Consider the following 452,584-nt stretch of genomic DNA (forward strand, 5'->3'; position numbering starts at 1 on the left):
ATTTCCGATGCCAACTCTGCCATCAAGTCTTACCACCAAACGATGAGCAACATCGAGAAGTGGGGTGAGCTTGACTGGACAAAGTGGGACGGCGCGCCGACACCTGCAGATGCAAAGAAGCGCCTTGAACGTGCGCTAGCAGCTGGTGAAGCGCTTGTTCCTTGGTCAAAGTATCTTGCTGCATGCAATGAGGCTGACCCTCTCGGTGTTGGCGAATTGATTCAGCAAGTAGCCAACGGCTCACTCAAGTCGAGCTCTCTTGTTCAGGCTTTCGACTACGTCTTCTTCAAGACGCTTTCGCGTGGAGTGCTCTCCAACCACCGAGAGCTAGCCAAATTTACTGGCTCTGGCCATGAGCGACTCAGAACTGAGTTCGCTAAGCTGGACAAAGAGCTGATTGCTCTCAATGGCGAGATGTACGCCTACAAAGTGGACTCTTCCAAACGGTTGCTCCAGGGAGTGAGCTCAGGTCGTGTTGGGGACCTGACTGAGATGGCGCTTTTGACCAAGGAAACGAAGAAGCAAAAGCGGCACATTCCCATCCGGCAACTTCTGCGACGTGCAGGCCGCTCGCTCCTGGAGCTCAAGCCATGTTTCATGATGGGACCGCTCTCAGTAGCACAGTACCTTGAGCAGGGGTATCTGCAATTCGACTTGGTGGTCATGGATGAAGCATCGCAGCTCCGGCCAGAGGACGCACTGGGCGCACTTGCCAGGGGCAAGCAGTTGGTCGTCGTGGGAGACCCCAAGCAGTTGCCTCCGACAAACTTTTTCGGTCGTCTTATGGAGGACGACAACGAAGACCCGGACGCAGAACCGGCAATTGTGGACGGAGTGGAGAGCATTCTCGGTATCTGCGAGCACCTCTATCGACCAGTACGCACGCTTCGCTGGCACTATCGGTCACAACACGAGTCCTTGATAGCGTTCTCTAACTCTCAGTTCTACGATGGCCGCCTAGTGGTTTTTCCGTCCCCGTACAAACGCAACAGACGTCTTGGCGTGAACTATCGCTACGTTCGTGAAGGCATATACCAAGACCGTCGCAACATCCCTGAGGCTCAACGTGTCGTAGATGCCGTTTTCGAGCACATGCTGTCGTGCCCTGAAGAGTCTCTCGGCGTTGTGACACTCAATCAAACGCAACGCGAGCTCATAGAGGACCTTCTGGACAAGAAGCTGCGTAACTTTCCCGGAGCTGCGGAGTATCTTGACCGTCATGAGAAAGCCGGGTGGGGGTTCTTCGTCAAGAACTTGGAAAACGTGCAGGGCGATGAGCGGGACGTCATCTTCGTTTCCACGACGTTCGGAAAGCCGCCAGATGGTTCTGCCGTTAGGCAGAACTTCGGCCCCATCAATCGCCCAGATGGTTGGCGTCGTCTGAACGTGCTCTTTACCAGAGCAAGACGACGCATCGACCTTTTCACCTCGATGCTGCCGACGGATGTTGTGGTTGATGAGAAGGTGTCGCTCGGTAGAAAGGCCTTACGCGAGTACCTCGAATTCGCTCAAACAGGCTTGCTTCCCAGCGTTCGTGGTGTCGCAACTGGGCGTGAAGCGGACAGTGACTTTGAAATTGCCGTGGCCGATGCCTTGCGGAATCGTGGGTATGAAACAGAGTCACAGGTTGGGGTCGCCGGCTACTTTGTTGACCTAGGTGTACGGCATCCCGAGCGTCGCGGCGAGTTCCTTGCTGGAGTGGAGTGTGATGGTGTGACTTATCACAGTAGCCTGTCTGCACGCGACCGCGACCGCATTAGACAGGAAGTACTGGAGTCTCTTGGTTGGCGAGGTCGCATCATTCGGGTGTGGTCAACAGACTGGTTTACAGACCCCGTGGGGCAGACCGACCGACTCGTAGGATTCCTTGAACATCGGCTTGATGAAGATGCTGCACTGCCTGCGCCATTCAGTGACGAGGACCTCGAAGAGCTCACATCTGCTGACGAGCAACTTGCAGAGAACTTGGAAGTACCCCGCCTTTTCAATGACACAAGCTTGGCGGGCTCAGGCGCATCGAGCCCCACTGACCTGTTCGTAGAGCTTGGGGACCGCGTGACGTACGAGGTGGTCGCAGACCCCTTCGAACGTCACACAGTTCAGATTGTTGATAGTTCAAGCAATCTTCGACTTGGCCTTCTCAATGAGGCAACTCCGCTTGCACAAGCCCTGCTTGGGCTTTGCGTGGGTGATGAATCCGTACTCCGTGTTGACAAACTCCCCGCTCGCACACTACGAATACTGAGCATTGAAAAACAATCGGTCGATGAAGGAGTGTGAGTCTTGGCTGCCTGAAAGGACTCAGTCGAAATAGTACGAGTCAGACATGGTCATTGCGCTCTTTGCGCAAACGCCTGGTACACCATCTTGGCCAGCATCCCCTGCATCGCCGCAAACACGCGGTCGTCCTTGAGCAGCTGGTTGGCGATGTTGTTGTGAGCCTCCTGACCTTCAATGATGATGTCCGTAAAGACGTCCTTGAAGTCGCCCATGGCGAACTGCTGTTCGGTGTTGCTAGCCGCCTGGGCCGCGAGCGCCTCGTTCTCCATCAGCTTGCCCTTGATGGTGGTGACGTAGCCCACCAGGTCGCCCTCGGTCAGGGTCCCCGAGAACAGGTCGTTCATGCGGCTGACCACCTCACCCAGACGGACCTTCTCCTCGTCGACCGCCTTGCCGGTACCGGCTTCCGAAGCCGGTTTGAGCTTGACCACCTCTCCGGTGGCCAGGTCGAGCTGCTGCTCCCCGAGCTTCTGCAGCCGGTAGTGAGTCAGTCGCACGTCTGCATCCAGCTCGATGAGGCTTGCCCCTCCTTCCTTGCTCTCAATGCGGGGCATGAAGTTCTTGCCGAAGGTGTACAGCTTCTCCAGGTCAGGGTCGTTGTACGGGATGATTTGGCTGAGGAAGTCGTACATCCGCAGAAAGGTGCCCAGGTCCTTGCGGAACTGGTCTGCCTTCTCTTCGTCGTCTTCCTCCAGCGCATCGAAGCGGTCTTTGGCAGGCTTGAGAAACCCATGGAGGGTGGCCTGCTTGCGCTTGGGGTCAAAGAACGCGTCTGCCAGCCCTTCGACCTCGGCTCGGGTGTAGACACCGACCTGGTCCAGCTTGGTCTGCAGCTCGTGGACGATGTTGGGGTCAGTGACTTCTTCGAGCTGCGCACCGCGGTAGTAGGGCTGGAACGACGCAAGGATTTCGGCCGGGTCGTTGACAAAGTCCAGGACGAACGTGTCTTCCTTGCCCGGGTAGGTGCGGTTAAGGCGGGAGAGCGTCTGCACCGCCAGCACCCCCGACAGGCGCTTGTCCACGTACATGGAGTGCAGCAGCGGCTGGTCGAAGCCGGTCTGGTACTTGTTGGCCACCAGCAGCAACCGGTACAGGTCGTCCTTGAATGCATCGGAGGGCTCCAGGCCCTTGATGTCGGGGTTCATGCTGGACTCGGTGTGCTCCTCACCCTTGAAGTCGGGGTCCTCGACCTTTCCGGAAAACGCCACCAGTGCTCGCATCTCTTTGTCGTAGCCCTGGGCCTTGAGGTACTTGTCCATCGCCAGCTTGTAGCGCACGGCCGCCAGGCGGCTGTCGGTGACCACCATGGCCTTGGCCTTCCCACCCAGCTTCTTGGCCACGTGCTCGTGGAAGTGCTCCACGATGACCGCCACGCGCTGAGAGAGGTTGTGTTCATGGAGGATGGCGAAGCGCGCCAGCGCTTTCCGAGCCTGGTTCTTGGGCACCAGCTTTTCGTCGGACTCGGTGCGCAGCTTGTAGTAGGTCTTGTAGCTGGTGTAGTTGCGCAGGACGTCCAAGATGAACCCCTCGGCGATGGCCTGGCGCATCGAGTACACGTGGAAGGGTTCGGGCAGACCAGATGGCCCCGGGCGACCGAACAGCTCCATGGTCTTGGCCTTGGGCGTGGCTGTGAAGGCGAAGTACGAGACGTTCTTGGGCCGCACCCGCGAGTTCATTACCTCGTTGATGATGTCCTCGGAGGTCACGTCCTCCGGGTCGATTTCGACGTCCACCGAAACCTCGACGTTTTCGCCATCGAGTTCAACCGACACCGTCTTCGGGGACGCCTCGGTGGTCAGGGCGCGGCGCAGCTTCTGGGCAGCGGTGCCGGACTGCCCGGAGTGGGCCTCATCCACGATGAGGGCAAATCGCCGGTCTTTCATCCCCTGCACCTTGGACAGCACAAAGGGGAACTTCTGGATGGTCGTGATGACGATGGGGGTGCCGCTGTTGAGTGCCTTGGCCAGCTGGTCCGAGTTCTCGTCAATCTTCTGGACGACCCCGGCCTTGTGGTCGAACTGGCTGATGGTCTCCTGCAGCTGACGGTCCAACACGCGACGGTCGGTCACCACGATGACCGAATCGAAGACCTTCTGGTCCTTCTCGTCGTGCAGGTTGGCCAGGCGGTGGGCCGTCCATGCGATGGAGTTGGACTTGCCCGAGCCGGCAGAGTGTTGGATGAGGTAGCTGTGCCCGGCCCCTTCCTCCGCAGCCGCCTTCACCAGGCGCAGCACTGCGTCGAGCTGGTGATAGCGCGGGAAGATGAGGGTTTCCTTGACGACCTTCCGGCCTGTTCTCGGGTCTTCCTCTTCTTTGACCTCCAGGTGCAGGAAGTTGGTCAGGATGTCAATCCAGTAGTGGCGACTCCAGACGTTCTCCCACAGGTAGTAGGTGGAGTACCCCTGCGCCGGCGGGTTGCCCGCGTCGGCGCCACCCATGCCGTCAGGATTGCCCAGGTTGAACGGCAGGAAGAAGGTCTTGTCCCCCTCCAGCTTGGTGGCCATGAAGACTTCGTCGGATGACACCGCGAAGTGCACCAGCGCCCGGGTCTTGAACTGCAGCAGCGCCTCCGGCTCATTCGCCTTTGGGTCGCGCGGCAGGCGGTCCTTCTTGTACTGGGTGATGGCGTGCTGAATGCTCTGCGTCAGGTCTGTCTTGAGCTCGGCCGTGGCCACCGGAAGGCCGTTCACAAACAGCACCAAGTCGATGCTCTTTTCGTTGTGCAGGCTGTAGTGCAGTTGCCTGATGCACGTCAGCCGGTTCTTCTCGTAGCTGTCCCACAGTGCCTGGTTCTTGTGGTGGGCGGGGCGTGCCTGGCACAGAAAGAACTTGGCGTCACGGTCCTTGAATCCATGGCGCAGCAGGTGTAGGGTGCCGTGGCGGTCGAGCTGCTCAGCCACCCGCTTGGCAAACATGGACTCCGACTGACCGTTGTGCCAACGCTTGAACTTCGCCCACTCCTGCGGCTGGGTGTCTTGCACGAAGCCCAACAGGTCCTCAACGAACAGCGCCTGCTCACGGTTGTAGGAGGTGGCGTTCTTGAGATGAGTGCGGACCGACCAGCCGTTGCTCTCAAGGTGGGCGCAGATGTCGTTCTCGAACTGGTGCTCGGTGTGTACGTTGTAGATGGTTGGCATGGTCGATTTTGTCAGTCGAGAAAGCGCGCGAGAAGTCTTGAAAAGAAGCTGGCGTCCCGTTCGCCGGTCCTCGACAGGGAGTCTTGAGTCACTGCCTTCCAGATGGCAAGGCCAACGCCAAGCAGGAGAACGGCAATTCCAGCCAGTTCAGACGGACGGATGAAGCGCTTGGAGAAGATGGCCTCCAGCAGGTTTCGGTAGACCTGGCCCGTAACCCCGGTGGACATCTTTGCCTGGTTGTGCTCCAACCAAGCAGTGACCAGCGCGGGGACGAGAAAGTAAAAGAAGATGAAGCCCACGACACCGACAACAAGTGCCCCGCGAGGCCCAAAGCTGTTGGCGATAGCCGCGGTATCTCCGACCATCGAGCCGAACTCATTGCCTGAGCGGCGGCGGTATCTTCGTCCTCTGTAGCCCATCTAGCATCCTTTCAGACTTGTAGGCTTGGGTTTTATTCTGCGACTACTCAGAAGGGGGCGTAGGCATCCGCAGCTCAGTGAGCTTCCAGTCCGCGAAGCCACTCCGCTCGAACACCACCCCGAACTTCGCCGCCCCAGAGTCCTTCGCGTCCTGGGCATAGGCGATGACCTTGTTCATGCTGACTCGCTCAACATCCCACTTCGGCTCCTGCTTGGGTTCGCCAGGCTGTCTGGTCTCCGCCCTCCCGGGTTTCAGGCTGAGCTCGCCGTTGCTCATGGCCTTCATAACCAGCTCTGGCCGAACCATGGCGTCGATGAGGGGGTTGATGAGCGCAAGGGCCATCGCCGACCCCATCGCCTCGAACTGATTGCCTGTGCTGGCCCCGGTGCCAATCTTGTCAGCAACCATGGCGGCCATCTGCCCCTTGAGGCTCTCCCTCAGCTTGGGGTAGTCGACCTTCTCGTTGAAAGCATCCGCATTGCGGGCTTCGGCAGCTGCCCGCAGCGACTTCATGACCAAGTACGGCGAGTAGTGCCAATAGGCACCGATGCCGGCGGCAGCGACGGCGATTGCGGCTAGGGCCGCTTTATTTGATGCGAGGCTCATCTCACTCCCTGAATTGATTTTCGTGTTGAGTCTATCGAATCGTCTTTCGCAAGACGTCCAACCTTCGTTTGCAGCCCACCTTCGGGTTGAGGGAGAGTGCCAACTCGTAGGCGCCAATCGCGTCCCCGGTTCGATTCAGCCGCTCGAGCGCTTCACCTGCCAGCCGGTAGGCTCGTGCGGTCCAATCAGGATGCTTCCCTTCCACTTCGGCGAGCACGCCGTCAAGCACCTCAAGCGCCTTTGTTGCGGCATCGACGCCTGGGGTGGCTTCCAGGAGACGTTCGACCGCCATCGTCCTGGTGCCGTAGTCCCCCTTCGAAAGCTCGGCCGTCCTGAATTCGCCCGTATCGAGGAACGCGCCGGAAGCTGAGTAGGCAAACCAGCCCATGCCATCCGGATTGACCAGCAACCGGCTCAACTGCCCCGCGACGACTTCGAATCGGTATTGCTTTGTCCAGGGTGTGGCGGGCGAAATCGAGAACAGCAGCGACCCGTTCGACAGGTCAATGCACTCAAGCAGGTTGCTGTGCGGAGACTTTGGAGCGTTGCAGGTTTGGGCCACCGCGTAGCGCCCACACTGAGACACGTCGACGGTGTACAGGTTGGCTTGGTACTTCTTGCGGAAGCGTTCAACGCCCTCCCGCGAAAAGGCCACCAACTGACCCTCCAGATTCATTCCAAATCCCGTGTCGAGAATCAGAAAAGACCCGTCGTCGGCCACTGCGGCATGGGTGGGGCGGGCAATCTTGTCGAGCGTGAGCGCTACTCGTTTGGCTTGGAGGTCGATGAGCACGACCTGGCCGTTGCCCGAGTCTCTTCCACCACCCCTGCTCTTGCCATCCGAATCCCGGCACCCAACCATCCACCGCCCCCCGAGAGCCGAGTAGGGCACCCCGAAGAAGCCAAGCCGCGGAACACGGACCATTCCGTGCTCCAGGTCGATACGCTCTGGTGCGCCTCCGTGCTCGGCCGCCACTGCTGTGCCGCGGACTGCACCGAAGAGCTGCGAGAGGATGCTCATGCTTTCGCAGCCTCGAAACTGCCAACGTCCAACTGTCCGGCCACAGCGGCTGAAATCAAAGAGGTGCGGTACTCCCGAAGCTTCATCAGCTCCGCGGTAGCAAAGCCCTTCAACTCCTCTAGCCGCTTCTTTCGTTCTCGGGCGAAGGCCACAATTTCCCGTTGCTCCTCAAGGGGTGGCAGGGGCAGGGCCATCTTCGCGATATCGGGCATGTAGATGGTGGAGTGGGTAGAGCCAAACTTCAGTCGCTCAAACTCAGAGCGCATGCTCCTGAACACATACAAGAGGTAGTCTGGCAAGACTTTCGGTCCACAAATCCAGTTCACGAAGTCCTGTGTCGTTGCCATTGGAACGCCCATGATTGCTGAAAAACCGACAGATGCAGTTCGGGAAAGAATCACAGTCCCGCTCGGAAGTAGCCTCGCAGAAGAATTGGCTAGTCCCAGGTCGCTTATCAACTCCGAAGTTTCAGCAACCACCTCCTTGACACCGTCTCGAATCTGCCAAACATCAGACAATCCAAACCAGGGTATGTGACAGTTCTCCCAGTACTCGGGTACTTGTCGGCTAGGGGTGTGCCCAGACTCCACTTGGGCCACGAACTTGATGTAGGGGGCGGACCAGTGCTCTGGAATAGCCCCCATCCACTCCCTACGAGAATTTGTCAGACGGGTCGGCTTCAGTCCTTTGGTCACGGCTTGATGCAAAAGGTCAAAGCCTCCCGCGTCTAAGTGCTCCACCAGCCGCTCCTTCTCCGCAATCAACGCATCAATCCGTGCCGTTTTGTCGTCAAGGAAGTTGGCGATGCGTTCTTGCTCAGTAAGCGACGGCACTGGCAAATGCAGTGAGCCAAGAACGGAAGGGTTGATTGCTGGATAGCTGACCCCCTCAGAGTGAGCAACCACGTTTTCGATAAACGGTTCAGACAGTGCAGCCCAATATGCAAATCGCGGACGAAGTCTTCCGTTTGGTCGAAGTACCGCAAAACCCGTTGACGCGATAAGGCCAGGCTGCGCCTCAGGAAAATTCGCTACAGCCTTTAGGTATGTGCGAACGGTTGACAAGACGGTGTCTCCACTGCGAAGAACTCTTCGAGCTCGACTTGGGGCCGTCTCAAATGTCAGCAGCTTCGGCGTTAATGCTGCTGATGCGTCACCTCCTTCCAACGCTGCGATGTCGACGTAGGACAACTCAGTGTCTCCGGGAGTTGTCTCGGGGAGGGCCTCTGGGTTCAGGAGAGTCACGTGTTTAAGGGGCGCAGTGGGCCAACGGTCAGGCGCTCCGGTGAAGAAACTGCGGCTCAAACTACAACCCCCTTCATCAACTCCACAAAACGCTCCTCCATCCTCCGTATCTCCTCGGCGATGACCTCGGGCTTGCGCGGGGCCTTGTAGACGTAGAAGTACCGGTTGAAGTTGATTTCGTATCCGACCTTCCCGGGCAGGCCATCCTTGTCATCGACGATGGCGGTATTGACCCATGCATCGCGAATGTGAGGCAACACCTCGCGAGCCATGTACTCCTCGATGCTCTCCGACAGCGGGATGCTCTCCGTGTCGCGCAGGTCCTTGTCGTAGGGCTTCTCGCCCTTCTTGAACTTGCCCTCCTTGCCCGCAGCCAGGGGCCGGTCTACCGTCACCTTGCGGTAGCCGAAGTAGGTCGTGTCGAAGACCTTGGTGACAACGCGCGGGGGCTCAGGCTCCGTCAGCTTGGTCGGGTCGGCTGCCTTGACCGGTTCCTTGTATTCAAGAGCGAAGGTCGACTCCTTGGCGAACGACGAGTAGGCCTTGACCACTTCGCCAATCTGCTCGTCCGTCATGAGCACCCGCTTGCTGCCAAGGCTCTTCTTCATCTTGGCGTACATGCGCGTCGCGTCGATGAGCTGCACCTTGCCCTTGCGCCCCTTGGGCTTGTCGTTGTCCAGAATCCAGACGTAAGTGGCGATGCCGGTGTTGTAGAACAGGTCGTTGGGCAGCGCGATGATGGCGTCCAGGAGGTCGTTCTCCAGAATCCAGCGGCGGATTTCGGACTCACCTGAGCCGGCATCCCCGGTGAACAGAGGGGAACCGTTGAGCACGATGCCGATGCGACCACCGCCTTCTGCGGCTGGACGCATCTTCGAAATGAGATGCATCAGGAACAGCAGCGAGCCATCGGACACGCGCGGCAGGCCAGGGCCGAAGCGGCCAGCGTAGCCCCGGCGCTCGTGCTCGGCTTTGACCATTTCGAGCACCTTCTTCCAGTCCACCCCGAACGGGGGGTTCGCAGCCCCGTAGTCGAACGTCTCGTTGGGGAAGCCGTCGGCCGACAGGGTGTTGCCGCGGACGATGTTCTTCGGGTCCTGCCCCTTGATGAGCATGTCCGCCTTGCAGATGGCGTAGGACTCGTCGTTGAGTTCCTGCCCGAAGAGCACCAACTTGGCGGAGGGGTTGATGGCGCGTGCCACCGCCTCGCCGACAGACAGGATGCCGCCGGTGCCCGCAGTGGGGTCGTACATCGAGCGAATGACGCCAGGCTTGGACAGCGCCTCGTCGTCACCCGCGAACAGGCAATGCACGATGAGCTGGATGACCTCGCGGGGGGTGAAGTGTTCACCAGCCGTCTCGTTGGATGCTTCCGCGAACTTCCGGATGAGCTCTTCGAACACCTGGCCCATCACTTCGTTGGGCACAGTGTCGGGGTGCAGGTCCACCTGGGCGAACAGCTGCACCAGCTTGAACAGTAGGTCCTTGTCATCGAGCTCGCCGACGCGCTCAAGGAATTTAAAACGCTCGAACACATCGCGGGCGTCCGAAGAGAACTCCGAGACGTACTTCACCATGTTCAAGCGCACGAACTTGGGGTCGGCCAGCAGGCCGGGCAGGTCGAAGACGCTGGTGTTGTAGAAGGCCTCTTTGCTCTTGCGCTTGAGGAACACGTCCATGCTGACGCCCGAGTCCTTGCGCTTTTCGTACTCCGCGAGAACGGCCTGCTTGGTCGGCTCCAGAACGCATTCCAGGCGACGCAGGAGCGTGAAGGGGAGGATGACTTTGCCGTAGTCGGCTTGCTTGTAGTCGCCGCGAAGCAGGTCGGCGACGGACCAAATGAGGTTGGCGAGTTCGGAAAAGTTTTGGGCCATGGGTCCTGGGCTTACTTGGGTTCAGTGGAGTCGGGGGTCGGGGCTGCGGGAGGGAGCTTGGCCCGGCGGGCGTACTCACGGACCATCACCTCGAACATATTGGTCAGCGACCGGTGCTCTTGCGCGGCACAGCGCTCCCAGAGGTCGCGAACCTCCAGGGTCATCTTCAGCGTGGTCGCTTCAGTCTTGCGTTTTGGGCGCGCCATGTGGTCGTTTAGGGAGCCGGTTTATTTCAAACAGGAACACGTTATCACCTGAACAGCGAGCCAATCTTGTGACCTATTCACATTCAGGCTGGAGAAGAAGTTCTCTGGTCTTAGGTGTTGTACAACACTGACGATGAGAGCCAAAAAACGATTTCTTCAAGGGGTAGTCGGCGCATTACTGGCAGTGTCCATGAGCGAAGTACTTGCCTCCGAGCCCGCCGGTGTGCAAACCTGCGTCGAGGTGCGCAACGTTCATGATGGGGATACGTTCACATGTGTGACCGAGGCGGGGACACTTCGAATCCGAGTTGCAGGGATAGACGCACCTGAAGTGGGGCAAAGCTATTGGCGTGTATCCCGCGACTTACTGCGCTCCAACACCCCGGCTGGCTCCACTGTGGACTGCTACAAGGTTGACAGGTACGAACGCCAGGTATGTCGTGTACATACACCTGAGGGCAAAGACGTCGCTATGGGACTGGTCGAAGCAGGCTTGGCCTGGCACACAGTCAAGTATCGAGAAGAGCAGGCCCCTCATGAGCAAGCTGCGTATGCCGCCGCAGAAGAGAGGGCCAGAAATACCCGAAAAGGACTCTTGACCCTCTCAGAGCCACAGGAGCCGAGTGTCTGCCGCGAGCAAAGAAAGCAGAAGCTCAAATGCACATAGTGCACCAATGTCTTCAAGTGATGTCGGCCTGAAGGCAACACCTGAATCGCCTCGGTATTCCCAGCGGCTGTTTGGTTTAGGTCATGCCGCCATTCTCTGTAGTTTGACTGGCGAGTTGCCGGTAGTAGTTTGCCTCAGCCTCTCCCTGGGGTATGTAGCCAATGTCTTCGGCTACGTCGAAGCGTTGTTCAACTGAACCTGCCGCCACAGTCATCTGGGCTGCATCAGCCCTGAGGCGTTCGAGCGACCACCGGCTTGAGGCTAGGTTCTACTAGACCGGGAGCAGTCCCGTTCTCTTTGAAGGAATATGAGTGGGTCTAGGGTCGAGTGAGCTCGATGGTCTTGAACTCGTCGCCAAGGAAACCAAACTTATGAGCGAACAGGCCTGCGATTTTTTCGTCGGCCGTGGCAAAGAAGACTTGTCGGTCCGATTTCAAGATAAGGTTTCGCAGGTAGTCGAGGAAGGACAGGGCGTTCAAATCATCGATATGCGAGATTGGGTCATCAAGAAGAATCACTTTCGGGCCTGTCTTGACTTGTGCATTCATTGCCAAGAACAGAGACAGGGCATAAGCAGCTCGTTGTCCTGTACTAACTTGATTAAGTTGGACGGCTGATTGGTTGTCCCGCCGCCGTAGAGGCGTCCGTTCTTCAGCGGTGACCATGTATTCGCTGGGCGCATGTATCCGCTTGAAGATGCTGTCTGCAACGGTGTGCGTCGCTGCGACGATGGCAGCGCTAGCCATATTTAGCGATTGGCTCTCGATAAGGTCATCAAGAACCCTCAGTGAGCTCGCAAGTCTTTCTATTGAATCCCGAACGCGACCCAGGCGCGCCGCTAGCTGTGCCACTTGCGTCCGCAGCGAGGCCAAGCGAGTCGCCGAATTGCCTTCGGTCTGGAGTGCAGCGAGGACCTTTTTTGCACCAAGTACTGCGGCTTCCAGCGAAGAAAACAGAAGACTCAGGTCGGCCGTGGGCGGCAGGTCCAACTGACTGGAGACCATCCCACAGCCTTCGGCCGTGTTCTGTATGAGCCGTTGGCGTGCCACCAACTGCGCGACAGCATCTGAGAGGAATGCATTGACAGGGATGCCTGCCTCGTCAAGGCGCTTGCGAAGCTCGTTGTTTCTCTCCGTAATCCTCTTCGCCACCTCTTCGTCGCTGGCCTGAAGACCCCGCAAGTACTCTTCTAGTCGCTGTTGTGCTTCCAATGGGACCAGCGACTCTGGTCTCGACGCGTCTTCTCCGTTTATTGGCGAGCAAAGCGCCTCGATGGCGCTCACTGTCCAACCGAGGCGGGCGTATGCATCGAGGCCATTGCGAGCTTCGTCTCTGGTCTCTGTCAACGAGCGTTGCCGGTCTCTCAACATCAAGACGGACTGCTGCGCTGCGGAGACGGTCCATGGAGCGCCCACTTCGGAGTCTGTTCGTGTGTACTTGTCTAGCTGGGCCAGCCACGCGGCCTCGTTCGAGGTTTGGGCCAGGATTGCGGTCAGCTGGTCAATCTGCAGCCGAAGGTTCGCTTCCGATGCGTCGGCCGGTGCCAGCGTGAGTGACTGAATGCGGCCAAGCAGCTCACCAGGCGCAAACGCTGTGCCGCAAACGGGACAGCTCGCGTCGGAGTGTCGATGCGCCACGACTCTCTGCGCCCAAGCTTGCAATTCTGTCATCGCACTCTGCAAGTCCGACTGCGTCCGCGTAGTTGCCGCTAGGCTCTGCTTTGCGTCTTCTAGCCGCTTCGCGGTTTCAGCGAGTTTTGCCTTCGAGGCAGAGATTGCTGCCGACAAGAGGCTGCTTCCCCATGCCGACTCCCAGCCTTCAGGTGGCGCGATTGTCGGCAAGGAAGCCTGTGCCTGCGAGCGCCGGGCGAGCTCCTCATCAGCGGTTCGAAGCTTTGATGAAAGCTCCTTGAGCTCGGCGTAGGCAGATGCCGGGACCGCTTGCAGGGCAGCCAATCGCTCCTTGGCGCTATCCCTTCTTTTTCCAAGGACGCTGCGTCGTTGTTCGTCGTCACTGGCATCGGCGAGCTTCGCCTTCACCCCTTCAGTTGCACGCAGCAGTTTCGACGCTTCCTCAGCAATTGCGTCCGGACTCAACGACTTCGGCAGCCAGTCAATCCTCTGAACATTGCCCAGCTCGGATGCCATATCCGACAGAGTGTCAACGAACTCTTCAGTGACAACTTGCTTGCTCACTGGCGCCTCCCGCCAACCGATGCGTTCGAGGTCCTTTTTTAAGATGGAGAACGCTGCGTCGGACTGCTCGGGTACTGCCTCGAGCCCCCGTCGTTCCTGGTCCTTGGCCTTATGGTCGGATTCCGCCAGCGCGCGCTCGGAGCGCTTGGAGCGAAGTTCTTCCGATACCGCTTTACGTACATCTTGGATGCGTCGCCACATCAGCGTCGCCTCGTGGCCGCTGAGTAGCGCAGCCAGACTCTCGGCATGGCTAACCGTCGAGTCCTCCTTGAGCAGGGTCAGCTCCGCCGCTGCATCGGTGTTGAGGAAGTTGAAACGCGCAAACTGATTCGGCAGCTTGTTCTGATGACTGTTGTCGTCTGCGCCATACCAGAGCCGTTGGCGTGTCTTGAAATCCGAGAGCACCTGATTCGCGGATGTCTTGACCGGACTACCGGATGCCAGGAACCCTTGCACCGTCGTGGTTGTGGATGCCTTGGAACGTCGATTCGCGCCGCAATATAGGAACTCCAGACCTTCAAGGAGCGAGGTCTTTCCTGCGCCGTTTGTCCCAAAGACCAGGTTGGCTCTTCCAAGCCCTTCAAAGAGGCGTTGCCTAGGATATGGACGAAAAGCCTTCAGGTCGATGCTCGATATGTGTGTCTCAACAAGCTTCTGACTTGCCTCTGCACCGGTCGTCTTCTTAGTCCGAACGGACTGCTTGGCTGTGCCCGACGAGATACTTCGCACAACGTCCGCTATAGGACGGTCGCCGTCTAGTATGTCCGCGAGCCCGACCGCACCTAGCCCATCTGACCAGGCCTTCACGATATCGGTAGAACTCGCAGACTCGTCTGTCACAGCAATAGAGTCGAGTTCACTCAGCACACGGTCGAGCTCTTCCTCTGCGACAACGAACTTGCGCGCGTAGCTCCTGTCGGACTCAAGGTTTCGTTTGGCAACCTGGAACTCGGGGTTGTTTGCATGCCCCCCATCGACGACGAAGTACAGGTAGCTGTTCCAGCGGAGGTCCGGTGAGGCGTCCCGGTTGAAGTACGCCGGCCCCATCACTTCGTCGAGGTATTCGCTCAAGCCGCCGACTGTTTCCGGAAGGCGGTTGTTCAAGTCAAAAACGTACGCAGCTACGTCGCGTTTCCCATTGCGACGAACCCCTCGAAGTACACCCGCTGCGACCTCCGAGACATCAGCAAACTTTTGTCCCAGCTTCTCTCGTGCGGACTGAAGATTCATCCCTGAGCTCCTTGCGGATTCGCTGCAAGGCGGTTGAACGACGGAGTGCCAATGTCGACATCTGGCTGCCCGGCAGGCCTCGTGAACGACGTGCTGCGAGCGCTCAAGAAGTGCTTAGTGCCAGCTGCTGCGGCATAGAGAATGCAGTAGCGTTCCGCGTTGGTTGCGTAGTGCTCATGGGCGAAACGCTCATGCTGTTCGTTCGTTAAGACGCGGTCGGGCTCACGAGGAGGCCCTGCCAGGGTCTTACGCACCTGCTGGTCTAGCAAGTCCAACTCGCGAAGGTCGCCCACAAGACCTGCATGAACCACTGTGGCAAGTGTTCCGTCTAACGCAACCACGTTCCGATTAGGGTACTGCAAGTTCCAGTCGAGATTGAAGCCTTGACGGAGGAACTCCACGGGAGTTGGCCAGGCGTAGCTGGAGCTACGGAGTTCTGCGATAGCTCGAACTGTTGCAAGCCTGGCGCTTCGAAAATGTCGCGCTTCCGGTGCGGGGTCCTGCGTGACCGTGACCCTGCGAACCAACTCATGTTCGCACAGCTGCATGGAATCGATGCGGGAAGGAATGTACCAGTCGGGACGTACGCCGAATCTTCCCGCCGTGATAGCCAGCGCCCGCTCAACGGCAACTGGCCCCTTTTGGTACAGGTGACGGATGTCGTCGAGATTTATTTCCTCGGTGCAGGCCCCCATCAACTGCTCCCCGAATCCGTCGTCTGGAAACTCCTCCGGTTTATTCGGTTCTACCCAACTGCCTAGGTCTTTCTCCCACAAAAATGTCTTCACGGCGTGCGGACCAGAACGCGTTGACCGTGGCTTTGGGATGGCGTGGTGAAAGACCTTGGTTGCCTGAAACAGAAACACTCTCGGCCGATAGTGAAACTGCAGGGCATGGGCACGAATTGGCTCGTGACGTGTGTAGTACACGCCGTTTTTGTGATTCTCACGAATCCATTCGTCAGAAAGGTTTGTCTCGGTCGAGAGAAGATACCAAGCTGACCCACAGATGTTGTTCCATGGATGCTCGCCGGTGTCGCCAAACGAGACCACCTTGTCAGCCCAGTTCAAGCAAAGAAGCTCTGTGTTCCCTGCCGCTGAAAACAGCTCTTGTCGGTACTTCTTGTACAGCAGGTGACGAGGACTGTTGTTGAGCTGAATGTGCAAGAGAAGGAGTCCCTCGTAGTACTGGTCTATCAGCGCCTTCTCAAAACCGAAAACGTCCGAGCACACGAGAGTGATGAGCCGCACTTCGGCGGGAAGGCTCCCGAATGCATAGACGTTTACGCCTTGAAGCATGCCGGATGCTTCGGTGTTGTTTGGGTCACCTGACGGCGCAGTCTTGTACTGGACTAGGAGCACAAGGCGCTCCGAGTAGCCTCCCGAAACTTTGGCTATAAATACGTAGACGAGTGGATTCCTGTATTTCTGGGTGGTTCGGGCAAACGGGAAGACATCGTCATCAAGGACAACTGCCCTGTCGCCGAGCCTTTCGCGAACAAGGTCGAGACCACCTAGAAGTAGGCTTTCACAGCCCAAAACCCAAAGCTTGCCCGATTCGGGAATATGGCCTTGTTCGACCGCCTCAAGCAAAGAGTCCCACGGAAGGCTGTACTCCGGACAAACGAGTAGGTCCGGTTGGTCCCCGGGTTTGCTCGCTAGGCTCAGGAGAGCGTCGGCTTGTCGCTTCGCCTCCGCCTGGTCAGCGTTTCCTATCGAGTCCGCTGTAATTCGAATTCTGCCAAGTGGCTGGTGAGCGATTAGCGTGTATAGCGTGTCATCAGCTTGCAAAGCGTTCAGCTGTGGCGCGTCAAGCCCCGCAGCCTTAAGCCTCTCCCCGACAGAAACGATTTTCACTCTTTCCCCTCCGGTCCGATTCACGTTCAGTGTAGCCCGCAAGTGGACTTGATTCGCCCCGGCTTTCATGGAGGCAGGTTGGTTTAAGCCAAGCCCAGCCCGAATGCCTGATTTGCGAGGTGGCCTGAGTGCCTGCGGCTCTGGAGCGTGTTCCATTCCGGACTCGCGCCACGTGCCACGACGTCAGTTTGTCAAGGCAGCACGAAGAACATGGGGCCCACCTGCCCCAATGCAAACCATTGCAATCCGAGTGCTCGAGAGCTACCTCAATGTCCTTGTCTGAATACTTCCACCTGGTTGAAGTAGCGACGACTTTTTTACCTCGAGCTCCTATGAGTTTGTTGCTTCGCGAAAGCCACCTCGGCGTCAACGCAACCGACCGGCAAATAGCTATGCATTCCTGAGCTTGAGAACGAGGTTCCATGACTTGGGCGCTACTCAAAGCACCGACACAGGCCACAAATTCGTCACCCAAACAGATAAGCGCTCATCTGATGCGTCGTAGTAGCCAGGTCTACTTTGTTTCGGCGGCCAACTGAAGCAACCTCTGAACCGGCACTTCAAGTGCGCAAGCCAACTTGTCCAGTCCGTCTGCTGAAACGTTCGCAACGCTTCGTTCGACCTGGCTGATGTATGTGCGGTGGAACCCGGCCACTGCAGCTAGTCCTTCCTGCGAATAACCAGCCTGTTCACGGAGAACCTTGGTGTTGAGCGCAATCAGTTGGCGAGCAGTGGGGAGTTTCGGCTTCTGTCTTTCTTTCATGACACAGAAGCGTGCCGACATTCACTCTAAAACTCTACAGACCAAACCTCTACCGCTTAATTATCTACTGTTTTTAGTCTACACTACAAAACCGTTCTTGCTGGTTCGCTAGAGAAGAGGAGCACTCATGTTTGTCACAAAAGCCGAGTTTGAGCATCCAATGCCGCTAGGGCTCATAAGCCCTGGAGAGAAGGCCTGGGAGGCTATGACGATGTCTCTTCGTTCTCCATGGTTTCTGTTCGACTATGTGGTGACGTATTCGGATGCTGAAGTCGTGCAAACAACGGCTATCGCTTGGGAGTTGACGCTCCTTGATGTTCTTCGTGCTGTTCCTGCCAATGCTCACAGGGGAGTTAGCAGGGTGTCACCGTCGAAGGGTAGCCGACAAGACTGGTCAGTGCAGGTAATCCGCGAGGCTTGGGTTTCATTGCCGGATGAATCGACTGACGTTGGCCCGCTTGTGTTTCGTCTTCGTGAGGAAGATTGCTTGAGGGATAGCTTTATGAAGCCAGTTTCATGGAGGAACGGCCGCGAGCAGCTCCTCTCTCTTAGCTAAGCATGATGCCTTTTGAGGTGTTCTTAATGCCGCAGACAGCCCTACCTAGTAAGGGAGGCAATTGGTGCATCACTGGCAGTGACAGCCCCTTACAGTGAATGAATGCACTGGCAGACAGAGAGCTGCGATGCAGAAATTCTTGAGGGGCAAGAAGACGCCTCTAGAGCTGACCTGTATCTCATCGACAACCACCGCTATTGGAATTGCCTATCAAGGTTATCCACAAGCGATATCCCTCCCCCTGACCCCCTCCCAGCACTTGGCGCTCCACCGACGACTTTCCCACCGCGGCGGTCCGTTCGTCGCAGGCGACGACCGCCGCCGTGGAAAAGTCTCGCCTGCTTCAACATTGATGGGTGAAGTGAGCTGTCCCACAGGGGCGCAGACAAGCAGGTAAGAAGCAACTCTGGAAATGGAGCCCGGTCGCCGAACTCCTTCACTGCTCCTGGTAAAGCAATTTCTCACGCTCCATAACGTGCTCGCAGCCCCGGTAGGGGTTAAGGCCAAGGGTGAAGCCGATGTCGGGCGAATCGTTGCGGGTGATGGCGCTCTTAGCGTCTTCAAACGTCACCTGCGTGGCCGGCGCGGGCGCTTCTTCGCCCGCGGCCGCGGCATCGTCCAGCGTGCCCCAGCCGTCGTCGAACGCGGCGCGGGTGTCGCGCTCGAAGCGGTGCGGCTGCTGCTGGGCCACGCCACGGCCCTTGATGGCCTGCACGGGGATGCGGACGGTGGTCATGCTTCAATACTGTACAAAATGCCAGTATAGGTTCTGTCCTCCGCCGGGCACAAGGCCGCTGGTCAGGCCGGACCTGTCCCCTGCCCTGCGCGAAACCGGGCGTGATCGTCGATCCGCAGCCCTTTCAGGGCGCCTCCGCGCCGGTGTCAAACACCGCGTGCACCGTGGTGCCCTGCCCGGCCCCGGAGCGCAGCTCGCACGAACCGCCCGCCAGGCGCGCGCGCTCCTGAATGCCGGCCAGGCCGATGTGCCCGTTGCGCAGCGCGGCCACCACCGCCCGCTCCGGCTCGAAGCCGACGCCGTCGTCGGTGATGCTGAGCTGCAGGCGGTCAGGCGTCAGGGTCACCCGGATGTCCACCGCCGTGCAGGCGCTGTGTCGCATGGCGTTGCTCAGCGCTTCCTGCACGATGCGGAAGGCCACCGTCTCCACCCCGGGCGGGTAGCGCAGCGCCCCGCCCTCGGCCTGCAGCCGCACCACCAGCGTCGGCAGCTGTCCCAGCGACGCCACCAGGCTGCGCAGCGCGGCCAGGATGCCGAAGTCGTCCAGTTCCAGCGGGCGCAGGCCCCGACCGATCTGGCGCACGCGCACCCCGAGCTGGTCCGACATCTGCAGCACGCGGCCCGCCATCCCGGCCATCGCGTCGCCGCCGGCCACCTCGACCATGTGCGCCAGGTGCAGCCGCATCGCCGCGACCACCTGGCCGATGTCGTCGTGCAACTCCTGCGCGATGTGCTGGCGCTCGGCCTCCTGCACCTGCAGCAGCCGCTGCGACAGCACCCGCAACGAGGCCTCGGCGCCACTCAGGCGGTGCTCGGTGCGGTGCAGCGTGGTGATGTCCTTGATGAGCACCAGGCAACCCGGGCACGCGCCGTCACCGCCCTTCAAGGGGATGTAGGAGGTCAGCAGCACCTTGCGCACGCCCTCGGTGGTCTCGATCTCCACCCGCTCGTCCATCACCGCTTCGCCCGCCTTCAGGGCCCGCGTGCTGCCCCATTCGTCGTCGCCGATCGGGCGGCCGGTGTCGGCCCACCAGCCCAGGCAGCCGGGAAAGCGGCTCACGTCGGCGTCGCGCACACCGTCCCAGATGGCGATCGCCGCCGGGTTGCGGTGCAGGGTGTGGCTCTGCACATCGCAGACCCAAATGCCTTCGGGCAGGTGGGCCAGCACCTGGGTGAACAGCGTGTCTGCCGGGGCATGGCCCGCTCGCGCGGGCGACGGGGACGTGGTCAGGCGTGTCATCGCACGATGGTGGGGAGGGCGGCCGGTCACCGTCTGTGCGGCAGCGGACACTGGCGGGCGTCGAGGGCATCCCTGCTGGACCGGGGGAAAGAGGCCCTGGCGCGGGCCGGCCAACGCCCGCGCCCCCGGGTGCGCGCTCAACCCCGGCGCTGCAAGGCCGTTCGCGGACCGGTATAAAGGACCCTTCCCACCCCGCTGCCACCGCCCCCAAGAGGCCCGGAATCGCGCGGCAACCCACCCCCAAACACAGCCAGCCCACCATGACCCCATCCCCAGTCGCGGTCGATTCCGCCGACGCCATCGTCCGCGTGCACGGCGTCAGCAAGACCTATGCCGGCGGCTTCCAGGCGCTGAAGAACGTGAACCTCGACATCCGGCGCGGCGAGATCTTTGCGCTGCTCGGGCCCAACGGCGCGGGCAAGACCACGCTCATCAGCGTCATCTGCGGCATGGTCAACGCCAGCGAGGGAACGATCACCGCCGACGGCTTCGACACCGTGCGCGACTACCGGAAAGCCCGCGCCACCATCGGCCTGGTGCCGCAGGAACTGCACACCGACGCGTTTGAAACCGTGTGGGCCACGGTCAGCTTCAGTCGGGGCCTGTTTGGCCAGGCGCCCAACCCGGCCTACATCGAGAAGATCCTGAAAGACCTCTCGCTCTGGGACAAGAAAGACAACAAGATCATGACGCTCTCGGGCGGCATGAAGCGCCGCGTGCTGATCGCCAAGGCGCTCTCGCACGAGCCCAAGATCCTGTTCCTCGACGAGCCCAGCGCGGGCGTGGACGTGGAGCTGCGGCACGACATGTGGCGCCTGGTGCGCGAGCTGCGCGACGCGGGCACCACCATCATCCTCACCACGCACTACATCGAAGAGGCCGAAGACATGGCCGACCGCATCGGCGTGATCCGCAAGGGCGAGCTGATCGTGGTGGAAGACAAGGCGGTGCTCATGCGCCAGCTCGGCCAGAAGCAGCTGGCGCTCTCGCTGCAGCACCCCTTGGCGGCGGTGCCGCCCTCGCTGGCCCCGTGGCCGCTCGCGCTCTCGGCCGACGGCCTCACGCTGACCTACAGCTTCGACGCGCAGAAAGACGACACCGGCATCGCCGAGCTGCTGGCCGCGCTGGGCGCGCAGGGCATCGGCTTCAAAGACCTGCGCTCCAGCGAAAGCTCGCTCGAAGACATCTTCGTGAGCCTGGTGCACGAACCAAAAGACCAACAGAAAGCGAGCGTTTGAAGATGATGGGTTTGAACCTGCACGCCGTGCGCGCCATCTACATGTTCGAGATGAACCGCGCCTTCCGCACCTGGGCGCAGAGCATCATCGCGCCCGTGCTCAGCACCTCGCTCTACTTCATCGTCTTCGGCTCGGCCATCGGCTCGCGCATGGGTGACATCGGCGGTGTGAGCTACGGCGCCTACATCATCCCCGGCCTGCTCATGCTCTCGCTGCTGAGCGAAAGCATCTCCAACGCGGCCTTCGGCATCTACATGCCCAAATGGTCGGGCACCATCTACGAGCTGCTGAGTGCGCCGGTGAACTGGGTCGAGGTGCTGCTGGGCTACGTGGGCGCGGCGGCCAGCAAGAGCCTGCTGCTCGGCGTGCTGATCCTGCTGACCGCGCGCGCGTTCGTGCCCTATGAGATCGCGCACCCGGTGTGGATGGTCGGCTTCCTGCTGCTCACGGCCATCACCTTCTGCCTGTTCGGTTTCATCATCGGCCTGTGGGCCGACAGCTTCCAGAAACTGCAGGTGATCCCGCTGCTGGTCATCACCCCGCTCACCTTCCTGGGCGGCGCGTTCTACAGCATCAGCATGCTGCCCGAGCCGTGGCAGACGGTGTCGCTGTTCAACCCGGTGGTCTACCTCATCAGCGGCCTGCGCTGGGCCTTCTACGGCGCGGCCGACGTGCACATCGGCATCAGCACCGGCATGACGCTGATGTTCATGTTCGCCTGTCTGGGTGTGGTGTGGTGGGTGTTCAAGACCGGGCACCGCATCAGGCGGTGAGCGCGCCGCTGGCGCCCTGCGCGTCTGGCGCATCCACCACCGTGGTGAGGATCATCAAGCCGCCCGGGTCTTCGTTCAGTTCGCTGCTGACCAGCACCTCGATCACCTGGCCATCGGACCGCCGCCAGTCGGCGTTCTGCCACCCGGTGCGCCCCGTTTCGAACAGGCGCTGGCAATGCGCCTGCCACGACGGCTCGTCGGCCCAGAATGTCCCGGCCGACCGGCCCACGAGCTGATCGACCGGGTAGCCAAAGTCACGCTCGAACGCCGGATTGACCTCGAGCACGGTCCGTGTGCCCGCAAACTGGATCATGAGCGCGGTGGGGTTGAGCCGGAAGATGCGCTGGAACCGGCGCTGGGACCGGTCCCGCTCGTGCTCCAGCCGCAGGCGTTCTTCCATCTGGTTGAGCTGCCGCAGGTAGGCCTCGTCGGTCGCCTTGCGCGTGTGGTGCAGCAGCGCCCCGATCACCGCGATGATGACGCTGCCCATCAGCCAGAACCGCAGGTCGGGCGCGAAGCCGGCTTTCACGAGATGCCCACCGGCCTCCGCCCAGGTCAACCCGCCCAGGATGAGCACGCCCGCAGCGGTGGTCGCCCACAGCGCGCGCAGGCTCAGGTAGGTGCCCGCCATCACCACCGCCCCCAGCAGGGCCTGGGTCGAGGCCGAGCGCACCGAGCCGTAGCTGTGCACCGCCCAGACGGTGAACACCAGCACGCCCATGACCATCAGCGGGCTCTCCCACCGGCGTGGCCGCGACTGCAGCATCAGGTACAGCAACGCCACCCCGCCCAACGAGAGGGAGATGAACGAGCGCGACTCCCCGGGTGGGGCGAGCAGGTGGTCGACCAGCGCCATGCCCAGCATCAACAGCGCGATGGCCACCATCACCCAGCGCGCGCTGCGGCGGCTGCGCCGCCGCTGGTCCTTGCGGATGTCGGCGGGGTCTTCCAGGGGGCGCGAATCAAGCATGGGGCCAGGGCTCCAGCGGGGCATGCAAGGTCGGCAACCCACCGGTCATGCTGCCGGGCACGCGCAACGCCGTGATCAGCAACCCGTCGTCCGGGTCGTCGTCCCGCTCGCTGCTGATCTGCAGGGCGAGCGGCCGGCCGTCGCGGCACAGCGCCGTGATCGGGTGCCACCCGATGCGCCGTGAGGCCCGGCGGGCGCGGACAAAGCGCTGGTGCTCCTCGTCCGGCAACCACAGGAACCCGTCGCGCCGGTTCAACACGTCCTTGCGCGCGTGGCCCAGCGTGCGCTCGAAGGCCTTGTTCACGTCCAGGATCAAGCCCGTGCGCGACGACTGCACAAAGATCGGCGTGGGGCTGGACTGGAACAGGCGCGAGAACCGGTCCTGCCCGAGGTCCCGGTCGAGCTGGGCTCTCAGGCGCTGCGTCGCTTCGCGAAGGTGCATGGCCTGCGCCATGTGCATCTGCGTCCGGTTCAGGTACATCATCGCGGCCACGCCCACCAGGCTCATGCTCTGTGTCATCCAGGTGCGCCAGCCCACCACAAAACGCGGCTGGCCGGCCAGCAGGCCCGCGGCCTCGGCCCAGGTCAGCCCCCCCAGCAAGGCGATCGCGGCGGCCGTGGTGCAGACCAGGCCACGGCGGCTCAGGAAAATCCCCGACGCCACCTGCCCCATCAGGATCAGCGCGATGTTGACCGTTCGCACCGACCCGAAAAACCAGGTCGATGCCGCCGCCATGCCGAACAGGAACACCACCAGCAGCCACGCCACGCTGTTGTAGCGGCGGACCTTCAGCAGCCCCCAGGACAGCGCGCCCATGACCGCCAGCACCAGCGTCATCATGCTGTCCGCCGTGGCGGGCACGCCCGTGAAGCGATCCACCGCGAACAAGCCCAGCCCCAGTGCCGCCGTCATCCAGGACAGCCGCATGGCCATCTTCGCGCGCGCGGCCACGATGGACGGTGGCTCGGGCCACAGCGGTGCATGGGAAAGGCTCGACAGATCGATCAAGGCAGCGGTCGGTGAATGTCCATGGCGTTCGGAAAATCCTCCCGGGGTCATTCCCGAGGCGTGCAGCATAACCGCGCGCAGGCCGCATCTGCGCCTTGTGTCCGGCGGCACGATTTCCTGTCAGCCACCCCACCACCCGAGAGGAGCCACCACCATGCTCAAGGCATTCGCCTCCCAGACCATGGCCTCAACGATCTCTTCACCAGGGACATCCACACCTGAAGCGAAACACCCCCGCAGCGCTTCGCGCCACCCCCAACGGACGGCACTGGCCGTCCGGCAAAGCCGGCCCGGCAGCGCCTGTGCCGCACCGTGGCAGGCGGCTGGACGACGCGCCCCAAGCGCCCAAGAAAAAAGGCCTCGAAACCGAAGTTCCGAAGCCTTTTGGCTGGTCTCAGCGCGGGGCTGAGACCGTCAGGTGCGCAGGGCTCAGTAGCCGCCGCGACCACCACCGCCACCGCCGTAGCCGCCGCGATCGCCGCCACCGCCGTAGCCGCCACCACCGGAGCGATCGCCGCCACCGCCGTAACCACCGCCGCCGCCCGAACGGTCACCGCCGTAGCCGCCGGTGCGGGGAGGACGTGCTTCCATCGGACGGGCTTCGTTCACCGTGACACTGCGGCCACCCAGCGACTGACCGTTCATGCCCTTGATGGCGGCTTGTGCCTCGGCATCGCTGCCCATTTCGACAAAACCAAAGCCCTTGGAGCGACCGGTGTCGCGTTCCATCATGACCTTGGCGCTGGTGACCGAGCCGAACTCGCTGAAGGACTGTTGCAGGTCTTCGTCACGGACGGTGTACGGCAGGTTGCCGACGTAAAGTTTATTGCCCATAGGGGACTCCAAAAAAACAGAAACACAAAAGCGATGGGGTCCCGAAAGCTCAACAAACCCGAGAGTGCCGCCGTAGCGCGCGAAACTGACCGATCACCTTGAAAATGCGCGGACTCGATGGCCAGCGCGGAGTGCATTATGGCCCCCCGGGCGGCGAATGGTCTGTTTTTTTGTGTTGGGAGGTGAATAGGTCACCCCGGGCGGGACCTGTGGCTACAGCGACTCGCCCTCAGCCCCACCCAGCGCCGCCTGCTTGCGGCTCACGTGGTAGGCCGTCATCACCTGCGCGGCGATCAAATCCAGACTCGGGCGGGCGATGCCCTGTTTGTCGGTCCACACCTTGGGTGTCAGCGCGCCCGAGAGCGTGAGCGCCTCGCCATCGGCCAGCGCCAGCAGCGCCGCGCAGGGCGCTTCGTCGAACGCGATCACGTTGACGATGAACTCCTCGTCCATCTTGTTGCGCGCCAGCACGCGCGCCACGATGTAGGTGCGGCCCGCCTTGTCCACGCGGCGGGAGGCGTCGCCCATCAGGCGGCCGGCAATGAGTCCGTCGATCATGAGCGCGGCTTTTCGAAACCCGAGACCACCCAGGCCTCGGCGCTGTTTGCGTTGAGCTTGAAGGTCGGCGGCGCGGACACCAGCGTCAGCTCTTCGTCGAATTCATTCAGCGCCCGCAGGGTGGCGGTGGCGCCCTCTTCGTCGGGCACGATGGCCAGCTCCACGCGGATGCGCTGGCCACCCACCGTGATGCTCACGCTCTTGTTCAGCTCGGCGTGGCGCTGCTGTTCCGAGCGGCGGATCACCTCCTTGGCCGTCTTCACCAGCGTGTTGAACGCACTGGTGTCCAGCGGCTTGGGGTCCTTTTTGTTGCGCCCCATGGTCCAGGGGCCCACCAGCGCGGGCTCGACCTGGCCGTCCAGAAACATGGCCACCGCCCAGCCATCGTCGTCTTCGTTCTTGATCACGCGAGCGGTCCAGTGCTCGTCGCTCCACACGCGGTCTTCGTGGATCGGGTCTTGGGTGTCTTGGGTCATGGGGAGATGGTACGCGGTGAGCGCGCCCGCCCCCTTCAGGCGTGTGCCCCTTGCACCGGCATGGGCACGCCATCCGGCGGCAGGCAACCCAGACCCACCAGCGTGGCCTCCACCGCTTCGTCCAGCGGGGTGTGCGGTTCGTGGCCCAGCTGCTGCACCAGCCGGCGGTTGTCCAGACGCACCGGCTGTTGCCACAGGTAGCGCATGCCCAGCAGTTCGCGGAAGGTGGTCACGAAGGGCGAGGCCAGTTGCACCAGCCACCAGGGAAACGGCCGCATGGCCGGCACTGCGCCACCCCGGCGCACCACGGCGCGCTGCACGGCCTCGGCCAGGGCGGTGCCCGTGGCGTCCCAGTGGCCCGCCATGTGGAAGCTGGCGAAGGCCGGTAGGGTGTCGCGGCGGTCCAGCAGCTCGGCCATGGTGCGGGCCACGTCGGGCAGGTAGGCGAACTGGTGGCCCACGCCGGCAGCGGCCGGGGTGTTCACGCTGCGCACCGCGCGCCCGGGCTTGACCATGCCCTGGCTGAACCAGTTGTTGCCCGCGCGGGGGCCGAAGAAATCGCCGGCGCGCACCACGATGACCTTCATGCGACCCGCCTGTGCGGCGCTGGCCAGGCGCTGCTCCAGTTCCACGCGAATGCGGCCCTTGGGGGTGTGGGCGTTCTGCGGCGCGTCTTCGGCAATCAGCGGGAACGCGTCGGGCCCGTGGTTGTAGACCGTGCCCGGCAGCACCACCGTGGCGCCCTGGGCCTGCGCGGCCGCAATGGTGTTGTCGATCATGGGCAGCACCCACTCGGCCCAGCGGCGGTAGCCGGGCGGGTTCACCGCGTGCACGATGACCGAGCAGCCCTGCGCTGCGGCCATCACGTCGGCCGCCTGCAGCGCGTCGCCCTCTACCCATTCGATGCCACCCTGCTCGAGACGCGCCACCCCCAGCCCGCGCTTCATGGCGCGAACCCGCCAGCCCCGCGCCAGCAGCAGGCGGGCCATTTCCCCGCCGATGCCGCCGCTGGCACCGAGCACCAAGACCGTTGATGAATCCGACATGAAAAACTCCTGAAAAAGTGGTGATGGGGCAGTGATGGGGTTATGGTCGGCGTTTCGCGGGCAAAAAGAAATTGCCCAAGCCTGAACAGCCGCTATACGTTTTTTGATGGACAAGACCATTGGATGGGAGCTGTACCGCTCGTTGCTGGCGGTGCTGGAAGAAGGCTCGCTCTCCGGCGCGGCGCGGGCGCTGGGCCTCACGCAGCCCACGGTGGGCCGCCATGTGGCGCTGCTCGAAGCCGCGCTGGGCACCACCCTGTTCACGCGCTCGCAGGCCGGCCTGCTGCCCACCGAAGCCGCGCTCACGCTGCGCGACGGCGCTGAAGCCATGCACAACATGGCGGCCTCGCTGGAGCGCAGCGCGCGCAGCCTGGGCGAAGGCGTGCGTGGCACGGTGCGCATCTCCGCCAGCGAAGTGATGGGCGTGGAGGTGTTGCCGCCCCTGCTGGCTGCGCTGCAGGCGCAACACCCGGAACTGCGCGTCGAGCTGGTGACCAGCAACGCCCTGCAAGACCTGGTGCGCCGCGAGGTGGACATCGCCGTGCGCATGACCCCGCCCCAGCAAGACGTGCTGCTCGCCACCCGCGTGGGCGACGTGGAGCTGGGCCTGCACGCCCACCGCAGCTACCTCGAACGCCATGGCCAGCCCGCGTCGGTGGCCGATCTGGCCCACCATGTGCTGATCGGCTTCGACCGCGAGACCCCGTTCCTGCGCAGCGCCGCCACCAAGCTGCCGATCTGGCAACGCGACAACTTCCACTGGCGCTGCGACAGCGATCTGGCCCAGCTGGCCCTGCTGCGCGCCGGCGCCGGCATCGGCGTGTGCCAGACCGCCCTCGCCCGCCGCGACCCGAACCTGGTGCGCGTGCTGCCCACGCGGCTGTCCATGAAGCTGACCACCTGGGTGGCCATGCACGAAGGCCTGCGCAACAGCCCGCGTTGCAAGGCGGCGTTTGATGCGCTGGTGAAGGGCTTGCGGCGGTATGTGAAGTGAAGCGCCGGCCTTGCCCAACCCTCGCCTGTCTGGCACAACGAAGCACACCGCAGCCCCCCATGACCCCCACCCCGCTGCTCTACACCTACCGGCGCTGCCCCTACGCCATGCGCGCACGGATGGCCTTGTTGCAGGCGGGCGTGGCGTTTGATGCGTTCGAGATCGTGTTGCGCGACAAACCCGCGGAGATGCTGGCCCTCTCACCCAAGGGCACGGTGCCCGTGCTGCGGCTGCCAGACGGGCAGGTGCTGGAACAGAGCCTGGACATCATGCGCTGGGCCTTTGTGGAAACCGGCGACGTCGAGGGCTGGTGGGCGCGTGCGCAAAGCGCCGCGAACCTCGAGCTGCTGGCGGTCTGCGATGGCGCGTTCAAACACCATCTGGACCGCTACAAATACCCCGAGCGCTTCGATGGCGTGGATTCCAGAGCGCATCACCGCGAGCAGGCGGTGGACGTGCTGTTGAAGCCGCTGAACGCGCAGCTGCAAAGCACCGGCCAGCTGGCCGGCCAAACTCCATGCGCCACCGACATCGCCATCTTTCCGTTCGTGCGACAGTTCGCTGCGGTGGAGCCAGGGTGGTTGGAGGCGCACCCCTTGTCAGCCCTCAAGGGCTGGTTGAGCGGGTGGCGGTCACACGCCCTGTTCAACACCGCCATGACCAAACTGCCCGCCCAGCAGACGACCACTTTCCCTACGGCGTGAAGCGGTCGCTCAGACCACCGGACCGAACAGGCCGGTGCGCCACAACACCTCGCGCTCGGCACCACTCAGACCCTGCAGCTCCTCCCCCGGCCGGGCCAGCACCCGGCGGTGGCCCACCGGGAGGCTGAGCGCCCGGGCGCCGTTGAAACGCAGGCGCTCGGGCATCACCGCCGTGACCGCCGGCGGTGGAGCCGAACCCGCAGCGGCCCAGCGGTCGGGCATGGTCACCGGGGGTCTTTGACAGCAGCTCATGATCGTTCTCCCACAGCCAGTTCCATCGCGCTCGCACCGCCGGCCAAGGCCAGCCACAGCAGCAAGCCCCCCACCCAGCCGGGCGCCAGCAGGGCCGCGGGCGGCATCGCCAGCCAGACACCGAGACAGTGCACACAGGCCAGGCCATCGGCCAGCGGCGTGCCGGCCGCGGCGACGTGCAAGCGAGAGACGAGGTCGAACGGACCCCGCTCGAGCGCCACCAGCCGGGCCAGGCGCCACACGGCCAGCACCGAGAGCACCGCTTCAAACCACGGTGGCTCCGGGCCGAAGCCGAGTTCCATGCGCAGACTCAGTCGGCGTTGAACACCGCGAACACGCGGCTCGTGTCCTGGTACACGCGCATCGCCTCGTACTCGAAGGCCGGTGTCGGCGGCGCCATGACCTCGTTGGTGTCGAAGGCACGCGACACGCTGCGGGCAAAGAAGCCGTAGGTGCCCTGGGCTGCATTGGCCGGCAGCGTGTACACCGCCTGCATCAGCCCGCCCTGGTCGCCCACCGAGGTGTGCCAGTGTTCGAAGCCCAGCGGCCCGTCGCCGCCGCCCACGCCGCTGGTGCGCACCATGCCCACGTTGCCGCAGACCGTCGGGTGGAAGTAGGCGTTGCGGAAGTGCTCGCTGTGCACGTCCATCGTGACCCGGAACTCCACCGCCACCGCCGAGGCACCACGGCGCACCACCGGGCAGTTGCCGCCGATGGGCAGCCAGTCGCTGTCGCCGGCCTTGCGCCACGCGATGTCGAACACGAACCCCGGCGCGTGGTTGTCCACCGCCATCAACACCGGCGCCGCGCTCGACAGCACATTGCCGGGCGGCGTGCCCACCTGCAGCACCAGCTCGTAGGTGCCATCGGGATAGGCGCCACCCGTGGGCCAGTCGAGCAGCAGCTGTTCGCTGGGCAGCCAGCTGTTGGGCCCGGCGGGCAGGTTGATCGGGTACCAGCCGTTGGCGTCGCTGGTGGGCGCGTGCCACTCACCCACGCCGGCGCCATTGAGCCGATAGAGCCACCAGCTCACGCCCACAAACGGCGTCTGCGGGCCAAAGGCTGCGCTGCCCGGCGCGCGGTGGCGGTACAGCACGCGGTAGTGCGTGGCCCCCGGGTGCGTGCGGTGGCAGCCCAGCAGCGACAGCTTGCCGTGGGCCGGGGAGCGAGCCGCCGGGTTGGGCAGCGCATCGGCGCTGGTGCCCGAGGGGTGCGGGCGGTTGGTGCGCAGGTTGTAGCCCGTGGCGCCATCGAAGGTGCTCGGGTCGCCGGTGAGCGGCAAGCGCCCGGCCATGACAATGGCGGGCGCGTTGCCGCAAGGGATTTGCGCGTCGGGCAAACAGTCGGGCGCCACACGGGCGCTCGGGTCCGCCTCCAGCGTCACGAAGGGCAGGTTGCCGGCGTTCCAGCGCACGTCGAAGTGGCTCTCGCCGTAGATCACCTCTTCCACGCCGTCGCCGTTCACGTCCTGCAGCACGCGGAAGGTGATGTCGGGCACGTCGATGATGGGCACCCACTCCGGCATGCGCACGTTCACACACCGCCGCATCGGGCCGATCCAGCGCCTAGGGTCAAAGCCTTCGAATCCTTTTGGGTCCAGCTTCAGCTGCGCGGCCACGCTGTCCAGCGCCACGCGCGACAGCCCGTCCTTCTTGTCCGTGTCGGCCAGGAAGTCGGCAGGCAGCGGCGGCGCCATGCGCAGCGCGGCCGGTGCGTCCAGCGCCTGGTCGAGCGCCGAGGTGTCTTCGCCAAAGGCGCTGCCCGGCATGGTTTCGAAGCGAGCCAGGGCCTCGGCCGCACGCGAGTCGCTCATCAGCGCGCTGCGACGCAGCGCCGCAAAGTCGGGCGCCGGGTCCGGCCCGGGGACGGGACCTCGCGGGTCGCGCTCGGTGAGCACCGGCATGCGCTCACGCAGATCGTCCAGCAGTTCGCGCCAGTTCGGGCGCTCGAACAGCACCGGAAAACACAGCCGCAGCGTGCGCCAGCGCAGCACCCAGTCGATGTCGAAGCGCGGAATCCAGACACAGAAGTTGCCGCACGCGTCCGTCTTCACGGTGGCGATCACCTCGCGCCGGCATTTGAAAGGGAACAGCCAGCTCCACTGTGAACCCATGGGGTGGTAGGCGAACAGCGAGCAGTCGGTGTCTTCCACCTGCACGGTGGCCAGCGGCACAGGCATCACGCGGCCCGTGGTCGCGTCGGTGCGCACCACCTTGCCGCACACCCGCTGCATGAAGAGCCAGCGCGGGTCCAGCACATGGCCCAGCCTGGCCTTCAGCTCGGCCATCGGCTGACCGGCCAGGCGTTTGACCGGTGTGCCGCTCAATGCCGCCAGTCGCGCGGCGCCGAGCTTGCCGATGACCGCTGATTCCACGGCATCAAAATCGGCGGACAGACGCGCCGCTGCGGCGGCGGCGCGATCGGTCGAAGGGGTGGTGGGGGCATTGCTGTCCGCACCCGGGTTGGGTGTTTTGGCCATGGCGACTCCTCGGTGATGGGGGTGGGAGATCGGTCCGCAGACGCCGGGTGCGTCGTGGGAAACGAGCGCCTTCAGTGTGCGAGTCATCGGCGTTGGCGGCATCCCCCACATGGGAGAGCGTCATCCCCTGCATGGGAGAGCCATTGGGGTTCTTGGCGGGGTTTTACAGACGGATACAGAGCGGACTGTGCGCTCGCGGATGCAGCGATGGAATTTGAGCCGTGCGTCGATGCCGGGTGCGCCCGCCTTTGACCGTGACATGGACCCGCGCACCGACCACGGCGGGTCCTTGAAGCCACTCGCCCACGAGGGCATCTTTGGCAATGCCGTCCATTCCGGCGGACTCAAGACACCCTGGGAACGCCGGAATACACCCGGACAAGGCACCGCGGTCGGTGCGGCTGGTGGCACCACCCTTGCTGGAGGGTGTTCGCGGCCGCTGTTTCGAGAAGTGCAACGAGGCGCTGGCGGTGGAACGACGCCCGGGGGACATGACGCCGGGCCGGGCCAGGCCGGGCAATGCTGCGAACACACAGACCAACTTGTGGACCACCCATGTCACAAAACGCCGGCCACAAACGTCTGATGCAGCAAACAGCTTTGCGACCCCACTTCCCACCCGACCATCATGTAAGGTTGACGCCACCATGGACGACGCCACCCACACCTTCCAGCGCCAACGCCGGCGCCTGCAGGGCATTGCCTACCGGATGCTCGGCTCCATCGCCGAGGCCGAAGAGGTCGTCCAGGACGCCTGGCTGCGCTGGCACGATGCCGACCGGTCCACCATAGAGAACGCCGAGGCCTGGCTGGTCACCACCACCACCCGCATGGCCATCGACCGCCTGCGCTCGGCCAAAGTGCAGCGGGAGCACTACGTGGGCTTCTGGTTGCCGGAACCGCAACTGGCGGAATCACCCCCATCGCCCGATCAGGTGCTGGAGCGCGCGGAAGACCTCTCCGTCGCCTTTCTGACCCTGCTGGAGCGCCTGACACCCGAAGCGCGGGCGGCGTTCCTGATGCGCGAGGTGTTTGACGCGGACTACGACGAGGTGGCGCGCACCATCGGCAAGAGCGAAGCGGCCTGCCGCCAGCTGGTGAGCCGCGCGAAGGCCCAGTTGCGCGAAGCCCGGCCCCGCTTCACCGTGGCACCCGAGGCGCACCTTCGTGTGCTCAGCCAGTTCGCAGAAGCCCTGACCCATGGCAGTTTCGACGCCATGAAGTCCCTGTTGAGCGAGGACGCCGAGTTGATCGGTGACGGTGGAGGCAAGGTCCCGAGTTTCGGCAAACCCCTTCTGGGTGGCGCGCGCATTGCTCAACTGTTCTATGCGACCCGTCTGCGCTTCAAGGAAGCGGTGCAGGTCGAGCTCGCGGTCATCAACGGGCAGTGGGGCCTGCTGCGTTTCATCGATGGCGTTCTCGAATCGGTGCAATCCTTCGAGACCGACGGCGAGCGCATCGTGCGCATCCACGCACAGCGCAACCCGGACAAGCTGCGCCACATGGCGATGGCGTTGAAACCGGTCTGACGAGGTTTGTCACAACCGGCAGGGTTCGCGCGTCTTCAGGGTGTGTCTCACAACCCTGAATGAAAGCGAAGCTCACCATGACCCAACGCATCAACTACGCCGAACAGTCCGCCGAATTCTTCAAGAAGTTCGTCGCCTTCAGCACCGCACTGAACCACAGCGCCATCGAGGAGGGCATCCGCCACCTGGTCGAGATCCGGGCCTCACAGCTCAACGGTTGCGGCCTGTGTGTCGACATGCACATCAAGCAGGCCACGATCCACGGCGAACGGCCCCTGCGCCTGCACCATCTGGCGATCTGGCGCGAGTCGACGCTGTTCGTTCCGCGTGAGCGCGCAGCACTCGCCTGGACCGAGGTGCTGACCCGAATACCGGAGCACGGTGTGCCCGACGAACTCTATGAGCGGGTGCGCACGCAGTTCTCCGAAAAAGAGCTCTCGGACCTGACCTTCATCGTGATGTCGATCAATGCGTGGAACCGCGCCAACGTGGCCTTCAAGACCGTGCCCGGGGCGTACGACGCCGCGTTCGGCCTCGACAAGGCCAACCTCAACTGAACCCAGGACACCTCATCATGAAAATCATTGTGATCGGAGGAACCGGCCTGATCGGTTCCAAGCTCGTCGCCCTGCTCCAAGCGCGTGGACACGAGGCCTTGGCGGCCTCACCGCAGTCGGGGGTGAACACCCTCACGGGCGAGGGCCTGGCCGACGCGCTGGCGGGCGCTCAGGTGGTGATTGATGTGGCGAACTCGCCATCGTTCGAAGACGCAGCCGTGCTCGCCTTCTTCGAGACCTCGGGCCGCAACCTGCTGGCCGCGGAACGGGCCGCGGGCATCGGGCACCACGTGGCGCTCTCGGTGGTGGGCACCGACAGGCTCCAGCAAAGCGGCTACTTCCGGGCCAAGGCCGCGCAAGAACGGCTGATCCGGCAGGGCGGCGTGCCGTACACCATCGTGCAATCGACCCAGTTCTTCGAGTTCGTCGCCGGCATCGCGCAATCGGGCACGGCAGCCGACGGCAAGACGGTCAAGCTGTCCCCGGCCAGCATCCAGCCGATTGCATCCGGCGACATCGCCGCCGCCGTGGCCGAAGCGGCCCTCGCGGCACCGGTCAACGGCGTGATCGAGGTGGCCGGCCCCGAACGGTTCCGGTTGTCCGATCTGGTGCAAACCTACCTGACGGCCATTCGCGCCCCCCGCACCGTCGTCGCCGATCCAGAGGCACGCTACTTCGGCGCCGAGATCCAGGACAGCACGCTCGTGCCCGGGGCCAACCCTCGCCTGGGTACCGTTTGTTTCAAGGACTGGCTCGCCGCACAGGCCGGCGCCGGGCTTGCCGCTCGCCCCTGAGCGCCTGTTTCTTCACGGGCGTGCCGCCTGGCTCGGGGGCGGCTGCCCGGTCACCGCGGCGCAATCCGCGGGCCGACGAGGCCGAAGGCAGCGCCTTGCGGGTCGCGCGCATGAAGGCTGTATTCGCCGCCGGGAATCTGGTGCGGGCCATTGAGCACCTGGCCGCCGCCCGCCTTGATCTGCTCCATCGCCGCATCGATGTCATCGACCCCGAAGTAGTAGAGCCAGCGCGGTTCCTGGCCGGCCGGGCTGCGCATCAAGGCGCCCGTGCGGACCCCGTTGGCGGCGAGCAGGTGGTAGTCGCCCAGTTCGCCCATCGGCATGGTGTCGACCGCTGCCCAGCCGAAGCGCGCCTGGTAGAAACCGAGCGCCGCCGCATCGTCCTTGGCGGCGATCTCGTTCCAGCGCACATGGCGCGCATCGGCGACGCGAAACGCGGTGCTGCTCGCATCGCTGGCGCCACGCATCACGTACAGCGGCACGCCGTCCGGATCGGCGAGCATCGCGATCCGCCCGACGTTCGGGATGTCCATCGCGGGCATCTGCACGCTGCCGCCTGCGGCCGTCCAGTCGGCGACCGCGGCGTCGACGTCGGGCACCCCGACATAACCGAGCCAGACCGGCTTCGCACCGGGCATCTGTTGATTGATCTGCATCAGGCCACCCGCCAGGCCGTCACCCGCGTCGAGGATGCGGTAGTCCACGCCCGGCTGGCCGCTGTCGCTCGCCTTCCAGCCGATCACATCGCCATAGAAGCGCTGCGCAGCGTCGGCGTCGGTGGTCAGCAACTCGTACCAGATGAAATCGCCCTTGGGGTTGCTCATGTCATTGCTCCATCGTCACGACGCGGGTGAACCCGCCGAAAATCATGCGCTTGCCGTCGAACGGCCAGTCCATGCCCTCGGGCGGCTTCATGCGCTCGTCCGTCATCATCTTGTCGTGCGCGGCGTCGCAGACTTCGCGCGACGGCCATTCCATGAAAGCGAACACGATGTTCTCGCCCGGCTCGGCCTTCACGGCGCGGCGAAAGTCGGTGAGCTTGCCATCGGGCACGTCGTCGCCCCAGGCTTCGACCACGCGCAACGCACCGCAATCCTTGAACATCACCCACGCGTCTTCGGCCAGCTTGCGGTAGTCCTCGCGCCGGCCCGCCGGGACCGGGATGACGAAGCCCTGGACGTAGCTGTCGGCGGCCGCTCCGCCTTGTTCGACGATCGGCTCGAAGCCGCCATAGATCATCCGCTTGCCGTCGAACGGCATCGGGTTCTTCGCCGGGTCGCAGCGCTCGTCGGTCTTGGCCAGTTCGGCCATCCGGCCCATCACGTCGTCGCGCGTGGCCTTGTCGGGCCACTCGATCCACGAGAACGCCACCGTCTCGTCGTCCTGCGCCGCCACCGCGCCCTGGAAGTCGGTGGTCTTGCCTTTGGGCACATCGGCCCCCCAGCACTCGACCACCCGCGTCGCGCCGTGATCGATGAAGGCGCTGTCCACCGTGTTGGCGTGGGCAATGAACTGCTGCTGTTTCCCGGTCGGGACCGCGATCACGAAACCGTCGATGTAAGACATGGGGTTCTCCTGTGTGTTGCACAGCGGGGCCATCGGTCGCCGACCGGTCGGGGCCAGGGAACTCAGCGATGAGCGCGCGGGGGGTTGCCACGATACGCCCCCACTTGTTCTTGCACCAGCCCCATGGGCTTTCCGAGCCGCCATGGCCGGCGTCTTCACTTCTTCTGTCGAGCCGCCTTCACCGCCTTGCCCTTGCCAGCCGGCGCCTTGAGCAGGGCCTGCGCCTGCTCCAGCCAGAGCAGGGTTTCCGTGTGGGAGAGGAAGCGCCGCAGGTAGTGCGGCGAGAGCTCGCGCATGAGGCCGAGCGTGCGCAGCACGAGCATGTGGGAGTTCAGCGGGCCGGCGTTTTCGGGGGCGCGGTGCGTGGCCTTCACCACGGCTGCTTCGGCGCCCAGGCGCTCCCAGGTCTCGCGGAAACGTTGGGCGCTTCGCAGTTCGGGCCACTTCCCGCCGCTGGGTGGGTGTCCGCCCGCTGCGGCCTGGCTGGCCTGGGCGATGTGGGCGTTGAGGGCGGCGAGGGGGGAAGGTGCAGCCCGCTGCGCTGGGCTGGCTCCTTCCTCCTTTGGGGGAGGGAGACGATCAGGATCGCCGCGGGTGTTCATGGCTTGGCGGTAACCACCGCAGGCGCGGCCGTGCTCGGCGTGGGCGCGGCGCGGGGCACGGGGGCCATTTCCACGCGGCGGTTGAGCGCTCGGCCCTTTTCATCGGCGTTGCTGGCCACGGGCTGTTCGGCGCCGAAGGCGGCGCTGAACACGCGCTGGCGCGGCATGCCTTCTTTGACGAGCGTGCGCGTCACGGTGAGCGCGCGCTGTGCCGAGAGCTCCAGGTTGTCTTCGAAGCGCTGGTGGGGGCCTTTGACGACGGTTTTGTCGTCGGTGAAACCGCTCACCATGAGCATCTCGTCGCGCTCGCCGAGGTACACCTCCAGCGGCGGCACCAGGCTCTTGAGCAGCTGCTGGCCTTCGGGGCGCAATTCATCCGAGTTGAAGTCGAACAGCACACTGCCGCTGATGCCGATGCGGCCGTTGTTGAGCGTGACGCGGCCGCTCTGCAGCGGAATGGCGAGCGCTCTTTCCAGCGCCATGCGGCGGGCTTCCTCCTGCTGGCGTTTGGCGATCTCGGACTGCAGGCTGCTCACCAGGTCCATCTGCACCAGCAGCACGCCGATGAGGATGAGCACGAACGCGCCGACCACGCCGGACATGAGGTCGCCGAACACGGCCCAGACGGGCGCGGTCTCGCCGAGGCCGTCGTCGATGGCGGTGTCGTCCACGCTGGAGTTCATCACGCGGCCCCTTGTACCGCAGGCGCGGCGGCCTTGGCGGCCACGGGCTTGCTGGTGCGCAGCAGGCGCATGTCTTCCACGATGCCTTGCTGCGCGCTGATGCTCAAGTCGATCACCTCGCGCGCCTGAGCCACGTAGTAGGCGAGCTGTTCGTCGCTGCGCGCCATGTGCTGCCCAATGGCGCCTTCGACGCGTTGCAGGCCGTCGACGAGCTTTTCGTTGGTGCTGCTGAACAGCGCCACGCCTTGCTGGAAGGCTTCTCCCAGCGCAGCGAGTTCGGCGGTGCTGGTGGCGATTTGCGCGGTCTGCTCGTCGGCCCTGCCGGCCTGCGCGCCCAGGGTCTGCGCGAACTGCGCACCGGTCTGGTTGAGCACGGTGGTGGCGGACGCGACCAGCGATTCGATGGCGGCGCGCTGCTCGCCCGTGGTCTGCTGCACGTTCTGCAGCAGGCTGCTGATGTGGGCCACCAGCTCGGTGCGCTCCTGCAGGGCGACGTTGTCGCGCTCGGTGAGTCGGCTCATTTCGCCGCGCAGCTGGCCAATGACTTCGGCCGCGGCCTTGGGCGCTTCGGAAGCCGTTTCGAGCAGGCGCGACATGGGTGCTTCGAGCGAGGTGCCGAGCGTGGCCAGGTGCTGTGTGACCGCGGCCTGCAGCTCGCCGAGGCGCTGCACGGCAGCGTGGCCGCGCGCGGCCTCTTCGCTGCGCAGGGTTTGCAGGTGGGTGGCTTCTTCGGCCCGCAATGTTTGCAACTGGGTGCTGATGGTGCTGTGCAGCGCGGCGGCCTGTTCGGCGGCGGCTTGCTGGCGGGTGGCTTCTTCTGCGCGCAGGGTTTGCAATTGCGTGGCCAGCTCGGCTTGCAGGCTGGCGAGGCGCTCCACGGCGGCCTGGCCGCGCGCGGCTTCTTCGCTGCGCAGGGCTTGCAGGTGCGTGCTTTCTTCGGTGCGCAGCGCTTGCAGCTGGGTGCTGATGTCGCTGTGCAGCGCAGCGGCTTGCTCGGCGGTGGCTTGCTGGCGCGCGGCTTCTTCGGTGCGCAGGGTTTGCAGTTGCGAGGCCAGCTCGGCCTGGAGACTGCCCAGGCGATCCACGGCGGACTGGCCGCGCGCGGCTTCTTCGCTGCGCAGGGCGCTGAGTTCGCTGCGCCAAAGGGCTGCAAGCTGATCCATGCGCTGGCCGTGTTGTTGCGTCCACTGCGCTTCCGACTCGGTGCGGGCCAACACGAGCGCTTCGCTCTGCGCCAGCAGGCGGGCCACGCTCTCCATGCTGCGGATGGCCTGTTCGCTGGCGCTGTGCTGGATGGCGCTGGCGGTGTGCTCCAGCGTCTGGCACACGGCCTGCTGCTGCGCGAGGTGGTGCGCGCCCACCTGCTGCCACTCGGCCTGCAGGCTGCTGGCCATGCCTTGCAGCGCGGTGGTCCACGCGGCCAGCTTCTGCGCTTCAGCCTGGGCGTGCTCGCTGTGCTGCTGCGCCGTGGTCTGCTGCACGTTGGCCAGCAGCTGGCCGGCGCGGGCCTCGAAGCTGGTGTTGAACTGCTCCAAGGCGTTGCCCAGGCCGCTCACCAGTTGCTCGCTGGTGCGAGCGTGGTTCTGCAGCGCAGCGTTCCAGCCTTCGGCCACGGTGCCGGTGGTGGCGGCGAACTGGGTGGACAGGCCGGTCAGCTGCGTCTGCACCGCGGCGCTCACGCGCTCGTGCAGGCGGGTGGATTCCTGCGCGATGGCGGCCATGGCGTTTTCCACCACGGGCTTGATGCTGTCGCTGGCCACGCGGGCGCTGGACGACAGGCTCTCGTTGAGCGTCTGCGCCACCGACTGGCCGAGGCCGGTGTACGCGGCGGCGGCTTCGCGGTGGAACTGGTCTTGCCGGGCGGTGAGCTGTTCATCCAGCTGCTGGTGGCGGCGCTCCACCTGCTCCATGAGCGCCTGCAGCTGCGTGACGACCTGGGGCAGCGCGTCGGCCTGGCGCTGCAGCGCGGCGAAGGTGTGGTCGCGGTTCTCTGCGGCGATGAAGGCGGCGGTGAAGGGGCGCAGCGCACCGGCGGTGTGTTGCTCCAGCGCGCGGGCCGCATCCAAACGCTCGCGGCGGGCGATGGCCGACATGAGGCCCAGCATGGCCGAGCTGGCCACACCGGCGACCGAGGTGCCAAAGGAAATGCCCAGGCCCTTGATGGGTGCGGCCAATGCGCCGCGGATGGCGCCCAGATCGGCCGAGCCTTCGAGCGCGAACACGGCGCCTTTGAAGGTGACCACCATGCCAAGGAAAGTGCCGAGCATGCCGAGCATGACCAGCAGACCGATGAGGTAGGGCGTGAGCGCCAGGCCGGGCAGCGCACCCCGCCCGCTCTCGACGCGCTGGCGCACGGCGTTCTGCAGCGGCGCGGGCACGCGGGCCAGCCAGTCGGCGAGGCTGCCCAGCGGCTGCGGGATGGTGGCGAGCGCCTGGGCGAGGCCGGTGCTGGCGCTGCGGAAGCGGCGGATTTCTTGCGCGCCCAGCAGGTAGGCGGCGGCGATGGCCACCGTCATGCCCAGGGCGAGCCAGCTGGCGGTGCCGATGAAGCCGAAGCCCACCCAGCCGATGGCGAACAGGCCCAGGAGGAAGGCGCCGATGAGCAAGGCGCGACTGGAAAAGGAGGAGGAAGGCATGGCTTGTGTTTTCAAAGGCTCAGATTCGGTGTGGGGCGTTGGCCTGGCGCTTTGGGCGGGGGCGGCCCCTCACCCCAGCCCTCTCCCCAGAGGGGCGAGGGAGTGAAGGCACGGTGCGCTGCTGGGTGGGCAGCTGGCGCCGCCATACCGAGCAGAGAGGGAGTCAACGCCCTCTCCCGCTGGCGGGAGAGGGTTGGGGTGAGGGTGGCCACGGAGTTCATGGTTCGAGGGCCTCGATCATCCCCACCACCGGCTGCAGGCGGTGCTCCAGCTCGGCGAGCAGGGTCTGCTCCAGCTCGGCCTCGAAGCCCTGCAGCCAGCGCAGGTCGTCGGGGGTGTCGGACGCGGCGGCGACCTGGCGCAGGGCCTTGAAGCGCGCCTTGAGGTGGGCGGGCAGGCCGGCGAGCAGGCGCTGTTCGCGCCCGCCGAGCATCTGGTCCATCACGGCGTCAAGCGCGGCGAGCTGGGCCAGGCGAGGCTCGCCTTTGGCCAGGGTCTGGCGCACGTGCTCGCGCAGCGCGTCCACGCTCATCTCCATGCGGCGCTGCTGGTCCTGGTGGCGCTGGTGGAACAGGGCGAACTCGGTGTCGAGGTCGTTCGGGTCGGGGCGGTGTTTCGGATCGCGCGTGGTGATGGAGCGGGTCAGCGTGGCGCGCACACGCTCCAGCTCGGCTGGCAACGCCTCGGCGGTGGCGGTGGGCGCGCGCGTGGGCTGTTGCGCCGCGCGCGCGCCCACCGCCGCGATGGACGGGTGCGCCGAGCTCAGCGTGATGGCGTCGGCCACGTTCAGCCACTGGCCCAGGCGCTCGGCCAGGTCCTGCCGGGACGCGTCGGCCAGGGCGTGCGCGCCCTCGGGCAGGAAGCCCGCGAGCTGTCGCACCAGGGCCGGGCGGTTGAAGTTGCTGCGCAAGAAAACGGTCCTTCGCGCCACAGGGGCGCTGCCTTCGAATGGCTACAGATGGGGCGGCCGCACAGCGGGGCTGGCAGCGGACGGCGGGTGCCCGGAGGGCGGGGTTGACGCACCTGGGGCGCGTCGGGCGCCCCCTCACACCGGCCCCGGTGCGTTCACCGGGGTGGGGGAGACGGATGGGCCGGGTGTTCCACCGGCCAGTCCGCCCGGGGGCGAGGCCGGATTTTACTTGGCGGCCGCCTGTAACAAATGGCAAGTCCATGGCGCAACCGCCCCGGATGAGGCGCGACGGGCGTGCTCACCTCGATCGCCATCACCAGGAACCCACGGTCCTGCACGCCGGCCCCCGCCGCCTTCGACGGCAGCGAGACGCCGAAACGGCGTCAGCGCGGGCGGGCGGCCTTGAGGATCTGCGTGCCCTGCTTCGCCAGGGCCTTGAGGGTCTGAAAATCGGCGTCGTGTTCGACCACGAGGTGATCGAGCTCGCGCACGGGCGTGACACGGTGCGGCAGCTGCAGGCCCAGCTTGTCGTTGGTGGCCATGGCCACGCAACGGCGGCTGGCCGCGCGCAGGGCGCGCTTGAAGGCGGCGTCGGCGGCATCGACGGTGCAGACCCCGGCCTCGACCGTGACCCCGCAGGCGCCGAGAAAGCAGCGCTGGATGTTCATCTGGCCCACGGCCAGCACGGCGGTGGCGTCGATGCAGCCGCCCACCAGCGGGTCCACCGAGCCGCCGACCATGATGAGCTGCACGTCCTGCCGGCGCAGCAGCGTGGCGGCGATGTCCACCGAGTTGGTGGCCACCGTGAGCGCGTGGTCTTCGGGCAGGCAGGCGGCGAGCGCCAGGTTGGTGCTGCTGCTGTCGAGGAACAGGAATTCGCCGGGTTCGATGGTCTCGACCGCCGCCCGCGCCAGCGCGGCCTTGCGCTCGCGGCCTTCGTCCATGCGCACCGCCATCGGTGTGGCGCCGGGCAGGGGCGGCAGCGCCCCGCCGTAGACGCGGCGGCAGCGCCCTTCGGCCGCCAGCGCGCGCAGGTCGCGCCGGACGGCGTCTTCCGACACCTGGAATTCGGCGGCCAGCGCCGCGGCCACCACGGGCTGGCCCTGGGCCAGGCGCCCCGCGATCAGGTCGCGGCGCTGGAGCGGTACGTCCGTGTGCATGGGCGCATCATACCGTGCACAAACAAGAAATCATTCATGCACAAACGTGCATGTCAGACCACGAGCACGGCGCGGAAGTCGTTCACATTGGTGTGCGTGGGGCCGGTGATGACCAGATCGCCGAGCGGCTCGAAATAGCCGTAGGCGTCGTTGCGGGCCAGGTGGTCCGTGATCTTCAGGCCCAGCGCGGCGGCGCGGGCCAGGGTGTCGGGCGTGACCATGGCGCCAGCGTTGTCTTCCACGCCGTCGATGCCGTCGGTGTCGGCCGCGAGCGCCCACACACCGGCCTGCCCGCCCAGCGCCTGCGCGAGGCCCAGGCAGAACTCGCCGGCCCGGCCGCCACGGCCTTTCTTCTGGCCTTCGGCGCGCGGGCGCACGGTCACCGTGGTTTCACCGCCGCTGAGGATCACACAGGGTGTGGCGAAGCTGCTGCGGCCCAGCGCCGTGGAGCGCGCGAGCGCGGCGTGCACCTTGCCGACCTCGCGCGACTCGCCTTCGATCTCGTCGCTGAGCACCACCACGTTCAGGCCGAGCGCGCGGGCCGCGTCGGCGGCGGCGTCCAGGCTTTGTTGGGGCGTGGCGATCAGGTGGGTCTGGATGCCGGCGAGCGAGGCATCACCGGGCTTGGGCGTTTCCAGCGCACCGCTTTGCAGTTGTGCCTTCACCGCTTCAGGCACCTCGATGCCGTAGCGGCGCAGGATCTCCAGCGCCTCGGCGCAGGTGGAGGCGTCGGCCACCGTGGGGCCGCTGGCGATCACGCTCACGTCGTCGCCCGGCACGTCGCTGATGGTGAGCGTGACCACGCGCGCCGGCGCGCAGGCCGCGGCCAGGCGCCCGCCCTTGATGGCGGACAGGTGCTTGCGCACGGTGTTCATCTCGCCGATGTGCGCGCCGCTCTCCAGCAGCTGGCGGTTGATGCGTTGTTTGTCTTCGAGCGTGAGGCCGTCGCAGGGCAGCGTGAGCAGGGCCGAGCCGCCGCCCGAGATCAGGCACAACACGAGGTCGTCGGCGGTCAGGCCTTCGGTGAGTTTCAGGATGCGCTGCGCGGCCTGCAGGCCGGCGGCGTCGGGCACGGGGTGCGAGGCCTCCACCACCTCGATGCGCTGCGGCAGTCCTTCGGGGCGCGGAGGGATGTGGTGGTAACGCGTGACCACCAGGCCCGAGAGCGGCGCGTCGGCCGGCCACAGCGCTTCGACCGCCTGCGCCATGGCACCGCCGGCCTTGCCGGCGCCGAGCACCAGGGTGCGGCCCTTCGGGGGAGATGGCAGGCGGGCGGCGGTGTTGTGCAGCGGCAGCGCGCGCTGCACGGCCACGTCGTACAGGTGGCGCAGAACGGCGCGCGGTTCGTGAAGGGAAGGGCTGGTCATGCGCGTCTCCTGTCTTGCATTTGATTCGACCGAGCGGGGGGGCTTGGCACAAAATGCTCGCATGCGGCGAATTGTCGCGCAGCCCCATCACACCGCAGACCATGCCCAACCTGCTGATCCAACACGCCGACTGCATCGCCACCTTCGACCATGCCGAACCCTCCAATGGAAGGGAACTGGAGGACGCGAGCCTCTTCATTCGCGGCAACGTGATCGAGTGGATCGGCCCCGCCGCCGAGCTGCCGCCGGTGCTGCGCGAAGCGGCTGATGACACCATCGACGCACGCGGCCACCTCGTCACGCCCGGCCTGGTGAACACGCACCACCACATGTACCAGAGCCTCACGCGCGCCATTCCCGGCGTGCAGGATGCCGAGCTGTTCAGCTGGCTGCGCGGGCTGTACCCGATCTGGGCCGGGCTCACGCCACAGATGGTGCAGGTCTCGACCCAGGTCGCCATGGCCGAGCTGCTGCTCTCGGGCTGCACCACCAGCAGCGACCACCTCTACATCTACCCCAACGGCGTGCGGCTGGAAGACAGCATCGAAGCCGCGCAGCGCATCGGCATGCGCTTCGTCGCCACGCGCGGCAGCATGAGCGTGGGCCAGAGTGCGGGCGGTCTGCCACCGGACCGCGTGGTGGAAAACGAAGACGCGATCCTGAAAGACAGCCAGCGCCTGATCGAAACCTGGCACAGCGCCGCGCACGGCGCCATGGTGCAGATCGCGCTCGCGCCGTGTTCGCCGTTTTCGGTGAGCCCGGCGCTGATGAAGCAGAGCGCCGAACTCGCGCGCAGCTTCAAGGGGCAAGGGGTGCGCCTGCACACCCACCTGGCCGAAAATCACCACGACATCGCCTACAGCCTCGACACGTTCAACATGACGCCCGCGCAATACGCGCAGGAACTGGGCTGGCTGGGCGACGACGTCTGGCACGCGCACTGCGTGAAGCTGGACGACGAGGGCATTTCGCTCTTCGCGGCCACGCGCACCGGCGTCGCGCACTGCCCCTGCAGCAACATGCGCCTCGCCTCCGGCATCGCGCCCATCCGCCGCATGCTCAACGCGGGCGTGCCCGTGGGCCTGGGCGTGGACGGCAGCGCGAGCAACGACGCCGCGCACATGGTCAACGAAGCGCGGCAGGCGCTGCTGCTGGCCCGCGTGGGCCGCGCACTGCAGCCGCCCGAAACCCGCGACGGCACCATCTTCTTCGGCTGCGACCTCGGCCCGGCCGAGATGACCGCGCGCGACGCGCTGCACATCGCCACGCGCGGCGGCGCGCAGGTGCTGGGGCGGCAGGACATCGGCCACCTCGCGGTGGGCATGTGCGCGGACTTCGCCCTGTTCGACCTGCGCACACTGGGCTTCGCCGGCGGCGCGGTGCACGACCCGGTGGCCAGCCTGCTGCTCTGCGCCAGCCCGCCCGCGGCCTACACCGTGGTCAACGGCCGGGTGGTGGTGCGCGAAGGCCGGCTCACCACGGTGGACCTGGGGCCGCTGGTGGAGCGGCACAACCGGCTGGCCAGGGCTTTGGCCGACTCGGCGCGCACAGCCTGAGGCCCTGCGGGACAATGGCCCGATGACCCCCTCCCCCTCCATCTGGAGTCCCCTTCGACAGCCCGCTTTCCGCGGGCTGTGGCTTTGCGGCGCCGTCTTCTTCATTGGCGCGGGCATGCAGACCATGGCGGCGGCCTGGCTCATGGTCGAGCTGACCGGCTCGTCCTTCCTCGCCGCGCTGGTGCAGACGGCGGTCTTCCTGCCCATGTTCCTGCTGGCGCTGCCCGCGGGCGTGCTGGCCGACACCACCGACCGCCGCCGCCTGATCTCGGGCGCGCTGATCGCGCAGGTGGTCGCCTGCGTGCTGCTGGCCGGGCTGGTGCTCGGCGGCTGGGGCGGGCCGGCCACGGTGCTGTTTCTCGTGTTCGTGTGCGGCTGCTGCACGGCCGTGCTGACCCCGGCCTGGAACTCGTCGGTGATCGACCCGGTGCCGCGCGACGAGTGGCCCCAGGCGATCACGGCCATCGGCATCGCCTACAACGCGGCGCGCGCCATCGGCCCCACGCTGGCCGGCCTGCTGTTCGCCTGGATGGGCGCAGGCTGGGTGTTTGTGGTCACGGTGTTCACCACGGCGGTGATGTGGGAGTCGATCCGCCGCTGGCCGCCGAAGGCGCACCCGCCTTCGCGCCTGCCGGCCGAACGCCTCTGGGGCGGCACGCTGAGCGGCCTGCGGTTCGCCTGGCACTCGCGCATCATCCTGGCGCAGCTGGTGCGCGTGATGGCCTACAGCGCGGCCGGCTCGGCGCTGTGGGCGCTGCTGCCGGTGATCGCGCAGCGCCAGCTCGGCACCGGCGCACAGGGCTTCGGCCTGCTGATGGGCTGCATGGGCACCGGCGCGGTGGCCTCGGGCCTGGTGATCGGCCGCCTGCGCAGCCGCTTCGGACTCGACGCCATCATCGCCGCGGCCTGCGTGGCCTTCTCCGCCGTCATGCTGCTGGCCGCCTGGGTGCGCGTGCCGGCGCTGGTGTACGTCGCCATGGCGGTGGGCGGCGCGGCCTGGATGGCGGCCATGTCCACCTTCAACACCGCCACCCAGGCCAGCGCCCCACCCTGGGTGCGCTCGCGCGCGGTGGCGCTGCACATCGTGGCCTCGCTGGGCGCATTCGCCATCGGCTCGGCGTTCTGGGGCGCGGTGTCCGACATCGCCGGCCTCACCACCGCGCTGGTGGCCGCCGGTGCCCTGATGGCCGCCGGCCTGCTGCTGGCGCGCCCGTTCCCGCTGCGCGTGGGCGGTGCCCACGAAGTGACCCAGGGCACCCCGTGGGACGAGCTGTTTGTGGAGGCCGAACCCAGCCCCGAGGCCGGTCCGGTGGCGGTGGAGGTGGGCTACCGCATCCGCTCGGGCGAAGACAAGGCCTTCCTCGACACCATCAGCCAGATGAAAGCCCCGCGCCGCCGCGACGGCGCCACCTTCTGGCGCATCTACAAGGACCTGGGCGAACCCTCGCGCTATGTGGAGCGCTTCATCGTCACCTCATGGGCCGACTACCTGCACCAGCGCGCCCGCGCCACCGTGGCCGACCATGCGCTGGAGGTGGAGGTGCGGACCTTCCTCGCCCCCGGCGAGAGCGCCCACATGTCGCACTACATCGCAGAACGTTGACCCCCCCGCAGCGCTTCGCGCTACCCCCCCCAGGGGGCGGCACTGGCCGTCAGTCCTGAGCTTGTCGAAGGGCGGCCCGGCGGTGCCCTGGGCTGGGGCACTTCATGCCTCGGGGCGCGCGCTCCGGAACCCTGAAGACGGTCTCAGACCACACTCAAGACGCCCGTGAGCCAGGCGCCGATGTCCGCGAGCTCGGCGTCGCTCACCTCGTGACCCATGTCATAGAGGTGCCAGTCCACCAGGTGGCCCATGACCTGCAAGACGGTGCGTGCGGCCCGGGCGCGGTCGAGGCTCACCACCTCGTCGTGCTCACCGTGCCCCAGGAAGATGGGCAGGCGCTGGTTGGCGATGTTCGACTCCATCTGCAGGGTGCGGGCGTTCAGCGGCAGGTAGCCCGAGAGCGCCACCACCGCGGCCAGGCGCTGCGGCGAGCGCAGGCCGGTCTGCAGCGCGAGCACGGCACCCTGCGAAAACCCCATCAGCACGATGCGCTCGGAGGGCATGCCCAGCCCCTCTTCCCGCTCGATCAGCGCCTGAACCAGGCTCTGGGAGGCGCGCAGGCCGGCCTCGTCCGCCGGCTGGGACGCGTGGCGCGAAGCGACGGGTGGCGCGGCGTCGTACCAGGCATGCATGTCGCTGCCGTTGATGCTCATGGTTCGCATCGGCGCGTCGGGCAACACGCAGCGCACCGGCCCCACAGCCGACAGGTCCATGTGGCGCAGCAGGGGCACAAAGTCACCGCCTTCGGTACCCAACCCGTGCAACACGATGAGGGTGGCCACGGGCGCGGCGGACGGATCACGTCCGGTCACGAATTCCTGCAACTGGATGGTCTGGCGTAAAAGATCTGGCGCGTTCATTGGTCCAGCATAAGCGCGCGCCGGGCGCAGATGAAACGAAACCGGCGGATGGAGGCCCTGCGGTTGCACACAGATGCAGATTTCACAAACAAACGCCACGTCGCCGCCCACATGGCGGCCGCCCGCTCAGCGGGGCGCGAGCACCCGCAGCAGCCAGGCGTTGAGGTCGGCCACCTCTTCGGGGCACACCGAGTGGCCCATCGGGTAGCTGTGCCAGTCCACGGCGTACCCGAGCGAGGTCAGCGCGTCGCGCGCGGCGGTGCCTCGCTCCGGGACCACCACGTCGTCGTCTGCGCCGTGCGCCAGGAAGATGGGCGTGGTGCGGTTCGCGGGGTGGACTTCCGATGCGGTGTGCTCGGCCAGGGCGAGGTAGCCCGAGAGCCCCACCAGCCCGGCCAGCCGCTGCGGCGCACGCAGCCCGGCCATGAGCGCGACCACGCAGCCCTGCGAAAAACCCATGAGCACGGTGCGCTCGGCCAGCACGCCGCGCCCGGTCTCGCGGTCGATCAGGGCCTGCACGATGGCCTGGGCACCCCGCAGGCCCGCTTCGTCTTCCTGGCGCGGGACGGCGGGGTCGGCGCTCGGCGGGTGGATGTCGTACCAGGCGCGCATCTCGTACCCGCCATTGATCGTGACCGGCCGCACCGGCGCGTTGGGAAACACGAAACGCACCGGGCCGATGGCGCTCAGGTCAAGCTCCTGCGCGATCGGCACGAAGTCGTTGCCGTCGGCGCCGAGGCCGTGCAGCACGATGATGCTGGCCGCGGGCTGGGCAGCGGGGTCACCACCGGTGACGAATTCGCGAAGCTGGATGGACGGGTTCGGGCTCATGGCGCCAGCATAACGCGACACGGGCCCGGTACCCGCTCAGCGCCGGCGCCCGCCCTCGTTCCAGATGTCTTCGTCGATCTGGCCCTTGAGCTCGGGGTACATGGCCGGGTCCAGGGTCGCTTCCTCGGTAACGCGTGCCTCAACCCCACTGAACGCAGCGCATCGACAGCGTGCCTTCGTGGAAACCTTCGAAGACATGGCGCGGCATTTCGCCCGACTGCGCGGCGCCGGCCGCGTAGAGCATGGGGAAGTAGTGGTCCGGGAAGGGTACGGCCGTGCGGGCGCCTTCGGTGAGGAACTCCCACTCGGCCAGGGCCTTCGTGTCCCCGGCGTCCATGGCCTCCTTGACCGCGTCGTCGAAGGTCTGGGCCCAACCGGTGCTGGCCCGGGTGGTTTCGCCCGAGCTCTCGTCGAGGATGCGCAGGTTGTGCACCACGTTGCCGCTGCCCACGATCATCACGCCCTCGCCGCGCAGCGCGGCCAGCGCCCGGCCCAAGGCGAGGTGGTGGGCACCGTCGCGCGTGATGTCGATCGAGAGCTGAAACACCGGCACATCGGCCGCCGGGTACAGGTGTTTGAGCACACTCCAGGTGCCGTGGTCCAGGCCGCGCGCGGCGTCCTGCCCCACCTGGCGCGGCGCCAGCCGGGCGGCGGCTTTCAGCGCCTCGGTCGGCGCACCCGGCGCGGGGTATTGCACCTCGTACAGCGGCGCAGGGAAGCCCCCGAAGTCGTAGATCATGGGCGGCTTCGCGGTCGTGGACACGCGCGTGTCGCGCTCGCTCAGCCAGTGCGCCGAGACCATGAGGATGGCCTTGGGCCGCCCGAGCGCCTCGCCCCACTGGGTCAGGGTCTGCGTGAAGCGGTTGCTCTGGATCGCGTTCATCGGGCTGCCGTGACCGATGAACAGGGCCGGCGCGGGGCCGGTCATGGGGCGCAAGGTGCTGGGCATGGTCCGGGCCTGTGCGTTCGGGGTCTGGCGCAACCAGGCGCCCAGGGTCAGCAGGGCTGCGCCGGCGCCGGTGGCGGCCACCAGCGCGCGGCGGGGAAGTTTGTGGTCTGAGGTCATGTTCGAGGCGGAATGATGCCCATTGGGAACGCCTACAGCCCCAACAGTTCCCGCGCCTTCGCAAACGACGCGGCCGGTTGCAACACATCGAAATGCACCACCCGCATGCCGGCTTTCACACCACCGTCGGCGTTGCGTTTCTGGTCATCGACGAACACGCATTCGCTGGCGGGCAGCCCCAGCGCCTCGGTCACGGCCGTGTAGGCGCGCGGGTCGGGCTTGAGGATGCCGGTGTAGGTGGCGTCCACGATCAGCTCGAAGTGCTGCAGCAGCGGCAGGCGGCTTCGGAAGTCGGCGCCGTAGAACAGGTCCAGCTCGTTGGAGAGGATGGCCAGGCGCTTGCCGGCCGCCTGGGCCGCTTCGATGGTGGTCACCGCCTCGGGGCGGATCACTGCCTGCACGTCGGCGCCGCGTGCGCGCTGCACGAAGGTTTCCATCGCATCCCACTCTTCGCCCACCAGGCGGCCGACCTCGCGGGTGCGGGCCATCCAGTAGTCGCGCTCGCTGAGCTGGTCGGCCTGCATGGCCTGCCAGAGCGGGTCGGTGGCGGGATCGAAGGGACCGCGCCAGGTCAGTGTGCCGGGCGCCAAGCCCAGCGCCTGTTCGGTCAGGGGATGCGTTTCGAACAGCATGCGGCTGATGACGCCGCCGAAGTCCAGCACCAAGGCTTTGGCCGTCATGCTGCCTTCCTCTCTTCGCCCGCATTCACCACACCTGGCGGCACCAGTCCGGCCGCCACCCAGGCGTCGAACACCTGCAGCGCGGCCTGCACGAAGGCATCGTCGTTGATGTGCGCCGCCACGGGCTGGAACACCGTTTCGGGGGAGATCACGTGCACCATCTCGTCCACAAACGCCTTGAGGCCCTCGGGGTCGTGCAGGGCTTCGCCCGGGCGGTCCCACTGCTCCACGCCGCCCGTGGGCAGCAGCAGGCAGGTGGGGCCGGTGGCTTCGGCCAGGCGGTCGCTGATGGCGCGCGCCACGCTGCGGCGCATGTCTTGGTCCACACAGACCGAGGCGATCAGGCGGTTGTGGTCGTGCACAGGTCGCCCGGCGAAACGTTCGGGGCAACGCGTCCAGGCGGCGAAGTCGACCATGTCGGTGGCACCGGGCGCCACGATCTGTGGCACGCCCGCCCGGCCCGCGCCCAGCAGGCGCTCGCTGCCCGCGCTGACGCAGCTGCCGGCCAGGTCGTTGACCAGCTCCTGCAGGCTGAAGTCCATCACGCAGGCGAAGTAGCCTCGTCGCGCCAGGTCTTCGAACGCGCGGCCGCCCATGCCGGTGGTGTGGAACACCGCGAGCTCATAGCCGCGCGCTTCCAGCGCGGGCCTGAGCTTCTTCATGTAGGAAAGCGCACTGCTGCCCAGCGAGGTCATGCCCACCACGGGGCGCGGGTCGGACTCGACCCGGCGCGCCAGGCAGGCGCCCACGACCGCGCCCGCGGCCTGGCCCAGCGCCGCCTTGCAGAGGCGGTTCAGCCCGTACAGGCCACCGGCCCACAGCCGCATGATCAGGTCGGGCGGGATGCGGTCGGGCGGGATCAGCGGCGAGTAGGCGATGGTCGACAACACCACCTTCGGGCAACCCAGCGGCAGCGCATTCGCAACGTCCAGCGCCAGGTCGGTGCCCATGGTGCCGCCCAGCGCCAGCAGGCCATCGAAGCGGCCCTCGACATACCACTGGGTCGCGATCAGCGACGCGCCGGTGGCCATGAGCTTCATGGATGTGTTCTCGTCACCTGTCTCCATGACCTGCTGCAGCGTCACGCCGGCGGCGGCTGCCACCTCGGTGTTCAGGATGTCGGGCGTGAAGCCGCCACGGCCGAGCACGCCCACGTCCATCACCAGAGCGGTGCCACCGCAGGCCTCGACCGACTCGCGCAGGTAGGCCATCTCGTCGCTCTTGGTGTCGACGGTGCCGATCAGCAGGATGACCGGTGCGCGACCCGCACGTGTGGGGCTCACAGGCTGGCCTCCACAGCCGCGAAGGACGCTTCGAGCACATCGCACAGATGGTTCACCTCTTCCAGCGAAATCACCAGCGGCGGCGAGAGGATGAGGTTGGGGCCGGAGATGCGCACCATCAGGCCGCGCCGGTAGGCCTCCTTGGCCACGCGGGCCGGGATGTCGCTGCTGCGCGGCATGGGCGTGCGCAGCGCCTTGTCGTCCACCATTTCGATGCCCAGCATCAGGCCGACGCCGCGCACGTTGCCGACGAAGCTGCAGCTTTGCTCCAGCTTGCGCAGGCGCTCCTGCATCACGGCGCCGACCCGGCCTGCGTTGCCCGGCACGTCCAGCCGCTCGACCTCGTCCAGCGTGGCCAGCGCGGCGGCGGCGGCCACCGGGTGCGCGCTGTAGGTGTAGCCGTGGCTCACCGAAGCCTGGCCGGTCTTGTCTTCGTCGAACACCTTCGCCACTTTGGCGGAGATGGCGGTGGCGCCCAGCGGCACATAGCCCGAGCTGATGCCCTTGGCCAGGCACCACAGGTCGGCGTTCACACCCCACATCCGCGTGCCGAACAGGTGGCCGGTGCGGCCGAAGCCGGTGACCACCTCGTCGGCGATCAGCAGCACGCCGTGTTTGTCGCAAATCTTGCGCACCAGCGGCCAGTAGTTGGCCGGCGGCACGATCACGCCGCCCGCGCCCTGCACCGGCTCGGCGATGAAGGCGGCCACGGTGTCCGGCCCCTGGAACACGATCTCGCGCTCCAGCAGCTCGGCGCAGATTTCGCCCAGCTCCAGCGGGTCGTCGGTGTAGGGGTTGCGGTAGAGCCAGGGCGTGTCGATGTGGAAGCAGCCGGGCAGCAGCGGCTCGTAGGCGCGGCGGAAGTTGGTGTTGCCGTTGACGCTCATGCCACCGAAGTGCACGCCGTGGTAGCCCTGGCGCAGGCTGATGAACTTGAAACGATCCTTCTCGCCGCGCAGCTTGTGGTACTGCCGCGCGATCTTCAGGGCGCCTTCCACCGCGTCGGAACCGCCGTTGGAAAACAGCACGGCCGACACACCGTCGGGCTCCATCAGCTTGACGAGGCGAGACGAGAGCTCGATGGCGCGCGGGTGCGTGGTGCCGCGGAACACGTTGTAGAACGGCAGCTCGTCGAGCTGAGCCACGATGGCGTCGCGCACGGGTTTCGTGCTGTGGCCCAGGTTGCTGGCCCAGAGGCCGCCCACACCGTCGAGCATCTTGTGGCCGTCCACGTCCCAGATCCAGCAGCCTTCACCGCGCGCCACGATGTCGGGCTTGGCCTTCTTCATCGCGGCCGGGTGGGCCATGGGGTGCCAGAGGAACTGGCCGTTGTCTTGCTTGAGTTGCTCGGTGGTGTTCATGAATGTGCTTTCAAATAAAACCCATGTCTTGCCCAGCAAACACCGCGGAACCGGCTTTGCCGGGCCGCTGGTGTTGCCCCTTGAGGGGCTGAGCGGCTACGCGCAGCGAGCAAGCGATGGGGGTGGTCAAAAAGGTCTGCCGACGGTGATGGTTTTCACTTCGGTGTAGTGCGTGATGCCCTCGGCGCCCTGCTCTTGTCCGAGGCCACTCTCCTTGTGGCCGCCAAACGGCAGCTCGGGCTGCGAGACGCCGAAGTGGTTGATGCCGACCATGCCGGCCTCGATGGCTTCGCCCAGGCGGTGCGCGGTGTGCAGGTCGCGCGTGAAGGCGTAGGCGCCGAGCGCGTAGGGCAGCGCGTTGGCCTGTTCGATGGCGGCATCCAGCGTGTCGTAGGGCTGGATCACGGCGATGGGACCGAAGGGTTCTTGCTGCATCACGCGGCTGCTGATCGGCGCGTCGGCGAACACGGTGGGCTCGAAGAAGAAGCCGGGCCGCGCCACACGGTGGCCGCCGGTGAGCAGGCGCGCGCCCAGGCCCACGGCGTCGTCCACGAAGCGCTCCATGTCCTCGACGCGGCGCTCGTGCGACAGCGGCCCCATCTGCGTGGCCGCGTCCAGCCCCGAACCGAGCTGCAGCTTCTGCGCGGCGGCGGCGAAGCGTTCGCTGAAGGTGGCGAGCTGCGCGCGCGGCACGTAGAAGCGGATCGGCGAGGCACAGACCTGGCCCGCGTTGCGGTACTTGGCGGTGACCGACTGTTTGAGCACGAAGTCCAGCCCCGCGCCTTCGGCCATGTCTTCGCACACGATCACCGGTGCGTGGCCACCGAGTTCGCCGGTGAAGCGCTTGACGTGCCGCGCGGCATGCTCACCCAGCAGCTTGCCCACGGCCACCGAGCCGGTGACCGAGACCTTGGCGATCTCGGGCCGCTCGATCAGGAACGAAGAAACCAGCGCCGGATCGCCACAGACGAGGTTGATCGCATCGGCAGGAACGCCCGCATCGAGGAAGCAGCGTATCAGCAGCATGCAGCTGGCGGGTGTTTCCTCGGCCGGTTTGATGACCACGCTGCAGCCCGCCGCGAGCGCGCTGCCGAGCTTGCGGCTGGGCAGGTTGACCGGGAAGTTCCAGGGCGTGAACGCCGCCACCGGGCCGACCGGCACGCGGTTCACGGTGTGCGAGAGGATGCCGTCCACGCGCGGCGCCACGGTGCGGCCATAGAGGCGTTTGCCCTCTTCGGCCTGGACATCGATGATGTCGGCCGACAGCAGCACCTCTCGCTTCGCTTCGCTCAAGGGTTTGCCTTGCTCCAGCGTGAGCACGGTGGCGATCGGGTCCACGCGCTGGCGCAGCAGATCGGCCGCGCGGCGCAGGATCACATAGCGGTCGTGCGGGCGCACACGGCGCCATTGTTCAAAGCCGCGACGGGCCGATTCGGCGGCCGCGGCCAGCTCGACGGTGCCGGCCAGCGGCAGCATGGCGAGCACGCTGCCATCGGCGGGGTTGATCACCGGGCGTTCGCCGCCCGAGGCTTGTGTGAGCCATTGGCCGGCCACGTGCAGGGCTGGGGAAAGGTAGGAAGAAGTCATGCTGCGCACTGTGCCGGTCACCGCCCGCTGGGCGTGATCGGAAATGCGCAAACCTGGCTTACGGGTTTACCCCAAGCTCTTCGCCTCTTCGTGTGTTTTGCTCGCGGCACCTCGCGGCCAAGGCGTGTGCGCTCAGGCCGCAGCGCTGGGGTGAGGCGGTCGGCGCGGTGCGCCGACTTCCCTGCGATGCTCGCGGCCGTGGCCCGTCGCCAAACTCGCTGCGTTCGCTGGCGCTCTCTCCGCTCAGACATGGCGACGGGTCAGTTGACGAAGCGCGCTGCGCGCGCGGCCACGGCCACTGCGCTTCTCGGCGCCTCACAAGGCGCGCTGCGGCCTGAGCGCACACGCCTTGGCAACAAGGGTTTGGGTGCTCCACCGGTAGAACGAGACAACGCTTCTTGCTGCGGCGGGCGCTGTCCGGTGGGGGCGATTTTCCGGGGTGGCTGTGTCCGCCCGTCTGGGGCCGGGCGCGCCAGTGCGCGCTTCGTTGTCTGACTCGCGGCCCTTGTCTGAGCGGAGAGAGCGTCAGCGAACGCAGCGAGTTGGGCCGCGCCGGCCTCAGACGGGCGGACACAGCAGAGTCGGCGCGCAGCGCCGACCACCCCGGATGAGCCCCCACCGGGCAGCGCCTGCCGCAGCCCGCGAGGTGTCACACCTGCAAGCACAGGCGCCAGCACACACCAGCAAGAGAACCAACCGAGCAATCAGCCCCTGCTCTTCCGGGCCCGCGCCAGCGTCTCCGAAGGCAGCTCGAAAAAGTGCTTCTTGTAGTCCAGCGAGAACTGCCCCAGGTGCCAGAAGCCCCAGCGCGCGGCAACGTCCTGCACCGTCGCCCCCGGCCCCGCCTCACGCAAACCGCGCCGCACGCCGTTGAGCCGCAAGGCCCGCAGGTACTGCGTGGGCGAGGTGCCCAGCACGTCCTGGAAACAGTAGTTGAGCTTTCGCCGGCTCGCGCCCACACGGCTGCAGACGGCGAGGATCGAAGGTGGCTCGTCCGGGTTGGCCATCATCAGCTCGCAGGCCTTGTCCACCATGCGCTTGCGCCGCGCCAGCGAATCCAGATCCGAGATGTCCACGCTGGGCGGCAGCGCCTCGATCCATTCGATCAGGATGTCGTCACGCAACTGGTTCAGGGGCGAGGCATCAGTGAAGTGCTGGGCCAGCGCCAGCGCCTCTTTCAGTGCTTGCAGGTGCTTTCCCCGCAGCGCCGCAGCGCTTTCCGGCGTGGGCAGCAACTCGACCTGGCGCTCCAGCCAGGTGGCCAGTGGCTTCTGGTACATGCGCTCCCAGAGCCCGTTGAGCAGGCCCCGCTCGACCGTCAAGGCGATCAGGTGGTGCTGCGGCGGCGTGACGAAATCGATCTCTCTCCCGCTGCCGCAGAGGATGGCTTCCGGGTGCACCTTGCGCCCGTCGAAGTACACATCCCCGGTGGGCGCCACCGACATCGCAAACCCGTAGACCTGCTCGCCCAGCCGCCCGCGCTGGCGCAGCGCGAGGCTGGTCTTCTCGCCCGTCAGGCGCACCCCTTCGAGTTGCACCAGAGCCAGTTCGCCACGAAAGCGGCCGCTGGACAGCTGTTCGTAATGCAACGCCCAGTCGCCCTGGGCCCTAGCGTGGGCGTCCATGTCGAAGGTCAGCAGGGAGTGTGCCCAGCGAGGCGCTTCAGCGTCTTCCTGGGCCTCTTCAATGGGGTCGCTCATGGCGCGCAGCGTAGCAGCAGCCAGGCCGATTGGGAGAAACCCGGACCACATCGTGCGCAGTTTTGATAACCCGATTGGCGGTGCGTCCCTAGCATCCGTCCACCCCTGGCTGCAAAGGCCAGCGGAACGAAGCAGCCCCATACAACAACGAGGAACGACCCATGAAACGCGCCTTCACCCTTCTGGCATGCAGTGCGGCCTGCCTGACCGCCCCCACCATCGCGCTGGCCGAGACCAGCTACAACCTGGGCGTCGTGTCCCTGTACAAGTCCAACGGTCTGGACCAGGACAACCCCAAGGGGAAACAGGTTCGCCCCGCCCTACAGGGCGGCGTCGACACCAGCTTCGACAACGGCTTCTACCTGGGCAACTGGAACTCCACCGGCCGCTTCGGCGACGCGAAGCTGGAAATCGATCTCTACGGCGGCCACCGCGGCGCCATCACCGAGCAGCTGTCCTACGACGTCGGGCTGATCAGCTTCATCTACCCCGGCAGCGGCGGGGGCTGGAACGGCAACGAGGCTTATGCCAGCCTGAGCTGGGGGCCGGTGACCGTCAAGTACGCACGTGGCGTGAGTGGCGTGATCGAGAAATTCGGTCGCCTGAGCCTGGCCTACACCCAGCCGATCGGCGAGGCCTGGAAGCTGCAGGGCACGCTGGGCATGCGCAACAAGATCGCCGGCGACTTCGGCGACTACAGCCTGGGCGTGACTCGCGACCTGGGCGAGGGCCTGTCCTTGGGCGCCACGCTGTCGGGCGCCACCCGCAAGGCGCAGCTGGGCGGTGCCGGTGACAACCGCCTGGTGCTGAGCCTGGTCAAGGGCTTCTGAGCCCGTCCTCCCCCATCCTTCAGGACAAGTCCATGAAAACCGCTTCCACTTCACTTGCATCGTCCGGGCCCGCCCCGGGCGCAGAACAGTCCCTGCGCTCCGGTCGCCTGGGCGTGATCGGCATCGTCTTCTTCGTGGTCGCCGCCGCCTCGCCGCTGGTGGGCATGACCGGTGCACTGCCTGCCGCCATCCTGCTGGGCAATGGCGCCGCAGCGCCGGGCGCCTACCTGCTGGCGGGTCTGATCCTGCTGCTGTTCAGCGTGGGCTACGCCGCCATGAGCCACCAGGTGACCAACTCGGGCGCGTTCTTCGCGTACATCGGTCGCGGCATGGGCTTGCACCTGGGCGTGGGCTCGGCTTTCGTTTCCCTGCTGGCCTACCTGGCCATCCACCTGTCGATCTTCGGCTTCTTCGGCGGCCTGATGGCCGAGCAGGTCGGGGGGCTGCCCTGGTGGGGATGGTCCCTGGTGGCCTGGGCGGCGGTGACCTGGCTGTCGCTGCGCAGCGTGGACGTGGGTGCGCACGTGCTGGGTCTGCTGATGGGGCTGGAGCTCCTGAGCCTGGTGGTCACGGCGGTGGCGATCTTCCTGCAGGGTGGGCCGGAGGGCTGGAATTTTGCGGCGTCCTTCAGCCCGGCCAACATCCTGGCGGGTGGTCTGTCGGGTTCCGCCGGCATCGCGCTGGCCTTCGCGTTCGCCTCTTTCGTGGGCTTCGAAGCCACCGCCATCTACGGCGAAGAATCGATCGACCCCAAGCGCACCGTGCCGCTGGCGACGTATGTCGCGGTGGTGCTGATCACCGTCCTGTTCGCCTTCACCTCGTTCGCCGTGGTCAGTGGCCTCGGTGCTGGCAAGGTGATGGACCGTGTGGTCGAGCTGTCGTCGGTCGACGGCGCGCCCCTGGTCAACCCCGCCAACGTGCTGTTCACGCTGGCGGGCCAGTATGTGGGTGACTGGCTGTCCGCGCTGATGAAGAGCCTGGTGCTCTCGAGTCTGTTTGCTGCCATGCTGGCGTTCCAGAACTCCGCCGCGCGCTACCTGTTTGCCCTGGGCCGCGGCGGCACCTTGCCCGCCGCGGTGGCCCGGGTCAACCGGCGCGGTGCACCATCGGCCGGTTCGATCATCGTGTCCGTGATCACCGCCGCCGTGATCGCCCTCTTTGCGGTGGCGGGCCTGGACCCCATCCTCAACATGTTCTTCTGGTTCTCCGGTCTGGCGGTGGTCTCGATCCTGCTGATCGAGATCCTGGTCTGCCTGGCGGTGATCGCCTGGTTCCGCCGCGTGCCCGGTGACGCGAACATTTTTCAGTCGCTGATTGCGCCGGTGCTGGCCACCGTTGGCCTGTCGGTCGGGCTCTACCTTCTGCTGGCGCGGTTCGGCCTGTTGACGGGGGCGGTCGCTGAAGGCCTGGACCCGACGACCACCTCCTGGGCCATGAATGGTCTGGGCTGGTTCATGGCGCTGTTGCCGTTCGGTGTACTGGTGGTGGGCTATGCCTTCGCGATCGTTCGCCACAAGGAAAACAAGGGCCTGATCCAGGACGTGATCTCCTGAGGTCCGGCGTTGGCTGAAGAAGTTCTGGCGCCGGCGGCGCCAGAACTCGTTTTTTCTGGTTGGCTGTTTTGATGGAATCTGCAATGAATGAAACCGAATTGATGGAGAGAAGGCGCTCTCTTCTCGGGCCGAATGTCTCCACCTTCTACAAACGACCGGTCCACATCGTGAAGGGCGAGGACGTGTGGCTGTGGGACGCGGAAGGTCGTCGCTACCTCGACTGCTACAACAACGTGCCGCACGTTGGGCACTGCAACCCCAGGGTGGTCGAAGCGATCTGTTCGCAGAGCGCGCAGCTCAATGTGCACAGCCGCTACCTGCACGAGAACCTGGTGAACTACGTTGAGAAGCTGACGTCCACCTATGGCGGCGAGCTGTCCAACGCCTTGCTGACCTGCACCGGTTCCGAGGCCAACGACATCGCGCTGCGTATGGCAGAGGCCATGACCGGCAAGCGGGGTGTGATCGCCACCGATGCCACCTACCACGGCAACACCAGCCTGGTCAGCCAACTGTCGACCGGCAATGCGCCGAAATACGGCTACGGGCTTGACCAGTACGTGCGCCATGTCGAGGCGCCCGACAGCTTGCGCATCGACGACCCCCAGGGGCTGCGCTTTGCGGCCAAGGTGCAGGAACAGATTGCTGAGCATGAGCGCTCGGGCATCGGCTTCGCGGCACTGATCGTGTGTCCGCTGTTCCTCAATGAAGGCTTCCCCGACCAGGCCCCCGGCTGGCTGCGCGCGACCGAGCAGGTGGTCCGCGAGGCTGGCGGTTTCCTGATCTGCGACGAGGTGCAGTCGGGCTTCGCGCGCAGCGGCAGCCACTTCTGGGCCCACCAGAAACAGGGCGTGACGCCCGATGTGGTGACCATGGGCAAACCCATGGGCAACGGCTACCCGGTGGCGGGTCTGGTCACGCGGCCGGAGGTGATGGAGCGCTTCCGGAACTCCTACCGCTACTTCAACACCTTTGGTGGCAACCCCGTGGCCTGCGCCGCCGCCATGGCCGTGCTGGAAGAGATTCAGCAGCGCAAGCTGCAGGCCAATGCAGCAAAGATCGGCGCCCTGGCCGCGAAGGCGCTGGCCGAACTGGCCAGCAAGCACGGCGTCATCGGCGACGTCCGCCAGAGCGGCATGGTGTTTGGCGTCGAGTTCCTGAAGGACAAGGCCACGCAGGAGCCCGCCTCGGGCTTCGCCGATCAGGTGGTGGAGGCGATGCGCGAGCGGGGCGTGCTGCTGTCCAAGCTGGGGCGGCACAAGAACACCCTCAAGATCCGCCCGCCGATGACCTTCTCGGAAGAACACCTGGGCCTGCTGGTGCAGACGCTGGACGAGGTGCTGGCCGAGCTGGCGCCTCAGTCATGACGGACCTCGCCAAGGCGGCGGCCGCCGAATGGGGCCTGGGTGGTGCGCGCCTGCAGTTCATCGCCGGTCGGGAAAACCAGGTCTACCGGGTCACCGACGCCTCTGGCGACCATGCCCTGCGCATCAAGCGCCCCGGCTACCGGACCCGCATCGAACTCGAATCCGAATTGCAGTGGATGGCGGCGCTGGATCGAGCGGGGATTCTGGTGCCGAGACCGGTTCCTTCGCTCAAGGGGCAGTTGCTCGAACAGGCGGACGGCCATCTGGTCGATCTGCTGACCTGGCTGCCCGGCCAGACCCTGGGCACGCTGCTGAGCGGCTGCTCCGACGCCGACGCGCAAGTGCTGTTCCAGCACCTGGGTCGGGACATGGCGCTGTTCCATGCGGCTTCCGATGCCTGGGTCAAACCGGCTGAATTTTCGCGCGTCGCCTGGGACGCCGAAGGGCTGGTGGGTGAGGCACCACTCTGGGGGCGCTTCTGGGCGCATCCCGGGCTGTCTGCCGAAGACACGGCCTTGTTTGAGGCTTTCAGAACCCGGGCAGCGCAAGACCTGCGCCAGATGGACGCTGGCCTCGACCGCGGCCTGATCCATGCCGACCTCGTTCGCGAAAACGTGCTGATCAGCGATGGGCGGATGGGGATCCTGGACTTCGACGATGGGGGATGGGGCTATCGGGTGTTCGATCTCGCCACCACGCTGCTCAAGTTTCTGGACCTGCCCCATTTCTCCCAGCTCAAAGAGGCTCTGCTGCAGGGCTACCTGAGCGTGAGGTCCATCGACACCCGCTCGCTCGACCTGTTCCTGGCGTTGCGGGCCGTGACCTACGTCGGGTGGATCGTGCCCCGTCTGGGCGAAGAAGGCGCACGGGAACGCAGCCATCGCTACGTGGCGACGGCCCGCCATGTCTGCCAGCGGTACCTGTCGAACCCGCCAGAGCATTGAGTTTCTGGCCTGTACACGGCCCATGCCATCGTTGATCCAGATCAGGGCTGCGCACCAAACTGGAGTGCACGCTCTAGAGAGCACGCGGGAAAGCCCGCTGCCCGAACACCGGTCAGGCCCGGTAGATTCCGGCATTCACCTGGAGACCCGCATGACCAAGATTTCACCCGACTACCTTGCCCTGCAACGCCTGTACCACTGGGAGAAGACCGCCCTGTCGCGGGTGGCCCTGACCCAGCCCATGGGCGGCGGCGCCGTGCAGGACTTCACCTGGGCCCAGGTGGCCGACCAGAGTCGGCGCATGGCGGCCCACCTTCAGGCGCAAGGCTGGGCGCCCGGTTCGAAGGTGGCGATCCTCTCGAAGAACTGCGCCTGGTGGATGATGAGCGACCTGGCCATCTGGATGGCGGGTTATGTGTCGGTGCCGCTGTACCCCACGCTCGCGCCCGAGACCATCACTCAGATCCTCACACACAGCGAAAGCAAGGCCTGCTTCATCGGCAAGCTCGACGGCTGGGCGCACATGAAGCCCGGCGTGCCCGCGGGTCTGCCCTGCCTGAGCTACCCGCTGTCGCCGGACGACGCAGTGGCCGCTTACGAGGGATGGGACACGGTCATCGCGCGCACCCAGCCGCTGCAGGGGTCGCCCGTGCGGGCCGAAGACGAGCTGGCCACGCTGATCTACACCTCGGGCACCACCGGCATGCCCAAGGGCGTGATGCACTCCTTCGGCAACTTCGCCTGGGCGCTGGACCGGGGCATCCAGCGCATCCCGCTCAGCGGCGACGACCGCATGCTGTCCTACCTGCCGCTGGCCCACGTGGTCGAGCGCATGCTGGTGGAGCATGGCTGGCTGCGCACGGCCATGCACGTCTATTTCGCCGAGTCACTGGACACCTTCGCGGCCGACCTGCAGCGTGCGAGGCCCACGGTGTTCTTCTCGGTGCCGCGCCTCTGGGTCAAGTTCCAGCAGGGCATCCACCACAAGATGCCGCCGGCCAAGCTCAACCGGCTGCTGGGCATCCCGATCATCGGTGGCCTCGTGCGGCGCAAGGTGAAAAAGGCCCTCGGCCTGGACCAGTGCACGTTTGCTGCTGGCGGCGCGGCGCCCATGCCGCACGCACTGCTGACCTGGTACAGCCATCTGGGCCAGGACATCAACGAGGGCTACGGCATGACCGAGAACCTCGCGCTCTCGCACATCACCGTGCAGGGCCAGAACCAGCAAGGCACCGTGGGGCCGACCTACCCCGGCGTGGAGCATCGCCTCGACCCCGCGACCGGCGAGATCCAGATGCGCAGCCAGGCGCTGATGATGGGCTACTACAAGGAGCCCGAGAAGACCGCCGAGGTCTTCACACCCGACGGCTGGCTCAAGACCGGCGACAAGGGCGCCATCGACGCGCAGGGCCTGCTGCGCATCACCGGCCGGGTGAAAGACCTGTTCAAGACCGGCAAGGGCAAGTACGTGGCGCCCGCGCCCATCGAAGACAAGCTGGTCATGCACGAAGCGGTGGAGGCCTGCGTGGTCACCGGCGCCAACCTGGGCCAGCCGCTGGGCATCGTGATGCTCAACGCCGACTTCGCCGCCAAGGCCAAAGACACGGCCGGTCGTGCCGATCTGGAGGCCTCGCTGGCCCAACACGTCAAGGCGATCAACGCGACGCTGGACCCGCACGAGCGGCTGCAGTGCCTGGTGGTGACCACCACCGCCTGGACGGTGGACAACGACGTGATCACGCCCACCTTCAAGGTCAAGCGCAACCGCATCGAAGACCTGTACGCGAAACACTACGAGGCCTGGGAGGCCTCGGGCAGTCTGGTGATCTGGGAGAAGGGCTGAAGCGCGCTGCAGCGCTCGGCTCATCTTCCCGGTTCACCCCAGCGCCGTCGCGTGGTGGCGCAGGTGGTCTTCGATGAAGCTGCTGATGAAATAGTAGCCGTGGTCGTAGCCGGCGTGGCGGCGCAGCGTCAGCGGCTGGCCGGCCTGCGCGCAGGCCGCCTCAAACGCTTCGGGGTACAGCTGCTCGGCGAGGAATTTGTCGGCCAGGCCCTGGTCGATCAGGATGCCGCCGGCGTACGGTGCGGACGCTTGCTGCGCCATCAGCAGGCTCGCGTCGTGTGCCGCCCAGGTGCTCTCGTCCTGCCCCAGGTAACCGGTGAACGCCTTGTGACCCCAGGGGCACTTCGTGGGCGCGCAGATGGGCGCGAACGCCGACAGGCTCTGGAACACGCCCGGGTGGCGCAGCGCGAGGGTGAGCGCACCGTGGCCGCCCATGGAGTGGCCGAACAGGCCCTGCCGTTTGTTGTCCAGGTTGAACGCTGCCGTCACGGCCGGCAGCAGTTCCTTGAGCAGGTAGCTCTCCATGCACCAGTGGCCCGACCAGGGTGCCTGCGTGGCGTCCAGGTAGAACCCTGCGCCCACGCCGAAGTCCCAGTGGTGGTCTTCACTGTCCACGCCGGTGTTGCGCGGGCTGGTGTCGGGCATCAGCAAGGCCTGCCCGAGCTGGGCCGCCACACGCTGCGCCCCGGCCTTCATGGTGAAGGTTTCTTCGGTGCAGGTCAGCCCCGCGAGGAAGGTGAGCAGCGGCACCGCTTGCCCGGCCAGCGCCTGCGGCGGCAGGAACAGCGCGAAACGCATCGGCAGGCCGATCTCGCCCGATGCGTGTTTGTAGAAGCGCTGCACGCCACCGAAGCTGCCGTGTTCGCTGACCAGTTCAAGGCGGTCGAATAAAGAAGACATGGAAGCACCAGAGTTGTTCGAAGTCAGAAGGGAAATTCCCCAGAACGCCGTGGAACCGGCTCCGCCGGGCCGCCAGCGTTGCCCCTTGAGGGGCGGACCCCGCTACACGCAGTGAGCGGGCGATGGGGGTGGGCTCAATACTCGACGACCGACCGGATCGACTCACCGCTCTTCATCAGGTCGAACCCCTTGTTGATGTCTTCGAGCTTGAGCTTGTGGGTGATGAGGTCGTCGATGTTGATCTTGCCTTCCATGTACCAGTCGACGATCTTGGGCACGTCGGTGCGGCCGCGTGCGCCGCCGAAGGCCGAGCCTTCCCACTTGCGGCCGGTGACCAGCTGGAACGGACGCGTGCTGATCTCGGCGCCGGCCTCGGCCACGCCGATGATGATGCTGCGGCCCCAGCCCTTGTGTGTGCACTCCAGCGCGTCGCGCATCACCTTCGTGTTGCCGATGCACTCGAAGCTGTAGTCGGCGCCGCCGTCGGTGAGTTGCACGATGGCGTCAACGACGTTGGCGTGGTCCTTGGGGTTGATGAAGTGCGTCATGCCGAACTTGCGGGCCATGGCTTCGCGCGCGGGGTTCAGGTCCACGCCAATGATCTTGTCGGCGCCCACCATCTTCGCGCCCTGGATCACGTTCAGGCCGATGCCGCCGAGGCCGAACACGACCACGTTGGCGCCCGCCTCCACCTTGGCGGTGAAGATCACAGCGCCGATGCCGGTGGTGACGCCGCAGCCGATGTAGCAGACCTTGTCGAACGGGGCGTCTTCGCGGATCTTGGCCAGCGAGATTTCAGCGGCCACGGTGTAGTTGCTGAAAGTGCTGGTGCCCATGTAGTGGAAGAGGGGCTTGCCGTCCATGCTGAAGCGGCTGGTGGCGTCGGGCATCAGGCCCTTGCCCTGCGTGCCGCGGATCAGCTGGCAGAGGTTGGTCTTGCGGCTCAGGCAGAACTTGCACTGGCGGCATTCCGGCGTGTAGAGCGGGATCACGTGGTCGCCCTTCTTGAGCGAGGTCACGCCGGGGCCCACGTCGACCACGATGCCCGCGCCTTCGTGGCCGAGGATGGCGGGGAAGATGCCTTCGGGGTCGGCGCCCGAGAGCGTGTAGTAGTCGGTATGACAGATGCCGGTGGCCTTGATCTCGACCAGCACTTCGCCGAATTTCGGGCCTTCGAGGTCCACGGTTTCGATGGTCAGGGGCTGGCCTGCTTTCCAGGCGACGGCGGCTTTGGTTTTCATGGTGCTGGAGGGGTGGTTGTGACGGCGGCACCGAGGTTACCGCAGATCATCGTCGCCGCTCGGCACCGCGGTCACTCCACCCGTGCACCACCCTCAAACCACTTGGAAAACAGCGCGCGCTCGGCGTCGGTCAGGCCGGTGGCGTTGTTCATGGGCATGAGCTTCATGACCACGACCTGCTGGTAGACCATCTGGGCGTGCTGTTTCACCGCACCGGCAGAGTCCAGCCTCACCCCCTTGGACTGCAGCGCTTCGCCGTGGCACATGACGCAGCGCTGCTCGATCACCGGCTTGAGTTCGGCGTAGCTCACCGAGTCGGGCACGGCCACCGCAGCCACCGGCGCGGGCCTGAGCCAGACAATCAGCGCCAGCAGCACCACCACGCCCACGGCGGCGTAGGGCCAGGGGTGGGCGTTGCGACCGAGCTTGAAACCATGGCGCATGACGAAGAACTGGCGGATGGCGGCGCCGGCAAACATCATGCCGATCAGCACCACCCCGTTGTGTTCGTTCGCGTAGGTGAAGCTGTAGTGGTTGCTCAACATGGCAAACAGCACCGGCAGCGTGAAGTAGGTGTTGTGCACGCTGCGCTGCTTGCCACGCTGGCCGTGGATCGGGTCGATCGGACGCCCGGCTTTCATGTCGGCCACCACGGTGCGCTGGCCGGGGATGATCCAGAAGAACACGTTGGCGCTCATGGTCGTGGCGAGCATGGCCCCCACGATCAGGAAGGCGGCGCGCCCCGCGAACATCTGTGTGGCGGCGTAGGCGGCGATGCAGACCAGCACCAGCACCAGCGCGCCGACCTTGGCGTCGCCGTTCTTGCTCTGGCCCAGTGTGCGGCAGATGGCGTCGTACAGCAGCCAGAACACCACCAGGAACGCCAGCGCGGCGGCAATCGCGCCCGCGGGGCTCCATTCCATGATGCGCGGGTCGATGAGATAGACGCTGGGGCTCCAGAGGTAGGAGACGAGGAACAGCGCGAAGCCCGACAGCCAGGTGGAATAACTTTCCCAGTAGAACCAGTGCAGGTGCTCGGACAGCTTCGGCGGGGCGCCCGCGAATTTCACCGGGTGGTAGAAGCCGCCGCCGTGCACGGCCCAGAGCTCGCCGCTGACGCCGTCTTTTTTCAGCTGTTCGTCCTCGGGCGGCGTGAGGCTGCTGTCGAGAAAGACGAAATAGAAGGAAGAGCCGATCCAGGCGATGGCGACGATCACGTGCAGCCAGCGCACCAGCAGGTTGGCCCAATCGAGCAGGTAGGTTTCCATGGCACCTCAACATGACGGACCCGGCCGTCAGGGTTTGCAACTCACCACCGCGGGCGTTCTGAGTTCACTGAGGGCCGCGATGGCGTGCTTTCACCAGAAAGACACCCAGCTCCGCTGCGACCAGACCTCAAAGTGTATACACTTTTTGAAAACAGACGAGCCCGTGAAAACCCCCAGACGACCGCGGCTCAGGCCGGGGCGGCGGCGTCACGAACAAGCAACAACTGCGCCACGACCGCCGCCGCGATGACGGCCGGGGCTTTGTCCACGATGCCCGGCAGCCCGATGGGGCAGGTGATGCGGTCCAGCTCGCGGTCTGCGAAACCACGTTCCGACAAGCGCCGCCGGAACGTCGCCCATTTGGTGCGGCTGCCGATCAGCCCCACGAAGGGCAGGTCGGCCTGCGCGCGCTGGCGCTGCAGGCAGGCGGCCACGATGTCGAGGTCTTCGGCATGGGAGAAGCTCATGATCAGCACCATCGCGCCACGGGGCAGCTCGCGCACCGCCGACTGCACGGGGTCGGCGTGCTCGATCTGACCCCCTGCCGGCGGCGGTTCGGGAAACACACCGTCGCGGCTGTCGATCCAGCGCACGGCAAACGGCAGGGGCTGCAGCGCCTGCACAATCGCCCGCCCCACGTGCCCCCCCCCAAACAGCGCCAGCGGCATCAGGGCGGGCGCCAGCCGCTCCCGCAGCGCCGCCACCTGCGCAGGCCCCACGGGCTCGAAACGCAGCCGCAGCGCGCCGCCGCAGCACTGCCCGAGGCTGGGGCCGAGCGTGATGCTGTGCTCCCAGGCACTGCCTTCACCCGAGACCAGGCGCTCCCGCGCCCGGCGCAAGGCGTCCCATTCCAGGTGGCCACCGCCGATGGTGCCGAGCTGCCCCAGGGGCCAGACTGCCATCCAGGCGCCGACCTCGCGCGGCACCGAGCCGCGCGCCTGCACCACGGTCACCAGGACGGCGGCCTCAACGGACAGGCGCTGTAGAAAAAACTCCAGTTCCATGGGCAGGTGTGGCGTGATTGCCGAACAATCGGTAAGGAAACGTCAACTTGAACGCGAGCGCGCAGTATCCACCGGCACCCCGCTAGGGGGGATGGGCAAAGCCCCATACACTTCATCTCTCTGCCCGTATGGCTCCGGGTCGGGACGGCCGGCGGCCTTCCCGCAGGGCCGTGCCGCCAGGAAAACCCCATCGAAGGACCGCCATGAGCACATCACCGACCGCACCCTCGTTCTCAGCCGTCTGGCCATCGGCGCTCCGGCGCACGGCGGGCCTGCTGGCGGTCTGTACCGCCATGCTGCTGGTGGCTTGCGCGGCGCCCAAACCCCCGGCGCCCGACGCATCGTTGCCCGACCTGCCCCCGGTGATCGAAGCCCCCATCGCGGAACCTTCCCTCCCACCGCCGACCCTGGTGTCTGAGGCGATCACCCCGCGCGACTACCGTCAGGACGGCGCCCGCCACCTCTACGGCAAGAACGCCCACCGCATTTTCAAAGGCAAGATGCCGCCGCTGATGCACGCGGTCGGCGTGCTCCAGGTCGAGCTCGACAACCGGGGCTTGGTGCGGCGCCTCAACTGGATGCGGGCGCCCAGCCACGCGCCCGATGTGGTGCAGGAAATCGAACGCACGGTGCACGACGCCGCCCCCTTCCCCGCCCCGGTGCGCCTCGGCGGCGTGACCTACACCGAGGTGTGGCTCTGGGACAAGAGCGGCAACTTCCAGCTCGACACGTTGACCGAAGGACAAAGAAGCAAGTAACACCCCCACCGCGCTGCGCGCGACCCCCTCAAGGGGGCAACGCGGTGCGGCCCGGCAAAGCCGGTTCCGCCGCGTTCTGGGCGAAGGCACCTCACGCCGGAGAGGGAGTTTGACCCAGGGCACCGCCGGGCCGGCTTTGCCGGACGGCCAGTGCCGCCCCCTGGGGGGTGACGCCGCAGGCGGCGCGGGGGGAGCCATATCTTGCGGGGGGTGCAGCGTCAGCTGCCTCTATAAGTCGAATAGCTCCACGGGCTCACCAGCAGCGGCACGTGGTAGTGCTGGTCGGTGTGCGCCACGCCGAAGTCCAGCGCCACACGGTTGAGGAAGTTCGGCTCGGGCAAGACCACGCCCTGGGCCGCGAAGTAGCCCTTCACGTCAAACACCAGCCGGTAGGTGCCTTTTCTCAGACTCGCGTTGTCGTAGAGCGGCCCGTCCGGGTTGCGGCCGTCGGCGTTGAGCGCGAAGCGCTTCACCAGCGTGGCCACGTCGCCGTCGGTGGTGTAAAGCTCGACCGCCATGCCCGCCGCAGGGCAGCCATTCATCGTGTCCAGAACATGTGTGCTGAGGCCCATAATCTTTCCCAGGTTGAATTCAGTCGACTGAAAGTGTATACACTTTTTGTTTTTCTGACTATGATGCCCGCATGGAAACCTCCAGCACCCGCTTGATCGTCGAGTCCCTGACCAAGGCCATCGTGGAGCACCGGTTGCACCCGGGCACCAAGCTGGCCGAGCAGAAGCTCGCTGACCACTTCGGCGTGTCGCGCACCCTCGTGCGCCAGGCCCTGTTCCAGCTCTCGCAGAACCGCCTGATCCGGCTGGAGCCCGCGCGCGGCGCCTTTGTCGCGGCGCCGTCGGTGGACGAAGCCAAGCAGGTGTTCGCCGTGCGCCGCATGCTCGAAGCCGGGATGACCCGTGCTTTTGTGCGCCAGGTCACCCCTAGCAAGATCAAGGCCCTGCGCGAGCACGTGGCGCAGGAAAAGCAGGCCGTGGACAACCAGGACGTGCCCGGCCGCACCGAGCTGCTGGGCGACTTTCACGTGCGCATGGCCGAGCTCATGGGCAACCAGGTGCTGGCAGAACTCTTGCGTGAGCTGATCTCGCGTTGCGCCCTCATCACGCTGATGTACCAGAGCACGAACGCGGCCGAACACTCCAACGAAGAGCACGCCGCCATCGTGAAGGCGCTGGCCGCGAAAGACGAAGAAGGCGCCGTGCGCCTAATGAATCAACACCTGATGCACGTGGAAGAAGGGCTGACCTTCGACCGCAAATTACCGTCCAACGACATCTCGATGGCGCTGTCCTCATGATCTACGACTCCACCGCTCCCTATCCCCGCGACCTGGTTGGCTATGGCCGAGATGTGCCGCACGCGCGCTGGCCGAATGGCGCACGCATCGCGGTGCAGTTCGTGCTGAACTACGAAGAGGGCGGCGAGAACTCGGTGCTGCACGGCGACGCGGGCTCGGAGCAGTTCCTCTCGGAAATGTTCAACCCGGCGTCGTTCCCCGAGCGCCACATCAGCATGGAAGGCATCTACGAGTACGGCTCGCGGGCCGGGGTCTGGCGCATCCTGCGGGAGTTCGAACAGCGCGGCCTGCCGCTCACCGTGTTTGGCGTGGCCACCGCGCTGCAGAAACACCCCGAGCTGACCGCGGCCTTCCAGGCACTGGGCTGCGACATCGCCTGCCACGGTCTGAAGTGGATCCACTACCAGAACGTTGACGAAGCCACCGAGCGCGCCCACATGGCCGAGGCCATGGCGATCATTCAGCGCCTCACGGGCGAGCGGCCGCTGGGCTGGTACACCGGCCGCGACAGCCCCAACACGCGCCGCCTGGTGGCCGACTTCGGCGGCTTCGAGTACGACAGCGACTACTACGGCGAAGACCTGCCGTTCTGGATGAAGGTGCGCAAGAGCGACGGGACGGACACGCACCAGCTCATCGTGCCCTACACGCTGGACTGCAACGACATGCGCTTCGCGCTGCCCCAGGGCTACTCACACGCCGACCCGTTCTTCCAGTACATGAAGGACACCTTCGACGCGCTCTACGCCGAGGGCAACCCCGACGGGCTGGACCGCCCCAAGATGATGAGCATCGGCATGCACTGCCGCCTGCTCGGCCGCCCCGGTCGCATCACCGCGCTGCAGCGCTTCCTGGACCACATCCAGTCGCACGACAAGGTCTGGGTGGCGCGCCGCCTGGACATCGCGCGGCACTGGAAAGCCACGCACCCCCTCAACGCCGCCTGAACCGCCATGCCCTTCACCCTGGACCAACTCAACGCGGCGCCGCTGGCCGAGGCCGCGTCGATGCTCGACGGCCTGTACGAGCATTCCCCCTGGATCGCCGAGGCTGCCCTGAAGCAGCGCCCGTTTGCGTCACTGGCCGCGCTGAAGCACGCCATGGTGCGTGTGCTGGCCGAAGCCGGTGTGGAACCGCAACTCGCGCTGATCCGCGCCCACCCCGAGCTCGCGGGCAAGGCCATGGTGAGTCAGTCACTGACCGCCGAGTCCACCAATGAGCAGACCAAGGCCGGCCTGACGAACTGCACACCCGAGGAGTTCGCGCACATCCAGCAGCTCAATGCCGACTACAACGCGAAGCATGGTTTCCCCTTCATCCTCGCGGTGCGCGGCCCTCGCGGAACGGGCCTGAGCAAGGCGGAGATCATCGCCACCTTCGAGCGCCGCCTGCACCACCCGGTGGACTTCGAGCGCGCCGAGTGCCTGCGCCACATCCACCGCATCGCCGAGATCCGCCTGAACGACAAGTTCGGCTTCGAGCCGGCGCTGGGCAACGCGGTCTGGGACTGGCACGAAGACCTGGCGCGCCACACCGACCCCGGCTATGCCGAGCTCGGCCAGCTCACGGTGACCTACCTGACGGATGCGCACCGGGCCTGTGCGGCGCAGCTGCAGCGGCAGATGCTGGCGCTGGGGTTTGATGAAGCGCGCATCGACGCGGTGGGCAACGTGGTGGGCCGTTACCACGGCCACACGCCCGATGCCCCCGGCCTGCTGACCGGCAGCCACTTTGATACCGTGCGCAACGGCGGCAAGTACGACGGGCGCCTGGGCATCTTCGTGCCCATGGCCTGCGTGCAGCAGCTGAAACAAGCTGGCCGGCGCCTGCCGTTCGCCATCGAGGTCGTGGGCTTCGCCGAAGAAGAAGGCCAGCGCTACAAGGCCACCTTCCTGGGTTCGGGCGCGCTCACGGGTCACTTCAACCCCGCCTGGCTGGACCAGCAGGACGCCGGCGGCATCACCATGCGCGCGGCCATGCAGCACGCCGGCCTGCCCGCCACGCTGGACGCCATCGGGGCGCTGCAGCGCGACCCGTCGAAATACCTCGGCTTTGTCGAGGTGCACATCGAACAGGGCCCGGTGCTCAACGAACTGAATCTTCCGCTGGGCATCGTCACCTCCATCAACGCCAGCGTGCGTTACCTGGGCGAAGTGATCGGCATGGCCAGCCACGCCGGCACCACGCCCATGGACCGCCGCCGCGACGCCGCCTGCGCCGTGGCCGAGCTCGCGCTCTTCGCCGAGCAGCGCGCCGCGGCCGACGGCGACTCGGTCGCCACCATCGGCATGCTGCAGGTGCCCAACGGCTCCATCAACGTGGTGCCCGGCGCCTGCAGGTTCTCGCTCGATATCCGGGCCCCGAACGATGCGCAGCGCGATGCGCTGGCGCGCGACATCCTCACGCAGCTGCAGGCCATCTGCACACGCCGCGGCGTGCGCTCTCGGGCCGAAGAGACCATGCGCGCGGCCGCCGCGCCCAGCGCCCCCGAATGGCAGGCGCGCTGGGAAGCCGCCGTGGCCTCGCTCGGCGTGCCGCTGCACCGCCTGCCCAGTGGCGCCGGCCACGACGCCATGAAGCTGCATGAGGTCATGTCGCAGGCCATGCTGTTCGTGCGCGGTCTCAACAGCGGCATCAGCCACAACCCGCTCGAGTCCACCACCAGCGACGACATGGACCTGTGCGTGCGCGCCTTCTCGCTCCTGCTCGACCAGCTCGCCGCGGGCCACTGACACCCCCTTCACCGTTCGGGCCGAGCCTGTCGACGCCCTCACCCCTCACCCCTCATCGCCCCATGACCACACCCCAACAGCAACTCGACGCCTGGATTGACGCCCATTTCGACGAAGAGGTGAAATTCCTGCAGGAACTCATCCGCGTGCCCACCGACACACCGCCCGGCAACAACACGCCGCACGCCGAGCGCACGGCCGAGCTGCTGGCGGCCATGGGTTTGAACGCTGAAAAACACGCCGTGCCCGAAGCCGAGGTGAAAGCCGCCGGCCTGGAGACCATCACCAACCTGATCGTGCGTCGCCGCTTCGGTGGTGGCGGCAAGACCATCGCACTCAACGCGCACGGCGACGTGGTGCCGCCCGGCGAGGGTTGGACCCACGACCCGTACGGTGGCGAGGTCGTGGACGGCAAGATCTACGGCCGCGCTGCGGCGGTGAGCAAGTGCGACATCGCCAACTTCACATTCGCCATCCGCGCGCTGGAGTCGCTGGGTGCCCCTCTGAAAGGCGGCGTCGAGCTGCACGTGACCTACGACGAGGAGTACGGCGGTGAAGTCGGCCCCGCGTGGCTGCTGGACAAAGGCCTGACCAAGCCCGACCTGATGATCGCGGCCGGTTTCAGCTACCAGGTGGTGGTGGCGCACAACGGCTGCCTGCAGCTGGAGGTGACGGTGCACGGCGACATGGCCCACGCCGCCATTCCCGACAGCGGCACCGACGCGTTGCAGGGCGCCGTGCACATCCTCAACGCGCTGTACGCGCTCAACGCCGACTACCTGAAGGTCACCTCGAAGGTCGAGGGCATCACCCACCCCTACCTCAACGTGGGCCAGATCAGCGGCGGCACCAACACCAACGTGATCCCCGGCAAAGTGGTGCTCAAGGTAGACCGCCGCATGATCCCCGAGGAAGACCCGATCGAGGTGGAAGCCGCCCTGCGCCGCACCATCGCAGAAGCGGCGGCCAGCTTCCAGCCTCCGCGCGGCGGTCGCGCCATCAGCGTGGATGTCAAACGCATCCTGCTGGCGCGTGCGCTCAAGCCGCTGCCCGGCAACAAGCCCCTGGTCGCGGCGCTCCAGAAGCACGCCAGCGAGCTGTTCGGAGAGGCCATCCCGGCCGTGGGCACACCTCTGTACACCGACGTGCGCATCTACGGCGAACACGGCATTCCCGGGGTGATCTACGGCGCCGGCCCACGCACGGTGCGCGAATCCAACGCCAAACGTGCCGACGAGAACCTGGTGCTGGAGGACCTGCGCCGCGCCACCAAGGTGGTGGCGCGCACGCTCCTCGACCTGCTGCAGGCAGCCTGACCCCTCTGTGGAATGTCCCAGCAGATCGCTGGTCGACCGCGTGCCACAATGACCGCCCGCCCGAGCCGGGCGGCCCGATTCTGGAGACACCATGACCCCCGCCGAACAAGCCCTGCGCGACGCCGCGTTTGAGTACCACCGCTCGCCCAACCGCGGCAAGATTTCCGTCAACCCGACCAAGCCGCTGTCCAACCAGCGCGACCTGTCGCTGGCGTATTCGCCCGGCGTGGCCTACCCCTGCCTGGCGATCGAGGCCGACCCGTCGCTGGCCGCCGAATACACCTCGCGCGGCAACCTGGTGGGTGTGATCACCAACGGCACCGCCGTGCTGGGCCTGGGCGACATCGGCCCGCTGGCGAGCAAGCCGGTGATGGAGGGCAAGGGCTGCCTGTTCAAGAAGTTCGCCGGCATCGACGTGTTCGACATCGAACTCGCCGAGCGCGACCCGGACAAGCTGGTCGACATCATCGCGGCGCTGGAGCCCACGCTGGGCGGCGTCAACCTCGAAGACATCAAGGCGCCCGAGTGCTTCTACATCGAAAAGAAGCTGCGCGAGCGCATGAAGATTCCGGTCTTCCACGACGACCAGCACGGCACGGCCATCATCTCCAGCTCGGCGCTGATCAACGGTCTGGAACTCGTGGGCAAGGACATCGGCCAGATCAAGATGGCGGTGTCGGGCGCGGGCGCTGCGGCCATCGCCTGCCTGGACCTGATGGTCAACCTGGGTGTCAACATTGAAAACATCCTGGTCTGCGACTCCAAAGGCGTGATCCACACCGAGCGCGCCGACGCTGTCGCCGGCAAGCTCGATGAATCCAAGCAGCGCTACTGCCGCAGCACCACCGCGCGCACCTTGGCCGACGCCATGAACGGGGCCGACGTGTTCCTCGGCTGTTCCGCCGCGGGCGTGGTGGACGCCGACATGGTGATCAGCATGGGCCGGCAGCCCATCATCCTGGCGCTGGCCAACCCCGAGCCCGAGATCCGGCCCGAGATCGCCAAGGCCGCGCGGCCCGACTGCATCATCGCCACGGGCCGTTCGGACTACCCGAACCAGGTCAACAACGTGCTGTGTTTCCCGTACATCTTCCGCGGCGCGCTCGATTGCGGCGCCACCAAGATCACGGAAGAAATGAAGATGGCCTGCGTGCACCAGATCGCGGACCTGACCAAGAGCGAGATCAGCGACGAGGTGGCCGCCGCCTACGCCGGCCAGGAGCTGGTGTTCGGCCCCGACTACATCATCCCCAAGGCCTTTGACACCCGCCTGATCCTGAAGATCGCGCCGGCCGTGGCGCAGGCCGCCGCCGACTCGGGCGTGGCCACGCGCCCGATCGCCGACATGCAGGCCTACAAGGAAAGCCTGGGGCGTTTCGTCTACCAGACCGGCATCCTCATGCGGCCGATCTTCAACGCCGCCAAGGCCCTGCCCGACAACCGCAAGCGCGTGGCCTACGCCGACGGCGAAGACGAGCGCGCGCTGCGCGCCGCGCAGATGGCGATCGACGACAACCTGGCCAAGCCCATCTTGATCGGCCGCCCCGCCGTGATCGCCGCGCGCATCGAGAAAGCCGGCCTGCGCATCCGCCTGGGGGTGGACGTGGAGAACGTCAACCCCGAAGACGACCCGCGTTTCCGCCAGTACTGGGAGCAGTACCACAAGCTCATGGCCCGCAACGGCGCCTCGCCCGAGGTGGCCAAGGCCGCGGTGCGCCGCTCCAACACCATCATCGGTTCGCTGATGGTCTCGCTGGGCGATGCGGACGCGCTGATCTGCGGCCTGGTGGGCAGCTACAACACCCACCTGGAGCGCATCGATGCGATCCTGGGCAAGCAGCCCGGCGTGAGCAACTACGCTGCCGTCAACGCGCTCATGACCGACCGCGGCCCGCTGTTCATCGCCGACACCTACGTCAACGAAGACCCGAGCGCCGAACAGCTGGCCGAGATCGCCTGGATGGCCGCACAGCAGGTGCAGCGCTTCGGCATCCCGCCCAAGGTGGCCTTCCTCTCGCATTCCAGCTTCGGCTCCAGCAAGCGCCCGTCCGCCAGGAAGATGCGGGCCGCGCGCGACCTCTTCGTGGCACAGCACCCGGGCATCGAATGCGACGGTGAGCTGCACGGCGACGCGGCGCTGAACCCGGAGATCCGCAAGGCCTACATGGCCGACTCCACGCTCAGCGGTTCGGCCAACCTGCTGATCTGCCCGAACCTGGACGCCGCCAACATCCTCTACAACGTGCTCAAGACCACCACCAGCGGTGGCGTGACCGTGGGCCCGGTGCTGATGGGCGTGGCGCGCACGGCCTACATCCTCACGCCCGCGGCCACGGTGCGCCGCGTGCTCAACATGACGGCGCTCGCCGCGGCCGCCAGCCCGCGCGGCTGAAGCAGCCCCCGAACGCCCGCCCCAGGGCCCTGTGGCGCCATGCCGCACGGGCCCTTTTCCGTGTGCGATGCCGCCTTCTTTTGGTGCGACCACGCGGTCGATTGCACCATTTCAGGGTTAGTCAGGATGACGCCGGGCGCCGCACCGCCAAGAATCTGTATATACATTTTCTGTTCAGCCCGCTCCCACCGCCCGCCGCTGGCACCGTTTTTGCTGTGTGGCTGGGGTGCGCGGGCTGTCTGCCTGTGCCCTCAACGCATCCGACCGGAGAACCCATGAACAAGCGCCACTTCATCCAGACCACCGCCGCCCTGGCCGCCGCAGCCGCTTTCGGCACGGCCCACGCACAAACCGCCATCAAGTTCCAGCTCGACTGGCGCTTTGAAGGGCCGGCCGCGCTGTTCCTGCAATCGGCCGCCAAGGGCCACTACAAGGCCGCCGGCCTGGACGTGACCATCGACTCCGGCAACGGCTCGGGTGGCACCGTGACGCGGGTGGCCTCGGGCACCTACGACATGGGCTTTGCCGACATGGCCGCGCTGATGGAATTCCACGCCAACAACCCGGATGCGCCCAACAAGCCGGTGGCCGTGATGATGGTCTACAACAACACGCCCGCGGCGGTGCTGGCGCTCAAGAAGAGCGGCATCACCAAGCCGTCCGACCTGAACGGCAAGAAGCTCGGCGCCCCGGTGTTCGACGCCGGCCGCAAGGCCTTCCCGATCTTCCAGAAGGCCAACGCCGTCACCAACGTGGCCTGGACTTCGATGGACCCGCCGCTGCGCGAAACCATGCTGGTGCGCGGTGACATCGACGCCATCACCGGCTTCTCGTTCACCTCGCTGCTCAACCTGGAAGCGCGCGGCGTGAAGGCCGAAGACGTGGTGATCCTGCCCTACGCGGACTACGGCGTGAAGCTCTATGGCAACGTGGTGATCGCCAGCCCCAAGCTGATCAAGGAGAACCCGGCCGCCGTCAAGGCCTTCCTCGCCGCCTTCGCCAAGGGCGCCAAGGAGGTCATGGCCAACCCGGCCGCCGGCATCGAAACCGTCAAGGCGCGCGACGGCATCATCAACGTGGCCCTGGAGACGCGCCGCCTGCAGCTCGCCGTGGACTCGGTGGTCGCCAGCCCCGATGCGCGCAAGGAAGGCTTCGGCCAGATCAACCCCGGCCGCATGGCGCTGATGGCCTCGCAGGTGTCCGACGCCTACGGCACCAAGAACCGCGTGGACCCCAAGGCGGTGTGGAACGGCTCCATGCTGCCCAGCGCGGCCGAACTCAACGTGCTGCCCCCCGCGAAGAAATAAGCGCGGACCGCGCCTGCCTCCTTGGCCTGGGCCAGCGTCCTTGCGTGACGGCTGGCCTTTTTTCCGGACCGACCCATGACCGACGCCCCCTCCACCGAAAAACCCTTTGTCGATTTCGACCAGGTCTGGCTCGCCTACAACGACGACCTGCTGGCCAAGAACCTCTTCGCCGTCGAAGACATCAACCTCCAGGTGAAGAAGGGCGAGTTCATTGCCATCGTCGGCCCTTCGGGCTGCGGCAAGTCCACTTTCATGAAGCTCACCACCGGCCTGAAGATGCCGAGCATGGGCAAGATCACCATCGACGGCCAGCCGGTCACCGGTCCGCTGAAGATCTCGGGCATGGCCTTCCAGGCGCCGTCGCTGCTGCCCTGGCGCACCACGCTCGACAACGTGCTGCTGCCGCTGGAGATCGTCGAACCCTTTCGCAGCCAGTTCAAGGACCGCCGCAAGGAATTCGAAGCGCGCGCCAGCCGCCTGCTCACCAGCGTGGGCCTGGGCGGCATGGAGAAGAAGTTTCCCTGGGAGCTGTCGGGCGGCATGCAGCAGCGCGCCAGCATCTGCCGCGCGCTGATCCACGAACCCAAGATGCTGCTGCTCGACGAGCCCTTCGGCGCACTCGACGCCTTCACGCGCGAGGAGCTGTGGTGCACGCTGCGTGACCTCTGGGAAGCGCAGCGCTTCAACGTCATCCTGGTCACGCACGACCTGCGCGAGAGCGTTTTCCTGGCCGACACGGTGTACTGCATGAGCAAGAGCCCGGGCCGCTTCGTGGTGAAGCGCGAGATCGAGATCCCGCGCACGCGCGATCTCGAAGTGACCTACACGCCGCAGTTCACCGACATCGTCCATGAGTTGCGCGGCCACATCGGCGCCTTGCGGCGCCCCCCCGCGCCGGCCTGACGGCCGTCACCCCCCGGAGGGGGGCAACACCAGCGGCCTGGCAAAGCCAGTTCCGCGGTGTTCTGGGCTGGGTCTGCGGCACGCGTATCGCATCAGCATCTTGAAATGACGTAGGAATCCACACCATGAACAAAAAACAAGTCGAACGCTGGTCGCCCTTCCTGCTGCTGCTCGCGATCGTCGTGGTCTGGGAGGTGATCTGCAGCGGCTTCGGCGTCTCGGAATTCATCTTCCCCAGCCCCTCGCGCATCTGGGAACAGACGCTGGAGCACAAGACCACCATCCTCGGCCACGCCTGGCGCACCTTCTGGGTGACGATGGCGGGCTTCGGCATCGCCATCGTGGTCGGTGTGCTGCTGGGCTTTCTGATCGGCAGCTCGCGCCTGGCGTACGCCGCGGTGTACCCACTCATGACGGCGTTCAACGCGCTGCCCAAGGCGGCCTTCGTGCCGATCCTGGTGGTGTGGTTCGGCATCGGCGCCGGCCCGGCGATCCTGACCGCCTTCCTCATCAGCTTCTTCCCCATCATGGTCAACATCGCCACCGGCCTGGCCACGCTGGAGCCCGAGCTGGAAGACGTGCTGCGCGTGCTCGGCGCCCGGCGCTGGGATGTGCTGACCAAGGTCGGGCTGCCGCGCTCCATGCCCTATTTCTTCGGCTCGCTCAAGGTCGCGATCACGCTGGCCTTCGTGGGCACCACCGTGTCGGAGATGACGGCGTCGAACGAAGGCATCGGCTACCTGCTGATCTCCGCCGGCAGCTCCATGCAGATGGGCCTGGCCTTCAGCGGCCTGCTGGTGGTGGGCGCGATGGCGATGGCCATGTACGAGCTGTTCAGCTTCGTGGAGAAACACACCACGGGCTGGGCACATCGCGGTAGTCAGGGATGACCCCCCTGCGCGCCTGACGGCGCTTCCCCCCAGGGGGACGGCACTGGCGGCCCGGCGAAGCCGGTTCCGCGGTGCCCCTGGGTGGAAGGCACTTCGCTCCGACAGGACTGTTTGATATCACCACATGAACACTGATCAAGTTGCCCGCCACCTGCGCCGCGCCAACGAAGTCGCCCTCCGCGCCGCGAGCATGGGCCGCCACCCGTTCGGTGCCTTGCTGGTCGCGCCCGATGGCGAGACGGTGCTGGCCGAGCAGGGCAACATCGACACGGTGAACCACGCCGAGTCCACGCTGGCGCGAACGGCGGCGGACAACTGGCCCGGCGAATACCTCGCGCGCTGCACGCTGGTGACCACCTTCGAGCCCTGCGCGATGTGCACCGGCACCCTCTACTGGGCCAACATCGGGCGCGTCGTCTATGGCGCGAGCGAAGAGGCCCTGCTCGCGCTCACCGGCAACCACGAAGAAAACCCCACGCTGTCCCTGCCTTGCCGCGAGGTGATCGCGCGCGGGCAGAAGGCCATCGAAGTCATCGGACCGCTGCCCGAAATGGAGGCCGAGCTGCTCGCGCCGCACCGCAATTTCTGGACACCGCAGCGCCACAAAGCACAGGACACTCCGAGCCCTTGACGGGGCAGCCCAACACACCCCCAAGCCGCAGGGAAGCTCCCCAGGGCACCGTCGGGCCGGCTTGGCAGGACGGCCAGTGCCGCCCCTGGGGGTGACGCGAAGCGGCGCGGGGGGAACCTACACTCACTCATGCCCTGGCACGCCCACCTGAATCTCGACTACCGCCGCGACGCCTCGCGCACGGTGCTGCGCCACGATCACACCGGCCCGCTGCGCATCTTCAAGAGCCTCTACCCCGAGGGCGACGCGATCTGTCACAACGTCATCATCCACCCGCCCGGCGGGCTGGTCGGCGGCGATGTGCTGGACGTGAAAGTGCACGTGGGCAGCGGGGCACACGGCCTCATCAGCACCCCGGGTGCCACGCGGTTCTATGCCAGCGATGGCCCGCCCACCACCCAGCAGGTGGCGCTGACGCTGGACGCGGGCGCGCGCCTGGAGTGGTTGCCGCTCGAAGCCATCGCCTACCCCGGCTGCCAGGCCCACAACACGCTCACCGCGACGCTGGCCGACGGCGCCGAGCTGCTGGCCTGGGACGTCACCGCGCTGGGCCTGCCCACCGCCGGCCAGCCCTTCGTTGAAGGCCGCTTCTGCCAGCGGCTGGAGCTGCCCGGCCTCTGGCTGGAGCAGGCGCGCATCGACGCCGCCGACACCCGTCTGCTCGAATCGCCGCTCGGTCTGGGCGGGCAGCGCTGCATGGGCACGCTGCTGCTGGCCTGCGGCCACCCGCTCGGGCGCGCGCGGCAGGAGGCACTGCTGGAGGCCGTGCGCGCGACCATCGCCGGGTGGCCGGCGGGGGTGCAGGCCGCCGCCACCTGCCCGAACCCGCAGATGCTGGTGCTGCGCGCCATGGCGCCGCTGGTGGAGCCGCTGATGCTCGGCCTGCAGCAGGCCTGGGCGGCGCTGCGCACGGCCGCCTGGGGCGTGGCGGCCACCCCGCCCCGCATCTGGCGGGTCTGAGCGGGCAGCGCTCCCTGGCGCCGAACAGGGCGGCTTTTGGGGTCCTGTTCGGCCGATGGTGCCCCGGCGGGCGTCACACAATGGTGGCGGGACACCGGGCGCTCCGCGCTCCCTTTCACCTCCCCCGCCGAACCGCCCCACACGATCTGCCCATGGACCCCGTCGCGACCGAACTCCACGACGCCCGAGCACTCGTCATCGACGGGAATCCGCAATCGCGGTCCATCATCGTGAACCAGTTGCGTGAAGCGGGCGTGGGGGTCATCGTGCAGTGCGCACGGCTGGTCGATGCCCGTCACAAGCTGGAGATGGGCACCTACGACGTGGTGATCTCGGAACAGTATTTCGAGCGCGAAGACACCACCGGCCAGGACCTGCTGGACGACCTGCGCCGCAACCAGCTGCTGCCGTTCTTCACGGTGTTCGTGATGGTGACCTCCGAGGCCTCGTACAGCAAGGTCGCCGAGGCGGCCGAATCGGCGCTCGACGCCTACCTGCTCAAGCCCCACACGGCGGCCGGCCTGGTCGAACGCATCCGCCAGGCTCGGGAGCGCAAGCAGGTGCTCCGGGAGATCTTCACCGCCATCGAGGCCGAGCGGTTCGACGAAGCCGGCGAGCTGTGCATACAGCACTTTGTCGCCCGCAAGCCCTACTGGCTCTACGCCGCGCGCATCGGCGCCGAGCTGATGCTGCGCACCGGCCACATGGCCGATGCCGAGAAGCTCTACGAAGCGGTGGTCGAGGCCAAGACGCTGCCCTGGGCCAGGCTCGGCGTGGCCCGCGCCCAGCTCGAAGCCGGCTACCCGCAGCGCGCCACCACCACGCTGGCGGGCCTGATCGAAACCGAGCCCGGCTACACCGACGCCTACGACATCATGGGCCGGGCGCAGTTCGAGCTGGGCCATTTCAAGAACGCGCTGGCCACCTTCAAGATGGCCACCCAGCTCACCCCCTCGTCGGTCAACCGCCTGCTCAAGCACGGCATGATGGCCTGGTACGCGGGCGAGCGCGACGAGGGCGTGGAGCTGCTCGACCGCGCCACGCGCATCGGCCTGGACTCCAAGCTCTACGACGCCCAGGCGCTCGTCCTGCTGTCTTTCGCCAGGCTGGACAACAACGACCAACGGGGTTTGCAGCGCTGCCGGGACCACCTCGAACACCTGCGGGAAAGGCACCCCGGCAGCAGCGCGCGCAACCAGCGCCTGCTCGACGTGATCGAGGCCCTGCTGGCGATCCAGGACCACCAGACGGCACGCGCACTCGCCGAAGTGCGCCGCATGGCCAAGACCATCGCTCAACCCTCGTTCGATTTTGAAACGGGCAGCAACCTGCTCGCGCTGATGACGCGGCTCGCGGCGCGCTCGATCCAGCTCTACGAGGTGGACGCGGCGGTGGACACCATGGCGATGCGTTTCTGCACCAGCCGCGCGCTCACCGAGCTGCTGGCCTGTGCGGCGGTGGGTCGCAACGACTTCATCAACCGCGTGCACGCCGCCCATGCGCAGATCCTCAAGCTCACCGAAGAGGCCATGACCCTGAGCCTCAAGGGCGACCCGCAGGCGGCGGTGCTCCGGCTGCTCGAACACGGCGAACTGACGCTCAACGCCAAGCTGATCGAATCGGCCCACCTGGTGCTGCACCGCCACGAGGCACGCATTCCCGATCACGCGGCCCTCAGGCTCCAGGCGCAGACGCTGCGCGAACGCTACCGCACCACCGACATCCACGCCGGGCTGGGCGAACAGAGCCACACCGGGCGCGCGGCGGGCGGCATGTCGCTGCCGGCGGGCTACAAGCCGCCCGCCAAAAGCGAAGGCCTGCTGGCCAGCGTGAACTCGATGGGGTAGACCCATCCCCGCGCCGGCGCACTGGCGCCGTCACCCCCTCACACCGACCTGCCTTCAAAGCGCTGTCGTTTTCCGTGGTGCCGGAGCGCCACCCCGAGGCATGAAAGGGTGCACAGGCCAGGGCACCGCCGGGCCGGCTTCGCCGGACGGCCAGTGCCGCCCCTTGGGGGGTCGCGCAAAGCGCGGCGGGGGGCAGATCAGATCGCCACGAGCTGGCGGATGCCCTTGCTCTGCATCTCGCTGCCCGGGCCGCTGGCGATGACTTCGCCGCGCTCCATCACCACGTACCGGTCGGCCAGCTCTTCGGCGAAGTCGTAGTACTGCTCCACCAGCACGATGCCCATGTTGCCGCGGTCGGCGAGCATGCGGATCACCTTGCCGATGTCCTTGATGATGTTGGGCTGGATGCCTTCGGTGGGTTCGTCGAGGATCAGCAATTTCGGTCCGGCGGCCAGCGCGCGCGCGATCGCCAGCTGCTGCTGCTGCCCGCCCGAGAGGTCGCCGCCGCGGCGGCCGAGCATCTGCTTCAACACCGGGAACAGCTCGAACAGCTCCGCCGGAATCGGCGTGCTGCCCTTCTTGTAGGCCAGGCCCATCAGCAGGTTTTCCTGCACCGTGAGGCGGCCGAAGATCTCGCGGCCTTGCGGCACGAAGCCCACGCCCATGCGGGCGCGTTCGTAGGGGGTGGCTTTGTCGATGGCCACGCCATCGAGCGTGATGCCGCCGCTCTTGATGGGCACCAGGCCCATGAGCGATTTGAGCAGCGTGGTCTTGCCCACGCCGTTGCGGCCCAGCACCACCGTGACCTGGCCGAGTTCGGCGGTGAGATTGACGTTGCGCAGGATGTGGCTGCCGCCGTAGTACTGGTTGACGTCTTTGACTTTGAGCAGGCTCATGATCATCTCCGGGGTTGCTTCAGCGACCGAGGTACACCTCGATCACGCGTTCATCGGCCTGCACTTCGTCCAACGTCCCTTCGGCCAGCACCGAGCCGTCGCACAGCACCGTGACCTTCTCCGAAATGGTGCGGATGAAGCTCATGTCGTGCTCCACCACCATCAGCGAGTGTTTGCCCTTCAGGGTCAGGAACAGCTGCGCCGTGCGCTCCGTTTCTTCGTCCGTCATGCCCGCGACCGGCTCGTCCAGCAGCAAGAGCTTGGGGTCCTGCATCAGCAGCATGCCGATCTCCAGCCACTGCTTCTGCCCGTGGCTTAAGGTTCCCGCCAAACGCGCCGCGCTGTCGGCCAGGTGAATGGTGGTCAGCACCTCGCCCAGGCGGTCTTTCTCTTCGTCGGTGGGGCGGAACACCATGCTGTGGCGCACGCGCTTGTCGGTCGCCAGGGCCAGCTCCAGGTTCTCGAACACGCTCAGCTGCTCGAACACCGTGGGCTTCTGGAACTTGCGGCCAATGCCCAAAGCGGCGATCTCGGGCTCGCGGTAGCGCAGCAGGTCGATGGTGCTGCCGAAGAACACCGTGCCCTTGTCGGGCCGGGTCTTGCCGGTGATGATGTCCATCATCGTGGTCTTGCCGGCGCCGTTGGGGCCGATGATGCAGCGCAGCTCGCCGGGCGCGATGTCCAGGCTCAGACCGTTGATGGCCTTGAAGCCGTCGAAGCTCACATGAACGTCTTCGAGGTACAGGATGCGGCCGTGCGTGGTGTCCACCTCACCGGCCCTGGCGATGCGGCCGTAGGCTGCTGAGCGGCCACCCGACTCGGTCTGACGCGAGGTGTCGAGCGCGTGAATTTTCTGAAAGCGCTGCGCGCCCTCTTCCATCAGATCGGGCGTCATGCTTTCGCTCCACGGATTTTCTTCACCAGCCCCACCACACCCTGCGGCATCCACAAGGTGACGGCGATGAACAGCGCGCCCAGGAAGTACAGCCAGTACTCGGGGAAGCTCACGGTGAGCCAGCTCTTGGCGCCGTTGACGATGAAGGCGCCGATGATGGGGCCGACCAGCGTGGCACGGCCGCCCACCGCGGCCCAGACCGCGATCTCGATGCTGGCGGCGGTGCTCATCTCGCCCGGGTTGATGATGCCGACCTGCGGCACATAGAGCGCGCCGGCGATGCCGCACATCACGGCCGAAATCGTCCAGATGGTGAGCTTGTAGGGCAGCGGGTTGTAGCCGCAGAACATGACGCGGCTCTCGGCGTCGCGCACCGCCTGCAGCACCCGGCCGAACTTGCTGTTGACCAGCCAGCGCGCCCAGAGGAAGAAGCCCAGCAGCACCAGGCCGGTGATGACGAACAGCGTCATGCGCATCTCTTGCGTGGCCAGCGGCATGCCGAGGATGCGCTTGAAGTCGGTGAAGCCGTTGTTGCCACCCATGCCGGTCTCGTTGCGGAAGAACAGCAGCAGCGCAGCAAACGTGAGGGCCTGCGTGATGATGGAAAAATACACGCCCTTGATGCGCGAGCGGAAGGCGAAGTAGCCGAACACGAAGGCCACGAAACCCGGCACCAGCACGATCAGCAGCAGGGTCGCGATGAAGCTGTCGGAGAGCGCCCAGTGCCAGGGCAGCTCCTTCCAGTCCAGGAAGACCATGAAGTCGGGCAGCTCACTTTTGTAGTTGCCGTCGGTGCCGATCTGGCGCATGAGGTACATGCCCATCACGTAACCGCCGAGCGCAAAAAACAGGCCATGGCCCAGGCTCAGGATGCCGGTGTAGCCCCAGATCAGGTCCATGGCCAGCGCGCAGATGGCGTAGCACATGATCTTGCCGAGCAGGCCGACCATGTAGTCGGAGAGGTGGAACGCGCTGCCCTCGGGCACCAGCAGGTTGAGCGCGGGCGCCACGGCGCAGACCACCAGCAGCGCGACCAGCGCACCGCTCCAGCCGGTGCGTGTGAGCAGCGGGCCACGGGCGGGAAGGGATATTGAAGCGGTTGTCATGAGCGCAGATCCATGCGAGCGAGGCTCAAAGCCGGGAACGCCGCGGAACCGGCTTTGCCGGGCCGCAGGGCGTTGCCCCTTGAGGGGCGGAGCGAAGCGACGGGGGTGGTCATACTTCTCGGCCCTTCATGGCGAAAATTCCTTGAGGGCGTTTCTGGATGAAGACGATGATGAAGACCAGCACCGCGATCTTGGCCAGCACCGCGCCGGCCCAGCCTTCGAGCAACTTGTTGAGGATGCCCAGGCCCAGTGCGGCGTACACCGTGCCGGCGAGCTGGCCCACGCCGCCGAGCACCACCACCATGAACGAGTCCACGATGTAGTTCTGGCCGAGGTCGGGGCCCACGTTGCCGATCTGGCTCAGCGCGCAGCCCGCCAGGCCGGCGATGCCGGAGCCGAGCGCAAACGCGTAGGTGTCGATGCGCGCGGTGTTCACGCCCATGCAGCTGGCGATCGGGCGGTTTTGCGTCACGCCGCGCACGAAGAGGCCGAGGCGCGTGCGGGTGATCAGCAGCGTGACGCCGATCAGCACGGCGGCCGCGAAGGCGATGATGATGATGCGGTTCCAGGGCAGCGTGAGGTTGCCCAGCAGCGTCACGCTGCCGCTCATCCAGCTCGGGTTTTCCACGCCCACGTTCTGTGCGCCGAACAGCGTGCGCACGCCCTGCATCAGCACCAGCGAAATGCCCCAGGTGGCGAGCAGCGTCTCCAGCGGGCGGCCGTAGAGGAAGCGGATCACCGTGCGCTCCATGGCCGCGCCCACCAGGGCCGACGCGGTGAAGGCCACGGGCAGGGCCGCGAGCAGGTACCAGTCGAACAGGCCGGGCAGCGCTTCCTTGAAGAAGGCCTGCACCAGCCAGGTGGCGTAGGCGCCGATCATGATCAGCTCGCCGTGCGCCATGTTGATCACGCCCATCAGGCCGTAGGTGATGGCGAGGCCGAGCGCGGCGAGCAGCAGGATGGAGCCGAGGCTGATGCCGGTGAAGGCCTGCGAGAGCGCGCTGCTCACGGCCAGGCTGCGGTCGAGCGAGGACAGGGCGGCGCTGAGCGCGGCCTTCACGGCGGCGCTGGATTCCACGTCGAGCTGTTTGGCGAGCAGGGGGCGCAGCGCGGGCTGGCCCATCTTGGCGAAAGTCTGCGCGGCGGCCAGGCGCTGCGCTTCGTCTTCGCTGGCGAGCTGCATGGCGGCGCGCGTCAGCTCCAGGCTGTCGCGGGCGGCGGGGTCGAGCTCGCCCGCCAGGGCTTTTTCCACCAGCGGCAACTGGCTGGCGTCGGGTTCATCAAAAGCGCTGCGTTGCAGCAGGGCGGCAGCTTCGCGCTGCGGCCCGGGGTCGGGGCGGAACAGGTCGCGCACGGCGAGGGCCGTTTCCAGCGCGCTGCGGATGCGGTTGTTCACGATGGCGTCTTCGGCATCGTCAGCCGGGGTGACGGCCGCGCCGGACACGGCGTCGGTGCCACTGCCGTCGTCGGCCAGGATGAGCACCTGCTCACCCTGCACCTTCACGGCACCGTTGGCCAGCGCCTGCATCAGCGCCACGGCCTTCTCATCGGGGGCCGCCGCGAGGCGGTTGAGGGTGGCGATGCGGGCATCGCTCTCACCCGCCGCCAGCGCGAGCGCGTCGGCGGGGGTGAGGGCTTGCACACTGGCTGCGCCCAACAGGCACAGCAACACCAGGCAGGAACGCAGCCAGCGCATCGTCAGACCCTCACTTCTTCACAGGAACGTTGGCCTTGCCTTTGTTCTCGGCGATGTAGTCGCTCCACGGATCGGCCACCACCGGACCCGGCGTCTTCCACACCACGTTGAACTGGCCGTCGGCCTTCACTTCGCCGATGAACACCGGCTTGTGCAGGTGGTGGTTTTCCTTGTCCATCGTGGACGTGAAACCACCCGGGCCTTGAAGGTCTGGCCGGCCATGGCGGCGATGACCTTGTCGGTGTCGGTGGACTTGGCTTTGGCCACGGCCTGCGCCCACATGTTGATGCCGATGTAGGTGGCTTCCATCGGGTCGTTGGTCAGCGGCTTGTCCTTGTGGCCGGCGATGCCCTTGGCCTTGGCGTAGGCGGCCCACTTCTTGGTGAACTCGGCGTTGGTCGGGTTCTTCACGCTCATGAAGTAGTTCCAGGCGGCCAGGTGGCCCACCAGCGGCTTGGTGTCCACACCGCGCAGCTCTTCTTCACCCACCGAGAAAGCGACCACAGGCACGTCCTTGGCGGACAGGCCGGCGTTGCCCAGTTCCTTGTAGAACGGCACGTTGGAGTCGCCGTTGATGGTGGAGACCACGGCCGTCTTCTTGCCGGCGGACGCGAACTTCTTGATGTTGGCGATGATGGTCTGGTAGTCGGAGTGACCGAAGGGGGTGTACTCCTCCATGATGTCCTCGTCCTTCACGCCCTTGGCTTTCAGGAAGGCGCGCAGGATCTTGTTGGTGGTGCGGGGGTAGACGTAGTCGGTGCCCAGCAGCACCCAGCGCTTGGCCGAGCCGCCGTCTTTGCTCATCAGGTATTCCACGGCGGGAATGGCCTGCTGGTTGGGGGCTGCGCCGGTGTAGAACACGTTCTTGGACAGCTCTTCGCCTTCGTACTGCACCGGGTAGAACAGCAGGTTGTTCTTTTCTTCGAACACCGGGAGCACCGACTTGCGCGAGACCGAGGTCCAGCAGCCGAACACGGCGGCGACCTTGTCCTGGTCGATCAGCTGCTTGGCCTTTTCGGCGAACAGCGGCCAGTTGGACGCCGGGTCCACCACCACGGGTTCGAGTTTCTTGCCGAGCACGCCACCCTTGGCGTTGATCTCGTCGATGGCCATCAGGGCCACGTCTTTCAGCACGGTTTCCGAAATGGCCATCGTGCCCGACAGGCTGTGCAGCACACCGACCTTGATCGTGTCGGCCGCGTGGGCCGAGAGGCAGAAGGCGCCCAGGGCGGTGGCGACCGTCAGGGCTTTGAGGGTGAATCGACGTTGCATCATGGCGCTTCTCCAGGGGTTCTAAAAAACATCCGTTGGTGGGGTGACTCTGGCCGCCGGACCGCCCTCGAAAGAGGGATTCGCAGCGGACAAAGGGGATGCTAGGGAGAACCCTTGGAGGCGTATGTACGCCGGGTGGCGTATGCGGGGTGCGGAGGGCAGCGGGAAGGGGGCCGTCGGCCCTCTTTATCCTTGCAATCGTGGAGTTGGATTCCAGATTTGCAAGGATGTTGCGACCACACCGTCACAAGCAAACGTGGTCAGTTGATACGACTTTCAGGGGGCGCTTTCAACCGGCAATGGTGCCGGGGTCATCGCTATGATGATCTGCCACCACCGGCCATGCTGGCATCCGGACCATGAGCAAGAAACCCCCTTCAAACACCGTCAAGAAAAAAGAGGTCTCCCTCGTTCGATCCTCGGCGGCGGAGTACCTGACCTTCGTTGCGGCCACGGGTGGCGGCAGCACCAGTGTGGAGATGCGCTACGAGGATGAAAACCTCTGGCTGACCCAGAAGATGATGGCAACGCTCTACGACGTGTCGGTACCGGCCATCAGCCAACATCTGAAACGCATCTACGCAGACAACGAGCTGGAGCGCGAGGCAACTGTTAAGCCGTACTTAACGGTTCAAACCGAGGGCGAGCGAGAGGTCCAGCGCAAGGTGGACCACTACAGCCTGCAGGCCATCATTGCAGTGGGTTTCAAGATCGAAAACGAACGGGCAGTGCAGTTCCGCAAGTGGGCCAACCGGATCGTCAAGGACTACACCATCCAGGGCTGGGTGATGGACTCGGAGCGCCTGAAGAGCGGTGGCAGCGTGCTGACCGAGGATTTCTTCGAGCGGCAGCTGGAGAAGGTCCGTGAAATCCAGGTGTCCGAGCGCAAGTTCTACCAAAAGATCACCGACATCTACGCCACCGCGCTCGACTACGACGCCTCGGCCACAGCGACCCAGCGCTTCTTTGCCGCCGTGCAAAACAAGCTGCATTTCGCCATCCACGGGCAGACGGCGGCGGAGCTGATCGTTGGCCGGACAGACCACGAGAAGGACCACATGGGTCTGACCCACTGGGAAGGTGCACCCCAGAGCAAGATCCACAAATACGACGTGTCGGTCGCGAAGAACTACCTATCGGAATTCGAGCTGGCGCAGATGCATCGCATCGTTTCCGCGTATCTGGACATGGCCGAGCTTCAGGCGATGCGCCGCATGCCCATGACCATGCAGGATTGGGAAACACGTCTGAACGGTTTTCTGAAACTCTGGGACCGGGAGATCCTGCGGGATGCGGGCAAGGTGTCCGCTGAGCTGGCCAAGGCGCACGCGGAAACCGAGTTCGAGAAGTACCGGATCGTGCAAGACCGGCTCTTTGAAAGCGACTTTGACCGGGTGATCAAACGCATCGGATCGGACACGCCATAAAAAAGAGGCCATGCGCTACCGCATGGCCCCCAAGGGAGATCCATCACCCAGAAAAATCAGGCCCCGTGCGCCGGCATGCCTTCCAGCAGGTCGGCCAGTTCGTCCGCGTGTTCTTCTTCGACCGCCAGGATCTGTTTGAGCAGCACGCTGGTGGTCGGGTCCTTGTCGCCGAGGTAACGCACCATGTCGCGGTAGCTGTCGATGGCGATGCGCTCGGCGACCAGGTTCTCTCGAATCATCTCGGCCAGACTCTCGGCGGGCACGTACTCGGCGTGGCTGCGCTCGCTCAAGGTGTCGGGCGAAAAGTCGGGCTCTCCGCCGAGCTGCACGATGCGCGCGGCCAGCAGGTCGGCGTGGGCCTGTTCTTCGTTGGAGTGCACCAGGAACTCGGCGCCCACGCTCTGGCCGTGGATGCCGCTGGCCATGAAGTGGTGGCGCCGGTAGCGCAGCACGCAGACGATCTCGGTGGCCAGCGCTTCGTTGAGCAGCTGCAGGACCTTCGGGCGGTCGGCGTCGTAGCCGGCGGTCACGGCGCCCTGTTCGATGTGTTGGCGCGCCTGGCTGCGCAGCTCCGCGATGGAGGTGAGCTTGTGGGAGTTGGTCATGGTGTTCACTGCTTGATCATGAGTTCGTTTTTCACACCGGTGGCGCCTTCGGCGGCGCTGGCGAGCTTGCCGGCCTGTTCGATCTGGTCCTGGCTGTTGACGAAGCCGGTGAGCTGCACCTCGCCTTTGAACGTCACCACGCTGATGTCGAAACTTTTGATGGCCGGGTCGGCCAGCAGCGCGGTCTTGACACGGCCGGTCACGGAGGCGTCGTCGATCTTGGTGCCGACCGTGGTCGAGCCGCCTTTCAGGGTCACGCCGTTCTCGACGTCGGTCACGCCGGCCACGGCGCGGGTGAGGGACACGGCCTGGTCGATCTGGGCCTGGCTGTCCACGAAGCCGCTGAGCTGCACGACGCCTTTGCGGGTCTCGACCTGCAGGTCAAAGGACTTCACGAGGTCGTCGGCCAGCAGCAGCGACTTGACGCTGGAGGTGATCACGGTGTCGTCCACCTGGGTGCCCAGGGTGATGGGGGGCGCGGGCGTGGCCACGACCTCGGGCTCGGCGGGCTTGCTGCAGGCGCCGAGCAGGGCCAGGGCGCCCAGGCTGGTGACGAGGACGGCGGTTCGGATGGGGTGGCGAAGGTTCATGAGGTGCTCCAGAAAAAAACAGGTTCAGCGGGCGAGGTAGCCGCCATCGACCGGGTGGTAAGAGCCGGTCACGAAGGAGGCCCGCGTGGAGGCGAGCCACACCACCAGCTCGGCCACCTCTTCGGGCAGTCCGAGGCGACCGAGGGGGTGTGCGGCGATCAGCGCGGCCTTGGTGTCGGGGTCGTCTTCGAGCGCGTGGACCATGGGGGTGTGTATGAAGCCGGGGCCGACCGCGTTGACGCGCACGCCCTGGCCGCCGTAGGCGATGGCGGCCGCCTGCGTGAGGCCGAGCACACCGTGTTTGGCGGCGGTGTAGGCGGGCGCCGTGGCCATGCCCACCATGCCGAGGATGGACGCGGTGTTGACGATGGCGCCGCCGCCGTTGAGCAGCATGGCCGGGATCTGGTGCTTCATGCCGTAGAACACACCCGAGAGGTTGACCCGGATCACCTGGTCCCAGGCGTCGAGCGGGTAGTCGGCCAGCAGCGCGCTGGCGCCGCCGATGCCGGCGTTGTTGCAGGCCGCATCGAGGCGGCCGAAATGGGCCATGGTCTGGTCCACCAGCGCCTGCGCGTCGTCGGGTTTGCCGGCATCGGAGGCCGCAAACAGGCCCTCGGCGCCCAGCTCGCGCACCTGATTCAAGGTCTCGTTGCCCGCGTGGGCGTCCACATCGGCCAGCACCAGGTGCGCACCCTCGCGGGCGGCCACGAGGGCGATCGCCCGGCCGATGCCGGAGGCGGCACCGGTGACGATCACCACTTTGTTTTTCAGCATGGGGGTCCGTCCATCAATGAGATGGACGGACCTTAGGCGCCTGTGCGCAGCGCGTCTGTGCGCTGGCAGACCGAACGCGGTGTCAGCCGGCCGGTGCGGGCGCCGCGGCGGCTTCGGTGGTCACGAGCCAGATGCCCCCGCACACCATCACCAGCGCGATCAGGTTGCGCCACTCGAACACCGCCTCGCCCAGGAACAGGGCCGAGAGCAGCGCGCCGAACACGGGGATCAGGAAGTTGAACACCGTGACCTGCCCCACCCGGTGGTGCTTGAGCAGCGCGGCCCAGAGCGCGAACGCCGCGGCCGACAGCACGGCCATGTAGCCCAGCAAGGCCAGCGAGCCGGCGCTCCAGCCGGCGATGGCACCGCCACCGATCAGCCCGCCCAGCAGCAGCACCAGCCCGCCGATGGCGAGTTGCCAGGCGGTCATGACCATCGGGTCCAGCCGCTGGGAGACGCGCTTGCCGTAGATGCTCGCGGCCGACAGCACGAAGGCCGCGATGACGATGAAGCCTTCGCCCAGCAGGGTGAAGCTGGCGTCCAGCCCCTGCGCGCCGCGCAGGTTCACCACCATCACGCCCACGAAGCCGACCGCACAGCCCAGCGCCTTGCGCCGGCTCAGCCGGTCGTTGGCGTAGATGAAGTGCGCCAGCAGCACGCTGAAGAAGGTGCCGGTGGCGTTGAGGATGGAGCCCTTCACGCCCGTGGTGTGGGCCAGGCCGACGTAGAAGAACACGTACTGCAGCGAGGTCTGCGCCAGCCCGAGCAGGCTCACCTGGCGCCATTGCGCGGGCGCCAGCGCCGTCACCGGTTTGCCCATCAGGCGCGCGATCACCAGCAGCAGGCCACCCGCGAGCAGGAAGCGCCAGCCCGCGAACACCAGCTGCGCCGCCGTGTCGCCGCGGGCGATGTCCAGCAGCGCGTAGCCGCCCTTGATCGCCGGGTAGGCGCTGCCCCAGAGCAGGCAGCAGAGCGTGGCGATCCAGACCACGTTGCGTGGCCGGCTGACAAAGCGGGTGCTGCGGGCGTCGGGAGGGTGGTCGCTCAGCACGGCACGCCGCCGCGCGCGAGCAGCCACACCGGCGCGTCCTGCAGGCACACCGGCCGCAGGAAGCGCTCCAGCGCCGCGTCGCCCACCGAGGTGGTCATGGGCGAGGTGCTGGCGGGCCAGGGGCCGCCGTGTTGCTGCGCCGCCGTGACGGCCACACCGGTGGGCACACCGGCGAACAGCACGCGACCGGCGATCTGGGTGGCGCTGCGCACGATGGCGCGGTGCGCGGCCGTGTCTTCGTCGGCGCCCCAGACGGTGACGGTGAGGCTGCCGCCCACGGCGGCCAGCACCTGCGGCACCTCGGCGAGGCTGGCGCAACGCACGATCAGGCTGCTCGGGCCGAACACCTCTTCGCGCAGTTCTGCGTGCTCGATGAAGCGCTGGGCGCTGACCTGCAGCAACTGCGGGCCGGGCGCGGGGGCCACGCCCTCGCCCTGCAGCAGGGACGACGCGCCGGCGTCCACCAGCGCCTGGACGCCGGCGTCGAAGGCCTTGCGCATGCCGGCGGTGAGCATCGGGTGCGGCTTCTGCTGGGCGAGCGCTGGGGTCAGCTGCTGAATGAAGGCATCGGTTTCGGGGCCGTCCACCAGCACCAGCAGGCCGGGGTTGGTGCAGAACTGGCCGCAGCCCAGCGAGATGGACCCGGCCAGCGTGGTCGCCAGTTCGGCGCCCTTGGCGGCGAGCGCGGCTGGCAGCGCGACCAGGGGGTTGATGGATCCCAGCTCGCCATAAAACGGGATCGGGCGCGGGCGCGCATTGGCCTCGGCCTGCAGCGCGGCGCCGCCGCGGGTGGAGCCGGTGAAGGCGCCCGCGGCGATCAGCGGGTGGCGGATCAGGCCGACACCGACCTCGATGCCGGCGCCCTGCACGAAACCGATCAGGCCTGCGGGCAGGCCCTGCGCCTGGAGCACGCGCTGGATCATGGCGAACACCACCTGCGACAGGCCGGGGTGGCCGGGGTGGGCCTTGACCACGACCGGGCAGCCGGCGGCCAGCGCCGACGCGGTGTCGCCGCCGAGCACGGAAAAGGCGAACGGGAAGTTGCTGGCCGCGAACATCGCCACCGGGCCCAGCGGCACGCGCTGGCGCACCATGGCCGGGTGGCCGGCGGGCGGTCCGCCGGCGACGGCCGGATCGTCCAGCACGGCAAAGGGCTCGCCGCGCAAGGCGATGTCCGCGAAGCGGCGCAGCTGGAAGGTGGTGCGGTCGAGTTCACCGTTGAGGCGCACCGGGCCCAGCGCCGTTTCGAGGTCGGCCAGGGGAACCAGCGTCTCGCGCTCGGCTTCCAGCCCGTCGGCGAGGGCGCGCAGCAGGGCCGCACGCTGTTCACCGCTGCTGCGGCCCCAGGCGTCGAAGGCGGCGTGCGCGGCGGTGGCGGCGCGGTCAATGTCCTGCGCGGTGGACGGGGTCAGGGGGGTGCCGTGGGCTTCGCCGGTGCGGGCGTTGATGGATTGCAGGGTGTTCATGTTTGTAGATACAGAGAAGAAAGAAAAGCAGGGACAAAGAGTGGCGACCCGCCGGGCCGCCCCAAGGCGGGTCAGCCCCCTCAGGGGGCAGCGACCCGCGCAGCGGCGGAGCCCCGGGCTCCCGCCGGCGGCGGGAGCCCGCTTGGGGGTTCACCGTCTTCGGGTTGCGCTCGGCGCAGGCGCTCGCGGCTGTTGGAGAGGTGGGTGCGCATCGCGGCGCGCGCGGCCTCGGGGTCGTGGCGCCGGATGGCGTCGAGGATGCTCTCGTGTTCGTGGTGCACGCGCTCCAGGTAGGGCAGCCGCCCCTCGGGCGCGCTGGCGGCGGTCTTGAGCCGCGTGCGCGGAATGATCATGGTGCCCAGGTAGGTCATCAGGTCGGCGAAGTGGCGGTTGCCGGTGGCGCGCGCGACCTCCACGTGGAACTGGAAGTCCGAGGGCACGGCGTCGGAGTCGGCGTGGATCGCGACGTTGAACGCGGCCAGCGCCGCCGCCATCGCCGACAGGCTCTCGGGCGAGCGCCGTTGCGCCGCCAGCGCGGCCGCCTCGCTCTCCAGGCTGATCCGCAGCTCCAGCAGCTCGATCACGTCGGCGGCGGTCGCCACGTCCTCGGGCGCGATGCGGAAGTTCGCCTGCACGGCGCGCGGGGCCATGACGAAGGTGCCGATGCCGTGGCGCGTCTCGACCAGGCCCGAGGCCTGCAGGCGCGAGATCGCCTCGCGCACCACCGTGCGGCTCACGTCGAAGCGCCCCACCAGCTCGGACTCGGTGGGCAGCTTGTGCCCGGGCATCAGCCGGCCTTCCTGGATGTCGGCCCCCAGCGAGGCCACGATTTCGGACACCAGGCCGCGTGCCCGGCGGGGGCGGTCGGGCGCAGCGACCGTGACAGCGGTCTCCTCACCTAGGGTTTTCACGGGGTCCATGGTTTTTTCCTTGACAGCCAGCGCGGGGGTTTTCACAATCCGCCCAGTTGTCTGACAACACACAACAGACATCGGCGGGATGAACGAACTGTAGCAAAGCCCCAGACGTCTGTGCAACCCCTCTCAAAAAAGCCTTCATTGTCATGGTAAACCCTATCAAAACGCACCACAGACTGTTGTTGACCGGCGCCGCCGGCGGCCTCGGTGCCGCCTTGCGCCCGCGACTGGCCGCCAACTGCGATGTGCTCAGGTTGTCTGACAAGTCGCCCGTCGGCGAGGCCCAGGGCGGCGAGGAGGTGGTGCTGGCCGATCTGGCCAATCCGTCCGAGGTCGACGCCATGGTGGCCGGCTGCGACGCCATCGTGCACCTGGGTGGCATCTCGGTGGAGGCGCCGTTCGAGGCCATCCTGCAGGCCAACATCCTGGGCGTGTACCACCTGTACGAAGCGGCGCGCAAGCACGGCGTCAAGCGCGTGGTGTTCGCCAGCTCCAACCACGTCACCGGTTTCTACCAGCAGAGCGAGACCCTCACCGCCGACCACCCGGCGCGGCCCGACAGCTACTACGGCGTGAGCAAGGCCTTCGGCGAAGACTTCTCGCGCTTCTACTTCGACCGCTACGGCATAGAGACCGCCTGCGTGCGCATCGGCTCCTCGTTCCCCGAGCCGCGCGACCGCCGCATGCTCGCCACCTGGTTGAGCTTCGACGACCTGCACCGCCTGATCAGCGCCTGCCTCTCCACCCCGGTGCTGGGCCACAGCATCGTGTTCGGCATGTCGGACAACGCCGTCACCTGGTGGGACAACAGCCGTGCGCGCCACATCGGCTACGTGCCGCAGGACAGCTCGGACGTGTTCCGCGACGCGGTGTTCGCCCGCACCAGCGCGCCCGACCTGAACGATCCCGCAGCGGTGTATCAAGGCGGCGGCTTCGTCAAAGCCGACCCGTTCAAGAAAGCCTGAACCGGCCATGAGCGAACAAGCCGAACTGGTGCTGGACGCGCGCAACGGCGTGGGCGAAAGCCCCGTCTGGGACAGCGCGCGCCAGAGCCTGTGGTGGGTCGACATCCCGGGCCGGGCGCTTTGGTGCTGGCACAGCGCCAGCGGCCAGACCCTGCAGTGGCCCACGCCCGAACAGACCGGCTGCATCGCGCTCGCCGCCGGCAGCGACGCCCTGCCCCACGGGCAGTGGATCGCGGCCATGGAAACCGGCGTGGCGCGGCTGACACCGCAGGCCGACGGCACGGTGGGCTGCGACTGGATCACGCGCATCGAACAGCCCGAGCCGGGCATGCGCTTCAACGACGGCCGCTGTGACCGCCAGGGCCGGCTGCGCGCCGGCACCATGGTGATGGACATGTCGCTGGCGCGCGCCTCGGGCAGCCTGTACGCACTGGATGGCGCGGAGTTGCGCGCACTGCAGGGCGGTTTCATCACGCCCAACGGCATGGCCTTCAGCCCCGACGGCCAGACCATGTACCTCTCGGACTCGCACCCGAACGTGCAGACCGTCTGGGCCTTCGACTACGACACCCCCACCGGCACGCCGCACAACCCGCGCGTGCTCATCGACTTCAAGCCCCTGCCCGGGCGGCCCGACGGCGCGGCGGTGGACGCTGACGGGTGCTACTGGATCTGCGGCAACGACGCGGGCCTGGTGCACCGCTTCACGCCCGAGGGCCGGCTCGACCGCTCGCTGGCCGTGCCCGTCAAGAAGCCGGCCATGTGCGCCTTCGGCGGCGCCGGGCTCGACACCCTGTTCGTCACGTCCATCCGGCCCGGCGGTGATCTCACCGATCAGCCGCTGGCCGGGGGCGTTTTTGCACTGCGTCCAGGCGTGAGGGGCCTGGACGAGCCGCGCTGCATCGCCTGATGCGCCGGCACGGTTTTTTTCACCTCAACCACCACCCAACGGAGACATCAATGAAACTGCAACGCCGACTCATTGCCAGCATGGTCCTGGCCACCCTGCTGCCCCTGACCGCCCACGCACAGACCGTGCTGAAGTCGCACGACACGCACCCCGCCGGCTACCCGACCGTGGCCGCCGTGGAAAGCATGGGCAAGAAGCTCGATGCCGCCACACAGGGCCGCATCAAGATCCAGACCTTCCCGGGCGCCGTGCTGGGCCAGGAGAAGGAAGCCGTCGAGCAGGTGCAGCTGGGCGCGATCCAGATGGCCCGCATCTCGCTGGGCGTGATCGGCCCGGTGGTGCCCGAGGTGGACGTGTTCAACATGCCCTTCGTGTTCCGCGACATCAAGCACATGCGCGCCGTGATCGACGGCCCCGTGGGCGACGAACTGCTGGCCAAGGTCACGGCCAGCCCGGCGCGCCTGGTGGCCCTGGGCTGGATGGACGGTGGCGCGCGCAGCCTCTACACCAAGAAGCCGGTGCGCACGCCCGCCGACCTCAAGGGCCAGAAGGTCCGCATGATGGGCAACCCGCTGTTCGTGGACACCATGAACGCCATGGGCGGCAACGGCATCGCCATGGCCTACGGCGAGGTGTTCACCTCGTTGCAGACCGGCGTGATCGACGGCGCGGAAAACAACCCGCCGAGCTACTTCACCGCCAACCACTACACCACCCCGGCCAAGTACTACAGCCAGACCAACCACCTGATCATTCCCGAGATCCTGGTGATGTCCAAGGTGACCTGGGACAAGCTGACCCCGGCCGACCAGACGCTGGTGAAGAAGCTGGCCCGCGAAGCCCAGATGGAGCAGCGCGTGCTGTGGGACAAGAGCGTGGAGGAGTACTCCGGCAAGCTCAAGGCCGCCGGTGTCGAGTTCATCGCCATCGACAACAAGCCCTTCTTTGACGCCACCGCCCCGGTGCGCGCCAAGTACGGCGCCAAGCACGTGGACCTGATGAACCGCATCGCGGCGGTCAAGTAAATCCCCCCTGCGCCGCTTCGCGGCTTCCCCCCAGGGGGACCACACCTGAGGCCCGGCGAAGCCGGTTCCTCGGTGTGTGCTGGACGCGCTCGCCCTGTCACTTTTTTTCTTGAAGCTCTTATGAGTCACCACCCACCGAGCGGACACCCTGTCTCGCGTTTTCTGGACCTGGTCTACCTGGCCTGCATCTGGGTCGCGGGGGCGTGCATCGTTTCGATGTCGCTCTTCATCCCCTGGGGCATTTTTTCGCGCTACGTGCTGGGCACCGGCTCGCAGTGGCCCGAGCCCATCTCCATCCTGCTCATGGTGGTGTTCACCTTTCTGGGCGCTGCGGTGAGCTACCGCGCGGGCGGCCACATCGCCGTCGCCATGGTCACCGACCGCCTGCCCGAAAGTCTGCGCCATCCGCTGCGCGGCGTGGTGCACGCGCTGATGCTGACCATCAGCCTCTTCACCCTCTGGTACGGCGTGAAGCTGTGCATGGGCACTTGGGGCCAGTCGATCCCCGAGCTGCCCTGGATGCCCGTGGGCTTCAGCTACCTGCCGGTGCCGATCGGCGGCGCCGTGACCGCCCTCTTCGTGCTGGAACACATGTTCCTGGGTGACCAGAGCCAGCGCGCCGTGGTCACGTTCGATCACGAATCCGCAGAAACAGGAGCCGCGTGATGGAACCCTACGTCCTGCTCGGCAGTTTCTTCGTGCTGATCCTGATCGGCACCCCCGTGGCCTACGCCATGGGCATGGCCGCCCTGATCGGCGCCTGGTACATCGACATCCCGCTCGACGCGGTGATGATCGCGATCGCCAACGGCGTCAACAAGTTTTCGCTGCTCGCGATTCCCTTCTTCGTGCTGGCCGGCGCCATCATGGCCGAAGGCGGCATGGCGCGGCGCCTGGTGGCCTTCGCCAACGTGCTGGTCGGCTTCATCCGCGGCGGCCTCTCGCTGGTGAACATCCTGGCCTCCACTTTCTTCGGTGCGATCTCCGGCTCGTCCATGGCCGACACGGCCTCGGTCGGCACGGTGCTGATCCCCGAGATGGAGCGGAAGGGCTACCCGCGCGACTTCGCCACCGCCGTCACCGTCAGCGGTTCGGTGCAAGCCATCCTGATTCCGCCCAGCCACAACGCGGTGATCTACTCGCTGGCCGCGGGCGGCACGGTGTCGATCGCGTCGCTGTTCATCGCCGGTGTGCTGCCGGGCCTGCTGCTGGGGCTGACGCTGGCCGTCATGTGCCTCTACATGGCGCGCAAGCGCAACTACCCCAAGGGCGATGTGATCCCGATGCGCGAGGCGCTCAAGATCTGCGCCGACGCGCTGTGGGGCCTGATGACCATGGTGATCATCCTGGGCGGCATTCTCAGCGGCGTGTTCACGGCCACCGAGTCGGCCTCCATCGCCGTGGTCTGGGCCTTCTTCGTCACGATGTTCATCTACCGCGACTACCAGTGGCGCGAGCTGCCCAAGCTGGTGCACCGCACGGTGAAGACGCTGTCCATCGTGATGATCCTGATCGCCTTCGCCGCGAGCTTCGGCTACATCATGACGCTGATGCAGATCCCGCTGCAGATCACCACCGCGCTGACCGCGCTGTCGGACAACCGCTACGTGATCCTCGCGCTGATCAACGTGCTGCTGCTGGTGCTGGGCACGCTGATGGACATGGCGCCGCTGATCCTGATCCTCACGCCCATCCTGCTGCCGGTGATCACCAGCATCGGCGTGGACCCGGTGCACTTCGGCATGATCATGATGGTCAACCTCGGCATCGGCCTGCTGACCCCGCCCGTGGGTGGTGTGCTGTTCGTGGGCGCGGCCGTGGCCAAGCTGCCGATGGAGCAGGTCGTGAAGGCGCTCATGCCTTTCTTCGGCGCGCTGCTGCTGGTGCTGGTCGCGGTCACCTACATCCCGGGGCTGTCGCTCTGGCTGCCTGGGCTGCTGCTGAAATGACCTCCCACGCCATCCGCCATGTGCGCGTGACGCCCATCGCGTTCCGCGACCCGCCGCTGCTCAACGCGGCCGGCATCCACGAGCCCTGGGCCCTGCGCTCGATCATCGAGATCGAGACCGATTCCGGCCTGGTCGGCATCAACGAGAGCTACGGCGACCTGCCCATGCTGGACGCGCTGGCCAAGGCCGCGCCCGCGCTCACCGGACTGTCGCCCTGGGCGCTCAACGAGATGGACACCCGCGTGGCGGCGCTGGTGGCGCCCAGGCAGATGTCCGCCTCGGAGTTCCTGGGCCAGCAGGTCTCGCTGGCGCCGGGCACGCATGTGTCCAAGACCGTGGCCAAGGTGATCAGCGCCTTCGAGGTCGCCATGATGGACCTGCAGGGCCAGCTGGCGAACGCGCCGGTGGTGGACCTGCTGGGCGGCGCGGCACGCCCGGCCGTGCCGTTCTCCGCCTACCTGTTCTTCAAGTACGCCGAGCACATCGACAAGCCCTATCCGCCCGACCCGTTCGGCGAGGGCATCACGCCCGAACAGATGGTGGCGCAGGCGCGCCGCATGATCGACCAGTACGGCTTCAAGAGCATCAAGCTCAAGGCCGGCGCGCTGCCACCGGAGCAGGAAGTGGCCGCTTTGCTGGCACTGGCCCAGGCCTTCCCCGGCGCGCCGCTGCGCATCGACCCCAACGCCAACTGGACCGTGGCCACCAGCCTGAAGGTGGTGGAGCAGTTGCGCGGCGTGCTGGAGTACTACGAAGACCCGGCCCCGGGCCTGGACGGCATGGCCGCCGTGGCCGCCGCGTGCGAGGTGCCGCTGGCCACCAACATGGTGGTCACCGACCTCAAGGAATTCCGCCGCAACGCCGAGATGGGCTGTCCGGTGAAGATCGTGCTGAGCGACCACCACTACTGGGGCGGCCTGCGCGCCACGCAGCGCCTGGCGCTGATGTGCGAGACCTTCGGCCTGGGCCTGTCGATGCACTCGAACTCGCACCTGGGCATCAGCCTGATGGCGATGACGCACCTGGCCGCTTCGGTGCCCCAGCTCTCCTACGCCTGCGACACCCACTACCCCTGGCAGGACGACGAGGTGGTGCAGGGCGGACGACTGCGGTTTGAAAACGGCAGCCTGCGCGTGACCACCACGCCTGGCCTGGGCGTGTCCATCGACCGCGAGGCCCTGGCCAGGTTGTCTGACAACTACCTGAACACCACCATCCGCAACCGGGACGACCTGGGGCAGATGCGCAAGTACGACCCTGGCTTCACCGGTCACCAACCGCGGTTCTGACGGGGGATAAGGGGTTTCCACATACGTGCATGGAAGCCCTTGACGCCCTCCTCTTCAATTCCCCACAATCGCACCAGTTGTCTGACATCCTATAACTAAACCACCCATACCCACCTTCTCCACCCACCCAGGCAGAACCACCATGCAATACACCCCCCAAGACCTCAAGCAAATCATGTCCTCCGGCCTACTGTCCTTCCCCGTGACGGACTTCGACGCCCAGGGCGATTTCAACGCCAAGGGCTACGCCGCCCGCCTGGAATGGCTGGCGCCCTACGGCGCCAGCGCGCTGTTCGCGGCCGGGGGCACGGGCGAGTACTTCTCGCTGTACGGTGAGGAGTACGGCCAGATCATCAAGACCGCGGTGGACACCTGCCGCGGCAAGGTGCCGATCATTGCCGGCGCCGGCGGCCCCACCCGCACCGCCATCGCCCACGCACAGGAAGCCGAGCGCCTGGGCGCCCACGGCATCCTGCTGCTGCCGCACTACCTGACCGAAGCCGGCCAGGAGGGCCTGATCGCCCACGTGGAGCAGGTCTGCAAGAGCGTGAAGTTCGGCGTCATCGTCTACAACCGCGACCGCACCAAGCTCACGCCCGAGTCGCTGGCCATCCTGGCCGAGCGCTGCCCCAACCTGATCGGCTTCAAGGATGGCCTGGGCAACATCGAAGTGATGTCCTCCATCTACATGGCGATGGGCGACCGCTTCGCCTACCTGGGCGGCCTGCCCACGGCCGAGGTGTACGCCGCCGCCTACAAGGCGCTGGGCACCCCGGTGTATTCGTCCGCCGTCTTCAACTTCATCCCGAAGACCGCGATGCAGTTCTACGAAGCCGTGCGCACCGACGACATGGCCACGCAGCACCGCCTGCTCAGGCAGTTCTTCATGCCCTATCTGAAGATCCGCAACCGCGTCGAAGGCTATGGCGTGAGCATCATCAAGGCGGGCGCCCGGCTGGTCGGCCACGGCGCCGGCCCGGTGCGCGCACCGCTGTCGGACCTCAAGCCGGGCGAGATGGACGAACTCAAGGCGCTGATCGACGCTTTGGGAGAGCAATAACCCCCCCCGCGCCGCCTGCGGCGTCACCCCCCAGGGGGCGGCGCTGGCGGCCCGGCGAAGCCGGTTCCGCGGCGCCCTGGCCTCGACTCCCCCTCACTCCCGCCCCACACCAACCGCAACGTAAAGAGACACCATGAACAAACGCCATTTCCTGCTGGCCGCTGCGGCCACCACCCTCGCCCTGGGCAGCACCGCCGCCCTGGCCCAGGCCTACCCGAACAAACCCATCCGCATCGTGGTGCCCTTCCCGGCCAGCGGCACCTCCGACGTGCTGGCCCGCCTGGTCGGCCAGAAGATGAGCGAGAAGCTGGGCCAGCCGGTGGTGGTCGAGAACAAGGCCGGCAACGCCGGCAACATCGGCGCCGACCTGGTCGCCAAGTCGCCGGCCGACGGCTACACCTTCGTGCTGATGGACGTGGGCAACCTCACCATCAGCCCGGCGCTGTACAAGCTGCCGTTCGACGTGCAGAAGGACTTCGTGCCGGTGGCCATGGTCGGCTACTCCCCCCACCTGCTGGTGGTCAGCTCCAAAGTGCCGGCCAACAACATCGCCGAGTTCGTCAAGTACGCCAAGGCCAACCCCGGCAAGCTGAACTTCGCGGCCGCCGCCGGCATCGGCAGCGCCACCCACCTGGCCGGCGTGCAGTTCGCGCGCCGCAACGGCATCCAGTGGAACTACGTGCCCTACAAGGGCGGCGCCCAGGCCATGACCGACCTGGTCGGCGGCCACATGGACGTGACCTTCAACGGCATGGTCGCCACCTACCCGCACGTCAAGGCCGGCAAGCTCAAGCTGCTGGCGGTGTCGTCGGCCAAGCGCTGGAGCGAGCTGCCCGACACACCGGCCGTGGCCGAGACCTCTCCCAACTTCCTGACCGGCAGCTGGCAAGGCCTGCTGGCGCCCGCCGGCACGCCCAAGGCCGTGGTGGACCTGGTGCACGCCGAGGTGCAGCGCATCACGGCCCTGCCCGACGTGAAGGAAAAGCTGCAGTCCCTGGGCCTGGAGCCGTCGAACATGAGCAGCGCCGAATTCGCCGCCTGGATCAAGGCCGAGCTGCCCGAAATGGCGCAGGTCGTGCGCGAAGAAAAAATCACCCTCGAACAGTAATTCAACCAGGTACCCGACATGAAAAAGTCCCTCATCACCCTGCTGGTGGCCGCCGCCACCAGCCTGCCCGCCTTCGCCTGGCCGGACAAACCCATCACCCTGGTCGTGCCCTTCCCGCCCGGCGGCTCCACCGACCTGATCGCGCGCCAGATCTCGGCCAAGCTGGGCGAGAAGCTCGGCGGCGCCACCGTCGTGGTCGAGAACAAGGCCGGCGCCACCGGCACCATCGGCGCCACCTTCGTGGCCCGCGCCCCGGCCGACGGCCACACGCTGTTCGTGTCCTCGCTGGGCCCCTTCGTGATCGCGCCGCACCTGATCAAGGTGAGCTACGACGCACTCAAGGACCTGGACCCGATCACCGTGGTGGTGCAGGCGCCCAACGTGCTGGTGGTGCCCGCCGCCTCGGCCCACAAGTCGCTGGCCGACGTGATCGCGTACCAGAAGGCCAACCCCGGCAAGATGACCTTCGCCTCGTCGGGCAACGGCTCCAGCGACCACCTGACCGCCGAGCTGTTCTGGCAGCAGACGAACACCTCGGGCGTGCACGTGCCCTACAAGGGCGGCGGCCCGGTGATGAGCGACCTGCTGGGCAACCAGGTGGAGTCGTCGTTCATGAACATCAACACCGCCATGCCGCAGATCAAGGCCGGCAAGCTGCGCGCTCTGACCATCACCAGCGCCAAGCGCTCACCGCTGCTGCCCGATGTGCCGACGCTGGAAGAAGGCGGCGTGAAGGACGCGGGCGTGCAGTCCTGGCAGGCCGTGGCCGCGCCCAAGGGGCTGCCGGCCGACATCAAGAAGCGCGTGCACGAGGCCATCGTGTCCATCATCAAGGAGCCGGCCACCGCCACCAAGCTGACCGACCTGGGCTTCGAGATCGTGCTGAACACGCCCGAGCAGTTCGCCGCCTTCCAGGCCAGCGAATACGCCCGCTGGCAGAAGCTCATCACCTCCCGCAACATCAAGGCGGATTGAGCACGTCATGACCGCACCGATCGTCCAGTCGATGCGTGTCATCCCGGTCGCTGGCCGGGACGGCATGCTGCTCAACCTCTCGGGCGCGCACGCGCCCTTCTTCACGCGCAACATCGTCATCGTCACCGACAACGCGGGCCACACCGGCCTGGGCGAGGTGCCGGGCGGCGAGAAGATCCGGCAGACGCTGGAGGACGCGCGGCCACTGGTCGAAGGCCAGACCGTCGGCAACCTGCAGGCGATCCTGAACGCCATGCGCACGAAGTTCGCCGACCGCGACAGCGGCGGGCGTGGCCTGCAGACCTTCGACCTGCGCACCACCATCCACGCCGTGACGGCCGTGGAGTCGGCTCTGCTCGACCTGATGGGGCAACACCTGGGCGTGCCGGTCGCGGCCCTGCTCGGCGAAGGCCAGCAACGCGACGCGGTGCAGATGCTGGGCTATCTGTTTTTTGTCGGCGACCGGTTGAAAACGGACCTGCCCTACGCCAGTGAGCCGGACAACGCCGATCACTGGTGCCGCTTGCGCCACGAGAAGGCCATGACCCCCGAGGCCGTGGTGCGCCTGGCCGAGGCGGCGCAAGCGCGTTACGGCTTCCAGGACTTCAAGCTCAAGGGCGGCGTGCTCAGCGGCGACGAAGAGGTCGAGGCCGTGACCGCGCTGCACCAGCGCTTCCCCGACGCGCGGGTGACACTGGACCCGAACGGCGGCTGGCTGCTGAAGGACGCGATCCGCCTGGGCGAGAAGATGCGCGGCATCGTGGCCTACGCCGAAGACCCGTGTGGCGCCGAAGACGGCTTCAGCGGCCGCGAGGTGATGGCCGAGTTCCGCCGCGCCACCGGCCTGCCCACCGCGACCAACATGGTCGCCACCGACTGGCGCCAGCTGGCCCATTCGCTGGCGCTGCAAAGCGTGGACATCCCGCTGGCCGACCCGCACTTCTGGACCATGGCCGGCTCGGTCCGCGTGGCGCAGACCTGCCGCGACTGGGGCCTGACCTGGGGCAGCCACTCCAACAACCACTTCGACATCTCGCTGGCCATGTTCACGCACGTGGGCGCGGCCGCGCCCGGCAAGGTGACCGCCATCGACACGCACTGGATCTGGCAGGACGGCCAGCGCCTGACCAAGGAGCCGATGAAGATCGAAGGCGGCTACGTGCAGGTGCCGAAGAAGCCCGGCCTGGGCATTGAGATCGACATGGCCGAGGTCGAGAAGGCCCACCAGCTCTACCTGCAGCACGGCCTGGGCGCGCGCGACGACGCCATGGCCATGCAGTACCTGATCCCGGGCTGGACCTTCGACAACAAGCGCCCTTGCATGGTCCGTTGAAGACGCGCCAGAACCACACGAAGAACACAAGGAGACAAACATGATCAACAAAGCCCAAGACGCCCGCCGCCAGTTCCTGAAAGCCGCCAGCGCCGCCGGCCTGGCCGCCACCGGCGCGCCCGCCTTCGCGCAGGCCTTCGCCTTCACGCCCAACCAACGCTACCCCGACCCGTCGGTGCAGATCCTCGACCCGTCGTTCGCCAAATACCGCATCTACAGCAGCACCATCGAGCAGGTGGCCACCGGCATGCGCTGGGCCGAGGGCCCGGCCTACTTCCCCGGGGCAGACGGGGCACCGGGCCACCTGCTGGTGAGCGACATCCCGAACAACCGCATCATGAAGTTCGACGAGAAGACCGGCGCCTTCAGCGTCTTCCGCGACAAGGCCAACTGGGCCAACGGCAACACCCGCGACCGCCAGGGCCGCCTGATCACCTGCGAGCACTCGGTCACGCGCCGCGTCACCCGCACCGAGACCAACGGCAAGCTCACCGTGCTGGCCGACAGCTTCGAAGGCAAGCGCCTGAACGCGCCCAACGACGTGGTGGTCAAGAGCGACAACAGCATCTGGTTCACCGACCCGCTGTTCGGCATCAACGGCGAGTGGGAGGGCAGCCGGGCCAAGCCCGAGCAGGCCACCACCAACGTGTACCGCATTGCCCCCGACGGCAAGCTCGGCGCCGTCATCACCGACCTCGTCAACCCCAACGGCCTGGCCTTCAGCCCCGACGAAAAGAAGCTCTACGTGGTGGAGTGGAAGGGCACGCCCAACCGCAGCATCTGGGCCTACGACGTCAACGCCGACGGCAGCGTGGCCAACAAGACCAAGCTGATCGACGCGGCCGACTTCGGCGCGCTCGACGGCTTCAAGGTGGACCGCGACGGCAACCTCTGGTGCGGCTGGGGCAGCAACGGCGCGCTGAACGCCGAGCCCAGCTACTTGAACCTCCGCAACGTCTACGAGCTCAGGGGCAAGCCCGAAGACCTGGACGGCGTGAGGGTGTTCAGCCCCGCCGGCAAGCCACTGGCCCACATCCGCCTGCCCGAGCGCTGCGCCAACCTGTGCTTCGGTGGCCCGAAGAACAACCGCCTCTACATGGCCAGCTGCCATTCGCTGTACGCGCTCTACGTCGAATCGCACGGCGCCGTCTGACCCTTCTCCGTCTGATCTCTCTTTCTGCTTTCGCCACCGCATGACCGCCCCCGCTGCTCCCCGCGCCGTGATCCTGCAGATCGGCCCCCTGATGCCCGCGCTGGACGCCACGCTGCGCGACCACCACGAGGTGCTGCCCGCGCAGGCCCTGACCGCCGACGCGCCCCTGGCGAACGCCGCCGACGCCGCGCGCGTGACCGCGGTGGTGACCTCGGCGCCCGTGGGCGTGCCGGCCGCGTGGCTGCCGCAGTTGCCCGCGCTGAACGTGGTGTCGTCCTTCGGCGTGGGTCTGGACCAGCTGCCGCTGGCCGACTGCCGCGCGCGCGGCCTGCCGGTGGGCTACACGCCCGACGTGCTCAACGACTGTGTGGCCGACCTCGCCATGGGCCTGCTGATCGACGGTGCGCGCCGCATCGCCGCGGCCGACCGCTTCGTGCGGCGCGGCGACTGGCTGCAGGGCCGCTTCCCGCTCGCCACCAAGGTGAGCGGCAAGCGCCTGGGCATCGTGGGCCTGGGCCGCATCGGCCAGGCCGTGGCGCGGCGCGCGGCCGGCTTCGACATGGACATCGCCTACACCAAGCGCCGCCCGGCCGAGGGCGTGGGCTGGCGCCACGAGCCTTCGCTGCTCGCGCTCGCACAGTGGGCCGACTTCCTGGTGCTCACCGTGGCCGGCGGCGCCGACACCCGCCACCTGGTCAACGCCGAGGTGCTGCGCGCCCTGGGCCCCCACGGCCTGCTGGTGAACGTGGCGCGCGGCAGCGTGGTGGACCAGGCCGCGCTGATCGCCTGCCTGCACAGCGGTGAGCTGGGCGGTGCCGCGCTCGACGTGTTCGACGACGAACCGCGCGTGCCCCAGGCCCTGATCGACATGGAACAGGTGGTGCTGGCCCCGCACATGGCCAGCGGCACGCTCGACACGCGCCAGGCCATGGCCGACCTCACGCTCGCCAACCTGCGCGCCGGCCTGGCCGGTGAACCGCTGCCCTCGCCGGCCCCCTGACCTTTCCACCCGACGCACCCGCCATGGACACCCCCGCCCCCCGCACCATCCGCATCCACCCCGCCGACAACGTGGCGGTGGTCGTCAACCAGGGCGGCCTGCCCGCAGGCACCGCCCTGCCCGGCGGGCCCACGCTGGTGCAGACGGTGCCCCAGGGCCACAAGGTCGCGCTGACCGACCTGCCGGCCGGCAGCGCCGTGCGCCGCTACAACGTGGTGATCGGCCACACGGCGGTGGACATTCCCGCCGGCGGCTGGGTCAACGAACAGCGGCTGGTGATGCCCGAAGCGGTGTCGCTGCAGGGCCTGCCCGCGCCCACACCGCCGGCCGATCTGCCGCCGCTGGACGGATACACCTTTGAGGGCTACCGCAACGCCGACGGCAGCGTGGGCACGCGCAACCTGCTGGCCATCACCACCACCGTGCAGTGCGTGGCCGGGGTGCTGGACGTGGCGGTGGAGCGCATCAAGACCGAGCTTCTGCCGCTCTACCCCAACGTGGACGGCGTGGTGGGCCTGGAGCACACCTACGGCTGCGGCGTCGCCATCGATGCGCCCGACGCCATCATCCCCATCCGCACCCTGCGCAACATCGCGAGCAACCCCAACTTCGGCGGCGAGGTCATGGTGCTGAGCCTGGGCTGCGAGAAGCTGCAGCCCGAGCGCCTGCTGCCGCCGGGGGCCATCCCGATCAGCGACCAGCGCGGCAGCGAGCTCGACGTGGTCACGCTGCAGGACGAGGCGCACGTGGGCTTCATGTCCATGATCGACAGCATCCTTCGGCAAGCGCGCGTGCACCTGGAGCGCCTGAACCGGCGCCAGCGCGAAACCTGCCCGGCCTCCGACCTGGTGGTGGGCGTGCAGTGCGGCGGCAGCGACGCGTTTTCCGGCGTCACGGCCAACCCCGCGGTGGGCCACGCCACCGACCTGCTGGTGCGCGCCGGCGCGACCGTGATGTTCAGCGAGAACACCGAGGTGCGCGACGCGGTGGACCAGCTCACGCGCCGCGCAGCGACGCAGGACGTGGCCGACGCGATCGTGCGCGAGCTCGGCTGGTACGACGCCTACCTGGCGCGCGGCCAGGCCGACCGCAGCGCCAACACCACGCCCGGCAACAAGAAGGGCGGCCTCTCGAACATCGTCGAGAAGGCCATGGGCTCCATCGTCAAGAGCGGCAACGGCCCGATCCACGGCGTGATCGCCCCGGGCGAAAAGGTGACACAGAAGGGCCTGGTCTTCGCCGCCACGCCCGCCAGCGACTTCATCTGCGGCACGCTGCAGCTCGCCGCCGGCATGAACCTGCACATCTTCACCACCGGCCGCGGCACGCCCTACGGCCTGGCCGAGTGCCCGGTGATCAAGGTCGCCACGCGCGACGACCTCGCGCGGCGCTGGCACGACCTGATGGACCTGAACGCCGGGCAGATCGCGAGCGGCGATGCCACGATCGAGAGCGTGGGCCAGGCACTCTTCGAGCTGATGCTCGCGGTGGCCAGCGGCCAGAAGACCTGGGCCGAGCGCTGGAAGCTGCACAACGCGCTGGTGCTGTTCAACCCGGCGCCGATCACATGACCCCCCCCCGCGCCGCTTCGCGTCACCCCCCAAGGGGGGCGGCACTGGCCGTCCGGCGGAGCCGGCCCGGCGGTGCCCTGGGTGCCGCTGTCTCGTGCGGAGGGGTCGCGCTACGGCCCTATCAAGGACCAAGAATCGACACTGTTTTCCCTTGAAGCCGGCGACACGACCGGCGACTCTTTCCATCCACCACGGAGACACACCATGAACCACCGCCGACAACTGATCGCCGCATCCGCACTGGCCGCTTTGGGCACCGCCCTGCCCCAACTCGCCCTGGCCCAGAGCGACTACCCGAACAAACCCATCAAGATCATCGTGGCCTTCCCGCCCGGGGGCACCAGCGACGTGATGGGCCGCATGGTGGCCGAGCCGCTGGCCAAGGCGCTGGGCCAGCCGGTCGTGATCGAGAACGTGGGCGGCGCGGGCGGTGTGATCGGCACCGAGCGCGGTTCCAAGGCGCCCGCCGACGGCTACACCCTCATCCAGACCGGCGTCGGCCAGAACGCCGTGGCCCACGGCCTGGACCCCAACCTCAAGTACGACTCGGTCAAGGACTTCATCCACATCAGCCACGTGCACAGCGGCCCCAACGTGCTGGTGGTCAACGCCAGCCAGCCCTACAAGACCCTGGCCGACCTGGTGAAGGCCGCCAAGGCCAACCCCGGCAAGCTCGACTACGGCTACACCCACGCGGCCTCGGGCCACATGGCGATGGAGCTGTTCAAGCAGACGGCCGGCATCTTCATGACCGGCATCCCCTACCGCGGCGGCGGCCCGATGATGAGCGCGCTGCTGGGCAACGAGATCCCGATGATGTTCATCAACCAGGACGTGGCCCTGCCCCACATCAAGGCCGGCAAGCTGCGCCCGCTGGCCGTCTCCAGCCTGCAGCGCAACTCGCTGTATCCGGACGTGCCCACCGTCGCCGAATCCGGCTACCCCGGCTTCGAGGCGCTGAGCTGGTCCGGCATGTCGGTGCCCAAGGGCACGCCCGCGCCGGTGGTGGCCAAGCTCGAAGCCGCGTTCAAGGAAGTCATGTCCTCGCCCGCCATCAGGCAGAAGATGGAGAGCACCGGCTTCGTGGTGCCGGTGCAGGGCTCCAAGCCCTACACGGACTTCGTCGCCAGCGAGCTGCCGCGCTGGACCCAGGTGATCAAGACCGCCGGCATCAAGCCGCAATAAGCCCAGGAGCTGCCCGCCCATGAGCCCGCCCGCCGACCGCATCGCCTGGATGCGCATCTCCTCGTGTTTCCTGCCCCTGGCCCACCCGATCAGCGACGCCAAGGTGCTGACCGGGCGCCAGAAGCCCATGACCGAGATCGCGATGCTGTTCGTCGAACTGCAGACCGAGCAAGGCCATGAGGGCCTGGGCCTGAGCTACAGCAAGCGGGCCGGCGGGCCGGGGCAGTTCGCGCACGCGCAGGAGATCGCGCCCGCCCTGATCGGCGAAGACCCGAACGACATCGCGCGCCTGTGGGACAAGCTGTGCTGGGCTGGGGCGTCTGCCGGGCGCAGCGGCCTGGCCACCCAGGCCATCGGCGCGTTCGACGTGGCGCTGTGGGATGTGAAGGCGCGGCGCGCGAACCTGTCGCTGGCCAAGCTGCTGGGCGCGCACCGCGAGTCCGTGCGCTGCTACAACACCTCGGGCGGTTTCCTGCACACGCCCATCGACCAGCTCAAGGTCAACGCCGCGGCCTCGGTGGCGCGAGGCATCGGCGGCATCAAGCTCAAGGTGGGCCAGCCCGACGGCCGCATCGACATGCAGCGCGTGCAGGCCGTGCGCGAGCACCTGGGTGACGGCGTGCCGCTGATGGTGGACGCCAACCAGCAGTGGGACCGCCCCACGGCGCAGCGCATGTGCCGCGCGCTCGAAGGTTTCCACCTGGTGTGGATCGAGGAGCCGCTGGACGCCTACGACCACGAGGGCCACGCCGCGCTGGCCTTGCAGTTCGACACCCCGATCGCCACCGGCGAGATGCTGACCAGCGCCGGCGAACACTGGGACCTGATCCGCCATCGCGCGGCCGATTACCTGATGCCCGACGGCCCGCGCGTCGGCGGCATCACGCCCTTCCTGAAGGTGGCCGGCCTCGCCCACCACGCGGGCCTGATGCTGGCGCCGCACTTCGCGATGGAGCTGCACGTGCACCTGGCCGCGGCCTACCCGACCGAGCCCTGGGTCGAACACTTCGAGTGGCTGGAGCCGCTGTTCAACGAGCGCATTCAGATCGCCAACGGCCGCATGCTCGTGCCCACGCGGCCCGGCCTGGGCCTGTCGCTGAGCGAGCAGGCGCGCGGCTGGACACGCGAGCGGGTGGAAGTGGGCCAGCGGGTGTGACGCCGGGGTTGAACACGGACATGGACCTCCGACTGGACCCGCAGCGTTTCTTCGGTGAAGTCGGTGGTGAGCCGGTCGCGCTGTTCCGCCTGCGCCACGCCAGTGGCATGGAAGTGGCGGTCTGCAACCTGGGCGCCAAGGTGCTGCAGATCCTGGTGCCCGACCGCCACGGTGTGCTGGGCGACGTGGCGCTGGGTTACGACAGCCTCACCGCGCTGCAGGCCGGCGCGCCGTCCATGGGCGCGTTCATCGGCCGCTACGCCGGCCGCATCGGCCAGGCGCGCTACACGCTGGACGGCACCGCCTACCCGCTGCAAGCCAACGCCGGTCCACACGCCATCCACGGTGGGCCGAACGGTTCGCGCCACCGCGTGTTTTCGGCCCACCAGGACGCGCCCGACCAGCTCACGCTGCGGCTGCGCTTCGAACCGTCGAACGATGGCCACCCGGGCATCCTGGACCTGACGCTGAGCTACCGCCTCACCGACGACCACGCGCTGGTGGTGGAGCACGAAGCGGTTGCGGTCTGCAACGCCAGCCCGGCCTCGCCGGCCAGCTTCACGCCGCACATCTTCTTCAACCTCGACGGCTTCGGCCGCCCCATCGACGGCCACGGGCTGATGGTCCGCGCCAGCGCGTGCCTGGTCGCCGACGCCGACAACGTGGCCACGGGTGCCCTCGCGCCGCTCGATGGTCACCCGCTGGACCTTCGCTCACCGCGCCGGCTGGGTGGCGCGGCGCCCGGCGAGCCCCCGCTGGTGATCGACCACGCCTACCGGCTGACCGCCGGCGGCACCGACGACGAGCGCCTGTGCGCCACGCTGAGCAGCGAAGCCAGCGGCCGCACGCTGCAGGTCTGGACCACCGAGCCGGTGCTGCAGGTCTACACCGCCGACCCGCTGGGCACGGGCGCGGTGCCCGACGTGGGCAAGCACGGCGTGGTGCACCGGCCCCGCGCCGGCATTTGTCTGGAGCCGCAGCAGTACCCCAACGCCATGAACTGCCCGGCGTTTCCGCTCAAGCGGGTGTCGGTCGGGCGACCGTACTGGGCGCGCACGGTCTACCGGTTTGGCGTGACGCCCTGACGCGCGCGGGGGGGATTCCCTACCCCAGCAGCGGCACGCGGTTGATCGCCATCGCCGCCGCCGCCGTGCGTGTCTCGACCCCCAGCTTGGCGTGGATGCGCTCCAGGTGTTTCTTCACCGTGGCGGGGCTCGATCCGAGGATGTCGCCGATGTCGCGGTTGATCTTGCCCTTGACCACCCAGTACAAGACCTCGGCCTCGCGCGCCGTCAGGCCGAAGGACTGCACCAGGGCTTCGAGCACGGCGGCGTCCGAGGTCTCCTGCATCACGATCAGCCAGTCGCCGCCTTCGCCTGGCGCTTCCACCGTCTCGGCGCCGTCCTGGTCGCCCACGCGCTGGTGCAGGCGGAAGGTGAGGCGGCGCGGGCCCTGTTCCAGCGTGAGCCTCGGTGGCTCGCGCTGGGCCTGGGCCTCGCCCAGGTGACGGCGCAACCATTGCAAGACCTCGGGCGGCGTGTCGGGCGCCACCGTGCCGCAGTAGCGCTGCAGCAGGTCGCGCGCCAGCGGGGTCTGCCACATGAGGCGGCCGTCGCGCTCGCGCACGGTGATGGTCGCGTAGCCGAAGGCATCGAGCGCGTAGCGCGCCTGGCTGCGCTCCACCGCGCCCTGGCGCGCGTGGCGCGCCGAGCGCAGGTGCACGCCCATGCGCGCCATCACCTCGCGCGGCTTGATGGGTTTTGTGACGTAGTCCGCGCCGCCCGCGTCGAGCGCGGCCACGAGGTGTTCGGTCTCGGTGAGCCCGGTCATGAAGATGATGGGAATCTGCGCGGTGGCCGGGTCGGCCTTGAGGCGGCGCGCGACCTCGAAGCCGTCGATGCCTGGCATCACCGCGTCGAGCAGGATCACATCGGGCAGGGCCTGCGTGGCGCGGCGGATGGCGGACTCGCCGTCGAGCGCGACCAGCACGGTGTAGCCGGCTTCGTCGAGTGCGTCGTGCAGCGGCGCCACGTTGTCGGGCACGTCGTCCACGATCAGCACCACCAGGGCATCGGGCGACGGCAACTGCGCCGACAGGCGCTCGGGGGAAGGGGTGTCGGTATTCATCACGGAAGCGTGGCGCTTTGTTGCAGACGCTGTTCGATCGCCTCGAAACGGAACTCGCGCGCCAGGGTGCGCAGGCCCTGGGCGAAGTCGGCCTGCTCGGGGCGCTGGCGCACCCAGTCGTCCAGCCAGTTGACGATGCCCTTGTAGTAACCCAGGCGCACGAGTTCGAGCAGCGGCGCCAGCTCGGCCGCGCTGCTGGCGGCCGGCGCCTGAGGCGCATGCGCCCGCTGCCCGCTCTGCGTCGCACCCTCAGCCGTGATCCATTGCAGGCCCAGGCGCTGACCCAGCCAGGCCAGCAGGTCGTCGCGCCGCACCGGCTTCACGAAGAAGTCTTGCGGGCTGTGGCCGAGGTCGCCTTCGCCTTCGATCTGGAGGCCCTTGTCGAAGGCGTTGGCCGAGACGATGGCCAGCGGCACACCGCCCCAGCCGCGCGCACCCAGCCGGCGCACGGTCTCCCAGCCGTCGATGCCGGGCATGGCGAGGTCCATGAAGATGGCGTGGGGCGCGCCCTCGCCCGCCGGATTCAGCGCATCGACGATGGCCAGCGCGTCGTGGCCGCTGGTGGCGAGCGTCACCTCGAAGCCCAGCGGCTGCAGCCAGCGCGCGATGAGCTCGCGATCGCTCTCTTCGTTGTCCACCACCAGCACGCGCCGGCGCTCGCCCTCGTAAGCGGTGATCGACGGCGCAACGATCTCGCGCCGCACCACGGCACCGTGCAGCTCGGGAAGGAACAGGCGCACGCTGAACACCGTGCCTTCGCCCAGGGTGCTGCGCACCGTCATCTCGCCGCCCATGAGGTCGGTCAGCATCTTGGCGATGGTCAGGCCCAGACCGGTGCCGGTGCTGCCCGCACCGGTCGCGGCAGCGGCCTCGGCCTGGCCGCGCGCGAAGGGTTCGAACACCCGGTCAAGCTCCTGCTCGGCCATGCCGGGGCCGGTGTCGTGCACCTCGAACACGGCCATCTCGCGCGCGTGCGCCACACGCAGCCGCACCTCGCCCTGGCGCGTGAACTTCACCGCGTTGCCCAGCAGGTTGATGAGGATCTGGCGCAGGCGCTTCTCGTCGGCGCGCACGGCGTCGGGCAGGCGGCTGCCGCTCTCGAACGTGAAGCGCAGGCCCTTGGCCGCGGCCTGCAGCTCGAACATGCTCGCCACCTCCTGCATGGCGTCGGCAAAGGCCATGGGTTTCACATCGAGCTTGAGCTTGCCGGACTCGATGCGCGCGATGTCCAGCGTGCCCTCGATCAGCGACAGCAGGTGTTCGCCGCCGCGGTGGATGACCTTGATGGCCTGCGCGCGGTGCGGCGCGATGTCGTCGTCCTCCTGCAGCAGCTGGGCGTAGCCGAGGATGCTGTTGAGCGGCGTGCGCAGCTCGTGGCTGATGGTGCTGATGTAGCGGCTCTTGGCCTGGTTGGCCAGGTCGGCGGCCTGGCGCGCGCGCTGCAGCTGTTCATCGGTCTGGCGGTGCGACTCGATCTCGTGCATGAGCAGGCGCGTCTGCCGGTTCGACTCTTCCTGCGCCACCTCGCGGCTCTTGTGCGCCAGCACCAGCCACCAGGCCACCGTGGCCGCGATCAGCAGCAGCACGGCGTAGACCCGCAGGAAGCCGGTGCGCAGCGCGGCATCGAGCAGGCTCGCGTCGGCCACTGCTTCGAGCCCCTGCCCGAGGCCCTGCACCTGCTGCCGGTACAGGAGGCCGAGCACGGCCGCGAGCACCGGCGCCACCACCAGCATCAGCAGCAGGTAATGCGCCAGACCCGCTTCGAGGTAAGGCCACATGCGCTGCGGCAGCACCGTGCGCAAGGCGCCCTGCCACTGCTCGGAGAGGCGCGCGTGGGGTTTGCAGAGGTCGCCACAGCGCGCATCGAGCGTGCAGCACAGCGAACAGATGTGGCCCTGGTAAGCAGGGCAGTGCGCCATGTCGGGCGCTTCGTACTCGCGCTCACAGATGACACAGCGCTGGAGCGAAGTGACACCTGAGACCGCGGCGGCACATCCCCGCGTTGCCCCCTCTCCCCCTGGGAGAGGGCTGGGGTGAGGGCAGGCGCCACAACCACCCGAGTCCTCTGCAGCGCGCGCGATGTAGTACCGCCCCCGCGTCGCCCAGGCGATCAGCGGCGAAGCGATCAACGCCGTCACCATCGCGATCACCGCCGAAAACGCCTGCGCCGTGTCGCCCATCAGGCCCATGTGGGCCGCGATCGACAGCGCCGAAGCCAGGCCCATGGCGCCCACGCCCACGGGGTTGATGTCGTACAGGTGGGCGCGTTTGAACTCGATGCCCGGCGGGCTCCAGCCCAGGGGTTTGTTGATCACCAGGTCGGCCACCACGGCCATGATCCAGGCGATGGCGAGGTTGCTGTAGAGCCCCAGCACCTCGCCCAGCGCGCGGAACACGTTCATCTCCATCAGCATGAAGGCGATCAGGGTGTTGAACACCACCCACACCACGCGGCCGGGGTGGCTGTGCGTCAGGCGCGAGAAGAAGTTGCTCCAGGCCAGCGAGCCGGCGTAGGCGTTGGTGACGTTGATCTTGAGCTGCGACACCACCACGAACAGCGCCGTGGCCGCCACCGCCCAGCCGTAGTTCGGGAACACGTACTCGTAGGCCGCGAGGTACATCTGGTTCGGGTCCACCGCGCGGTCGGGCGGCACCATGTGGCTGATGGCCAGGTAGGCGAGCAGCGCGCCGCCCAGCATCTTGAGCACACCCAGGATCACCCAGCCCGGCCCGCCGGCCAGCACGCCGGCCCACCAGCGCCATGCCCGGCCTTTTTCGGGCGCCGGCATGAAACGCAGGTAGTCGGCCTGCTCCCCCATCTGCGTGATGAGCGCGATGCCGACCGTGAGCGCGGCACCAAACAGGTGCCAATCGAAATCCACGCCCGCACCAGATTCGCCCCCGTAATGCACCACATTGGAGAACGCACCGGGATCAAGCGTCCACACCGCCACGAAGGGCACGAGCATCATCACCAGCCACAGCGGCTGGGTCCAGACCTGGAAGCGGCTGATGACCGACACGCCGTAGGTCACGAGCGGGATCACCACCAGTGCGCAGATCAGGTAACCCCAGGCCGGCGGGATGTCCAGCGCCAGCTCCAGCGCATAGGCCATGACCGCCGCTTCGAGCGCGAAGAAGATGAAGGTGAACGAGGCGTAGATCAGCGAGGTGATGGTCGAGCCGATGTAGCCGAAGCCCGCGCCGCGCGTGAGCAGGTCCATGTCCACGCCGTAGCGCGCGGCGTAGACGCTGATGGGCAGGCCGGCCAGGAAGATGATCAGCCCCGTGACCAGGATGGCGAGCGCGGCGTTGACGAAGCCGTACTGCACCAGCAGCGTGGCGCCGACGGCTTCGAGGATCAGGAACGAGGCGGCACCGAACGCCGTGTTGGCCACGCGCCATTCGCTCCACTTGCGAAAGCGCTGCGGCGTGTAGCGCAGCGCGTAGTCTTCCATGGTCTCGCGGCCGACCCAGCTGTTGTAGTCGCGGCGCACCTTGATGATGCGCTGAGGTGCCTCGCCCAAAGGGGGTGCGCTGACTGGGACGGTGGGTTCAAGGTTCACTCACGGCTTTGTGCAGCATTCGTGCCACGGCTGCGTTTTTCATGGGGGTCTGCGAAACTGCAAGGCCACACACCGGACACCCTCAGCATGCGGCAACTCTCCCCCCAGGGCCAACAGACCCTCAACGACATCGCCCAGCGCCATGGCTTCAGTTTCGACGCCACGCTCTCCATGCTCGAATCCGTGATCCACGGCAACGGCAGCATGGCCCAGTTCAGCCACCCCGAATTCAGCGGCTCGGGCCAGTGGATGCGCGGCGGCATGACCATGGTCTCGGACATGTTCAACAACCACCTCAAGGGCCGGGTCGACAACCTCTGCAGCGAGCTGTCCGACCTGATTGCCAACCAGCCCGAGCTGCTGCACAGCGGCAGCTTTCAAAGCCAGAGCCAGGGCGGCAGCGGCCACCACCAGATTCAGGCGAACCATTCGGTTGGTTCTCCATATCAGGGCGACAACGGCTTCGGCGCCAACAGCCTGTTCGTGCCACCCGAGCCCGGCACCAGCGGCGACTGGTGGCCGGCCGACCTGCGCTGGCCCAACAGCACCGGCGCGCAGAACCACGTGCGTTACGCCTGCTTCGCGCAGGCGCGGCGCCTGGCGATCGAGGTCCACGGCTCGGTCACGGTGTACGACACGCTGGACCACCAGATCGGCGGTTTTTCGCAGCAGCAATCCGCCGGCGGCACGCTGTCGTTCTCCAGCCAGTACGGCCTGATCGACGTGGCCAGCCTGCCCGTGGTCTCGCGCGACGGCATGGCCGTGCCAGCCCCCGCACCGGTGTCTGGCGGCTTTCAGCCCAACAACCCACCCGACGCGGGTTCACCAGACATCTTTGCCGCCATCGAACGCCTGGCCGGCCTGCACGCCAAGGGCATGTTGACCGACAGCGAATTCAGCACCAAGAAGGCGGAGCTGCTGGCCCGGCTCTGAGGGCAGGGGCACGGAATTTGCTCACAGGTTCCATCAAACGACCAAAGAACGCGCCATGGAACTGACCCCTCGAGAGAAAGACAAGCTGCTGATCTTCACCGCCGCCCTGCTGGCCGAGCGGCGCAAGGCGCGTGGCCTGAAGCTCAACTACCCCGAAGCCGTGGCCCTGATCTCGGCCGCCGTGATGGAGGGTGCGCGCGACGGCAAGACCGTGGCCCAGCTCATGAGCGAGGGCCGCAACGTGCTCACGCGCGCCGACGTGATGGAGGGCATCGCCGAGATGATCCCGGACATCCAGGTCGAGGCCACGTTCCCGGACGGCACCAAGCTCGTCACCGTACACGATCCGATCGCCTGATTCCCGGAGTCCGCCATGAAACACCTGCTCACCCTCGTCACTGCCCTCACCACCCTGCCCGCCCTGGCCCACGACGGTCACGGCCTGTTCGGCAGCCACTGGCACCCCACCGACGCGCTGGGTTTTGTGGCGGTGGCCGGCCTGATCGCGCTGGCGGTCTGGCTGTCGAAGAAGTGAGGGAGCGCCCATGATCCCCGGCGAATACCTGATCGACGACGGCGAACACGCCCTCAACCCTGGCCGCCGCACGCTCACGCTGGTGGTGCAGAACACGGCCAACCGGCCGGTGCAGGTGGGCTCGCACTACCACTTTGCCGAAACCAACGCTGCGCTCGGCTTCGACCGCGATGCAGCGAAGGGCATGCGCCTGAACATCGCGGCGGGCACCGCCGTGCGCTTCGAACCCGGACAACAACGCACGGTGGAGTTGGTGGACTTTGCCGGCGACCGCATCGTGTTCGGCTTTCGCGGCCTCACCCAAGGAAAGCTGAACTAGCGCCACATGCCAGAGGCACCGAGGAACCGGCTTTGCCGGGCCTCTGGTGCCGCCCCCCGGCAGGGGGTGACGCCGCAAGCGGCGCGGGGGTCAGTTCGAGATGCTTGTGCGCGTGACCACAGGCTGGCCGGGCGCGGCCAGCACGAAGAAGCCCGGCAGACCAGCGGTGCCGAAATTCGTGGCCGGGTTGCGCACAAACACCGAGTCGCTGAGGTTCATGAGGCCGCTGCGGTCGTTGCTGACATAGAACACCGCGCTGCCGCCCTCGACACCGTAGTTGTCGCTGACCATGCTGCCGTAGACCGACAGGGTGAAGAAGTTGCCGTCGTTGTAAATCGCCCCGCCACTGCCGCCGCCGGGTGTGCCCGCACGCGCCGGATTGGCGCCATGGCCCACCGCGGCGTTGTGCGTCAGCAGGCTGTTGTAGACGCTGTAGGACACGCCGATGCCGCTGAGTGCGCCGCCGTTGGAGCAGCGGTTGCCCAGGCCCAGGCCACCGCCAAACGTGCTGCTCACCACGTACACCGGGTTGTTCTGGTACATGCTCAGCACCCGCACCGCGCCGCCCCCCATGTCGGGGCCGGTGGTCTCGCACCGGTTGTTGGTGAAGACGCTGTTGACGATCTTGAACTGCCCGCCCCGCACGAAGATGGCACCGCCGCCGCCCCCGTCGGTGAGCTGGCCGATCGAGTTGCCTTGGGTGAACCCGATGTTCTGCACCGTCAGCCGCGGCGTCTCTTGGTTGTTGCAATGGGATGTGGTCCACACCTGGGCCGAATCGCAGGTGTTCTGGTAGAGGATGCGCACGCTGTCGCCACCGCTGAGCGTCACCAGCCCGCCGCCGTCCAGCGTGACATCGGGCCGGTTGTTGAACACCTTGGCCGTGCGGGGCAGGGTGATGGTCACCGGGTTCGGACCGCAGTTGAACCGGATCTTGCCGCCCAGGGCCACGGCCTGCACAACCGCTTCCCCGGTGCAACTCGCCGGCGTGCCGCTGCCGATCAGGTGATTCGGCTGGTTGGTGTCCACCACCCGACCCTCCGGCGGCACAGGCACGGGGTTGCCGTGGTAGCCCACACCCGGAGGGGGCTGAGGCTCGGCCTCTCCCAGCACGTAATAGGCAATGCCCTCGTAGCGGTACTGAGGCAGGCTGGCAATCACCTGCCCGGCCTCGGCGGAGCTGGTCGTGAAAAAGTGGAAACCGCGGCTGGCGACGTAGAACCGGTAGAGCGGCCGGAACCCGGTCCCGGCCACCGTGCTGGCGTGGTAGGCCACGCCCTCGTAGGTGAACTGCGGCAGGTTGGCCACGATGTGGTCGCGCTCGGACTGGCTGATGGTGTAGAAGTGCACGCCCGTCTGGCCATTGAAGAAGCGGTACACCGGGCTCAGCGCACTGTCGGCGGTGCCGCTGGCCTGAAACGCCAGGCCTTCGTACGCCAGGGAAGGGAGGGTGGCGATCACCCTGTCGCGCTCGGTGGCACTGGCCGTGTAGAAGTGCGCCGCGCTGTGGCGATTGAAGAAGCGGTACACGTTCACCGGCGTCAATGCCTTGGCAGCGAAATCCGTCGAGGGGGTCCCGTCTTCTCCGGCGCTCAAGCCCGATTGCTGCACCTCAGCCGCGTTCAACTCGGACGCCTTGAGCCAGGGGTCCCGCTCGGCGGTCTCTGCGACGCTCGTGTCAGCCGCAGCCACCGCCTTGCTGTCCGCGACCTCGGCGGCTTCGTTGCCTCCGCAGCCGGTCAGGCCCGCCACCCCCAGCAGCCACACCGAGACACATCCCCATGCCACCAGGCTTCCGGTCCATGTCCGTTCACCGTTTCTCATTGCCATCTCGAACCCACTTTGCCAACCGCCACAAACACCGTCTGCCCACTCAAACACCCGCCTCACTGGCACAGTTCATGCTCAAGTCCAGCACACCCAAAATTTCCCAGAAGATTTGAACATCAACCCGCGGCACGGCTCGCACGAAAAAGATACTGTTGTGAACTTCGGTTACCGGCGCACCCCCTGCCAGGTTGCGCCTGTTGCGCGCGGTCACCGGTAACCTTGTTCAATCTCGTGCGCCTGCCAGAACCCAGGTGAACCTCATGGCCAGCATCCCCAAACGCGCCTATGCCGACATGTTCGGCCCCACCGTCGGCGACCGCGTGCGCCTGGCCGACACCGGCCTGATCGTGGAAGTGGAAAAAGACTTCACCCTCGCGGCTGGCGGCTACGGCGAAGAAGCCAAGTTCGGCGGCGGCAAGACCATCCGCGACGGCATGGCGCAGAGCCAGCACACGCGTGCCGAAGGCGCCGTAGACACCGTGCTGACCAACGCGCTCATCATCGACCACTGGGGCATCGTCAAGGCCGACATCGGCCTCAAGGGCGGGCACATCGTGGCCATCGGCAAGTCGGGCAACCCAGACACCATGCCGGGCGTGGACATCGTCATCGGCCCGGGCACCGAGGTCATCAGCTGCGAGGGCAGCATCGTCACCGCCGGCGGCATCGACAGCCACATCCACTTCATCTGCCCGCAGCAGATCGACGAGGCCCTGGCCTCGGGCGTGACCACCATGCTCGGCGGCGGCACCGGCCCGGCCACCGGCACCTTCGCCACCACCTGCACGCCCGGCCCCTGGCACATCGAGCGCATGCTGCAGGCGGCCGACGGCTTCGCCATGAACCTGGGCTTCCTGGGCAAGGGCAACGCCAGCCAGCCCGCGCCGCTGTGCGAGCAGATCGACGCGGGCGTGATCGGCCTGAAACTGCACGAAGACTGGGGCACCACGCCCAGCGCCATCAGCAACTGCCTCGATGTGGCCGAAGAAACCGACACGCAGGTCGCGATCCACTCCGACACGCTCAACGAATCGGGCTTCGTGGAAGACACCATCGCGGCCACCAAAGGCCGCACGCTCTGCGCCTTCCACACCGAAGGCGCGGGCGGCGGCCACGCACCCGACATCATCCGCGTGGTCGGCGAGGCCAACTTCCTGCCCTCCTCGACCAACCCGACCATGCCCTACACCGTCAACACGCTCGACGAGCATGTGGACATGCTGATGGTCTGCCACCACCTGGACGCCGGCATCCCCGAAGACCTGGCCTTCGCCGAGAGCCGCATCCGCCGCGAGACCATCGCGGCCGAGGACATCCTGCACGACATGGGCGCGATCAGCATCATGAGCAGCGACAGCCAGGCCATGGGCCGTGTGGGCGAGGTGGTGATCCGCACCTGGCAGACGGCGGACAAGATGAAGGGCCAGCGCGGCACGCTGCCGGAAGACAGTTCACGCAACGACAACTTCCGCGTCAAGCGCTACATCGCCAAATACACCATCAACCCGGCCATCGCGCACGGCATGTCGCACATCGTCGGTTCGCTCGAAGTCGGCAAGTGGGCCGACCTGGTGGTCTGGAAGCCGGCGTTCTTTGGCGTCAAGCCGGCGCTAGTCCTGAAGGGCGGCAGCATCGCGCTGGCCGCCATGGGCGACCCCAACGCCTCCATCCCCACACCGCAGCCGGTGCACTACCGGCCGCAGTTCGGCGCCTTCGGCGGCGCGCTGGCCAAGGGCAGCCTCACCTTCGTTTCGCAAGCCGGCCTGCGCGCGGGGGTCGGCGAGCGTTATGGCCTGCAGAAGACCACGGTGGCGGTGCAGGGCTGCCGCAGCGTCACCAAGGCGAACATGGTGCACAACAGCTACCTGCCGAAGATGGAGATCGACCCGCAGCGTTACACCGTGCGCGCCGACGGGCAGCTTCTGACCTGTGAACCCGCCAGCCAACTGCCCATGGCTCAACGATACTTCCTGTTCTAGAACTTTATTGCTCGTCTTTTCATGCTTCAAGTTTCCAAGCTCATCCCCCAAGGCCAGGGTCTCGCGCCGGCGCTGGTGCGCCGCGCCGCGCACCTGGAGCTGGACTGGGATGTGCGCCAGAAAAGCCGCTTCGACGCCACCGCCTCCAATGGCCGCAGCGTGGGGGTGTTTCTGCCGCGGGGCACCGTCGTCCGGGGTGGCGACGTGCTGATCACGCAAGACGGTTCCCTGCTGCGCGTCGTGGCAGCCCCGCAAGCCGTGCTGAAAATCACTGCCTGCACCGACCACGGTCACGGCCATGACCACGACGGCGCGTTTGACCTGATGCGTGCCGCCTACCACCTGGGCAACCGCCACGTGCCCATCGAGCTGAAGCCCGATCACCTCAAGATCGAGCCCGACCACGTGCTGGCCGACATGCTGCGCGCCATGCACCTGAACGTGGCCGAGGTGCGAGAGGCCTTCGAGCCTGAAGGGGGCGCCTACACAGCGCACGGCAGCGCACCGGCGGGTGGACACGCCCACCATGGTCATGCGCATGCCCATGGTGGTCATGACCACGGGCACGGCCACGCGGGCCACGGTCACCATGACCATGACCACGGCTGAACCGCCCGCGCGCGCGGCCGGCGGCCTGCTGCACCTCCTGTGGCTGGCCTCGCCGGCGCTGCCGGTGGGCGGTTTCTCGTATTCCGAAGGGCTGGAGGCGGCCATTGACGCCGGGCTGGTGAGCGACGAAGCCAGCGCCGCCGGCTGGCTGATCGACCAGTTGCACCTGGGCCTGGCGCGCTGCGACCTGGCCGTGGTGGCGCAGGCCATTCCCGCCTGGCAGGCGGGCGACGTGCCCCGCATCCAGCAGCTCAACACCTGGGTACTGAGCACGCGCGAGACGCACGAGTTTCGCCTGCAGACCGAGCAGATGGGCCGCTCGATGCTGGAGTGGGCGCGTTCGCTGGGCGAACTCGGCGCGGGCGTGTTCGAACAGTTGCTGGCCGCCGGCCTGAACCCGCCCAGCTACCCGGTGGCCATGGCCTGCGCCGTGGCCCGCAGCGGCGCCAGCACACGCGACAGCCTGCTCGGCTTTGCCTTCGGCTGGGCCGAGAACATGGTGCAGGCGGCCATCAAATCCGTGCCCCTGGGCCAAAGCGCGGGGCAACGCATGCTCGCGCGCCTGGCGCGCGAAATCCCCGCTGCGGCGGACCACGCCCTGGCACTGGAAGACGCGGAGCGCCAGGCCTTCACACCCGGGCTGGCCATCCTGTCGGCGCGACACGAAACCCAATACTCCCGCCTGTTCCGTTCCTGAAGCCCCGGAGACAAGACCATGAGCGCCCTGCACCACATCCCGAACCGCACCAAACACCTGCCTCCGCTGCGCGTGGGCATCGGTGGACCCGTCGGCTCCGGCAAAACCACGCTGCTGGAAATGTTGTGCAAGGCCATGCGCGAGAAGTACGACCTGATCGCCATCACCAACGACATCTACACCAAGGAAGACCAGCGCCTGCTCACGGTCAGCGGCGCACTGCCCGCCGACCGCATCATGGGCGTGGAAACCGGCGGCTGCCCGCACACCGCGATCCGCGAAGACTGCTCCATCAACCTCGAAGCCATCGACCGCATGCTGGGCGAACACCCCAATGCGGACATCGTGTTTGTCGAAAGCGGCGGCGACAACCTGGCCGCCACCTTCAGCCCGGAACTCTCCGACCTCACCATCTACGTGATCGACGTCGCGGCGGGCGAAAAAATTCCGCGCAAGGGCGGCCCCGGCATCACCAAGAGCGACCTCTTCGTCATCAACAAGACCGATCTCGCGCCCCATGTAGGCGCCGACCTGGAGGTGATGAAAGCCGACACCGCCCGCATGCGGCCCGACAGCGCACGCCGCCCCTGGGTGATGACCAACCTGAAAACGCTCTCGGGCCTGGACGAGGTGGTGCGCTTCATCGAACAGCGCGGCATGCTGCTGCAGCCCGTCGACGCCGTGGTCTGAATGCCGGGCGGCACACCGCTCTCACTTACAATCGACGCCTTGGAGAGCTGGCAGAGTGGTCGATTGCACCGGTCTTGAAAACCGGCAACCCGCAAGGGTTCCAGGGTTCGAATCCCTGGCTCTCCGCCAAGAACAGCAAACCCGGCCTCGCGCCGGGTTTTTGCTTTCAGGGCACAGGCGCCGCGATGGACGCCGGTCAGTTCGACAGGAACAGGCCCTGCAGGTCGCTGAGAAAATCGAAACCCCGTTCGGTCGGGGTCACCACACCGCCTGCCGATTCGATCAGGCCCTTCTGCACGGCCTGGTCCAGCGCGGGCTGGATGCTGGAGAGCGGCAAGCCGGTCCGGTCCGTGAACTGCTGCAACTCGAAGCCGTGGCGCAGGCGCAGCGCGTTGAGCATGTACTCGAACGGCAACTCCTTGCGCGTCACCTCTTCCACGCTCACCACCGCATCGCCCGCGCGCGCCTTGTCCATGTACAGGCGCGGTTCGCGCGCGCGCACCTGGCGCACCACGCGGTGGGCGAAACTCAGTTTGCTGTGTGCGCCGGCGCCAATGCCCAGGTAGTCGCCAAACTGCCAGTAGTTCAGGTTGTGCCAGCACCGGTGACCCGCTCGCGCATAGGCCGACACCTCATAGCGCCCCAGGCCCTGCTCGGCCGTCAGCTCGGTGATGCGGTCGAGCATGGCGTAGGCGTCATCGTCTTCCGGCACCTGGGGCGGGAACTTGGCGAACACCGTGTTGGGTTCGATGGTCAGGTGGTAGATCGAGATGTGCGGCGGCTGGAACGAGAGCGCGGTGCGGATGTCGTCTTCGCACTGCGCCAGCGTCTGCCCCGGCAGCGCATACATGATGTCGAGGTTGAAGGTGTCAAACGCCTGCGCCGCCTCTTCCACCGCAGCCATGGCCTGCGCCCGGTCGTGCACGCGACCCAGCGCCTTCAGGTGCGCGTCGTTGAAGCTCTGCACGCCGATGGACAGGCGCGTGACGCCCGCCGCGCGAAAGGCCTTGAAGCGGTCCTTCTCGAACGTGCCCGGGTTGGCTTCGAGCGTGATCTCGGCATCGGCATCCAGCTTCAGCAGCGCACGCACATCGCCCAGCAGGCGGTCAATGGCCTCTGGCGAAAACAGGCTCGGCGTGCCGCCGCCGATGAAGACGCTGTGCACCTGCCGACCCCAGATCAGCGGCAGTGCCGCCTCCAGGTCGGCACGCAGTGCATCCAGGTAGGCCTGCTCCGGCATGGACTGACCGGGCGCGGACGTGGCGCTCCATTCGTGCGAATTGAAATCGCAGTACGGGCACTTCTTCAGGCACCAGGGCAGGTGGATGTAGAGCGAGAGCGGCGGCAGGCCCTGCAGTTGCAGCGTGCCGGGGCGCATCCAGTGGCGGATGTCGCTCCAGTGGGGTGTGTCGCTCATGCTTCGGGTGGTTGAAACCAGCGCGTGCGCATGAGCTCCAGCATCTGCTGGGCGGCTTTGCCACGGTGGCTGTTGGCGTTCTTCTTTTCGTCGCTCAACTGGGCAAAGGTGCAACCGAACTGCGGCAGGAACATCACGGGGTCGAAACCGAAACCCTTGTCGCCGATGGGCTCGCGCGTGATCAGTCCCGGCGCCCGGCCCGAGGCCACCAGTGGCTCCGGGTCGTCGGCGCTGCGCACCGCCACCAGCGTGCTCACCAGCGCCGCGCGCCGGTCGCTCACACCGTTCATCTGCTCCAGCAAGGCGCGCACATTGTGGTCATCGCCCTTGGGATAGCCAAACTGCGTCGCATAGTAGGCGGTGTCCACGCCCGGCAAACCACCGAAGGCCTCCACACACAACCCGGCGTCGTCGGCCAGGGCAGGCAGGCCGCTCACCTGCGCCGCGTGGCGCGCCTTGGCGAGCGCGTTTTCGATGAAGGTGCGGTGAGGCTCGGGCGCTTCGGGAATGCCCAGCTCGGACTGGCGCACCAGTTCGACACCGAGCGGCGCGAACAGCGCCTGCAATTCAAACAGCTTGCCCTTGTTGTTGGAGGCGAGCACCAGCTTCATGAGCGGTCGCGGCGAACCGCCGCCCCAAACAAGACCGCGCCTCCGAAGGGGGTCGCCATCGCACGAAGTGACGAGCGTGGGTGCCTCATGATCCGAGGGATTGCTTCTGCAGCACCACCAGTTCGCCGATGCCCTTTTCGGCCAGCGCCAGCAACGCGTCCATCTCCGCACGCGTGAAGGCCACGCCCTCGGCGGTGCCCTGCACTTCCACATAATGTCCGGCGCCGGTCATCACCACGTTCATGTCGGTGTCGCAGACCGAGTCTTCCACGTACTCCAGGTCGAGCAGCGGCTGGCCGTCCAGAAGGCCCACCGAAATGGCAGCCACAGGTCCCTTGATCGGCGAGACGGTGATCTTGCCTTCGGCCAGCAGCTTGTTCACCGCGTCTTGCGCCGCCACGAAGGCGCCGGTGATGCTGGCGGTGCGCGTGCCGCCGTCGGCCTGCAGCACGTCGCAGTCGAGCGAAATGGTGCGCTCACCCAGCGCCTTCAGGTCGAACACGGCGCGCAGCGAACGACCGATCAGGCGCTGGATCTCCTGGGTGCGCCCACTCTGTTTGCCTTTGGCCGCCTCGCGGCTGCTGCGGGTGTGGGTGGCGCGCGGCAGCATGCCGTATTCCGCCGTCACCCAGCCTTCCCCGCTGCCCTTCTTGTGCGGAGGCACTTTTTCTTCCACCGAAGCGGTGCACAGCACTTTGGTGTTGCCGAATTCGATCAGCACCGATCCTTCAGCGTGGATGGTGTAGCTGCGGGTGATCTTGACCGGGCGAAGGGCGTCGGCAGCCCGTTGGCCGGGTCGGGAAGAAACAGTCATGGAAACCTCAGGTTGGGTGATTCAAAAGAATGGGGGTACGGGGTGCGACAGGCGCTCAACTGAGAAGGCGGCGGAAACCCGTTTCGCACGGCCCCCGGTGGCGTGACGCCGAAGGCGGCGCGGGGAAGCCCGTCCTCAGGAATTCTTTTCAGCGGTGCGCCGGATCGCTTCGTTGATTTCGGCGATGGAGCGCTCGATCGCCTCATCGTCCATGTCTTCGATGGTCGAATCTGGCACGCCCGACTGGATCGTGGAAGCAAACACGCCGTCTTCAATGTCTTCGGTGGATATGCGCGTGGTCTGGTACTCGCCCGGCGTTTCCCACTCCATCGCCAGCACCGTGACGTTGTCGCAGCGTGGCCCCCCGCGTTTGAGTGCCATTTCCACCAGATCAGGAACGGCATGCTCCAGCGACTGGTTGGTCAGCTCGGAGGCGATTTCAAAGTCTTTTACTGTGCCCCACAAACCATCGGAACACAGCAACACGCGGTCGCCTTGCTGCAGTTGCACCGGACCGGACAGGTCAAACACCGGTTTCGCCGGTGAGCCCAGGCAAGTGAACAAAATGTTGCGATTGATGTGCGACGTGGCCCGACCCAGGTGGGCCTGCTGCTCCATGTAGGAGTGATCCCGGGTGCGGGTGAGCAGCTCACCGTTGCGGACCAGGTAGAGGCGCGAGTCACCACAATGGACCCAGTGCATGTTGCCCCGCTCCATCACGGCCGCCACGAGCGTCGTCCGAGGCGTGTCGAGCATGCCTTTTTCGGCAGCGTAGCGAATGATCTGGTGGTGGGCCGCCATCAACGCGCTGGAGAGGAACTCGGGCACCTCGCGCACCGTCGGGTTGGCGGCCTTCTGGAAATAGGCAGAAAGCGTCTGCAACGCCAGCTGGGCCGCCATCGCCCCCTCGGGATGTCCCCCCATGCCGTCGGCCAGCACGAACAACCCGGACTCGCGCGTGTAGGCATAGCCCATCCGGTCTTCGTTGCGCTCACGACCTCCCTGACGGCTGATCTGGTAGACCGAAAACTTCATTTGAATTTCGTGCCGGCCACGGTCGACTTGCGCGGTGATTTCTTGTTGTCGGAGACGATGTTGTCAAACTGCAGTCGCATCTTCTCGGCCACGGTCAGTTTGGTGTAGCTGCGCTCGGTCTCCCGGCTGAGTTCTTTCTGCAAGGCAAACACCGACTGCGGGCGGGAGAGCGGATCGAGCGACATGCACCATTCCACCACCTCGATCAGGTTGTCGGAATAGACACCGCGCAAGCGGGAGAGTGCGAGCGACAGCCGGTCTTTCTCCAGCCGCTGCGGTGCGTCGTTGGGCGGATAGCCCTGCATGCTGGCGTAGATGCAGGCACCGATGGCATAGATGTCCGTCCATGGGCCCATGCTCGAATCGCGCCGGTACATCTCGGGCGCCGCAAAGCCGGGCGTGTACATGGGACGGATGAAGTTGCCTTCCTTGCTCAGTACCTCGCGCGCTGCACCGAAGTCGATCAGCACCGCTCGGTTGTCATCGGTCACGAAGATGTTGGCGGGTTTGATGTCCAGGTGCAGCATCTTGTGCTGGTGCACGATGCGCAGCCCCCGCAAGACCTCGTCGTACAACGAGCGGATGGTCGATTCACGGAAGACCTTCTGCTTTTTCAGCTCGCGCGCGGTGATGATGAACTCCTGCAGGGAAGATCCCTCCAGGTAGTTCATCACCATGTAGACGGTCTCGTTTTCGCGGAAGAAATTGAGCACGCTCACCACCGACTGGTGGGAGATCTGGGCCAAAGCACGGCCTTCTTCGAAGAAACTCTTCAGACCCAGGCGATAAAGGGAAAGCTTCTCGGGCTGCACCTGGGGCAGCAACTCACCCGGTCCCCGACTGGCCAGTGAAGAAGGCAGGTACTCCTTCACTGCCACTTGCTGGCCTTCGGTATCCACAGCAAGGTACACCACACCGAATCCCCCCGCCGCCAGCTTGCGCACAATGCGGTAGCCGCCGATGACGGTATCCGGGGGCAAGGAAGCAGGTTTGACCTTTGACATAATTCGGGTGGTTTCCGGAACGCCTCGTTTTGGACCATTCACTCGGATCGGGCCCCAGTCCAATGGCAGTTTACAGCATGACCGGCTACGCCACAGCCCAGTCGGGCGGCCCTCAGGCCGCCAACACCGGTGAGGCCCAGCCGGGTCTCGGCATGGAAATCCGCTCGGTCAACAGCCGCTTCCTCGACCTCACTTTCAAACTGTCGGACGACCTGCGTGGCACCGAGCCCGCCCTGCGCGACCTGCTCGGTGCGCGCCTCAAGCGCGGCAAGGTGGAAGTCCGCGCCTGGATCGAAGGCCGCTCGGACGGGGCCGTGCGTCCACCTTCCGTGGCCGACCTGCAACGCCTGGTGGGTCTGCAGGACAGCATCCAGGCCTGGTGCCCGAAAGCCGCACCGCTCTCGGTCGCCGAGGTGCTGCAGTTGACGTCGCGCCAGCAAGCCCTGCCAGGCGGACTGCATGAGCACCTGATGGAGCTGGCCCGCACCACGCTGGACGGCTTTGTCGCCGCCCGGGAGCGCGAGGGCAAGCGCCTGGCAGACATGCTGCTGGACCGCCTGAAACAGCTGCGCCAGCTGGCGCGGGACGCGCAACCGCTGATTCCCCAGCTGGTCGCGCAACAACGCCAGCGGTTCATCGACCGCTGGAACGAGGCGCTGAGCGCCAGCGCCACGGCCGGTGGCACCGCCAACACCCTCACCAGCGACACCGTTCAGGACCGGGCCCTCACCGAAGCCACGGCCTTCGCCATCCGGATCGATGTGGCCGAAGAGTTGACCCGCCTGGACTCCCACCTGGAAGAAATCGAGCGCCTGATCAAGAAAGGCAGCGAGGTCGGCAAACGGCTGGACTTCCTGATCCAGGAACTGCACCGCGAAGCCAACACCATGGGCTCCAAATCCTCCAGTCTGGAACTGACCCGCATTTCGGTCGACATGAAGGTCTTGATCGAACAGATGCGCGAACAAGTCCAGAACATCGAATAAGCCATTCCATGGAATACCCCGGAAACCTGTTTGTCGTCGCCGCCCCGAGTGGGGCCGGTAAATCCAGTCTGGTGAAGGCATTGATGGAGCTCGACGCACGCGTCGTGCCATCGGTCTCGCACACCACGCGCCCCCCGCGCGGCCAGGAGCTGCACGGGCGCGAGTACTACTTCGTGAGCCGTGAGACCTTCGACCAGATGGTGTTGCAGGACGGTTTTCTGGAGTGGGCGCTGGTACATGGCAACCGCTATGGCACGTCCAAGCAGGCCATCGAACAGCGCATGGCCCAAGGGGCGGATGTGGTGCTAGAGATCGATTTCCAGGGCGCGATCCAGGTCAAACGCATTTTCCCGAACGCCGTGCTGATCTTCATCCTGCCCCCGAGCTGGGAGGAGCTTCGCTCCCGGCTGGAGCGCCGCGCCGAGGACAGCGCCGAGGTCATTGAAGTCCGGCTACAGAACGCCGCCCACGAGCTGACGCACGCCAAAGAATTCGACTTCGTTATAATCAACGAGTTGTTCGAGCGGGCCCTGTTTGACCTCAAGGCCATCGTCCATGCCCAGCGGCTCAAGTTCGCCGCCCAGCGTATCGCCCGCAGCGATACCTTCAAAGCGCTCAACATCCTCTGAACCCCACCGCATTTACCGAGGCCCGCACATGGCACGCATCACCGTCGAAGACTGTCTGGAAAAAATCCCCAACCGCTTTCAGCTCGTGCTGGCCGCGACCTACCGCGCCCGCATGCTGAGCCAGGGCCATGCGCCCAAGATCGACAGCAAGAACAAGCCTGGCGTGACCGCCCTGCGCGAAATCGCCGAAGGCAAGGTCGGCCTGGAAATGCTGAAAAAAGTGCCGCTCTGAACTTCAGGCGCCCACGAAAAAGCCCGCTGCCAGCGGGCTTTTTCGCTTTTGGCACCACCGAAAGCGTTCAGGCTGCGCCGATGTTCGGCACCAGCGCGCCGGCGTTTTGGCCGCTGCGCAACGCGGCGGTGAATGCCAGCATGCGGTCGATGGGCTGGCGCGCCCGCGGGATCAGTGCCGGGTCCACGTGGATCTGGTTCAGGCCCTTTTCCAGCACCTGCGCCACACCGGCCAGCCCGTTCATGGCCATCCAGGGGCAGTGCGCGCAGCTCTTGCACGTGGCGCTGTTGCCCGCCGTGGGCGCCTCGATGAACACCTTGCCAGGGTTCTGCTGGCGCAGCATGTGCATCATGCCGTTGTCGGTGGCGACGATGAACTCGTTCGAGTCCAGTTCGCGCGCGGCTTTCAGAATGGCCGAGGTTGACCCCACGGCGTCGGCCAGCGCCACCACATCGGCCGGGCTTTCCGGGTGCACCAGCACCTTGGCCTTTGGGTGTTCCCTTTTCAGCGCTTCCAGCTCGAAGGCCTTGAACTCGTCGTGCACGATGCACGAGCCGTTCCACATCAGCATGTCGGCGCCGGTTTCGCGCTGGATGTAGCCACCCAGGTGCTTGTCGGGCGCCCACAGGATTTTGTGTCCCTTGTCCTTGAGGGCGCGCACGATGTCGAGTGCGCAGCTGGACGTGACGAGCCAGTCGGAACGCGCCTTCACTGCGGCGCTGGTGTTGGCATAGACCACCACGGTGCGGTCGGGGTGGGCATCACAGAACGCGCTGAATTCGTCGATGGGACAGCCCAGGTCGAGCGAGCAATTGGCGTCCAGATCGGGCATGAGCACGGTTTTCTCCGGGCTCAGGATTTTCGCGGTCTCGCCCATGAAACGCACGCCCGAGACCACCAGCGTCTGCGCTGCGTGGTCGCGCCCAAAGCGCGCCATCTCCAGTGAATCGCTGACGATGCCACCGGTCTCGACCGCCAGGTCCTGCAGGTCGGGGTGTACGTAGTAGTGCGACACCATCACCGCGTTGCGCTCCTTGAGCAAGGCACGGATGCGCTCCTTGAGCTCGGCGCGCTGCTTCGGGCCGGGTTCCACCGGCACCCGCGCCCAGGCGTGTTTCGTCGGGCAGGCCGGCTGCTCGTATTCGACGTCGATGATGGCTTCGTTGCTCATGATGAAAACTCCAAAAACTCAGAGCGAAATGCCCGAACCCAGAACGCTTTGATCCCAGCTTTTCCGGGCCGCATCGCACTGCCTCTCGAGGAGGTCTGGCGAAGCACGGCGGGGGTGTTCAATTCATCCGCATGGAAAAATCGATGGCCTTGACGTCCTTGGTCAAGGCCCCAATGGAGATGCGGTCCACCCCGGTCTCTGCCAGGGCCCGCACCGTCTGCAGGTTCACACCCCCGGAGATCTCCAGAATCGCCCGGCCCGCGTTGCGGCGCACGGCTTCCTGCAGCATGGGGATGTCCATGTTGTCCAGCAGCACCATCTGCGCCCCGCAATCCAGCGCTTCATCCAGCTGCGCCAGGGTCTCGACCTCGATCTCGACGAAATGCGCCTGAGGGGCGGTGTCCTGCACCCGCTTCAACACAGCGCCCACACCACCGGCAGCGGCGATGTGGTTTTCCTTGATCAGCACCGCGTCGTAAAGGCCGATGCGGTGGTTCACGCCTCCACCGGTTTTCACCGCGTACTTCTGCGCGAGCCGCAGGCCGGGAAGGGTCTTGCGTGTGTCCACGATGGCCGCGCGCGTGCCCTGGACGGCATCGACGAACACCGCCGTCTTCGTGGCCACCGCCGAGAGCAGCTGCAGGAAGTTGAGCGCGGTGCGCTCGGCGGTCAACAGCGCCTGTGCTTTGCCTTCGATCTCCAGCACCACCTGATCGGTCGCACAGCGTTGGCCCTCACCCACGTGCCAGGTCAGCCGCGCCGAGGGGTCACACGCCAGCACAGCGGCCTCGACCCAGGGTTCGCCACAGATCACGGCCGGTTCGCGCGCGAGGATGCGTGCACGGGCAGTTCGCGAGCGGTCCACGAGAGCCGCCGTGAGGTCACCGGTGCCCACATCTTCGGCCAAGGCTCGGGCCACGTCGCTGCGGGCGAGTTCGACCAGGTCGGCGGCGGTGAAATCTGACAGGTGTTTCATGGGCAGAAGCATAACGGGAAGGGGCACACGGGATGGACTATAGTCCGCCCCATTCCGACCACCTGCCGAGGGGACATCACCATGAGCCAGCCCACCGCCCAGCCCGCCACCGGTACGCCCTACGGCACCCTGCCCTCGGCGTCGCCCTTGCCGCAACGCAAGCCGGTGAGCCTGCCGCGATTGCAGGAAATGCGCGACCGCGGCGAGAAGATCACCATGCTGACCGCCTACGACGCGACCTTCGCCGCCGTGGCCGATGCGGCCGGCGTGGAATGCATCCTGGTGGGCGACTCGCTGGGCATGGTCTGCCAGGGGCTTTCCAGCACCGTGGGGGTGAGCCTGGAGACCATGAGGTACCACACCGAAAGCGTGGTGCGCGGCATGCTGCGCGTGCAGGCCACGGCCTGGGTGATTGGCGATCTGCCCTTTGGCAGCTACCACGAGAGCAAGGAACAGGCGCTGCGCAGCGCCTCGGTGCTGATGCAGGCCGGCGCCCACATGGTCAAACTCGAAGGCGGCGGCTGGACGGCCGACACCGTGCGTTTCCTGGTCGAGCGCGGCATCCCGGTGTGCGCCCACCTGGGCCTCACCCCCCAGACCGTTCACGCGCTGGGTGGCTACCGGGTGCAGGGTCGCGGCGACGCCGCCGCCCTGGTCTTGAGACGCCATGCCGCCGAACTGCAGGACGCGGGCGCCACCATGATGGTGCTCGAGATGGTGCCCGCCACCGTGTCCACGGAGATCACCAACGAACTCAAGACCTGCCACACCATCGGCATCGGGGCGGGCAAAGGCACGGCCGGCCAGGTGCTGGTGATGCACGACATGCTGGGCATCAACCTCGGCAAGAACCCGAAGTTCGTGCGCAATTTCATGGACGGTGCCAGCAGCGTGCGCGAGGCGATGGCCGCCTACGTCGCGGCGGTGAAAGACGGCAGCTTCCCCGACGACACGCTGCACGCCTGGTAGCTGGATCACCTCCGCAGCGCCTTCGGCGCTACCCTCTCAAGGGGGCGGCGCTGGCGGCCCGGCAAAGCCGGTTCCGCGGCGCCCCTCGACAAGACTTCCCATCGCTCCTATGCAACTCGTCCACACCATCCAAGACCTCCGCTCCGCGCTGCGGCCGTTCAACTCGCCGGCTTTTGTGCCGACCATGGGCAACCTGCACGAGGGGCATCTGGACCTGGTGCACACGGCACAGCCGCTGGGTGATGTGACGGTGTCCAGCATCTTCGTCAACCGCCTGCAGTTTGCGCCCCACGAAGATTTCGACACCTACCCGCGCACGCTGCAGGCAGACTGCGACCGCCTGGAAAAAGCGGGCTGCGACATCGTGTTTGCGCCGGCCGAGAAGGAGCTCTACCCCGAACCGCAGGGCTACAAGATCCAGCCACCGGCCGATCTGGCCGACATCCTGGAAGGGCATTTCCGCCCGGGCTTTTTCATCGGTGTGTGCACCGTGGTGATGAAGCTGTTCCAGTGCGTGTTTTCCGAAGCCAAGGGGCCACGCCATGCGCTGTTTGGCAAGAAGGACTACCAGCAGCAGATGGTGATCCGGCGCATGGTGCAGCAGTTCGGCATGCCGGTCGAGATCATCGCGGGCGAGACGCAGCGCGCCGCCGATGGCCTGGCGTTGAGTTCGCGCAACGGCTACCTGAGCGAGGCCGAACGCGCCGAGGCGGTGCAACTGTCGCTGGCATTGCGCGCGCTGGCCCGCGACGCCCTGGCCGCAGCGGGCGCCATGCCCGAACAGCTGGAGGGGCTGGAGGCCCGCGCCATGCGCGCGCTGGCGCTGCGAGGCTGGCAGCCCGATTACCTGACGGTGCGGCGTCGAGCCGATCTGCAGTTGCCGAAGACGGCCGACGCGCTGGCCCCTCAATCGCTGGTGGTGCTGGGCGCAGCCCGGTTGGGACGCACGCGCCTGATCGACAACTTCGAGGTGTAGATAGGCCCTCCCCCGCGCCGGGCTTCGCCCGTCACGCCCTCAAGGGGGCGATGCGATTGGCCCGGCGAAGCCGGTTCCACCGCATCCTGGGGTGAAAACACCCCACGCCGGACGCGCAATTGGCTCGACAGCCGCCCGGCTACAGCGCCTCTTCTTTCGGATCGCGCCCCATCAAGGCGGCCACGGCTTGTTCGGGTTTCAGTTGTCCATCGAGCAGCGCCACCACCCCTTCGCTGATCGGCATGTCCACGCCCAGTAGGTGGGCTCGGTGCACCACCGTGCGTGCGCTGTACACGCCTTCGGCCACATGGCCCAGCGAGTCCACCGCCTCGCTCAGTGTCATGCCCTGGGCCAGCAGCTGACCCACCTTGCGGTTGCGGGACAGGTCGCCGGTGGCGGTGAGCACGAGGTCGCCCAGCCCGGAGAGCCCCATGAACGTGTCGGCACGGGCGCCCAGGGCGAGTCCGAGCCGCGTCATTTCGGCCAGGCCGCGCGTGATGAGCGCGGCACGCGCGTTGAGGCCGAGTTGCAGGCCGTCACACAGACCGGTGGCGATGGCGAGCACATTTTTCACCGCGCCCCCCACCTCGACACCCACGCTGTCTTCATTGGCGTAAACCCGCAGCAAAGGGCCGTGGAACGCCGACACCAGCGCATCGCGCACGCCGGCGTGTTCGCTGGCCGCCACCAGCGCGGTGGGTTGGCCACGCGCCACTTCCTGCGCGAAGCTGGGCCCACTGAGCACGCCCGCCCGAAGGCTTGGCGCGACTTGCGCGCGAATTTCATGGCCCAACAGCCCGGGCGCATCGCTCCCGGCCGCCGCGGCCTCAAACCCCTTGCACAGCCAGGCCACTGGCGCTTGCACGTTCGCGAGCCGCTCCAACATGGCCCGCAACGCCGCCATGGGCGTGGCGATCACCACCAGGTCGGAAGTCTTGAGCAGGCCCGACGGCCAGTGCCCGTCGTCACCGGCCAGCGTGAGGCCAGAGGGCAAGGCAACACCGGGCAAATAGCGGCGGTTCTCTCCGTCTGCGCGCATGGCGGCCACCTGTGCCGCATCGCGCGCCCACAGACTGACCCGGTGCGGTTGACCTGGATGACTGGCCGCGCTGATGGCCAGGGCGGTGCCCCAGGCACCCGCGCCGAGCACCACGATGTTCATCGACGGGGACGCCAAACAGACTTACTGCGTGACGATGCGCGGAGCGTCTTCGGCCGCCTGGGCCTGCTGCTGCTCGTACATGGCCTGGAAATTGATTTCGGCCAGGTGCACGGGCGGGAAACCCCCGCGCTGGATCAGGTCGGCCACGTTGCCGCGCAGGTAGGGGTAGACGATCTGCGGGCAGGCGATGCCCATGATCGGGCCCATCTGGTCCTGTGGCAGGTGGCGGATCTCGAAGATGCCGGCCTGCTTGGCTTCGACCAGGAACACGGTCTTGTCCTTGATCTTGGTCTGCACGGTGGCGGTCACGCAGATCTCGTACACACCGTCGGCCACGGGATTGGCTTCCACGCCCAGCTGGATGTCCACCGAGGGCTGCTCCTGCTCCAGCAGGATGGCCGGGGAGTTGGGCTGCTCCAGCGAGGCTTCCTTGAGGTAAACGCGCTGGATCTGGAAGATGGGATCTTGGTCGGCCATAAGAGCTTTCTGAAAAAGTGAAAAGGCAGAAACCCGCCAGGGGACGGGGTCCCGCAGCGGGCTTTGGCGGCGATTATCTCAGCAACGCCACCGGGGAAATCAGGCCTGCAGAAGGGGCACAAGTCCCCCGCTGCGGTCCAGGGCGTGCAGGTCGTCGCAGCCACCCACATGGGTCTCGCCCACGAAGATCTGCGGCACGCTGGTGCGACCGGTGAGCTGGGTCATCCGGGCGCGCAGCTCGGGCTTGCCATCGACCACGATTTCTTCATAGTCGGTCACACCACGCTGCTGCAGCAAGGCCTTGGCACGGCTGCAATAAGGGCAGTAGTCACTGGAATAAATTTTGACGCGGGCCAATTGGCGACTCCTCATTCAGACAAAACAGGACCGGAGCGTGAGACCGAAGCACAGCACACGCCGAAGATCCGGCTCCGCCGGTCCAAAGGCGTGGCCCCCCTGGGGGGAAGCCGCGCAGCGGCGCAGGGGGGATCACTTCTCCACCGGCAGGTTGGCGGAGCGCCAGGCGCCCATGCCACCATTCAGCGAGCGGGCATTCTCGTAGCCCAGCTTCTTGGCGATCGCCACGGCGCGCTTGGAACGCATGCCCGAGGCACAGACCAGCACCACCGGCGTGGCCTTGTTTTTCACGGCGCCGGTCAGTTTGGCCTCCAGCTCGCCCAACGGCAGGTGTTTCGCCCCCACCACGTGGCCCGCCGCAAACTCGTCGGCCCCGCCAATGTCCACCACCACCGCCTTCTCACGGTTCATCAGCTGCACCACCTCGGCCGGCGTGACACCGGCAGCGCCGCCACCACCACCCGAGGCCAGCGCAGGCCACATCAGCATGGCGCCAGAGCTCAACGCCACCAGCAGCAGCATCCAATTGTCGATAAAGAAACTCACAGGCAACCTTTCCAGTTAAGCCTGGGATTTTAGAATGTGTGGCTGGCGCGCGCTGGCATCCCGCCAGCGCGCGCTGTTTTTCGTCCCCAACGCCCCGTCCACCCCATGTACAAACTCGTCCTGATTCGCCACGGCGAATCCACCTGGAATCTCGAAAACCGCTTCACCGGCTGGACCGATGTGGATCTCACGCCCACCGGCGTCTCGCAGGCCATGTCGGCCGGCAAGCTGCTCAAGGCCGAGGGTTACGACTTCGACGTGGCCTACACCAGCGTGCTCAAGCGCGCCATCCACACGCTCTGGTACGCCATGGACGAGATGGACCGCAGCTGGTTGCCGGTGGTCAAGGACTGGCGCCTCAACGAGCGTCACTACGGCGGACTGCAGGGGCTGAACAAGACCGACATGGCCAAACAGTACGGCGACGAACAGGTGCTGATCTGGCGCCGCAGCTACGACACGCCGCCACCGGCCCTGGAGGCCACCGATCCCCGCAGCGAGCGCAGCGACCGTCGCTACGCTGGCCTGCCAGCCGATGCCGTGCCGCTGACCGAGTGCCTGAAGGACACCGTGGCCCGCGTCATGCCGTTCTGGAACGAGGTGCTCGCCCCCACCATCACCAGCGGCCAGCGGGTGGTGATCGCCGCCCATGGCAACAGCATCCGCGCCATGGTGAAGTACCTGGACGGCATCTCCGACGCCGACATCGTGAACCTGAACATCCCCAACGGCATCCCGCTGGTCTACGAACTCGACGCCGATCTCAAGCCCATCAAGAGCTACTACCTGGGCGACGCCGAAGCCGCCGCGAGGGCCGCCGCAGCGGTCGCCGCTCAAGGCAAACACTGAGTGTGCCGATAGCAAGGAACCGAATCGAGGGGCCTTGCTCCAAGGTGTATATTGATTTGCCAGCCCGGTGACGTCACCGCCCAGCTGGCGTCCTTTTTTGGGGTATTTCGATGGGCAAACAAGTGGGTCACAAGCTGAAGATCGCGGGCTGGATCGCCGTGGGCGCGGTGGCCGGGGCGCTGACCACGGTGCAGATGCAGGCCGTGGCCCGCGGTTCGCTGGCCCCCTTGCCACTGGAAGAACTGCAGCAGCTCGCCGCCGTGTTCGGCATGGTCAAGAGCGACTATGTGGAGCCAGTGGACGAGAAAAAGCTCATCTCCGAGGCCATTTCGGGCATGGTCGCCAGCCTTGACCCGCATTCCCAGTACTTCGACAAGAAGTCGTTCAAGGAATTCCGTGAAGGCACCAGCGGCCGCTTCGTCGGCGTGGGCATTGAAATCACCATGGAAGACGGCCTGGTCAAGGTGGTCTCGCCCATCGAAGACTCGCCCGCCTTCCGGGCCGGCCTGAAGTCGGGCGACCTGATCACCAAGATCGACGACACCGCCGTCAAGGGCCTGAGCATCAACGACGCGGTGAAGCTCATGCGCGGCGAGCCGCGCACCAAGGTGCTGCTGAGCATCTTCCGCAAGGACGAAAACCGCACCTTCCCCGTCACGATCACCCGTGAAGAGATCAAGACCCAGAGCGTGAAGACCAAGATGGTCGAGCCCGGTTACGCCTGGGTTCGCGTGTCGCAGTTCCAGGACCGCACCATCGAGGATTTCGCCAAGAAGGTCGAAGACCTGTACAAGGCCGACCCGAAGATCAAGGGCTTGGTGCTCGACCTGCGCAACGACCCGGGCGGCCTGCTGGACGCGGCCGTGGCGCTCTCGGCCGCTTTCCTGCCGGAAAACGTGACCGTGGTCTCGACCAACGGCCAGCTCGCCGACAGCAAGTTTGTCTACACCGCCGCGCCCCAGCACTACCTGCGCCGCGGTGGCAGCGACCCGATCAAGCGCCTGACCGAAGCCACCAAGGGCGCATTGAAGAGCGTGCCCATGGTCGTGCTGGTCAACGAAGGCTCCGCCTCGGCCAGCGAGATCGTGGCCGGTGCCCTGCAAGACCACAAGCGCGGCACCATCCTGGGCAGCCAGACCTTCGGCAAGGGCTCGGTGCAGACCGTGCGCCCGCTCGGTCCCGACACCGGCCTCAAGCTCACCACCGCGCGGTATTACACGCCGGGCGGCAAGTCGATCCAGGCCAAGGGCATCGTGCCCGACGTGATGGTCGACGAGACGCTGGAAGGCAATGTGTTTGCCGCGCTGCGCACCCGTGAAGCCGACCTGACCAAGCACCTGACCAACGGCAAGGAAGCCAAGCCGGGCGAAACCCCGATGACCGACGCCCAGCGCGCCGCCGAGCAGGTGCGTGAGCAAGACCGCGAAACCGCCCGCAAGCGCCTGGAAGACGAGGCCAAGAAGAACCCCGGCCAGCGCCTGATCCCCGAGTTCGGCAGTGAAAAAGACTTCCAGCTGCAGCAGGCGCTGAACAAGCTCAAGGGTCGCCCGGTGCTGGTCAGCAAGACGCAGACCGAGCGCGAAGAAGAGAAGAAAGACAACTGATCGCAGAGCGACGGACCACGGCCTTGGACGACCAGCAACTCCTGCGCTACTCGCGCCACATCCTGCTCAACGAGCTGGGCATTGAGGGTCAGGAACAGCTGCTGGCGTCCCACGCGCTGGTGATCGGCGCGGGCGGCCTGGGTTCGCCGGTGGCGCTCTACCTTGGCAGCGCCGGCGTGGGCCGCATCACCGTGGTGGACCACGACGTGGTCGATGAAACCAATCTGCAGCGGCAGATCGCGCACACCCTGGATCGTGTGGGGCAAGCCAAAGCCGAGTCGGTGAAGGCGGCGATTGCCGCCATCAACCCCGACCCACAAGTCAATGCGCTGGTGCAACGTGCCGACGACGCCCTGCTCGACCAGCTGCTGCCCGACGTGAACGTGGTCATCGACTGCTGCGACAACTTCGCCACCCGCCACCTGGTCAACCGCGCCTGCGTGCGCCACGGCGTGCCGCTGGTGTCGGGCGCGGCGATCCGCATGGACGGACAGCTCAGCGTGTACGACCCGCGCGACAGCGCCTCACCCTGCTACGCCTGCGTGTTCCCCGAAACCAGCGACGTGGAAGAAACGCGCTGCGCCACCATGGGCGTGTTCGCGCCGCTGGTGGGCATCGTCGGCACCATGCAGGCGGCCGAAGCGCTCAAGCTGATGTGCGGCATGGGTTCGCGCCTGACCGGGCAGCTGCTGATGATCGACGGACGCGACCTGTCGTTCAACCAGATCGCGCTGCCGCGTCAACCAGGCTGCGCGGTCTGCGGCCACCCGCACTGAACGGAAGGCGGTCGATCAGGGCCAGGGGCAAGGCCCGTTCCGGCGGCGGAAATCGCGCGGCACCTCGGGCCGATCCTGGGCAAACAGGCCCTTGCGCCGTTCGCGGGCCCGCTCTTCCTGTTCGGCATAGGGCCCGTTGCTGTGGCGCCAGTGGTACGACCAGGCGTGGCCCTCGCTGACCAGCCAGCCGGCCACGTCCTCGTCGCCCAGTTGCAGCTTCACCAGCGGGCGGCCGTAATCGTCGCGGCGGCGTTCGCGCACCACGACCACCTTCTCCAGCAGGCGCGCAGCGAGCGCCTCCTTGGACGCCAGACCTCCGTCCTGGCAGATCTCCGGTGCGTCAATGCCGTCGATCCGCAGCTTGCGGTATTTGCCGCCGGTCAGTGGCTTGACCCACAGCGTGTCGCCGTCGGACACGCGGGTCACCCGCGCTTCGTAGCTGGCATCGGCCCGTGGTGGGAAGTTGGGTTTGGCGGCGTCCTGCGCTCCGGCAGCGCTGCCCGCGAACGACAGAAGCGCCGCGCTGAAAACAAATGATGGAAACAACATGCCGCGAGTCTGCCAGCTTTGCCGGCCGGCCCGCTCACACCGCCATGTAACGCCCCGGCCGGTGGTTGATCGCCAGCGTCATGTTGAGCACCACCGCCCCCAGCACCGACCAGGCGATCTGCGGCGGCGCACGCACCGAGAAGGCGGCGAGCACGATGGCGCAGTCCAGCGCCATCTGCAGGTGGCCCGCGCGCCAGCCAAACCGCTCCTGCAGGTAGAGCACCAGCACGTTGAAACCACCCAGGCTGGCCCGGTGCCGGAACAGCATCAGCATGCCCGCGCCCATCAGCAAGCCGCCGGCCACCGCCGCGAAACCGGGCGCCAGCGCGCCGATCTGAATCCAGCCCGGCACCAGGTGCGCCAGCAGCGAGAGCAGGCCCACCGCGACAAAGGTCTTGACCGTGAAGCGAGCGCCCATGCGCCGCCAGGCCAGGGCATAAAACGGCAGGTTGATCAGGAAAAACACCGCACTGAAGCTCCAGCCCGTGGCGTAGTGCACGAGGAACGCCAGCCCGGCGGTGCCGCCCGTGAGCAGCCCCACGTGGCCAAACAGCACCACGCCGAGCGCCACAAACAGGGTGCCGGTCAGCAGCGCTTGCGCGTCTTCGTGCGGCTTGTGGCGCCCGGGCGCGGCGGCTGGCGAGCGCGCAAGCGGCGGAGCCGAAGCGGAAGGACGGAACAGGCGCAGCAATGCCGACATGGACGAACCGGATGTGAGGGAGGAGGCGCAGAGTGTCGGCCCCACGGGCCGCGCCGCCTTTGACCCAGGTCAGGACCGGGGCACGCCGCCTGAGCCGTCCGTCAGTTCGCTCAGCGGCAGCGCGTCGATCGGGGACAGCCCGGCGCGCACGGCGGCCAGCCGGTTCTCCAGCGCGTGGACCGACGCTGCGGCACGGGGATCATCGGGCCATGCCCGGTCGTCGCGCGTCAGCCGCAGGCGGTGGCGACGGCGCAGCAGGCCGCCCAGCGGGTCGACGTGCAGCCGGTAAAAGCAGCGCATGCCGTAGTGAAGGTGCAGCGTGTGGCCGTCCAGCGGCCAATGGTTGTTCAGCAAGAACGAGTCGTACATGACACCCAGCTTCGCCTCGGCCAGCACCTGGAAACGGTCGTCCAGCAGCGTGAAGCTGTTCGCCTCTTCAAAGGGGCAGTCGAACGAGGTGATCAGCAGATGCCCGTGCGCGCAGCGGTACTGCGCCTCGATCACGTAGCCTTCGATCTGTGTGCCGGTGGGCACGCCGTCGCACAGCAGCGCGGTCTTGACCGGCCAGTGTTCATACGGCCCTTCGTGCTTCGCCAGCGAGAAGCGCTGCTGTGCCTCCATCGGCCCGCGCTCAGGGCCGCAGCACCTTGGCCACCGGGTTGTTGCGCAGGCGGTAGGCGTCGGGCATGTCCGAGCCCAGCAGCGGGCGCAGGTAGAGGCGGAAGGCGTCGGTCACATCCGTGCCGCTGGCGCTGATGAACTCGTCTTCCATCGTGCGCGTCTTGCCGGCCACGGCGTCCAGCGGGAGCAGCTCGTAGTCGGCCGAATAGAAGCCGGTGCGCTTGATCGCCACCGAGCCGTCGACCTGGCCCCACATCGCGAACTGCACGGCTTTTTCGCCCACCTCGCGCGCCTCGCGCTGGTCCACGTCGGACACACACCCGATGAAGCTGCGCTGCAGGTAGCCGAAGGTGTCGCCGCGCACGCGCTTGATGCCCAGCCGGTTCTTGATCTCCTCGCACAGCAGGTCGGCCAGCGCGCCGGTGCCGGAGAGCTGCACGTTGCCGTGCGCGTCCTTCTCCACGTCCTTGGCCAGTTGGGTGATGATGGGCTGCCCCGAGGCGTCGTGGATACCTTCGCTCACCGCGATCACACAGCGGCCGTGGCGCTCATACATCGCCTTCACATCGGCCAGGAACTTCGGGATCTCGAACACGCGTTCGGGCACGTAGATGAGGTGCGGGCCGTCGTCGGGAAACTTCTTGCCCAGCGCGGACGCGGCCGTGAGAAAGCCCGCGTGCCGGCCCATCACCACGCCCACGTAGACGCCGGGCAGCGACGCGTTGTCAAGGTTCGCCCCGGCAAAGGCCTGGGCCACGAAGCGCGCCGCCGAGGGGAACCCGGGCGTGTGGTCGTTGCCCACCAGGTCGTTGTCGATGGTCTTGGGAATGTGGATCGAGCGCAGCGGGTAGTTGGCCTTGTGCGCCTCCTCGCTCACGATGCGCACCGTGTCCGACGAGTCGTTGCCACCGATGTAGAAGAAGTGCTCGATCTCGTGGGCGCGAAGCACCTTGAAGATTTCCTGGCAGTACTTCAGGTCGGGCTTGTCGCGCGTGGAGCCCAGCGCCGAGGCCGGCGTGCGCGCCACGGCTTCCAGGTTGTGGCTGGTCTCCTGCGTGAGGTCGACGAAGTTCTCGTCCACGATGCCGCGCACGCCGTGGCGCGCGCCGTAGACCCGCTTCACGTTCTGGAAGCGCCGCGCCTCCAGGGCCACGCCCACCAGCGACTGGTTGATCACGGCGGTCGGGCCGCCGCCCTGGGCGACGAGGATTTTTCCGGATGACATGGGTTGCTCCTTCGAAGAGGGATGAGGACTACGGCGCTTCAACGCCAGAAAACCATGGGAGAAAACACGCTGTACGCGCTGCTATGGGCGCGGCTGGTCCATGGCGTCTGCCGCCATCATGCCGGCGCCCAGCCCGCCGGCCCCCGCCGCACCACCCACGCCGCCACCTCCGCCACCCCCACCGCCGGCCCGGCCGGCTCCGCCGCCCTCGCCGCGACCGGAACGCACACCGCTGCCGGGCCCGGACGCCGGGAGCACCAACGACCTGGGGATGGGCGCCAGCCCGAGCTGGGTGCGCAGATCGAAGCGCAGCTCGTTGATCAGGGGTTGATAGTCCACAGGCTCGCCACGGGTGAGCGAGAGCGCATACCCGGCGGCAAGTTCAACCTGCCGGAGAGAACCAAACAGCACGATGTCGCCCAGCGCCTCTTCAATCTGGGGCCGGTGTTCGCCCGTGGCAGGCGAGAACGAGCCTGCCAGCGAGCGATAGGCCGCCACCAGCGACTTGAGCCGTTCCGTTTCCTGGCGGTTCTCCCGCTGGCGTTGCTGCTGCATGCGCTGCATGACGAAGATGCGGATGGCGAGCAGGAACACGGCGACGATCAGCGAGGCGATGATCGAGAGCGGCAGAGGACCCAGGTCAGAGAGTTGCATGATTCAAGCGTGGGGACACCCTCACCCCAAGATGGCCGGATTGGCCTGCCACAGCACCCAGTTGAGGTACGACGCAAACGCCACCCAGGCCAGGTAGGGCAGCAGCAAGGCACCCGCCAGCGGCCGGATGCGCCAGAACGCGGCGCAGGTGAGCGCGATCAGCACCCAGAACACCAGCACTTCGGCAAACGCCCAGCCGCCCTGTTGCCAGGCGAAGAACAGCCAGCTCCACAGCGCGTTGGCCGCGAGCTGCGCCACGAACAGGCCGAGCGCCCGGCGGCGGGCCGTGGGCTCGGCCGGCGCGCGCCAGACCAGCCAGGCAGCGATGGCCATCATCGTGAACAACACCGTCCACACCGGGCCGAACAGCCAGCCGGGCGGTGCCCAGGCGGGTTGCACGAGCCCACTGTAGAAGGTCTTGGCATTGGCAGACGCCACGGCTCCCGCTCCGGCGGTGGCAAAACACAGGGCCATCCAGCCGGCGAGGCCGATGAGTTGCTGGCTGCGGGTGCGGTTGCGCGGAAGCTGCTGCATCGTCATGGGGAGGTGCTCGGGTCGGGGCGGGCCAACACGGGGTCGGCGCCAACCATGCATCGTAGTGCGGTTTGCCGCGCCCGTCGGTCCGGCACCGCACCACCCGGGCGAAGTGGTCTCGACCGCCGGCGAGCGCCGTGACACACTGCGCCGATGAAAACCTTCCACAACCCCCACCACGCGCTGCACCAGGGGCGCGAAGAGATGTTCCGTGGCCGCATGGTCCCCTGCCACGAGGTGCCGGCGCGGCTGGACTATGTGCTGGCCGAGCTGCAGCGGCGCTCGCTGGGCGGCCTGCACACGCCGGAGGTGAACGACGCCGAGCTGGACACCGCCATCGGCCGGGTGCACGGCGCGCGCTACACGGCCTTCCTCGCCAGCGCATGGGATGAGTGGGTGGCGATGGACCCGGCGAACGCTCAGCGCGACGCCCTGCCCTCGGTCTGGCCACTCGGCAACCGACACGCCTTCCGCACCGACGTGCTGCCGCAGAACTTCGCGGCGCGCCTCGGCCTGTTTTCGTACGACTCGGGTTCGCCGCTGACGGCGGGCACCTGGGCTGCGGCGCGCGGGGGCGCGGCCTGCGCGTTGGCGGCGGCGCGCGAGCTGCTGGCCGGCGAGCGCGCGGCGTTTGCGCTCACCCGCCCGCCCGGCCACCACGCGGGGCCGGACTTTTTCGGCGGCTACTGTTTCCTGAACAACTCCGCCATCGCGGCCCAAGCCTTGCGCGACGGCGGCAAACAGCGCGTGGCGGTGCTGGACGTGGACTACCACCACGGCAACGGCACGCAGACCATCTTCTACGAGCGCGCCGACGTGTTCACCGCCTCGGTGCACGGCGACCCCGCCACCGAGTACCCCTTCTTCCTCGGTCATGCCGACGAGCGCGGCGCGGGCGCGGGAGAAGGCTTCAACCTCAACCAGCCGCTGCCGCGCGGCACCGGCTTCGAGGCCTGGTGCGCCGCGCTGGACACCGCCATCGACGCGATCGACGACTTCAACGCCGACGCGCTGGTGGTGCCCATGGGCCTGGACACCTTCGAGGGCGATCCGATCTCGGGCTTCACCCTCAAGAGCGAGGACTACGACACCGTGGGCCGCCTGCTCGCGGCGGCCGGCGTGCCCACGGTCTTCGTCTTCGAAGGCGGTTACGCGGTGGCCGAGGTCGGCGTCAACGCGGTCAACCTGCTGGAAGGCTTCTGTCGCTCGATCTGAAGTGAAGCACCCCCCGCGCCGCTTCGCGTCACCCCCCTCAAGGGGGGCGGCACTGGCCGTCTGGCGGAGCCAGCCCGGCGGTGCCCTTGGTTGGCACCGTTTCAGGGCGCCTAGGTGGCGCTCCGGCGGCGAGAAAAGCCAATGTGAATTTGCCTTCAAACGTCTCTTTTGATTGCAACACCATTCCCCAACAACCACACCGCCAAGCCAGCAGAAGCGCCATCCCAGAGGCACCGCCGGGCTGGCTCCGCCAGACGGCCAGTGCCGCCCCCCTTGAGGGGGGTGACGCGAAGCGGCGCGGGGGGTGTTACACAGCGCGCCAGAAGATGTAGTCAGCCTGGTAGTTGACGATCTGCTTGCTGCCCATCGTGGCCGCGTCGCAGGCCATGGCGGGGGCCACGCCGCCCTTGGTGGCCACGCGCTGGATGTGGCTCACGCCCTGCATCGCGCCCATGCCCATGGCGGGGTTGGCTTTCACCAGTTGCAGCGGGATGCTGCCGGCCATGGCGGGCGCCACGGCGAGCTGGGTGGCGGTGAGCTTGGAGCCGTCCATGCTTTCCCAGGTGGCGGGCGGCCCGTAGTACTTGCCGACCTGTTTGCCCATGCGGTCCATCAGCTTGGCGTCGGGGCCGACGAAGACCCACTCGAACTGGCCAGCCATGTCTTTCTTGGCGCGGCACTCGTAGGTGATCTGGCCCACGCCCACGGTTTCCATGATCACCTTGTGGCCGGCGGGCACCTGCACGGCGGCGGGCAAGCCGTCCTGCGAGAAGGTGGCCATTTTCGGCGCCATGGCCGGGCCGCCGGTGGCGCAGGCGGAGAGGGCGAGCACGGCACCGGTGGCGAGCGTGGTGAGGGAAGCGGTACGGAGGGACATGGTGGTTTCCTTGGTGGTTGAAGAAAAGGGGATCACAGAAAAGCGGATCACTGGGCCGGGCGGGCCTGGGCCAGTGACTGGAGAAAAGCGACCACGTCGCGGCGGTCGTCCGCCAACGACAGGCTGTAGCCCATGGCCTGGCCGGGCACCAGCGCTTCCGGGTCGGTGAGCCAGGCCCGCAGCTTGTCGCCGGTCCACACGTGGGTGGCCTGGGCCATGGCGGGCGAGTAGGTGTAGCCCGGCGCCTTGCCTGCGGTGCGGCCCGCCACCGTGCCCAGCGCGGGGCCGACACGGTTCTGGTCGAGGCTGTGGCAGCCGATGCAGCGCGACTCGAACAGCTGGCGGCCCTTGACGGCGTCACCGCCCTGGGCGTGGGCCAGCGGAGCGCCCGCGCCGACCAGCAGCGCGAGCGACCCAGCGGCCAGGGCGCGGGCCGACATCACGCGCCGTAGGACAGGGCGCCGGCGGGCAGCGGACGGCCCAGGGCGCTGGTCAGCACGGTGAAGTGCATGGTCTCGTCGGCGGCCAGGCGCGCGGCGACCTTGGCCAGGTCCTTGCTGCCCAGCGAGGGGATCACGCCGAGGTAGGCGTTGGTGGCGCCCAGCTCCAGGCGGGCGGCGAGGTCGAGCACGTCGGCCTGGCTCTTGAGGGCGCCGGCGTTCAGCGCCTTGGCGTACTCGTCGAGCTTCATCTCGGCCACCGGCTTGCCGCCCAGTTTCTGGATGGTGGCGATCAGCGCGTCGCGGTGCGCCTTGTGGTGGCCCTGGAACTGCACCGCGATGTCGAGCACCGGCTTTTGCAGCAGGCCGCTGCCGGCGCCGAGCTGGTAGGCGTTGATGGCTTCGTGCTCCAGGCCGAGCGCCACGTTGAGGATGGACACGTCTTTGGAGACATCGGCGCTCATGCCTTGCGCCAGCACGTCCTTGCCGGCGAGCAGGGCCACGGCCACGGCCGAGAGGGCGCCGCCGCTGCGCATGAAGCCACGGCGCGAGGCGGGGGTGGCGATGAGAGAAGACGAAGGGGTGACGATGTTTGACATGGCGTGGGTCCTTGGAGGTGAGTGAAGTGGGGCGAACAGCCGGTTCATGTTTTGCTGCACCGACGGCCTGGATACGCAGCGGCCCGACGCACTGGATTCAAGAAACCCTCGATCACCAAGGGAATTGACCGCCACTGAATCCGCCGGTGACCGGGCTGCGTAGTGAGTTCGTCGGGTGCGGTGAATGCGCCCGGCCTGTTTCTCCCCACACCGCCCCACCTTCAAATCACCATGAAACAACCCCACGCCTCCCACCGCCCCACCCCCAAGACCGGCCTGCTGGCGCTGGCCGCTGCCGGGGCCTTGATCGCCGCCGCGCCCGCCCACGCCGACACCGGCAAGCTGCTGCTCACCGGCGGCGTGAGCACCATCGAAGGCGCGGCCGGCGGCGGCCTCTCACCCTGGGCCGTGATCGGCAGCCAGGCCACCGGCGGCGAAACCGGTGTCTCGGCCTACGCGAGCCGCGCCGAAACGCAGGACTACGGCCTGAGCGCCTACGGCGTGGCGGTGGGCATCCACGACCGCGTCGAGCTGTCGGTCGGCCACCAGGACTTCAACACCGGCGTCACCGGCACGCTGCTGGGCCTGCCCGGTCTGCACCTGAAACAGAACATCGTTGGCGCCAAGCTCCGAGTGGCCGGCGACGCGATCCTCGACAGCGATTCGCTGATGCCGCAGATCGCCGTGGGCGTGTTGCACAAGCGCCTCGATTCCAGCGGGCTGGACGCCACGCTGCAGGCGCTGGGCGCCAAGCGCTCGGGCACCGACGTGTACGTGAGCGCGACCAAGCTGTTTCTGGCCCAGGGCGTGCTGGTGAATGGCACGCTGCGCGCCACCAAGGCCAACCAGGGCGGCCTGCTCGGTCACGGCGCCACGCTGGGCGGTGCCGACAACGGCTATCAGTTCATGCCCGAGCTGTCGGTCGCCTACCTGCTGCGCAAGAACCTGGCGGTGGGCGTCGAGTACCGCGCCATGCCCAACAAGCTGAAGAAGGCGGGCGCCGCCGCCGGCCTGGGCGACGGCCTGCGCGCCGGCGCCTGGAAAGACGTGTTCATCGCCTGGGCGCCGAGCAAAAACGTCTCGCTGACCCTGGCCTACGTGGACCTGGGCACCGTCGTGCCCGCCACCACCAAGAACAAGAAGCAGACCGGCGCCTACGTCTCGGCCCAGATCGCGTTCTGACCCCACCCTTTCATACCGACCTCACACCGACCCGATCACGATCATGAAAAAACTCATCGCCCCCATCACCTTTGTCGCCTTCTCCCTGCTGTCCCTCGGCAGCGGCCTCGCCGCCGCACAGACCATGAGCCCACCCATGAAGGCCGTCACGCCCGCCTCGGCCTACCCCGTGGCACCCGCCGCCGGCCTGTACCAGGCCTTTGGCGAGCAGGCCGGCATCCGCGCCCTGATGGACGACTTCGTGGTGCGCCTGAAGGCCGACGCCCGCATCGGCGAGCAGTTCAAGGACACCAACCTCGCGAACCTCGCCAAGCAGCTGACCGACCAGGTCTGCCAGCTCTCGGGCGGCCCCTGTGTCTACAAGGGCCCGGACATGAAGGAAGCGCACGCCAGCATGGACATCAACCGGGGCCACTTCAACGCCCTGGTCGAGGTGCTGCAACAGAGCATGGACGCGCGCGGCATCCCGTTCACGCGCCAGAACCAGCTGCTCGCGCTGCTGGCCCCGATGCACCGCGACGTGGTGACGGTGAAATGAGCCCCCACGCTCCGCCGCTGCGCGGGTCGCTGCCCCAGGACTGGGAGGGGCCCCGGTCCATGCCGAGTCCAGGGGCTGATCCGGCTTGGGGCGGCCCGGCGCCGGATCGCTTGAGCGCCCGCGCCCGCTTCGCTTCGATGCGCACCGCGCTGGCCATCGCCGCCGCCCTGTGCGGCACGCTGGCCCAGGCGGCCACGCTGCAGGTCACCGTGCTGGCGCGCGACGGCCAGCCGCTGGCCGACGCCGTGGTGCTGCTCGAACCCACTGCGGGCGCGGCCCCGAAAACGCCGGCGCCCGTGACCGCCGCGATCCAGCAGCAGAAGATGCAGTTTCTGCCCGCCGTGAGCGTGGTGCCGGTGGGCTCGAAGCTGAAGTTCAGCAACCTCGACGGCTGGGAGCACCACGTGCGCGGCGGCCCGGCCGGGCTGGCCGCGTTCACATCCAGCGGCAAGGCCGGCTTCGAGCTGCGGCTGGACGGCCGCGAAGAAGGCAAGCCGCCGGCCAGCGCCGAGGTCACGGTGGGCCAGGCCGGGCCGATCCAGCTGGGCTGCCACATCCACGGCTCCATGCGCGGATACGTCTATGTGACCGACAGCCCCTGGGCCGTGAAGACCGGTCCCGACGGTGTGGCGATGTTGCCCGACGTGCCCGAAGGCGCCGCGCGACTGCGCATCTGGCACCCGGAGCAGCTGGTCGAGGCCGCCGCCACGCCGGTCACGGTCACGCAGGTCACCGCGCTCAACGTGCCGACCCAGGTGCAACCGCGCAAACGGCGGCCGTGATGGGCAGCGTGCACCCCCTGGGAAGCCCGCGCCCGGCCCCGGTTTTGGCACTGGCCCACAATGCCGGCATGGCAGAACAACCCGACGACATCCTGATGACCCTGATCGACCGCGTTGCCCAGCGCGACGAGCTCGCCCTCAAAGCGCTCTACGACCTGACCTCGGGCAAGCTCTACGGGCTGGCGCTGCGGGTGCTCGGCAAAAACGAGTGGGCCGAAGATGCGCTGCAAGACACCTTTCTGCAGGTCTGGCGCACCGCGCCCGACTACCGCGCCAGTCTGAGCCCGCCCATGGCCTGGCTGGGCCTGATCGTGCGCAGCCGCTCGCTCGACCTGCTGCGCCGCCGCAAGGCCGACCGCGAGCACCTGCGCGACGAGATCGACGACATGGCCGACACCCTCGCGGGCGACTCGCCCAACCCCATGGACACCAGCCTCGCCAGCCAGCAGGCCTGGGCGCTGCACCAGTGCCTGGGGCGGCTGGAGAACAAGCAGCGCGAGGTGGTGAGCCTGGCCTACCTGCGCGACCTGAGCCACGGCGAGCTGTCCGAACAGCTCAAGCTGCCGCTGGGCACGGTCAAGACCTGGATACGGCGCGGGCTGGACCAGCTGCGCATCTGCATGGGACGGTACGCATGAACACCCCCCGCGCCGCTTCGCCCGCTATGGAACACCCCCTGCGCCGCTTCGCGTCACCCCCCTCAAGGGGGGCGGCACCTGAGGCCCGGCAAAGCCGGTTCCTCGGTGCCCCTGGGTGGCGCTGCTTCATTCGGTGCGGCTGGTGCTTCGGCGCCTTGAAAAACTGAAGCCTCTCCTATGAAATTGACCCAACACCCTGAGCTGCTGGACCGTCTGGCCAGCGCCTACGCCATCGGCACACTGCGCGGCGGTGCGCGCCGCCGTTTTGAAACCCTGGCCCGCGAGCAGGCGCCCGTGCGGGCGGCCGCGCTGGTGTGGCAAAGCCGCGTGGCCAGCATGACCGAGCTGCAGACGTCCGCGGAGCCCTCTCCCGCCGTCTGGACCCGCATCCACAACCTCATCGTGGCGGAGCGCGAGCAGACCGCCATGGCGGCGGCGCGCAGCGCCAAAGCCGCGCCGTCTGGCGGCTGGTTCCGCAGCCTGGCGCTGTGGCGTGGCGCGGCCGGTGCGGGCGCGCTGGCGACCGTGCTCGCCGTGGTCACCGCCGTGGGCCTGCGCGACGACCTGGGCGCGCAGATCGGCGAGCTGCAAGCGGCGCTGAGCGCACAGCCGCAGATCGAATACGTGGCCGTGCTCAACGACGAGCAGGCCAGCGCCTCGATGCTGGTGACCTTTGACCCGAAGAACAAGAAGCTGACGCTGCAGCGCGTGGGCGGCTACCAGGAGGCGTCCGACAAGTCGCTGCAGCTCTGGGCCCTGCCCCCGGGCGCCGCGCCGCGCTCGCTCGGCGTGCTGAGCCAGGAGAAGCTGCTGCAGCTCGCCGCCGACCAGCGCGATGTGAATGAAGTGCCGGCGCTGGCGATCAGCCTGGAGCCCAAGGGCGGCGTGCCGAGCGAAACCGGGCCGACCGGGCCGGTGCTGTTCAAGGGCGCGCTCATTCAGAAAATGCTCTGAACGCGCTGCGCGGCTACTGCCGCGCCATGCGCACGTTCGCCGGCGGCAGCTGCGGGTGGCTGCTGCGCCAGGGGTTGATGTCGAGGCCGCCTCGGCGCGTGTAGCGCGCATAGACCATCAGCCTGTCGGGCTTGCAGCGCGCCATGATGTCCATGTAGATGCGCTCGACGCACTGCTCGTGGAATTCGTTGTGGTTGCGGAAACTCACGATGTACTGCAGCAGGCCGGCCTGGTGAATCTGCGGCCCGCTGTAGCGGATCTGCACGCTGCCCCAGTCGGGCTGGCCGGTGACCAGGCAGTTGCTCTTGAGCAGGTCGCTCACCAGGGTTTCTTCCACCGGTTTCTCGTCCAGCGCGGCGCTCAGCAGCTCGGGGGCGGGCTGGTAGCGGTCGCATTCCACGTCGAGCCGGTCGATCGACAGCCCTTCGAGCTCCTTGACCGGTTCACAGTCGAACAGCTCGGGCAGCAGCAGGCGCACGCCGGCGCCGGCCTTCACCGGGCCGCCGCTCCAGATGGCCGCGCTCACGTCGCCGCGGATGCGCTCTCGCACAGCGTCGGCGCTCTCCATCCGGGTGTTGTTGAAGCTGTTGAGGTAGAGCTTGAACGACTTGCTCTCGACGATGTGCGTGCTCTCGCAGGGGATCGTGATGTGGGCAATCGCCACTTGCGGCTTGCCCTTCAGGTTGAGCCAGCTCAGCTCGAACGCGGTCCAGAGGTCGGCGCCCAGAAACGGCACGCTGCCGGTGATGCCGATCTCGCTGCGTTTGGGTTCGCGCGGCAGCGGGAACAGCAGCGAGGGGTCGTACTGGTCGGCATAGGCCGAGGGCTTGCCCAGAGGGGAATGGTCGGGAGTCATGTTCACGGGTTCGGTGTCTCGGCGGTCGGCGGTGGGCGGTGGGGGAACAGGGGGTCAGGGAGGGGATTCGGCCGGGGGCGAGCTCATTCAAAAACCCGTTCGCGCAACCACTTGGTGGCCACCCACTTTTCGCCTTCGAGCACGGGCGCACCGCCGTGCAGGCTCATGGTGCCGGGGTGCGGCCGGTTGTAGCTGAAGAACACCGCGCTGCCACGCACGGGCGCCACCTCCAGCCCCACGTCGGGGAAGGTGGTGCCGCCGCCACGCGCCGGCTCGTTGAGGTACATCACGACCGTGCCCACGCGCTGGCCGCCGCGCTTGAGGATGGTCGGCGTGCCAGGCTCGGCCGGGTCGAAGTAGTCGTAGTGCGGCTTGTACTCGGCGCCCACCTGGTAGTTGAGCACCTGGATGCCCTCGCCGTTCTCGACCGGCCAATGCACCAGGTGCGCGATGCGCGCCTCGATGCGCCGGATCAGCTCGCTCTCGCCGCGGTTGAAAAACATGCCGTTGCTCGTTCGGTCGGGGTTCATCTCCTCGCCACCGGTGGCGGTCTGCACCGTGAGCGAGCGCGCCAGCCGCGGGCGCGCGGCCGCGATCAGGCCGTCGCACTCTTCGTCGCTCAGCAAGCCACCGAGCACCACCACGCGCGGCTGGCTCATCGACACCACCACATTGACCAGGCGGTCGCCCGCATCGATGCGGCGCGGTGAGCCCGCGAGCACCAGATCGGGCACCTTCACCCCTACCGCACCGCGCACGGCCGTGGCGGGCGCAGGGCTCACCGCCCGGCCCGCGCCCAGTTGCTGCAGGTGGTCGCGCAGCGTCTGCTCCAACGCGGCCTCGGCCACGTCGGGCCGCCAGCCGGCCTGCACCATCGAGGCCAGCACGGCCTCGGGCAGGCAGCCGGCCGACGACTGCTCGATGATCCACTGGCGCAACTCGGGCGTGACGGTCTGGGTCATGGCACTGTGACTCCTGCGGGTTTTTGCTCACGGCGGAACACCAGCCGGTCGGGATCGGACACGGCGGGCACGTAACGGTAGCCCTCCAGGTCAAAGCCCTGGAGCTGCTCAGGTGTCGCGGCGCGCTGCTGCAGCGCGTAACGCACCATCAGACCGCGCGCGCGCTTGGCGAAGAAGCTGACGATCTTGTAGGCATCGCCCTTGCGCTCCTCGAACACACAGGTCACCACGCGCGGCTTCAGCGCCTGGCGGTCCACCACCTTGAAATACTCGTCGCTCGCGAGGTTGATCACCACCGGGCTCTTGTCGGCCCGGGCGCGCTGGTTCAGGTAGTCGGCGATCTGGCTGCCCCAGAAACGGTAGAGGTTGCTGCCCTTCTCTGTCTGCAGCCGCGTGCCCATCTCCAGCCGGTAGGGCTGCATGCGGTCCAGCGGGCGCAACACGCCGTAGAGCCCGCTCAGGATGCACAGGTGCTGCTGCAGCCAGCCCAGCTGTTCTTCGCTCAGGGTCTTCGCGTCCAGGCCGCCGTACACGTCGCCGTCAAACGCGAGCACCGACTGCTTCGAGTTCTTGGCGGTGAACTTCGGTTGCCAGGCCTGGTAACGGGCGACGTTGAGCCCCGCGAGCTGATCGGACAAATCCATCAACGCAGACACCTGCAGCGGCGTCTTCTCACGCAACACGGCGATCAGCGCCGCCGCCTGCTCGACGAACAGCGGCTGGGTGTGGGTCTTGGTGTGGGCCGGCGTCTCGAAGTCGAGGGCTTTGGCGGGGGACAATAGAAACAACATGCTGGAAATCCTGTATCGGGACGATTATCTTGCAGCCGTGCACAAACCCCCGGGTCTGCTGGTGCATCGCACCGGCCTCGACGCGGGCGAGACCCGCTTTGCGGTGCAAATGCTGCGCGACCAGGTCGGCCAGCCCGTCTGGCCGGTGCACCGGCTGGACAAAGGCACCAGCGGCGTGCTGCTGTTCGCGCTGGACGCGGGCACCGCGAGCGCGCTGGGCAAGGCGTTTGAAAGCGGCGAAGGGTTGCGCAAAACCTACCACGCCATGGTGCGCGGCTGGCCGGCCGACGAAGGCCTGATCGATCATCCGCTGAAACGCATGCCCGACGACATGCGGTCTCAACGCGAAGAGCTGCAGTACGCGCAGACACGGTACCGCACGCTGGAGCGATGCACGCTGCCGCTGGCATTCAGCGGCTTCGAGACCTTGCGCTGTGCGCTGGTGGAACTGCAACCGCTGACCGGCCGGCGCCACCAGTTGCGGCGGCACATGAAACACATATCGCACCCGATCATTGGGGATTCGACCCACGGCAAAGGGCCGTTGAACCGGGCGGTGGCAGCGTGGCTGGGGGTGCAGCGGATGTGGCTGCATGCGGGGGCGCTGACGGTGTCCCACCCGCACACCGGCCGGCCCTTGTGCATCGAAGCGCCCACCAGCCCCGACTGGGGCCGCTGGGGATGCCTCCCCCAGACCGAGGTGTCTACTTCAGATCACCAGCCAGACTCGCCAGCGTCTCCGGCCCAATCTGCACGTGCGCCGGGTAGTGGGTGTGATCGCAGCCCAGCTTGACGGCCGCGCCGGCCTGGATGGCGGCGCGCATGGTGGGGGTGAACTCGAAGCGCACAAAGTGGACCGCGCTGGTCTTCTCGTCGTTCTCGCGGTCCAGGTCTTCGTCGGCAATCGCGTACACGCGGGCCATGCCCTCGACCTCGACAAACAGGCGGTCTTCCACGCCGATCAGGCGGGCCAGCTCGCGCTTGCGCTCGTTGACGTCGGTGTACTCGATCATCAGCGTGCCTTTCCAGTTGCCGCCGTCGGGCACCAGCGCCGCGTAAGCGTCGATCTCCTGCTGGATGCCCTCTTCTTCGAAGATCTTCTCGATGCGCAGCATCTCCTGGATCTGGTAGCGGATGGTGGTCTCGCTCTCGAACTGCAGGTTGAGGTGTTCGCCGAGCTGCACGCTGCGTTGCTTGCGGTGCGCGATGACCTCGGGCTTGTGTTGCTTGCGCCACTTGCTGTAGGCCTCCAGACCCATGAGGCTGTCGGGGGTGATGTGTCCGGTGAGTTGCATGGTGGTCTTTCTTATTTGAGGCCGTAGGCTTTGGCCACGAGGCTCAGCGGGTGCTGCAGCTCCGGCGCACCCAGGCCGTTGACCTCGAAGCCTTGGGCGATGTGGTGGCCGCCGAGCGGGCAGTCGGAGCTGATGTAGTCGGGCTTCGCGCCGTCCTTCATGGTGGCCATGGCCTTGAACACCGGCTTGCCGATCTTCATGGCCTGCTGGTGGTAGGCCTTCTTCACACCGAAGGTGCCGGCGTGGCCGGAGCAGCGTTCGATGGTGTTGACGGTGGTGTCGGGGACCATCTTGAGCATCTCTTCGGTCTTGCGGCCGATGTTCTGCACCCGGCCGTGGCAGGGGATCTGGTAGCTCACGTTGCCCAGCTTCTGGGGGAATTCGGTCTTGAGCAGGCCGTCGCGTTTGCGCGCCATCAGGTACTCGAACGGGTCCCACATGTGTTCCTTGACGAGCTGCGTGTCGGCGTCGCCCGGGAACATGAGCGGGATCTCCTGTTTGAACATGAGCGCGCAGCTGGGCACGGCGGCGAGGATGGCGAAACCGTCTTTCGCGTACTTCGCGAGCACGGGGATGTTGGCCTCTTTGCTGGCCTGCACCGAGTCGAGGTCGCCGAGCTCCAGCTTGGGCATGCCGCAGCATTTTTCCTTCTCGACCAGCGTGTACGGGATCTCGTTGTGGTCGAGGATCTTGAGCAGGTCCAGGCCGATGCCGGGCTCGTTGTAGTTGATGTAACAGGTGGAGAAGATCGCGACCTTGCCCGGTGTTTTTTCACCGTCCACCACCTTCGACGCCTGGGCGGCCGGCGTGCCCGAGCGGAATTTCTTCGTCGCCAGCTCGGGCAGCCAGGCGTCCTTGTCGACGCCCAGCACGTTCTCCATCACGCCCCGCACGGCCTTGGTCTTGTTCACCGCGTTGGCGACCTGGACCACGATGGGGATGCCGGCGAAGCTGCCGTGCAGGTCGGTCGAGGCCAGCAGCCTTTCGCTGAGCTTGACCTCACCCTTCTTGAACTTGATCGCCTTGGCGCGCAGCATGGTGTGCGGGAAGTCGAGGTTCCACTCGTGCGGCGGCGTGTAGGGGCACTTGGTCATGTAGCAGAGGTCGCACATGTAGCACTGGTCGACCACCTTCCAGTAGTCCTGCTTGGCGACGCCATCGACCTCCAGCGACTCGCTGTTGTCCACCAGGTCGAACAGCGTGGGAAACGATCCGCAGAGGCTCACGCAGCGACGGCAACCGTGGCAGATGTCGAAGATGCGCTCCAGCTCGTCGAAACACTTTTCTTCGTCGTAGAAGTCGGGGTTCTTCCAGTCGAGCGGATGGCGTGTGGGCGCCTGCAGGTTGCCTTCGGTGGCCATGTGTCGTCTCCTCGTCTCTGCGGGTTGGATCGTGGGTTTTTTGAAAGCGCTGGCCGGCAGCGCTTTCAAAAATGCCCTTCCTTCGAGAGAAGGACAGCTCAACCCCAGGACACCGCGGCACCGGCTTTGCCGGGCCGCTGGTGACGCCCCCTGGGGGGTGACGCACCCCTAGGCGCGGCGCGGGGGGATCAATTCAATCCACCAACTCGTTGAGGGCTTTCTGATAACGGTTGGCGTGCGAGCGCTCGGCCTTGGCCAGGGTTTCAAACCAGTCGGCGACCTCGTCAAAACCTTCGTCGCGCGCGGTCTTGGCCATGCCGGGGTACATGTCGGTGTACTCGTGGGTTTCGCCAGCGACGGCGGAGGCCAGGTTGTTGCGGGTGGAGCCGATGGGCAGGCCGGTCGCGGGGTCACCGGACTGCTCCAGGAACTCCAGGTGGCCGTGGGCGTGGCCGGTCTCTCCTTCGGCGGTGGAGCGGAACAGGGCGGCCACGTCGTTCTGGCCTTCGATGTCGGCCTTGTTTGCGAAATAAAGGTAACGGCGGTTGGCCTGCGATTCGCCAGCGAAGGCGTCTTTCAGGCACTGCTCGGTTTTCGAGCCTTTCAAAGCGGCCATGTGTCTATCTCCTTGTCGTGGGTGGAACAACGCCCAACGTGGCCGCCCGAACACAGGCCGGACCCGCTGAGACAGGGGCACCTTACGCCCGTTGGCGGAAGGTCGTCAATTGTTCCGGGCTATGCGCTGCATTGCGCGAGGCTATGGGCGACATCCAACTGATAACGGTTCTCAGCGCCATCGACAAGCCCTCGGGAAACCCTCAAACTGGCGCGGACACCGGCCTGCAAAGAATTTCGTTTAGATAAATTCGTTATGCTCCGTTGAATTAAGGAGACACACCATGAACACCGCCCTGCCGCCACCCGCCGCCGTCCAGCAGCTGCACCACTACGCCTACCGGGCCAAGGACGCCGAGGAAACGCGCCGTTTCTACGAAGACATCCTGGGTCTGCCGCTGTACCACATCATCCAGAGCGACGTGGTGCCCAGCACGGGCGAGTACTGCCCGTACACGCACTTCTTTTTCCGCCTGCAGGACGGTTCGTTCATTGCGTTTTTCGACCTGGGCGATGACGTCGCGGCGGAGCCTTCGCCGAACACGCCGAAGTGGGTGAACCACATCAGCTTCCGAGTGAACACCGTCGAGGAGCTGGAGAACACCAAGGTTCGTTTGCAGGCGCACGGTGTCGAGGTGCTGGGGGTGACGGACCACCACATTTTCAAGAGCATCTATTTCTTCGACCCGAACGGCATCCGGCTGGAGCTGACCGCGCAGCTGGCGGACGAGTTTGAAATGTTGCAGGAAAGCAAGACGGCTCACGCGCGGCTGGCGGAGTGGAATGCGCGCAAGGAGCAGTGGCGGCGTGAGCGGGCCGAGGGGAAGTCGTCTGCGCCGTTGAAGCCGCAGCAGAACGACCGGCCTGAGTTTGTGTCTGCGTCTTCCTGAGTTGTGCTTCGGTGGCAATGGGTTTGGCGTTGATGTGGCTCCGGTCTTCTGCGCCTGGGGTGACCGGCTCCGCTCGTGTCCCCCGCCAACGGCTTCGCCGTTGTCTCCTCCTTTTACCTCGCTGCGCCGGTCACCCCAGGCGCAGAAGACCTACCAAGCACGCACACGGTGGGTACCCGTTCGCTCACCCAGGCGTTGTGGCTTGGGAGGGCATGGCGTTCTGTGCAGCGAAGTAAAGGAGGAGGTCCGGCGAAGCCGGGCCGGGGGACATGAGCGGAACAGAGCGCCGTGCCCTCCCGAGCCAGCGAGGAAGATGAGCGAAACCTGAGCCAACCAAAACAACAAAGAGGACGACAAAGATGCAGCAAAACACATACAAAGAAGCCACCCACACCAACGGCTACGAGTTCACCCAGGGCAGCGGCTACGTGCTGCCCGAATACCCCTTCGTTCTGCCACCCGAACTCAGCAGCGAACAGACCACCAGACACCCGGTGGTCATCGTCGGCGGCGGCATCACCGGCCTCACCCTCGCCTGCTCGCTCTCGCGACTCGGCGTCAAAGCCGTGCTGCTCGACGAAGACAACACCGTCGGCGTCAAGGGTGCCTCTTCACGCGGCATCTGCTACACCCAGAAATCGCTCGAAATCTTCGAACGCCTCGGCATCTACGAGCGCATCGCGGCCAAAGGCATCCAGTGGAGCGTGGGCCGCACCTTCGCAGGCGACGACGAGGTCTACAGCTTCGACCTGCGACAACAAGGCAACTTCCACCTCTCCAGCCAGCCCGCCTTCATCAACATCCAGCAGTTCTACATCGAGGGCTATCTCGTGGACCGCATCCAGGCGCTGGGCGCGGTCGAGTTGCGCTGGCAGAACCGCCTCACCGCCTTCGAGCAGAACGACCAGTTCGCCACGCTCACCGTCGACACCCCCGCCGGCAGCTACCGCATTGAAGCCGAGCACGTGATCGACGCCACCGGCTCCAACAGCCCGCTGCGCAAGTGGTTGCAGATCCCCGCCGACTCCAGACGCGGCGACGACCGCTGGTGCATCGCCGACGTGCGCTTCACCAAACAACCGCCGGTCGAGCGCCACACCTGGGTCGAAGCGCCGTTCAACGAAAACCGCGCAGTCTGGCAGCACCTGATGGCCGACGACGTCTGGCGCATCGACTACCAGATGGCGCCCAACGCCGACCCTGAGTACGTGAGCCGAGAAGACGTGGTGCGAGAGCGGCTGGCGCGCCAGTTCGGCCCCGACGCCGGGGTCGAGATCGTCTGGGTCGGCCCCTACGCCTACCGCAGCGAGTGCGTGCACCGCATGCGCGAAGGCCGCGTGTTCTTCATGGGTGACTCGGCCAAGGTCGTCAGCCCCTTCGGCGCGCGCGGCGGCAACACCGGCGTGTCCGACGCCGACAATCTGGCCTGGAAACTCGCCGCCGTGCTGCAGGGCAAGGCGCACCCCAGCCTGCTGGACAGCTTTAACGACGAGCGGCTCGAAGCCGCGCGCGAGAACGTGCGCGTCACGCAGCGCACCGCGCGGTTCCTGCGCCCGGCCGACGGCATCGAGCGGGTGTTCCGCCACGCGGTGATCGGCCTGGCCAAACAGTTCCCGTTCGCGCGACCCATGGTCAACACCGGTCGCATGGCCGTGGCCAACCCCTACAACGGCTCTGGCGCCTGCACCAACACACCGGGCAGCGCGGCCGGCCAGAGCGTGCAGAACGTGCGTTTCACCTGGGCCGATGGCAGCGAAGGCACGGTCAACCGCCTGCTCGACTGGGCGCACGGCGACCTGTTGCTGCTGGTGTTCGGCAACCTGCCCTCCGCAGCGCTGCAGCGGGTGCGCCGCCTGTGCGCCGACGCACCGCTGCGCGCGGTGCAGGTGGTGCCGGCGGAGGGCCGTTCGCAGTGTGTGGAACACGTGCTCGACCCCAAGGGCCACCTGCAGGGCGCCTGCCAGGTATTCGGCCACGCCTGGGCGCTGGTACGGCCCGACGGCTACCTGGCGGCCACGGGCGAGGCGGTGGACGGCCGGCTGGTCGCCGCCATCGAACGCTCGCTGGGCCTGCGCTGAATGTCCACGGATATATCTATGAACCCCCACGTTCGACACTGTGTTCTCACTGCCCCTCGAGGGGGCGCAAGCCTCCCTTGAGGCGGCTCGGCAAGAGGCTTGATCATGAAAACCACCCCGAACCTCCAGGACGCCGATGGCTTTTACGAGCAGTTGCTCGACGCCCACCAGGGCCTGAGCCGCGAATCGTCCGAGCTGCTCAACGCGCGCCTGATCCTGCTGCTGGCCAACCAGGTGGGCGATGCGCGCGTGCTGGCCGAGTGCATCGCCGCCGCCCGCCAGCCCCTCGAATAAAATCGGGCACTTCCCGAGCTTTCCCTGACGGCGCCCTGCGGGGCGCCGTTGCACTTTTTGCGCCCACCCCATGTCTGACACCCTGCTCCAACCCGGCCTGCAATCGCTCTCCAAATCGTTCGAGCCCGCCGCGCTCGAAGCCCATTGGGGGCCCGAGTGGGAGAAACGCGGTTACGGCGTGGCCGGCTTCCGGGGCACCTCTGCCCCCAACGCCGAGGCCGCCGCACAGGGCAAGAACTTCGCCATCCAGCTGCCGCCGCCCAACGTGACGGGCACGCTGCACATGGGCCACGCGTTCAACCAGACCATCATGGACTCGCTCACGCGTTACCACCGCATGAGCGGTTTCAACACCGCCTGGGTGCCCGGCACCGACCACGCCGGCATCGCCACGCAGATCGTGGTGGAGCGCCAGCTGCAGGAGCAGAAGCTCAGCCGCCACGACCTGGGCCGCAAGAATTTCGTCGCCAAGGTCTGGGAGTGGAAAGAGCAGAGCGGCAACACCATCACCACGCAGATGCGCCGCATGGGCGACAGCGTAGACTGGAGCCGCGAGTACTTCACCATGGACGACAAGCTGAGCAAGGTCGTTACCGACACCTTCGTGAAGCTCTACCAGCAGGGCCTGATCTACCGCGGCAAGCGCCTGGTGAACTGGGACCCAGTGCTGATGTCGGCCGTGTCCGACCTCGAAGTGGAGAGCGAAGAGGAGGACGGCTCGCTCTGGCACATCCGCTACCCCATTGCAGGGTCGGAAGAGTCGCTGGTGGTCGCCACCACGCGCCCCGAAACCATGCTGGGCGACACCGCCGTGATGGTGCACCCGGAGGACGAACGCTACGCCCACCTGATCGGGAAGCAGGTCAGGCTGCCCATCACCGGCCGCCTCGTGCCCGTGATCGCCGACGACTATGTGGACAAGGCCTTCGGCACGGGCGTCGTGAAAGTCACGCCCGCGCACGACCCGAACGACTACCAGGTCGGCCAGCGCCACGGCCTGGCGATGTTGACCATCTTCAGTCTGGAGGCCAAGGTGTCTGCGGCGGAAGCGTCTGACATCCCGGCCGCCTACGTGGGCCTGGACCGCTTCGTCGCGCGCAAGCAGATCGTGGCCCAGCTGGAGGCCGAGGGCCTGCTGGTCGAGGTGAAGAAACACAAGCTGATGGTGCCGCGCTGCGCGCGCACCGGCCAGGTGATCGAGCCCATGCTGACGGACCAGTGGTTCGTGGCCATGACCAGCAAGGGCAATGAACACAACACCAGCGGTACCTCGATCGCCGACAAGGCCATCGCAGCCGTGCAGTCGGGCGAGGTGACGTTCGTGCCCGAGAACTGGGTCAACACCTACAACCAGTGGATGAACAACATCCAGGACTGGTGCATCAGCCGCCAGCTCTGGTGGGGCCACCAGATCCCGGCCTGGTACGACGAGCAGGGCCAGGTCTACGTGGCGCGTTGTCTGGAAGACGCCCAGGCCCAGGCCGGCGCCGGCAAGGTGCTCACACGCGACGAAGACGTGCTCGACACCTGGTACTCGTCGGCGCTGGTGCCGTTCAGCACCATGGGCTGGCCCGAGCAAGGCGAGGCCGCCACCGACGACTACAACCTCTACCTGCCCAGCAGCGTGCTGGTCACGGGCTACGACATCATCTTCTTCTGGGTGGCCCGGATGATCATGATGACGACGCACTTCACCGGCCGCGTGCCATTCAAGCACGTCTACATCCACGGCCTGGTGCGCGATGCGCAAGGCCAGAAGATGAGCAAGTCCGAGGGCAACGTGCTCGACCCGGTGGACCTGATCGACGGCATCGCGCTCGCGCCCCTGCTGGACAAGCGCACGACCGGCCTGCGCAAGCCCGAGACAGCGCCCAATGTGCGCAAGCAGACCGAAAAAGAATTCCCCGAGGGCATCCCGGCCTACGGCGCCGACGCGCTGCGCTTCACCTTCGCGGCACTGGCCTCGCTGGGCCGCAGCATCAACTTCGACAGCAAGCGCTGCGAGGGCTACCGCAACTTCTGCAACAAGCTCTGGAACGCCACCCGCTTCACGCTGATGAACTGCGAGGGTCAGGACTGCGGCCTGCTGGAGCACACCAAGGCCGACTGCGAAGTGGGCGGCAAGGCGCACGGCTACATGAGCTTCTCGCAGGCCGACCGCTGGATCGTCTCCAAGCTGCAGCGCGTCGAGGCCGACGTGGCCCAGGGCTTCGCCGAGTACCGGCTGGACAACGTGGCCAACACGGTCTACGACTTCGTCTGGAACGAGTTCTGCGACTGGTACCTGGAAATCGCCAAGGTGCAGATCAACACGGGCAACGAAGCGCAGCAACGCGCCACGCGCCGCACCCTGATCCGCACGCTGGAAACCATCCTGCGCCTGGCGCACCCGGTGATCCCGTTCATCACCGAAGAACTGTGGCAGAAGGTCGCGCCCGTGGCGGGCCGCGCCGGTGCATCGGTGAGCATCGCCGCCTACCCGGTGAGCCAGCCCGAGCGCATCGACACCGAGGCCGAGGCCCATGTGGCCAAGCTCAAGAGCCTGGTGGACGCCTGCCGCACGCTGCGCGGCGAGATGAACGTGTCGCCGGCCACGCGCCTGCCGCTGTATGTGCTGGGCGACACGGCCTTCATGCAGGCCGCTCGCCCGGTGCTGCAGGCCCTCGCCAAGCTGAACGAGGTGAAGGTGTTTGACGACGAAGCCGCCTGGGCCGCTGCCGCGCAAGCCGCGCCCGTGGCGGTGGTGGGCGACGCCCGCCTGTGTCTGTTCATGGAAATCGACGTGGCCGCCGAGAAGGTCCGCCTGTCCAAGGAAGCCGCGCGCCTCGAAGGCGAGATCGTCAAGGCCAACGGCAAGCTGGGCAACGAGGCCTTCGTGGCCAAGGCGCCGGCGGCGGTGCTGGAGCAGGAAAAGAAACGTTTGGCCGATTTCACGGCCACGCTGGCCAAGGTGCGCGAGCAGCTCGCGCGCCTGTGATCAGCCCGCGGGCGATGCCTCAGCGCGGGGCATCGCCCGGGACCATCGCGCCCCACTGCGAGGGCGTCTCGATCTGAGGCCACTCGGGATCGGGTGAGCTGTCCAGGCTGTCCAGCACCGAAAAATCGCTCATGGGGCCATCGATGCGCACCACGGGTGGCGACAGCGACTCATGGATGCGGTGCGCCACATACCAGCTCGCACGCAGCTTCGCCTCCCGGGTGTGCGAACCCAGGCGGGGCGTGAGGTGCAGGTTGGGGATGTTGTGCAGCGGCGTGCCCGGTGCCGCCAGGCCCGGATGGGCCCCGTCGAGCAGGCAGGCATCGATGCGGCCATCGGTCAGCGCGAGCGCCAGCGCCTCGGCATCGAACAGCGAACTGCGGCTCACGCCCACCCAGAGCTGACCCGGCTTGCAATGGTTGAGCAGGCGCTCGTTGATCCAGCCGCGAAAACGCGAGGCATAGACCACCTGCAATGAAATCGCGTCGGAACGGGCCAGCAAATCGGTGACGGAGGTGGGTTCGACGCCCAGCTTCTCCCAGATGGGTGCCGCGTGATGCACCGCAGGGTCGTAACCCAGCAGACGCACCCCCAAGCCTTTGAGCATGGGCGCCAGCGTGTGTGCCACAGGGGCCAGGCCGAGCAGGCCGACCGTGCTGCCCGCCAGCTCGCGCCCCATGCGGACCTGCGCCAGCTTGCGCCCCAGCAGCGCGCTCACCATGCCACGCCGGTACAGCATCAGGAGCCCGTACAGCAGGTACTCCGCATTGGAGCGCACCGTGGCGCTGCGCGCCTGCACCACACGCACCTGCCGCCGGGCACAGGCGTCCAGGTCGGTGTTGTCGCTGGAAATCTGCATGCGCGCGACCACCTTGAGCAGCGGCGCGAAATCCAGAAATTCGCTGGACACCACCACGTGGGGAGGCAGCACCAGGGCGCGTGTTTTGTACACCTGCTGGCGTAGGGCCATGGGATCGTCGCCCAACTCGGGACGGACGGTCACTTCGTGCCGCTCCTGAAGCCAGCTCAGCGCTTCGGGAACCAGCGGGTCGATCAGCAGGACTTCCATGGGGGTGGTGAGGATCGGTGGCGATTGCGGCTCACCGCAACCCCCGGAACCGGAACATCAGCGGCGTTTGAGCACCGTGATGAAGTCGGTGCCCTCGGTGGCCTGCTCCAGCAACTCATTGCCGGTCTGCTTGGCAAAGGCCTGGAAGTCACGAACCGACCCGGCGTCGGTGGCGATCACCTTCAGCGTCTGACCGCTGGTCATGTCGGACAAAGCCTTTTTGGCTTTCAGAATGGGCAGCGGGCAGTTCAGGCCGCGGGCATCGAGTTCTTTGGTGGCGTTCATGGCGGGTTCCAGTAGGTAACAAATTTTAAACGGGCCAGCCCTGGGTTCGTCGAAAATGTATCAATTGGTACACATCGCGAAGCCGTGTCAGCTGGGCGGCAGTTCCATGAACTGCGGTTCAATGCCCAGGGAGCGCAGCCAGTCGGCCATGGCAAGCCCGGTTCCCGCAGGCCAGCACTTGACCTGTTCGGGGGGCAGCAGCTTGTATTCGACCAGTTCGGGCGACAGCCGGATCTCGCCCTCGGCCAGCGCATGGTAGGTGATGAGCACCTGGTTCATGCGCTGAAAGTCGTGCACACCCACCAGGCGCAGGGCGGTGACGGTCAGCCCCGTCTCTTCGGCGATCTCGCGCCGAATGCCTTCTTCCGGCGTCTCGCCCGCCTCCATGAAACCGGTGATCAGGGCAAACATGCGGTTCTGCCAGGCCGCGTTGCGCGCGAGCAGCACCTTGTCGCCCACCTGCACGATGCCGGCCAGCACGGGCGTGGGGTTGTTCCAGTGCGTGAAGTCGCAGGCCGTGCAACGCAGGCGCTCCTTGTAACCGCCGTCTTCCTCGCTGCCGACAAGGGCCAGCGGCGTGGCACAGCAGGGGCAGAAACGAAACTCCGCGCTCATAAGGCACCCTCCGCTCTTCGAGCTGCGGTGCGAGCTTGCTTGGGGCGGCCCGGCGCGGCGCTCACTGGACTACCCTCTCTTCCCCGTTGGATGAAAGGCGGTGCAGGGTTGTCCACGGTGGCGGTTGGTCGGCGCTTGCGACGAACCGACCGAGCGCCGCGGTGGGCAACCCGTGTTTGACGTGTTGCCGTGTCCAGGCGGATCGTTCGAATTGACTTCCGTGCCCTTGCAGTGACTGCCTGCGGCGCTCGCCGTACGACGGCCCGCATGAGACCCGCAGCCTGCAAGGTGCCGGAAGACCCAGACGGGCTACAGGGTGTTGCGCCGCACTGACCTCAGGGTGTGAGCGCCGATCAGTGAGCGTCCCGCGTGGGCTTCCGGCACGGCCAGTCATACCGCAACTTGCAGGAGTTTGTCTATGAATTCCATCTTCGCCGGGCTGGATTGGGCCAGCCAAACCCACGCCGTGTGCGTCATCGACGAGCGCGGCGCCGTTTGCAAGCAGTGGGAGGTCGCGCACGATGCCGACGGCTTGCGTGAACTCTTGCGCCAGCTGCGCGCCTTGCACGTGCTGCGCATCGCCATCGAGCGTCCCTCCGGGCTGCTGGTCGACGCCTTGGTGGAGGCCGGCTTCGAAGTCGTGCCCATCCACCCCAACGCCGTCAAGGCCAGCCGGCCGCGCTACCGCAGCCACGGCGGCAAGTCCGACGCCTCTGACGCCTACTTGCTGGCCGACCTGCTGCGCACCGACGGCCACCGCTTCAAACCGCTGGCCGCGCAGTCCGACGAGATCCGCGCGTTGCGTGCCTTGGTGCGCGGCCGTGATGACCTGGTGGCCACCCGCGTGCAACTGGCCAACCAACTGCGCGCCCTGCTGGAGTCGTACTGGGCCGGTGCCGCCGAGATCTTCGCCGATGTGGACTCGCCCATCGCGCTGGCCTTCATCCAGCGCTACCCGACGCCAGAGGTGGCCAGCCGGCTTGGCCCCAAGCGCATGGCCGCCTTCTGCTCCCAGCACGCCTACTGCGGCCGGCGCAGCGCCGAGGAATTGCTGCAACGGCTCAGGCAGGCCCCAGCCGTTGGCTTGGGCGAGCTGGAGATGGACGCCAAGGGCGAACTCGTCTGCAGTCTGGCGCGCACCCTGAGCACACTGGTCGATCAAATCCGGCTGCTGTCGGGCCGCATCGAGCACCAGGTGGGCGCCAGCGACGATGGCCGCATCCTCATGAGCTTCCCGCGCGCCGGGCGCATCTGTGCCGCACAGATTCTGGCCGAGCTGGGCAGCGTGCGTGAGCGCTTCGACTCCGACGAACACCTGGCCGCCGAGGCCGGCGTCGCACCGGTCACCTACGCCTCGGGCAAGCACAAGGCCGTGACCTTCCGCTGGGCCTGCAATCACCGGCTGCGCCGTGCCCTGACCACCTTGGCCGACAACTCCCGCCATGCCAGCGCATGGGCCGCCGACGTCTATGCGAACGCGCGTGGCCGAGGCTGCGACCACCCTCACGCCATCCGCATCCTCAGCCGCGCCTGGTTGCGTGTCATCTGGCGCGCCTGGATCGACCGCAAACCTTACGACCCCGCCGTCCACGGCGGGCTTCAAACCATGCTCAAAATGGCGGGGGGTTGACACAGGGTGTCTCATGCGGTCAGGCTGGGAACACGCCAGTCGAGAGGTAGCGGTCACCCCGGTCACAGACGACGAACGCGATGGTCGCGTTCTCCACCTGGCCCGCGACCTGCTGCGCCACCCAGCAGGCGCCTGCGGCCGAGATGCCGGCGAAGATGCCTTCTTCGCGCGCCAGCCGGCGGCACATCTCTTCCGCGTCGCTCTGGCTCACCAGCACCAGCTCGTCCACACCCGAAGGATCGTAGATCTTGGGCAGGTACTCCTGCGGCCACTTGCGGATGCCGGGGATGCGCGAGCCCTCGCTGGGCTGCGCGCCGATGATGCGGATCGCCGGGTTCTTTTCTTTCAGAAAGCGCGAGACGCCGGTGATGGTGCCGGTGGTGCCCATGGCGCTCACGAAGTGCGTGATGCGCCCGCCGGTCTGCTCCCAGAGCTCCGGGCCGGTGGTTTCGTAGTGGATGCGCGGGTTGTCGGCGTTGGCGAACTGGTCGAGCACCCGGCCCTTGCCCTCTTTCTCCATCTTGTCGGCCAGGTCGCGCGCGTACTCCATGCCACCGCTCTTGGGGGTGAGGATCAGCTCAGCGCCGAAAGCCTTCATGGTCTGGGCACGTTCGATCGACAGGTCCTCCGGCATGATCAGCACCATGCGGTAGCCCTTGATGGCGGCGGCCATGGCCAGGGCGATGCCGGTGTTGCCCGAGGTGGCCTCGATCAGCGTGTCGCCGGGCTGGATCTCGCCACGCTCCTGAGCGCGCTGGATCATCGAGAGCGCCGGGCGGTCCTTCACCGAGCCGGCCGGGTTGTTGCCTTCAAGCTTGCCCAGCACCACATTGCCCCGGGCCTGGTGGTCGGCGGCGCCGATGCGCTGCAGCGCCACCAGCGGCGTGTGGCCGATGGCATCTTCAATCGTCGGATAGTTCATGAGCGCCACTGTGCCATAATTTCGCGCTCCACACAGTCAACGCCCGGGTGGTGAAATTGGTAGACGCAGGGGACTCAAAATCCCCCGCCGCAAGGCGTGCCGGTTCGATTCCGGCCCCGGGCACCACATATAAGGCCGCACAGTTTTCGCTGTGCGGCCTTTTTGTTTGTCACGGGGTCAGTGGGGCAGCACCTCGCGTTGGCCGCGCTGACCGTGCTGGCGGCGCCAGGCAGCGGGCGGCTGTCCGAATTCGCGCCGGAAGGCGCGGCTGAACGCGGTGTCGGTCTGGTAGCCGACCTCTTCGGCGATGTGCGCCAGGGGCGCGTTGCTGCGGCACAGCAGGTGGCTGGCCAGCAGCATGCGCCACTGCGCCAGGTAGTGCATGGGTGAACTGCCCACCAGTTGCTGAAACCGTTCGGCCAGCACCGAACGCGAGGTGTTGGACGAGCGCGCGAGGGTTTCCAGGGTCCACGCCTGGGCGGGGGCGGCGTGGATGGCCTTGAGCGCGGCGCCGACGACGCGGTCGTTCACGCCGGCCAGCCAGCCGGTGTGGCCTTCCGGGCTCGATCGTTCGTTCATGTAGATGCGCAGCACCTCGATGAACAGCACCTCGGCCAGCTTGGCCAGCACGCCGGCGCCGCCCGGGCGCGGCGAGCGCGCTTCGGCCAAGGCATAGCGCAGTGAGGCTTCGAGCCAGGTGCCGGCGTTGGAACCGCGCACGTTGACGCGCAACAGCGGAGGCAAGCCGCTCAGCAACATGCGCGCCAGGCGAGCGTCGCAGGCCAGGTAACCACAGACCAGCCTGCAGCCCGCACCGCCGCCGCCATAGGCCAGCAGGCGCGGGCGCCGCGACAGCACCTCGTCGAGCCGCGCGCCCGACGCTGGCGCCAGGCCGGGCTCCGAGGTCATGCGGTGGGCGTGGCCCTGCGGAAACACCACGGCGTCGCCCGCGATCAGGTGCACCGGTGGCTGGCCGTCGAGTTCGACCCAGCACTCGCCCTCGGTGATCAGGTGGAAGATCACCACCCGCTCGGCGTGGGGCTCCAGCAAGGGCGCCGCAGCATCGGCGTGGGGCGACTGGTAGCACCAGGGGGCGGTGAAGCGCCCGTGGATGAAGATCGCGCCGACCAGGCGCACCACCCGCAAGGTTTCCGACAGGGCGTCCATCAGTGGGCTGGCACGTCGATCTGCAGGTCGATGGGCAAGGCGGTTTCGATGGCGTCGCCCACCGGGGAGTGGCGGCAGCTGGCCTCGACCAGCGCCCGCAGCCGCTCGACCGTCACCCCCGGGGCGGACAGTCGCACCCGCAGCCGCATGTCCAGCGGGCCGGCGGGCACCGGGCGGCCGTCCACCTCGCTCATGCCCAGCAGGCCACGGGCGTCGCTGCGGCTGCCCGCCTCGACCTCCAGCAGATCGAGCACGATGCCTTCGGTGGCCGCCGCCATCGCAATGCGTGTGGCGGTGCACGACGCCAGGCCTGCGCGCATCAGCCAGCCGGGCGTCACCTGGTCGCCGCTGCCGCCGAGCTCCAGCGGCATGTCGGTGTTCACCGCGTGGCCATCGGCGTGTTGGGTCACCACCCGCATGCCGCCGGTCCAGCGCGACAGGGCCGGCGCGTCTTCGTGCAGGCCCGCTTCCGGGCGGCGCTGAAAAACCGATTGCACCCGTTGCAGGGCGGCGGCGATGGCGGTGGCGCTCATGGAGGCTCCGGTGGATGGGGTCTGTCCGCATTGTGGAAGTTGCGGGCCGGGTTGACCAGTGGCGCGCGGCGCGTCCGTGCGCCGGCGGACGCAGGGGCAAGGCGGCGGGACGATCGGACAGGACGCGCCCACGCCAGCCCCCCGGCCGGACGATGGAGCAACTGCGGCCGACGCCGGGGCAGGACGTGGCGCACCCGAGGGGCCACAGTGCATCCACCCCCACCCACCGGAGACACCCCATGAACGCACCCGTTGATTTCGCTGCCCTCAAGACCCGGCAACAAGGCGCCTGGGCCAGCGGCGACTACGCCGTGATCGGCACCACGCTGCAGATCGTCGGCGAGCAGCTGGCCGAGGCCTGCGACCTGCGATGCGACGAGCGGGTGCTCGACGTGGCCGCCGGCAACGGCAACGCCACCCTGGCCGCGGCGCGCCGGGGCTGCCTGGTCACCTCCACCGACTATGTGAACAGCCTGCTGGAACGCGGCGCCGAGCGAGCCCGCGCCGAGCGGCTCAACGTGCAGTTCCAGGTCGCCGACGTCGAGGCCCTGCCCTTCGCCGACGGCAGCTTTGACGCGGTGCTGTCGACCTTCGGCGTCATGTTCGCGCCCGACCAGCGCCGTGCGGCCGCCGAGATGGCCCGCGTCTGCCGGCCGGGCGGGCGCATCGGTCTGGCCAACTGGACACCCGACAGCCTGGTGGGCCGCATGTTCAAGGTGCTGGGGCGCCACCTGCCTCCGCCCGCCGGCGTATCGCCGCCTTCGTTGTGGGGGGTGGAGCCGCATGTGGCGGACCTGTTCGGGGATCGCGCGGCGGGCCTCCAGGTGACGCCGCGCCATTTCAATTTCCGCTACCGCTCCGCCGCCCATTTTGTCGAGGTGTTTCGCGACTGGTACGGGCCGGTGCACAAGGCCTTCGCCGCCTTGCCGGCCGAACAGGCCCAGACCCTGGAGCGGGAACTGATCGAGTTGCTGGAGGGCCTGAACAACGCGGGCACGGCCTCGCTGGTCGTGCCCAGCGAGTACCTTGAAATCGTGATCACCGTGCGCTGAACCATGGACCCGAGGCTGCAACGCCGTGTCCAGCGCTACGGCTGGGACCTCGCAGCCCCGGGCTACGAGGGGCTGTGGGGCGCGCAGCTGGCCGGCGTGCAGGCGGCGATGCTGACCAGCGCGACCTTGCAGCCGGGCGAGCGGGTGCTGGACCTGGCCTGCGGCACCGGCCTGGTGACCCTGGCGGCGGCGCGGGCGGTGGCGCCGTCAGGCCACGCGCTGGGCACCGACCTGTCGGGTGAGATGGTCGCGCTGGCCTCGCAGCAGGCCCAACGGCAGGGCGTGAGCAACGCCGGCTTCACCCGCATGGATGCGGAGCACCTGGCGGTGGCCGACGGCAGCGTGGACGCGGTGCTGTGTTCGCTGGGGCTCATGTACGTGCCCGAGCCCGAGCGCGTGCTGAGCGAGGCCCGGCGCGTGCTGCGCCCGGGCGGTCGCCTGGTGGTGTCGGTGTGGGGCGAGCGCGCCCGCTGCGGCTGGGCCAGCGTTTTTGGCATCGTCGATGCCGAGGTGTCCAGCGAGGTCTGCCCGCTGTTTTTCCGCCTCGGGCAGGCGGGGGCGCTGGCGCGGCTGTGTGCCGAGGCCGGCCTGGCGCCCGTCGACGAGCACCGGCTGCGAAGCACGCTGACCTATGAAGACGGCGAACACGCCTGCGACGCGGCACTGGTCGGCGGCCCGGTGGCGCTGGCCTGGTCGCGTTTTGGTGAGGCCACGCGGGAGCGGGTGCGGGAGCGCTACCTGGCGTCGATCGCGCCGTGGCGTGTGGGGGCGGGTTACGCGGTGCCGGCCGAGTTTGTGGTGCTGGTGGCGCGGGCACCGGCGGCGCCCTGAAAGACGGGGCTTGCGTGAAGGCCCGAGCGCGCGAGCCCCTCAGCTCCGGTCGGTTTTCACCGTGCGGGCTTTGGGCTGTTCCTTGACCGGGCGGCTCTCGGTCGCGCCCGCGCGCGCCAGTTCGTCCTTCACCAGGCTCTGGTACACCTTGGGCAGCTCGCGGCTCATGCTGTTGTTTTCGATGCCGTAGCCCAGGCTGGTCCAGGTGCCCGAAAGGCGCCTCAGGACCGGCTGAATGCGCCCCTGGCGCAATTGGGCGGGCAGGTTGCCCCAGCGCGACTCGGACAGCCAGGCGTGGATCACCGCGTCCTGGTACACCGGGGCGAAGCTCAGCCCCACGGCGTCCAGGGCGTCGTCGGTGCGCTGCGGGTGGTACTTGGCCGCCAGCTCCAGCCAGGTGCTGTAGAGAAGCTGGTAGCGCCCGGCGGCGGTGGAGCAGTTGCCCCGGTTCGGCCCCTGGCCGATCGACTCACAGCGGTTGGGGTGGCGGTCCAGCGTGCCCACGTAGTCACCGCCATACATGACGTGGTAGGGCCGCAGCACATTGGATTCGCTGGCCGAGATGGTGCGCATGAGGGCGCGCAAATAGGGGTCGCCGCCTTCCATCACCAGCGGCTGCGTGCCCGGCAACAGCAGCCAGGGGCGCCACAGCCACAGCAGCAACAGCATCACCAGCACCGCCGCCAGCGTGAGCCCGACCCGGGCGCGCCAAGGCGAATCCCAGAAGCTGGGCAGCGGGACCGGAGGGGGCGGGGTATCGGCGTGCGGAGGCAGGGTGGCGGGCATGCGAAACATCGGGCGGCCAGCGCGGCGCTGACACAATGGAACCATTGTCCAACAACCCGTGAGCCCTGCGCCATGCTGCTGTCCATCCCCGCCCTGCTGGCCGGCCTGATCCTGCTGGTGTGGGGCGCCGAACGGCTGGTGGAGGGCGCCGCCGCGCTGGCCCAGCGTGCGGGGTGGTCGCCGTTGCTGGTGGGGCTGGTGGTGGTGGGCTTCGGCTCGTCGGCGTCCGAACTGGCGGTGGCGGTGACGGCGGCGCTGCAGGACCACCCGGCGCTGGCGCTGGGCAGCGCCTGGGGATCGAACATCGTGAGCATGTCGCTGGTGCTCGGGGTGACGGTGCTGGTGGCGCCCATCAAGGCGCACTCGCCGGTGCTGCACCGCGAGCTGCCGCTGCTCCTGGCGGCCATTGTGCTGACCGCGCTGCTGGTGGCCGACGGTGTGCTCTCCCGGCTGGACGCCGCGCTGCTGCTGGCAGGTTTCGTGGCGCTGCTGGTCTGGTCGTGGCGGCAGTCGCGCCGCAGCGAACCCGACGAACTGGCGCGCGAGACCGCGCAAGAAATGCCCATGCTCCCGCTGCCACAAGGGCAGGCGGTGCGCCGGGTCCTGCTGGCCTTGGTGGTGCTGGCGGGCGGGTCGGCGCTGCTGGTGTGGGGCGCGGTGGACGTGGCGCACGGGTTGGGCGTGAGCGACCTGACGCTGGGTTTCACCGTGGTGGCGCTGGGCACCACCCTGCCCTCGCTCGCCAGCTGCATCGCCGCGGCGCGCAAGGGCGAAGACGACATCGCGCTGGGCCATGTGCTGGGCGCCGGCCTCTTCAACACGCTGGCCGTGGCCGGGCTGGCGGGCTTGATCGAGCCGCTGGACGTGGAGACCACGGTGCTGGTGCGCGATCTGGCGGTGATGGCCGCGCTGGCGCTGGGCCTCTACTGGGTGGGCCGCGATCCGCAGCGACCGACCCAGCTCGGCCAGACGGCGGGCCGCGTGCTGGTGGCGGTGTACCTGCTGCACACCGCCGCGCTGATCGTCACGTCAGGGCCAGGCTGAAGCGCCGTCAGGAGCGCAGGCCTTCGTTCACCGTCGGGTAACGCAGGCTCAGGCGCAGTTCGGCCTTCATGCGCCGGTTGTCCAGCCGGCGCGACTCGCTCATGAAGCTCAGCAGCATCAGGGGCAGCTGGTCGCCCGCCGCGTCGCGGGCGATGCGCGGCGGGCGCGGCAGGCCATACAGGTCGGCCGCGAGATCGACGTAGTCGCCCATCTTGAGCTGGCTGTCGTCCACCACGTTGACATTGCGCTGCGGCCGGCCGCGCCAGAGCGCGAGCGCGCAGGCGCGCCCCAGGTCGTCGGCGTGGATGTGGTTGGTGTAAACGTCGTCTTGCGCCCGCAGCACCGGCGTGCCGCGCTGCAGGCGCTCGCGCGGCGTGCCGCCGGCGCGGTCGGGCGCGTAGATGCCGGGAATGCGCAGCACCGAGGTGCGCACGCCCAGCGCGCGGCCGAGCCAGTGCACCGAGGCCTCGGCGTCCACGCGCCGCCAGGCCCTGGGCGTCTTGGGCTGCGTGGGCGTGGCCTCATTCACCCACCGGCCCTGGCTGTCGCCGTACACGCCGGTCGTGGAGCCATAGACCAGCGACACCGGCACCGAGCGCCGGGCCAGCACGCGCACCAGGTCCCGCGTGCGGGGGTCGAGCCGCCAGTCGGCCTGGCCTTCGGAGGGTGGCGGCGCGAGGTGCAACACGCGCGTGGCCAGACCGGCCAGACGCTGCAGGCTGCGCGGATCGTCGAGGTTGCCTTGCAGCGGCGTGATGCCCTGGGCACGCAGCTCGGCGTTGCGCTCGGTTGACGAGGTGAGCGCCAGCAGGCGCACCCGCCGCCCCGATCCCAGTGCACGTGCCGCGCGTTGGCCCACGTCGCCGCAGCCGATGATGAGCACCCGCTCGCGGCGGAAGCGTGCGGGGAGAGCGCCAGAAGGGTTCATGCCAGGCCAGATTTGCGAGAATGACGGGTTGCTTGCCGGCTTCACCGGCGCCATGCACAGCCCACAGACAACCACTTTAGCCCTTTTCACACCATGACCTTCACCATCACCGTCGAGCCCAGCGGCCGTGTCTTCAGCGCCGAGTCCGGCGAAGCCATCCTCGCCGCAGGCATCCGCCAGGGCATCGGCCTACCCTACGGCTGCAAGGACGGCGCCTGCGGCTCCTGCAAATGCAAGCTGGTGAGCGGCAGCGTGGCCCACGGCCCGCACCAGACCAAGGCGCTGAGTGCCGAGGAAGAAGCGGCGGGCTACGTGCTGACCTGCTGTGGCGTGGCGCAATCGGACGTGACGCTGGAGTCGCGCCAGGTCACCGAGGCCGGCGCCTTCCCGATCAAGAAGATGCCGGTGCGTGTGAGCAGCCTGGAGCGCGTGTCGCACGACGTGATCGTGCTCAAGCTGCAGCTGCCGGCGGCCGACGCCTTCCAGTACCACGCGGGCCAGTACGTCGAGTTCCTGCTGCGCGACGGCGACCGCCGCAGCTACTCCATGGCCAATGCGCCGCACACCCAGGCCAGCGGCAACTGGGTCGAGCTGCACCTGCGCCACATGCCCGGCGGCAAGTTCACCGACCACGCCTTCGGCACGATGAAGGAAAAAGACATCCTGCGCATCGAGGGGCCCTACGGCAGCTTCTTCCTGCGCGAAGACAGCGACAAGCCCCTGGTGCTGCTGGCCTCGGGCACCGGCTTCGCGCCCATCAAGGCGCTGATCGAGCACATGCAGCACAAGGGCATCACCCGCCCGGCCACGCTGTACTGGGGCGGCCGCCGCCCGGCCGACCTGTACCAGAACGCCTGGGTCGAGGCGCAGCTGGCCACCATGCCCAACCTGCGCTACGTGCCGGTGATCTCGGACGCCTTGCCCGAAGACGCCTGGACCGGCCGCACCGGCTTCGTGCACAGCGCGGTGCTGCAGGACTTCCCCGATCTCTCGGGCCACCAGGTCTACGCCTGCGGTGCCCCCATCGTGGTGGATTCGGCCCGCGCGCAGTACATCGCCGAGGCGGGCCTGCCCCCCGAGGAGTTCTATGCGGACTCGTTCACCAGCGCAAAGGACAAGGCATGAGCGCCCACACGGCCGTTCCGAAGGGCGCTCGCCCCGCAGTGCGCAGCACGGAGGGACTTCAAATGAACACCCGCCGCCAACTGATCGCCCGCACGGCATTGACCCTCGCGGCGGTCGCCGCCCCTGCCCTCGCGTGGGCCCAGGCCGACAAGGTCACGCGCATCGTCGTGCCCTTCGCGGCCGGTGGTCCGATCGACGTGACGGCACGCATCCTGGCCGATGCGGTGAAGGGGTCACTGGGCACCGTGATCGTGGAGAACCGGCCCGGCGCCGGCGGCAACATCGGCGTGGCGGCTGTGGCCAAGGCCGCGCCCGACGGCCTGACACTGGGCATCGCGACCACCGCGTCGCACGGCATCAACCCCTGGCTGTTCTCCAGGCTGCCCTACGACCCGGTGAAAGACTTCGCGCCGGTCACGCAGATGCTGCGCGTGCCCAACGTGCTGGTGATGAACGCCGAGACAGCACGGCGCCTGAACATCGCCACGCTGGCCGATCTGATCCGCTACGCCAAGGCGAACCCGGGCAAGCTCAACTACGGCTCGGGCGGCAACGGCAGCGCCGGCCACCTGGCGGGCGAGATGTTCAAGCACCAGTCCGGCGTGTTCGCGGTGCACATCCCCTACAACGGTGGCAACCCGGCGCAGCTCGGGCTGCTCTCGGGCCAGGTCGATTTCAACTTCGACAACCTGGCCACCGCCTCGGCCAACATCCGTGCCGGCAAGCTCAAGGCCCTGGCGGTGACCACCGCGCAACGCAGCGCGGCCATGCCCGACGTGCCTGCCGTGGCCGAGACACTCAAGGGTTTCGAGATCGACACCTGGTGGGGCCTGGTCGCGCCCGCCGGCACACCGGCCGACACCGTGCGCAAGCTCAACGCCGCGTTCACCGAGGCGTTGAAATCACCCGAGGTCAAGACCCGTTTCGCCGCCTTGATGGCCGAACCCGCACCGAGCTCGCCCGAAGCCTTTGCCGGCTTTCTGAGCAGCGAGCGCGCCAAGTACCAGCGTGCGGTCAAGCTCAGCGGAGCGACGGTGGATTGAGGCGGCTCCGTGTTCACACAGTCCTCGTTTGATCTTCGGTGCTCGGGCCCCCAGGGCAGGAGGTCCGGGCGGGCGTTCCCCGTCCCCCGAACCTCCTACCCCAGTGAGACGTGGGAACGCCTGCAGGAGCTCGACCGTCCGTTCGATATCTGAGGGTGCCCGGTGGAGTGCCCACCGGTCTTTCAGGTCGATGGTGGTTCCCCCGGGCGCAGGCCCCATTCGCCGTTGCCACAGAGTCGGCGTGCGCTGGCTGCGTTGACGCAGTGGTGTCGGCCCGCACACGCGCCTGACGGCGAGCGTGGGCTGGAGAACGGGGGTACCGCCATTGGCCTGCGCGAGGTGCTGGCGCGAAAGGCCCCGGAATCTTTCAACTGGCCACTGCCGACGGCACTCAAAAGAAAGGCACCCGAAGGTGCCCTTCTTTTGAAAGAAGCAGCGTTCACTCCGCCAGCAGCTTCTTCACATCGTCGGCCAGCGCCTGGGCACCGCCGCCGTAGCGCGTGTACAGGCGCACGCGACCCTGCGTGTCGTACACGTAGCTGCCCGCCGAGTGGTCCATGGTGTAGCTGGTGGGCGTCTTGCCCTCGACCTTCTTGTAGTAGATGCGGAAGCTCTTGGTGAGCTCGGGCAAGGCGTTGGGGGCCGCGTAAAGCGCGAGGAAGCCCGGGTCGAAATTCGCCATGTAGGCCTTCATGATCTCGGGCGTGTCGCGCTCGGGGTCCACGCTGACAAACAGGCCCTGCAGCTTGTCGCCGTCGGCGCCCAGCAGCTGCTTGGCCTGCGCCAGCTCGGTCATCGAGGTGGGGCACACGTCGGGGCATTGCGTGTAGCCAAAGAAGATCACCACCACCTTGCCCTTGAAATCCGCGAGGGTGCGTGCCTGGCCGTTGTGGTCGGTGAGCGAAAAGCCGGTGGCGTAGTCGGCACCGGTGATGTCCACGGCGCTGAAACTGGGCGCTTCTTTGCAGCCCGCAAGGCCCAGCCCCGCAGCGACCAGGCACAGCGAAAGAAAGTGGCGGCGAACGCCAAGGGTGGAACGGGTCATGGCAGGTAGTGGTCGATCAGCAGCGCCGCGAACAGCAGCGACAGGTGGATGAGGGAAAAGCGGAAGGTCTTGCGGGCCAGCGCATCGGAGTAGTGGCGCCACAGCGCGATGGCGTAACCACAGAAACCGATGCTGAGCACCACGGCCACCGCGAGGTAGAACCAGCCGCTCATGCGCATGATGAAAGGCATCAGGCAGGCGGCGAACAGCACGAAGGTGTAGAGCAGGATCTGCAACCGCGTGAACTCCGAACCGTGCGTGACCGGCAGCATGGGCAGGCCGGACTTGCGGTAGTCCTCCACGCGGTAGAGCGCGAGCGCCCAGAAGTGCGGCGGTGTCCAGAGGAAGATGATGAGGAACAGGATCAGCGCCTCGGGCGCGACCACGCCGGTCATGGCGGCCCAGCCGAGCACCGGCGGCATGGCGCCCGAGGCACCACCGATCACGATGTTCTGTGGCGTCAGCGGCTTGAGGATCACGGTGTAGATCACCGCGTAGCCGACAAAGGTGGCAAAGGTCAGCCACATGGTCAGCGGGTTGACGAGGAAGTACAGGATGGCCGAGCCCAGCGAACACAGCCCGGCCGAGAAGCTCAGGGTCTGCAGGTTGCCCAGCTCGCCCTTGGCCGTGGGGCGCCAGGCGGTGCGCCGCATCTTGGCGTCGATCTGTTGTTCGACCACGCAGTTGAAGGCCGCCGCGGCACCCGCCACCAGCCAGATGCCCAGCGAGGCCCAGGCAGCCAGTTGCACCTGCGCCCAGCTGGGCACGCCGGGCACGGCGAGCACCATGCCGATCAGTGCACAGAACACGATCAGCTGGATCACGCGAGGCTTGGTCAGCGCATGGAACTGGCGCCACACGGACGGTGGCGCGGGAACGGTGGAAGGATTCGCGGTGCTCATCAGGTCGATCGGGAAACGTTGTATCGGGGTGCGCTCACGGTGCCGTGGGCGCTGCGGGTGCCGAACACGGCGCCGGTCAGCACGATCACCAGCCCCGCCGCGCCGGCCGTGTGGCCCACGGCGGCCAGCAGGGGCCAGTCGAACACCACGTTGGTGAGCCCGCTGGCGAACTGCCACAGCAGCAAGGCCAGCACCCAGCGCGCGGTGGTCCGCATCGCGGGCACCGACCACAAACGCCACGCCATCCAGCCCAGCGCGGCCAGCACGGCGTACGCCGCGAGCCGGTGCACGTAGTGGATGGCGGTGAGCGCGGCGAAGGTGATGGGTTGACCCTCGGCGTTCATGCCGAGCGCGCGCCACAGCGAGAAACCCTCGCGCAGGTCCATCGGCGGCCACCAGCCGCCCTGACAGGTGGGGAACTCGCTGCAAGCGAGCACCGCGTAGTTGGTGCTGACCCAGCCGCCCAGCGCGATCTGAACCCACAGCAAGGCGTACACCAACCCCAGCGCGACGCGGGTCGGGTGGTCCAGTGAAATCCGCCCTGCGCTGTCGGGCGCGGTGATTTGATACGACACCGCCTGCGCGCGCAGCAGCGCCAGCAACACCAGTCCACCGAGCAGGTGCAGGGTGACGATGGCAGGAAACAGCTTCATGGTGACCGTGAGGGCGCCAAATGCGCCTTGAAGACAGACCCAGAACAGCGTGAGCAGCGGCCAGCCAAACGACACACTCAAGCGCCGCCGCTCCACCCAGCTCACCGCGGCCAGCACCAGGATCAACACGCCGACGGCCGTGGCCAGGTAGCGGTGGATCATCTCGACCCAGGCCTTGGAGAACGTGACCGGGCCGGTGGGCATGGCCTCCTGGGCGGCAGTGATGGCGGCGCTGGCGCCCACCGGGCTCACGCTGCCGTAACACCCGGGCCAGTCGGGACAACCCAGCCCCGAGTCGGTCAGGCGGGTGAAAGCGCCGAACAGCACCAGGTCAAAGGTGAGAAAGAGCGTGAGCAAGGTCAGCACCTGCAGCCGGCGCGCCACGCTCGCCTGCCGGTTGCGCAACCACACCCAGGCCAGCGGGGCCAAGGCGATTACCACACCCAGCAGCATCAGGCGAGCGACAGGCGCAAAGTCGTACAGGGCGGGCGTGTTCATGGACATGCATCAACCGCCGTTCACGGCCGCCACACCCACTCGACCACCCTTGTCCCAGAACGCCGACGCGCGCAGCAAACGGTCCAAGTCGCGCTTGATCTGCTTCGGGTCGGCCTGCGCAGGGAAACGCATCATCCAGTTGCCGATCGGATCGACCACGTACAGGTGGTCCTGCAGCCGCTGGCCGGCGGCGGGGGTGAGCCACGTGGCCAGCAGCTTCTCATCCACGTGCAACACGGTGGCGCTGGCGGTGGCCTTCTTCAGCGGTTCGGCGAGTTCGGGCGCCCCCGTGCGAAGCCAGACCCAGTCCAGCCGGTCCTTGTCCTTGCCCAGGCCTTCACGCAGCTGGTGCTGCACATACAGGTGCTTCTGGCAGGCATCGTCGCAGGCCGAATCGGCGACGCTGATGAAGAGCCACTGGTCTTTGAGCTGGGTCAGCGGCACCGCGCGGCCGTTCGCGTCCACACCGATGAACGCGGGCAGGGGCAACTGGGGGTCAATGAGTTCGCCGTAGTTGCGCCGCCCTTCCGGCCGGATCACGTAGTAGGTGAAGTACGACGCGATCACCGGTGCCGCGCAAGCCAGCAGCAGCAGGAGCATCTTCCAGCGGCCGGAACGGGTCATGGCCGCCGTGTCGGAAACGTCCGCGCGCGGCAGGCTGTGGACCGTGAGGGTCAGGGGTTCATCGGGGGTCTGGGCCATGGAATGAGTGTGATCGACGGGGGAAAATCAGTTGGAACCAGACATACAGGCCGGCGATGACCGCGCACATCGCAAACCACTGGGCCGCGTAGCCATGGTGCTTCTGCACGGCGGCTTCGAACCGCGGCCAGTCGCGCAGCAGGCCTTCCGGCGATGCGCCGGTCTGCAGCACCGACACCGGCATCAACGACAGGCCGGTGTCCCGGGACATGCCGTCGATGCTGAGATTTTGCCGGATGGGCCCGCGCTCCGCTTCGCCCAGCTCGAACAGCTGGCTGGGCGGCGGGGCCAATCGCCCGGCCACCTCGACCCAACCCTCGGGCGTGGGCACCGCAGGCACTTTGCTGCGGTCGGTGAAGTCGCGCGGCACCCAGCCTCGCTGCACCAGCAGCGACCGCTCGCTGCCCTTAAGCCGCAGGGGTGTGACGAGAATGAACCCGCTGCGCCCGCCCATGGGGCGGTTGTCCAGAAACACGCTGGCCCCGGACACCCATTCGCCGCGCAACAGCACGGGGCGGTGCAGCGCATCGTCAAGAGCGGGTCCATCCGGCAGCCCAGCCTCACTCAACGGTGGCAATGCGGCCCGCCCGTTGATGCGGTCCTCCAGCGCCTGTTTCTGGGCGGCGCGCGACAGCTGCCACATGCCCAGGGACGCGGTCAACCCCGCGCTCAGCACGGCGGCCACCGTGATGAGCCAGAAGCGGAAGCGGGGGGATGTGGAACGCATGCGAGGGCAATGAATGGTGGGAGCAGCGGCCTGGACGAGGTGATCAATGCACCGATAATCCGGCCATGACCTACATCGTGATTGTGGCCTTTGTGGCCATCCTGGGCAGTCTGGCGGCCGCGCTGGTGTTCATGATGCGCGGCGGATCCAGCTCGGACAACCCCGCAGAGACCCCGCGCAAGAACCACATGGCGCGCGCGCTTGCCTTCCGTGTGGGGTTTTCCATCCTGCTGTTTCTGGTCGTGCTCATCAGCTACTGGATGGGCTGGATTCAACCCACCGGGTTGCCCCTCAAGGGTTGAAACAAAAAAAGCGCCTCCTGGCGCTTTTTCTGGGCCGGCTCCTGGCGATTCCGCCCGGAACCGGGCGATCACATCCAGTACACGAGGATGTACAGGCCCAGCCAGACCACGTCCACAAAGTGCCAGTACCACGCCGCGCCTTCGAAGCCGAAGTGGCGCTGGGCCGTGAAGTGACCTTTCTGCAGTCGAAGCGTGATGAACAGCAGCATCAACATGCCCACGAACACGTGGAAGCCGTGAAAACCGGTGAGCATGTAAAACGTGGACCCGAAGATGCCGGAGGTCAGCTTCAGGTTGTAGGCGCTGTAGGCGTGGGCGTATTCGTAACCCTGAACAAACAGGAACACGATGCCCAGGATGACCGTCATCCACATGAAGGCGATGGTCTTGCCACGGTTGCCGGCCTGCAGGGCATGGTGGGCGATGGTCAGCGTCACGCCCGAGGTCAGCAGCAGCGCGGTGTTGATGGTGGGCAGCCAGAAAGGTCCCATGGTCTGAAACGGCTCCACGATCCCGGCGGGCGAAGCGGTGGCACCAGCCTGCAGGCTCGGCCACACCGAGGTGAAATCGGGCCAGATCAGCGAGTTCTCGATGTTGCCGAGCGCAGGCACCGAGTGGACACGGGCCCACCAGAGCGCGGTGAAGAAGGCACCGAAAAACATGACCTCGGAGAAGATGAACCAGCTCATGCTCCATCGGTACGACAGGTCGATCTTGTGACCGTACATACCACCTTCGCTCTCGGACACCGACTCACGGAACCACTGGAACAGCACGATCAGCCAGAACGCCATGCCAAAGGCCAGCGAATACATGCCCCAGTCGGCGCCGTTGATCCACTGGCCCGCGCCCAGGATCACGAAAAACAGGCCAATGGCCGCCATCACCGGGTGCCGCGACGGGCCTGGGACGTAGTAGTAGGGCGTCGTGCCGTGTGTTGCTGCTGACATGCTCACTCCTAAATGCTTTCGCTTGTATGGATATCGGAAATCAATGAACAACCGGTGGAGGGCTCAACCCACCACCCAGTTGACAATCAGGATCAGGGACAGGACAAAAAACAGCGCCATCACGATACCGACCACAATGAGGTGAATCGGGTTGAGGCGCGCCACATCGTTTTGGTAGTCCGTGTTGCGGCGCACGCCCAGAAAGCCCCAGAGCACGGCCTTGACCGTGCCCAGCACCGAGCCCTTGCGCTGGTGAACGGGTGTGCTCATACCGCACCCCCGGGCCGGGCGACAGGGGCCACCACAGGCACCTTGGCCACATCCTGCGGCGCGGGTGGCACCTTGCCGCCCACTTCGAAAAAGGTGTACGAGAGCGTGATCGTGGACACGTCCTTGGGCAGGCGCGGATCGATCACGAACGCCACCGGCCAGGCTTTTTTCTCACCTGGCGCAAGCGTGTATTGCGTGAAGCAGAAACACTCCAGCTTGTTGAAGTGGGACGCGGCCTGCATCGGTGCGTAACTCGGGATCGCCTGTGCGGCCATCGTCCGGTTCTGGATGTTCTGGAACTCGTACATCACGGTGGTCAGTTCACCGGGGTGAACCTGCAACGAACGCACCGCCGGCTTGAAATGCCACGGGCCACGGGCATTGACATCGAACTCCACCGTGATCGTGCGCGAGGTGTCCACCTGGGTGTTGAGCGCGGCCTTCGGCTGGGCTCCAGGCACCTCGCGCTCGGCCAGCGCCAGCACATTGATGCCGGTGGCTTCGCAGATGGCCTTGTAGATGGGCACGAGCGCGTACCCAAAGGCGAACATGCCCAGCGCGATCACGCCGAGCTTGCCCACCATCTTGAAGTTTTCTCGACGCAGTCCCATACAAGCCGATCAGCCGCCCAGCAGCACCATCTTGCCCACGAAGCCGAGGAAAAAGACCACGGCCACGGACGCGAGGATCAGACCCAGACGGGCGTTCTGTTTTTTGCGGTCGGAGGACATGGTCATTTCTGTGTCTTCAATGCAGGGTCAACTCAGCCAATCACCTTGGTGGCGGTGGCGTCGAGCTTGGGCGGGGTTTCGAACGTGTGGAACGGTGCGGGCGAAGGCACTTCCCACTCCAGGCCTTCGGCACCTTCCCAAGGCTTCTGCGACGCCTTGGGGCCTTGACCGCGCATGGCCGGGATCACCACGGCGATGAAGAAGTACACCTGCGCAAAACCGAAGAAGAAACCGCCCACCGACGCGATGGCATTGAAGTCGGCGAACTGCATCGGGTAGTCGGCATAACGACGGGGCATGCCGGCCAAGCCAAGGAAGTGCATCGGGAAAAAGGTGACGTTGAACGAAATCATCGACCACCAGAAGTGGATCTTGCCGCGCGTTTCGCTGTACATCACGCCGGTCCACTTGGGCAGCCAGTAGTAGATGCCGGCAAACATCGCAAACAGCGAACCGGCCACCAGCACGTAGTGGAAGTGGGCCACCACGTAGTAGGTGTCCTGGAAGTTGATGTCGATCGGCGCCATGGACAGGATCAGGCCCGTGAAGCCACCGATGGTGAACACGAAGATGAAGCCCACGGCCCACAGCATCGGGGTCTCGAAGGTCATCGAACCCTTCCACATGGTCGCGATCCAGTTGAAGATCTTCACGCCTGTGGGCACGGCGATCAGCATGGTCGAGTACATGAAGAACAGTTGGCCCGTCACCGGCATGCCGGTGGTGAACATGTGGTGTGCCCACACGACGAAGGACAGGATGGCGATCGAACCGGTGGCGTACACCATGGAGGCGTAGCCGAACAGCTTCTTGCGCGCGAAAGCGGGCACGACCTGGCTCACGATGCCAAAGGCCGGCAGGATCATGATGTAGACCTCGGGGTGACCGAAGAACCAGAAGATGTGCTGGTACATCACCGGGTCACCGCCGCCGGCGGGGTTGAAGAAGCTGGTGCCGAAGTGGCGGTCGGTCAGCGTCATGGTGATGGCACCGGCCAGCACGGGCATCACGGCGATCAGCAGGTAGGCGGTGATCAGCCAGGTCCAGCAGAACATGGGCATCTTCATCAGCGTCATGCCGGGGGCACGCATGTTGAGGATGGTGACGATGATGTTGATCGAGCCCATGATGGACGACGCACCCAGGATGTGCATCGCGAAAATGCCGGCGTCCATCGAGGGGCCCATCTGCAGGGTCAGCGGCGCGTACAGCGTCCAGCCGGCGGCGGGGGCGCCGCCTGGCATGAAGAACGAGGACACCAGCATCAGTGCGGCCGGGATCATCAGCCAGAAACTGAAGTTGTTCATGCGTGCGAAGGCCATGTCGGACGCGCCGATCTGCAACGGGATCATCCAGTTCGCGAAGCCCACGAAGGCCGGCATGATGGCCCCGAACACCATGATCAGGCCGTGCATGGTGGTGAGCTGGTTGAAGAGCTCGGGGTTGACCAGTTGCAGGCCCGGCTGGAACAGCTCGGCACGGATCAACAGCGCGAGAACGCCACCCACCATGAGCATGGTGAAAGCGAACAACAGGTACAGCGTGCCGATGTCTTTGTGGTTGGTGGCGTAGACCCACCGGCGCCAGCCCGTGGGGGCGTGGTGATCGTGGTGGTCGTCGTGCGCGTGAGCGTCATGGGGATCGAGTACTGCACTCATCATCGTTTCCTTTGGAATTCAAATAGCTATCAGTGCCCGGCTCACTTGCGCGCAGCCACCACCTCGGCAGGCTGCACGATTTGTTCGGTTTTGTTGGACCAGCTGTTCTTGGCGTAGGTCATGACCGCAGCCAGCTCGGTGTCTGACAGCTGCTTCCAGGACGGCATGGCGCCGCCAGCGGCGCCGTTGAGCAACACATTGATCATGGCGGCATGGTCGGTGCTGGTCACGATGGCCGAGCCGTCCAAGGGCTTGATGGGGCCGGCGCCTTTGCCGTTGGCCTGATGGCAGGCCACGCAGTTGGCGGCGTACACCGATTCGCCACGCTTCACCAGATCAGCCAGGGTCCACACCTTGGACGGATCGTCGGCCAGCGCCGCCATCTTCTTGTACTCGCCATCCACCCACTTGGTGTAATCCTCGGCCGACACCACCTTCACGTGGATGGGCATGTAGGCGTGTTCCTTGCCGCACAGCTCGGCACACTGGCCATAGAAATCACCGGTCTTCTCGGCACGAAACCAGGTGTCGCGCACGAAGCCGGGGATCGCATCCTGCTTGATACCGAAGGCCGGCACCATGAAAGCGTGAATCACGTCGTTGGCGGTGGTGATGATGCGCACCTTCTTGCCCACGGGCACCACCATCGGGTTGTCCACCTTGAGCAGGTAGTCGTCGGTGGCCGGCGGGTTGCCGCTGCTGGACATTTCACGGTGCTTCACGTCGAGCGTGGAGAGGAAACCGATGCCCTCGCCCTCACCCTTGATGTAGTCATACCCCCACTTCCACTGCATGCCTGTGGCCTTGATGGTGATGTCGCTGTTGGTGGTGTCCTTCTGGGCCACCAGCACCTTGGTGGCTGGCAGGGCCATGCCGATCACGATCAGCAGCGGGACGATGGTCCATCCAAGCTCGACCCAGATCGGCTCGGGCAACTCCTGGGCCTTGTGGCCAACCGACTTGCGGTGCTTGAGGATGGAATAGAACATCACCCCGAAGACGATCACGAAGATGACCGTGCAAATGATCATCATGAACCAGTGCAGCCAGTGCTGCTCTTCAGCGATCTTGGTGGCTGCGGGAGCAAAATTGAGCTGATTCACCGCCGGGCCACCGGGCAAGTCATTGACGGCGTGGGCAGCTTCGGTCACCCAGACCGCAGAGCCGAGGGCCAGCGATGAAACCAGGGTGCGCAGGCCACCCAGTCGATCAAGCAAAGAATCACCCGTCTGTTTTGTCGTACTCACGTTTAACGCCTCAAATATAAGTATTGATTTATATCAATGCTGATTAGAACAAAATTTCCGGGGACCGCCCACTCAGGGAATACCCAACCATCACTCAAACTCAGCTCGGTGCGGCCCTGCATTCAGGGGCCAGCACAGGGCACGAATACAGAGGACACGAAGCAGCCCTACTGGCACGGACTGACCGCCTCCGCGCACCAGGAAGGCCATGAACACCGCCAGCCATGCCACGGCCCAAGAGGCAATACCATCCACGCGCCCAGGCACCCGAAGAATCCGTCCAACGTCAGGGCACCGAATGGCATCGCAGGATCCACTGAGCCCCATCGGCGGAGACTGAGGCTAGGGGGCTCACCTTGCAGTTCCCACCCTTCCTCGACGACAGAACGTGGCGACCACAGGCACACGAACACGCACAGGCGTGTCAAAAAACCCGCCACAGCGGTTTGATTTATGTCAATTGTAGCCGTCGAAAAACACGGCTTGACGCCCACCGCCCGTGGAGCCTGCAGCGCAGGGAAATGGCCCCAGTCTCAGGAGCGACGGTCTCGCAGCATGGCGCGCATCTCATCCATCGACACCGACTGGCTGTCGCTACGCCGGGGACGGGGGGTTGCCTTGAAGGCATGGCCATAGATGACCTCGAACGTGAGCAGCAGGCGTCCGTCCTCTGACCTCGGCAGGCCCTGATCAATGGCCCGCTCCAGCGAACGCCGCCAGGCACGCCCGCGCAACGCCCCGAATCGCCCGGCATTGAGGTTGCGCCCCAGTGATCGAAGCTCGTCCAGCAAGGGACCAGCGCCACTAAAGGACAGCGAGATGCGCTCCATGTCCATGACGGGCTCCGCAAAACCGTTGTGCACCAGCATGTCGCCCCAGTCGTGCATGTCGGTGAACGGGTGCGCTGGATCGGGCCAACCTGCCCGGGCGTACACCGCACGCAGCTCTCGAAGGCTGTCAGGCCCCAGGCAAGAAAACATCAGAAAACCGTCTGTCTGTATCTGTCGATGCCACTGTCGAAGCAGCGGTTGCGGGCGTGCCACATGATGCAACACCATGTTGGCCCACAACATCGCGACTGGCGTGTCAACTCCGGCCGCGATCTGGCCCCGCCTCCACTGCAAGGGATTCCATGAACGCCGGGACGGGTCTCTGGTGGCCGCAAGGGCCAGCGGCATGTCGTGCGCTGCCACGTGACAGCGGGCTGCGGGCAAGTGCTCCACCAGGCTGCGATGGGCCTGGAGACCACCGAGCACCGGCTCCCAGTGCAGCCAGCTGGCCGGCGGATCTCGAAACCACTGCAGCCTCTCGCCCATGCGGCGGGCCACCTCTTCGTGCAACCAGGGACTCTGGTTGCGTGGGCGGGACAACCACCGCTGCGCGGCCACAGGGTCGAGGCCAGGCACAGGCATGTCTTCGGGTTCGGGGTTCAATGGGAATGCAAATTGGGGGGGAAGGCCCTCGCGGGGCTGGCGCCGCCAGTATATTGGCGCCACCATGACCCGTCTGCCCTCGCCACTCGAGCGCGCACCGCCTCTGCCCAGCACTTGCCAGGTGTGCGGGCGGTGGCCTGCACAGCCTGTGTGCTCTGCCTGCATGCGGCGCTTCGCGCCACCGACAGAGCGCTGCACGGTGTGTGCGTGCCCGGTGCCAGACGGCATAGGGGTGTGCGGGCGTTGTCTTGCCAGTGCGCAACCGCCGTTGATCCGTCGTTGCGCAGCGGCGGTGGAGTATGGATACCCCTGGGACAGGTTGATTGCGCGGTTCAAGTTCCGTGGCGAACCCGGGTGGGCCGCTGTCCTGGCCGAACCGATGCTGAAACAGGCCTTGGCCCACGATCTGCTGCCACCAGACGCGATCCTCGTGCCCATCCCCGTGTCGTCCCGCCGCTTGGCCGAGCGCGGTTACAACCAGGCGTGGGAACTCGCGAAGGCGGTGCAGCGCCGGACCGGTCGGGCCGCGCTGGCCGACGCCCTGGTGCGCGTGATCGAGGCCCCAGACCAGCATCAGTTGCCGCAGACCCAGCGGCTGAACAACCTGCACGGCGCTTTCGCGGTGCACCCCGATCACGTGCCGCGCCTGACTGGTGCCCGTGTGGTGCTGGTGGACGATGTGCGCACCACGGGCGCCACGCTGAACAGCGCTGCGCAGGCCCTGCAACAGGCGGGCGTGGCCGACATCGGCGCGCTCGTGCTGGCGCGCACGCCGTCGGATTGAACAGAATCCAACACCCCGTGCACGGTGTTTCTTTGCCCGCAAACAATGCGCTTATCATCGCGGCGTTGCAGGGGGAACCACACAAAAACAGACCACTGGTTGACACTGCCAAACCGCGTCCATTGAACCCATGTTCCGCATTGTTCTGGTAGCACCACAGATCCCTCCCAACACGGGGAACGTGATCCGCCTGTGCGCCAACACCGGCTGCGATCTGCACCTCATCGAGCCGCTGGGTTTTTCAATGGACGACAAACAGATGCGCCGTGCGGGTCTCGATTACCACGAATACGCTCGCGTGCGGCGCCACGCCGACTGGTCCACCTTCATCGCGACCGAACGACCCGATCTGCACCGGATGTACGCCTTGACCACCCGAGGTCAGGGCGAGGCCCATGGGCAACGCTACATGCCAGGAGACTGGCTGGTCTTCGGGTCGGAGACCGATGGCCTGCCCGGCGAGGTCCGTGAACACATTCCCACCACCCAGCAACTGCGCCTGCCCATGCTCGACGGCCAGCGCAGCCTGAACCTGTCCAACGCCGTGGCGGTTCTCGTCTACGAAGCCTGGCGGCAACAGGGATTTGGAGCCACACCACCGTGACGCAATTCACCCACGGGCTGAGGTGCGCACCTCACCCGGACCGCAAAACCGATCACACAATACAACCCCGCTGTCGAGCTCAGCGGTGCGCTGCCGTTCGGCCATGCCGACGGTTCAGCTTCCCCCCTCAGGCATCCCGGAGATCCGTTTGATTCCGACACTCACCAGGTTCTTCAAGGGCACGATGGCGTCGCGCAAACCCGTGAGCGCCAAGGCCAGCCTGAAAGACCTTCAGTGCATTCGCACCGCCTTGCTGCACTGCATGGACGACTGCGACAGCGTGCAGGCGCAACGCCTGCGGCACAAGATCGCCCAGGCGAAGACCGCCCAGGATCTCTGGATGCTGCGCAACGACGCGTACCAGCTGATCTCTCAACAGACCAGCCAGGCGGTCGCCGCCGAGCGCATCAACAACCTGATGTCTGCGTTCGAAGGCTGGCTCGAACCCCGTCAACTCGTGCGCATCAAGTAGCCGCGCCCCACCTGCCGCTCAGGGGTAGCGGCGCACCAGTGCTTCGGCCACGCACACCGGTTTGTCCACTCCTTCGCGTTCAACCGACACCCCCCAGGTCATCTGAACGCCATGGTGCTCGATCGGTAAGGCCGCCATCAGGGTCATGCGGGCGCGCAGGCGGCTGCCCACCGGAACCGGCGCGGTGAAACGCACCTTGTTCAATCCGTAGTTCACGCCCATGCCTGACTGGCGGATCTCAAATGCCGTGTCGAAGAACACGGGGAGCAGGGACAAGGTCAGGAAACCGTGCGCGATCGGTGCGCCAAAGGGTCCCGCCTTGGCGCGCTCCACATCCACATGGATCCACTGGTGATCGCCGGTCGCATCGGCAAAACGGTTGACCTGGTCCTGGGTCACGGTGACCCAGTCGCTCACGGCGACCTCTTCGCCCACGCAGGCCACCAGATCGTTCAGTGTGTCAAAGCTTCTCATGGTCACCGACTCTAGTCGGCCATCCCAGGCACCGCTGTCGGCACCGCGACAGGCCACACGACGGGCCTGCTCAGCGCTCCAGCCAGTCGCAGATGCCCTGCCATTGCTCAAGGTCTTTCTCCACCCGGCTGGGCGCCACGTCAAACAGCGTCAGGCCACGCGCCGCAAGGTGGATGTAGTTCTGCGTGTCGCGCAGGAAGCCCAGCACCGGCAGACCCAGGCCGTTCACGAACTCGTGCAGCTTATCGGCCGCGATGGTGCGCGCGTCCACGCGCATGCCGACGATGCCCACCTGCAGCTTGTCGGCACGCCGTGACTCGGCCAGCTCGTCCAGAAAAGCGCGCGTGGCGTAGATGTCAAAGATGCTGGGCTGCAGCGGCACGAGCACCTTGTCGGCCAGCTTGAGCGCCTCCTTGAAGAGTCCACCATGCAAGCCCGCCGGCGTGTCCAGCACCACATGGCTCGTGCCCTTGGGCGGCCGGGCGATCGGGTCGCCCGAGAGGTCCCAGGTCTGGATGGGTCGGGCAGCGGGAGGGCGCAGGCGCAGCCACAGCGCCGAAGACTGCTGGCGATCGGCATCGCCCAGCATCACAGAATGCCCCCGGCTCGCGAAGAAACCGGCCACGTTGGTCGACAGGGTGGACTTGCCCACACCCCCTTTGGGATTCGCGATCACCACCACCGGCATATCCAGCCTCCTTGGGCGCAAGACAAACGGCTGCTATGTTAACGGCCAGCTGTCCCACACCAGCTTGATCCCGGTGAGGAACATGCCGCTGTACACCAGCCGGTAGAACAACACCGGGTGAATGCGGTGCGCGATGCGCACCCCCACCCAGACACCGATGGGCGCGAACGGCAGCAACGCCAGCGAGGTCAGCATGTTGCGCATGTCCAGCAGGCCCAGCCAGGCGTAGGGAATCCACTTGGCAAGGTTGATGAAGAAAAAGAAGAACGCCATGGTGCCTGTGAACAGCACCGGCGTGAGCTTCAAGGGAATCACGTAGGCGTTGATCGGCGGCCCCCCCGCGTGGGCGATGAAGCTGGTGAATCCCGAGGTCGTGGTCAGCAGCGCCCCCAGCCACCGGGGTGGCGGCGGGCTGTCGGGCTTGGGCGGAAACAGCAGGCGCTGCGCGAGAAACAACAGCGTGAAGCCACCGACGATGCCCGCCACCACCTTCGCATCCAGCACCTTGAACAACAGCGTGCCGATCACGATGCCGAGCAGGCCGAAGGGCAACAGAAAGCGCAGGAGCTGGCGATCCACGTTGTTGCGGAATGCCGCCATGCCCAGCAGGTCCATCAACAGCAACACCGGCATCAGGATCGCCGCCGCCTGCGGCACCGTGACCGCCAGCGCCATCATCGGCACCGCCAGGGAACCGAAGCCGGCCCCAAAGCCGCTCTTGCTCACGCCCAGGAGCAGCACCGCGGGAATCGCGACCGCGTAGAAAAACGGATCGCTGATCAGCGGCACGTCACAACCCCCGCCGAACGAAGGCGGCAGCGTCGCGTTCGTCGCCCGTTCACACGCGCTCGATGATCAGCGCAATGCCCTGCCCCACGCCGATGCACATGGTGCACAGCGCGTAGCGACCGCCGGTGGCGTGCAGGCGGTTCACCGCCGTGGTGGCCAGCCTTGCACCGCTGGCACCCAGCGGGTGGCCCAGCGCGATGGCGCCGCCCCAGGCGTTGACGCGTTCATCGTCGTCCTTCAGCCCCAGCAAACGCAGCACCGCCAGCCCCTGTGCCGCAAAGGCCTCATTGAGTTCGATGACATCAAGCTGGTCCAGCGTCAATCCGGTAAGCGCCAGCACCTTCTGCGTTGCCGGTGCCGGGCCGATGCCCATGATGCGCGGCGCCACCCCGGCCGTGGCCATGCCGACGATGCGGGCCTTGGGGGTGAGTCCGTTCTTCGCAGCGGTGGCTTCGTCGGCCAGCAGCAGCGCGCAGGCGCCGTCGTTCACGCCGCTGGCGTTGCCGGCGGTCACCGTGCCGTCGGGCCGCACCACGCCTTTGAGTTTGACCAGCGTCTCCAGGCTGGTCTCGCGCGGGTGTTCGTCGGTGTCCACCACCAGCGCATCGCCCTTCTTTTGCGGAATCGTGACCGCGCAGATCTCGCGCGCCAGATGCCCAGCCTTGATGGCGGCCACGGCCTTCATCTGGCTGGCCAGGGCCATGCGGTCCTGTGCTTCGCGCTCGATCTTGAAATCGGTCGCGACGTTCTCGGCGGTTTCGGGCATGGAGTCCACGCCGTACTGGGCCTTCATCAGCTTGTTGACAAAGCGCCAGCCGATGGTGGTGTCGTAGACGGCGTTGTTGCGAGAAAAGGCACTTTCGGCCTTGGGCATGACGAAGGGCGCGCGGCTCATGCTCTCGACACCGCCGGCGATCATCAGACCCGCTTCGCCGGCCTTGATCGCGCGCGCGGCCGTGCCCACGGCGTCCAGACCAGAACCACACAGGCGGTTGATGGTGGCCCCCGGCACCTCCAGCGGCAGGCCGGCCAGCAGGCTGCTCATGTGCGCGACGTTGCGGTTGTCTTCGCCGGCCTGGTTGGCGCAGCCGAAGAGCACGTCGGTGATCGCGGCCCAGTCGACGTTCGGGTTGCGCGCCATCAATGCGCGCAGCGGAATGGCGCCGAGGTCGTCGGTGCGCACCGAACTGAGCGCGCCGCCGTAGCGACCGAACGGGGTGCGGATCGCGTCGCAGATGTAGGCATGGGTCATGTCGTGTCTCCTGAATGTTGGGCGCTACTGTACCCAAGCGCGGGGCGGGCCGTCGCAGCTTGAGGGACAATCCCAGGCATGTTCAGCCCTTCCCAAGCCGATGTGCGGCGCTTTTTCTGCTCTGTCCACGCCAAGCGCCTGGGTGGACAACCCATGGAGGCCATCGAGACGCTGGCCGGTCAGTGGATCGCCGAACATCCCGAGCATCATGCGGAGCTGGCGGATGTGGACGCCGCCCTCGCCCGCCTGGGCGCACCCGGTGACACCGCCGCCGACAACCCGTTCCTGCACCTGTCCATGCACCTGTCCATCAGCGAGCAGTGCAGCATCGACCAACCGCCCGGCATCCGCCAGGCGGTGGAACTGCTGGCAGCGCGCCGGGGCGATCTGCACGCCGCGCACCACGAGGTGATGGAATGCCTGGGCACCATGCTCTGGGAAAGCCAGCGTGCCGGCCGCCCGCCCGACGGCCAGGCCTACATCGACCAGGTGCGACGCCGTGCGACGCAGGATTGACCCCTTCTTCGAAGCTTCAAGATCGCAACAAAAAAGCCGCTCTGTGAGCGGCTTTTTCATGGGGCGTGGCGCCGATCAGCGGAAGCGCGATTGCGGCACGGTCTGCAGGTCGCCGTCCAGCGAACCCAGGTACTTGGCGATCTCGCGCATTTCGGCCGGTTTGAACTGCTTGGCGATGCCGGCCATGATGCCGTTGGAGCGGCCGACCACGTTGTTGCCTTCCACCGAATAGGCCTTGAGCGCCACGTACAGGTAGTCGGCGTGCTGGCCGGCGATCTTGGGGTAGGTCGGGTCGATGGGTTTGGCGAAATTGGCGCCGTGGCACGAAGCGCAGGCACCCTTTTCAATCAGTGCAGCAGCCGCGGCGCTGGCGGTCTTGGGCGCATCGGCCGGGGCCTTGCCCGCCTGAGCCGAGTAGAAGGCGGCCAGATCGGCCATGTCCTGCTCAGACAGCGAGGCGGCGATGCCGCGCATGGACGGGTGCTTGCGGTCGCCCTTCTTGTAGGCGGTCAGCGCCGACACGATGTACTTGTCGGACTGGCCCGAGATCTTCGGCACCTTGTGGATCTCGGGGAAGCTGTTCTGGTAACCCGCGATGCCGTGGCAGCCGATGCACATCTCGGCCTTCTTCTGGCCCGCGTCAGCGGAGCCGGTCACGCCCTGAGCCTGAGCGGTCGTGGCGACCACCAAAAGGGTCGCAGCGGCGACAACGGTACGGGTGATCAGGGGCAACAGTTGGTTCATTTTGCAAGCACAATGAGATGGACGATTGATAAAAATCAATGGACGATTATATAGACTCGATCATCGTCAACCGCTTATTGAATACCCTGATCCGCTGGCCCGCCGCAGCGTCAACCGCGTCACCTCCATGAAATTCCAAGGCTCTGAAAACTACGTCGCCACACAAGACCTGATGCTGGCCGTCAACGCCGCCATCACGCTCAAGCGACCGCTGCTCGTCAAGGGCGAGCCCGGCACCGGCAAGACCATGCTGGCCGAAGAAGTGGCGCAGGCGCTCAACGTGCCGCTGCTGCAATGGCACATCAAGAGCACCACCAAGGCGCAGCAGGGCCTGTACGAATACGACGCGGTGAGCCGCCTGCGCGACTCACAGCTCGGCGACGAGAAAGTCAAGGACATCCACAACTACGTCGTCAAGGGTGTGCTCTGGCAGGCTTTCACGGCCGACCAGCCGGTGGCGCTGCTGATCGATGAAATCGACAAGGCCGACATCGAGTTCCCCAACGACCTGCTGCGCGAACTCGACCGCATGGAGTTCTACTGCTACGAGACACGCGAACTGGTCAAGGCCAAACACCGCCCGCTGGTGTTCATCACCTCCAACAACGAAAAAGAACTGCCCGACGCCTTCCTGCGCCGCTGCTTCTTCCACTACATCAAGTTTCCCGAAGCGGAGACCATGCAAAAGATCGTGGATGTGCACTTCCCCGACCTCAAGCAAGACCTGCTGAAGGTGGCGATGAAGACCTTCTACGACGTTCGCAACCTGCCCGGTCTGAAGAAAAAGCCGAGCACCAGCGAGCTGATCGACTGGCTCAAGCTGCTGATGGCCGAAGACATTCCGCTCGAAGCACTGCAAAGCGCCGACAGCAAGGTCGCCGTGCCACCGCTGGTGGGCGCACTGCTGAAGAACGAGCAGGACACCACGCTGTTTGAAAAGCTGGTGTTCATGAACCAGCGGAACCGGTGAAGGAGGATCGACCCATGAACCACATGATGAAGAAACTGACCTTTGTGGCTGTACTCATTGGACTGCTTTCGGCCTGCTCAAGCCCTGCGAGTGGCGGGCGCTGCGACAAACCGAAGCGCGCGGACGGGGCACAACCCTATGACCCCTATTGCAGCGGCGAATACAACAAGTAAGAGGCCATCAACGTCGTGGGCCACTGGAACTTGCCATCCTGTGGTGACTTCCTGCGCGAGCACTCGCCCGACATCACCGCCCTCTCGCTGGCGGGCGACATGGCCGTCATCACCAACGACCTTCGCGAGTTTCTGCGAGTGCCAGGGTTGTGGGTTAAAGACAGGAGCTTAGGGCTACGCTGAACAAGTCCATGGGTGGCGCGAGGTTTGCATGTATCGAGGTCCCTGATACACGGAGGTGAAGATGAAGCAACAGACCCTGGCGATGGCAGCCGATCAAGGCGACGGATTCGAGCAGTACCGCAAGCCGACCAAGCGCGATGCGTTCCTGGCGACGATGGAACAGATCGTGCCCTGGCAGGCGCTGTGCTCGGTCATCGAACCTCACTACCCCAAAGCCGGCAACGGGCGCCCACCGATCGGGCTCGAACGCATGCTGCGGATGTACTTCGTGCAGCACTGGTTCAACCTGGCCGATGAGGCCTGCGAAGAGGCCCTGCTCGACAGCACGGCGCTGCGCCGCTTTGTGGGCATCGATCTTGGGCGGGAGCGTGTGCCTGACGGGACCACCCTGCTGAAGTTTCGCCGCCTGCTGGAGCAGCACAAACTGGGCGAGGCCCTGTTTGCCAAAGTGGGGGAGGTGCTGCAGGCGCGAGGCTTGAAGGTGGGCACCGGCACCATCGTGGACGCCACCATCATCGGCGCGCCCAGTTCGACCAAGAACGCCGACAAGCAGCGCGACCCCGAGATGCACCAAACCCGCAAAGGCCAGCAGTGGTATTTCGGGATGAAGATGCACATTGGCGTGGACAGCCGCAGCGGGCTGGCGCACAGCGCTGTGGTGACAGCAGCCAACGTGCACGACAAGCACCCGCTGCCCGATCTGCTGCACGGCAACGAGCAGCGTGTGTATGGCGACAGTGCCTACGCCAGCCAGAAAGCGTTGATCGGATCGAAGGCCCCCAAGGCCAAGGACTTCACCAACCAGCGCGTGCGCAGGGGTGGCGATATCGACGAGGCCGAGCGCTCCAGGAACCACAACAAGTCCAAGGTCCGCGCCCGGGTCGAACACGTCTTTGCTGTGGTCAAACGGCTCTGGGGCTTTGCCAAGGTGCGCTACCGAGGTCTCGCCAAGAACGCCACGCGCTCGTTCGTGGTGCTGGGTTTGGCCAACATCTACCTGGCGCGTCAGCGCCTCATGGCATGAGTGCGTCCGTTGCGCACGACGGGTGCGCGAGCACGGCTGGTATGTCCAGGGAACGCGGTCGAATCGCGCCGCTTGCCCGCGTCGGCAACCCTTTGCGTAGCGGGCCACTCAATTCGGCTACTTGTTCAGCGCTGCCTTAGGTGAGCCCTGCTGCTGGAATGACCAATGAACACTGACAACTCCGCCGAAAAAGAAAGCGCTATGGAGCGTCTTTTGAAACAGCTGATTCCAGGAATCGCCGGGCTTTTGGTGGTGGTTATGGGCGCGTACCTCGTGTGGTTTTCGTCTGCGAAGGTCAGTCATGACTCGGGAGATTGGGGCACCTTGGGGGACTACTTCGGCGGTCTGATGAACCCGGTCATCTCGTTCGCGACGTTGTTGGTTGCCTACGAGGTTTGGAAACAGCAGCGAAAGGAACTGCGTCAGACAAAGGAAGCCTTGGAAGACCAGGCGCAGACGGCAGAGTGGCAACGAAAAGAACAACGTTTTTTCGATTGCCTGACCGTATATCAACGCTTAGTAGATGCGCAGATTTCTAATGGGACGGTCGGCTCCCGATCCACAGCAGAGCAAGGACGAGAAGCACTTTTCGTGCGAGCGAAGATTGCGATCAACACTGGCGAAGTTCATCAACTAACCAGTCCAGCCATCTCACGCTCAATCGGCCACACTCCGGAACCACCAATTCCAACTCTTGTCGAACTACGGTACACCCTACCTCATGAGTTGCGAAAACGCATTGGCCTTACAAAGTCTGATGCTTACTGCAGAGGAGTGCTCGCGACTCTGCTGACCTGTGAAAACGTTCTGGGGGACGCGAAAGATCGCTTCCTGCCCCTGTTGCTAGAGCAACTCACACAAGAAGAACTCAGTCTGCTTGCGCTTTTTCTACTCTTCGCACCAGATAGCGATCGCTATTGGGGAGTTGCGGAACGCACACACCTTTTCGCCAACCTTGACACCGAGGGTGTGCTTCAACTGAGCAAAGAGCATCTGCCAGTTTCTTGCTTCGAAAGAAGCTAGAAGGACCAAACCATGCTGATCGACTTCTTCTACACCCTGCGCGCGGCCAAGTTGCCAGTTTCGGTCAAGGAATACCTCACGCTGCTTGAAGCCTTGAAGCAGGATGTGGTGGGGCCGACCAACCCGGACGCCTGCACCATGGACGACTTCTACTTCCTCAGCCGCACGGCGCTGGTGAAGGACGAGAAGCACTACGACAAGTTCGACCGCGCCTTCGCCGCCTACTTCAAGGGCGTGGAGATGATCGCGGACTTCACCAAACCCATTCCAGCCGACTGGCTGCGCCAGGAGATGGAGCGCATCCTCTCCGACGAGCAGAAGGCCAACGCGCCCAAGATGGACTGGGACGAGCTGATGGAGACACTCAAGAAGCGGCTCGAAGAACAGAAAGAGCGCCACGAAGGCGGCAGCAAGTGGATCGGCACCGGCGGCACCTCGCCGTTCGGTCACAGCGGCGCCAACCCGCAGGGCATCCGCATCGGCGGCAAGGGTGGCAACAAGTCGGCGGTGAAGGTGTGGGAGCAGCGCGCGTACCGCGACTACGACGACACACAGGAGCTGGGCACGCGCAACATCAAGGTGGCGCTGCGCCGCCTGCGCAAGTTCGCGCGCGAGGGCAACGACCTGGAGCTGGACCTGCCCGACACCATCCGCTCCACCGCGGCCAACGCGGGCTGGCTGGACATCAAGATGATCCCGGAGCGGCACAACAACGTGAAGGTGCTGCTGCTGATGGACGTGGGCGGCACGATGGACGAACACATCCAGCGCGTCGAAGAGCTGTTCAGCGCTGTCAAGAGCGAGTTCAAGCACCTGGAGTTCTATTACTTCCACAACTGCGTCTACGACTTCATGTGGAAGAACAACAAGCGCCGCTACGCCGAGAAGTTCCCGACGCTGGACATCATCCGCAAGTACAACAAGGACTACAAGCTGATCTTCGTGGGCGATGCGACCATGAGCCCCTACGAAATCCTGCAGCCGGGCGGCAGCGTGGAATACAACAACGAAGAGGCGGGCGCCGAGTGGTTACAACGACTCACACACGCGTTTCCCAAATTTGCCTGGATCAACCCGGAACCTCAGGGCGTGTGGCAGTATCGACAGAGCATCAGCATCATTCAGCAACTCATGAGCCAGCGCATGCACCCGCTGACCCTGCGTGGGCTGGAAGAGACGATGAGAATGCTCTCGAAATAGACCTGAATGAACCTTCGCTTCCGGGGCCGTGTGGTGAGCACACGGCTCTTTTGCTTTCTGGCGCTCTGGCCGGTGGTGGCGGTGGCGCAAAGCCCCGAACCTGCGGCCGTCAGCGCACCAGCGCCCTCGCCGATCGTCTCGCCTGAGGCCGAGGGCGACGCACCCGCGAGCGAGCGCTTCGGCATCCGTGTCGACGCCCCATCGCCGGCGCTGCAGGCCTTCTTGCTGCGCCACATGGAGCTGCAGCGGTTTCGCACGCTCTCCGATCTCGACGCGGGCGAACTCGACCGCCTGCTGGTCGCGGCGCCCGAGAACCTGCGCGACCTGCTGGGCACCCAAGGCTATTTTTCCCCCGAGATCTCGGTGATCCGCGAGCCGGCGGCGCCGGCGGGCGGCGCTTCCCCCAGCCTGGGAGAGGTGCTCGTGCGCGTGACGCCGGGCCCGACCACCCAGGTGGCCGCCGCGACCGCCTACCTCAGCGGCGACATCGCCAGCGCCGACGCGGCCGCCGGACAGCGGGAGGCCCTGCGCCAACGCAGCCAGCAGGCCGTGGGCCAGGGCTTCACGCAGGCCGGATGGAGCCGTCTGAAGTCGGACCTGCTGCGCGAACTCACCGCCGAACGCTACCCGCGAGGGCGCATCGTCAACAGCCTGAGCGACATCGACAACCGCGCGAACCAGGCGTTCTGGCACATCGAGCTCGACTCAGGCGCGCCGGTGACGGTGGGCGAGGTGCGGCTGAACGGCGCCGAGCGCTACGACCCGGTCACCGTGCAGCGGCTGGTGCGGCTCGCGGGCCTGGGGCCGGGCACCGACTACAGCCTCACGCGGCTGCAGGACGCGCAACAGCGCATCGTCGACACCGGCTACTACAGCTCGGTGTTCGCCTACGTGGACCTGGACGCGACCGACAACGACCAAGCCGCACCCGCGCCCGTGGTGGTGCAGGTGAAGGAAGCGCCGTTGCAGAGCATCGTGCTCGGCGTGGGCGGCAGCACCAACAACGGCCCGCGCCTGTCCGCCGAACACAAGCACCTGCGCCTGACCGGCCTGGGCTGGCAGGCCCTGAGCAAGCTGCAGCTCGAACGCAACGACCAGTTGCTGTCCTCGGACTGGACCGCACCGATCGAAGACAAGGGATGGCAGTGGCTCGCAGGCGGCCGGCTGGCGCGCCAGATCAACGACGAAACCACCGTCTCCAGCCTGCGGCTCAGTCTGGGCAAATCGCAGCCCACGGCGCGGCTGGACCGGCGCTATTTCGTGCAGTACGACCGCGCGCGCACCGTCAACACCGTCTCGGCGCTGGCCTCGTCCGACGGCAACGAGGCCGCGGTATCGGCCAACTACGGCTGGACCTGGCGCCGCTTCGACACCCTGCCCTACCCCAACGAGGGCTACGGTCTCGGGCTCACGCTCGGCGTGGGCACCACGCTGGACGGCGCGCGCAAGCCCTTCTTCACCAGCCAGGCCCGCTGGCTGGCCTACTGGCCGCTGGGCAGCGCGCCCACCGTCGCAGCGGACAACCGCCCCTCCGACATCACGGCCGCGCGCAGCCGGCTCGGGCGCCTGGCGCTGCGGTTGCAGGGAGGCGCGGTGCTGGCCCAGCAGAGCGCGCCGATTCCCGACACGCAGCTGTTCCTCACCGGCGGCGACAACACGGTGCGCGGCTACGGCCTGCGCGACATCGGCGTGGAGCAGCCCGACGGCAGCGTGACCGCCGGCCGTTACCTCGCAGTGGCAAGTTTCGAATGGCAGCGCCCGATCTGGCGCGAAGGCGTGCGCACCGACTGGGAAAGCGTGCTGTTTGTGGACGCCGGCACCGTGACCAACCGCACCACGCCCTCCACGGCGCGGGTCGGCGTGGGCGCGGGCGTGCGCTACAACAGCCCGGTGGGGCCGCTGCAACTCGACCTGGCCTATGGCGTCACGCCGAAGCGGCTGCGCCTGCACCTGAACGTGGGCTTCAGTTTCTGACACCGATGAGCGCCACCGACGAGACGCCCCCCACGCAGCCAGAACCGGCACCCTCGCCGCGCCCGAAAAGGCGCGTGGTCCGGTTCGTGGTCCGTTCGCTGACCGTTCTGCTGGCGGTGGTGATCACCACATTGGCCACCACCTGGTGGTGGGCCGGCACGCCGGGCTCGGCGGCGCAGGCGGTGGACTGGGCCGTGCGCTGGATGGAGCGGCGCGCCGACACGGTGGGCACGCTGCGCACCCAGGGCGTCGAGGGCAGCGTGCGCGGCGGCGTGAAGGTGGCGGCGATGGACTGGCACCGGGGCGCGCTGGCCGTGCACGCGGAAGGCGTGGTGCTGCAGTGGGACGACGCGCTGTGGCTCGGTCTCCTGCGCGGGCGGGGCGTGCACCCCAGCGCGGCACACCTGCGGCTGCTGCGCATCACCGACACCCGCGAACCCACGCCCACCGAGCCGCTGGAGCGGCTCGTGCTGCCGCTGCCGGTGAGCCTGGCCTTCTCGGTGGATCGCTTCGAGCGCATCGGCACCGACGCCTCGCCGTTCACGCTCAGCGACATCCGGGGTCACTACAACTATGGCCTGCTGGCGCCCTCCAGCGACACGCCCGCGCTGCCCGAAACCACCGGCATCGCCTTCGCCCACCGGTTGCGGCTGGACACCCTGCAACTCGCCGACGGCCGCTACCAGGGCGCACTGACCCTGGGCGCCGAGGCGCCCATGCCGCTGGCGCTGGACCTGCAAGGCACCTTGCCCACCCGGGTGCCCGACGGCGAGGCCATGAACCTAGCGGCCCAGGCGCAGGTGCGCGGCAACCTGGGCGGAGCTGCAGCGGCACTGGACATCACGGCCCAGGTGCAAGGCAGCGCCGCACCCGCAAGACCAACCGACCCCATGCCCTCGCTCGCGCTCACCGCGCGCGTGATGCCCTGGGCGAGCCAGCCACTGGTCAGCGCCGATGCCAACGCCCAGGCGCTGAACCTGGCCGCGCTGTGGCCCGCCGCGCCGGTGACCGCGCTCAGCGGCCGCCTGCAGGCGCAGCCCGACGGCGCCGCCTGGCGCGCGAGCGTGACGCTGGCCAACGCCCTGCCCGGCCCGGCCGACCAGGCGCGGCTCCCGCTGCAGAGCCTGAGCGCCGAGGTTCATCAGCGCGGCGTGCGCTGGACCGTGTCGGACCTGCGGGCCGAGCTGGGCGGCGGAACCTTGAAGGCCCAAGGCGCGTTCGACCTCGACACCGCTGGCGGCGCCAGCCTGCCCACCGCCTGGCAAGGCGAAGCCACGGCCAGCGGCGTTCGCCCGGCCCTGCTCTGGAGCACCCTGCCACCGGCGGCCCTGGACGCCCAGGCCAGCGCGCGCGCCGCGCCCACCGCCAGCGCGCCGCAGGCTGTGGAGCTGAGCGCCCGGGTCACGCCCTCGGTGCGCCAGCCGGCCGGCGTGTCGCTCGCCTCGCTGCGGCAAAGCGAGGTGCGGGTCAAAGGGCAGTGGCAACCGGCTCCGACCGTGGCGGGCACACCTGCGCCACCGGCCTGGCACGGCCTGCTGCAACTGGCGGAGGCCCACATCGCCCTCGCGGGCGCGCAGCTCGACGCCCAAGGACAACTGGACACGGCGCGGCTGCGCCACGACGGCCAGGGCAGCCTGGCGCTGCCCGGCCTGAACCTGGCGTGGAAAGGCCTCACTTCGCACGCGCAGGGCCAGGGCGAAACCACGCTGCAACTCGCGAGCGCAGCGCGCGCACTGGCCTGGGTGCGCAGCCTGCAGGCCCTGCCCTGGGTGGGCGAGCCCGTGCGCCAGGCGCTTGCGGCGCTGGGCATGCAGAGCGCCGAGGGTGAAGCGAAGGCCTCTTTGAAATGGACCGGTGGGCTGGGCGCGCTCGGCTGGCCGGCCGCGCCGGGCACCACCCCCGATGCCGTGGCGCCGCTGCGCCTGGAGGCGGCGTTGAACGTGCCAAGGCTGGCGCTGGAGAGCGACGCCACCGGCCCGCTCGCGTTCGCGGGCATCGCGCTGCAGGCACAGGGGCCTTTGCAGGCGTTGCAGGTCAACGCACAGGGCAGCGCCACCGCAGCGCCCTGGCGTGCGTCGCTCGACGCGGCCGGGCAGTTGCGCGCCAACGCGGTGTTGCGTGAAGGGGGTCAACTCGATTTGAGCCGCCTTGCCCTGCGACTGAACCCGGTGCCCAACCCCGCCGACCCGAAAGCGACCGCCACAGGCTGGGCGCTGGAGAGCCCGCAGCCGCTGCGCATCGGCTGGACGGGAGCGCCGGGTCAACCCCTGTCGCTCGACGCCGGCACCGGCACCTTGCTCCTGCGCCCGATGAACGCGGGCGCCACCGCCCCCGACACCCCGCTGTCCCTGGCCTGGCAGCGATTGCGCTGGCAAGGCGCATCGCTGGAGACGCAGGGCCGGCTGCAAGGCCTGTCGCTGCCCTGGGTCGACATGCTCGCCGCCCTCGCGCAACCGGATGCGCGCGGCCCGCTGCAGGCGGCGGGGCTGAGCGGCGACCTGCTGTTCGACGCTGAGTGGGACGTGCGCCTGCCCGCCGACGCGAGCACCCCGCCCGCGCTCACCGCCAACCTGCAACGGCGCAGCGGCAGCCTGCGCTGGCGCCAGGGGGGAGGGTCCCCCAGTCCAGCCGACGCCACATCCGCCAACGGCAACGGTTCGCTGGACGCTGGCGTGCGCGACGCGCGCGTGAGCCTGGCCTTGCAAGACCGCCGCTGGCGCGCGCAGCTGCGCTGGGACACCGAGCGCCTGGGCCAGGCCAGCGCCGAGTTGAACGCCACCGTCGCCGCGGGCGGCGCACCGTCCGAGGCCAGTCTGCTGGAGCGCTGGTGGCCCGCCAACACCCCGATCCAGGGCAGCGCGCAGGTGCGGCTGCCGCAGGTGGGCGTGTGGTCGGTGCTGGCGCCGCCCGGCTGGCGCATGCAGGGCACGCTCAACGCCGATGCCACCGTCGCGGGCACCCGGGGTGCGCCCACCTGGAGCGGCACGCTGCAGGCCGACGAGCTGGCCCTGCGCTCGGTGGCCGACGGCATCGCGCTCACCAACGGCCAGTTGCGCGCCACGCTCGCGGGCGACCGCATCCGCGTCGACCGCTTCAGTCTGCAAGGCCCGGGCGGCGCCGAAGCCGGCGGCACGCTCGACGCCAGCGGCGAGGCCACCTGGCGGCCGACGGCCAACGGCCTGTCGCGCGAACCGCTCATCAACCTGCAGGCCAGGGCGCAACGCCTGCGCGTCTCCAACCGGCCCGACCGCCGCCTCACGCTCTCGGGCGAGATCAACGCCCAGCTTGAAGGCGCGCTGTTGCGGCTGCGCGGGCAGCTCAAGGCCGACAGCGCCATGTTCATCCTGCCCGACGAACTCGCGCCCACCCTGGGGAACGATGTGGTCGTGCGCAGCACCCGGACCCTGCCCACCGAGGCAGGGTCGGCGCAGCGCGTGCAGGCCGACGTCTCGATCCAGCTCGACCTGGGCCCGCGTTTCGAGGTGCGCGGCCAGGGCCTGCAGACACGGCTCGAAGGCCAGCTCACGGTGCAGGCCACGCCGGCGCTGCCCACGCCGCGCGTGCTGGGCGAGGTGCGCACCGCCAGCGGCACCTACCGCGCCTACGACCAGCAACTCAACATCGAATCGGGCGCGCTGCGTTTCACCGGCCCCTACGACGACCCGGCGCTCGACATCCGCGCGGTGCGCAAGCTGCCCGCCAACGTCGAGCAGCGCGTGGGCGTGCAGATCAGCGGCAACGCGCAGGCGCCCCGCGTGAGCCTGTTTGCCGACCCCGACATGCCCGAGGCCGACAAGCTCGCTTGGCTGGTGCTGGGGCGCCCGGCCTCGACCGCCGGGGCGCAGGCGTTCGTGTTGCAGCAGGCCGCGCGGCGCCTGCTGTCGCAAGGCGGTGAACCGCTGGACGGCGCGCTGGCGCGCACCCTGGGCCTGGACGAAATCGGCTTCGCGGCCCCCAGCACCGGCAGCGACGGCACCACCACCCAGGCCGCAGTCACCGTCGGCAAACGCCTCTCCAGCGACCTCTACCTGAGCTACGAACAGAGCCTGGCCGGCGCCATGAGCACCGTCTCCATCCTGTACGACCTCTCGCGCCGCCTGACCCTGCGAGCCCGGGCCGGCACCGAAAACGCGATCGACCTGATCTTCACCCACCGCTTCGACTGAACCAGCGCGTGGAGCCCACTTACAATCCAGCCTCGCCTTCGCCGCCATAGTTCAATGGATAGAACGAGCGCCTCCTAAGCGCTAGATACAGGTTCGATTCCTGTTGGTGGTACCACCTTGAAAGCCGGAATGGTCCAAAGCCTTCCGGCTTTTTGCTTTCTGCCTATGAAAGGCATCAGCCTGTTGCCGAGATGGTTCTGAATGGTGCAGGGACATACCGAGGCACATGGGGGCACATTTGGGGGTACAGAAATGCTCATGCCGCCGCCATCCAGCGGTTCAGTCGCGGTTTGATCAGAAAGGCCATCACCAGGCCGATCACCACACCGACCGGCAGGGAACGCAAATAGGCCGTCACCCATTGCGCAGGGAACGCCGCGCTCAGCCCCTGGTTGCTCAGCGTCACGGCGGTGGCCATCAGCAGCTCCATCACCAACGCCGTGCACAGCGCCAGCACCAGCGTCGCCAATCCGTGGGGCCAGGCCGACAGTCGCGGCCCGAGCACGCGGTCCAGCGCCACCAGGATCAACATGCCCAGAGGCATCACGGGCAGGGCGGTGGCAAAAGCCAGCATCCAGCGCGAGAAAAAGTCATCGACCCAGCCCAGATTGACCCAGGTGATCACGCCACTGAGGATCAGGGAGATGGCCGGTATGACAGTGACCAGCGGCACCAGGCGGCGCCAGCGAAAGCCCGGGGCGGGCGAAGGAGCCGGGGTCGCCGGCATGGTGGAGGTCACATCAGAGGTTTTCATGCGGATCAATTTGGTTGACAATGTCAACACAATAACGCATTTGGTTGACCTTATCAACCACTCAAGTATGAGACAACCCTCCACGATCCCCCAAATCGCTGCCCTAGAGTCTCTGATGTCGCTGTTTGGCAGCGTCAAGCAGGCCATGCGCCACGAACTGCAGGACGGCGCCGAACCGGCTGTGGCGCCCATGCTCCTGCGTATGCTGCAGCTTTGCCAGCGCACCCCGGGCATCACCCAGCAGGGCCTGGCCCAGCGGACCGGCCGCGACAAGGGCCAGGTCGCGCGGCTGGTCAGGGAGCTGCTGGACCTAGGCCTTCTGGTCAAAGAAGAACACCCGGAAGACCGACGCAGCCACCGGCTGTTACCTACTCCGGCCGGTGTGGCGAAGGTGCAGCGCTTCGAGCAGGCCGAAGCGGGTGTGGCCGAGCTGCTTTTTGGTGGGCTGCGGGCAGCCGATCTGCGCTCGCTGACCGAGCAGCTTGTGGCACTGAAGCAGCGCGTCGAAACACGACTGCCCTCGGACGAGACGGATTGACACCAGCGTTGAGCTGACTGCGCCTTGAAACCTTCTATTGGGTCGAGGCATTCTGCATGGTGATCGACCGCTTTCGCACGCACCGAGGCATCAACAACGGATCAAGGCAAGTGGGCCAACGTGACCAAACAAGCCACATGCCAGCACCTTGCGGCAGAGAGTGAGAATCACCCCAGAGCGCGCCGTCAAGCGCAGGCGTCACAACTCTTTTACGGCACGAACCACCTGTGCGCCCAACTGGCGAGTATTGAGATCATTGCCACGTCCGTTTTGCGGCAACAGTTGCAACTTCATCGCCAACTCTCTGAGCACTGGCTTGACCGGCTGCATCGGAACACCGTTTCGCTCAACCTCAATGCTTCCGTTCTCCCGTTGCCGAATCACGTGCTCGCCATAGGTCACCTCGTCAACGACCTTTGTAGTAGGCGCGTATGTGACCGGTGCTCCTTCGGGCATGAGCTTGTTGATGTTGTCAATGGCCTCGCGCGTTCGTGATCCCCATTGCGTGGAAAACGCATAGGTCTTTCCGCCGATATGAAAGATGTCCTCGTCGGCGCTGTAGTAGCGAGCCAGTGACTTTTCGCCGCCCACAGATTGAAAGGTCAAGGAGTCAAGTTGCCCATCTGCCGAAAGAAATATCGTGCTTTCTCTCCAAGGCACAGCTGCACCGATCTGACTGGGTGTCAAGCCACGACGCAGAGCCTCCTTCACAACCTCATAAATCAGACGACGCTTGGGAAGATTCGTGAAGATCTGATCGCCGATTACAAGGTCAAAGCGAGTCCAATCTCGTGAGGATGGACGTGCAGCAGCCTGTTCCATAGACTTCTCGCGAACCGCTACCTGATATTGCTCAGCTTCGGGGAGCGGGATCACTTGTTGTATGTCGATCAATACCCGCTGATCTACCAAGTGTGGTCGCATTTGGACGCAACGGATATCCAAGCCTTGTTTGTTGAGCCAGAGAACAGTCGTGGTCAGCTCTTGTGGAAAGTCTGACGCCGCCAACACGATTCTGACCTCCTCTGACAACGCAACCTGGCCATCCTCAATCTCCAAAAAGTCTCGTATCGCCTGCTCGGGATCTTCAGATGAACCCATTGACTTTAGGTACTTGCGATGTGCTTCCACAGCTTGATCGAATCGCATCGTCGAGACCATGGCCGCATATCGCAAAGCCTGAAGCTCCATATGGGCTCCGTCCTCCCGCTTCAGTTCGACGACCACCAGCCGAGCTTCTTCGTCCAAGCAGAGCAAGTCAATTCTCCGATTGGCCCCTACCCAATCACCAAACTCTTCAGCCAAAACCATGGTCCTCACACCTGGCGTGATGGCCGCGATGTGCGCTCGCACGGCTCGCTGAATATTGGCCCGTTCTTGAAACCCCAACTCAGTAAATGTCTTTTGGGCAATCGGTGTGAGGCTGTCCCTCGTGATCTCATAAAGCGGCATGTGGTTCCTCTGAATGGGGCTATATACAAGACAAGGTGCGCAAGTGAGCTGTTCGCATGCGAGGCTTCGTCCAACAGCCGTCCTGCCCTCAGCGCTGGCGCAAGGTGCGGCTGAGCAGGATCACCGGCAGCAGGCCCACCAGCACCAGGGTGAGCGCGGGCAGCGCCGCCTCTCCGAGCCGCTCGTCGCGCGCGAGCTGGTAGGTGACCACGGCCAGGGTGTCGCTGTTGAAGGGCCGCAGCACCAGGGTGGCGGGCAGTTCTTTCATCACGTCCACAAACACCAGCAGCGCGGCCGCCGCCGTGGACCGCCTGAGCAGCGGCCAGTGCACACGCAGGGCCAGGCCCAGTCCGGTGGTGCCGAGCATGCGCGCCGAGTCGTCCAGGCTGGCCGGGATGCGGGCATAGCCGCTCTGCACCGACTGCAGCGCCACCGCGGTGAAGCGCACCATGTAGGCCCAGACGATGCCCAGTGCGGTGGCGGTGATCCAGTAGCCCACGCTGGACTCGGGGCGCGCGACCATCCACCAGCCCACGGGCAGCAGCAGGCCGACCACGATGACCGCGCCCGGCACCGCGTAACCCAGGCTGGCGAGCTGCACCACGAACCGGGTCACGAAGCCCGGGCGCGCGCGCGCGGCGAACGCCAGAGCCAGCGCCAGCGCTGTGGCCACCGCGGCGCTCAGGGCCGCCAGCCGAACGCTGTTGCCCGACCACTGCACGAACTGCGTCCAGGGCAGGGACTCCCAGCCGCCCAGCAGCGGGCGCAGCATGAAGATCACCGGCAACACAAAGCCAAACAGGATCGGCAACCCGCAGGCCAGCCAGACCACGGCCGCCCGCGCGCCGCGCAGGCGCACCGGTTGCGCCTCGGCACTGCCGGCGCGCTGACCCCGCAGCGACGCGAAACGCATGCGCCGCTGCGCCCGCTGCTCCAGCCACAGCAGCAGCGCCACCAGGGCCAGCAGCATGGTGGCGAGTTGCGCGGCCGCCAGCGGCATGTCCATCGACAGCCAGGCCTTGTAGATGCCGGCGGTGAAGGTCTGGATGCCGAAATAGCTCGCCACGCCGAAGTCGGCCAGCGTCTCCATGAGCGCGAGCGCCACCCCGGCCGCGACCGCCGGGCGCGCCAGCGGCAGCGCGACCTCGCGGATGCGGCGCGAGAGCGGCGCGCCCAGCAGGCGCGCGGCCTCCATCAACTGCGCGGCGCGTTCGGAGAGCGCGGTGCGCGCCAGCAGGTAGACATAGGGGTAGAGCGAGAAGGTGAACACCCAGACCGCACCCGCGGTGTTGCGGATTTCAGGGAACACCCGGCCGCGCAGCCCGAAGCTGTCGCGCAGACCGGTCTGCAGCGGGCCGCTGAACTGCAGGAAGTCGGTGTAGGCGTAGGCCACCACATAGGCCGGCATGGCCAGAGGGAGCAGCAGCGCCCACTCGAACACCCGGCGCCCGGGAAAGTCAAACAGCGTGACCGCGCTGGCCGCCGACATGCCCACCACCGCCACCCCCAGCGCCACGCTCAGGCACAGCAGCAGCGAGGTGAACACGTAATCCGGCAGCACGGTGCGCCCCATCTCGGCCAGCACCTGGCGGGCGGCGGCGTCCAGCTGCAGCCACGAACCCAGCAGCGACAGCACCGGCAGGGTCAGCAACAGGGCGAGCAGCAGCAACAGGGCGGTGGGCCACCAGCGGGTCATGGGCGGGCTTGTGGGGATGGATGGGATGAGGGCATGGCCGTGATCATGGCATGGCCTCTTTGGCCACACCGGCCGCTGCGCGCCGCCTGGCTTGACCTGCGTCAACACAAATGAGAATTGTAGTCATCTAGAATGACCCACCATGTTCCTCAACGTCAGCCACCTGAGCGTTCAGTACCCCGGCCAGCCGCATCCCGCCGTGGACGGCGTCTCGCTGGGCTTGCGGGCGGGCGACATCGGCGTGCTGATCGGCCCCTCGGGCTGCGGCAAGACCACCCTGCTGCGCGCGGTGGCCGGCCTGGAGCAGGCCCACAGCGGCAGCATCACGCTGGAGCGCGAGACGGTGAGCGATGCAGGCCACCACGTGCCCGCCGAAAAGCGCCGCATCGGCATGGTGTTCCAGGACTACGCGCTGTTTCCGCACCTGAACGTGGGCCGCAACGTGGCCTTTGGCATCGCCTCCCTGCCCCGCCACGAGCGCGACCGGCGCGTGGCCGAGGTGCTCCAGCTGGTGGGCCTGGACGGCATGCAGGCGCGTTTCCCCCACGAGCTCTCCGGCGGCCAGCAGCAACGCGTGGCGCTGGCCCGCGCGCTCGCGCCGCGCCCGCGCCTGCTGCTGCTCGACGAACCGTTTTCGAACCTCGACGTGGACCTGCGCGAGCGCCTGGCGCACGAGGTGCGCGGCATCCTGAAGGCCGCCGGCGCCACCGCCCTCTTCGTCACGCACGACCAGCTCGAAGCCTTTGCGATCGGCGACGTGATCGGCGTCATGCACGAAGGCCACCTGCACCAGTGGGACGACGCCTACGCGCTCTACCACCGGCCGGCCACGCGCTTCGTGGCCGAGTTCATCGGCCACGGCGTGTTCACGCCGGCCCAGATCCAGCAACACGGCGGCGACGTCGTGGTGCAGACCCCGCTGGGCGCACTGCTCGACGTGGACGAGTGCCCGCTGCCCACGGCCTACGAAGCGGGGCTGTGCGACGTGCTGCTGCGGGCCGACGACATCGTGCACGACGACCTTGCACCGGTGAAGGCGCAGATCACCCGCAAGGCCTTCCGGGGGTCCGAGTTTCTCTACACGCTGCGACTGAACACCGGCGAGACGCTGATGACCCACGTGCCCTCGCACCACAACCACGCCGTGGGTGAGTGGATCGGCATCCGCGCCGAGGTGGACCACGTGGTCACCTTCGCGCGCGGCGGCCTGGCCACCTCGCCGCCCGCGCCGGGCGTGGCGCGCGTGGCGGGTCTCGCCGCTCAGCGCTGAGCGGCGCACCCTTCGGATCTCAGCTCAGCGCGGCCTTCACACCGGGCAGGCGGGAAATCACCAGCCAGTCCAGCAACAGCACACTCAGCAACACCGCGCCCGACAGCGGGAAGGCCAGCGCGGCCACCAGCATCACCACCGCGCCGGTCTTCCACAGCGCAAGGTTCTGGGGCCGTGGCGGCGCGGCCAGGCGCCCCGAGCCGGCCGGGCGGCGCTTCCACCACATGACGATGCCGCTGACGCACAGAAACGCCACGCCCGAACAGAACAGCACGTTGAGCCACGCGCTCCACAGCCCGAGGTCGCCCTGGTGCAGCGCGATGCCCACCGCCATGACCTTGCCCATCGGCGCGTAGTCGGCAAACCGGGCCTCGGCCAGCACCCGCCCGGTGTAGCGGTCCACATGAACGGTGCGGTCACCCCAGGGGTTGCGCAGGTCACCGCTCATGCTGTCCGCCGAGATGGTGAACACACCGTCGGCGGCCTGGGGCACCTGGATGTGGTGCTGGCCCTGGAAGCCGAGCGTTTGGGCCAGGCGGGCCACGCCGTCCAGATTGACCGGCTGGTCGCCGGGCACACCGGGCGTGCCGGCGGTGGAGCCCGACGCGGGCAGTCGCGTCTGCTCCAGGCCCCAGGGCACCTCGTGCAAGCCGTCGGGGTTCAGGCTCGCGTGTGTGGCGTCCGACTTCGGGACCTTGTCCCACTTGGTGTCGGGGAAGCTGCCCCAGGGTTGCATCAACTGGCCGCCCCACACCCCGGTCCACGACAGACCGGTCAACAGAAAGCCCAGCAGCACCGCGCTGAGCCAGAAGCCCACGCTGGCGTGCAAGGACTTCCACCACGCGCGCCCGCGCGCCCGCAGGTTGGGCACCAGCACCTGGGCCCAAGCCGTGTCGCCGCGTGGCCACCAGAGGTAGAGGCCGCTGACGATCAGCACGATGCCCAGCCCCGCAGCGACCTCGATGAGGCGGTCGCCCACATCGCCGATCAGCAGCGTGCCGTGGATGCGCTCGGCCCAGGCAAACAGGGTGTTGTCCTTGTCCACCACCTTCAGTACCTCCGCCGTGTACGGGTTGACGGCGATGGCCTCGGTCGCGTCCTGGTGTTTCACCACAAACCAGCTCGGCGCATCGGCGCCGCGAGGGGTCACGTACTCCTTCAGGCTCGCCTCGGGAAACCGGGTGAACACGGCCTGGGCCTGCACCGTGACGGCCTGTGCTTCGGCCTGCGGCGCCACGCTCACCTTCCAACCCAGGCGGTCCTGGAAACCGGTGAAAAACACCATGACCAGGCCGGTGAGGGCCAGCATGAGCAGGAAGGGGACCACGTAAAGGCCGGCATAAAAATGCCAGCGCCAGGCGACGGCGTAAAAGCGCGGCAGCCTGGACGCAGGCACCGATGGGGCGGGGGGATCGATGGGGGTGTTCATGGGTGTTGCCTGTTCAACATCGTGTGGGTGGGTGAAGTGAAAAATAGGGTTGGGGCAACCCGCTCTGACGGATGCCGGCACGGCGTCATGCCGCCACCGCCAACGCCGGGCGGCGGACCGTCCAGTCCATCGCCCGACCCATGGGCAGCAGCGAGAGCTTGTGCCGGGGTGGCCCGCTCTTGCGGCTGCGCGGGGGCAGCAACTGGGCCAGCGCACGACAGACCGTTTCGGTCTTGGCGTCCACCACCTGCGCCAGCTCACGCAGACCCGGCAGGGCCGCGCGGATGGCATCGGCCTGCCCGGTGGGGACCTCTTCGGGCGACTGCCAGGGCAGCCCCAGCAGGCGCAGCAGGTGCGCCATGCGCTGCATCACGCTGCCTGTGCGCAGGCGGGCCATGTCTTGCAAGCGCTCCTGCTGTTGCAACAGGACCTGGCGCATGAGCGCATCGCGCAATCCGGCAGAGCTCAGAGAGGGCTGTGACACCGCTTCGAGGCGGCATCCGGTGAACGCAATGGCCGTGAACTGGTAGCGCTGGTCGCACAGGCCTTCGATGCCGATGAGGTCACCGGGCAAGGCCAGCTGCACAGGCAGCGCCTGAGGGCCGTGGTCACGGTCCAGCCGCACCACGCCTTCGACCACGCGCCACACCGGCCCGGCCTCACCGGCCTGAAAAACGGTCTGGTTGCCGGCGACATCGCGCACCGGCGGCACTTCGGGTACCCACATGAAAGTCTCCTGAACATGAGAAGGGGCCACGCAAAACCCTCCGCGGGCGCGTGGCATCCGGGCGGACGGGCAAGGCCGTCCGCAACACTCAGGTCAGGAGAGGCGGGCCCCGGGCGGAGGGGCTGGGCGCTGCACGCGAAGCCCAAACGCGCGCCACAAACAGCGGGTGAGGCCAGTGACCCGCCTCGGTCTCCACCACCGGCAGGGAGGGAATCAGCGGCGCGAACCGCTCGGCGGCCAGGACGCAGTGACCACACAGGTCCATCGCCTCGGGGTCCTGCGACGGCACACCGCCCTGGTTGCCGACGGTGCCAGCGTCCACCTGCACCCATTGCATGCCCTGGCTGGAACACACCTCCACCCAGTCGCCCTGTCCCGGCGCGCGCCACGAGGCCAGCGTGCGCGACACCGCGGGTGCCAGGGTGGCCAGCAGCATGGCGAACGCCAGCCCGTGCGCGATGCGCCGCAGCAGAGAGGAGCTGGCCAGGGACATGGTGCAGGGCGGGTGGACGGAGTCGCAGCGACCGAAGGTCAGTGCTTGTGTGCCTCGGTGGGCTTCATGTCACCCTTCATCTCGCCCTTCATTCCAGGCTTCATGCCGCCTGCGGCTGCGGCGCTGTTGAGCGGACGCACCGGCGCCTGGATCTCGACGTTCTCGCGCTTGCCGTCCTTGCCCTCGAACACCAGCGTGACCGGCACCACATCACCCTCCTTCACCTGCGCCTTGAGGTCCAGCAGCATCACGTGGTAGCCACCGGGCTTCAGGTCAACAGCCTTGCCGGCGGGCAGGGCCAGGCCCGGCACCTGGCGCATTTTCATCACGTCTTTGTCCATTGCCATCTCGTGGATCTCGACCACGCCAGCCACTGGCGACCTGGCCTCGACCAGCTTGCTGTCGGCCTTGGCGGTCAGCTGCATGAAGGCGCCCGTGGCTTTTTGCTGGGCCACGGTGGCGCGGACCCAGGGGTCCTTGATCTCGACGCTGGACGGGCTTTGCGCCCAGGCACTGGCGGTCATGGCGAGCAGGGTGGTGATGAGCAGTTGTTTCACGGGAACTCCTGTGGAGGTTGAGGAAAGGGAGGGGGACGGGAAACGGTTGAACGGTCAGGCCGGCTGTTCCTGGAGCAGGCGTTTCACGTCGGCGGCGTAGTCGTCAGCGGTCTGCTCGTGGCGCAGGGCGACGCGGATGCGGCCCTCGCGGTCGAACAGGTAGGTCAGGGCCGTGTGGTCCATGGTGTAGCTGCTGCCGGTCGGCACCTTTTTGTAGAAGACGCGAAACCCGTCGGCGGTGGCCTTGATCTGTTCCGCGCTGCCGGTCAGCGCGACGAACGAGGGATCGAACGCCGCCATGTAGTCGCGCAGCAGCGCGGGCGTGTCGCGCTCGGGGTCCACCGTGACGAACAGCAGCTGCACCTGGCTTGCTTGGGCGCCCATCTGTTGCAGCACCGCCGCCGCGCGCGTCAACGCCGTGGGGCAGACATCAGGGCACTGCACGAAACCGAAATAGAGCATGACCACTTTGCCGCGGTAGTCGGCCAGGCTGCGCGCCTGACCGTTGAAGTCGGTCAGCGTGAACCCGCGCGCATAGGGAGCGCCGGTGATGTCGATGCCTTTGAACGCCCCTGGCGTGCTGGCACCAGACAGGCGGTCACAGGCACTCAGGCCCCCGACGAGGGCGAACGCCCCCAGCCAGGCGCTGAACGCGCGTCGATCACGGCAGGCAGGCGCCTGCAAAGCACGGGATTGAGGGAACATGGAGCCATCCAGAAATCAGGGAACACACGCAGCACCCCCGGAGGGATGTGCGACCGTGGCGATTTCAGATGGCGAGCGGCGGAGCGCGGGCGTGGGCGACGGCCCAGGTGCCCGTGAGCGTGACAGCGTGGAAAAAGGCGGGGGGCGGCTCGGTCTGGCGCGGCAGCGGCTCGGCCAGGACCGCCACGGGAGGCAGATCGGCGGCACCGCCGTGCAGGGTGCACCAGGGGCAGTGCATGCTGGCGTCGGCCATTGGCGCCGATGGGCTGTCCGACGGCGTGGCGCCGGTGTCGGCCTGGACCCAGATCATCCCCGAGACACTGCAGACCTCGACCCAGTCGGAGCGGTCCGACGAGACCACCATGGCCTGCGCCACCGTGGGCGCCAGCGCGCCCAGCACCATGGCGAGCATGGCCAGCCAGGCGGTGAAACGGCGGTGGACGCGGGACAACGGCATCCGCGCAGTTTATCAGCCCATGCACACGGAAGGCCTTGTTCCCTGGGCGACTGTCATTCAACGCGGGTCGCCACTACGATGGCCGTTCACCATCCCACAGGAGACATGCATGCTCAAGCTCTGCGGCTTTTCCGCCAGCAACTACTACAACAAGGTCAAGCTCGCCCTGCTCGAAAAGGGCTTGCCCTTCGAAGAAGAACTGGCCTGGATCGGCGAGACCGACGCCGAAGCCAGTCCGCTGGGCAAGGTGCCCTACCTCAAGACGGACGAGGGCGCGCTCAGCGAGTCCACCGTCATCCTCGAGTACCTGGAAGCGAAGTACCCGCAACACCCGCTGCTGCCGGCCGACCCGTTCGCGGCGGCCAAGGTGCGTGAGCTGGTGCGTTACACCGAGCTGCACATGGAGCTGGTGGCACGCAACCTCTACCCCGAGGCCTTTTTCGGCGGCAAGATCAGCGACGCCGCCAAGGAAAAAACCGGGCTGCAGCTGGAGAAGAGCGTGGCCGCGTTCGCGAAGCTGGCGAAGTTTTCGCCCTTCATCGCCGGCGACAGCTTCACCCTGGCCGACGTGGCCGCTGCGGTGCACCTGCCGCTGGTGAGCAGCGCCAGCAAACTGATCTACGGTCACGACTGCATGGCCAGCCTGCCGGTGCGCGACTACCTCAAGCGCATCGGCGAGCGGCCCACCGTGCAGCGGATCAACGCCGACCGCAAGACCAACACCGAACAGATGCTGGCACGGATGAAGAAGTGAAGCACCCCCCGCGCCGCTTCGCGTCACCCCCCTACAGGGGGGCGGCACTGGCCGTCCGGCAGAGCCGGCCCGGCGGTGCCTCTGGGCTGGACCTCGTCATGCCTCGTGCTCGCGCTTCGGCTCCATGTAAACCGAAGGGGTCTCAGTCGGTAGGGTCCGGCTGCAACAGACGGGCCACTTCGGTCCGCAGGTCCTGCGCCCAGGTGCGGCGGTCGCGGCCCTGGTCGCGCTGGGGTTCGCCGTAGCGCACCACCGCCTGCACGCCGTCCGCCCGCAGCGTGGCCCAGAGCGATTGCATGAGCGTGGTGTCGCCGATGTACAGCGGCGCATCGCAGCGCTGGCCGCTGTCGCGGTCGGCGTAGCGCAACGCCACCGGCAAGGCCGGCGCACCCGCGGCAATGGCGGCCTGCAGCAGGTTGGCGTGGAAGGTCAGCAGGGTCTGGCCGTCGCCCGTGGTGCCTTCGGGAAACACCGAAATCACGTCCGGCGTGCGCAGGCGCTCGGCCACCTGGTGCACCACCCGCATGGCGTCGCGCCGGGACTCGCGCTCGATGTACAGGGTGCCTGCGGCATCGGCCAGCCCGCGGATCACCGGCCAGTGCCGGACGTCGGCCTTGGAGACGAAGCGCGACGGCTGCGCGGCGTTCATGACCAGGATGTCGAGCCAGGAGATGTGGTTGGCCACCTGCAGCAAGGGGCCATGGGTTGGCGGGGTACCCTGCACCACCAGCTCCACACCGAGGATGCCCAGCATCTGGCGCGTCCACTCCCTCACCATGAACTGGGTCTGGGCGGGCGTGAGCCGGCCGAACTCGCTGCGGATGACCCACAGGCCGTGCAGCACATGCCCGGTGGCGCGCACCAGCCGCCACAGGGCACCCGCCCGCGACCGACCGATGCTCACGCCGCAGCCTGTCGGCGTTCCGCCTCGTGCGCCACCTGGCCACCCACCAGCGTCATGCGCACCCGAACGGGCAGCTCGTGGCCCTCAAACGGCGTGTGGCGGCCCTGGCTGCGCAGCAAGGTCGGGTCCACGCGCCAGCTCGCGTCGGGATCGAAGATGCACAGGTCGGCGTGCCCACCCACGGCAATCTGGCCCACGCTGTGCTGCAGCGTGCCCAGCGCATGCCCCAGTACCGCCTGAGGTCCTGAGGTCAAGACCGTCAGGGCCTGCATCAGACCCAGGCCGTCCTGTTGCGCCCATTTGCAGGCCAGGCCGAGCAGCAGCTCCACGGCTGTGGCGCCGGGCTCGGCTTCGGCGAACGGCAGGGTCTTGGCGTCGGCGTCCACCGGGTTGTGGTCCGACACCAGCGCGTCGATGCTGCCGTCGGCCAGGCCCTCGCGCAGGGCGTCGCGGTCGCGCTGCTGGCGCAGCGGCGGCTGCAGGCGGGTGCGGCTGTCGTAATAGCCGATGTCCGTGTCGGTCAGGTGCAGGTTGTGCACGCTCACGTCGCAGCTCACCGGCAGGCCCTCGGCCTTGGCCTGGCGCACGAGCGCCAAGCCCGCCGCGCTGCTGATGCGGCACAGGTGCACGCGCGCTTCACTGCCCTTGCCGTGCACCGCGCGCAGCAATTCAAACAGGGTGTGCAGCGCGATCGTTTCGGCCATCACCGGGATGCCGGCCAGGCCCATGCGGGTGGCCAGCGGGCCACTGGCGGCGACGCCCTTGCCGAGCCAGAAATCCTGCGGCCGCAGCCACACGGTGTAGCCGAACGTGGCCGCGTACTGCAGCGCGCGCTGCAGCACCTGGGCGTTGACGATGGGCACCTCGGCCTGGCCGAAGCCGATGCAGCCGGACTCGGTGAGTTCGGCCATCTCGGTCAGCACCTCACCCTTGAGCCCACGCGTGAGCGCGCCCAGCGGGAACACGCGGGCTCGGTGCATTTTTTCCGCGCGGAACTTGAGCATGTCCACCAGACCGGGCTCGTCGAGCACCGGCTCGGTGTCGGGCGGGCAGACCAGCGAGGTCACGCCGCCGGCGACGGCCGCCGTGGTTTCGCTCTCCAGCATGCCCGCGTGCTCCTGCCCCGGTTCACGCAACCGCACCGCAAGGTCCACCAGGCCCGGCGCCACCACACAGCCGGTGGCGTCGATGGTCCGGTTGGGATGGAAGTCGGCGGCGACCTTGCCGATGGCGATGACGCGACCGGCGGCGATGGCGATGTCGGCCATCTCGTCGCGGCCGCTGGCCGGGTCCATGACGCGACCGTTCTGAATCAGGATCTTCATGCTTCATTTCCTGCAACGATGCCCATCACCGCCATGCGCACGGCGATGCCGAAAGTGACCTGCGGCAGGATCACGCTCTGCGGGCCATCGACCACGGCGGAGTCGATCTCGACCCCGCGGTTGATCGGGCCCGGATGCATCACGATGGCGTCGGGCTTGGCCCAGCGCAGGCGCTCGGGCGTGAGGCCGAAGCTCTTGAAATACTCCTGGCTCGATGGCAGCAGCGCGCCGCTCATGCGTTCGTTCTGCAGGCGCAGCGTGATCACCACGTCGCAGTCCTTGATGCCCTCTTCCAGCGTGTGGCAGACGCGCACACCCATGTGCGACAGGTCGCCGGGCACCAGGGTACGCGGGCCGACCACGCGCACGTCGGGGCAGCCCAGCGTGGTCAGCGCGTGGATGTCGGAACGCGCCACGCGCGAATGCAGCACGTCGCCGACGATGGCCACCGAGAGCTGCGTGAAATCTTTCTTGTAGTGCCGGATGGTGTACATGTCCAGCAGGCCCTGCGTGGGGTGCGCGTGGCGGCCGTCACCGGCGTTCACCACGTGCACGTGCGGCGCCACGTGCTGCGAGATCAGGTACGGCGCGCCCGATTCGCTGTGCCGCACCACGAAGATGTCGGCCGCCATCGCGGAGAGGTTGGCGATGGTGTCGAGCAGCGACTCACCCTTGGCGGTGGAGCTGCGCGCGATGTCCAGCGTGTAGACGTCGGCCGAGAGGCGCGTGGCCGCGATGTCGAAGGTGGTGCGGGTGCGGGTGCTGTTCTCGAAGAACAGGTTGAACACGCTTTTGCCGCGCAGCAGCGGCACCTTCTTGACCTCGCGATCGCTCACGCTCACGAAGTTGGCGGCGGTGTCCAGGATCTGGGTGAGGATGTCGCGCGACAGGCCTTCGGTGGACAGCAGGTGGATCAGTTCGCCGTTCTTGTTCAGCTGGGGATTGCGAGCCACGTCAGACATCCTTGTTCTCAAGCACGAAGCGGAAACGCCCGTTGTCGTCGCGAGCCAGTTCGAGCAACTGGCTGACCGGCAGGCTCAGTGTGGCCGCACAGACGTTGGCCTGGATCGGCAACTCGCGCCCGCCCCGGTCCACCAGCACCGCGAGCTGCACACTGGCCGGGCGGCCATAGTCAAACAGCTCGTTGATCACGGCGCGCAGCGTGCGACCGGTGTAGAGCACGTCGTCGATCAGGACCACATGGGCGCCGTTCACGTCGAAGGGCAGGACGGTCTGCGCCGACATGGCCAGGCCGCGCTGCGCGAAATCGTCGCGGTGCATCGACGAGGAGATGACCCCCGCATCGCCGGGCAAGCCCAGATCCCGCTGCAGACGCTCGGCCAGCCAGGCGCCGCCGGAGGTGATGCCCGCGAGCACCACAGGCTGGGACGTCGCGGCGATCAACGCTTTCACGCCCCGCAGCAGATCGGCGTAAAGCAGCTCGGCATCGAGCTGGATGGTTTGGGTCATGGCAGGCTCCTCAGAAACTGTTCCAGGATGATGCAGGCGCTGGCCGCGTCGGCGTCCTTGGCGCCCAGGCTGTGGGCTTCGGTGGTGCTGTAACGCTCGTCCACTTCGAACACCGGCAAGCCGTGGCGGCCACGCAGCTGGCGCGCGAACTTCCGTGCTCGCGCGGTGTTCTCGTGGGAGGCGCCGTCGGGATGAAAGGGCACACCCACGACCAGCGCGTCGGGCTGCCACTCTTTCAGGCGCGCCGCGATCTGGATGAATCGGGCGTCGCCCTCGGCGGCGATGGTGGCCTGCGGTGTGGCGGTGCGGGTGATCCGGTTGCCACTGGCGACACCGGTGCGCTTCAGGCCAAAGTCAAAGGCCATGAACATCTGGCACTGGGCCGGGACTTCGGGCGTGACGGGAACAGAAACCATCTCGCTCATGCGTGGCCCGCGTCGGGCGACAGCATCCAGGGCTGCAATCCCAGCAAGGCCATCGCGCGTTCGTAGCGCTGCTCGACCGGCGCATCAAAAATCACGCTCGGATCGGCCTCGACCGTGAGCCAGCTGTTTTCGGTGATCTCCGACTCCAGTTGCCCCTGCCCCCAGGACGCGTAGCCCAGGGTCACGAACACGCGGCGCGGGCCGGCACCCGATGACATGGCTTCGAGCACGTCGCGCGAGGTGGTCATTTCCAGGCCGCCGGGAATGGAAAGCGTCGAGGCGTAAACCGTTTCCCCTTCCCCGGCGTCGATCGCATCGTGCAGCACGAAGCCGCGCTCGGTCTGCACCGGGCCGCCCTGGAACACCGGCTGGTTCGCCAGGTCTTCGCGTCCGAGCGGGAGGTCAACCTTTTCAAACAGGCGGGGCAGCAGGATGTCGCTGGGTTTGTTGATCACCAGACCCAGCGCACCGCGCTCGCTGTGTTCGCACATGAAGACGACACTGCGGCCGAACAGCTCGTCGCTGAGCCCGGGCATTGCAATCAGGAAATGATTGGTGAGATTGATCGGGGCAGAATCGGCGGACATGCAGTGATTTTAAGCCGCTGATCCACAGGCCCTTGCCCTTCCCCACACCCGAGCCAACCCCCATGAACCGCTACGACCAAGGCCTGATGTGGTTCCGGCGTGACCTGCGGGCCGACGACAACGCCGCGCTCCACCATGCACTCAAACAATGCCGCCAGCTCTGGTGTGTGTTCGTCTTCGACACCGACATCCTCGACACCCTGCCCCGCGCGGACCGCCGGGTCGAATTCATCCATGCCTCGGTGATCGAGCTCGATGTCCGCCTGCGCGAGCTGGGCCGGGTCGCAGAGCACGAGGGCACCGGGCTGATCGTGCGCCATGCTCGCGCGCAGGACGACCTGCCGGCACTGGCCCAGCAGCTGCGCGTGCAGGCCGTGTTTGCCAACCACGACGACGAGCCCGCTGCGCATGCGCGAGATGCCCATGTGCGGGGGCAGCTGGCCCACGCCGGCATCGTGTTCCACGGCCACAAGGACCACCTGATCTTCGAGCGCCGCGAGGTGTTGACCCAGGCGGGCCATCCCTACGGCGTGTTCACGCCCTACAAGAACGCCTGGCTCAAGCAGGTGGATTCGTTCTATCTGAAGGCCTACCCGGTGGAGCGTTACGCCGCGTCGCTGGCGCCGTTGCCACAGGCCCTGGACGCCCCGATCCCGCAGCTCTCGGACATCGACTTCGAGCCCACCAACCTGGCGCAGCTGCCCATGCCCACCGGCGCCAGCGGCGCTCAGCAGCTGCTGGACGACTTTGTCGAGCGCATCGACCGCTACGAGGCCACGCGCAACTTCCCGGCGGTCAAGGGGCCGAGTTACCTGAGCGTGCACCTGCGCTTCGGCACGGTCTCGATCCGGCAGCTGGCCTTCATCGCCTACCAGATGCACCTTCAGGGCATGCAGGGCGCGAGCACCTGGCTGTCCGAGCTGATCTGGCGCGATTTTTACCACCAGATCCTGGCCAATTTCCCGCACGTGGTCGAGAAGGCGTTCAAGCCCGAGTACGACCACATCAAGTTCGAACACGGCAAACACGCCCACGAGCTGTTCGCCGCCTGGTGCGAAGGCCGCACCGGCTACCCGCTGGTGGACGCCGCCATGGCGCAGATCAACCAGACCGGCTACATGCACAACCGGCTGCGCATGGTGGCAGCAAGTTTTCTGGTGAAGGACCTCGGCATCCACTGGCAATGGGGCGAACGCTATTTCGCCGAAAAGCTGATCGATTTCGACCTCGCCGCCAACAACGGCGGCTGGCAATGGGCCAGCTCCAGCGGCTGCGATGCACAGCCCTGGTTCCGCATCTTCAACCCGGTGACGCAGAGCGAGAAGTTCGATCCGCAAGGCAAGTTCATCCGCCGCTACCTGCCCCAGCTGGCGCAGCTGCCCGACGCCGCGATTCACGCGCCCTGGACGGCCCGCGAACTGGAACTGGTGGGCGCGGGCGTCGAGCTGGGCAAGACCTACCCGCACCCCATCGTCGACCATGCCCTGGCGCGCGAACGCACCTTGCTGCGCTATGCGGTGGTGAAAAAACCCGGTTCGACGCCCACATGAAAAACCCCGGCGCGAAGGCCGGGGTGGTGATCGGGCGTCGGCCGTGCGCTCAGGCTTCTGCGGCGGCGCTCTGAACGTAGTGCCCGACCAGGGCCAGCAACTCGTCTTCCGAGTACGGTTTGCCCAGGTAGTGGTCCACCCCCAGCTCGCGCGCGTGCTCGCGGTGCTTCTCGGCGATGCGCGAGGTGATCATGATCACCGGCAAACCCGACAGGCGAGGGTCGCTGCGGATGTTGCGCACCAGATCGAACCCGTCCATGCGAGGCATTTCGATGTCCGACAGCACGACCGTCGGACGTTCGTGTTGCAGGCGTTCGAGCGCCTGCAGGCCATCGGCCGCGAGCGACACGCGATAGCCCTCACGCTGCAGCAGTCGCTGCGTCACACGGCGCACGGTGATCGAGTCGTCGACCACCAGCACCAGCGGGACGGCGTTGACCACCATCTCCACCGGCAAACCGGTGTCGTCGTTGGTCGCGTTCAGCAAGCCTTGTCGCTTCTGTGCGTCCACCCACGACTGCACCTGATCGCCATACACCGTGGCCAGCGCCACCGGGTTGTAGATCAGCGCCACCGCGCCCGAGGCCAGCACCGACATGCCGGCCAGACCGGGCAGACGAGACAGCTGAGGACCGAGGTTCTTCACCACGACTTCCTGGTTGCCGAGCACCTCGTCCACGTGCATGGCCACGCGTTGCGCAGCGCTTCGGAAAATCACCACGGGCAAGGTGCGTCCCTGGGCTTCCTGGGTCTGGGCCGATGACCGCAACAGCGCGCCAGCCCAGTAGAAAGGCACCTCTTCGCCACCCACCGTCAGCGTGTTTTTCGCGTAGGCCTGCGCCAGCTCGTCGGTACCGACGCGGCGCACGAGTTCCACCTGCGTGGATGGCACCCCGATGGTGAGCGTGCCCGTGCGCAGCATCACCACCTGCGTCACCGCGGTGGTGAGCGGCAGCACCAGCTTGAAGTTGGTGCCATGTCCGGCGCGGGTGTGCGTCTCGATGCGCCCGCCCAGCGCGATCACGTCGTTTCGCACCACGTCCATGCCCACGCCACGGCCCGCCAACGAAGACACTTCGCTGGCCGTGCTCAGACCGGGGGTAAAGATCAGCTGCGCCGCCTGGTCGTCGGAGAGCGCCACACCGGCCTCGACCAGGTTCTGGGCCACCGCTTTCTCACGCAGGCGAACGAGGTCGAGTCCGGCGCCGTCGTCCTGGAACACCACGGACACGTCGTTGAGTTCCTGGGCCAGGCGAATCTCAATGTGGCCTTCCGCGGGTTTGCCCAGGGCCAGTCGCTGCTCAGGCATTTCAATGCCATGCACCACGCTGTTGCGCAGCAGGTGTTCGAACGCCGCCGTCATGCGGTCCAGCACGCCACGGTCCATTTCGATGTAACCGGCCGTGATGTCCAGTCGCACCTGTTTGCCCGTTTCTTTGGACGCCTGCCGCACCACCCGGTACAGCCGTTCGGAAATACCCTCGAACTCCACCATGCGGGTGCGCAGCAAATCGCGCTGCAATTCGCGGGTCTGCCGCCCCTGCGCCACCAGGCCGTCTTCGGTCGCTTCCACCGCCCGCTGCAGGTTGCGCTGCACCGTGGCCACGTCGTTCACCGACTCGGCCATCATGCGGGTGAGTTCCTGTACCCGCGTGAAGCGGTCGAACTCCAGCGGATCGAACGACAGGTCGGCGTCGCGGGCCTGCGCCAGACGCGACTGCATCTGTGTTTCAGCCTGCAATTCGATGTCGCGCAGTTGGTGACGCAAACGGTCCAGGTTGCCCGTCAGGTCTTTCAGCGAGCCGCGCAAGGTCACCAGCTGGGACTCCATGCGCGAGCGGGTGATCATGACCTCGCCGGTCTGGTTGACCAGGCGGTCGAGCAGTTCGGGGCGGACCCGGACGGCCGCACCAGCGCGCTGCGCCACCAGCACGGGTGGCTGCAGCAGCGTCATCCCGGTCAAGCCTTGAGCGCCTGGCGCGCGGGTGACAACCGGCAAAACCTCCGGCTCGGGCGAGAGTTCGGTCTGCGGCGCTTCTTCCACCGCAGTGACACCGAAGGGCTCGGCATCGAAGGTCTGTTCAGGGGCGGTCTGCACCACGCCCTGAGACTCCACATCGCTGTTGCGCAACAGATCGAAGCGAGCACACAAAGCATCGTAGGAAGCCTGGAGGGGCTCCAGGTCGGCTCGCTGCAGCACGTCGGAACCCAGTCGCTCCACCGCCGTTTCAATGCGGTGAGCCATCTCGCCGAGTCGCAGAGCGCCCGCCAGACGCGCACTGCCCTTCAAGGTGTGCAGGTTGCGCAGCACCTCGCCTCGGGCGCTGGTGTTGTCGGGTCGCCCCATCCACTGGCGCAGTGCACCACCCAGTTGCGGAAGCAGTTCCTGGGCCTCCTCCGCAAAGATCGGGAACAGGTCCACGTCGATCGTGTCGAGCACATCGATGTCGTCGTCAATGTCTTGCGCCGGACCCCGCTCGGCAACCTCCGCAGGCAGCGGGGACAACAACGTGTCAAGTCCAGCAACAGCGGACGGTTCGAAGTCCGTGGGCACAAAAGCAGAAGGAACCGTGCCCACCTCCGCCGGCAGGTCCAGCACCTCCACCGGCTCGTTCTCGGGCTGAGTCGCCTCGTGGTCCGGTGCCTCGGCGTCGGGCGCGGCGTCCGCTTCCGTTGGCTCAGCGAACCCTGTGTCCGTGGGTGCGGGCAGGTGCAGCAGACGGTCGAGCGCACTCAGCAACTCGACATTGGGCTCCTTGAAGAAACCGGCGGCAAACTGATGGAGCAGCCGACGGATGTCCTCGGCCGCGTCCACAAACAGCTGAGCCTGTTCGATCGTTGCCGCTTGTCCACCCTGTTGGTGCAGGGCCACCGAAGCCAGCGAATGCTCCAGCGCTCGCGCGATGTCAGAGAGAGGCTGAAAACCCACTGTGGCTGAGCTGCCCGCAAGCGAGTGAGCAAGGGCCTCGGCCTGATCGGGAACGGGTTCGTGGTGTTCCAGCGCCCATTCCGACAGACAGGTGCTCAACCGGCGCGACCATTCATCGGCCTCGTTGAGGTAGACGTTGTAAAGCCGGATGCCAATGCGCAACGGCCCGATCTGGCGCGTCTGCTCGTCGGGCACGTCATCGTTGATGTCGGCAGGAACGGACGTGTCCAGCGCCTCGACGGAGACATCAATCACGTCTGTGAAAGACACCTCCTGCTGCGCATCGGGGACCGCTTCCAATTCCTGCGGCTCATCGGAGACCACCTCCAATGCCACCGGCTCCGCGACGACCTCTTCCACGAACACACTGTCGGGTTCGTCCGGATGGAACACTGGCCCCGGAAGACCGTCCTGCAAGTCGGGGGCCTGAGGCAGCGCCGCCTCGGTGTCCAACGAGATATCGTCGAACATGGAGGATGGGTCATCGGATGAAGACCCATCGACCGCCGGACCCGATGGAAGCGAAGCTTCGATGTGTTCGGAAGCGTGCGGCGCCAGGCCCTCAAAGGCCATGTCACTGAGCAGCGGGGCTGGTTCACCCGACGCTGGCGGTGTCGCCGTCGGCGAATCGAAACTGAAATCGAGGTCCACTGCCGCAGAATCACCAAAGTCCGCAGCCGGCTCTTCGGGCGCATCCTGAGCGACGACTTGCGCATCTTCGGTCTCGACTTGCACGGGCGCTTGCTCCGGCTCGTCTCCGCTGACCACGGTCTCGAAAGGTTCCGGCGCCTGCACGGCAGCACCCAGCGAAAGGTACTGCCCCTGATCGCGCCAAGCCTGCGCACTGATCCGGAACGGCTGGGCCTTGCGGTCGCCATCGCGGTGTTGGGCAATGTCTTCCACCCATTGAGCCAGCACGTTCAGCGAGTCTTCTGCCAGAGACCGCAACGGCGCCTCCGTCGGACGCTGCTCGGCGAGTGCTGCGTTGAGCACCTGTTCCATCGCCCAGGCCGCCTCGCCGAACTCCGACAAGCCCACCATGCGCGAGCTGCCTTTGAGTGTGTGATAGGCACGGCGCAGGGTGCTGAGGTGCTCCAGATCGGAAGGCTCATGCGCCAGTGCCGCCACGGCATCTCGCCCATGGGCCACGACTTCGCGTGCCTCCTCCAGGAAGATGTCCAGGAGGTCGTCGTCATCGTTTCCACCAGCGTCAAACACCGGCGCAACCGGCGCGCGAACGTCCTCAACGCCCGTCTGCGCCAGGCCGATCAGCGCCTGGGCCCCGGCCACAGCATCGTCGCCGACCACCGCCTGCGCCGCTTCCCGAGCGGCCCGTGCCACGCCCGGCTGCTCGACCAGAGAGGCCTGATCGGCCAGCGAACCCAGCTGCTCGCTGAGGTCGGCCAGATCCACCGTGTTCTGCGCGCTGTCGACCACGCGCTGCACGTCGGCGCTCAGCGCATGGGCCTCTTGATGTGTGGCCTGCGCGCGGGGAACGTCCACCACGGTACGCCCCATCAACGGCTTGAGTTCGCCAGATTCTTCGTCAAAGACAAACAGCTTCTTGGCCAGCGCGGGCTGGTAGTTGAGCATGTCCACCAGGAAACTGAGCGCGCTCAGGTTGTTGCCCAGCTGCTGAAACGTTCCGGCCTGACGGGCCATCACCTCGTCCACCTCGGTGTCCAGGATCTGCTCCACCGAGCTGCGCATGCGCCCGACCGTGTTCACCGCCTGGTCCAGACCCAGAACCGAGAGCACGCCGCGCATCTGCACCAATTGAGACACCGCCACATGCAAACAGGCTTTCTCGCGCGGTGCCCGGAAAAACTGGTCCAGCGATTTCTCGACCTCCCCCAAGGACACCTTGAGCTCACCCACCACACTGCCCAGCGTCTGCCGGTCGCTCACGCGCCGGTAAAGCTGCTCCATCCAAGGTTCCAGGGGTTGTGCTGGCTCGCCGGCAAGAACCTGCTCCAGACGTTCGGCCAACGCCTGTGTGCGGGCAGTGAGTTCCTGATCGTTGGGGTCAAAATCCTCGAACGCAGCTTCGAGGTACAGCGTGGTGGTGGCCACCTCCATGGACAGCTCGGGCTTCAGCGTCCCCGGCACTCGGGCCGCCTGTTCGGCCGCCTTGACCAGCGCACGGGCCAGCACGGTGCTCGCGGGGTGCAACCTCAGCAGGGAGTCACCGATCAGGCTGTACTGGTCCTGTACCTGCCTGGCGCGGCTCATGTCACCGCCTGCCATCAGCGACCAGGACTCCTTGCCGGCGTTGATGCGTTTGCGGGCCTGCACCAGGAGGGCTGGATCAAAACGCCCCAGCGTCGCCTGGCTGTAGTCCACGGCAACGGCATCGGTCAGACCAAACGCCTGGCGCACAGCCACCAGATGGGGCGTGGCCACGCCTTCCCTGGGCTGGGCCTGCGAGCAAAAGAACAACAGGTCATGCAGCAGGGTCTCTGACACATCGCCGCGCGTCTTCTCCTGTGCCAGCCCGGACAGTTGCAGCAGAATGCGCGAAGCCGCGCGCTTGACGTACAGGTCGGAGGGCACCAGGTTCTGGGCCACCGCTTCAAAATACGCGGCCGCCACACGCCAGAAAGTCACCACCCTGGGCACATCCGAACCTGCCGACAAGCCGGCACACATTCGAGACAGCTGGGTCCCGACGGCGGGGCTCGGCGACTTGATCATGAGCAACACGACCCGGTCGAACCGCGAACGCATCTGGGCGTCGGCCTTCTGCGGCTCCACACCCACCGGTGCATTCACATCGATGCCACGCTGGTCAAAGGCCCACAGATCCGACGGATGCACCCGCTCAGCCGCGGCCAGTTCCTGCACCTCGCGGTATTGACTGAAGAGCGCGACCGGCTGGACCTGCTTGTTGTTCAGGATGGCTTCGAGGTATTCGATCAGTGCGAAACTGGCACGCTCGACCTTCCCTGCCGCTTCATTCGTGCAGGTCTGAGGACGTTGCACAAACCGCTGCACCGCCGCTTCCATGGCGCGCAGCACCTGGGCCGGGGCAATCAGCCCCACCATTTCAAGCGCACCCACGGCCTGGTGCAACTGCTGTCGCGCCACCCGCAAAGAACCCGGATCCACCGCCTCCAGGTCGCTCAGCCGGGATTGCTCCGTTTCACGGACAAAGCGCTTGATGGCCTTGTTGGCACCGTCCAGCGACTTGCGCAACTCCTCGAAGACCCAGGCCAAGGGGCCCAGATCGGCGAGTTGTGCATCCGTGGAAAAGCTGTCGTGCTGGGTGTCGAGCATGTTGTTTCAGGCCTGACGGCAAGGAAATCAGGCGATCTTGAATCGCGACACCGATTGGCGCAGTTCTTCGGCCATGGCAGAGAGTTCGCGCACCTGCTGGGCGGTGGACCGTGTGCCCTCGCCGGTTTGCTCGGTCACCGCAAAAATGTGCTGGATGTTGCCAGCCACCTCGTTGGCCGATTCGGCTTCACGCAAGGTCGCACTGGAAATCTGTTCGATCAGCTCGGCGAGTCGGCGCGACACGCGGTCGATCTCGGACAGCGCGGTACCGGCGTTGTCGGAGAGCTTGGCCCCTTCCACCACACCTTGCGTGGAGCGCTCCATGGCGGCCACCGCGTCTTGCGTGTCGGTCTGAATCGCCTTCACCAGCGCCGCGATCTGGCGCGTGGCGTCCGCGGAGCGTTCGGCCAGGCGCTGCACTTCTTCGGCCACCACCGAGAAGCCGCGACCGGCTTCACCGGCGGATGCGGCCTGGATGGCGGCGTTCAGGGCCAGCACGTTGGTCTGTTCGGTGATGTCCGAGATCAGTTCGGTGATTTCACCGATCTCCTGCGACGATTCGCCGAGACGCTTGATGCGCTTGGACGTTTCCTGGATCTGGTCCCGGATGGCATTCATACCGCCAATGGCGTCCTGCACGGCCTGAAGACCGGACTCTGCGGCCTGCAGTGAGGTGCGCGCCACATGGGCCGACTCCTGCGCCTGCCCCGACACCTGGTTGATGCGTTGCGCCATGTCCAGCACCGACTGACCCGTCTCGCGGATCTCGCGCAGTTGTTCGGTGGAGGCTGCCAGCAGTTCGGTCGAGGTGCTTTCCACCGCAGACGTCGTCTGCGCCACGCGCGTGGCCGTGGCCTGCACGTTGCCCACCAGCGATCGCAGCTCTTCCACGGTGTAGTTCACCGAGTCGGCGATGGCACCGGTGATGTCTTCCGTCACCGTCGCTTCCTGAGTCAGGTCGCCCTCGGCCACCGTCTGCAATTCGTTCATGAGCCGAAGAATGGCCGCCTGGTTGGCGTCATTCACGCGCTTGGCGTCCTGCTGCTGGGACTCGGCCACCACCTTTTCGCCCTCAGCCACCAACTGCCGCTGCCGGCTGTCCTGCAACTGGAGGTAGGCCAGACCGACACCACACAGCAACGTGAACAAGGATGACAGCAACAAAGCGACCAGCTCGGTGCCGCCCACGCCCGCACTCGAGGACAGGTCGCTCTGAAGCTTCTCCAGACCGAGTCGGAGCGGTTCACTGTCCGCAATGATGCCGGCCTGCGCTTCGCGCGCCGACACAAGTCCTTGCAGGTTGCCCAGAATGGCGCCGGCTTCGGTTCGTGTCTGTTCGTACAGCTTGAGCAGCGCCTCGAGGCGCTCGCGAATCTGGGGATCGCTGGACGACTTCAGGCGCAGTTCGGTGCTGCCGTTGAGCAGGCCATCGGCGATTTCCTTGAAGGTGTTCAAGTCCTTGCCAAGCAGGAACACCGCTTCAGGACTCACGCCTTCCATGGTCAGGAATTCGTTGGCCGACTTGCCGATGCGCTGCGTCAACATCACCAGCTGGCCGGAGGCCGAAATCTCGGTGGCAGGCGCGCCCAGCTGCAGTTTCAATGAAGACACCGTTTCCGCGATCTCCAGCAAGTCAGAAGACTGGCGGTTGATGGAGCGCAGCGCATCGCCCACCTGGGTCAGGGTCTTCTGCTGGCCGAGAATGACTTCTGCGTTGGTTCGGGCACGTTCGACCACGGGCCCAAGTTGCGCCAACTGCTCTTGAAACTCTGGTCCCAGCGCATCCATCGTTGCCGCCTGCTGGGCCGCACCCGATCCACCCGCTTCACCACTCCCACCCTGCTTGAAGGCGATGACGTTGCCAGAGAGGATGTCCGAGCTTTCCCGCACTTCGACAAAAGCCGGCGGACTGCCGATCAAGGCCTGCGAGGCGCTTTTGGCCAGTCGCTGGGACTGCATCAAGGCCTGGCCGCTGGCCGCCACCTGCTGACTCACTTTGTCGGTCTTGTTCAGGACGAAAAACACCACGGCCGCGAGCACCACCACCGCGAACAGCAACAGGGTACCCAGGATGCGTCGGTGTTGTTCAGCCGTCCTGCGGCCCAGCAAAGGCAGCCTTAGGAGGCCAGAACCCACCGCATCCTCGTTCGGCTCACTCAACCGACTCTCGGCGAAGCCGTCATCGTCTGCATCGGCTGGTGCGAGTCGCTCTGCCGCGACACGCGCGAGCTCGTCGGGAGATGCATTGCTCAGATCAGGCTCTGCGGCATTTTTGTTTTTGAACAGTCGATCAAGCAGAGCCATGAGAAAACCTTCCAACTGAAAATCAGGGCCGAAACCGACCCGGTCATCCAAACAAGACGAACACCGAAAGCGCCAGCCTCAAACCGGCGTCAAGCCGCGATCGAAAGAAACTCCGTGTCACCGGCGAGCGCCTGCAGGTTCAACTCCTGCCACGAACGGCCTTCGCCGTCGATCAGGCGCCGGGCAAACCAGGCCGGCGCATCCGGCTGGCTCTCGGCCAGGCTTTCAAACATGGCCGGGTTGCGGAGGCCCAGCAGGCGATCGATCCACAACACGGCATTGACACCCAAGGCAGCATGCAAACTGACCAGCCGCGACTCGGACGTCACGCGATCAGACACCCGCGCGTCAGGGCCCGCCGCCACTGCACCACTCAGTTGCCCCAGGTCGACAACGCCATGAAGGCCCCCTCGCAGACTCGCCACGCCGACGTACCAAGGCTTGGTGTAAGGCACCGTTTGCAAGTTGGCCCAGGAGAAAATCTCACCGGACTGCACGAGCGGCACCAAGAACCGGTGACCTCCCGTCTCTACCGCCAACCAAGACGCCGTGACCGCCTCGGACTTGGCGGCGGTCAACCGCTCCGCCAGACGCACCTGAAGATCTTTGAGTGACTGTCGTTTGGCCATGCTCGGAGGGTCTCAATAAACTGAGGGCGAGGCCTCAGTCGAGCGCCCGGATCTTGGAAATCAGTTCCTCGGCATTCACCGGCTTGGTGACGTAGTCACGCGCGCCTTGACGCATGCCCCAGACGCGATCGGTTTCCTGATTTTTGCTGGTGCACATGATGATGGGAATGTCGGAATACTGGGGATCCCGGGTGATCGCCCGAGTCAACTGAAAACCATTCTGACCGGGCATCACCACGTCCATCAGGATCAACTCCGGCTTTTCCTCGCTGAGCCGACGAAAGGCCTCTTCGGCATTCTCAGCGGTTCGAACTTTGTAGCCATTTTTCACCAGCAGATCGGACAGGACCATCAGTTCGGTCTTGGAATCATCCACCACCAGTATTTTTTGAATCGGCATCATGGGGCTCCTGTGAGATGGGCGCCAAACTGTTGCACGGCTTGCAGCAGCTGGTCTTTGGTGAAGGGTTTGGTGAGGTATTCCTGGGAACCGACCATGCGCCCACGCGCCTTGTCGAACACGCCGTCTTTGGACGACAGCATCACCACAGGAATGCTGGCGAAACGCGCGTTGCGCTTGATGATGGCACAGGTCTGGTAACCGTCGAGGCGCGGCATCAGGATGTCGCAGAACACCAGATCGGGCTGGTAATCGTTGATCTTGGCCAGGGCATCGAAGCCGTCTTCAGCCAGAAGGACCTCGTGCCCACCCTGCTTGAGAAAGATCTCGGCGCTGCGTCGGATGGTGTTGCTGTCGTCCACCACCAGGACTTTGAAAGTGGGCGTTGTGTTCACGGCAGGTTCACTCCAGAAAGCGATTCAGAACAGATCACGGAACAGTGTCGCATGAGACAAACCGGACAAGGTGCCAGAGATGCTCAGATTTGGACCATCTCGAAGTCTTCCTTGCGCGCGCCACACTCGGGACAGGTCCAGTTCATCGGCACATCGGCCCAGGCCGTTCCAGGCGCAATACCCTCTTCTGGCGACCCGGTGGCCTCGTCGTAAATCCATCCGCAAATGAGGCACATCCAGGTCTTGGTATCGGTCATGGTGGTGGGAGCAGTGTCTTAGAATCCGGCCATTGTATCGACCCATAGAGGGCCGCCAGTGGACTCTCTCTGCTGGAAATCCCCGAAGACAACCGCTTCGGTGAAACGCGTCACGCAACCCTCATTTTCATGCTCCAAACCCCTTCACCCCCTGCGCCCGACACCGTCGCGGAGCCTGGCGAAACCTCGCTGCCCTGCGTGATGGTGTTCAACGCCAACGATCCGAGCGGCGCGGGTGGCCTGTCCGCGGACCTCACCGCGATGTCCAGCGCCTCGGCCCATGTGCTTCCCGTGGTCACAGGCACCTACGTGCGTGACACCTCCGAGATCCACGACCATTTCGCTTTCGACGAAGAAGCGGTGACCGACCAGGCCCGCGCAGCGCTCGAAGACATGCCGGTGCAGGCTTTCAAGGTCGGGTTTGTCGGCAGCCCCGAGAACCTCGCGGCCATCGCTGGCATCACCACCGACTACGCGGAGGTGCCGGTCATCACCTACATGCCCGACCTGTCCTGGTGGGACGAACTGGAGATCGAAACCTACCTCGACGCCTGCGTCGAACTGTTGCTGCCGCAAACCACCGTGCTGGTGGGCAACCACAGCACGCTGTCGCGCTGGCTGCTGCCCGAGTGGGAAGGCGACCGTGCACCGAACGCGCGCGAGGTCGCCCGCGCGGCCGCCGTGCACGGTGTGCCCTACACGCTGGTGACCGGCTTCAATGCCGCCGACCAGTACCTCGAAAGCCACCTGGCCAGCCCGGAAGCGGTGCTGGCCACGGCCCGCTACGAGCGGTTCGACGCCACCTTCAGCGGGGCGGGCGACACCTTGTCTGCGGCGCTGTGCGCCCTGATCGCCTCGGGCGCGGATCTTCAATCGGCCTGCGCCGAAGCACTGACCTACCTCGACCAGTGCCTGGACGCCGGCTTCCAGCCCGGCATGGGTCATGCCGTGCCCGATCGCCTGTTCTGGGCCCATGAAGACGACGAGGACAGCGATGCGCCGGGGGAAGACCGCGATGGCGAAGCCTCTGACAGCCGGCTGGACTCCGGTGACTTTCCACTCGACACCACCAAACACTGATCCCTTTGCATCCTGACAGGCACGCCCCATGACCGACCGCAACCTCGCGCTGTTTGAACGCGCCAAACAACTCATCCCTGGTGGCGTGAACTCGCCCGTGCGTGCGTTCCGTGCCGTGGGTGGCACGCCGCGTTTCGTGCAGCGAGCACAAGGCGCGTACTTCTGGGACGCCAACGGCCAGAAGTACATCGACTACATCGGTTCCTGGGGTCCGATGATCCTGGGCCACGGCCACCCGGCCGTGTTGGACGCGGTGCAGAAAGCCGTGCTCGAAGGCTTCTCCTACGGCGCACCGACCGAGCGCGAAGTGGAGCTGGCCGAAGAGATCATCAGGCTGGTGCCCAGCATCGACATGGTTCGGCTGGTGAGCTCGGGCACCGAAGCCGGCATGAGCACGATCCGCCTGGCGCGCGGCGCCACCGGCCGCAAGAAGATCATCAAGTTCGAAGGCTGCTACCACGGCCACGCCGACGCCCTGCTGGTGAAAGCCGGCTCGGGCCTGGCCACCTTCGGCAACCCCACCAGCGCGGGCGTGCCGCCCGAGGTGGTGCAGCACACCATCGTCCTCGAATACAACAACGTCGAACAACTCGAAGCCGCGTTTGTCGAGCATGGCGCCGATGTGGCCTGCCTGATCATCGAGCCGATCGCCGGCAACATGAACTTCGTGCGCGCCAGCGTGCCGTTCATGAAACGTTGCCGCGAGCTGTGCACGCAGCACGGCGCGCTGCTGGCGTTTGACGAAGTGATGACGGGCTTCCGCGTCGCGTTGGGCGGTGCGCAGAGCGTGTACGCGAAGCTCATCCCGGGCTTCGAACCCGACATGACCGTGATGGGCAAGGTCATCGGTGGCGGCATGCCGCTGGCCGCCTTCGGCGCCAAGCGCGCTGTGATGGAACAGCTCGCCCCGCTGGGCGGCGTTTACCAGGCCGGCACGCTGAGCGGCAACCCGGTGGCGACAGCCTGCGGTCTGGCCACGCTCAAAGAAATCCAGAAGCCGGGCTTCTATGAAGCGCTGTCGGCCACCACACAGTCGCTCGTGAGCGGACTGACCTCCGCCGCAGCGGCCGAAGGCGTGACGCTGTGTGGCGACAGCCAGGGCGGCATGTTCGGCTTCTTCCTGTTCGACGAACTGCCGCAGAACTACGCCAAGGTGATGACCACCGACGGCCCGCGCTTCAACACCCTGTTCCACGGCCTGCTGGACCGCGGTGTGTACATCGCGCCGGCGCTGTACGAAGCCGGGTTTGTGAGCGCGGCACACACGGCACAGGACATTGCCGACACCGTTTCGGCGGCGCGGGACGTGTTCAAGCTGCTGGGCAAGTAAACGCTCCTGCTTTGCGTCTCAACGGCCGGCTTTGTCCGGCCGCTTTGTTTGTATTCGTTGCGTTGCGCGTTGCTTGCACTTGCTGGCGAACCCACCTGTCAGCGGGACAGGGGGTTGGGGCAGTCCGGTCGCAGACTCCATTCGCGGTTGCCAAGGAGGGTGATCGCCCATCCGGCGTTCACGAAGCAACAGCAGCGGACCCGAACAGCCGCCCGCGAGGTGAGCCGGAGAACGGATGCCCCGACTCCCTGCCCTCCCACCGTGCTGGCGAGAAGCAGCACACACGCAAAAGCAGCGGGAGGAAAAAGAAAAGGGCTCCGAAGAGCCCTCACCCCAACCCGCTCCCAGAGGGAGATGGGGTCAGGCACTTCTCGCGAAGCGCCCGGTAGGTCCATCAATGCCGGAAGTGGCGCACGCCCGAATACACCATCACCACACCGCGCTCATCCGCCGCATCGATCACTTCCTGATCGCGCATCGAGCCACCGGGCTGAATGACGCAGGTCGCACCCGCGTCCACCACCACGTCCAGACCATCGCGGAACGGGAAGAAGGCGTCGCTCGCCACCGCAGTGCCCTGCAGCGTCAGGTTCGCGTGACCCGCCTTGATGCTGGCGATGCGGGCCGAATCGAGGCGGCTCATCTGGCCGGCGCCCACGCCCATGGTCATGCCGTCCTTGCAGAACACGATGGCGTTGCTCTTCACGAACTTCGCCACCTTCCAGGCGAACAGCAGGTCTTCCAGTTGCTGCTCGGTCGGCTGCAGCTTCGTGACCACCTTCAGGTCGGCGCGCTGCAGCACATGGTTGTCAGCGCTCTGCATCAGCAGGCCCGAGCCGATGCGTTTCACGTCGTTGAGGTTCAGGCCCTTGTCCCACGCGGTGGGGCCACCCGGCGGCAGTGTGATTTGAAGCACGCGCACATTGGCCTTGGCCTTGAAGACCTCCAGCGCTTCGGGCGTGTAGCCCGGCGCCATCAGCACCTCGACGAACTGCTTGCTGATGGCCTGGGCACCCGCGCCATCCAGCACGCGGTTCAGGGCGATGATGCCGCCGAAGGCGCTGGTCGGGTCGGTCTGGAAAGCCTTGCTGTAGGCCTCCAGCGCGTCCTTGCCCACCGCCACGCCGCAGGGGTTGGCGTGTTTCACGATCACGCAGGCGGGCAAGTCGAAACTCTTGACGCATTCCCAGGCCGCGTCGGCGTCGGCGATGTTGTTGTAGCTCAGCTCCTTGCCCTGCAGCTGCTTGGCCGTGACCAGCGAGCCGGGGGCTGGGTACAGATCGCGGTAGAAGGCGGCGGTCTGGTGCGGGTTCTCGCCGTAGCGCAGGTCCTGCAGCTTGACGAAGCGGCCGTTGGACTGGCCGGGGTACTCGGTGCGCTTCGGAACGCTGGCGCCTTCCTCGAACTGAATGGACGAGAGGTAGTCGCTGATGGCGCCGTCGTACTGGCTGATGCGGTTGAACGCGGCCACCGACAGGCCAAAGCGGGTTTTGTCGCTCAGCTTGCCGCTGGCTTTCAGTTCGTCAATCACGGCCGGGTACTGGGCCGCATCGGTCAGCACCGCCACGTCCTTCCAGTTCTTGGCGGCGCTGCGCACCATGGCCGGGCCGCCGATGTCGATGTTCTCGATCGCGTCTTCCAGCGTGCAGCCGGGCTTGGCCACGGTGGCTTCAAACGGGTAGAGGTTGACGATCAGGATGTCGATGGTGTCGATGCCGTGCGTCTTGAGCGCGGCCATGTGCTCGGGCACATCGCGGCGGGCCAGCAGGCCGCCGTGCACCTTGGGGTGCAGGGTCTTGACGCGGCCGTCCAGCATCTCGGGGAAGGCCGTGACCTCTGCCACCTCGGTCACGGTCAGACCCTTCTCGGCCAGCAGCTTGGCGGTGCCGCCGGTGGAGATCAGGGACACGCCGAGACCGTGCAGGGTCTGGGCCAGTTCGACGATGCCGGTCTTGTCGGAGACGGAGATGAGTGCGCGCATGGAAAGGGTTCTCGGGAAGGTTTTGAATACGGTTCGTGCAAAGGCGGCGGCTCAATCGATGAGCTTGTGCTCCAGCAGCTTCTTGCGCAGGGTGTTGCGGTTCAGGCCCAGCCATTGCGCGGCGCGCGACTGGTTGTTCTGCGACTGCTGCATCACGACTTCGAGCAAGGGCTTCTCGACCGCCTTGACCAGCATGTCGTGCAGGCCGGCGGGGTCGGTGCCGTCGAGGTCTTGAAAGTACGCTTCAAGGCTGGCACGCACACAGTCGTGCAGGTTGTTGTGGGAGCTCATGCGGCCAGTTTCCAGTTGTCTTCTCGGGTCATGGGGTGGTCGGGGCCGGTGGCGGCCCAGGCGTCAAAACTGTCGCGCACGCAGTCCAGCTGCGCCTGCGCGGTGGTGAGCGCGTTGATGCGGTTGCGGAACACCACCGCGGCGCCCGCGGGCAGGGGAAGCGCCTGCGCGTACCAGCCCAGGTGCTTGCGCGCGCTGCGCACGCCGGTGAACTCGCCGTACAGGTGGTAGTGGTCTTCCAGGTGATCGAGCAGCCAGGCTTTCACCTCCAGCAGGTCGGGCGGTGGCAGCACCTCGCCCGTGGCGAGGAAATGCGCGATCTCGCGGAAGATCCAGGGCCGGCCCTGGGCGGCGCGACCGATCATGATGGCGTCGGCGCCGGTGCGCTGCAGCACCTCGCGCGCCTGCTGCGGGCTGGTGATGTCGCCGTTGGCCACCACCGGGATCTTCACGCGGCTCTTGATGTGGGCCACGGTGTCGTGTTCGGCCAAGCCCTTGTAGCCCTGCTCGCGGGTGCGGCCGTGCACGGTGAGCATCTGCACGCCGGCGGATTCGGCCGCGAGCGCGATGGCCGGCGCGTTGCGAACGTCGGCGCACCAGCCGGTGCGCATCTTCAACGTGACCGGCACACCGTGCGGCGCGGCGGCGGCCACCACGGCCTCGACGATCTCGATGGCCAGCGCTTCGTCCTGCATCAGCGCGGAACCTGCCCACTTGTTGCAGACCTTCTTGGCCGGGCAGCCCATGTTGATGTCGATGATCTGCGCGCCGCGCTGGATGTTGTAGCGCGCGGCGTCGGCCATCATGGCCGCGTCGGTGCCGGCAATCTGCACCGCGATCGGACCCGGCTCACCGCTGTGGTCGGCGCGGCGCGAGGTCTTCAGGCTGTCCTGCAGGTCGGGCCGCGAAGTCACCATCTCGCTCACCGCGTAGCCCGCGCCCAGCCGCTTGCAGAGCTTGCGGAACGGCCGGTCCGTGACGCCCGCCATGGGCGCGACAAACAGGGCATTCGGCAGGGTGTACGGGCCCAGTTGCATGACGCGGGATGAATTCGGGTGGGGGGTGTGGCGGGGCCCCGCCCGTCGGCAAAGCCGTGGAAGGGGAGGGGCATTGTATCTGCCTCTTTTTTCAGCAGGCGATATGCTCTCGCCTCTTTCACCACACGCCCCTTCATGCCCGACTGGCTTGTTTCCCTGTTGCACTGGCTGGCCATGCCCGAAGCGGGTCTGGGCGCGCTGTTCGTGGTGTCGCTGCTGTCCGCCACCTTGTTGCCCGTGGGGTCCGAGGCGGCGCTGTTTGGCCTGCTCAAGCTCAACCCCGACCTGTTCTGGCCCGCCATCGCGGTGGCCACGGTGGGCAACACCCTGGGCGGCGCGGTGAGCTGGTTCATGGGGCTGGGCGCGCACCGGGTGGTCGACAAGGCGCGCCACCAACCCACCGAGCTGCACGCGCTGCGCTGGCTGCAGCGCTTCGGCCCCAAGGCCTGCCTGATGGCCTGGCTGCCCCTCATCGGCGACCCGCTGTGCGCGGTGGCGGGCTGGCTCAAGTTCCCGTTCTGGCCGTGTGTGGCCTACATGGCGGTGGGCAAGCTGCTGCGCTACCTGGTGCTCACGGTGCTGCTGCTCAAGGTGTTCCCGGGGGGACTCCCCGTCTGAATGCGCGGGCGGGTTCGCGCCGATACTGGCGGCCCCCCCTCATCCGCACCACCATGACCCCTCCCCGTTCCGGCGCCGCGCCGGCGCCCGCGCTGTGGGCCCTGATGATGGGCAACTTCGTCATCGGCACCGGCATCATGGCCGTGCCGGGCACGCTCAACGACATCAGCCGGTCGCTGGACGTGTCCATCCCGCAGGCCGGGCAGCTGATCACCGCCGGCGCCATCCTCATGGGACTCGGCGCGCCCGTGTTTGCCACCCTGGTCGCGGGCTGGGACCGCCGGCGCCTGCTCACGCTCTCGCTGCTCTGGTACGGGCTGCTCATGGGCCTGAGCGCCCTGGCACCCAGCTACGGCGCACTGCTGCCGCTGCGCGTGCTCGCGGTGATCTCGCCCGCCATCTTCACGCCCCAGGCGGCCGCCAGCGTGGGCCTGATGGTGCCGCCCGAGCGGCGTGGTCGCGCCATCACCTTTGTGTTCATGGGCTGGTCGGTGGCCTCGGTCATGGGCATGCCGCTGTCGGCGTGGATCGGCGGCGCGTTCGGCTGGCGCTGGGCGTTTGGCCTGGTGGCTGTGATGGCCGTGCTCAGCGCGGCCTGGGTCTGGCGCGCCATGCCCGACGGCATCCGGCCCGCCGCCCTGTCGCGCGACGCCTGGCGCCAGACCCTGGGTTCGGCACCGCTGATGCTGACCCTGGGCGTGACCCTGCTCTCGGGCTTCGGGCAGTTCATCCTGTTCGCCTATTTCGCGCCCTACCTGCAACAGACGCTGGCCACCAGCGCCACCACGCTCTCGCTGATGTTCCTGTGGTTCGGCGCTTTCGGCCTGGCGGGCAACGTGGGGCTCACGCGCTGGGTGGACCGCCTGGGCGCGCCGCGCGCGGTGCTGCTCACCCTGGGCCTGATGGCGCTGAGCCTGGCGCTCTGGCCACTGGGCCGCCACGGCCTCTGGGTGCAGGCGCTGGTGATGGTGCCCTGGGCGCTGGGCTGCTTCGCCGCCAACTCGGCCCAGCAGGCGCGACTGGTGCACCTCTCACCGGTGCTCGCGCCCGCCACCGTGGCGCTCAACACCTCGGCCATCTACGCCGGTCAGGGCCTGGGGGCGGCGGTCGGCGGGTTGCTGATCGCGCAGGGTCAGATGCTCAACCTGAACGTCGTGGGCCTCGCGCTCATGGTGGCCGCCATGGCGCTGAGCTGGCAGGCCGCGCGGGTTAAGAAGCGTTCGCCGTCCGGCACAGCCGGGCCGCCAGCCGCCTAAAGCCATCACTTCAGCCCGCCTGACGGCAATCCACAAAAGCCTTTGGAGCCAGCATCTCGGTGGGCAAGAGATCGAAGTAACGCCGGATCGCCCGGGAGGCGTGCGAGGCATCGTAGAACCCCCCGGCGCCGACCAGCTCGGTGGCGCTGTGCGCCTGGCCGCGCTGCTGTGCCTCGCAGGCGCCGACGGCCACCTGATAGAGCCGGACCCACGACTGGTAGCTCGACAGCGTCATGCCCACCTGCTGGCGGAACAGCTTGCGCACGTGTTCGGCCGAAAGCCCCAGTTCTGCGGCCACGGCGGCGGGGTCCGCACGCCCCTCAACCCGCACATGCAGGCGCTCACGCAAACCGGTCAACCGGGCATCCAGCTGAGCTGCCCCCGACTGCGCCTGCACCTCGGCCAGCACCGCTCCCACACAGCGCCCGACCTGGGCGGCAGGCACTCCGCCGGTGCACAGCGCCGGCAGATCCATGCCGTGGCGACCCATCAGATCGGCATCGGGCCAGGGCGCCACGCCGGCCAACGCTCGCCGTTGCAAGCCGGCGCCCGCAGCGGACAGAGGATCGGCATACAGAAAGGCCATCGCACTGGGCCGGGTCTTGCCACTCCAGGCACCGCCCGCATGCATGAACACCGGTGCACGGACCTCGCTGCCGTCGCGCAGCGTGAGCGTGGCCGACCTCGGCCCGGAACCCCACACCAGCGCGGGCGCGACGTTCTGGGACAGGTTGAAGCGCAGCTCGGGGTCGGCGTACATCAGCCAGTCATGGCCCAGGTAAACCACTCCGGCAATGGCGTGTCCTTCCGGCATCGGTGATTACCCGCGGTTCCCCGGGGCGTACAAGACGCCGGGACCCCCGATTCCTAGCATGGGCCACGCCCGTCGCACCGTGGCAACAGCCCGGGCCGTCCCGGCCGCGCGAGCGATCCCCACTTTGCAAGGAAGACGATGATGAAACATTCATTCAGCATAAACCCGGTGGCGCCTCAAGGGCGCCGCGTCCTGACCCTGACCAGCCTGCTGCTGGCAGCCTGCGGGGGCGGCGACGACGCGCCACCACCACCGGCGTCGCGTCCACTGGCCCAGTCGTGTGCGTCGTATGTGCCCAGCAAGCTGCCGGTCAACGCCCGCTTCGAGCGCACCGAACTGCGGAAAGCCCAGACCGTGAACGAATCGCACTACGGCACCGGCGAGGCCATCACCCTGCCCAGAGCCTGCATCGTGCGCGGCACCATCGTGTCCGGCCCCGGCTCCACCATCCACTGGGCCGTGGAGCTGCCGGAAGGCAAGGACTGGAACGGCAAGACCATGACGCTGGGCGGCGGTGGTTTCGACGGCTTCATTCCCACGGACGACCCCTGGCACGTGAAGTACGTACAGGGTGACGCGGCGCTGCCGTTCGTGCGCATCAGCTCCGACTCGGGCCACCAGACGGAAGACTTCGCCTGGGGCACAGACCCGGTGGCCCTGCAGAACCACGCCCAGGAAGCCAACCACCTGGCGCTGCAGGTGGGCACGCACATCGCCACCCAGTTCTACGGCAAGGCCCCCAAACGGCGCTACATGGTGGGCCACTCCAACGGCGGCCGCTCGGGCCTGATCGCCGCCGACCGCTACCCCAACGACTACGACGGCGTGCTGGCCATGGCCCCCGCCATCAGCCAGCAGGCCCATCAGGTCAACATGGGTGACTTCAACCGCTGGATCTACGGCCGCCACCCGGACGGTAGCGTGAACGCCGGCGTGCCCGCGCAGGCGAACTGGATCAGCCCCGCCAAGTCGGCCCTGTACGCGGCCGCCGAGATCGCGGCCTGCGACACGCTGGACGGACTGGCCGACGGCATCATCGGCAACGTCGAGGCCTGCACCTACGTGCCCACCAACCTGCAATGCGCGGACGACGTGGCTGGCATCCAGGACGACAGCTGCCTGACCACGGGCCAGATCGAGGCCATCCGCCTGAACTACGCCGACAAGAGCGTGCCCCTGACCCTGGCCAACGGCATGACCGGCTACGAGCGCTACGGTCGCGGCGGCGCCGCCACCGGCGACTGGCAGGTCTACGCCTTTGGTTTCGAGTACGCCGGCGGATTCCTGAGCAAGGGCTTCAGCTACATCGCCCCCACATCGGTCATCCAGGCACTCACAGGCTCAGCAACAGCCGACGCCATGAACCACGACCCGCTGAGCATGAGCACAAAGTGGCAGGCGCTATCCCGCACCATGGAGCCCTCGACCGACCTGGGACGCTTCGCCCAGCGCGGCAAACTGCTGGTCTGGTACGGCCTGGCCGACACCTGCGTCTCGGTGTACCGCACCGCGGCCTATCTGGACCGGGTGCGCCAGAGCAGCGGGAGCGCCAAGTTCGACCGCTTCGCGCGTTTTGTCACTTCGCCGGGGGTGGGGCACGACCTGACAGGGCCGGGAGCGGCCAAGGCCGACCTGATCACCGCCCTGGTGGAATGGGTGGAAAAAGGCGTCGCCCCTGACCATCTGGTGGCCACCGGCTCATCCGACGCCGGCATGTTCGAGCGCCCGCTGTGTCCTTTCCCCAGCTTTCCGAAATACCGGGGCAGCGGCGACACCGCCCAGGCCAGCAGCTTCATCTGTGCGGTGGACTGAGCCGGCGGCAGAGCATGCGCACCGCGCTACACCCGGCACAAGGCGAGCCGTGCGTCAGAACCGTTCGTAGGGCAGCAGGTAACGCCACTCGCCCACCGGCAGGCCGGCCAGCGAGATGCGGCCCAGCCGCAGGCGACGCAAAGCGGTGAGCTGCAGGCCGGCGCGCTCGCACAGGTGCGCCACCTGCCCGGGCCGGTTGCCCTTGATCGCCAGGCGCAGGCGCAGTTCGCTCTGCCAGCTGGCGCGCGCCGAAGGCACGGCCCAGCCGTCAAAGAACAGCGCCTTGCCCAGCGAGCGCAGCACCGCCTCGCGACGGGCGTCGTCTTCCAGATCGGGATCGGCCGCCACCTCGGCCAGCCACTCGTGCTCCAGCTGCGCCGCGTCGTCGGTCATCTTGCGCGCCACGCCCGGGTTCTGCGTGAACACCATCAGGCCGCTGGCCTTGGTGCCCAGCGGTGCCACCGGCAGCAGCTTGTGCAGGTGCGCCTTGAGCGGGCGCACGCCCGAGCGGTCGCCCTTGAAGCGGTTGGCGTGGGTGAACCACTTGGCGGCGAGTGCGTCGGGCAGCAGCGGCTCGTCGGGCAGCACCCGGGTGGCCGGCTTGTGCCAGATCAGCGTCATCGACTCCAGCGGTTCCAGCTTGGCCTTGGGGTCCAGCACCACGGTCTGGTGGTCGCTGACGCGCTCCATCGGCTCTTCGACCACCCGGCCATCCACGCGCACCCAGCCCCCGGCGATGTAGTTCTCGGCGTCGCTGCGCGAACAGGGCAGCTGGGCCGCCAGGCGTTTGGCCAGGCGTTGGGGTTCGGGCCGGCCGGTGTCGGACATGGCGACGCTCAGGAAGAAAAGAGGAAGTTCATCACGTCGCCGTCCTTGACGACGTATTCCTTGCCTTCGGCGCGCATCTTGCCGGCGTCTTTGGCGCCCTGCTCGCCCTTGAACTGGATGAAGTCGTCGAAGGCGATGGTCTGGGCGCGGATGTAGCCCTTCTCGAAATCGGTGTGGATCACGCCGGCCGCCTGCGGGCCGGTGTCGCCCACGTGGATGGTCCAGGCGCGCACCTCTTTCACCCCGGCGGTGAAGTAGGTCTGCAAGCCCAGCAGCTTGTAGGCGGCGCGGATCAGGCGGTTCAGGCCCGGTTCGGTCTGGCCCAGTTCCTGCAGGAATTCGAGCCGGTCGGCGTCGTCCATCTCGGAGAGTTCGGCCTCGATCTTGGCGCAGATGGCCACCACGGGCGCGTTCTGTTTGGCGGCAAATTCTTTCAATCGGTCCAGCAGCGGGTTGTTCTCGAAACCGTCTTCCGACACGTTGGCCACGAACATCGCGGGCTTGGCGGTGATCAGGAAAAACTGCTTGAGCAGCGGCAGCTCTTCCTTGCTGAAGTCGATGCTGCGCACCGGCTGGGTGTCGTTGAGCGCGGCCTGGCATTTCTCCAGGATCGCCACCAGCTTGATCGACTCCTTGTCGCCCGAACGCGCGGTCTTCTGCACGCGGTGCAAGGCCTTCTCCACCGCGGCCAGGTCGGCCAGGCAGAGCTCGGTGAGGATGACCTCGATGTCGGCGATCGGGTCGACCTTGTTGGCGACGTGGATCACGTTCGGGTCTTCGAAACAGCGCACCACGTTGACGATGGCGTCGGTCTCGCGGATGTGGGCCAGGAACTTGTTGCCCAGGCCTTCACCGGTGCTGGCACCGGCCACCAGGCCGGCGATGTCCACGAACTCCACGATGGCGGGCACGACGCGCTCGGGCTTGACGATCTCCGACAGCTGGGCCAGGCGCGGATCGGGCACCTCCACCACACCGGTGTTGGGCTCAATGGTGCAGAAGGGGTAGTTTTCAGCCGCGATGCCGGCTTTGGTGAGGGCGTTGAAAAGGGTGGACTTGCCGACGTTGGGCAGGCCCACGATGCCGCATTGGAGACTCATGGTTTACCTCGAAAATCAACCCGAAAGTGTATGCGATGCCCCGCCTTGCGGTAGGCTTTGCCCGGTCCGGCAGCTCCCGGATGCGCACGGAGACACAAACCATGGAAGTCCAGACAGCCGGCACCTCGCCCCTGTACCTGTTCGAAAAGTTCGAGGTCGGCGTGATCCATCTGGACGCCGGGCGCAACGTGGTGGCGATGAACGATTTCGCCCGCAAGGTGCTGCCGGTGGGTGACAAGCAGCCGTTCGACAAACTGGTCACCTCGTTCCACCCGGAGCGCTCCAAGCCCAAGGTGAACTTCCTGCTGGACCAGGCCGCGGGTTGTCCCATGGTCAGCTCCACGCCCATGACCATGATCATCAACATCCCCGAACAGGTGCTGCTGATCAAGGTCACCCGGCTGGGCGACCACCTCGGCGCCACGACCGGCTTCGTGCTGGTGTTCTACGACGTGACCCAGGTGGTGAGCCAGGAAGCCCCGGCCACCGCCGAGCTGCCCGCGCCCGCGAACCTGCGGCTGCACCGCATTCCCATGGTGGCCAACCACAAGGTGTCCTTCGTGGACACCGCCGACGTGCTGAGCCTGGAGTCGCAGGCCCACTACACCCGGGTGCTCACACGCGAGGGCTTTCATTTCTGCAACCTCAGCATCGGCGACCTGGAGGCCCGGCTCGACCCGGCGCTTTTCATGCGGGTGCACCGCTGCTTCATCGTCAACCTGCACGCCGTGGCCGAGCTCGGGCGCGAAGGCAGCAAGACCCATGTGGTGCTGAAAGGCAAACACCGGGAGCCGGTGCCGGTGGCGCGCGGCGACGTGGGGCGGCTGCGCGAAGCCCTGGGTTTGCTCGCCAAGCACTGATTTCGGGGTGATTTCAAGGCTAGGGACATTCCCGGATTGCCAGACGGCGCGCGCTTGATCTGAGCATTTCGTGCACCGGCACGCGCAGTTCGTGCAGAAATCCGGGCGTTTGATGGGCCCCCGGGCCCAAGACCCGACGATGGCGTCGGAATCAGGGTCTCCCCCAGACTGGGTCGTCGTTGACAAATGTCAATCGCGCCACCCCATCCAGAGGAGACAAGCATGATTCCACCGCGTTTCGAGTACCACGCGCCGACCTCCGTCGGCGAGGCCGTGGCCCTGCTGGGCCAGCTCGGCTCCGAGGCCAAGCTGCTGGCCGGCGGCCACAGCCTGCTGCCCATGATGAAGCTGCGTTTTGCCGAGCCGGCGCACCTGATCGACATCAACCGCATCCCCGAGCTGCGCGGCATCCGGGAAGCCGGCAACACCGTGGTGATCGGCGCGATGACGACCGAGAACGAGCTGATCAACTCGCCGGTGGTTCAGGCGAAGCTGCCGCTGCTGGCCGAGGCCGCGAAGCTGATCGCCGACCCGCAGGTGCGCAACCGCGGCACCATCGGCGGCGACATCGCCCACGGCGACCCGGGCAACGACCACCCGGCGCTCTCCATCGCCATCGAAGCCTCCTTCGTGCTCGAAGGCCCGAATGGCCGCCGCACCGTGGCCGCCGACGGCTTCTTCCTCGGCACCTACATGACGCTGCTGGACGAGAACGAGGTGATGGTCGAGATCCACGCCCCGGCGTTCGCACAGGGCACCGGCTGGGCCTACGAAAAACTCAAGCGCAAGACCGGTGACTGGGCCACGGCCGGCTGCGCGGTGGTCATGCGCAAGAGCGGCAACACGGTGAGCCATGTGCGCGTCGCGCTGACCAACGTGGCGCCCACCGCCCTGCGCGTGGAAGCCGCCGAAGCCGCGCTGCTCGGCCAGGCCTTCACGCCCGCCGCCGTGCAGGCCGCCGCCGACGCGGCCATCGCCCTCTGCGAACCCGCCGAAGACCTGCGCGGCGACATTGAATACAAGACCGCCATGGCCGGCGAGATGGTCAAGCGGGCCCTGGCCAAGGCCTGGGCCCGCTGCGTTTAAACACAGGAGACACCCATGGCCAAAAAACTCATCACCGTCCACGTCAACGGCAAGGCGCAGGAAAAAGCGGTCGAGCCGCGCACCCTGCTGATCCACTTCCTGCGCGAAGACCTCAACCTCACCGGCGCCCACATCGGCTGCGAAACCAGCCACTGCGGCGCCTGCACGGTGGACATCGACGGCCAGTCCGTCAAGAGCTGCACGCACCTGGCGGTGCAGTGCGACGGCGCCGAGGTGCTGACCGTCGAAGGCCTCGCCAGCAAGGGCGTGCTGCACGCGGTGCAGGAAGGTTTCTACAAGGAGCACGGCCTGCAGTGCGGCTTCTGCACCCCCGGCATGCTGATGCGCGCCTACCGCTTCCTGCAGGAGAACCCCAACCCGAGCGAAGAAGAGATCCGCCACGGCATGGCCGGCAACCTGTGCCGCTGCACGGGCTACCAGAACATCGTCAAGGCGGTGCAATACGCCGCCAAGAAGCTGCAAGAACCCGTCACGGCCTGATCAGGAGAACACCACATGAACGCACCGGTCAACACCGTCGAAGCCCGTGAAATCGCCCTCGCGGGCATGGGCGTCTCGCGCCTGCGCAAGGAAGACGCCCGATTCATCCAGGGCAAGGGCAACTACGTCGACGACATCAAGATGCCCGGCATGCTGCACATGGACATCGTGCGCTCGCCGATCGCCCACGGCCGCATCGTCAGGATCAACAAAGAGAAAGCCCTGGCGATCCCCGGCGTGCACGCCGTGCTCACCGCCGACGACCTGAAGCCGCTCAAGCTGCACTGGATGCCCACGCTCGCGGGCGACGTGGCCGCCGTGCTGGCCGATGAAAAGGTGCACTTCCAGATGCAGGAAGTGGCCATCGTGATCGCCGACGACCGCTACATCGCCGCCGACGCGGTGGAGGCCGTGGAGGTGGAATACGACGAACTGCCGGTGGTGCTCGACCCCTACGCCGCCCTGCTGCCCGACGCGCCGGTGCTGCGCGAGGACCTGGCCGGCAAGACCAGCGGCGCGCACGGCCCGCGCGAGCACCACAACCACATCTTCACCTGGGACGCGGGCGACAAGGCCGCGGCCGATGCCGCGTTCGACAACGCCGCAGTGAAGGTTTCTCAGCACATGCACTACCCGCGCGTGCACCCCTGCCCGCTGGAGACCTGCGGCTGCGTGGCCAGCTTCGACCCGATCAAGGGCGAGCTCACCACCTACATCACCTCGCAGGCGCCGCACGTGGTGCGCACGGTCGTCTCCATGCTCTCGGGCATCCCTGAATCGAAGGTGCGCATCGTCAGCCCCGACATCGGCGGCGGCTTCGGCAACAAGGTCGGCATCTACCCCGGCTACGTGTGCGCCATCGTCTCCAGCATCGTGCTGGGGCGCCCGGTGAAGTGGGTCGAGGACCGCATCGAAAACATCTCGTCCACCGCCTTTGCGCGGGACTACCACATGGACGGCGAGATCGCCGCCACCGCCGACGGCAAGATCACCGGCCTGCGCGTGAACGTGGTGGCCGACCACGGCGCGTTCGACGCCTGCGCCGACCCGACCAAGTTCCCGGCTGGCCTGTTCCACATCGTCTCGGGCAGCTACGACATCCCGGCCGCGCACTGCTCGGTCAAAGGCGTCTACACCAACAAGGCGCCCGGTGGCGTGGCCTACCGCTGCAGCTTCCGCGTGACCGAGGCGGTCTACCTGATCGAGCGCATGGTGGACGTGCTGGCGCAGAAGCTGAACATGGACAAGGCCGAAATCCGCGCCAAGAACTTCATCAAGAAGGAACAGTTCCCCTACCGCAGCGCCTTCGGTTTTGACTACGACAGCGGTGACTACCAGACCGCGCTCGACAAGGTGCTGCACGCCGTGGACTACAAGGGCTTGCGCGCCGAGCAGGCCGCGAAGCGCGCCGACCCCAACAGCCCCACCCTGATGGGCATCGGCCTCGTGACCTTCACCGAGGTCGTGGGCGCCGGCCCGAGCAAGATGTGCGACATCCTGGGCGTGGGCATGTTCGACAGTTGCGAGATCCGCATCCACCCCACCGGCTCGGCCATCGCGCGCATGGGCACCATCACGCAGGGCCAGGGCCACCAGACCACCTACGCGCAGATCATCGCCACCGAGCTGGGCATTCCGTCGGAGGTGATCCAGGTCGAAGAAGGCGACACCAGCACCGCGCCCTACGGCCTGGGCACCTACGGCTCGCGCTCCACACCGGTGGCCGGTGCGGCCATCGCGCTGGCCGCGCGCAAGATCCACGCGAAGGCGCGCAAGATCGCGGCCCACATGCTCGAAGTCAACGAGAACGACCTCGACTGGGAAGTGGACCGCTTCAAGGTCAAGGGCGACGACGCCAAGTTCAAGACCATGGCCGAGGTGGCCTGGCAGGCCTACCACCAGCCGCCCGAAGGCCTGGAGCCGGGCCTGGAAGCGGTGCATTACTACGACCCGCCGAACTTCACCTTCCCCTTCGGTATCTACCTCTGCGTGGTCGACATCGACCGCGCCACCGGCGAGACCAAGGTCCGCCGCTTCTACGCACTCGACGACTGCGGCACCCGCATCAACCCCATGATCATCGAAGGCCAGATCCACGGTGGCCTGACCGAAGGTTTCGCGGTGGCCATGGGCCAGCAGATGCCGTTCGACGCGCAGGGCAACCTGCTCGGCAACACGCTGATGGACTACTTCCTGCCCACCTTCGTGGAAACGCCGCACTGGGAGACCGACCACACCGTGACGCCGAGCCCCCACCACCCGCTCGGCGCCAAGGGCGTGGCCGAGTCGCCGCACGTGGGCTCGATCCCCACCTTCACCTCGGCCATCGTGGACGCGTTTTCGCACCAGGGCATGACGCACATGGACATGCCGCACAGCGCGTTCCGCGTCTGGAAAGAACTCAAGGCCCGTGGAATGAACTTGTGAACCACCCCCGCCGCGCTGCGCGCGACCCCCTCAAGGGGGCGGCGCTGGCGGCCAGGCAAAGCCCGATCCGCGGCGCCCTGGGCTGGCGTGTCTTCACGCGCAGCGTGTCGCGCTCCGGTCGGCGTGTCGCAGATCCCTGATTCAACGAAGGTATATCCCCATGGAAGTCAAACTCGACAAACGTTATCCGCTCGACGTGGATCCGGCGCGCGCCTGGGCCATCCTCGCCGACCTCAAGGCGGTGGCCGGCTGCATGCCCGGCGCCGAGCTCACCGAACAGCTGTCCGAAACCTCTTACAAGGGCGGCGTGAAGGTCAAGGTCGGCCCGGCCGTGGCCCAGTTCGGTGGCACGGTGGATGTGCTGGAACAAAGCGAGGCCGACCGCAAGATGGTGTTGCGCGGCAAGGGCGCGGACAAGGGCGGTTCGTCCGCCTCGATGGACCTGATCGCCGCCATCGAAGCCGACCCGGCCAACCCGGCGCACAGCGTGCTGCACGGCGACGCCTCGGTGATCGTCAACGGCAAGTTCGCGCAGTTCGGCGGCCGCATGATGGTGCAGGTGTCCGAGATGATCCTGCTGCAGTTCGTCGAGAACTTCCGCCAGGCGGCGCTGGCGCTGCCGGCACCGGCCTCGGTAGCCATGGCAGCCGATGCCACCGCCGCCTTCAACACACCGGCCGCAGCACCGGCGGCAGCTCCCGCCGCAGCTCCCAAGGTGGCGGGCGAGATCAACGGCCTGGCCATCGCTTGGGCGTTGATCAAGAACTGGTGGCTGGGCCTCTTCGGCAAAAAGGCTTGAGCATGGACACGTCCGCCGCACCGGGTGACCGAGCGCTGCGCGAATCGCTGCAGCGGGTGGGTTACCTCGCCGATGCCGACCTCGCCACCACCGTGTGGCTGGCCGGCGAGTTGCAGCGCCCGCTGCTGCTCGAAGGCGACGCGGGCGTGGGCAAGACGGCGCTGGCCACCGCACTCGCCGAGGCCCAGGGCGCGGTGCTGGTGCGGCTGCAGTGTTTCGAGGGCCTGGACCTGGCGCAGGCGGCCTACGAATGGAACTACGGCCGCCAGCTGATGGCGATCCGCCTGCACGACGGCCAGCCCGGCACGGTGACAGAGGCCGACGTGTTCAGCCGCGAGTTCCTGCTGGAGCGCCCGCTGCTCAAGGCCATCAGCCAGGACGGCCCCTGCGTGCTGCTGATCGACGAGATCGACCGCGCCGACGAGGCCTTCGAGGCCTTCCTGCTTGAGGTGCTGGCCGACTACCAGATCACCGTGCCCGAGATCGGCACGCTGCGCGCGCGCCACATCCCGCGCGTGGTCCTCACCAGCAACGGCACGCGCGAGCTCTCCGACGCGCTGCGCCGCCGCTGCCTCTACCACCACCTCGACTACCCCACTCTGGCGCGCGAGATCGCCATCGTCAAGACCGCGCTGCCCGAGGCCGACACCCGGCTGGTGGAAGACGCGGTGCAGTTCGTGCAGCGCCTGCGCGTTGAGGACCTCACCAAGATCCCCGGCATCGCCGAGACGCTGGACTGGGTCAACGCCCTGCACCGCATGCACCACCACACCCTGCCCGAGGACATGGCGGTGCTGCTGACCACGCTGGGCTGCCTGCTCAAGACGCGCGAAGACCGCTTCGGCCTCGGCGCGGACCGCGCGCGCCAGCTGATCGAAGGCCGGCGCACGGTGGGCGTGGCCGAAAAAGCCCCGGCGAACGCGGCGGCCTCATGAACACCACGCCCGCGCTCGCCCCCAGCGAAACCCTGGCCGGTTTCGCGGCCCTGCTGCGCGACCACGGGCTGACGGTGGGCGTGGCCGAGCAGCGGGCCATGCTGCAGGCGGCGCTGATCGTGGGTGGACTGAACGGTCCGCGCCTGAACGCCGCCTGGCGCGCCATCGCCTGCCACAGCGCGCGCGAGTGGCGGCTCTGGCCCGACCTCTTTGCGCGCTACTGGCACCCCGAGCGCCTGCGCGGCACGGTGCGCGTGAGCGGGCAGACGCGGCCACAGCGCGACCTGCGCCAAGCCGTGCAGCAGATGCGCGAGCAGATGGACGCCGCGCAGCAGCCGCCCACCGCCGCCAAGGCCGCACCCCAGACCGCCGCCGACGCGCCCCACGCGGGCGCGGGCGACAGCGAGTCCGGCACACCGCGCGCCATGGGCGGCGCCAGCCGCAGCGAGCCCCAGATGGAAGCCCTGCACCGGCGTGACGGACAGATGTGGCTGCCGCAGGAGCTGGGCGCGCTGCAGCGCCTGGCGCGCCAGATCACCGCGCAGCTGCGCCCGCTGCCCACGCGGCGCTGGCGCCACGCACCCCCCGGCCACCGGCTGGACCTGCGCCAGACCCTGCGCCGCAGCGTGGCCTGGGGCGGCGAACCGCTGGCACCGGCCTGGCAGGTCAAGCGCGTGGAGCCACCGCGCCTGTTCATCCTGGCCGACGTGAGCCGTTCGATGGAATCGCACGCCGCGCTGTTCCTGCGCATCGCGCGCGCCTTCGCCATCGAGGCCCAGGCCCGCGTGTTCGTGTTCCACACCCGGCTGACCGAGGTGACGCCGCTGATGCAGCGCGACTCGGCCACGGTGCAGGAAAAGATCAACGCCGTGACCGCCGGCTTCGGCGCCGGCACCCGCATCGCCGCCAGCCTGCAGGACTTTGCTCGGGTGCACGCCCGTGCCCAGCTGCGGCGCGGCGCGCGCGTGTGGGTGATGTCCGACGGCTTCGACACCGATCCGCCCGAGCAGCTGGCCGACGCGCTGCGCGCCCTGCGCGGGCATGGCGCGCGCATCACCTGGTTCCACCCCACGCGCCAGGCGCCCGCCGCGGCCGCGGTGCGGAACGCCCGCGAACACATTGACCGCTTCGTCCCGCTGGCCAGCCTCGCCGACCTGGCGGCGGCGCGGCCGGTGCTGCACTAGATACATCCACACAGGAGACACGCCATGAACCGCAATGACTGGATCGCCGACGCCGCCCGGCTGCAGGCACAAGACCGCGCGTTCGCGCTCGTCACCGTGCTGCGCGCGCAGGCGCCCACCTCGGCCAAGGCCGGCGACAAGGCCCTCGTCACCGCCGACGGCCAGATCCACGGCTGGATCGGTGGCGGTTGCGCGCAACCGGCGGTGGTGAAAACCGTGCGCCAGGCGCTGGCCAGCGGTCAGCCGCAGAGCATCCGCATCGCGCCCACCGACGAGACCGCCGAGCGCACGCTGGGCGACGTGCTGGAGTTCGGCATGGCCTGCCACTCGGGCGGCACGCTGGAACTGTTCATCGACCCGGTGCTGCCCGCCCCGCAGCTGGTGGTGTTCGGCGACTCGCCGGTGGCGCGCGCGCTGACCGGGCTGGCCCCGCGCATCGGCCTGCAGACGGTGCTGGTGGCCGAAGGCGCGCAGGCGGGCGATTTCCCCGACGCGGCGCGCGTGATCGGCAGCGACAGTGCGGACGCGTTGGCCCAGGCTTTGCCGGCCGGTGGCCTGGTGGTCGTCGCCACCCAGGGCCGGCGCGACCTGCAGGCCCTGCGCGCGGCGCTGGCGCTGCAGCCGCAGGCCCTGTGGTTCGTGGCCAGCGAACGCAAGGCCGGTGTGTTGCGCGAGAGCCTGGTGAGCGCGGGTGAAGAACCGGCCCGGGTGGCCGCCATCGTGTCGCCAGCGGGAGAGCCCATCGGCGCGCAGACGCCGGAGGAGATCGCGCTGGCGGTGTTGGCGACCGTGGTCGCGGCGCGGCGCGGCCGGCCGGTGCGGGCCACCACCCCGGTGGCCGAGAAGCCGGCACCGAAGTTCAAGCTCGATCTCCCGCCCATGGCCATGGGCAGCTGCTGCGGCGGTGGTACAGCCAAGGCCGCCGACGCAGAATCGGTGCCCGAAGCGGCCCCACCGGTGGTGGCCGTCAAATCCTGTTGCGGAAGCTGACCATGAGACCCCCACGTTCATTTCATTCACTGCCCCCAAAGGGGGCGCCATCGCCCTTGGGGCGGCCCGGCGGGCGCTGACATGGGTTGCATTCTCAAAGGCGGTGGCGGCCTGTACAGCCGCGTGGTGGTGGGCGCGGTGCTGCTCGCGGCCGGTTCGGCCTCGCGCATGGGCCACAGACCCAAGTGCCTGCTGGAGCTGGGCGGCGTGTCGCTGATCCGGCGCCAGCTGATCGCGCTCTCGGGCGCGGGCGTGGACGAGCTGGTGGTGGTGCTGGGGCACCACGCCGAGCGCATCGAGCCGGCGGTGCGCGACTTCCCGGTCACGCTGGTGCGCAACCCGGACCCGGACGCGGGCCAGGTCTCGTCGCTGCGGCTGGGCCTGCAGGCGCTGACCGGCAAGATCGACACGGTGCTGGTGGCGTTGGCCGACCAGCCGCTGATCAACTCGCAGGACATCAACGACCTGATCGGTGCCTACAAGAAGCGGCCCGAGGGCACCGAGGTGGTCCAGCCCACGGTGGACGGCCTGCCGGGCAACCCGGTGATGTTCAGCCAGAGCGTGCGCGAGCAGATCCTCGCGGGCGCAGCCAGCGTCGGCTGCAGGCAGTGGCAGGCGGCCAACCCGCAGGCCGTGCACCCCTGGGCGAGCAGCAACCAGCGCTACCGCACCGACGTGGACACGCCCGAAGACATCGAGGCGCTCGCAGCCCGCACCGGCCACCGCCTTCTGTGGCCCAAAGACCTGCTGAGCGAAGCCTGAGCCACCACTGAAATGGAACCCGATCCGCTGCTCGCGCTCTGGTCCACGCCGCTTGGCGTGCATCACTTCACACTGGCACACGACATCAACCCGCTGCTGGTGCGCGTGTTCCGTGCCCTGCGCGCGGGCGACGAGCGCGCCGATCCGGCGGCGGCCTTCTACGCCAGCCGCGACGATCTGCTGCAGCGCATCCGCCTGCCGGAATGGGGCCAGCTGGTGCGCTTCACCGTCGACAGCCTGCGCCAGACCGTCGCGCTGGCCAACCAGGGCGCCTGGCCCGAGGCCACGCCGGGTCTGCAGATCGCGCTGCGCGGCATCTGGTTCCAGATCGCCAACCGGGGCGCCCACCACGACGTGCACACACACGGCAACTGCTCGTGGTCGGGCGTGTACTGCGTGCAGGCGGACGGTGCCGAACCACGCGCCGCCCACCCGCTGCTGGGCGCCACCAACGGTGTGACGCGTTTCTACGGCCCGCACTTCAACCACCTGGGCGGCGCGCACATGGACTTCGGCAACGCCTACCTGCAGTCTGCCCACCTCGACATCGAGCCGCTGCCGGGCCAGCTGGTGGTGTTCCCCTCGTGGCTGCCGCACCAGGCCATGCCCTACGACGGCGAGGCGGACCGCATCATCGTCTCGTTCAACGCCAGCGTGCACGCGGCGGCGGGCAGCGACCAGTTGCACGCCTACAGCCATGTCTGAATTGAAGCGCCCCCCGCGCCGCTTCGCGTCACCCCCCCAGGGGGGCGGCACTGGCCGTCTGGCAAAGCCAGCCCGGCGGTGCACCCTCTGGGCGTTGCTTCTTGCGCTGCGGGTGGCGCTCCGGCGCCATGGGAAACCGAAGTGAACCATCCCCTGCGCCTCTGCGCGGCTGGGTTGGAGCGTTTCATGCGCGGCGGTGGACGGTCCGCGCTGCGTCGACTGGACACGCTGGTGGCCTGGGTGCTGCTGGGCTGGCTGGGCCAGCGCCTGGGCTGGTCGTTCGCCAGCGGCGTGCTGCCGGTGGTGCTGTGGTGGACGCTGCGCTGCAGCGGCACGGCACGCTGGGCGCACGCCGCCACGCCCCGGGTCTGGCTGCTGGCCAGTGCGGTGGGGCTGCTGGCAGTGCTGCCCCTGCTGCCGACCGGCCCCGCTGCGCTGGCGGTGCTGCTGCTGGCCGCCGCGCTGTGGGGCGGCTGGAGCGCATCACTCGCGCGCACGGCCGGCGACACCACGCCCACCCTGCCCGGCCTGGCCATGGGCCTGATGATGGGCAGCCTGTGGCTGGGCAGCCAGTGGTGCCTGGGACCGGGCTGGACCCCGGCGCAGGCGGTGGCCTTGCACGCCGGCCTGATGCTGGGCGTGCCGCTGCTGGTGGCGGCGCTGCGGCGCGCGGGTTGCTGGCCCGCGTCGGCTGCGGCCTGCCCCCCCGCCGCACTGCTGGCCGCCGGGGCCTTGCTGATGGCCTGGCCGGACGCCACCGCGTGGCGCCTGGCGGGCATGGGGCTGCTGGTGCTGGCCTGGACCGTTGGCGCGCACAGCGCACACCCAGCTGCCCTGAGCCGCACCCACGTACCTGCCGGCCTCGGCCCTGCCCTGCTGCTGGCCGTCGGCTGGCTGGCGCCCACCCACGGCCCGGCGGCGATGCAGGCCGCCTGGGCCATCGTCGCGGTGCTGGCCCTGGCCGACCTGCTGCGGTGGCGCCCGCACCGCCCCTCTGTGGCCCTCAAACCCCCTCAACGCTGGAGTGATGTGTCATGAACAGCCTCGACATCGATGTCATCCGCACCGCCCTGGACTGGCAGTCGCGCGGCCACCGCGTGGTCATGGGCACGGTGGTGCGCACCTGGGGCTCGGCCCCGCGCCCGCCGGGTTCGCTCATGGTCATCCGCGACGACGGCCAGGTGGCGGGATCGGTCTCGGGCGGTTGCATCGAGGACGACCTGATCGGCCGCGTGGCGCGCGGCGAGCTGGCGCTGAGAAAGCCCGAGACCACGACCTACGGCGAGACGGCCGAAGAGTCGCAGCGCTTCGGCCTGCCCTGCGGCGGCACGGTGCAACTGGCGCTGGAACCGCTCTCGCCGGCCTCGCAGCTGCGCGAGCTGCTCGCCGCCATCGAAAGCCACCAGCGGGTGCAGCGCCGGCTGGACATGGCCACCGGCGTGGCCCGCCTGAGCCCGACCAGCGAAGGCGACCGCGTGCGCTTCGACGGCCAGACGCTGACCACCGTGCACGGCCCGCGCCTGCGCCTGCTCATCATCGGCGGTGGCCAGCTCTCGCGTTACCTCGCCAGCATGGCGGTGATGCTGGACTACCAGGTGACCGTGTGCGAGCCGCGCACCGAGTACCACGAAGGCTGGGAGCGGCTGGAGGGCGTGACGCTGTCCACCACCATGCCCGACGACCTGGTGCTGGCGATGCGGCTGGACGAACACAGCGCGGTGGTGGCCGTGACGCACGACCCCAAGCTGGACGACCTGGCACTGATGGAGGCGCTGCGCACGCCGGCCTTCTACGTCGGCGCGCTGGGCTCGCTGCAGAACAACGCGAAACGCCGCGAGCGCCTGCTGGACTTCGACGTGAGCGCGCAAGAGGCGGCGAAGCTGCACGGCCCGGTGGGCCTGAACCTGGGCGCGCTCACGCCACCGGAGATCGCCATGAGCATCGTGGCCGAGATGACCGCCATCCGCCGCGGCATGGACCTGAGCGGTCCGCTGAGCAACTGGTCGGGCTCGAAGACGGTCTGCCTGACCTGCTGAAGCCGCTGCAGCGATCGCGCCGGCGCATTGGCGCGATTGTTCAAGACCGCCGCGGCCGCCTGGGCCACAGTCGCCGTGTGTTCAACACACAGGAGACGTCATGCAGATTCGGGTCAATCAAACGGTTCGGGAGGTTCCGCCCGGCTGGGAGGACGAAACCCTGCTGGTGGTGCTGCGCGAGGCGCTCGGGCTCACGGGCACGAAGTTCGGCTGTGGCGCCGGGCAGTGCGGCGCCTGCACCGTGCTGGTCGATGGGCGCCCCCGGCGGTCCTGCCTGACCCCGGTGGAGGGGGTGCGGGGGTCGGCGGTCCAGACCATCGAAGGGCTGGCCGCCCCGGACGGCCGACTGCACCCGGTGCAGCAGGCCTGGCTGGACCTGTCCACCCCCCAGTGCGGCTACTGCCAGGCCGGGCAGATCATGTCCACGGTGGCGCTGCTGCAGGCCCGCCCCTCGCCGGCCGCGGCCGACATCGAGGCGGCGCTGGGCGGCCACCTCTGCCGCTGCGGCACCCAGCAGCGCATCCGGGCCGCGGTGCTCCGGGCCGCGCAGCTCATGAGGGGCGAACCATGAAGCGCCGGCAATGGCTGCAGGCGGCGGGCGTCCTGAGTGTGGGCTTTGTGGCGGGTTGCGCGCTGCCGGTGATCCCCCGGCGCCCGGTCGCCGGGCATGCCGACGCGCTCGGCTGGGTCCGGCACCAGAACGGCCGCTACGAGCTGCTGCTGCCCCGCATCGACATGGGCCAGAACATCGGCACCGCGCTCAAGCAGGTGGCCTGCGACGAGCTGGGGGTGGACTGGGACCGGGTGACGGTGCGCCAGCCCCACACCCAGCAGATCGCCCGCGTGCGGGCCACGGTGGGCAGCGAGTCGGTGAAGGACTTCGCGCTGCCGCTGGCCCAGGCCTGCGCCACCCTGCGCGACGCGCTGGCCGCCGGCCACCACACGGGGTCGCGCCGGGCCGAGCCGCGCCCGCTCGGCGAACTGCGGGCGTTTCAGCCGGGCGCCCGCCATGTCGGCCGGCGCGCGCCGCTGGAGGAAGGGCGCGCCATCGTCACGGGCGCTCCGCTGTACGCGGCGGACGTCCGCCTGCCGGGCATGGCCTACGGGCGCGTGCTCAGGGCACCGGTCTCGGCCGACCGGCCCTCGCGGCTGACAGGGTGGAACGCGGCCGCGGCCCGGGCGGTGCCCGGCTGCCTGGCCATCGTCGAGGACGCCCGGCTGACGCAGCGGCTCGCCACGGGCCTGGGCATCGTCGCCCGCACGCCGGGCGCGCTGGACCGCATCGAGGCCGCGCTGCAACCGCAATGGCAACACGGCGAAAGCTTCACGCAGGCCGACATCGACCGCCTGATCGACGTGGACCGCCACATCGCCGCGGCCAGCCTGTCGAACCCGGTGCACGGCGACACCATGGACCTCACGGCGCCCTGGGACATCGACTTGCGCATCGACACCCCGATGGCCGCGCACAACGCCATCGAACCGCGCGCCGCCGTGGCGGCCCGGGGCGCCGACGGCGTGCTCGATGTGTGGGCCGGCACGCAGGACGCCTTTTATGTGCGCGATGTGATCGCCCAGGCCCTCGGCCTGAACGACACCACCGTGCGGGTCCATGGCCGCCGCGTCGGGGGCGGCTTCGGCGGGCGCACGGTCTGCACCGTCGAACTCGAAGCGGCCGTGCTGGCCCAGGCCACCGGGCTGCCGGTCAAGGTCCAGTGGACCCGCGCCCAGGAGTACCGGCAGGGTTTCCACCGTCCGCCGTCCAGCCACCGCATCCGGGCGCGCCTGCGCCACGGCGAGCTGGTGGACTGGTGGCACGCCTTCTCCAGCAGCCACATCCTGTTCACCAACGCCGGCATGCCGGTGTGGATGCAGCGGCTGGCCGACCTGGTGGGCGACAAGGGCGTGGCCCGGGGCGCCGAACTGCCCTACCGCGCGCAGCGCCGCCGCACCGGGTTTGCCGTGACGCGCCTGCCGGTGTTCACCGGACCCTGGCGAGGCCTCGGCGCCGGCCCCAACGCACTGGCCATCGAGTCCGCCGTGGACGAGTGCGCGCGCCTGGCGGGGGTGGACCCGGTGGCGTTCCGGCTGCGCCACGCGACCGACCCGCGCCTGGCCCGGGTGCTGCAGCGCGTCGCCGACCACGCCCCCGCGGCCCCGGACACGGCGGCGCCCGCCCGCCACGGGCGCGGGGTGGCCTGCGGCATCTACAAGGCCAGCAGCTACGCGGCCGTGCTGGCCGATGTGCGGGTCGAGCCCGACGGCACGGTGCAGGTGCTGCGCCTGCGCTGCGCCCACGATTGCGGCACCGTGATCAACCCCGACCAGGTGCGCGCCCAGTGCGAGGGCAACCTGGTCTGGGGCCTGGGCATGGTGCTGCACGACCGCCTGACGGTGGCCGGCGCACAGATCGGACCCGGCAGCCTGGGCGAGGCGCCGATCCCGACGCTGCGCGAGGTTCCGCCGATGGAGATCGTGCTGGTCGACGAAAAAGACCCGCCGGCCGGCGCGGGCGAAACCGCCATCGTGGCCGCCGCGGGCGCCATCGCCAACGCCATCCGTGACGCCACCGGCGTGCGCATCACCCGGTTCCCGCTGGACCCCGCCACGCTCACAATGCGGCCTTCATGAACGACTTCGCTTCGGCCGCCATGATGAAGCTCGTGCGCGACGGGCTCGCCCGCCAGGGCATCGCGCCACCACCTCCCACGCCCGCGAGGGACGGGCGCGTCGCCCTGGGCGACAAGCAGGCCCTGCTCGCCCGGCTCTGGGCGCAGCACGGCCCCGGTCCGGTGGCCCGCATCGGCGAGGCCATCCACGGCGTGCAGGACGACCCCACGCTGCGCGCCCTGGTGCTGGCGGTCGACCCCCCGGACCTGCTGGCGCGCTGGCAGCGGCTGGAGCGCTTCGTGCACTCCCGGCACCGCACCCTAGTCGAGGCGCTGGGGCCGGCGCAGCTGCGGCTGCAGCACGTATCGCTGGCCTCGGCGCCGGCCCCCGCGCCGGCCGAAGACCTGCTGGTGATCGGACTGCTGGTGGCCCTGTGCGAGCGGGTGCTGGGACAAGGGGTGCGCGCGCGGCCGGTGGGCGGCCGGCTCTGGCTGCGCCAGCAGGGCCGGTGGCGCGACGGACCCTGGCCCCAGGCGTGGCACACCTGGGAGCTGCACTGGGACCCCGTCGCCAGCGCCCCCCAGGCCCCCGTGACCGAACCCGTGGCCTCGGACCGCTGGCTGGCGCAGCTGCAGGCCCGGCTGCGCGCCGACCCGGGCCGGCCGTGGCGGGTGGACGACCTGGCCCGCGCCTGCGCCCTCTCCGCCCGCAGCCTGCAACGCCACCTCGCGCAGCGCCAGCTGGGCTTTGCCCGCCTGCTGACGGAGGTCCGGGTGCAGTGCGCGGCCGAGCTGCTGACCCGCAGCGACCTCTCGGTGGCCGAAGTGGGCTACCGCTGCGGTTTTGCCGACCAGCCCCACTTCTCAAGGCACTTCCGTGGCTGCACCGCCGTGACACCGGCCCGCTACCGCGATCAGTTTTCCCTGGCGCGCTGAGACCGGCGCGCGGCCCGGGCCGACCTCAGTCGAAGCGCCAGTCGGCCCCCACGGCCTGCCCGACCTTCAGCACCAGGCCATCGCCTTCCAGCACGATGGCGTTCATGCCGAACGTGATCGCGCCGTCCAGGCGCGGGTCGGCCCGGTAGGCCTGCATCGCGTCGCCCACGGCGGGGGTGGACGTGGCGGTGGCCGGGTCGATGTTGGGGATGGGGCAGCGCGCGCAGGGCTTCACGTTCTCCAGCGCCGCCACACCGTCGTCGGCCTGCACGCGCCAGGCACCGATGCGGTCTTCGTCGTGGGACTCGACGCCCGACAGCACGATGTTGGGCCGGAAACGCCGCAGGTCCACCGGCGTCTCACCCGCCTTCGCCAGCCGCGCATTGAGTTCGTCCAGCGAGGCGGTGCTGGTCACCAGCACACCGAAACCGTCGGCGAACTGCGTCAGCGACTCCCGTCCGCCGGTCCATTTCAGGCTGCACAAGCGCTTCACCTCGGGGTCGAAGCGGGCCAGGCGCAGGCGCTTCAGGTCGGCCGGCGCGTCCGGCCCGAGAAAGTCGCTGAACCACTGGGCCGCCAGGTCGCCCATGTCCCAGGCCTCAACGGTGTCGTCCCAGACCCGCACGGTCAGCGGCGACTCGGCGGCGTCCAGCGCCAGGTGCAGGGCCAGCATGCCCGGCGCGCGCAGCACCAGCTGCCCCATGCGGAACGACGGCTGGATCAGCGCCATGCGCGGCAGCTCGCGCTGGGTCACGAACTCGCCTTGCGCATCCACCACCATCCAGCTGCGGTCCCATTCCAGCCCGGTGGGCGTGAGCACGGCCTGGTCCAGCGCCACGCCGGCGCAGGATTTGACGGGGTAGACCCAGAGCTGGTGGATGCGGGCTGAGACGTCGGCGGCGTTGAAATCAAAGGTCATGGCAGTGAGCAGAAGGGAGACAAGCGGGCGCGGGCAGGCGAAATTGTGACCTGCTCCTAAAATCCCCCCATGGCGATCACCCCCACCCCTGCGGCCGGCACCCGGCGATTCGATGTCTGCATCCGGGGCGCCGGCGTGGTGGGGCAGACGCTGGCGCTGCTGCTGGCGCGCGAGCGCCTGCGGGTGGCCCTGGTCGGCACACCGCGTCCGGCCCACGCCGGCACCGACGTGCGCGCCTACGCGCTCAACGCCGCCGCCAAGGACCTGCTCAGCTCGCTGCGCGCCTGGCCCGACGACGGCGACGTCACCGACGCCGCGCCCAGCGTGACCCCGGTGGGCCGCATGGCCGTGTGGGGCGACGACGGTGGCGAGCTGAACTTCTCCGCCGCCGACCAGCGCAGCGAAGCCCTGTCGTGGATCGTGGACGTGCCGGCGCTGGAGCGCCGCCTGGCCAACGCGGTGCGCTTCCAGGGCTCGGTCGAATGCCTGACCGAACCCGTTCCCGCAGCCCTGACGGTGGTCTGCGAAGGCAAACGCAGCAGCACCCGCGACGAGCTCGGCCTGGAGTTCGAGGTCAAGCCCTACCCGCACAAAGCCATCGCGGCGCGCCTGCGCTGCGCCCAGCCCCACGGCGGCGTCGCGCGGCAGTGGTTTTCGCAGGGCGAGATCATGGCGCTGCTGCCGCTGGAAGGGGACACGGGGAACTCTGTGGCGCTGGTCTGGTCTGTCCCTGTTCAGCAGGCCGACACCTGGCTCGCGGCCGACGCCCAAGCGCTGGCCGACGCGGTGCAGACCCGTTGCGGTCAGGCGCTGGGCGAGATGCAGCTGCAGGGGCCGGCCCAGGCCTGGCCCCTGGAACTGTCTCGCGCCCGCCGCTGGATCGCGCGCACGCCGCAGGGCAGCGTGGCGCTGGCCGGTGACGCGGCCCACGCCATGCACCCGCTGGCCGGGCAAGGCCTCAACGTCGGCCTGGCCGACGTGGCCGAGCTGGCCCGGGTGATCCACGAGCGGGAGTACTGGCGCGAGTTGGGCGACCTGAAGCTGCTGCGGCGCTACGAGCGCGCGCGGCAGGCCGAGGTCGGCGCCATGGGCTGGCTGACCGACGGCCTGTTCGGCCTGTTCGGTCAGGCCGACACGCGCGTCCAGGCGCTGCGCAACTGGGGCATGAGCGGTGTGGACCGCCTGGGACCGCTGAAACACTGGCTGGCCCGCCAGGCCATGGGGCAGGCGGGCTGATCCGCCCGCTGGGCTTTTTTCAACTTTCGCGCCTCGGGCGTCAACATGAACCTCTTCAAAACCTCCCTGGTGGCGCTGCTCACCACCCTGGCTCTCGGCGCTGCCGCCCAGGAAGCCACCATCCGCAAGAACCTCACCGAGCGCCTGCCCAAGCTGCCGGCCATCGACGAGATCAGCAAGACGCCGATGGACGGCCTGTACGAGGTGCGCATCAACCAGAGCGAAATCTTCTACACCGACGCCGCCGGCAACTTCCTGATCCAGGGCAACCTGATCGACACCAAGGCCCAGGAAGACCTGACGGAAAAGCGGCTCGCGAAGCTGACCGAGATCGACTTCAAGGACCTGCCGATGAAGGACGCGTTCACCATCGTGCGCGGCAACGGCAAGCGCAAGCTGGCGGTGTTCGAAGACCCCAACTGCGGCTACTGCAAGCGCTTCGAGCGCGACCTGGCCAAAATCGACAACATCACGGTGCACGTGTTCCTCTACCCGATCCTGAGCCAGGACTCGGCCGACAAGTCGCGCAACATCTGGTGCGCCAAAGACAAGGGCAAGGCCTTCCTCGACTGGATGGTCAAGGACGTCACCCCGCCCGCCGCGACCTGCGACACCTCCGCCGTGGCCCGCAACTTCGAGTTCGGCAAGAAGTCCCGCATCACCGGCACCCCGACCCTGATCTTCGCCAACGGCACGCGCGTGCCGGGCGCGGTGGACGCCGCCCGCATCGAGAAGCTGCTGGCCGAAGCCAAGCCCTGAACCGCACCCGCCGCCCGATGACGACCGCCCTGCACGATCCCGACGACACCGCCCTCGCCACCACGCTGGGTCACGCTGGCCTGATTCCCTTCGCGCTGCTCGCCGCCCTGCTCTGGCTGGTGAACGCCGACCTGCTGCCCTGGGTGTCCATGGCGCTGGCGGCCTACGCCGCGCTCATCGTCTCGTTCCTCGGCGGCATTCACTGGGGCATCGGCTGGATGGCGGGCCACGTCGCCGCCGCGCGCGGCGACACGCCGCACCACCGCCAGCGCAACCACTTCCTCTGGGGCTTCGTGCCCTCGCTGCTGGCCTGGCCCGGCCTGCTGATGCCGGCTTTTGCGGGGCTGGCCTGGCTGGGTTTCGTGCTCGTCCTCTGTTACCTCGTCGACCGCACGCTCTACGCCCGGGCCGGCCTGCAGGCCTGGCTCACGCTGCGCTTCCGCCTCTCGGCCATCGCGGCGCTGTGCTGCTTCATCGGCGCGGGGGCACTGTGAGCACGCCCCCCCGCAAGACGGCACGTCGCCGCGCCGCCGCCGAGACCGCGCTGCGCTACCGCGTCGAGGTGCTGAGCCTCCAGGCGCACCTGTTCGCGGTCACGCTGGAGATCGACCACCCCGCCGCGAAACAGCGGGTGGCCCTGCCGGTGTGGATTCCGGGCAGCTACCTGGTGCGCGAGTTTTCACAACACCTGCAGCGGCTGACCGCGAGCCAGGGGGGTGAGACGCTGCACGCGCGCCAGCTGGACAAACACCGCTGGGAGATTGAAACCCAGGGCGACACCGGCGGCCCGCAGACGCTGACCGTGCGCTGCGAGATCTACGCCTTCGACGCCTCGGTGCGCACCGCCTTCCTCGACGGCACGCGCGGTTTTTTCAACGCCACCAGCCTGTGCCTGATGGTGCCGGGCCGGGAAGACGAGCCCTGCGCCCTGGACATCGCGCCCGGGCAGGCGCCCGCCGGCTGGCACATCGCCACCGGTTTGCGCGCCGAGCAGGTGGATGCGCAGGGTTTCGGCCGCTACATCGCCAACGACTACGACGAACTCGCCGATGCGCCGGTCGAGATGGGCAGCCACTGGCACGGCGGGTTCGTGGCCTGCGGCGTGCCGCACCGTTTCGTGGTCAGTGGCGCGGGCCCCTGGTTCGACGGCCAGCGCCTGCTGGACGACACGCGCCGCATCTGCGAAGAACAGATCCGCTTCTGGCACGGCGACGGCGCCCCGCCATTTGCCGACTACCTCTTCATGCTGCACGCCAGCGCCGACGGCTACGGCGGTCTGGAGCACCGCAACTCCACGGCCCTCATCGCGCAGCGCAGCGACCTGCCGAAACTGACCGACAGCCCGGACAAACCGCCCGCCCTGAAGGCCACCGACGGCTACACCACCCTGCTGGGCCTGATCAGCCACGAGTACTTCCACACCTGGAACGTCAAGCGCCTGCGCCCGGCGGAGTTCAAGCGCCACGACTACACGCGCGAAAACCACACCGAGCTGCTCTGGTTCTTCGAGGGATTCACCAGCTACTACGACGACCTGTTCCTGCGCCGCGCCGGCCTGATCGACGACACCTGTTACCTGCAGCTGGTGAGCAAGACCATCAACCAGGTGCAGCAGAGCCCCGGCCGCCTGGTGCAGAGCGCGGCCCAGGCCAGCTTCGACGCCTGGACCAAGTACTACCGCATCGGCGAGAACACGCCCAACGCCACGGTCAGCTACTACACCAAGGGTGCGCTGATCGCGATGTGCTTCGACCTGACGCTGCGCACCGAGGGCCGGCATTCGCTCGACGACGTGATGCGCGCGCTCTGGCAACGCACCGGGGGCGGCCCCATGCGCGAAGCCGACGTGTCCACGGTGCTCAAACGCCTGGGAGGCCGCAGCTTCGCGACCGAGCTGAGCGACTGGGTGCACGGCACCGACGCCCTGCCGCTGACCCGCCTGCTGGAGCAACAGGGTGCCAAGGTGCACCAGGAAAAGACCCCGCTCGCGCAGCGCCTGGGCCTGCGGGTGTCAGAAAACGGCGGGCTGGTGCTCAAGAACGTGTTGCGCGGTGGTGCCGCCGAAGCGGCCGGCATGGCCGCGGGTGACGAGTGGCTGGGCATCGAGTTCGCGCCCACCCGGCGCGGCGGCGAAGTGGAAGCCTGGCGCGTGCGCCGTCTCGACGAGGTGGCGATGCTGCGCGGTCAGCGCACCCAGCTCACCGCCCTGATCTCGCGAGACGGGCGCCTGCTGCGCTGTCCGCTGACATGGCCCGGCGAGGAACAGGCCGTGCGCCTGTCGGTGGGCGATGCTCCGCGGCTGGCCCGGTGGCTGGCGAAGACCGCTACTGCGACGCCGTGAGCACGGCCACGCTCACTGTTCCAGTGAGGCCTGGAAGCCTGTCCGACGCCAGAACCCGTGCAGCCCAGGGCAGCGCCGGGCCGGCTCTGCCGGACGGTGGTGACGCCCCCTGGGGGTAGCGCGAGGCGCTGCGGGGGGCATCCACGTCAGTGGGTGGGCAGGCGCGGCACCACGTCCGCGTCAAAACGCTGCACCGTGGCGGCGCTGCGGTGGTTTTTCAGACCCTCCCGGATGCGCGGCAACTGGTCGCGCAACTCGACCGCGGTCTTGCACGCTTCGACGCGGATGGCCAGCGCTTCGCCCGGGGGCCCCACCTGGTCGTTGATGAAGCGCACCACAAGCCGACGGGCGTCGGCAAAGGAGAGGGGCGGTGAGACCACGGGAGCCGCGGGCGCGGCATCGACCGTCGGCACGGCCCCCGCTGCAGGGGGGGACTGCCGCGCACCCTGGACCCGGGTGTCGCTGACCGGCAGCGGTTCACGAAACGGCGCGGGCGGCTCGGGCGCAGCGATCCAGCCGTGGGCCAGCAGCTGCTCCAGCAGGTCGGCTCCACCCCCCAGGCCCGCGCTGAGCTTGTCCAGCTCGGACCGGCTGCGCTGGCCGTCGACCATGATGAGCACGGATCGAAGTCGTGGACCGAGTTCGGGCACCCGTCGTGCCAACGCGTCCCGACCCTTGTCGGTTTTCACAAGCAAGGTATTTTTTTCCATGAGACCCCAACCAATCGCTTGCACTGTACTGGCAGCGCCCTCGTTTGGACAGCGGGGTTTCACCTGTGGTCTTTCGCCCTAGGCGGTCCGGCCAGCATGGTCTCTCGACCCGACCGCCCCACGCCGCACTCAACGCTTGCGCAAATCCACCACCCGCTTGGCCTTGCCCTGGCTGCGCTCCACGCCGCCCTCTGGCTTCAGGTCCACCTCGACGCTGCTGCCCACATAGACCTTGACTTCGTGGCGCAGCAGCTCGGCGGCAGCACGCGCCTCGATGCTGTCGGGTGACAGGCCGGGCCGTGTCTCCACCACCACGGTCAGGTTGTCCATCGGCCCCTCGCGCGTGAGCACGCACTGGTAGTGCGCGGTCAGCTCCGGGCGCCGGAGGATCAGCTCCTCGATCTGCGTCGGGAACACGTTGACGCCGCGCACGATCATCATGTCGTCGCTGCGACCGGTGATCTTTTCCATGCGGCGCATGCTGCGCGCCGTGCCCGGCAGCAGGCGCGTGAGGTCGCGCGTGCGGTAGCGGATGATGGGCAGCGCTTCCTTGGTCAGGCTGGTGAACACCAGCTCGCCCATCTCACCGTCGGCCACCGGCTCGCCGGTCTCGGGGTGGATGATCTCTGGATAGAAGTGGTCTTCCCAGACGGTGGGGCCGTCCTTGGTCTCGACGCACTCGCTGGCCACGCCCGGGCCCATCACTTCCGAGAGCCCGTAGATGTCCACCGCGTCGATGTCCATGCGCGCTTCGATCGCCACGCGCATGTCGTTGGTCCAGGGCTCGGCGCCGAAGATGCCGATGCGCAGGCTGCTCTCGCGCGGGTCCAGGCCCAGGCGCTGGAACTCGTCGGCGATGGCCAGCATGTAGCTGGGCGTGACCATGATGATGTCGGGCCGGAAGTCCTGGATCAGCTGCACCTGGCGCTCGGTCTGGCCGCCGCCGAACGGCACCACGGTCAGGCCCAGTTTCTCGGCACCGTAGTGCGCGCCCAGGCCGCCGGTGAACAGGCCGTAGCCATAACTCACGTGCACCAGATCGCCCGGGCGCGCGCCGCTGGCGCGGATGCTGCGCGCCACCACCGTGGACCAGGTGTGAATGTCCTTGAGCGTGTAGCCGACCACCGTGGGCTTGCCGGTGGTGCCGCTGCTGGCGTGGATGCGCGCGCACTTCTCACGCGGCACGGCGAACATGCCGAAGGGGTAGCTGTCGCGCAGGTCCTTCTTGGTGGTGAAGGGAAATTTCGCCAGATCAGACAGCGAGCGGCAGTCGTCCGGGTGCACGCCGGCCTCGTCGAACTTGGCCTTGTAAACGGAAGAGTTCGCGTAGGCGTGGCGCAGCGTGGCCTGCAGGCGTTTGAGCTGCAGCGCGCGCAGCTCGTCGATGCCGGCCTTCTCGATCGGTTCGAGCGGGAAGTGGTTCATGCGCCCTCCTCTTCCGGAAACACCTGGCCGGGAATCACCGCGCTCTTGCCGCGGAACATCGCCACCACCTCGCCCTTCTGGTTGGTGACCTTCATATCGTAGATGCCGTGGCGGCCCTGCAGGGTCTGCTCAACCCCCTCGCAGGTCAGCACATCGCCGGCGTGGGCCGGCTTGAGGAACTCGATGCTGCAGCCGGCGGCCACCGCGTTCTTGTTGTGGCTGTTGCAGGCGAAGGCAAAGGTGGAATCGGCCAGTGTGAAGATGAAGCCGCCGTGGCAGATCTGGTGGCCGTTGAGGTGCAGCGGCTGCACCGTCATGCGGATCACCGCCCGGCCGGGTTCGACCGTCAGCAGCTCCATGCCCATGGTGCCCTTGCTGGCGACGTCCACGGCGAACATGGTTTCGCCCACCTTGGTGGCGCGTTCTTGTGGCGTCATCACTCCCCCTTGAACTGCGGTGCGCGTTTCTGGCGGAACGCCATCACGCCTTCGATGTAGTCGTGCGTGGCGCCCAGCGCCGACTGCGTGTCGCGCTCCACGTCGAGCTGCTGGTCCAGCGTGCGGGTGCCGGCGTCGCGCAGCAGCGCGCGCGTGGCGACCAGCGCCTTGGTGGGCATGGTGGCCAGCTTCTCGGCCATGGCCAGCGCGGCGGCCAGCGGGTCGTCCTGCACGTCCCAGATCATTCCCCACTCCTTGGCCTGTGCTGCGGGCAGTTTGTCGCCGGTCATGGCCAGCGCCATGGCGCGCGCCAGGCCCAGCCGCTCGACCAGGAACCAGCTGCCGCCAGCATCGGGGATCAGGCCGATCTTGCTGAAGGCCTGGATGAAGCTCGCGCCCGGCGCCGCGATGGCGATGTCGCAGGTCATGGCCAGCGAGGCGCCCGCGCCGGCGGCCACGCCGTTGACGGCGGCGATCACGGGCATGCGCAGCGACTGGATGCGCCGCGCCGTGGGGTTGAAGGCCTGATCAATCACCGGGCCGGGGTCGGCGCGCTTCGCCAGATCGGGCCCGGGTTCGAAGTCGAACTCGGCCAGGTCGGCTCCGGCACAGAAGCCGCGCCCGGCGCCGGTGAGCACCAGCGCGCGGATCACCGGGTTGGCCTCGGCCTGGTCCAGCGCGGCCCACAGCTCGCGGTGCATCTGGCGCGTGAAGCTGTTGAGCGCTTCGGGGCGGTTGAGCGTGATCAGGGCAACGGCACCGCGCTCTTCACAGAGCACGGTGCTGCCCGCGGCGGGGGCGTTCATGGGTGGCTGTCTCCTGCCGCGGTGCGCGGCGCCTGGGGTTTGAATGGCCCGGACAATCTACCATTAACCGACCCATCGGTCGGTTAATGTTTTCCCTTGGGTGCCGCCCTGCGGAGCCGCCCGCTATAGTTGACGTTGACGTCAATCCCGACCGATCCATCCGAGGAGACCCCATGAGCGAAGCCGCCCCCCCCGAATTCATCACCGTGCGCACCGAAGGCCGCGTGGGCATCGTCACCCTGAACCGCCCCAAGCAGCTCAACGCACTGAACGACCAGCTCATGACCGAGCTGGGCGCCGCGCTCAAGGCCTTCGACCTGGACGACGGCATCGGCTGCATGATCGTCACCGGCAGCGAAAAGGCCTTCGCCGCCGGTGCCGACATCGGCGCCATGGCGACCTACAGCTTCGCCGACGTCTACAAGGGCGACTACATCACCCGCAACTGGGAAACCATCCGCAGCGTGCGCAAGCCGGTGATCGCGGCCGTGAGTGGCTTCGCCCTGGGCGGCGGCTGCGAGCTGGCGATGATGTGCGACTTCATCATCGCCGCCGACAACGCGAAATTCGGCCAGCCCGAGATCAAGCTCGGCATCATCCCCGGCGCCGGTGGCACGCAGCGCCTGCCGCGCGCGGTGGGCAAGTCCAAGGCCATGGACCTGGTGCTCACCGGCCGCATGATGGACGCGACCGAGGCCGAGCGCGCCGGGCTGGTGAGCCGGGTCGTGCCGCTGGACAAGCTGATGGACGAAACCCTGGGCGCCGCGCTCATGATCTGCGAGTACTCGCAGATCAGCGTCATGGCGGCCAAGGAATCGGTGAACCGCGCCTTCGAAGGCGGCCTGGCCGACGGCGTGATGTTCGAGCGCCGCATGTTCCACGCCCTGTTTGCCACCGAAGACCAGAAAGAAGGCATGGACGCGTTCGTGAACAAACGCAAGGCGGTGTTCAAGCACGCCTGATCGGATCGACGGTCTTGAAAGCCCGCCCAAAATTTGGCTATAATTCTGGGCTTCGGCGATATAGCTCAGTTGGTTAGAGCGCAGCATTCATAATGCTGATGTCGGTGGTTCAAGTCCACCTATCGCCACCAGAACACACCAAAAAGCGGGTCCGGCAACGGCACCCGCTTTTTTTGTTGCCCGCTCCCTTCCAACGCTCGCCATGGCCATCAAATCCACCATCTTCAAGGCGAACCTCCAGATCGCCGACATCGACCACGGCTACTACGCCGACCACGCGCTCACGCTCGCACGCCACCCCAGCGAGACCGACGAACGCATGATGGTCCGGCTGGTGGCGATGGCGATCCATGCCCACGAGCTGCAGGACACCTGCCACGGCGACGGCACGCTCGCCTTCGGCGCCGGCCTGTCGGACCCGGACGACCCGGACGTCTCGCTGACCGATTTCACCGGTCGCAAGCGGATCTGGATCGAGGTCGGCCAGCCCGAGGACAAACCGGTGTCCAAGGCCTGCAGCAAGGCCGATGCCGTGATCCTCTACGCCTTCGGCTCGGCGGCCGACGTGTGGTGGCGCGGCATCGAGACCAAACTGACCCGCCTGGACAAGCTGCAGGTCTGGCGCCTGCCGACCGAGGTGGCGCCCGCGCTGGCGGCCATGGCCGAGCGCAGCATGCAGCTGCAGGCCACGGTGCAGGAAGGCGCGCTCACCCTGAGCAGCACGCTGGGCAGCGTGCACATTGAGCCGATCCGCTGGAAGTAAGACGCACGTTCGCGCGTCATTTCGCGTGTTTTCCGGGCGCCCAGCCCTGATCGCCCAAGGTACGCGAGGCCAGCGCCTCGGGCACCGCTTCCAGCGGTGTGGCCAGGGTGTCGTTCCAGCGGTTGAGGAAAGCGAACATCGCGACCACCCCCAGGATTTCCACGATTTCACCGTCGTTCCAATGCGCTTGAAGCTGCGCGAACTGGGCGTCGGTCACGGCATTGGGCTGTGAGGCTGCGGCCAGCGCGAAGTCCAGGGCCAGGCGCTCGCGCTCGCTGTAGTGCGGGCTGTGTGCGTAGGTCCAGATGTCGGCCAGCTTGGCCTCGCTCGCACCAAAGTTTTTCGCGCCCAGCAGGGTGTGCGCCTGACAGTACAGACAGCCCGAGGCTTTGCTCACGACATGCCCGATGAGCCTGCGAAAGCCCAGGTCCACCTCGCCGTCCGGATCCATCACGGCCGCGTTCATCACCGCCAGTGCCTGCGCCAGCTTGGGTCGGCGCTGCATGGTCAGCACGCTGTTCGGGGTGAATCCCAGGGTACCGAGGAAGAAGTCGAAATGGGGTTTGAGTTCGGGCGTGGTGTCGGGCGGCAACGGCGAGAGGCGGGACATGGGATCTCCGGTGAAACGACGGTCGGCCACTGTACGCCGGGCGGTCGCCCCATGAGACAATGCCCACCCGCCCTCACAACCCAGCCTCTGGACGAACACCATGAACCGCTGCCCCGTTTCCCTCTCCACCACGGGCGCCCGCCGCCGCGCGGCGCTCCTGACGCTCGGCTTGGCCGTGGCCGGACTGTCCTTGCCTACACTGGCGCAGAACCAGCCCCGCATGTTCCCGGCCAAGGCCCTGCGCGGCACGCTGGTCGTGACGCAGCCACCCCTCGTGACACTTGACGGCAAGGCCGCCCAACTCTCACCCGGCGCGCGCATCCGCGGCACCAACAACATGCTGCTGCTCTCGGGCGGCCTGGTGAACCAGACGTTGACCGTGAACTACACGCTGGAAGCTCACGGCATGGTGCACGACGTGTGGATCCTGACCGAAGCCGAAGCGGCCGAGAAGCGCCACACCGCCGCCAGCGCGGCCGCCGCGGCCAACTGAGCCTCACGGTCTCCCCTCGGCGCCCGCCTTGCGGCAGCGTCCAGCGCATGACCCCCCGACATCCGCCTGCAGGCAGGCCCCGCGCGCCCTCGGTGCCGCGCATTTCCCATTGAAGATCATGAGCAAAAAAGTCTTTATCAAAACCTTCGGCTGCCAGATGAACGAGTACGACTCGGACAAGATGGCCGACGTGATGAACGCCGCCGAAGGCTACGAGCCCACGCAGGACGTCAATGAGGCCGACCTGATCCTGTTCAACACCTGCTCGGTGCGCGAGAAGGCACAGGAAAAGGTGTTCTCCGACCTCGGCCGCGTGCAGCACCTGAAAAAAAAGGGCGTGCTGATCGGCGTCGGCGGCTGCGTGGCCAGCCAGGAAGGCGCCGAGATCATCAAGCGCGCGCCCTATGTGGACGTGGTGTTCGGCCCGCAGACCCTGCACCGCCTGCCGGAGCTGCTGGCGCGCCGCGAAACACAGTCGCGCCCGCAAGTGGACATCAGCTTCCCCGAGATCGAGAAGTTCGACCACCTGCCGCCCGCGCGGGTCGACGGCTGCAGCGCCTTCGTGTCGATCATGGAAGGCTGCTCCAAATACTGCAGTTACTGCGTGGTGCCGTACACGCGCGGTGACGAGGTGAGCCGCCCGTTTGAGGACGTGCTGGTGGAGATCGCCGGCCTGGCCGACCAGGGCGTGCGCGAGGTCAACCTGCTGGGCCAGAACGTCAACGCCTACCGCGGCAAGATGGGCGACACGGCCGAGATCGCCGACTTCGCCCTGCTGCTCGAATACGTGGCCGACATCCCGGGCATCGAGCGCATCCGCTACACCACCAGCCACCCCAACGAGTTCACGCCGCGCCTGATCGAGGCCTACGCGAAGATCCCGAAACTGGTGAACCACCTGCACCTGCCGGTGCAGCACGGGTCGGACCGCATCCTGATGGCCATGAAGCGCGGCTACACCGCCATGGAATACAAGAGCACGGTGCGCAAGCTGCGCGCGATCCGCCCCGATCTGGCGATGAGCAGCGACTTCATCGTCGGTTTCCCCGGCGAGACCGACGACGACTTCAACAAGCTGATGAAGCTGATCGACGACATCGGTTTCGACATCAGCTTCAGCTTCATCTTCAGCCCGCGCCCGGGCACACCGGCCGCCAACCTGCCCGACGACACGCCGCACGCCGAGAAGCTCAGGCGCCTGCAGCACCTGCAGGCCGTGATCGAGGCCAACGTGGCCCGCATCAGCGCGAGCCGGCAGGACACGGTGCAACGCATCCTGGTCGAAGGCCCGTCGCGCAAGTCCACGGCCGAAGCGCCCGAGCTGATGGGGCGCACCGAATGCAACCGCGTGGTCAACTTCGCCGCCGGCCCGAGCGGCGCGCGGCTGGTGGGCCAGATGATCGACGTGCGCATCACCGAGACCTTCCCGCACGCCTTGCGGGGCGAGGTGATGGTGCGCGAATCGGTGTGAGGACCGCGCGCGCACGCCCATCGGGCGACCCGTCGTGAAGACGCTGCGGTTTTCGTTCCCCCAGCTGCTGCTGGTGGCGTTTCTGCTGATCGGCGCGCTGCTGGGTGCGGCCGCGCTGAGGGCGCTGTTCACACTCGACACCATGATGGCGCAGGGCCGCGAGAGCACGGCCCAGGCGATCGCGCTGAGCACGGCGGCGCAATCGCTGCGCGAACGCAGCCTGACCATGGAGCGGGCGGCCCGGCAGTCGCTGGTGCTGGGCGACCGCCAGCTGCGCCAGCGTTTTTTTGAGGCCGCGGGTCAGTCGCGCGACATCCTCCGCAGGCTGGAAGGCAATGAACTTCCCGCCGATTTTTCCCGCAACTGGCTGCGGCCTCTGGCCGAGGTGGAGGCCTTGCTGGAGGGCCCGCCAGAAACCGCATTTGATCGCGAGCGTGCCGTGGCCCGCGCCTTCCGCGAGCTCGACGGCCACAGCGCGTCCATCGCCCAGCAGGTGCAGACCATCATCGGCAACCGCAACGACGCCCTGCAGTCCCGGGTGGAAGACAGCCGGCGCCAGCTGACGCAGCAGGTGCTGGGCTCCATCGCGCTGGCGGCGGTGATGGCGCTGGGGTTCGGCGTCTGGCTGGCCCGACCGTTCCAGCGGCTGGAGAAGGCCATCGTCCGCCTGGGCGAGAACCGGCTGGACCTGCCGATCGACATCCCGGGGCCGCCCGACGTGCGCCGCGTGAGCCAGCAGCTGGAGTGGCTGCGCCTGCGCCTGACCGAGCTCGACGCCGACAAGGCCCGCTTTCTGCGCCACGTGTCGCACGAACTCAAGACCCCGCTGGCCTCGCTGCACGAGGGCGTGGCGGTACTGGGCGACGGCGTGGCCGGCCCGCTCAACCCCAGCCAGGCCGAGGTGGTGACCATCCTGCAGCACAACACCCAGCTGCTGCAGCACCAGATTGAAACCCTGCTGCGCTTCAACGCGGCGGCGTTCGAGGCCCGCCAGTTGCAACGCGAACCCACCGACCTGCTGGCCCTGGTGGAAGAGCAGATCGAGGCCCAGCGGCTGCGCTGGCAGTCGCACCAGCTGGAGGTGCGTGCCGAGGGCCGCTCGCTGGTGGTGCCGGTGGACCGCCAGAAAATGGCCTCGGCCATCGGCAACCTGCTGTCCAACGCGATCCGTTTTTCGCCTCCCGGCGGGCAGATCCGCCTGGTGCTGCAGAGCGACGCGGGCCTGGCCAGCCTGCACGTGATCGACCAGGGCCCGGGGGTGGCCGAAGCAGACGGCCAGCGCATTTTTGAACCGTTTTACCGCGGTGAACGCCAGCCGGCAGACACGGTACGGGGGTCGGGCATCGGGCTGTCCATCGTGCGCGAATACATTGAGGCCCATGGCGGCCGTGTTCAACTGCTGCCTGAGCGCCAGGGCGCCCACTTCTGCATCGAATTGCCTCATGCCATCTGATCCTCTTCTTCCTTCTTACCGCCGCGCCCACCGGAGCACCCGGGGTCAGCGCCTGGCGCTGTGCCTCGGCACCGCCGTGTGTCTGGGCGCCTGCACAACCCCTCCGCAACCGGTGGTGACCGCACCGCCGCCGGCACCTCCCCCCACCCTCGAACGGCCCAAACCGGTGGAACCGCCGGTGCTCAACCCGCCCGCGCCAACCCCGCCCCCCAACGGGGAACGCCCATCGGCCCCGACGGGGGACACCACCGCTCCCGCCACCCTGGTGTCGGTGATGGGCTATGCCGAACGCCTGCGGGGGCTGTCCAGCAACGAGCTGTTGCAGGAATTGAACGCGCTCGGCGATCCCGGCGCTGTGCCGTCCCTTCAGCTGCAGAGCGCGCTGGTGCTGATGCACCTCCACCAGCCGGCGGCCTCGGCGCGTGCCCTCAGCCTGCTGCAGCGGGTGGCGACGCATCCGGCGCCGGAGAGCGCGCCGTTCAAGCCGCTGGCGCGGCTGCTGGCGACCAGCCTGAGCGATCTGCGACGCCTCGAAGACACGGTGGACCGGCAGGCGCAACAGTTGCGCGACCACCAGCGCCGCATCGACATGCTGAGCGACCGGCTCGACGCCATGCGCGACATCGAGCGCAGCCTCACACCCCGGACCGGCCCGGGCACGGGCAGGGGCACGGCGCCATGAACACCCCCGTCGAGCGGGCACCGTCGGCCCCGGCCGGGTCGCGCGGGCGCCTGCTGGTGGTGGACGACGACCCCGACATGCTGCGCCTGCTGTCGATGCGGCTCGGGGCGGCGGGTTACCAGGTGACGGCGGTCGGCTCCGCCGAAGCGGCGCTCAGCCAGCTCGACATCGAGCGGCCGCAGCTGGTGCTGTCGGACGTGCGCCTGCCCGGGCGCGATGGCCTGGCGCTGTTCGACGAGGTCCGCACGCGCCACCCCTCGCTGCCGGTGATCCTGCTCACCGCGCACGGCACCATCCCCGATGCGGTGGAGGCCACCGCGCGCGGCGTCTTCGGCTACCTCACCAAACCCTACGAAGCGCGGGAGTTGCTGGAGAAAATCGCCCAGGCCCTGGCCATGAGCGCCCCGGCGGGCCCCAGCCACCCCGCCGACGAGCAGTGGCGCGCCGAGATCGTCAGCCGCTCCAACCGCATGGCCGACCTGCTGGCCGAGGCGCGCATGGTGGCGCAGTCGGACGCGAGCGTGCTGCTGCGCGGCGACAGCGGCACCGGCAAGGAGGTGCTGGCCCACGCGATCCACCGAGCCAGCCCGCGCGCCAAGCGTCCCTTCATCGCGGTCAACTGCGGCGCCATCCCCGAGGCCCTGCTCGAATCCGAGCTGTTCGGCCACATGAAGGGCGCCTTCACCGACGCCGTGGCCAACCACAAGGGCCTGTTCCAGGCGGCCGACGGCGGCACGCTGCTGCTCGACGAGATCGGTGACATGCCGCCGGCCCTGCAGGTCAAGCTGCTGCGCGTGCTGCAGGAGCGCGCGGTGCGCCCGCTGGGATCGAGCCAGTCGCTGCCGGTGGACGTGCGCATCATCTCGGCGACCCACCGCGACCTGGAGGCCGCGATGGCGCTGGGCCAGTTTCGCGAAGACCTCTACTACCGCCTCAACGTGGTCACGCTGACCCTGCCCACGCTGGCCGAGCGCCGCGAAGACATCGCCCTGCTGGCCAACCACTTCCTCTCGAAACTGGCCGCCAAATACGGCAAGCGCAGCTCCGGCTTTGCGCCTGAGGCGCTCAAGGCGCTGACGATGTCGGCGTGGCCGGGCAACGTGCGCCAGCTCTACAACGTGGTCGAGCAGGTCTGCGCCCTGTCCACCACGCCCCTGGTGTCGCTGGCGCTGGTGCAGCGCGCCCTGCGCACCCCCTCCGTCGAGGTGCTGAGCTTCGCCGACGCGCGGCAGCGCTTCGAACGCGAGTACCTGGTGGGGTTGCTGAAAATGACCGACGGCAATGTGGCCGACGCGGCGCGGCTGGCACAGCGCAACCGCACCGAGTTCTACCGCCTGCTGCAAAAACACGCACTGACGCCGGGCCTGTTCAAAAGCGACACCGGAACCGGCCTGGCCGACGAGGGCGCCGACCCTGTCGCCGATACGTGACAAACCAAAGTCTTTGATTCAAAAGGCTTTTTTTGAACACCCCACCCGACCTGTCGCCATCTGGCGACAAAAACCGGGCATTCATCCCCCGCTCACGGCACCGCGCGGCCCCTCGACGTCAACAAATCCATTCAAACTGTTGATTTAAAAGGAGTTTTCAGACCTGGCACAGGGTTTGCCCTAATCAAGGCATGCCCCGCCCTTTTTCCCTCATTTCAGCCCCCCGCGCACCCGGCCGCTGGACCGTGCTTTTCGCGCTGCTGGCCATGCTGGCCGGGGCTCCGGCGATGGCCCAGGGGTTCGACTGGACCACCCTGAGCCACCTGGCCCAGACCCGCGCGCAGGCGCCTTACCGCGCAAACGGCGACAAGCTGCCGGCCGAACTGAAGGCGCTGGACTACGACCAGATGCGGCTCATCCGCTTCCGCGATGAACGCGCCACCTGGTTCACCGAACAGCTGCCTTTCCACGCCCAGTTCTTCCACCCGGGCGGAACCCAGACCGACACGGTTCGTGTCCACGAAATCACGGGTGGCACCGCGCAACCCATCCCCTTCCAGAGCGAGCGCTTCGAATACGGTCGGCAGATCGTCGACCCCACCGCCTGGGGCGACGTCGGTTACGCCGGTTTCCGCCTGCTCCACCCGGTGAACCGGCCGGGCACCATGGACGAAATAGCGGCCTTCGTCGGCGCGAGCTACTTCCGGGCCCTCGGCAAGAACCAGCAGTACGGCCTGTCGGCGCGCGGCCTGGCCATCGACACCGTGGGCGCGGGCGCCGAAGAGTTCCCGCGCTTCACCGAGTTCTGGCTGGAGCGCCCAGCCCCCGGCGCCACAGAGGTCACGGTCTACGCCCTGCTGGAGTCGCCTCGCAGCACCGGCGCCTACCGCTTCGTGATCCGCCCGGGCAGCCAGACCACCATGACCGTGCACGCGCGGGTGTACCTGCGCGCGGGCAGCGCGCCCGTGACCACGCTGGGCCTGGCACCGCTCACCAGCATGTTCACCTTCGGCGAAAACCAGCGCCACGCCACCGACTTCCGCCCGGAGGTCCACGACTCCGACGGCCTGATGGTCGTGACCGGCGAGGGCGAGTGGCTGTGGCGCCCGCTGCAGAACCCGCGCCATCTGGTGATCAGCTCGTTTGCCATGCAGCAACTGCGCGGCTTCGGCCTGATGCAGCGCGACCGCGCCTTTGCCAGCTTTGAGGACGTGGAGGCCCGCTACGAGCGCCGCCCCAGCGCCTGGGTCAAGCCGCTGGGCGACTGGGGCCCGGGCCGGGTGGAGCTGGTGCAGCTGCCGACCCCTGACGAAACGCACGACAACATCGTTGCCTACTGGGTGCCGGCCCGCACGCCCCTGCCGGGCGAAGCACTGGAACTGGCCTACGAACTGGCCTGGCAAGGCGACGACCAGACCCGCCCGCCATCGGCCTGGGTGACCCAGACCCGCAAGGGCTATGGCTACACCAAGCTCAGTCCCCAGGAACAGGCCCAACAGCCCAAGTTCGTGCTCGAGTTCGCGGGCCCGTCGCTGGCGGCCCTGCCTGCGGGCGCCGACGTGCGCGCCATGGTCAGCGCCGACAGCAACGGCCGGGTGCTCGAAGCCCTGGCCTACCCCAACCCCGCCACCCAGACCTGGCGCGCCGTGATCCGCGTGGAACGCATCGACCCGGCCCGCCCGGTCGAACTGCGCGCCTTTCTCCAACACCAGAACCACACCCTGAGCGAAACATGGACACACCTACTCTTGCCCGAGTGACGCCCGCCACGGGCGGCCGCAGCCGGTTGCGCGAGGAGCGCCACCCCAACGCCGTGACCGCACCGCCGGTCCACCGCGGGTCCATGGTGCCCCGGCCCTGGCGAGGCTTCTGGAAGAGCATCGGCGCCGCCATGCTGTCGGCGGCCAGCGCCTGCCTGCCCGGTCAGTCCAGGCCCCAGGCCGTTCGCGGCCCCCGGCCCATGGCCTGGGAGACCGCCGGCAACCGCCGCCGGACGGTGTTTTCGGTGCTCACGGTGCTGAGCACCCTGCTGGCCGCAAGCCTGTACCACCGCGCCCAGCCCGACGGTGAAAACACCTGGCTGCAGGTGGCGCAGCTGGGGCTGTTCGTGCTGCTCTCGGCCTGGGTGATCACGGGCTTCGTGACAGCGCTCATGGGCTTCTGGGTGATGCTGCGCGGCGACCGCCACACGCTCACGGCCGCCTCGGTGCGCGACCACGCCATGAACCCCGAGGCGCGCACCGCCCTCATCATGCCGATCTGCAACGAAGACGTGGCCACCGTGTTCGCCGGCCTGAGGGCCACCTGCGAGTCGCTGATCGGCACCGGCCACGCAGGCCAGTTCGACGTGTTCGTGCTCTCCGACAGCTATGACCCCGCCATCGCCGCGGCCGAACGGCAGGCCTGGGAGGCCTTGCGCGCCGCCCTGGCCGAGCAGCCAGGCCAGCCGCCGATCGAGGTGTATTACCGCCTGCGCAGCCGCCGCACCCACCGCAAGGCCGGCAACGTGGCCGACTTCTGCCGCCGCTGGGGCAAGGACTACCGCTACATGGTGGTGCTCGACGCCGACAGCGTCATGAGCGGCAGCTGCCTGGTGTCGCTGACCCAGCTGATGGAAGCCAACCCGCGCGCGGGCATCATCCAGACCGCCACCCAGGCCATCGGCCACGCCACCCTGCACGCCCGGGCGCAGCAGTTCGGCTCGCGCGTGACGGGCCAGCTGTTCACCCTGGGCATGCAGTTCTGGCAGCTCGGCGAATCGCACTACTGGGGCCACAACGCCATCATCCGTGTCGAACCCTTCATGAAGCACTGCGCACTGGCGCCGATAGAAGGCAAGGGCGGCATGTCCGGCGGCATCATGTCGCACGACTTCGTCGAGGCCGCGCTGATGCGCCGCGCCGGTTATCACGTGTGGCTGGTGTCCGACCTCACCGGCAGCTACGAGCAGCAACCGCCGGACCTGCTGTCCGAACTGCAGCGCGACCGTCGCTGGTGCCAGGGCAACCTGCAGAACTCGCGCCTGATCGCCGAACCCGGCATCCACCGCGTGCACCGCTTCATGTTCGGCATCGGCGCCATGTCCTACCTGGCAGCGCCACTGTGGCTGGCCTTCATGGCGCTGGGCACGGCGCTGGTGCTGAGCCACCCGGACCCGCTGTCGTCGCTGCGCAGCGTGTCGGACGAGCGTCTGGTGCTGTGGGCATGGACGCTCTGCCTGCTGTTCCTGCCGCGCCTGCTGGGCCTGCTGGCGGTGTTCCTCAAGGGTGAACAAAAACGCTTCGGTGGTGTCGGCAACCTGCTGGCCAGCGCCGGGCTGGAGAGCGCGCTGGCGCTGATCCAGGCGCCCATCCGCATGGTGGCGCATTCGCTGTTCGTGCTGGTGGCCGTCACCGGCATCCAGCTCGACTGGAAGTCACCGCCTCGGGAAGCCAATGGCGTGGCCTGGCGCGGTGCGGCGGCCCAGTTGGCGCCCATCGCTGCCGTGGTCGGTCTGGTGCTGGTCGGCGTGGCCGCCCTCAACCCCGACGCGCTGCTCTGGATGCTGCCGGTGACCCTCCCGCTGGTGCTGGCGGTACCGTTCACCGTGGCCACGGGACACGTCGAACTCGGCGCCTGGATGCGTTCACGCGGCGCCCTGCTGATCCCGGAAGAATCGTGGTCCCCGGCGGTGCTGCGCCGGGCCTGGCGCCACGCCTCGCGCCTGTCGCTGCTCAAGCTCGCCTGAGAGCCTGAACCGGCGGCATGAGCGCCGTCCGGCCGCTCCGAAGGCGCTCAGCCGCCGGGGGGATGGAGGTAGCGCTCGTCGGACCAGGTGGCGAGCCACTGGGGCGCAAAGGCCACGAAGATGGCGCAGGCCATGCCGGTGAGGAAGGCATCGCCCCAGGCCATGAGCCAGCGCGCCACGAGCGCCTGTTCCAGCGCCACGCCCCCGGCCAGCCGGTAGATCAGCTCCATCAACAAGCCCGAGAGGAACACGGCCGCGGCCGTGCCCAGAAAGCCACGACCCAGCGTGTAAACGAACGGGTTGGGCGGCAGCCAGCGCCGCAGCACGGCGCCGATGAACAGGGCGATCGTCGCAGGCGCCAGGCCGATCCAGACCCACTGCGACACCGCCAGCGCAAGCCCCCCAGCGCCAAGGGCCCAGACCACCAGCGCCACGCCGCTGAGCACCAGCACCGCCAGCGGCCAGCCCAGCATCAACACCAGCAGGCTCGCGCCCGAGAACTGCACCGCCAGGCCCTGCGGCATGTGCTGCGGGAGCAGCCACAGCCACGGCAGGACGACCAAGCCGGCCAGGGCCGGCGTCAGCAAAGGGCCCGCCAGCATGCGCCAGGGCTGGAGCCACAGGGCCACCCCCAGGCAGAGCAGGCCCAGCGCCAATTCAAGAAAAAACAACATGGGAATCAGTGTGACCGAACGGCCAAGCCACTGTCTTGACATCGGTCAGAGGCGCCAGCCTCACACCCCCACACGCCCGAACGGCGCCAGCTCCCAGGGCACCGCCGGGCCGGCTTCGCCGGACGACCTGTGCCGCCCCCTCGGGGGGGTGACGCCGCAGGCGGCGCAGGGGGGACTACATCCGGGGCATGCCCTTCATGCCACCCATGCGTTTCATCATCTTCATGAGGCCGCCACCCTTCATCTTTTTCATCATGCCCTGCATCTGCTCGAACTCCTTGAGCAGGCGGTTGACCTCCTGCACCTGCACGCCGGCACCGGCGGCGATGCGGCGCTTGCGCGTGGCCTTGATGATCTCGGGCTTGGTGCGCTCCCTGAGCGTCATGCTGCAGATGATGCCCTCCTTGCGCTTGATGTCCTTTTCAGCGCGGGTCAGATCGGCCTCGGTGGCCTTGGCGGCCATGTTGCCGGGCAGCTTGTCCATCAGGCTGGAGAGGCCCCCCATCTGCTTCATCTGGCGGATCTGGTCGAGGAAGTCGTTCAGATCAAAATCGCCACCGCTCTTGACCTTGGCCGCGAGCTTCTCTGCCGCGGCCATGTCGACCCCGGCGGTGACCTGCTCGACCAGCGCCAGGATGTCGCCCATGCCCAGGATGCGCCCGGCGTGGCGCTCGGCGTCGAACACCTCCAGGCCGTCGATCTTTTCCGAGGTGCCGGCGAACTTGATCGGCGCGCCGGTGACCTGTCGCACCGACAGTGCCGCGCCACCGCGCGAGTCGCCGTCGAGCTTGGTCAGGATGATGCCGGTCAGCGGCAGCGCCGCGCTGAAGGCCTTGGCGGTGTTGATCGCGTCCTGGCCCTGCATGGCGTCCACCACGAAGAGCGTCTCCACCGGGTTCAGCACCGCGTGCAGTTCCTGGATCTCGCGCATCAGCGCTTCATCGATGGCGAGACGTCCGGCCGTGTCCACCAGCAGCACGTCAAAGTAGTGTTTGCGGGCGTAGTCGATGGCCGCACGGGCGATGTCCACCGGCTTCTGGTCGGGCGTGCTCGGGAACCATTCGGCCCCGGCCTGCGCCGTCACCGTCTTGAGCTGCTCGATGGCGGCTGGGCGGTAGACGTCGCCCGACACCGTGAGCACCTTCTTCTTGCGCTTCTCGATCAGGTGCTTGGCCAGCTTGGCGGTGGTGGTCGTTTTACCGGCACCCTGCAGACCCGCCATCAGGATCACCGCCGGCGGTTGGGCCGCGAGGTTGATGTCGGCCACGCCGGCGCCCATGGTGGCGGCGAGCTCGCGGTTGACCACGCTGACCAGCACCTGCCCCGGGGTGAGCGAACCCACCACCTCCTGGCCCAGCGCCTTCTCTTTCACCCGCGCGATGAAGTCACGCACCACCGGCAACGCCACGTCGGCCTCCAGCAGGGCCATGCGCACCTCTCGCAGCATGTCGGTGACATTGGCCTCGGTGATGCGGGCCTGGCCGCGCATTTCCTTGACGATGCGTGAGAGACGGTCGGAAAGGGCTGATGCCATGGGGTGCGCTCGGGTCGGGTGGGTGGTGGCGGCAGCGGACTGGCCGGGGTCCTGGTCGCGTGGCGGAACGCCAGCGGTTCGCACGGCCAAGACGCTTTAAACTCAGTGCAGGATTTTAGCCGCGCACCGCGCCCGACCCCGGTTTCCACACCGACGCCATGAACCTGATGCCCGCCCTCACGACCAACCCGCCCGCAGCGCTGCTGTCGGCGGTGGCGGCGCTGTCGTACGCCTTTCTGGCCTGGGCCCATCCACGCATGACGCCCGCCCAGACGCGTGGCGTGCTGGCCTCGGCCTGGCTGCTGCACCTGATCGTGCTGGCCATGGCGCTGCTGGACACGCCAGCACGTTTCGGGTTTGCCCCGGCGCTGTCGATCACCGCCTGGCTGGTGCTCACCGTGTACCTCATCGAGAGCCGGATGTATCCCCAGCTCAAGGCCCGCTGGACGCTCGCGGTGCTGGGCACCCTCGCGGTCCTGCTGGCCCTGCTTTTCCCCGGCTCCGAGTACCACGCGCTGCCCTCCAACTGGATGCCCTTGCACTGGGCGCTGGGCATCGCCTCCTACGGCCTGATTGCGGCGGCCGTGGTGCACGCCTGGCTGATGCAGCGTGCCGAAAAAGCGATGCGGCAGGGCACCACATCGGAAACCTCCATGCCCCTGCTCACCCTGGAGCGGCTCACCTTCCGTTTCGTGGCGGCGGGCTTTGTGCTGCTGAGCGCCACGCTGCTGGTCGGCGGCTGGTTCTCCGAACTCATCAACGAGCGCTGGGTCTGGAACCACAAGACCCTGTTCTCCGTGCTGGCCTGGCTCATCATGGGCGTGCTGCTCTGGGGCCGCTGGCGCCTGGGCTGGCGCGGGCGGGTCGCGGTGCGCACCCTGTACCTGGGCGCGGGCTTCCTGCTGCTGGGATACGCCGGCTCCCGCTTCGTGCTCGAAGTCGTTCTGCAGCGCGCCTGACCCCCAATGAAATTCCTTCTCGTCCTGGCGGTGGTGCTGGTGGCTTTCTGGATCTGGCGCAACAACCGGCTGAACGAGCGGCCCGGTGCACCACCGCCTCGCGGGCCGGGCAAACCGGTGGCCATGGTGGCGTGCGACCACTGCGGCACCCACCTGCCCGAGGCCGAAGTGGTCCGGGGCCAGCAGGGCGTGTACTGCTGCCAGGAACATCGCCGGCAAAACGAAGGGGCATCGCCGTGATGCCGGGTTCGCGATCCGGGCGCTGACATGGCGCACGAAGGCACCTCCCAGTTCGCACCATCCTGGTTTTCCACCCTGGAAGCTGGATCCGGCAGCCGCGGCCAGGTCCACCGGGTTCGGGCCTATGTGCGGCTTTGGCGGGCCTTCATGCGGGCACGGGTGATCATCGCCCTGGTGTTGCTGGCCCTGCAGGTGTTTGTGCTGCTCACCCAGAGCGGCGGCCCCCAGTGGCTGGTGCTGGTCAATGCGCTACACCTGAGCGCGGCGCTCGCGGTGCTGCTCTGGACCCGGCCGATCGAGCCCGGCAAACCGTTCGGGATCCAGTGGCTGATGTCGATCGGCGTGGACCTGGCTGTTTTCGCTGTGCTGCAGTATTTTCAGCAGAGCGGCATCAACTACACCCCCCTGTTTGCCCTGCCGGTGCTGCTCGCATCCATCCTGGGGTCGATGACGCTGGCCCTGGCCACCGCGGCCGGGGTCACGCTCTACCTGCTCGGCGACGCGGCCCTGAGTGCGCCCTTGCTGAGCGCCGTGTCCACCGCCAGACTGCTGCAGGCAGGCCTGACGGGCACCGGTTTTTTCCTGATCGCGTTCCTGGCCAACCAGCTGGCGCAGCGCCTGGCGCGAGAAGAGGTGCTGGCACAGACCAGCCAGGCGGCTGCACGCACCCAGGCACAGGTCAATGAGCTGATCATCGAAAGCCTGAGCGAAGGTGTGCTGGTGGTGGACCGCCACGGCGTGGTGCGCAACGCCAACCCGGCGGCCCAGAACATGCTGATGGGCGACAGCTATCCGCATGCCGCCAAGCTGCTGCTGTCTGCACGCCCGGGCTGGAACGGCATTTCCCACCTGGTGGACAAGTCCTTCATGGTGGGTGAGGGGCTCGAATCGGAGGTGCGGATCGATCCCGACGAGTTCACCACCCACCGCTTCTTCGCCCGCACCCGGCTGACCAGCTCACCCAGCGGGCGCCAATCGGAGTTGTGCGTGCTGTTCCTGGAGGACCTTCGCGAGGTGGAGGCGAAGGTGCGCACCGAGAAGCTGGCGTCCATGGGCCGCATGTCGGCGGCGGTGGCCCACGAAATCCGCAACCCGCTTTCTGCCATCACACAGGCGAATGCCCTGCTGGATGAGGAGGTCTCGGAGCCAGGGCAGAAACGCCTCACCCGCATGATCGAACAGAACGCGCAACGGCTCTCGCGCATCGTGGACGACATCCTCAACGTCGCCAGGGTCCAGCCCAGCCAGGACGAAGGTGTCCCCGCCTTGCCGGTGGACCAGACCCTGCGCCAGATTGCCCACGAGTGGCTCAAGCAGAACAAGGCCCAGGGCGTGCTGGGCGTTCACCCCCATGCGCCGGGCGCCCACATCGGCTTCGACCCCGAGCACCTGCGCCGCCTGCTGATCAACCTGCTGGACAACGCCTTGCGCCACGCCAGCGGCCAGCCATCGTCCATCCGGGTGATCTCGCAACCCCACGGCAACGACCGGGTGCGCCTGTCGGTCTGGAGCGACGGTGCGCCGCTGGAGGCCAGCGTGCTGCGGCACCTGTTCGAACCGTTCTTTTCTTCCGAGAGCCGCTCCAGCGGTCTGGGCCTGTACATCTGCCGGGAGCTCTGCGAGCGCTATGGTGCCCAGATTGCCTACCAGCGCAGCCGCCTCGATCAGCGGGAAGGCAACGAGTTCTATGTGCTCGCGCCCATCATCGATGGGTCGAGCAAGACACCCGTCCAGCAAAGCCTGAGCTACCCACCCGGCGATTCGGTGGCGGCCTACACGCGCCCCGGCCTGTCCCAGGCCGACCCCCCATCACTCTCCACGCTCTGACGCGTCCGCCATGTCCACCTCCCCCAGCGCGTGTGTGCTGGTCGTCGATGACGAACCAGACCTGCGAACCCTCTACGAACTCACCCTGCTGCGCGAAGGCCACGAAGTGATCTCCGCGCCCGACCTGGCCCAGGCGCGCGAGTGGCTCGTTCAGCGCCGTTTCGATGTGCTGATCACCGACATGCGATTGCCCGACGGCCTGGGTCTGGAGTTGCTGCGCGAGCTGGCCGCCCAGCAACGCAGCGAGAAGTCCATCGTGATCACCGCGTACGGCTCGGCCGAGAACGCGGTCGAGGCGCTCAAGTCGGGCGCCTTCGACTACCTCACCAAACCGGTGGACCTCAAACAACTGCGCGCGGCCGTCAATGCGGCGATCCAGGGACAGCGTCATCCCCCGGCCGCCACGCTGCCGCGAGCCCCGCTGAACGACGCGGTCGGCCGCAGCGCGCCGCCGCCGCCCGGCGGTGTGAAGGCCCTCGAACGCATCGTGGGCACATCGCCCAGCATGGTTCAGATCCGCGGCCGCATCGAGAAGGTGGCCACCAGCATGGCCCCGGTGCTGATCCTCGGCGAGTCGGGCACCGGCAAGGAGCTGGTGGCGCGCGCGGTGCACGAGTGCAGCCACCGCGCGAGCGGGCCGTTTGTCGCGGTCAACTGCGGCGCCATTCCAGACAACCTGATCGAGGCCGAGTTTTTCGGTGCGCGCAAAGGCGCCTACACCGGCGCCACCCAAGACCGCGAAGGGTATTTCCAGGCGGCCAAGGGCGGCACCCTGTTCCTCGACGAGATCGGGGACCTGCCGCTGGGCATGCAGGCCAAGCTGCTGCGCGTGATCCAGGAGCGGCGCGTGCGCCCGCTGGGCGGTGTGCAAGAAGACAGTGTGGACGTGCGTCTCGTGAGCGCCACCCACCGCGACCTGGCGGCGCTGGTCAAGAGCGGAGAGTTCCGGCAGGACCTGTTCTATCGCCTCAACGTGATCGGGCTGCGCACGCCGGCCCTGCGTGAGCGCAGGGAGGACCTGCCCGAGCTGGTGCAGGCGCTGCTGCAACGGATCTGCAACGAGTCGGGCCACGCCACCCCTGCGCTGTCCGACGACGCCCTCGCCTGGCTGCGCTCGTGCGAGCTGGCAGGCAACGTCCGTGAGCTGGAAAACCTGTTGCAGCGCGCCATGGCGCTCAGCTCCGGGACCACGTTGCAGACCCAGGACTTCGCAGACCCAGGCGGGGGAGGCAGCGAGCGCCGGGAAACCCCGACACCGCTCGCACTGGCCGCCCAACAGGTCTCGGTGGACCACGCGGGCTCCGGCATCCCGGCCGACCTGCAGGTCTTCCTCGACGAACAGGAACGGCAGGTGCTGCTCAAGGCGCTCAAGGAAAGCGACTTCAACCGCACGGCCGCCGCAGCGCGCCTGGGGCTGAACCTGCGCCAGATGCGTTACCGCATCCAGCGGCTGGGCATCACCATGCCGTCCGACGATGACGACAACACCTGACACCAGGGGACGCGATGCCGTCTGGGACGGTGGCTGGCTCAAGGCGGCGCGCCGGGTGCCCTCGCCCAACTTCGGCGCCCGCCCGGCAGCGGCCGTGATCGACCTGATCGTGCTGCATTCGATCAGCCTGCCTCCCGGTGAATACGGCGGCCCGGAAGTGGAACAGCTGTTCACCAACCAGCTGGACTGGTCGGCGCACCCTTACTTCGAGCAGATCCGGGGCATCGAGGTTTCGTCGCATTTTTTTGTGCGCCGCGATGGCACGCTGTTGCAGTTTGTCAGCACCGACGACCGCGCCTGGCACGCCGGTGCATCGTGCTGGCGCGGGCGTTCGCAATGCAATGACGACTCCATCGGCATCGAACTGGAAGGGCTGGAAGGCCAGACGTTTGAGCCCGCACAGTACGTCACGCTGGCCCGGCTGTGCCGGCGCCTGCGTGAACGCCACGTCATCGCCCACATCGCCGGCCACGAACACATTGCGCCGGGCCGCAAACAGGATCCCGGACCGGGCTTTGACTGGGCCCGGCTTCAGCGGGACCTGCGCTGGGCGCACGGGTGTTTTCCCGAATGTGTGATCGGGACCGTTCAGCGTCCTGCGTGAATCCACCCGGAGTTCAGCGAACACCGCATCCTGGCCACACCAGAATCGGTGCGGTGTTCAACGGCAAATCCATTGGCAACACGCGCCGTTGTTGACCTCAAGAACCCAGAAGCAGCAGCACCGCCGTTCCGCGCTGCCCCCTTTCGCACGGATCCGGCCACCCTTTTTACCTGACGAAACGGCACCGTTTCGAGGCAGGCACTATTTTCAGCAAACACTACAGGTAGTGGCTTGAAGAGGCCCAACACACCAGATATAGTGTGCGCTGCGCCAAACCAGTCATCCTGTCGAACCGGCCCTGACGGCACATTGCCCAGCGCACCGCCCCGACAGCACCGACCGATCCGGCCCAACCCAGCCACCCGCCTTTGCGCACAAAGGCCAGTGACACAAAACAAACGAAAGCAAGAGGACCCATGCAGATCGCACCATCCACCCCGTCCCACTCCCCGTCCCAAGCGATGCACGGCGGCAGCCCTGCCGCGCAGACGGAAGGCCCGACCTCGGTCTTTGCCCACTACCAGATCATTCGCCGCAACGGCGCCGTGGTGTCCTTCGAGCCCAGCAAGATCGCCGTGGCCCTGATGAAGGCCTTCCTCGCGGTGCACGGCACGCAAGGTGCAGCGTCGGCCAGCGTGCGCGAAACGGTGGACGCGCTGACCCAGACCGTGGTGCGAGCCCTGATGCGCTCGCGCCCCGGCGGCGGCACCTTCCACATCGAAGACGTACAGGACCATGTGGAGCTGGGCCTGATGCGCGGCGGTCACCACGAAGTGGCCCGCGCCTATGTGCTGTACCGCGAGCGCCGCACCCAGGAGCGTGCCCACCAGGCCGAAGCCGCCAAACCGGCCGAAGCCCTGCTGCACGTGATGGACGGTGGTCAGCGCGTGCCGCTCGACCTGGGCCGCCTGCAGCACCTGATCGAAGACGCCTGCAAAGGCCTGGGCAAAGACGTCAAGGCCGACCCCATCGTCGCCGAAACCAAGCGCAACCTGTACGACGGCGTGCCGATCGAAGAGGTCTACAAGGCTTCCATCCTGGCCGCCCGCACCCTGATCGAAAAAGACCCGGACTACACCTACGCCACCGCGCGCCTGCTGCTGCACACCATCGTCAAGGAAGTGATCGGTGAAGAAGTGCCGTCCAGCGACATGGGCGCGCGCTACGCCGAGTACTTTCCGCAGTTCATCAAGAAGGGCGTGCAGAACGAGCTGCTCGACGAGAAGCTGCAGCAGTTCGACCTGGCCCGACTGGGCGCCGCGCTCAAGCCCGAGCGCGACCTGCAGTTCGACTACCTGGGCCTGCAGACGCTGTACGACCGCTACTTCCTGCACGTGCGCAAGTCGCGTATCGAGCTGCCGCAGGCCTTCTTCATGCGCGTGGCCATGGGCCTGGCGCTGAACGAGATCGACCGCGAGGCGCGTGCCATCGAGTTCTACGAGGTGCTGTCCTCGTTCGACTTCATGTCGTCCACGCCCACGCTGTTCAACGCCGGCACGCTGCGCTCGCAGCTCTCCAGCTGCTACCTGACCACCGTGCCCGACGACCTGGACGGCATCTACGAGTCGATCAAGGAAAACGCGCTGCTGTCCAAGTTCGCCGGCGGCCTCGGCAACGACTGGACCCGCGTGCGCGCCCTGGGCGCCCACATCAAGGGCACCAACGGTGAGTCTCAAGGTGTGGTGCCGTTCCTGAAAGTGGTGAACGACACCGCCGTCGCGGTGAACCAGGGCGGCAAGCGCAAGGGCGCGGTCTGCACCTACCTGGAAACCTGGCACCTCGACATCGAGGAGTTCCTGGAGCTGCGCAAGAACACCGGCGACGACCGCCGCCGCACGCACGACATGAACACCGCGAACTGGATTCCCGACCTGTTCATGAAGCGCGTGATGGAGAAGGGTGACTGGACCCTGTTCTCGCCCAACAACGTGCCCGACCTGCACGACCTGTTCGGCGCCGACTTCGAGACGGCCTACGTGGCCTACGAAGCCAAGGCCGAACGCGGCGAGATCAAGCCCAGCCGCAAGGTGCCCGCGTCGGACCTCTGGCGCAAGATGCTCACCATGCTGTTTGAAACCGGCCACCCCTGGATCACCTTCAAGGACGCCTGCAATGTCCGCTCACCGCAGCAGCACGCCGGCGTGGTGCACAGCTCCAACCTCTGCACCGAGATCACGCTCAACACCAGCGACACCGAAACCGCGGTCTGCAACCTGGGCTCGATCAACCTGCTCAAGCATCTAAAGGACGGCGGCGTCGATCATCAGAAGCTGCAGAAGACGATCAAGACCGCGATGCGCATGCTCGACAACGTGATCGACATCAACTACTACGCGGTCAAGAAGGCGCGCGATTCCAACATGCGCCACCGTCCGGTGGGCCTGGGCCTGATGGGCTTCCAGGACGCGCTGTACGAACTGCGCATCCCCTACGCCTCCAATGAAGCGGTCGAGTTCGCCGACCGCTCGATGGAAGCGATCTGCTATCACGCCTACTGGGCCTCGACCGAACTGGCCCGCGAGCGCGGTCGCTACGCCAGCTACAAAGGCTCGCTGTGGGACCAGGGCATCCTGCCGCCCGACACGCTCGACCTGCTCTCTCGCGAACGCGGCGGTTATGTGGACGTGGACCGTGGCAGCAGCCTGGACTGGGACGCGCTGCGCCAGAAGATCGCCACCGATGGCATGCGCAACTCCAACTGCGTGGCCATCGCTCCGACCGCGACCATCTCCAACATCATCGGCGTGGACGCGTCCATCGAGCCCTGCTTCGGCAACCTCTCGGTCAAGTCCAACCTCTCGGGCGAGTTCACCGTCATCAACAGCTACCTGGTCAAAGACCTCAAGCGCCTCGGCCTGTGGGACGACGTGATGGTCATGGACCTCAAGCACTTCGACGGATCGCTGCGACCCATCGACCGCGTGCCGCAAGATGTGAAGGCGCTGTACGCGACCGCGTTCGAAGTGGAACCCCTGTGGCTGGTGGAAGCCGCGGCTCGGCGCCAGAAGTGGATCGACCAGGCGCAGAGCCTGAACATCTACATGGCCGGCGCCTCGGGCAAGAAGCTCGACGACACCTACAAGCTCGCGTGGTTGCGTGGTCTCAAGACCACCTACTACCTGCGCACCACCTCGGCCACGCAAGCAGAGAAGTCCACAGGCCGCACCGGTCAGCTCAACGCGGTGTCGGTGCACGGCAACGAGGTCGCGATGAGCGCACCCGCGGTCGCTGCGGTGGATGTCGAACCCGCCACCGACATCAAGTTCTGCGCCATCGACGACCCCGGTTGCGAAGCCTGCCAATGAGCTCTGCATGTGATGCATGCGTGTGTTGTGGTGTCGAACGTCGCGCATTCGATGCGACACCGCAACACAAAACATTCATCGCACGCATGAGTCCTTTGCATTTCATGCAGACACTTCGATAATCCACCGAATTGGACACACCTATGTTGACCTGGGACGATCAAGTTACTCCCTCCTCGAAGCCCGCATCGATTCCCCTGCCACCTCACATGCCGGGTGTGCAAGCGTCACTGTCCTCCGCGACAAATCCATCTCCCGCTTTGATTGCACCCAAGGCCACGCAGGGCGCTCACCGCGTCAACGCAGCCGACAAACGCATCATCAACGGCCAGACCGACGTCAACCAGCTGGTGCCGTTCAAGTACAAGTGGGCCTGGGAAAAATACCTCGCCACCTGCGCCAACCACTGGATGCCGCAGGAAGTGAACATGAGCCGCGACATCGCGCTCTGGAAAGACCCCAACGGCCTGACCGAAGACGAGCGTCGCATCGTCAAACGCAACCTCGGCTTCTTCGTCACCGCCGACTCGCTGGCCGCCAACAACATCGTGCTGGGCACCTACCGCCACATCACGGCGCCCGAGTGCCGGCAGTTCCTGCTGCGTCAGGCGTTCGAAGAAGCGATCCACACGCACGCCTACCAGTACATCGTGGAGTCGCTGGGTCTGGACGAGTCCGAGATCTTCAACGCCTACAACGAAGTCCAGTCGATCCGCGACAAGGACCAGTTCCTGATCCCCTTCATCGAAGCGATCATGGACCCGAACTTCCACACCGGCACGCCCGAGACCGACCAGCGCCTGCTCAAGAGCCTGATCGTCTTCGCCTGCCTGATGGAGGGCCTGTTCTTCTACGTCGGCTTCACGCAGATCCTGGCGCTGGGCCGCCAGAACAAGATGACCGGTGCCGCCGAGCAGTACCAGTACATCCTGCGCGACGAGTCCATGCACTGCAACTTCGGCATCGACCTGATCAACGCGATCAAGATGGAGAATCCGTTGCTGTGGACGGCCGACTTCAAGGCCGAAATCAAGGCGCTGTTCATCAAGGCCGTCGAGCTCGAATACCGCTACGCCGAAGACACCATGCCGCGCGGCGTGCTCGGCATGAACGCCTCCATGTTCAAAGGCTACCTGCGCTACATCGCCAACCGGCGCGCCACACAGATCGGCCTGGAACCGATGTTCCCGAATGAAGAGAACCCGTTCCCCTGGATGAGCGAGATGATCGACCTCAAGAAGGAACGCAATTTCTTTGAAACCCGGGTGATCGAATACCAATCGGGAGGCGCGCTGTCCTGGGACTGACCCTCAGTCGCCCGGCCTGCCCTTCTCTCGTTCACACCATGTCCGTCGTCACATCAAAGCCCTGCTGCCCGCGCTCCCGTACGGCCTGCAGGGCTTTGTCACCGCATTCAGGGTCTTGGGGTCTGTCGTGGATGCATTCACGCGAACCCAGGGCATTGAATCACTTGGCTGGCACCTTGCCGGTTGAAGTGCTCTTTGCAACTTGATCAAGGAGAAAACAATGGCAACTGCGAAAAAAGCCCCGGCCAAGAAGGCCGCTCCGGCTAAAAAGACCACCGCTGTGAAGAAGGCAGCCCCGGCGAAGAAAGCCGCACCGGCCAAAAAAGCCGCCGTCGTGAAGAAGGCAGCCCCGGCGAAGAAAGCCGCACCGGCCAAAAAAGCCGCCGCTGTGAAGAAGGCAGCCCCGGCGAAGAAAGCCGCACCGGCCAAAAAAGCCGCCGTCGTGAAGAAGGCAGCCCCGGCAAAGAAAGCCGCACCGGCCAAAAAAGCCGTCGTGAAAAAGGCAGCCCCGGCGAAGAAAGCCGCGGCCCCCGCGAAGAAAGCCGCACCGGCCAAAAAAGCCGCCGTCGTGAAGAAGGCAGCCCCGGCGAAGAAAGCCGCAGCCCCCGCGAAGAAAGCCGCACCGGCCAAAAAAGCCGCCGTCAAAAAGGCAGCCCCAGCAAAAAAAGCTGAGCCGGCCAAGAAGCCGGCAGCCCCAGCGGCACCTGCAGCTCAGACCAAGCTGAACCCTCAGGCTGCCTGGCCGTTTCCCACGTCCAGCAAGCCCTGAAGTCGTCTTTGAGATGACACCTGGCCCGACGTGAAAGCGTCGGGCTTTTTTGTGTCTGAAATTCTGCCGCTCAGTCCGCGCTGCTGAAGCGGTAGTTCTGACCGCCACGGCTGGCGATTTTGGTGGCGCCGATGCGATTGCCCAGATCAGCGCAACGTGCCAGCCCCCAGCCCTGCGCCAGGCCGTGCAACAGGGCGGCACGGAAGGCATCGCCGCACCCGGTCGGATCGACGACCTCGGTCGCGGTCACACCAGGCACCAGGGTCTTGCTGCCCTGCTCCCAGACCTCGCACCCTTGCGCACCCAGCGTGACGATCAGGCCTTTGACCTGCGCCGCGATGGATTCAAAGCTCAGACCGGTGCGATCACACAGCATCTGGCCTTCGTAGTCGTTGACCGTGACCCAACTCGCGAGCTCGATGAAGTGCGTCAACTCGTCGCCGTTGAACATGGGCAGGCCCTGGCCCGGATCGAACACAAAAGGAATGCCCGCGGAGTGCAACTGCTCGGCGTGCGAAAGCATGGCGTCACGGCCATCGGGCGAGACAATGGCCAGACGGATGTCGGCATCGGTCGGGACCACATTCGCATGGGCATCGGACATGGCGCCCGGGTGAAAAGCGGTGATCTGGTTGTTGTCTCGGTCGGTCATGATCATGGCCTGCGCCGTGTAGTTGTCCGACGTCGTGCCGATGAAGCGCGTGTCCACCCCAAGGCCTTGCAGCCGCCTCAGATAGTCCTGCGCGTCATTGCCCACCATGGCCAGCGGCACGGCAGGGGACCCAAGCTGGCGCAGACCATAGGCAATGTTGCCCGCACACCCCCCATACTCACGGCGCAGACCCGGCACCAGGAACGACACGTTGAGGATGTGCAGCTGGCTCGGCAGGATCTGCTCGGCGAAGCGCCCCTCAAACGTCATGATGGTGTCGAAGGCCAGGGAGCCACAAATGAGGATGGACATGAAAGGGGAAGGGTGAAGTTCAGGGATAGAAGACCAAGGCGCGGTAGCCAGTCATGGACGAGACCCCGCTGTCGGCAATGGACAAGCGAAGACTCATGGACAAGGAACCCTGGGGTGGCAACAGCGCAGGCGCACCAGGCAATTCGTCGGGCAAGAATACCCGACGCGCAATGACGGCATCCCGCGTGTCGGTCAGGCTCAATTCCAATGCCGGCACAGCGACCGCCATCGACGCGCTGTTCTTGAGCACCAGATCGAATGAATAAAAACTGCCCAGGCGTCGCACGAGATTGGAGCTGTCGATCACCACCGACTCGATGCGGCGCACAGGCCCCACCTCGCAGGCAAAAGGACGGCACAGGCTGGTGAGCCAGGGCACTGCGGCCGGGTATTGGGCGGCGAGCCGGTCGCGGTTCTGAACCGCCCACTGCATCGACAGCAGCAACGCCAGCAGCACCGATGCCAACGTCAGCAGGCTGCGCATCAACGGTGAACGCCAAAAGGCCTTGCGGCGCGCCTGACGGACAAATCCGGGCTCGGACACCACCGGATCCAAGGGTTCCACCGGCGTCGCCTGAGGCAGCGTGGCGGGCGCCGGGCTCCCCGCAACGGGGGCGGTCTCGCTCACTGTGGCGGCAGGCACCGGCTCCGGCACAGGTACCGGCACTTGCGTGGTGTCAGGCTCTTTGGACACCACCTGGGCCTTGGATGCACCGCTGGCGAACTGCTTGAGTTCATCCGCAAACTCGGGTGATGTTTTCAGCCCGGCGGCGGATGATGGCGCCGGCGACCCATCCAGGACTTCCACCGGTCCGGACGCGGGAAGCCAAACATCCGCTTCCAGCGCTGTGCGGTCCTCAAGCAGCTTCTCCAGGGCCTGAAACTCGGCCGTCGTCCAGGCTTCGGCCGGATCGGGCTCAGACCGCCAGGGGTTGGGTTCCAGCAACCAGTCGCCCTCACCGTCCTCTCCCCCCGCAAGCAAGGCGTGCGACTGCGCCATCGGCGCTGGGTCGGGCGCCACCGAAGGTGCAGGTACCGCAGGAGCAGACACCGGCTCTGGCTCTGGCTCTGGCACGGGTGCGGGTGCAGCCTCACCCTCCAGGTACAAGGTGGCGTCGAACACATCGGCGCAATGACCACAACGCACCCAGCCGTCGGAAATCTTGAGCTGGTCGGGAACGACCTTGAACATCGTTCCGCAGGCCGGGCAGCGGGTGGTGTAACTCATGCGCCGATTATTGCAGGCGGCCCGGCGCGATCCGCGCCCGCCCACCCGCTCAGGGCTTCTCGGCCGTCATCAGGATCCAGCCGTCCTCTTCGTCGCTGACCGAGAGGGACACCCAAGGCGCGTAAGCCTCTTTCAGCTCGTCGGCCTGACGCGAAAGAATGCCGGCCATCACCAGGCGACCACCAGCGCGCACGTGCTCACAGAGCAGCGGAGCGAGCACCTTGAGCGGTGTGGCCAGGATGTTGGCGAGCACGATGTCGAACTGCCCCCGGGCCTGATCGGGCAACCCCGATTGCAGGCTCACATGGTTGGCGCTGGCATTGAGTCGCGTCGATTCCACAGCGGCCGGGTCGATGTCGACCGCCACGATGTCCGTCGCACCGAACTTGGCCGCGCCGATCGCCAGGATGCCCGAACCACAGCCGTAATCCAGCACACGCTTGCCCTCAACGCCATGGTGGGCGGTCCAGCGCAGGCACATGCGCGTGGTCGGGTGCGTTCCGGTGCCGAACGCCAGCCCCGGATCCAGCCGGATCACCTCGCGCGCCGCAGCTGGCGGCTCATGCCAGGTGGGCACGATCCAGAACGTGGGCGTGATTTCCACCGGGTCGAACTGGGATTGCGTCAGGCGCACCCAGTCCTGCTCGGCCACGGCCTGCACGCCCAGCACCTCACAACCCTCGAAAAAATCCTGAAACACCAGCAGCGCCGCGGCTTCGCGCGCACCGGCTTCAGTGGGGAACAGCGCCACCACCCGCGAACGGTTCCAGCCCGCCTTCGGCGCGGGCATGCCCGGTTCGCCAAACAGGGCCTGCTCGGACGGTGTCAGGGCATCGGCATCCTCCACCGAGACGCTCAGCGCATCGAGTTCGACCAGCGCGTCGCTGACCGGCTCGACGCCGGCCTCTGGGACGAGCAGGACCAACTCAAAAAGAGACCCAGCCGGCGGCTGGGTCTGGCAAGCAAGATCAGCGTTCACGTTGGGAGAGCCACTCTTCCAGGTAGTGGATGTTGGTGCCGCCGGCCACGAAGCTGGCGTCCACCATCAGCTCACGGTGCAGCGGGATGTTGGTCTTGATGCCCTCCACCACCGCTTCGGCCAGCGCCGTGCGCATTCGGGCCAGGGCCTGCTCGCGCGTGTCGCCGTGCACGATCAGCTTGCCGATCATGGAGTCGTAGTTCGGCGGCACGAAGTAGTTGGTGTACGCATGCGAGTCCACACGCACCCCCGGGCCACCGGGCATGTGCCAGGTGGTGATGCGGCCGGGCGAAGGCGTGAACTTGTAGGCGTCTTCCGCGTTGATGCGGCACTCGATGGCGTGGCCGCGCAACTGCACCTGGCGCTGCGTGAACGGCAGTTTTTCGCCGGCGGCCACCGCGATCTGGGTGCGCACAATGTCCACACCAGTGATCCACTCCGTCACCGGGTGTTCCACCTGCACGCGGGTGTTCATCTCGATGAAATAGAACTCACCGTTCTCGAACAGGAACTCGAAAGTACCCGCCCCCCGATAGCCGATCTTCTTGCACGCCGCCGCGCAGCGCTCGCCGATCTTCTCGATCAGGCGGCGCGGAATGCCCGGCGCCGGCGCTTCTTCGATCACCTTCTGGTGGCGCCGCTGCATGGAGCAGTCGCGCTCGCCGAGGTACACCGCGTTGCGGTGCGTGTCGGCCATGATCTGGATCTCGATGTGGCGCGGGTTCTGGAGAAACTTCTCCATGTACACCTCGGGGTTGCCAAAGGCAGCCCCGGCTTCGGCCTTGGTGGTCTGCACCGCGTGCAGCAGGGCCGCTTCGGTGTGCACCACACGCATGCCGCGACCACCGCCACCACCCGCCGCCTTGATGATGACCGGGTAGCCGATCGTTTTGGCGGTGCGTTTGATCACCACCGGGTCGGCCGGCAGAGCACCTTCCGAGCCGGGCACGCAGGGCACGCCGGCGCGGATCATGGCCTGCTTGGCCGACACCTTGTCACCCATCAGACGGATCGATTCGGGCGTGGGGCCAATGAAGGTGAAGCCACTTTGCTCCACGCGCTCGGCAAAATCGGCATTTTCGGACAGGAACCCGTAGCCAGGGTGAATCGCCTCGGCGTCCGTGACTTCGGCGGCCGAGATGATGGCGGGCATGCTGAGGTAGCTCTGCGCCGACTGCGCCGGACCAATGCAGACGGCCTCGTCCGCGAGCTTCACGTATTTGGCGTCGCGGTCGGCCTCTGAGTAGACCATGACGGCCTTGATGCCCATTTCGCGGCAGGCGCGTTGCACCCGGAGGGCAATCTCGCCGCGGTTGGCGATCAGGATTTTCTTGAACATGGGCGTTCGGTCGCTTATTCGATCACGTACAGCGGCTGGCCATACTCCACCGCCTGGCCGTTCTCCACCAGGATCTGGGTGACGGTGCCGCTCTTGTCGGCTTCGATCTCGTTGAGGATCTTCATCGCCTCGACGATGCAGATCGTTTCGCCTTCCTTGATGCTGTCACCGACCTCCACGAAGGGTTTCGCACCGGGACTGGAGGCACGGTAGAAGGTGCCGACCATGGGCGACTTGACGGTGTGGCCCACCGGTCCGGCCGGAGCTGCGGCAGCAGGAACCGCTTCGGCCGGTGCAGCAGCCACCAACGGTGCTGCGGGCGCGGCCACAGGGGCCATGGCGTAGGTGACCGGAGCGGCCATGCCGACGGGCGCGCTCTTGACGATGCGCACTTTGCCTTCCGCTTCGGTGATTTCCAGTTCGGACACGTTCGATTCGGACACCAGATCGATCAGCGTCTTCAGTTTTCTCAAATCCATGATTTCTCCAACGAAATGCGGTCAAATTGATTCAACTTCACTCAATTTCATTGAAATCAAGGCTGAACAATCCGCCGGGGTGCGCAGTGTACACGAGGGTTGAATCGGGTGGCACACCGTTCATCACCCTCGACAGCCGACGTTCGAGGGGCCATTCGGTCCACGCACGGACACAAGTTGAAAGAACTTTAACCGCTTTTCAACGCGGTTCACCACATCCACCCAGCAGACCAACGGCCTCGCTGGCCATGGCCTTTCAGACCAGACCCGCCCACAGCGAGAGGTCCGACTCGCTCAGCTTGCCGAGCTTGCGGTGCATCACGGTCCCGTCGGCACCGAACACCACGGTGAACGGCAGCCCCCCACTGGCGTTGCCCAGACTGCGGCCCAACTCGGTTCCCGCCAGCCCGGCCAAGGCGACGGGGAAATCCAGTGGCAAACGCTGCAAAAAGCTGCGCACTGGAGCCGCCTGGTCCACCGCTAGGCCCAGCACCTGCCAGCCGGCAGGTTCGTTGGCGCGGTAGAAAGCATTGACCATGGGCAGCTCTTCAACACACGGCGGGCACCAGGTGGCCCAGAAATTCACAAGCAGGGGCCGGCCCAGAAACCGTTTCAATGCGACGGCTTCACCCTGCAAGCCCGGCAATTCCGTGGCCCAGAAAGCCGCCTCCGCACCCGACATCGGTTCGCCCGGCCGCAAGCGCCACCAAGCAACGCCCGCACCGGCGGCCATGGCGCCAGCCGCCACCCCGCCCATCCAGAGACGCCGTCGCATCATGCGTTGTTCCCCCGCTCCACCGGCGCCGACAAGAGCGCCCTCAGGTCGTTCGCGTCGCCGCGCGGACGCCGGCCCTGGGCATCGGGCTTGAGCGCCCCCCGGACGTCGTCGCGGTCCTGCACCAGCAGGTGCACCAGCGCCCACTGCCCCAGCGCCTCGCAGCGGCATCGCACGGTCAGCGCATCCACGGGCTCCCCCTTCCAGCCATTGACCGAGCCGGGGTGGTACTCCACCCCATGGTCCAGCAGGGTCCACTCGGCGGACTTGGCATCGTCGCAATACAGCTGGATATAGATGTCGCTGTGCCGCGTGGCGGTGCCGTGCCAGACCGCTCCGCCCACATGGGGGTGAAACACGGCGAGTCGCTCCATCCAGACCAGGGCCAGCTCGCGCAGGGCCTGCAACTCCACAGGCTGGGTGTCGGCGCAAAACAGGTGAATGTACTCACGCACAGCGGCGTCCATCGCCGCGTTGTCGGGCCAGGGCGCGCGCGTGGACAAGCCCATTTGTTTGCCCGCACGCCGTTTGGCCGCGGCGTACTCCAGTCCTTCTTCCACCACGAAGCGCGCCGCCACGGCGGCGATTTCATCGGTCTGATCTGCTCGAAACACGTCCATGCCGCGATTGTGCCTCGCAGGCGGCCCCAGGGCGCTCCGGCGTGCCACTGCCCCCTCACCGGCCAGGGCCGGGCCCCGCCTAAAATCGCCGCATGCATATACACATCCTGGGCATTTGCGGCACCTTCATGGGCGGTCTGGCCGCCCTCGCACGTGAAGCGGGCCACCGCGTGACCGGCTGCGACGCCGGGGTCTACCCGCCCATGAGCGACCAGCTGCGGGCACTCGGTATCGACCTGATCGAGGGTTTTGCCGCCGACCAGATGGGCCTTCAACCCGACGTGTACGTGGTGGGCAACGTGGTCAGCCGCGCCCGCCTGTCCGATGGCACGCCGAAGTTCCCCCTCATGGAAGCCATCCTGGAGGCGGGCGCGCCCTACACCAGCGGCCCACAGTGGCTGGCCGAACACGTGTTGCAGGGCCGTCACGTGCTGGCCGTGGCCGGCACCCACGGCAAAACCACCACCACCGCCATGCTGGCCTGGGTGCTGGAAGCCAACGGGCTGCAACCGGGCTTTCTGGTGGGAGGCGTACCGATGAACTTCGGGGTGTCAGCGAGCTTGGGCGGCGGGGCGGCGGGGCGCTCTGCGCAGGTCAAGGAGGAGCCCGCGCAGCGGGCGGGGGACACGGAGCAGAGCGCCCCGCCGTCCTGCCGTCCTCTCTTCGTCATCGAAGCCGACGAGTACGACACCGCCTTCTTCGACAAACGCAGCAAGTTCGTGCATTACCGCCCGCGCACGGCGGTGCTGAACAACCTGGAGTTCGACCACGCCGACATCTTCGACGACCTGGCGGCCATCGAACGCCAGTTTCACCACCTGCTGCGCACCGTGCCGCCTTCGGGGCGGGTGGTCGTCAACGGCCTGGAAGAGAGCCTGGACCGGGTGCTGCATCAAGGCGTCTGGAGCGAGGTGCGCAGCTTTGGCGCGGCGGTCAGTGACTTCACCGCCTTGGGCGAGCCCCACGCGTTCGACGTGCTGGAGCGCGGCCAGCGCGTCGCCCGAGTGGAGTGGGCGCTCACCGGCGTGCACAACCAGCTCAACGCCCTGGCGGCGATCGCGGCGGCCCAGCACGTGGGCGTGGCGCCCGCCGATGCCGCTGCGGCCCTGGGCCGGTTCGTGAATGTGCGGCGCCGCATGGAGGTTCGTGGAACGGTGATGCGCGACGGCCTGCCGATCACGGTGTACGACGATTTTGCCCACCACCCCACGGCCATCCGCACCACGCTCGACGGCTTGCGGCGCCGGCTCCAGGCATCGGGTGGACGCATCCTGGCCGTGTTCGAACCGCGCAGCAACACCATGAAACTGGGCACGATGAAATCGCAGCTGCCCTGGAGCCTGGAAGCGGCCGACCTGGCGTTCTGTCACGCCGGCGGGCTCGACTGGGACGCTGCGGACGCGCTGCTGCCCATGGGAGAACAAGCCCATGTTGCCCACAACATCGACGAGCTGGTGGGTCAGGTCGTGTCGGCCGCGCGCGGCGGCGATCACATCGTCTGCATGAGCAACGGCGGCTTCGGCGGGGTGCACGCCCGCCTGCTGACGGCGTTGCGCTGACGCGCTGGGGTCAGTAACCCAGCGACATCGTCGCCAGATCCACCACCACCACGGGCTTGGCCAGCGCCGCGCTGGCGGCACGGGCAAAACCCATGGCCCACTCGCGATGGGCGGGCTCGCGGAAGTGATCCTGGCCCACCGCCTGCGCGACCGCCAGAATCTTGTCGGCGGTCAGCACCTTGCCGGTCAGGCGAATGGGCTCGCAGTCCAGCGCGGTGAACTGCTCGTCCAGCCAGGCCCGGGCCTGGTCGTGCGGCATGGGCTGGACCTCGTCGAGATCAAAACGGTGGGTGGATGACTCACCCCAGGTCACGGTGACTTGACTGCGCATTCGGGAACTCCTTGGACACGGCGTGATATCGATATCACGGACAACAGGATCGATGGTGCGGAAGCACCGCGGCGGAGGGACGGCTTCAGGGCCCGCGAACGCTGTCCTGCCCGGTTTTGCCGGTGGACACGCGCAAGGGCGAATGCACCGCCTCGCGCAAGATGCTGGAGGGACCCATCATTTCCGATTGTCCGTGGTGGGTTTGCAGTTCGGATTCGCGGTCGGCCTGGTCAAACCGCAGTGCCACCATGGCGCGGCGGGTTTCTGTTTCGGCCCGACGCGCACTGTCAGGGTCGGTGGTCAGCCCGCCCGCGTGGTAAAGCGCGCCGATGTGGCGTGCCAGCTCGTGGTCGGGCCAGCCAGTGCGTTCCAGCAACTGGGAGAAACTGGCCGGACGGGCCATGAGTTCTCGCATCAGGGAGAGGTGAATCTCGTCAAACCAATGCGCGGGCAGTCGCGGCACCCGTCGCAGGTACAGACGCTGCTCCCTGTAACGCCTGGGCAGCACGTCGCGCCGGGTGCGCACAGCGTAGGTCCACATCACGCGGTGCAGCGGCAAGCGGATGAACGACGGAGGAATGTCTTTGGACAAGGCGGGCCCATGCACCCACTCGGCCATCGACAGGTCGACCGGGCGGGCGGGAATCAGCAGCGCGGCCTGCCAGCGCTGGATGTCGATGACGGCGAGCAGCTTGCCGGAGAGGGTCACGTGAACCACATCCCCTGAACGGCAGGCGCTCAGCTGCTCCACCAGCAGGGCACCCAGGGCGAACTGGCTGCGCAGCGGGCGCAACCAGGCCTCGAAACGTTGCAGCCGCTGGCGCACACTGGCTTCGCTGTCGGCCTCAAAAAACTCCGCAGATGCAAAACCTTCCGGCAGCGGTGCAGCAAAGGCCAGTGGCCGGTCCACCTCGACGCGGTTGAGCGTCAGGCGTTCGTCGCTGCCGTGCGGGTGGCGGATCACCACCTCGTCGCGCCCCAGCACCTCCACCGCGTCGCCAGCGATCATCCAGGCGTCGGCCAGGTGCGGGTCGCAGGTGCGCCACTCGGGCCATCCGGAGGGCGTCTGGGCCGCCCATGTCTGCAGGCGCACGCCCATCTGCTCGGAAAAGCCCAACAGACCCAACCCCAGAACTGGCTGCTCCACACCAACCCCCATCTGCAACGTGTCGACGCCCCAGGCTGCACCCACTGCAACCGAGCGGCCATCAATTAGAACATCGACCCCCTCGCCGGAATATCAAACGATGCACACAGCCCGCCGGGCACCCCACCGGCTGTCGTGCAGGCCCCGTCAGCAACCCGCGCGCGAACGCTCCACCGCCCGGGACAGCACCTCCAGCGCCGTCAGCGAGTCGCCCCAGCCCAGACAGGCATCGGTGATGCTCTGACCATAGGTCAGCCGGCCGACGTCGTCCTTCCCTGGTGTGAATTTCTGTGCGCCAGCCTCGATGTGGCTTTCGATCATCACGCCGAACACGCTCTTCGAGCCGCCTTCGATCTGGGCCGCGATGTCGCGCGCCACATCCAGCTGCTTTTCGTGCTGCTTGCTGCTGTTGGCGTGGCTGCAGTCCACCATCAGGCGCGGCGTGAGCTTGGCGGCCTCCAGATCCTTGACCGCGGCCGCCACGTGGGTGGCGTCGTAGTTGGGCGCCTTGCCGCCGCGCAAGATGACGTGGCAGTCCTTGTTGCCGTTGGTCTGCACGATGGCGACCTGACCGTTCTTGTGCACCGACAGGAAATGGTGCCCGCGCGCGGCCGCCTGGATGGCGTCGGTGGCGATGCGGATGTTGCCGTCGGTGCCGTTCTTGAAACCGATCGGCGCCGACAGCCCCGAGGCCAGCTCGCGGTGCACCTGGCTCTCGGTCGTGCGCGCGCCGATGGCGCCCCAGGCGATCAGGTCGCCGATGTACTGCGGCGAGATCACGTCCAGGAACTCGCTGCCAGCCGGCAAACCGATGCGGTTGATGTCGATCAGCAACTGGCGCGCGATGCGCAGGCCTTCGTCGATGCGGTAGCTCTCGTCCAGGTAGGGGTCGTTGATCAGGCCCTTCCAGCCGACCGTGGTGCGTGGCTTTTCGAAGTAGACACGCATCACGATTTCCAGCGTGTCGGCGTACTGGTCGCGCAGGGGCTTCAGGCGGCGCGCGTAGTCCAGCGCGGCGGCCGGGTCGTGGATCGAGCACGGGCCGATGACCACCAGCAGGCGGTCGTCCTTGCCGCGCAGGATGTTGTGGATGGCTTGGCGCGTCTGGCTGATGAGGCCTTCCACCGGCGTGCCGCCGATGGGGAAGAAGCGGATCAGGTGTTCGGGAGGCGGGAGCACGGTGATGTCCTTGATGCGTTCGTCGTCGGTCTGGCTGGTTTTGTCGACAGAACGTGCATGCCAGGCATCGGCGCTGACGGGGGTGGCTTTGGCGGTCATCACGGAACTCCTCGGGTTGGCGAAAAAAAAGTGGCAAAAAAAAACCGCCGGGCGTCGGGCCCGGCGGTTTTGGGAGGTTCGGTTGCGTTGCGCTTACACCGTGGCCTCTCGTCCGCCGGGGACTGAGAACCAAAAGTAAAAACCAAAAAAGATGGCAGAGCGCGTCAGCATAGAGGCGCAATGTAGCACAGGGGCCATGACAACCGCCTTACGCGTCAACCCCCATAGAGGCTGCGCCAGGCCCAGCCGGCCAACGCGCAAGCCACGATCACCCGGATCACGCCCTGCTTGAAACGGATCAGCGCCACCGCGGCAAACGCCACCAGGACCAGCGCTGCCCAGTCCGGGCGGAGCCATCCGCCGGCCGTGCCCGACGGGTAGGCCACATGAACCAGGAAGAACAGCGCCAGGCTCGCGATCACCCCCACCACCGCCGCCGTGATCGCGGTCAGGGGCGCGGTGAAATGCAACTTGCCGTGCGTGCTTTCCACCAGCGGGCCGCCCGCGAGGATGAAGATGAACGAGGGCAGGAAAGTGAACCAGGTCACCACCAGCGCCGCCAGCGCCGCGCCCAGAAACAGCGCGTCCGGCCCCAGCACCTGCTGCCCCCAGCCACCGAGGAACCCCACAAAGGCCACCACCATGATCAGCGGCCCCGGCGTGGTTTCGCCCAGCGCGAGGCCGTCGATCATCTGCGGCCCGAGCAGCCAGCCGTGCTCCACCACCGCGCCCTGGTACACATAGGGCAACACCGCGTAGGCCCCGCCGAAGGTGAGCAACGCCGCCTTGGTGAAAAACCAGCCCATGGCGGCGAGCGTGCCCGTCCAGCCCTTCCACGCCACCAGTGCACCCATGGGCAGTGCCCACAACACGGCACCGCCCGACAACACCCGCAGCAGGCGCGCGCGGCTGAAGCGTGCGTGGTCCGGTGTGGGCGTGTGGTCGTCGATCACCGCGGGCTGATGGGCGGCGGTGGTGGCGGCTGCGGCATGCCCGCCGCCGGTGCGCGCAAACTGGTCCGGCACCCAGCGGCCACCCAGCCAGCCCACCAGGGCGGCCGCCAGCACGACCAAGGGAAACGGCACCCCAAAAACGGCCAGGGCCAGAAAACTCCCCACCGCCACGGCCCACAGCAGCGGCGCGCGCCGCGGGTGTCGCAGCGTCTTGCTGCCCATGCGGTGCACCGCCTGCAAGACCAGCGCCGCCACCGCCGGCTTGATGCCGTACAGCAGTCCCGCGACCCAGGCCACCTGGCCATGGACCACATAGACCCAGCTCAGGCCGATCAGGATCAGCAGCGACGGCAGCACGAACAGCACACCCGCCACCACACCGCCCCAGGTGCGGTGCAGCAGCCAGCCGATGTAGGTGGCGAGCTGCTGCGCCTCGGGGCCGGGCAGCAGCATGCAGTAGTTCAGCGCGTGCAGGAAGCGCTGCTCGCTGATCCAGCGCTTCTGCTCCACCAGTTCGCGGTGCATGACGGCGATCTGACCGGCCGGGCCACCGAAGCTGATGAAGCCCAGCTTGAGCCAGAAGCGCAGGGCCTCCCAGAAATTCACGTGGCGCGGCACTGTCATTCAGGTCTCCAGTTGTGGGTTTCGGCGTGACCCCCGACCTGATCCACGCACCAAGCGTAGAGGGCGTCGTACACCGGCATCATGGCCTCCAGCATGGCGTGGTCGTTGTCGGCGTGCCGGCGCGACATGCCCAGCGACACCGCCAGCAAACCCGCAGCGGGCGCGGCCAGCTCCAGCCGGTCGGTGTCGGCCCCGCGCACGATCACGGCCAACAGGTCGAGCGCTGGCAGGCTCAGGCCGAAGGCGCAGAGCAAGGCATCGAAGCTGCAGCACTCCCCCTCGTGAGACATCGGCGCCCCGGGGATGTCGAAAGCCACGGCCTGGCGCTGCTCGGCCTGCGCCAGCACCTCGGCGGTGGGCACGTAGAAAAAAACAGCCTCGCGGTCGATGAAACGGCGGATCAGCCAGGGGCAGGCGATGCGGTCGATCTTGGGGCGTGCCCGTGTGATCCACCGGGAACCGCCGGCGCCGGTGACGCCCAGGTCAGGGCGCTTGCGCACCAGCGGCACCGGCGATGCGCCCAGCGCCTGCAACAGCGCGGGGCTGTCCACGCCGGCCTCACCGCCCTCGATGCCGCCCAGCAGGTAGCGAGCATCCCAGCCCGCGTCGCGCAACCGGGCAGCGGCGTGCTGGCTGACCTCGTGACCGTACACGCAGCACACGACGGCCGCTTGCGGGGGACGGTCGCCCAGCCAGGTGCCCAGGCTGTCAGGGGCCACGTGCTGCGCCAACGGCAGCAGCGCGGGGCTCAGCTCAAAGCGCTCGGTGCGACGCACGTCCAGGATCAGAGGGGTGTCGGGCTGGCCCAAGAGCGCCACGAAGGCGCTGGGGCTGATGGCGTGGCTGGGGTTCAATTCAACGGTTTCCATGGTTGGCGCTCCACATGAGGAGGTGGCCAGCACTTGGACGGAAACCGTCTATTCCCGAAGGAACTCGGGAGGCTGTGTTCCCGATACAGAAGATGCTATCCGATCTCAGGCCGTGCCGCCGACCGTCAGGCCGTCGATGCGCAGCGTCGGCTGGCCCACGCCCACGGGCACGCTCTGGCCTTCCTTGCCGCAGGTGCCCACGCCGCTGTCCAGCCGCATGTCGTTGCCGATCATGCTGATCTTCTTGAGCGACTCGGGGCCGCTACCGACCAGCGTGGCGCCTTTCACCGGGTACTGGATCTGCCCGTTTTCCACCCAGTAGGCCTGGCTGGCGGAGAACACGAACTTGCCGCTGGTGATGTCGACCTGACCACCACCGAAGTTGGTGGCGTACAGCCCCTTCTTCATGCTGGCCACGATTTCCTCGGCGCTCTTGTCGCCGCCCAGCATGTAGGTGTTGGTCATGCGCGGCATGGGCACGTGGGCGTAGCTCTCGCGGCGGCCGTTGCCGGTGGGCTTGACACCCATCAGGCGCGCGTTCATGGCGTCCTGGATGTAGCCACGCAGGATGCCGTCTTCGATCAGCACGTTCTTTTGCGAGGTGTGGCCTTCGTCATCGACGTTGAGCGAGCCGCGGCGGTCGGCGATGGTGCCGTCGTCGAGCACGGTCACGCCCTTGGCCGCCACGCGCTGGCCGATGCGGCCGGCGAACGCGCTGGAGCCCTTGCGGTTGAAGTCACCCTCCAGGCCATGGCCCACCGCTTCGTGCAGCAGGATGCCGGGCCAGCCCGGGCCGAGCACCACGGTCATTTCGCCGGCGGGCGCGGGGCGGGCGTCGAGGTTGGTCAGGGCCGAAGACACGGCTTCGTCCACATAAGACTGCACCATGGCCTCGTCAAAGTAGGCGAGCCCGAAACGGCCGCCGCCGCCCGAACTGCCCACCTCGCGGCGGCCGTTCTGCTCGGCGATCACCGTCACGGACAGGCGAATCAGCGGCCGCACGTCGGCGGCCAGGGTGCCGTCGGCACGGGCGATCAGCACCACGTCGTGTTCGGCGGCCAGACCGGCCATGACCTGCACCACGCGCGGGTCCTTGGCCTTGGCGAGTTTTTCCACGGTTTCCAGCAGCGCCACCTTGGCGGTGCTGTCGAGCGTGGCGATCGGGTCCAGGCCCGGGTAAAGCGAGCGAGATTTCGACACTTTGGCCGCCGGGCTGCGGACCTTGCGACTCTGGCCCTGGCCGGAAATGGAGCGCACGGTGCGCGCCGCGTCGATCAGCGAGTCCCATGACAGGTCGTCCGAGTAGGCGAAGGCCGTCTTTTCACCGCTGACCGCGCGCACGCCGACGCCCTGGTCGATGCTGAAGCTGCCAGTCTTGACGATGCCCTCCTCCAGGCTCCAGCCCTCGCTGCGCGTGGTCTGGAAATAGAGGTCGGCATCGTCGACGCCGTGCGACATGATTTCACCCAGCGCCTTGTGCAGCAGGGAGGTGTTCAGCCCGTAGGGCGTGAGCAGCAGGTTTTCGGCGGTGGCGAGGCGGGCAAGGGTGGGTTCGCGAGCAATCATGGGGGCCATTGTATGAAGGGTGGGGTCCACGCGCTGGGCGCGTGGTCTTGGTGACCGGTGAGCCGGGCGCGGCGTGTGGATCAGCGGCCGGTCTGCCGCAGCAGGGGCAGCAAGGCGGCGTCGTCCAGCTCAGCCATGCCCGCCGCGTGGGCCTGGGCGAAGACACCGGCCGCCGCAGCGCCCAGCGGGCCATTGAAGCCCGCCTCTTGCGCTTCCACCACCGCAAGCCGGGTGTCTTTTTCGAGCAGGGTCACGTGGGCGCGCGGCGCGAGGTCGCCTGCGATGGCCCGGCGCATGCGGTCGGATCCGATCCAGCTCTGACCGCTGGACTGCTCGATCACGTCCAGCGTCGTGCCCAGGTCCAGGCCCAGGCGGTCGGCCAGCGCCAGCGCCTCGGCCGCGCCCACGAGGTTGATGCCCGCCAGCAGGTTGTTGACCAGCTTCGTGCGCGCGCCATCACCCACGCGCTCGCCAAGGCGAAACACCTTCGATGACAGCGCGTCCAGCAGGGCGGCGTGGCGCGCCAGCAGCGCCGTCGGCGCGGCCACCATCAGGCTCATGCTGCCGTCGCGCGCCCGGGCCGGGCCGCCGGACATCGGTGCGTCGATGCAGCCGACGCCCCGCTCGGCCAGTACCGAGGCCAGCGCCTCGGTGTCCTGCGGGGAAATGGTGGGGCACAGCATCACCACCTGGCCGGGTTGCAGCGCCGGGCCCGCGCCGTGTTCGCCGAACAACACCTGGTGCGACTGGCTGGCGTCGACCACGCAGACGATCAGCACACCGTCTGTCTTCAATGCCCGGGCAGCGGTGTCAGGCGTGTCGGCGAGATGGGCACCCGCCTCCAGCGCCTGCTGCTGGCGCAAGGGGTCGATGTCGCACACGACCACCGACCAACCCAGTTCACACAGGCGCGCAACCATCGCGCCGCCCATGTTGCCGGCACCGACCACCGCAACCTGGACCGTGGGCAACGGCCCGCGCAGCGGCGGAGTGTGGGGGCCAGCGACCGCAGCGAAGGGCCGCTCCCGAGCGAGGTCAGCCCCCTCGGGGGGCAGCGACCCGCGCAGCGGCGGAGCGTGGGGGTCATCGCCCGTCACGACTGCATCAGCCGCTTGGATTTGGCGATGGACATCAGGATGCCCAGCCCCACACCCATGGTCACCATGGCGGTGCCACCGTAGCTGACGAACGGCAGCGGAACGCCCACCACCGGCAGGATGCCGCTGACCATGCCCATGTTCACAAAGGCGTAGACAAAGATGTTGAGCGTCATGGCCCCGGCGAGCAACCGGGCAAACAGGGTCGGCGCTTCGAGCGCGATGGTCAGCCCGCGCACGATGAGGAAAATGAACGCCAGCATCAGCGCCAGCGTGCCCACCAGCCCGAACTCCTCGGAGAACGCGGCGTAGATGAAGTCGGTGGTGCGCTCGGGGATGAACTCCAGGTGGGTCTGCGTTCCCTGCATGAAGCCCTTGCCCCAGACCCCGCCGGAGCCGATGGCGATCATGCCCTGGATGATGTGAAACCCCTTGCCCAGCGGGTCCTTGGACGGATCGAGCAACGTGCAGACACGCTGGCGCTGGTACTCGTGCAACACCTTCCAGTCCACATCGGGCGCGCACCATTGCGGCTCCATGACGATCAGCACCACGACACCGGCCACAGCAATCAGCACCGGCGGGATGATGAGCTTCCAGCTCAGTCCGGCGAAAAAGATCACCGCCAGGCCCGAGGCCAGCACCAGCAGGGTCGTGCCCAGGTCGGGCTGCTTGAGGATGAGCGCCGCCGGCACCGCCAGCAACAGCGCCGCCACCGCGAAGTCCAGCGGCGACAGCTGCCCCTCGCGACGCTGGAACCACCAGGCCAGCATCAGTGGCATGGCCACCTTCATCAGCTCGCTGGGCTGGATCACGATGCCCACGTTGAGCCAGCGCTGCGCACCCTTCTTCTGGATGCCAAAAAGAAACACCGCGAGCAGCAGAGCCACCCCGAGGGTGTACATGGGCACCGCCAGCGCCATCAGCCGCTGCGGCGGCACCTGGGCCACGAAGAACAGAACGACCGCGGCCAGCATCATGTTGCGGCCGTGGTTGACGAACCGCGTGCCGTGGTCAAAGCCCACCGAGTACATCGTCATCAGGCCCGCGCCCGCCAGAATCAGCACGGCCAGCGCGAGCAGCCCGTCAAACCCCTGAAAGATCGGGGTGATGCGTTGCAAAAGGGTGGGTTTGTCGAATACGGCGGCCATGAGCGCCCGATTATCCTTCGCCCATGACCCGCCCGACCACCCCTCCTCCCGCCACCACCCACCTGCTGTACCTGCATGGCTTTCGTTCGTCGCCCCGGTCGGCCAAGGCGCAGCAGGTCGCGGCCCGGGTGGCCGAACGGCACCCGGGGGTGGTCTGGTGCTGTCCGCAACTGCCGCCCTCGCCCCGCGAGGCCGCGCAGGGGCTGCAGCAATGGGTCGCCGGCTGGCCACGTGAGGGCATGGCGGTGGTCGGCTCTTCGCTGGGCGGGTTTTACGCGCGCTGGCTGGCGCTGCAGACGGGTTGCCGGGCCGCCCTGCTCAACCCGGCGGCGTTTCCGCAGCGTGACCTGGCGCGCCACATCGGCGAGCACAGCGCCTGGCACGACCCCGGACAGCGCTTCTATTTCCAGCTGGCGTTCGTGGACGAGCTGTCGGCGCTGGCGGCCGACATCAACCGCCTGCGCCCCCTGTCGCCGACCACGCCGCAGAACCTGTATGCCATCGTCTCGCGGGACGACGAGGTGCTCGACTGGCGCGAGATGCTCGATTTCTGTGCCGGCGGCGACGTGAAGCTGCTGCCGGGCGGAGATCACGCGATCAGTGATTTCGATCGGCACATCGACGGGCTGTTTGACTTTCTGAACCTGAAAGACTGACACCTCTGGACGGCGGGTCGGTCCTCGGGTCCATGGGACAATCCTGCCCATGCACATCCTGTTTGATGAAGCCGGCAAATTGATGACCGGTCGCCTCATGTCCGAGGCGGAAAGCTCCATGCAAGTGGAGCTGGACACGGGCAAGCGCCTCAAGGTCAAGGCCGCGAACGCCCTGTTGCGCTTCGAGAAGCCCGCGCCCGCCCAGCTCATGCCCGCCGCGACCGCGCTGGCCGGAACCATGGAGCTGGAGCTGGCCTACGAATTTGCGTCGGAAGACGAGTTCGGCTTCGCCGACCTGGCCCGCGAGTACTTCAGCGCCAACGCCACCACCGAGCAGCAGGTCGCGACCCTGATCTGCCTGCAGGGCGCGCCGCACTACTTCCGCCGCGCCGGCAAGGGCCGGTACAAGAAGGCGCCGGCCGAGATCCTGGCCCAGGCGCTGGCCGCGATCGAGAAGAAGAAACAGGTGCAGGCACAGATCGACGCCTGGGCCGCCGAGCTGGTGGCCGGCAGCTGCCCGGCGCCCGTGCGCCAGCAGCTCTACAAGATCCTGTTCAAACCCGACAAGAACGCGCCCGAGTACAAGGCCGTGGTCGAGGCCGCGCGCAGCAGCCACACCGCGCCACTGCCCTTGCTGCAAAAGGCCGGCGCCATCACCAGCGCCTACCAGTTCCACTGGCAGCGCTTCCTGTTCGACCAGTTCCCCAAGGGCACGGGTTTCCCGGCGCTGCAGGCGCCGGTGATCGCCGACGAGCTGCCGCTGGCCACCGTGCAGGCCTTCTCCATCGACGACTCGCACACCACCGAGATCGACGACGCGCTCTCCGTGCAGGGACTGGGCAGCGGCACCGTCACGCTGGGCATCCACATCGCCGCGCCCGGCCTGGCCGTGTTGCCGGACAGCGCCATCGACCAGGTGGCGCGCCAGCGCCTGTCCACCGTCTACATGCCGGGCCACAAGATCACCATGCTGCCCGACGAGGTGGTGCAAGCCTACACCCTGATGGCCGGTCGCGATTGCCCCGCCGTGTCGCTCTACGTCACGTTCGACGAGACCACGCTGGAGCAGAAGGACAGCCGCACCTTGCTGGAACGTGTGCCGATCACCCACAACCTGCGCCACGACCAGCTCGACACGGTGATCACCGAAGACTGGCTGGCCGGCAGCGCCGCCGCAGACGGTGCCACGCCAGAGGTCGCCGCGCTGCAGCCCACGCTGGCCTTCATCTTCCGCCTCGCCCGCCATCTGAAAGCGCAGCGCGAGGTGGTGCGAGGCAAACCCGAAACCTTCAACCGGCCCGACTACACCTTCAAGCTCGATGGCGTGAGCGGCGCCGAGCCCGACGGCAGCGAGACGGTGATGATCGGCACGCGGCAGCGCGGCGCCCCGCTCGACCTGATGGTGGCCGAGGCCATGATCCTGGCCAACAGCACCTGGGGCAACTGGCTCGCCGAGTGCGGCGTGCCCGGCATCTACCGCAGCCAGGCCAGCCTCGCGCCCGGCGTGAAGGTGCGCATGGGCACCAAGGCCCAGCCGCACGCCGGCATCGGCGTCAAGAGCTACGCCTGGAGCACCTCACCCCTGCGCCGCTACGTGGACATGGTGAACCAGTGGCAGATCATTGCCTGCGCGCGCCACGGCAAGACCGCCGCGCTCGCCGCGCCATTCAAGCCCAAGGACGCGAACCTGTTTGCCGTGATCAGCGGCTTCGATGCGGCCTACACCGCGTACAACGGTTTTCAGAACGGCATGGAGCGTTTCTGGACGCTCAAGCACCTGCAGCAGGCGGGCATCACCGAGCTGACCGCCACGCTGATCAAGGACAACCTGGTGCGCGCCGACCAGCTGCCGCTGGTGCTGCCGGTGATGGGCGCCGAGGGCCTGCCGCGCGGTGCCCACGTGCGCGTGCGTCTGGGCGCCGTGGACGAAATGGCGCTGGACGTGTCGGGCACGGTGATCGAGCGCCTGGACCTGCCGGTGGACAACGTGGACGACGGTGCCGAGTCCGAAGACGGCGAGGACGACACGCTGGCGACACCGCTGGCGCTGGCCATCGACGTGAACGAGGCCGATGCACCGGCCACTGACACGGCCGCGCCCTGACACAGCACCGATAATCGCCGCCGTGAATCCGGTTCTGAAGTTCCTCCGGCAACTGACCACCCTGCAGCTCGCGCTCGGGGTGTCCGTGGCCGTGCACGCCGCCTTGCTGACGGTGCGTTTCGTCGACCCCGAACGTTTCAACCGGGTGTTCCAGGACACGCCGCTGGAGGTCATCCTCGTCAACGCCAAGAGCGATGAGAAGCCGGAGAAGGCACGGGCCATCGCGCAGGCCTCGCTGGCCGGTGGCGGCGATGCCGAAAAAGGCAGGGCCACCTCGCCGCTGCCCCCCATGGCACAGGCCAGGCTGGGGGACACGCCGGAAGAGGACGAGCGCATGATCGAAGCGCTCAAGGAGCGGCAGGACCAGATCCTGGCCCAGGTGCGGCAGCAACTGGCCAACATGCCCCCGCCCGACCTGCAGGCCATCCATCCGAGCCAGGACGCGGTCGAGCGGGAGAAAAAGCGCCAGGCACTGGTGAAGATCCTGGCCGAAATCGAGAAGCGCATCAACGAAGAAAATGCGCGGCCCAAGAAGCGCTACATCAGCCCGGCCACGCGCGAAGAGGTCTATGCCATCTACTACGACGAGCTGCGCCGCAAGATCGAAGACCGGGGCACCACCAATTTCCCCGAGGCGGCGGGCCGCAAGCTCTATGGCGAGCTGACCATGGTGATCACGGTGAACCACACCGGCGCGGTGATCGACACCGAGATCGTCCAGACCTCGGGCAACACCACGCTTGACCGCCGTGCGCAATCGATCGTGCGCAGCCTCGGCTTCGGGCGGTTCAACGACAACATGCGCCGGCGCGCCGACCAGATCGTGGTGGTCTCGCGCTTCCGCTTCACGCGCGACGCCACCTTGCAAACGCAATTGTCGAGTCAATGACGAAATCTTTCGGCCGCTGGTTGTTGTGGGTGCTGCTGGCCGGTCTGGCCTTGCAGCTTTTTTTCGTGCTGCGCATCGCGCTGATGGTGGTGGTTGATCCGCAGAGCACGGCGTTCATGCGCTCCGAGGCCTGGCGGGTGGCGGGGCAGAGCATCACCCAGGCCGACAAGTCGTGGCGCTGGTCCTCGCAATGGGTGGACTACGCCGAGATCAGCCCCCACCTCAAGCGCGCGGTGATGGCGTCGGAAGACGCCGGATTCGTCGAACACGGCGGCGTGGACTGGGACGCCATCCAGTCGGCCTGGAGCAAGAACGAGCGGCGCCAGGAACTGGTCGAGAAGCGCACCGAGCAGCTGGAGAAGCGGCTGGCGAAGAAGCCCGAGGCCGTCGAGGCCGCGATCAAGGCCATCAAGCCGCCCAAGATCCTCGGTGGCTCGACCATCACCCAGCAGCTCGCCAAGAACCTGCTGCTGTCGGGCGAGCGCAACCTGCTGCGCAAGGGCCAGGAGCTGATGCTCACGCTCACGCTCGAAGCCCTGCTGAGCAAAGAGCGCATCCTGGAGATCTACCTCAACAGCGTCGAGTGGGGAGAAGGCGTGTTCGGCGCCGAGGCGGCCGCGCAGCGCTACTTCAAGAAACCCGCGGCCAAGCTCAGCCCGCATGAGGCCGCGCGCCTGGCGGTGATGTTGCCGAGCCCCAAATTCTTCGAAACCCGCCCGGGTTCGGCGTACCTGGCGCGACGCACCAGCACCATCGTCGCCCGCATGGGCGATGTGCAGGCGCCGTGAACAGGCTCCCCCCTGCGCCGCTTCGCGGCTTCCCCCCGGGGGGACGACACCTGCGGCCGGGCGAAGCCCGTTCCGCGGTGTCCCTGGGTTTGGGCATCGCGCTCGTGGCCTGGACAGCCCCATGAACTGGCGTGCACAGGCCATGGGCTTGTTCCTGCTGGGGCTGGTTCGGGCGCTCACGGGCGCGCAGGCCCGCTGGTACGGTTGCCCGCCCAAGGCCGAGCAGCGCATCTATTTCGCCAACCACCAGAGCCATGCCGACCTGGTGCTGATGTGGGCCGCCTTGCCCGAGGAGTTGCGCAGCATCACCCGCCCCATCGCGGCCAGGGACTACTGGACCTCGTCGAACTTCAAGCGCTGGATCACCACCGCCGTCTTCAACGCGGTCTATGTGGAGCGGGAGCGCAAGGGCGATGAAGATCCGCTGCAACCCCTGATCGACGCGCTCGACAGCGGCGATTCGCTGATCCTGTTCCCGGAGGGCACGCGCGGCCACGAGGAAGATCCGCAGCCGTTCAAATCCGGCCTGTACAACCTGGCCCACCGTTTCCCCCGCGTGGTGCTGGTGCCCGCCTGGATCCACAATGTGCAGCGCGTGATGCCCAAGGGCGAAGTGATTCCGGTGCCGGTGCTGTGCTCGGTCACCTTCGGCGAACCTGTGGCGCTGGGAGCGGACGAAGCCCGCGCCGATTTCCTGCGCCGCGCGCGCGAGGCCGTGATGGCCCTGAGAGACGTCTGAACCCCATGCACCCCCTCCGGGCCAATGCGGCATGACCTCCTTCCTGCGCAGCCTCACCGCGGACCAACAGGTCAGCCTGGTGTTCGTGGTCCTGTTCGGCCTGCTGGTGCTGGCCAGCGGTGTCGCCTTGCTGCTCTCGTTGCGCGAGCGCAAGAAGCTCGATCCGGTGCCCGACCTCCACCAGCGGCTGCAGGACTACCAGGCCCTGCTGCGGAATTCATGGCTCATGGCGCTGGTGTTCTGGGTGGGCTGGGCGGCCGGAGACGGCGTGGCCATCGTGCTGTTCGGCTTCGTGTCGTTCTTCATCCTGCGCGAGTTCATCAGCCTCTCGCCCACACGGCGCGGCGACCACCGCAGCCTGGTGCTGGCCTTCTTCATCGTGCTGCCGCTGCAGTACGCCCTGGTCTGGAACCGCGAGTTCAACCTGTTCACCGTGTTCATCCCGGTCTATGTGTTCCTGGCCATTCCGGTGGTGAGCGCGCTGGGGAACGACCCGCAGCGGTTTCTGGAGCGCAACGCCAAGCTGCAGTGGGGCATCATGGTCTGCGTCTACGGCATGAGCCATGTGCCGGCCCTGCTGCTGCTCAACTTCCCGCGGTTTGCCGGCAAAACCGCCTTCCTGGTGTTTTTCCTCGTGCTGGTGGTGCAGACCTGCATGCTGGTGCAGCATGTCGTGGCGTGGCGCCTGAACCGGCCGGTGGCGCCCGCCATCAGCCAGAGTTTTCAGTGGCGCAGCTGGGCCGCCGGTCTGCTGGCGGGCGGCCTGCTCGGCGCGGCCCTGGCGGGCCTCACCCCGTTCAAGCCCCTGCCCGCGCTGGCCATGGCCTTGATCGCCTGCGCCGCCGGCTCGTTCGGCCACCTGGTGATGAAAGCCATCAAGCGCGACCGTGGCATCACCCACTGGGGCTCGGCGGGCCGCTCGGTCACCGGCGCCAGCGGCCTGCTGGACCGGGTGGACGCCCTGTGTTTTGCCGCCCCGGTGTTCTTCCACTCGGTGCGCTGGAACTTCAACCTCTGAGGCACACCATGCGCATCCTCGGTATCGACCCCGGTCTGCAGTGCACCGGCTTTGGCGTGGTGGATGCCGAAGGCGCCGACCTGCACTACGTGGCCAGCGGCACGGTACAGACCAGCCCCAAGGACGGCGCGTTGCTGCCCGAGCGGCTGAAGATCCTGTTCGACGGCATCAGCGAGGTGGTGAAGCGTTACCAGCCCGAGGTCTCGGCCTGCGAGATCGTGTTCGTCAACGTCAACCCCCAGGCCACCTTGCTGCTGGGCCAGGCGCGTGGCTGCTGTTTGACCGCGCTGGTGGCCAACGGCCTGACGGTGGCGGAGTACACCGCACTCCAGCTGAAAAAAGCGGTGGTTGGTTACGGACGCGCCGACAAGGCACAGATGCAGGAGATGGTGAAGCGGCTGCTGAAGCTGCCCGGCCTGCCGGGCAAGGACGCGGCCGACGCGCTGGGTCTGTGCATCACCCACGCGCAGGTGGCGCGCTCGGTGGCGGCGATCAACAAGGTGTCGCCACTGCAGGCGCGGACGCACGCGGCCTACAAGGGCGGGCGGAGCTACTGAACATGAAGCTGGCGCCACGCCGCACCCTCAGCCTCAGTGCCTGGCTCGCGCTGGCATTCACCCTCCTGTCGGTGCTGCTCACCCTGCTGCTGACGCTGCTGAGCGACCGCACGGCCAGCACGCAGGTGCGCGCGAACATCGGGTCCAACCTCGCGGAGCTCGCCAACCAGACCGTCAGCCGCCTGGACCACGCCATGTTCGAACGCTACCGAGAGGTGCAACTCATGGCCCTCCGGCTCGGCGACGCACCCGACCTGGTTGAGGTTCGAACCGAAATCGACCGCTTGCAGCAGAGCTATCCCACCTACGCCTGGATCGGCGTGACCGATCCCGCCGGCAAGGTGCTGGTGGCGACGCGCAACATGCTGGAGGGCGTCGATGTCTCGGCGCGGCCGTGGTTTGGCAATGCCCTGCGGGACAAGCCCATGGGCGACGTGCATGAGGCCCAGCTGCTGGGCCAGCTGTTGGGCAGCGCGGATGTCGAACCGCTGCGCTTGGTCGATATCGCTTTTCCCCTGCGCAGCGCACAGGGCCAGTTCAGGGGCGTGCTGGGCGTGCACCTGTCATGGCAATGGGCCCGCGACATCAAACAGGCGATCTTCGTCTCCGTCGGGCGCAGCCGCACCGTCGATCCGCTGATCGTTTCATCGGCGGGCATGGTGTTGCTCGGACCGCCCGATGTGCAGGGCAGCATGCTCAGACTGCCCAGCCTGGATGCCGCTGGACGCGGAGACAACGGCTACGTGCGCGAAACCTGGCCCGACGGCAAGGACTACCTGGTCGGGTACAGCGGCGACCGCGGCGTCAATGCCTACCCCGGTCTGGGCTGGCGTGTGCTGGTCCGCCAGGACCTCAGCGAGGCCTACGCACCGGTCAACCAGCTGCATCTGCGGGTGCTGGTCGGCGGCTTGCTGGCGGCCGTGCTGTTTTCGCTGCTGGGCTGGGGGGTCGCCCGCCTGATCACCCGCCCCTTGCTGGACCTCACCGATGTCGCCCGCGGCATCGAAGCCGGCTATGCGGTGAAGGCGCCGTCGGCCAATGCCTACGCCGAGGTGTCGATTCTGGGCAAGGCCTTCAACTCGCTGGTGAAGAAGCTGCAGGACAACGAGTCCGAGGTGCGCCAGCTCAACGTGTCGCTGGAGCGCCGGGTGCATGAGCGCACTGCCGAGATGCAGGACGCCCTGGAACGGTCCATCGCCAGTGAAGAGCGCATGCAGATGGTGATCGAGACCGCGCAGGACCCGTTCATCGGCATGGACTTCCATGGCCGCATCACCGAATGGAACACACAGGCCGAGCAGCTGTTTGGCTGGAAGCGCGATGACGTGCTGGGCAAGTCATTGGCCCACCTCATCATCCCCGAGCGCCACCAGACCGCCTTCGTCCAGGCCTTGGCGCACTACCTGAGCACCGGGCAGGCGCCCTTCGAGGGCAAGCTGCTTGAGCGCACCGTGAGGGACCGCCGGGGCCGTGAGATCCCCGCGGAAATGAAGATCGGCCTGATCGACACCGGTGGCGTGCAGCTGTTCAGCGCTTTCGTGCACAACATCTCTGAGCGCAAGGAAATGCAGCGCCTCAAGAGCGAGTTCATCTCCACCGTCTCGCACGAACTTCGCACGCCGCTGACCTCGATCTACGTCACGCTGAGCATGCTCGGATCGGGGAGGGTCGGGGAGTTGTCGGCCGACGTGCAGGAGCTCATGAAGATTTCCCTCCAGAACTGTGAACGCCTGATCCGCCTGATCAACGACGTGATCGACGTGGAGAAGATGGACTCGCAGCAATTCACCTACGACATGAAGCGCCAGCCCCTGCGGCCGCTGGTCGAGACCGCCATCCGGGACACGCAGTCCTTTGCCGACAGCTTCGGCGTGCGCTTCCAGTTCGACGTGATCGACGACGGTGAGGTGATGGCCGATGGCGACCGCATCGTGCAGGTCGTGAGCAACCTGCTGTCCAACGCGGCGAAGTTCTCACCCCCTGGGGGGCTGGTTCAGGTGATGTTGAGCGCCAACGCCCAGCGGGTGCGCCTGGGGGTGATCGACCGCGGGCCGGGCGTGCCCGCCAAGTTCCGGGACCAGGTGTTCGAGCGTTTCGCCCAGGCCGACGGCTTGGATCGCCGGCAGAAGGGCGGCACCGGACTGGGCCTGAACATCTGCCGCACCATCGTCAAGGAGCACGGCGGCGAGATCGGTTTCGACAGCGAAGAAGGTGTGCGCACCGAATTCCACGTCGAACTGCCTCGCGCCTGACCGATCAGCTGCGCGCGTTCCCCGCCGGATGGTCTTGGGGCCGTTCAGTGCTTCAGAGCAGGCGCTCAAGCACGAGGATGCCGAAGAACCCCAGCGCAGCAAACAGCGCCACCTTGAGAACCACCCAGCCCCAATGCAGGTAGCGCGGGTTTCGGGTCACGGCGTAGGCCGCGAAGCACACGCCCGAGACGATCAGCAGCAGGACCAGCGCGAAGCGCAGCAGCAGCATGGTGGGTGACCGGCGTGGGTGCGCTCACCAGGCCGGTGCCAGCTGCGCGAAACCACTGGGGGCCTCGCGCTCGTGTTCGAAGCTCACCACCTCGTAAGCCTCGGGCAGCGCCAGCAAAGCGCGCAACAGGAGGTTGTTCATCGCATGGCCGCTGCGGAAGGCGCTGTAGGCGGCCAGCAGCGGCTTGCCGATGATGTAGAGGTCACCGATGGCGTCCAGGATCTTGTGCTTGACGAACTCGTCCTGGTACCGCAGGCCGTCGGCGTTGAGCACCTTCACATCGTCCATCACGATGGCGTTGTCCAGCCCCCCGCCGAGCGCCAGCCCGTGGGACCGCATCATCTCGACATCGCGGGTGAAACCGAAGGTGCGGGCCCGGGCGATCTCGCGCGCATAACGTCCGCTGCCCATGTCGAACTCCACGCGCTGGCCGCTGGAATTCACCGCCGGGTGGTCGAACTCGATCTCGAAGGCCAGCTTGTAGCCATGGAACGGGTCCAGCCGCGCCCATTTGAGCGTGCGGCCCTCACCCTCGCGCACCTCCACCGGCCGTTTGAGCCGGATGAAGCGCTTGGGCGCCTTCTGCATGGCGATGCCGGCGCTCTGAAGCAGGTAAACGAACGAGGCCGAGGAGCCATCCAGGATCGGAACCTCTTCGGCCGTGATGTCCACGTACAGGTTGTCCAGCCCCAGCCCGGCGGCGGCACTCATGATGTGCTCGATGGTCTGCACCTTCACGCCACCGTTGGAGATGGTCGATGCCATGCGCGTGTCGGACACGGCGTCGGCGTTCACCGGAATCTCCACCGGCTCGGGCAGATCGACGCGGCGGAACACGATGCCGGTGTCGGGCGCGGCCGGCCGCAGCGTCAGCTCCACGCGCTGACCGCTGTGCAGACCGACGCCAACGGCTTTGGTGAGAGATTTCAGGGTGCGTTGAGCAAGCATCCGGTGATTTTAAGTTTCGCGGGCGAAAACGCGCTGACCAGAAAAACTATCCCGGCGATTGCCCCCAAACGCTTCGCCAGCAGTGCCCCTTCGGGAACACCGCAGAACCGGCTTCGCCGGGCCGCAGGTGTTGCCCACTGGGGGGTGACGCCGCAGGCGGCGCGGGGGGGGCACCTGCTCAATCTGCCTGCTTGCGCAGGAAAGCCGGGATCTCGAAGTCGTCCATGCCGCCCGACGCCAGCGCGTCCACCTTGGCCGCCGCCTGGGTGCGGTTGGTGCGCCACACGCTGGGCACGGCCATGGAGTGGTAGTCGGGCTGGCTGGCGCCTGACGTGCCCACGGGTGTGTTCATCGTCGGCACGTTGAACGGCGTGTTGTCGGTGCCGGTGCGCAGCACCTGCAGCGGGGGCGCGGTGCGGCGGACGCCCTGGCGGCTCAGGCCGGTGGCGACCACGGTGACGCGCATCTCGTCGCCCAGCTCGTCGTCGTAGGCTGCGCCGTAGATCACGTGCGCGTCCGGCGAAGCGTAGGCGCGGATCGTGTTCATGGCCAGCTTGGATTCCGACAGCTTGAGCGAACCCTTGGCGGCGGTGACCAGCACCAGCACACCCTTGGCGCCCGAGAGGTCGATGCCTTCCAGCAACGGGCAGGCCACGGCCTGCTCGGCGGCAATGCGTGCGCGGTCGGGGCCGGCGGCCACGGCGGTGCCCATCATGGCCTTGCCGGGTTCGCCCATCACGGTGCGCACGTCTTCGAAGTCGACGTTCACGTTGCCGTACTCGTTGATGATCTCGGCAATGCCGCCCACCGCGTTTTTCAACACGTCGTTGGCATGGGCGAAGGCATCGTCCTGTGTCACGTCGTCGCCCAGCACTTCAAGCAACTTGTCGTTGAGCACCACGATCAGCGAGTCCACATTGGCTTCGAGTTCGGCCAGGCCCGCATCGGCGTTCTGCATGCGCTTGCCGCCTTCGAAGTCGAAGGGTTTGGTGACCACGCCCACGGTCAGGATGCCCATTTCCTTGGCCACGCGGGCGATCACGGGGGCGGCGCCGGTGCCGGTGCCGCCGCCCATGCCGGCGGTGATGAAGAGCATGTGCGCGCCGTCGATGGCGGTGCGGATTTCGTCGATCGCGAGTTCGGCGGCCTCGCGGCCCTTCTCGGGCTTGCTGCCCGCGCCCAGGCCGCTCGCACCGAGCTGGATGGTGCGGCCGGCAGCGCTGCGGGTGAGCGCCTGCGCATCGGTGTTGGCGCAGATGAACTCCACGCCCTGCACGTGGCGGGAAATCATGTGGTCCACCGCGTTGCCACCACCACCACCCACGCCGATCACCTTGATCTGCGTGCCTGCGTTGAATTCCTCGACTTCAATCATTTCGATGCTCATGTTGCTCTCCTGGGTGTGCCCTTGACCGCTGGGTGCCGGGCGTTGTTTCAATTCAAAAATCGGATTCGGTTCGTTGTGCTGTGAGGCGCCTCAGCCAGGCGGTCCGGTGCAATCGGTGCATCGGGATCGACATTTCGGTCGGGTGAGGGGGCGCAACGACCAGGGCACCGTCGAACTGGCTTTGCCAGGCGACCAGTGCCGCCCCCTTGAGGGGGTGACGCGCTGCAGGCGCGGCGCAGGGGTGATCAGTCGATTCATCAGAATGTCCCCACAAACCAGTTTTTCATGCGGTCCAGCGCGCTCTGCATGGAGCCCGCCTTCTGCGCCACCTTGTGCCCGCGCACCCGGGCGATCCGTGCCTCTTCCAGCAGGCCCATGACCGTCGCCGCGCGCGGCTGGGCCACCATGTCGGACAGCGCCGAGGCGTAGTGCGGCATGCCCCGGCGAACGGGCTTGAGGAAGATGTCCTCGCCCAGCTCGACCATGCCCGGCATGACCGCGCTGCCGCCCGTGAGCACGATGCCCGACGACAGCACCTCTTCGAAACCCGAGTCGCGGATCACCTGCTGCACCAGCGCAAAGATCTCTTCCACCCGGGGCTCGATCACGCCCGCCAGCGCCTGGCGGCTGAGCATGCGCGGGCCGCGGTCGCCCAGGCCGGGCACTTCCACCTGCTGGTCCGGGTCGGCCAGCAACTGCTTGGCGCAGCCGTGTTCGACCTTGATGTCTTCGGCGTCCTTGGTGGGCGTGCGCAGCGCCATGGCGATGTCGCTGGTGATCAGGTCGCCCGCGATCGGGATCACCGCCGTGTGGCGGATCGCGCCGCCGGCGAAGATCGCCACGTCGGTGGTGCCCGCGCCGATGTCCACCAGCGCCACGCCCAGTTCCTTTTCGTCGTCGGTCAGCACCGCCTGGCTGGAGGCCAGCGGGTTGAGCATGAGCTGGTCCACCTCCAGGCCGCAGCGGCGCACGCACTTGATGATGTTTTCGGCCGCGCTCTGCGCGCCAGTGACGATGTGCACCTTGGCTTCGAGCCGGATGCCGCTCATGCCGATGGGCTCTTTCACCTCCTGGCCGTCGATCACGAACTCCTGCGGCTCGACCAGCAGCAGGCGCTGGTCGGTGGAGATGTTGATGGCCTTGGCGGTCTCGATCACGCGCGCCACGTCGGCCTGGGTCACCTCGCGGTCCTTGATCGCCACCATGCCGCTGCTGTTGATGCCGCGGATGTGGCTGCCGGTGATGCCGGTGTAGACGCGGGCGATGCGGCAGTCGGCCATCAGCTCGGCCTCTTTCAGCGCCTGCTGGATGCTCTGCACGGTGGCGTCGATGTTGACGACCACGCCGCGCTTGAGGCCGTGGCTGGCGGACACACCCAGACCGGCGAGCTTGAGCTCGCCCGTGGTCTGGACCTCGGCCACCACCACCATGATCTTGGCGGTGCCAATGTCCAGTCCCACCACCAAATCCTTGTATTCCTTGGCCATGATCGTTTTCTGTTCAGCGGGTTGGTGTTGGTTTCTTGGGGTCGTCTTCGGTCACCGTGGTCACGCCCTGCACACGCAGCGCGTAGCCATTGGGGTAACGCAGGTCCACGGTCTGCAGCGCACCGGGGTAGCGCTGGGTCAGCTGGCCCAGGGTGGCGGTGAAGCGGCGGGTGCGCTCCAGCAGGTCTTCGGGCGTGCCGCGGCCCAGCTCGATGCGGGCGCCGTTGTCGAGCTCGGCGCGCCAGTTGCCGCGCTCGTTGAGCTCCAGCCGCACCAGGCCCATCTCCAGCCGGCCCAGTTCGGCCGACAGCGTCTGGTACAGCGCCCACACCTGTGGCGCCTGCTCCACCGGACCGGCCAGCTCGGGCAGGCCGTCGCCATCGTCGGGGCTCGCCTCGAACACCTCGCCCAGGCGGCTGACCAGTTGGCCCGACCCGGCCTGGCCCCACCACGCCACCGCCTGGTGCTCTTCCAGCGTGACCCGCAGGCGGTTCGGAAACTCGCGCTGCACCCGCGCCTCGCGCACCCAGGGCACGGTCTGGAACAGGGCCCGCACCAGCTGCAGGTCGACGGTGAGGAAGCTGGCGCTCAGCTGCTTGCGCATCTGGGCGGCGAGCTGGGCGCGCAGCCCCACCGCGTTCTGGTGAGACACCTCGCCCTGCACGGTGATGGCGCGCAGGTTCCAGACCGGATGGCGGGCGATCCAGGTGCCGACCACCCCCAGGCACAGGACGGCAAACACCATCACCAGGCCACGGGTGGCCAGGGTCATGAGCTTGATGTCAAGGGGCAGATCGGCGCGGTCCATGGGGTGGGTCTCAGCCGGGTCGGGCCGGGTTGTCCAGCGAGGCGCTGGCGAGCAGCGTGAAGCACAGGTCTTCGTACGACAGGCCGGCCGCGCGCGCCGACATGGGCACCAGCGAATGGCCGGTCATGCCGGGCGAGGTGTTGATCTCCAGCAGGTAGGGCTTGCGGGTCTTCGCGTCAATCATCACGTCGGCGCGCGCCCAGCCGCGGCAGTCCAGCGTGAGGAAGGCCTGCAGCACCAGCGCCTGGATGGCGGCCTCCTCGCCCTCGGGCAGGCCGCAGGGCACGAGGTATTTCGTGTCGTCGGTGAAGTACTTGTGCTGGTAGTCGTAGTTGCCGTCGGGCGCCACGATGCGGATCACCGGCAGGGCGCGGGCTTCCGAGCCGGTGCCGAGCACGGGGATCGTCACCTCGTCGCCGGCGATGAACTGCTCGCACATCACCATCGGGTCCTGGCCCGAGGCGAGCGCGTAGGCGGCGTCGCACTGTTCCAGCGTGGTGACCTTGGTCAGCCCGATGGTGGAGCCCTCGCGCACGGGCTTGACGATCATGGGCGAGCCCAGCGCGGCGAACGCGGCGCGGGTGTCGGCGGCGCTCTTCACCTGGCGCCAGGCCGGGGTGCTCAGGCCTTCGGCGATCCAGATGCGCTTGGTCATGAGCTTGTCCATGGCCACGGCCGAGGCCATGACGCCGGGGCCGGTGTAGGGAATGCCCATCAGTTCCATCGCGCCCTGCACCGTGCCGTCTTCGCCGAAACGGCCGTGCAGCGCGATGAAGCAGCGGTCGAAGCCCTCGCGCTTGAGCTCGGACAGATCGCGCTCGGCCGGGTCGAACGCGTGGGCGTCCACCCCCTTGCTTTTCAACGCCGCCAGCACGCCGCTGCCCGACATCAGCGAGACCTCGCGCTCAGCGGAACGCCCGCCCAGCAACACCGCCACCTTGCCCATGCTGTTTGCATCCACCGTTGCGCTCATTGGCGGCCTCCCTGTGCCATTTCGATCACCTGTCCCGACACCGCACCGATGGTGCCGGCACCCATGCACAGCACCACATCGCCATCGCGTGCGTTGTCCATCACCGCCTGCGCCATGTCCGCGATGTCGTCCACGAACACCGGCTCCAGCTTGCCCGCCACCCGCAGCGCGCGCGCCAGCGAGCGGCCGTCGGCGGCCACGATGGGGGCCTCGCCGGCGGGGTACACCTCGGCCAGCAACACGGCGTCGGCGTGTCCGATGACCTTCACAAAATCCTCGAAGCAGTCGCGGGTGCGGCTGTAGCGGTGTGGCTGGAAGGCCAGCACCAGGCGGCGGCCCGGAAAAGCCCCGCGCGCGGCCGCCAGCGTGGCCGCCATCTCCACCGGGTGGTGACCGTAGTCGTCCACGATGGTCGCCTGGCCGCCCGAGGGCAGCGCCGCTTCGCCATACAGCTGGAAGCGACGCCCCACGCCCTTGAACTCGGCCAGCGCCTGCTGCACCGCCGCGTCGGGCACGCCGAGTTCGTCGGCGATGCCGATCGCCGCGAGCGCGTTCAGCACGTTGTGCAGGCCGGGTAGGTTGAGCACCACCGCCATGGGCGGCCGCCCGTCGCCGTCGTTGCGCAGCACGGTGAAGTGCATCTGACCGTCCACGGCCCGCACGTCCACCGCCCGGAGCTGGGCGTCTTCGGCAAAGCCGTAGCCGATGATCGGGCGGGCGATCTGCGGTAGGATTTCGCGGATCGCCGGGTCGTCCACGCACACCACCGCCGCGCCGTAGAACGGCATGCGGTGCAGGAACTCGATGAACGCGCCCTTGAGCCGGCCGAAGTCATGGCCGTAGGTGTCCATGTGGTCGGCGTCGATGTTGGTCACGACCGAGAGCACCGGCAACAGGTTCAGGAACGAGGCGTCCGACTCGTCGGCCTCGACCACGATGTACTCGCCCGAGCCCAGCTGGGCATTGGCGCCCGCGCTGTTGAGGCGCCCACCGATCACGAAGGTCGGGTCGAGCCCGGCGGCGGCGAGCACGCTGGCCACCAGACTGGTGGTCGTGGTCTTGCCGTGCGTGCCCGCGATGGCCACGCCCTTTTTCATGCGCATCAGCTCGGCCAGCATCACCGCGCGCGGCACCACCGGCACCAGCTTCGCGTGCGCGGCCACCACCTCGGGGTTGTCTTCCTTCACCGCGGTGGAGGTGACGATGGCGTCGGCGCCCTCGATGTAGGCCGCGTCGTGGCCGACGTGCACCTGTGCGCCCATGGATTCCAGGCGGCGCGTCGCGGCGTTCTCGCCGAGGTCGCTGCCGGTGATGCGGAACCCCTGGTTCAGCAACACCTCGGCGATGCCGCTCATGCCCGAGCCACCGATGCCGACGAAGTGAATGTGTCGAATGGCGTGTTTCATGCTGTTTTGACTTTCGCGAGTTGCTCGCACGCGGCCACCACCGCCGCCACGGCACCGGTCTTCTGCACCTGTTGGGCCTGGGTGGCCATGGCCAGGAGTTGCTGGCGGTCCAGGCCCTGCAGGGTCTGCGCGAGCGAGGCAGGGGTGAACGCGGCCTGCGGCACCAGCCAGGCCCCACCGGCCTCGACCAGGAAGCGGGCGTTGGTGGTCTGGTGGTCGTCCACGGCGTGAGGGAAGGGAACGAACAGGGCCGCCGCGCCCACCGCCGCGATCTCCGTCACCGTGCTGGCGCCGGCGCGGCAGACGATGAGGTCGGCCTCGGCGAAGGCGCTGGCCGTGTCCTGGATGAAAGGGGTCAGCTCGGCCTGGACGCCCGCGGCCTCGTAGTTGGCGCGCAGGGCGTCGATCTGTTTCTCCCCGCTCTGGTGGACCACCTGCGGGCGCTGTGCTGCGGGGATCAGCGCCAGCGCCTGCGGCACCGTGTCGTTGAGCGCCTTGGCGCCCAGGCTGCCGCCGACCACCAGCAGGCGCAGCGGGCCGCTGCGACCGGCGAAGCGTTCGGCGGGCGCGGCCTGCCGCAGAAACTCGGCGCGCAACGGGTTGCCCACCCACTCGGCTTTGTGGAACACGTCGGGGAACGCGGTGAACACCCGGTCGGCGATGCCGGCCAGCACCTTGTTGGCCATGCCGGCGACCGAGTTCTGCTCGTGCAGCACCAGCGGCTTGCCGCGCAGCACGCCCATCATGCCGCCGGGGAAGGTGATGTAGCCACCGAGCCCGACCAGCACGTCGGGCTTCACGCGGCCCACCACGCCCAGGGCCTGCCAGAAGGCACGGAGCAGGCGCAGCGGCAGCAGGACCAGGGTCTTGAGCCCCTTGCCACGCACGCCACCGAAATCGATCAGCTCCAGCGCAAAACCGCGCGGGGGCACCAGGCGGCTTTCCATGCTGCCGGGCGAGCCCAGCCAGTGCACGCGCCAACCCTTGTCGCGCAGGGCTTCGGCCACGGCCAGACCGGGGAAGATGTGGCCGCCGGTGCCGCCGGCCATGATGAGGGCGCAGGGTTGACGCGTCATGACCTGCCCCCCTTCATCAACTGTCTGTTCTCGTAATCCACCCGCAGCACGATGGCCAGCGCGACCAGTTCAAGCAGGATGGCCGAGCCGCCGTAGCTCATCAACGGCAGGGTCAGGCCCTTGGTGGGCAGGGCGCCGAGGTTCACGCCGATGTTGATGAAGGCCTGGAAGCCGATCCACAGGCCGACGCCCTGTGCGACGAGCCCCGCAAACACCTGATCGAGCGCGATAGCCTGGCGGCCGATGTGCATGATGCGGCGGATCATCCACATGAAGACCCCGATCACGACCAGCACGCCGATCAGGCCGAACTCCTCGCCTATGACCGCGAGCAGGAAGTCGGTGTGGGCTTCGGGCAGCCAGTGCAGTTTTTCCACGCTGCCACCCAGCCCCACGCCAAAAATCTCGCCGCGCCCGAACGCGATCAGCGAGTGCGAGAGCTGGTAGCCCTTGCCCAGGGCGTACTGCTCGCTCCAGGGGTCGAGGTAGGCAAAGATGCGCTCGCGCCGCCACTCGCTCATCATGACCATCAGGGCAAACGCCCCCACCACAACCAGCGCGATCAGGAAGAACATGCGCGCGTTCACGCCACCCAGGAACAGGATGCCCATGGCGATCACGACGATCACCATGAAGGCCCCCATGTCCGGCTCGGCCAGCAGCAGCATGCCGACCACCGCCAGGGCCACCGCCATCGGTGCCACGGCACGGAAGAAGCGTTCCTTCACGTCCATCTTGCGCACCATGTAGTCGGCGGCATACAACAGGACGGTGAGCTTGGCCAGCTCCGACGGCTGGAAGCTGATGATGCCCAGCGAGAACCAGCGCCGCGCGCCGTTGACCCCTTTGCCGATGAAGGGAACCAGCACCAGCACCAACAGCAACAGGGCGAACGCAAACAGCCAGGGTGCGAACCGCTCCCAGGTCTGCATCGGCACCTGGAACACGATCAGCGAGCCGATCAGGCCGATCAGGATGAACAGGCCATGGCGCACCGCGAAGTGGGTGGGCGCGTAATTGGCGAAACGCGGGTTGTCGGGCAGGGCGATCGAGGCGGAATACACCATCACCAGGCCCCAGGCCATCAGGGCCATGACCACCCACAACAAGGGCTGGTCAAAGCCCAGCTCACGCACCTGGCCCTGCCGGGTGCCGGCGTAGGTGCGGTTGGACAGCCGCACAGGCAACCCATCGGCGCCGGCCGCGTTGCCCAGACCCACCACGCGGGGCAGCAGGGCGCCGAGGCTGGCGCGCAGCTTGCCGAAACCCTGGTTCAGTGCGGCCATCATGACGCGCCCTCCAGGCTCACGCCCTGCTCGTCGGCCAGCGCACGCACCGCATCGACGAACACGTCGGCGCGGTGTTTGTAGTCGCGGAACATGTCCATGCTGGCGCAGGCGGGCGAGAGCAGGACCGCGTCACCGCTGAGCGCCTGGGCCGCGCACAGGCCCACCGCCTCGGGCAGGCTCGCGGCGTCCAGCAGCGGCACACCGGCCGACTCGGCGGCGGCCTGCACCTGTTCACGGATGCGCGCGGCATCCCGGCCGATCAGCACCGCCGCGCGCGCGTGGCGCGCCAGGGGCTCGGCCAGCGGGGCAAAGTCCTGCCCCTTGCCGTCGCCCCCCAGGATCACGACCAGGCGGCGGTCGGCACCGAGCCCACGGATGGCCGCGAGCGTGGCACCCACGTTGGTGCCCTTGCTGTCGTCGAAGTACTCGACCTCGTTGAGGATGCCGATCGGCTCGACCCGGTGCGGTTCGCCCCGGTATTCGCGCAAGCCGTGCAACATGGGCGCCAGCAAGGCCCCGGTGGAACTCGCCAGCGCCAGGGCGGCGAGCGCGTTGGCGGCGTTGTGCCGCCCGCGGATGCGCAGGGCATCGACGGGCATCAGGCGCTGGAAGTAGATCTCTTCCTCTTCATCGCTGGCGCGGCCCCGCTTGCGGGTTTCGTCCAGCGCGAGCGCGCGCACCAACCAGTCCATGCCGTTCATGGATTCGATGCCCCAGTCACCCGGGCGCTGCGGCGCATCCAGCCCGAACGTGGCCCAGGGCCTCGCAGGCTGCTGGCGGTTGCGGCCACCGATCTTGACCGTCACGTTGGCGGGCTTCATCGCCATCACCGACGGGTCGTCGCGGTTGAGCAGCATCAGCGCTTTCGCACCGAACACGGCGGCCTTGGCCTCCCCATAGGCGGCCATGGAACCGTGCCAGTCGAGGTGGTCTTCGGTGATGTTGAGCACGGTGGCCGCCGTCGGCACGCCGTCCCAGGCACCACCGGCGGTGCCGTCGAGCTGGAAGCTGGAGAGTTCGAGCACCCAGGCCGCAGGCAGGTGCGGCGGCGGCGGAGACTCGATGGGTGGCGGCACCCGCAACACCGGGGCCTCACCGTCGTCGTCGGGCGCGGGCAAGGGCTCGTCTTCGTCGGCCGGCAGCAACTCGCCCTGCGCATCGGCGACCGGCACATCCACCTCATCCACGACGGGCTCAGGCTCCACCGGTGCGGCGACCGGTGCCTGCGCTGCGTCGATCTCGGCCTGCGCCGCGGCGTCGGCCTCGGCCCGGGCTTCGGTGTCCAGCGCCGCGCCCAGCACGTCCAGCAAGGCAGGGCCGATGTTGCCGGCCACGGCCACCTTCCAGCCACAGCGCTCCAGCAGCAGACCGGTGAGTGAAGTCACCGTGGTCTTGCCGTTGGTGCCGGTGATGGCCAGCACCTTCGGCTTGTAAGGCAGGTGCTCGCGCAGCGACAGGTCGTGCAGGGCCTGCGCGAACAGGTCGAGTTCGCCCACGAAGGCCGCACCCTGTTGCTGCGCCCAGGCGCGGGCCGGTGCCAGCTGCTCGGGCGGCAGGCCCGGGCTGCGCGCGATCAGATTCCAGGGCTGGCGCGCCAGCAGGCTGTCATCGAACGGCCCCGCCACGAACACCGCGTGCGGGCACTCGGCGCGCAGGGCGGCCAGCGAGGGCGGGGCCTCGCGGGTGTCGGCCACGGTCACCACTGCGCCGTGGCGCACACACCAGCGCGCCATCGACAGCCCGGAGATGCCCAGGCCGAGGATGAGAACGTGTTGGTCTTGAAGGGCGTTCATCGTGGATTCAACGCAGCTTCAGAGTGGACAGGCCCACGAGGCACAGCAGCATGGTGATGATCCAGAAGCGGACCACGACCTGCGTTTCCTTCCAGCCCTTCTTCTCGAAGTGGTGGTGCAGCGGCGCCATCTGGAACAGGCGCTGACCCTGGCCGTAGCGGCGCTTGGTGTACTTGAAGTAGGTCACCTGCAGCATCACCGACAGGGCCTCCACCACGAAGATGCCGCCCATGATGGCCAGCACGATTTCCTGGCGCACGATGACGGCGATCGTGCCCAGCGCGCCGCCCAGCGCGAGTGCGCCCACGTCACCCATGAAGACCTGGGCGGGGTGGGTGTTGAACCACAGGAAGGCCAGGCCCGCACCGGCCATGGCCGCGCAGAAGATCAGCAGCTCACCCGCGCCGGGAATGTGCGGCAGCAGCAGGTAACGCGAGAACACGGCGCTGCCGGTGACGTAGGCGAAGACACCCAGCGCCGAGCCGACCATCACCACCGGCATGATCGCCAGGCCGTCCAGGCCATCCGTCAGGTTGACCGCGTTGCTCGACCCGACGATCACCAGGTAGGTCATCACCACGAAGCCGAACACGCCCAGCGGGTAGCTGACTTCCTTGAAGAACGGCACCATCAGGCCCGCCTGCGGTGGCAGCTCGACGGTGAAGCCCGACAGCACCCACTGGAAGAACAGCTCGATCACGCGCAGGTTGCTCGTGCCCGAGACGCTGAACACCAGGTAGAACGCGGCGACCAGCCCGATCAGCGATTGCCAGAGGTACTTCTCGCGCGAGGGCATGCCCTCGGGGTCTTTGCGCACCACCTTGCGCCAGTCGTCCGCCCATCCGATGGCGCCAAAACCCAGCGTCACCCACAGCACGATCCACACGAAGCGGTTGGACATGTCGAACCACAGCAGGGTGGACAGCGCGATCGAAAACAGGATCAGCACACCGCCCATGGTGGGCGTGCCGCCCTTGCTGATGTGGGTCTGCATCGCGTACTCACGGATCGGCTGGCCGATCTTGAGCGCGGCCAGCCGGCGGATGAAATAGGGACCAGCGACCAGCCCGACGATGAGCGCCGTCAGCGCGGCCATCACCGCGCGGAAGGTCAGGTACTGAAACACCCGGAGAAACCCGAATTCGGGTCCGAGGCTTTGCAGCCACAGGGCCAGGCTAAGCAGCATGTGAGGCGTCCTTCTGTTCTTGTTGTGGTTCGGCGGGGCTCAGGGCCTGAAGGGCCTGCACCACACGCTCCATGCGCATGAAGCGCGAGCCCTTCACCAGCACACTGCGCACCGCCGGCGGCGAACCGGCGGCCACGGCATTGGCCACATGTGCCACCAGGCCGTTCACGTCAATCCAGTGCCGCGGTGCGTTTTCACCCGCGTCCTTCATGGTCGCCACCGCCTGCGCCATCCAGTCGCCGGTGCAGTGCACCGTCTCGACGCCCGAGGCCATGGCCTGGCGCAGCACCTCCAGGTGGAAGTCCAGCCCCTGCTCACCGACCTCGCCCATGTCGCCCAGCACCAGCACGCGGGGCGCCGGCAGCTCGGCCAGCACGCGGATGGCCGCGACCACCGAATCGGGGTTGGCGTTGTAGGTGTCGTCGATCAGGGTGACGGTGCGGCCGGGCAAGGGCAGCGACAGCGCGCGCGAGCGGCCCCCGACCGGCTCGAAGCTGTCCAGACCACGAACGATGTCCGCAAGCGACACGCCCGCGGCCAGCGCGCAGGCGGCCGCGGCCAGGGCGTTGCGCACGTTGTGCCGACCGGCAATGTGGAGGCGGCAATGGCTGTCGCCCGCGGGTGTGGCGAAGCGCAGCGCCCAGGCGCCGTCCAGCCACTCGGCGTTCAAGGCATGCACATCGGCCGCGGGATCGCTGTCGCTGAAGGTCAGGGTGCGCCGGCTGGCCGCGAGTTCACGCCACACGAACGTGTAGGCGTCGTCGCTGGGGAACACGGCCACACCGTCGTCGCGCAAGGCCGCGATGACCTCGCCGTTTTCGCGCGCCACGGCCTCGACCGTGCCCATGAACTCCTGGTGCTCGCGCTGGGCGTTGTTCACCAGCGCCACGGTGGCCTGGGTCATGGCGGCGAGCCAGGCGATCTCGCCCGGGTGGTTCATGCCCAGCTCGATCACCGCGAGCCGGTGCTCCGCGCGCAGGCGCAGCAGCGTGAGCGGCACACCGATGTCGTTGTTCAGGTTGCCCTGCGTGGCGTGCGATGCGGCGCCCGCCGCCGCACGCAGGATGGACGCGACCATCTGCGTCACCGTGGTCTTGCCGTTGCTGCCGGTCACGGCGATCAGCGGCAGGCTGAACTGCCCGCGCCACAGGCGGGCCAGCTCGCCCAGCGCCAGGCGCGTGTCGGGCACTTCCACGCCGGGCAGGCCGGCCTCGGCCAGACCGCCGTGGGCGATGGCGGCCACGGCGCCCTGGGCCTTCGCCTGCGGCAGAAACGCGTGGGCGTCGAACCGCTCGCCCTGGAGCGCCACGAACAGGTCGCCGGGCTGCAGGCTGCGGGTGTCGGTGTGCACGCGGCTCACCTCGGCATCCGGCGTGCCGACCGGGCGTGCCCCCGTGAGGCGTGCCATGAGCGGGAACAGGCCGTTCATGCGGCGGCCCCTTGCTGTGCGCGGCGAAGGCTGAGCGCCTCGCGCGCCTGCGCCACATCGGAAAACGGTCGCTTCACGCCCATGACGTCCTGGTAGTCCTCGTGTCCCTTGCCGGCGATCAGCACCACGTCGCGGGCGTCGGCGCGCTGCACGGCGAGCGCGATGGCCGCCGCGCGGTCCGCTTCGACCAGGGCGTTGGCGGGCTGTGCCAGCCCGGCCACCATCTGCCGCAGGATCGCCTGCGGATCTTCGCTGCGCGGGTTGTCGCTGGTGAGCACCACGAACCGGGCTTCGCGTTCGGCCACGGCCGCCATGAGCGGGCGCTTGCTGGCGTCGCGGTCACCGCCACACCCGGCCACCGCCCAGATCGCGCCGCCCCGCTGTTGCGCCAGCGGCTGCAAGGCCTGCAAGGCCTTTTCGAGCGCGTCGGGTGTGTGGGCGTAATCGACCAGGACCAGCGGCAGGCCGTCTGCTGCGGCCACCTGCTCCATGCGACCGGGCACGGGGGTGAGCGCGCCGCAGGCCGCGACCGCATCGACCAGGCTCACGCCGAGCGCACGGGCCGCTGCCAGCACGCCCAGCAGGTTGGACACGTTGTAGCGGCCCACCAGGGGCAGGCTCATGGCGCGTGATTCGATCACCTGTCCCGAAGGGTCGCGTTCCTGCACGACCCAGCACATGCCACTGTCGGTGAAGCCGATCTCGAGCGCACACAGCCGGGGCGCCATCGCCTGCGCACCCTCTTCCAGACCAAAAGTCCAGAGGTCCAGGCCGCGACCGGCCAGAGAGACGGCCAGCGCCACCCCCTGGGCATCGTCGAGGTTCACCACCGCGTGCGCCAGCCCCGGCCAGTCGAACAGCGCGGCCTTGGCCGCCCAGTAGTCGGCCATGCTGCCGTGGAAATCCAGGTGGTCCTGGGTGAAATTCGTGAACACCGCGACCTGGATCTGCGTGGCGTTGAGCCGGCCTTCAATCAGGCCGATGGACGAGGCCTCGATGGCGCAGGCCTGGATGCCCGCGTCCACCATGCCGCGCAGGCGCGCCTGCAACAGCACCGGGTCGGGTGTGGTCAGGCCGGTGGGCACGAGGGGTTGGCCCGGCTGTCCGGCCAAGGGCGGTTGGCCGATGCCCAGCGTGCCCACCAGCGCGCAGGGCCGCCCCACCGAGGACAGCAGTTGCGCCATCCACCAGGCGCTGGAGGTTTTGCCGTTGGTGCCGGTGAAGGCGACCACGTCCAGCGCGTGGCTGGGGTGGCGCTGGTAAGCGCTCGCGATGAAACCGGCCTGCGCCTTGAGGCTCGGCACGGCGACCACCCGGTCGTCCTGGAAATCGAACGCCTCCACGCCCTCGCGCTCGACCAAAGCCGCCACCGCCCCGGCCTGCAGCGCACCGGCCACATAGCGCCGGCCATCGGTGGCGGCACCCGGCCAGGCCACGAAGGCGTCGCCAGCGTGCACCCGCCGGCTGTCGCATTGCAGGTCGCCGCGCACGCGCTCGCGAAGCCAGTCGGCCACGGTCTGGGGATGTTGCATGACCTGCATCAGAAGGACTCTTCCACCGCTTCGGTCACGATCTGCGGCTTGACGTTCATGTCAGGCTGCACCCCCAGCACGCGCAAGCTCTGCTGCACCGTTTCGCTGAACACAGGCGCGGCCACCAGGCCGCCAAAGTACGCGCCGTTGGACGGCTCATCGATCATCACGGCGACCACGATGCGCGGCGCCTCCACCGGCGCCAGCCCGACGAAGAAAGAGCGGTATTTCTTGTCGGCGTAGCCTTTGCCTTCCTGCTTGTGTGCGGTGCCGGTTTTGCCACCCACCGAATAGCCCATGGTCTGAGCCTTGGGGGCCGTGCCACCCGGCCCGGCGGCCAGCTCCAGCATCTTGCGCACCGACACCGAGTTCTTCTCGCTGAACACCCGGACACCGGCAGCCGGGGTCTCGGACTTGAGCATGCTCACCGGAATCAACTCACCGTCGCGCGCAAAGATCGTGTACGCCTGAGCCAGCTGGAACAGCGACACGGACAGACCGTAGCCATAGCTCATCGTTGCCTGCTCGATCGGACGCCAGCTCTTGTAGGGACGCAGACGCCCTGTGACCGCACCCGGGAAAGGCACCTGTGGCTTCTGCCCGAAACCGGCCTGGGCAAAGGTCTCCCACATCTCGCGCGGGTGCATCTGCATCGCCATCTTCACCGTGCCGACGTTGCTCGATTTCTGGATGATCTCGTTGACCGTGAGTATTCCGTGCGGATGCGAGTCACCGATGGACGAGCCCCCGATGCTGATGCGTCCCGGCGCGGTCTGGATCTGGGTGGTGGGCCTGACCAGCCCTTTGTCCAGCGCCAGCGCAGCGATGAAGGGCTTCATCGTCGAACCCGGCTCGAAGCTGTCGGTCAGCACGCGGTTGCGCAACTGCTCACCCGTCAGGTTGAGGCGTTTGTTGGGGTTGTAGCTGGGGTAGTTGGCCAGCGCGAGCACCTCGCCCGTCTGGGCATCGAGCACGATCACGCTGCCCGCCTTGGCCTTGTTGCTCTTCACCGCATCGCGCAGCTTCTCGTAGGCGAAATACTGCACCTTGCTGTCGATGGAGAGCTGGAGGTCGGGGCCGTCCACCGGCGGAATGACGTCGCGCACATCCTCGATCACCCGGCCCAGCCGGTCCTTGATCACCCGGCGCGACCCGGCCTTGCCGGAGAGCTGCTGGTTGAAGGCCAACTCAACACCCTCCTGGCCACGGTCCTCGACGTTGGTGAAGCCCACCACGTGCGCTGCCGCTTCGCCTTCGGGGTACTGGCGCTTGTACTCGCGACGCTGGTAAATGCCCTTGATGCCCAGGGCGGCGATCTCCTTGGCGATCGGCTCATCGACCTGACGCTTGACCCAGACAAAGGTCTTGTCCTCGTTGGCCAGCCGCTTCCTCAGCTCCGCCAGCGGCATCTCCAGCAACTTGGCCAGTTGCCGGAGTTTGGGGTCGGTCTTGTCCACATCTTCGGGGATCGCCCAGATGCTTTGTGCAACCACGCTCGACGCCAGGATCAAGCCATTGCGGTCCAGCACTCGCCCCCGGTTGGCGGGCAGCTCCAGGGTGCGGGCGAAACGCACCTCTCCCTGGCGCTGGAAGAAGTCGTTGCCAAACACCTGCACATAGGCGGCACGGGCACCCAGGCCCACGAAGGCCAGTGCCAGCGCGGCAACGATGAACTTGCTGCGCCAGACCGGTGTCTTGCTGGCCAGCAGCGGGCTGGCACTGTAGTTGATGGCGCGACTGCGTGCCTTGCTCATCGGCCTGCCTCCTCGGCCACGGCGGGCTGCGCCGGCAGCGTCACATACTGCGTGATGCCCGGGCTGACCGGCCTCATCTGCAACTGCCGCGCGGCCAGCTGCTGGACGCGGGCGGGGGTCGCCTGCGCGCGCTTCTGGACCTGCAGCTGCTCGTGATCGGCCTCCAGCCGGAGCGACTGGGCACGCGACTTGTCGATCGCCGTGTACAGGCGGCGCGACTCGTACTGCGTGTGCACCAGGTAGAACGCGCTGACGAGCACCGCCAGCAGCAGCATCAGGTTCAGGCGGACCATGACAGGGCCCCCATGCTTGGCGCTGCGATCATGCTGGCGCCTCCGTGCGCGTGGCCACACGCATCACCGCGCTGCGCGAGCGCGGGTTGGCCTGGACCTCGGCGTCCGAGGGCATCACGCGGCGCACTGCCGTCAGCGGCATGGGCGCCGGCTCGGCAAACGGCACGCGGCGGTCCACCACGGCGCGCGAATGGCGCGCCATGAATTGCTTGACCATGCGGTCTTCCAGTGAATGGAAGCTGATCACGACCAGCTGACCTCCGGGGCGCAGGACATGCAGAGCCGCCTCTAGCGCTTGTTGCAGTTCTTCAAGCTCGGCGTTGATGAAAATCCGAAAAGCCTGAAATGTGCGCGTTGCAGGGTCCTTGCCCGGCTCGCGGGTTTTGACCGCGCCAGCCACGACTTCGGCCAACTCACGGGTGGTTCGAAGAGGGCCCCGTTCCTGTCGGCGACGATCAATCGCCTTTGCAACCTGTTGAGCAAACCGTTCTTCGCCATAGTCACGGATGACCTCCGACAGGGTGGATACATCGGCCGTTTCCAGCCACTGAGCCACGCTCTGGCCGCGCGTGGTGTCCATGCGCATGTCCAGAGGACCATCGTGGCGAAAAGAAAAACCCCTCTCGGGGTCGTCGATCTGGGGCGAACTCACACCCAGGTCCATCAACACCCCGTCCGCGCTCGCCCTCCCCAGTTCGCCCAGATGGCAGAAGCCCTGGTGACGGATGGCGAAACGCGCATCGCCCGCCGCCAGCGCCTCGGCGGCCGCCACCGCCTGCGGGTCCTTGTCGAACGCCGTCAACCGACCGGCCGACGACAGCCCCTGCAGGATGAGCGCCGAGTGACCGCCGCGGCCAAACGTGGCATCGACGTAATGTCCATCCGGGTTGATCGCCAGTGCTTGCACGGCTTCGTTCAACAGGACGGTGTGGTGTTTCCATGCGCCTTGCACCATCGTCCTCAGAAAGAGAAGTCCTTGAGCACATCGGGCATCGGCTTCTGCATCTCCTCAGCCTCCTTGGCGGCGTAGGACGGGGCATCCCACAACTCCAGATAGGAGCCCATGCCGAGCAGCACGGCGTCCTTCGTGATGCCGGCCGCAGCGCGCAGCTCGGGCGAGACCAGCAGACGCCCGGAACCGTCCATCTCCACGTCCATCGCGTTGCCCAGGAAGATGCGGCGCCACCACTGGGCGTCCATCGGCAACGAGGCGATGCGGCTGCGGAACTTCTCCCACTCGTCGCGAGGGAATACCATCAGACAGCCGTGAGGGTGTTTGGTGATGGTGAGCTGACCCGCCGCGGTGCTCAGGGCGTCACGGTGCCGGGTCGGCATCGAAAGCCGACCCTTGGCATCAAGACTGAGAGAGGAAGCACCCTGAAACACCGCGATCGATCCTTGAAAAACACTTTTCACCACTTAATGGCACTTTTTTCCACTTTATCAGGAAAAGGATGGCGCGCCATGGGGTTGGCAGAAGTTTTTCAATGAAATCAATCACTTAGAACACATTTTGAAGCAACTTTGGCTTCAAAAATGCAGCAAAAGCAAGCACTTACAACAGGCACTGAAAGTGATGCTTGAAACCCTGTTACATCCAGGGACCGCCGTCAACCCGACGAATGGCCAGAAGCCCGCGCGGTTCACTCAGAAAAAAGCCTCGCTCACCGCTGTTCCGGTGGCGAGGCCTGGTTCACGCCGAGCCTGTTTCAGAGGATGTAGCGCGACAGATCCTCGTTGCGGCTGAGCTCGGCCAGCCGCCCGTCGACATACGCTGCGTCGATCACAACGGTCTGCCCCTCCAGCGCAGTGGCGCCAAAACTGACCTCGTCGAGCAGGTGTTCCATGACGGTGGCGAGGCGGCGTGCGCCGATGTTTTCGGTGCGCTCGTTGACATCGCAGGCGATCTGCGCGAGCTGTCGGATCCCGCTGGGCTGGAATTCCAACGTCACGCCTTCCGCCGCGAGAAGGGCCTGGTACTGGCGCACCAGTGAGGCGTGGGTCTGGGTCAGGATCGCCTCGAAATCGTCCACCGACAGGGATTGCAGCTCGACGCGGATCGGGAATCGCCCCTGCAGCTCCGGAATCAGGTCGCTCGGCTTGGCCAGGTGAAACGCCCCGCTGGCGATGAAGAGGATGTGGTCGGTCTTGATCATCCCGTACTTGGTGGAGACGGTGGTGCCCTCGACCAGCGGCAGCAGGTCGCGCTGCACCCCCTGACGGGACACCTCGGGGCTGCCGGTGTCGCTGCGGGAAGCCACCTTGTCGATCTCGTCGATGAAGACGATGCCGTTCTGTTCGGCCGATAGCAGGGCGCGGCTGCGCACCTCCTCTTCGTTGACCAGCTTGCCCGCTTCTTCTTCCACCAGCAACTTCATCGCCTCGGCGATCGGCAGCTTGCGCGTGCGCCGCTTGCCCTGCCCCATCTGACCGAACATGCCCTTGAGCTGTTCGGCCATGTCCTCCATGCCCGCAGGCCCCATGATCTCCATCGTGGGGCGCGTCTCCATCAGGTCCACCTCGATCTCCCGATCATCCAGCAGGCCTTCGCGCAGTTTCTTGCGAAACGCCTGTCGCGCCGTACCGTCCGGTGAAGACACCGGTTCCGCACCCATGCCGCGGGGTGGCGGGATCAGGACATCGAGGATGCGGTCCTCGGCCGCGTCTTCGGCGCGCATGCGCTGCTGGCGCATCGCCTGCTCGCGTCCCTGCTTGACCGCGATTTCCACCAGGTCCCGGATGATGCTGTCGACATCCTTGCCCACGTAACCCACCTCGGTGAATTTGGTGGCTTCGACCTTGATGAAAGGGGCGTCGGCCAGCCGCGCCAGCCGGCGCGCGATCTCGGTCTTGCCCACGCCAGTGGGACCGATCATCAGGATGTTCTTGGGCGTGATCTCGGGCCGCAGCGCCTCGTCCACCTGCTGGCGCCGCCAGCGGTTGCGCAAGGCGATGGCGACAGCGCGTTTGGCGGCCTTCTGTCCAATGATGAAACGGTCGAGTTCGGAGACGATCTCCTGCGGGGTCATCGAAGACATGGTGACCCCACGTTTGTCACTTCGTGTACTTCGCTGCCCCCCGAGGGGGGGCGAGCTTGCTTGGGGCGGCCCTGCGCTGCGGCCATGAAAGCCCCCGCGCTCGTCACTTCGTGTACTTCGCTGCCCCCCGAGGGGGTGCGAGCTTGCTTGGGGCGACCCTGCGCTGCGGCCATGAAAGCCCCCGCGCTCGTCACTTCGTGTACTTCGCTGCCCCCCGAGGGGGGGCGAGCTTGCTTGGGGCGGCCCTGCGCTGCGCTCATGTTGTCAGTCCAGTGTTTCAACGGTGTGGTTCATGTTGGTGTAGATGCAGATCTCGCCTGCGATGGCCAGCGACTGCCTCACCACGTCCTCTGCGCTGAGCGAGGTGTGCTGGGTCAGCGCCCGCGCGGCGGCTTGCGCATAGGCGCCGCCCGAGCCGATGGCCACCACGCCGTGCTCGGGTTCCAGCACGTCGCCGTTGCCGGTGATGATCAGCGCAGCGCTGCGGTCTGCCACGGCGAGCATCGCCTCCAGGCGTCGCAGCACGCGGTCGGTGCGCCAGTCTCGGGTGAGTTCGATCGCCGCGCGCACCAAGTGACCCTGGTGCTTTTCCAGCTTGGCTTCAAAGCGCTCGAACAGGGTGAAGGCATCGGCGGTGGCACCGGCGAAGCCCGCCAGCACCCGGTCGTGGTGGAGCTTGCGCACCTTGCGCGCGGTGCCCTTGACGACGATGTGCCCCAGCGTGACCTGTCCGTCGCCACCGATGGCGACCTGAACGCCCTCAGGCGTCTCGCGACGCACACAGACGATGGTGGTTCCGTGAAAAGTATCCATATAAATCGGCAAATGGGGATGAACAAGGCGAGCTCAAGCCCAGAGACAAAACGAGGGGGAGTCATCCAAGGGCACCGCGGAACCGGCTTTGCCGGGCCGCCAGTGCCGCCCCCGGGGGTGACGCCGCAGGCGGCGCGGGGGGAACCAAATTCAGTCGTTCCTGACGACCACTTTGGCGTATTCGGTGATACCGATCACGTGGAAAAACGCCGACACCAGACGGTGGGCGTCCACGAACTGAACCAGGCGACCACTGGTGTGGTGGCTGGTGACCCAATTCAACAAGGTGCCCGCCGCAGAAAAATCCACACGGATCAGGTTGCGGCACGAAATGATCAACACATCCGCACCCTGCAGACGGCGCTCCAGATCTTCCAGCGTGGCCTGCGGATCACCGCGGATCTCACCGGACAGCTCCACCAGCCCCAGTTGATTGAATTCGCTGCTCGGCCCATCGACGCCCGAATCCCCACCAGAGAACCCAGACGGCACCTGCTCCATCACCACATCGCTCAACACCGAGCTGCCTTCGTCGGGGTCGGGCACCCCGCCGGACAGAGCCTGGAAATGGCAGCGTGGTCGCTCCCACCCGGGGGGTGACACCTCGTAGGTGACACAAAAATCCAGGGCGGTGAGCTCGAATTCGTCTGGTCGGTTCATGACGCGCAGGGCGCCCATGCGGAGCTCCCACCACAACTGCTCCACGTCGCGCCGACCGGAGGGCGTGACCTCTTTGAGCAACTCACGCAAACGCGTTGCGCCCAGGAAACACAGTTCCACGTCCTGATCGCCCCACAGCGTGAACATCCCCACCAGGGCGCGTGCGGCCTTGACGTCGATGGATTCGACCTCCGTCCAGTCCAGCACCCAGGGCTGGTTGACCCGGAGCAACACGTTTTGCAAGGTGCCGACGGCGTGCGCGTCGAGCTCACGATCACAGGTCCAGACGGCCCTGGCAGACGCTGAGGACGGCTTGTACACCTTGCCCGTCATCGCCGAGACCAGCTCCGGCATGTCGTACCACTGGGGCGCTGAACGGCCGAAACGGTTCACGAAATCGACCGCCTGGCTCTCGAATGGCGCCAGCTGCCCCGTCGCTCGGTAGAGATCGAACAAGGCAAGCCAGTCATCAAGCTGGTTTTCGCGTGGCCCTCCTTCGGTGATCGTTTCCTTGAGCCCCTGCTCTGCGCCTGCGTCGTCCCCGTTGGCGAACCGGATGGCGGCTTCTTCCACCTCCGGATCCTGGGCAATTTCATGAACGTCGAGCGCATAAAAGTGCGAAGCCGAAAACCCCGAACCCGAACTTGAACCTGAACGCCCCCCGCCTCCCGCTGCCGAGCCGTGCTGGGTGGGCGCCATCAGACCGGTGCGCGCTATGGCAGGTGGCGGTGCAGATTCCGGACCACCTCTGGGCGAAGGCACCGCCTCGCGGAGCGTCGGAATCCGGGCCAAGGCGGGTGGTGCCGAGGTGGGTCCGGGCTCGGTGCTCAGCAGCTCACCGTGCTGCAGAGGCGACGCCTCGGTTTCGTTGTACTGGGCATTGACGCGCTTGACATCGGGCGCGGCCGCTGCCGCTCTGGCCATGGCAGCCTTGCGATCCAGCGGGGTGCCACCGGTGGAATGGGCCCCCGAATTGAGGCTGGATCCTGTGGTGGCCAACGTGTCAGGGCCCTTGGTCTTCCACCACTGCATGGACATCTGGGCTTCGATCTCATCGATCTTCTTCAGTGTCATGGCCCGATCGTCGGGCTTGGAGGGCAAGCTGCTCTGGAAAAAAGAGGGCCGAACCCTCTGGCCGGCCTCACCGGACGCTTCTCGGCTGCGAATCTTGCGCAGCATGTCGAATTCGCGCTTGCGCACGAAATCGTTGCGCCGTTTGCGTTCGATCATCTCCTTGAGCGCGGCCTTGCTGTACTCGCTTTCTCCGTCGGCACTGCGCGTGTCCAGGTCCGACCAGCTCGTGGTCGGATGACGCACGAATTTCACCACCTTGGACAGGAAGCCGCGGTTGGAGTCGTCCTTGGACATGGATGCGCCGTGCTGTGAGGTGGATCAGGATGTGACGGGTCAGTCCCCGAACATCTTCTGCTTCAGCTCTCGCCGTTGTTGCGCTTCCAGCGACAGGCTGGCGGTGGGGCGGGCCATCAAACGGCCCACACCGATGGCTTCACCGGTTTCCTCGCAATAACCGTAGTCGCCCGAGTCGATGCGGGTGATCGCCTGCTCGATTTTCTTGAGCAGTTTGCGCTCGCGGTCGCGGGTGCGCAGCTCCAGGGCATGCTCTTCCTCAATGGTCGCACGGTCGGCCGGATCGGGCACCACGACGGTGTCTTCACGCAGGTGCTCGGTGGTTTCACCGGCATTGGCCAGCATGTCCTCCTTGAGCAGCGTGAGCTTGCGACGGAAGAATGCGAGCTGGACGTCGTTCATGTACTCGGTGTCGGGCATCGCTTGCACGTCCTGGTCGCTGAGTTGTTCGACGGACATGGACTTCCAGTTGTTCGCCCGCTTGGGGTCTTTCTGGATGGAAGAGGGCACGGGAGGTGTCATTACGCGTTCATTCGAGGTGAAAAATGTCGCTTTCGCGGCATCGGGGGCATGGGTCGGAACCACCGCCGCCTGGGTCATTTGCTCCATCATGACCTTCTTGGCCGCTCGCTTGCCCAGAGGACGGGGCGTCGGCTCGACAACGATGGGGGCTGGTTTGGGAACAGCCGCAGGCTTGGTCACTCCCGACGGGGAGGCCGGCTTGCCGGACTTGACCGCAGGCAGCGGCGTCGGCTTGGGCTTGACCACCACGGGGGGTTTGGTAGCCGATTTTGCAGCGGATTTGGCCGGCGGTGCAGATGCTCGCGGGGCGGCTTTGGCCGGCGCCTTCTGGGCCAACGCCTTCACGGCCGGTTTGGATGCCGCCTTGACCACGGGGGCCTTGGCCACTGGGGCGGGCACGGGCTTTTTCACCGGCACGGCCTTCTTCGCTGGAACGGACTTCCCGACAACGGCCTTGGGCGCGGGCTTTGCCGCGGCCTTGACCGGCGATGGGGTGGCTGCCGCGACCGGTGAGTTCCGCACTTTGCCGGCGCCGGGCGCGGGCTTTTTGTTCTTTGCGGTGGGGGTGGCCGGGGCTTTCACAAGGGGTCTCCTCTCAGTGCCTGACGATGCCTGTTCCTGGGGCGGTGCGCTGCTTCGGGCAAGCTCCCGAGGCGCGTCACGAAGCTCGGTCGAGACCGGCTGGTCTGTTGTTATACCCCGTTTGCGGACCGCACCGGCTCCCCGCTTCACATGCACACGGGCAACAGGCCCGACCGGATCACCGGCACCCGACTTGGGGGGCGATTGTAACGACGCGCGCGGAGCCTTCACCGACTGGGGGTCGGATTGAAAGCCGAGGCGTTGGAGAAGCGAGACAAAGAACACAGCCGGACCTGTTTCTGATGTGAAGGAGCCGGCCCGGGGACTCAGACCAGCGACTGGTCAAGCCCCTGGACCAGGATGTCCTTGGGCAGATCCAGACCGATGAACACCATCTTGCTCACGCGCGGCTCGCCTTCAGCCCAGGCGGGACCGAGGTCGCTGCCCATGAGCTGGTGCACGCCCTGGAAGATGACCTTGCGGTCGGTGCCTTGCATGTCGAGCACGCCTTTGTACCGAAGCATGCGCGGACCGTAGACCTGCACGATGGCGCCCAGGAAGTCTTCCAGCTTGGCCGGGTTGAACGGCCGGGTGGCGCGGTAGACGAAGCTCTTCACATCGTCGTCGTGGTGATGGTGGTGGCCGTGGCCTTCGTGACCGTGCTGGTGAGAAGGGTGGTTACAGGTTTCGCCAGGGGCGTGGTCGTGGTGCTCGTGACCATGATCGTGGTGATCGTGGTCGTCATCGACCTTGAGAAAGTCCGGGTCGATGTCGAGCTTGGCGTTCAGGTTGAAGCCGCGCAGGTCGAACACCTCGCTCAGCGCCACCTCGCCGAAATGCACCGGGCGCATGGGCGCACGCGGGTTCATGTGCTTCAGGCGGTGGGTGAGCGCGTCCAGCTCGTCCTGGTCCACCAGATCGGCCTTGCTGATGAAGATCTGGTCGGCAAAGCCCACCTGGCGGCGGGCTTCCTGGCGGTCGTTGAGCTGCTGGGCGGCGTGTTTGGCGTCCACCAGGGTCAGGATGGAGTCCAGCAGGTACTGCTCGGCGACCTCGTCGTCCATGAAGAAGGTCTGGGCCACGGGGCCGGGATCGGCCAGGCCGGTGGTCTCGATCACCACGCGCTCGAAATCGAGCTCGCCCTTGCGCTTCTTTTCGGCGAGATCCTGCAGCGTGGCGCGCAGGTCGTCGCGGATGGTGCAGCAGATGCAGCCGTTGCTCATCTGGATGATGTTTTCCTGCGTGTCGGCGACGAGGATTTCGTTGTCGATGTTTTCTTCACCGAACTCGTTCTCGATCACCGCGATCTTCTGGCCGTGGGCCTCGGTCAGCACGCGCTTGAGCAGCGTGGTTTTGCCCGACCCGAGGAAGCCGGTGAGGATGGTGGCGGGAATCAGTGACATGGCAGGAAAAGCTCCAGCAAAAAGCGGTCGGGAACGGTACAGCGGGGGCAGTGTATGCGACGCGTAGGCAGTGCCACCGGATTACGCCTTTTTCATCACCACCAATCCCTTGAGGTATTCGCCTTCGGGGAAGTTGATGGTCATCGGGTGGTCGCAGGCGCCGCCCAGGCGCTGCAGGATCGCACCGTCCACGCCCGCGTCCAGCCCAGCCGAGGCCACGATCTTGTGGAACAGCTCCACGCCGATGCCGCCGGAGCAGCTGAAGGTGAACAGCACGCCGCCCGGGGTGAGCAGCTTGAAGGCCTGGCGGTTCAAATCTTTGTACGCCCGGGCGGCACGCTCGGCGTGGGCCGCCGTGGGCGCGAACTTGGGCGGATCGAGCACGATGGCGTCAAACGTGCGGCCTTCGGCCACAAACTGACGCAGCGAGGTGTTGACGTCCGCGTCCATGAAGCTGGCCTGCGCCGGGTCCAGGCCGTTGAGCAGCAGGTTGGCGCGTGCCTGCTCCAGCGCCAGACCCGACGAGTCGATGCTGGTCACGTGCTCCGCCCCACCCGCCAGCGCGGCCACGCTGAAGCCGCCGGTGTAGCTGAAGCAGTTGAGCACCTGGGCAAAACCCAGGCGCTTCGTGTACTGGTACAGGGCCAGGCGGCTGTCGCGCTGATCCAGGTAATAGCCGGTCTTGTGCCCCTGGGCGATGTCCAGGCCCAGGCGCCAGCCGTGCTCCAGCAGCTCGAACGCGGTGTCGCCATTGCCCCGCAACCAGCCGGTGACCTCGGGCAGGCCGTCGAGCTTGCGGCTGCTGGTGTCGGAGCGTTCGTACAGGCGCGGGCAGCCGGTGAGCTCGATCAGCGCGTCGGCAATCGGCGCCTTCCAGCGCTCCACGCCGCAGGCGGTGAATTGCGCCACCAGGGTGTCGCCGTAGCGGTCCACGATCAAGCCCGGCAGGCCGTCGGACTCGCCATGCACCAGGCGGATGCCGTTGCTATCGATGCCCAGACGCGAGCGCAACGCGATGGCGCGGGCCAGCGTGTCGCGGAAAAAGGCTGCGTCGATGCGCTGGGCCTCGTCGAAACTCCAGGCCCGCACGCGGATGCGAGAGGCCGGAGAGAACGCGCCCCAGGCCAGGAACTGGCCCTCATGGCTCTCCACGCGCACGGTCTCACCCGCATCACCGCCGCCCCGGGCCACGGCCCCGTCGAATACCCAGGGGTGGCGGCGTTGCAGCGAGCGTTCTTTGCCCGGCTTGAGTCGAATGATTTTCATCTGGCCTATTGTCCCCCCCGCGCCGCCTGCGGCGTCACCCCCCAGGGGGCGGCACTGGCCGTCCGGCAAAGCCGGCCCGGCGGTGCCCTGGGTTCAACTGCCCCTCGTCCGCCCCATCAACTCGCCGACGCGAAGTGCATGGCGCCAGAATGCGGCGGAACCGGCTCTGCCGGGCCGCTCGCATTGCCCCCTTGAGGGGGTGACGCCGAAGGCGGCGCGGGGGTGTTCCTGTTCAAGGCCGCAGGTACACAAACCCCTCGCGTGCCTGCAACCGGGCCACCTCGGCCACACCCGATGGCACGATCTTGGCTTCCATCGCGACCTTGCTGGCGTCGATCTTGCGCGACACCAGGGTGTTGTTGCAGACCCGGAACTCCACACCCTTGGCCGCGAGTTCGCCAATGGCACCCGCAAAGGGCTGCTCCATCTGGTTGGTGGCGCCATCCAGCAGGAAGTCGATGCCCAGACCATGGGTCACGACCACGATCTTGGCTTTGGGGTCGGCCGCCAGGTGGTTGCGGATGTTGTTGATGGCGCGCGAGGCCTGGGGAATGCCTTCGCTCATGTGATAGACCGTCTTGATCGCGTCGTCGGCCGCCTGCGCCGACAGCGAGGTGGACAGCAGCGCCGCGAGCAGCAAGGACTTAAGCGCAATGAGGAACCTGAACATGGAGCTCTCCAAAAAATAGAAGTGGTTGCTTATAGAACGATTGTCAAGCCTGGGCTGGCGAATCCTACAGGGATAACCCGGCCCCGCTCGACCGCCGAGACCCCGTGCATCCGCCCAGTCAACCCTTGGGCTTGGGCACCACGGGCACCGCCACTGGGGGCGGGCTGACCATGCCCTCGTCGCCCGCGCCCCTGCCACGGGCCAGCGCCCGCGGGTGCGCCGCGTCGTACACCTTGGCCAGGTGCTGGAAATCCAGCCGCGTGTAGACCTGCGTGGTGCTGATGCTCGCGTGGCCCAGCAGCTCCTGAACCGCGCGCAGGTCACCGCTGGACTGCAGCACATGGCTGGCGAACGAGTGGCGCAGCATGTGGGGGTGCACGGGTGTGGCCAGCCCGGCGAGTTGCGAACGGCGCTTCAGTCGCACGCGGATGTGCTGCGGCGTGAGGCGCTGGCCGCGGCTGCCGATGAACAGCGCCGGATCGTCCTTGGCCCACGCCGCGCGCTGCACCAGCCAGCGCTCCAGAGCCGCCAGCGCCGCCCGCCCCACCGGCACGCTGCGGCGCTTGGACCCTTTGCCCAGCACATGGGCTTCACCGGCGTCGGCGTCGATCCAGCCGCGCGCAGTCACACCTGCCCGCACGTCCAGCCCCACCAGTTCGCCGATGCGCAGGCCGCAGCCGTAGAGCAACTCGGTGATGCAGGCGTCGCGGGCCTCCAGCGCGGGGTGGTCGGCCTCTTCCACATGGGACGCGAGCTGCACCGACTCGTCCACCCCCAGCGCCTTGGGCAGGGGCTTGCCCGCCTTGGGCGCGCGCACGTCCTGCACCGGGTTGTGGTCGATCAGGCCCTGGCGACCGAGCCAGACATAGAAACCGCGCCAGCCCGACAGGATCAGCGCGATGCCGCGCGCGCTGCGCCCGGCGCTGTGCATCTGGGCCACCCAGCGGCGGATGTGGGCGCTGTGCACCTCGCGCAACGCCAGCGCGGCCTGCGACGCGTGTTGCGACAGGCGCTGCAGGTCCAGGGTGTAGAGCTCGACCGTGCGGGTCGCCAGGCGCTTCTCCACCCGCACATGGGCCAGATAGGCCTGCACCAGCGCGGCATCGTCCACGCTGGCCGCTGCTTTCATGCCGGCGAACGGCCTGCCGCCGGGCCGCCCCAAGGCAGGCCAGCCCCCTCGGGGGGCAGCGCCGTACACGAAGTGACCAGCGTGGGGGTCATGGTCTCAGGCGCGAGAGCGCCGCGCTGGTGAGTTCACCCATGCGCTCCAGGAAGTCGGTGCCCATGTCGGCCGCGAAGCGCTGGGCCTCGGGCGAGCCCAGCACCAGCAGGCCGAACGCCGGTGAGCCCGCAGCGGTCCGCAGCGGGATCAGCGCCATCGAGGCCACCGCCTTCGGATCGTCCAGCCAGCCGGCGGCCTCCAGCCCCGGGTTGCTGCCGCAGTAGGGACGGCTGAGCGAGCTGGAAAACGCCTTCACGTCTTCGCTGGCCCCTTGGGCACAGGCGAGGGTCATGAACGCGGGCGCCACGTCCCAGACCTTGATCGCGACCTGCGGCACCAGAAACTGGGTGGCGATCTCCCGGGCGGCGACCTCTGGCAGATCACGGGCTTCGCGGGTCCGCAGCAGTTCGCGGGTCCAGCGCTGCAGGCGGTCGGCGATGGCGGAGTTGTCCTGACCGTGGCGGATCATGTCGGCCGCCTTGAGCTCCAGCCCCTTGATCTTGTCGCGCAGCAACTCGGCCTGCCGTTCCTGCAGGCTCACGGCGCGTTGACCGTGCGGGCTGCTGAGCTGGACCGAGGCCAGCACGCTGGCGTGCCGATCAAAGAAGTCCGGCGTGTTGGCCAGGTAGTTGGCGATGTCGTCTTCGGTGATGGGGGGGATGAAGGGATCGGTCATGGTCGGGTGAGCATATAGGAGGCTGTCATCAAACCAATTCGGGCACGTCGATCTCGCCCTCGAAGACGGTGGTGGCGGGGCCGGTCATGAACACCGGCGCGTCGTGCGCGGGCGTGTCCTGCCATTGAATGGTGAGCACGCCACCGTGGGTGTGCACATCGACCGTCGAATCCAGCAGGCCCAGGCGGATGCCGGCCACGACGGCCGCGCAGGCGCCGGTGCCGCAGGCCAGCGTTTCGCCGGCGCCGCGTTCGTAGACGCGCAGGCGCACCTGGCCGCGGTTCACGACCTGCAGAAAACCGGCGTTCACGCGCGCCGGGAAACGCGGGTGCCATTCGATCTGCGGGCCTTGGAGCAGGACCGGGGCGGTGTCCACGTTGTCCACCAGCTGCACCGCGTGCGGGTTGCCCATGGACAGCACACACACCAGCGCCTCGCCGCCGTCCGGCAAGGACAGCGGCCAGCGCTCGACGTTGCCCATCGTGTTTGAGACCAGCCCGCTCGCGTCGAAGGGCACACGCTCCAGCGCGAACACGGGTGCGCCCATGTCCACGGTCACGCGACCGTCGTGATTCAGCGCCAGGCTGATCTCGCCCTGCTTCACCTTCACCCGCACCGGGTTGACGGTGGTCAGGCCCTTGTCGTGCACATAACGAACGAAGCAGCGCGCCCCGTTGCCGCAGTGTTCCACCTCGCCGCCGTCGGCGTTGTGGATCACGTATTCAAAGTCAAGACCCGGGCCGGGCGAGGGCCGCACGCTCAGGATCTGGTCGGCCCCGACACCGAAGTGGCGGTCGGCCAGCCAGCGGTACTGCGCGTGGGTCAGACCCAGGCGCCCGCGCGTCTCGTCGAGCACGACAAAATCGTTGCCCGCGCCCTGCATTTTGGTGAACCGGATGTGCATCGCCGGATTATCCGTCCAGAGCGGTGCGCACCGTCAGCACGCAGCGCCGCCGCGTGGTGCGCTTCACACCGGTGCGCGCGCACCGCAACCGCCCTTCGCCCTTTGCTCAGGCCCCTTTGCGCACAACACTTGTGCCACTTTGTATGCAATCCGGTGCATATTGCATACAAAATGGCTGGCACGGTTGATGCTGAGCTGGAGGCATGGACGACCCCACACCCACACCCGCCGCCATCGAACTCATCGCGCTGACCAAACGCTACGCCCAGGGCAGCGTGGCGGTGGACAGCATCAATCTGCGCATCGCCAGCGGCAGCTACTGCTGCCTGCTCGGCCCGTCGGGCTGCGGCAAGAGCACCACGCTGCGCATGATCGCGGGCCACGAGAGCACCACCAGCGGCGACATCCTGCTGGACAACCGCAACATCACCATCCTGCCGGCCGCCGCGCGCGGCACGGCCATGATGTTCCAGAGCTTTGCGCTGTTCCCGCACCTCACCGCGCTGGACAACGTGGCCTTCAGCCTGAAGATGAAAGGCGTGGACAGGGCCACCCGCCAGCGGCAGGCACAGGACCTGCTGGAGCGCGTGGCCATGGGGCACCTCGCGCAGCGCAAGCCGGGCGAACTCTCGGGCGGCCAGCAGCAGCGCGTGGCGCTGGCGCGGGCCCTCATCACCCAGCCGCGCGTGCTGCTGCTCGACGAACCGCTGTCCGCGCTCGACCCCTTCCTTCGCATCCAGATGCGCGCCGAGCTGCGCCACTGGCAGCGTGAACTCGGCCTGACCTTCATCCACGTCACGCACTCGCAGGAAGAGGCGATGGCCCTGGCCGACACGATGGTGGTGATGAACCACGGCCGCATCGAGCAGGTGGGCGCGCCGCGCGAGGTCTACAACCGGCCGGCCAGCGAATTCGTCGCGCGTTTCATGGGCGGCCACAACGTGCTCAACACCACCGGCGGCAAGCTCGCCGTGCGCAACGACCACATCCGCCTCGCACCCACCACCAGCACCGGCTGGCCTGCCACCGTGAGCGACGTGGAGTACCAGGGCACCTACGTGCTGCTGGGCCTGCAACTCGACGGCGAGGCGAGCACCGTCCCGGTCTCGGTGATGTTGCCCGAGGCCGTGTTCGTGCAGCAGCCCTACCGCCCAGGCGATCGCGTGGACCTGAGCTGGGACCCGGCCCTGGCCCACGCACTCGCCGCCTGATCGCTCCCGCTTTCTTCCCTCTTCCCCCAACCCAGGAGTTCTCCCATGTCCGACACGTTTGATTCCAAGCCCGCCGACACCACCGCCGGCCTCTCGCGCCGCAGCCTGCTGCAGGGCACCGCCGGCATGGCCGGCATCCTGGCCAGCGGCATGTCGCCGGCCATCGGCCAGGAAAAGATCACCCTGCGCTACCTGGGCACCGCAGTGAACCAGGACAAGGCCATCGGTGACAAGTTCGAAAAAGACACCGGCATCAAGATCCAGTACGTGGCCGTGACCACCGACGACGTGACCAAGCGCGCCGTCACCGCACCCAACAGCTTCGACCTGATCGACACCGAGTACTTCTCGCTCAAGAAGATCGTGCCCACCGGCAACCTCAAGGGCATCGACGTCAAGAAGATCAAGAACGCCGACAAGATCACGCCGCTGTTCACCACCGGCACCGTGGCCGGCAAGGCCGTGGGCGACCAGGGCACCGCGCCCAAGAAGGTGATCTACCTCGAAGGCGAAAAGAGCAAGGTCTTCGCCAAGAGCCCGACGCAGTTCATGTCGCTGATCCCGACGGTCTACAACGCCGACACGCTGGGCATCCGCCCCGACCTGATCAAGCGCCCCATCAATTCGTGGGCCGAGTTGCTGAACCCCGAATTCAAGGGCAAGACCGCGATCCTGAACATCCCGTCCATCGGCATCATGGACGCGGCCATGGTCGTGGAAGCCATGGGCCTCTACAAGTACCCCGACAAGGGCAACATGACCAAGGCCGAGATCGACCTCACGATCAAGACCCTGATCGAAGCCAAGAAGGCCGGCCAGTTCCGCGCGCTGTGGAAAGACTTCAACGAGTCGGTCAACCTGATGGCCTCGGGCGAAGTGGTGATCCAGTCGATGTGGAGCCCGGCCGTGACCGCCGTGCGCACCAAGGGCATCGCCTGCAACTTCCAGCCGCTGAAAGAGGGGTATCGCGCCTGGGCCGCCGGCTTCGGCCTGCCCGCCACGCTGAGCGGCCGCAAGCTCGACGGTGCCTACGAGTTCATCAACTGGTTCCTCGACGGCTGGGCCGGCGCCTACCTGAACCGCCAAGGCTACTACAGCGCCGTGCTCGACACCGCCAAGTCCAAGATGGAAGCCTACGAGTGGGCCTACTGGATGGAAGGCAAACCCGCCACGCAAGACATCAAGAGCCCGAATGGCGACGTGCTGGCCAAGGCCGGCCAGGTGCGCGACGGCGGCAGCTACGAAGCGCGCATGGGCGGCATCGCTTGCTGGAACGCGGTGATGGATGAGAACGAGTACATGGTGAGGAAATGGAATGAATTCGTCGCGGCCTGAAGGCGGCCCCCCCCCGCGCCGCCTGCGGCGTCACCCCCCGGAGGGGGGCGCCACTGGCGGCCCGGCAAAGCCGGTTCCGCGGTGGCCTGGAGGGGGCTTCGCTGCGCTCGTCGCGGGCGCGCCCCCTTCATGTGGCTTCTGTTTCTTTTCTGATTGACCTTCCATGAGCAGCACATCCACCGCCACCGCCGGTCCTGTCGCCGACAGCCCGAACCGCACGCTGCACGCCTGGTGGCAGGCGGCGCCGTTCACGCTGGTGTTTGTGCTGTTCTTCCTCATTCCGCTGGCGCTGATCGTGATGGTCAGCTTCTGGGATTTCAACGAGTACGAGCTGCTGCCGGCGTTCACGCTGCGCAACTACTTCGCCATTTTTGAAGGCTGCTCGACGCTCACCGAACACGGTGATTTCTGCGTCTCGCTCTCCACCTATCTGTCCACGCTGAAGTTCAGCCTGCTGGTGTGGCTGATCACCCTGGTGCTGGGTTTTGCGGTGGCGTACTTCCTCGCCTTTCACGTTCGTTCCTCGGGCATGCAGACAGCGCTCTTCATCCTGTGCACCGTGCCGTTCTGGACCTCCAACGTCATCCGCATGATCTCGTGGGTGCCGCTGCTGGGACGCAACGGTCTGGTGAACCAGTCGCTGCAAGGCATCGGGCTGATCGATCAGCCCATCGAGTGGTTGCTGTTCTCCGACTTCTCGGTGGTGCTGGCCTTCGTGCACCTCTACACCATGTTCATGATCGTGCCCATCTTCAACAGCATGATGCGCATCGACCGCAGCCTGCTCGAAGCCGCGAACGATGCGGGCGCCAGCGGCTGGCAGACGCTGTGGAACGTGATCGTGCCGCTGTGCAAGACCGGCATCATCATCGGTTCGATCTTCGTCATCACCATCGTCATGGGCGACTTCGTGACCATCGGCGTCATGGGCGGTCAGCAGATCGCCTCAGTGGGCAAGATCATCCAGGTGCAGACCAGCTACCTGCAGTTCCCGCTCGCCGCCGCCAACGCCGTGATCCTGCTCGCGGTGGTGCTCATGATCATCTGGGGCCTCACGCGCCTCGTGGACATCAGGAAGGAACTGTGATGAGCACACACCCCGTAGAGAGCCAGGGTTCCAGACCGGAAACACCGCGGAACCGGCTTCGCCGGGCCGCTGGTGTTGCCCCCCTGGGGGGGAAGGCGGCGCAGCCGCTTTCGGGGGGGACTCCTGGATTTTGGTCCCTGGCCGCCGTCTTCGCGCTCTTCGTGCTGTTCATGTACGGCCCGATGTTCGTCATCTTCGTGCTGAGCTTCCAGGGTCCCGAGGGTGGCCTCACCTTCCCGATGCGGGGAGCTTCGCTGCACTGGTTCCGCCAGCTGGCCGAGGGCTTGGGCACGGTGGACATCGGCGCGGCCTTCCTGCGCTCGCTCATGCTCGGTGGCGTGGTGATGCTGTTCACCGTGTTGCTCTCGGTGCTGGCGGGTCTGGCGTTCCGCAAGAAGCTCAGCGGCGGCAACGCGCTGTTCTACGTCACCGTGGCCAGCCTGATCATGCCGTCCATCATCGTGTCGCTGGGCATCGGCCTGCAGTTCCGCCTGCTGGATGGCGGCCTCAAGTGGCTGCTGGAAGCGGTGGGCGCGACCACGACGCTGGAGGAATACGGCACCGCGCTGGGCCTGTTCACCTCGGCCCTGGGCGCGCACCTCACCTGGACCCTGCCCTTTGGCCTGCTGATCATGTTCGCCGTGTTCAACCGCTTCAACCCGGCGTATGAGGAAGCCGCACGCGACCTGGGCGCCACGCCCTGGCAGACCTTCCGCCACGTGGTGCTGCCACTCATCGGGCCTTCGGTGGTGGGCATCGGCATGTTCGGCTTCACGCTCAGCTGGGACGAAATCGCCCGCACCTCGCAGGCCATCGGCGACGTCAACACGCTGCCGCTGGAGCTGCAAGGCCTCACCTCGACCGTCACCACGCCGGCCATCTACGCGCTCGGCACGGTGACCACCGTGGTGTCGTTCGCGGTGATCGGCGTCACGGTCGGTCTGGCCATGCTTTTGGGTCGGCAGAAAAAAGGACGCGTCGGATGAACGCCACCCGCGTCCGCAAGCCCGCCGACGAGGGTCCGGGTCCGCTGACGGACAACGACATCTACGAGCGCATGGTCTCGGCCATTCTCGACCACCAGCTCCCGCCCGGCACCAAGCTGGTCGAAGACCGGCTGGCCGAGGCGTTTGGTGTCTCGCGCACGCGCATTCGGCCGGTGCTGGTGCGGCTGGCGAACGAACAGGTGGTCACGCTGACGCCCAACCGGGGCGCGTCCATCGCCCAGCCCACCGAGCAGGAAGCGCGCGAGGTGTTCGAGGTGCGGCGCCTGATCGAGCCGACCCTGGTCGAGCGCTTCGTGGCGGTGGCCACGGCCGCCCACCTCCAGACCCTCACCCGCTGCATCCGCGACGAAGAGGCCGCGCGCGCCGCCGGCGACATGCGCCGCGCGATCCGCCTCTCGGGCGACTTCCACCTGCACATCGCCGACCACGCCGGGCACGGCACGCTGGGCCGCATCCTGCGCGAGCTGGTCTCGCGCACCTCGCTGATCCTCATGACCTACAGCGCGCCGCACAGCCAGGCGCGCGACGACGCCACCGCCTGCGGCTGCCAGGAGCACCGCGCCCTGCTCGCCGCGCTCAAGCTGCGCGATGCGCGCGAGGCGGCGCGCCTGATGCGCGAGCACCTGGAGCGGCTGGAGTCGCAGCTGAGTTTTTCACCCACGCCCGATGCAGCGCCTGACCTGCTGCAGCTGTTCGGTTGAGCATGAAGCGCTTGCTGGTCATCAACCCCAACACCTCGGAGCGCGTGAGCGCGCTGCTGCAGACCCACGTGCAGGCTGCCGCCGGGCTGCACGTGGCGGTGCGCACCGTCACCGCGCGCTTCGGCGCGCCCTACATCGCCGACGAAGCGAGCTACGCCGTGGCCGGCCACGCCGCGCTCGACGCCTGGGCCGCCGCGCTGGCCGGCCCCGACCCCGCGCCCGACGCGGTGCTGATCGGCTGCTTCGGCGACCCCGGCCTGATGGCGCTGCGCGAGTCCAGCCCGGCGCCGGTCACCGGCCTGGCCGAGGCCGCCTTCATCGAGGCCGCGCGCCACGGCCGCTACGCCATCGTCACCGGCGGCGAGCGCTGGGGCCCGATGCTGCAGCGCCTGGCGCAGGCGCTCGGCCAGGCGCAGCAGCTCGCCGGCATCCACACCGTGGTGCCCACCGGCGCCCAGCTCGCCGCCGACCCAGCCGCCGCCCACCGCCTGCTCGCGCAGGCCTGCCGCGACGCCGCACACCAGCTCGGCGTGCAGGCCGTGATCCTCGGCGGCGCGGGCCTGGCCGGCATGGCCGCCGCCATCCAGGGCGATGTGCCCGTGCCGGTGATCGACAGCGTCACCGCCGGAACTCATTGGGCGCTGCGCACGCCGCCGCTGCCACCGGCGCGCAGCACCCCGGGCTTCGACATTGCCTGGCAAGGTTTGTCGACTGAGATGACCGCACTGGCGCCGACCTCGGCAACCTGATCCGGCACCGTGAAGGCGACAGCCGGGATGCTTGGGCTGTCGCACAATGTCCGGATGGTCCGACTCACCCAACTGCTCCACCCCGCCCGCACGCCCGCCGCCGTGCGCCCCGCCGCCACCGTGCTGCTGCTGCGCGACAGCGCCGACGGCGTCGAAGTGCTCATGACCCGCCGCTCCATGACGGCGAGCTTCGCGCCAGGTGCCTATGTGTTCCCGGGCGGCGGTATCGACGCCGCCGACGCGCTGGCCCACGGCCAGTCCACCCGCCGCGTCACGCAGAGCGACCTGCACCTGACGCAGGCCATCGCCGCCATCCGCGAGAGCTTCGAAGAGCTGGGCATCCTGCTGGCGCGCCGCGCCGACGGCACCCACCTGGGCACCACCGACATCGCCTCGCTCGACCGCCAGACCCCGTTCAACGCACAGTGCACCGCTCAGGGCCTGACGCTGTCCGGAGCCGAGGTCTTCGTGCTCGCGCACTGGATCACCGACCGCGACCTGCCGCGCCGTTTCGACGTGCCCTTTCTGGTGGCGCGCATGCCCGAGGGCCAGGAGCCGGTGGCCGACGAATCCGAGCAGTTCGAACCGGTCTGGGTGCGCCCGGCCGACGCGCTGGCGCGCCACGCGGCGGGCGATTTCTTCATCATCTTCCCGACCATCCGCACGCTGGAGCGGCTGCAAGCGTTTGCCACCGTGTATGCGTTGTTACAGGCCTGTGCGGTCAATGATGAACCCCTGTTCACCAGCTGCCCGCGTGCCGGGCTGCTGAACGGCCACGAATCGCGCCACATGGAGCACGAGCCGCCCTTCGGTGAACTCGCCCTGGTCTGCCCGGGGGGCCAGATCGTTCACGAGCTGGCCTGGCAGACCGAACGGCCGGTGCCGCTGCTGAAGAACGTGATGCGCCTGACCGCGCCCAACCCCGGCTTCATGACCGGCCCGGGCACCAACAGCTACCTGGTGGGCGACCCGGTGAGCGGTCACATCGCCATCGACCCCGGCCCGGACGATCCGGGACACATCGAGCGGCTGTGGCGCGCCGCGGGCGGCGACATCCGTTGCATTGTCTGCACCCATTCGCACCCCGACCACTCGCCCGGCGCAGCGCGGCTGCAGGCCCTGTGCACCCACAAACCGCCCATCCTCGGCCTGCCCAGCGCGCCCACTTCGCGCGAGAACAGCCGCTTCACGCCCGAGCGTGCGCTGGCCGACGGTGAACGCCTGGTGCTGCAAGGCGCAGATGGAATCACACACACCCTGCAGGTGGTGCACACCCCCGGCCACGCGGCCAACCACCTGTGCCTGCTGCTCGAAGAAGACGGCCTGCTGTTCAGTGGCGACCACATCCTCAACGGCAGCACCACGGTGATCGACCCGCCCGACGGCCACATGGGCGACTACCTCGATTCGCTCGACAAGCTCGACCGCCTGTGCGCGCAGCACGGCGTGGACTTCATCCTGCCGGCCCACGGCTACGTGCTGGGCGACCTGCAACGCACACCGGACAACCCGAGCGCCCCCGAACACGGCGGTGCCCGCGGGGCCATCGCCCACCTGAAGGCCCACCGCCTGGCGCGCGAGGCCAAGGTGGCGCGCGCCATGCAGGCGCGGCCCGAGGGCACGGTGGACGACTGGGTGAAGCTCGCCTATGACGACGTGCCCGAGCGCCTGTGGCCTGTGGCCAAACGCTCGATGCAGGCACACGTCGAGCGCATCCAGAGCCTGGGCGGCTTCAACCTCTGAATGCCCACGGCAGGACGCATGCGCTTCGCACTGGTCTCCGACATCCACGGCAACCTGTCCGCGCTGCAGGCCGTCGCGCGCGACATCGCCCACCGCGGCATTCAGCAGGTCGTCAACCTGGGGGACACGCTGAGCGGCCCCTTGATGCCACTGGACACCGCGCAATGGCTGCGCCAGCAAGCCTGGTTGCACGTGGCCGGCAACCACGAACGCCAGGTGCTGAGCTGGCCGCTGGAGCGGCAAATCGCGTCCGACGCGTTCACCATCGGTCAACTCGACGGCCCGTCCAGGGACTGGCTTCAGAGCCACACCAACCCCTGCGACCCACGCCTGCACCGCGGCGAGATGTGGCCCGAGCGCCTGGGCGCCGACGTGGCCCTGTGCCACGGAAGCCCGCGCAGCGACATCGAGTACCTGCTGGAGACGCCGGTGGGCGAGACCGCGCGGCTGGCCACCGCGGCGGAAATCGACGAACGCCTGGATGGGCGCCTTCCCCCGCACATCCGCCTGCTGGCCTGCGGACACTCCCATGTCCCACGGTCCGTGCGCACCACCAGCGGCCTGCTGATCGTCAACCCGGGCAGCGTGGGCCAGCCCGCCTACGACGACGACCACCCCTACCCGCACTCAAGTTACCACCGCATCGAAACCGGCAGCCCCGATGCCCGCTACGCCGTGGTGGAACAACGGGGCGGCCGGTGGGCCTGCGAGCTGGTCAGCGTGGCCTACGACTTTGAACCCATGGCTTCGCTGGCCGATCAGCGCGGCCGTCCCGACTGGTCCCACGCCCTGCGCACGGGTTACATGCCCAGACCCTGAGTCAAACCGTTCAACGACGACGCCCCATGCAAAACACCAGTTGGTACTCGCGCTTCGCCAAGGCCGCCTCGCATTTCTGCGGACGGCCGCGTGTGTTCACGTTGGCGGTGGCGGTGATCGCCGTGTGGCTGGTGACCGGGCCGCTGTTTCACTTCAGCGACACCTGGCAGCTCGTCATCAACACAGGCACCACCATCGTCACCTTCCTGATGGTGTTCCTGATCCAGAACACGCAAAACCGCGACACCGAAGCCATTCAGGTGAAGCTGGACGAACTCATCCGCGCCACCAAAGGCGCGCACAACGCCCTGCTGGACCTGGAAGAACTTGAAGAAGACAACCTGGACGCGTTCCGCGCCAGGTACCAGGCCCTGGCCGCGGCCGCCCGCGCCCAGCTGGATCAGGGATTCAAGGACACCGACACGCCGGACGCGTGAGGGAAGGAAGGCAGCGGCGGGCGGTTCTATGACCTGACCTGCTCGTGGCAACCGCACGAGCACCGGGCCAACTGCTCGCGGTCCCGCAGGGTGATGCCGCGCTCACCGCGTGAAATCGCCCCCTCTGCGACCCATTGATCGGTGGCCTGGGCCACGGCACTGGGCTCTGCCCCCAGCCAGACGCTCAGGACGTCGGGTTCGATGTGCAGGGTGGTGTCGGGCACACGCTCAAAAGCATCCTGCAGCCAGCGCCCCATGCGCTGGTAGGGCGTGAGCCCCGGAAGCAGGTCGACCACGCCACAGGCGACAGACCCGGCCGACACCCCCGGTAAAACGGCGCGGGCCACGTACACAGCAGCGCTGCGGGCGCCGGTCCGCCACAGAGACATGGCCCGACGACACCTGTCGACATCTGGTCTTTCAACCATGAACGGGCGCTGGATTGAACTTGTTGCACAACGGCCTGGTGGCGCAACGGCCACCCGCCGATCAGGCACTGCTCCTGCGTCGATGCGAGCCGGTGGAGCTCAAGGCAGGCGAGGTCCTTTCTGCACCGGGTGCGGCCAGCGGGCATGTCCACTTCCTGCTGAGCGGCGCCAGCGTGGCGATGGTGGTGCGCCACGGCGGGGGCGGGGGACTGGCGGTCGGGCTCACGGGCCGGGAAGGTGCCGTGGGCCTGCAGTTCGCGCTGGGTCTGGGCGCGGGCCATTTCACCTGGCTGGTTCAAAGCAGCGGCGCGGCGTTGCAGCGCCTGTCGAACCGGCGCCTGGGCATGTTGCGGACCTTCGCGGGTGACCTCTGGGGGGTTTCGCAGGAGGTGGCCGAACTGGCCGCGTCGGCCCAGGTGCAGGACATCCAGGCGCGGCTGGCCCGCTGGATCCTGCTCAGCCAGGCGCGGACGCACCAGACCGAACTGCACCTCACGCACGTGCACCTCGCCGACATGCTGGGCGTGCGCCGCGCGGGCATCACGCAGGCGGCGAACAACCTGAAAGACCTGGGCCTGGTGGACTACCGCCGCGGGCGCATCCAGATCCTGAACCTGGCAGGCCTGGCCGCCGTGGCGCACGCCCCGCAGGGCGCACCGGAAGGGCGGGATAGGGACAAAAAATAAGTGTGAAGCGCGCCGATACGCCGGATTTTGTGCGTCCCGAACCCCCTTGCGGGGGCCCTGAACGTGACCGTCATTCCTCTGGGCCGGGGGTCACCCACCCGGCTCGGTGCTACCTACCCGCCAGCACGCCTCGCGGAACCACGGGGATCCACAACACGGCGAACCGTGTCGCCTCAGGCTGGCCTATTTGGTATTGCTGCGCGCAGAGATTGCCCGTTTCACCCGAACTGAATCGGCTCGTCTCTGTTGCTCTGATCCTCACCTTAGGGCCCTCCAGGTTGCCCTGACTGGCTTGTCGGTGGAGAGGTGTTACCTCCTGCGCTGTCCTGTGCAGTCCGGACGTTCCTCCAGTGCTCCCTTTCGGGTCCTCTTTCGAGGGTGCACCAGCGACGGCCTGGCGCGCTTCACCCGGCAATTATCGCCTGCCCGGACCCTGCGTCAGACCAGGCGCTCGATCTTCTTGAAGCGCCACACCAGCTGGTGGTAGCCGGTCTGCAGCGCCAGCATGGCCGCGTAGGTGACCGGGAAGGCCATCCACACGCCTTCCAGCCCGAAGCGCTGGTTCAGCCCGTAGGCCACCGGCAGCTGCACCACCAGGATGCAGGCGATGGAGATCGCCACCGGCACCAGCACCACACCGCTGGCGCGCATGATGCCGCCCACCACCGACTGGAAGCCGAACAGCAGCATGCTCCACAACATGATGTGCAGCAGGTGCTCGGCCTGCGCCAGCACCTCGGGCTGCGTGAGGAACAGGCCGAGCATCCCGTGCGACAGCGCGTAGCCCAGCAGCACCAGCGAGCCGGTCACGCCCACGTTCATCCACAGCCCTGTGCGCAGGATCGCGCCCAGGCGTTCCACCCGGCCCGCGCCGATGGCCTGCGCGCCGAGGATGGACGCGGTGATGGCGATGGACAGCGCGGGGAACTGCACGTAGTTGACGATCTGCGTGACCGCGCCGTAGGCCGCCGTGGCCTGCGAGCCGTGGCCGTTGACCAGCGACAGGATCACCAGCTCCGAGATCGAGATCACCACCATCTGCAGCCCGGTGGGCAGGCCGATGCGCATCACCTGGGCCAGGATCTTGCCGTCCAGCCGCAGGGACTTGAGCAGCGCCCGGTCTGGCGCGAGCACGCTGGCCTTGCGCCGCAGGCGCCAGACCAGGAAGCCCAGCGACGCCGCCTGGGACACAAAGCCGGCCAGCGCCGCGCTCTGGATGCCCATGGGCGGCAGCCCCAGCCAGCCTTTGATCAAGGCCGGCGTCAGCACCAGCCCCAGGCCGGTGGACAGCAGCAGGGCCAGCAGCGGTGTCACGGTGTCGCTCACGCCGCGCAGCAGCTGCGTGTAGAGGATCACCAGCAGCAGCAGCGGCATAAGCAACATCATCATCCGCGCGTAGGCGGTGGCGTCGTCGAGCACGTCGGCCGGTGTGCCCAGCGCTTGCAGCCCCTCGCGGGCGAACACGCTGCCCAGCAGTGCGGCCACCACGCCGATCAGGGCGCCCAGCGCCAGCGCCGAGCCCGCGATGGCCTTGACCTTCTCGGGTTCGCGCGCGCCCCAGGCCTGGCCGATCAGCACCGAGGCGCCCGCGCCCAGGCCGATCACCAGCGAGATGAAGAAAAAGAACACCGGGAACATGCCCGACACCGCCGCCAGCGCGTGGGTGCCGAGCATCTGGCCGATGAAGATGCCGTTGAGCGTGCCCGACAGGCTTTGCAGGAAATTGGACAGCACCATGGGCGCGAGAAACACCAGGTAGATGCGCCAGAGGGCCTGGGGTGGGCCGGAGGGTTGGGGTGGCATGGTTCGGAACGCTGAAAAAATGGGATGGGAGAAAGGGCGGCGCTCAGGCGGCGCTGGAGGCCACGATCGGGGTGGTGGGAAAGGCGTCGCGCGCCAGCCAGGCAAGGTGGTCCTTCACGTCGGCAGGCCAGTGCGCCGTGCGGTGGGCGAAGGCCGCGCCGTCCTGCGCGAACAGCGCGCGCGAGGCCTCTTCGAAGCCGGGCAGACCGCCGCCGATGGCGCTCATGAAGCGGTAAACCCGCTCCTTGGCCAGGCGTTGCGCGTCCTGGTCGCCCTGGCTGCGCCGGGCCTCATCCACCAGCCGGCGCAGCGCCGCGGAGGCGCCACCGCGCTGTTGTGCGAGCCACTCCCAGTGGCGCGGCAGCAGCGTGACCTCGCGCGCCACCACGCCCAGGCGCGGACGGCCCACGCCGGGCGCCGCGGCCTCCGGAGGCGAGTCGGTCGGTGACTCGGCGGGCTGGGCCGGCGCGTGACCCGGCGGCCAGGGGTGGTCCACGAGGGCGCCGCTGGTGTCGTCGAACACCAGCAGGCCGCCCGCGCTCAGGTCCAGCGCGCGCAGCGCCGTGTCCACCTCGGCGTAGGGGCCGTGGGCGACGCGGCGATGGCCGAGAAAAGCGGTGCAGGTGCACACAGTGACGTGGTTCATGCGGTCAATTCTACACGGGTTTTATTATTTTACCCGGGTTTATTTGAATCCACCCACCCGAGACCCCGCGCACACCAGCCGGCCCGCGGCTTTGACGACAATAGGCCCCCCCCTGCTTGATAAACACAAGCCCTCCTGACCATGATCCGACTCTCCGAACTCAAGCTCCCGCTGGCCGACGTCCCGGCCGAACACCGCCGCGCGTCCGACGCCCCCACCGAAACCGACGCGGACCGCACGCCGCCGCCGCACCCGGTGGACGCGCTCACCCGCCTCGCCGCGCAGGCGCTGGGCATCGCGCCCGAGGGCATCGCCCACCTGCACGTCTTCAAGCGCAGCTTCGACGCGCGCAAGGCCGACCTGCTGGCGGTGTACATCGTCGACGTGACCCTGGCCGACCCGGCGCTGGAGCCCGGCCTGCTGGCGCAGCACGACAAAAGCCCGCACATCCAGCCCACGCCCGACATGGCCTGGCATCCGCCGGGCCACGCGCCGGCCGGCTGGCCGGCGAGCGAGGCACAGCGTCCGGTGGTGATCGGCCTCGGGCCTTGCGGCCTGTTCACCGCGCTGGCGCTGGCGCAGATGGGCCTGAAACCCATCGTGCTCGAGCGCGGCAAGCCGGTGCGCGAGCGCACCAAGGACACCTGGGGCCTGTGGCGCAAGAAGGTGCTCAACCCACAGAGCAATGTGCAGTACGGCGAAGGCGGCGCCGGCCTGTTTTCCGACGGCAAGCTCTACAGCCAGATCAAGGACCCGCGTTTCCTCGGCCGCAAGGTGATGAACGAGTTCGTGGACGCGGGCGCGCCGCCCGAGATCCTGTACCAGGCGCACCCGCACATCGGCACCTTCAAGCTGGTCAAGGTGGTCGAGGCCATGCGCGAGAAGATCATCGCGCTGGGCGGCGAGATCCGCTTCCAGCAGCAGGTGGTGGGCCTCACGCTGGCGCCGGCGGGCGAGGGCCAGCAGCAGCTCACCGGCCTGCGCGTGCTGCACCTGGACAGCGGCGTCACCACCGTGCTGCCCGCGCAACGCGCCGTGCTGGCGCTCGGCCACAGCTCGCGCGACACCTTCGCCTTGCTGCACGATGCCGGCGTGTTCCTCGAAGCCAAACCGTTTTCGGTGGGTTTCCGCATCGAGCACCCGCAGAGCGTGATCGACCGCGCGCGCTGGGGCCGCCACGCCGGCCACCCGCTGCTGGGCGCGGCCGACTACAAGCTGGTGCACCACGCGAAAAACGGCCGCGCGGTCTACAGCTTCTGCATGTGCCCGGGTGGCACCGTGGTGGCTGCCACCAGCGAGCCGGGCCGCGTGGTCACCAACGGCATGAGCCAGTACTCGCGCAACGAGCGCAACGCCAACGCCGGCATGGTGGTCGGCATCGACGTCGCAGACTTCCCGCAGAGCTTTCCGCAAGACACGCCGCTGTGGACCGCCGCCTTCGGCGAGACGGACGGCGCGCGCTACGCCACGCAGGCCGAGGCCATGGCCGCGCAGGGCCAGACGCACCCGCTCGCCGGCATCGTGCTGCAGCGCCAGCTCGAAGCCCGGGCCTTTGAACTCGGCGGTGGCACCTACGAAGCCCCCGGCCAGCTGGTGGGCGACTTCGTGGCACAGACACCGTCCACCGCGCTGGGCGCGGTGGAGCCCTCGTACAAGCCGGGGGTGAAGCTCGGCGACCTGTCGCCCGCCCTGCCAGCCTACGCCATCGAGGCCATGCGCGAAGCCATTCCCGTGTTCGGCCGCAAGATCAAGGGCTACGACATGGCCGACGCGGTGCTCACCGGCGTGGAAACCCGCACCTCGGCGCCACTGCGCATCACGCGCGGCGACGACCTGCAGAGCCTGAACACGCGCGGCCTGTACCCGGCCGGCGAAGGCGCGGGCTACGCGGGCGGCATCCTTTCGGCCGGGGTGGACGGCCTCAAGGTGGCCGAGGCGCTCGCCAAAGACCTGCTGGGCCAGCCGGTCGCGGGCTGAAGACACGGGGTGTTACACCTGCCTCCGCAGCTTTACACAGGGTGCGGGCCGGCTTGACACAGCCCCCGCACGATGGAGGCTCCCATCCACCGAGGAGCTTTCCATGAAATTCCCTGACCGTTCCCTCCTGATGCCCGTCCTCACCGGCGTGATCGCCCTGGCCGCCGCTTCCACCGCCCAGGCGCAGGACGAACGTGGCCGCGTGCTCAGCACCACCCCGATCATTCAGCAGGTCGCCGTGCCGCGCGAGGTCTGCCAGAACGTGACCGTGCGCGAACCCGCCCACCGGTCGGGTGCCGGCGCCCTGCTCGGCGCCGTGGCCGGCGGCGCCGCGGGCAACGCGATTGGCGGCGGCTCGGGCCGCGCGGCCGCCACCGCCCTGGGCATCTTCGGCGGCGCCATCCTGGGCAACCACATCGAAGGCCGTGGCGAATCCCACACCCGCACCGTGCAGGAATGCACCACGCAGAACACCTATGAGAACCGCACCGTGGCCTACAACGTGGTCTACGAATACGCCGGCCGCCAGTACAGCATGCAGACGGCCCAGGCCCCCGGCCGCTACGTGCCCCTGAGCGTGCAGCCGGTGGGCGTGGCCCCGGTGCAGCCAGCCCAGGGCTACTACCAGCCACAGCCCGAACCAGAGATCGTGCGCATCGGCGGCCAGCGGCCGGGCGGGTACTACCGCGACAACGACCGCCGATATCAGGATGATGGTCGCCGGTACCGCGATGACGGCCAGTGGGACCGCAACTGGAGATAACCCCCTCCCCCCGCGCCGCCTGCGGCGTCACCCCCCAGGGGGCAACGCGAGCGGCCCGGCAAAGCCGGTTCCGCCGCGTTCTGGGTGAAAACCCCTCGCGCCGGAACCCGATGCAGAAATGAAAAGAGCGACCCGTGGGTCGCTCTTTTCATTGGGTGATCTCACCGGAGCACGTGCCTCCGGCCCAGGATGCGGTGGAACCGGCTTCGCCGGGCCACTCGCATCGCCCCCTTGGGGGGTGACGCCGTCAGGCGGCGCGGGGGGTCACAATTTCTGGAGGGCCGCTATGCGGTCCTCCATCGGCGGGTGCGTCGAGAACAGCTTGCCCAGGCCGCCAGCGATGCCCATGGCCTGCATGGTCTTGGGCAGTTCGCCGGGGGTGAGGCCACCCAGGCGGGCCAGCGCGTTGATCATGGGCTGCTTGCGGCCCATGAAGTTGGCGGCGCCGGCATCGGCGCGGAATTCGCGCTGGCGGCTGAACCAGGCCACGATGATGGCGGCGACGAAACCGAGCAGGATGTCCAGCACGATGGTGGTGACCATGTAGCCGATGCCGGGGCCGGAGTTGCTGTCGCTGCCACGGCGCAGGAAGCTGTCCACGGCGTAGCCGATCACGCGGCTCAGGAACACGACGAAGGTGTTCATCACGCCCTGGATCAGCGTCATGGTGACCATGTCGCCGTTGGCCACGTGGGCCACCTCGTGGCCGATCACGGCCTCAACCTCTTCCCGCGTCATGCTCTGCAACAGGCCGGTGGACACCGCCACCAGGGCCGAGTTCTTGAAGGCGCCGGTGGCGAACGCGTTGGGTGCGCCGTCGTAGATCGCCACTTCGGGCATGCCGATGCCGGCCTTGTCGGCGAACTTCTGCACCGTCTGCACGATCCAGGCTTCGTCGGCGTTGCGCGGCTGGGTGATCACCTGCGCGCCGGTGCTGGCCTTGGCCATGGTCTTGCTCATGAGCAGCGAGATGATCGCGCCGCCAAAGCCCATCACCAGCGAGAAGCCGGCGAGCGCGGTCATGTTCAGCCCGTTGGCCGTGAGGTAACGGTCCACGCCGAGCAGGCGCGTGGTGACCATCAGCACCGCCATCACGGCGAAGTTGGTCAGGACAAACAGGAAGATGCGTTTCATGGGGGCTCCGTGGAAAGAAACAACGGACGGATCATAGTGGGGGCGGCCTTCCGCGAATTCAAGCGGGGGCCTTGTATCGCGCTCAGACTTGCGGCAACAGGTAGCGCCGCTCCCAGGCGCTGATTTCACTCAGGTAATGGTCGTGCTCCAGCGCCTTCACCGCCAGGTAACCGCGCACAAAGCGCTCACCCAGCAGGCGCGGCGCGTGGTCGCTCGCTGCCATTTGTGCATGGGCGGCGCCAAAAGTTCGCGGCAGGCCGCGCGCCTGGTGATACCCGTTGCCCGCCACGGGCTCCATGGGTTGCAGGCGCTCCTGCATGCCCGCCAGCCCGGCGGCCAGCGTCGCGGCCATGGCGAGGTAGGGGTTGGCATCGGCGCCGGCCAGGCGGTTCTCCACCCGGCGTGCCACGGGCGCGCTCACCGGCACACGCAGGCCGGCGGTGCGGTTGTCGTGGCCCCATTGCACGTTGGTGGGCGCCTGGCTGCCGGCCACGTAGCGGCGGTAGCTGTTCACCGTAGGCGCGTAGACCAACATCAGGTCCGGCGTGTAGGCCTGCAGACCGCCGATGAAGTGGAAAAAGGACCCGCTGGCCGAGCCTTCGGGCTGGCTGAACACGTTGCGCCCCTGCGCGTCGACCACGCTCTGGTGCAGGTGCATGGAACTGCCGGCCTGGCCCGCGATGGGCTTGGCCATGAAGACGGCGTTCAGCCCGTACTGCAGCGCGATTTCCCGCGCCGCCGTCTTGAACAAAAACGCCTGGTCGGCCACCGCCACCGGGTCGCCGTGTTGCAGGTTGATCTCGTACTGGTTCTCGCCCACCTCGTGCAGCCAGGTGTCGGCCCGAATGCCCAGGCCGTCGATGGCGGCGTGGAAGGCGTCCCAGAACGGCGCCAGCTCGTTGAGTGCGTTCAGGCTGAAGGCCGACTGGCCCACCTCGGGCCGACCGCCCTTGCCCAGCGGCGAGGCCAGCGGCAACGCCGGGTCGCTCATGGCGGCGGTCAGGTAGAACTCGATCTCGGGCGCCACCACCGGCGTGAGGCCCGCAGCGGCGTAACGCGCGACCACGTTCTTCAGCACCGAGCGCGGCGCGAACTCGCACAGGCTGCCGTCCATTTCATGGGCGTCGTGCACCGCCAGGTAACGCGGCACGCTGGCCCAGGGCGAGCGCTTGAGCGTGGCCAGGTCGGGCACCAGGCGCACGTCCGGGTCGCTGTCCGGAAAAACCGGGTCATCGCTGTATTCGCCGGTCACGCACTGCATGGGAATCGCCTGACAGATGCGCAGCTCGCTGCCGGCCGCGAAACTGGCCGCGGGCATGAGCTTGCCGCGCGGGTAGCCGGTGACGTCGGCGAACAGGCACTCGACGTCGCGCACGCCGGTCTCGCGAAAGTGCGCGGCGAGGGTGGCGCGGTCGGCGTCCGTTGACAGGTTGAGGTGGGCCCACGAGGGCACAGAAGACGTTGAGGTCAATGTCATGGGTTGTCCAGCAAAACAATCGGGAGCGCCGTCGGCCGACGGCGCGGCGCGCCTCAGGCGGGCACGCGCCTGGGGCGGAACACCCCGGCATCTTCATAGTAAGCGGGGTCTTCATTGGCGAGGCACCAGCCCGGCACACCGAGCACCGGCAGCGGCGTGAAGGGTTTGGCGCCCAGCTCGGCCGCCGTCAGGCGAGCGGCCAGCCAGGCGTCCCACGCCGCCAGGTCGTCGCCCAGGGCCAGTGGCACCGGCTCGCGGTAGACATGGCCGGTGATGGACTTGTAGGGCGCGACCAGCTTCTCCAGCAAGGCGTGGCCAAACAGCACCAGCCGCGCCTGTGCCCACAGGGGCCGCAGCTCCACGAAAAGGCGCGGCCACTCGCGCGCGATCAGCGCGTCCCAGAGCGCGTCCGGGGCCTGCAGCAGCACGGCGTTTTCATCGAACAGCGTGATCGCGTCGCGCACCGGCCCCCGCACCTGGCCCACGCCGGCCTGCTGGATCTCGGCCGCCTGCAACCGGTTGAGCAGGCGCTTGGTGGCGGGGAAACGTTGCCAGCACAGGCCGTTGAAGAAGTCGTGCAGGCCTTCGCGCGTGGGCACGCTGCCGGTGTCGAAGATGAACCGCTCGTAGGCCATGCCCTCGGGCAACTCGGTCTGTGGGACGAAGCGCGGGCCGGCGGCGCCCACGCGCTGCGTCAGCGCCTGCGGCAGCGGCACGCCTTGTTCGCAGGCGCTGCGCACCGCCTCGCCCGCTTCGGCGAACGGCGCGTTCCAGGGCTGAGCCCAGTCGGGCGCCGGCCAGGTCTGCTCCGTCTTGCCCACCGCACACATGCGGATCAGGCCACCAGCTTCCAGGGCAATGCCTCACCCGAACGCAGCGGCTTCAGCTCGGCCTCACCGAAGGCAAAGCTCTCGGGCGGCGTCCAGCTTTCGCGCTTCAGCGTGATGGTGCCGGTGTTGCGCGGCAGGCCGTAGAAGTCCGCGCCGTGGAAGCTCGCGAAGCCTTCCAGTTTGTCGAGCGCTCCGGCGACATCAAACGCCTCGGCGTACATCTCGATCGCGGCGTGCGCGGTGTAGCAGCCGGCGCAGCCCGTGGCGTGCTCCTTCAGGTGCGCCGGGTGCGGCGCGCTGTCGGTGCCGAGGAAGAATTTGGCGTTGCCACCCGTGGCGGCGGCCACCAGGGCCTGGCGGTGGGTCTCGCGCTTCAGGACCGGCAGGCAGTAGTAGTGCGGGCGGATGCCGCCGGTGAAGATGGCGTTGCGGTTGTAGAGCAGGTGGTGCGCGGTGATGGTCGCGCCGAGGTGGCGATCAGACCCGGCCACGTACTGCGCGGCCTCCTTGGTCGTGATGTGCTCCATCACGACCTTGAGTTCGGGGAAGTCGCGGCGCAGCGGGATCAGTTGCTGCTCGATGAACACGGCCTCGCGGTCGAACAGGTCGATGTCGGGGCTGGTGACTTCGCCGTGCACCAGCAGCAGCATGCCGGCCTTCTGCATGGCTTCGAGCGTCTTGTACGTCTTGCGGAGGTCGGTCACGCCGGCGTCGCTGTTGGTGGTGGCACCGGCCGGGTAGAGCTTGGCGGCGACCACGCCGGCGTCCCTGGCACGCGCGATCTCGTCGGCCGGCAGGTTGTCGGTGAGGTACAGGGTCATCAGCGGTTCGAAGGCCATGCCCGCGGGCACAGCGGCGCGGATGCGCTCGGCGTAGGCCAGGGCCTGGGCCGCGGTGGTCACCGGCGGCTTGAGGTTGGGCATGATGATCGCGCGGCCGAACTGGGCCGCCGTGTGCGGCACCACGGTGTGCAGGGCCTCGCCGTCGCGCACGTGCAGGTGCCAGTCGTCGGGGCGGGTGATGGTGAGGGTTTGGGGGGAAGAGACTGGGGCGTTCATGCCCCGGATTCTCCCACCGCTGCGCCGCCTGCGGCGTCACCCCCTCAAGGGGGCGCAGCCAGCGGCCCGGCAAAGCCGGTTCCGCGGCTGCCTTGTCAGAGCCTCGGCAAGCGAACGGTTCCGTCAGGCCTTGGCCGCAGCGGCCAGGTGTTTTTCCAGGTCTTCCCAGAACACATCCACCGTGCCCTTGGCCTTGCGCGTGCCGGGCCGCTCGCGGTAGATGCGGATGTCCAGCGAGGTGTCCAGTCCCTGCCCTGCGCTCACCAGCCGCTTGCCTCGCAGCTCGCGCCGCACAGCGCTGGCGGGCAGGAACGCGACGCCGTGGCCCTCGAGCGCCATGGCCTTGAGGCCTTCGGACATGTCGGTTTCGTAGATGCGGTCCAGGTGCACCGGCGTCGGGCTCTGCTTGAGCACCTGCTCCACCGCACGGCCCATGTAGGCGCCGGGCGCATAGGCCAGGTAGGGCAAGGGGTGGGCCACCGTGCCGGGCAGCGTGAACAGCGGTTCGCCCTGCTCGTTGGGCTTCACGAACGGCGCCAGCGTCTCGCGCCCGAGTGGCAGCATCTCGTAGCGCGCGGCGTCGAGCTGGATCGGCTGCGAGGTGTGGTGGTAGGCGATCAGCAGGTCGCAGCTGCCTTCAACCAGCCGCATCACGGCATCGTGCACGTTGAGCGCGATCAGGCGGCTCTTGATGGGACCGCAGCTCTCGCGCAGGCCCGAGAGCCAGGCCGGAAAGAAGGTGAAGGCCAGCGTGTGCGGCACGGCGAACTCGATCACGTCCTGCGCCGCGGCGGTGTGGGCGCGCAGCATGGCGCGTGTGCTCTGCAGCGCCTGCAGCATCTCGATCGACTGGTCGTAGAGCGTCTGCCCGGCGGGCGTGAGCCGCGTGGGATAAGACGAGCGGTCCACCAGATCGGTGCCGGCCCAGGCCTCCAGCGACTGGATGCGGCGCGAGAACGCGGGCTGGGTCACGTGGCGCAGCTGCGCCGAGCGGCTGAAGCTGCGCGTTTCAGCCAGGCTCACAAAGTCTTCCAGCCACTTGGTTTCCATGGCCGCGGATTATGCGCGCGGGGGAATCCGGCCGCTGTTTGACGCTTTGCGATCCCGGGCATCCGTTACGATAGCCAAAACCTAGGGTTAACCCTGATATCTCACGACATGACACAGAATCCGCCCCCCGTCTTCCCGTCCCGCATCGCCCACGCCGGCCTGCGCCAGAAAATCATGTCGGCCGACGCGGCCGCCGCCCTCATCGAACACGGCGACCACGTGGGCATGAGCGGCTTCACCGGCGCCGGTTACCCCAAAGCCATTCCACTCGCGCTGGCGCAGCACATTCAGACGCACCACGACGCGGGCAAGGATTTCCGCATCGGCGTCTGGACCGGCGCCTCGACCGCGCCCGAGCTCGACGGCGCGCTCGCCAAGGTCGGCGGCATGGACATGCGCCTGCCCTACCAGTCGGACCCGACCTGCCGCGCGCGCATCAACGACGGCGAGATGGCCTACATCGACATCCACCTCTCGCACGTGGCGCAGTACGTGTGGTTCGGTTTCCTCGGCAAGCTCAACGTGGCGGTGATCGAGGTCGCGGGCATCCTGGAAGACGGCCGCCTGATCCCGGCCACCTCGGTGGGCAACAACAAGACCTGGCTGGACCAGGCCGACAAGGTGATCCTGGAGGTCAACCACGGCCACACCCTGGGCCTGGAAGGCATGCACGACATCTACTACGGCACCGAGCGCCCGCCGCACCGCAAGCCGATCCCCATGACGCACGCGGGCGACCGCATCGGCGAGCCCTACCTGCGCTGCGACCCGGCCAAGGTGATCGCCATCGTCGAGACGAACCTGCCCGACCGCGACACGCGCTTTTCGGCGCCCGACGAAGCCTCAAAGCGCATCGCCGGCCACCTGATGGCCTTCCTGCAAGACGAAGTGAAACAAGGGCGCCTGCCGCCCGAGCTGCTGCCGCTGCAGTCGGGCGTGGGCAACATCGCCAACGCCGTGATGGAAAGCCTGAACGATGGCCCGTTCAATGACCTGCAGGGCTACACCGAGGTGCTGCAGGACGGCATGCTGGCCATGCTCAAGTCCGGCAAGATGGCCATGGCCTCGTCCACCGCGCTCTCGTTTTCGGCGCCTGTGATGCAGGAGTTCCTGGCCAACCTGGACTTCTACCGCGAGCGCATCGTGCTGCGGCCACAGGAGATCAGCAACCACCCCGAGGTGATCCGCCGCCTGGGCATCATCGCCATGAACGGCATGATCGAAGCCGACCTCTACGGCAACGTGAACTCCACCCACGTGATGGGCACGCGCATCATGAACGGCATCGGCGGCTCGGGCGACTTCGCGCGCAACGCCTACCTTTCGGTGTTCATGACGCCGTCCACCGCCAAGGGCGGCAGCATCAGCTGCATCGTGCCCATGGTCAGCCACGTGGACCACACCGAACACGACGTGCAGATCATCGTGACCGAACAGGGCCTGGCCGACCTGCGCGGCCTGTCACCGCGCCAGCGTTCGCGCCGCATCATCGAACGCTGTGCGCACCCCGACTTCCAGCCCGCGCTGCTGGACTATGTGGAACGCAGCGAGGCCAACGCCCGCGCGGGCCACGCGGGCATGCACACGCCGCACCTGCTGGACGAGGCACTGTCGTGGCACAGCCGGTATGAGCAAACGGGCAGCATGAAGTCTCAGTCGGAGCCCGACTGCTGCAGCGCCCACATCCCTGCGTAGGTGCCGCCTCTGGACACGAGGTCGGCGTGCGTGCCACGCTCGACGATCTCGCCATTGACGAGCACCAGGATCTCGTGCGCATCCACCACCGTCGACAAGCGGTGCGCAATCACCAGCGAGGTCTTGTTGCGCGCCGCGCTCTTCAGCTCCGCCTGGATCGCGCGCTCGTTGGCCGAGTCCAGCGCCGAGGTCGCCTCGTCGAAGATCACGATGGGTGGGTTCTTCAGCAGCGTGCGCGCGATCGCCACCCGCTGCTTCTCGCCACCCGACAGCTTCAGGCCACGCTCGCCCACCGTCGTGGCGTAACCCAGCGGCAGCTTTTCGATGAAGCCGTGGATGTGCGCGGCCTGCGCCGCGGCCACCGCGGCCTCGTGCCCCGCGTCGGGCCGGCCATAAAGGATGTTGTATTCGATGGTGTCGTTGAACAGCACCGTGTCCTGCGGCACGATACCGATGGCCTGGCGCACGCTGGACTGCGTGACCTCACGGATGTCCTGGCCGTTGATGGTGATGCGGCCACCACCGTGCGGACCGCCCGGCTCATGGTTCGTCACATCGTAGAAGCGGTAAAGCAAGCGGGCCAGCGTGCTCTTGCCCGAACCCGAAGGCCCGACCACCGCCACCGTCTTGCCCGCCGGAATGTCGAAACTGATGCCGTGCAGGATCTCGCGCGCCGGTTCGTACGAGAAACGCACGTTCTCGAACTTCACCGCAGGCGGGCCGTCGAGCACCAGCGGCTGCGCGCCCGGCTGGTCGGCGATCTCGCGCTCCTTCTCCAGCAGCACGAACATCTTGTCCAGATCGGTCAGGCTCTGCTTGATCTCGCGGTACAGCACACCCAGAAAACCCAGCGGGATGTAGAGCTGGATCATGAAAGCGTTGACCATGACCAGGTCGCCCAGCGTCATGTGGCCCTCGGCCACGCCCTGCGTGGCCCGGTACAGCATCAGCACCAGTGCCACCGCGATCACCAGCTGCTGCCCGGTGTTGAGCAGCGAGAGCGTGGTCTGGCTCTTGATGCGCGCACGGCGCAACTTCTCCAGCGCCTCGTCGTAGCGCCGCGCCTCGAAGGCTTCGTTGTTGAAGTACTTGACGGTCTCGTAGTTCAGCAGCGAGTCGATGGCGCGCGTCTGGCTGGTCGATTCCAGCTCGTTCATCTCGCGCCGGAACTTGGTGCGCCACTCGGTCACGGTCACGGTGAAGCTCACATAGAGCACCAGCGCCACCAGCGTGATCCACACATAACCCATGTCGAACTTGGTGCCCAGCAGCGTGAGCACCATCACCACCTCGATGAGCGTGGGGAAGATGCTGTAGAGCGAGTACGAGATCAGCGACTGCACGCCGCGCGTGCCGCGCTCGATGTCGCGCGTCATGCCGCCGGTCTGGCGCTCCAGGTGGAAACGCAGGCTCAAGGCGTGCAGGTGGCCGAACACCTGCAGCGCGATGCTGCGCGTGGCGCCCTCGGTGGCCTTGGCGAACACCAGCTCGCGCAGCTCGGTGAACAGGCTGGTGGACAGGCGCAGCAGGCCGTAGGCCAGCAGCAGGCCCAGCGGCACCACCAGCATCGCCTCGACGCTGCCGGGCTTGATCGTCATCGCGTCCACCAGCTCCTTGAGCAGCAGCGGCACGCCCACGTTGGCCATCTTGGCCGCCACCATGAAGCCCAGCGCAAAACCGACGCGCCATTTGTATTGCCACAGGTAGGGGAACAGGCGCTGCAACGTGGCCCAGTCGGAGCGGCGCGGCGCCGGCCCGGCAGCGGTGTCCGGCCCGGCGGGCAAGGGAATGGAGGCACGGGACGAAGAAGAGGGGCGCATGCGGGACAATGGGGCAAGAGTTATTCAGAGATTGTGCCCATGTCCAACGAATCAAGCCCCCGCCCGGAAACCACCTTGCCGCAAGACCGTGAACTCGTGCTCAAGGTCATCCCGATGCCGGCCGACTGCAACGCCAACGGCGACATCTTCGGCGGCTGGGTCATGGCCCAGGTCGATCTGGCGGGGGCGGTGGTGCCGGCCCGCTACTGCCGGGACCGCATGGTCACCGTGGCGGTCAACCAGTTCATCTTCAAGCAACCGGTGCGCGTGGGCGACATCCTGAGTTTCTTCGCCCACGTCACGCGCATCGGCAACACCTCGATCACCGTGCAGGTCGAGGTGTTCGCCGAGCGCTTTGGCACCCAGGGTCAGTACGTGAAGGTGACCGAGGCCAGCCTGACCTACGTCGCCATCGGACTGGACGGCCGGCCGCAGCAGATCCCCCGCGAGGGGTGGCAGCCGCCCGCCTGATCGGGCCCCGGCCCGGGGTGGGTCCGGCTAAGATTGTCCATGGACAAATTCTTTCCATGGAGCCACAACCCCGATGCCACCCGAAACCAAAACCGCCCGGCAGTCCAGCGCACCGGTGAAGAAGAGCGTGCGCGTGCGCGATGTGCCGGCGGTGACCCGGTCCATCGCCATCCTGCGGCTGCTGGGGCGAACCAACCAGGCCATGGGCGTCAAGGCCATCGCCGACGAGCTGGGCCTGGTGCCCAGCACCTGCCTGCACATCCTGCGGGTGCTGGTGAGTGAAGAGCTGGTGAAGCTGGAGCCGGGCACCAAGCACTACGCGCTCGGCAGCGGCATGATCAGCCTGGCCCGCAGCGTGCTCAAAGGGGGAAGTTTTGCCCAGCTGGCCCAGCCAGGGCTGGACCGGCTGGCGTCGGCCTATGGCGTGACGGCGATGGGCGTGGAGGTGACCCCCAAGCAGACGGTGGTGGTGCTGGCCCTGTCGAAGTCGGACCAGCCGTTCCGCGTGCACACCGATGTGGGCAGCCAGTTTTCGTCCCTGGTGAGTGCCACCGGGCGCCTGATCGCCGCGTACAGCGGTGACAACTGGACCGTGCTGCGCAAGAAGTTCGGGGCCATCGAGTGGGACAAGGCCCCGGGCTTTGCCCAGTGGAAGAAGGAAGTCGAAGAAACCCGGGTTCGGGGCTGGAGCGTGGACCGCGACAACTTCATGAGTGGCATCACGGTCGTGGCGGTGCCCATCTTCGAGCCCTCGGGCCGCCTCATGCACACGCTGGTGGCCGTCGGCCTGTCCAGCCAGCTGAATGCGGCCGCCACGTCGCAGCTGGCGGCCGCGATGCAGCGGGAAGCCCGGTCGATCGCGGACCTGCTGCTCGACCGGCACTGACGCCACCCGCCGGCCGCGCTCCGGACCGGCCTCAATCGACCCGGATGTCGGCGCGTTTGATCACCGGCTCCCACTTCCTGCGCTCGGCGTTCGCGAAGTCGGCCAGTTGCGCAGGCGTCCCGCCCGCGGGGTCAAAACCCAGCTCCAGCAGGCGCTGCCGGGTTTCCGGTTGCATCAGCACCTTGTTGACGGCCGCATTCAAGGTCTGGATGACCGCCGGTGGCGTGCCCCTGGGCGCATAGAGGGCGTTCCAGGCCACCACCTCGAACCCGCTGAAGCCCTGCTCCGCCACGGTCTTGACACCCGGAACCAGGCCGCTGGGCTGGGCCGAGGTCACCCCCAGGGCCCGCACCTTGCCCGAAGCCAGGTGGGGGCGCAGCGCCGTCGGGGTGTCGACCACCGCCGGGAGTTGCCCGCCCAGCAGGTCCGTCATGGCGTTGCCCGAGCCCTTGTACGGCACGCCGAAGAGCTCCACCGACGAGAGGTCCTTCAGCAACTCGACCACCAGCCGCGCGGTGGTGCTGGGCATGGCGATGTCGGCGCTGCGCGGGTTGCGTTTCGAAAGGGCCACGAGTTCGGCGGCCGAGGTGATCCGCGAAGCGCTGTTCACGGCCATCACCATGGGGAAGGTGCCGACGAGCGCGATCGGCTCAAAGTCCAGCGCGGGATCGAACGGAAGCTTGCCGTACAGAAACGGGTTGAGCACATGGGTGGCGTTGGTGCCCATGGTCAGGGTGTACCCGTCGGGCGCGGCCTGCTTGACCAGTTCGGTGCCGAGGTTGCCCCCGGCGCCGGCGCGGTTCTCGATCACGATCGGCTGCCCCAGGTCCTTGGCCATCAGGCCGGCCAGGTAGCGGGTGGCGATGTCGGTGCCCTGCCCTGCGGCGTAGGCGACGACGATCTTGATGGGCCGCGACGGGTAGGGCTGCGCGTGGACGGCCATGGTGGTCGTCAGTGCGCAAGCGGCGGTGATGAAGATGTTGAGCAATCGCATGTCTGTCTCCTTCTATTGTGATGACCAAATGGCCTTTAGGTACGGGGTCCGGGCGCGGCCCCCGTGTCTCGCAGTCGCTGACGGTCTTCCTTTGAATAGCCCAGGCCGGTCAGCACGGCCTCCGTGTCCTGGGCAAAACCCGGCGGCCGCTTGCCCGGCGACCCGGGTGTTCCCAGCAACCTCATGGGGGAGCGCAGGCCGGTGTAGTGGTCGCGGCGGACGACGATGTCGCGGTGTTCGCAGTGCGCGTGCGCGAGCGCCTGCGGCACCGAATTCACCGCGCCGGCCGGCACGCCCGCCCGCATGAGCGCTTCGCACAGCGGCCCGCACGCCCGGTCTGCGATGGCCGCCTCGATCACCGCCTTCAGCGCGGCGCGGTGGCCCACGCGCAGGCTGTTGGAGGCAAACCGCGCGTCGTCCGGCAGGTCGGGCAACCCCAGGCAGGCGCCCAGGCGGCGGAACTGAGCGTCGTTCAGGATGCCGATGAACAGCTCCCCGTCCTGCGCCCTGAACTTGTCGTACGGGGCGATGTTCGGGTGCGCACTGCCCAGCAGCCGCGGCGAGTCCTTCGAGGCGAACCAGTTGGACGCGTGCGGCAGCAGCAGGCTGAGGGCCGTGTCGTACAGCGTGGCCTCCACCCGCTGCCCCCGCCCGCTGGCGTGCCGGGCCTGCAGTGCCATGAGGATGCCGGTCAGGGCGACGTAGCCGGTGAGGTGGTCCACGATGGGCATGCCCACCCGCGTGGTGCCGCTGCACTCGTCGCCGTTGATGCTCATCAGGCCGCACATCGCCTGCAGCACGGCGTCGTATCCGGGCAACCCGCCGAGCGGGCCGTCGTTGCCGAAGCCGGTGATGCTGCAGTGGATGAGCCGGGGGTAACGCGCCGACAGCGTCTGCTCGTAGCCCAGCCCCCAGCGCTCCAGCGTGCCCGGCAGGAAGTTCTCGACCAGCACGTCCGCATCGGCCAGCAGGCGGTGGAGCACGTCCTGCGCCTCCGGCTTCGACAGATCGAGGCTGATCGCCTGCTTGCCCCGGTTGAGCGCCAGGAAGTACGCTGCGTTGCCCTCGCCGTCGAACGGCGGCCCGAGGCCCCGGGTCTCGTCGCCCGAAGGCGGCTCGACCTTGACCACCTGGGCGCCGTGATCCGCCAGCATCTGGGTGCACAGCGGTCCCGCCAGCACCCGGGTGAGGTCCACGACCTTCACGCCGTTCAGTGCGCCACTGGCGGTGGTGGTCATGGTCTTCAGCCCTTGGAAGGCAGGATGACGATGCCGCTGCCGATCACCGAGAGTTCGTCGTTCTGGTTGCGGGCTTCCTGCTCGATCTCCACCATGTGCTGGCCGTTCTCGATGAACTTGCGCTTGACCTTGGCCTTGATGAACAGCATGTCGCCCTCGGGGTTGTGGCGGCGGATCTTGCAGCTGGCCTTGTGCAGGAAGCCGGCGTCACCGATCCAGTTGGTGAGCTGGTGCGTGAGCCACGAGGTGCGCTCCGGACCGTAGTCGTAGGCACCGGGCGCGCCCACTTCCAGCGCGAAGTCTTCTTCCCAGTGCACACGCTCCGGGCAGTCGGGGATGCCGAAGCGGTTCTTGATGCCGACGCCCGGGTGCTGGTCGATGAGTTTCCAGGCCAGCTTGTTGGCGCGGATGTACAGACCGCCCCAACCCTGGGCGTAGGCGATGAACCCCGTCACGGTCATCGGGCCCTTGAACATCACGGGCAGGGCTTCGCCTTCCTTCACGTCTTCCCAGTAGCGGGGCGTGGCACCGCGGATTTCTTCGTCGCGGTACAGCTGGTAGGCCGCGCCCAGCTCTTCATCGGTGTAACGGCGCGGCGCGCTCGACCGGGCCTCGGTGTACTTGGTGCCCTGCTCGCGGGCGTGGTCGCGCTCGGTGCGGAAGCACCAGCTGTCGGCTTCGGCCACCTTGTCACCGGTCTGGTTGAAGAAGTCCACGTGGTAGGTCTGCTGGACGGCACGACCGGCGAAGCGGGTCTGGTGCTCGACCAGGTCCTTCAGGTGGGCTTCGGTGTGGATCTCGTCGTTGCGGTGCACCGGCTTGTGCCAGGTCCAGTCGGCACCCGACCACATGGCGTGCACGCCCGGCAGACCACCGACGTAGCCCGACACGATGCGGCTGGTCGAAAACAGGAAGCTGGGCAGCGCCACGATGCCACCGTGGTGGCTCTTGGCCGCGTAGTCGGGATCGCACCAGAGCGGGTTGTCGTCGCCGATGCCGTGGGCGTAGTGGCGGATGTTGTCGCGTGTGGCCTCGTGGCACCAGGGTTCGACGGTGTGGCCGATCTTGACGCCGATGCGCTCGCGCAACTCGTCGAGGCCGCTTTCGGTGATCTTGGGAAACTGGCGGGGTTCGGTGCTGGACATGTGGTCTCCTGGGGTGGTTGGGTGAATGGGTGAACGAATGGGGTGGGTGATCAGGACGCCGTCGCGACCGCAGCAGCGAGCTCCTGCTCGCGCAGCTTCTTGCGGTGCACTTTCCCGGCGGGGGTCTTGGGCAGTTCGGGCACGACGGCAACGTGGCGCGGGTATTCGTGCTGGCTCAGCTTGTGGCGCACCAGGTCCTGGATCTCTTCGGTGAAGGCCTCGGACTCGGGCCGCGCGCTCACGACAAAGGCCTTGACCACCTGTCCGCGCACGGCGTCGGGCACGCCGATGGCGGCCGCCTCCAGCACATCGGGGTGCATGAGGATCACGTTCTCGATCTCGACCGCGCTCATGGTCCAGCCGGCCGAGATGATCACGTCGTCGGCCCGGCCACCGTGGTGGAAGTAGCCCGCGCTGTCGATGCGCCCCAGGTCCTTGGTGGGAATCCACTGGCCACGGCGCTGGACCATCAATTGCCCGGTGGTGCCGACGGGACACAGCTGGCCGTCGACGTCGTGCACCTCCACCCGGGTGCCTGGCACGGGCTTGCCGAGCGAGCCGCGTTTCACCCGGAAATCCGGCGCGCCCGGGTAGCTGACCAGCACCACACCGATCTCGGTGGTGCCGTACATGCTGCAGACCTCCAGGCCAAAGGTCTGGTGCACGAAGTTCGCGGTCTCGTCGTCGATGGGCTCGCCGGTGAACGACAGCTTCTCGAAGGCGTAGGTGTAGCGGTCGGCGACAACGCTGTTCTTCATCATGCGGTAGTGCGTGGCCGCGGCCGACATGTTGGTGAAGCGGTGTTCTGAGAGGGCCTGCAGCAGCCGCTCGGGCTTGAAGCGCCCGCTGTAGGCACCCACCGTCAGGCCGAGGGCCAGCGGTGCCAGCGTGCCGTGCCACAGCCCATGCCCCCAGGCCGGCGACGAGGGACAGAAGAAGCGGTCACCCGGGCGCAGACCGGTGCCGTACAGCGCCGCCACCATCAGGGTGATCAGGGCGCGGTGTGAATGTTTGACGGCGTCGGGCAGCTCGCGGGTGGTGCCCGAGGTGTACTGGAACACCGCCAGGTCGTCGGCCCGCGTCTTCACCTCAAAGGTCGAGGGCAGGTGCTGGATGGACGACAGGAAGTCGGCGTTGAAGACCAGCACGCCATCGCCAACGATGGACCGCGCCACCGCCTGCTTCTCGTCGTTGGTCACCAGCAGCGCCGGCTGGCAGTCGTTGACACGCAGGCGGATGCCGTCGGGGCCGAACAGCGTGAACAGCGGCACCGCGATCGCGCCGCTCTTGATGACGCCGAACATGGCGACATAGAACGCCCGCGAGGGCTCCAGCATGATCGCCACGCGCTGGCCGGGCTGAATGCCCAGCGCCACCAGGTGGTGGGCAAAACGCGAGGAATCCTCGGCCAGTTCTTTGAAGGTGATGACCTCGTCGGCGCCTTCGGCGTTCACCACGATCAGCGCCTCGCGCCCGGAGGCGGCGTAACGGTCCACGCACTCGTGGCCCATGTTCAGGTGTTCGCGGTTGCCATCGAACAGCTCCCACAACTTGTCGTTGGAGAAGTGCGCCTGGGCATCGGCGTAGCTGGTGAAGTCGGTCAGTTTTTTCATGGTGTTCGTCGTTCGTCTGGTGTGGATGAATTCTTGGTGGATTTTCAATTTTTGTCAAATGGCACATTATTTTGTACATAGACAATTTGTCAAATCACCCAAAAACGGTCTTGAGAAGCGCTTCTCCAGCGCATGAACGTCAATGCATCAGCAAGGGGGATATCGGGTGATGGAGGGGCCGGCGGCCTGGCGCGGACAGCGCCCGGGGAGTGCTCCGCGCCGGCACGCGGGCGCGCTGACAAAAAGCCTCACAAGGCCTCGAGGCCCCGATGGTCAGGCGGTGCCGACCGGCATCAAGTGCAGGGACCGTCCGGTCGCGGACAGGCCGCGGCCGGTCACCTCGCCGGAGCGGGTCTCAGCGGTTTCAGGATGGCGCGGGCGACCAGGACGGGCCGGTCTTCGACCTGCACCGAGCCCTCCATGAACACCAGGCTGCCGGTGCGCGCGGTGACACTCGCCCGGGCCAGCGCGAACTGCCCCGCGCGCACCTCGGCGAGGAAGTGCGTGTCGAGCTGCACGGTCACACACGGCGTGCGATCACAGGCCTCCCAGGCCACCGTGCTCAGCACGTGATCGATCAGCGTGCCCAGGGCGCCGCCGTGCACCACCCCGGCGGGGTTCAGGTGCCGGTCTTCGGCGAACAGCCCGTACACCCAGCCAGCGCCCTCGCGTCGCGTCCACAAAGGCCCGGCCAGCCCCATGAAGCCGCCCAGCTGACGGGGCTTCCAGCCTTGCTCCTGCAAACGATCCATCGGTTCCGAACGGGTCATGAGGTCCTCTTTCTGGTGGCTTGGGTGGGGCGATCCCGGTGCAATCAATGGATGCCTTGAAGCAAACAAATTGTACGGACACAATTTCCCAAGCCACCCGGATCGCAGCGGGAAGCCTCAGCGCCAGCGCGAACGCCACTCCGTGTAGATGTGGCCGGCCAGCGCCTGGCTGCCGGACAGGTGCCGCCCGGTGGCGGCGCGCATGCCCACCGGGTCCTGCACGCTGTCCCGGTGCAGCAACACCTGAACCGGGTACACCGCACCCGGGTGCGCCAGCCAGTCGTCGATCTTCTGCGGCGTGATCTCGATGTGGAACTGCATCGCCAGGTGCTGCCGCAGGGCGAAGGCCTGGTGGGCGCAGGCCGGTGAGCTGGCGAGCAGCTCGGCACCGGGCGGCAAATCGACGAAGCTGTCGTGGTGCCACTGGTAGACCGTGGCATCGGGGGCCTCGCCCAGCCAGGTGCGGGCCGTGGCGCTGCCGTTGTGGGTGATGGCATGCCAGCCGATCTCGGGCTGTGCCAGCGTCTCGACGCGACCGCCGAAAGCGCGCGCCATGAGCTGGCCGCCCAGGCAATGGCCCAGCACCGGGATGCCCAGCGCATCGGCCTCGCGGATCAAGGCTTCGGCCTGGCGCAGCGAGGGACGGTCATCGTTGGCGCTCCAGGCGCCGCCCAGCACCGCGAGGCCCTTGAAGCCCGCCACCGACGCGGGGTAGGCCTCGCCGGCTTCGGTGCAACACACCTGCCAACACACCCCCTGTTCATCGAGCCACTGACCGAGAAAGCCCGGACCGTCTTCGTTCAGGTGTTGCAGCACGAGCACGTCTGCATGGGGGATGGGCGATGGGTTCATGGCGCCCATGATGGGTGGGCAAGAACCTGCGTGGGGGACCAATCGGGTGCGGTTGGCGGGGGCCGCCGGGCAGCGGGTCCGTCAGAACCCGCCGTGACGCCCCTGCCCTGCCGCAAAACGCTGGGCGCCCTCCAGCGCGTCGGGGATGCGGGCCTTGCCGCGTTGCCATTCCTGCTGCAGGGCGTCACCCAGCGGCAGATCCCACTGGGCGTAGGCGCTCTCGCGATCGGCGCGCATCGTGGCCTGCGGGAAGGCCGCGAGCTGCCGGGCGAGGGCGATGGCGGCTTCGCGCGCCTGCCCGGTGGGCACCACGCGGTTGGCCAGCCCCATCTGCAGCGCTTCAGCGGCGTCCACCTGGCGCCCAGTGAGGATCAGGTCCATCGCATGGCCCATGCCGATCAGGCGCGGCAGGCGCACGGTGCCGCCGTCGATCAGCGGCACGCCGAAGCGGCGGCAATAGACGCCGAAGTACGCGTCGTCTTCCATCACGCGCAGGTCGCACCACAGCGCGAGCTCCATGCCACCGGCCACGGCCGCGCCGCTGACCGCCGCGATCACCGGCTTGGACAGGCGCAGGCGCGACGGGCCCATGGGGCCGAGGACGCGCGGGTCTTGTGCATCAAAGTCCAGCTGATCCAGACCGCCGGACGCTCCCGATGCGGCGAGCCGGGCACCGTGTTGCAGGTCCCAGCCGGCGCAGAAGTGACCGTGGGCACCGTGGAACACCGCGACCTTGGCGACCGGGTCGTCTTCAAACGCCAGGAAGGCGGCGCGCAGGGCCACCGCGGTGGCGCTGTCCACGGCGTTGCGGACCTCGGGGCGGTCCAGGGTGACGATCCAGATGTCGTCCTGTTTGTCGGTGGTGACGGCTGGGTGGCTCATCGCGGGCCTTCCAGCGCCTGGGCGGGCGGGTCATCCCCCCACCAGCCCACGCGCGGCGCGTTCAGCGCCTCGGCCAGCTCGGCGGCCGTCACCTCGATCTCCATGCGCAGCAGCGCGCCGGCCATGGCCTTGCCCAGGTTGTCGAGCCGCAGGTTGCGCGCGCCGCCGCCCTGCAACGCGCCCTTGAGCACGAACTTGAGCGCCAGGATGTGGGGCAGCGCCCAGGCGTCCACCTCGCCCGGCAGCCAGGGCGCGAAGTGCGCGCGCACGCGCTCGGCCGTGACCTCGCGCTCCAGCAGGCGGTAGCCAGTGGCGTTCCAGGCGAAGAGCCCGAAGTCCACCCAGTCGGCCTTGTCGCCGCTGCGTGCGTGGGCGATGCGGGCCAGGGGAATGCGGGTGTTCGCGCTCATGAAACGTCTCCCATCATCTCGACCCGCACCATCGGCTCCACCTCCGCACGCGGAATCAGCGTCGGCCAGATGCCCAGCAGCTCGCTGGTGTTGTGCAGCCCCATGAAGCCGCAGGTGTAGGCCGGGCCGCTCAAGGCCATCCACGGGAACAGGCGGCCGAAGCCGTCGGCGGCGGCCTTGCTCTGTGTGCGCAACACCATGCGGGTCCAGATTTCGTTCGTGCCGTTCAGCGTGGCCGCATCGGGCAGCGGCGCCAGCGGACCGTGCGCCGAGTTCAGCCCCGGGTGCTCGACAAACAGCTCGTCGTGCGGGATGCGCTTCTCGGCCAGCTGGGTCTGGACGGTGGCGATGGCCGCCTGCGCCTTGTCCCACGCATCGGGCCAGGAGAAGCCCCAGGTCACCTCGGCCTTGAAACCGTCGCGAAAGCCCGCCACCACCTTGAGCCGATCGCCCGGCGCCGTGCCGCGTGCGCCGGTGAGGCGCACACGGTCATGGCCTTCGTCGTGCAGCGTGACGCCGCTCATGTCGAGCACCACGTCGGGCGAGTGGTAGGCGTGCGGGTTGTGCACCTCGTAGAGCAGTTGCTGGCGCACGGTGTCGAAGTTGATCCGCCCGCCGGTGCCGGGTGCCTTGGTGATGAGCGCCGTGCCGTCTTCCCACACCTCGGCGAGGGGGTAACCGATGTGGGCCAGATCGGGGATGTCTTTCCACGCGCCCTGGCTGCCGAAGTTGCCACCGCTGCCCTGGCCGGAACACTCCAGAAGGTGGCCCACGGTGAGGCCCTGCGCCAGGCGGTCCAGCCCGCTGGCGTCGGTAGGCTTCAGGTCCCAGCCCAGGCTGTGCGCGATGGGCCCCAGGAACAGCGCGGCGTCGGCCACGCGGCCGGTGATCACGATCTCGGCGCCCGCCTCCAGCGCCTGCACGATGGGTGCCGCGCCCAGGTAGGCGTTGCCGAACACCAGCCGTTCGCGCACCCGCGCCACCGGTTCGCCGGTGAACAGGTGCACCAGTGCATCGGCCGGCGTCGAGGTGTCCAGCAGGCGCGGCAACACGTCGTCGCCGCTCACCACCGCGATGCGCGCCCGCCAGCCCTTCGCGGCGAAAGCGGCGAGCACCGCCTGCGCCGCACCCATCGGGTTCAGGCCGCCCGCGTTGCAGACGAAGCGCACGCCGCGCGCCTGCATCAGCGGCCACAGCCGCAGCAGCATGGGCACCACGTCGCGCGCGTAGCCGAGCGACGGGTCGCGCTGCCGGTCTTTCTGAAGGATGGCGAGCGTGAGTTCGGCCAGGTGGTCGCTGGCGATGAACTGCACGTCGCCGCGCTGAATGCTGGCGACCACCGGTTCCCAGTGGTCGCCGTAAAAGCCGAGGCCGGCGCCGATGCGGATGGACTTCATGAGGTGTTTCCCGAAGCAGATGGCGCAGCATACGGGTTTGCGCTATTTATGAAAAGCATTTGCTTTGTAAAAATAAATCGCACTGGCGCATCCGCGACTTCCCATGGGGTCAACCCTAGCGTCGGTCTGGTGCAAGGCCGCTATAAACACCGCACAACGTCAGGGCGGCGTGCCACACAGCTTGCAGCAGCGACCTCGGCCCAGACCACCCGAACCACAGGAGACAAGCGCGTGCAATTGCTGCAACTGCTCATCAGCGGCGTGGCCCAGGGGTGCATCTACGGGCTCATCGCCCTGGGTTTCGTGCTGATCTACAAGGCCACCGAAACGGTGAGCTTCGCCCAGGGCGACCTGATGATGGTCGGCGCCTTCGGCGGCCTGGCCGCCATGACGGCCCTGGGTTTTCCGTTCTGGCTGGCGGTGCCGGCGGCCATCATCGGCATGGGGCTGTTTGGCGTGGTGCTGGAGCGCCTGGTGATCCGGCCGATCCTGGGCCAGCCCGCGTTTTCCATCGTGATGCTGACCATCGGCGTGGGCTACGTGCTGCGCGGCCTGATCACCATGATCCCCAACATCGGCACCGACACCCACACCCTGCCCGTGCCCTACGCGGGCGAGTTGCTGCGCCTGGGCACGCTGGTGGTGTCGGCCGAACAGATCGTGGTGATCGGCGTCACCGGCCTGCTGTGCGCCGGGCTGTTCGCCATGTTCCGCTACTCCAAGCTGGGCGTGGCCATGCAGGCCTCGTCGCAGAACCAGCTCGCCGCCTACTACATGGGCATCCCGGTCAAGCGGCTCAACGGCCTGGTCTGGGGCCTGGCGGCGGGCGTGGCCGCCGTGGCCGGCCTGCTGCTCGCACCCATCACCTTCGTGCACGCCAACATGGGCTTCATCGGCCTCAAGGCCTTCCCGGCCGCCGTGGTCGGCGGCTTCGGCAGCCTGCCCGGCGCCATCGTCGGCGGTCTGATCATCGGCCTCGTCGAATCGTTCTCGGGCTTCTACCTGCCCGAAGGCTTCAAGGACATCGCGCCCTACATCGTGGTGCTGCTGATGCTGGTGCTGAAACCGAACGGCCTGTTCGGCGAAAAACTCCGAAAAAAAGTATGAAGACGCCCAAGCACAGCGAGCGCCGACACCCCAACCAGAGCCACCGCGGAACCGGCTTTGCCGGGCCGCTGGTGGCGCCCCCCCGGGGGGGTAGCGCCGCAGGCGCTGCGGGGGGGATATGAGATTCATTTTCAAAACGGACTACAACCAGGACGTCAAGCTCGCCAAACACGGCGGGCACGTGTTCTGGTACAGCCTGCTGGGCCTGTTCCTGCTGACCGCGCCGTGGGTGATGGAGGAGTACTGGCTGGCGCAGCTCACCTTCGTGCTGATCTACGCCGTGGTGGGCCTGGGGCTGATGCTGCTGGCGGGTTTCACGGGGTTGTTCTCGCTCGGCCACGCGGCCTTCCTCGGCGTGGGCGCCTACACCGAAACGGTGATGGTCAACGCCGGTGTGCCCTTTCCGATTGCGATGGCCTGCGCCGGCCTGCTGGCCGCGGCCGTGGGCATGGTGGTGGGCCTGCCGGCGCTGCGCGTGAAGGGCATCTACCTCGGCATGGCCACGCTGGCCTTCGGCTTCATCGTCGAAGAAGGCCTGGCACGCTGGGAGAGCGTGACCGGTGGCAACTCGGGGCTCTCGGTGAACCCGCCGGCCATGTTCGGCTGGGAGCTGGAGTCCACCAACGAGTTCTACTTCCTGTGCCTGGTGGTCACCGTGCTCGCCACGCTGGCCATCGTGAACCTCATGCGTTCGTCCACCGGCCGCGCCTTCGTGGCGATCCGCGACTCGGAGATCTCGGCACAGAGCATGGGCATCCACCTCGCGCGCTACAAGACCATGAGCTTCGCGCTCTCGTCGGCGCTGGCCGGCATCGGCGGCGCGCTGTACGCGCACAAGATCCAGTTCCTCTCGCCCGACCAGTTCAGCATCATCCAGTCCATCGACCTGCTGCTGATGGTGGTGATCGGCGGGCTGGGCTCCATCCACGGCGCTTTCCTCGGTGCGATCTTCCTGATCGTGATGCCGCAGCTGATCTCGCTCGGCAAGGACTACCTGCCCGAGGCCATCGGCCAGTCCACCGGCCTGCAGGGCACGGTGTACGGACTGGTGCTGATCACCTTCGTGCTGTTCGAGCCCATGGGCCTGTACGGCCGCTGGCTCAAGATCCGCACCTGGTTCCAGCTGTTCCCGTTCTACCGCAAGGGCATGTTCAAGCGGCAGAAGTCGTTCCAGAAATCCGACCGATTGAAATGACCCACCCCCGTTGCTTGCTCACTGCGTGTAGCCGCATCCCCCCTCAAGGGGGCAACACCTGCGCCCCGGCAAAGCCGGTTGCGCGGTGTCCTGGGCTAGTGCATCTGCGCTTGTGCCATTCCTTCTTTGACGGCGCCTCATGACGGACGACATCCTTCTTTCAGCGAAAAACCTCAGCGTGCGCTTCGGCGGCGTGCTGGCGGTGAACAACGTGAGCTTTGACGTGAAGAAGGGCGAGGTGTTCACGCTGATCGGCCCCAACGGCGCCGGCAAGACGACCGTGTTCAACCTCATCAGCCGCATCTACACGCCGACCTCCGGCCAGATCGACTACGCGGGGCCGCACGGCACGCTGCGGCTCACCGAGCAGCCGCCGCACAAGATCGCGGGCCTGGGCATTGCGCGCACCTTCCAGAACATCGAGCTGTTCGAGCATGCAACGGTTCTGCAGAACCTGCTGATCGGCCGCCACACGCACCGCCGCACCGGCCTGTGGAGCGAGATCTTCTTCAGCGGCAAGACGCGCGCCGCAGAGATCGAGGCGCGCGAGAAGGTCGAGCAAGTGATCGACTTTCTCAACCTGCAGCATCACCGCGAATCCATGATCGCCGGCTTGCCCTACGGCGTGCGCAAAGTGGTGGAGCTGGCGCGCGCGCTGTGCACCGAGCCCAAGCTGCTGCTGCTCGATGAACCGTCTTCGGGCCTGAACGTGGAGGAAACCGAAGACATGGCGTTCTGGATCGCCGACATCAAGAACGAACTCGGCATCACGGTGCTGATGGTCGAACACGACATGACGCTCGTGTCCAAGGTGTCCGACCGCGTGCTGGCCATGAGCATGGGTGCCGAGCTGGCCACCGGCACGCCGGCCGAGGTGCAGCGCGACCCCGGCGTGATCGAGGCCTACCTCGGCTCGGTGGACGACGTGTCCAGCCTGCGGCGAGAGAACCACGGAAGGGTCACCGCATGACCGCGCCTGTGACCGACAACGCCGTGCTCAAGTTGCTCAACGTCGAGAGCGCCTACGGTCCCATCAAGGCGATCCGCGGCGTGAGCCTGCAGGTGCGGCGCGGCGAAATCGCCACCGTGCTGGGCAGCAATGGCGCGGGCAAGACCACCATCCTCAAGACCATCAGCGGCATCATCGACCCGCGCAAGGGCAGCATCGAGTTCAAGGGCAACAACATCACCGCGCAAGACCCGGCGCACATCGTGCAGCAGGGCCTGATGCACGTGCCCGAGGGGCGCGAGGTGTTCCCGCTGCTCTCGGTGCGCGACAACCTGATGATGGGCGCCTACACCCGCAAGGACCGCGACGGCGTGGGGCGCGACATGGAGGTGGTCTTCAACTACTTCCCCATCCTGCGTGAGCGCGCCGCGCAGGACGCCGGCCTGCTCTCGGGTGGCCAGCAGCAGATGCTCGCGATCAGCCGCGCGCTCATGGCCAACCCCGACCTGATCCTGCTCGACGAGCCCAGCCTCGGCCTTTCCCCGAAGCTCACCAAGGAGATCTTCGAGATCGTCGTGCGCATCAACCGCGAGCGCGGCACCACCATCCTGCTGGTGGAGCAGAACGCCAACATGGCGCTCAACGCCTCGGACTACGGCTACGTGCTGGAGAACGGCCGCATCGTGATGGAAGACACCTGCGCCCACCTGCGCGAGAAGGACGACATCAAGGAGTTCTACCTCGGCATGAAGGAAGAAGGCGTGCGGGCGGACCGGCGCTGGAAGAAGAAGAAAAACTGGAGATGAAGATGACCCACCCCCGCGCCGCGCTTTCAGCGCGTCACCCCCTCAAGGGGGCAATGCCAGTGGCCCGGCAAAGCCGGTTCCACGGCATTCCCGGTTCAAGTCACGCCTCGCCGAGAACGAGGTTGTTCAGCCAGGGCACCGCGGAACCGGCTTTGCCGGGCCGCCAGTGCCGCCCCCTGGGGGGTGACGCCGCAGGCGGCGCGGGGGGTCTATGAGTTACCTCTGGGATCTCTCCCACATCCAGCCCGAGAACCAGATCGTCGTCCCCGGCGACACGATGACGGCGATCTTCTGGAACGCGGTGAAGCAGCGTGGTCCGAACGTGTGGATGCGGCAGAAGGACTTCGGCATCTGGCGCAGCTGGACCTGGGACCAGACGGCAGAGGCGGTGCGCGAGATCGGCCACGGCCTGATCGCGCTGGGCTTCGGCGAGCGCGAGACCGCGTCCATCCTCTCCAACACCACGGTGGAATGGGTGCTCTGCGACCTCGCGGTGCTCAGCGCCAACGGCGTCTCCAACGGCATCTACCCGACCGACGCGGCCGAGCAGGTCGAGTACCTGTGCCAGGACTCGGGCACCACCATGCTCTTCGTGGAAGACGACGAGCAGCTCGACAAGGCGCTGGAGGTGCGCGACAGGCTGCCGAAGCTGAAGAAGATCATCGTGGACGACATGGACGGCCTGCGCGACCTGAACGACCCGCAGGTGATCAGCCTGGCCGCGCTGCGCGAACTCGGCCGCGAGCACCTGCGACAACACCCCGAGGCATTGAATCAGCGCATCGCCGCCAGCCGGCCCGACGATCTGGCCATCCTGGTCTACACCTCGGGCACCACCGGCCGCCCCAAGGGCGCCATGCACAGCCACCGTGGCCTGGTCCATGCCGTGCACGGCTACAACACGCTGGTGGCGCGCCACGAAAGCGACGAGTGCATGTGTTTCCTGCCGCTGTGCCACATCGCCGAGCGCCTGGGCGGCGAGTACTTCTCGCTCTACACCGGCGGCAAGCTCAACTTCGTCGAGAACCCCGAGACCGTGCCCGAGAACGTGCGCGAGATCGCGCCCACCGTGTTCACCGCCGTGCCGCGCGTGTGGGAGAAGTTCTATTCCGGCGTGATGATCACGCTCAAGGAAGCCAGCAAGCTGCAGCAGGCCGCCTACGCCTGGGCCATTGGCGTGGGCCAGCGCGTGGCCGACCACGTGCTCAAGGGCGAAGCCGTGCCCAGCGGCCTGAAGCTGCAGTTCCGCGCGGCGCGCCTGCTGGTGCTGGACAACGTGCGCAAGCTCATCGGCATCCACCGCGCGCGTTTTCTCGTCACCGGCGCGGCGCCGATCTCGCCCGAGCTGGTGCGCTGGTACCTCGCGCTGGGCGTGCCCATGCTGGAGGTCTGGGGCATGACCGAGACCTGCGGCGCGGCCACCGGCGTGCCGGCGAACCGCATGAAGCCCGGCAGCATCGGCCCGGCCGCGTCGTTCAACGAGGTGCGACTCGACCCCGAGACGAGCGAGATCCTGGTGCGCGGCACCAACGTGTTCATGGGCTACCTGAACCTGCCCGAGAAAACCGCCGAGACCATCGACGCCGACGGCTGGCTGCACACGGGCGACGTGGGCGTGGTCGATGAGGAAGGGTTTTTCCGCATCACCGACCGCATGAAAGACATCATCATCACCGCGGGGGGCAAGAACATCACGCCCAGCGAACTGGAGAACGAACTGAAGTTCTCGCCCTACGTGACCGACGCCGTGGTGATCGGCGACAAGCGGCCCTACCTCACCGTGATCATCATGATCGACCAGGACAACGTGGAGAAGTTTGCGCAGGATGCCGACGTGCCGTTCTCGAACTACGCCAGCCTCACCCGCGCCCCCGAGGTCCAGGCGCTGATCCAGACCGAGATCGACCGCGTGAACAAAAAGTTCGCCCGCGTGGAACAGATCAAGAAGTTCTTCCTGCTCGACACCCAGCTCAGCGCCGAAGACGAAGAACTCACCCCGACCATGAAGCTCAAACGCAAGCTGGTGCAGCAGAAGTACGCGCCCCAGATCGACGAGATGTACCGCTGACCGCTCACCCTTCACCGACCCGCATCAACCCCAAGGAGACCAGCCAGATGAACAAGACATTCCCCCTGATCGGCGCCGCCCTGCTGCTGGCCACCAGCGGCGCGTGGGCGCAGTCGCAAGGCGTGAGCAAGGACGAGATCGTGCTCGGCTCGATCCAGGATTTGTCCGGCCCGCTTGCCGGCTTCGGCAAGCAGATCCGCCTGGGCATGACGCTGCGTGTGGACGAGGTCAACGAACAGGGCGGCATCAACGGCCGCAAGCTCAAGCTGCTGGTCGAAGACTCGGGCTACGACCCCAAGCGCGCCGTGCTCGCCGCGCAGAAGCTGGTGAACCAGGACAAGATCTTTGCCATGGTCGGCCACCTCGGCACGGCGCAGAACATGGCCGCCATGCCGGTGCAGTTCCAGAAGAACGTGGTCAACTTCTTCCCGGTCACGGCCGCGCGCGAAATGTACGAGCCCTTCCACCGGCTCAAGTACAGCTTCGCCGCCACCTACTTTGACCAGATGAAGAACTCGCTGCCCGCCCTGGTGAAAGAAAAGGGCGCCAAGAAGGTCTGCACCATGTACCAGGACGACGAGTTCGGCCTGGAGGTGGTGCGCGGCGCCAAAGAAGGCCTGAAGACCATCGGCATGGAGATGGCCGAAGAGACCAGCTTCAAGCGCGGCGCCACCGACTTCGCCTCGCAGATGCAGAAGCTCGCCTCCTCGCAGTGCGACTTCGTGGTGCTCGGCACCATCATCCGCGAGACGATTGGTGGCATCGCCACCGCGCGCAAGCTCGGCTTCAACCCCACCTTCATGGGCAGCAGCGCGCTCTACACCGACCTGATCCACAAGCTCGGCGGCCCGGCCATGAACGGCCTCTACGCCACCATGACGGTGCAGAACCCCTACACCGACGACGCCTCGCAGCCGATCCGCTTCTGGGCCAACAAGTACAAGACCAAGTTCAACGAAGACCCCACCGTGTTCTCGGTCTACGGCTACAACATCATCGACACCTTCACCAAGGCCGCCGGAAAGACCGGCGCCAACCTCACCACCGACAGCTTCGTGAAGGTGATGGACGGCATGACCATCCCGCCCGACATCTTCGGCAGCGCGCAGGCCACCTTCGGCCCCAACAAGCGCCTGGGCAGCAACGTCTCGCGCATGTCGCAGATCACCGACGGCAAGTGGAAGGTGATTTCCGACTATCCGAAGAACTGAACACCCTTTACCGCGCCGCCTGCGTTGTCAGGCCATGCGTGAAAGCCGCCGAGCCTGGTGCTCCGGCGGCTTTTTTCATCGGGCGACCAGCGTTGACCCGCGACCACGATCGCGCCGGAAAAGACCCTTCGGGTCATCCACCTTTTATCATGCAACTCATAATGTTACATGAAATCAAACAACCAGCTCTCTGACGTCCTGCATGTGCTGCTGCACATGGCCGAGTGCGAAAACCCGGCCACGTCCGACACGCTCGCCGCGGCCATGCAGACCCACCCTGTCGTGCTCCGGCGCCTGATGGCCGGGTTGCGCGAAGCCGGCTTCGTGACCTCGGCCAAGGGCCACGGTGGCGGCTGGGTGCTGTCGTGCCCGCTCGACCGCATCACGCTGCTCGACGTGCACCAGGCCCTGGGCACGCCCGCCCTGGTCTCGCTCGGCTTTCGGGAAGACCGGCCGGCGTGTCTGGTGGCCCAGGCCGTCAACGGGTCGCTCGCCCTGGCCGTTCAAGAGGCCGAAGCCGTGCTGCTCAAACGCCTCGGCTCCGTCACGCTGGCGGCGCTCTCCAGCGACTTCCACCAACGCCTGGCGGCCCACCGGACAAGCCAGCAACCCTGTCACCATCACCTGGAGGAACACCTGCATGAAACACGTTGACTTCGCCGTCATTGGCGGCAGCTACGCCGGCCTGTCCGCTGCGCTGCAGCTGGCGCGGGCGCGCCGCCAGGTGCTCGTGGTCGACGCGGGCGTGCGTCGCAACCGCTGTGTGGACGAAGCGGGAGAAACCTCGCACGGGTTCCTGACCCAGGACGGGCGCGCGCCGGCCGAGATCGCCGCCGTTGCCAAGCAGCAGCTGCTCGCCTACGGCACCGTGCAATGGATGGAGGGCCTCGCGGACGAGGCCCACGTCGCGGCCGATGGTCGACTGGCATTCCGCGTGGGCGAGACCACGGTCAGCGCAGGCCGGCTGATCCTGGCCACCGGCGTTCGCGACGAGCTGCCGCCCGTGCCCGGTCTGGCCGAGCGCTGGGGACGCAGCGTGTTCCATTGCCCGTATTGCCACGGCCACGAGATGAACGCCGGGCCCATCGGCATCGTGGCCAGTTCACCGCTGGCGCAGCACCACGGCCTCATGCTGGCGGACTGGGGCACCCCCACCCTGTTCCTCAACGGTGCCTTCGCCCCGGACAACGACGAACTGGCCGCGCTTCAGCGCAGGGGCACCCGGGTCGAGACCACGCCCATCGACCGCATCGAGGGCCACGCCGACGTGCTGCTGAAAGACGGCCGAAGGCTGGTGATGAACGGCCTGTTCGCCCAGCCGCGCACGCACCTGGCCAGCCCCATCGCGCAGCAACTCGGTTGCGCCCTGGAAGAAGGCCCCACGGGCCCCTTCATCCGGGTCGACCCAGGCCAAGCCACCAGCGTCACCCATGTCTTCGCGTGTGGCGACGCGGCCAGGGCGGCGGGCAACGTGACACTGGCGGTGGCCGACGGCGCCATGGCGGCCTTCGGCGCCCACCGCTCCACCATGTTCTGACCCAGCCAGTCACCCCGAGGGCACACCCATGAACGCCACCGCGGCCACCCTGCTCGCCGACGCCCTGCTCGCGCTGCATGTGGGCATCGTGCTGTTCGTGGTCGGGCTGCTGCCGCTGGTGATCGTCGGCGGCCTGCGCGGCTGGCGCTGGGTGCGCCACCGCGGCCTGCGGCTCACCCACCTGGGCCTGATGCTGTTCATCGCCGCCCAGAGCTGGCTCGGCCAGCTCTGCCCGCTGACCGTGTGGGAACAGGGCCTGCGGCGCATGGCCGGGCAAGCCGCCTACCGCGAGAGCTTCATTGAACACTGGCTTTCGCGCCTGCTGTACTGGGACCTGCCGTGGTGGGTGTTCGTGGCCGCGTACACGGCGTTTGCGGTGCTGGTGGCGGGGGCCTGGTGGGGGGTGCGGCCGGTGGCGCGCACCGTTGACCGCGGCTGAACCGGCCCAGGCTCAGAGGCCTTCCACCAGCCCCTGCGCCAGCGCCTCGAACACCACCCGCATCGGTCGCGAGGTGCGCAGTTCGCGGTGGGTGACCAGCCAGATCGGGAAGCGCACCGCCGGCACCTCGTCGAGCACGCGCACGATGCCCGGCGTGTCGCGGGCGATCTCTTCCATCATGGCGCCGATGCCCATGCCCTGACGCACCAGCGCCCAGTGCGCCACGGTGTGGTCGCAATAGCAGCTGAAGTTGGCTTCGCTCACGGGCAGGCCGTGCGCCCGCAGGTAGCCCAGGTACTGGCCGGTGCGGTCGGAGCCGACGAAGGGCAGCTGGGCGGCGTCTTCGCTGTTGCGCGGGTGGCCGTGGGTCTTCACCCAGTCCTCTGAGGCGTAGAAGTGGGCCGTGGCCTCGCGGATGAACCGGGCGATCAGGTCCGGCTGTTCGGGCTTGACGTGGCGGATCGCGATGTCGGCCTCGCGCCGCAGCAGGTCGCTCAGCGCATTGGACGGGATCACCTCGATGGTGATGCCCGGTTCCTGCTCGCGCAGCCGCTGCACCAGCGGCGGCAGCAGGAAGGCGGCGACCGCATCGGTGGCCGAGACCGAGACCACGCCGCCCACGGCCATCGAACGGCCGCTGGCCGCCAGGCCTAGGGCCTGTGCGGCCGCGCCCATGGCGCGGGCGTGTTCCAGCAGGTCCAGCCCGGTGGGGGTGAGCGCCATGGCCTTGCCCACGCGCTCGAACAGGGTCACGCCCATCTGCCGCTCGATGGCGGCCACCTGGCGGCTCAGCGTGGGCTGGGTCAGGCCCAGCTTGCGCGCGGCCGCCGAGAGCGAGCCGGTTTCAGCGGTCTCCAGAAACGCCTTGAGCTGGTTCCAGTCGAGTTGGTTCATGCAAAAACGTATATGTTCACTGCAATTTAGCGCAATTCCCTGCGGCGATGTGCATGGATAGCATCCCACCCATGCCGCTGTCCACCGCCACCCCGACCCCCGAAGCCACCCGCCCGCCGCAGGCCGGCGACCCGGCCGCCCGCAAGGCCCGCTTCTGGGACCGCATCGCCCGCAAATACGCCGCCGACCCGATCGCCGACATGGCGGGCTACGAGGTCACGCTGCGGCGCGTGCAGGGCCTGCTGACCATGGAGCAGAGCGTGCTGGAGATCGGCTGCGGCACCGGCAGCACCGCGCTGCGCCTGGCGCCGTTCACCGGACGGCTGCTGGCCACCGACGTGTCGTCCGAAATGATCACCATCGCCCGCGAGAAGCTGGCGGCCCAGCCGGTGCCGCAGCTGGTCTTTGCCGTGGCCGACGCCGACGCGCTGGTGGCCCGGCCCGGTGAGCACGACGCGGTGCTGGCGTTCAACCTGCTGCACCTGGTGAGCGACCTGGACCAGACCCTGGCGCTTGCGGTGCGGGCCCTGCGGCCGGGCGGCCTGCTGATCTCCAAGACGGCCTGCATCTCGGAGATGAACCCGCTGATTCCCTGGCTGGCGATTCCCCTGATGCGCGCCATCGGCAAGGCGCCCCATGTGCTGTGTTTCGACGCCGAAACGCTGCAGGCCGCCATGGTCCGACAGGGCCTGGAGATCGAGGCGGTCGAGCGGCACGGCACCAGGGGCAAGGACATCCGCGTCTTCATCGTGGCCCGCAAGCCGGGCTGAGTTTCCCCTTCCCTTCCACCGACCGGGTACCGACCCAGGCGGGGCGCCGTTCGCCCTGCCGGCCGGCGCTCGCCCGCGTTTTCATCCCGACCGACACAGGAGCTTTCCATGCCGACCCTGCCCACGCTGCCCGGCCTTGCACGCCGCCCCGCCGCCACCCTCACGGTGGTCGCCACACTGGCCCTGGGGGCCTGCGGTGGTGGGGGCGACGACGCGCCCGACGGCGGCTCCGGCGGGCCCACGCCCTCGGCGTCCATCGAGACGCTCGCGGGCGACTGGGTGCAGAAAGGCTGCGTGAAGACCGGCGGCCAGTCGTTCAAGAAGATGCTGCGCGCCCGCGTCACGGGGGCGAACACGCTCGACTACGCCGAGGGGGTGCTGAGCTTCGGCGGCAACGGATGCGAAGGCGCGTCGGTGCTGGCCGGCCCGTCCAGGCTGGGGACCGTGAGCTTCGACCGGTCAGAAGCGAACGGTGGGCTGGCCGCGCACTGGGGCGTGTTCCGCACCGTCACCGGCACCCGCTTCGGCGCGATCTGGACGCTGCGCTCGCCGCCGCTGCTGTGCCTGCTGGGCGACGAGATCCCGAGCATCCAGCCCTCGCTCTCGGCGGTGTCCGCCAGCCTGGGCACCGTGCCCACCGACAACTGCTTTGTCCGATGAACCCTATGAACCCCATGAACCCCACGGAGCCTTTCATGCCCCTTCGATCCTTCGTCACGCGCTGTGCCCCCCTGGCCGCGGCCCTGGCCCTCGCCCTCGTGGCCGGGTGCGCCGCCACCATCGACCAGGACGGCCTGGAGCAACGCACCGCGCAGGCCATCGGGCGACCCGTCGGCCAGTTCACCGTCACCGACCGCAGCGAGGAAACCGGCGGCCGCATCAACTACACCGCCAACACCCGCGACGGCAAGACCTACCGCTGCTACCTGTATGGGGCCACCGGTTTCCAGAAGGCCATGAGCTTCGGGCAGACCCCGCATTCCGACGCCATCTGCACCGCCATGGTGGGGGGATCGGGCAAGGCCCTGCCGGCCCAGCCCGCTGCCGGAGCCAAGGGCGCCGGCGCGGAGTGCAACGCCTTGCTGCGTGCGGCCGGGCGCTGCTGAACCGGACGGAGGCGACCATGGTGCTCAAAAGATTCACCGCCCTGGCCCTGCTCGCGCTGGCCAGCGCATCCGCCGTGTCCGCCGAGCCCGACGCCGGGGAACGCAAGTTCATCCGCAAGGGCATGGGCGAAGGGGAGGTGGTGCTGAAGATCGGCCCGCCCGACCACGAAGCCCTGCACCGCGCCGTCAGGGGCCAACCCGAAGAGAAGAGCTGGACCTACTTCCCCCACGCCCGGGACCCTCAGACGCTCACGATCCTCCGGTTCCACGCGGGCCGGGTCGCCGAGATCGAACGCAAGATCGCACGGTGAGGCCGATGTGGGGGAACGCCTCTGTTGGGTGGATCGTCCCGCACACGAGAAGGCGCCTGGAAGTGCGTCGGCGGCCTGCGCGGCTGGCGCTGGGTGCTGGATTCGGCCGGCGGAACACCACACGGTTGGATCGGTGCGCGATCTGGATGGCAGTTCGCGGCGACAACCGGTCATTGGCGCCGATCGCAGAACGGTGGCCGAAAGCAGCCATCGGCTAGAACTGCGCCAGTTAGTTCTGTTCCTCCGCATCCTGTTCGAGATCGTTCCAGCCGCAAGACTGACATAGCGACACATATGACGGATCACGGGGAATATCAGGATCGAACACAGCTGCAATGCGATACGAACCGCACGTCGGGCACGCTAAAGGCGGTGCGGCCTCTTTTCTCGAAACTACGCGCGTTGTCATGGTGAGCAGATGCGAGGTCGCATCAAGTGCTATTTGAGCGTCCTGAAGCCCGGCGCTGGATGTGTGGGTCAACCAATTCAACAGCTGCCATGTCTCCTTTGCCGTTGAGCGAAGATAGCTTCGGACACGTTCATTTCGAGCCCCCGCCGCGTAGTTCAGTGCGATCAGATCAAACCAGTCGACAACATTGGACGCTTGAGGACGCTGCTGATCTTCAGGTATGTCGATTGACTTCTGGAGCGACTTCACAAGTGCGACTAGGGTTTCACGACAACGCATACCCACTGCTTGGAAATCTTCCGCCTCGTTTGCAGCATCGATCGCTTCCATAGCCGTTTCCCACCGTCGCCAGGCAGCCCGAAGGCGCTGAGCATCCCGAGAGGGTGCACGTTTTGCGTCACGCGAAGCGACACGTGCCATCAGTCCAACATGCAGAGAAAACGTGTAATCCAGGGAGGGAAAAAGCCCCTGCGAGTACAAGTTTGTTGGCCCAGTGATGACCCACCATCTGGCCGGCTCATCTGTGTGTACATCCCAGGCAACATGCTCGGTACCGAATACGATCTCAGACTTAATTCGTTCGAGGTAGGTCACCTCGACTTTGCTTCCAGCTGATCGGTTCGATTGCCACTCCACGTATTCCGCGATCTCGTCACGCTCGTGATCCGGCTCCTGGAAGGCGACATGCTTCATCGCCTCAATAGAAGGCGTTTCTGGAATCGTGCACGGTGTTTTTTTCTTGGGCATATGCTGGATCAGATCCCTAAACGAAGTCGCTACAAACACTGTAGCTCGCCTGTGCAAAGCGTTCAGATATTTGTCAACTGAGCGACGGCTTTGCGGCTATGCCTGGGTGGCAGCACAGGGTCGAAATCAGCCTCTCAACCCCCACCAACCCGCCGCGCCTCCACCTCAAACGGGTTGTCCCAATAAGCCCGCCTGCCCCGCGCCCACTGCCACGCCCCCGCCAGCAGGTACGCCGGCAGGAACAGCGGCCCCCAGCGCTCGCACTGCTTCACGTGCACTCGCTCGTGGTCGCGCAAACGCTCCAGCTCCTGCGCGTGGGTGCCCACGATCACGTGGCCGAAGGTGATGGCGGCGAAGGGCCAGCGGCGCCGGGGCCGCTGGCGCAGGGCGGCGATTTCGAGCACACCGTCCACGCGCCGGAAACGGGCGCCCACCGGCAACAGCAACAGGCCAAACACCAGGCCGATGATCGAATTGGGCGAGGCCCAGAGCACACGCGCCCAGCGCAGCAGGCGCGAGGGCCGGCGCCGCTGACTGCGCCCTTTTGGCTTCATCGCTTTAGCCACGGCGTGGGCGTCCAAGCAGAGCGGCGACGGCACCCGTCTGTTCATGCTCGAAGGCCGGCGCAAAGTCGTCCAGCTCCGCGGGCTGAAGCCCCACTTCCGGACCGATGGCAACTTGCCGCCAGCTCGACACCGCCGCATGCACCTGGGCCAGGATGGCCATGGCCTGCGCCGCGTCCAGTGCGAAGTGGGCGGCGCGGGCCAACAGCATCTGCACGTCGGTGATCGGCCCGTCCTGCTCGGACAGCCAGGTCTTGGATTCGCGGTCTTTGTCGGGAAAAGGGTTGATGTCGAAGGCCGGCGCCAGGCGCCACTGGCCGTGCGCCACATGCAGGAAGCCGTGGTTCTGCAGGTGGTCGTCCACGTTGGTGATCAGCAGGTTGAACACCAGTCGGCGCCAGAGTTGTTGCAGGTCTTGCGTCGGCGCGTGCCCGTGGGAGCGGATGGCGTCGGCGATCTCGGTGTAGCTGCGGTCTTGCTGACGCGAGGCCTGCAACAGTGAAGCGGCCGACTGATAAGGAATGCGGCCATCGGCCTCGTCGCGATCAAAGCGGCGAATGACGGCCACCGGCACCGCGTTGCCCGGGCCGCCCAGCGACACGATGCGCGCGCCCGCAGCATCGATGCCTGCCAGCTCGGCCAGCTTCAGGGCCAGCACCTCGCCTCGGGTGACGCTGCGTGCGTCGCCCACGCTCGGGAACTTGCCGATGGCTGGGCGGCCGTCTTCGTCCACCAGCGTGCACTTGGGTCGCATGCCGCCCAGCGACGTGCCTTTGCCCTGCAGGTAGCGCAGGTCTTCGGTGGTCTCTTGCCCACGCTCGACCGCGCGGCTGGCCTGAAACACGCGCTCCAGTTCGATCAGGGCCGGGGTGCTGCGCCGGCCGACCGCCGCCTCTCGGTGCCAGGCACCATCCGGGTCGCGCAGGCGCAGTGCGCCGACGCGGCTGAAGTCGTCGACCGCCAGCAGGTAGTCCAGCTCTGTCAGGGCCGACAGCTTCGGGTCGGCCTTTCGGCGCTTGGCGTGGTCGCGGGCAATGACGCGCCGGCCCCAGGCATCGGGCGCGGTGTCGGCCACGGCGCCGTGGAACACCGAGTCCACGGGCGATGCTGCCTTGTGCGTCTGGTGCCCCGGCATCAGTTGCAGATCGGCCGACACGTTGAAGCGAGCCGGGTTGGCAAGCCAGCTTTCGTCGTAAGCGAAAGCGCTGTTTTCGCGCTGCCCCTGGCGCACATACACGAGTGAGCCCACAGGCAGACCGGCCTTGCCGATGCACAGCTCGACCTGTTTGCGTGCGGACGCGGTGGTTGCCATCACAAGGCTCCCGAGCTGCCGGCTTTGCTGCGCACGCGCTGGGGCAGGCGCTCGTCCATCAGCGTCAGGCCGATGTCGTCACGGGCGGTATCCAACAGGTTTTCCAGCGCCCGGATCTCGCCAAAGACGTGCAGCGCGCGGGCATGAAAGTGGACGGGCACGCGCACATCGCCCTTCTCCATGCGCCGCACGGTGGAGAGAGAGGCGCCCATGCGCTCGGCCAGCGAGGCCTGGGAGATGTGGCGCCGTCGGCGGGCCAGGGAGATGTCGGCGCCGAGCTTCTGGATGGCGCGTTCGACAGGCAGGGGAAGAGGAGATTCCATACTTAACGCTCCCACCAGGATGGCAAGAGGCCGGTGAAGGCCTTGTGAGAGTCATTATAGGAAAAGCCATCAACAAATGGGGACAAGAACTCCAACGGGAACGCTTAATCCTTTAAAACGCTCTGATCAGAGCGTTTAATTCAGCCTCACGACACGATGTACGCGCCCGAGCCGCAGGACAGCAGCTTGCCGTCCGCCCCGCGAAACTCCATGCGCGTGGACGCGACGCGCGAGCCCAGGCGCAGCACCTCGGCGCTGAGTTCGAAGTGTTCGCCGATGCCGGGGCGCAGGTAGTCGATGCGCAGGTCGATGGTGCCGAGCTTGCCGAAGCGGTGCAGGCGCTGCTCGGGGGTTTCGTCCATGTGGCGCGCGCCGATGGCGGCCATGCAGGCGAGGCCGCCCATGGCGTCGAGCCCGGCGCTGATCACGCCGCCGTGGATGCGGTTGTGGCTGTAATGGCCGATCAGCTCGTGCCGCATGTCGATGCGCGCGGTCACGCGCTCGGGCAGCAGGCGGGTGATCTTCAGGCCGAGCACCTGGTTGAAGACGATTTTTTCTTCAAAGATGGCCTTGAGGCCGGCGATGAATTCGGGCTCGAATTCGGCTGGAACGGGGGGTGTGTTTCGCATCGGCCTATTGTGGTCGATGCGCCCTTCTGGCACACCCCCGGGGCCGTGTGGTGGGCGGGCTCGGGTGTCGCGCACAAGTCAGCCGGAGCGACACCCGCAACGCATGACGCGGCCCAGCCCAGGGCACCGCCGGGCCGGCTTTGCCGGACGGCCAGTGCCGCCCCCTTGAGGGGGTCGCGCGCAGCGCGGCGGGGGTGGGCCCCCTCAAGCCGTTTGCGGCCCGAGGGTGAAACCGATCTGCGTCACGCGGTCTTGCGAGCGCGCAAAGGTGTCGCCGGCGTGCATGCGGGCAATGGCCGCCACGATCGCCAGGCCGAGGCCGTGGTGGATTTCGCTGGCGCAGACGCGCGAGGCATCGGCGCGGAAGAAGCGGTCAAACAGGTGCGGCAGGTGCTGGGCTTCGATGGCGGGGCCGGTGTTTTCCACCACCACCTGCACGCCACTGCCGCCGGCGCCGGTGCCGGGCTCGATCTTCACCTGCACGGTGGAGCCAGGGTCGGCGAAGCGGGAGGCGTTGCCCATGAGGTTGGACAGGGCGCGCTTGAACAGCGAGGCGTCCACCGCCACGCGGGCGTCGCCCACCACCGAGAGCCGCAGGCCCGCTTCGTCCAGCACCCCTTCGTGGAACTCGGCCACCTGGTGGGCGAGCTCGGCCAGGCTCACGGGCTCGCTGCGCCGTGCCACGGCGCCGCGATCGGCCTGCGAGAGGAAGAGCATGTCGTTGACGATGGCCGAGAGGCGCTGCATTTCTTCCAGGTTGGAGGCCAGCGTGTCGCGCAGCGACTCGGCGCTGCGCTCGCGCGAGAGCGCCACCTCGGTCTGGCCGATCAGGGCGGTGATCGGCGTGCGCAGCTCGTGCGCCACGTCGGCGTTGAAGGCTTCGAGCTGCGCATAGGCGTGCTGCAACCGGTCCATGAGGGCGTTGAACTGGCCCACCCAGGGGTCCAGCTCTTCGGACGAGCGCTCGACCACCAGCCGCTGGTCGAGCCGCTTCGGCGAGATGCCGTTCATCTGCCGCGCCAGCGACAACAGGGGGCGCAGCTCGCGGCGCACCAGCCACTGGATCGCAAAGCCCGCGACCGCCGCCCCGAACAGGGTGGTGAAGAGCAGCGTGATCGCCGCTTCGCGCTGGATCTTGTGGTCGTGGGTGGTGTCCATCTCCAGTGCCACACGCACCTTGCCGCCGGCCACGCGCTCGGCCGGCACATCGAATTCCAGGCCGCGGCTGTGGGCGAACGGCGCCATGTCGTCGCTGAAGAGCACGGTGCCGTCGCCGCGCCACAGCTGCAGGCGGGTGGACGAGCGCACCGGGTCGAACAGGGTCAGGCGCTGCAGCAGACCGGCCTCGCCGTTTTCGCAGGCAACCCCGATCGCTTGCGCCAGGTACTGGCGCTTGTCTTCCAGCGTGGTCTGCTGGTCCACGTCCATGCGCATGGCGATGGCGGAGTACTTGGCCACGCTGAGCAGGCCCAGGCCCACCAGCATGAACACGGCCATGGCGCGCGAGAGGCGGCGCGCGATCGACGGCCCGCACGGCAGGGGCAGGCAGCGCTCGGCGGGCGCGGCGGGCGCGGCGGGCGCCGCGGCGGCCTGGGTGGGTGGGGTGCGGGGCTTCATTCGGCGCGTTCCTCCAGCACATAGCCCATGCCGCGCACGGTGTGCAGCAGCCGGGTGGGGAAGGGGTCGTCGAGCTTGGCGCGCAGGCGGCGCACGGCCACCTCGACCACGTTGGTGTCGGAGTCGAAGTGCATGTCCCAGACCTGTTCGGCCAGCGTGGTGCGCGACAGGATCTGCCCGCGCCGCCGGGTGAGCAGCGCCAGCAGGTTGAACTCCTTGGCGGTCAGGTCCAGGCGCTGCTGGCCGCGCGTGCACCGGCGCGACACGAGGTCCACCTCCAGGTCGGCGAGGCGCAGCACGGTGGCCGACTGAGGGCTGGCGAAGGCGCCACGCCGCAGCAGGGCGCCCATGCGCGCGAGCAGCTCGGAGAAGGCAAAGGGTTTGACGAGGTAGTCGTCGGCGCCGCCTTCAAGGCCCTTGACGCGGTCTTCGATCTTGTCGCGCGCGGTCAGCATCAGCACCGGGGTCTTGTTGCCCTCGGCACGCAGGGTCGACAACACGCCGTAGCCGTCCACACCGGGCAGCATCACGTCGAGCAGCATGAGGTCGTAGCTGCCGCCCGTGGCCAGGCGCCGGCCTTCGATGCCGTCGCGCGCCACGTCCACGACATAGCCGTTTTCGCTGAGGCCCTGGTGCAGGTACTGGGCCAGTTTGGGTTCGTCTTCGACGACAAGGACACGCATCGCTGAGCTCGTGGGGGTGAAACCGATCAGGTGGGAATGGTCTCACACAGGCCGGCGGCGCTGGATGACATATTTGTAATCTGGCGGTTCGGAAAACGTGATTTTGGGTCTTGAGAATTCATCCCCAGGGAAGGCACAACGGCTTTCCCGTCGAAGCCAGACACCCCGGATTCGATCCAACCCGTTCAACCGCCTCCAAGGAGTTTCACCATGAACCGCAAGCACATCACCGCCATCGCCGCCGCCCTGATCGCCATCTCCACCACCCAGGTGTTCGCCGCCGACGGCCCCAAGACCCGCGAACAAGTGAAGGCCGAGCTGGCCGAAGCCGTGCGCACCGGCAACGTGCCGGCCGACAACGAAAGCGGCCTGATGCTCAACCAGGTCCGCCCGGACCTCTACCCCAGCCAGGAGCGCTCGGTCGGCAAGACCCGCGCCGAAGTCAAGGCCGAGCTGAACGAAGCCATCCGCACCGGCAACATCGTGGCCGACGTCGAGTCGGGCAAGAAGCTCAACGAGCTGTACCCCGCCCGCTACGCCGCCAAGGCCGCCGCCGATGCGCTGACGGCCTCGCGCTGAACCGCCTTGCTTCAAAGGGCCGACCGCCCTTTGTGCTGAAAAGCCCCGCCCCACCGCGGGGCTTTTTGACGTTCAGATGCCCAGTTGCCGGGCCGCCAGTTCTTTCATGATCTCTTCAGCGCCGCCGCCGATCATCATCACCTTGACCTCGCGGTACACGCGCTCGCTCACCGTGCCGCGCATGTAACCCATGCCGCCGAGGATCTGCACGGCGGCGTCGGCGCAGAACTGCATGGTTTGCGTGGCGTGGTTTTTCAGCAGACACACGCTCGCCACCCAAGCACTGTGTGCCCCCACGCTACCCTGCTGCGCATGGGTCGCTGCCCCCCAAGGGGGCTGTTCCGCCTTGGGGCGGCCCGGCGGCGGAACGGCCCCTTCGGCAGCGTCAGCCTGGGCGGTGAGGGTGTCCACCCAGGCCTGGGTGGAGCCGATGCGCATCTGCATGTCCATCAACCTGTGGCGGATCACCTGGCGCTCGATCAGCGGCGCGCCAAAGGTCTGGCGCTGGCGCGCCCAGGCCAGCGCTTCGTCCCAGCAAGCCTGGGCAAAACCCAGCGCCATGGCCGACATCGCGAGCCGCTCGCCGTTGAAGTTGCCCATGATGATGCGAAAGCCCGCACCCTCCTCGCCCAGCAGGCAGCGCGCCGGCACACGCACACCGTCGAAGCGCAGTTGCGCGGTGTCGGAGCAGTGCCAGCCCATCTTCTGCAGCGGGCTGCACGAGAGGCCCGCGGCATCGCCCGGCACCAAGATCATGGAGATGCCGCTGGCGCCCTTGCTCGCCAAATCTGTTCGGACGGCGAGCGTGATCCAGTCGGCGCGCATGCCGGAGGTGATGAACACCTTTTCGCCGTGAATCACGTAGTCGCCGCCGTCGCGCCGCGCGGTGCAGCGCAGGCTGGCCACGTCGGAGCCGCCGCCGGGCTCGGTGATGGCCAGTGCCGCGATCCGCTCGCCGCGCAAGACCGGGGGAACCACCTCGGCCTGCAGCTCGGGCGAGCCGTGGGCCAGCACCGGCGGCAGGCCGATGTTGAGGGAGAACAGGCTGGCCATCACGCCGCCGCTGCCGCCGTGCCGTGCCAGCGTTTGCGAGAGCGCGTTGCGCGCGCGCCAGGGGGCGGGCGTGCCGCCCAGGTGCTCGGGGTAGCCCAGGCCGAGCAGGCCCAGCGCGGCGGCCTGCCGGTAGAGCGCGCGCGGGAACTCGCCCGCCGCGTCCCACGCGTCGACGTGCGGGCGCACCTGTTCGGTGGCGAAGCGGCGAACGGTGTCTTTCAGGGCCTCGATGTCGGCGTCGGTGAAGCCGTGATCTGTGGCGTTCATGCAGTGGCGCCCGCTTCGACCGCGAAGCCGATGAGCATTTGGCCGGGCGCGAGCTGCTGGCCCACGGACACGGCGACGCGCTCGATCACCCCGTCGCGCGGCGCGGTGAGCGTGTGCTCCAGCTTCATGGATTCGATCACCAGCAGCGGATCACCGCGCCGCACCGCCTGGCCCGGCGCGGCGTGCACGGTCACCAGCTTGCCGTTGAAGGGCGCCCGCAGCTCGCGCGCGGTGGCGGCTCCGCCGGCGCTTTCACGCGGCGCGAAGCTGCGGTCTTCGCGTTGCAGCTCGAAGCCGCCCTCGGGGCCATCCAGCTGCACCTGCCACTGGCCCGGGGCGGGCAGGCGCACCGCGCGGGCACGCCAGTGGTACCCGTCGAGGGTGATGCGGCGTTGTCCGCCGGGTGCGGCGCTGAGGGTGGCGTGGTGCACCTGCCCACGGGTCTCCAGCACGACGGCGCCCTGGCCGGTTTCGCGCACGCTGGCGGCCCACACCGTCGGAGCCGGTTGCTGCGGATCGCTGAGACACACGCCACGCGCGAACGGCGACGGCAGGGCCATCGCGGGCAGGCGCTCGGCGAAGGCGATGGCGAGCGCGGCCACGGCGTCGGCAGCGGGCGTGGCCCGCAGGCCGGCCCGCAGCGCGTCGCCGTGCTCGGCGAGGAACGGGATCGTGGCCTCGCCCGCGCGGAACACGGGGTGGCGCAGGCAAGCCGCGAGAAAGGCGCGGTTGGTGGGCAGGCCCAGCACGGCGGTGGCGTCCAGCGCCTGGGCCAGCCGGTCCATCGCCTCGGCCCGCGTGGGCGCGTGGGCGATCAGCTTGCCCAGCATGGCGTCGTAGTGCGGGCTGACCCCGGTGCCGGTCTCCAGCGCGTGGTCAAAGCGCAGGCCGGGGCCGCGCAGGTCCGGCTCGCTGAAATGCGCCACGCGGCCGGTGTGCGGGGTGAAGTGTTGATCTTCGGCGCAGAGGCGCACCTCGATGGCGTGGCCGTTCAACCGCACCTGGTCCTGCGTGAGCGGCAGGGGTTCACCGCGCGCCACGCGGATCTGCCACTCGACCAGGTCGAGCCCGGTGAGCATTTCCGTCACCGGATGCTCGACCTGCAAGCGGGTGTTCATCTCCATGAGGAAAAAGCGCCCCCACGCTCCACCGCTGCGCGGGTCGCTGCCCCCCGAGGGGGCTGTTTCGCCTTGGGGCGGCCCGGCGGCGAAACGGTCCTGCTCCCCCTCCAGCAAAAACTCCACCGTGCCCGCCCCCACGTACCCGGCCCCTTGCGCCAACGCCACCGCGCAGCGGCCGAGCTCGGCGCGCAAGGCTGGCGACACCGCGGGACTGGGCGATTCTTCGACGATCTTCTGGTGGCGGCGCTGCACCGAGCAGTCGCGTTCACCGAGGTGGATGCAGTGGCCGTGCGCGTCGGCAAACACCTGCACCTCGACGTGGCGCGGGTTGAGCAGGGCGCGCTCGATCAGCAGGTCGCCGTGGCCAAAGCCGGACAGCGCCTCGGAGCGCGCGCCCTGCAGCGCGGGCAGCAGCTGCTCCGCGCTGTGCACCAGGCGCATGCCGCGCCCGCCGCCACCGGCCACGGCCTTGACCATGAGCGGGAAGCCGATGCGTTGCGCCTCGGCGGCGAAGGTCGCGTCGGATTGGTCCGCGCCGAAGTGGCCGGGCAGCACCGGCACACCATGCTGCAGGGCCACGGCCTTGGCGGCGGACTTGCTGCCCAGCGCGTGGATCGCGGCGGGCGGCGGACCGACCCAGGTGAGGCCCGCGTCGATCACGGCCTGGGCGAACCCGGCGTTTTCGCTCAGGAAACCGTAGCCCGGGTGCACCGCGTCGGCACCGGTGGCTTGCGCGGCGGCGATCAGCTTGTCCACGCGCAGGTAGCTGTCGGCCGAGGCTGTGCCGCCGAGCGCCACCGCCGTGGTGGCCTCGCGCACGTGCAGGGCGTCGCGGTCGGCGTCGGAAAACACCGCCACGGTCGCGATGCCCATGCGGTGCGCGGTGCGGATGATGCGACGGGCGATCTCCCCCCGGTTGGCGATCAGCAGCGTCTTCATCGCGCCGCGTTGTTCTTGACCCAGGGCGCGATCTGCTTGCGGGCGAAGGCCTGCAGGCCGGTCGAGGCCTCATTGCCACGCAGGGCCGAGGCAAAGGCGATGGCGGCTTCGTCGCGCAGGTCGGGCAGGCCGCGCAGGCGCTGCAGGAGGCGTTTGGTGGCCGCCGTGGCGCCGGGCGCGGCCCGGCTGAACTTCAGCAGCGTGTCGTGCAAGGCATCCTCCATCTCGCCGTCGGCGACCACGTGATTCACGAGCCCGATGTCGCGCGCCTCGGCCGCCCGGTAGTGGCGCCCCGAGAGCAGGCACTCGCGCGCCGCGCGATCGCCCAGGCGCTGCCAGACGAAGGGCGCGATCTGCGCCGGCGGCAGACCCAGCGTGACCTCGGGTGTGGCGAACACCGAGCACTGCGTGGCCAGCACGACGTCGGCGCAGCAGGCCAGACCGAAGCCTCCACCCATGGCCGGGCCGTCCACCGCGGCGATCAGCAACTGGGGCAACTCGGTGAGCGCGTGCAACACGTCGCCGAACCCCCGGTTGACGGCGATCAGCGGATCGGTCTCGCCGGGCGGCAGCAGCTGGCCGATGGCGCTGGCGAAACCACCCAGGCTGCCACCCGCGCAGAAGGCGCCCTCGGCGCCCGTGAGCACCACCGTGCGCAAGCCCTTGTCTTCTTTCGCGCGCAGGCAGGCCTCGAACAGCGCCAGCACCATGCTTTCGGACAAGGCGTTGCGCGAGGCCGGTTCGTTGAGCGTCCAGCGCTCGGTATCCCCTTGTCGGATCACCAGAAAATTGTTCATGATCAGCTCCCTTCTTTGAAAAAAGTGTCTGGGCCCAGGCTCCGGCTTCGGCGGCCGGATGGCGGCGCCCTCCAGGGGTCAGCCGCGTCAGCGGCGCACGGGGGCTTTCAGCACCCCCATGGTTTTCGCGAGGATACCGAGCATGACCTCGTCGGCGCCACCACCAATCGACGCGAGGCGACCGTCTCGGAACATGCGCGAGACCTTGTTGTCCCAGGTGTAGCCCATGCCGCCCCAGAACTGCAGGCAGGTGTCGGGCACCAGGCGGTTGAGCCGTCCCGCTTTCAGCTTGGCCATAGTCGCCCACTCGGTCACGTCCTCGCCGGCCAGGTAGTGCTCGCAGGCCATGTAGGTCAGCGCGCGCAGGCTCTCCACCTCGGTCTTGAGCTCGGCCAGCTTGAACTGCACCCACTGCTGGTCGGCCAGCGCGGCGCCGAAGAGCTGACGGTCTTGCGCGTAGTCCACCGTCCACTGGATGCAGTTGGTCAGGCTCTGCAGGCAGCTCGCCGCGCACCACAGGCGCTCTTCCTGAAACTGCTGCATCTGGTAGATGAAGCCCGAGCCTTCGGCGCCGATGCGGTAGCGCTGCGGCACCCGCACCTCGTCGAAAAACAGCAGCCCGGTGTCGCTGCTGTTCATGCCGATCTTCTTGATCTTCTGGCCGACCTCGAAGCCCTTGACGGTCTTGCCGTTCTCGCGCAGCGGCACCATGACCAGGCTCTTGTTCTTGTGCGCGGGGCCGTCGCTGGTGTTGACCAGCATGCACATCCAGTCGGCCTGCAGGCTGTTGGTGATCCACATTTTTTGCCCGCTGATCACGTAGTCGTCGCCGTCCTTGCGCGCCACGGTCTTGATGGCCGACACGTCGCTGCCCGCGCCCGGTTCGCTCACGCCGATGCAGCCCACCGCGTCGCCCGCGATGGCGGGCGCCAGGAACTGCGCCTTCAGCTCTTCGCTGCCGAAACGCGCCAGCGCGGGCGTGGCCATGTCGGTCTGCACGCCGATGGCCATGGGCACGCCGCCGCAGTGGATGTGGCCCAGGGTTTCGGCCATGGCCACACTGTAGGAATAGTCCAGCCCCATGCCGCCGTGCGCCTCGGGCTTGGTCAGGCCCAGCAGACCCAGGTTGCCCATCTGCTTGAAGACCTCGTGCGCCGGGAAGATCTCGGCCGCCTCCCACTCGTCCACATGGGGGTTGATCTGCTCGTCGATGAAACGTTTGAGGGTCTTCTGGATTTCGCGGTGTTCGTGGGTGAACTGCATGTTGTGTCTCCTGTCTTTTGTGGTCTGGTGTGGGTCACATGCGCGCGACACCGAACTGCATAGGGCGAGGCTGCCGCTGCGCCGCCTCCGCCACGGTGTCGAGGCAGAAGCTCAGCACCGCGCGCGTGTCGCGTGGGTCGATCACGCCGTCGTCGAGCACCAGACCGCTGGTGCTGAAGGCGTCGGCCTGCGATTCGAACTTCTGCACGATGGCGTCGTACTGCGTCTTCATCTGCGCCTGCACCTCGGGCGTGTCGGTGGCGATGCCTTTGCGCGCCAAACCTGCCTCGGCCACGATCTGCATGGTCCTGGCAGCCTGCTCGCCGCCCATCACCGCCGTGCGCGCGTTGGGCCAGGTGAAGAGGAACCGCGGCGCGTAGCCGCGCCCACACATGCCGTAGTTGCCCGCGCCGAACGAGGCCCCGCACTGGAGGGTGATCTGCGGCACCGTCGCGTTGGTCACGGCCTGGATCATCTTGCTGCCGTGTTTGATCATGCCGGCCTGCTCGCTGTCCTTGCCGACCATGTAGCCGGTGGTGTTCTGCAGGTAGACGATGGGGTGGCCAAGCTGGCACATCCACTGGATGAAGTGCGTGGCCTTGTTGGCGCCGGCCACGTCGATGGGGCCGTTGTTGCTGATGAGACCGACCGCGTGGCCGCCGACGTGCGCCTGGGCGCAGACCGTGGCGGCGCCGTAGAGCGGCTTGAATTCGAGGATGTCGGAGGCGTCGGTGATGCGCAGCATGACTTCGCGCATGTCGACCGGCTCGCGGTGGTGCGGGGGCATGAGGGCGAGCAGGTCGTCGGCGGGGAAGGTGGGAGCGGGGGCACCCTCACCCCTGCCCTCTCCCGCCAGCGGGAGAGGGAGTGAACGCCCCTGCTCTGCTGAGAAGCTGTCTGGCCCCCTCGCCCGCGCGCGGGCGAGGGTCGGGGTGGGGGCCCGCGCATCCCACCCCAGTTGCCCCACCACCGCCCGAGCCAGACCCAGCGCCTCCCGGTCGTCCTCCGCCAGGTATTCCCCCAGCCCGGACACGCCGGTGTGCATCTCCGCCCCGCCCAGCTCCTCTTCGCTCGCCACCTCGCCGGTCGCTGCCATGAGCAGCGGCGGACCGGCGAGGAAGGCGCGCGAGCGGCCTCGCACCATGATCACCACGTCGGAGAGCCCCGGCATGTAGGCGCCACCCGCCGTGCCCGAGCCGTGCTGCACCGTGATCACCGGCAGGCCCGCGGCCGAGAGCCGCGCGAGGTTGCGGAACAGGCCGCCACCGAGCACGAAGCCCTCGACCTGGTACTTCATGAGGTTCGCGCCCGCGCTCTCGACCAGGTGCACGAAGGGCAGCTTGTTCTCCAATGCGATCTCCTGCACGCGCAGGATCTTCTCCAGACCGCGAGGCTGGATGGCACCGGCCTCGATGCCCGAGTCGCTCGCGACCACCATGCAGCGCACGCCGCTGATGAAGCCGATGCCGGCCAGCATGCCTCCGCCGGGCACCGACTTCTCCGGGTCCTTCGTGTCCTGCAGGAAGCCGGCGAGCGAACACAGCGGCAACCAGGGCGCACCGGGGTCCAGCAGCAGGCCGATGCGTTCGCGCGGCAGCAGCTGGCCACGCTTGTGGAACACCGGCGCGGACCGGGCCGAGGCCTGCGCTGCGCGGTCTTCGAGGGCGCGCAGCTGGGCGATGCGCGCCAGCATGGCGTCGCGGCGCTGCGCGGCCTGGGCGCTGTGGGGGTTGAAGGTGCTTTGAAAACTCATGGCTGGAACACCTGCGGCGTCACGTACCGGTGGAAACCGTCAAACGGCTTCACCGCGTCGCGTTGCTGCACCTCGTCGGGCGCCGCCACCGGGCCCCAGCCCATGCGCACCTGCGGCCGAGCGCCGTCCACCCGCAGCACGGTGCCGCTGATGAAGCTCGCGGCCGGCGAGAGCAGGAACACAATGGCGGCCGAGGTCTCGGCCTCGTTGCCGAAGCGGCCCAGCGGCACGGTCTGGCGCATCTCGCGCAGCATCGGCCCGGCCTCTGCGGGATAGTGGTCCATGCCACTGGAGGCGATGTAGCCGGGGGCCACCGCGTTCACGCGAACGCCGCTTTTCGCCCACTCCATCGCGGCGGTCTCGGTGAAGCTGACCATGCCCGCGCGCGCCGCGCCGCTGTGGCCCATGCCCGGCATGGAGCCCCAGAAGTCGGCCACGATGTTGACCACCGAGCCGCCGTGCGCCGCCATGCTCTGCAGGTAACACTCGCGCGCCACCAGGAAGCCGCCGGTGAGGTTGGTGTCGATCACCGCCTGCCAGCCCTTGGCGCTGATCTTTTCCAGCGGTGTCATGTACTGGCCGCCCGCGTTGTTGACCAGCGCGTCGATGCGGCCGTGCGCGCGCACCGCGTCGGCCACCATGGCCTTCACGCCCTCTTCGTGGCGGATGTCGCAGACGTGGAAGCTCGCGCGGCCACCGTCCTCGGCGATCTCGACCGCGGTCGCCTGCAGCTTGTCGGGGTTGCGCCCCACCAGCACCACCATCGCGCCCAGGCTGGCGAGCTCGTGCGCGGTGCAGCGGCCGATGCCCGAGCCGCCACCGGTCACCATCACCACGCGCCCCGCGAACAAACCGTCGCGAAAGGCCGACCGATATGACTCGCTCATGCCAGCTCCTTTAGAAACAGTTGCAACGCGGCCTCAGTGAGGTCATCGAGCGAGGCACTGCGGCGCGGGTCGTACCACTGCACCGACCAGTTGAGCGCGCCGAAAATCATCAACCGAGACAGCGCGGGGTCGCCCTGCAGCTCGCCGCTGCCCTGCAGCGCCTGCAGCACCGGCACCCACACCGCCTCGTAGGCGTCTTTCAGGCGCTTGACCTCGATGCGCTCGGTCTCCGACAGCGAACGCCACTCGTAGAGCATCACCGGGATGAAGTCGCTGTCGGGCCCGAGCAGCACCTCGAAGTGGTTGCGCACCAGCACCCGCAGCGCCTCGCGCGCCGTCAGGGCCTGGCCGCGCTTGAGTGGCGCCGTGGCGCGCTGCATCGCTTCGGCCTGGCGCGCCGCGGCGCTCACCATGCCCTCCTGCATCACGGCCGCGAGCAGGGCTTCCTTGTTGTCGAAGTGGTAGAACGGCGAACCCGAGCGCATGCCGGCGGCGGTGGCGATGTCGCGCGTGCTGGTGGCGGCAAAACCCTGGGTGCGGAACAGGCGCGCGGCGGCCCGCAGCAGGTCTTGGCGGCGGTTGCCGTCGTCGCGCTCGTCGGCGGTTTTTCGGGGGCGCCCGCGGGCGCGGCGCGGCGCTTCGGCCAGCGGATGGGGAGGCAAGGCATCGCTCATGGGCGATGACCTTATCAGCGCCTGGTATTTTTAGCAAGCATTTGCTTTGTGAAAATAAAACCGCCTGTCACCAGACGGACACCGGCCCCGCCCCGCTCACTGGGGCGCGCTCACCCGCCAGACCACGTTGCCCACGTCGTCGGCCACCAGCAGCGCCCCCCGCGCGTCCAGCGCCACGCCCACCGGCCGACCGAAGGCCTCGCCGTCGGCGCTGAGGAATCCGCCCAGCACCTCGCGCGCCGGCCCCGAGGGCTGACCCCCGCTGAACGGCACGTGCACCACCGTGTAGCCGCTGTGCGGGCGGCGGTTCCACGAACCGTGTTGCCCGATGAACATGCCGTGGGTGAAGGGCCGGGGCAGCCGGCTGCCGACGGACGACGCGAGCCCCAGGGGTGCCACGTGGGGCCCGAGCGCAAAGTCGGGCACCACGGCCGTGGCCACCCGGTCGGGCGCAGGCGGCGTGACGCGCGTGTCCACCCGCTGGCCGTAGTAGCTGTAGGGCCAGCCGTAGAAGGCGCCGTCGCGCACCGAGGTGAGGTAGTCGGGCACCAGGTCGCTGCCGAGTTCGTCGCGCTCGTTGACCACGGCCCAGAGCGTGCGGCCGCTGGCGTCCCAGGCCAGGCCGACCGGGTTGCGCAGGCCCGAAGCGAACACGCGGTGGGCGCCGCTGCGCAGGTCCACCTCCCAGACCGCGGCCCGGCCGGCTTCGGCCGCCATGCCGTTCTCGCCGATGTTGCTGTTGGACCCGACGCCCACGTAGAGGCGCTGGCCGTCCGGGCTGGCGAGCAGGCTCTTGGTCCAGTGGTGGTTGATCGGTCCGCCGGGCAGGTCCAGCAGCTTCGTGCCGGTGGCGCTGAGGGTGGTGTCCCCCCGGCGGTAGGGGAACGCCAGCACCGCGTCGGCGTTGGCCACGAACAGGCGCTCGCCCACCAGCGCCATGCCGAAGGGCGAGTTCAGACCGCTGAGCAGCACCGAGCGTTCATCGGCCACGCCATCGCCATCGGTGTCGCGCAGCAGGGTGATGCGGTTGGCGCTCGGCACGGCCGCGCCCGCGCGCTGCATCACCAGGCCCATCACCAGCCCTTTGATCCAGGCCGTGATGCCTTTGGGTCCATCCGCCTTGGGTGGTGCATTGCTTTCGGCCACCAGCACGTCGCCGTTGGGCAGCACCAGCAGCCAGCGCGGGTGGTCCAGGTCGCGGGCGAAGGCCTGCACCTGCAGGCCCGGTGCCGGGGTCGGCATGGTGTCGGCCGGCCAGCCCCGCGCCGGCGCGATGTTGACCGTGGGAATCAGCGCCCGGCTGGGCGTCGGAAGCGCGGGGTTGTTGCCCGAGCCCTCGGCGACGGTGAAGCGGGCTGGCTCGGCGCAGCCGCCCAGCGCCAGCAGCGCGGCGGTGCCTGTCGCTGCCCAGGCTGCGCGGGCCGCGGAAATCGTGTAGGTCATGGCGCGTCTCCGGGTTCGTCTTCTCAAGGGACCGATGGCGGGGATGGCGCGTGGTGACGCCACTGAAATCGCAATGTCCCATCCGAGGGGGTGCCCGTCGGTGCGGTAGCGAACCTCGAGCGGTGTGGAGTGTTCGTCAGCAGACAGACGCTGACCGCACGGCTGACAACACTGCGGTTTTCCAACGCACGAAAGGCCGCGCCATGAAGACCGTCGAGACCCACGACAAGACCCGCCTCTACGTCAAGGACTGGGGCGAGGGGCCGCCCGTGATCCTGATCCACGGCTGGCCGCTCTCGGCCGACAGCTGGGACGACCAGGCCATGGCCATCGCCGAAGCGGGGCACCGCGTGATCGCCTACGACCGGCGCGGCTTCGGCCGCTCCACCCAGCCCTGGAGCGGCTACGACTACGACACCCTGGCCGACGACCTCGCGGCGGTGATCCAGCAGAGCGGCGCCGAGAACGCAACCCTGATCGGCTTCTCGATGGGCGGCGGCGAGGTGGCGCGCTACATGGCGCGCCATGGCGGGCAATCGGTGGCGAAGTGCGCGCTGATCTCGTCCATCCTGCCCTTCCGCCTGAAGACCGGCGACAACCCTGGCGGCACCGAACAGGCGGCCTTCGACCAGACGGCCGAAGCCCTGAGCGCCGACCGCGCCCTGTTTTTCACCGGCTTCTTCAAGACCTTCTTCGGCGAGGACTCGGCAGAACGCCCTGTGAGCGATGAACTGCTCGAATGGGCCCGCGGCATCGCCCTGCAGGCCAGCCTGAAGGCGACCATCGCGTGCATGCGATCGTTCTCGTCCACCGACTTCAGGCCCGACATGGCGGCCTTCACGGTGCCCACGCTGCTGATCCACGGCACCGCCGACAAGACCGTGCCGATCGCCGCCTCCAGCCGGGTCGCCGCGCAGCGCATCGCCAACAGCACGCTGATCGAATACGACAGCGCACCCCACGGCCTGTTCGCCACGGACAAGGAGCGCCTGAACGGCGACCTGCTGGCGTTCCTGAGGCGCCCGGCCTGACCGGATTCAGAAGAGCCGCCGGCCCAGGAAGAAGGGCTGCAACCTCTCGGCTGCAGCCCTTCATTCATTCAGCGAAACGGATTCAGATTTTGCCGTCCGAATACGGCGTCACACCGTAGTAGTCGTGGATTGCCTTGTTCCAGGTCGCATCGGCCATGTCGGGCCACTGGTCCTTGTCGAAGCCAGGCGCGTTTTCAAGGCGGTCCTTGGACACGTCCAGCACGAAGCGCTTGTTGTCGGTGTCGAGCGTCAGCGCGCTCCATGGCACGGCAAACAGCTTGTCGCCCATGCCCAGGAAACCGCCGTACGACAACACCGCGTAGGCGACGCGTCCGTTGCTCATGTCGAGCATGATTTCCTTGATGTCGCCCAGGTCTTCGCCCTGCCGGTTGAAGACGTCGTTGCCGTCGAGCGTGTTCGCGCCCATCAGTCCGGGGCCGGGGCCGCCGTCGGCCCGGATCTTGTACATGCCGTAGGTGTCTTGCTCTTGGTAATTCATGGTGAATCCTTTGTAACGCCAGCACGACCGCTGGTGTGTGCAGGGGGCACACCACCCGGTGCTGGAGCCCCACCATAAACAGCGCCCCGGCAATGGTCTGTGCAGCAGCGCACATCCCGCGCAAGGCCGATCCCGCCTACGCCTCCAGCACGCCCTCGATGTACAGCTTGCGCACCAGCACCATCGCCACCACCATCAGTGGCGACGCCAGGATCACGCCCGGCAAACCGAACAGCAGGCCAAAGATGACCGCCGCCGTGATGCCCAGCACCGGCGGCAGCTCCACCGCCCAGCGCTGCACCAGCGGCATCAGCAGGTTGCCCTCGATCTGCTGGATCAGCACACACAGACCCGCCACGTACAGCGCCTTCTCGGGCCCCTGCATGAAGGCCAGCAGCACCGCCAGCACGCCCGAGGCGATCGGGCCGAAAAACGGAATGAAGGCCAGCGCGCCGGCCAGCAAACCCAGCGTGAGCGCCAGCGGCAGGCCCAGCAAGGCCAGCCCGATGGCCGTGGACGTGCCGACGAACAGCATCGAAATGCCCTGCCCCAGCAGCCAGCGCGACAGCGCGTGCCCGCTGGCTAGCATGGCGTCGTCCACGCGACCTCGGTAGAGCCGGGGCACCAGCCGCACCAGGCCCTCGCGGTACAGCACGGGGTCGCCCGCCAGGTAGGCGCCCACCACCAGCACCAGGCCCACGCCACCCACGGCGCTCAGGGTCTGCGTGGCGGCGATGGCCAGGCTGGACCACGGCACATCGTCCGCGTTCGTGCCGCGCCACACCTTCCACAACGCCGCGCCGATCGCGCGCTCCCGGGCCCAGTTCGTGATCACGGACAGCGCCGCCGGCAGCTTGCGCGACAGGTCGTCCACTTGCGCCAGCAGGCGGTCGCCCACCAGCCACGACACCAGGGTGATCACCACCACCGCCAGCGCGATCGCCGCCCCCACCGCCAGCCTCGGCGACAGCCGCAGGTAACGCTCCAGCGGCTGGGCCAGGGCACGCAGGGCCACCGCGACGATGACCGCCCCGAAGAGCATCAGCAGCAGGTCCGACAGGCGAAACGCCAGCAGCACCAGCACGCCGAGAAACAGGAGCAAGGCCATCGGGCGGATGTAGCCCCAGCGCGCGGGCGTGACGGGTGCGGAAGCGGGGGCAGGCAAAGCGGCGTGCGCAAGGGTCATGGGGGTCCTTCACCGAGGTCTGCGGACGCCCGCCATGCGCGGCCACACGGCCGGGATCAGGCGCCCAGACCCGGTGTTGCCGCAGTGTGGCGCGCAGGCCACCCGCCGTCTGTCTGGCAGCGCACCTTGCGCAGGGTCCTGTGGCTCAGTCGCCGAAACCGAACAGCCGGCGCGGCGTGTCCCAGAGAATGGCGTGGCGGTCGGCGTCGTCGGGCACCTGCTGCGTCAGCAGGTCCAGCAGCGGGCCGTAGTCCACCCGCGACGGCGCGCGCAGGAACGGCCAGTCCGACGCCCACACCAGGGCTTGCGGGGTGTAGGCCTCGACCAGGGCCTGCACAAAAGGGCGCAGGTCGTCATGGGGATGGGCCTGCTGCGACACCTTGACACCGCCCGAGAGCTTGACGCAGGCGCGGCCGGTGGCGGCCAGCGACAGCAGCGCCGCAAAACCGGCCTGGCCCACGCCGGCGACCGGGGCCGGGCGGCCCAGGTGGTCGAACAGCAGGCGCGCGCCGCTCTCGCGCAGCAGCGGCAGCAACGGCACGAGCTGGTCGTCCTGCACCTGCACCTGCGCCCACAGACCGAGCTCGCGCAGGCGCTGCAGCAGGGGCCCGGTGTCGCGGTAGAAGTCCACGCCGAGCAGCGCCACGTTGAACGCGATGCCCACCACGCCCGCCGCCTTCAGGTCTTGCAGCTCGGTGCGGCTGGCGTCGTTGCGCACCACGGCCACGCCCTTGTAGCGGCCCTGGCTGCGCGAGATGGTGTCCAGCAGGCAACGGTTGTCCAGCCCGTAACCCGAGTTGGGGCCGACCAGCAGCGCGTGGCGCACGCCATGGGCGTCGAGCAGATGGCCGAGCTGCCCGGGTGTGCCGGTTTCCGCGGGCACGGGCGTGTACCAGGCGTCGGGTGCATAGGGGAAACGCACCGGGTCAAACACGTGCACGTGGCAGTCGATCAGCGCAGGGGTCGTGGCGGAGGTGTTCATGCGCTCACCCTATCACCGACGCAGGTTCGGCAAACCTCTCGCGGCCGATGCCACCGCAGGGCGCACACTCCGAATTCCAGGTCACAACCAGAGGCGCCCATGGGAGCGCCCTGTTGTTTTCAAGCCAGCGAATACACTGTAAAAACCAGAACAATCATCATTGAATATCTGCTTTTTAAAGTGCATCGGTGCCTGTATCTTGTCACCTCTTTCTTTGTCCACTCGTTGGAGACTTCCATGAAAAAACTGCTTTCCCTGCTGGCCGTCGTTCTGACGCTCGGCCTGACCACCGTGGCCATGGACGCTGAAGCCAAGCGCCTGGGCGGCGGCAAGTCGCTCGGCATGCAACGACAGTCGGCGCCGCCGGCCAAGGCGCCCGACGCCACCCCCAACGCCGCGCCCGCCGCGGGTGCCGCTGCCGGCGCCGCCGCCGCACCCAAGCGCAACTGGATGGGCCCGATCGCCGGTCTCGCCGCCGGCCTGGGCCTCGCCGCCCTGGCCTCGCACCTGGGCTTCGGTGAAGGCCTGGCCAACATGCTGATGATCGGCCTGCTGCTGATGGTCGCGTTCGCCGCCTTCCGCTTCTTCATGGCCAAACGCGCCGCCTCGCAAGGCGGTGGCGGAGGCTTGGCAGGAGCGGCCGCTGGCGCCGGCAACGCGGGCAACAACGCCTTCCGCATGCCCACGACCCCGGCCAGCAACGGCAGCACCGGCTTCAGCCAGGGCGGCTCCATGATCGGCGCCAACCTGCAGCAGCCCGCCAGCCGCATCCCGGCCGACTTCGACGTGCCCGCCTTCGTGCGCAACGCCAAGGTCAACTTCATCCGCCTGCAGGCTTCGAACGACGCCGGCAACCTCGACGACATCCGCACCTTCACCACGCCGGAAATGTTCGCCGAGATCCAGATGGACATCCGCGAGCGCAACGGCGCCACGCAGGAAACCCGGGTGCTCGACCTCGAAGCCGACGTGCGCGAAGTGGTGGAAGAAGACAACCGCTACATCGTCAGCGTGCACTTCACCGGCCGCGTGCAGGAAGACGGCGGCGCGCCCGAAGACATCAACGAAACCTGGCACATGACCAAGCCCGTCCAGGGCAGCGGTGGTTGGGTATTGGCAGGTGTGCAACAAAGCTAACCCCCCGCGCCGCTTCGCGTCACCCCCCTGAGGGGGGCAATGCGAGCGGCCCGGCAAAGCCGGTTCCGCCGCATTCCCGGCGTCAGTCACGCGCTTCGCATATGGATTGGGTTGAACCAAATCCCTTCAGATTGTTCTCACGGAGAACTCCTCTTGCCCCGGCCGAAAGCCGGGGCTTTTTTTTGCCTGGACTTTTCCGGAGTACATGTCTCGAACCACGAGAGCAACGGGCGACCATCAACGCCCTCTCCGGCGAACGTGCCCGAACCCAGAATGCGGCGGAACCGGCTTTGCCGGGCCGCTCGCATTGCCCCCCTCAGGGGGGTGACGCGAAGCGGCGCGGGGGGGGGTCACAAGCCATATCGGCGCAAGCGCGCCGCTATGGCGGAGTGCGACACCCCCAGCCGCTCCGCCAGCTTGCGCGTGCTCGGGTACTGCGGCAGCAGGCGCTGCAGCAGCGAGCGCTCGAAACCCGCCACCGCGTCGTCGAGGCTGCTGACCTCGTCGCTGAGCGCGGGGCTGGCGCTGACGTCGGCGCCGGCCAGCTCCAGGGCGGCGGTGTCGATCACCGGGGCTTCGTTGAGCGTGACCGCGCGGAAGATCACGTTCTGCAGCTGGCGCACATTGCCCAGCCAGCGGTTGGCCAACAGCGCTTCGCCGGCCGCGCGACTCAGGCGCGCCTTGGGCCGGCCGGTCTGCGCGCAGGCGCGCTCCAGGAACACCTGCGCCAGCGGCAGGATGTCTTCGGTGCGGTCGCGCAGCGGCGGCAGGTTGAGCTGAAGCACGTCGAGGCGGAACAGCAAATCCTGCCGGAAGGCGCCGGTGGACACCATGTCTTCGAGCGAGCGGTGGGTCGCGCTGATGATGCGCACGTTCACCTTCAGGTCGCGCTCGCCGCCCACGCGCCGGAAGCTGCCGTCGTTCAGGAAACGCAGCAGCTTGGCCTGCAGGTAGGGCGACATTTCGCCCACCTCGTCGAGGAACAGCGTGCCCCCGTCGGTCAGCTCCAGCAGGCCGGGGCGGCCGTTGCGCAGCGCGCCGGTGAACGCGCCGGGCGCGTAGCCGAACAGCTCGCTCTCGGCCAGGCTCTCGGGCAGGGCCGCGCAGTTGAGCGCAAAAAACGGCTGGTCGCGGCGCGGGCTTCCGGCGTGGCAGGCGTGGGCCACCAGCTCCTTGCCAGTGCCGGTTTCGCCGCGGATCAGCAGCGGCGCATCGACCTGCGCCATTCGCGCCGCGCGCTGCTTGAGCTGGCGGATCGCGGGCGACTGGCCGAGGATGGCCTCGAAGCCACCCGCGCTGTAGTTCTGCAGCGCGCTGATGCGCTCGCCCAGGCGCTGCGGCGCGTGCAGCGTGAGCACCGCGCCGGCCACGCTGCCGCCCGGTTCAAACAGCGCCACCGTCTCCATCAGGAAGCGCTGCCCGCCCACCTGCACCTCGCTCACCGGCAGCCGGTAGGCCTGCGCGATCAGCGCTTCCACCAGCTGTGCATCGCCCGTCAGGTCTTTCAGTGAGCGCCCACTCAGCTGAGCCTCCGCCACGCCACACGCCGCCACCGCCGCCGCGTTGGCCAGCACCACGGCCCCGCGCGCGTCGACCGCGAGCACCGGGTCAGTCTGCGAGGCGAGCAGCGCGTCAAGGTAGAGGCGCCGCCGCGCGCCGGGCAGCATCTCCAGCTCGTCCACCGACAGCACGCCCGCCACCCGCAGCAGCTCGGCCTGCAAGGCCGCGAGGTCCAGCGCACCGAGCGCGGGCGCTTCTATATAGATGTGGGGCGGCTCGACCTCGACCGCCGACACGCTGAGCGCCCGGCTGGCGAGCTGGGCCAGGATTTCCTGGGCGATACCGACCCGGTCGGTGAAATGGACGTCGATGCGCATGGTGAATCCGTCACGTTTTCATGCCATTGTATGGATTTCAATACAACCGCCAGCGACCTTTGTTTCATAACGGTTTTCCGGGGTTGTGCGACGGATCGCCAACAAGTCGTATCGAATTCAATACAAATCGACCCTCCACCCCGCCCTCACGCACGGAAAAAGCCTTGTCAAATCAAGCACTTGCCGGGTGCAGGCCGGTGGCACAGGCCTTGCAATCCGCAGCCCAGGCCCCGACCGCAGCGCACCCGCGCCGCAGGGCTTCCAACCGAGAGCAACAACATGCGGGTTCTGATTCTGGGCAGCGGCGTCATCGGCACCACGATGGCCTATTACCTGGCGCGCGACGGCCACGAGGTCGAGGTGATCGACCGCCAGCCCGGTCCCGCGCTGGAAACCAGCTACGCCAACGCCGGCGAGGTCTCGCCCGGCTATTCGGCGCCCTGGGCCGGCCCGGGCGTGCCGCGCAAGGCCATCACCTGGCTGCTCATGCACCACAGCCCGCTGGTGATCAAGCCCATGCTCGACCCGGCCATGTGGCGCTGGGGCCTGTCGATGCTGCGCAACTGCACCGAAGCGCGCTACCAGGTCAACAAGGGCCGCATGGTGCGCCTGGCCGAATACAGCCGCGACTGCCTCAAAGAACTGCGCGCCGAGATCGGCATTGAGTACGACCACCGCGAGCAAGGCACGCTGCAGCTCTTTCGCACGCAGAAGCAGCTCGACGGCACGGCCAAGGACATCGACATCCTCAAGGAATACGGCGTGCCCTACCAGGTGCTCGACCGCGCCGGCTACCTGCAATATGAACCCGCGCTGGCCGACGTGAAAGAGAAGTTCGTGGGCGCGCTGCGCCTGCCCGGCGACGAAACCGGCGACTGCTTCAAGTTCACCAACGATCTGGCCGAGAAGGCCCAGGCGCTGGGCGTGAAGTTCCACTTCGGCGTCGCCATCGAATCGCTGGAGCGCGAAGGCAAGCGCATCACCGGCGTGCGCACGGCCAAGGGCCTGATGAAAGCCGACCGCTACGTGCTCGCGCTCGGCAGCTACTCGACCGCCATGCTCGCACCGCTGGGCATCCGCATCCCGGTCTACCCGGTCAAGGGCTTCTCGATCACGGTGCCGATCACCGACGCCAGCAAGGCGCCCGAATCGACCATCATGGACGAGACCCACAAGGTCGCCGTCACGCGCCTGGGCGACCGCATCCGCGTCGGCGGCACGGCGCAGCTCTCGGGCTTCGACCTGCAACTGAACGAAGGCCGCCGCAAGACGCTGGAGTTCGTCGTCACCGACCTCTTCCCCCAAGGCGGCGACGTGGGCAAGGCCGAGTTCTGGACCGGCCTGCGCCCCATGACGCCCGACGGCACGCCCATCCTCGGCGCCTGCCGCTACGACAACCTGCTGCTCTCCACCGGCCACGGCACGCTCGGCTGGACCATGGCCGCCGGCACGGGCCGCGTCATGGCCGACCTGATCAGCGGCCGCACACCCGAGATCAGCATGGAAGGGCTGAGCGTCGCGCGCTACGGCTGAGCGCCGTTCAACACTCCCCCGAACGGGGGATGTTGCGGGCGGGCGGGCGGCGTACAAATGGACGCCGTGGCGCCTGCGCCCGCGTCCGTCGGGCAGCGTCCTCATGGGAGACCACCGTGAGCACCCGTTCCACCGCCCAGCACACCTCCTCGGGCGCGGCCACCGCCAGCCAGCCCCCGCGCACCACCGCCCCCTCAGCGCCCGCCAGGAAAAAGCCGGCCAGGCCCCGCCCCAAGCGCCCATGGCTGACCGCCCACCAGTTTGATGCCCGGCCCGACCGGCTCGACTTCCGCGACCTGCACTACGAGCCGCCGCTGCGCTCCCTGCCGCCCCACTTCCCCACCACCGCGCACCTCGCGCAGGCCGTGCCTTCGTACGTCGCGGCCCAGCTGGTGCTGGACCAGGGGCGCGAGGGCGCCTGCACCGGCTTTGGCCTCGCCGCGGTGGTCAACTACCTGATGTGGCTGCGCGAGCTCGGCCAGCCCGGCGCCAACCACGCGGTCCGGGTCAGCCCCCACATGCTCTACGAGCTCGCCCGCCGCTACGACGAGTGGGAAGGCGAGCACTACGAAGGCTCCTCGTGCCGCGGCGCGCTCAAGGGCTTTCACAAACACGGCGTCTGCCAGGAACGCTACTGGCCCAGGAGCGGTCACGGCGCCCGCGCCGAAACGGAATGGGACGTGGACGCGCTCCGGCACCCGCTGGGCGTCTACTACCGCATCAACAAGAGCTCGGTGGTCGAGATGCAATCGGCCATCGCCGACATCGGCGCCATCTACGTCAGTGCCCAGGTGCACGACGGCTGGGACCGCGTCGCCCCACTCAAGAAAGCGCCGGGTTCCCACGACGAAGCCGATCTGCCGACCATCCCCGAGCGCCAGGGCGCCGAACTTGGCGGTCACGCCTTTGCCCTGGTCGGCTACAACGACCGCGGCTTCATCGTGCAGAACTCCTGGGGCGGGCGCTGGGGCGCGGCGGGGTTCGCCGTGATGCCCTACAGCGACTGGGTGCAATACGGCACCGACGCCTGGGCGATGGGCATGGGCGTCCCCCAGCGCCACGAGGTGTCGCCCGAGCGCATCGCCGCGCAGCGCTGGCCGAACCGCAGCGCGCGCTTGCTGAGCCAGGCGAGCCGCCAATGCCAGAACCCCGACAACCCGCGGGACGACCCCTGGCCGATCGACCGCGAGTTCGATCACAAGCCCTACCAGCCCTGGTCCACCGCCAAGGCCTACGAGCACACGCTGGTGACCGGCAACAACGGCCATGTCGAGCTCACCGACCTCACCGCCGGCATCGACGGCGATGTCGCGCGCTTCGTGCAGGCCCAGGTGGACCGGGCCCTGGGGTTCTTCCAGACCCAGCCGCAGGCCCACTTCATGGTCTATGCCCACGGTGGCCTCAACAGCGAAGCCGAGTCCATCGACCGCATCCGGGTGCTGGCCCCGTACTTCGAGGCCAACGGTGTCTACCCGCTGTTCCTGACCTGGCGCACCGGCCCGCTGGAAACCCTGAGGCACACGCTGGAGGACAAGCTGCGCCAGGCCTTCGGCATCGACGACGAGCGCTCGCGCGGCATGCTGGCGAGCCTGGGCGAGGCGCGCGACCGCAGCGTCGAGGCGATCGCGGGCAAGGCCTTCAAAGGCCTGTGGAGCGAGATGCGGCAGAACGCCCGGCTCGCCGCGCTGAAAGGCCGGGGCAGCCACCTGCTGGCCGAGGCGCTCGCGGCGCTGCAGACCCAGCTCGGCCACCAGCCCCTGCGGCTGCACCTCGTGGGCCACTCCGCGGGCTCCATCGTGCTGGGCCACCTGGTCGAGCGGCTCGCGGCCAGCCAGGTCAAGGCCAGCAGCTGCTCGCTGTACGCCCCCGCCTGCACCGTCGCCTTTGCCAACGAGAAATACCTGAAAACGGGCGCGCCGGTGATCCAGCCCCGGCAGATGCACCTGCACGTCCTCACGGACCGGCAGGAGAAAGACGACGACATGGTCCAGCTCGGCCCCGTCACGCTTTACGGCAAATCGCTGCTCTACCTCGTGAGCCGGGCGCTGGACGACGCGCGCAAGATGCCCCTGCTCGGCATGGAGCGCGCCCACGACCCCCAGCACTTCAACGACGACCAGTGGGCGAGCAGCCAGCTCGCATCGCTCGCGCAGTGGCACGCGGCCTTCCCCGCCGCCCACCTCCACCCGGTGCCCACGCCCTACATCCGGGTCAACAAACAAGGCAAGACCGAGCGGGCCACCCACGGCTCGTTCGACAACAACATCGACGTGATCGAGGCGACCCTGCGCCGCATCACGGGGCGGGCACCGGTGAGCCCGGTCGAGTGGCTGGACTACTGAGGGGCTGAGCGCCCGAACCGAAGGAGCACACCATGAGCGAACCGAGCAAACCAAGTGTCTGGGTCGAACTGCTCAAGTACCCGGTCACCATCTTCTCCCTGCTGCTGGCCCTCCTGGTCGCCCAGTCCATGCTGGGCGTGCAGTTTGGCCAGGTCACCGAGCTCGGCCCGGGCGGCATCAAGTTCGTGCAGCAGGCCAGCGGCGAGATCGCCAACCTCGACGGCAAGCTCAACGGCGCACTGGCCGAAATCGAGGCGCTGAAAAAGGCGGCGCCCACCGTGACCACGGCGGCTTCCACCGAGACCCAGGCCGTGGTGTTCGCGGCCTCACAGACCGTGTCGGACCAGACCGCCCAGTTCGCCAGCGTGGCCCGCGAGGTGGCGCCCAGCGGCCCCTCGGCCCGCAAGGGATACATCTGGATCGGTGACTACAAGGGCGACTGGGGCAAGACCATGCTCGGCACCGGCAGCGACGACACCCCCGTCCGGGGCAAGCCCGAAGCGCTCCCGCTGGGCGCCACCTACACCGCGCTGGGCAACATGGTGGTGCGCGACGGCCTGCCCTCCAACGACGCGGAGTATTTCCGCGCCCGCAGCAGCCTGGGCGTGATCCCCAAAGGCACCCCGCTCAGACTGCTCGGCACCCCTGTCGCGATCGACCGCGAGTACGCCGTCCAGTACTGGGCCCAGATCGAGTGGAAATGAACCCCCGAAGCAGCGGCGCCATGAGCGCCGACCTGCCGCTGGCGAGGGGCTCAGGGGTTGGCCAGGGTCAGGCCGTCGCACACGAACTCGACCCATTCCACCGCCACCTCGTCATCGCCGACGGCGCCATCGCCGCGGGTGACCCGGGTGGGCCAGGCGTTGGTCAGCGTCCACACCATCGTCGGGCGGCCGGTCTCGTCGAGCTGGCTCACCCTGACCAGCTTGCGCTGGATCGTGGTCGCCGTGATCTGACCGAACCAGTCCCACAACGTGCTGTTGGCCTTGACCACGCCCTTCTTCAGGGTGACGTTGCCGGCCTTCTTCAGCCCGGGCATCGTGAACGGCGAGAACACCTCGCTGTTGCCGCCGGCACGGTGTGTGATGGACCGCGCCTCGGCATCCAGCCCCAAGGCCTCCTGGAACCGCATCTCTTCCGCGTCCCACTGGACCCGGAAGGGGAACCGGGGCCGGGTCCACGGGTTGCGTGACTGGGGGGAGCCATCGTCTGCCATGCGCCATCTCCAGGGGAAAGACTGCGGTGTGCCGATCGCGCGGGGCTGGGCCTGGTGACGGCTGGCGCGCCTGCTGCGGGAAGGCGGGCGTGCTCGGTGGAGGAAGGATACGCCGTTCAAATGGCGTCGCCAAGACTGATGCGCATCGCCGGCGTCCGGCATGTCAGGTGTTTGGCGGCGAGTGAGACTCGCGGTGGGAACAAAGTGCTATTCGACGGTTTTTGGCCAGCGACCATCGCCCTGTCCGTAAATCCGCCGCTCAACGTTTGACATGAGGGGCGACCAAGAGCGACAGCTCTTGGTCGCCCCTAGCGATGGAAGGGTTGGGCGTCATTGTGCTTGGGTGCCTGCCTCTGCAACCTGACGACATATGGCAGCAAACGTAGCAGCCGGCTCTGAGGCCTGCGCGATTGAGCGACCAATGACCAGGTGCGTGGAGCCGGCTCGAACAGCTTCGGCGGGGCTAGAAGTGCGTGCTTGGTCGTTCTTGGAATCGGAGGGCAGCTGGGTACCAGGTGTGACGATGAGCATTGACTGTGGCAACACCTTTCGAAGGAGCTCAGCTTCTTGCGGTGATGCAACGACACCATGACACCATGACACCCAGCCTCAACAGAAAGGCGTGCGAGCCGCACGACCTGCTCTGCGACTGTGGTGCTCAGGCCTATCTCTTGAAGGTCTTGATCGCGCATGCTTGTGATCACCGTGAGCGCAAGAACTTTCAGCTGAGGAAAAGGGCGTGCGGCCTCGACGGCAGCGCGAAGAACAGCTGAACCACCCGAAGCATGGACCGTAACCATTGAGACTCCGAGTTCACCGGCCGCTGTAACTGCGCCATTGACGGAGTTAGGAATCTCGAAGAGCTTGAGGTCGAGAAAGACCTGCTTCCCAGCAGCAACGAGCTTCCGAACAACGGCTGGGCCTTCCGCCGTTAGCAACTGCAGGCCAACCTTATAGAACTCCGCAGACGTGCCTAACTGCTCTACAAGCGTGTCGGCCTGTCCTGCGTTCTCGAAGTCGAGCGCGACGATGACTCGGCTGTTTGGACCTATGGACATTCGATTCACCGCGATTGGTTGCTAGGACGCCCAACCGTTACGGTAAGCGGCAAACAACGGCGCCGCAGCTGTTGATAGAAGCCTGAGCAGGACCGCCGTTGCCTGTCCGCTTGACCATAGGGTTGGGCTTCATTGAATTCGCGCCTCAATTTACAACCGCCCACCAGCCATGTTCGTCATGGCCCCATTTGACGCCCAAGCCCTGTGCAACCGTGCGCAATAGTTCTAGCTCAGTAGCATTTGGCCCCGCGTCAAGCAGATGACCAGAGCCGCTAGTGCCATCAGGCTTCTTGAATTGAATTGGGAGTGCCGCGACTTGGCAACCAGGTCCACCAGGTTCTCCCAGTCGGTGATATGGGCCATGCGAATCATTCATATACCGCATCCAATTCTGTGTGTGATGCCCAACGTTTGACATGAGGGGCGGCCGAGGGCGATAGCCCTTGGACGTCCCTCTCGATTGATGGGATAGGCGTCACTTTAGTCATGCTCGAACTCCCTTGCCAGGACGCGCTGCGCGAACTGTGTGAACGAATCACCCCTCGGCTGCAGTTCATCCGTTTCGTGAGACCAGAGAACAACCTTGGGTTCTCCTTCTGAACTGATGTCTGCGTAGTTAAAGCAGTAGTAGTCACCAGAACCAAAATCTGCAAAGGGAAGTAGAGACTCAACTTCTTCTCTGTTGTCGAGGTTTTCGATCCAGGCTTCCCAGCCAACTTGATAGTTCCGAACAATGGAATCCCAGGTCTTTCTTGGATCTCTGTCGTCTAGGACGGGGTAGATGTGAACTCCGTCGATGCCTAGCCCGTTGTTGAGCAAAAGCCATTCGCGAAACGACGTCGGGAGTTTGCGGCCGAGTTCCTGCTCGGCTCTGGCAATTGATTCCTCTGTCGTGCCGATGACTCGGGTTCTGCTCATGTGACGCCTAACCGCCGAGTTCAGCGGCAGTTTTTAAGTTGTGGTTTTATGGAATACTTTTGCGCAGCAAAACCATAAAGCCGCGACTTAAAAACTGTCCAGCGTAGGCACGAAGTGCCGGAGCGGTGCTGCAACGACTTGTTACGTGATAATTTACTTGCGAAGAATTTGAATAGAAGGAAAAAAACTACAACAATATAAACCTAGCCTTCCGAAGCAAACCCAATAAAATCTAAAAATGAACTTTACACAAAACTGCACTAAAGCGAAAGCAATGCATGAAATGAAGAAAACTCAACAACCCCAAAAATGCCGCTAACGATACCCGTATTTTTTTGGATTCTTGAGAATGGCGTCTACGGTTTCCAAAGCCTGTTCATTAGAGAATTGTGCTTTATGCAATATTTCAACTGCTAGCTTTCTATTTTCAGCTTTTATAGACTGGTCAAACAGGTCCAGCAAATTTAAATATACTAGCCTTTCATTTACAGTCATTCCGTTTAATTCATTCTGATTCATAGAACCTCACGTAACGAGGCTGTGCAAAAAAAACACCAAGTCCAGCCGCAGGCTGGCGCATGGGTTCGGTTTTCTGGATCGCCATGGTGCGAGTCCCTCCTGAAGTCGGTTTTCGGTTGTTTGACCTGTTGATTGGGCCTCTGGCGCTCATTCTGGCACCGAACAAGACCCGTATCCCACCCGCTATCTCTTCAGATCACACCCGGCCAGTTTCTCGATGTTGTGCACCAGGCAATACAGCCGCCACTGCGTGCCCACCTTCTTGCTCCCGCGCAGCGTGAATCGGTTCAACCGCTTGTTGTGCCGGATGTTGCCAAACACCGGCTCGACCGTGCCGATGCGCTGGCTGTAGCGCCTTCTTCTCTAGGGACTGTCGATGCGCTGCTTCATCGCTTCGAGCACCTCATTGGGGCTTCGCTGCTCTTTCTTGAAGATCGCCACCTGCCGCACCGCCGTGCGCTCGGGGTGGCGCAGGCACAGGTCCCTTTGATCGCATGCCCCACAGCCGCTTTGGCTGCCGGTGTACTTGCGGCAGCTTCGGCCGTTGCTGTAGAGCTTGCGGCCAGCCGGGCAAATGCAGTGGCTTTGGTCTTCGGCCACCCGGAAGGCGGGCACCGACATCCGCACGGTGCAGGAGTTGCTGGGGCGCTCGGACGTTTCAACGACGATGATCTACACGCATGTACTCAAGGTGGCCACAGGCGGCACGGCCAGTCCACTGGATGCGCTGGTGCTGGGGTGCTGATGGAAAACCCCGAGAAAAAACGCTCAGCCTGCAGCACCTGCCTCAGACCACCTTCTGCTTCCCCGGCAACGCCGTCCCAATGAACTCTGTGGGACGCCGCACAGATGCCCGGCCGCCACTTTGCGAACATGCGCCGACCCGGCCGCCTGTGGCGCACGCATGGCGAACGGCGACACCGGTGGTCATCCACCCAACCCACCTTGAACTGGAGATACAGATGCAACTGCTCAAAGACGTGATGAGCCCCGACGTGCAGGTGATCAGCCCCGAGGCGACGCTCCGGGACGCCGCAGCGCGGATGCGGGACGAAGGCTTCGGCATGCTGCCCGTGGGCGAGAACGACCGGATGATCGGCGCGGTGACCGACCGCGACATCGCCGTGCGGGCCGTGGCCGAAGGCAAGGGCGGCGACACGCTGGTGCGAGACGTGATGACCAACGACGTGATCTGGTGCTTCGAGGACGACACCGTGGAGACCGCCGCCGACATGATGAGCAAGTTCCAGGTCCGGCGCCTGCCGGTGGTGAACAGCGACAAGCGCCTGGTCGGCATCGTGTCGCTGGGCGATTTTGCGGTCGCGGCCGACGACTTCCAGTCCACCGCCGATGCCCTGGTGGCCATCTCCCAACCGTAGGCCCGGGCCGCGTGCTGGACATCGTCGCGAGCACCCTGCGGGCCGAGTTCTCCGACCTGCTGCAGGTTGAACAGGTCACGCGCGTCACCGCGCGCATGACCGTGGCCCTCTTGCTGGGGGCCGTGATCGGCTGGGACCGCGAGCGCCGCGATGCCGACGCCGGACTGCGCACCCACATGCTGGTGTCGCTGGGGGCCGCGCTCTTCGTGCTGGTGCCCGCCGAAGCGGGCATGGGCCCGGACGAACTGAGCCGCGTCGTGCAGGGCATCGTCTCCGGCATCGGATTTCTCGGTGCGGGCGCGGTGCTGAAGATGGGCCACGAGGGCCGCATCCACGGCCTGACCACGGCGGCCACCATCTGGGCCACGGCGGCGGTGGGCATGTCGGCCGGGCTGGGTCGCGAAGGCACCGCCATCCTCGCCACCACCTTCATCCTGCTGGTGCTGGTCTGGCTCAGGGGCCTGGAGGTGCGCAAGGCGAACCACGCCGCCCGCCTGATCGCTTCGCCGGACGACGGGCAAGAGCCCAGCTTCGAGCCCGGTCGGGAGGTCGATCCCGGCTCGCATTGAGCGGCGCAGGCGCGGGGGAAACCATCAGCCCGACCGCTGCGGGATCGCCGGCGCCTCCATGGCGCCTTCGGGCTCACCGCGCTGCGCAAACACCCAGGTGAACTCCGCCCCGAGCAGGAAGATTTGCGCCGAGTAATACACCCAGAGCAGCAGCACCACCAGGGACGATGCGGCGCCGAACACCGAGGCCACGGCGCTGCGGCCGATGTAGAGGCCGATCAGCGTCTTGCCGACCGTGAACAACAAGGCGGTGAAAAGCGCGCCGATCCACACGTCGCCCCAGGCGACATGGGTTCGGGGCATCCACTTGTAGATCATGGCGAACACCGCGGTGATGAAGGCCAGCGTCACGCCGAAGTTGACGGCATCGGCCACGACCGCAAACTCGCCGAACCAGGGCGCCCACCATTTGCCCAGCGCGGCCATCAGGGCGCTGAGCACGAGCGACACCATGAGCAGGAAGCCGATGCCCAGCACCAGCCCGAGCGAGAGCAGCCGCACCCGGAAGAAATCGCGCACGCCACTGAAGTCGGGGCGGGGCGGCACCTGCCAGATGCGGTCCATGGCGTTCTGCAGTTCGACGAACACGGAGGTGGCGCCGACCAGCAGCGTGCCCAGGCCCACGAGCATGCCCACCGCGCTGGCGGCGGGCTGGTCCAGGCTCACGAGCACGGTGTCCAGGGTGGTGGCGCTGTCTTCACCCACGAGCTGGGAGATCTGCGCAAAGATCTCCATCCGCGCGGCCGCCTCGCCAAAGAAGAACCCGGCCACCGAGATCACGATCAGCAGCAGGGGCGCGATCGAGAACAGCGTGTAGAACGCGAGCGCCGCCCCCATGCTGGGAGCGTAGTCGTCGAGCCACGCGTTCACCGTGGACCTGAGCAGCCGCCAGATCGTCGGGTCCTGGACCTGTTGCATGGTGGGCTCCTTGAAGGTGGCTGCCCGTTCGGACGGGCGCAGGTGGGCACGCGCCGTGGGCGCCGGAGAGGGCCACGGCCCATGGGTGGTGAAGCATGCCCGCGCGCCGCGCTGGCGTCGGTGCGATAGCGCTCAGAACCGGCCCGGCGCCCACCCGGCTCAGGCGGCCTGCCGCTCCCCTGGCAAGGCCGCCTTGTAGACCGAGTTTTTTGGCATCGCCATCAGCCGCCGCACCATCGGCTCAAAGAAACTCAGCGGCAGCGCCTCCATCGCCGGGTCAAAGGCCGGGTTGTCGTAGCGCTCGACGAACTCGGCCGCGCGGTCGCGGTGCGGGTGGTCTTGGAACATGTCGCGCATGTTGCGGTCGAGGCCGATGTGGTGGAAGAAGTTGTAGCCCTGGAAGATGCCGTGGTGCTGCACCATCCACAGGTTGGCGTCGCTCACGAAGGGCTTGAGGATGGCTGCGGCGATGTCGGGGTGGTTGAACGAGCCCAGCGTGTCGCCGATGTCGTGCAGCAACGCGCACACCACGTACTCCTCGTCGCGCCCGTCCTGGTGCGCGAGCGTCGCGGTCTGCAGGCTGTGCGTGAGCCGGTCCACCGGAAAGCCGCCGTGGTCGCCGTCGAGCAGCTGCAGGTGGGCGAGCACGCGGTCGGGCAGCGTTTTCGCCATGGCCATGGCTTCGGGGAGGATGCAGGCCCAGTCTTGCTGGGTGCTCTGCTCCATGCGCTTGAAGGTGGCGCGGGGTTTCTCTTGCATGGTGTCTCCTGGGGTGGGTTGGCCATGCTGTCTGAAAGTTTTCCGGGCCACAAGAGCGGTGTCCCGGCTTTCAGTCGCGCCGGGAACAGGTGGTCAATCCATCGGCCAGGGAAGGTCACCCGGTGTGCGGGTGCCGTGTGGCTCGGCCTCGGGCGCCGCAGTGCCGCGCCCCGCCCCCACCCCGCGCCACCAGGGCATCACCGCCCGATGCTGCGCCGGCTCGACCGCTTCGCCCAGCCGGGGCATGAGCAGCAGCTCGCGCGACGGGGCGAGCTGGAGCAGCGTTTCGGCGGGCTGGTCCCAGGCGTGCAGGGCGAGGCTGAAGGTGCCCCAGTGCACCGGCAGGAAGGCGCCGCCGCCGAGCAACTGGTGGGCCTTGAGCGCGTTCTCGGGGCCGAGGTGGATGTCGCCCCACGAGGGGTGGAAGGCGCCGACTTCGAGCATCACGAGGTCGAAGGGGCCGAGGCGCTCGCGGATCAGCGCGTACTCGCTGGTGAGGCCGGTGTCGCCGCTGAAGAACACCGCGTGGCGCTCGCTGCGCATGACCATGGACGACCAGAGCGTGGCGTTGCGGTCTTTGAGGCTGCGCCCGGAGAAGTGCTGCGAGGGCGCGGCGGTGACGGTCAGGCCGGTGCCGGGCACGCGGTGGGTCTCCCACCAGTCAAGCTCGGTGATGCGCTCGGGTGCGATGCCCCAGGCCTGCAGGTGCGCGCCGACGCCGAGCGAGGTGACGAAGGGCACGTTGCTGCGTTTGGCCAGGGCGTGGATGGTGGGGTAGTCGAGGTGGTCGTAGTGGTCGTGCGAGATCACGACCACGTCGACCTCGGGCATGTCGCGCAGGCGCAGCGGCACGGGCTGGAAACGTTTGGGGCCGAGCAGGCGGAAGGGCGAGGCGCGCGTGCCCCAGACCGGGTCGGTGAGCACGCGGTGGCCGTCCATTTCGAGCAGCACGGTGGAGTGGCCGAGCCAGGTGGCGCGCAGGCCGCTGGCGCTGGGGCGGCCCCAGGCTTCGCGCGGGTCCACCGACGGCAGCGGTGCACCGGGCACGCGCCGGTTACCGTTGGACAGGAACTCGCGCAGCGTGGGACGGGCCACGGTGCGGTCGCGCAGGCCGGGCGCGATGGGATACACATTGCGAAAGCCCTCCCCAGCCCAGCGCGGCGAGGCCTGCATGCGTTCGAGGCGAGCGCCCTGGGCGCGTTTGCCGAAAGTGTTCATGGGCGGGGTCTACAGAAGCTGGCACAGGGTGCCGAAAAAGGCAGGGTACACGCAGGCCACCGGCGGGTGCCCGGTCGGGTCGGGTGCCCGTGTCGGCGGTGGGAGATTCGGGTGCCTGCCACTGACCGGCAACGGCCGAGCGCCCCGATGGCATGGATTGCCAGCCCACCGGGGGCCACACCGCTACAAACCGTTACGATGGTTGCGCAGGGCAACACCACACGCTGAACCGCCCATTCCCCGGCCTGTCCCCCCCACACGGCATGAGCACCACCCTTTCGGTTCCGCACCGCAGCATCCCGCTCAGGACCTACCTGACGCGCCTGCTGTGGCTGTGCATCCTGCCGTTGCTGGTGCTGGCCATCTGGCTGGCCTACGACAGCGTGAAGACCTTGCGCACGGGGCAGCGGCAGGCGGCCGAGCAGATGGCGGGGAGTTTCGCCAGCTCCACCGACCAGTACCTGCGCTCGCGCATCCGCGGGCTGAACATGATCGCGATCTCGCCCCTGCTGGACGATCCGGCGCAGTGGCCGATCCTGTACCTGCAGGCGCAGGGTTACCAGAAGAGCTTTGACGGGCACGTGGTCCTGGCCAGCGCGGAAGAGCCGATGCGCATGCTGTTCAACACGCGCCTCCCGTATGGCGAAGCCCTGCCGCCGCTGCCCCGGCCCCAAGGCCACGCGGCGGCGCCGGCCGCCGTGCAGACGCGCCAGCCGGCGGTCGGGGACAGTTTCGTGGGCCCCGTGGCACAGACGCTGCTGGTGGCCATGGCCGTGCCCGTGCTGCGGGAGGGCGCGGTCAGCCATGTGGTGCTCGGCACCTTCGAGGCGCGCCAGTTCCAGGAACGCATCGCACAACTGGAGCTGCCCGAGGGCTGGGCCATGACCCTGCGCGACGGGCGCGGCGACGCCATCGCCCAGCTCGCCCCGGCGGGGTTCGACGCAGAACGCGACGTGGCCGACGGCGGGCGCTTCGTGGCCCCCCTGCAGAACGCGCCCTGGCGGGTGGAGCTGGAAATTTCGCGCGCGGTCCAGCAGGCCCCGCTGGTGAGCAACGGCGGTCTGTTGCTGCTGGGCCTGCTGACGGCGACCTTCACCGGGGTGCTGGGCGGCACGGTGGCGAGCCGCCGCCTGGGGCGGGCCGTGGCCTCGCTGGTGGACGCCCGGAACCCGGCAACGCCCGCCACCCCGAGCACGGAGATCGCGGAGATCGCGGAGATCAACGACGTGCGCGTCCGCCTGGACGAGGCCACCGCGCACCAGCACGAGAGCGACGCCCGCTTTCGCCGCCTGTTCGAGGACGCGCCGGTGGCCATGCGCCTGGTGGCGCGCGACGGTCGCATCCTGACCTGGAACGCGCGCTTCGGTGAACTCTTCGGCTACACGCACGCCGAGATCCCCACCATGGATCACTGGCGGCGCCTCGCCTACCCGGACCCGCTCTACCGCGCCCAGATGGAGGCCAGCTGGGCGGAGACGGTGAAGCAGGCCGACCTGATCCGGGGCGACGTGGACATGGGAGAGGCCCGACCGACCTCGAAGGACGGCACCGTGCGCACGGTGCAGATCCACGTGACCCAGCTGGACGACGGCCTGCTCTCCACCTTTGTCGATGTCACCGAGCGCCGCGAAGCGGAAGACAAGCTCCGGCTCTGGGCCGAGGCGTTCGAACAGGCCCAGCTCGGGCAGGCGATCTCGGACGCGCGCACCAACCTGGTCCGCACCGCGAACCCGACCTTCGCCGCCGAGCGGGGCTACACGCCCGAAGAGATGATCGGCATGCCGCTGTCGCGGCTGTTTCCGGCCGATGGCCAGGCGCAGTTGCGCGAGATGGTCCAGACGATGTCGCACCACGCCCACGCCTCTTTCGAGTGCGAGCACGTGCGCAAGGACGGCAGCCGCTTCCCGGTGCTGATCGACATCACGGTGTTGCGGGACGCCATCGGACAACCCGTGAGCCGTGTCGTCTACTCCCAGGACATCACCCTGCGCAAGCGCGCCGAGGCCGAGGTGCAGCTGCTCAACGTGACGCTGGAGCGGCGTGTGCAGGAGCGCACCGCCGAACTCAGCGCCGCCAACCGCGACCTCGACAGCTTCGCGTTCACGGTGAGCCACGACCTGCGCGCGCCGCTGCGCGCCATGAACGGCTACGCCCAGGTGTTGCAGCAGGAGCTGGCCGGGCAGCTGGATGTGTCGGCCCGGACCTGCCTGAACGGCATCATCTCCGCGAGCGAGCGCATGAGCGGGCTGATCGACGGCATCCTGGTGCTCTCGCGCAGCGCCCGCGACGACATGACGCTCGGCCCGGTGGACCTCTCGGCCCTGGCCCGGCGCCGCCTGGACGAACTGGCCGCCAGCGAGCCGCAGCGCCGCGTGGCGGTGGACGTGCAGCCCGGGCTGCAGGTCACCGCCGACCCGCGCATGATGGACGTGGTGATCACCAACCTGGTGGACAACGCCTGGAAGTACAGCAGCGGCAACCCCGACGCCGAGATCCGCGTGTTCAGCCGCACCGATGCCGACGGCACCTGGTACGGCGTGTCGGACAACGGCGCCGGTTTCGACCCGGCCCACGCCAGTCAGCTGTTCAAGCCGTTCCACCGCCTGCACCGGCAGGACGAGTTCCCGGGCATCGGCATCGGGCTGGCCACGGTGCAGCGCATCGTGGCGCGCCACGGCGGCCGGATCGTGGCCCACAGCGCGCGCGGCCAGGGCGCCACGTTTGCGTTCACGCTTCAGCCCGAACCGGTGCGCGCCGCCGGGCAGGCCTGAAGCACCTCGGCACCGCGCAGCCCCAGGCCGCTGGCGCAGAAATGCCGGCGTCGCGCAAGGTCAAGGATTGCACCGCCCCACGCCTGGCCGCACACTCATGAAAGGCCCGCGGCGGGCCCCATGCGCGGATGCATGGGCACACCCCCTGTCGCTTCAACAAGGAGCTTTCATGTCACCGACACCCACGCCCTTCTGGCGCAGCGCCCTTCGGCCCCTGGCCGTGGCCGCCCTGGTGATCGCGGTGGCCTTGCCCGCGGCGGCCCACCACGGCTGGACCTGGGCCGAGGACGTGAACGCCGAGCTCACCGGCACCATCGTCGCGGCCAAGCTCGGCAACCCCCACGGCGAACTGACGCTGGCCGCCGACGGCGCCAACTGGACCGTCGAGGTCGGCCAGCCGTGGCGCAACGAGCAGGCCGGGCTCAAGGACGCGATGCTGGTCAAGGGCGTGAAGCTCACCGTGTCGGGCCACAAGCACAGCGACCCCAGGAAGAAGGTGTTCAAGGCCGAGCGCCTGCTCATCGACGGCAAGACCTTCAACCTCTACCCCGACCGCAACTGATGCGCGCCCTGCCCGGCCGCGGGGGCGGTTGATGCCACTGGAAGCCCTGGCCACGGCGCTGCAGGCCAGCGGGCTGTCGGCGCTGCTGCGCTCGTCGATCTGGCTCTACCCGCTGGTCAACACCGGGCACGTGGTGGGCATCGCGCTGCTGTTCGGCGCCATCGTGCCGCTCGACCTGCGCCTCATGGGGTGCTTCAGGCGCACGCCGCTCGACCACCTTGCCGGCACGCTGGTGCCTGTCGCCGTCACCGGGCTGGTGCTCGCGCTGTGCACCGGTTCGCTGCTCTTCGCGACGCGACCGCTCGACTACGTGGTGGAGCCGCTGTTCGGCATCAAGCTGGCGTTGCTGGGGGCGGCCGTGCTCAACGCGCTGTGGCTGCGCCGTGGGCCGGACTGGCGGCGGGTGGGCGTCACGCCCGGCGCGCCGCCGCGGCCGGCCTGGCGTCTGCACGGGCTGCTGTCGATCCTGCTCTGGCTGGGGGTGATCACCGCCGGCCGACTCATCGGCTACCGGTAGGCCGCTCAGCCCGCGGACACCGGCCCCTGCGCCCGCGCCTGCAACAGCGTCCGTTCACGGTGATTGCTGGCCAGCGCAGCGGCTTGCGAGAAAGCGGCGCGGGCTTCTTCGCCGCGCCCGAGTTTCTCCAGCAGGTCGCCCTGCACCGCACACAGCCAGGGGTAGCGCTGCAGGGCCTTGTCCTGCAGCAGCGTCTCGACGATGGCAAGGCCGGCTTCGGGGCCATCGGCCATGCCCACCGCGACCGCGCGGTTGAGCTCGACCACGGGCGAGGGTGCGACCTGCATGAGCTGGGCGTAGAGCGCGGCGATGCGGTGCCAGTCGGTGGCCTCGGCGCTGGGTGCGCGGGCGTGGCAGGCGGCGATGTGCGCCTGCAGGCGGTAGCTGCCCAGGGGCTGGTTCAGCGCCTCGGCGCGCGCCAGCGCGGCGAGGCCCCGGCGGATCAGCAGGTGGTCCCAGCGGCTGCGGTTCTGCTGGTTGAGCAGCACGGGCTTGCCCTCGCGGTCGGTGCGCGCGGCGGTGCGCGAGGCCTGGATTTCCATCAGCGCCACCAGGCCGTGCACCTCGGCTTGTCCGGGCGCGATCTCGGCCAGCATGCGGCCCAGGCGCAGGGCCTCGTTGCAGAGTTCGGGGCGCATCCAGTCGCCGCCGCTGGTGGCGGTGTAGCCCTCGTTGAACACGAGGTAGACCACCTCCAGCACCGAGCCGAGGCGCTCGGTCAGCTGCGCGCCCTGCGGCACCTCGAAGGGCACCTGGGCCTCGGCGAGGCTGCGCTTGGCGCGCACGATGCGCTGGCCGATGGTGGCCTCGGGCACGAGGAAAGCGCGCGCGATCTCGTGCGTGGTGAGGCCACCGAGCAGCTTGAGCGTGAGCGCCACGCGCGCGTCGGTGCCGAGCACCGGGTGGCAGGCGGTGAAGATCAGGCGCAGCAGGTCGTCGCCGATTTCCGCGTGCTCGCGGGCCGTGTCGATGGCGTCACTGAAGTCGGGCACCACATGGGCCTCCATCGCTTCGAGGTCGCTGGCGATGTCGCCGTGCCGCGCATCGGCCATCTGGCGGTGGCGCAGGTGGTCGAGGGCGCGGTGCTTCGCCGTCGTCATGAGCCAGGCGCCGGGGTTCTGCGGCACGCCGCCGGTCGGCCAGTGTTCCAGCGCGGCCACGAGCGCGTCCTGCGCCAGCTCTTCGGCCACACCGAGGTCGCGCACGCGCCGCGCCACCGCCGCCACGATGCGGGCGGACTCGATGCGCCAGACGGCGGCGATGGTGTCGTGGACGGCGGAATGCACGTGGGCAGATTACATCTGCGCGCGCACCAGGCGTTCGCAGGGCCGCCCCAAGAACGACTGCACCCCCTTGGGGGGCCTGGCGCAGCCAGGGTTGGGGGCCATGTTTACATCTGCGCCGGGGCCGCGGATTCGTCCATCCAGAACACCTCCCACTGGTGGCCGTCGAGGTCGGCAAAACCGTGCTGGAACATGAAACCGTGGTCTTGCGGCGGGTTGGGGGTGGTGGCGCCAGCGGCCACGGCCTTGCGCACCACGTCTTCGGCCTCGGCACGGCTGTCCACCGACAGGGCCAGGATGACTTCGGTGGCCTGGTTGGCGTCGCTGATGGGCTTCTTGGTGAAGCCCTGGAAAAAGGGCTTCACCAGCAGCATGGCGTAGAAGTTCTCCCCGATTTCCAGGCAGGCGCCCTGCTCGTTGGTGAAGCGCTGGTTGAACGTGAGGCCCAGGGCCTTGAAGAAGGCCTGCGAACGGGCCATGTCCTGGATGGGCAGGTTGACGAAGATCTGGCGAAACATGGTGGGCTCCTGGGTGGGTGGATGGATGGGTGGGGTCAGGGTTTTTCGGCGAGCGCCTTGAGGTGGGCGAGACCGGCTTCGAAGTCTTTGCCGATCATCTGGTCCATGTTGAAAAAGAGGCCCATCAGCTTGGTGATGAAGGCACTCGGTCCCTGCATGGCCCAGGTCACGCGCGTGCCCGCGCCGTCGGGCACCAGCGTGAAGCGGACCTCGTTGTGGCCCTCGAAGGGTTCCCACATGTCGAGCTGCATGGTGACCAACGAAGGCTCGGTGGCGCCGGTGACCGAGATGCGGCCCTTGCCCACGTCCTTGTTGCCCTGGAAGTCGAACACCGCGCCCGGCCCGGACGCCGGCCCGCTGTACGCCGCCTTCATGGCCGGGTCTTTGCGCGCGTAGGGGTTCCAGGTGTTGAACTGGCGCAGGTCGTTGATCAGCGGAAACAGTTTCGCGGCGGGCGCGGCGATGGTGGTCGAGCGCTCGACGGCGAAGGTGTCGGGTCGGGTGCTCGCGTAGATCAGCAGCAGCGCGATGGCCGCGGCCACGATCAGCAGAACGGTCTTGAGCATGGGCGTCTTTCAGGCTTTGCCGAGGGAGTCGATGGCCTTCATCTGCTCCAGCGCCTCGCTGGGCGGGAACTCGTCGAGCTCGATGAGCTGGCGCAGCTCGATCACGGCCTCCTGGCCTTTGCCGGCGGGGTTGGGGAAACGCCGGCTCCATTCCATGGCCTCTTCGCGCGAGCGCACCTGGATCAGGGTGTAGCCGGCGATCAGCTCCTTGGCCTCGGCGAACGGGCCGTCCACCACCCGCTGCCCGGCAGCGTCGTACTGGATGCGCCAGCCGGTGCGGCTGGGGTGCAGGCCGCTGCCGTCGAGCAGCACGCCCGCGCGCGCCAGCTCCTCGTGGTAGGCCGCCATTTCGGCCATGAGTTCTTCGGGGGCCTCGGGCGTGACCTCGGCCTCGAACGCGGCGCAGGACTTGACGATGATCATGAATCGCATGGTGGTCTCCTCGGCGTTCAGGTCTTGCAGGCCGGCGGTTCCACGCCGGGTTGAAGCATGCTGTTGTGGTTGCCTTCGGTGTCATGGAACGCGACGTAGAGGCCCACCCCAGGGATCTCCATCGGTTCGCCGAGCACGCCTCCCCCTGCAGCACGCACGCGCTGCATCGCAGCCTGGATGTCTTCGACGCCGATCACCACCGAAGGGTGCTGCATCGGCCAGTCGGCCTTGAAGGGGAACAGGCCGCCGTTGATGGACCCCAGCGCGGCCTCGGGCGGCATGGGCGGACGGGCGCCGGGCGGTGCGGTGTTGACCAGCACGTAGTCGCCCATCTGGGGGCCGAGGAACTGGTGGGTCCAGCCGAAGGCAGCGGCGTAGAAACGCTCGGCGCGCTCGCGGTCCTTGTAGGGCATCTCGAAGTGCACGACGGCGCACATGGGGACGGTGACAGTGCTCATGGGGGCTCTCCTCAGGTGGGGGTTTCACAAACCGCTTTCAGCGCCAGCAGGGCCTTGGGCCAGGTCTGCGCCATCCAGTCCTCATAGGTGCCGAACACGTCGACATCGACGCGCACGCGCGTGCCGCCGGCTTCGTCGGAAAACGTGTAGTTCTCGACACACGGGGCCCAGGCGCGCACGGCCTCGCTGGTGGTGTCTTCGACGCCGTCGTGGATCATGCCGAGATGGCGGATGGACACGAACTCGGCCGGCCGGTGTTCGGCGATCTCGGCGAGCATGCCGTCGCCGTTCGGGCCACAGAAACGGATGGGCGTGCCGGCCTCCCAGCTGCCCTCGTAGCGCGAGCCTTCGCTGAACGTCGCGGTCCAGCGCTCATAGGTGGGCGAAAACAGCGTGCTGCGCCAGACGTGTTCGCGCGGCGCATGGATCAGGATGTCGAAGTGCAGGGTTTTCATGGGGTTCTCCTGTGAGGGTTCAGGGTTCGCCTGCGTAGGCGCGCTCCAGCGCAGCGATGTCGAGCTTGCGCATCTGGCGCATGGCGGCGGTCATGCGCTGCACGCCCGGGCCGGGCGGTCCGGCCAGACGTTCCATGACGAAGCTGGGCACGATCTGCCAGGACACGCCGTACCGGTCCACCAGCCAGCCGCACATCTCGGCCTCGGGCACGGCCGACAGCGCGGCCCAGCAGCGGTCGACCTCGGCCTGGTCCGCGCAGCGCACGGCCAGCGACGCGGCGGGGGAAAGGCGGTAATGCGGGCCACCGTTGAGCAGCGAGAGCGCATGGCCGTCGAGTTCAAGGCTCACCAGCAGGGCCGAGCCCTCGGGCATGGGCTCGCCGGGACCGTAACGCAGCACGCCGGTGATGCGCGAACCCGGAAACACCGAGCCGTAGAAGGCCGCGGCCTCTTCGGCCTGGGTATCGAACCAGAGACAGGTGTGGATGTGGGGTGTCATGGGCTGGGCTCCTTGTCGTGCGCTTGTGGGTACGACGAAGCAGCCTGCCGACTTTCGACACGACAGGATTAAGGGAAAACCCGCATCAGCGTTTCACACCGCCGGAGCAGACCCCAGACGCCCGAAGCGCTGCAACCCAGGGCACCGCCGGGCCGCCCTTCGACAAGCTCAGGACAAACGGCCAGTGCCGCCCCCTGGAGGGGGTTGCGCAAAGCGCGGCGGGGGTGCGCCATGTCATGCGTGGCTCTCGTCGAAACAGGGCGCGAGCGGCCGCACTTCGACGGTGCACCACTGCGCAGCCGGGCAACGCTGGGCGATGGCGATGGCCTCTTCGCGGTCCACGTTTTGCAACAGAAAGAAACCGCCGATCATCTCCTTGGCTTCAGCAAACGGGCCGTCCAGCACCTGCGGGCGCCCCCCGGCGTGGCTCACGCGCACCGCACTGGACAGGCCGGCCAGCGACTCCACCGCCTTGAGCTTGCCCTCGGCCGCCAGCCCTTCGCCGAAGCGCTGCATCTGCGCATAGGCCTCACGGCCTTCGGCTTCGGTGCGGGTGGCGCGCTGGCCTTCGGGTTCGATGATGAGAAGCATGTAGGACATGGCAGACCTTTCGGATGTCGGGCATCGGAGGGGGGCATCGTACACAGGCTGTTTCAACGACAAACCCTTGAGCACGGCAGGGCTTGCAACGGCGTGATGCAATGGATTTCCACCTCTCCAAGGAGATCGCCATGCCCAAGTCGTTTGAATCTTTCAAGAGCGCGGCCCTGGCCGAGGGCTTTGACGAGGTGCTGGAGCGCGTCTGGGCGCCCGACACCGCGCTGGACACACACAGCCACCCGTTCGCGGTGAAGGCCCTGGTGGTGCAGGGCGAGATGTGGCTCACCGTGGGCGACGAGACCCAGCACCTGAAGCCGGGCGAGCTGTTCGAGCTCGAACACGGCGTGCCACACGCCGAGCGTTACGGCTCGGAAGGTGCGACGTACTGGGTGGCGAGACTGAACGCTTGAAGACATGCCCCGGCGCGAATGGCCGGGGCCCGCTGATCACAGCGCCGAGAAGTCCGGCTTGCGGCGTTCCATGAAGGCGCCGAAGGCTTCCTTCGCGGCCGGCTCGCCGAGCATGCGGCCGAAGCTCGCGCCCTCTTCCGCCATGGTCGCCATGACCTGCTGGGCATGGCCCTTCTTCATCAGGCGCTTGGTCTCGATCAGCGAGGCCAGCGGCTTGGCGGCGAGGCGGCGCGCCACGGCCTGGGCATAGACCGTGGTCTCGCTCGGCGCCAGCACGCGGTTGACCAGACCCACCTCGAGCGCGGCCTCGGCCATGAAAGGCTCGCCCAGCAGCAGCGCCTCGGCGGCGCGGTGGTAACCCATCATCTGCGGCACCAGCAGGCTCGACGCCGCTTCGGGGCACAGGCCCAGGTTGACGAAGGGCATGGAGAACGCGGCGTTGTCGCCGGCGTAGACCAGGTCGCAATGCAGCAGCAGCGTGGTGCCGATGCCCACCGCCGGGCCGCACACGGCCGCCAGCACGGGCTTGCGGAACTGCGCAATGCCGCGCAGGAAGCGGAACACCGGCGAGTCTTCGGTGGCGGGCGGGTTGTTGAGGAAATCGCCGATGTCGTTGCCGGCACTGAAGGTGGTTTCGTTGCCCTGGAACACCACCACGCGCACGGCCGGGTCGGCCTCGGCCGCGGCCAGCGCGTCAGCCAGCGCGGCGTACATGGCCGAGGTGATGGAGTTCTTCTTGTCGGGGCGGTTGAAGGTGAGCGTGGTGACGCCGGCTTCGGTGTGGACGAGGATGTCGCTCATGGTCAATCGGTGTTGGGCAGATGGGGCACGCGCCACCGGGAGCGGGGCACGCGAAGAAGGGCGCCAAATTAACATGAAAGCGGCGCGCCGTCTGGGGCGCCGTGCCCAATCGGCGACACGGCGCCGAGACCCCTACACTGCGTCTCACCCGACCCTTTGCGAGTGCCGCCCATGCGCCTTTATCCCCTTGCTTCGCTGGCCCGCGCCTTGTCTTTTGGCCTGCTGTCGCTGCTGCTCGCCAGCCCCGCCCTCGCGCAGACCACAACGACCCCCGATGCCGCGGTCGTGAGCAAGCCGCGCGTGGCGCTGGTGCTCTCGGGCGGCGGGGCGCGCGGCATCTCGCACGTGGGCGTGCTCAAGGTGCTCGAAGAAGCGCGGGTGCCAGTGGACGTCATCGTCGGCACGTCCATGGGCGCGATCATCGGCGGGCTCTACGCCAGCGGCATGGGGGCCGACGACCTGGAGCGCGAAATCCTCGCGGTGGACTGGGGCGACGTGTTCGAGCGGCGCGAGCCGCGCCAGCTGCTCTCACAACGCCGCAAAGAAGAAGACTTCGAGCTCTCGCCGGTGCTGCAGCTGGGCTTTCGCGACGGCGAGTTCCGGCTGCCCACGGGCGCGGTGTCCACGCGCTCGCTGGAGATGCTGCTGCGCCGCTACACGCTCTCGACCCGCCTGCTCGCCACCTTCGACGGCCTGCCCACGCCGTTCCGCGCGGTGGCCACCGACATGGAGACCGGCAAGGCGGTGGTGATGGACCACGGCGACCTCGCGGCGGCGCTTCGCGCGAGCATGTCGGTGCCCGGCGTGTTCTCGCCCCTCGAAGTGGACGGCCGCATCCTGGGCGACGGCGGGCTCGTCAACAACCTGCCGGTGGACGTGGCGCGGCGCATGGGCGCGGACGTGATCATCGCCGTCAACATCGGCACGCCGCTGGCCGGGCGCGAAACCCTGGGCAGCCTGCTGGGCATCACGACACAGATGGTCAACATCCTGACCGAACAGAACGTGCAGGCCAGCATCGCCACGCTCACGCCCAGCGACCTGCTGCTGGAGCCGCCGCTGGGCAAGCTGACCTCGGCCGATTTTGATCAGGCCAAGGCGCTGGTGGGCATCGGCACCGACCACGCGCGCTCGATGCGCGAGGCGCTGGCGCGCTTTGCGGTGGACGAGGCCAGCTACGCGCAATGGCGCGCGGCGCGCGGCATGAACGCGCAGGCCTACGCGGAGCGCATGGGCCAGGTGAAGGCGGTGCGCTTCGAGGGCGTGCCCGAGGCGCGCGCGCAGCAACTTGCGCACACTCTGGACACCGCGCCGGGGCAGCGCGTGGACGTGAAGCAGATCGAGACCGACCTGCAGAAGCTCGCGGCCAGCGGCGACTACGACCGCGTGGACTACCGGCTGGAGCGCGAGCGCGGCAACACCGACGAAACGCTGGTGGTGAGCCTGCGCGAGAACGACTGGGGCCCCAACTACCTGCGGCTGGGCATGGACCTGCGCACAGACTTCGAGGGGCGCGGCGCCTTCAACCTGCTGATCAGCCACAACCGCCACTGGCTCAACGACCTCGGCGCCGAGTGGCGCAACCGGCTGCAGCTGGGCGAGACGCTGGCGGGTTACTCCGAGCTGTACCAGCCCCTGGGCCAGGCCAACGAAGCCTTCGTGGCGGCCTACACCGACGCGAGCCTGAAGCGGGTCGAGGTGTATGGCAGCGATGGCAGCGCGCAGGGCATCGGCCGGCGCCAGGGCCTGCGGCTGGGCACCGACATCGGCTGGCCCATCGGCCTGCTCGGGCGCTACGGCGACCTGCGCGTGGGCCTGCAGCTGGGGCTGAACAAGGCCGTGCCCGAGCTGGTGTCGGCCGGCGTGCTCGACCCGGGCGAGGTGATCAGCTCGCAGAAGTGGCGCGACGCCGGCGTGCGCGCGGCGGTGATCTCGGACCAGCTGGACTTCGCCAACTTCCCCTCGTCGGGCTACCGCCTGCAGGGCGAAGTGGCGGCTGGCCGGCGCAGCCTGGACAGCGGTGCCAGCACCGGCTTCTCGCGGCTGGAGACCAGCGGCACGGCGGTGCACACCTGGGGCCGTCACAGCTTCAACCTCGGCGGCCGCTTCGCGCGCGCCACACAGATCCCGATCGGCGCCATCGACGAGTACTCGCTCGGTGGCTTCCAGCAGCTCTCGGGCTACCGCGTGGGCCAGGTCGCGGGCAACTACCTGCTGTTCGGGCGGCTCACCTATTACCAGCGCCTGCCCTGGAACGTGAGCGTGGCGCGCGCCCTGTTTGCCGGCGGGTCGGTCGAGGCAGGCAACGCCTGGGCCAGCCGCCGCGACATCAGCTTCAAGGGCCTGCGCACCGGCACCAGCCTGTTCATCGGCGCCGACACCGGGGTCGGCCCGCTGTACCTGGGCGTGGTCAGCGCGCCCAAGGGCTACACGGGGCTGTACCTGTTCCTCGGTCGACCGTGAATGCAGTGCTCCCAAACAGCCTGCACTGGCAACGCAGGCTGGGGTTCCACCTCTGCGCGGGTCGTTGTCCACATGCGGAGGCCCTCGCAGCCGCTGCAGCCTCAGGCGTCAGGAGCTCGGCACTTCACTTCAACTACCGATTTACACTTTTCTGCACTGCGTTATGTAGACATGCTGCTAAGCAGCCTCAACTTTTTTTTTTTAGAGGAAGAAAGTGGACAAACGACACGTCTTTGGGATCTACCTGACTTTATTTGTCATCCTCGCTCTGGCATTCATGGTGACTTCGTACTGGAACGGGGGCCTGAAGCACCTCGTTTTCGCCATCGTTGGGGTGCTGCTGACAATTGCATTTGCGGGACCAGTTGTCGTCTATGCCCTTCTTCACCAGATCTCAATCAACGTGCTCGGAGGATGGCAAGTTGGACCGAAGTCCGAAAGGTGGGAGCGATGCATCGCACTTCTATTGATTGGAGGACTTCCGCCGGGGTATTTCCTCTATCGCTCAGCAGCTTGGATGTGGAGGTGAGGCCGAAGCGACAGAAGTCACCTCGCACCCTGTTCAAAGGCCCACGACATTCACTACACCCCGGTTGTTCATAGCCGTTCGAAGATTCCTGCCGCCCCTTGCCCCATGCCCACACACATCGTGACCATGCCGTACTTCTTGTTGTGCCGACGCAGGGCGTGCACCACGGTCGCCGCGCGGATGGCACCGGTGGCGCCCAGCGGGTGGCCCAGCGCGATGGCGCCGCCCATGGGGTTGACCTTGGCGGGGTCGAGGCCCAGCGTGTTCAGCACCGCCAGCGACTGCGCGGCGAAGGCCTCGTTGAGTTCGAACCAGTCGATGTCGTCCTGCTTCAGGCCGGCGTTCTTCAACGCCGCCGGGATCGCCTCGACCGGACCAATGCCCATGAGGTGCGGCGGCACGCCGCGCGACGCGTAGCTCACGAAGCGGGCCAGCGGGGTGAGGTTGTAGCGCTTCAAGGCGGCCTCGCTCACCAGGATCAGCGCGCCCGCGCCGTCGCTGGTCTGCGAGCTGTTGCCGGCGGTCACCGAGCCGCGCGCGGCGAACACGGTGCGCAGCTTGGCGAGGCCTTCGAGCGAGGTGTCGGGGCGCGCGCCTTCGTCGAGGCTGATGATGCGGCTGGTGGTGCTGACCTCGGCGGTCTCCAGGTCCACGCTGCGGTCGGTCACTTCCACCGGCGTGATCTCGTCGGTGAACTCACCGTTCTTCATCGCGATCACGGCGCGCTGGTGCGACTGCACCGCGAACGCGTCCTGTGCGTCGCGCGACACCTTCCACTGCTGCGCCACCTTCTCGGCCGTGAGGCCCATGCCGTAGGCAATGCCGTAGCTCTCCACGTCGTCGGTGTTGCGGAAGATGGTGGGCGACAGGCTGGGCGTGTTGCCCATCATCGGCACCATGCTCATGCTCTCGGTGCCGGCGGCGATCATCACGTCGGCCTCGCCGACGCGGATGCGGTCGGCCGCCATCTGCACGGCCGACAGGCCGGAGGCGCAGAAGCGGTTGACGGTGATGCCGCCCACCGAGTTGGGCAAGCCCGCCAGGATGGCGCCGATGCGTGCGACGTTCAGGCCTTGTTGCCCTTCGGGAATGGCGCAGCCGCAGATCACGTCCTCCACAGCCTTCGGGTCCAGGCCAGGCACCTGGGCCATGGCCGAACGCAGCGCGTGGGCCAGCAGGTCGTCCGGGCGCAGGTGCTTGAACGAGCCCTTGTGCGAACGGCCGATGGGGGTGCGGGTGGCGGCGACGATGTAGGCGTCTTGGATCTGTTTGCTCATGGTTTTGCTCCTTCAGCGGTGTCTGGCCCCTTCCCCCTCTGGAGGAAGGCAGGGATGGGGGCAACGCCCGCCAGGTTGTTGAGTGAATGAAGGATGGCGCTCAGCACGCCATCGAGGTTCTGGAACGGTGCGTTGGACGGGAAGCGCAGCACTTCAAAGCCCTGGGCTTTGAGATACGCCTCCCGAGCCATGTCATAGGTCTGGCTGTCTGCATGCTGCGAGCCGTCGAGTTCGACGATCAGTTTTGGTTCGAGGCATGCGAAATCGGCGATGTAGGGGCCCAGCGGGTGTTGCCGACGGAATTTGAAACCCAGCTGTTCACCCCGAAGACCCGACCAGAGCTTGCGCTCGGCGTCGGTCATGTCCCGCCGCAGGGCACGGGCGTTGACTTGGGCTTTGGGGGTGGCTTGGTTTTGCATGGTTGTCTGGCTGGCGGAGAGCCCCCATCCCTACCTTCCCCCAGAGGGGGAAGGGGTCAGACACTTTCCCCTGAGGAGGGTCTTGCTCCTTCCCCCTCTGGGGGGAAGGCTGGGATGGGGGCAAGCACACCAAATACATCACATCAATTCCGAACCGGCTTCCCTGTATTCAACATCCCCAGAATCCGCTCCTGCGTCTTCGGGTGCACGATCAGCGAGCAGAAGGCCCGGCGCTCCAGCGTCATCAGGTAATCCTCGTTCACCAGCGTGCCGGGATCGACGTCACCGCCCGTCACCACGCCCGCGATCAGCGAGGCGATGTGGAAGTCGTGCTGGCTGATGAAGCCGCCGTCGCGCATGTTGACCAGGCTGCCCAAGATGGTGGCCTTGCCGTCGCGGCCGGCCACCGGGAACAGGCGCTTGTGCGGTGCGCGGTAGCCGCCATTGAACAAAGCCTTGGCCTCGTTGATGGCGACGAACAGCAGCTCGTCCTTGTGCGGCACGACCACGTCGGAGTGCAGCACGTAGCCAAGCTTTCTCGACTCCAGCGCGCTCGTACCCACCTTGGCCATGGCCGCGGCGGTGAAGCCTTCGGTGAGGAAAGGCAGCAGGTCCTTGCCGGTGGAGGTTTCGGCGTTCTCGGCCGCACGGCGGGCGATGTAGGTGAGGCCGCCGGCGCCGGGCACGAGACCCACACCCACTTCCACCAGACCGATGTAGCTCTCCATGTGCACCACGCGGCGCGCGCTGTACACGGCCAGTTCACACCCGCCGCCCAGCGCCAGGCCGCGCACGGCACTGACCACCGGCACGTTGGCGTAGCGCAGGCGCAGCATGGTCTGTTGCATGAAGCCTTCGGCATCTTCGATGGCGCTCACGCCCACGGCCATGAAGGCCGGCAGCATGGCCTGCAGGTCGGCGCCGGCGCTGAAGGGCTCGTCGCCCGACCAGATCACCAGGCCCTGGTATGCCTGCTCGGCCAGGTCCACCGCGGCCATCAGGCCTTCGCAGACCTCGGGGCTGATGGCGTGCATCTTGGTCTTGATGCTGGCGATCAGCACCTCGCCGTCCAGCGTCCAGATGCGGATGGCATCGTTTTCTTCGATGGTGGTGCCGGCCGTTTCGAACTTCGGCCCGGCCTCGCCGAGCAGCAGCTCGGGGAAGTGCTGGCGTCCGTAGACCGGCAGACTGCGGCGCGCCTCGAACACGCCCTTGGACGGGTTCCACGACCCCTGAGCGGTGTGCACGCCACCCGCCTCGGCGACCGGCCCCTTGAACACCCACTCCGGCAGCGGCGCTTTGGAGAGCGCCTTGCCGGCATCGATGTCTTCCTGGACCATCTTCGCCACATCCAGCCAGCCGGCTTCCTGCCACAGCTCGAACGGGCCCTGCTTCATGCCGAAGCCCCAGCGCATGGCCTGGTCCACGTCGCGCGCGGTCTCGGCGATGGTGGCCAGGTGCACGGCGGCGTAGTGGAAGCTGTTGCGCAGGATGGCCCAGAGGAACTGGCCCTGCGGGCCTTCGGCGTTGCGCAGCAGTTTCAGGCGCTCGGCGGCCGGTCGCTTGAGCATGCGGCCATAGACCTCGTCGGCCTTCTCGCCCGCAGGCACGTACGCTTCGCTCTCCAGGTCGAAGCGAAGGATGTCGCGGCCGACCTTCTTGAAGAAGCCGGCCTTGGTCTTCTGACCCAGGTTCTTGAGCTCCAGCAGTTTGGCCAGCACGGGCGGCGTGCCGAAGCTGCCATAGAACGGATCGGTCTCCAGGCTCAGGTTGTCCTGCAGCGTCTTGACCACATGCGCCATGGTGTCCAGGCCCACCACGTCGGCGGTGCGGAAGGTGCCGCTGCTCGCACGGCCCAGGCGCTTGCCAGTGAGGTCGTCGACCACGTCGTAGGTCAGACCGAAGTTCTCCACCTCTTTCATCGTCGCCAGCATGCCAGCGATGCCGATGCGGTTGGCGACGAAGTTGGGCGTGTCCTTGGCGCGCACCACGCCCTTGCCCAGTCCGCTGGTGACGAAGCTCTCCAGGTCGTCGAGGATCTGCGGCTGCGTGGTGGGCGTGGCAATCAGCTCCACCAGCGTCATGTAGCGCGGCGGGTTGAAGAAGTGGATGCCGCAGAAGCGCGGCTTGATCGCCTCGGGCAGCACCTCGGAAAGCTTGGTGATCGACAGGCCCGAGGTGTTGGACGCGACGATGGCGTGTTCGGCAATGAACGGCGCGATCTTCGTGTACAGGTCGAGCTTCCAGTCCATGCGCTCGGCGATGGCCTCGATGATCAGGTCGCAGTCTTTCAACTGCTCCATGTGCTCTTCGTAGTTGGCCTGGCCAATCAGGTCAGCGTCGCTCACCACGCCCAGCGGCGAGGGCTTGAGTTTCTTGAGGTTCTCGATGGCGCGGATGACGATGCCGTTCTTAGGGCCTTCCTTGGCCGGCAGGTCGAACAGAACCACCGGCACCTTGACGTTGACCAGGTGCGCAGCGATCTGCGCACCCATCACGCCCGCGCCGAGCACAGCGACTTTTTTCACTTGGAATCGTTTCATGAATCAGTTTCCTTTACGCGTCATGCAACGCGTGAGGGGGAGTTGTTCGAGGGGCACCGCGGAACCGGCTGTGCCGGGCCGCCAGTGCCGCCCCCTTGGGGGTCGCGCGGAGCGCGGCGGGGGTGTCATTCGATCCTTTGCCAGACCTGCGTGCGGTAGAACGGTCCGATGTAGCCGCGCATCTCCAGTTTTTTGCCGCCGTCGACCGGCTTGAGGCGCGTGCGGTAGACCTTGCCGTTGTTCGGGTCCACGATGTCACCACCGTCGTAGACGGCCTTGTCATCGCTGTTCTGCTTGAGGTTGCGCAGGATGGTCATGCCCAGCACGGGTTTGTCCTTGCGGTCGTCGGTGCACTTCTCACACACCGCGTCGGGCTTGGTGTCCGGGTCGAGCAGCTTTTCGATGCGGCCGGAGAAGACACCGTTGTTGTCCGTGATGCGCACCAGCGACTTCTCTTTCTTCGTGTCGTCGTCGATGGTCTTCCACAGGCCCGCCGGCGTCGACTGCGCGAAGGCGGACACGGCGGCAAGGCTCAGCAACGCGGTCAGGGCGGTCGTCTTCATGGCGGTCATGCCAAGGCCGCGTCGGTATCCATCAGCACCTTGCTGCCGGCGCGCGCCGTGCGCATCAGCGTCGCGGTCTCGGGGAACAGCTTGGCGAAATAGAAGCGCGCGGTCTGCAGCTTGGCCACGTAGAACGGGTCGGTGTTGCCGGCGGCGATCTCGCGCAGCGCGACCTGCGCCATGCGGGCCCAGAAGTAGCCGAACACCAGGTGGCCGGCCACGCGCAGGTAGTCCACCGCGGCGGCGCCCACCTCGTCGGGGTTCTGCAGGCCCTTGAAGCCCAGCTCCATGGTGAATTTGGTGATCTGCTCGCCCAGCACCGCCAGCGGGTTGATGAACTCGGCCATCTTCTCGTTGACGCCCTCTTCCATCACCAGCGCGCCCACCAGCTTGCCGAATTTCTTGAGCGTGGCGCCGTTGTTGCCCAGCACCTTGCGGCCCAGCAGGTCCAGGCTCTGGATGGTGTTGGTGCCTTCGTAGATCATGTTGATGCGGGCGTCGCGCACGAACTGCTCCATGCCCCATTCCTTGATGTAGCCGTGGCCACCGAAGACCTGCTGGCACATGGTGGCGGCCTGGTAGCCGT

The 452,584-nt window shown here is 67.2% G+C and carries 429 protein-coding genes, 4 tRNA genes, 1 other RNA gene and 5 pseudogenes (2 of these 439 cut by a window edge); 191 read left to right on the forward strand and 248 right to left on the reverse strand.

Translation table 11 applies throughout. The features are described 5' to 3' along the window. On the forward strand, window positions 1–2,280 hold the 3' portion of the coding sequence (locus IM738_RS16315) for a DUF4011 domain-containing protein (RefSeq protein ID WP_236962072.1). It extends 3,993 nt beyond the left edge of the window; the window shows 2,280 of its 6,273 coding nt (coding positions 3,994–6,273); its start codon lies beyond the left edge, outside the window; its stop codon occupies window positions 2,278–2,280. Between the two features lie 50 nt (window positions 2,281–2,330). On the opposite strand, the gene IM738_RS16320 is transcribed toward IM738_RS16315, so the two are convergent. From IM738_RS16320 to IM738_RS16350, 7 genes are all read right to left on the reverse strand, one after another. Continuing rightward, window positions 2,331–5,417 (reverse strand): type I restriction endonuclease subunit R, encoded by a 3,087-nt coding sequence (locus IM738_RS16320; protein ID WP_236962073.1) that lies wholly within the window; start codon window positions 5,415–5,417, stop codon window positions 2,331–2,333. 11 nt (window positions 5,418–5,428) lie between these two features. Beyond that, window positions 5,429–5,836, reverse strand: coding sequence for a hypothetical protein (locus IM738_RS16325; protein ID WP_236962074.1), 408 nt, complete (start codon window positions 5,834–5,836; stop codon window positions 5,429–5,431). 43 nt (window positions 5,837–5,879) lie between these two features. Beyond that, window positions 5,880–6,443 (reverse strand): DUF2939 domain-containing protein, encoded by a 564-nt coding sequence (locus IM738_RS16330; protein ID WP_236962075.1) that lies wholly within the window; start codon window positions 6,441–6,443, stop codon window positions 5,880–5,882. Between the two features lie 31 nt (window positions 6,444–6,474). After that, the gene (locus tag IM738_RS16335; protein WP_236962076.1) at window positions 6,475–7,464 is read right to left on the reverse strand and encodes a tetratricopeptide repeat protein; all 990 of its coding nucleotides are present in this window, start codon (window positions 7,462–7,464) and stop codon (window positions 6,475–6,477) included. Beyond that, window positions 7,461–8,654: a restriction endonuclease subunit S gene (locus IM738_RS16340; protein WP_236962077.1), complete on the reverse strand. Its 1,194-nt coding sequence runs from the start codon at window positions 8,652–8,654 to the stop codon at window positions 7,461–7,463. The genes IM738_RS16335 and IM738_RS16340 overlap by 4 nt, the downstream gene beginning before the upstream one ends. A gap of 110 nt (window positions 8,655–8,764) precedes the next feature. Beyond that, complete coding sequence (locus IM738_RS16345; protein WP_236962078.1) at window positions 8,765–10,582, reverse strand: type I restriction-modification system subunit M; 1,818 nt, start codon at window positions 10,580–10,582, stop codon at window positions 8,765–8,767. Window positions 10,583–10,593: 11 nt separating this feature from the next. Continuing rightward, window positions 10,594–10,788 (reverse strand): hypothetical protein, encoded by a 195-nt coding sequence (locus IM738_RS16350; RefSeq protein ID WP_236962079.1) that lies wholly within the window; start codon window positions 10,786–10,788, stop codon window positions 10,594–10,596. Between the two features lie 190 nt (window positions 10,789–10,978). On the opposite strand from IM738_RS16350, the gene IM738_RS26045 reads away from it, so the two are divergent. Together IM738_RS26045 and IM738_RS16355 are read left to right on the forward strand one after the other, a co-directional pair. Further along, window positions 10,979–11,455 carry a thermonuclease family protein gene (locus IM738_RS26045; protein ID WP_442908434.1) on the forward strand — a complete coding sequence of 159 codons (477 nt, stop codon included), beginning with the start codon at window positions 10,979–10,981 and terminating at the stop codon, window positions 11,453–11,455. A gap of 7 nt (window positions 11,456–11,462) precedes the next feature. Next, window positions 11,463–11,651 carry a hypothetical protein gene (locus IM738_RS16355; RefSeq protein ID WP_236966463.1) on the forward strand — a complete coding sequence of 63 codons (189 nt, stop codon included), beginning with the start codon at window positions 11,463–11,465 and terminating at the stop codon, window positions 11,649–11,651. 121 nt (window positions 11,652–11,772) lie between these two features. Here the strand turns inward: IM738_RS16355 and IM738_RS16360 are convergent, their stop codons facing one another. The 5 genes from IM738_RS16360 to IM738_RS16380 all read right to left on the reverse strand — a co-directional run bounded on the left by IM738_RS16360 (window position 11,773) and on the right by IM738_RS16380 (window position 20,031). Further along, window positions 11,773–14,880 (reverse strand): hypothetical protein, encoded by a 3,108-nt coding sequence (locus IM738_RS16360; RefSeq protein WP_236962080.1) that lies wholly within the window; start codon window positions 14,878–14,880, stop codon window positions 11,773–11,775. Continuing rightward, entirely contained in the window at window positions 14,877–16,736 is a 1,860-nt protein-coding gene (locus IM738_RS16365; RefSeq protein ID WP_236962082.1) for a hypothetical protein, read from the reverse strand. Before IM738_RS16365 ends, IM738_RS16360 begins: the two co-directional genes overlap by 4 nt. A 514-nt stretch (window positions 16,737–17,250) precedes the next feature. Then, window positions 17,251–17,499 (reverse strand): helix-turn-helix domain-containing protein, encoded by a 249-nt coding sequence (locus tag IM738_RS16370; protein WP_236962083.1) that lies wholly within the window; start codon window positions 17,497–17,499, stop codon window positions 17,251–17,253. Window positions 17,500–18,491: 992 nt separating this feature from the next. Then, window positions 18,492–18,791, reverse strand: a complete 300-nt coding sequence (locus IM738_RS16375; RefSeq protein WP_236962084.1) for a hypothetical protein — start codon at window positions 18,789–18,791, stop codon at window positions 18,492–18,494. A 124-nt stretch (window positions 18,792–18,915) separates the two neighbouring features. Further along, the gene (locus IM738_RS16380) at window positions 18,916–20,031 is read right to left on the reverse strand and encodes a sensor histidine kinase (RefSeq protein WP_236962085.1); all 1,116 of its coding nucleotides are present in this window, start codon (window positions 20,029–20,031) and stop codon (window positions 18,916–18,918) included. Window positions 20,032–20,291: 260 nt separating this feature from the next. On the opposite strand from IM738_RS16380, the gene IM738_RS16385 reads away from it, so the two are divergent. After that, window positions 20,292–21,269, forward strand: coding sequence for an ABC transporter ATP-binding protein (locus tag IM738_RS16385; RefSeq protein ID WP_236962086.1), 978 nt, complete (start codon window positions 20,292–20,294; stop codon window positions 21,267–21,269). 11 nt (window positions 21,270–21,280) lie between these two features. Further along, entirely contained in the window at window positions 21,281–22,042 is a 762-nt protein-coding gene (locus IM738_RS16390) for an ABC transporter permease (RefSeq protein ID WP_236962087.1), read from the forward strand. Here IM738_RS16390 and IM738_RS16395 read toward each other — a convergent pair. From IM738_RS16395 to IM738_RS16420, 6 genes are all read right to left on the reverse strand, one after another. Continuing rightward, entirely contained in the window at window positions 22,032–23,012 is a 981-nt protein-coding gene (locus IM738_RS16395; RefSeq protein ID WP_236962088.1) for a PAS domain S-box protein, read from the reverse strand. The two genes, IM738_RS16390 and IM738_RS16395, sit on opposite strands and share 11 nt — an antisense overlap. After that, window positions 23,005–24,021: a PAS domain-containing protein gene (locus IM738_RS16400; protein ID WP_236962089.1), complete on the reverse strand. Its 1,017-nt coding sequence runs from the start codon at window positions 24,019–24,021 to the stop codon at window positions 23,005–23,007. The genes IM738_RS16395 and IM738_RS16400 overlap by 8 nt, the downstream gene beginning before the upstream one ends. 429 nt (window positions 24,022–24,450) lie before the next feature. Continuing rightward, entirely contained in the window at window positions 24,451–24,855 is a 405-nt protein-coding gene (locus IM738_RS16405) for an RNA recognition motif domain-containing protein (RefSeq protein WP_236962091.1), read from the reverse strand. Window positions 24,856–25,068: 213 nt separating this feature from the next. Then, the gene (locus tag IM738_RS16410; protein WP_236962092.1) at window positions 25,069–25,413 is read right to left on the reverse strand and encodes a single-stranded DNA-binding protein; all 345 of its coding nucleotides are present in this window, start codon (window positions 25,411–25,413) and stop codon (window positions 25,069–25,071) included. Continuing rightward, on the reverse strand, window positions 25,410–25,889 hold the full coding sequence (locus IM738_RS16415; RefSeq protein WP_236962097.1) for a hypothetical protein: 480 nt from the start codon (window positions 25,887–25,889) through the stop codon (window positions 25,410–25,412). Before IM738_RS16415 ends, IM738_RS16410 begins: the two co-directional genes overlap by 4 nt. Window positions 25,890–25,924: 35 nt before the next feature. After that, the gene (locus IM738_RS16420; protein WP_236962098.1) at window positions 25,925–26,935 is read right to left on the reverse strand and encodes an NAD-dependent epimerase/dehydratase family protein; all 1,011 of its coding nucleotides are present in this window, start codon (window positions 26,933–26,935) and stop codon (window positions 25,925–25,927) included. A gap of 106 nt (window positions 26,936–27,041) precedes the next feature. Here IM738_RS16420 and IM738_RS16425 point away from each other — a divergent pair, with 106 nt between their 5' ends. Continuing rightward, the gene (locus IM738_RS16425; RefSeq protein ID WP_236962099.1) at window positions 27,042–27,929 is read left to right on the forward strand and encodes a LysR family transcriptional regulator; all 888 of its coding nucleotides are present in this window, start codon (window positions 27,042–27,044) and stop codon (window positions 27,927–27,929) included. Between the two features lie 59 nt (window positions 27,930–27,988). Beyond that, window positions 27,989–28,633 carry a glutathione S-transferase gene (locus IM738_RS16430; RefSeq protein WP_236962100.1) on the forward strand — a complete coding sequence of 215 codons (645 nt, stop codon included), beginning with the start codon at window positions 27,989–27,991 and terminating at the stop codon, window positions 28,631–28,633. A gap of 9 nt (window positions 28,634–28,642) precedes the next feature. Here IM738_RS16430 and IM738_RS16435 read toward each other — a convergent pair whose 3' ends face one another. From IM738_RS16435 to IM738_RS16445, 3 genes are read right to left on the reverse strand one after another with little or no spacing between them, the layout of a single operon-like run. Further along, window positions 28,643–28,885 (reverse strand): hypothetical protein, encoded by a 243-nt coding sequence (locus tag IM738_RS16435; RefSeq protein WP_236962101.1) that lies wholly within the window; start codon window positions 28,883–28,885, stop codon window positions 28,643–28,645. Next, entirely contained in the window at window positions 28,882–29,187 is a 306-nt protein-coding gene (locus tag IM738_RS16440; RefSeq protein ID WP_236962102.1) for a hypothetical protein, read from the reverse strand. The genes IM738_RS16435 and IM738_RS16440 overlap by 4 nt, the downstream gene beginning before the upstream one ends. A gap of 8 nt (window positions 29,188–29,195) precedes the next feature. Further along, window positions 29,196–31,364 (reverse strand): hypothetical protein, encoded by a 2,169-nt coding sequence (locus IM738_RS16445; RefSeq protein WP_236962104.1) that lies wholly within the window; start codon window positions 31,362–31,364, stop codon window positions 29,196–29,198. 647 nt (window positions 31,365–32,011) lie between these two features. Between IM738_RS16445 and IM738_RS16450 the strand changes: the two genes are divergently transcribed. The 3 genes from IM738_RS16450 to IM738_RS16460 all read left to right on the forward strand — a co-directional run bounded on the left by IM738_RS16450 (window position 32,012) and on the right by IM738_RS16460 (window position 34,244). After that, on the forward strand, window positions 32,012–32,893 hold the full coding sequence (locus IM738_RS16450) for an RNA polymerase sigma-70 factor (RefSeq protein WP_236962105.1): 882 nt from the start codon (window positions 32,012–32,014) through the stop codon (window positions 32,891–32,893). A 77-nt stretch (window positions 32,894–32,970) separates the two neighbouring features. Continuing rightward, window positions 32,971–33,450: a carboxymuconolactone decarboxylase family protein gene (locus IM738_RS16455; protein WP_177136283.1), complete on the forward strand. Its 480-nt coding sequence runs from the start codon at window positions 32,971–32,973 to the stop codon at window positions 33,448–33,450. A gap of 17 nt (window positions 33,451–33,467) precedes the next feature. Further along, a complete protein-coding gene (locus IM738_RS16460) occupies window positions 33,468–34,244 on the forward strand; it encodes an SDR family oxidoreductase (protein ID WP_236962106.1) in 777 nt (258 codons plus the stop codon). A 50-nt stretch (window positions 34,245–34,294) separates the two neighbouring features. Here the strand turns inward: IM738_RS16460 and IM738_RS16465 are convergent, their stop codons facing one another. From IM738_RS16465 to IM738_RS16505, 9 genes and pseudogenes are all read right to left on the reverse strand, one after another. After that, window positions 34,295–35,068, reverse strand: a complete 774-nt coding sequence (locus IM738_RS16465) for a VOC family protein (protein ID WP_236962107.1) — start codon at window positions 35,066–35,068, stop codon at window positions 34,295–34,297. Window position 35,069: 1 nt separating this feature from the next. Then, a complete protein-coding gene (locus IM738_RS16470; protein ID WP_236966339.1) occupies window positions 35,070–35,459 on the reverse strand; it encodes a DUF1428 domain-containing protein in 390 nt (129 codons plus the stop codon). Then, window positions 35,451–35,810, reverse strand: a pseudogene (locus tag IM738_RS16475) (DUF1428 domain-containing protein); the annotation flags it as partial. The pseudogene IM738_RS16475 and the gene IM738_RS16470, both read right to left, overlap by 9 nt. 155 nt (window positions 35,811–35,965) lie before the next feature. Beyond that, entirely contained in the window at window positions 35,966–36,412 is a 447-nt protein-coding gene (locus IM738_RS16480) for a DUF2894 domain-containing protein (RefSeq protein WP_236962108.1), read from the reverse strand. Next, on the reverse strand, window positions 36,409–37,095 hold the full coding sequence (locus IM738_RS16485) for an OmpA family protein (protein WP_236962109.1): 687 nt from the start codon (window positions 37,093–37,095) through the stop codon (window positions 36,409–36,411). The genes IM738_RS16480 and IM738_RS16485 overlap by 4 nt, the downstream gene beginning before the upstream one ends. Then, window positions 37,095–39,731, reverse strand: coding sequence for a DUF802 domain-containing protein (locus tag IM738_RS16490; protein ID WP_236962110.1), 2,637 nt, complete (start codon window positions 39,729–39,731; stop codon window positions 37,095–37,097). Before IM738_RS16490 ends, IM738_RS16485 begins: the two co-directional genes overlap by 1 nt. A 217-nt stretch (window positions 39,732–39,948) precedes the next feature. Beyond that, complete coding sequence (locus IM738_RS16495; protein ID WP_236962111.1) at window positions 39,949–40,641, reverse strand: DUF3348 family protein; 693 nt, start codon at window positions 40,639–40,641, stop codon at window positions 39,949–39,951. 383 nt (window positions 40,642–41,024) lie between these two features. Beyond that, entirely contained in the window at window positions 41,025–41,801 is a 777-nt protein-coding gene (locus IM738_RS16500; RefSeq protein ID WP_236962113.1) for a DeoR/GlpR family DNA-binding transcription regulator, read from the reverse strand. Between the two features lie 53 nt (window positions 41,802–41,854). Further along, a complete protein-coding gene (locus IM738_RS16505; protein ID WP_236962115.1) occupies window positions 41,855–43,168 on the reverse strand; it encodes a glycerate kinase type-2 family protein in 1,314 nt (437 codons plus the stop codon). A gap of 101 nt (window positions 43,169–43,269) precedes the next feature. Between IM738_RS16505 and IM738_RS16510 the strand changes: the two genes are divergently transcribed. Together IM738_RS16510 and IM738_RS16515 are read left to right on the forward strand one after the other, a co-directional pair. Continuing rightward, a complete protein-coding gene (locus IM738_RS16510) occupies window positions 43,270–44,724 on the forward strand; it encodes an 8-oxoguanine deaminase (RefSeq protein WP_236962117.1) in 1,455 nt (484 codons plus the stop codon). Window positions 44,725–44,746: 22 nt separating this feature from the next. Continuing rightward, window positions 44,747–46,327 carry an MFS transporter gene (locus IM738_RS16515; RefSeq protein ID WP_236962119.1) on the forward strand — a complete coding sequence of 527 codons (1,581 nt, stop codon included), beginning with the start codon at window positions 44,747–44,749 and terminating at the stop codon, window positions 46,325–46,327. A 143-nt stretch (window positions 46,328–46,470) separates the two neighbouring features. Here IM738_RS16515 and IM738_RS16520 read toward each other — a convergent pair whose 3' ends face one another. From IM738_RS16520 to IM738_RS16555, 8 genes are all read right to left on the reverse strand, one after another. Continuing rightward, the gene (locus tag IM738_RS16520; RefSeq protein WP_236962121.1) at window positions 46,471–47,187 is read right to left on the reverse strand and encodes an alpha/beta hydrolase; all 717 of its coding nucleotides are present in this window, start codon (window positions 47,185–47,187) and stop codon (window positions 46,471–46,473) included. Window positions 47,188–47,313: 126 nt separating this feature from the next. Next, window positions 47,314–48,018, reverse strand: a complete 705-nt coding sequence (locus tag IM738_RS16525; protein ID WP_236962123.1) for an alpha/beta hydrolase — start codon at window positions 48,016–48,018, stop codon at window positions 47,314–47,316. Window positions 48,019–48,157: 139 nt separating this feature from the next. After that, complete coding sequence (gene ygiD / locus IM738_RS16530; RefSeq protein ID WP_236962125.1) at window positions 48,158–49,084, reverse strand: 4,5-DOPA dioxygenase extradiol; 927 nt, start codon at window positions 49,082–49,084, stop codon at window positions 48,158–48,160. 32 nt (window positions 49,085–49,116) lie between these two features. Next, a complete protein-coding gene (locus IM738_RS16535; RefSeq protein WP_236962127.1) occupies window positions 49,117–49,764 on the reverse strand; it encodes an HAD family hydrolase in 648 nt (215 codons plus the stop codon). Further along, the gene (locus IM738_RS16540; RefSeq protein ID WP_236962129.1) at window positions 49,761–51,047 is read right to left on the reverse strand and encodes a Tm-1-like ATP-binding domain-containing protein; all 1,287 of its coding nucleotides are present in this window, start codon (window positions 51,045–51,047) and stop codon (window positions 49,761–49,763) included. Before IM738_RS16540 ends, IM738_RS16535 begins: the two co-directional genes overlap by 4 nt. Then, a complete protein-coding gene (locus tag IM738_RS16545) occupies window positions 51,044–52,408 on the reverse strand; it encodes an aminotransferase class III-fold pyridoxal phosphate-dependent enzyme (protein ID WP_236962130.1) in 1,365 nt (454 codons plus the stop codon). Before IM738_RS16545 ends, IM738_RS16540 begins: the two co-directional genes overlap by 4 nt. Window positions 52,409–52,534: 126 nt before the next feature. Further along, entirely contained in the window at window positions 52,535–53,995 is a 1,461-nt protein-coding gene (locus IM738_RS16550; protein WP_236962132.1) for an NAD-dependent succinate-semialdehyde dehydrogenase, read from the reverse strand. Window positions 53,996–54,699: 704 nt separating this feature from the next. Further along, complete coding sequence (locus IM738_RS16555) at window positions 54,700–55,695, reverse strand: helix-turn-helix domain-containing protein (RefSeq protein WP_236962134.1); 996 nt, start codon at window positions 55,693–55,695, stop codon at window positions 54,700–54,702. 161 nt (window positions 55,696–55,856) lie between these two features. Between IM738_RS16555 and IM738_RS16560 the strand changes: the two genes are divergently transcribed. The 5 genes from IM738_RS16560 (at window position 55,857) to IM738_RS16580 (ending at window position 62,232) form a co-directional block, all read left to right on the forward strand. Then, window positions 55,857–56,525, forward strand: coding sequence for a TorF family putative porin (locus tag IM738_RS16560; RefSeq protein ID WP_236962136.1), 669 nt, complete (start codon window positions 55,857–55,859; stop codon window positions 56,523–56,525). Between the two features lie 32 nt (window positions 56,526–56,557). After that, complete coding sequence (locus IM738_RS16565; protein WP_236962138.1) at window positions 56,558–58,078, forward strand: APC family permease; 1,521 nt, start codon at window positions 56,558–56,560, stop codon at window positions 58,076–58,078. A gap of 83 nt (window positions 58,079–58,161) precedes the next feature. After that, on the forward strand, window positions 58,162–59,445 hold the full coding sequence (locus IM738_RS16570; RefSeq protein WP_236962140.1) for an aspartate aminotransferase family protein: 1,284 nt from the start codon (window positions 58,162–58,164) through the stop codon (window positions 59,443–59,445). Next, entirely contained in the window at window positions 59,442–60,389 is a 948-nt protein-coding gene (locus IM738_RS16575; RefSeq protein ID WP_236962142.1) for a phosphotransferase enzyme family protein, read from the forward strand. Before IM738_RS16570 ends, IM738_RS16575 begins: the two co-directional genes overlap by 4 nt. Window positions 60,390–60,540: 151 nt before the next feature. Then, complete coding sequence (locus IM738_RS16580; protein ID WP_236962145.1) at window positions 60,541–62,232, forward strand: AMP-binding protein; 1,692 nt, start codon at window positions 60,541–60,543, stop codon at window positions 62,230–62,232. 33 nt (window positions 62,233–62,265) lie between these two features. On the opposite strand, the gene fghA is transcribed toward IM738_RS16580, so the two are convergent. From fghA to xdhC, 4 genes are all read right to left on the reverse strand, one after another. Continuing rightward, entirely contained in the window at window positions 62,266–63,132 is an 867-nt protein-coding gene (fghA, locus tag IM738_RS16585) for an S-formylglutathione hydrolase (RefSeq protein ID WP_236962147.1), read from the reverse strand. 134 nt (window positions 63,133–63,266) lie between these two features. Continuing rightward, the gene (locus IM738_RS16590; RefSeq protein ID WP_236962149.1) at window positions 63,267–64,373 is read right to left on the reverse strand and encodes an S-(hydroxymethyl)glutathione dehydrogenase/class III alcohol dehydrogenase; all 1,107 of its coding nucleotides are present in this window, start codon (window positions 64,371–64,373) and stop codon (window positions 63,267–63,269) included. 71 nt (window positions 64,374–64,444) lie between these two features. Continuing rightward, window positions 64,445–65,641: a urate hydroxylase PuuD gene (locus IM738_RS16595; protein WP_236962151.1), complete on the reverse strand. Its 1,197-nt coding sequence runs from the start codon at window positions 65,639–65,641 to the stop codon at window positions 64,445–64,447. A gap of 188 nt (window positions 65,642–65,829) precedes the next feature. Next, the gene (gene xdhC, locus IM738_RS16600) at window positions 65,830–66,645 is read right to left on the reverse strand and encodes a xanthine dehydrogenase accessory protein XdhC (protein WP_236962152.1); all 816 of its coding nucleotides are present in this window, start codon (window positions 66,643–66,645) and stop codon (window positions 65,830–65,832) included. 203 nt (window positions 66,646–66,848) lie between these two features. On the opposite strand from xdhC, the gene IM738_RS16605 reads away from it, so the two are divergent. Next, window positions 66,849–67,403: a hypothetical protein gene (locus IM738_RS16605; RefSeq protein WP_442908435.1), complete on the forward strand. Its 555-nt coding sequence runs from the start codon at window positions 66,849–66,851 to the stop codon at window positions 67,401–67,403. A 218-nt stretch (window positions 67,404–67,621) separates the two neighbouring features. Here the strand turns inward: IM738_RS16605 and uraH are convergent, their stop codons facing one another. Continuing rightward, the gene (gene uraH / locus IM738_RS16610) at window positions 67,622–67,975 is read right to left on the reverse strand and encodes a hydroxyisourate hydrolase (protein ID WP_236962153.1); all 354 of its coding nucleotides are present in this window, start codon (window positions 67,973–67,975) and stop codon (window positions 67,622–67,624) included. 71 nt (window positions 67,976–68,046) lie between these two features. Between uraH and IM738_RS16615 the strand changes: the two genes are divergently transcribed. The 11 genes from IM738_RS16615 (at window position 68,047) to IM738_RS16665 (ending at window position 81,693) form a co-directional block, all read left to right on the forward strand. Beyond that, window positions 68,047–68,715: a GntR family transcriptional regulator gene (locus IM738_RS16615; RefSeq protein ID WP_236962154.1), complete on the forward strand. Its 669-nt coding sequence runs from the start codon at window positions 68,047–68,049 to the stop codon at window positions 68,713–68,715. Continuing rightward, window positions 68,712–69,662: an allantoinase PuuE gene (puuE, locus tag IM738_RS16620; RefSeq protein ID WP_236962155.1), complete on the forward strand. Its 951-nt coding sequence runs from the start codon at window positions 68,712–68,714 to the stop codon at window positions 69,660–69,662. Before IM738_RS16615 ends, puuE begins: the two co-directional genes overlap by 4 nt. Before the next feature lie 6 nt (window positions 69,663–69,668). Continuing rightward, window positions 69,669–71,447 carry a 2-oxo-4-hydroxy-4-carboxy-5-ureidoimidazoline decarboxylase gene (gene uraD / locus IM738_RS16625; RefSeq protein ID WP_236962156.1) on the forward strand — a complete coding sequence of 593 codons (1,779 nt, stop codon included), beginning with the start codon at window positions 69,669–69,671 and terminating at the stop codon, window positions 71,445–71,447. A gap of 62 nt (window positions 71,448–71,509) precedes the next feature. Continuing rightward, complete coding sequence (locus tag IM738_RS16630) at window positions 71,510–72,763, forward strand: M20 family metallopeptidase (RefSeq protein ID WP_236962157.1); 1,254 nt, start codon at window positions 71,510–71,512, stop codon at window positions 72,761–72,763. A 91-nt stretch (window positions 72,764–72,854) separates the two neighbouring features. After that, the gene (locus IM738_RS16635) at window positions 72,855–75,155 is read left to right on the forward strand and encodes an NADP-dependent malic enzyme (RefSeq protein ID WP_236962158.1); all 2,301 of its coding nucleotides are present in this window, start codon (window positions 72,855–72,857) and stop codon (window positions 75,153–75,155) included. Between the two features lie 275 nt (window positions 75,156–75,430). Continuing rightward, window positions 75,431–76,462, forward strand: a complete 1,032-nt coding sequence (locus tag IM738_RS16640) for an ABC transporter substrate-binding protein (protein WP_236962159.1) — start codon at window positions 75,431–75,433, stop codon at window positions 76,460–76,462. Window positions 76,463–76,537: 75 nt separating this feature from the next. Then, a complete protein-coding gene (locus IM738_RS16645) occupies window positions 76,538–77,365 on the forward strand; it encodes an ABC transporter ATP-binding protein (RefSeq protein WP_236962160.1) in 828 nt (275 codons plus the stop codon). Window positions 77,366–77,490: 125 nt separating this feature from the next. Then, entirely contained in the window at window positions 77,491–78,255 is a 765-nt protein-coding gene (locus IM738_RS16650; protein ID WP_236962161.1) for an ABC transporter permease, read from the forward strand. Window positions 78,256–78,379: 124 nt separating this feature from the next. Beyond that, the gene (locus IM738_RS16655) at window positions 78,380–78,886 is read left to right on the forward strand and encodes a nucleoside deaminase (protein WP_236962162.1); all 507 of its coding nucleotides are present in this window, start codon (window positions 78,380–78,382) and stop codon (window positions 78,884–78,886) included. Between the two features lie 129 nt (window positions 78,887–79,015). Continuing rightward, window positions 79,016–79,846, forward strand: a complete 831-nt coding sequence (locus IM738_RS16660) for an urease accessory protein UreD (protein WP_236962163.1) — start codon at window positions 79,016–79,018, stop codon at window positions 79,844–79,846. Between the two features lie 152 nt (window positions 79,847–79,998). Continuing rightward, the gene (locus tag IM738_RS16665; RefSeq protein ID WP_236962164.1) at window positions 79,999–81,693 is read left to right on the forward strand and encodes a response regulator; all 1,695 of its coding nucleotides are present in this window, start codon (window positions 79,999–80,001) and stop codon (window positions 81,691–81,693) included. 197 nt (window positions 81,694–81,890) lie between these two features. Here IM738_RS16665 and urtE read toward each other — a convergent pair whose 3' ends face one another. The 5 genes and pseudogenes from urtE to urtA form a co-directional block, all read right to left on the reverse strand. After that, window positions 81,891–82,583 (reverse strand): urea ABC transporter ATP-binding subunit UrtE, encoded by a 693-nt coding sequence (gene urtE / locus IM738_RS16670; RefSeq protein WP_236966341.1) that lies wholly within the window; start codon window positions 82,581–82,583, stop codon window positions 81,891–81,893. 25 nt (window positions 82,584–82,608) lie between these two features. Beyond that, window positions 82,609–83,484 carry an urea ABC transporter ATP-binding protein UrtD gene (gene urtD / locus IM738_RS16675; RefSeq protein WP_236962165.1) on the reverse strand — a complete coding sequence of 292 codons (876 nt, stop codon included), beginning with the start codon at window positions 83,482–83,484 and terminating at the stop codon, window positions 82,609–82,611. Next, window positions 83,481–84,590 carry an urea ABC transporter permease subunit UrtC gene (urtC, locus tag IM738_RS16680; RefSeq protein WP_236962166.1) on the reverse strand — a complete coding sequence of 370 codons (1,110 nt, stop codon included), beginning with the start codon at window positions 84,588–84,590 and terminating at the stop codon, window positions 83,481–83,483. Before urtC ends, urtD begins: the two co-directional genes overlap by 4 nt. Window positions 84,591–84,699: 109 nt before the next feature. Further along, complete coding sequence (urtB, locus tag IM738_RS16685; protein WP_236962167.1) at window positions 84,700–86,286, reverse strand: urea ABC transporter permease subunit UrtB; 1,587 nt, start codon at window positions 86,284–86,286, stop codon at window positions 84,700–84,702. Between the two features lie 10 nt (window positions 86,287–86,296). Next, a pseudogene (gene urtA, locus IM738_RS16690) lies at window positions 86,297–87,558 on the reverse strand (urea ABC transporter substrate-binding protein). Window positions 87,559–87,917: 359 nt separating this feature from the next. On the opposite strand from urtA, the gene IM738_RS16695 reads away from it, so the two are divergent. Beyond that, window positions 87,918–88,985: a virulence RhuM family protein gene (locus tag IM738_RS16695; protein ID WP_236962168.1), complete on the forward strand. Its 1,068-nt coding sequence runs from the start codon at window positions 87,918–87,920 to the stop codon at window positions 88,983–88,985. 56 nt (window positions 88,986–89,041) lie between these two features. Here IM738_RS16695 and IM738_RS16700 read toward each other — a convergent pair whose 3' ends face one another. The 6 genes from IM738_RS16700 to IM738_RS16725 all read right to left on the reverse strand — a co-directional run bounded on the left by IM738_RS16700 (window position 89,042) and on the right by IM738_RS16725 (window position 94,391). Next, window positions 89,042–89,590, reverse strand: a complete 549-nt coding sequence (locus IM738_RS16700) for a ferritin-like domain-containing protein (RefSeq protein WP_236962169.1) — start codon at window positions 89,588–89,590, stop codon at window positions 89,042–89,044. 5 nt (window positions 89,591–89,595) lie between these two features. Then, a complete protein-coding gene (locus IM738_RS16705; protein ID WP_236962170.1) occupies window positions 89,596–90,180 on the reverse strand; it encodes a BON domain-containing protein in 585 nt (194 codons plus the stop codon). A gap of 24 nt (window positions 90,181–90,204) precedes the next feature. Further along, complete coding sequence (locus tag IM738_RS16710; protein WP_236962171.1) at window positions 90,205–90,954, reverse strand: SDR family NAD(P)-dependent oxidoreductase; 750 nt, start codon at window positions 90,952–90,954, stop codon at window positions 90,205–90,207. Between the two features lie 82 nt (window positions 90,955–91,036). Continuing rightward, window positions 91,037–92,005: a DMT family transporter gene (locus tag IM738_RS16715; RefSeq protein WP_236962172.1), complete on the reverse strand. Its 969-nt coding sequence runs from the start codon at window positions 92,003–92,005 to the stop codon at window positions 91,037–91,039. Beyond that, window positions 91,999–93,471 (reverse strand): aldehyde dehydrogenase (NADP(+)), encoded by a 1,473-nt coding sequence (locus IM738_RS16720; RefSeq protein WP_236962173.1) that lies wholly within the window; start codon window positions 93,469–93,471, stop codon window positions 91,999–92,001. The genes IM738_RS16715 and IM738_RS16720 overlap by 7 nt, the downstream gene beginning before the upstream one ends. Before the next feature lie 80 nt (window positions 93,472–93,551). Further along, window positions 93,552–94,391: a FadR/GntR family transcriptional regulator gene (locus IM738_RS16725; RefSeq protein WP_236962174.1), complete on the reverse strand. Its 840-nt coding sequence runs from the start codon at window positions 94,389–94,391 to the stop codon at window positions 93,552–93,554. A gap of 143 nt (window positions 94,392–94,534) precedes the next feature. On the opposite strand from IM738_RS16725, the gene IM738_RS16730 reads away from it, so the two are divergent. The 16 genes from IM738_RS16730 (at window position 94,535) to IM738_RS16805 (ending at window position 112,152) form a co-directional block, all read left to right on the forward strand. Beyond that, window positions 94,535–95,353, forward strand: a complete 819-nt coding sequence (locus IM738_RS16730; RefSeq protein ID WP_236962175.1) for an NAD-dependent epimerase/dehydratase family protein — start codon at window positions 94,535–94,537, stop codon at window positions 95,351–95,353. A 7-nt stretch (window positions 95,354–95,360) separates the two neighbouring features. Then, window positions 95,361–96,263: an SMP-30/gluconolactonase/LRE family protein gene (locus tag IM738_RS16735; RefSeq protein ID WP_236962176.1), complete on the forward strand. Its 903-nt coding sequence runs from the start codon at window positions 95,361–95,363 to the stop codon at window positions 96,261–96,263. 50 nt (window positions 96,264–96,313) lie between these two features. After that, window positions 96,314–97,288 (forward strand): TRAP transporter substrate-binding protein, encoded by a 975-nt coding sequence (locus IM738_RS16740; RefSeq protein ID WP_236962177.1) that lies wholly within the window; start codon window positions 96,314–96,316, stop codon window positions 97,286–97,288. Between the two features lie 120 nt (window positions 97,289–97,408). Then, entirely contained in the window at window positions 97,409–97,954 is a 546-nt protein-coding gene (locus IM738_RS16745) for a TRAP transporter small permease (RefSeq protein WP_236962178.1), read from the forward strand. Further along, window positions 97,954–99,237, forward strand: coding sequence for a TRAP transporter large permease (locus tag IM738_RS16750; RefSeq protein WP_236962179.1), 1,284 nt, complete (start codon window positions 97,954–97,956; stop codon window positions 99,235–99,237). The genes IM738_RS16745 and IM738_RS16750 overlap by 1 nt, the downstream gene beginning before the upstream one ends. After that, a complete protein-coding gene (locus IM738_RS16755; RefSeq protein WP_236962180.1) occupies window positions 99,234–100,526 on the forward strand; it encodes a glucarate dehydratase family protein in 1,293 nt (430 codons plus the stop codon). The genes IM738_RS16750 and IM738_RS16755 overlap by 4 nt, the downstream gene beginning before the upstream one ends. Before the next feature lie 142 nt (window positions 100,527–100,668). After that, a complete protein-coding gene (kdgD, locus tag IM738_RS16760; RefSeq protein WP_236962181.1) occupies window positions 100,669–101,586 on the forward strand; it encodes a 5-dehydro-4-deoxyglucarate dehydratase in 918 nt (305 codons plus the stop codon). Between the two features lie 133 nt (window positions 101,587–101,719). Then, window positions 101,720–102,694 (forward strand): Bug family tripartite tricarboxylate transporter substrate binding protein, encoded by a 975-nt coding sequence (locus IM738_RS16765; protein ID WP_236962182.1) that lies wholly within the window; start codon window positions 101,720–101,722, stop codon window positions 102,692–102,694. An 18-nt stretch (window positions 102,695–102,712) separates the two neighbouring features. Further along, the gene (locus IM738_RS16770; RefSeq protein ID WP_236962183.1) at window positions 102,713–103,669 is read left to right on the forward strand and encodes a Bug family tripartite tricarboxylate transporter substrate binding protein; all 957 of its coding nucleotides are present in this window, start codon (window positions 102,713–102,715) and stop codon (window positions 103,667–103,669) included. A gap of 7 nt (window positions 103,670–103,676) precedes the next feature. Then, entirely contained in the window at window positions 103,677–105,002 is a 1,326-nt protein-coding gene (gene gudD, locus IM738_RS16775; RefSeq protein WP_236962184.1) for a glucarate dehydratase, read from the forward strand. A gap of 40 nt (window positions 105,003–105,042) precedes the next feature. Then, window positions 105,043–106,155 carry an SMP-30/gluconolactonase/LRE family protein gene (locus IM738_RS16780; RefSeq protein WP_236962186.1) on the forward strand — a complete coding sequence of 371 codons (1,113 nt, stop codon included), beginning with the start codon at window positions 105,043–105,045 and terminating at the stop codon, window positions 106,153–106,155. Between the two features lie 40 nt (window positions 106,156–106,195). Next, window positions 106,196–107,155, forward strand: a complete 960-nt coding sequence (locus tag IM738_RS16785; protein ID WP_236962188.1) for a 2-hydroxyacid dehydrogenase — start codon at window positions 106,196–106,198, stop codon at window positions 107,153–107,155. Between the two features lie 23 nt (window positions 107,156–107,178). After that, a complete protein-coding gene (gene garD / locus IM738_RS16790; RefSeq protein WP_236962190.1) occupies window positions 107,179–108,726 on the forward strand; it encodes a galactarate dehydratase in 1,548 nt (515 codons plus the stop codon). Between the two features lie 204 nt (window positions 108,727–108,930). Beyond that, the gene (locus IM738_RS16795; protein WP_236962192.1) at window positions 108,931–109,911 is read left to right on the forward strand and encodes a Bug family tripartite tricarboxylate transporter substrate binding protein; all 981 of its coding nucleotides are present in this window, start codon (window positions 108,931–108,933) and stop codon (window positions 109,909–109,911) included. 19 nt (window positions 109,912–109,930) lie between these two features. Beyond that, entirely contained in the window at window positions 109,931–111,067 is a 1,137-nt protein-coding gene (locus IM738_RS16800; RefSeq protein ID WP_236962194.1) for an L-talarate/galactarate dehydratase, read from the forward strand. A 20-nt stretch (window positions 111,068–111,087) separates the two neighbouring features. After that, on the forward strand, window positions 111,088–112,152 hold the full coding sequence (locus IM738_RS16805; protein WP_236962196.1) for an aldose epimerase family protein: 1,065 nt from the start codon (window positions 111,088–111,090) through the stop codon (window positions 112,150–112,152). A gap of 19 nt (window positions 112,153–112,171) precedes the next feature. Here the strand turns inward: IM738_RS16805 and IM738_RS16810 are convergent, their stop codons facing one another. Beyond that, on the reverse strand, window positions 112,172–113,194 hold the full coding sequence (locus IM738_RS16810; RefSeq protein ID WP_236962198.1) for a response regulator transcription factor: 1,023 nt from the start codon (window positions 113,192–113,194) through the stop codon (window positions 112,172–112,174). Next, the gene (locus tag IM738_RS16815) at window positions 113,194–116,652 is read right to left on the reverse strand and encodes a hybrid sensor histidine kinase/response regulator (RefSeq protein ID WP_236966342.1); all 3,459 of its coding nucleotides are present in this window, start codon (window positions 116,650–116,652) and stop codon (window positions 113,194–113,196) included. The genes IM738_RS16810 and IM738_RS16815 overlap by 1 nt, the downstream gene beginning before the upstream one ends. A 195-nt stretch (window positions 116,653–116,847) precedes the next feature. Between IM738_RS16815 and IM738_RS16820 the strand changes: the two genes are divergently transcribed. From IM738_RS16820 to IM738_RS16835, 4 genes are read left to right on the forward strand one after another with little or no spacing between them, the layout of a single operon-like run. Next, complete coding sequence (locus tag IM738_RS16820) at window positions 116,848–117,693, forward strand: SHOCT domain-containing protein (RefSeq protein WP_236962199.1); 846 nt, start codon at window positions 116,848–116,850, stop codon at window positions 117,691–117,693. 55 nt (window positions 117,694–117,748) lie between these two features. Next, window positions 117,749–118,051 carry an urease subunit gamma gene (locus tag IM738_RS16825; RefSeq protein ID WP_236962202.1) on the forward strand — a complete coding sequence of 101 codons (303 nt, stop codon included), beginning with the start codon at window positions 117,749–117,751 and terminating at the stop codon, window positions 118,049–118,051. 15 nt (window positions 118,052–118,066) lie between these two features. After that, the gene (locus IM738_RS16830; protein ID WP_236962204.1) at window positions 118,067–118,228 is read left to right on the forward strand and encodes a hypothetical protein; all 162 of its coding nucleotides are present in this window, start codon (window positions 118,067–118,069) and stop codon (window positions 118,226–118,228) included. A 10-nt stretch (window positions 118,229–118,238) separates the two neighbouring features. Continuing rightward, window positions 118,239–118,547: an urease subunit beta gene (locus IM738_RS16835; RefSeq protein WP_236962206.1), complete on the forward strand. Its 309-nt coding sequence runs from the start codon at window positions 118,239–118,241 to the stop codon at window positions 118,545–118,547. A gap of 90 nt (window positions 118,548–118,637) precedes the next feature. Here the strand turns inward: IM738_RS16835 and IM738_RS16840 are convergent, their stop codons facing one another. Then, window positions 118,638–120,371 carry a hypothetical protein gene (locus IM738_RS16840; RefSeq protein WP_236962208.1) on the reverse strand — a complete coding sequence of 578 codons (1,734 nt, stop codon included), beginning with the start codon at window positions 120,369–120,371 and terminating at the stop codon, window positions 118,638–118,640. Window positions 120,372–120,637: 266 nt separating this feature from the next. On the opposite strand from IM738_RS16840, the gene ureC reads away from it, so the two are divergent. From ureC to IM738_RS16865, 5 genes are all read left to right on the forward strand, one after another. Next, the gene (gene ureC / locus IM738_RS16845) at window positions 120,638–122,356 is read left to right on the forward strand and encodes an urease subunit alpha (RefSeq protein ID WP_236962210.1); all 1,719 of its coding nucleotides are present in this window, start codon (window positions 120,638–120,640) and stop codon (window positions 122,354–122,356) included. 21 nt (window positions 122,357–122,377) lie between these two features. After that, complete coding sequence (gene ureE, locus IM738_RS16850) at window positions 122,378–122,965, forward strand: urease accessory protein UreE (RefSeq protein WP_272907671.1); 588 nt, start codon at window positions 122,378–122,380, stop codon at window positions 122,963–122,965. Beyond that, window positions 122,952–123,662 (forward strand): urease accessory protein UreF, encoded by a 711-nt coding sequence (locus IM738_RS16855; protein ID WP_236966343.1) that lies wholly within the window; start codon window positions 122,952–122,954, stop codon window positions 123,660–123,662. The genes ureE and IM738_RS16855 overlap by 14 nt, the downstream gene beginning before the upstream one ends. A gap of 18 nt (window positions 123,663–123,680) precedes the next feature. Further along, window positions 123,681–124,352, forward strand: a complete 672-nt coding sequence (gene ureG / locus IM738_RS16860) for an urease accessory protein UreG (RefSeq protein WP_236962212.1) — start codon at window positions 123,681–123,683, stop codon at window positions 124,350–124,352. A gap of 41 nt (window positions 124,353–124,393) precedes the next feature. Continuing rightward, window positions 124,394–124,481, forward strand: a tRNA-Ser gene (locus IM738_RS16865). A gap of 67 nt (window positions 124,482–124,548) precedes the next feature. Here IM738_RS16865 and hemW read toward each other — a convergent pair. The 5 genes from hemW to IM738_RS16890 form a co-directional block, all read right to left on the reverse strand. Beyond that, entirely contained in the window at window positions 124,549–125,769 is a 1,221-nt protein-coding gene (gene hemW / locus IM738_RS16870; protein ID WP_236962214.1) for a radical SAM family heme chaperone HemW, read from the reverse strand. After that, on the reverse strand, window positions 125,766–126,380 hold the full coding sequence (rdgB, locus tag IM738_RS16875) for an RdgB/HAM1 family non-canonical purine NTP pyrophosphatase (protein ID WP_236962216.1): 615 nt from the start codon (window positions 126,378–126,380) through the stop codon (window positions 125,766–125,768). The genes hemW and rdgB overlap by 4 nt, the downstream gene beginning before the upstream one ends. Window positions 126,381–126,465: 85 nt before the next feature. Next, complete coding sequence (gene rph / locus IM738_RS16880; protein WP_236962217.1) at window positions 126,466–127,194, reverse strand: ribonuclease PH; 729 nt, start codon at window positions 127,192–127,194, stop codon at window positions 126,466–126,468. A gap of 135 nt (window positions 127,195–127,329) precedes the next feature. Further along, entirely contained in the window at window positions 127,330–128,229 is a 900-nt protein-coding gene (locus IM738_RS16885) for a PP2C family protein-serine/threonine phosphatase (RefSeq protein ID WP_236962218.1), read from the reverse strand. Further along, the gene (locus tag IM738_RS16890) at window positions 128,226–129,233 is read right to left on the reverse strand and encodes a serine/threonine protein kinase (RefSeq protein WP_077334863.1); all 1,008 of its coding nucleotides are present in this window, start codon (window positions 129,231–129,233) and stop codon (window positions 128,226–128,228) included. Before IM738_RS16890 ends, IM738_RS16885 begins: the two co-directional genes overlap by 4 nt. A 62-nt stretch (window positions 129,234–129,295) precedes the next feature. Between IM738_RS16890 and IM738_RS16895 the strand changes: the two genes are divergently transcribed. The 3 genes from IM738_RS16895 to rpoZ are packed head-to-tail and all read left to right on the forward strand — an operon-like array spanning window position 129,296 to window position 131,080. Further along, on the forward strand, window positions 129,296–130,219 hold the full coding sequence (locus tag IM738_RS16895) for a YicC/YloC family endoribonuclease (RefSeq protein WP_236962219.1): 924 nt from the start codon (window positions 129,296–129,298) through the stop codon (window positions 130,217–130,219). Between the two features lie 8 nt (window positions 130,220–130,227). Then, entirely contained in the window at window positions 130,228–130,848 is a 621-nt protein-coding gene (gene gmk / locus IM738_RS16900) for a guanylate kinase (protein ID WP_236962220.1), read from the forward strand. A gap of 28 nt (window positions 130,849–130,876) precedes the next feature. Next, complete coding sequence (rpoZ, locus tag IM738_RS16905) at window positions 130,877–131,080, forward strand: DNA-directed RNA polymerase subunit omega (protein WP_236962221.1); 204 nt, start codon at window positions 130,877–130,879, stop codon at window positions 131,078–131,080. Window positions 131,081–131,147: 67 nt separating this feature from the next. Here rpoZ and nadA read toward each other — a convergent pair whose 3' ends face one another. Further along, window positions 131,148–132,251, reverse strand: coding sequence for a quinolinate synthase NadA (gene nadA / locus IM738_RS16910; protein ID WP_236962222.1), 1,104 nt, complete (start codon window positions 132,249–132,251; stop codon window positions 131,148–131,150). Window positions 132,252–132,369: 118 nt separating this feature from the next. After that, window positions 132,370–133,227 carry a carboxylating nicotinate-nucleotide diphosphorylase gene (gene nadC, locus IM738_RS16915; protein ID WP_236962223.1) on the reverse strand — a complete coding sequence of 286 codons (858 nt, stop codon included), beginning with the start codon at window positions 133,225–133,227 and terminating at the stop codon, window positions 132,370–132,372. Window positions 133,228–133,308: 81 nt separating this feature from the next. Here nadC and panB point away from each other — a divergent pair, with 81 nt between their 5' ends. Both panB and panC read left to right on the forward strand, forming a co-directional pair. Further along, window positions 133,309–134,196, forward strand: a complete 888-nt coding sequence (gene panB, locus IM738_RS16920) for a 3-methyl-2-oxobutanoate hydroxymethyltransferase (protein WP_236962224.1) — start codon at window positions 133,309–133,311, stop codon at window positions 134,194–134,196. 109 nt (window positions 134,197–134,305) lie between these two features. Further along, the gene (panC, locus tag IM738_RS16925; RefSeq protein WP_236962225.1) at window positions 134,306–135,172 is read left to right on the forward strand and encodes a pantoate--beta-alanine ligase; all 867 of its coding nucleotides are present in this window, start codon (window positions 134,306–134,308) and stop codon (window positions 135,170–135,172) included. Window positions 135,173–135,311: 139 nt separating this feature from the next. Here panC and IM738_RS16930 read toward each other — a convergent pair whose 3' ends face one another. From IM738_RS16930 to IM738_RS16945, 4 genes are all read right to left on the reverse strand, one after another. Next, complete coding sequence (locus IM738_RS16930) at window positions 135,312–136,334, reverse strand: NAD(P)H-dependent glycerol-3-phosphate dehydrogenase (protein ID WP_236962226.1); 1,023 nt, start codon at window positions 136,332–136,334, stop codon at window positions 135,312–135,314. Between the two features lie 21 nt (window positions 136,335–136,355). Beyond that, complete coding sequence (gene secB / locus IM738_RS16935; protein WP_236962227.1) at window positions 136,356–136,811, reverse strand: protein-export chaperone SecB; 456 nt, start codon at window positions 136,809–136,811, stop codon at window positions 136,356–136,358. Window positions 136,812–136,910: 99 nt separating this feature from the next. Then, window positions 136,911–137,168 (reverse strand): glutaredoxin 3, encoded by a 258-nt coding sequence (grxC, locus tag IM738_RS16940; protein ID WP_236962228.1) that lies wholly within the window; start codon window positions 137,166–137,168, stop codon window positions 136,911–136,913. 132 nt (window positions 137,169–137,300) lie between these two features. After that, window positions 137,301–137,714 (reverse strand): rhodanese-like domain-containing protein, encoded by a 414-nt coding sequence (locus IM738_RS16945; RefSeq protein WP_236962229.1) that lies wholly within the window; start codon window positions 137,712–137,714, stop codon window positions 137,301–137,303. Window positions 137,715–137,819: 105 nt separating this feature from the next. On the opposite strand from IM738_RS16945, the gene gpmA reads away from it, so the two are divergent. The 3 genes from gpmA to IM738_RS16960 all read left to right on the forward strand — a co-directional run bounded on the left by gpmA (window position 137,820) and on the right by IM738_RS16960 (window position 140,943). Further along, window positions 137,820–138,563, forward strand: a complete 744-nt coding sequence (gpmA, locus tag IM738_RS16950) for a 2,3-diphosphoglycerate-dependent phosphoglycerate mutase (protein WP_236962230.1) — start codon at window positions 137,820–137,822, stop codon at window positions 138,561–138,563. A 122-nt stretch (window positions 138,564–138,685) separates the two neighbouring features. Beyond that, window positions 138,686–140,167: a S41 family peptidase gene (locus IM738_RS16955; protein WP_236966344.1), complete on the forward strand. Its 1,482-nt coding sequence runs from the start codon at window positions 138,686–138,688 to the stop codon at window positions 140,165–140,167. Between the two features lie 23 nt (window positions 140,168–140,190). Continuing rightward, window positions 140,191–140,943, forward strand: a complete 753-nt coding sequence (locus tag IM738_RS16960; protein ID WP_236962231.1) for a HesA/MoeB/ThiF family protein — start codon at window positions 140,191–140,193, stop codon at window positions 140,941–140,943. 15 nt (window positions 140,944–140,958) lie between these two features. Here IM738_RS16960 and IM738_RS16965 read toward each other — a convergent pair whose 3' ends face one another. The 6 genes from IM738_RS16965 to IM738_RS16990 all read right to left on the reverse strand — a co-directional run bounded on the left by IM738_RS16965 (window position 140,959) and on the right by IM738_RS16990 (window position 145,232). Beyond that, entirely contained in the window at window positions 140,959–141,492 is a 534-nt protein-coding gene (locus IM738_RS16965) for a thermonuclease family protein (protein WP_236962232.1), read from the reverse strand. A gap of 34 nt (window positions 141,493–141,526) precedes the next feature. Further along, window positions 141,527–142,192 (reverse strand): YitT family protein, encoded by a 666-nt coding sequence (locus IM738_RS16970; RefSeq protein ID WP_236962233.1) that lies wholly within the window; start codon window positions 142,190–142,192, stop codon window positions 141,527–141,529. Window positions 142,193–142,261: 69 nt separating this feature from the next. Further along, window positions 142,262–142,813: a hypothetical protein gene (locus IM738_RS16975; RefSeq protein ID WP_236962234.1), complete on the reverse strand. Its 552-nt coding sequence runs from the start codon at window positions 142,811–142,813 to the stop codon at window positions 142,262–142,264. A 10-nt stretch (window positions 142,814–142,823) separates the two neighbouring features. Continuing rightward, on the reverse strand, window positions 142,824–144,038 hold the full coding sequence (locus IM738_RS16980; RefSeq protein WP_236962235.1) for a 6-phosphofructokinase: 1,215 nt from the start codon (window positions 144,036–144,038) through the stop codon (window positions 142,824–142,826). A gap of 81 nt (window positions 144,039–144,119) precedes the next feature. After that, window positions 144,120–144,692: a preprotein translocase subunit YajC gene (locus tag IM738_RS16985; RefSeq protein ID WP_236962236.1), complete on the reverse strand. Its 573-nt coding sequence runs from the start codon at window positions 144,690–144,692 to the stop codon at window positions 144,120–144,122. 21 nt (window positions 144,693–144,713) lie between these two features. Next, window positions 144,714–145,232: a TspO/MBR family protein gene (locus IM738_RS16990; RefSeq protein ID WP_236962237.1), complete on the reverse strand. Its 519-nt coding sequence runs from the start codon at window positions 145,230–145,232 to the stop codon at window positions 144,714–144,716. Between the two features lie 147 nt (window positions 145,233–145,379). Here IM738_RS16990 and IM738_RS16995 point away from each other — a divergent pair, with 147 nt between their 5' ends. Continuing rightward, window positions 145,380–146,441: a histone deacetylase family protein gene (locus IM738_RS16995; protein WP_236962238.1), complete on the forward strand. Its 1,062-nt coding sequence runs from the start codon at window positions 145,380–145,382 to the stop codon at window positions 146,439–146,441. A gap of 307 nt (window positions 146,442–146,748) precedes the next feature. Here IM738_RS16995 and IM738_RS17000 read toward each other — a convergent pair whose 3' ends face one another. The 3 genes from IM738_RS17000 to IM738_RS17010 are packed head-to-tail and all read right to left on the reverse strand — an operon-like array spanning window position 146,749 to window position 148,357. Further along, entirely contained in the window at window positions 146,749–147,318 is a 570-nt protein-coding gene (locus IM738_RS17000; protein WP_236962239.1) for a DUF3455 domain-containing protein, read from the reverse strand. 47 nt (window positions 147,319–147,365) lie between these two features. Then, a complete protein-coding gene (locus IM738_RS17005) occupies window positions 147,366–147,758 on the reverse strand; it encodes a c-type cytochrome (RefSeq protein WP_236962240.1) in 393 nt (130 codons plus the stop codon). After that, the gene (locus IM738_RS17010; protein ID WP_236962241.1) at window positions 147,758–148,357 is read right to left on the reverse strand and encodes a ferritin-like domain-containing protein; all 600 of its coding nucleotides are present in this window, start codon (window positions 148,355–148,357) and stop codon (window positions 147,758–147,760) included. Before IM738_RS17010 ends, IM738_RS17005 begins: the two co-directional genes overlap by 1 nt. Before the next feature lie 231 nt (window positions 148,358–148,588). On the opposite strand from IM738_RS17010, the gene IM738_RS17015 reads away from it, so the two are divergent. The 5 genes from IM738_RS17015 (at window position 148,589) to IM738_RS17035 (ending at window position 152,451) form a co-directional block, all read left to right on the forward strand. Further along, window positions 148,589–149,539, forward strand: coding sequence for a DUF3034 family protein (locus IM738_RS17015; protein WP_236962242.1), 951 nt, complete (start codon window positions 148,589–148,591; stop codon window positions 149,537–149,539). Between the two features lie 43 nt (window positions 149,540–149,582). Then, on the forward strand, window positions 149,583–150,077 hold the full coding sequence (locus IM738_RS17020; RefSeq protein ID WP_236962243.1) for a group I truncated hemoglobin: 495 nt from the start codon (window positions 149,583–149,585) through the stop codon (window positions 150,075–150,077). Window positions 150,078–150,187: 110 nt separating this feature from the next. Next, complete coding sequence (locus tag IM738_RS17025) at window positions 150,188–150,859, forward strand: cupredoxin domain-containing protein (protein WP_236962244.1); 672 nt, start codon at window positions 150,188–150,190, stop codon at window positions 150,857–150,859. 68 nt (window positions 150,860–150,927) lie between these two features. Continuing rightward, window positions 150,928–151,497 (forward strand): sigma-70 family RNA polymerase sigma factor, encoded by a 570-nt coding sequence (locus IM738_RS17030; protein ID WP_236962245.1) that lies wholly within the window; start codon window positions 150,928–150,930, stop codon window positions 151,495–151,497. 177 nt (window positions 151,498–151,674) lie between these two features. Beyond that, window positions 151,675–152,451: an anti-sigma factor gene (locus IM738_RS17035; protein ID WP_236962246.1), complete on the forward strand. Its 777-nt coding sequence runs from the start codon at window positions 151,675–151,677 to the stop codon at window positions 152,449–152,451. A 13-nt stretch (window positions 152,452–152,464) separates the two neighbouring features. Here the strand turns inward: IM738_RS17035 and queF are convergent, their stop codons facing one another. The 3 genes from queF to yaaA form a co-directional block, all read right to left on the reverse strand. After that, window positions 152,465–153,307, reverse strand: a complete 843-nt coding sequence (gene queF, locus IM738_RS17040; RefSeq protein ID WP_236966345.1) for an NADPH-dependent 7-cyano-7-deazaguanine reductase QueF — start codon at window positions 153,305–153,307, stop codon at window positions 152,465–152,467. Window positions 153,308–153,390: 83 nt separating this feature from the next. After that, complete coding sequence (locus IM738_RS17045) at window positions 153,391–154,269, reverse strand: 2OG-Fe(II) oxygenase (RefSeq protein WP_236962247.1); 879 nt, start codon at window positions 154,267–154,269, stop codon at window positions 153,391–153,393. Next, window positions 154,266–155,060 carry a peroxide stress protein YaaA gene (gene yaaA, locus IM738_RS17050; RefSeq protein ID WP_236962248.1) on the reverse strand — a complete coding sequence of 265 codons (795 nt, stop codon included), beginning with the start codon at window positions 155,058–155,060 and terminating at the stop codon, window positions 154,266–154,268. Before yaaA ends, IM738_RS17045 begins: the two co-directional genes overlap by 4 nt. On the opposite strand from yaaA, the gene IM738_RS17055 reads away from it, so the two are divergent. Next, window positions 155,059–155,853, forward strand: a complete 795-nt coding sequence (locus IM738_RS17055; protein ID WP_236962249.1) for a pseudouridine synthase — start codon at window positions 155,059–155,061, stop codon at window positions 155,851–155,853. The genes yaaA and IM738_RS17055 overlap by 2 nt on opposite strands. On the opposite strand, the gene IM738_RS17060 is transcribed toward IM738_RS17055, so the two are convergent. The 3 genes from IM738_RS17060 to IM738_RS17070 form a co-directional block, all read right to left on the reverse strand. Further along, window positions 155,765–156,355, reverse strand: a complete 591-nt coding sequence (locus IM738_RS17060) for a DUF3501 family protein (protein ID WP_236962250.1) — start codon at window positions 156,353–156,355, stop codon at window positions 155,765–155,767. The two genes, IM738_RS17055 and IM738_RS17060, sit on opposite strands and share 89 nt — an antisense overlap. A gap of 11 nt (window positions 156,356–156,366) precedes the next feature. After that, window positions 156,367–157,716 (reverse strand): (Fe-S)-binding protein, encoded by a 1,350-nt coding sequence (locus IM738_RS17065; protein ID WP_236962251.1) that lies wholly within the window; start codon window positions 157,714–157,716, stop codon window positions 156,367–156,369. Window positions 157,717–157,909: 193 nt separating this feature from the next. Beyond that, window positions 157,910–158,332, reverse strand: coding sequence for a rubrerythrin family protein (locus IM738_RS17070; protein WP_077328371.1), 423 nt, complete (start codon window positions 158,330–158,332; stop codon window positions 157,910–157,912). 283 nt (window positions 158,333–158,615) lie between these two features. Here IM738_RS17070 and IM738_RS17075 point away from each other — a divergent pair, with 283 nt between their 5' ends. From IM738_RS17075 to IM738_RS17090, 4 genes are all read left to right on the forward strand, one after another. Beyond that, on the forward strand, window positions 158,616–159,221 hold the full coding sequence (locus tag IM738_RS17075; protein ID WP_236962252.1) for a VOC family protein: 606 nt from the start codon (window positions 158,616–158,618) through the stop codon (window positions 159,219–159,221). 359 nt (window positions 159,222–159,580) lie between these two features. Continuing rightward, window positions 159,581–161,299, forward strand: a complete 1,719-nt coding sequence (locus IM738_RS17080; RefSeq protein WP_236962253.1) for an FAD-dependent oxidoreductase — start codon at window positions 159,581–159,583, stop codon at window positions 161,297–161,299. A gap of 105 nt (window positions 161,300–161,404) precedes the next feature. Continuing rightward, window positions 161,405–161,593: a DUF2783 domain-containing protein gene (locus IM738_RS17085; protein ID WP_236962254.1), complete on the forward strand. Its 189-nt coding sequence runs from the start codon at window positions 161,405–161,407 to the stop codon at window positions 161,591–161,593. A 70-nt stretch (window positions 161,594–161,663) separates the two neighbouring features. Further along, window positions 161,664–164,570 (forward strand): valine--tRNA ligase, encoded by a 2,907-nt coding sequence (locus IM738_RS17090; RefSeq protein WP_236962255.1) that lies wholly within the window; start codon window positions 161,664–161,666, stop codon window positions 164,568–164,570. Window positions 164,571–164,589: 19 nt separating this feature from the next. Here IM738_RS17090 and IM738_RS17095 read toward each other — a convergent pair whose 3' ends face one another. From IM738_RS17095 to IM738_RS17105, 3 genes are all read right to left on the reverse strand, one after another. Beyond that, a complete protein-coding gene (locus IM738_RS17095) occupies window positions 164,590–165,639 on the reverse strand; it encodes an NAD(P)-dependent oxidoreductase (RefSeq protein WP_236962256.1) in 1,050 nt (349 codons plus the stop codon). Window positions 165,640–165,696: 57 nt separating this feature from the next. Then, the gene (locus IM738_RS17100) at window positions 165,697–165,924 is read right to left on the reverse strand and encodes a sulfurtransferase TusA family protein (RefSeq protein ID WP_236962257.1); all 228 of its coding nucleotides are present in this window, start codon (window positions 165,922–165,924) and stop codon (window positions 165,697–165,699) included. A gap of 87 nt (window positions 165,925–166,011) precedes the next feature. Further along, window positions 166,012–166,539, reverse strand: a complete 528-nt coding sequence (locus IM738_RS17105) for an NUDIX domain-containing protein (RefSeq protein WP_236962258.1) — start codon at window positions 166,537–166,539, stop codon at window positions 166,012–166,014. 418 nt (window positions 166,540–166,957) lie between these two features. On the opposite strand from IM738_RS17105, the gene IM738_RS17110 reads away from it, so the two are divergent. Continuing rightward, on the forward strand, window positions 166,958–168,169 hold the full coding sequence (locus IM738_RS17110; RefSeq protein WP_236961226.1) for an IS110 family transposase: 1,212 nt from the start codon (window positions 166,958–166,960) through the stop codon (window positions 168,167–168,169). Window positions 168,170–168,188: 19 nt separating this feature from the next. Here IM738_RS17110 and cysM read toward each other — a convergent pair whose 3' ends face one another. Further along, on the reverse strand, window positions 168,189–169,091 hold the full coding sequence (gene cysM, locus IM738_RS17115; RefSeq protein WP_236962259.1) for a cysteine synthase CysM: 903 nt from the start codon (window positions 169,089–169,091) through the stop codon (window positions 168,189–168,191). A 41-nt stretch (window positions 169,092–169,132) separates the two neighbouring features. On the opposite strand from cysM, the gene IM738_RS17120 reads away from it, so the two are divergent. Further along, window positions 169,133–169,217 (forward strand) — tRNA-Leu (locus IM738_RS17120). Between the two features lie 51 nt (window positions 169,218–169,268). Here IM738_RS17120 and IM738_RS17125 read toward each other — a convergent pair. Continuing rightward, a complete protein-coding gene (locus tag IM738_RS17125) occupies window positions 169,269–170,258 on the reverse strand; it encodes an AraC family transcriptional regulator (RefSeq protein WP_236962260.1) in 990 nt (329 codons plus the stop codon). Beyond that, window positions 170,258–170,791 (reverse strand): OsmC family protein, encoded by a 534-nt coding sequence (locus IM738_RS17130; RefSeq protein WP_236962261.1) that lies wholly within the window; start codon window positions 170,789–170,791, stop codon window positions 170,258–170,260. Before IM738_RS17130 ends, IM738_RS17125 begins: the two co-directional genes overlap by 1 nt. Before the next feature lie 239 nt (window positions 170,792–171,030). Between IM738_RS17130 and IM738_RS17135 the strand changes: the two genes are divergently transcribed. After that, a complete protein-coding gene (locus tag IM738_RS17135) occupies window positions 171,031–171,843 on the forward strand; it encodes a class I SAM-dependent methyltransferase (RefSeq protein ID WP_236962262.1) in 813 nt (270 codons plus the stop codon). Between the two features lie 3 nt (window positions 171,844–171,846). Continuing rightward, window positions 171,847–172,674, forward strand: a complete 828-nt coding sequence (locus IM738_RS17140) for a class I SAM-dependent methyltransferase (protein WP_236962263.1) — start codon at window positions 171,847–171,849, stop codon at window positions 172,672–172,674. 39 nt (window positions 172,675–172,713) lie between these two features. Here the strand turns inward: IM738_RS17140 and IM738_RS17145 are convergent, their stop codons facing one another. Further along, window positions 172,714–173,460, reverse strand: a complete 747-nt coding sequence (locus tag IM738_RS17145; protein WP_236962264.1) for a glycoside hydrolase family 24 protein — start codon at window positions 173,458–173,460, stop codon at window positions 172,714–172,716. A gap of 72 nt (window positions 173,461–173,532) precedes the next feature. Here IM738_RS17145 and IM738_RS17150 point away from each other — a divergent pair, with 72 nt between their 5' ends. Further along, on the forward strand, window positions 173,533–174,504 hold the full coding sequence (locus IM738_RS17150) for a calcium/sodium antiporter (protein WP_236962265.1): 972 nt from the start codon (window positions 173,533–173,535) through the stop codon (window positions 174,502–174,504). Between the two features lie 7 nt (window positions 174,505–174,511). Here IM738_RS17150 and IM738_RS17155 read toward each other — a convergent pair whose 3' ends face one another. After that, on the reverse strand, window positions 174,512–175,432 hold the full coding sequence (locus IM738_RS17155; RefSeq protein ID WP_236962266.1) for an SDR family oxidoreductase: 921 nt from the start codon (window positions 175,430–175,432) through the stop codon (window positions 174,512–174,514). Between the two features lie 93 nt (window positions 175,433–175,525). Here IM738_RS17155 and IM738_RS17160 point away from each other — a divergent pair, with 93 nt between their 5' ends. After that, window positions 175,526–176,557, forward strand: a complete 1,032-nt coding sequence (locus IM738_RS17160) for a CDP-6-deoxy-delta-3,4-glucoseen reductase (RefSeq protein WP_236962267.1) — start codon at window positions 175,526–175,528, stop codon at window positions 176,555–176,557. A gap of 62 nt (window positions 176,558–176,619) precedes the next feature. Beyond that, window positions 176,620–177,600 carry a tripartite tricarboxylate transporter substrate binding protein gene (locus IM738_RS17165; protein ID WP_236962268.1) on the forward strand — a complete coding sequence of 327 codons (981 nt, stop codon included), beginning with the start codon at window positions 176,620–176,622 and terminating at the stop codon, window positions 177,598–177,600. A 439-nt stretch (window positions 177,601–178,039) separates the two neighbouring features. Here the strand turns inward: IM738_RS17165 and IM738_RS17170 are convergent, their stop codons facing one another. The 5 genes from IM738_RS17170 to IM738_RS17190 are packed head-to-tail and all read right to left on the reverse strand — an operon-like array spanning window position 178,040 to window position 182,127. Beyond that, complete coding sequence (locus IM738_RS17170; protein ID WP_236962269.1) at window positions 178,040–178,645, reverse strand: SCO family protein; 606 nt, start codon at window positions 178,643–178,645, stop codon at window positions 178,040–178,042. Then, window positions 178,642–179,547, reverse strand: a complete 906-nt coding sequence (cyoE, locus tag IM738_RS17175) for a heme o synthase (protein WP_236962270.1) — start codon at window positions 179,545–179,547, stop codon at window positions 178,642–178,644. The genes IM738_RS17170 and cyoE overlap by 4 nt, the downstream gene beginning before the upstream one ends. Next, window positions 179,547–180,698 (reverse strand): COX15/CtaA family protein, encoded by a 1,152-nt coding sequence (locus IM738_RS17180; RefSeq protein ID WP_236962271.1) that lies wholly within the window; start codon window positions 180,696–180,698, stop codon window positions 179,547–179,549. Before IM738_RS17180 ends, cyoE begins: the two co-directional genes overlap by 1 nt. A gap of 9 nt (window positions 180,699–180,707) precedes the next feature. After that, complete coding sequence (locus IM738_RS17185; protein ID WP_236962272.1) at window positions 180,708–181,400, reverse strand: SCO family protein; 693 nt, start codon at window positions 181,398–181,400, stop codon at window positions 180,708–180,710. Then, on the reverse strand, window positions 181,381–182,127 hold the full coding sequence (locus IM738_RS17190) for an SURF1 family protein (protein ID WP_236962273.1): 747 nt from the start codon (window positions 182,125–182,127) through the stop codon (window positions 181,381–181,383). Before IM738_RS17190 ends, IM738_RS17185 begins: the two co-directional genes overlap by 20 nt. 65 nt (window positions 182,128–182,192) lie before the next feature. On the opposite strand from IM738_RS17190, the gene IM738_RS17195 reads away from it, so the two are divergent. Further along, window positions 182,193–182,429, forward strand: a complete 237-nt coding sequence (locus IM738_RS17195; protein ID WP_236962274.1) for a twin transmembrane helix small protein — start codon at window positions 182,193–182,195, stop codon at window positions 182,427–182,429. 68 nt (window positions 182,430–182,497) lie between these two features. On the opposite strand, the gene IM738_RS17200 is transcribed toward IM738_RS17195, so the two are convergent. From IM738_RS17200 to IM738_RS17230, 7 genes are all read right to left on the reverse strand, one after another. After that, entirely contained in the window at window positions 182,498–183,379 is an 882-nt protein-coding gene (locus IM738_RS17200) for a cytochrome c oxidase subunit 3 (RefSeq protein ID WP_236962275.1), read from the reverse strand. 63 nt (window positions 183,380–183,442) lie between these two features. Further along, window positions 183,443–183,649 (reverse strand): DUF2970 domain-containing protein, encoded by a 207-nt coding sequence (locus IM738_RS17205; protein WP_236962276.1) that lies wholly within the window; start codon window positions 183,647–183,649, stop codon window positions 183,443–183,445. Further along, window positions 183,646–184,260 (reverse strand): cytochrome c oxidase assembly protein, encoded by a 615-nt coding sequence (locus IM738_RS17210; protein ID WP_236962277.1) that lies wholly within the window; start codon window positions 184,258–184,260, stop codon window positions 183,646–183,648. Before IM738_RS17210 ends, IM738_RS17205 begins: the two co-directional genes overlap by 4 nt. 9 nt (window positions 184,261–184,269) lie before the next feature. Further along, the gene (locus IM738_RS17215) at window positions 184,270–184,380 is read right to left on the reverse strand and encodes a cytochrome oxidase small assembly protein (RefSeq protein ID WP_236966346.1); all 111 of its coding nucleotides are present in this window, start codon (window positions 184,378–184,380) and stop codon (window positions 184,270–184,272) included. A 32-nt stretch (window positions 184,381–184,412) separates the two neighbouring features. Further along, a complete protein-coding gene (gene ctaD, locus IM738_RS17220; RefSeq protein ID WP_236962278.1) occupies window positions 184,413–186,038 on the reverse strand; it encodes a cytochrome c oxidase subunit I in 1,626 nt (541 codons plus the stop codon). Between the two features lie 41 nt (window positions 186,039–186,079). After that, a complete protein-coding gene (gene coxB / locus IM738_RS17225; protein WP_442908527.1) occupies window positions 186,080–187,243 on the reverse strand; it encodes a cytochrome c oxidase subunit II in 1,164 nt (387 codons plus the stop codon). Between the two features lie 575 nt (window positions 187,244–187,818). Then, window positions 187,819–188,697, reverse strand: a complete 879-nt coding sequence (locus IM738_RS17230; protein ID WP_236962279.1) for a class I SAM-dependent methyltransferase — start codon at window positions 188,695–188,697, stop codon at window positions 187,819–187,821. A gap of 415 nt (window positions 188,698–189,112) precedes the next feature. Between IM738_RS17230 and IM738_RS17235 the strand changes: the two genes are divergently transcribed. The 3 genes from IM738_RS17235 (at window position 189,113) to IM738_RS17245 (ending at window position 190,578) form a co-directional block, all read left to right on the forward strand. Further along, the gene (locus tag IM738_RS17235; protein WP_236962280.1) at window positions 189,113–189,502 is read left to right on the forward strand and encodes a ComF family protein; all 390 of its coding nucleotides are present in this window, start codon (window positions 189,113–189,115) and stop codon (window positions 189,500–189,502) included. Between the two features lie 130 nt (window positions 189,503–189,632). Beyond that, entirely contained in the window at window positions 189,633–190,106 is a 474-nt protein-coding gene (gene trmL / locus IM738_RS17240; RefSeq protein ID WP_236962281.1) for a tRNA (uridine(34)/cytosine(34)/5-carboxymethylaminomethyluridine(34)-2'-O)-methyltransferase TrmL, read from the forward strand. Window positions 190,107–190,254: 148 nt separating this feature from the next. Continuing rightward, the gene (locus IM738_RS17245) at window positions 190,255–190,578 is read left to right on the forward strand and encodes a hypothetical protein (RefSeq protein ID WP_236962282.1); all 324 of its coding nucleotides are present in this window, start codon (window positions 190,255–190,257) and stop codon (window positions 190,576–190,578) included. A gap of 18 nt (window positions 190,579–190,596) precedes the next feature. On the opposite strand, the gene IM738_RS17250 is transcribed toward IM738_RS17245, so the two are convergent. The 4 genes from IM738_RS17250 to pcaF form a co-directional block, all read right to left on the reverse strand. Further along, a complete protein-coding gene (locus IM738_RS17250; protein WP_236962283.1) occupies window positions 190,597–191,052 on the reverse strand; it encodes a MaoC family dehydratase in 456 nt (151 codons plus the stop codon). A gap of 70 nt (window positions 191,053–191,122) precedes the next feature. Continuing rightward, window positions 191,123–191,740, reverse strand: a complete 618-nt coding sequence (locus IM738_RS17255) for a ParA family protein (protein ID WP_236962284.1) — start codon at window positions 191,738–191,740, stop codon at window positions 191,123–191,125. A 33-nt stretch (window positions 191,741–191,773) separates the two neighbouring features. Further along, on the reverse strand, window positions 191,774–192,529 hold the full coding sequence (locus IM738_RS17260; RefSeq protein WP_236962285.1) for a sulfite exporter TauE/SafE family protein: 756 nt from the start codon (window positions 192,527–192,529) through the stop codon (window positions 191,774–191,776). 49 nt (window positions 192,530–192,578) lie between these two features. Continuing rightward, window positions 192,579–193,781 carry a 3-oxoadipyl-CoA thiolase gene (pcaF, locus tag IM738_RS17265; RefSeq protein WP_236962286.1) on the reverse strand — a complete coding sequence of 401 codons (1,203 nt, stop codon included), beginning with the start codon at window positions 193,779–193,781 and terminating at the stop codon, window positions 192,579–192,581. Window positions 193,782–193,859: 78 nt separating this feature from the next. Here pcaF and IM738_RS17270 point away from each other — a divergent pair, with 78 nt between their 5' ends. After that, complete coding sequence (locus IM738_RS17270) at window positions 193,860–194,297, forward strand: DUF1841 family protein (protein ID WP_236962287.1); 438 nt, start codon at window positions 193,860–193,862, stop codon at window positions 194,295–194,297. Window positions 194,298–194,372: 75 nt separating this feature from the next. Here IM738_RS17270 and IM738_RS17275 read toward each other — a convergent pair whose 3' ends face one another. Then, window positions 194,373–195,041: a c-type cytochrome gene (locus IM738_RS17275; protein ID WP_236962288.1), complete on the reverse strand. Its 669-nt coding sequence runs from the start codon at window positions 195,039–195,041 to the stop codon at window positions 194,373–194,375. Window positions 195,042–195,168: 127 nt separating this feature from the next. On the opposite strand from IM738_RS17275, the gene IM738_RS17280 reads away from it, so the two are divergent. The 8 genes from IM738_RS17280 (at window position 195,169) to IM738_RS17315 (ending at window position 205,869) form a co-directional block, all read left to right on the forward strand. Then, complete coding sequence (locus IM738_RS17280) at window positions 195,169–196,011, forward strand: AAA family ATPase (RefSeq protein WP_236962289.1); 843 nt, start codon at window positions 195,169–195,171, stop codon at window positions 196,009–196,011. Between the two features lie 14 nt (window positions 196,012–196,025). Beyond that, window positions 196,026–196,184 (forward strand): hypothetical protein, encoded by a 159-nt coding sequence (locus IM738_RS17285; protein ID WP_236962290.1) that lies wholly within the window; start codon window positions 196,026–196,028, stop codon window positions 196,182–196,184. Window positions 196,185–196,428: 244 nt separating this feature from the next. Next, window positions 196,429–197,391 carry an IS5 family transposase gene (locus IM738_RS17290; protein ID WP_236962291.1) on the forward strand — a complete coding sequence of 321 codons (963 nt, stop codon included), beginning with the start codon at window positions 196,429–196,431 and terminating at the stop codon, window positions 197,389–197,391. A gap of 165 nt (window positions 197,392–197,556) precedes the next feature. Next, entirely contained in the window at window positions 197,557–198,414 is an 858-nt protein-coding gene (locus IM738_RS17295; protein ID WP_236962292.1) for a hypothetical protein, read from the forward strand. 12 nt (window positions 198,415–198,426) lie between these two features. After that, window positions 198,427–199,614, forward strand: coding sequence for a vWA domain-containing protein (locus IM738_RS17300; protein WP_236962293.1), 1,188 nt, complete (start codon window positions 198,427–198,429; stop codon window positions 199,612–199,614). A 6-nt stretch (window positions 199,615–199,620) separates the two neighbouring features. Next, window positions 199,621–201,588: an autotransporter assembly complex protein TamA gene (locus IM738_RS17305; protein WP_236962294.1), complete on the forward strand. Its 1,968-nt coding sequence runs from the start codon at window positions 199,621–199,623 to the stop codon at window positions 201,586–201,588. A 5-nt stretch (window positions 201,589–201,593) separates the two neighbouring features. Beyond that, complete coding sequence (locus IM738_RS17310; RefSeq protein ID WP_236962295.1) at window positions 201,594–205,754, forward strand: translocation/assembly module TamB domain-containing protein; 4,161 nt, start codon at window positions 201,594–201,596, stop codon at window positions 205,752–205,754. 40 nt (window positions 205,755–205,794) lie between these two features. Next, a tRNA-Arg gene (locus tag IM738_RS17315) sits at window positions 205,795–205,869 on the forward strand. Between the two features lie 141 nt (window positions 205,870–206,010). Here IM738_RS17315 and IM738_RS17320 read toward each other — a convergent pair. Next, window positions 206,011–206,508: a DUF2798 domain-containing protein gene (locus IM738_RS17320; RefSeq protein ID WP_236962296.1), complete on the reverse strand. Its 498-nt coding sequence runs from the start codon at window positions 206,506–206,508 to the stop codon at window positions 206,011–206,013. 115 nt (window positions 206,509–206,623) lie between these two features. Here IM738_RS17320 and IM738_RS17325 point away from each other — a divergent pair, with 115 nt between their 5' ends. After that, a complete protein-coding gene (locus tag IM738_RS17325; protein WP_236962297.1) occupies window positions 206,624–207,046 on the forward strand; it encodes a MarR family winged helix-turn-helix transcriptional regulator in 423 nt (140 codons plus the stop codon). A gap of 198 nt (window positions 207,047–207,244) precedes the next feature. Here the strand turns inward: IM738_RS17325 and IM738_RS17330 are convergent, their stop codons facing one another. Together IM738_RS17330 and IM738_RS17335 are read right to left on the reverse strand one after the other, a co-directional pair. Further along, complete coding sequence (locus tag IM738_RS17330) at window positions 207,245–208,498, reverse strand: hypothetical protein (protein ID WP_236962298.1); 1,254 nt, start codon at window positions 208,496–208,498, stop codon at window positions 207,245–207,247. An 88-nt stretch (window positions 208,499–208,586) separates the two neighbouring features. Then, window positions 208,587–210,194, reverse strand: a complete 1,608-nt coding sequence (locus IM738_RS17335) for an ABC transporter permease (RefSeq protein ID WP_236962299.1) — start codon at window positions 210,192–210,194, stop codon at window positions 208,587–208,589. Window positions 210,195–210,336: 142 nt separating this feature from the next. Here IM738_RS17335 and IM738_RS17340 point away from each other — a divergent pair, with 142 nt between their 5' ends. Next, window positions 210,337–211,464 carry an ABC transporter ATP-binding protein gene (locus IM738_RS17340; RefSeq protein WP_236962300.1) on the forward strand — a complete coding sequence of 376 codons (1,128 nt, stop codon included), beginning with the start codon at window positions 210,337–210,339 and terminating at the stop codon, window positions 211,462–211,464. 19 nt (window positions 211,465–211,483) lie between these two features. Here the strand turns inward: IM738_RS17340 and IM738_RS17345 are convergent, their stop codons facing one another. From IM738_RS17345 to IM738_RS17370, 6 genes are all read right to left on the reverse strand, one after another. After that, the gene (locus tag IM738_RS17345) at window positions 211,484–212,893 is read right to left on the reverse strand and encodes a PepSY-associated TM helix domain-containing protein (RefSeq protein WP_236962301.1); all 1,410 of its coding nucleotides are present in this window, start codon (window positions 212,891–212,893) and stop codon (window positions 211,484–211,486) included. Window positions 212,894–212,978: 85 nt separating this feature from the next. After that, window positions 212,979–213,620, reverse strand: coding sequence for a Crp/Fnr family transcriptional regulator (locus IM738_RS17350; protein WP_236962302.1), 642 nt, complete (start codon window positions 213,618–213,620; stop codon window positions 212,979–212,981). An 88-nt stretch (window positions 213,621–213,708) separates the two neighbouring features. Further along, window positions 213,709–214,113 carry a DUF2946 domain-containing protein gene (locus IM738_RS17355; RefSeq protein ID WP_236962303.1) on the reverse strand — a complete coding sequence of 135 codons (405 nt, stop codon included), beginning with the start codon at window positions 214,111–214,113 and terminating at the stop codon, window positions 213,709–213,711. A 38-nt stretch (window positions 214,114–214,151) separates the two neighbouring features. Beyond that, window positions 214,152–214,637, reverse strand: coding sequence for a copper chaperone PCu(A)C (locus tag IM738_RS17360; RefSeq protein ID WP_236966348.1), 486 nt, complete (start codon window positions 214,635–214,637; stop codon window positions 214,152–214,154). 87 nt (window positions 214,638–214,724) lie between these two features. Beyond that, window positions 214,725–215,375, reverse strand: coding sequence for an SCO family protein (locus IM738_RS17365; protein ID WP_236962304.1), 651 nt, complete (start codon window positions 215,373–215,375; stop codon window positions 214,725–214,727). 64 nt (window positions 215,376–215,439) lie between these two features. Continuing rightward, window positions 215,440–215,832 (reverse strand): DUF2946 domain-containing protein, encoded by a 393-nt coding sequence (locus IM738_RS17370; RefSeq protein ID WP_236962305.1) that lies wholly within the window; start codon window positions 215,830–215,832, stop codon window positions 215,440–215,442. A gap of 109 nt (window positions 215,833–215,941) precedes the next feature. Here IM738_RS17370 and IM738_RS17375 point away from each other — a divergent pair, with 109 nt between their 5' ends. Beyond that, the gene (locus IM738_RS17375; protein WP_236962306.1) at window positions 215,942–216,586 is read left to right on the forward strand and encodes a glutathione S-transferase family protein; all 645 of its coding nucleotides are present in this window, start codon (window positions 215,942–215,944) and stop codon (window positions 216,584–216,586) included. Window positions 216,587–216,728: 142 nt separating this feature from the next. Here IM738_RS17375 and IM738_RS17380 read toward each other — a convergent pair whose 3' ends face one another. Genes IM738_RS17380 through IM738_RS17405 form a run of 6 tightly spaced genes read right to left on the reverse strand, consistent with a single transcriptional unit; the run spans window position 216,729 to window position 221,297 of the window. Further along, window positions 216,729–217,490: a lysophospholipid acyltransferase family protein gene (locus tag IM738_RS17380; RefSeq protein ID WP_236962307.1), complete on the reverse strand. Its 762-nt coding sequence runs from the start codon at window positions 217,488–217,490 to the stop codon at window positions 216,729–216,731. Then, a complete protein-coding gene (locus IM738_RS17385; protein WP_236962308.1) occupies window positions 217,487–218,815 on the reverse strand; it encodes a dihydroorotase in 1,329 nt (442 codons plus the stop codon). The genes IM738_RS17380 and IM738_RS17385 overlap by 4 nt, the downstream gene beginning before the upstream one ends. Further along, complete coding sequence (locus tag IM738_RS17390; RefSeq protein ID WP_236962309.1) at window positions 218,812–219,777, reverse strand: aspartate carbamoyltransferase catalytic subunit; 966 nt, start codon at window positions 219,775–219,777, stop codon at window positions 218,812–218,814. The genes IM738_RS17385 and IM738_RS17390 overlap by 4 nt, the downstream gene beginning before the upstream one ends. Beyond that, entirely contained in the window at window positions 219,770–220,285 is a 516-nt protein-coding gene (gene pyrR / locus IM738_RS17395) for a bifunctional pyr operon transcriptional regulator/uracil phosphoribosyltransferase PyrR (RefSeq protein WP_236962310.1), read from the reverse strand. The genes IM738_RS17390 and pyrR overlap by 8 nt, the downstream gene beginning before the upstream one ends. Next, on the reverse strand, window positions 220,282–220,701 hold the full coding sequence (gene ruvX / locus IM738_RS17400; protein WP_236962311.1) for a Holliday junction resolvase RuvX: 420 nt from the start codon (window positions 220,699–220,701) through the stop codon (window positions 220,282–220,284). Before ruvX ends, pyrR begins: the two co-directional genes overlap by 4 nt. A gap of 5 nt (window positions 220,702–220,706) precedes the next feature. Beyond that, entirely contained in the window at window positions 220,707–221,297 is a 591-nt protein-coding gene (locus IM738_RS17405) for a YqgE/AlgH family protein (protein ID WP_236962312.1), read from the reverse strand. Between the two features lie 62 nt (window positions 221,298–221,359). Between IM738_RS17405 and IM738_RS17410 the strand changes: the two genes are divergently transcribed. Further along, entirely contained in the window at window positions 221,360–222,847 is a 1,488-nt protein-coding gene (locus IM738_RS17410) for a cryptochrome/photolyase family protein (protein ID WP_236962313.1), read from the forward strand. Between the two features lie 49 nt (window positions 222,848–222,896). Here IM738_RS17410 and IM738_RS17415 read toward each other — a convergent pair whose 3' ends face one another. The 6 genes from IM738_RS17415 to IM738_RS17440 form a co-directional block, all read right to left on the reverse strand. Further along, window positions 222,897–229,052 carry a hybrid sensor histidine kinase/response regulator gene (locus tag IM738_RS17415; protein ID WP_236962314.1) on the reverse strand — a complete coding sequence of 2,052 codons (6,156 nt, stop codon included), beginning with the start codon at window positions 229,050–229,052 and terminating at the stop codon, window positions 222,897–222,899. A gap of 27 nt (window positions 229,053–229,079) precedes the next feature. Next, on the reverse strand, window positions 229,080–231,356 hold the full coding sequence (locus IM738_RS17420; protein WP_236962315.1) for a methyl-accepting chemotaxis protein: 2,277 nt from the start codon (window positions 231,354–231,356) through the stop codon (window positions 229,080–229,082). An 89-nt stretch (window positions 231,357–231,445) separates the two neighbouring features. Beyond that, window positions 231,446–231,985, reverse strand: coding sequence for a chemotaxis protein CheW (locus IM738_RS17425; RefSeq protein WP_236962316.1), 540 nt, complete (start codon window positions 231,983–231,985; stop codon window positions 231,446–231,448). Between the two features lie 34 nt (window positions 231,986–232,019). Then, window positions 232,020–232,385 (reverse strand): response regulator, encoded by a 366-nt coding sequence (locus IM738_RS17430; RefSeq protein ID WP_236962317.1) that lies wholly within the window; start codon window positions 232,383–232,385, stop codon window positions 232,020–232,022. Beyond that, window positions 232,385–232,780 carry a response regulator gene (locus IM738_RS17435; protein ID WP_236962318.1) on the reverse strand — a complete coding sequence of 132 codons (396 nt, stop codon included), beginning with the start codon at window positions 232,778–232,780 and terminating at the stop codon, window positions 232,385–232,387. Before IM738_RS17435 ends, IM738_RS17430 begins: the two co-directional genes overlap by 1 nt. Window positions 232,781–232,863: 83 nt before the next feature. Then, window positions 232,864–233,037: a rubredoxin gene (locus tag IM738_RS17440; protein ID WP_236962319.1), complete on the reverse strand. Its 174-nt coding sequence runs from the start codon at window positions 233,035–233,037 to the stop codon at window positions 232,864–232,866. A 129-nt stretch (window positions 233,038–233,166) separates the two neighbouring features. Here IM738_RS17440 and thiD point away from each other — a divergent pair, with 129 nt between their 5' ends. Beyond that, the gene (gene thiD, locus IM738_RS17445; protein WP_236962320.1) at window positions 233,167–234,117 is read left to right on the forward strand and encodes a bifunctional hydroxymethylpyrimidine kinase/phosphomethylpyrimidine kinase; all 951 of its coding nucleotides are present in this window, start codon (window positions 233,167–233,169) and stop codon (window positions 234,115–234,117) included. Between the two features lie 28 nt (window positions 234,118–234,145). After that, a complete protein-coding gene (gene hemL / locus IM738_RS17450; protein WP_236962321.1) occupies window positions 234,146–235,447 on the forward strand; it encodes a glutamate-1-semialdehyde 2,1-aminomutase in 1,302 nt (433 codons plus the stop codon). Between the two features lie 394 nt (window positions 235,448–235,841). Here hemL and purH read toward each other — a convergent pair whose 3' ends face one another. From purH to dusB, 3 genes are read right to left on the reverse strand one after another with little or no spacing between them, the layout of a single operon-like run. Then, on the reverse strand, window positions 235,842–237,428 hold the full coding sequence (purH, locus tag IM738_RS17455) for a bifunctional phosphoribosylaminoimidazolecarboxamide formyltransferase/IMP cyclohydrolase (protein ID WP_236962322.1): 1,587 nt from the start codon (window positions 237,426–237,428) through the stop codon (window positions 235,842–235,844). Window positions 237,429–237,479: 51 nt separating this feature from the next. Beyond that, window positions 237,480–237,719, reverse strand: coding sequence for a helix-turn-helix domain-containing protein (locus IM738_RS17460; RefSeq protein WP_077334170.1), 240 nt, complete (start codon window positions 237,717–237,719; stop codon window positions 237,480–237,482). Next, complete coding sequence (dusB, locus tag IM738_RS17465) at window positions 237,716–238,756, reverse strand: tRNA dihydrouridine synthase DusB (RefSeq protein ID WP_236962323.1); 1,041 nt, start codon at window positions 238,754–238,756, stop codon at window positions 237,716–237,718. The genes IM738_RS17460 and dusB overlap by 4 nt, the downstream gene beginning before the upstream one ends. Before the next feature lie 135 nt (window positions 238,757–238,891). On the opposite strand from dusB, the gene IM738_RS17470 reads away from it, so the two are divergent. Beyond that, on the forward strand, window positions 238,892–239,374 hold the full coding sequence (locus tag IM738_RS17470) for a YqaA family protein (RefSeq protein WP_236962324.1): 483 nt from the start codon (window positions 238,892–238,894) through the stop codon (window positions 239,372–239,374). Between the two features lie 53 nt (window positions 239,375–239,427). After that, complete coding sequence (locus IM738_RS17475; RefSeq protein ID WP_236962325.1) at window positions 239,428–240,630, forward strand: MFS transporter; 1,203 nt, start codon at window positions 239,428–239,430, stop codon at window positions 240,628–240,630. A 10-nt stretch (window positions 240,631–240,640) separates the two neighbouring features. On the opposite strand, the gene IM738_RS17480 is transcribed toward IM738_RS17475, so the two are convergent. Further along, window positions 240,641–241,444, reverse strand: a complete 804-nt coding sequence (locus IM738_RS17480) for a helix-turn-helix domain-containing protein (protein WP_236962326.1) — start codon at window positions 241,442–241,444, stop codon at window positions 240,641–240,643. A gap of 141 nt (window positions 241,445–241,585) precedes the next feature. Between IM738_RS17480 and IM738_RS17485 the strand changes: the two genes are divergently transcribed. Beyond that, complete coding sequence (locus IM738_RS17485) at window positions 241,586–243,256, forward strand: tannase/feruloyl esterase family alpha/beta hydrolase (protein WP_236962327.1); 1,671 nt, start codon at window positions 241,586–241,588, stop codon at window positions 243,254–243,256. 54 nt (window positions 243,257–243,310) lie between these two features. Here IM738_RS17485 and IM738_RS17490 read toward each other — a convergent pair whose 3' ends face one another. Continuing rightward, window positions 243,311–244,084, reverse strand: coding sequence for an RNA pseudouridine synthase (locus tag IM738_RS17490; protein WP_236962328.1), 774 nt, complete (start codon window positions 244,082–244,084; stop codon window positions 243,311–243,313). An 8-nt stretch (window positions 244,085–244,092) separates the two neighbouring features. Then, window positions 244,093–245,184 (reverse strand): redox-regulated ATPase YchF, encoded by a 1,092-nt coding sequence (gene ychF, locus IM738_RS17495; RefSeq protein ID WP_236962329.1) that lies wholly within the window; start codon window positions 245,182–245,184, stop codon window positions 244,093–244,095. Between the two features lie 101 nt (window positions 245,185–245,285). On the opposite strand from ychF, the gene IM738_RS17500 reads away from it, so the two are divergent. The 15 genes from IM738_RS17500 (at window position 245,286) to IM738_RS17570 (ending at window position 261,014) form a co-directional block, all read left to right on the forward strand. Continuing rightward, window positions 245,286–246,044, forward strand: coding sequence for a LytTR family transcriptional regulator (locus IM738_RS17500; protein ID WP_236962330.1), 759 nt, complete (start codon window positions 245,286–245,288; stop codon window positions 246,042–246,044). A gap of 222 nt (window positions 246,045–246,266) precedes the next feature. Next, a complete protein-coding gene (locus IM738_RS17505) occupies window positions 246,267–247,130 on the forward strand; it encodes an FAD binding domain-containing protein (protein ID WP_236962331.1) in 864 nt (287 codons plus the stop codon). 15 nt (window positions 247,131–247,145) lie between these two features. After that, window positions 247,146–247,631: a (2Fe-2S)-binding protein gene (locus IM738_RS17510; protein WP_236962332.1), complete on the forward strand. Its 486-nt coding sequence runs from the start codon at window positions 247,146–247,148 to the stop codon at window positions 247,629–247,631. A gap of 15 nt (window positions 247,632–247,646) precedes the next feature. Then, entirely contained in the window at window positions 247,647–250,058 is a 2,412-nt protein-coding gene (locus IM738_RS17515; protein WP_236962333.1) for an aerobic carbon-monoxide dehydrogenase large subunit, read from the forward strand. A 160-nt stretch (window positions 250,059–250,218) separates the two neighbouring features. After that, entirely contained in the window at window positions 250,219–250,857 is a 639-nt protein-coding gene (locus IM738_RS17520; RefSeq protein ID WP_236962334.1) for an SRPBCC family protein, read from the forward strand. A 2-nt stretch (window positions 250,858–250,859) separates the two neighbouring features. Next, entirely contained in the window at window positions 250,860–251,792 is a 933-nt protein-coding gene (locus IM738_RS17525) for an AAA family ATPase (protein WP_236962335.1), read from the forward strand. Then, a complete protein-coding gene (locus IM738_RS17530; protein WP_236962336.1) occupies window positions 251,789–252,976 on the forward strand; it encodes a VWA domain-containing protein in 1,188 nt (395 codons plus the stop codon). The genes IM738_RS17525 and IM738_RS17530 overlap by 4 nt, the downstream gene beginning before the upstream one ends. Before the next feature lie 24 nt (window positions 252,977–253,000). Next, on the forward strand, window positions 253,001–253,966 hold the full coding sequence (locus IM738_RS17535; RefSeq protein WP_236962337.1) for an XdhC family protein: 966 nt from the start codon (window positions 253,001–253,003) through the stop codon (window positions 253,964–253,966). Between the two features lie 81 nt (window positions 253,967–254,047). Continuing rightward, on the forward strand, window positions 254,048–254,728 hold the full coding sequence (locus IM738_RS17540) for a nucleotidyltransferase family protein (RefSeq protein ID WP_236962338.1): 681 nt from the start codon (window positions 254,048–254,050) through the stop codon (window positions 254,726–254,728). Window positions 254,729–254,740: 12 nt separating this feature from the next. After that, a complete protein-coding gene (locus IM738_RS17545) occupies window positions 254,741–255,433 on the forward strand; it encodes a TIGR02466 family protein (protein WP_236962339.1) in 693 nt (230 codons plus the stop codon). Between the two features lie 141 nt (window positions 255,434–255,574). Further along, the gene (locus IM738_RS17550; RefSeq protein WP_236962340.1) at window positions 255,575–256,471 is read left to right on the forward strand and encodes a hypothetical protein; all 897 of its coding nucleotides are present in this window, start codon (window positions 255,575–255,577) and stop codon (window positions 256,469–256,471) included. Beyond that, complete coding sequence (locus IM738_RS17555; RefSeq protein ID WP_236962341.1) at window positions 256,468–257,469, forward strand: XdhC family protein; 1,002 nt, start codon at window positions 256,468–256,470, stop codon at window positions 257,467–257,469. The genes IM738_RS17550 and IM738_RS17555 overlap by 4 nt, the downstream gene beginning before the upstream one ends. Window positions 257,470–257,569: 100 nt before the next feature. After that, a complete protein-coding gene (locus IM738_RS17560; protein ID WP_236962342.1) occupies window positions 257,570–258,040 on the forward strand; it encodes a (2Fe-2S)-binding protein in 471 nt (156 codons plus the stop codon). After that, window positions 258,037–260,100 (forward strand): xanthine dehydrogenase family protein molybdopterin-binding subunit, encoded by a 2,064-nt coding sequence (locus IM738_RS17565; protein ID WP_236962343.1) that lies wholly within the window; start codon window positions 258,037–258,039, stop codon window positions 260,098–260,100. The genes IM738_RS17560 and IM738_RS17565 overlap by 4 nt, the downstream gene beginning before the upstream one ends. Then, entirely contained in the window at window positions 260,097–261,014 is a 918-nt protein-coding gene (locus IM738_RS17570) for a helix-turn-helix transcriptional regulator (protein WP_236962344.1), read from the forward strand. The genes IM738_RS17565 and IM738_RS17570 overlap by 4 nt, the downstream gene beginning before the upstream one ends. A 25-nt stretch (window positions 261,015–261,039) precedes the next feature. Here the strand turns inward: IM738_RS17570 and IM738_RS17575 are convergent, their stop codons facing one another. Continuing rightward, a complete protein-coding gene (locus tag IM738_RS17575; protein WP_236962345.1) occupies window positions 261,040–261,933 on the reverse strand; it encodes an MOSC domain-containing protein in 894 nt (297 codons plus the stop codon). Window positions 261,934–262,002: 69 nt separating this feature from the next. Between IM738_RS17575 and IM738_RS17580 the strand changes: the two genes are divergently transcribed. Genes IM738_RS17580 through IM738_RS17595 form a run of 4 tightly spaced genes read left to right on the forward strand, consistent with a single transcriptional unit; the run spans window position 262,003 to window position 266,269 of the window. Next, entirely contained in the window at window positions 262,003–263,169 is a 1,167-nt protein-coding gene (locus IM738_RS17580; RefSeq protein WP_236962346.1) for an FAD-dependent monooxygenase, read from the forward strand. Window positions 263,170–263,214: 45 nt separating this feature from the next. Continuing rightward, complete coding sequence (locus IM738_RS17585) at window positions 263,215–263,928, forward strand: DsbC family protein (RefSeq protein ID WP_236962347.1); 714 nt, start codon at window positions 263,215–263,217, stop codon at window positions 263,926–263,928. A gap of 17 nt (window positions 263,929–263,945) precedes the next feature. Beyond that, complete coding sequence (locus tag IM738_RS17590; protein ID WP_236962348.1) at window positions 263,946–264,422, forward strand: DUF3429 domain-containing protein; 477 nt, start codon at window positions 263,946–263,948, stop codon at window positions 264,420–264,422. Further along, a complete protein-coding gene (locus IM738_RS17595) occupies window positions 264,419–266,269 on the forward strand; it encodes a M61 family metallopeptidase (RefSeq protein ID WP_236962349.1) in 1,851 nt (616 codons plus the stop codon). Before IM738_RS17590 ends, IM738_RS17595 begins: the two co-directional genes overlap by 4 nt. 146 nt (window positions 266,270–266,415) lie before the next feature. Here the strand turns inward: IM738_RS17595 and IM738_RS17600 are convergent, their stop codons facing one another. The 4 genes from IM738_RS17600 to IM738_RS17615 form a co-directional block, all read right to left on the reverse strand. Beyond that, the gene (locus IM738_RS17600) at window positions 266,416–266,889 is read right to left on the reverse strand and encodes a hypothetical protein (protein WP_442908439.1); all 474 of its coding nucleotides are present in this window, start codon (window positions 266,887–266,889) and stop codon (window positions 266,416–266,418) included. A 219-nt stretch (window positions 266,890–267,108) separates the two neighbouring features. Continuing rightward, complete coding sequence (gene paaK, locus IM738_RS17605) at window positions 267,109–268,404, reverse strand: phenylacetate--CoA ligase PaaK (RefSeq protein WP_236962350.1); 1,296 nt, start codon at window positions 268,402–268,404, stop codon at window positions 267,109–267,111. Further along, window positions 268,401–268,841: a hydroxyphenylacetyl-CoA thioesterase PaaI gene (gene paaI / locus IM738_RS17610; protein ID WP_236962351.1), complete on the reverse strand. Its 441-nt coding sequence runs from the start codon at window positions 268,839–268,841 to the stop codon at window positions 268,401–268,403. Before paaI ends, paaK begins: the two co-directional genes overlap by 4 nt. Then, a complete protein-coding gene (locus tag IM738_RS17615) occupies window positions 268,841–269,647 on the reverse strand; it encodes an enoyl-CoA hydratase-related protein (RefSeq protein ID WP_236962352.1) in 807 nt (268 codons plus the stop codon). Before IM738_RS17615 ends, paaI begins: the two co-directional genes overlap by 1 nt. Before the next feature lie 173 nt (window positions 269,648–269,820). Here IM738_RS17615 and IM738_RS17620 point away from each other — a divergent pair, with 173 nt between their 5' ends. The 3 genes from IM738_RS17620 to IM738_RS17630 all read left to right on the forward strand — a co-directional run bounded on the left by IM738_RS17620 (window position 269,821) and on the right by IM738_RS17630 (window position 271,372). Beyond that, complete coding sequence (locus tag IM738_RS17620) at window positions 269,821–270,609, forward strand: enoyl-CoA hydratase (protein ID WP_236962353.1); 789 nt, start codon at window positions 269,821–269,823, stop codon at window positions 270,607–270,609. 54 nt (window positions 270,610–270,663) lie between these two features. Then, window positions 270,664–270,740, forward strand: a tRNA-Met gene (locus tag IM738_RS17625). Window positions 270,741–270,811: 71 nt separating this feature from the next. Further along, on the forward strand, window positions 270,812–271,372 hold the full coding sequence (locus IM738_RS17630) for a YaeQ family protein (protein ID WP_236962354.1): 561 nt from the start codon (window positions 270,812–270,814) through the stop codon (window positions 271,370–271,372). Between the two features lie 16 nt (window positions 271,373–271,388). On the opposite strand, the gene IM738_RS17635 is transcribed toward IM738_RS17630, so the two are convergent. Continuing rightward, complete coding sequence (locus IM738_RS17635) at window positions 271,389–271,982, reverse strand: carboxymuconolactone decarboxylase family protein (protein ID WP_236962355.1); 594 nt, start codon at window positions 271,980–271,982, stop codon at window positions 271,389–271,391. 100 nt (window positions 271,983–272,082) lie between these two features. Here IM738_RS17635 and IM738_RS17640 point away from each other — a divergent pair, with 100 nt between their 5' ends. The 7 genes from IM738_RS17640 (at window position 272,083) to mdoH (ending at window position 281,238) form a co-directional block, all read left to right on the forward strand. Beyond that, window positions 272,083–272,475 carry a hypothetical protein gene (locus IM738_RS17640; RefSeq protein ID WP_236962356.1) on the forward strand — a complete coding sequence of 131 codons (393 nt, stop codon included), beginning with the start codon at window positions 272,083–272,085 and terminating at the stop codon, window positions 272,473–272,475. A gap of 118 nt (window positions 272,476–272,593) precedes the next feature. Continuing rightward, window positions 272,594–273,946, forward strand: coding sequence for a tRNA (N6-isopentenyl adenosine(37)-C2)-methylthiotransferase MiaB (gene miaB / locus IM738_RS17645; RefSeq protein ID WP_236962357.1), 1,353 nt, complete (start codon window positions 272,594–272,596; stop codon window positions 273,944–273,946). A gap of 34 nt (window positions 273,947–273,980) precedes the next feature. Further along, entirely contained in the window at window positions 273,981–275,399 is a 1,419-nt protein-coding gene (locus IM738_RS17650; protein ID WP_236962358.1) for a sensor histidine kinase, read from the forward strand. After that, window positions 275,389–276,081 (forward strand): hypothetical protein, encoded by a 693-nt coding sequence (locus tag IM738_RS17655; protein ID WP_236962359.1) that lies wholly within the window; start codon window positions 275,389–275,391, stop codon window positions 276,079–276,081. Before IM738_RS17650 ends, IM738_RS17655 begins: the two co-directional genes overlap by 11 nt. Beyond that, window positions 276,078–277,511: a sigma 54-interacting transcriptional regulator gene (locus tag IM738_RS17660; RefSeq protein ID WP_236962360.1), complete on the forward strand. Its 1,434-nt coding sequence runs from the start codon at window positions 276,078–276,080 to the stop codon at window positions 277,509–277,511. Before IM738_RS17655 ends, IM738_RS17660 begins: the two co-directional genes overlap by 4 nt. A 191-nt stretch (window positions 277,512–277,702) precedes the next feature. Continuing rightward, a complete protein-coding gene (locus tag IM738_RS17665; protein WP_236962361.1) occupies window positions 277,703–279,271 on the forward strand; it encodes a glucan biosynthesis protein G in 1,569 nt (522 codons plus the stop codon). Continuing rightward, window positions 279,244–281,238, forward strand: a complete 1,995-nt coding sequence (mdoH, locus tag IM738_RS17670; RefSeq protein ID WP_236962362.1) for a glucans biosynthesis glucosyltransferase MdoH — start codon at window positions 279,244–279,246, stop codon at window positions 281,236–281,238. Before IM738_RS17665 ends, mdoH begins: the two co-directional genes overlap by 28 nt. 47 nt (window positions 281,239–281,285) lie before the next feature. Here mdoH and IM738_RS17675 read toward each other — a convergent pair whose 3' ends face one another. Beyond that, window positions 281,286–281,912, reverse strand: coding sequence for an energy-coupling factor ABC transporter permease (locus IM738_RS17675; RefSeq protein ID WP_236962363.1), 627 nt, complete (start codon window positions 281,910–281,912; stop codon window positions 281,286–281,288). A 175-nt stretch (window positions 281,913–282,087) separates the two neighbouring features. Beyond that, entirely contained in the window at window positions 282,088–283,446 is a 1,359-nt protein-coding gene (ffh, locus tag IM738_RS17680; protein WP_236962364.1) for a signal recognition particle protein, read from the reverse strand. Between the two features lie 158 nt (window positions 283,447–283,604). On the opposite strand from ffh, the gene IM738_RS17685 reads away from it, so the two are divergent. From IM738_RS17685 to IM738_RS17720, 8 genes are all read left to right on the forward strand, one after another. After that, window positions 283,605–284,405 (forward strand): cytochrome C assembly family protein, encoded by an 801-nt coding sequence (locus tag IM738_RS17685; RefSeq protein WP_236962365.1) that lies wholly within the window; start codon window positions 283,605–283,607, stop codon window positions 284,403–284,405. Between the two features lie 6 nt (window positions 284,406–284,411). Continuing rightward, window positions 284,412–284,645, forward strand: coding sequence for a PP0621 family protein (locus IM738_RS17690; protein ID WP_236962366.1), 234 nt, complete (start codon window positions 284,412–284,414; stop codon window positions 284,643–284,645). Between the two features lie 27 nt (window positions 284,646–284,672). Then, window positions 284,673–286,472 carry an ATP-binding protein gene (locus IM738_RS17695; protein ID WP_442908440.1) on the forward strand — a complete coding sequence of 600 codons (1,800 nt, stop codon included), beginning with the start codon at window positions 284,673–284,675 and terminating at the stop codon, window positions 286,470–286,472. Between the two features lie 10 nt (window positions 286,473–286,482). Continuing rightward, window positions 286,483–287,964: a sigma-54-dependent transcriptional regulator gene (locus IM738_RS17700; RefSeq protein WP_236962368.1), complete on the forward strand. Its 1,482-nt coding sequence runs from the start codon at window positions 286,483–286,485 to the stop codon at window positions 287,962–287,964. Next, window positions 287,948–288,568, forward strand: a complete 621-nt coding sequence (ampD, locus tag IM738_RS17705; protein WP_236962369.1) for a 1,6-anhydro-N-acetylmuramyl-L-alanine amidase AmpD — start codon at window positions 287,948–287,950, stop codon at window positions 288,566–288,568. Before IM738_RS17700 ends, ampD begins: the two co-directional genes overlap by 17 nt. Before the next feature lie 416 nt (window positions 288,569–288,984). Further along, window positions 288,985–291,873 carry a ribonucleoside-diphosphate reductase subunit alpha gene (locus IM738_RS17710; RefSeq protein WP_442908441.1) on the forward strand — a complete coding sequence of 963 codons (2,889 nt, stop codon included), beginning with the start codon at window positions 288,985–288,987 and terminating at the stop codon, window positions 291,871–291,873. Window positions 291,874–292,016: 143 nt separating this feature from the next. Next, window positions 292,017–293,180 carry a ribonucleotide-diphosphate reductase subunit beta gene (locus IM738_RS17715; RefSeq protein ID WP_236962370.1) on the forward strand — a complete coding sequence of 388 codons (1,164 nt, stop codon included), beginning with the start codon at window positions 292,017–292,019 and terminating at the stop codon, window positions 293,178–293,180. 220 nt (window positions 293,181–293,400) lie between these two features. Continuing rightward, a complete protein-coding gene (locus IM738_RS17720; RefSeq protein ID WP_236966351.1) occupies window positions 293,401–293,949 on the forward strand; it encodes a histone in 549 nt (182 codons plus the stop codon). Between the two features lie 70 nt (window positions 293,950–294,019). Here the strand turns inward: IM738_RS17720 and IM738_RS17725 are convergent, their stop codons facing one another. The 7 genes from IM738_RS17725 to IM738_RS17755 form a co-directional block, all read right to left on the reverse strand. Further along, a complete protein-coding gene (locus IM738_RS17725; protein ID WP_236962371.1) occupies window positions 294,020–294,913 on the reverse strand; it encodes a carbohydrate kinase family protein in 894 nt (297 codons plus the stop codon). 19 nt (window positions 294,914–294,932) lie between these two features. Beyond that, the gene (locus tag IM738_RS17730; protein WP_236962372.1) at window positions 294,933–296,141 is read right to left on the reverse strand and encodes a DUF3426 domain-containing protein; all 1,209 of its coding nucleotides are present in this window, start codon (window positions 296,139–296,141) and stop codon (window positions 294,933–294,935) included. 49 nt (window positions 296,142–296,190) lie between these two features. Next, complete coding sequence (prmA, locus tag IM738_RS17735; protein WP_236962373.1) at window positions 296,191–297,066, reverse strand: 50S ribosomal protein L11 methyltransferase; 876 nt, start codon at window positions 297,064–297,066, stop codon at window positions 296,191–296,193. Window positions 297,067–297,109: 43 nt separating this feature from the next. Then, window positions 297,110–298,459 carry an acetyl-CoA carboxylase biotin carboxylase subunit gene (gene accC, locus IM738_RS17740; protein ID WP_236962374.1) on the reverse strand — a complete coding sequence of 450 codons (1,350 nt, stop codon included), beginning with the start codon at window positions 298,457–298,459 and terminating at the stop codon, window positions 297,110–297,112. A 14-nt stretch (window positions 298,460–298,473) separates the two neighbouring features. Beyond that, window positions 298,474–298,938 carry an acetyl-CoA carboxylase biotin carboxyl carrier protein gene (gene accB, locus IM738_RS17745; RefSeq protein WP_236962375.1) on the reverse strand — a complete coding sequence of 155 codons (465 nt, stop codon included), beginning with the start codon at window positions 298,936–298,938 and terminating at the stop codon, window positions 298,474–298,476. A gap of 256 nt (window positions 298,939–299,194) precedes the next feature. Next, entirely contained in the window at window positions 299,195–299,716 is a 522-nt protein-coding gene (locus IM738_RS17750; RefSeq protein ID WP_236962376.1) for a TlpA disulfide reductase family protein, read from the reverse strand. Then, window positions 299,713–300,333, reverse strand: a complete 621-nt coding sequence (locus tag IM738_RS17755; RefSeq protein WP_236962377.1) for a hypothetical protein — start codon at window positions 300,331–300,333, stop codon at window positions 299,713–299,715. The genes IM738_RS17750 and IM738_RS17755 overlap by 4 nt, the downstream gene beginning before the upstream one ends. 92 nt (window positions 300,334–300,425) lie before the next feature. Between IM738_RS17755 and mpl the strand changes: the two genes are divergently transcribed. Further along, window positions 300,426–301,892 carry a UDP-N-acetylmuramate:L-alanyl-gamma-D-glutamyl-meso-diaminopimelate ligase gene (mpl, locus tag IM738_RS17760; protein WP_236962378.1) on the forward strand — a complete coding sequence of 489 codons (1,467 nt, stop codon included), beginning with the start codon at window positions 300,426–300,428 and terminating at the stop codon, window positions 301,890–301,892. Window positions 301,893–301,902: 10 nt separating this feature from the next. Here the strand turns inward: mpl and IM738_RS17765 are convergent, their stop codons facing one another. From IM738_RS17765 to rodA, 8 genes are all read right to left on the reverse strand, one after another. Then, on the reverse strand, window positions 301,903–302,223 hold the full coding sequence (locus IM738_RS17765) for a hypothetical protein (protein WP_236962379.1): 321 nt from the start codon (window positions 302,221–302,223) through the stop codon (window positions 301,903–301,905). 85 nt (window positions 302,224–302,308) lie between these two features. Continuing rightward, on the reverse strand, window positions 302,309–303,370 hold the full coding sequence (locus IM738_RS17770; protein ID WP_236962380.1) for a hypothetical protein: 1,062 nt from the start codon (window positions 303,368–303,370) through the stop codon (window positions 302,309–302,311). Window positions 303,371–303,517: 147 nt separating this feature from the next. Then, a complete protein-coding gene (locus IM738_RS17775; protein ID WP_236962381.1) occupies window positions 303,518–304,648 on the reverse strand; it encodes a 3-deoxy-7-phosphoheptulonate synthase in 1,131 nt (376 codons plus the stop codon). Window positions 304,649–304,863: 215 nt separating this feature from the next. Continuing rightward, window positions 304,864–306,225, reverse strand: a complete 1,362-nt coding sequence (chrA, locus tag IM738_RS17780) for a chromate efflux transporter (RefSeq protein WP_236962382.1) — start codon at window positions 306,223–306,225, stop codon at window positions 304,864–304,866. Beyond that, the gene (locus tag IM738_RS17785) at window positions 306,222–307,094 is read right to left on the reverse strand and encodes a chromate resistance protein ChrB domain-containing protein (RefSeq protein ID WP_236962383.1); all 873 of its coding nucleotides are present in this window, start codon (window positions 307,092–307,094) and stop codon (window positions 306,222–306,224) included. Before IM738_RS17785 ends, chrA begins: the two co-directional genes overlap by 4 nt. Window positions 307,095–307,199: 105 nt before the next feature. Further along, window positions 307,200–308,660: a metalloprotease TldD gene (gene tldD / locus IM738_RS17790; RefSeq protein WP_236962384.1), complete on the reverse strand. Its 1,461-nt coding sequence runs from the start codon at window positions 308,658–308,660 to the stop codon at window positions 307,200–307,202. Window positions 308,661–308,740: 80 nt separating this feature from the next. After that, complete coding sequence (locus tag IM738_RS17795; RefSeq protein WP_236962385.1) at window positions 308,741–309,631, reverse strand: NAD(P)-dependent oxidoreductase; 891 nt, start codon at window positions 309,629–309,631, stop codon at window positions 308,741–308,743. Between the two features lie 122 nt (window positions 309,632–309,753). Then, complete coding sequence (gene rodA, locus IM738_RS17800) at window positions 309,754–310,908, reverse strand: rod shape-determining protein RodA (RefSeq protein WP_236962386.1); 1,155 nt, start codon at window positions 310,906–310,908, stop codon at window positions 309,754–309,756. Window positions 310,909–310,931: 23 nt separating this feature from the next. On the opposite strand from rodA, the gene IM738_RS17805 reads away from it, so the two are divergent. The 8 genes from IM738_RS17805 to IM738_RS17840 all read left to right on the forward strand — a co-directional run bounded on the left by IM738_RS17805 (window position 310,932) and on the right by IM738_RS17840 (window position 319,911). Then, the gene (locus IM738_RS17805; RefSeq protein WP_236962387.1) at window positions 310,932–311,564 is read left to right on the forward strand and encodes a YqiA/YcfP family alpha/beta fold hydrolase; all 633 of its coding nucleotides are present in this window, start codon (window positions 310,932–310,934) and stop codon (window positions 311,562–311,564) included. A 49-nt stretch (window positions 311,565–311,613) separates the two neighbouring features. Further along, window positions 311,614–313,668: a ribonuclease catalytic domain-containing protein gene (locus tag IM738_RS17810; protein WP_236962388.1), complete on the forward strand. Its 2,055-nt coding sequence runs from the start codon at window positions 311,614–311,616 to the stop codon at window positions 313,666–313,668. Window positions 313,669–313,690: 22 nt separating this feature from the next. Beyond that, on the forward strand, window positions 313,691–314,557 hold the full coding sequence (locus tag IM738_RS17815; RefSeq protein WP_236962389.1) for an energy transducer TonB: 867 nt from the start codon (window positions 313,691–313,693) through the stop codon (window positions 314,555–314,557). Continuing rightward, window positions 314,554–315,345 carry a transglycosylase domain-containing protein gene (locus tag IM738_RS17820; RefSeq protein ID WP_236962390.1) on the forward strand — a complete coding sequence of 264 codons (792 nt, stop codon included), beginning with the start codon at window positions 314,554–314,556 and terminating at the stop codon, window positions 315,343–315,345. The genes IM738_RS17815 and IM738_RS17820 overlap by 4 nt, the downstream gene beginning before the upstream one ends. Window positions 315,346–315,466: 121 nt before the next feature. Further along, window positions 315,467–316,084: a lysophospholipid acyltransferase family protein gene (locus IM738_RS17825; RefSeq protein WP_236962391.1), complete on the forward strand. Its 618-nt coding sequence runs from the start codon at window positions 315,467–315,469 to the stop codon at window positions 316,082–316,084. A gap of 31 nt (window positions 316,085–316,115) precedes the next feature. Further along, a complete protein-coding gene (locus IM738_RS17830; RefSeq protein WP_236962392.1) occupies window positions 316,116–317,102 on the forward strand; it encodes a phosphatidate cytidylyltransferase in 987 nt (328 codons plus the stop codon). 8 nt (window positions 317,103–317,110) lie between these two features. After that, window positions 317,111–317,659 carry a crossover junction endodeoxyribonuclease RuvC gene (gene ruvC / locus IM738_RS17835; protein WP_236962393.1) on the forward strand — a complete coding sequence of 183 codons (549 nt, stop codon included), beginning with the start codon at window positions 317,111–317,113 and terminating at the stop codon, window positions 317,657–317,659. A gap of 2 nt (window positions 317,660–317,661) precedes the next feature. Next, complete coding sequence (locus IM738_RS17840; RefSeq protein WP_236962394.1) at window positions 317,662–319,911, forward strand: sensor histidine kinase; 2,250 nt, start codon at window positions 317,662–317,664, stop codon at window positions 319,909–319,911. A 52-nt stretch (window positions 319,912–319,963) separates the two neighbouring features. Here IM738_RS17840 and IM738_RS17845 read toward each other — a convergent pair whose 3' ends face one another. From IM738_RS17845 to dapF, 27 genes are all read right to left on the reverse strand, one after another. Further along, on the reverse strand, window positions 319,964–320,140 hold the full coding sequence (locus tag IM738_RS17845) for a hypothetical protein (RefSeq protein ID WP_171984645.1): 177 nt from the start codon (window positions 320,138–320,140) through the stop codon (window positions 319,964–319,966). A 24-nt stretch (window positions 320,141–320,164) separates the two neighbouring features. Beyond that, the gene (lpxC, locus tag IM738_RS17850) at window positions 320,165–321,088 is read right to left on the reverse strand and encodes a UDP-3-O-acyl-N-acetylglucosamine deacetylase (RefSeq protein WP_236962395.1); all 924 of its coding nucleotides are present in this window, start codon (window positions 321,086–321,088) and stop codon (window positions 320,165–320,167) included. A 178-nt stretch (window positions 321,089–321,266) separates the two neighbouring features. Further along, a complete protein-coding gene (gene ftsZ / locus IM738_RS17855; protein WP_236962396.1) occupies window positions 321,267–322,475 on the reverse strand; it encodes a cell division protein FtsZ in 1,209 nt (402 codons plus the stop codon). Between the two features lie 257 nt (window positions 322,476–322,732). Continuing rightward, on the reverse strand, window positions 322,733–323,962 hold the full coding sequence (gene ftsA / locus IM738_RS17860) for a cell division protein FtsA (RefSeq protein WP_236962397.1): 1,230 nt from the start codon (window positions 323,960–323,962) through the stop codon (window positions 322,733–322,735). 13 nt (window positions 323,963–323,975) lie between these two features. Continuing rightward, entirely contained in the window at window positions 323,976–324,770 is a 795-nt protein-coding gene (locus tag IM738_RS17865) for a cell division protein FtsQ/DivIB (protein WP_236962398.1), read from the reverse strand. Window positions 324,771–324,780: 10 nt separating this feature from the next. Next, window positions 324,781–325,743 carry a D-alanine--D-alanine ligase gene (locus IM738_RS17870; RefSeq protein ID WP_236962399.1) on the reverse strand — a complete coding sequence of 321 codons (963 nt, stop codon included), beginning with the start codon at window positions 325,741–325,743 and terminating at the stop codon, window positions 324,781–324,783. Then, window positions 325,740–327,149 (reverse strand): UDP-N-acetylmuramate--L-alanine ligase, encoded by a 1,410-nt coding sequence (gene murC, locus IM738_RS17875; RefSeq protein ID WP_236962400.1) that lies wholly within the window; start codon window positions 327,147–327,149, stop codon window positions 325,740–325,742. The genes IM738_RS17870 and murC overlap by 4 nt, the downstream gene beginning before the upstream one ends. Next, complete coding sequence (gene murG, locus IM738_RS17880; protein ID WP_236962401.1) at window positions 327,146–328,225, reverse strand: undecaprenyldiphospho-muramoylpentapeptide beta-N-acetylglucosaminyltransferase; 1,080 nt, start codon at window positions 328,223–328,225, stop codon at window positions 327,146–327,148. The genes murC and murG overlap by 4 nt, the downstream gene beginning before the upstream one ends. Further along, complete coding sequence (ftsW, locus tag IM738_RS17885) at window positions 328,222–329,511, reverse strand: putative lipid II flippase FtsW (protein WP_236966352.1); 1,290 nt, start codon at window positions 329,509–329,511, stop codon at window positions 328,222–328,224. The genes murG and ftsW overlap by 4 nt, the downstream gene beginning before the upstream one ends. Then, window positions 329,511–331,307 (reverse strand): UDP-N-acetylmuramoyl-L-alanine--D-glutamate ligase, encoded by a 1,797-nt coding sequence (gene murD / locus IM738_RS17890; protein WP_236962402.1) that lies wholly within the window; start codon window positions 331,305–331,307, stop codon window positions 329,511–329,513. The genes ftsW and murD overlap by 1 nt, the downstream gene beginning before the upstream one ends. 7 nt (window positions 331,308–331,314) lie before the next feature. Beyond that, complete coding sequence (mraY, locus tag IM738_RS17895) at window positions 331,315–332,493, reverse strand: phospho-N-acetylmuramoyl-pentapeptide-transferase (protein WP_236962403.1); 1,179 nt, start codon at window positions 332,491–332,493, stop codon at window positions 331,315–331,317. Beyond that, window positions 332,483–333,922: a UDP-N-acetylmuramoyl-tripeptide--D-alanyl-D-alanine ligase gene (locus tag IM738_RS17900; protein ID WP_236962404.1), complete on the reverse strand. Its 1,440-nt coding sequence runs from the start codon at window positions 333,920–333,922 to the stop codon at window positions 332,483–332,485. Before IM738_RS17900 ends, mraY begins: the two co-directional genes overlap by 11 nt. Further along, complete coding sequence (locus tag IM738_RS17905; protein ID WP_236962405.1) at window positions 333,919–335,463, reverse strand: UDP-N-acetylmuramoyl-L-alanyl-D-glutamate--2,6-diaminopimelate ligase; 1,545 nt, start codon at window positions 335,461–335,463, stop codon at window positions 333,919–333,921. Before IM738_RS17905 ends, IM738_RS17900 begins: the two co-directional genes overlap by 4 nt. After that, complete coding sequence (locus IM738_RS17910) at window positions 335,463–337,208, reverse strand: peptidoglycan D,D-transpeptidase FtsI family protein (protein WP_236962406.1); 1,746 nt, start codon at window positions 337,206–337,208, stop codon at window positions 335,463–335,465. Before IM738_RS17910 ends, IM738_RS17905 begins: the two co-directional genes overlap by 1 nt. Then, window positions 337,205–337,501, reverse strand: a complete 297-nt coding sequence (gene ftsL / locus IM738_RS17915; RefSeq protein ID WP_236962407.1) for a cell division protein FtsL — start codon at window positions 337,499–337,501, stop codon at window positions 337,205–337,207. The genes IM738_RS17910 and ftsL overlap by 4 nt, the downstream gene beginning before the upstream one ends. A gap of 28 nt (window positions 337,502–337,529) precedes the next feature. Then, window positions 337,530–338,456 carry a 16S rRNA (cytosine(1402)-N(4))-methyltransferase RsmH gene (rsmH, locus tag IM738_RS17920; RefSeq protein ID WP_236962408.1) on the reverse strand — a complete coding sequence of 309 codons (927 nt, stop codon included), beginning with the start codon at window positions 338,454–338,456 and terminating at the stop codon, window positions 337,530–337,532. Window positions 338,457–338,461: 5 nt separating this feature from the next. Beyond that, the gene (gene mraZ / locus IM738_RS17925; RefSeq protein WP_236966353.1) at window positions 338,462–338,887 is read right to left on the reverse strand and encodes a division/cell wall cluster transcriptional repressor MraZ; all 426 of its coding nucleotides are present in this window, start codon (window positions 338,885–338,887) and stop codon (window positions 338,462–338,464) included. A gap of 323 nt (window positions 338,888–339,210) precedes the next feature. Beyond that, window positions 339,211–340,539: an ATP-dependent protease ATPase subunit HslU gene (hslU, locus tag IM738_RS17930; RefSeq protein ID WP_236962409.1), complete on the reverse strand. Its 1,329-nt coding sequence runs from the start codon at window positions 340,537–340,539 to the stop codon at window positions 339,211–339,213. A 264-nt stretch (window positions 340,540–340,803) separates the two neighbouring features. Continuing rightward, window positions 340,804–341,352 (reverse strand): ATP-dependent protease subunit HslV, encoded by a 549-nt coding sequence (gene hslV / locus IM738_RS17935; protein WP_236962410.1) that lies wholly within the window; start codon window positions 341,350–341,352, stop codon window positions 340,804–340,806. A 150-nt stretch (window positions 341,353–341,502) separates the two neighbouring features. Further along, the gene (locus IM738_RS17940; RefSeq protein ID WP_236962411.1) at window positions 341,503–343,380 is read right to left on the reverse strand and encodes an STAS domain-containing protein; all 1,878 of its coding nucleotides are present in this window, start codon (window positions 343,378–343,380) and stop codon (window positions 341,503–341,505) included. Window positions 343,381–343,419: 39 nt separating this feature from the next. Beyond that, window positions 343,420–344,484 (reverse strand): RNA polymerase-binding protein DksA, encoded by a 1,065-nt coding sequence (gene dksA / locus IM738_RS17945; protein WP_236962412.1) that lies wholly within the window; start codon window positions 344,482–344,484, stop codon window positions 343,420–343,422. Window positions 344,485–344,810: 326 nt separating this feature from the next. Further along, window positions 344,811–345,887 carry a CobW family GTP-binding protein gene (locus IM738_RS17950; RefSeq protein WP_236962413.1) on the reverse strand — a complete coding sequence of 359 codons (1,077 nt, stop codon included), beginning with the start codon at window positions 345,885–345,887 and terminating at the stop codon, window positions 344,811–344,813. Between the two features lie 81 nt (window positions 345,888–345,968). Continuing rightward, window positions 345,969–347,153 (reverse strand): class I SAM-dependent rRNA methyltransferase, encoded by a 1,185-nt coding sequence (locus IM738_RS17955; protein ID WP_236962414.1) that lies wholly within the window; start codon window positions 347,151–347,153, stop codon window positions 345,969–345,971. 232 nt (window positions 347,154–347,385) lie between these two features. Then, a complete protein-coding gene (locus IM738_RS17960) occupies window positions 347,386–347,823 on the reverse strand; it encodes a DsrE family protein (RefSeq protein WP_236962415.1) in 438 nt (145 codons plus the stop codon). Between the two features lie 118 nt (window positions 347,824–347,941). Further along, a complete protein-coding gene (locus tag IM738_RS17965) occupies window positions 347,942–348,952 on the reverse strand; it encodes a tyrosine recombinase XerC (RefSeq protein ID WP_236962416.1) in 1,011 nt (336 codons plus the stop codon). 88 nt (window positions 348,953–349,040) lie between these two features. Further along, window positions 349,041–349,721, reverse strand: coding sequence for a DUF484 family protein (locus IM738_RS17970; RefSeq protein WP_236962417.1), 681 nt, complete (start codon window positions 349,719–349,721; stop codon window positions 349,041–349,043). Between the two features lie 28 nt (window positions 349,722–349,749). Then, window positions 349,750–350,625 (reverse strand): diaminopimelate epimerase, encoded by an 876-nt coding sequence (gene dapF, locus IM738_RS17975; RefSeq protein WP_236962418.1) that lies wholly within the window; start codon window positions 350,623–350,625, stop codon window positions 349,750–349,752. A gap of 203 nt (window positions 350,626–350,828) precedes the next feature. On the opposite strand from dapF, the gene IM738_RS17980 reads away from it, so the two are divergent. The 9 genes from IM738_RS17980 (at window position 350,829) to IM738_RS18020 (ending at window position 359,714) form a co-directional block, all read left to right on the forward strand. Continuing rightward, a complete protein-coding gene (locus IM738_RS17980; RefSeq protein WP_236962419.1) occupies window positions 350,829–351,836 on the forward strand; it encodes an ABC transporter ATP-binding protein in 1,008 nt (335 codons plus the stop codon). A gap of 45 nt (window positions 351,837–351,881) precedes the next feature. After that, on the forward strand, window positions 351,882–353,171 hold the full coding sequence (locus IM738_RS17985) for an ABC transporter substrate-binding protein (protein WP_236962420.1): 1,290 nt from the start codon (window positions 351,882–351,884) through the stop codon (window positions 353,169–353,171). Between the two features lie 163 nt (window positions 353,172–353,334). Further along, window positions 353,335–354,258, forward strand: coding sequence for an ABC transporter permease (locus IM738_RS17990; RefSeq protein WP_236962421.1), 924 nt, complete (start codon window positions 353,335–353,337; stop codon window positions 354,256–354,258). A gap of 170 nt (window positions 354,259–354,428) precedes the next feature. Beyond that, complete coding sequence (locus IM738_RS17995) at window positions 354,429–355,244, forward strand: ABC transporter permease (RefSeq protein WP_236962422.1); 816 nt, start codon at window positions 354,429–354,431, stop codon at window positions 355,242–355,244. Continuing rightward, on the forward strand, window positions 355,241–355,966 hold the full coding sequence (locus IM738_RS18000; protein WP_236962423.1) for a GntR family transcriptional regulator: 726 nt from the start codon (window positions 355,241–355,243) through the stop codon (window positions 355,964–355,966). The genes IM738_RS17995 and IM738_RS18000 overlap by 4 nt, the downstream gene beginning before the upstream one ends. 2 nt (window positions 355,967–355,968) lie before the next feature. Continuing rightward, window positions 355,969–356,715, forward strand: coding sequence for an aspartate/glutamate racemase family protein (locus tag IM738_RS18005; protein WP_236962424.1), 747 nt, complete (start codon window positions 355,969–355,971; stop codon window positions 356,713–356,715). A 54-nt stretch (window positions 356,716–356,769) separates the two neighbouring features. Further along, the gene (locus IM738_RS18010) at window positions 356,770–358,458 is read left to right on the forward strand and encodes an MBL fold metallo-hydrolase (protein ID WP_236962425.1); all 1,689 of its coding nucleotides are present in this window, start codon (window positions 356,770–356,772) and stop codon (window positions 358,456–358,458) included. Then, entirely contained in the window at window positions 358,459–359,277 is an 819-nt protein-coding gene (locus tag IM738_RS18015) for a metallophosphoesterase family protein (protein ID WP_336886527.1), read from the forward strand. 26 nt (window positions 359,278–359,303) lie between these two features. Next, a complete protein-coding gene (locus tag IM738_RS18020) occupies window positions 359,304–359,714 on the forward strand; it encodes a low affinity iron permease family protein (RefSeq protein ID WP_236962426.1) in 411 nt (136 codons plus the stop codon). A 26-nt stretch (window positions 359,715–359,740) separates the two neighbouring features. Here IM738_RS18020 and IM738_RS18025 read toward each other — a convergent pair whose 3' ends face one another. Then, entirely contained in the window at window positions 359,741–360,103 is a 363-nt protein-coding gene (locus IM738_RS18025) for a helix-turn-helix domain-containing protein (protein ID WP_236962427.1), read from the reverse strand. Between the two features lie 53 nt (window positions 360,104–360,156). On the opposite strand from IM738_RS18025, the gene IM738_RS18030 reads away from it, so the two are divergent. Continuing rightward, the gene (locus tag IM738_RS18030) at window positions 360,157–360,828 is read left to right on the forward strand and encodes a Crp/Fnr family transcriptional regulator (RefSeq protein WP_236962428.1); all 672 of its coding nucleotides are present in this window, start codon (window positions 360,157–360,159) and stop codon (window positions 360,826–360,828) included. Here the strand turns inward: IM738_RS18030 and rnpB are convergent. From rnpB to IM738_RS18045, 3 genes are all read right to left on the reverse strand, one after another. Then, window positions 360,829–361,234: RNase P RNA component class A (gene rnpB, locus IM738_RS18035), an RNA gene on the reverse strand. A 32-nt stretch (window positions 361,235–361,266) separates the two neighbouring features. After that, window positions 361,267–362,631, reverse strand: a complete 1,365-nt coding sequence (locus IM738_RS18040) for an MATE family efflux transporter (RefSeq protein WP_236962429.1) — start codon at window positions 362,629–362,631, stop codon at window positions 361,267–361,269. Window positions 362,632–362,674: 43 nt separating this feature from the next. After that, the gene (locus tag IM738_RS18045) at window positions 362,675–363,277 is read right to left on the reverse strand and encodes a DUF2239 family protein (RefSeq protein ID WP_236962430.1); all 603 of its coding nucleotides are present in this window, start codon (window positions 363,275–363,277) and stop codon (window positions 362,675–362,677) included. Window positions 363,278–363,418: 141 nt separating this feature from the next. On the opposite strand from IM738_RS18045, the gene IM738_RS18050 reads away from it, so the two are divergent. Next, window positions 363,419–365,254, forward strand: a complete 1,836-nt coding sequence (locus IM738_RS18050) for an NAD(P)/FAD-dependent oxidoreductase (protein WP_236962431.1) — start codon at window positions 363,419–363,421, stop codon at window positions 365,252–365,254. Window positions 365,255–365,357: 103 nt separating this feature from the next. After that, window positions 365,358–366,017 (forward strand): glycine zipper 2TM domain-containing protein, encoded by a 660-nt coding sequence (locus IM738_RS18055; RefSeq protein WP_236962432.1) that lies wholly within the window; start codon window positions 365,358–365,360, stop codon window positions 366,015–366,017. A gap of 264 nt (window positions 366,018–366,281) precedes the next feature. Here IM738_RS18055 and htpX read toward each other — a convergent pair whose 3' ends face one another. The 5 genes from htpX to IM738_RS18080 all read right to left on the reverse strand — a co-directional run bounded on the left by htpX (window position 366,282) and on the right by IM738_RS18080 (window position 371,566). Beyond that, complete coding sequence (gene htpX / locus IM738_RS18060) at window positions 366,282–367,151, reverse strand: protease HtpX (RefSeq protein ID WP_236962433.1); 870 nt, start codon at window positions 367,149–367,151, stop codon at window positions 366,282–366,284. 82 nt (window positions 367,152–367,233) lie between these two features. Continuing rightward, entirely contained in the window at window positions 367,234–368,628 is a 1,395-nt protein-coding gene (locus IM738_RS18065) for a glutamine synthetase family protein (RefSeq protein WP_236962434.1), read from the reverse strand. Window positions 368,629–368,681: 53 nt separating this feature from the next. Further along, window positions 368,682–369,458, reverse strand: a complete 777-nt coding sequence (locus tag IM738_RS18070; RefSeq protein WP_236962435.1) for a DUF3025 domain-containing protein — start codon at window positions 369,456–369,458, stop codon at window positions 368,682–368,684. Window positions 369,459–369,463: 5 nt separating this feature from the next. Further along, the gene (gene pyrC, locus IM738_RS18075; protein WP_236962436.1) at window positions 369,464–370,516 is read right to left on the reverse strand and encodes a dihydroorotase; all 1,053 of its coding nucleotides are present in this window, start codon (window positions 370,514–370,516) and stop codon (window positions 369,464–369,466) included. A gap of 123 nt (window positions 370,517–370,639) precedes the next feature. Beyond that, window positions 370,640–371,566, reverse strand: coding sequence for a LysR substrate-binding domain-containing protein (locus tag IM738_RS18080; protein ID WP_236962437.1), 927 nt, complete (start codon window positions 371,564–371,566; stop codon window positions 370,640–370,642). 108 nt (window positions 371,567–371,674) lie between these two features. Between IM738_RS18080 and IM738_RS18085 the strand changes: the two genes are divergently transcribed. Further along, the gene (locus IM738_RS18085; RefSeq protein ID WP_236962438.1) at window positions 371,675–373,261 is read left to right on the forward strand and encodes an acetyl-CoA hydrolase/transferase family protein; all 1,587 of its coding nucleotides are present in this window, start codon (window positions 371,675–371,677) and stop codon (window positions 373,259–373,261) included. On the opposite strand, the gene IM738_RS18090 is transcribed toward IM738_RS18085, so the two are convergent. Next, the gene (locus tag IM738_RS18090) at window positions 373,219–375,081 is read right to left on the reverse strand and encodes an ABCB family ABC transporter ATP-binding protein/permease (RefSeq protein WP_236962439.1); all 1,863 of its coding nucleotides are present in this window, start codon (window positions 375,079–375,081) and stop codon (window positions 373,219–373,221) included. The genes IM738_RS18085 and IM738_RS18090 overlap by 43 nt on opposite strands. A 39-nt stretch (window positions 375,082–375,120) precedes the next feature. Here IM738_RS18090 and IM738_RS18095 point away from each other — a divergent pair, with 39 nt between their 5' ends. Continuing rightward, window positions 375,121–375,552, forward strand: coding sequence for an acyl-CoA thioesterase (locus tag IM738_RS18095; RefSeq protein WP_236962440.1), 432 nt, complete (start codon window positions 375,121–375,123; stop codon window positions 375,550–375,552). Window positions 375,553–375,625: 73 nt separating this feature from the next. Beyond that, the gene (locus IM738_RS18100; RefSeq protein WP_236962441.1) at window positions 375,626–376,438 is read left to right on the forward strand and encodes an IclR family transcriptional regulator; all 813 of its coding nucleotides are present in this window, start codon (window positions 375,626–375,628) and stop codon (window positions 376,436–376,438) included. 31 nt (window positions 376,439–376,469) lie between these two features. Here the strand turns inward: IM738_RS18100 and IM738_RS18105 are convergent, their stop codons facing one another. From IM738_RS18105 to IM738_RS18145, 9 genes are all read right to left on the reverse strand, one after another. Next, window positions 376,470–377,432: a Bug family tripartite tricarboxylate transporter substrate binding protein gene (locus IM738_RS18105; protein WP_236962442.1), complete on the reverse strand. Its 963-nt coding sequence runs from the start codon at window positions 377,430–377,432 to the stop codon at window positions 376,470–376,472. A gap of 35 nt (window positions 377,433–377,467) precedes the next feature. After that, window positions 377,468–378,670, reverse strand: coding sequence for a CaiB/BaiF CoA transferase family protein (locus tag IM738_RS18110; RefSeq protein WP_236962443.1), 1,203 nt, complete (start codon window positions 378,668–378,670; stop codon window positions 377,468–377,470). Window positions 378,671–378,675: 5 nt separating this feature from the next. Further along, window positions 378,676–379,815, reverse strand: coding sequence for an FAS1-like dehydratase domain-containing protein (locus tag IM738_RS18115; RefSeq protein WP_236962444.1), 1,140 nt, complete (start codon window positions 379,813–379,815; stop codon window positions 378,676–378,678). Window positions 379,816–379,865: 50 nt separating this feature from the next. After that, entirely contained in the window at window positions 379,866–381,428 is a 1,563-nt protein-coding gene (locus IM738_RS18120; RefSeq protein ID WP_236962445.1) for an acyl-CoA synthetase, read from the reverse strand. Window positions 381,429–381,763: 335 nt separating this feature from the next. Beyond that, the gene (locus IM738_RS18125) at window positions 381,764–382,198 is read right to left on the reverse strand and encodes a PaaI family thioesterase (protein WP_236962446.1); all 435 of its coding nucleotides are present in this window, start codon (window positions 382,196–382,198) and stop codon (window positions 381,764–381,766) included. Between the two features lie 117 nt (window positions 382,199–382,315). Further along, complete coding sequence (locus IM738_RS18130) at window positions 382,316–383,050, reverse strand: type 1 glutamine amidotransferase (protein WP_236962447.1); 735 nt, start codon at window positions 383,048–383,050, stop codon at window positions 382,316–382,318. Between the two features lie 81 nt (window positions 383,051–383,131). After that, window positions 383,132–383,932 carry a crotonase/enoyl-CoA hydratase family protein gene (locus tag IM738_RS18135; protein ID WP_236962448.1) on the reverse strand — a complete coding sequence of 267 codons (801 nt, stop codon included), beginning with the start codon at window positions 383,930–383,932 and terminating at the stop codon, window positions 383,132–383,134. Next, window positions 383,929–384,342: an AtuA-related protein gene (locus tag IM738_RS18140; RefSeq protein ID WP_236962449.1), complete on the reverse strand. Its 414-nt coding sequence runs from the start codon at window positions 384,340–384,342 to the stop codon at window positions 383,929–383,931. Before IM738_RS18140 ends, IM738_RS18135 begins: the two co-directional genes overlap by 4 nt. After that, on the reverse strand, window positions 384,339–385,739 hold the full coding sequence (locus IM738_RS18145) for an acyclic terpene utilization AtuA family protein (RefSeq protein WP_236962450.1): 1,401 nt from the start codon (window positions 385,737–385,739) through the stop codon (window positions 384,339–384,341). Before IM738_RS18145 ends, IM738_RS18140 begins: the two co-directional genes overlap by 4 nt. Window positions 385,740–385,970: 231 nt before the next feature. Between IM738_RS18145 and IM738_RS18150 the strand changes: the two genes are divergently transcribed. The 9 genes from IM738_RS18150 to IM738_RS18190 all read left to right on the forward strand — a co-directional run bounded on the left by IM738_RS18150 (window position 385,971) and on the right by IM738_RS18190 (window position 395,051). After that, window positions 385,971–386,846 carry a branched-chain amino acid ABC transporter permease gene (locus IM738_RS18150; RefSeq protein WP_236962451.1) on the forward strand — a complete coding sequence of 292 codons (876 nt, stop codon included), beginning with the start codon at window positions 385,971–385,973 and terminating at the stop codon, window positions 386,844–386,846. Window positions 386,847–386,964: 118 nt separating this feature from the next. Then, window positions 386,965–388,041: a branched-chain amino acid ABC transporter permease gene (locus IM738_RS18155; RefSeq protein WP_236962452.1), complete on the forward strand. Its 1,077-nt coding sequence runs from the start codon at window positions 386,965–386,967 to the stop codon at window positions 388,039–388,041. A 139-nt stretch (window positions 388,042–388,180) separates the two neighbouring features. After that, window positions 388,181–389,011, forward strand: a complete 831-nt coding sequence (locus tag IM738_RS18160) for an ABC transporter ATP-binding protein (protein ID WP_236962453.1) — start codon at window positions 388,181–388,183, stop codon at window positions 389,009–389,011. Continuing rightward, on the forward strand, window positions 389,008–389,796 hold the full coding sequence (locus IM738_RS18165) for an ABC transporter ATP-binding protein (RefSeq protein WP_236962454.1): 789 nt from the start codon (window positions 389,008–389,010) through the stop codon (window positions 389,794–389,796). The genes IM738_RS18160 and IM738_RS18165 overlap by 4 nt, the downstream gene beginning before the upstream one ends. 211 nt (window positions 389,797–390,007) lie before the next feature. Then, window positions 390,008–391,864: an AMP-dependent synthetase/ligase gene (locus tag IM738_RS18170; protein WP_236962455.1), complete on the forward strand. Its 1,857-nt coding sequence runs from the start codon at window positions 390,008–390,010 to the stop codon at window positions 391,862–391,864. A 47-nt stretch (window positions 391,865–391,911) separates the two neighbouring features. Beyond that, window positions 391,912–393,075, forward strand: a complete 1,164-nt coding sequence (locus IM738_RS18175; protein WP_236962456.1) for an ABC transporter substrate-binding protein — start codon at window positions 391,912–391,914, stop codon at window positions 393,073–393,075. Window positions 393,076–393,243: 168 nt separating this feature from the next. Then, window positions 393,244–393,729: an Rrf2 family transcriptional regulator gene (locus IM738_RS18180; protein WP_236962457.1), complete on the forward strand. Its 486-nt coding sequence runs from the start codon at window positions 393,244–393,246 to the stop codon at window positions 393,727–393,729. Beyond that, complete coding sequence (locus tag IM738_RS18185; RefSeq protein WP_236962458.1) at window positions 393,716–394,612, forward strand: NAD(P)/FAD-dependent oxidoreductase; 897 nt, start codon at window positions 393,716–393,718, stop codon at window positions 394,610–394,612. The genes IM738_RS18180 and IM738_RS18185 overlap by 14 nt, the downstream gene beginning before the upstream one ends. Window positions 394,613–394,640: 28 nt before the next feature. Beyond that, window positions 394,641–395,051: a DUF2784 domain-containing protein gene (locus tag IM738_RS18190; RefSeq protein ID WP_236962459.1), complete on the forward strand. Its 411-nt coding sequence runs from the start codon at window positions 394,641–394,643 to the stop codon at window positions 395,049–395,051. Between the two features lie 12 nt (window positions 395,052–395,063). Here the strand turns inward: IM738_RS18190 and IM738_RS18195 are convergent, their stop codons facing one another. Next, window positions 395,064–395,945, reverse strand: a complete 882-nt coding sequence (locus IM738_RS18195) for a LysR family transcriptional regulator (RefSeq protein WP_236962460.1) — start codon at window positions 395,943–395,945, stop codon at window positions 395,064–395,066. A gap of 53 nt (window positions 395,946–395,998) precedes the next feature. On the opposite strand from IM738_RS18195, the gene IM738_RS18200 reads away from it, so the two are divergent. The 4 genes from IM738_RS18200 to IM738_RS18215 all read left to right on the forward strand — a co-directional run bounded on the left by IM738_RS18200 (window position 395,999) and on the right by IM738_RS18215 (window position 398,132). After that, entirely contained in the window at window positions 395,999–396,715 is a 717-nt protein-coding gene (locus tag IM738_RS18200; RefSeq protein WP_236962461.1) for a class I SAM-dependent methyltransferase, read from the forward strand. A gap of 108 nt (window positions 396,716–396,823) precedes the next feature. Then, the gene (locus IM738_RS18205) at window positions 396,824–397,375 is read left to right on the forward strand and encodes a hypothetical protein (protein WP_236962462.1); all 552 of its coding nucleotides are present in this window, start codon (window positions 396,824–396,826) and stop codon (window positions 397,373–397,375) included. A 35-nt stretch (window positions 397,376–397,410) separates the two neighbouring features. Then, entirely contained in the window at window positions 397,411–397,821 is a 411-nt protein-coding gene (locus IM738_RS18210; RefSeq protein WP_236962463.1) for a hypothetical protein, read from the forward strand. Between the two features lie 17 nt (window positions 397,822–397,838). Further along, window positions 397,839–398,132, forward strand: a complete 294-nt coding sequence (locus tag IM738_RS18215) for a DUF2845 domain-containing protein (RefSeq protein WP_236962464.1) — start codon at window positions 397,839–397,841, stop codon at window positions 398,130–398,132. Window positions 398,133–398,361: 229 nt separating this feature from the next. Here IM738_RS18215 and IM738_RS18220 read toward each other — a convergent pair whose 3' ends face one another. The 7 genes from IM738_RS18220 to IM738_RS18250 form a co-directional block, all read right to left on the reverse strand. Next, window positions 398,362–399,288 carry a hypothetical protein gene (locus tag IM738_RS18220; protein ID WP_236962465.1) on the reverse strand — a complete coding sequence of 309 codons (927 nt, stop codon included), beginning with the start codon at window positions 399,286–399,288 and terminating at the stop codon, window positions 398,362–398,364. A gap of 134 nt (window positions 399,289–399,422) precedes the next feature. Beyond that, a complete protein-coding gene (locus tag IM738_RS18225; RefSeq protein ID WP_236962466.1) occupies window positions 399,423–399,842 on the reverse strand; it encodes a signal peptide prediction in 420 nt (139 codons plus the stop codon). Window positions 399,843–399,846: 4 nt separating this feature from the next. After that, window positions 399,847–401,163 (reverse strand): type II toxin-antitoxin system HipA family toxin, encoded by a 1,317-nt coding sequence (locus IM738_RS18230; protein WP_236962467.1) that lies wholly within the window; start codon window positions 401,161–401,163, stop codon window positions 399,847–399,849. Next, window positions 401,163–401,486 (reverse strand): helix-turn-helix domain-containing protein, encoded by a 324-nt coding sequence (locus IM738_RS18235; RefSeq protein ID WP_236962468.1) that lies wholly within the window; start codon window positions 401,484–401,486, stop codon window positions 401,163–401,165. Before IM738_RS18235 ends, IM738_RS18230 begins: the two co-directional genes overlap by 1 nt. A gap of 146 nt (window positions 401,487–401,632) precedes the next feature. Next, window positions 401,633–402,115, reverse strand: a complete 483-nt coding sequence (locus IM738_RS18240) for a thioesterase family protein (protein WP_236962469.1) — start codon at window positions 402,113–402,115, stop codon at window positions 401,633–401,635. A 204-nt stretch (window positions 402,116–402,319) separates the two neighbouring features. Next, window positions 402,320–403,732: a heavy metal sensor histidine kinase gene (locus IM738_RS18245; protein ID WP_236962470.1), complete on the reverse strand. Its 1,413-nt coding sequence runs from the start codon at window positions 403,730–403,732 to the stop codon at window positions 402,320–402,322. Next, window positions 403,729–404,415 (reverse strand): heavy metal response regulator transcription factor, encoded by a 687-nt coding sequence (locus tag IM738_RS18250; RefSeq protein ID WP_236962471.1) that lies wholly within the window; start codon window positions 404,413–404,415, stop codon window positions 403,729–403,731. Before IM738_RS18250 ends, IM738_RS18245 begins: the two co-directional genes overlap by 4 nt. 210 nt (window positions 404,416–404,625) lie before the next feature. Here IM738_RS18250 and IM738_RS18255 point away from each other — a divergent pair, with 210 nt between their 5' ends. Continuing rightward, entirely contained in the window at window positions 404,626–404,994 is a 369-nt protein-coding gene (locus IM738_RS18255) for a DUF4148 domain-containing protein (RefSeq protein ID WP_236962472.1), read from the forward strand. A 72-nt stretch (window positions 404,995–405,066) separates the two neighbouring features. Here the strand turns inward: IM738_RS18255 and IM738_RS18260 are convergent, their stop codons facing one another. The 8 genes from IM738_RS18260 to IM738_RS18295 form a co-directional block, all read right to left on the reverse strand. Further along, window positions 405,067–406,314 (reverse strand): acyl-CoA dehydrogenase family protein, encoded by a 1,248-nt coding sequence (locus IM738_RS18260; RefSeq protein WP_236962473.1) that lies wholly within the window; start codon window positions 406,312–406,314, stop codon window positions 405,067–405,069. Continuing rightward, complete coding sequence (locus IM738_RS18265; protein WP_236962474.1) at window positions 406,311–408,374, reverse strand: acetyl/propionyl/methylcrotonyl-CoA carboxylase subunit alpha; 2,064 nt, start codon at window positions 408,372–408,374, stop codon at window positions 406,311–406,313. The genes IM738_RS18260 and IM738_RS18265 overlap by 4 nt, the downstream gene beginning before the upstream one ends. After that, window positions 408,371–409,171 carry an enoyl-CoA hydratase/isomerase family protein gene (locus IM738_RS18270; protein ID WP_236962475.1) on the reverse strand — a complete coding sequence of 267 codons (801 nt, stop codon included), beginning with the start codon at window positions 409,169–409,171 and terminating at the stop codon, window positions 408,371–408,373. The genes IM738_RS18265 and IM738_RS18270 overlap by 4 nt, the downstream gene beginning before the upstream one ends. A gap of 87 nt (window positions 409,172–409,258) precedes the next feature. Continuing rightward, window positions 409,259–410,434 carry an acyl-CoA dehydrogenase family protein gene (locus IM738_RS18275; RefSeq protein WP_236962476.1) on the reverse strand — a complete coding sequence of 392 codons (1,176 nt, stop codon included), beginning with the start codon at window positions 410,432–410,434 and terminating at the stop codon, window positions 409,259–409,261. A gap of 34 nt (window positions 410,435–410,468) precedes the next feature. Then, window positions 410,469–412,187: an acyl-CoA carboxylase subunit beta gene (locus IM738_RS18280; protein ID WP_236962477.1), complete on the reverse strand. Its 1,719-nt coding sequence runs from the start codon at window positions 412,185–412,187 to the stop codon at window positions 410,469–410,471. Continuing rightward, window positions 412,184–413,074 (reverse strand): SDR family oxidoreductase, encoded by an 891-nt coding sequence (locus IM738_RS18285; RefSeq protein WP_236962478.1) that lies wholly within the window; start codon window positions 413,072–413,074, stop codon window positions 412,184–412,186. The genes IM738_RS18280 and IM738_RS18285 overlap by 4 nt, the downstream gene beginning before the upstream one ends. Next, window positions 413,071–413,748 (reverse strand): TetR/AcrR family transcriptional regulator, encoded by a 678-nt coding sequence (locus IM738_RS18290; RefSeq protein WP_236962479.1) that lies wholly within the window; start codon window positions 413,746–413,748, stop codon window positions 413,071–413,073. Before IM738_RS18290 ends, IM738_RS18285 begins: the two co-directional genes overlap by 4 nt. A 96-nt stretch (window positions 413,749–413,844) precedes the next feature. Further along, the gene (locus tag IM738_RS18295; protein WP_236962480.1) at window positions 413,845–415,191 is read right to left on the reverse strand and encodes a PQQ-dependent sugar dehydrogenase; all 1,347 of its coding nucleotides are present in this window, start codon (window positions 415,189–415,191) and stop codon (window positions 413,845–413,847) included. A gap of 203 nt (window positions 415,192–415,394) precedes the next feature. Between IM738_RS18295 and IM738_RS18300 the strand changes: the two genes are divergently transcribed. Then, entirely contained in the window at window positions 415,395–416,222 is an 828-nt protein-coding gene (locus IM738_RS18300; protein ID WP_236962481.1) for an alpha/beta fold hydrolase, read from the forward strand. Window positions 416,223–416,304: 82 nt separating this feature from the next. Here the strand turns inward: IM738_RS18300 and IM738_RS18305 are convergent, their stop codons facing one another. From IM738_RS18305 to IM738_RS18315, 3 genes are all read right to left on the reverse strand, one after another. Further along, the gene (locus tag IM738_RS18305; RefSeq protein ID WP_236962482.1) at window positions 416,305–416,721 is read right to left on the reverse strand and encodes a PRC-barrel domain-containing protein; all 417 of its coding nucleotides are present in this window, start codon (window positions 416,719–416,721) and stop codon (window positions 416,305–416,307) included. A gap of 136 nt (window positions 416,722–416,857) precedes the next feature. Further along, entirely contained in the window at window positions 416,858–417,907 is a 1,050-nt protein-coding gene (locus IM738_RS18310) for an AI-2E family transporter (protein ID WP_236962483.1), read from the reverse strand. A 145-nt stretch (window positions 417,908–418,052) separates the two neighbouring features. Beyond that, a complete protein-coding gene (locus tag IM738_RS18315) occupies window positions 418,053–418,889 on the reverse strand; it encodes an amidohydrolase family protein (protein WP_236962484.1) in 837 nt (278 codons plus the stop codon). Between the two features lie 237 nt (window positions 418,890–419,126). Between IM738_RS18315 and IM738_RS18320 the strand changes: the two genes are divergently transcribed. Next, window positions 419,127–420,026: a Tim44 domain-containing protein gene (locus IM738_RS18320; protein ID WP_236962485.1), complete on the forward strand. Its 900-nt coding sequence runs from the start codon at window positions 419,127–419,129 to the stop codon at window positions 420,024–420,026. 350 nt (window positions 420,027–420,376) lie between these two features. Here the strand turns inward: IM738_RS18320 and IM738_RS18325 are convergent, their stop codons facing one another. After that, on the reverse strand, window positions 420,377–421,903 hold the full coding sequence (locus IM738_RS18325) for a sigma 54-interacting transcriptional regulator (protein ID WP_236962486.1): 1,527 nt from the start codon (window positions 421,901–421,903) through the stop codon (window positions 420,377–420,379). Window positions 421,904–422,182: 279 nt separating this feature from the next. Between IM738_RS18325 and IM738_RS18330 the strand changes: the two genes are divergently transcribed. From IM738_RS18330 to IM738_RS18340, 3 genes are all read left to right on the forward strand, one after another. Then, the gene (locus IM738_RS18330) at window positions 422,183–423,436 is read left to right on the forward strand and encodes a D-amino acid dehydrogenase (protein WP_236962487.1); all 1,254 of its coding nucleotides are present in this window, start codon (window positions 422,183–422,185) and stop codon (window positions 423,434–423,436) included. A 116-nt stretch (window positions 423,437–423,552) separates the two neighbouring features. Then, entirely contained in the window at window positions 423,553–425,778 is a 2,226-nt protein-coding gene (locus IM738_RS18335; protein ID WP_236962488.1) for a C1 family peptidase, read from the forward strand. A 32-nt stretch (window positions 425,779–425,810) separates the two neighbouring features. Next, window positions 425,811–426,482 (forward strand): hypothetical protein, encoded by a 672-nt coding sequence (locus IM738_RS18340; protein ID WP_236962489.1) that lies wholly within the window; start codon window positions 425,811–425,813, stop codon window positions 426,480–426,482. 50 nt (window positions 426,483–426,532) lie between these two features. On the opposite strand, the gene IM738_RS18345 is transcribed toward IM738_RS18340, so the two are convergent. From IM738_RS18345 to IM738_RS18375, 7 genes and pseudogenes are all read right to left on the reverse strand, one after another. Then, window positions 426,533–426,994 carry a phage tail protein gene (locus IM738_RS18345; RefSeq protein WP_236962490.1) on the reverse strand — a complete coding sequence of 154 codons (462 nt, stop codon included), beginning with the start codon at window positions 426,992–426,994 and terminating at the stop codon, window positions 426,533–426,535. A 330-nt stretch (window positions 426,995–427,324) separates the two neighbouring features. Further along, window positions 427,325–427,525 (reverse strand): orotidine 5'-phosphate decarboxylase / HUMPS family protein, encoded by a 201-nt coding sequence (locus IM738_RS18350; RefSeq protein ID WP_236966355.1) that lies wholly within the window; start codon window positions 427,523–427,525, stop codon window positions 427,325–427,327. An 83-nt stretch (window positions 427,526–427,608) separates the two neighbouring features. Then, a pseudogene (gene pyrF, locus IM738_RS18355) lies at window positions 427,609–428,052 on the reverse strand (orotidine-5'-phosphate decarboxylase); the annotation flags it as partial. A gap of 480 nt (window positions 428,053–428,532) precedes the next feature. Then, window positions 428,533–428,970, reverse strand: coding sequence for an SMI1/KNR4 family protein (locus IM738_RS18360; RefSeq protein WP_236962491.1), 438 nt, complete (start codon window positions 428,968–428,970; stop codon window positions 428,533–428,535). Between the two features lie 315 nt (window positions 428,971–429,285). Then, window positions 429,286–429,489: a hypothetical protein gene (locus tag IM738_RS18365; RefSeq protein ID WP_236962492.1), complete on the reverse strand. Its 204-nt coding sequence runs from the start codon at window positions 429,487–429,489 to the stop codon at window positions 429,286–429,288. 183 nt (window positions 429,490–429,672) lie between these two features. Continuing rightward, window positions 429,673–429,837 (reverse strand): annotated as a pseudogene (locus tag IM738_RS18370) (transposase); the annotation flags it as partial. A 15-nt stretch (window positions 429,838–429,852) separates the two neighbouring features. Next, the gene (locus IM738_RS18375) at window positions 429,853–430,110 is read right to left on the reverse strand and encodes a hypothetical protein (RefSeq protein ID WP_236966464.1); all 258 of its coding nucleotides are present in this window, start codon (window positions 430,108–430,110) and stop codon (window positions 429,853–429,855) included. Here IM738_RS18375 and IM738_RS18380 point away from each other — a divergent pair. From IM738_RS18380 to IM738_RS18390, 3 genes and pseudogenes are all read left to right on the forward strand, one after another. Then, a pseudogene (locus IM738_RS18380) lies at window positions 430,094–430,234 on the forward strand (integrase); the annotation flags it as partial. The gene IM738_RS18375 and the pseudogene IM738_RS18380 sit on opposite strands and share 17 nt — an antisense overlap. A 217-nt stretch (window positions 430,235–430,451) precedes the next feature. Then, complete coding sequence (locus IM738_RS18385) at window positions 430,452–430,868, forward strand: CBS domain-containing protein (RefSeq protein ID WP_236962494.1); 417 nt, start codon at window positions 430,452–430,454, stop codon at window positions 430,866–430,868. 11 nt (window positions 430,869–430,879) lie between these two features. Further along, complete coding sequence (locus IM738_RS18390; protein ID WP_236962495.1) at window positions 430,880–431,437, forward strand: MgtC/SapB family protein; 558 nt, start codon at window positions 430,880–430,882, stop codon at window positions 431,435–431,437. Between the two features lie 24 nt (window positions 431,438–431,461). Here IM738_RS18390 and IM738_RS18395 read toward each other — a convergent pair whose 3' ends face one another. The 3 genes from IM738_RS18395 to IM738_RS18405 form a co-directional block, all read right to left on the reverse strand. Then, the gene (locus tag IM738_RS18395; RefSeq protein WP_236962496.1) at window positions 431,462–432,355 is read right to left on the reverse strand and encodes a YihY/virulence factor BrkB family protein; all 894 of its coding nucleotides are present in this window, start codon (window positions 432,353–432,355) and stop codon (window positions 431,462–431,464) included. A gap of 159 nt (window positions 432,356–432,514) precedes the next feature. Next, on the reverse strand, window positions 432,515–433,114 hold the full coding sequence (locus tag IM738_RS18400; protein WP_236962497.1) for an HD domain-containing protein: 600 nt from the start codon (window positions 433,112–433,114) through the stop codon (window positions 432,515–432,517). 93 nt (window positions 433,115–433,207) lie between these two features. Next, window positions 433,208–434,332, reverse strand: a complete 1,125-nt coding sequence (locus tag IM738_RS18405; RefSeq protein ID WP_236962498.1) for an MBL fold metallo-hydrolase — start codon at window positions 434,330–434,332, stop codon at window positions 433,208–433,210. A 263-nt stretch (window positions 434,333–434,595) separates the two neighbouring features. Here IM738_RS18405 and IM738_RS18410 point away from each other — a divergent pair, with 263 nt between their 5' ends. From IM738_RS18410 to IM738_RS18420, 3 genes are all read left to right on the forward strand, one after another. Next, window positions 434,596–437,103, forward strand: a complete 2,508-nt coding sequence (locus IM738_RS18410; protein ID WP_236962499.1) for a sensor histidine kinase — start codon at window positions 434,596–434,598, stop codon at window positions 437,101–437,103. A gap of 169 nt (window positions 437,104–437,272) precedes the next feature. Beyond that, window positions 437,273–437,665: a DUF6152 family protein gene (locus IM738_RS18415; RefSeq protein ID WP_236962500.1), complete on the forward strand. Its 393-nt coding sequence runs from the start codon at window positions 437,273–437,275 to the stop codon at window positions 437,663–437,665. Between the two features lie 31 nt (window positions 437,666–437,696). Continuing rightward, complete coding sequence (locus IM738_RS18420) at window positions 437,697–438,182, forward strand: hypothetical protein (RefSeq protein ID WP_236962501.1); 486 nt, start codon at window positions 437,697–437,699, stop codon at window positions 438,180–438,182. A gap of 5 nt (window positions 438,183–438,187) precedes the next feature. Here the strand turns inward: IM738_RS18420 and IM738_RS18425 are convergent, their stop codons facing one another. The 8 genes from IM738_RS18425 to IM738_RS18460 all read right to left on the reverse strand — a co-directional run bounded on the left by IM738_RS18425 (window position 438,188) and on the right by IM738_RS18460 (window position 442,993). Then, complete coding sequence (locus IM738_RS18425) at window positions 438,188–439,468, reverse strand: RNA polymerase sigma factor (protein ID WP_236962502.1); 1,281 nt, start codon at window positions 439,466–439,468, stop codon at window positions 438,188–438,190. 104 nt (window positions 439,469–439,572) lie between these two features. Beyond that, a complete protein-coding gene (locus tag IM738_RS18430; protein WP_236962503.1) occupies window positions 439,573–439,983 on the reverse strand; it encodes a VOC family protein in 411 nt (136 codons plus the stop codon). Window positions 439,984–440,018: 35 nt separating this feature from the next. After that, window positions 440,019–440,549: an SRPBCC family protein gene (locus IM738_RS18435; RefSeq protein ID WP_236962504.1), complete on the reverse strand. Its 531-nt coding sequence runs from the start codon at window positions 440,547–440,549 to the stop codon at window positions 440,019–440,021. 9 nt (window positions 440,550–440,558) lie between these two features. Further along, a complete protein-coding gene (locus IM738_RS18440) occupies window positions 440,559–440,981 on the reverse strand; it encodes a YciI family protein (protein WP_236962505.1) in 423 nt (140 codons plus the stop codon). A 17-nt stretch (window positions 440,982–440,998) separates the two neighbouring features. After that, window positions 440,999–441,439, reverse strand: coding sequence for a VOC family protein (locus IM738_RS18445; protein WP_236962506.1), 441 nt, complete (start codon window positions 441,437–441,439; stop codon window positions 440,999–441,001). 11 nt (window positions 441,440–441,450) lie between these two features. Beyond that, complete coding sequence (locus IM738_RS18450) at window positions 441,451–441,894, reverse strand: SRPBCC family protein (RefSeq protein WP_236962507.1); 444 nt, start codon at window positions 441,892–441,894, stop codon at window positions 441,451–441,453. A gap of 19 nt (window positions 441,895–441,913) precedes the next feature. Then, a complete protein-coding gene (locus IM738_RS18455; RefSeq protein WP_236962508.1) occupies window positions 441,914–442,393 on the reverse strand; it encodes a VOC family protein in 480 nt (159 codons plus the stop codon). Window positions 442,394–442,627: 234 nt separating this feature from the next. Next, complete coding sequence (locus IM738_RS18460; RefSeq protein WP_236962509.1) at window positions 442,628–442,993, reverse strand: YciI family protein; 366 nt, start codon at window positions 442,991–442,993, stop codon at window positions 442,628–442,630. Window positions 442,994–443,124: 131 nt separating this feature from the next. On the opposite strand from IM738_RS18460, the gene IM738_RS18465 reads away from it, so the two are divergent. After that, window positions 443,125–443,403 (forward strand): cupin domain-containing protein, encoded by a 279-nt coding sequence (locus IM738_RS18465; protein ID WP_236962510.1) that lies wholly within the window; start codon window positions 443,125–443,127, stop codon window positions 443,401–443,403. Window positions 443,404–443,439: 36 nt separating this feature from the next. Here IM738_RS18465 and IM738_RS18470 read toward each other — a convergent pair whose 3' ends face one another. Then, window positions 443,440–444,204 (reverse strand): enoyl-CoA hydratase, encoded by a 765-nt coding sequence (locus IM738_RS18470; RefSeq protein ID WP_236962511.1) that lies wholly within the window; start codon window positions 444,202–444,204, stop codon window positions 443,440–443,442. A 171-nt stretch (window positions 444,205–444,375) separates the two neighbouring features. Here IM738_RS18470 and IM738_RS18475 point away from each other — a divergent pair, with 171 nt between their 5' ends. Further along, window positions 444,376–446,667, forward strand: coding sequence for a patatin-like phospholipase family protein (locus IM738_RS18475; protein ID WP_236962512.1), 2,292 nt, complete (start codon window positions 444,376–444,378; stop codon window positions 446,665–446,667). Between the two features lie 597 nt (window positions 446,668–447,264). Here the strand turns inward: IM738_RS18475 and IM738_RS18480 are convergent. The 5 genes from IM738_RS18480 to IM738_RS18500 form a co-directional block, all read right to left on the reverse strand. Further along, on the reverse strand, window positions 447,265–448,473 hold the full coding sequence (locus IM738_RS18480) for an acetyl-CoA C-acyltransferase (protein ID WP_236962513.1): 1,209 nt from the start codon (window positions 448,471–448,473) through the stop codon (window positions 447,265–447,267). Beyond that, window positions 448,470–448,892: an endonuclease domain-containing protein gene (locus IM738_RS18485; protein WP_236962514.1), complete on the reverse strand. Its 423-nt coding sequence runs from the start codon at window positions 448,890–448,892 to the stop codon at window positions 448,470–448,472. Before IM738_RS18485 ends, IM738_RS18480 begins: the two co-directional genes overlap by 4 nt. Window positions 448,893–449,035: 143 nt before the next feature. Next, window positions 449,036–451,435: a 3-hydroxyacyl-CoA dehydrogenase/enoyl-CoA hydratase family protein gene (locus tag IM738_RS18490; protein ID WP_236962515.1), complete on the reverse strand. Its 2,400-nt coding sequence runs from the start codon at window positions 451,433–451,435 to the stop codon at window positions 449,036–449,038. Between the two features lie 125 nt (window positions 451,436–451,560). Beyond that, entirely contained in the window at window positions 451,561–451,998 is a 438-nt protein-coding gene (locus IM738_RS18495) for a DUF2147 domain-containing protein (protein WP_236962516.1), read from the reverse strand. Between the two features lie 5 nt (window positions 451,999–452,003). Beyond that, window positions 452,004–452,584: the end of an acyl-CoA dehydrogenase C-terminal domain-containing protein gene (locus IM738_RS18500; protein ID WP_236962517.1), read on the reverse strand. The gene runs 1,216 nt beyond the window's last position; the window shows 581 of its 1,797 coding nt (coding positions 1,217–1,797); its start codon lies beyond the right edge, outside the window; its stop codon occupies window positions 452,004–452,006.

It is taken from the genome of Hydrogenophaga sp. SL48, assembly GCF_021729865.1.
In the GTDB taxonomy this organism is placed as follows: Bacteria; Pseudomonadota; Gammaproteobacteria; order Burkholderiales; family Burkholderiaceae_C; genus Hydrogenophaga.

Coding starts and splice junctions, on each gene's coding strand:
- IM738_RS16490 (WP_236962110.1), bottom strand. CDS start 39,731: ATGCCTTCCTCCTCCTTTTCCAGTCGCGCCTTGCTCATCGGCGCCTTC.
- ftsA (WP_236962397.1), bottom strand. CDS start 323,962: ATGGCCAAGGAATACAAGGATTTGGTGGTGGGACTGGACATTGGCACC.
- IM738_RS17130 (WP_236962261.1), bottom strand. CDS start 170,791: ATGAGCGCCACCGCCATCGCCGCCGCCCTGCAACGGGTGCAATCGGTT.
- IM738_RS16825 (WP_236962202.1), top strand. CDS start 117,749: ATGGAACTGACCCCTCGAGAGAAAGACAAGCTGCTGATCTTCACCGCC.
- IM738_RS16985 (WP_236962236.1), bottom strand. CDS start 144,692: ATGCAACTCTCTGACCTGGGTCCTCTGCCGCTCTCGATCATCGCCTCG.
- IM738_RS17755 (WP_236962377.1), bottom strand. CDS start 300,333: ATGGACGTGTTTCGAGCAGATCAGACCGATGAAATCGCCGCCGTGGCG.
- IM738_RS18470 (WP_236962511.1), bottom strand. CDS start 444,204: ATGAGCGACATCCTCGTCCACACCGAAGCCGGCGTCACCACGCTCACC.
- IM738_RS18125 (WP_236962446.1), bottom strand. CDS start 382,198: ATGACCCGTTCGGAACCGATGGATCGTTTGCAGGAGCAAGGCTGGAAG.
- IM738_RS18175 (WP_236962456.1), top strand. CDS start 391,912: ATGAACAAGACATTCCCCCTGATCGGCGCCGCCCTGCTGCTGGCCACC.
- IM738_RS18400 (WP_236962497.1), bottom strand. CDS start 433,114: ATGCAAGAGAAACCCCGCGCCACCTTCAAGCGCATGGAGCAGAGCACC.
- IM738_RS18185 (WP_236962458.1), top strand. CDS start 393,716: ATGAAACACGTTGACTTCGCCGTCATTGGCGGCAGCTACGCCGGCCTG.
- IM738_RS18170 (WP_236962455.1), top strand. CDS start 390,008: ATGAGTTACCTCTGGGATCTCTCCCACATCCAGCCCGAGAACCAGATC.
- IM738_RS16335 (WP_236962076.1), bottom strand. CDS start 7,464: ATGAGCATCCTCTCGCAGCTCTTCGGTGCAGTCCGCGGCACAGCAGTG.
- IM738_RS17200 (WP_236962275.1), bottom strand. CDS start 183,379: ATGTCAGCAGCAACACACGGCACGACGCCCTACTACTACGTCCCAGGC.
- IM738_RS16800 (WP_236962194.1), top strand. CDS start 109,931: ATGAGCCCGCCCGCCGACCGCATCGCCTGGATGCGCATCTCCTCGTGT.
- IM738_RS16805 (WP_236962196.1), top strand. CDS start 111,088: ATGGACCTCCGACTGGACCCGCAGCGTTTCTTCGGTGAAGTCGGTGGT.
- IM738_RS16890 (WP_077334863.1), bottom strand. CDS start 129,233: ATGTCAAAGGTCAAACCTGCTTCCTTGCCCCCGGATACCGTCATCGGC.
- IM738_RS16705 (WP_236962170.1), bottom strand. CDS start 90,180: ATGAACCTTCGCCACCCCATCCGAACCGCCGTCCTCGTCACCAGCCTG.
- IM738_RS16320 (WP_236962073.1), bottom strand. CDS start 5,417: ATGCCAACCATCTACAACGTACACACCGAGCACCAGTTCGAGAACGAC.
- IM738_RS16930 (WP_236962226.1), bottom strand. CDS start 136,334: ATGAACATCGTGGTGCTCGGCGCGGGTGCCTGGGGCACCGCCCTGGCC.
- IM738_RS18465 (WP_236962510.1), top strand. CDS start 443,125: ATGCCCAAGTCGTTTGAATCTTTCAAGAGCGCGGCCCTGGCCGAGGGC.
- IM738_RS17475 (WP_236962325.1), top strand. CDS start 239,428: ATGACCCCTCCCCGTTCCGGCGCCGCGCCGGCGCCCGCGCTGTGGGCC.
- IM738_RS17045 (WP_236962247.1), bottom strand. CDS start 154,269: ATGACCCAGACCGTCACGCCCGAGTTGCGCCAGTGGATCATCGAGCAG.
- thiD (WP_236962320.1), top strand. CDS start 233,167: ATGCTCCAAACCCCTTCACCCCCTGCGCCCGACACCGTCGCGGAGCCT.
- IM738_RS18085 (WP_236962438.1), top strand. CDS start 371,675: ATGACACAGAATCCGCCCCCCGTCTTCCCGTCCCGCATCGCCCACGCC.
- nadA (WP_236962222.1), bottom strand. CDS start 132,251: ATGAGCAACGAAGCCATCATCGACGTCGAATACGAGCAGCCGGCCTGC.
- IM738_RS17805 (WP_236962387.1), top strand. CDS start 310,932: ATGACCCGCCCGACCACCCCTCCTCCCGCCACCACCCACCTGCTGTAC.
- IM738_RS16735 (WP_236962176.1), top strand. CDS start 95,361: ATGAGCGAACAAGCCGAACTGGTGCTGGACGCGCGCAACGGCGTGGGC.
- puuE (WP_236962155.1), top strand. CDS start 68,712: ATGATCTACGACTCCACCGCTCCCTATCCCCGCGACCTGGTTGGCTAT.
- IM738_RS18100 (WP_236962441.1), top strand. CDS start 375,626: ATGCCACCCGAAACCAAAACCGCCCGGCAGTCCAGCGCACCGGTGAAG.
- IM738_RS17345 (WP_236962301.1), bottom strand. CDS start 212,893: ATGAACACCCCCATCGATCCCCCCGCCCCATCGGTGCCTGCGTCCAGG.
- lpxC (WP_236962395.1), bottom strand. CDS start 321,088: ATGCTTGCTCAACGCACCCTGAAATCTCTCACCAAAGCCGTTGGCGTC.
- accB (WP_236962375.1), bottom strand. CDS start 298,938: ATGGATTTGAGAAAACTGAAGACGCTGATCGATCTGGTGTCCGAATCG.
- IM738_RS18180 (WP_236962457.1), top strand. CDS start 393,244: ATGAAATCAAACAACCAGCTCTCTGACGTCCTGCATGTGCTGCTGCAC.
- IM738_RS16330 (WP_236962075.1), bottom strand. CDS start 6,443: ATGAGCCTCGCATCAAATAAAGCGGCCCTAGCCGCAATCGCCGTCGCT.
- IM738_RS16655 (WP_236962162.1), top strand. CDS start 78,380: ATGAACACTGATCAAGTTGCCCGCCACCTGCGCCGCGCCAACGAAGTC.
- ruvX (WP_236962311.1), bottom strand. CDS start 220,701: ATGGTTTCTGTTCCCGTCACGCCCGAAGTCCCGGCCCAGTGCCAGATG.
- IM738_RS17185 (WP_236962272.1), bottom strand. CDS start 181,400: ATGGCCCAGACCCCCGATGAACCCCTGACCCTCACGGTCCACAGCCTG.
- IM738_RS18155 (WP_236962452.1), top strand. CDS start 386,965: ATGAGATTCATTTTCAAAACGGACTACAACCAGGACGTCAAGCTCGCC.
- IM738_RS18040 (WP_236962429.1), bottom strand. CDS start 362,631: ATGCCACCCCAACCCTCCGGCCCACCCCAGGCCCTCTGGCGCATCTAC.
- IM738_RS18290 (WP_236962479.1), bottom strand. CDS start 413,748: ATGAGCGATGCCTTGCCTCCCCATCCGCTGGCCGAAGCGCCGCGCCGC.
- IM738_RS16595 (WP_236962151.1), bottom strand. CDS start 65,641: ATGGAAACCTACCTGCTCGATTGGGCCAACCTGCTGGTGCGCTGGCTG.
- IM738_RS17840 (WP_236962394.1), top strand. CDS start 317,662: ATGAAGCTGGCGCCACGCCGCACCCTCAGCCTCAGTGCCTGGCTCGCG.
- IM738_RS17635 (WP_236962355.1), bottom strand. CDS start 271,982: ATGTCCCGCCTCTCGCCGTTGCCGCCCGACACCACGCCCGAACTCAAA.
- IM738_RS17300 (WP_236962293.1), top strand. CDS start 198,427: ATGCTGATCGACTTCTTCTACACCCTGCGCGCGGCCAAGTTGCCAGTT.
- IM738_RS17060 (WP_236962250.1), bottom strand. CDS start 156,355: ATGCAACTCACCGGACACATCACCCCCGACAGCCTCATGGGTCTGGAG.
- IM738_RS17430 (WP_236962317.1), bottom strand. CDS start 232,385: ATGCCGATTCAAAAAATACTGGTGGTGGATGATTCCAAGACCGAACTG.
- IM738_RS16665 (WP_236962164.1), top strand. CDS start 79,999: ATGGACCCCGTCGCGACCGAACTCCACGACGCCCGAGCACTCGTCATC.
- IM738_RS18110 (WP_236962443.1), bottom strand. CDS start 378,670: ATGACCACCACCGCCAGTGGCGCACTGAACGGCGTGAAGGTCGTGGAC.
- IM738_RS17690 (WP_236962366.1), top strand. CDS start 284,412: ATGAAATTCCTTCTCGTCCTGGCGGTGGTGCTGGTGGCTTTCTGGATC.
- IM738_RS17515 (WP_236962333.1), top strand. CDS start 247,647: ATGAACGCACCGGTCAACACCGTCGAAGCCCGTGAAATCGCCCTCGCG.
- IM738_RS17110 (WP_236961226.1), top strand. CDS start 166,958: ATGAATTCCATCTTCGCCGGGCTGGATTGGGCCAGCCAAACCCACGCC.
- IM738_RS17135 (WP_236962262.1), top strand. CDS start 171,031: ATGAACGCACCCGTTGATTTCGCTGCCCTCAAGACCCGGCAACAAGGC.
- IM738_RS18015 (WP_336886527.1), top strand. CDS start 358,459: ATGCCCACGGCAGGACGCATGCGCTTCGCACTGGTCTCCGACATCCAC.
- ureE (WP_272907671.1), top strand. CDS start 122,378: ATGCTTCAAGTTTCCAAGCTCATCCCCCAAGGCCAGGGTCTCGCGCCG.
- IM738_RS16640 (WP_236962159.1), top strand. CDS start 75,431: ATGAACAAGCGCCACTTCATCCAGACCACCGCCGCCCTGGCCGCCGCA.
- IM738_RS16740 (WP_236962177.1), top strand. CDS start 96,314: ATGAAACTGCAACGCCGACTCATTGCCAGCATGGTCCTGGCCACCCTG.
- IM738_RS17565 (WP_236962343.1), top strand. CDS start 258,037: ATGAAGCGCCGGCAATGGCTGCAGGCGGCGGGCGTCCTGAGTGTGGGC.
- IM738_RS17390 (WP_236962309.1), bottom strand. CDS start 219,777: ATGTCTGACGTGGCTCGCAATCCCCAGCTGAACAAGAACGGCGAACTG.
- IM738_RS17965 (WP_236962416.1), bottom strand. CDS start 348,952: ATGAAAGCAGCGGCCAGCGTGGACGATGCCGCGCTGGTGCAGGCCTAT.
- htpX (WP_236962433.1), bottom strand. CDS start 367,151: ATGAAACGCATCTTCCTGTTTGTCCTGACCAACTTCGCCGTGATGGCG.
- ureC (WP_236962210.1), top strand. CDS start 120,638: ATGGCCAGCATCCCCAAACGCGCCTATGCCGACATGTTCGGCCCCACC.
- IM738_RS18160 (WP_236962453.1), top strand. CDS start 388,181: ATGACGGACGACATCCTTCTTTCAGCGAAAAACCTCAGCGTGCGCTTC.
- IM738_RS16820 (WP_236962199.1), top strand. CDS start 116,848: ATGCGGCAACTCTCCCCCCAGGGCCAACAGACCCTCAACGACATCGCC.
- murC (WP_236962400.1), bottom strand. CDS start 327,149: ATGAAACACGCCATTCGACACATTCACTTCGTCGGCATCGGTGGCTCG.
- cysM (WP_236962259.1), bottom strand. CDS start 169,091: ATGAACTATCCGACGATTGAAGATGCCATCGGCCACACGCCGCTGGTG.
- IM738_RS17325 (WP_236962297.1), top strand. CDS start 206,624: ATGTCGCTGTTTGGCAGCGTCAAGCAGGCCATGCGCCACGAACTGCAG.
- IM738_RS16380 (WP_236962085.1), bottom strand. CDS start 20,031: ATGACACGCCTGACCACGTCCCCGTCGCCCGCGCGAGCGGGCCATGCC.
- IM738_RS17320 (WP_236962296.1), bottom strand. CDS start 206,508: ATGAAAACCTCTGATGTGACCTCCACCATGCCGGCGACCCCGGCTCCT.
- IM738_RS18475 (WP_236962512.1), top strand. CDS start 444,376: ATGCGCCTTTATCCCCTTGCTTCGCTGGCCCGCGCCTTGTCTTTTGGC.
- IM738_RS16630 (WP_236962157.1), top strand. CDS start 71,510: ATGACCACACCCCAACAGCAACTCGACGCCTGGATTGACGCCCATTTC.
- IM738_RS18295 (WP_236962480.1), bottom strand. CDS start 415,191: ATGACCTACACGATTTCCGCGGCCCGCGCAGCCTGGGCAGCGACAGGC.
- IM738_RS17500 (WP_236962330.1), top strand. CDS start 245,286: ATGGAAGTCCAGACAGCCGGCACCTCGCCCCTGTACCTGTTCGAAAAG.
- IM738_RS17010 (WP_236962241.1), bottom strand. CDS start 148,357: ATGTCAAACATCGTCACCCCTTCGTCTTCTCTCATCGCCACCCCCGCC.
- IM738_RS18205 (WP_236962462.1), top strand. CDS start 396,824: ATGCCGACCCTGCCCACGCTGCCCGGCCTTGCACGCCGCCCCGCCGCC.
- murG (WP_236962401.1), bottom strand. CDS start 328,225: ATGACGCGTCAACCCTGCGCCCTCATCATGGCCGGCGGCACCGGCGGC.
- IM738_RS17305 (WP_236962294.1), top strand. CDS start 199,621: ATGAACCTTCGCTTCCGGGGCCGTGTGGTGAGCACACGGCTCTTTTGC.
- IM738_RS17365 (WP_236962304.1), bottom strand. CDS start 215,375: ATGTTCCCTCAATCCCGTGCTTTGCAGGCGCCTGCCTGCCGTGATCGA.
- IM738_RS16720 (WP_236962173.1), bottom strand. CDS start 93,471: ATGAACACCCTGCAATCCATCAACGCCCGCACCGGCGAAGCCCACGGC.
- IM738_RS17825 (WP_236962391.1), top strand. CDS start 315,467: ATGAACTGGCGTGCACAGGCCATGGGCTTGTTCCTGCTGGGGCTGGTT.
- nadC (WP_236962223.1), bottom strand. CDS start 133,227: ATGAAACACCTGTCAGATTTCACCGCCGCCGACCTGGTCGAACTCGCC.
- panB (WP_236962224.1), top strand. CDS start 133,309: ATGAGCCAGCCCACCGCCCAGCCCGCCACCGGTACGCCCTACGGCACC.
- IM738_RS17460 (WP_077334170.1), bottom strand. CDS start 237,719: ATGAGCTCCCACAACAACCTGCACGACTGTGTGCGTGCCAGCCTTGAA.
- IM738_RS16355 (WP_236966463.1), top strand. CDS start 11,463: ATGTCTTCAAGTGATGTCGGCCTGAAGGCAACACCTGAATCGCCTCGG.
- IM738_RS17105 (WP_236962258.1), bottom strand. CDS start 166,539: ATGAGCGCGGAGTTTCGTTTCTGCCCCTGCTGTGCCACGCCGCTGGCC.
- mdoH (WP_236962362.1), top strand. CDS start 279,244: ATGGACACACCTACTCTTGCCCGAGTGACGCCCGCCACGGGCGGCCGC.
- pyrR (WP_236962310.1), bottom strand. CDS start 220,285: ATGACCCAAACCATCCAGCTCGATGCCGAGCTGCTTTACGCCGATCTG.
- xdhC (WP_236962152.1), bottom strand. CDS start 66,645: ATGGAACTGGAGTTTTTTCTACAGCGCCTGTCCGTTGAGGCCGCCGTC.
- IM738_RS18405 (WP_236962498.1), bottom strand. CDS start 434,332: ATGAACACTTTCGGCAAACGCGCCCAGGGCGCTCGCCTCGAACGCATG.
- IM738_RS17660 (WP_236962360.1), top strand. CDS start 276,078: ATGAACACCCCCGTCGAGCGGGCACCGTCGGCCCCGGCCGGGTCGCGC.
- IM738_RS17710 (WP_442908441.1), top strand. CDS start 288,985: ATGCAGATCGCACCATCCACCCCGTCCCACTCCCCGTCCCAAGCGATG.
- urtB (WP_236962167.1), bottom strand. CDS start 86,286: ATGCGCTGGCTGCGTTCCTGCCTGGTGTTGCTGTGCCTGTTGGGCGCA.
- gpmA (WP_236962230.1), top strand. CDS start 137,820: ATGTACAAACTCGTCCTGATTCGCCACGGCGAATCCACCTGGAATCTC.
- IM738_RS16970 (WP_236962233.1), bottom strand. CDS start 142,192: ATGTCGGCATTGCTGCGCCTGTTCCGTCCTTCCGCTTCGGCTCCGCCG.
- IM738_RS17810 (WP_236962388.1), top strand. CDS start 311,614: ATGCACATCCTGTTTGATGAAGCCGGCAAATTGATGACCGGTCGCCTC.
- IM738_RS17065 (WP_236962251.1), bottom strand. CDS start 157,716: ATGGCCACCGAAGGCAACCTGCAGGCGCCCACACGCCATCCGCTCGAC.
- murD (WP_236962402.1), bottom strand. CDS start 331,307: ATGAACGCCCTTCAAGACCAACACGTTCTCATCCTCGGCCTGGGCATC.
- paaI (WP_236962351.1), bottom strand. CDS start 268,841: ATGACGCCACAAGAACGCGCCACCAAGGTGGGCGAAACCATGTTCGCC.
- IM738_RS16615 (WP_236962154.1), top strand. CDS start 68,047: ATGGAAACCTCCAGCACCCGCTTGATCGTCGAGTCCCTGACCAAGGCC.
- IM738_RS16580 (WP_236962145.1), top strand. CDS start 60,541: ATGACCAAGATTTCACCCGACTACCTTGCCCTGCAACGCCTGTACCAC.
- IM738_RS18420 (WP_236962501.1), top strand. CDS start 437,697: ATGCCACTGGAAGCCCTGGCCACGGCGCTGCAGGCCAGCGGGCTGTCG.
- IM738_RS17335 (WP_236962299.1), bottom strand. CDS start 210,194: ATGACCCGCTGGTGGCCCACCGCCCTGTTGCTGCTGCTCGCCCTGTTG.
- IM738_RS18210 (WP_236962463.1), top strand. CDS start 397,411: ATGCCCCTTCGATCCTTCGTCACGCGCTGTGCCCCCCTGGCCGCGGCC.
- IM738_RS18320 (WP_236962485.1), top strand. CDS start 419,127: ATGAAAAAACTGCTTTCCCTGCTGGCCGTCGTTCTGACGCTCGGCCTG.
- IM738_RS17845 (WP_171984645.1), bottom strand. CDS start 320,140: ATGCTGCTGCTGCGCTTCGCGCTGGTCCTGCTGCTGATCGTCTCGGGC.
- IM738_RS17355 (WP_236962303.1), bottom strand. CDS start 214,113: ATGTCCCTGGCCAGCTCCTCTCTGCTGCGGCGCATCGCGCACGGGCTG.
- IM738_RS16795 (WP_236962192.1), top strand. CDS start 108,931: ATGAACCACCGCCGACAACTGATCGCCGCATCCGCACTGGCCGCTTTG.
- paaK (WP_236962350.1), bottom strand. CDS start 268,404: ATGAACCACTTCCCGCTCGAACCGATCGAGAAGGCCGGCATCGACGAG.
- IM738_RS17585 (WP_236962347.1), top strand. CDS start 263,215: ATGAACCTCTTCAAAACCTCCCTGGTGGCGCTGCTCACCACCCTGGCT.
- IM738_RS17295 (WP_236962292.1), top strand. CDS start 197,557: ATGAACACTGACAACTCCGCCGAAAAAGAAAGCGCTATGGAGCGTCTT.
- IM738_RS16770 (WP_236962183.1), top strand. CDS start 102,713: ATGAAAAAGTCCCTCATCACCCTGCTGGTGGCCGCCGCCACCAGCCTG.
- IM738_RS17385 (WP_236962308.1), bottom strand. CDS start 218,815: ATGAAGATCCTGATTCAGAACGGTCGCGTCATGGACCCGGCCAGCGGC.
- IM738_RS18145 (WP_236962450.1), bottom strand. CDS start 385,739: ATGAAGTCCATCCGCATCGGCGCCGGCCTCGGCTTTTACGGCGACCAC.
- IM738_RS17085 (WP_236962254.1), top strand. CDS start 161,405: ATGAAAACCACCCCGAACCTCCAGGACGCCGATGGCTTTTACGAGCAG.
- IM738_RS16550 (WP_236962132.1), bottom strand. CDS start 53,995: ATGACTTCTTCCTACCTTTCCCCAGCCCTGCACGTGGCCGGCCAATGG.
- IM738_RS18360 (WP_236962491.1), bottom strand. CDS start 428,970: ATGAGCAGAACCCGAGTCATCGGCACGACAGAGGAATCAATTGCCAGA.
- IM738_RS17330 (WP_236962298.1), bottom strand. CDS start 208,498: ATGCCGCTTTATGAGATCACGAGGGACAGCCTCACACCGATTGCCCAA.
- IM738_RS17095 (WP_236962256.1), bottom strand. CDS start 165,639: ATGGAAGTCCTGCTGATCGACCCGCTGGTTCCCGAAGCGCTGAGCTGG.
- ffh (WP_236962364.1), bottom strand. CDS start 283,446: ATGGCATCAGCCCTTTCCGACCGTCTCTCACGCATCGTCAAGGAAATG.
- IM738_RS16975 (WP_236962234.1), bottom strand. CDS start 142,813: ATGGAGGCACAGCAGCGCTTCTCGCTGGCGAAGCACGAAGGGCCGTAT.
- IM738_RS16650 (WP_236962161.1), top strand. CDS start 77,491: ATGAACAAAAAACAAGTCGAACGCTGGTCGCCCTTCCTGCTGCTGCTC.
- IM738_RS17075 (WP_236962252.1), top strand. CDS start 158,616: ATGAACACCGCCCTGCCGCCACCCGCCGCCGTCCAGCAGCTGCACCAC.
- IM738_RS17440 (WP_236962319.1), bottom strand. CDS start 233,037: ATGACCGATACCAAGACCTGGATGTGCCTCATTTGCGGATGGATTTAC.
- ygiD (WP_236962125.1), bottom strand. CDS start 49,084: ATGACCTCAGACCACAAACTTCCCCGCCGCGCGCTGGTGGCCGCCACC.
- IM738_RS16990 (WP_236962237.1), bottom strand. CDS start 145,232: ATGACGATGCAGCAGCTTCCGCGCAACCGCACCCGCAGCCAGCAACTC.
- IM738_RS17360 (WP_236966348.1), bottom strand. CDS start 214,637: ATGACCGCCAGTGCCTGGGCGCAAAGCCCGTCCAGCGTCGAGATCAAG.
- IM738_RS17410 (WP_236962313.1), top strand. CDS start 221,360: ATGAACCGCTACGACCAAGGCCTGATGTGGTTCCGGCGTGACCTGCGG.
- IM738_RS18130 (WP_236962447.1), bottom strand. CDS start 383,050: ATGAACCCATCGCCCATCCCCCATGCAGACGTGCTCGTGCTGCAACAC.
- IM738_RS17785 (WP_236962383.1), bottom strand. CDS start 307,094: ATGGAAACCGTTGAATTGAACCCCAGCCACGCCATCAGCCCCAGCGCC.
- IM738_RS16565 (WP_236962138.1), top strand. CDS start 56,558: ATGAAAACCGCTTCCACTTCACTTGCATCGTCCGGGCCCGCCCCGGGC.
- IM738_RS16440 (WP_236962102.1), bottom strand. CDS start 29,187: ATGGAACTCGGCTTCGGCCCGGAGCCACCGTGGTTTGAAGCGGTGCTC.
- IM738_RS17340 (WP_236962300.1), top strand. CDS start 210,337: ATGTTCCTCAACGTCAGCCACCTGAGCGTTCAGTACCCCGGCCAGCCG.
- IM738_RS17230 (WP_236962279.1), bottom strand. CDS start 188,697: ATGCCTGTGCCTGGCCTCGACCCTGTGGCCGCGCAGCGGTGGTTGTCC.
- ftsL (WP_236962407.1), bottom strand. CDS start 337,501: ATGGTCCGCCTGAACCTGATGCTGCTGCTGGCGGTGCTCGTCAGCGCG.
- pcaF (WP_236962286.1), bottom strand. CDS start 193,781: ATGACCCATGCCTACATCTGCGACGCGATCCGCACCCCGTTCGGTCGC.
- IM738_RS16725 (WP_236962174.1), bottom strand. CDS start 94,391: ATGGACCCCGTGAAAACCCTAGGTGAGGAGACCGCTGTCACGGTCGCT.
- IM738_RS16420 (WP_236962098.1), bottom strand. CDS start 26,935: ATGTCGGATTCATCAACGGTCTTGGTGCTCGGTGCCAGCGGCGGCATC.
- IM738_RS17910 (WP_236962406.1), bottom strand. CDS start 337,208: ATGAGCAAGGCACGCAGTCGCGCCATCAACTACAGTGCCAGCCCGCTG.
- hemL (WP_236962321.1), top strand. CDS start 234,146: ATGACCGACCGCAACCTCGCGCTGTTTGAACGCGCCAAACAACTCATC.
- hslV (WP_236962410.1), bottom strand. CDS start 341,352: ATGGATACTTTTCACGGAACCACCATCGTCTGTGTGCGTCGCGAGACG.
- accC (WP_236962374.1), bottom strand. CDS start 298,459: ATGTTCAAGAAAATCCTGATCGCCAACCGCGGCGAGATTGCCCTCCGG.
- IM738_RS18325 (WP_236962486.1), bottom strand. CDS start 421,903: ATGCGCATCGACGTCCATTTCACCGACCGGGTCGGTATCGCCCAGGAA.
- IM738_RS17960 (WP_236962415.1), bottom strand. CDS start 347,823: ATGTTCAGGTTCCTCATTGCGCTTAAGTCCTTGCTGCTCGCGGCGCTG.
- IM738_RS18365 (WP_236962492.1), bottom strand. CDS start 429,489: ATGAATCAGAATGAATTAAACGGAATGACTGTAAATGAAAGGCTAGTA.
- IM738_RS16510 (WP_236962117.1), top strand. CDS start 43,270: ATGCCCAACCTGCTGATCCAACACGCCGACTGCATCGCCACCTTCGAC.
- IM738_RS16810 (WP_236962198.1), bottom strand. CDS start 113,194: ATGAATACCGACACCCCTTCCCCCGAGCGCCTGTCGGCGCAGTTGCCG.
- IM738_RS17290 (WP_236962291.1), top strand. CDS start 196,429: ATGAAGCAACAGACCCTGGCGATGGCAGCCGATCAAGGCGACGGATTC.
- IM738_RS17420 (WP_236962315.1), bottom strand. CDS start 231,356: ATGGCTCTGCTTGATCGACTGTTCAAAAACAAAAATGCCGCAGAGCCT.
- IM738_RS18235 (WP_236962468.1), bottom strand. CDS start 401,486: ATGGAATCTCCTCTTCCCCTGCCTGTCGAACGCGCCATCCAGAAGCTC.
- mpl (WP_236962378.1), top strand. CDS start 300,426: ATGCATATACACATCCTGGGCATTTGCGGCACCTTCATGGGCGGTCTG.
- IM738_RS17640 (WP_236962356.1), top strand. CDS start 272,083: ATGAACCGCTGCCCCGTTTCCCTCTCCACCACGGGCGCCCGCCGCCGC.
- gmk (WP_236962220.1), top strand. CDS start 130,228: ATGGAATACCCCGGAAACCTGTTTGTCGTCGCCGCCCCGAGTGGGGCC.
- IM738_RS16345 (WP_236962078.1), bottom strand. CDS start 10,582: ATGGCCCAAAACTTTTCCGAACTCGCCAACCTCATTTGGTCCGTCGCC.
- IM738_RS16375 (WP_236962084.1), bottom strand. CDS start 18,791: ATGACCACCGTCCGCATCCCCGTGCAGGCCATCAAGGGCCGTGGCGTG.
- IM738_RS16560 (WP_236962136.1), top strand. CDS start 55,857: ATGAAACGCGCCTTCACCCTTCTGGCATGCAGTGCGGCCTGCCTGACC.
- IM738_RS18490 (WP_236962515.1), bottom strand. CDS start 451,435: ATGAAACGATTCCAAGTGAAAAAAGTCGCTGTGCTCGGCGCGGGCGTG.
- IM738_RS17145 (WP_236962264.1), bottom strand. CDS start 173,460: ATGCCCGCCACCCTGCCTCCGCACGCCGATACCCCGCCCCCTCCGGTC.
- IM738_RS16830 (WP_236962204.1), top strand. CDS start 118,067: ATGAAACACCTGCTCACCCTCGTCACTGCCCTCACCACCCTGCCCGCC.
- IM738_RS16710 (WP_236962171.1), bottom strand. CDS start 90,954: ATGCTGAAAAACAAAGTGGTGATCGTCACCGGTGCCGCCTCCGGCATC.
- IM738_RS18395 (WP_236962496.1), bottom strand. CDS start 432,355: ATGCAACAGGTCCAGGACCCGACGATCTGGCGGCTGCTCAGGTCCACG.
- secB (WP_236962227.1), bottom strand. CDS start 136,811: ATGGCCGACCAAGATCCCATCTTCCAGATCCAGCGCGTTTACCTCAAG.
- IM738_RS16500 (WP_236962113.1), bottom strand. CDS start 41,801: ATGCACACGGACGTACCGCTCCAGCGCCGCGACCTGATCGCGGGGCGC.
- IM738_RS16965 (WP_236962232.1), bottom strand. CDS start 141,492: ATGTTGTTTCCATCATTTGTTTTCAGCGCGGCGCTTCTGTCGTTCGCG.
- IM738_RS18430 (WP_236962503.1), bottom strand. CDS start 439,983: ATGTTTCGCCAGATCTTCGTCAACCTGCCCATCCAGGACATGGCCCGT.
- IM738_RS18215 (WP_236962464.1), top strand. CDS start 397,839: ATGGTGCTCAAAAGATTCACCGCCCTGGCCCTGCTCGCGCTGGCCAGC.
- IM738_RS17170 (WP_236962269.1), bottom strand. CDS start 178,645: ATGACCCGTTCCACCCTTGGCGTTCGCCGCCACTTTCTTTCGCTGTGC.
- IM738_RS17255 (WP_236962284.1), bottom strand. CDS start 191,740: ATGCCGGTGGTGGTGATCGCGAATCCCAAAGGGGGTGTGGGCAAGTCC.
- IM738_RS17950 (WP_236962413.1), bottom strand. CDS start 345,887: ATGTCACTGATTCCCGCCACCATCCTCACCGGCTTCCTCGGGTCGGGC.
- IM738_RS16385 (WP_236962086.1), top strand. CDS start 20,292: ATGACCCCATCCCCAGTCGCGGTCGATTCCGCCGACGCCATCGTCCGC.
- IM738_RS17015 (WP_236962242.1), top strand. CDS start 148,589: ATGAAACAACCCCACGCCTCCCACCGCCCCACCCCCAAGACCGGCCTG.
- IM738_RS18350 (WP_236966355.1), bottom strand. CDS start 427,525: ATGCTCATCGTCACACCTGGTACCCAGCTGCCCTCCGATTCCAAGAAC.
- IM738_RS16370 (WP_236962083.1), bottom strand. CDS start 17,499: ATGAAAGAAAGACAGAAGCCGAAACTCCCCACTGCTCGCCAACTGATT.
- panC (WP_236962225.1), top strand. CDS start 134,306: ATGCAACTCGTCCACACCATCCAAGACCTCCGCTCCGCGCTGCGGCCG.
- IM738_RS17525 (WP_236962335.1), top strand. CDS start 250,860: ATGGACACGTCCGCCGCACCGGGTGACCGAGCGCTGCGCGAATCGCTG.
- IM738_RS17310 (WP_236962295.1), top strand. CDS start 201,594: ATGAGCGCCACCGACGAGACGCCCCCCACGCAGCCAGAACCGGCACCC.
- ychF (WP_236962329.1), bottom strand. CDS start 245,184: ATGAGTCTCCAATGCGGCATCGTGGGCCTGCCCAACGTCGGCAAGTCC.
- chrA (WP_236962382.1), bottom strand. CDS start 306,225: ATGACAGTGCCGCGCCACGTGAATTTCTGGGAGGCCCTGCGCTTCTGG.
- mraY (WP_236962403.1), bottom strand. CDS start 332,493: ATGCTGCTTAGCCTGGCCCTGTGGCTGCAAAGCCTCGGACCCGAATTC.
- IM738_RS17140 (WP_236962263.1), top strand. CDS start 171,847: ATGGACCCGAGGCTGCAACGCCGTGTCCAGCGCTACGGCTGGGACCTC.
- IM738_RS16780 (WP_236962186.1), top strand. CDS start 105,043: ATGATCAACAAAGCCCAAGACGCCCGCCGCCAGTTCCTGAAAGCCGCC.
- IM738_RS17275 (WP_236962288.1), bottom strand. CDS start 195,041: ATGAACCAACTGTTGCCCCTGATCACCCGTACCGTTGTCGCCGCTGCG.
- IM738_RS17520 (WP_236962334.1), top strand. CDS start 250,219: ATGGAAGTCAAACTCGACAAACGTTATCCGCTCGACGTGGATCCGGCG.
- IM738_RS17210 (WP_236962277.1), bottom strand. CDS start 184,260: ATGGGACTGCGTCGAGAAAACTTCAAGATGGTGGGCAAGCTCGGCGTG.
- IM738_RS18495 (WP_236962516.1), bottom strand. CDS start 451,998: ATGAAGACGACCGCCCTGACCGCGTTGCTGAGCCTTGCCGCCGTGTCC.
- cyoE (WP_236962270.1), bottom strand. CDS start 179,547: ATGAGCACCGCGAATCCTTCCACCGTTCCCGCGCCACCGTCCGTGTGG.
- IM738_RS18375 (WP_236966464.1), bottom strand. CDS start 430,110: ATGTCGGTGCCCGCCTTCCGGGTGGCCGAAGACCAAAGCCACTGCATT.
- IM738_RS16525 (WP_236962123.1), bottom strand. CDS start 48,018: ATGAGCCCGAACCCGTCCATCCAGCTTCGCGAATTCGTCACCGGTGGT.
- IM738_RS17675 (WP_236962363.1), bottom strand. CDS start 281,912: ATGTTGTTTTTTCTTGAATTGGCGCTGGGCCTGCTCTGCCTGGGGGTG.
- IM738_RS16515 (WP_236962119.1), top strand. CDS start 44,747: ATGACCCCCTCCCCCTCCATCTGGAGTCCCCTTCGACAGCCCGCTTTC.
- urtC (WP_236962166.1), bottom strand. CDS start 84,590: ATGACAACCGCTTCAATATCCCTTCCCGCCCGTGGCCCGCTGCTCACA.
- IM738_RS17425 (WP_236962316.1), bottom strand. CDS start 231,985: ATGGCCAAACGACAGTCACTCAAAGATCTTCAGGTGCGTCTGGCGGAG.
- IM738_RS17195 (WP_236962274.1), top strand. CDS start 182,193: ATGACCTACATCGTGATTGTGGCCTTTGTGGCCATCCTGGGCAGTCTG.
- IM738_RS17215 (WP_236966346.1), bottom strand. CDS start 184,380: ATGTCCTCCGACCGCAAAAAACAGAACGCCCGTCTGGGTCTGATCCTC.
- IM738_RS16520 (WP_236962121.1), bottom strand. CDS start 47,187: ATGAACGCGCCAGATCTTTTACGCCAGACCATCCAGTTGCAGGAATTC.
- IM738_RS26045 (WP_442908434.1), top strand. CDS start 10,979: ATGAGCGAAGTACTTGCCTCCGAGCCCGCCGGTGTGCAAACCTGCGTC.
- IM738_RS17990 (WP_236962421.1), top strand. CDS start 353,335: ATGAGCAGCACATCCACCGCCACCGCCGGTCCTGTCGCCGACAGCCCG.
- IM738_RS18345 (WP_236962490.1), bottom strand. CDS start 426,994: ATGGCAGACGATGGCTCCCCCCAGTCACGCAACCCGTGGACCCGGCCC.
- IM738_RS16995 (WP_236962238.1), top strand. CDS start 145,380: ATGAAAACCTTCCACAACCCCCACCACGCGCTGCACCAGGGGCGCGAA.
- IM738_RS17730 (WP_236962372.1), bottom strand. CDS start 296,141: ATGAGTTACACCACCCGCTGCCCGGCCTGCGGAACGATGTTCAAGGTC.
- IM738_RS18265 (WP_236962474.1), bottom strand. CDS start 408,374: ATGAAGACGCTGCTGATCGCCAACCGGGGGGAGATCGCCCGTCGCATC.
- IM738_RS18005 (WP_236962424.1), top strand. CDS start 355,969: ATGAAGCGCTTGCTGGTCATCAACCCCAACACCTCGGAGCGCGTGAGC.
- IM738_RS18300 (WP_236962481.1), top strand. CDS start 415,395: ATGAAGACCGTCGAGACCCACGACAAGACCCGCCTCTACGTCAAGGAC.
- uraH (WP_236962153.1), bottom strand. CDS start 67,975: ATGGGCCTCAGCACACATGTTCTGGACACGATGAATGGCTGCCCTGCG.
- garD (WP_236962190.1), top strand. CDS start 107,179: ATGGACACCCCCGCCCCCCGCACCATCCGCATCCACCCCGCCGACAAC.
- IM738_RS16410 (WP_236962092.1), bottom strand. CDS start 25,413: ATGATCGACGGACTCATTGCCGGCCGCCTGATGGGCGACGCCTCCCGC.
- IM738_RS16645 (WP_236962160.1), top strand. CDS start 76,538: ATGACCGACGCCCCCTCCACCGAAAAACCCTTTGTCGATTTCGACCAG.
- IM738_RS16450 (WP_236962105.1), top strand. CDS start 32,012: ATGGACGACGCCACCCACACCTTCCAGCGCCAACGCCGGCGCCTGCAG.
- rsmH (WP_236962408.1), bottom strand. CDS start 338,456: ATGGTGCAAGGCGCATGGAAACACCACACCGTCCTGTTGAACGAAGCC.
- IM738_RS18275 (WP_236962476.1), bottom strand. CDS start 410,434: ATGCAGTTCACCCACGAACACCGCGAAATCCAGAAGACCCTCAAACGT.
- IM738_RS17160 (WP_236962267.1), top strand. CDS start 175,526: ATGACCTTCACCATCACCGTCGAGCCCAGCGGCCGTGTCTTCAGCGCC.
- IM738_RS17900 (WP_236962404.1), bottom strand. CDS start 333,922: ATGAACGGCCTGTTCCCGCTCATGGCACGCCTCACGGGGGCACGCCCG.
- IM738_RS18080 (WP_236962437.1), bottom strand. CDS start 371,566: ATGGAAACCAAGTGGCTGGAAGACTTTGTGAGCCTGGCTGAAACGCGC.
- IM738_RS18165 (WP_236962454.1), top strand. CDS start 389,008: ATGACCGCGCCTGTGACCGACAACGCCGTGCTCAAGTTGCTCAACGTC.
- IM738_RS17995 (WP_236962422.1), top strand. CDS start 354,429: ATGTACGGCCCGATGTTCGTCATCTTCGTGCTGAGCTTCCAGGGTCCC.
- IM738_RS16855 (WP_236966343.1), top strand. CDS start 122,952: ATGACCACGGCTGAACCGCCCGCGCGCGCGGCCGGCGGCCTGCTGCAC.
- IM738_RS17700 (WP_236962368.1), top strand. CDS start 286,483: ATGTCCACCTCCCCCAGCGCGTGTGTGCTGGTCGTCGATGACGAACCA.
- IM738_RS16350 (WP_236962079.1), bottom strand. CDS start 10,788: ATGGCGCGCCCAAAACGCAAGACTGAAGCGACCACGCTGAAGATGACC.
- IM738_RS17765 (WP_236962379.1), bottom strand. CDS start 302,223: ATGCGCAGTCAAGTCACCGTGACCTGGGGTGAGTCATCCACCCACCGT.
- IM738_RS18255 (WP_236962472.1), top strand. CDS start 404,626: ATGAACCGCAAGCACATCACCGCCATCGCCGCCGCCCTGATCGCCATC.
- IM738_RS18220 (WP_236962465.1), bottom strand. CDS start 399,288: ATGCCCAAGAAAAAAACACCGTGCACGATTCCAGAAACGCCTTCTATT.
- IM738_RS17190 (WP_236962273.1), bottom strand. CDS start 182,127: ATGCGTTCCACATCCCCCCGCTTCCGCTTCTGGCTCATCACGGTGGCC.
- fghA (WP_236962147.1), bottom strand. CDS start 63,132: ATGTCTTCTTTATTCGACCGCCTTGAACTGGTCAGCGAACACGGCAGC.
- IM738_RS17415 (WP_236962314.1), bottom strand. CDS start 229,052: ATGCTCGACACCCAGCACGACAGCTTTTCCACGGATGCACAACTCGCC.
- IM738_RS18020 (WP_236962426.1), top strand. CDS start 359,304: ATGCAAAACACCAGTTGGTACTCGCGCTTCGCCAAGGCCGCCTCGCAT.
- IM738_RS18485 (WP_236962514.1), bottom strand. CDS start 448,892: ATGCAAAACCAAGCCACCCCCAAAGCCCAAGTCAACGCCCGTGCCCTG.
- IM738_RS16505 (WP_236962115.1), bottom strand. CDS start 43,168: ATGACCAGCCCTTCCCTTCACGAACCGCGCGCCGTTCTGCGCCACCTG.
- IM738_RS17490 (WP_236962328.1), bottom strand. CDS start 244,084: ATGTCCGACACCGGCCGGCCCGAACCCCAACGCCTGGCCAAACGCCTG.
- IM738_RS18090 (WP_236962439.1), bottom strand. CDS start 375,081: ATGCGCCCCTCTTCTTCGTCCCGTGCCTCCATTCCCTTGCCCGCCGGG.
- IM738_RS16425 (WP_236962099.1), top strand. CDS start 27,042: ATGGACAAGACCATTGGATGGGAGCTGTACCGCTCGTTGCTGGCGGTG.
- IM738_RS17000 (WP_236962239.1), bottom strand. CDS start 147,318: ATGTCCCTCCGTACCGCTTCCCTCACCACGCTCGCCACCGGTGCCGTG.
- IM738_RS17985 (WP_236962420.1), top strand. CDS start 351,882: ATGTCCGACACGTTTGATTCCAAGCCCGCCGACACCACCGCCGGCCTC.
- IM738_RS18410 (WP_236962499.1), top strand. CDS start 434,596: ATGAGCACCACCCTTTCGGTTCCGCACCGCAGCATCCCGCTCAGGACC.
- IM738_RS17940 (WP_236962411.1), bottom strand. CDS start 343,380: ATGTCCAAGGACGACTCCAACCGCGGCTTCCTGTCCAAGGTGGTGAAA.
- IM738_RS17750 (WP_236962376.1), bottom strand. CDS start 299,716: ATGATGCGACGGCGTCTCTGGATGGGCGGGGTGGCGGCTGGCGCCATG.
- IM738_RS17980 (WP_236962419.1), top strand. CDS start 350,829: ATGGACGACCCCACACCCACACCCGCCGCCATCGAACTCATCGCGCTG.
- IM738_RS18095 (WP_236962440.1), top strand. CDS start 375,121: ATGTCCAACGAATCAAGCCCCCGCCCGGAAACCACCTTGCCGCAAGAC.
- IM738_RS17035 (WP_236962246.1), top strand. CDS start 151,675: ATGAAATTGACCCAACACCCTGAGCTGCTGGACCGTCTGGCCAGCGCC.
- IM738_RS16605 (WP_442908435.1), top strand. CDS start 66,849: ATGAGCACATCACCGACCGCACCCTCGTTCTCAGCCGTCTGGCCATCG.
- IM738_RS18445 (WP_236962506.1), bottom strand. CDS start 441,439: ATGAGCACTGTCACCGTCCCCATGTGCGCCGTCGTGCACTTCGAGATG.
- IM738_RS16575 (WP_236962142.1), top strand. CDS start 59,442: ATGACGGACCTCGCCAAGGCGGCGGCCGCCGAATGGGGCCTGGGTGGT.
- purH (WP_236962322.1), bottom strand. CDS start 237,428: ATGCGCGCACTCATCTCCGTCTCCGACAAGACCGGCATCGTCGAACTG.
- IM738_RS17575 (WP_236962345.1), bottom strand. CDS start 261,933: ATGACCTTTGATTTCAACGCCGCCGACGTCTCAGCCCGCATCCACCAG.
- IM738_RS17580 (WP_236962346.1), top strand. CDS start 262,003: ATGGCGATCACCCCCACCCCTGCGGCCGGCACCCGGCGATTCGATGTC.
- IM738_RS18480 (WP_236962513.1), bottom strand. CDS start 448,473: ATGAGCAAACAGATCCAAGACGCCTACATCGTCGCCGCCACCCGCACC.
- IM738_RS17055 (WP_236962249.1), top strand. CDS start 155,059: ATGCTGGAAATCCTGTATCGGGACGATTATCTTGCAGCCGTGCACAAA.
- IM738_RS17715 (WP_236962370.1), top strand. CDS start 292,017: ATGTTGACCTGGGACGATCAAGTTACTCCCTCCTCGAAGCCCGCATCG.
- ftsW (WP_236966352.1), bottom strand. CDS start 329,511: ATGGCCGCACTGAACCAGGGTTTCGGCAAGCTGCGCGCCAGCCTCGGC.
- IM738_RS18310 (WP_236962483.1), bottom strand. CDS start 417,907: ATGACCCTTGCGCACGCCGCTTTGCCTGCCCCCGCTTCCGCACCCGTC.
- IM738_RS16755 (WP_236962180.1), top strand. CDS start 99,234: ATGACCTCCCACGCCATCCGCCATGTGCGCGTGACGCCCATCGCGTTC.
- ureG (WP_236962212.1), top strand. CDS start 123,681: ATGAGCGCCCTGCACCACATCCCGAACCGCACCAAACACCTGCCTCCG.
- IM738_RS16360 (WP_236962080.1), bottom strand. CDS start 14,880: ATGAATCTTCAGTCCGCACGAGAGAAGCTGGGACAAAAGTTTGCTGAT.
- IM738_RS17505 (WP_236962331.1), top strand. CDS start 246,267: ATGATTCCACCGCGTTTCGAGTACCACGCGCCGACCTCCGTCGGCGAG.
- IM738_RS18000 (WP_236962423.1), top strand. CDS start 355,241: ATGAACGCCACCCGCGTCCGCAAGCCCGCCGACGAGGGTCCGGGTCCG.
- IM738_RS17820 (WP_236962390.1), top strand. CDS start 314,554: ATGACGAAATCTTTCGGCCGCTGGTTGTTGTGGGTGCTGCTGGCCGGT.
- hslU (WP_236962409.1), bottom strand. CDS start 340,539: ATGTCTTCGATGACCCCGCAGGAGATCGTCTCCGAACTCGACCGTTTC.
- IM738_RS17470 (WP_236962324.1), top strand. CDS start 238,892: ATGCCCGACTGGCTTGTTTCCCTGTTGCACTGGCTGGCCATGCCCGAA.
- IM738_RS16885 (WP_236962218.1), bottom strand. CDS start 128,229: ATGAAGTTTTCGGTCTACCAGATCAGCCGTCAGGGAGGTCGTGAGCGC.
- IM738_RS17725 (WP_236962371.1), bottom strand. CDS start 294,913: ATGTCCATCCTCATTTGTGGCTCCCTGGCCTTCGACACCATCATGACG.
- IM738_RS17655 (WP_236962359.1), top strand. CDS start 275,389: ATGCCATCTGATCCTCTTCTTCCTTCTTACCGCCGCGCCCACCGGAGC.
- IM738_RS17005 (WP_236962240.1), bottom strand. CDS start 147,758: ATGTCGGCCCGCGCCCTGGCCGCTGGGTCGCTCGCGCTGCTGGTCGGC.
- rph (WP_236962217.1), bottom strand. CDS start 127,194: ATGACTGTTTCTTCCCGACCCGGCCAACGGGCTGCCGACGCCCTTCGC.
- rpoZ (WP_236962221.1), top strand. CDS start 130,877: ATGGCACGCATCACCGTCGAAGACTGTCTGGAAAAAATCCCCAACCGC.
- IM738_RS17590 (WP_236962348.1), top strand. CDS start 263,946: ATGACGACCGCCCTGCACGATCCCGACGACACCGCCCTCGCCACCACG.
- IM738_RS17350 (WP_236962302.1), bottom strand. CDS start 213,620: ATGTGGGTACCCGAAGTGCCGCCGGTGCGCGATGTCGCCGGCAACCAG.
- IM738_RS17865 (WP_236962398.1), bottom strand. CDS start 324,770: ATGGACCGCGCCGATCTGCCCCTTGACATCAAGCTCATGACCCTGGCC.
- IM738_RS17620 (WP_236962353.1), top strand. CDS start 269,821: ATGAGCGAAGCCGCCCCCCCCGAATTCATCACCGTGCGCACCGAAGGC.
- dapF (WP_236962418.1), bottom strand. CDS start 350,625: ATGCACATCCGGTTCACCAAAATGCAGGGCGCGGGCAACGATTTTGTC.
- IM738_RS17250 (WP_236962283.1), bottom strand. CDS start 191,052: ATGAGAAGCTTTGACACACTGAACGATCTGGTGGCCTGCGTGGGCGAA.
- IM738_RS16460 (WP_236962106.1), top strand. CDS start 33,468: ATGAAAATCATTGTGATCGGAGGAACCGGCCTGATCGGTTCCAAGCTC.
- ctaD (WP_236962278.1), bottom strand. CDS start 186,038: ATGAGTGCAGTACTCGATCCCCATGACGCTCACGCGCACGACGACCAC.
- IM738_RS18330 (WP_236962487.1), top strand. CDS start 422,183: ATGCGGGTTCTGATTCTGGGCAGCGGCGTCATCGGCACCACGATGGCC.
- IM738_RS18190 (WP_236962459.1), top strand. CDS start 394,641: ATGAACGCCACCGCGGCCACCCTGCTCGCCGACGCCCTGCTCGCGCTG.
- IM738_RS17870 (WP_236962399.1), bottom strand. CDS start 325,743: ATGAGCGCAACGGTGGATGCAAACAGCATGGGCAAGGTGGCGGTGTTG.
- IM738_RS17510 (WP_236962332.1), top strand. CDS start 247,146: ATGGCCAAAAAACTCATCACCGTCCACGTCAACGGCAAGGCGCAGGAA.
- IM738_RS17070 (WP_077328371.1), bottom strand. CDS start 158,332: ATGGCCGCTTTGAAAGGCTCGAAAACCGAGCAGTGCCTGAAAGACGCC.
- IM738_RS18385 (WP_236962494.1), top strand. CDS start 430,452: ATGCAACTGCTCAAAGACGTGATGAGCCCCGACGTGCAGGTGATCAGC.
- IM738_RS17535 (WP_236962337.1), top strand. CDS start 253,001: ATGAACCGCAATGACTGGATCGCCGACGCCGCCCGGCTGCAGGCACAA.
- IM738_RS18305 (WP_236962482.1), bottom strand. CDS start 416,721: ATGAATTACCAAGAGCAAGACACCTACGGCATGTACAAGATCCGGGCC.
- IM738_RS16745 (WP_236962178.1), top strand. CDS start 97,409: ATGAGTCACCACCCACCGAGCGGACACCCTGTCTCGCGTTTTCTGGAC.
- IM738_RS17555 (WP_236962341.1), top strand. CDS start 256,468: ATGAACAGCCTCGACATCGATGTCATCCGCACCGCCCTGGACTGGCAG.
- IM738_RS18225 (WP_236962466.1), bottom strand. CDS start 399,842: ATGAAGCCAAAAGGGCGCAGTCAGCGGCGCCGGCCCTCGCGCCTGCTG.
- IM738_RS17485 (WP_236962327.1), top strand. CDS start 241,586: ATGAAACATTCATTCAGCATAAACCCGGTGGCGCCTCAAGGGCGCCGC.
- IM738_RS17570 (WP_236962344.1), top strand. CDS start 260,097: ATGAACGACTTCGCTTCGGCCGCCATGATGAAGCTCGTGCGCGACGGG.
- IM738_RS17530 (WP_236962336.1), top strand. CDS start 251,789: ATGAACACCACGCCCGCGCTCGCCCCCAGCGAAACCCTGGCCGGTTTC.
- IM738_RS17545 (WP_236962339.1), top strand. CDS start 254,741: ATGGAACCCGATCCGCTGCTCGCGCTCTGGTCCACGCCGCTTGGCGTG.
- ftsZ (WP_236962396.1), bottom strand. CDS start 322,475: ATGAGCATCGAAATGATTGAAGTCGAGGAATTCAACGCAGGCACGCAG.
- IM738_RS18025 (WP_236962427.1), bottom strand. CDS start 360,103: ATGTCTCTGTGGCGGACCGGCGCCCGCAGCGCTGCTGTGTACGTGGCC.
- IM738_RS18070 (WP_236962435.1), bottom strand. CDS start 369,458: ATGTGTGCGGTGGGCAAGACGGAGCAGACCTGGCCGGCGCCCGACTGG.
- IM738_RS17125 (WP_236962260.1), bottom strand. CDS start 170,258: ATGGACGCCCTGTCGGAAACCTTGCGGGTGGTGCGCCTGGTCGGCGCG.
- IM738_RS17100 (WP_236962257.1), bottom strand. CDS start 165,924: ATGAACGCCACCAAAGAACTCGATGCCCGCGGCCTGAACTGCCCGCTG.
- kdgD (WP_236962181.1), top strand. CDS start 100,669: ATGCAATACACCCCCCAAGACCTCAAGCAAATCATGTCCTCCGGCCTA.
- IM738_RS17155 (WP_236962266.1), bottom strand. CDS start 175,432: ATGAACCCTTCTGGCGCTCTCCCCGCACGCTTCCGCCGCGAGCGGGTG.
- IM738_RS18045 (WP_236962430.1), bottom strand. CDS start 363,277: ATGAACCACGTCACTGTGTGCACCTGCACCGCTTTTCTCGGCCATCGC.
- IM738_RS16750 (WP_236962179.1), top strand. CDS start 97,954: ATGGAACCCTACGTCCTGCTCGGCAGTTTCTTCGTGCTGATCCTGATC.
- IM738_RS17165 (WP_236962268.1), top strand. CDS start 176,620: ATGAACACCCGCCGCCAACTGATCGCCCGCACGGCATTGACCCTCGCG.
- IM738_RS17540 (WP_236962338.1), top strand. CDS start 254,048: ATGGGTTGCATTCTCAAAGGCGGTGGCGGCCTGTACAGCCGCGTGGTG.
- IM738_RS18120 (WP_236962445.1), bottom strand. CDS start 381,428: ATGAAAAAACTGACCGACTTCACCAGCTACGCCGATGCCCAGGCGCAC.
- IM738_RS17030 (WP_236962245.1), top strand. CDS start 150,928: ATGGCAGAACAACCCGACGACATCCTGATGACCCTGATCGACCGCGTT.
- miaB (WP_236962357.1), top strand. CDS start 272,594: ATGAGCAAAAAAGTCTTTATCAAAACCTTCGGCTGCCAGATGAACGAG.
- trmL (WP_236962281.1), top strand. CDS start 189,633: ATGTTCCGCATTGTTCTGGTAGCACCACAGATCCCTCCCAACACGGGG.
- tldD (WP_236962384.1), bottom strand. CDS start 308,660: ATGATTGCTCGCGAACCCACCCTTGCCCGCCTCGCCACCGCCGAAAAC.
- IM738_RS17630 (WP_236962354.1), top strand. CDS start 270,812: ATGGCCATCAAATCCACCATCTTCAAGGCGAACCTCCAGATCGCCGAC.
- IM738_RS17090 (WP_236962255.1), top strand. CDS start 161,664: ATGTCTGACACCCTGCTCCAACCCGGCCTGCAATCGCTCTCCAAATCG.
- IM738_RS18455 (WP_236962508.1), bottom strand. CDS start 442,393: ATGACACCCCACATCCACACCTGTCTCTGGTTCGATACCCAGGCCGAA.
- IM738_RS16485 (WP_236962109.1), bottom strand. CDS start 37,095: ATGAACTCCAGCGTGGACGACACCGCCATCGACGACGGCCTCGGCGAG.
- uraD (WP_236962156.1), top strand. CDS start 69,669: ATGCCCTTCACCCTGGACCAACTCAACGCGGCGCCGCTGGCCGAGGCC.
- IM738_RS17405 (WP_236962312.1), bottom strand. CDS start 221,297: ATGTCCGCCGATTCTGCCCCGATCAATCTCACCAATCATTTCCTGATT.
- IM738_RS16635 (WP_236962158.1), top strand. CDS start 72,855: ATGACCCCCGCCGAACAAGCCCTGCGCGACGCCGCGTTTGAGTACCAC.
- IM738_RS17685 (WP_236962365.1), top strand. CDS start 283,605: ATGAACCTGATGCCCGCCCTCACGACCAACCCGCCCGCAGCGCTGCTG.
- IM738_RS16430 (WP_236962100.1), top strand. CDS start 27,989: ATGACCCCCACCCCGCTGCTCTACACCTACCGGCGCTGCCCCTACGCC.
- IM738_RS16895 (WP_236962219.1), top strand. CDS start 129,296: ATGGCAGTTTACAGCATGACCGGCTACGCCACAGCCCAGTCGGGCGGC.
- gudD (WP_236962184.1), top strand. CDS start 103,677: ATGACCGCACCGATCGTCCAGTCGATGCGTGTCATCCCGGTCGCTGGC.
- queF (WP_236966345.1), bottom strand. CDS start 153,307: ATGACTCCCGACCATTCCCCTCTGGGCAAGCCCTCGGCCTATGCCGAC.
- IM738_RS18340 (WP_236962489.1), top strand. CDS start 425,811: ATGAGCGAACCGAGCAAACCAAGTGTCTGGGTCGAACTGCTCAAGTAC.
- IM738_RS17080 (WP_236962253.1), top strand. CDS start 159,581: ATGCAGCAAAACACATACAAAGAAGCCACCCACACCAACGGCTACGAG.
- IM738_RS18450 (WP_236962507.1), bottom strand. CDS start 441,894: ATGAAAACCCTGCACTTCGACATCCTGATCCATGCGCCGCGCGAACAC.
- IM738_RS18010 (WP_236962425.1), top strand. CDS start 356,770: ATGGTCCGACTCACCCAACTGCTCCACCCCGCCCGCACGCCCGCCGCC.
- IM738_RS17905 (WP_236962405.1), bottom strand. CDS start 335,463: ATGCAGGTCATGCAACATCCCCAGACCGTGGCCGACTGGCTTCGCGAG.
- urtD (WP_236962165.1), bottom strand. CDS start 83,484: ATGACGCCCGATCTGATGGAAGAGGGCGCGCAGCGCTTTCAGAAAATT.
- IM738_RS18065 (WP_236962434.1), bottom strand. CDS start 368,628: ATGACATTGACCTCAACGTCTTCTGTGCCCTCGTGGGCCCACCTCAAC.
- ampD (WP_236962369.1), top strand. CDS start 287,948: ATGACGACAACACCTGACACCAGGGGACGCGATGCCGTCTGGGACGGT.
- rdgB (WP_236962216.1), bottom strand. CDS start 126,380: ATGAAGCTGGTGCTCGCCTCCAACAACAAGGGCAAGCTGTTTGAATTG.
- IM738_RS16415 (WP_236962097.1), bottom strand. CDS start 25,889: ATGACCCAAGACACCCAAGACCCGATCCACGAAGACCGCGTGTGGAGC.
- IM738_RS16590 (WP_236962149.1), bottom strand. CDS start 64,373: ATGAAAACCAAAGCCGCCGTCGCCTGGAAAGCAGGCCAGCCCCTGACC.
- IM738_RS16535 (WP_236962127.1), bottom strand. CDS start 49,764: ATGACGGCCAAAGCCTTGGTGCTGGACTTCGGCGGCGTCATCAGCCGC.
- yaaA (WP_236962248.1), bottom strand. CDS start 155,060: ATGTTGTTTCTATTGTCCCCCGCCAAAGCCCTCGACTTCGAGACGCCG.
- IM738_RS16435 (WP_236962101.1), bottom strand. CDS start 28,885: ATGAGCTGCTGTCAAAGACCCCCGGTGACCATGCCCGACCGCTGGGCC.
- IM738_RS16480 (WP_236962108.1), bottom strand. CDS start 36,412: ATGAACACCCGCGGCGATCCTGATCGTCTCCCTCCCCCAAAGGAGGAA.
- IM738_RS17480 (WP_236962326.1), bottom strand. CDS start 241,444: ATGCCGGAAGGACACGCCATTGCCGGAGTGGTTTACCTGGGCCATGAC.
- IM738_RS18050 (WP_236962431.1), top strand. CDS start 363,419: ATGATCCGACTCTCCGAACTCAAGCTCCCGCTGGCCGACGTCCCGGCC.
- dusB (WP_236962323.1), bottom strand. CDS start 238,756: ATGCAACTGGGCCCGTACACCCTGCCGAATGCCCTGTTTGTCGCGCCC.
- hemW (WP_236962214.1), bottom strand. CDS start 125,769: ATGAGCGACACACCCCACTGGAGCGACATCCGCCACTGGATGCGCCCC.
- IM738_RS18240 (WP_236962469.1), bottom strand. CDS start 402,115: ATGCGAAACACACCCCCCGTTCCAGCCGAATTCGAGCCCGAATTCATC.
- pyrC (WP_236962436.1), bottom strand. CDS start 370,516: ATGAACGCCCCAGTCTCTTCCCCCCAAACCCTCACCATCACCCGCCCC.
- IM738_RS16815 (WP_236966342.1), bottom strand. CDS start 116,652: ATGGAAGACTACGCGCTGCGCTACACGCCGCAGCGCTTTCGCAAGTGG.
- IM738_RS17695 (WP_442908440.1), top strand. CDS start 284,673: ATGGCGCACGAAGGCACCTCCCAGTTCGCACCATCCTGGTTTTCCACC.
- IM738_RS18245 (WP_236962470.1), bottom strand. CDS start 403,732: ATGAAGCCCCGCACCCCACCCACCCAGGCCGCCGCGGCGCCCGCCGCG.
- IM738_RS18460 (WP_236962509.1), bottom strand. CDS start 442,993: ATGTCCTACATGCTTCTCATCATCGAACCCGAAGGCCAGCGCGCCACC.
- IM738_RS16405 (WP_236962091.1), bottom strand. CDS start 24,855: ATGGGCAATAAACTTTACGTCGGCAACCTGCCGTACACCGTCCGTGAC.
- IM738_RS17560 (WP_236962342.1), top strand. CDS start 257,570: ATGCAGATTCGGGTCAATCAAACGGTTCGGGAGGTTCCGCCCGGCTGG.
- IM738_RS16455 (WP_177136283.1), top strand. CDS start 32,971: ATGACCCAACGCATCAACTACGCCGAACAGTCCGCCGAATTCTTCAAG.
- ruvC (WP_236962393.1), top strand. CDS start 317,111: ATGCGCATCCTCGGTATCGACCCCGGTCTGCAGTGCACCGGCTTTGGC.
- IM738_RS18315 (WP_236962484.1), bottom strand. CDS start 418,889: ATGAACACCTCCGCCACGACCCCTGCGCTGATCGACTGCCACGTGCAC.
- IM738_RS18250 (WP_236962471.1), bottom strand. CDS start 404,415: ATGCGTGTCCTTGTCGTCGAAGACGAACCCAAACTGGCCCAGTACCTG.
- IM738_RS18230 (WP_236962467.1), bottom strand. CDS start 401,163: ATGGCAACCACCGCGTCCGCACGCAAACAGGTCGAGCTGTGCATCGGC.
- IM738_RS16555 (WP_236962134.1), bottom strand. CDS start 55,695: ATGAGCGACCCCATTGAAGAGGCCCAGGAAGACGCTGAAGCGCCTCGC.
- IM738_RS17280 (WP_236962289.1), top strand. CDS start 195,169: ATGAAATTCCAAGGCTCTGAAAACTACGTCGCCACACAAGACCTGATG.
- IM738_RS18115 (WP_236962444.1), bottom strand. CDS start 379,815: ATGTCCAGCACCGAACCCCGCCAGTTTCCCAAGATCACCGAAAGCGGC.
- IM738_RS16700 (WP_236962169.1), bottom strand. CDS start 89,590: ATGACCAACTCCCACAAGCTCACCTCCATCGCGGAGCTGCGCAGCCAG.
- IM738_RS17180 (WP_236962271.1), bottom strand. CDS start 180,698: ATGAACACGCCCGCCCTGTACGACTTTGCGCCTGTCGCTCGCCTGATG.
- IM738_RS18440 (WP_236962505.1), bottom strand. CDS start 440,981: ATGCGATTCATGATCATCGTCAAGTCCTGCGCCGCGTTCGAGGCCGAG.
- IM738_RS16980 (WP_236962235.1), bottom strand. CDS start 144,038: ATGTCATCCGGAAAAATCCTCGTCGCCCAGGGCGGCGGCCCGACCGCC.
- IM738_RS17665 (WP_236962361.1), top strand. CDS start 277,703: ATGCCCCGCCCTTTTTCCCTCATTTCAGCCCCCCGCGCACCCGGCCGC.
- IM738_RS18285 (WP_236962478.1), bottom strand. CDS start 413,074: ATGAGCGAGTCATATCGGTCGGCCTTTCGCGACGGTTTGTTCGCGGGG.
- IM738_RS18270 (WP_236962475.1), bottom strand. CDS start 409,171: ATGAACAATTTTCTGGTGATCCGACAAGGGGATACCGAGCGCTGGACG.
- IM738_RS18195 (WP_236962460.1), bottom strand. CDS start 395,945: ATGAACCAACTCGACTGGAACCAGCTCAAGGCGTTTCTGGAGACCGCT.
- IM738_RS16395 (WP_236962088.1), bottom strand. CDS start 23,012: ATGCTTGATTCGCGCCCCCTGGAAGACCCCGCCGACATCCGCAAGGAC.
- IM738_RS17370 (WP_236962305.1), bottom strand. CDS start 215,832: ATGCCGTTGTCCCGCGTCCACCGCCGTTTCACCGCCTGGCTGGCCATG.
- IM738_RS18435 (WP_236962504.1), bottom strand. CDS start 440,549: ATGCTCAAGACCGTTCTGCTGATCGTGGCCGCGGCCATCGCGCTGCTG.
- IM738_RS17270 (WP_236962287.1), top strand. CDS start 193,860: ATGTTCAGCCCTTCCCAAGCCGATGTGCGGCGCTTTTTCTGCTCTGTC.
- IM738_RS16730 (WP_236962175.1), top strand. CDS start 94,535: ATGGTAAACCCTATCAAAACGCACCACAGACTGTTGTTGACCGGCGCC.
- IM738_RS17970 (WP_236962417.1), bottom strand. CDS start 349,721: ATGACCGATCCCTTCATCCCCCCCATCACCGAAGACGACATCGCCAAC.
- IM738_RS18415 (WP_236962500.1), top strand. CDS start 437,273: ATGTCACCGACACCCACGCCCTTCTGGCGCAGCGCCCTTCGGCCCCTG.
- IM738_RS17020 (WP_236962243.1), top strand. CDS start 149,583: ATGAAAAAACTCATCGCCCCCATCACCTTTGTCGCCTTCTCCCTGCTG.
- IM738_RS17955 (WP_236962414.1), bottom strand. CDS start 347,153: ATGAAAATCATTCGACTCAAGCCGGGCAAAGAACGCTCGCTGCAACGC.
- rodA (WP_236962386.1), bottom strand. CDS start 310,908: ATGGCCGCCGTATTCGACAAACCCACCCTTTTGCAACGCATCACCCCG.
- IM738_RS17375 (WP_236962306.1), top strand. CDS start 215,942: ATGCTCAAGCTCTGCGGCTTTTCCGCCAGCAACTACTACAACAAGGTC.
- IM738_RS16765 (WP_236962182.1), top strand. CDS start 101,720: ATGAACAAACGCCATTTCCTGCTGGCCGCTGCGGCCACCACCCTCGCC.
- IM738_RS18135 (WP_236962448.1), bottom strand. CDS start 383,932: ATGAGCCACCCAGCCGTCACCACCGACAAACAGGACGACATCTGGATC.
- IM738_RS17150 (WP_236962265.1), top strand. CDS start 173,533: ATGCTGCTGTCCATCCCCGCCCTGCTGGCCGGCCTGATCCTGCTGGTG.
- IM738_RS16660 (WP_236962163.1), top strand. CDS start 79,016: ATGCCCTGGCACGCCCACCTGAATCTCGACTACCGCCGCGACGCCTCG.
- IM738_RS17830 (WP_236962392.1), top strand. CDS start 316,116: ATGACCTCCTTCCTGCGCAGCCTCACCGCGGACCAACAGGTCAGCCTG.
- IM738_RS16695 (WP_236962168.1), top strand. CDS start 87,918: ATGAGCAAGAAACCCCCTTCAAACACCGTCAAGAAAAAAGAGGTCTCC.
- IM738_RS18280 (WP_236962477.1), bottom strand. CDS start 412,187: ATGAGTTTTCAAAGCACCTTCAACCCCCACAGCGCCCAGGCCGCGCAG.
- IM738_RS17205 (WP_236962276.1), bottom strand. CDS start 183,649: ATGAGCACACCCGTTCACCAGCGCAAGGGCTCGGTGCTGGGCACGGTC.
- IM738_RS16545 (WP_236962130.1), bottom strand. CDS start 52,408: ATGAACACCACCGAGCAACTCAAGCAAGACAACGGCCAGTTCCTCTGG.
- IM738_RS16570 (WP_236962140.1), top strand. CDS start 58,162: ATGAATGAAACCGAATTGATGGAGAGAAGGCGCTCTCTTCTCGGGCCG.
- IM738_RS16840 (WP_236962208.1), bottom strand. CDS start 120,371: ATGAGAAACGGTGAACGGACATGGACCGGAAGCCTGGTGGCATGGGGA.
- IM738_RS18055 (WP_236962432.1), top strand. CDS start 365,358: ATGAAATTCCCTGACCGTTCCCTCCTGATGCCCGTCCTCACCGGCGTG.
- IM738_RS17775 (WP_236962381.1), bottom strand. CDS start 304,648: ATGACCGCCAAAGCCACCCCCGTCAGCGCCGATGCCTGGCATGCACGT.
- IM738_RS18200 (WP_236962461.1), top strand. CDS start 395,999: ATGGATAGCATCCCACCCATGCCGCTGTCCACCGCCACCCCGACCCCC.
- IM738_RS18105 (WP_236962442.1), bottom strand. CDS start 377,432: ATGCGATTGCTCAACATCTTCATCACCGCCGCTTGCGCACTGACGACC.
- IM738_RS17720 (WP_236966351.1), top strand. CDS start 293,401: ATGGCAACTGCGAAAAAAGCCCCGGCCAAGAAGGCCGCTCCGGCTAAA.
- IM738_RS18140 (WP_236962449.1), bottom strand. CDS start 384,342: ATGAGCGCGAACACCCGCATTCCCCTGGCCCGCATCGCCCACGCACGC.
- IM738_RS17615 (WP_236962352.1), bottom strand. CDS start 269,647: ATGAACGCCCCCGCCGCGGGCAGCACCGTGCTCTGTGAAGAGCGCGGT.
- IM738_RS16465 (WP_236962107.1), bottom strand. CDS start 35,068: ATGAGCAACCCCAAGGGCGATTTCATCTGGTACGAGTTGCTGACCACC.
- IM738_RS17285 (WP_236962290.1), top strand. CDS start 196,026: ATGAACCACATGATGAAGAAACTGACCTTTGTGGCTGTACTCATTGGA.
- IM738_RS16835 (WP_236962206.1), top strand. CDS start 118,239: ATGATCCCCGGCGAATACCTGATCGACGACGGCGAACACGCCCTCAAC.
- IM738_RS18260 (WP_236962473.1), bottom strand. CDS start 406,314: ATGAACGCCACAGATCACGGCTTCACCGACGCCGACATCGAGGCCCTG.
- IM738_RS16445 (WP_236962104.1), bottom strand. CDS start 31,364: ATGGCCAAAACACCCAACCCGGGTGCGGACAGCAATGCCCCCACCACC.
- IM738_RS16325 (WP_236962074.1), bottom strand. CDS start 5,836: ATGGGCTACAGAGGACGAAGATACCGCCGCCGCTCAGGCAATGAGTTC.
- IM738_RS16785 (WP_236962188.1), top strand. CDS start 106,196: ATGACCGCCCCCGCTGCTCCCCGCGCCGTGATCCTGCAGATCGGCCCC.